A 461,373-nucleotide genomic window follows, 5' to 3' on the forward strand; every position below is an offset into this window, starting at 1 on the left:
TTGTGTCAAGCAGTTGTAATTATGAGGATGTGATCGCGAGAAGGTTCCTATAATTGAGTCAAGACTTTTCTGGATGGAGCGGCTCATGCCTAGCCTAGTGGTCAAATCGGAACAGATGCCATTACCGATCGATCTTTCTTCGCTCACATCGATGCCAAAGCTGAGTGATCAGCAGTTCTATAATTTTTGCCGAACCAATCCAAACCTAAGGATTGAGCGCAATGCGAATGGAGAGATTATTGTAATGCCGCCAGCTTTTTCCGATACAGGAAACCGCAACGGTAGAGTTTTTGGGCAGCTTTTTGTTTGGTCTGAAGCAGATGGAACTGGTGAAGCCTTTGATTCTAGTGCTGGCTTTACTTTACCGAATGGCGCAGTGCGATCGCCTGATGCATCCTGGATTTTGTCTGAACGTTGGAATACTTTACTTCCAGAAAAACAGGCATCTTTTGCAGAGATTGTGCCTGACTTTGTTGTGGAATTGAGATCGAGCAGCGATACGTTGGTGAGTCTGCAAGAAAAGCTAGAAGAATATATCGCCAATGGGGTGCGGTTAGGGTTGTTAATCGATCGGAAGAATCGTCAAGTTCATGTTTATCGATCGAATCAAGAACCCGAAATTTTAGATCATCCCGATTCTGTTAGCTGTGAACCCGAAATGCCAGGATTTGCGCTGAAGATGGCAAAGATTTGGTAATCCAGATGAACTTGGCGCTGTTTGATGCGATCGAGTGATTAGTTGACCACTTAGATGATGGTCAAGCCTTCAAAACGACAACTGTTCACCTTTCCTTTGCGGCAAATCGGTTGGGTTTCGCCTGCTTGTAATCAAATTCATATTCAGGCAGAAGCTCGTCTTCAGAATTTTGTGAATGGTCAGAGGGTGTTTTGCTCATACTTCTCAAGCTCTTAGCGGGGTACGAGTCGGACACTGAATAACTACGAATGCTATCAAATTGTTCAGTAAAAACAATTCAGTTGATTCCTTCGTTTCAAATTCAGCGATCGCCCAAAATTAATCGTCAAAAATCGCTCTAGGCGGATTAGCATAGAGGAGTGATGGATTTTAACTTGCCTCAACGATCGCTAAATCAAGGGCACTGGTTCAAACTTATCTGTGGAGCCAGTTTCCAACATCTGCCCGCCATTCGCACCTTGTCATTGGTCTATGCGCTTGCGGGGGCAGATTGTGTTGATGTCGCTGCCGACCCAGCCATTGTTTCAACAGCAAGAGAAGCATTTGCGATCGCTGATCAACTCGCACCAGAAGCCATCCAGCGCGGATTCACCCCCTCAAATCCCTGGCTCATGGTCAGCCTTAACGATGGCGAAGATCCGCATTTTCGCAAAGCAGAATTTAACCCAGAACTTTGTCCGCCAGACTGTTCAAGACCTTGTGAATTGATTTGTCCAGCCGATGCGATCGATCAGACAGGCGTAATCGACGATCGCTGTTATGGCTGTGGGCGATGCGTGCCCATTTGTCCCATCAACCAGATTGTGACTCGATCGTATGTCTATACTCCCGAAGTGATCGCGCCAATGTTGTTGCAATCGGGCATCGATGCGATCGAAATCCATACTCAGGTTGGTCGATACGATGACTTTAAACGAGTGTGGAACGCCATCCAACCAGGACTCGATCGCTTGAAACTCATCGCGATTAGCTGTCCAGAAGGCGAAGACTTAATTGATTACCTCTGGGCACTCTACGAATTAATTCATCCCCTACCCTGTGCCTTAATCTGGCAAACCGATGGTCGTCCAATGAGTGGGGATATTGGCGATGGCGCAACCCGCGCCTGTGTGAAATTGGGTGAAAAAATTCTCGCTACAGACATACCCGGATATATTCAGCTCGCAGGAGGAACAAATCGGCACACTGTACCAAAGTTAGAAGCATCAGGGATGTTGCACAATAGAGATAGTACACCCGCTTCAAGGTGGGTTTCTGGAATCGCATATGGCAGCTATGCCCGCAGTTTACTTTCACCCGTTCTTACTCAACTAGAAGCAAAGGAGATGATGCCCCTGAGCGATTGCTCGAACCTTTCCCCAGGCGCGATAGAAACCGTTCCTGATTTACTCTGGCAAGCTGTTGAACTTGCATCCGAACTTGTCCACCAAATCAAATCCCCAAATCGAGTTCTGCAAGTGATTTAGCATACACAGAGATAGATCAAGATCCCGTACTCTAAACACCAGATAGGTCTTTTTTCCTATCGTTTTCTCCCATTCTTAGAACACATGGTAGAACAAAGTTTCGTCCCTTTCGAGTCCAATGCCAGTCAGTCTTCTGACCCCGTGACCATGACCGCTTCAGAACATAATCGGATGCAAACAACTGACGACTTAACCAAGCTTTTAGACATTCTGCCGACTCACTTGCGCGATCGTTTAATCGAACATCCTGAACTCGATCGCTTAGTAGAAGTGGTGATGGATTTAGGACGATTCCCCGAAGCCCGTTTTCCAGGTAAAGCGGAATACCTCTCAGATACACCGATTACCAAAGAAGACCTTGCAGAAAGTACGCAAAAAGTCGGTGATTTTGGTGGGGACAACCGGGCAGGAATCGAGAAAACCTTGCACCGAATTAGCGCAATTCGCAATCGGCGCGGTGAAGTGATTGGCTTGACTTGCCGAGTTGGACGAGCCATCTTTGGCACGATCGGGATGATTCGCGATTTAGTCGAAAGTGGTCGATCGATTCTCATGTTGGGTCGTCCTGGGGTGGGTAAAACGACAGCACTGCGAGAAATTGCACGAGTGCTAGCCGATGAACTCGATAAGCGTGTCGTGATCATCGATACGTCGAATGAGATTGCGGGCGACGGAGATGTGCCGCATCCTGCAATTGGTCGAGCAAGACGGATGCAAGTTGCACGCCCTGAATTGCAGCACCAAGTCATGATCGAAGCAGTGGAAAACCACATGCCAGAAGTGATTGTGATCGATGAGATTGGAACTGAGCTAGAAGCTTTAGCTGCTCGAACGATCGCGGAACGCGGTGTGCAATTAGTCGGCACAGCACACGGAAACAAGCTGGAAAACTTGATCAAAAACCCGACGCTTTCGGATCTCGTCGGTGGGATTCAATCCGTAACTTTAGGGGATGAAGAAGCGCGCAGACGAGGTTCGCAAAAGAGTGTTCTAGAACGCAAAGCACCGCCGACATTTGATATTGCAGTCGAAATGGCTGAGCGGCAAAAGTGGGTTGTGCATGAAGAAGTTTCAGACACGATCGATTTGTTACTCCGAGGCAGACAGCCTAGTCCTCAGACTCGTGCAACCGATGATGAAGGCAACATCACCATCACGCATGAGGCTCCGCAACCAGAGCCGGGAAAGACCCGCTTAAAAGCGCTTCCTGATAGTGGTGGCTATTCTGACTCAATGCAGGCGCGCGGTTGGCGATCGACAGGTCGGATGAAAGCAGTTGCCAGTTCGACGAATGTTCGCACCTTAACGCCCGAACAGCAATCGTTTGAACGGATGCTAGATGAATCGTTAGGACGCACTTTTGATTCGATGGAATCGGAATCTTTTCCGGGTCCGAATGGAGAAGAATTGCCCCTGCATGTTTATCCGTATGGCGTGAGTCGGCAACAGCTCGATCAAGTGATTCGGACGTTGAATTTGCCGATTCATTTGACGAAGGATATGGAGGGAGCAGATGCGGTTTTAGCCCTGCGATCGCATGTGAAAAACCATGCAAAACTGCGTCACTTGGCGAAGACTCGTCAGATTCCAATTCATACTGTCAAGTCGAACAATGTGCCTCAAATTGCGATCGCGCTGAGACGATTGTTGAACATGGAGGAGCCAGGTTTGCCGAGCGAAGCAGAATTGAGTCTGATTGTGCGCGGGGACAATGAGGACGAGATGGAAGCTTTAGAAGAAGCGCGGCTAGCAGTCGAGCAGATTGTGATTCCGAAAGGGCAGCCTGTCGAGCTACTTCCACGATCGTCTACGGTGCGGAAGATGCAGCATGAGTTGGTCGAGCATTATCGCTTGACTTCTAGAAGTTTTGGCGAGGAGCCAAATCGCAGGTTGCGGATTTATCCTGCATAGACTGTTTGATTGACGAAACGATCCGAACTCTGAGGAGTGAAAAGCTCAGAGTTCGGATCGTTTTACTATGCACCTTCTCGAAGTTTCTCCAACACACTGCGATCTTCTAGCGTCGAAGTATCGCCTGAAATCTCAACGCCTGCCGCGAGATCTCGGAGCAATCGGCGCATGATTTTGCCCGATCGTGTTTTCGGCAAGGCATCTGCAAAGCGGATTTCACCGGGACGAGCGATCGCACCAATCTCACCGACAACATGCTTCTTCAACTCTTTCGCCAAGTCTTCGCTCGGTTGATAGGTTCCTTCTAGCGTCACAAAGGCGACAATGTCTTGTCCTTTAATTTCATCAGGCTTGCCGACGACTGCGGCTTCTGCAACAGCAGGGTGAGAAACCAATGCAGATTCGACTTCCATTGTGCCTAAACGATGTCCGGCAACGTTGATCACATCATCGACGCGACCCATGACCCAGAAATAGCCATCTTCATCTCGACGTGCGCCATCTCCAGCAAAGTAAATGTACTGGCCGTCTTGAGGTGGAATGTGTTCCCAGTAGGTTTTGCGGAAGCGATCGGGATCTTTATAAACCGTCCGCATCATGCCCGGCCAAGGATAACGGACGGCAAGATAGCCTCCTTCATTGACTCCAGCAGAATTGCCATCCAGATCGACGATATCTGCCAAAATTCCAGGGAAAGGCAAGGTGGCTGATCCGGGCTTGGTTGGAATTGCACCCGGTAGAGCCGTAATCATAATGCCGCCCGTTTCGGTTTGCCACCAGGTATCCACGATCGGGCATTTTTCCTTACCAATAATCGTGTGATACCACATCCACGCTTCAGGATTGATCGGTTCTCCAACTGTTCCCAGTAAGCGCAGAGAAGAGAGGTCGCGCGAGTTGGGATGATCATCGCCCATTTTGATAAAGGCACGAATTGCAGTCGGAGCGGTATAAAAAATAGAAACTTTATGCTTCTCGATCACATCCCAGAAGCAGCCCGGATTGGAGGCACGCGGCGCACCTTCATACATTACAGTCGTCGCACCGTTGGACAGAGGCCCATAAACAACATAGCTATGTCCTGTAATCCAACCTACGTCAGCCGTACACCAGTAGACATCATTCTCTTGCAGATCAAAGATCCACTGAGCCGTCATGTGAGCGTAGAGGTTATAACCGCCAGTAGTGTGAACCACGCCTTTCGGCTTACCTGTACTGCCAGAGGTGTAGAGAATGAACAGCATATCTTCACTGTCCATCGGTTCAGCCGGACAATCAGCGGAAGCATCTTGAATCAAATCGTGCCACCAGAGATCGCGATCGCTCATTGCAATATCTTGAGCGGTTCGCTTGACGACGACGACTTTCTCAACTGAAGTCGTGCCTTCTGCCAACGCTTTATCGACTTGGGGTTTGAGTGGCACGATCGCATCTTTGCGCCATCCGCCGTCAGCAGTGACAACGACTTTGACTTCGGCATCGACTAAGCGATCGCGTAAAGCTTCTGCACTAAATCCTCCAAATACAACCGAGTGAGGCGCGCCGATGCGGGCACAAGCGAGCATCGCGATCGCGGCTTCGGGAACCATCGGCATGTAGATGCCAACCCCATCGCCTTTTTTCACGCCTAAACTTTTTAGAACATTGGCAAATTTACAAACTTCTTGATGGAGTTCTGCATAGGTTAACGTTTTAGAATCGCCCGGTTCTCCTTCCCAAACAATTGCGGGTTTGTTGCGGCGATCGCTGTCTAAATGACGATCGAGGCAATTGTAAGAGAGGTTAATTTTTCCATTGACAAACCACTTGGCAAAAGGTGGATTGCTCCAGTCGAGTACAGTGTCCCACTTTTGGAACCAGTGCAGTTCTTGTTCTGCCAATTCTGACCAAAATTTTAGAGGGTCAGCTTTAGCGCGATCGTAGAGCGATTTATACTCTTCCAAACTCTTGATACGAGCTTGCGCGGAAAACTCCGCAGTCGGGGGAAAGAGGCGTTCTTCTTGTAGGATAGATTCGATCGTCGGTTGTGACATCGCAGTATTTCAAAGTAGCTGAGACAGATTGAGAGATTGATCCCTCATACAAAACGATACTGGCTTCTCGCAATGGATCGGTAAATTTGTGAATTTATTAAACTCTTTTTAGATTTTCTACGTCGATTTAATGGTGTTCTTCTAATTTTGCTATGGCTGTCGATATTTTGATTTTGTCGAATGCACCCGGAGAGTTGGCAACTTGGGTAAAGCCAGTTGTGCGAGAATTACGCGCTCAGCTTGGCGATGCACCGAGAATTTCTGTGATGCTCTCGCCTTGCCCGAATGCAAGTGGACAAGAGGCAGAGATCGCGCTGAGTTATCCGGAGGTCGATCGCGTTCAAGCCGCAGAACATTTTTTCTCGTTTCTCTTGTGGGGCAAGACGGCAGACGATTGGGATTGGCACGATCGAGGAGTTGTGATTTTTCTCGGTGGCGATCAGTTTTTCCCCGTTGTGATTGGCAAACGATTGGGATATCGAACAGTCATTTATGCGGAATGGGAAGCGCGTTGGCATCGCTGGATCGATCGCTTTGGTGTGATGAAATCGGAGATTCGCGATCGCGCTCCGGCTCAGTTCGCGCACAAAATCACGGTTGTCGGAGATTTGATGGCAGAAGTTCAAACCCAACAGGTTGCCAGTGCAACTGAGGAATTGATTGGCATATTACCAGGCTCAAAACCTGCAAAATTGATGCAAGGTGTGCCGTTGATGATCGCGATCGCAGATCAGATCAAACTCCATCGTCCTCAGACTCGATTTGTCATTCCCGTTGCACCGACTTTAGATCTACCGGATTTAGCCAAGTATGCTGATCCAAAACAGAATTCGCTTGTGCCCTTGCTAGGGAATGTTTCAGCTCAGTTAGTGGGAGATCGCTTAGAAACACCAAATGGTTTGTCAGTCGAGCTTTGGCAATCCAAAACTGAGCGAGTTCCGATGTATGAAGTACTCTCACAATGTTGCTTCTGTTTGACAACCGTGGGTGCAAATACTGCTGAACTCGGTTCTTTAGGGATTCCGATGGTGGTTATCGTTCCGACTCAGCAAATGGATGCAATGCGGGCTTGGGATGGCATTCCAGGATTGCTTGCCAATCTTCCTGGAGTGGGGGGATGGTTTGCGAAACAGATTAACTCCGCGATGTTAAAGCGGTTAGGATTACTCGCTTGGCCGAACATCTGGGCAAAAGAAATGATTGTTCCAGAGTTAGTCGGTGAGCTAGACCCCAAAGAAGTTGCTCAGTTTATGATTGATTATCTGGATCATCCAGAAAAATTAGCAGCAATGCGCGATCGCTTACGTCAAGTGCGCGGAGAACCTGGAGCCGCAAAGAAATTAGTTGCGATCGTGGCAGAGGAACTCAACCTAATTTCCGGGTAAAAGGCTCCACAGCGATCGCACAATTTGCTCGACTTCAGCAAGAATTTTGTCGGAGCCGATTCCAAAAAATTGTAGAGCAAACACGATCGCAGCAATCAAAAGTGCAGTTTTTAGCGTTGCTTTGAGAACCCGTACTAGCCAGAGAAAGACTAAAACGGTGATGACGATTGAGCCGATTAGCAGAAAGAGATTCATGATGCTGAGCGGAAATTGAGCAAATCTTACTTTAGCGCACTGGCTCCAATGGATTTAGAAAAATCAGTATTTCGTAAATCCGCGTATGCAAAGCGCGCATGTGTTAATTCTGCACCCCGGAATGATGTGCCGATCGCATGTTGTAATTCATACACAATCCAATTGAGTGATACAAACGTCAATCCTAAATACATCAATGTAATGATACTGAAGACAATGCCAAGCGAAAAGTTTGAATTACCAAAATAAGCATTTGCGATCGTACTCCAGAAAAATGTCGCAACATAGCTTGCGATCGCGCCTAACAGACTCACACCCACTTTGAAGCTCGTTCGATACTGAAAGCGCGACAAAAATAACATCATTACACTGGTCAGGACAGTCAGCCCTACTGCAATCTGGATATGATGTTCATCCAAAGACAACAACAGTTGATGCAGCCATTCTGAAGTACTTGGGATGAATACATTCGGTGGAAAGATCAGAGTTTGAATCAGACCCGGATAAAAGAATCCCACTCCAAATCCCACGATCGCGCTAACCAGTACCGCTGTTACGCTCGTTAAAAAATCTCCTAGCTCTGATTTTCGATTGACAGCCGCGATCGCAGAACTGACTCCCGCCAAACTTGTAGCAGCATAGAAAATTGGAACATAAATCGTTCGCGGATCAAGGGGAGGTTGTCCGATCGTATTAAAGAGCAATCGCACCATCACATCGCCTACAAATAGCGAAACGAAGATGACGAAGCCACCTAGATAAAATCTTTGCCGCAGCGATAGCCCTGCTTTTGTATCTGAGAAATCTGCTCCACTCAAGATCGCGCCTGTGAAATCGCACCCCCGAATATCTGCGCCTCGGAAATTCATGAATGCCAAATTCTTCCTGCGAAATGAGCGATTCCGGAGATCGTGATTAATATAGTGAGTCATAGGGCGTGAAGAATGACGCACATCTAATTTAATCGGTATGACACAGCGCGATCGCTATAATTTCGGAAAAATTCTGAGCGTTTTTATTCTTTTACTCCTGACGATTCCAATTTTGATCTATGGAGTGCGGCAAAATTCTCGCCCACCGCGGATCGATGAAACGCGATCGCTCTTTCCTGGAATTGCCTACGAACGGCAAGCGCTGTCCAGTCCGCGCCCAATCATGGTGCACAAAATCTCGATCGATCTGACGACTCCAGGCATTCGTCCTTTTGTTAATCCAGGCATTACTTCTAATGATGCAAAAAATTCTCCTAGAAATCGCGAAACAATCGCACGAACCGTAACAGAATTCGTTGACGAATTTGATCTTCAACTTGGGATCAATGCAAATTTCTTCCATCCATTTCGCGAAGAAACTCCTTGGGATTTTTATCCTCATGCAGGGAATGTGGTGAATGCTTTAGGACAAGTGACCTCTAACGGAAAAACCTATTCGGCTGCTGAAGAAGGTTGGTCTGCAATCTGCTTCTTGGCTAAAAATCGAGTTGTAATCGATGAGAAAGGAATTTGTCCAGCAGGCACCGAACAAGCGGTTGCGGGCAATGATCTGCTAGTCAAGAAGGGTCAGCCTTTAGCACCCCCAGATTACGAGGCTGTGAAAGATAAGCCTTATCCTCGGACAGTCATTGCGATCGACAAAACTGGAAAAAAACTCTGGCTCGTTCTGATTGATGGCAAACAGTTCCAATACAGCGAAGGAATGACCCTAGCCGAGACATCCGCTTATTTACAAAAACTAGGTGCAGAAACCGCACTGAATTTAGACGGCGGCGGCTCTGTCACGATCGCAATCCAGACTCCCAAAGGTGCAAAAGTTCTCAATTCTCCCATTCAAACGCGCATTCCCCTACGCGAACGCCCTGTTGCAGTGCAGCTTGGCTTTTTTGCTCAAAAAACCTGATTTCCCTACTCCCCACTCCAACATCTGAAAATTGCTGCTAAATTGGGATTTCGATCGCCATCATTCTCCAGATTGAACTTAAATTTTTGCCCAAAGCCCTACCTTCACTGTGATTCACAAGCCCACGAAAGCAGAAATCGCTGCTGCATATCGTCAAACTCTTCCTGATGTCATCGCGCCCGATTTGAACATTCTCTTTAGCGGAATCAATCCCAGTCTTTACAGTGCAGCTGTTGGACATCATTTTGCCCGTCCTGGAAATCGATTTTGGAAGGCAATTCATTTAGCTGGATTTACAGAGCGATTGTTGTCCCCGTTTGAAGATCGGACGTTACTCGATCGAGGATTTGGCCTAACGAATTTGGCGGAACCTGCCACCGCAAGAGCCGATGAACTGACTTCTGAAGATTTCATTGCAGGTCATGAGAAACTTGCCCAAAAGCTCCAGCAATACAAACCAAAGTATTTGGCGGTTTTAGGTGTGAGCGCATATCGGATCGCATTTAATCAGCCAAAAGCTCAGATGGGACGACAACCCGAGACTTTGTTTGACACCACAATTTGGGTCTTGCCAAATCCCAGTGGACTCAACGCGCACTATCAAGTCGATGGGCTGGCGCAGATGTACAAACTTTTACATATGGCAGCCCTAAATCAATTGTGATGGGGGGTGTGAGATGGTGTTGCCTGACTAGCCCCCACTCTCCACTCTTTTTAGCCTCTGCAACTCAAACAGATTGCTACCTTTTCGTAACACAATCTTAATATCTGTCATCTAAGCTTTATGAAGTTTTATGATGAAGGTGGCAGCTATGGCATTAGCCCAATCGTTCAAGCCTAGATTGAATAACGCTTTCAAGCAGTTGATGTCTGTTCACTGGTGGATGAGTGGTGCCTATCTTGTCTTGTTTGTGACGGGCACATTTATGTCACAACTCGATCGTTCTGTGGCTTATCGAGGTTCACTTTACGATTTTCATAAATCGATCGGTGTTATATCGATGGCATTGCTGACTTGGCGAATCTTTCTACTTTTGCAAGTTTGGTGGAAGAAATACACCAAGCGATCGCCCAAATTTACAACTGCTTGGTTTAAGACAGTTGCACTCCATAGCAGTTTATATCTGTTGATGTGGGCAGTTCCGATCGCTGGATTTTTGCTGTCAAATTCATTTCGCCCGAACAATGTAAAGTTCTTTGGGATTGTTCTTCCTGATCTCTTTCCGCAGAATGAAGCGATGGTAGAGATTGGTCGCAGTGCACATTTCTGGCTGGCTTACACGTTCTTAGCGTTGATTGTTCTGCATCTGGTTGCACAATGGAAAGTCGTGCGTGCAAATTGGCGACGATTGATCAACTTACTAAAACCCAGAACCGCATGAAGAAAATGATTGGGAGTACAGCATTATTTTTACTTGTGGGCTGTACTCCGGTTTCGCAAGTCGATGGCGCACAGTCAGGCATTCGCATCATGCCGCTGGGAGATTCGATTACTCAAGGCGATCGCAATCACAATAGCTATCGGCGATCGCTCTGGCTGAAACTGCGACAAGCTGGATATGACATCAATTTTGTCGGTTCAACGCGATCGCACTATCTGGGCAATCCGCCAAATTCTGATTTTGACCTTGATCATGAGGGACATTGGGGTTGGCAAGCCGATGAGGTTTTAGCGCAAATTGATGGCTGGACAGAACAAGCTAATCCTGACATTGTGCTGATTCATTTAGGCACGAATGACATTCTGAGAGGACAGAGTTTTGCAAGTACGATCGCGGAATTACGATCGCTGATTCAAACAATGCGAAAACGCAAGCCTAATCTGAAAATTCTGCTGGCTCAATTGATTCCTTCTCAAGGAGGAGAAACACTGACGCAGCAATTTAATCAGCAGATTTTTGTGCTAGCTCGATCGCTAAACTCTAAGACCAGTCCGGTAATTTTGGTCGATCAATTTAGTGGATTTAATGTCAGTCAAGATACTTACGATGGCTTGCATCCAAACGAATCAGGCGAACAGAAAATGGCAAGTCGTTGGTTTCAAGCCTTACAGACTGTAATCTCGAAAAAGCCCTAGCGATTCCAGGCATCTCTGAAGAGAACATGTCCTAAAACGAACAATGTAATGCCTACACCTAGAAATAGAAATTGTAGAAAACTTCCGACTCGAAAGCTCAAGCCAACGGGAATAAAAGCCGAGCCGAGCATCCATAATACGTAGGTAAAACTGCGGCGTGTTCGCGATTCATAATCCATAGGTTTATACCCCAATTTAGTGATTCGATTGTGAACATTTCGCTGATTTTCTGCCTCTCCCTTCTGTTAGAAATGCAAGCTTGATTTTTTGTTCCTCGTCCATAAGAATGATCACAAGAATGCTGAATTGTGGAGAAATGAAATGGCTTCTGATCCGCTCGTTTCCGTTGTAATTGCCGCTTACAACGCAGAAGCATTCATCTCAGACACAATCAAATCTCTGCAAGCACAGACCTATCGAAACTTTGAAGCCATCATTGTCGATGATGGTTCACAGGATCGCACCGCAGAAATTGTGCGATCGTTTGCTCGAAATGACGATCGCATTAAACTGATTCAGCAACCTAATGCTGGAGTTCCAACGGCTCGCAATCTTGCCATTCAGCATTCTTCTGGCGAATATATTGCTCCAATTGATGCTGATGACATTTGGTATCCAGAACGATTAGCAAAGCATGTTCACTGTTTAGAAACTGCTGATGCGACTGTGGGACTGGTTTACTCTTGGTCAGTTTATCTCAACGAAAAAGGCGAAATCAAAGGCTATTCTCCGTTTGGACAGCTTGGAGCCGTTGAAGGGAATGTGCTTCCGATGCTGGTGTTTTATAACTTTCTCGATAATGCTTGTTCGACGACATTTCGCCGAGAATGTCTCGATCGAGTCGGTTACTATAATTGTGAATTTGAAACCTGTGAAGATTGGGATCTCTATCTGCGGATTGCAGAATGCTATCAGTTTCGGATTGTGCCAGAGTATCTAATCGGCTATCGGCAATACAGTGGCAGCATGTCTACAAAATGCGTCACGATGTCGAAATTTTATGAATTGATCATGTCTCGCGTTTATCAACGTCACCCAGAATTGCCTCAATATGTGCGGCATTGGGCAAATACAGCGTTCTATAACAATCTGCTGAGTAAGAGCTATTTAGCAGGAGATTATCGATTGATGTTTCGCTGGATGTTTTGCAGCTTGAGAAATGATTATGCGCTGTTGCTGCGTCCAGGAATTTATAAAGTGACTTTAATCGCGATCGTGAAAACGCTGCTCAAACCCTTCCTGATTCCATCAAAACCGACAGAGATCGAGTCTCGAAGTGCCATTGATCAGAATCAGCCCGATTCATCTCCTGGACCGAATTTTTGGAAACCTTATGATCTCGTAATCCAACGCCGCTGGCAGCACGTACTCAAAACGACTCAGATTTAACATCAAACTTTAGGGACGGAGAGGGGGGGATTCGAACCCCCGTTGAGTTGCCCCAAAACGCATTTCGAGTGCGCCGCATTCAACCACTCTGCCACCTCTCCCGATGACATGCCTACCTAATATACTACAGGAACGAACCGTCTGACTCATCAACTTCTAAACTTGTTTGAAACCCTTGATTTTTCGTCCATTGCAGCGCTCCATCTGCCTCGGTTTGATAAATCTGGACACGATTTTGCTGCAACTGCGTCAGGGTTTCGGGATGAATGGCTTTAGAATAAGCGATCGCGGTTTTCGGCTGCAATTTCTCAATCAGCTTAGGGTGCAATTGCCGCCCAGACCACCAAAGAATTTCATTTCCGACTAATGCACTTCCCAATGCCTGGGACTGCGAAACGTTCGGCGCATCTCTGAGCCATAACCATCGCTGCTGCGCGATCGCAATCTGTACGATCGTTGGTTCAACGCTTAAGAATTGCATCTTGATCGTCCCAGATTCAATCTTCTGCCCAGGCGTAATCGAGACATACTTGCCACTGCGCTGCGCTAATTGTTCGACCACGTTCAATGAAATCACCTGCTGCTTTTTCCCGGAGAAATCGTAGAGTGCGCGAATCGGCACGGCTTCTAAAAGCGCCTTCCAACCGTCTGACATTGCGGGAGAAGCCGCGATCGCCCAATCGATGTGATTGATGCCTTCTTTGCGCAAAAACGGCAAAACTGTGAATTTTACGGCTTCGGCTTGACCGCTATTGATGAGTCCCACTCGTCCGTGATCTTGCACTACGATTACAGGCTTTGCACCCGCAGAAAGCGCCGTAATTTGAAGTAAGTTCGATCGCGTATACCAAGCTGGAATAAACACTAAATTCATTCCAACTAGCAAAAAAGCCCACCATTGCCGCCGAAACTTAGGAAACAACCAAGGCGTACAAATCAGCGCATATAAAGTAATCAGCAACCCGGTCGAGATGGTTCCAACGGCAATCGAGTTTCCGGGCAGTTGGCAGAAAAACTTGACTAGCTCAATCAACCAGTGAGTTGGATAGTAGAGAATTGGAGACGCGAACTTCGTGATCGCTGGAAGCACAAAGTTCACCCCCGCGCTGACAATCCCACCCAAACTAATAAACGAGATCAATACAGTGGTGAGCAGATTCGCCAGAATGCAGTATGGCGAAACGATTCCGAATGAAAAAAGCTGAAGTGGCAGCGTCCAAAGTAAAGCCGAAATTGGAACTGCGATCGCGGGAACAATCACCGTCGGCAGCCAATCTAATCGTTTTGACAAGGCTGGAACTGTAATCAATAAACCTAACGTGGCGAGAAAGCTAAATTGAAAACTTAAACTCCAAATCCATAATGGATTCCAGATTAATAAAATGATTGCAACGATTAATAGCGATTGTAATGGCTTAACTTTTCTCTCAAACGCTAAACCAATCAAGATTGCAAATCCCATCAAAACTGCTCGCATCACTGAAGGTTGCAGTCCTGTTAATCCCGCAAAACAGATCAAACCTGCTCCGCAACAGCTAATTTGTATCACTTTCGGCAATCGTCGCGTCAAAGCGAGTAACACACCTAAAATTAGCGTCACTTGAAATCCAGATGCAGCAAGCGCGTGAGAAAGCCCAATTTTAGAAAAAGCTTCTTTGACATCAAAAGGAATATCGACAACTTGTCCGCCAATCACCATTGCAGCAACAATCGCACCTTCTGCTTGTCCAAGTTGTTCAGTTTGCGATCGCACAATCTGTTTCTGCACCATCCACCAACCCCATTCTGGTTTCTGATTCAGATCAAGTAATCGAATCGATTTGCCACTCAATCCTGCAAAACTACCTTCTTGTGCCAAGTACTTCTGAAAATCAAATCCACCCGGATTCATCTTGGGCTTTGGTTTGTAGAGATTGCCCGTAATGGCGATCGCTTGTCCTGGAAATAAGTCTTTTCCTTCGATTTCCGGCAATGTGACATAAAGCTTGCCATCTGCTTTCTGCTCTCCGACTGCTGCCACATCGAACCAGACTTGTAACTTCCCACTCCGCGTCAGTTTCGGTAATGCTGCTACTTTTCCAGAAATAGTAACTTCCTGCTTTTCTTGGGGAACAAAGCGACTAACATCAATCTGACTCGGCTGAGGTGTCCGAAACTGGAGATAAATTCCTGCGAGTAAGCCGACTAATCCAGCGATCGCAAAAATTCGCGCATACTTTCGGCTTTTTTTCAGCGCAACGATCGCACTGATGACTCCGCAGCCCAATACGATCGCTCCTCCCATCGGAATTGCTGTAAGCAACAATCCCACAATGTAAGCCAAGCCCCAAACCACCACAGCCTGCATATTTCCTCTCTATCCGTTACCATGCTCCTTAGAATTCCCAACTCCCCTACGCACAAACTAATCTGCTCTCTCTTCCAAGCAGATGTGCATGCTTCTCAATCTTTTCCAACAGATTTGTACGCCACTGCATAATCGTGAAAACCGCAACGTGTCATTGATTAGCGCGATGAGCTACTCAACTCAAACTCGCCATCATCCAACTTCATCATTCAGGAAAATGACACCATGCCTCAAATCACGACCACCATTTCAGAAGAAACGGTCAAAGATCTTAATGCTCGACTCAGTGCTAAAAATAGCCCCTATCAAATTTTGGTTCAGCAATATCCAGGTATCGAATATAGCACTGACATGCAAGTTGAAACCCCAATTCAACAGCCTCAGCCCTTTATCGTTGGCGAAGTGATTCATACAAACGATTCTGCAATCAATCAAAGCTTTACCGATGTGGTCAGCCAATCGTATGAAGTGGCTCAAACCTTCTCAATTACCGCAGGCTTGAAGTCTAGCTTTTCTATCAAAGGAAAAACTGATTTTTTGATAGCAGGTGCAGAAACAACAGCCTCAGTTGAACTGTCCCTCACGGCTGGATTCACTCACAGTACAAAAGAGACTATCACTCTCCAAAAAAGCATTCCGCTAATCGCTCCGCCCCATAGCAAAGTGACGATGCAAGTGATTGGACAAATCTCGAAGGTTAGCAATGTCCCCTTCACGATTGATGTCACGGTTGGCAATGGCAATTGGAAGATTTACACAACTGACATGTTGCCCGTCTATCGAAAATTTGCCAGAGGGAATCATTTCTATACGACGACTCCGCAAGAAGGAGAAGTGCATGGCTATGTGAATGAAGGAATTTTGGGCTTTGTCTACGTGACTCAGCAATCAGGAACAGTTCCGGTCTATCGCAAATTTGGCGGTGGCGATCACTTCTACACAACTAACCTACAAGAAGGTAAAGATCAAGGCTATCAAGATGAGGGCATTTTAGGCTACGTTTACCCCAAACAAGTAGATGAAACGATTCCGGTCTATCGCAAATACAATGGGAAAGACCATTTCTACACAACTAACCTACAAGAAGGTAAAGATCAAGGCTATCAAGATGAGGGCATTTTAGGCTACATCTATCCGCAGACTGGACTCAATCAATCCCTAGATAGCATCTTGTCTGAAAGCGATCGTACTTTCCGTTCAACGGGCATCTTCAATGGAACGCTGATCAATCAGAAAACTGAAATTGCTATCAAGCAAGAAGAGCGCCCCCCTGTAAAAATTCCAGCCCATGCGGCAATCTCATCTCAAGGCAATTCTCTGGTTTCGACGGAAAGGACACCAGCTGCTTTGCTATCTACCTCAAACATCATTGAGGTGAGTCGAGTCAGGTAATTCTGAAAATCTAGTTGTTAACCGCATGAATTTTGCGAAGTGGGGATTTGCGAAGTGGGGAGATGGGGAGAAGCCAGATTTAGATTGATCTCTATCTCCCTATTCGATTGATTGTGGGCAATGACTAGCGATGTCAAGCATGTGCGATTTGAGCTAAAAAAGCGGGATAGAATCACCCCGCTTTTTCTCATGATTTGGGCGTGAGTTAAATGGACAGACCCAACTTCAGTCCAAACACTCCATGCAGAATCAAAATTCCTGCGATCGCAGTTCCTAAATAAGCATGGAACAAGCGTAATCCAGGTTTGTTGCCTGCAAAATTAAACAACGAAATTGCGCTATTCAAATACAGCAGCGCTAACACTGCATTCGCCGTCCAAAAATGCGGACTCTCCAAAATGGGTTTGTGCTGCATCACCAGCGATAGCACGCCGCCTGTGTATCCCATTGTTAAAAACACTACGACCCAAGGCATAATCTTGCGATGATCTGCCCGACTCTTCTCGGCGATTTCCTTATCTTGCGCGATTCGGCTCTGCCAGCCTGCCCAAGCACCATAGCCTCCCATCACCAACACCACAATACTCATCATGGCTGGATGACCCCAATGCACGATCGGTTCCGGCACATTCAGCGATCGAAAAAACGCAGCGATCGGCTCTAGCATCTCCGTCAAGTTCATTTCTCGCTCTCCCGTAAAGAAATATGAACATATTGTACGGAAAGTAACGACACGAAATGAATAAATTCTTCAGCAAAGTGTCAGGGTAAGCAGATTAAAGAATCAATTCGCCTCGCACCCTTGTACCTGAAACAAAGTGCCCATTCTACGAGATACTTTTGTGAGGGCAAACGCGATTTATCCCGCCGAGTCCGCAATTCGTTTAATAAAGAGAGAGATAGAGAGAGTCCAATGGACGAAGACAGCATGGAAAACATGGATGCTCCCACCGTAACCCTGACGGATGACGCAGGCTTAACGCTGACCTGCTATGTCGAGCATTCTTTAGACGTGGAAGACCAAGAATACGTGCTGCTGCTTCCCGTTGACTCGCCGATCGAGATTTTCGCTTGGCAAGAAAATGGCGAAGAAGATGAAGCCGTATTAGTCGAAGATCAGGAAACTATAAACCTCGTTTTTCCGATCGCCAAAGCTGTTCTAGAAGAACAGAATCTAGCGCTCAAGCAAACCGCAGTTGTTTTAACGGTTGAAGGCGACTTGCCAGATCTCGACGACGAAGAAAGCTGGGAAGGCGTGGAATCTGACGGTGAGGATGACCAAGAAGAACTGCAACTCCTCGCGAGCTTCTGGCATGAAGAACAAGAATATGCCATTTATACCCCGCTCGATCCCTACTTCATCTTGGCGCGGCTGGATGACAACGGAAATCCGCATCTCCTTTCCCAAGAAGAACTGAAAAAAATCGAGCCAATGCTACCCATGATCGAAGATCAGCTATTCGATGAAATGGAGTAATTACCCGGACAGTTGGGAACGGGGGATTGATTTGATCCGAATCATCCCCGCCCACTTTCTGAAGTTAAGAAAAAAGTTTTTCCTGATCTGAAATAAAGGCTAAAATTACTGACTGGGTTTGATCCCCCGGCATCAAATTTGTTAAAAATCTTGCTATAAAACTTTATTCAAAGCGGTTGACAGGTTGACAAACTGAATTAATATTTGTTCTGAACGAAGGCATCAGCTGCAGTTCTCCGCATCTCACATTCATTTACTGATGAAAATCGCTAAAAGCTTTGCAAGATTTTCGTTTTTCCTAGCTCTCGTCGGGGTTGCACTTGGACTCTCTGCATGGCGCGCTCAAGCCTGGTGGAGTTTTGCGAGTTCGCCTATGACCCCGCAAGCGACAGCAGACCAAGGAAAACGAATCCTGATCCAAATTCCCCAAGGAACTTCGGCTCAACAAATTGGACAAGAACTCGAAGCTGCTGGGCTGATTCGTTCAGCGAAGGCTTGGGATGTTCTGGCACGCTGGATGATGTGGCAAGACCCAGATGGCGGATTCCAGGCTGGAAATTACGAACTTTCGACCGGAGATTCTTTGCAATCGATCGCGAACACCATCTGGAACGGGCAAGTTGCACAGCGCAGCTTCACCATTCCTGAGGGTTGGTCGATGAAGCAGATGGCAAATTATTTTGAGAAACAAGGCTATTTCAAAGCGAAAGACTTTCTAGCAGCTGCGAGCGAAATCCCGAATTCTGATTATCCTTGGCTGCCTGCGAATCTGCCATTTCTGGAAGGATTTTTGTATCCAGATACCTATCAGATCGAAGCGGGGAGCGCGATTACCCCAAAACAAGTGATTCGCCAAATGCTGAATCGCTTTGAGCAAGTGGCGTTACCGCTCTACAACAAAAACCGAGCCAATACTAATTTGTCTCTGCTGCAATGGGTCACGCTCGCTAGCATTGTTGAGAAAGAAGCCGTGATTCCGTCTGAGCGGGGAATTATTTCTGGAGTCTTTCACAATCGGTTGAAGAAGAATATGACCTTAGGCTCAGACCCCACGGTAGAGTATGCGCTTGGTGTTCAACAAACGCCTGAAAATCCGCTGACCTACGCTCAAGTTGCGACTCCTTCTCCGTATAATACTTACGTCACGCCAGGCTTGCCTCCGACCCCGATCGCGGCTCCTGGGGTTGCAAGTTTAAAGGCAACCTTAAATCCTGAAGCGACCGACTATCTCTATTTCGTGGCGCGATACGATGGGTCGCATGTGTTTAGTCGAACGTTAGCAGAGCATGAATCTGCGCAGGGTAAGATCCGCGATCGCGTCGATGCCCAAGCGCAGAAAGAACAGCAAAAAACTCCGCAAAAAACGGGAAATTAACGCAGCTTCACAATTCGATCCGTGGTCTTCAGGTATGAGATTATAGCTGCAACGTTCTAGACTAGAACCTAGAGCGTTGTTTAATAAACTGACAAAATGCGCAAGAATGTAATTGATTCTACGAATTGCAGCACTTACGCGAGTCGTCAGTATTTTTTCACTTTATTCTGTCCAATCTCACCCGATAACCTGCTATGACTTGGGGCAAACTCCTTCAACCCGATCTTCTTCTCGATACCACGATTTTAGGTTTGACACCTGAAATGCTATCTGAGCGCAACTTGCGTGGTCTTGTGTTAGATGTCGATGAGACGCTGGTTCCAATTACGACCGCGCAGATTTCAACCGAGTTATTGCCTTGGGTTGAGCAGGTGCGCCAAGTGACAGAGATTTGGCTTGCAAGTAACAATATTAGCGAGAATCGCATTAAGCGCATTGCGGATATTTTGGGCGTTCCTTATATTATCGGAGCAGGCAAGCCTTCTCGACGTAAGCTGAGACGAGCCGTAGAAGCGATGAATTTGCCGCCGGAGCAGGTAGGAATGGTGGGCGATCGCTTATTCACCGATGTGTTAGCAGGCAATCGGTTGGGAATGTGTACGATTTTGGTGCAACCGATGGTCGATCCGACGGCTGAAGTGGCGCGAAAATACCCGGTTCACGCGATCGAGGTCTGGCTCTCTCAAGCTTTGGGTGCGACTTTGACTCCTTACAAGCCGTAAATCTGTAGAAAAGATTATGAAACCCGAGAGTCAAGGAAATTGCTGGCATCCTAGATAAAGATTAAATGGAGCCAGCTAATTTAAAGGCTCTAAACGATAAATCTCAGTGAATACTAGCGAAGTGCCGTTCCGAAAGGAGTCGGCACTTCGTTTATGCAAAGCTTTTCAATTGGCAGAATTTGCTAGCAGGATGCCAGGGCTGAGCTAAGTCCAGTTTGTTTGGAGATTGCTAATCTAGATTTCGCCCGGTCAATTCTACAAAAATATCTTCTAGATTCGATGGGCGCACCATCATTCCCGTTTTATCGGGCTGTTGATCCAAAAATTGATTCGCATCTTCGATGGTTGGAAAAAACTTGTAATCCCAAGAATCGCTTGCCTGCTTCATGACAATGCCTTTCCCATGCTGCTGCCGCAATTCTCCTAGCGTGCCGAGTGAAATCAGTTTGCCGCTGTCCATGATGCCAATGCGATCGCACAAATATTCCACTTCATCCATATAGTGAGTGGTCAGAAGGATCGTCATTCCTTGCTTGTTCAAATCGCGGATAATTTCCCACAAGCGGCGACGCGTTTGTGGATCAAGTCCAACGGTCGGTTCATCCAGGAACAAAATTTCAGGTCGATGAAGTAAAGCGCGTGCAATTTGGAGACGGCGCTTCATCCCGCCAGAAAGCGTTTTTGCCGGATCATTTCTGCGATCGTTGAGTTCCACATATTCCAATGCCTGATCAATCTCTTGCTGGCGGACTGGATTGGGAATGTGATGTAAGCGCCCGTGGTATTCCATGTTTTCCCAGACGGTTAGATCACTGTCGATACTAATTTGCTGAAGGACAACTCCGATACGGGACTTCACCAGCGATCGCTGACGAGCCACATCATATCCAGCAACTTGAATCTGACCATCTGAAGGCTTGGTCAACGTGGTTAACATCCGAATTGTGGTTGATTTTCCTGCACCGTTCGGTCCGAGCAATCCAAACATCTCTCCTGCTTGAATTTCAAACGAAAGCCCATTCACGACTGGAACTTTGTTGTAAAGCTTATGCACATTTTGAAGCGAGACAGCAGCAATCATTGATCTTAGCGTTTTAGAAATATTAGTTAACAATATCGTATGGAGTCGGAAGGTGGGGAGTGGGGAGTAGAGAGGGGTTTTCTGATGAATGGTTGTGAACTACCTGTAAATCTGGAAACTTGCCGTCAAATTCGACTCGTAATCTTACGAAAGGTATCGAATTGTGACTAGAAGGGGATGCCTGCTCATTTCCTCATCAATTCCTCAATTTTGAGGCATAGTGTTGAACTTAATACCTTTGCTGACCCTATTTCTCATTCCGACAGAATTCCGATTCTATACCCGAGATAAAAAATGTCTAATTGTCCTTGCTGCTCAGATCGACTTCTCCGCCATATTCGACGCGGATCTTTGTATTGGTTCTGTCGCTCCTGCTGGGCAGAAATGCCTAATCTTGAGATGGATGATCCTGCGACCACAGTCTCTTCTCCTATACTAGAACCTGCTGGATTAAAACCTTTTGTGATTCACTCTGGGCGAAGTGCAGCGCTTCAGCCGATCTCTCATTTTGCAAAAGTCATTCAACATCATCGTTCTGACAAGCCGAATCATCTTCTAGTGAGTTGATCTTCTGATGGTTGATCGCTTTTTTTGACAGCACAAACGAGGAAAATAGAAGATGGAGAACCTGTCTCTCGTTTAGAAACTTCAAGCACATGAGAAAACGCATCTTAGTCGTGGATAACGAAGAGTACATTCAAGAAGTGACAAAGATCTGCCTTGAAACTGTTGCAGGCTGGGATGTGCTGACCGCAAGTTCTGGCTTAGAAGGGATTCAAACCGCGGAACTTGAGCAGCCGGATGCGATTTTGCTCGATGTGATGATGCCAGATATGGATGGTATTGCAACATTTAATCGGCTGCGGGAAAATCCTGCTACTCAGCACATTCCAGTTATGTTCTTCACAGCTAAAGCTCAGGTGAGCGACTATCAGTACTACGAAGAACTCGGAATTAAAGCTGCGATCGCAAAACCATTCGAGCCGATGGTACTTGCGAAGCAAGTCGCTCAGGCTTTGGGCTGGAACTTTGTCCCTTGCTAGACTGCGCTCAGGTATGGATCAGATAGTTCAATTCGGTGGTTAACCATTCATTGAACATACGATCAAGGATTTCTTGCTGACGCTCAGGAGTAAACTCGGCTGGAATGAACTCTTCGACGAGCAATAAATGACTGGCTTGATCCATCTCGATCGGACCAATCACCTGTCCTGGAGTCGCACTAAAGACGCGTGCAGAAAGTTCGGGTTTGAGGTTCCACCGGTAGAGCTTGCCTTCGTACCCACATTGAAATCGACGCTGATCATCTGAATCATACAGATGGGCAGCTTCATAAAAGCTGATTTCGTCTTCTTGAATTTGATAGGCAATCTCTTGAGCAAGTTGCTGATACGGAACCACAATCCGGTAAAGCAGCACTTGATCGAATTCGCGCTGATTTTCTGTGAAAAAGCGATCGGCTTCTTTTGCAAATAGAGTTTGAGCGAGTTTTTTAGTCAGCAAGCGATCGCGAATGCCTGCTTCCCATTCTTCAGGCGTCACGAGTTGATCATTGAGCCACGCGAAGGTATCAGCCGAGCGGAAGAGCCGATTTTCATAGCGAATGTGGTCTGCTTCCGCTTGGATTTCTTCAGGAGTGACGGTGATCTCACGCGACTCGATCGCTTGATTAATGATTTTCTGGTAAGAGATGTTGCGGCAAATTTCTTTCAGTTGCAAAGTTTTTTTTAGCGTTGCAATGATGGTTTCTGAGTGAATCGTTTCCCCCTTAAAGCTAGTCATTTTCTTAGTCCTTTGCGCGTATTACCAAAAAATTTGTCCGTCCCCGAATTGGTTGATCACAATGAAGATGGGCATCGAAATATTGGTTGAAATTGCAGTATTGCCGATGGAATTGCCACCGAGATTGGCAATGGTAGCTGAGGCTGCAGGATTGATATTTAGGGATTGTAGAAGGGGTTGAAATAACGAGAAGAGAGAGAGATTACTTTGTCGTTTTTTGCGACGGCGACCTCCTTTAATAGCGGTGGAATGTTCTGCGATCGCGTCTTCTGTATAGTCGATATCTGCAATGATCATAAAATCGCTCCTTGGCTAGAGATAGAGGGAGTTAGAACTCCGATCTCTTCAAAGAAATCGGAGTTCGAGAGTTTGGGAGCATGGAGTTTCACAAGTTCACATCAGGCAAGGGTGTGAACTTATCGGGCAGTCAATTAAAGACCAAGAACAATCCCACCAAAGCCAGACGTATCAATTTTCAAGCTACCGCCGGTTGCAAAGGAAGTACTTCCGCCAGGACCAGATGTGGAACCTGTTTGCATCAAAGTTGTGTGTTGTTGAAATTGAGTGTAGTTGAGAGAGAAGTCAACTCCGCCTTCGAGTTCGTTAGCTTCGGTTGCGATTTCTTGATAGGTCAATTCGTTGATAATCATGATGGTCTCCGTTGTGGTTGAATGTTTTTTTTGAGAGTAGCAACTGCTGTTTGAGTTGCTATGTATATAAGGTATCTGCTGAATTTCTGGGATGGGGGAATTCTTGCTGTATATGTAGCCAATTTGGCGGACTTATTTTTGGGTTGAAAAAGACCCCCGAAATTTTGACAACTTCGGGGGTCTCAGAACACGATTAAAAGCGGAGAATTTCTCGATCGTAGCCTTCACAAATTGGCTCAGTCTCCCAGACAATGCCTTCTCCAGGGTCTAGCGCGACTTCGATCGAAAGCGATTCAACCGTTGTTTGCGCGATCGCTTCATTGCCTTCAAAGCTCTGCAAATCTTCTGTGAGTAAACGCAGCTTAAAGCCACCTGGAACCATTCCACCGGGTAAAAGGTTGTGCAGTTCAAATCGCCAAGTCTGATCCGCTTGCAGAATGACTTGTAACTCATATTGCTGTCCGGCGATTTCTAGCACACGAGACAGAACATTCGTTGGTGCTGTCAGATCTGCACTTCGGGCTGCTGCATAGCCGGGTTGGAGTTCGAGCCGTTCCCAGTTGAAGAGTTGAGAAACCCCCGACTGTAACCATTCGAGAATCGAGGGTTGAGTGATTCCTTGGCGCGATTGATATAAGCGTTGTCGCCAGCCACCATGCTCGATCAATGCTCCCCACGTCTGAAAGGGAAGTGCTAAGCGTGGAGAAAGTAACTCAGGATTGCTCAGCCGAGTAATGAGATTGTTCGCTTGTTCGATCGACAATGCAGGTAGTGCTGCAAGCTCGGCTCGAAGTTGGGGCTGACAAAGTTCTGAAGTTAGCCAAATCAGTTCAGGATTGGCAAGTTGATCTGAGGTGAGGCAATAAGTGCGATCGTTGAAATCTAAGTGTCCTTGCGTTTTAACAGTATGGTGAGTCGCATAGCCCCAAATGCTGACGCGCCCTTCGTCTGGTTCAACTTGTGCCGCTAAATAGTAATCGCCTGCCCAAGTGGGTAGATCAATCCATTCTTGAGGAATGCGAAGTTCATCATGGTCGATCGATTCAGTGGGAATGACAACGAATCGCAATCCGTTGACGGTGAAAGCTGTTCCATTCACGAATTCCCAAAAGCTAGAAAGTGCGTTGGTGTTGACCCAGGTTTTAGCACTGGGCGTTTCGGATTGAAACCAGGGAAGTAGAGCACTCAAACAAAGTTGATTGAGATAGGCTGTCCAATTGGGTTGCCAGAGTCGGGTCGGGTCAGTTTCGAGAAAGAGATCGAGAGACATGGCTAGTTCTCCAGGTTTTTGTAGTGGGTTTGTAGCCAGTCTTCAAGGACGGCACTCATGCTTTGAAGTAGGGCAGGGGTAAGGGAAATATGCAGTGTTTCTTGACTCCAGGTAGCAAGGCTCTTGAGGAGGAGTTCTTTGGCTTTGGTGAGGCGACGAGAAATTGTGTATTGCTTGATGTTCAGACGAGTTGCCATTTGCTGCTGAGTACAATTTTCGGCATAGTACAAGCGCAAAATTGATTGCAGTTCTTCGTCTAGCTGTGCGATCGCGGTTTCTAAGACTTGGTTGAGGTTCGATCGTTGGGCTTGACGTTCTTGTATTTCCTCTTCTGCAATCAAATCTGCGATCAGAGATTCTCTTGGACTTTCAGGCACATCGTCGAGGAGTTCCCCGGAGTCATATCCAGGTTTCGGTGTATTGATAGAAACTAAAGTGGGATTCAGATAATTTCGGGCAGCATTCGCACAAGTGATGAGCCATTTCTCGATCAGAGTGGGAGTTGTTTCGAGTAGAGCTTCGCGATTTTTGTTGTACTGTTGCGCGATCGTTGTCCAGGTCTGATCATCGGGTCGAGGTAATTTTCGCGTACCTGTGGCTTGAGTCGGAACATACAAGGTTTTGAAACAGTTCCACGCAAGGACATAAGATGCGATCGTTTCTGCGCTCAATCCAGCATTTTCCAGCGATTCGACTAAACGCTTTTGGCTGACTTTCCGAAGCAGTGCCCAGTTCGTGCAGATATCAACTTCTTGCCGCTGACGTAAGGTATCGCGAATCGTACTGGAAAAAATTGCACTGGCGTAGTTTTGTAAGTTGAAGCCTTGTTGGGCGTTGAAGTTTTGGAGAATTTTCTCAACTTTGACGATCGCGACTTGAAAGCAATCCGGCAATGTATATTGCACTGCTGCGAAATTCAGCAGCATCTTATGAGCTGACCAATAGCAGGTTTCTTGCAGGTAAGCGGTCAAATGATCAACTGCACCGCGATCGCTCTTTTCCTGCCAAATTTTCAACCAATAGAGCGACCAAAAATTGAGGGAGCCAGAGGCAGATTCTAAGCATTTCTGCATTCTGCGGCGCAATCGGGCATCGGTTGCCCAGGTGGAAGCGCGATCGCCTTCAAATTGCAGGAAAGTGGAAAAGGTTTCTAATGGGTCTTGGCGCGATCGCATAAATCAAAGAAGTGATTCCTATTGAATCAGTGTGATGACTTCTCAATTTTTTAACTCAGATTGAGGCTTCTGATTCAGTTCTCAAAAGGAAATCGACATGAAACGTAAACTAATTGCTTTGATAATCGGTGCTGTTGCCTTGATTCCCGGTACGGTGAAAGCTCAAGAGTATGGCATTCCGCACAGTATGCTTGACTCTTTTTCAGATGATGCAGACAGCCAAATTGTGATTCGAGTTAGGAAACCGGGCGATCGTTCAAATCTTTGTGGCAGAAGAATGGGAATGATTGACGATGGCTATAGCTTCCCGCGTCCGGGAAGTGCTGCTAATAATTACGATTATCCGCGTCCGGGCGGTTCGAACTATTTTCAATTGCCGACAGGGGCACGCAATCCTGACATTATTGGCTGTGTCGATCGTTCTCGAAATATCTTGTTTATCAATATTTTTAAGGTTGTCGAACAGGTGCAACCGACATCTGAACCTACGCCTTATAATCCGAATCAGATGCCCATTTATGCACCGAAACGTTAATGGCTATGCAACTCACCCAATTTTTACATGCTGCGATCGTGGTTTCTGATTTGGAGAAATCGGAGCAGTTTTATGGAACCGTGTTGGGGTTGAAAAAGATCGATCGAGTGTTGAAGTTTCCGGGGGCTTGGTATGAGATTGGGTCGTTTCAAATTCATTTGATCGCAGATTCGGCTCCGGTTTCGGAAACTTTTGCTGAAAAGTGGGGTAGAAATCGGCATTTAGCGTTTTCGGTCGAGAACATTGAAACTGCTAAAGCAACCTTGATTCAGGCAGGATGTGAGATTCAAATGAGTGCTTCGGGGCGACCCGCCTTATTCGTTAAAGATCCAGATGGAAATATCATTGAATTAGGAGAAGCATAACCGCATGGTGATTGCTTATCTCTACTCTGATCCATTGCTAGAAGAATCGTCAGAGTTAGTATTTTCGGAATACAAAGTCGATCGTATCTATCAAGATTTCACAACGCAAAGAACTCAATTACAGCAACTTATCGACGATCATCAAAATGAACCTGTTCAATTACTAATTCGACAAGTCGAGGATCTCGGAGAATCGATCGCTGAAATCCAAAACCGACTTGCTCAACTCGAAACTCTGAATATCGAACTGATTACGCTTGAATCTGAAACACTCTCTGCGACGGCACTCGAACAATTACAGAACTTACAGTACAACCAACGCAGCCGCAAAATTCGGCAAGGTCACGCCCAAAATCGAGTCAAAACCCTCGCTCCACCCGGAAAAGCCCCTTACGGCTATCGGCGCAGTCGAAATCGCTATATTCTCGATCGCACAACTGCCCCAGTCGTGAAAGAATTCTTCGATCGCTTTCTCCTCTACGGTTCTCTACGCGATGCTGTCCGATTTTTAGAAAAGAAATACGGCAAAAAAATTTCAGTCTCGACCGGACAACGCTGGCTCACTAGCCCTGTTTACCGAGGGGATTTGGAGTATCAAACTGGCGAAACGATTCCCGACACTCATCCTGCTATTTTGTCGCGTGATGAAGCCGCACAAATCGATCGCTTACTGCGCCGCAACCGTCGTTTACCTGCTCGAACTGCGAGCGCACCCCGATCGCTTGCAGGTCTTGTCACTTGTGGTGAGTGTCAATCGGGAATGACGGTGACACGAGTGACATCTCGAAAGAAAGGACAAAAAGAATACTTGTATCTTCGCCCGATGCAATGTCCGAAACAATGCAAAGCGATCGCGTATGATGACATCCTGCAATCGACGATCGAGAGAATTTGCGAAGATCTTCCGCGCGCCGTTTCAGAAGCGGGAATTCCTGATCTCGATGCCATCAAGCAAAGAATTAACAGTGCGATCGTTGAAAAGCAATCAATTCTTGAACAAATTCCACCTTTGATTGAAACTGGAATTTTAGACTCAGAAACAGCAGATTTGCGATCGTACAAATTGCGAAGTGAAATCGCTCAATTACAAGCGCAACTGTCTCAACTGCCTCCGGTGAATTTGAAAGCGATCGCGCAAACGGTTTCGATTCCTCAATTCTGGTTGGATCTTTCAGAAGCAGAACGCCGATTTTATTTTCGAGAATTCATTCGACAAATTGAACTAATTCGCACAGAAACAGGCTGGCAGTTAAAACTGAACTTTATTTTCTGAACCGATTATCAATCTGTAACGCGATCGTGATCATCTGAAAAAACTGCATCTAAGATACTGACATCTCTTGTGTTAGGAGCAGTTTACTGTGTCGCGCCCTCGTCAATTTGTCCAACCCCCACTTGAATTTATCCCGCCCGACCTGAACATGAGCATCCTGCGCGGAATGCGATCGATTCTCCCGTTCTGGATGCGACACAGAACTGCAATTTCCCGAATCGAAGCGATCCAGGTCGAAAAACTTGTTGATCTGTACGAACAATTTCAATCCGGCAAAATCCGCTTACTCATAGCTTTTCGGCATCCGAGTTCGGATGATCCGTTTTGCCTAATGTATTTGATGCACTATCTGCTGCCTCGGACTGCTCGTCGCCAAGGCATTCGGCTCAGATTACCGACTCACTCTCACTTCATGTACGATCGCGGCATTCCGTTATGGGCAGGGTCTAGAGTTGGCTGGATTTACTCGAAACTGGGCGGAACTCCGATTCATCGCGGCAAGCTCGATCGCGTTGGATTGCGCTCAGCACGCGACCTTTTAGCCAATGGACAATTCCCGCTGATGGCTGCCCCCGAAGGCGCAACCAATGGACATAACGAAATTGTCAGCCCGCTCGAACCCGGAATCGCACAGATGGGATTTTGGTGTGTCGAAGACTTACAAAAAGCAAATCGCAATGAAGAAGTGATCATTGTTCCGATCGGAATTCAATATCACTATGTCAAACGCGATTGGACTCCGGTTGATCAACTGTTAGGTGAATTAGAAACCGATACAGGAATCACACCGAAAAATCCCGATCGCTATGCAAGACTGTATACGATCGCAGAACATATGCTAACGGTGATGGAATCGTTTTACAAGAAGTTTTATCATCAAGATCTACCCTCAGTCGAACATGCTGAACCGAATGCGAGACTGGCACTGCGGCTGCAAGTCCTAATGGATTCAGCTTTGACTGTTGCAGAACAGTATTTTGATATTCAACCGAAAGGAAGCGTCATCGATCGCTGTCGCCGCTTAGAGCAAGCAGCCTGGGATTTAATTTTCCGAGAAGATCTGAAATTAGGCGAACTCTCTCCGGTCGATCGAGGACTTGCCGATCGCGTTGCCGAAGAAGCTAGTCTGAGAATTTGGCATATGCGGCTCGTCGAGAGTTTTGTTGCGGTCACTGGAAGATATGTGATCGAAAAACCTTCGCTCGATCGCTTTGCGGAAACGACTTTACTCTTATGGGATATGATTACCCGGATCAAAGGTGGCGATGCCTTTAAACGTCCCAAACTCGGGAAACAATCGGTCTTAATCACCGTGGGAGATCCGATTTCAGTCAGCGATCGTGCGGCGGCTACCAAAGGCGATCGACGTGCTACAAAACAAGCCGTTGCAGATCTCACTCAAGACTTGCAGACTGCAATGGAGAAAATGATCTTGTAGTGCTGAATGATCGGGTAGGTGCTTAAATAAGTGAAGCCAATTTTGCCGTATTTAATGTGACTGAAACACAACCCAAACCGAAACGCTCTCTTGCAGGAATCGCAGGAATCGTTGCGCTTGCAACTCTTATCAGCAAAGTTGTTGGACTGGTTAGACAACTCGCGATCGCCTTTGCATTTGGAGTCGGTACGGCAAAAGCCGCTTATGATATTTCTGCCATTATTCCGAGCTTTTTCCTCATTCTGCTTGGCGGAATTAATGGTCCTTTCCATAGTGGTATGGTGAGCGCTCTAGCCAAGCGGAAAAAAGAAGACTCTGCTCCTTTAGTAGAAGCAATTTCAACCTTAATTGGCAGTATTTTTCTCGTTGTTGCGATCGTTGTTTTTATCTTTGCACCGTTCTTTATTGATCTACTTGCCAGTGGATTGCAGCAAACTGCACAGGGGCTTGAGACGAGAGCGATCGCCATTCAACAATTGCGAATCATGGCTCCGATCGCTTGGTTTGCTGGAATGATTGGCATCGGATTTGGCACATTAAATGCTGCCGATCAGTACTGGCTGCCGTCGATTAGTCCTTTGCTGTCAAGCCTAACGCTAATTGCGGGCATTGGAATTTTTATCCTGACTGCGGGATCTGCAAGTACCAATCCGAATTATGCGCTGATTGGAGGAATGGTACTGGCATTCGGAACGCTGATTGGAACGGTGCTGCAATGGTTAGCTCAGTTCTGGGCACAACGCCAATCGGGATTAGGACGATTCCGAATGCGATTTGTTTGGAATGATCCGGGCGTTCAAGAAGTGCTGCGCGTGATGGGACCCGCTTTATTCTCGTCTGGAATGTTGCAAATTAATGTGATTACAGATTTAACGTTTGCGGCGTTTTTACCGAATGCTGTTGCCGCGATCGCGAGTTTGGATTATGCCAATCTGCTTGTTCAAACGCCGTTGGGGATTCTCTCGAATATGATCCTCGTCCCGCTGTTACCTACATTTTCTAGATTGGCTGATCCGAGTCAGGCTGACCAATTAAAACAGCGGATTCGCCAAGGGATACTTGGAACTGCGGTTGTGATGCTGCCGTTAAGTGCATTGATGATTTCACTAGCAACTCCGATCGTGCGAGTGGTCTACGAAAGAGGCGCATTCAAACCCGAAGCATCTCAGCTTGTGGCGTCTGTCTTAATGGCGTATGCGGTGGGAATGTTTGTTTATCTCAGTCGGGACGTTCTCGTGCGGGTGTTCTATGGCTTGGGAGATGGCGACACCCCGTTCAAAATTAGTATGGTCAATATCTTTCTCAATGCCTTGTTCGATTTTCTGTTTTACAAACCGTTTGGCATTGTTGGGATCGTACTAGCAACCGTGAGCGTGAATATTCTCTCAGTTTTCGTACTGCTCTATTTTCTAAACCGTAGATTGGGAGGCTTACCGTTGTTCCAATGGGGGTATTCGATCCTAGGCTTAGCGAGTAGTAGCATTCTTGCTGGAACTGCAAGCTGGTTTATTTCTAACGCGATCGCCAATTTATCCGGGTTCAAAGGGTTCTTCTTAGCGCTGGCTCAAACAACGATCGCGGGCAGTATCGGTCTTGTCGTCTTCGCGCTCTTAGCGACTCAGCTAAAATTAGAGGAAGTCGATCAATTTGTCGATCGTATTCGTCAACGTTTTAGCCGATGAAACCTTACACCGTCATTTACGATGGGCAATGCAATCTTTGCTCGAATCTCGTTCAAGTCCTCGAACAAATTGATCAAGGCAAGCTCTTTCAATATCTCCCGATGCAAGACGAAGCTGGATTAGCTCAATTTGGTGTTACGGCTGAAGCGTGTGAAATGGGAATGATTGTGATCGATAACAACCAGCCTGATCGACGCTGGCAAGGCAGTGATGCCGCAGAAGAAATTGGACGACTCTTACCGACAGGCAATGTATTTGTGACCGCTTATCGAAATTTGCCGGGAATGAAATGGGTTGGCGATCGCGTGTATGCCCAAGTTCGAGATAATCGATATGCGCTGTTTGGTCGGCAATCCGAGACGTATCAAACCGCTTATCCTGCTTGCGACTGTAACTTCCCCCAATGATTTCTCGAATTCAACAGGCTCAACGCTTGATTACAAGCTTTCAGCATTGGACAGGCAAACCGTTAATCGAAACGCCTGAAGCCTTGTTTGAAGCTCCTTTTGTCGTGGTTTCGCATGGAACCGAATCTGATCCCATTTTTAACTATGCGAATCGGCAAGCGTTAGACCTCTGGGAAATGGACTGGGACACCTTTACACAATTGCCATCGAGATATTCCGCAGAACCGATCAGTCGAGAAGAGCGATCGCGTCTGCTCGCGCAAGCAAAAGCCCAAGGCTATATCAGTGACTATCGGGGCGTTCGGATTTCTAGCACCGGGAAACGATTCTGGATTGAAAACGTCATCCTCTGGACGGTTTTGGATGAACTCGATCAACCTTGTGGACAGGCTGCAACCTTCTCAAGTTGGAAATTTATTTGACGATCCCTAATTCTCTGGTTAGTGTGGGTTATTGTTTTTGCCCCGTTAACCGAGACTAAGGAGCGGATCGACATGCGGAATGTTACTCTTCACGCTTTCAATTGGCGGTATACCGAGATTATTGAAAACCTCGATGCGATTCGTGCGGCAGGTTATGGAGCAATATTAATCCCGCCCCCTCTTTACTCTGATCCCAAAGGCGATCAATGGTGGCAACGCTATCAGCCAAAAGATTATCGGGTCTTGTTGTCTCATCTCGGAGGCAAGCGAGACCTAGAAAATCTGCTTGAAGCTTGTCATAGTGGGAGTTCTAGAATTCAGGTCTATGCAGATTTAGTCATCAATCACATGGCAAATGAAGCGCGCGCGGATCATCTTAACTTTCCAGGAGAAGCCGAGCTTGAGCGCTACAAAGCGGAACCTGCTTTATTTGCAGAAAACCGATTGTATGGGGATTTGAATGAGGGCTTGTTTTCGCCTTGGGATTTTAATCAAGCTGGAGAAATTGAAGGTCACGAATGGGGCGATCGCGGAACTGTTCAGTCTCAAAATCTGTCCGGGTTGCCGGATCTCAAAGATTCTGATTGGGTCTTAAAACAGCAGTATTTAATGGTCGAAGCGCTGGTCGAGATGGGATTTGATGGGTTTCGAGTTGATGCAATTAAGCATATTACAGAACATATGATTGATAATCTTGCAGATGCTCCAGCGTTTCACGATCGCTTCTGGTTTGGTGAGGTGTTAACCGGGAGTGAGAACGACGAAAAGGTGTTTCTCGAACCCTTTCTGCGAGAAACCTGGATGTCTGCCTATGATTTCCCGCTGTTTCAAACGATCCGCGAAGCCTTTGGATTTGGTGGTTCATTGCGGGCTTTAGCCAATCCTCAAGATCAAGGCAATGCTTTACCTTGGAATCGAGCTGTTACCTTTGTGGTGAACCATGATATTCCTCACAATGATGGCTTTCGCTTCTGGCTGCTCGATCCGCAAGATGAACATTTAGCTCATGCTTATATTTTGGGTCGAGATGGCGGTGTGCCGCTGATTTACTCGGATCATAACGAGTCAAAACATGATGTCGATCGCGATCGCTGGCTCGACTTCTACAAGCGTCCCGATATTGTTGCGATGATTGCTTTCCACAATGCAGTTCAGGGAGAATTGATGCACATTCTCTACGAAAGCGATGTTTTGCTCGTCTTCCGAAGAGGAGAACAGGGAATGGTTGCGATTAACAAGAGTGGTACAGAGCAACGAGTAAATTTGAGCACTTGGGGCTTAAAGAATCCGGGTCAGTATCGCGAGCTGATTCAGGGGCAAACGATGACACTTTCAGGCAATCAGTTCTCCCTGAGTGTGCCAGCTCGATCGGCTCAAATGTGGTTGCTAGACTGAATCGCGTTCAATAGTTTACTGAGTCTGTTGAGACGGAATTGAGGTAGCGGGGAGATTTTCGAGTCCCCATTTGATCATCGATCGTAGAACAGGCTGCAAACTTTTCCCTTTTTCGGTCAGTTGATAGTCCATTCGACGGGAATGACTACTGTAAGGTTGCTTTTCAATTAATTCGGCTTCTTCAAGTTTGCGAAGTCGATCGCTCAAAATATTGGTAGAAATTCCTTCCGGCGATTCGAGAAATTCATCGAATCGTCGTTTTTTCATATAAAGCATGTCGCGAATGATGAGAAGTGTCCAACGATCGCCAATGAGATCTAACGTTGAGGCGATCGGACAATGCGATCGAGCAGTCATAATTGATTTCCTCCGATTACTTGCATTTTACAAGTCAATTTGTTACTTTTAACTTGCAATTTACAAGTAATCAATCATGCTTGAAACCAAAACCGGAGAAAACTTTGCAGCAGTTGATTTAGGTAACTTAGAGAATTTAGATCAATTCAAATTTGAAGCGCCCAAACTCCAAGTAGACGGAAAAATCTTTTTAAAAGATCTCCTTCAGCTGACGGGAGCAGAACTCTCATTCAATAAGTTGCCGGTAGGGAAATCTGTGCCCTTTTATCACAAGCATCAGCTGAATGAAGAAATTTATATTTTTATCAAGGGGAAAGGCGAATTTCAGATCGATGGTGAGATTTTCCCGGTTCAAGAAGGTTCGATCGTGCGAGTTGATCCAGCAGGAGAACGGTGTTGGCGCAATTGCGGAGATACTGACCTCTATTGCGTTGTGATTCAGACTCGATCAGGTTCTTATCAAGGCGCAACAATTCAAGACGGAGTTGGGGTGAAGAAGCAGGTTACATGGAGTCAGGATTGAGAAAACTCTATCATCGGCTAGGTGTAATTTCGCGATCGAAGTTCTATAACGAAATGGAGTAGTTGTGGCTTGATGGCGTTGGGTTGGAATTCTTTTAGTGGTTTTTAGATAGTCCATCGAGTCGCGAGTCAGAATCGATCGAACTCTAGGTACTCGATGGATAGTTCTATGCAACAGTTAATTGAAGCAGTTTTACATCATGCTGATGAGCAAGCAGTTTTACAGCAGTTGATTCAAACCCTGAGTCGCTCTAATCAACGGTATTTCCTGAAAAATGAGATCATTCATGCGTTTGCTGATTACTGTCATGAAGCTCGCAAACCGGCTCATTTTTTCCACTCTTCACACCTCGGAACGTTGATTCAGTACAGCCATGAACTGCTGTTAGAAGAAAATTGTATTTGGTTGCTGCTACGCCCTTGGATTGGAGGACAGCAAATTTGGTGTCTCGATTCAGAACTAACTAAAGCTCAGGTCATGCCGCCGAAAGCTTTACTCGAAGCGCGCGATCGCTTTGTGGGCCGGGCGCAAGATCAACTGTTTGAAATCGATGTCACACCGTTTTATGAGCATACGCCGAAGGTTGACGATCCCCGCAATATTGGTCAAGGCTTAGCGTTTCTCAATCGATATCTATCCAGCCAGGTTCTCAACGATCGCTCCTATTGGCTCGAAACCTTATTTGATGTGCTGCATCGGCATCACTATGACGGAATTCCGCTGCTGATTAATGATCAAATTGAATCGGGAGAACAGTTAGCCGAGCAGATTCGCCAAGCCATTCAAATTCTGAAATCGAAAGCTTCAGACGAATCATATCAAAGCGTACATGCAGAATTACAGCCTTTAGGATTCGAGCCAGGATGGGGAAATACGGTTGAGCGCGTCCGCGGAATGATGGAACTCGTCGATCAAATGGTGAACATGCCGCAGCCTGCGATCTTAGAGGCATTTGTTGCCAGATTTCCATCTGTGTTTCGAGTTGCGCTCTGTTCCATTCATGGCTGGGTGGGACAAGACTACTTAGGGCGATCGGAAACGTTGGGACAGGTTGCTTATGTGTTAGATCAAGCCCGAAGTCTCGATCGCAAACTCCAAGAAGAGATTCATCTGGCTGGATTAGACATGCTGAATATCCAGCCGCAAGTTGTAATTTTGACGCGACTCATTCCCAATTGCGAAGGTACACAATGCGATTTACCGCTTGAAAAAGTAGATGATACGAACAATACTTGGATTCTGCGAGTTCCGTTTCGAGAATTTAATTCTAAAATTACCGATAACTGGATTTCTAAATTTGAGATTTGGGGATATTTAGAAACTTTCGCGATCGATGCTCAGTCTCGTCTCTTAGAACAATTAAATGGAAAACCAGACTTAATTATTGGCAATTACAGCGATGGCAATTTAGTTGCTTCATTGATCGCACGTCAGCTTAACGTGACGCATTGTAATATTGCACATTCGCTCGAAAAGCCGAAACATTTATTCAGTAATTTATATTGGCAAGAGTTAGAGCCGCAGTATCATTTTTCCGCGCAATTTACCGCAGATTTAATCAGCATGAATGCGGCAGATTTTATTGTCACTTCATCGTATCAAGAGATTGTTGGTTCCCCAGATACGTTCGGACAGTATGAATCATACAAATGCTTTACGATGCCGCAGCTTTACCATGTGATCAATGGAATTGAGCTTTTTAGCCCCAAATTTAATCGCATTCCACCTGGAGTCGATGAACGGGTATTTTTCCCGTATTCGGAAGCACGATCGTCAGAACACCGCGATCGCTTGACTTATCTCTTATTCGAGCAAGAAGCGTCTCATATTCTCGGCAAACTCGCAGATCCAAGCCTCACGCCTATTCTGGCGATCTCGCCCTTAACAGCCGTGAAAAATCTTTCTGGGCTAGTTGAATGTTTTGGGCGGAGTCCAGAATTGCAGCAGCGTTGTAATTTAATTCTCGTCACTAGCAAACTCAGTGTTGATGCTGCAATTAACGCGGATGAAGCCGAAGAGATTGAAAAAATCCATCGCCTGATTGATTATTATCAACTGCATGAGCATGTGCGCTGGATTGGTGAACGCCTGTCTAATCCTGATCTCGGAGAAATGTATCGTAGCATTGCCGATCGCAGAGGTATTTTTGTACATTTTGCTCGCTTTGAAGCATTTGGACGAGTATTACTCGAAGCAATGGTTTCTGGATTACCCTCTTTTGCCACCGAATTCGGCGGAACGACCGAAATCATTGAAGACGACAAACACGGATTCTTGATCAATCCGACGGATCTCGACGGTTCAACGCGCAAGATTTTAGATTTTCTCGATCGCGCTTACGCTGATCCCAACTATTGGGAGCAAATCTCTGCGAAAAGTATTCAGCGCATTCATGATGAATACAACTGGCAACATCACACCCGACAGCTTTTACTGCTCACCAAACTATATAGTTTCTGGAACTATGTTCACCGAGAAAGTCGCGAGTCTTTGTTACACTATCTCGACGCTCTATTTCACCTGCTGTATAAGCCTAGAGCTGAATCAATTTTAGAAGAACACCAGAAAATTTGATCTTCCCGATTTCCCGGAGTACCTGCATCATGACTCAAATCGACCGCTCGCCTTTGGTCTACACAGATTGGACAGTCATCGAAACGGAATTTGTCCCCGAATTGCTCAATTCGCGCGAAACCGTTTTCACGATCGGCAATGGCTATCTTGGAACCCGTGGCAGTTTTGAAGAGGGCTATGCTCAATCTCAGCCTGCGACGTTAATTCATGGCGTCTATGATGACGTTCCGATTGTCTATACCGAACTGGTCAATTGTCCGGATTGGCTGCCACTGCTGATTATTGTCGATGGCGATCGCTTTCGCTTAGATCAAGGCGAAGTTCTGAGTTACGAGCGTCAATTAGATGTGCGCCGAGCCGTTTTGAGTCGAACGATTCACTGGCGCAGTCCGAGTGGCAGAACCATCCGGCTGCATTTTGAGCGATTTGCTAGTCTTGCCGATGAGCATGTGGTCGGGTTGCGCTGCCAAATCACTGCGTTAGAAGCAGATGCGATCGTGGAAGTGCAAGCGAGTATCAATGGCTATCCAGAAAACCAAGGCTTCAACCATTGGGAACAGCTAGGACAGGGGAAAACCGAGCATGGCGTCTGGTTGCAAGTCCGCACGCGAACGTCTCATATTGAACTCGCAATGGCATCGAGTTTGTCATTGAGTGGCGCACAGGGAAATGTCCAAGTCACGAATGTTCCGGGCTATCCCACGTTGACGACGACCTTTACGGCTCCGGCTGACCAAACGATTACGATCGAGAATTTGATCACAATCTACACTTCTCGCGAGGTGGAAGCTCCGGTTCAATCGGCTCAAAGTAAGCTCGCCGCTTTGACCAACTATCAAGACTTGTTTGATGCTCACGAACAAAGCTGGGCAGAAGCGTGGCAGCAAAGCGACATTGTGATTGAAGGCGATCTCCGCGCTCAGTTGGCGGTGCGATATAACCTATTTCAGTTGTTGATTGCCGCTGCGCGCCATGACGATCGAGTGAGCATCCCCGCGAAAACCCTTTCAGGCTTTGGCTATCGCGGTCACGTTTTCTGGGACACCGAGATTTTTATTCTGCCGTTCTTTACCTTCACTCAGCCGCATCTTGCTCGCAATCTATTGACCTACCGCTATCGAACCATTCAAGGGGCGCGTCGGAAAGCGACTTACTACGGCTACAAAGGCGCAATGTACTCTTGGGAAAGCGCGGATACAGGTGATGAAGTCACCCCACGTTGGGCATTGCCAAAAGATCCTTATGGCGAAGATATTCGGATTTGGTGTCGCGATCGCGAAATTCATATCAGCGCAGACATTGCCTATGCGTCCTGGTACTACTGGCAAGCGACTCAAGATGATGAATGGATGCGCGACTATGGCGCAGAAATCATTCTCGATACTGCTGTGTTTTGGATGAGCCGTGTTGAGTGGAGTACTCGCTATGAACGCTATGAAATTCGGGAAGTGATTGGTGCAGATGAGTACCATGAGCACGTGAATAACAATACATTCACGAATCGCATGGCGCAATGGCATCTGGAAAAAGCGATTTATATTTATGATTGGCTGAAACAGACGCAACCTGAGAAATTAGGCGAATTGTGCGATCGCTTAAAAATTACCTCCGAACGGCGATCGCGCTGGCAAGACATTGCAACGAATATGTTTATTCACAGCCATCCCTCGGGCTTGATCGAGCAATGCGATGGCTTTTTTGATCTCGAAGATATTAATCTGGAGGACTACGAGCCGCGCACGAAATCGATGCAGGAAATTTTAACGATCGCGGGAGCCGACAAAGCTCAAGTGCTCAAACAACCCGATGTCTTGATGCTGCTGTACTTGATGCGGCAATCTCAAGAGTCTCCTTATTCTCTCGAAGCGCTAGAGAAAAATTGGAACTACTATGCGCCTCGCACCGATATTACTTACGGTTCATCTTTGGGTCCTGCGATTCATGCCATCCTTGCGTCGGATTTGAATAATACGGTTGAAGCCTACGATCGATTTATGCAAGCTGTGATGGTCGATCTTGAAGACACTCGCGGCAATGCGGACGATGGCATTCACGGCGCGTCGGCAGGTGGAATCTGGCAAGCTGTTGTTCTCGGTTTTGGAGGCGTGCAATTTGGCGAAGAACCCTTTGCTCATCCTCACTTACCTCCGGGCTGGACACGGTTGAAATTCCGCATTCACTGGCGCGATCAATGGCATGAATTTGATTTGAGAGCAGATCCTACAACCCCCAAAAGAACTATGACTTCTTCTGACATTCAAGGCGTGATTTTTGATCTCGATGGTGTTTTGACCGATACGGCTGAGTATCACTATCGAGCTTGGCAACGATTAGCGGATGAAGAGGGCTTGCCTTTCGATCGCGAAGCCAACGAGGCGTTGCGAGGCATTTCACGCCGAGCTTCTTTGATGAAGATTATCGGCGATCGTGTTTACAGTGAAGCTCAGATCGAAGACATGATGGAGCGCAAAAACCAGTACTATGTTGACTCGATCGACGCGATCTCGCCGACTGATTTACTCCCCGGGGTTTTAGATTTCTTGAAAGAGATCAAACAAGCTGGAGTCAAAACTGCGTTAGGCTCTGCGAGTAAAAATGCGCGTCCGGTGATTGAGAAGCTCGGAATTGCAGAATACATTGATGTGATTGGCGATGGACATAGTGTAGAGCGTCCCAAACCTGCACCGGATTTATTTTTATTTGGGGCAAACGAGTTAGGAGTTGATCCTGCGGCTTGTGTTGTGTTTGAAGATGCAGCAGCAGGCATTGAAGCGGCGCTGGCAGCAGGCATGTGGGCAGTCGGACTCGGACCCGTTGAGCGGGTCGGTGAGGCTCATGTTGTTTTATCGAGTTTGGAAAATGTGCATTGGGCGGATCTGCGGGGAAAGTTGCAGCAGCTTGCAAAGGCGGAGCGGACGGCTGAATTGATTCGATAGCACACCCGAAATATGAGTGTTCAATTTGCCTAGAGAACTAAAAAAGCGCGATCGACACATCTGTCGATCGCGCTTTTTAACTCAATTTCTCAAATCTACTTGTTCGCGTAAGACTTGAACGATTGATAAGCCTCTTCAGGATGATACAGATGACATTGATCTGTGATCTCCTTCATCAATCCCCAAGAGAACTGATATCGTCTCAACTTCGATCCCCAAATCTTCATCAAACTGCTGTCTGCTAATCGCAAATTGTAAGAAGGAATCGCAGTGGAAAGATGATGCGGGATATGCACATTGATGTCGTGGCAGAGAAACTCAACCCACTTCGGATAATCACAATGCACTGTTCCAAACAGTTGCGCCTGTGCTGCATCCCATTCTTCCGGCTCTTTGAATTGGATATCCGGCAAGGTGTGGTGAACCAATGTGAACGTGCTCATCCAGAAGTGATAGACCAACCAAGGCATCAACCAGAATTTCACAAAGCCCCAAACCCCAACCGTGAGGAACAAAGCCGGAAATACAATGGCTGCAAATGCGACGACAACTGCGATCGACAATTTCACTTTGCCGTGGTCGCGAGTTTTATAGTTCGACAGCTTAAAGTGAACCAAAGCCCAATGCAGAATCGAAGCGAGCCACCATAAGCGTCCGCGCGTCGTGGTGTAAGCGGTCTTCGTAATCGGATCAAGGTTGTCATAAACCTCTGTCCGCCAAGGCTGCCACGCATTATCCACATCCATTTTGTTGGTGTGATTGTGATGCTGGTTGTGCCCAATCCGCCAGCAGTGGAAGGGATAGATCAACGGAGCCATAAAAATGTGACCGACGAGATCATTGACCCATTTGCGCTGTGCAAACGATCGATGTCCACAGTCATGCCCAATCACAAAAAATCCGGTCAACGCAGTTCCTGTAAAAATCCACGCGATCGGCAAAAGAAACCAAGGGGAAGCAGCAATACTCCAATACCCCAGACCAACCATCAAAACATTGACCACAACGGCAGTCCAAGCTTTCCGCATATCTTTCTGAAAGCATTCGCGGGGCAAAGTTTTGATAATGTCTTTTAGGCGAAGTTTCGTGTCGGGACTGGTGAGGGTCGTGTAATCGGGCGTGAGCGATACCGTCATGAGCGATTCTTCTCTCCGGGAGGACTGTAATAACCACAATAAGTAGGGCAAGTTTCGACCGAAATTTGCCACTAAAAATCAGGCTGAAATCCCCAGCCCGACTTACTCTGTGAGTCAGTGTTGTTTTCTGTAAAGAAACCTTAATTGTTATATCACGATTCTGGGATCGAGGAGGAGTGATCTCAAGCCGCGATCGCTCAAGTTTCAGGCGGAAACTTGTGCGCTCGTACCTCTTCCCCAAACTCTTGCACCGCTTGCGTAATCAACGCATTCAGATCCAAATAGGTCTTGGCAAACTTCGGTTTCCAAGTTCCTAATCCCAAAACATCTGAGGTCACCAGCACTTGTCCATCGCAATGAATGCCTGCGCCGATTCCAATCGTGGGAATCGTTAGACTCTCCGTAATCGTTTTGGCTAAATCCGCTGGAACATGCTCGATCACAACCGCAAAAGCCCCTGCCTGCTCCAGCGCGATCGCTTCAGCTACGATCTTTTCTCCCGCCTCGTGCGATTTACCTTGCTGACGAAATCCCGTCTGTCTGACTGATTGCGGCGTTAATCCTACATGTCCCATGACAGGAATGCCCGCTTGAACTAATCGAGCGACAGTTTCCGCGATCGCGGGATAGCCGCCTTCTAATTTGACTGCGCCTGCATTCGTTTCTTTCAAAATTCGCCCTGCCGAATGCATTGCCTGCTGCCAACTTTCCTGATAGGTCAGAAACGGTAAATCGACGACTAACAAGGCTTCTTTCACGCCGCGCCGCACTGCTTTTGCATGATGGATCACTTCATCCAGCGTTAACGGCAAAGTTGTCTCATGCCCAAGTGCCACCATGGAGAGCGAATCCCCGACCAGAATCACTTCGATTCCAGCGCGGTCGAGAATTGAAGCGATCGCATAATCCCAAGCTGTGAGAACTGCGATCGCTCTGTTTTGCTGTTTCCACTGAATCAAATGCTGCGGCGTAATGAGCATCAGAACTCCGAAAGAATGAAGAGAGTTGAAGATCTATCTTAATTCTAGGAGTTCCTCTTCAACGCTGCGACTGGACATTATTCTGAGGGGTTCTCTTCAACGCTGCGACTGAACATCAAATGCGGCTTTGTTTGATAAGTGGTCATACTGACCCAAGCTAAACCCTCGGTTGTTCCGACCCACAATTTATTGCCCGTGTCAGGCGCGAGAGACATGACTTGATTCGAGGGAAGATGAGGAACTTGACCGATAATTGCGCCATTGTAAGGATTGACCCGAAAGAGTCCAGCGCTTGTGCCGACCCAAATGCTTCCAACCCCGTCAAATCCTGCTGAGACAATATCGCGTCCTCTGAGTTGAGTTACTGATCGTAAGCGGCGGCGCTGCAACGGATCGATTTTTACCAGTCCGCTGGTGGTTCCTGTCCACAGTGAACCATGTCGATCGAGTGCTAAAGACTGTGCTGTTCCTTCCTCTAAACTCATCCGGTGCAAAATTTTCGCACTTGCTGTATCGACCTGAACCAAGCCGTCCAACGTCCCGACCCAGAGCTGACCTTCAGGATCAAGACTTAAAGCATTAGCGCTAATCCCAGGCAGATTTTGTAGCGTCGTCATTTTTAAGCCTTGATCGGGACTAATCAGGGCGAGTCCAGAATCAGTGCCAACCCAGAGAAAGCCGCGTCGATCAACTAATAACGACAACACGCGATTAGAAGGCAGCGTCAGAGTTTGTGCCGTGACCGTATTGGTTTTTGGATCGATGCGAAACAGCCCTTCTGCTGTACCCACCCAAATGCGTCCGACTTTATCTTGCGCCAATGCCGAGATTGAGAGATTCGGCAATTTCGTCTGAGAGATCACCCTTCCTGTGTTGGGATTAATCCGGCTCACGCCCTGCGGGGTGGCCAGCCAGAGATTGCCTTGAAAATCGCGTTGTAGCGCAGAAATCCGGAAATCAGGTTGAACGAAATTCTCTTTCAGCGGGGGAGCAACGGGGGGTGGAGCCGTTGGCACAAATGTAGAGGGTGTAGAAGAAACTGGGTTTGCGATCGATTTTGGCATCGATACCAATAAACCCACTATCAGCGAAGCAAACCCCAGATGGCGGAACACGGAAGACATAGCCAATCTCACTAAAATCTGGCTTATTGTGCCTCAGAAAATTGCGATCGCAACGCGAGGAAACTCGGAAATGCCATCTCCGACCGAGGGCAAAAATTGCTAGAGTGATGAATTGAGCAAATCACATGCCATTTTTCAATGCAAACTGATCCGATCGTGCAATGCCCGAATTATTTTTGTCAGGCGCTCAACCCCGTCACTCAGGAGTTTTGCCATCACTGCCAAACTCGGATTCCCAAACGCTATCTCTGGGTCATGGGGGTAAAAGCAGGTCAGCCTGGTGAACGGCTCGACGATCGCTATTTGCTCAAATCATCCCAAATTGTTCTAGATACCAAACCTGGAATTCCACCGAATCCAGTCGAGGTTCCTCCCCAACTCGAACCCTATTTGCATTTGATGGCAGAGCGCCCTACGATTCCTCAGCCTTATGCTGTTTTGTCTGATCTGATTCTGCTCGAATCGGCTCCGATTACCACAGATGGGCAACTCATGCCTGCTTTAACTCAAGTGTGGAATGCAAGTTCTGGATTTCGCCAATTACATTTTCTTGAGCAAATTACGCGACTCTGGCAACGATTGAGTGTTGAAAACGTTGCTTCAACTTTGCTTGATCCGAATCAACTGTTTGCCGATGGCGACACCCTGAGACTGTTGGAATTGCGATTTGATCGGCAATCTCCCGCTCTGACGCAGTTAGGAGAATTGTGGACAACTTGGCAGCCGCACTCTGCGATCTCCGATTTCTTTCAGCAAATCTGCCAGAACTTAGTTGACGGAGAGATTTCGAGTATTGAGTCGTTAATTTCAGTCTTGGATCAAGCGATCGCCCATCAAGCCCAATATCAAACTCGCCAGATTCACATTGCAACGGCGACCGATCAAGGACCGAGCCGTCAAAGTAACGAAGATGCGTGCTATCCACCGAGTGCAACGAAGGCAAAGACGAATCTCGTGATCGTCTGTGATGGGATTGGTGGGCATGAGGGTGGAGAGGTTGCCTCACATTTAGCGATCGAGACGATCGCGCGCCAAGTTCAAGCGATTCAATCGGATGAGATTGAGCAGGAATTAGAAGCCGCAGTGTGCGAGGCGAATGATGCGATCTCCGAACAGAACGATGCGGAACGACGGCAAGAACGGCAGCGCATGGGCACGACTGTTGTCATGGGATTAGTTCGAGGGCATGAATTCTATCTCACGCATGTGGGGGATAGTCGCGCCTATCGCATTACTCGCAAGGGCTGCTATCAAGTCACTTTAGATGATGATGTCGCGTCGCGTGAGGCTCGCTTGGGATATTCCTTATACCGAGATGCGTTACAGCGTTCTTCTGCGGGATCATTAGTGCAAGCTTTGGGGATGGGGAGTTCGAGCTATTTGCGCCCCACCGTACAGCGATTGATTCTCGATGAGGATTGTGTCTATCTGCTGTGTTCAGACGGATTGAGTGACAACGATCGGGTCGAAGAAGTTTGGCAAACCGAAATTGCTCCGATTCTAGACGGGAAGATTGATGTGGCTGTAGCCGCACAGCAATTAATCAATATCGCAAACACGCGCAACGGTCACGATAATGTCACGGTCGGCTTGATTCATTGTCAAACGAAAGAATCGCGGCGATCGCAGAATGCTCAAACGATTTCGCCTGCTTTAGCTCAGCCCACTCAGATGCTGGCTGCTCGCGAAGTGTCTCAATTGAGAACTCAGATTGCAGAACCCCGTCGGATCAATTGGTTCAAAGTTTTGTTCATCGTGTTGGCATTATTTGGCATTGCAGGTGCGATCGCGACCCTGCTTGCTCCAGAATTGATTGCCCGTTTTACTAATCGAATGCCTGTGCCTTCTGCGACAGTGCCGCCAGTTCCCGCTTCTCCGACTGTGACTCCGCTGACTTCCGGTTCATTTATCCAAATTCAGACCGCAGATCAAACAGCAGGTCTGCCGCTGTTCAAAAATGCTGCGCAATCGACTGAGACGGCAAATGAGATTCTGGGTCGCATGTCTTCTGGAACCGTTCTGCAAGTTGTCGGACAACAGCGATCGACTTCGGATCAATCGAATTGGTTGAGATTGAAAGTGTGTACTCTGCCGACTGAGGGGAAACTGGTGAACTCAGTTAGGCTAGGAAATATGGGGTGGCAAAGAGAAAGTGCGATCGCGAATTTCACCCGCATCTCCCCCAAACCTGACCAGATTGGAGCTTGTGCTGAGTCTGCTGCTGAGTCTGCAAAAGAGAACCCATCGGCTACGCCATAGATTAATTACCGGATAGCCTTTAAGATTAAAGTTCCGGAGTGTTAACCCAGCCTTTGCCGATTCATGTCACCGTCTGACCTTCCTTGCCTAAGTTTAGCGATCGCACGATTACGCGCCTCTCAAGCTGAACATTTTGCAATTCATGTGATCGAAGCCCCTTACCGAGGCGGCTATCTCTTACGCGATTGTCTATGGACGGCTGAACTGAAACAACATTGGCGATCGTGGCAAGAAATGTTTTCGACGCGCGGGGTTCCGGATGTGCCGCATATCTCCCAGGTGAGTACTCCTCCCATTGAGGTAGCCGAAACACCTGTGGGACAGCCAATTTCGCGAGGTGCGCGGTTGATGCAGAATCTGGGCATCAATTTGTGGCAATGGCTGTTTGATGGCGTGATTGAAAGTAGCCTTAACCGCAGTCAAGGGATCGCTCAAGGGCAAGGAAAAGCGCTGAGATTGCGTTTAGAAGTGCGCGATCCGGATCTGATTTCACTGCCGTGGGAGATTATGCAGCCTGATGCCGGAAAGCAGGCAATTTCGTTGAGTCAGCAGCTTTTATTTAGCCGCACGACGAGCGATGTGGATGCTTTGCCCGTTTTGCGATCGGAGTCGAGTCTCAATGTTTTACTGGTTTTAGGACAAGATGCGGCTCCCGACCTGTCTCAAAGCGGCGACGAATTAAAACGGCTCAAACTTGAGCAAGAAGCACAAGCGCTGACCCGAATTCTCAAGGAGCGTCAGGGAATCAATCGCCTAGCTGCGCCTTGTTTTGTCGATACGTTGTTACAGCCAACTTCGGGGGAATTAATCGATCGCTTGGAAAGCGGTCAATATAATGTGCTGTTTTATGCAGGTCACGGGGTTCCGGCTCCAGATGGCGGCTTGTTATTCCTTCGTCCAAATCTGCCGATGAATGGGACAGAATTGGCGCAGGTTCTGACTCGTTGTCATGTGAAACTGGCAGTTTTTAATGCCTGCTGGGGCGCACAACCCGAGCAGCAAGGAGCAGAAACGATTCCCCGGAGCAGTTTGGCGGAAGTCTTGCTGCATCATGGAGTTCCAGCAGTTTTGGCGATGCGGGATTCGATTACGGATCAAGAGGCGCTAAGTTTTATCGCGACTTTTGCTCAGGCATTGTCAGAACGGATGCCGATCGATCAAGCTGTCGCTGTTGCACGTCAACATTTGCTGACTTTATTTCGGTTTAATCATCAAGCTTGGACGCTGCCTGTTTTGTACATGCACCCTGAATTTGATGGCGAATTAATTAAGCCGATCGCAGAAGGACTCACGCAAATTCCGCATACGCCGAGCCAGTTAGGAATGCAGAATCCGGTCGCCTCGATTCGATCGCTAGAAAATGCCAAAGTTTGGACGATTCGGGGTGGCTTAATGCGCGTCGGAATGAGTGCTGAGAATGATTTAGTCTTGGCGAATGAACCTGGAGTGTCCCGGAAACATGCGGAAATTTTCTACCGCAGTGCCAACCCAGACACGCTGCAACCCAGTTATTTTCTGCGCGATTTTTCCCGGTATGGAACCTGGGTTTCTACCTCAAAAGGGTGGCAGAAAGTCCATAATTATGAAGTGCCACTACAATCTGGGGCACAAATTAAGTTTGGTGGCTCGCAGAATTCGGTTTTAGAATTTTTGGTTTCGCCTGCGGACGGACGGAATTAGGGAGGTCTCCCTACTCCCCACCCCCCACTCTTCTCTCCTAAGAACTTTGAAATTTTAGGAGAATTCGCGTAAATTGTGAGGTCAGTTACGGAACTGGTAACGATCGGCTTGAAGTCATAGCCATCAAACATACCCACCCTTAGTTCACTCGATGCGGAATATTGTCATGGCACACGAAGCAAGTCCCTCTAACTCTCTCGAACTCCAACTTCGGCAGGCACTCGCAGCAGCGTTGCTTGACTCGGAAGCCGTGACAGTGCGGTGGAATGAGCCAGGCAATGTTGAGACGGTCGAAGTTGAAATTGCGGAAGTCTCTCAAAGTAAGATTGCCTATCCGTGGAATCCAGCCGATGCGGAGGCGGAATCTTTCTTTAACGCTTTAGATCAAAAGTTCTCGCTCGATGCGCTGCCAGAATCCGAACTCAACGATCGTGCCGATGCGTTCTTCTCTCATTTAGATACCTTGTTCGCAGCTCCAACTCTGGAAGCTTCTTTGGCTCAGAAGTTTGCAACTGTGCCGCAGGCGATTCTGAATATGATCGCGCGTCAGGCTGAGAAGTTGGCAAACTCTTCAGCAAGTCTGGCGGATCAGTTGGTGCTTTGTGTACAAGAAGCATTGCCGCAGTGGGCAGAAGACGATTTACACGTGCTGGCGCGTCCTTTGGCTTATTCGATGCGCGGCGAAGAACAGAGCGTAAAATCGACCGATTGGGCGAAATTGTCAGAAACTGAGCAGGCGCGCTTAACTTTGGCGATCGCGCAATATGCCTTGAAAGAAATTCAAGACTAATCGTTCCCCACTCCTAAATTGAACTGAACGAAAAAGCCGCGATCGTATTTGAAAGCGATCGCGGCTTTTTGCTGGAAATCAATCCAAAACCACCTGAATAGGATAAGATAATACACGTCCCTTGGAGAGGTGGCAGAGTGGTCGAATGCGTTCGACTTGAAATCGAATGAACCGAAAGGTTCCGTGGGTTCGAATCCCACCCTCTCCGTTTCTACAGACGAGCCTCAATCAGAGGTTGTCCCGTCAAACTGAACGATCTTACTTCGGTAATTCTCACTTTGACGGTTTGACCTCTGAGTTCGTCGATAGAGCCTGCAAAGAACGTCAACCGATTTCCGCGCGTCCGCCCCATCACCTGCGTTGGATCTTTCGGATTCTGAGCTTCTACCAGTACTTCTTCAATTCGTCCTGCATATCGCTGCGATCGCTCTGACGCACTTTGCGACACCAAATGATTCAATCGTTGTAAGCGATCGGCTTTGACTTCTTCAGATAACTGATTCTCCCAAACTGCCGCAGGAGTTCCGGGACGTGGAGAATATGCCGCTGTATTGATCAAATCAAATCCGATATCGCGCACCAAACTTAAGGTGTTCTCAAATTGGGCTTCAGTCTCACCTGGGAATCCAACGATCGCATCAGCGCTAATCGACGCATCTGGCATATATTCGCGAATCGTGTCAATGATTCGACGATATCGTTCGTGCGTATACCCGCGTGACATTGCCTTCAAAACATCGTTATCGCCGGATTGGAACGGAATATGGAAATGCTCACACACTTTCGGCAATTCCGCACAAGCTCGAATCAAACGCTCTGTGAAATAGCGTGGATGACTGGTTGCGAATCGAATGCGATCGATACCCGGTACATCATGCACAAAGTACAACAAATCTGTGAACGTATGCAGATGTCGCCCTTCTGGAGTGGCTCCCGGCAAATCTCGCCCATACGCATCAATGTTCTGACCCAATAAGGTGATTTCTTTGTACCCTCGGGCTGCAAGCTGTTCAATTTCCGCTCGAATCGCTTCCGGTGTCCGAGATTGTTCGATTCCACGCACACCTGGAACGACACAATACGTACAACGCTCATTACAGCCATAAATCACATTCACCCAAGCCGTGACATCGCTATTGCGTCGCGGTTTTGTAATGTCTTCGACAATATGAATGGGATCAGTCGCAACGACTTGCTGACCACTAAAAACCTGTTCCAACAAATCTTCGAGCTGGTTGGCATATTGCGGTCCCATGACTAAATCGAGTTCGGGCACTCGTCGCAGTAAGGCTTCACCTTCTTGCTGTGCGACGCATCCAGCCATGACGATCGTCAAATTCGGATTTTCTTGTTTCCGCTGTGCCTGCCGTCCGAGATAGGAATAAACTTTTTGCTCTGCATTATCCCGAATCGTGCAGGTGTTGTAGAGAATCAGATCGGCTTCGTTGGCTTCTTCTGACCATTCAAAGCCCATTGTTTCTAGAATTCCAGCCATACGCTCGGAATCTGCCTTGTTCATCTGGCAGCCAAACGTCGTGATGTGATAGCGGCGAGCAGCAGTCATGGGCGTTCTCGAAATCTTTGACAGATACCCATTCTAGCTGAATACGACAGAAGCCTCGCATCCCGAAGCTTCTGCCTCATCTAAACTTCTTCACTATCTAATTGCGCGAATACAATTGCACATCCCACAAATGCGATTAATAAAGGCATCGGAGACGCGATCGCGAATCCTAAAGCTGCGGCAAGACCCGTTCCCACCAATGCACTTAAACTCCAGAATCGTTCATCCTGGCTCAAGCCTTTTTCAGCTTTAATGGCGTGTAAAACTGAGCTGGGGATCGGAACAGGCATGACAGAATTGGGCGGAAATGCCCAATAGCTGGAGCGTTCTCTAAACCAGTCTGTCCAGCCATTTGTTTGACACCAATCGGCAATCCATTGTTCGCAGTAAGGGTTCATCTCTAAAAATCGGGTGGGGTTCAAAAGTCAAAAATAGAGTTGTCGATCGTTCAAGATCAGCAACTTCTTCAAATCGCGGTCATGAATCAGATTTTGTGAGAGAGCCGCACGTGGCTCGCTAACACTCACGAAAACGGAATAGTTAAAAAGGGTCAGAAAACTTCGATGCCTTGGATCTTTAGGAACTGTGAGAGTAACAACTCCTTGATCTGTATCGTGAGAATAACAAACTCATGCTTGCCTTTCTAGCGTAAGAAATTAAAGTTTACTTTGGAACTAAGCAGCAATTATCTGTAACATTCACAACAGAAATTAAGTTTTTTGATGAGTCTAATTACTCATTTTGGGTGGCGAGAATTCTAGGCGATATCGATACAATGCGACGGGTGTATTTCCTGCATTGAAATAGTCAGGATCTTGCGGCGAAAGATAGATGGCAGTAATTTGATCTGCTCCAATTTTTCCATCGACAAACTGATAGGCAGTCGTGGTTTCAACCTGGTTTAAGTAGGGTTGAGATGTACTTCTAAAGACTTGTTGAAAAATCTCGCTCGTAATGAATTGTTTGGGATCAGGAGTCTCGATCGCTCGACCTGTAATCGTTGAAGTCAGAATGCGATCGTCTCTCAAAACGGTAATTTGTTTATTCGGAGAATTCGGATCAACTTTGACGGAAAGCACAGCGCGATCGCCCAAATATGCCCGCGCAATATTCAATCCGTTAAAAGCGCGATCGGCAATGACTTGGGTTGGATTCGGTTTGAATCGCACATCAAATTCGATCGGCTGATTCACATATTGCCGATTACTCTCGAATCCTGGCGTGACAATTTTAGGAGCGAGGGGAGCAACGAGATCGATTAAGGTGCTTTTCACATGCCAAGTTCCCGCGATCCAATCGGGGTAGATGAGATCGCCTGTCGCTTGAGAAACGGGTGGTTTATTGTGCCAATCCGGGTAAGCAGAAACGCGATCGGACAATGCACCTGCCCACACTGGAGTCGTGTAAAAGCAGGTGAAAAGCCAAATCAAGCTACACAGCAGAATTTTATAAAGATTTAGGAAGCTGCATCGAACCGATTTCATGCTGGAACAGCCGCTTTCAATTCAAAAATTCGCTCAATAATGTCTGCAACAACTTTATCGGGAGTCGAAGCGCCAGAAGTAATACCTACAACGATTTCGCCTTCAGGTAGCCAATGCTCAGCGATTTCCAAATCTTTGTGCAGTGGCTTATGCTCAATGCGATCGCGAGACAGAATCCGTTCCACGCTATCGATGTGATAAGACGGAATTTTGTAGTCGATAGCAATTTCCTGCAAATGTGTTGTATTCGAAGAATTGTAACCCCCAATCACAATCATCATGTCCAGTTTCTCTTTGACGAGATCGAACATTGCATCTTGCCGTTCTTGAGTCGCATCGCAAATCGTATTAAAACTCAAGAAATGCTGATTCAATTCATTCGGCGGATACTTCTTCAGCATCGTGTGTTCAAACAATTTGCCGATTTGCTCAGTTTCGCCTTTGAGCATCGTGGTTTGATTCGCGATGCCAATTTGAACTAAATCGCGCTCGGGATCAAACCCGACAGAAGTTGCGTTCTTGAATTTGGTCAGAAATTCTTCGCGATTGCCACCGTTTAAGATGTAATCGGCAACGTATTGCGCCTCGGCTAGGTTCAATACAATCAGATACTTTCCAGCAAACGAACTGGTTGCAACCGTCTCTTCGTGATTGTATTTGCCGTGAATGATCGAGGTGTAATCACCTTTTTTGTGTTTCTCCACGGTATTCCAAACTTTAGAAACCCAAGGACAAGTGGTATCGACGATCGTACAACCGCGATCGTTTAACAACTGCATTTCCTGCACACTGGCTCCAAAGGCGGGCAGGATCACGACATCCCCTTTTGCCACTTCTGAGAAATCCTTCTGTCCAGCCGCAACAGGCGTAAACAAGACATTCATTTCTCTCAATCGCTGATTTACCGAGGGATTGTGAATAATCTCATTCGTAATCCAGATCCGTTCGGTTGGAAAATGTTGGCGGGTTTCATAAGCCATTGCGACAGCGCGTTCAACGCCCCAGCAGAAGCCAAACGCTTGCGCCAGTCGAATCGTTACATCGCCGCGTTTGAGCGTATAAGCTTGCTCACGAATTTCCTGAATCAAGTTGCTCTGATATTCGGACTGCATAGTATCTGCAACTTCCGCATCATGTCCGAATCCTTTGCGGTGATAATTTTCAGAACTATTGAGCGATCGCTTAAACGCCTTGGTATCCATTTCACAACTTCCTCGCGCCTACGATCCGATCATAAAACACTAACGCAGCGCCAATTGATTGAAAGTTTGAATTGCTGATCGCCAAACTAAATATCCTTGGGTGCTGAGATGCAAGCCATCGGTGGTTAAGTCCGATCGCAAAAATCCTTCTTTGTCAGCAAAAAGCGGCTGCAAATCTAGAAATTCAACCTTGGTTTGATCGGCTAATGCGGCTAAACGGCGATTAAATTGGTAAATTCGAGCATTTGACAGGGCTTCAACCTGAGTTGCATTGGCAGTGGTAATTTCTTCTTTTGCACGAGGCAACAGCGACTGAAGAACAATTTTTGATTTGGGATGAGATTTCTGCAATTGAGCAATGATGTCGGCTTGGGCATCGAGAATCTCTTGCTCAGAATTGCCTTTGAGCAAATCATTAATTCCGACCATGACGAAGATAGCTTCGGGTTGCGTTTGATCAAAGAGTTTCAAGCGTTTTGCTAAGCCCGACGCGGTTTCACCAGAAATGCCTTGATTGAGCCAAGTGCGATCGCTTGGTAGCAGATCTTGAGGAAACCAAAGCGTCAGCGAATCTCCTGCCATCACGATTAAGCGATCGGGTTTTCGTTTGATCATGGCTTTCGCTTCTTTTTCAAGCAGATCGACCCAATCCTGATACGTCAAAGATCGACCCAACGGCATCGAAGCAGCTTGTGCGACAATCTCTGGGGTTTCAACTGCTTTTGCAACGGTTGCAGTCCGAGCGGCGGGGGGATAGAGCAACGTTTCAGTGAAATAGCGATCGCCTAAGAACCACAATCCTAACGTTGTGCCGAATACGACATTGGTGACAACAGATAGATAAACCCAACCTGGAACGGTTTTAGAAATCGGAGACACTGCCACGATGATTCGCTTTGTATAAAAAACACTGTCGGATCTTATAGCCCAAAATCCGCCTGTTAATAAAGAAATTTAGAAGATCCATAAAAGAAATTCCATTGCCTGATCGTGAATGTCAAACGCTGGCAATTCGGATATGAGAATGTTGCGTTACTGTAAATTCTGATTCAGTTCATGAAACGCTTGAATCTTGACTTCACCGCCTTCAATCGTGTCAAACTGCACTCGATAACCGTATAGCAAACTCATCCCAGCTAAAGGGGTAGCATCTGAAGCGTTAATGTCAATTCGTCTAAATGCTCCATCCCAAATCACAAAGCCACTGTACACGTCAAAAATGACTTCACTGCCGTCTGCTAAGGTTCCTTCTTCCCGACTGTATGGCTTCAGGTTGAGCGTAGATAGAACTGAATGAGGCAATGTCAGAAAACCTGTAAATCCAGTGTCAATAATTGCATCAACGACCTGTCTTTCTGTATCTGCATTGCCAACAACGAGTCGAACTGTCGCTTCACAATTTTGATCAACAACTCCATGAATCAGTACAGCAATCGAATACGTCCATAGCGGTGAACAGCTTTATGTCCGATCCGAATTCTCCAAATTTGGGCATCAGGCAACCGTTCCAGCAGGCGATCAGAGGCGGTGATCGTATCATCCGCAACTTCAAACGCTCCTGTCTCAATGTCGATCGCGACAATCTTGCCATGATGGCCTTCCTCGATCTGAGGACGAATCTGAGTTTCGTAAATCTCATTTCCCCGTCGAGCAAATTCTTCTTTGCTGTAGCGCAGTTCGGCTGGCATAGTTTGAGTCTCAGTTTAGGACTATAACTTTCATTTTAGTTCAGGCATTCTATCGCCAACGCAGTTCTAGATATCCTCGTTCCGGTTGGCTCAATTCTTGCTCTGTCAACCAATCGACGAGCTTATAAGTTCCAAATACATGATCCCACCAATCGACAGCTAAGCCAAAATTGTGATGCCACATGCCATATTTGTGGTGCACGTAATGTACAGGCATCTTCATCCAAAAACATTTCGTCGGATTTTCATGCTGGAGTTGATGCGCGTAAGAAGAAAACGCAGCGTAAACTAATCCGCCTAAGAACCAGCCGATGCCAGCCTCGATCGACACAAAAAACAACAATCCCATAATCAGAATCGTGCCTTTGAGATAATCAAAAAATTCCCAAATCACGCCTTGCCCTTCATTGCGGCGATGGTGATCGCGATGCCGTTCGCCCAATTTGTAAGGCTTGTGCATGAGTCGGTGCACCCAGTACTCGACCAGACTCGCGAGAACAAACGCGATCGCAAAACACGCAACGCCAATAGCAATTTTCCCGATCACAACAAGCTCCTGATTTCCTCACAACATTTGCTATTGTGCCGAAGAAATCTGGAGTATGTCAAAATCCAGAAAACTGATTTGCAACCTTAATGCTGAAATTCATTGCCATTCTCTTAAGTGCTGTTTTACTTTTTTCCTCGCCAGCTTGGGCAGACAATTCACCTGCACAGTTATTTGAGCTTCAATGTGCAGGCTGTCATGTAAATGGCGGCAACATTATTCGACGCGGAAAAACGTTGAAGCTGAAAGCCTTAGAAAAGAATGGATACGGGACAGTCGAAACGATCGTAGCAATTATCACTAATGGAAAAGGAAATATGTCTGCCTACAAAGATCGCTTGAGCGAATCGGAAATTCAATCCGTTGCCGAATATGTTCTCGATCGCGCCCATCAAAACTGGAACTGAAACTGAAATCTTGATGTATCGTGTTGAACACAGGATTATATAAGGATACAGAGATGTCGCAACAAGTTGTTGGCTGGCTGCAAGAAATTAAAGACCTACAGCAACAAGTCAAGGCAGCCCAAGCGTCAGAGCAGGCTGCTCATGCGAGTGCTGATAATTGGCGCAGACGCTATGAGATTGAAGCAGAACAACGCCGTTCTGAAGTTCTTGCACTACAAGATGCGATCGCTCAATTGCACGCAGAACTCGATCGCGTCAAAACTGCCTCGTACGCATCCGAAACTGAAGTAGAATCCGAAATTTTTGAGATGCAAACGGTTCCAGAACTTCAGGCGAAATTAGTTGAAGTGTGGAGCGATCGCAATCAACTCGCCCAAGATCTGCAAGCTGAACAACTCAGCCACAGCGAAACTCGCAAAAGCCTAACCACTGCATTAGGAGATGCAGTCGAAATGCTCTCAAATTTGAAAGCAGGACAAGGTTAGGACGGATCGCCGCATTCGGTGAAGCCGAAACTCAACACTTGCGATAGGTTCGGCTTTGCACTCTACTGCTGCGGCTTCCGTTGCTCTGGATTGTTCTTCGGCGGCATTGGCTTAGGTGGAGCAACTTGTTGTGGTTGCGGCTGATTGATCTGCAACTGTGCCCGACCATTGCGGACAATTCTTAGCATCTCTGTCATCTGCGATTCCATGTCGCGCAGCACCTTATCGGCATACTCATCCGCGCCATTTTGCACGTCTTCGCTTTCCTCGATCGCCATGCGACGCATCTCTTCTAGATCTTGCTGAGCTTGGCGACGCATCTGCTCAATTTGGGCGATCGTTTGCTGCTGTACTGCTTCACACTCTTGCTGTACCGAAAGGCGAATTTGCTGCGCTTCTTGCTCTGCCCGTTGAATAATACCGGACTCATTCATCAACTGAGCCGCTCGACGTTCTGCCTCTTCGACAATCTCTTGAGCATACTGTTCTGCCTGATCGAGAATCTCATCTCGATGGCGGGCAATTTCGACCGCTTCATGAAATGCTTCGGGCAAGCTCAACCGCACTAGATCTAACTGATCGAGAAACTGCTCTTCATCAATCAGCGTGCGACGCGATAGCGGAATTCTGGGGCTGTCGAGAATCATCTCCTCCAGCCGATTCAACTCTCTTTGAATATCGAGACTTCCTACTCTTTGCACGTCTCTTGCACCATTGTTGCGGCGTTCGGGAGCGGTGAATCCGTCAGGGCTGATACTGGGTGATTCTTGGCGTAGCATCGGTAAATATCTTCGGCGACATGGGTAGGAACAAGATGGTCGATCGAACCACCAAATCTGGCGATTTCTCGAACAACACTACTGCTCAGAAAACTGTGCTCGTTCGAGGTGGCAAGAAATACCGTCTCGATTTGAGTCGATAATGTTTTATTGGTGTGTGCCATTTGTAACTCCATCTCAAAGTCGGAAACGGCTCGTAATCCTCGTAAGAGGGCAGATGCGCCTCGCAGTTGAGCGTAAGTTACAGTCAAGCCCTCAAAACTATCGGCTTCCACATTGGGAATGTGCTGGACTGCGATCCGGATCTGCTCTAAACGCTGTTGAACAGTAAAGAGCGGAGTTTTGTTAGGGTTTCGCAGAACGGCGACGATCACTCGATCGAACAACAGCGCACCTCGCTTAATTAAGTCGAGATGTCCGTATGTAATCGGGTCAAAACTGCCAGGATAGATCGCAATCACAGAAAAAATTCAGTGCCTGCACTGAGGGCAATAAAACAGAATCTCCTTACTTTACCCTGTCCGAAAAAGTTTGCACGTTTAAATTTGCAGAAATTTCTAATTTCGTTTCGATGTTTACGGATGGATGAGGAGCGTCGATCGAGAAATTCTTCTATTGTTGCGATAGACGTTTCACGGTTTCGCCTCCCAGCAGTTGATCAGCCTCACGCAGAACGTCGAGAATGCGATCGCGAAATGGACTGTCTTGTAAAACAGGGCGCAATGCTTCTAGATCAATTTCACTGACGCGCGCGCCCGGAAACCAATGGCTGGCTTGACCCAGCAGGTTGTAGCGCATCTTCGCATAATCGACTAAATCGTAAGCGATCGCTAAATTTCTCAACCAGATCACTGTATAAAGATTTAAGCGTCCAGGAGTTTCATCGACCGAGGGTAAGCCAACGTGCCACCGCTTAAACCAATCTTCTCCCAATCGCTCGATCGCGGCTTGCTCTAGACGGTGAATGATTGGAGGCAGAATTTCATCTGCGCGATCTATCCACGCCAATGTTTTCAAATGCTCATCGAAATCAGTCGGTTTCGCGGCTCCAATACTCAAGGTATGAACCTGAGAATGACTGAGGCAGAACAAATCATTAAACACAACTGGAGAAAGCGGTGCACAAAGTTCTCTTAGCCTAGCTGGAGGCTCGTGCAGATTGCCGCCTTTATTCGTCGGGCTGATGATAAAAACGCCCATATCGTGAGCAGTAGCAGCAGCGATCGCGCTCCAATTCAGTTGATTGATGTAGTACCAATGCAGATTGACGTAATCGAATTGATTGGTTGCGATCGCTTGAATAATCAAGTCGGTTGCACCATGCGTCGAAAAGCCCACATGGCGAACTTTTCCTTGGTCTTGCAGCGATCTCACTACGTCTAAACAGCGAAGCGCATCTTCAAATGTTTCCGTGTCATTAATGCCGTGCAGTCCGAGCAGGTCAACATAGTCGAGTTTTAAATAGCTCAGTGAAGTCTCAAACGTTTTTCTAAATTCGTTTGGGTCTGCCACAGGTGCAACTTTGGTTTGAGCAATCAGCTTCTCGCGGGGCAATTTTGGCAGAATGTTGCCCAATTGCATTTCAGAAGAACCATAGCCGCGAGCCGTTTCGATGTGATACATCCCTAATTCAAACGATCGTCGAATTGTCGCTTCTAAGTTTGCCTGCTGATCGTTGGGGACTTCATCCGGCGCAACATCTTGCCATTTGAACTGATATCGCATTCCTCCGCAGGAAAAAACGGGCATTTGCAGTTCGGTGCGTCCAAAACGTCGATATAGCATTCGTCGATCGCCTAAAAGTTCAGACCCTATGTTAACGGATACCGTTTGTGTAGAAAGGCTTCAGCTTGTGAACGATCGCTAATCTCTCCGTCAAGCGTTGCTGCTAGCAAGTCGTCTAACATTTGCTTAAACTGCTTTCCAGGTTTGTATCCCAAGGCTTTGAGATCTGTTCCATCAATTGGTGCTTTGACCAATGACCAGCGCGAGAAATACGTCCAGATCAATCGCCGGATGGTTTTTGAACTTCTGACGGCAACTAATATCAGTGTTTCCGAGCTAAACAGTTTGAGCAATTGCACCATCTGGCTGGTCTTTTCACAGTGCGGCAATTGCTCTAACTGGCGTTCAATTTCTGCTAAATTTGCCAGCCGCTCGATCGCATCTGCGGGAAGCTGTAAGGCTTGAGCAACGTTTGCTCGATCGTCAATTTTCGCAATCAACACTTCGAGCAAAATTTGCCAATGCGGAATGGTCATGTCACATCGCTGTAACCAATCTGCAAGCCTCATTTGTCGCCAGAGGGCTGCATCTAGCTTGAGCATAGGGTGAATACAAGTAAGAGCATCCAGATCAGCAAGTTTGCGAATCGCTGCTCTCCAGTACGGGGCTTGCAAAATGTATTTCAATTCTGCTTTTAGTCGAGTTTGCAATGCTGGAACAATGCGATCGCGCTGTTCATACACACCACTGTCGATCGCATGTCGAATATAGCCTTCGGTCTGCGGTTCGAGGACAAATCCCAATCGCACAGCAAACCGAACGGCGCGATAGATTCGAGTTGGATCTTCAATGAAACTATTCGCATGTAGCACTCGGATTTGCCGCGATCGCAGATCCAACACTCCCCCAAAGAAATCGAGCAACTCACTCGATCGCGGATTGGTCAATCTCAAAGCCAAAGCATTGACGGTAAAATCACGTCGATACAAATCCTGCCGAATCGAACTGGCTTCAACTTCTGGGTTCGCTGCTGGATAAGGATAAAACTCAGTTCGTGCCGTTGCAATATCAATCCAAAGTGAATCTAAGTCTGTATCGTTATGCCAAAGGAGTGCTGCCGTTTGAAACTTGCCGTGGATTTCTAATCGAGCTTGAGGATAGAGTGTTTGCAACGATCGAGCGAGTTCGACTCCCGCTCCAACCGTTGCCGCTTGATGAAAGCCATCTACGACCAAATCAATATCAATGAGCGCGACGGGTTCAGATGGATCAGCCAGTAATAGATCTCGGACGGCTCCGCCCACTAGATAAAGATGCCAGCCCCGTTCTGCGGCGGCTTCAGCCGCGATCGTCAAAAGCTTCTGAAACGGTTCTGCAAATCGCTCCAATCTCAAGAGATATCGGAGTGGAAACAAATCTTTTTCAGGCTCTTTTTTACCCTGATGCAATTGCCGCAACACATCCGTGCGCGTGACAATGCCAACTAAGTTTCCCTGTTCTAAAACTGGAAGCCTGCCAATGTCATACGTCACCATCAACGCTTCGATCTCTGGGAGTGAAGTCTCTGGTGTAATTGTCTTCAAATTTGAAGCCATATAGCCCTTCACTGGCGCATGGCTAAACCCATGATGCAGCGCGATGTCTAAATCTCGACGGGAAATCACGCCAACGAGTTGATCCTCTTGATTCACGATCGACAATCCCGAATGCCCATACCGCAACAAAATCCGCTGTGCATCCTCGATCGTCGTTTCAGGTCGGATCGTCCGCACAGGTGAAGACATCAATTCGCGCGCACTCAAAGGCTTGGGAATCTGCGCCTTGAATTGTTCAATTAAGCGATCGAGAAATGCCTCCGCATCGACATCTCGCACACTCAGCGAAGCGGCTTTTGCATGTCCCCCGCCTTGGGGTTGAAAGAGGTCATTCAGATTCGTCCCGTCAATATTAGATCTTCCAATTACGGTTAAGGCTTCTCCTGTCCCTCTGGAATAGCGATGCCCAAGTAAAAGCGCATCACTTTCGGTCAACTCCATCAAGCTCGAAGCTAAACTCGACAGCCCAGGTACAAATTCCTCTGTTTCGAGCATCACCCAGGCAATCGTATTTCCCTCAATCTCTTGAGTGTGTAAATGCTTCATCGCTGTGCTCAGAAGTGCCTGCAACTGAGGAGATAAACCTGGATCGACATATTGCGCGATCGCTTTTAAGCTTGCCCCTTGCTGCATTAGCCAACCGAGTGCCATCGCATCTCTCGCCGTCGCATGATCAAACGTCAACGAACCTGTATCGACATGAATTCCCAATGCCATCACAGTGGCTTCAATTGGTGTGATAGAGATTTCTTCCGCTTGCAACTGTTCGACAACAATTGTCGTAGTCGCGCCAACGGCATCAAAAAATGTGTGTTCAGCCGAAATATCTCGATCGACTTCAACATGATGGTCATATAGAGTAATTTCCACCTGCGGCAAATCGAGCCATACAGCCGTACTGCCTAAGCGATCGCGCATTTGAGCATCTACGACCGTAATCGATCGAATCGATTCTGGCTTGACCGACCGCCGCTCAATCATCGGATACTCATCTCGATGCAGCGCCAAAAAATCTCGAACTGGAGGATGCGCTCCTCCCGACAAAACGATGCGAGACTGCGGACGTAACCGACTCACCCCAACAGCCGCGCCGAGGGTATCAAAATCCGCTGTTGTATGGCATAGAATCACGTCCATGTTTTCTGATAACGTACTAATCAGGACTTTTCGATCGCGTCTCGGTTATTTATAAAAAGAAATTGAGACACTCACAAACGCTGTTTTAGGGAGAGAAAAATGACATTCATTTTCCAACTCGCATTGTTGGCACTCGTTTTATTTTCGTTCATCATGGTCGTTGGCGTACCTGTCGCTTACGCTTCCCCCCAAAACTGGGACACCTCCAAGCGCTTACTCTATCTTGGCTCCGGAATCTGGTTTGCTTTGGTGATTGTGGTCGGGCTTTTAAACTATCTCGTGATCTAAATTCATGCGTATACTGGGGAGGAACTTGGGGTTCGTCCCCAGTTTTTTGAGTTTACTTGAAGATCTCTCAGTGTTAGTACGGAGAAGAAACTCTAAAATCTGTGGACTCAAATGTAAAATCTAAATAAATAGAGCGATCAGCACTATTCAAAGCCTAAGTTCCCAAGTTAAATTTAAGTGAATCCTCGGAGAAACTCTCTTTGGGGAAAACTGGTAGCTATTGAAGTGTTGATACTCAGATTCAAACGATGACAATTTTTGAAGGAACGTTCTCTCAGACCGAATCTCTGCGGTTTGCGATCGTGGTTGGGCGATTTAACGACCTCGTGACCACCCGCTTGTTAGAAGCTTGTCAAGATTGCCTGAAGCGCCACGGAATCAATGTTGATCCGCATGGCACACAGGTTGATTATGCCTGGGTTCCAGGTGCATTTGAACTCCCTCTAGTGGCACGCCAATTTGCGCTGTCAGGGCGATATGATGCCGTCATTTGTTTGGGGGCTGTGATCAAGGGTCAAACTCCTCACTTTGATCATGTGTCTTCAGAAGTCTCGAAAGGGATTGCTGCGGCAGGTTTTCAGACTGGCGTACCTGTCATTTTTGGAGTCTTGACGACTGATACGATGCAGCAAGCTTTAGAGCGCGCTGGCATCAAGAGCAATTTAGGCTGGGAATATGGTATGAGCGCGCTGGAGATGGCAAGTCTTATGCGACAAGTCAAGGGCAGTGTGAACAATCAGCAGTTCAATCCTTCTCTCTCTTCGTCTCTCCCGCATACGCTGCCTGTGTCTCATTCCGAATCCACGGGCAACAATGTCCATTAAGTTTTAGGTTTGTGGTTGAATGTTTTCAAGACATCTCTTTCGGGGATGTCTTTTTTTTTGCGATTCCTTTAACCAATCGATCGCGGGATTATGTTATAAAACTACAGTAATCTTATCAAGAAAGTGGGAATTCCCTTTCGAGGTCAATGCCGTGGGTATCGTAGTACAGGACGTTTCTAAGCGATTTGGCAGTTTCCAGGCCGTAGATCAGGTCAGTTTGGAAATCAAAAGTGGCTCGTTGGTGGCACTTCTAGGGCCATCAGGTTCAGGTAAATCGACGCTGCTGCGGCTGATCTCAGGATTGGAAAGTCCAGATTCAGGACGAATTTTTCTCACGGGCGAAGATGCGACCGATCGCAGTGTCCAGGATCGCAATATTGGCTTTGTGTTTCAGCACTATGCTTTATTTAAGCATCTCACCGTGCGGCGCAATATTGCATTCGGCATGGACATCCGCAAAATGAATGCTGAAAAGGTCAAACGCCGTGTGGACGAGCTTTTAGAACTAGTGCAGTTGACGGGGTTGGGCGATCGCTATCCGTCTCAACTCTCCGGAGGACAGCGGCAGCGGGTCGCATTGGCGCGAGCATTAGCAGTAGAGCCGAAAGTTTTGTTATTAGATGAGCCATTTGGAGCTTTAGATGCGAAAGTGCGCAAAGATCTGCGGGCTTGGCTGCGGCGACTCCATGATGAGGTACATGTGACGACCGTGTTTGTGACGCACGACCAGGAAGAGGCGATGGAAGTCTCGGACGAAATCGTAGTGATGAATAAGGGCAAAGTCGAACAAATCGGTACGCCTGCCGATGTGTATGATCATCCGGCGACGGCATTTGTGATGAGTTTTATTGGCCCAGTGAACGTGCTGCCCAGTTCGTCTAGAATTTTTCAAAATAATGGCTTTGATTCGGCGCATCCGGAGATGTTCTTGCGACCACATGATGTATTAGTCGAAACCTCTCCAAATGGTTCGACGGTTGCTGCGCGAGTGACGCGATTGATTCACTTAGGTTGGGAAATTCAGGCGGAACTGACGCTGGATGATGGACAAGTCGTGTCGGCACATCTGACCCGCGATCGCTTTGATGAGTTGAATCTTGTTCCTGATCAACGGGTGTATGTCAGACCCAAAGACGCAAAATCTTTCCCGCTCTATTATTCGATTTAATCAAGATTCGATTCAATCGATATTCAACTCTATCAATATCGATTGAATCAATCATTCAATGAGTAAAAGTCAATCAGCAAAAGTGGAGCTGACGGGAGTCGAACCCGTGTCCAAACTGGGTATTAGCTCTATCAATCATTCACAGGTTTAGCTTCTCTAATCCTCGAAGCGGGAACTGTCCTTTGTCCCGGACAATAGGATGCTTTGGTATTGTCTTAGCTAGAATGCCGACCAAAGGCGAAATTCTAGAGCAACCGTTGGGGTTGTGCTTACTATCTTTAACGGTGTCAGACGGTAAGCGCTCGAACCTGAATTAGAGGTGTTTTATGCTGCAACAGGTGCAGTTTTACGAGCGAAAGGTACGATGTTGTTTGCATCTATTTTTTTGAGCCTAGATTTACGAGAGTGGACTCCCTCTCGACCTGCATCTCGATGGAACGTTCGCCAACCTGTCGAAACCGTTACAGCCCCGTGATGTTTTCCTAGTATAGCGCGCATTTTTTGGAATGCGATCGCTCACCTTCAAGAACACCCCATTCAAGAACATCCTATTGTCCGACTTCCCGCCAATTGACAGCCTGTCTCCATCAGTGAGTTGAGATCAAGGTTCCAAATCTTCAAGCCATACTGGTTGCCGACACTGGACAAGGATTGGTCATTGGCGGTGAATGTCAGTTGCTCGATCGGATCTTTAGCGCCGAGGAGGGTTTTGAGGAAAGTTCCATCCTGCATATTCCAGAGACGAATCGTGCGATCGCGTCCGCCGGATGCCAAAATTTGTCCACTAGCATTAAAGCTTAAACTGGTGACTTCCTCTTCATGCCCGGTCAGCGTTTGCGTGGGAATGGCTTCGCGTTCGGTCGTTGCTGAGCCAACATTCCAAAGTCGAATTGTTTTATCAACTCCAGCGGATGCGATCGTTTTGCCGTCCGGTGTGAAAGCCAAATCGTTGATGCCTTGCCCGACTGCTGTGCGGTCGTGACTGCCGAGGAGAACCGGATTTTGACTATCGGGATACCATAGATGGATGGTGTTCGTTGTGGTTCCAGCCGCGAGGATGCGACCATCAGGACTGAATCGAATCACACTCGCGACTGCATTATGTCCTTTAAAGGTGTCGAGGATGCGACCATTTGAGATGCCCCAGAGTTTGATCGTCTGATCGGCACTGCCCGATGCGAGAACTTCACCGTCGGAGCGGAAACTGAGGGCTGTGACAGCTTGAGTATGGGCAGCTAAAGTTTGAATCAGAATGCCTTTTTCGACATCCCAAATTTTGATCGTCTTATCTGCACTTGATGAAGCAAGGCGTTTTCCATCTGGACTGAAGATGAGTTTGGCGATCGCAGCTTTGTGTCCACTCAATTCTGTTTCACGTTGTTGAAGTTGAGCGTCGTTTTGTCGCCAAATCTGAATCGTGTTCTTGCGCGTTGAAACGGCAAAAGTTTTTTGATCAGGACTGAGAGTGACATTTGCAAATCCAGCACCGATTGGTGTTGAGCTACCTTCAGCCATCGAGACAGCTTGTTGAAGCGTGGCGATCGCGCTCAATTTCAAACTCTCTGGCACAAAATTCCAGGGACGATCGACGCTTTGCAACATTTGCCCCGCTTTGAGGGCGGTTGCTAAGGCTTGGCTGTCTTGATTCGACTGCATTTGCGTTGTTGCAGTGCTGGAGAGGGTTTGAACCTGATGAATCCGATCGTTGCGGTACATATAGGCTCCAATGCCTGCCATGCTGAGCGTAACGACTCCTAGCGTTTTGAGCGCCGTTGTTGCCAGTTGGCGAGTTTCAGGGGCTTGTGTACGCTCAGCCGCTTTGCTCCAGGCAGTATTCGCAGTTTGATGGAGGTTGCGGGTGGAGCGATCGAGATTTTGAACCGCATCAGTGGCGATGTGATTCGCTTCAGCCACACTTTGACGATAAAGAGTTTGACCAGAATTTGCGGCTTGGCGGGTCGCCTGGCTCAGCGAACCGATCTTTTTCGAGAGTGAGTTGCGAAGGAGGGACACTTGCTGTTTCGCCTGCGTTTGTTGGGATGTTGCAAAGTTCCCGACCGATTGGGTGGCTCCGCGAACTGTTCCATTAAACGCGATCGCTGCCGAATTCCAGCGTTTTTTTATCACGCGCTGGAAGCGCTGAATCTGCCGTTGAGTGTCAGGGCGTGTTCGAGAGGGTTTAACAGGCGCGATCGAGTCTGCAACTTCAGGCAAAGCGTGTTGAGATTCAACTGAGTGGGAGCCGAGTGCGATCGATTCTGCGAGGTCGGAAGCAGCGGCTTCGTGTTCTGTTTCGATCTCGTTTGGTGGACTTGGTTCTTGCGTCAGTGGAGCCGACTCTACCCATTCGAGGGAAACTTCCGAAACGGCAGGGGCTATTGCGATTGGCTCGACCACTTCTAACCGTGGTTCTTCGATAGGACTCGGTGCGAAGGAAATCGGAGAATCTGCAACGGGTTGTTGAATCGAGTTAAGGTCTGAGATAGGTTCTGGTGCAGCGGAAACGTTGGCTTCTGGTTGTGTTTCCTGAAGTGAAATTGGTTCTGGGATTTCTGGTCGCGCCAGCTCGATCTCATCAATTGCTGGCTCAATGGGTGGAGTCGGTTCGACCGGAATCTCTTCGACTTCTGGAGCTTCAATTAATGGGGTTGGCGGGTTTGCGTCGAGAACAGAAGGCTCAACGAATTCCGAAACAGGCTCTTGCGCTTTTGGCAGGACTGGCTCGATCGAGATTACTTCTGGGATCGGTTCAGGAGCAGGTTGTTCAGGAACAATCTTTTGGAAGGGTGGAATCGTTGGCTCGATCGTGGTTGGTTTCTCGATCGGGGGTGGAATGAGGTTTTGCGCATCAAGCGTTGGCTTGCGTCTCGAGGCAGATCGGGCAAGCGGTGGTTCAATATCAGGTGCTTTGATCTCTGGAAATAGATACTCTAATGGATCTTTGGGGCGAATTCCGATTGGGAGTTGCAGTTGGGCATTACCGAATCGAGCAGGTTTTTGCACGATGGCTTTGGAAGAACGATTTTCTCCATCTCGGTGCAGCCATTCCAACTGCTGATTCGTGCGATCGATGTATTGAATCATGCGATCGTGAACGTAATTTCCCAAAACAGAAGCTGTGACGATGCCTTGAGGATTTGCGGCTCCTCCGCGCAATCCTTCAATCAAGAAATGGCTAAAAATGCTGTGACCCAATTCGGGAAATTTCCAGGACTGTTGCTTGTGATCGCAAGACAGTAACGCCTGAAATCCGGGATTCTGAGATGCGCGTTGCCGAAACATCTCGCTCAATTGCCAGGTTGGATTATCTAAAATTTCAGGTGTATCAGTTTGCAGCGTCATTCCATTTGCATGACATGCATCTATCCAGAGGATTTGCTGTTTTGCCGCGCAGTTTCCAAGTGATCCCAAGAGACTAATCGCGCTTAATCCCGTTTGCAGCATGGCATCTTTCTGCGTGTCAGCTAAGCAGAATACGACTTGCTGCATTCGCGAGTCGAGTGCCCCATGTCCAGCAAAATAGAACAGAACTGTATCGTCTGGCTTGGCATGTTCCACAATGTCTTGCAGGCTCGATCGCACTTCGCTCAGGGTCGGGGGTAGCGCGTTATCGTGATGCAGTTTCAGGCTGGTATCAGGAAATTCCTGAATGACTTCTGTGAAGGCATCTGCCAGCCGCTGAGTATCGACTGTGGAGTATTGCAGGATCGGAAATCGCTGATCGTGGTACTGGCTAACTCCCACAAGGAGAATCCAGAGTTTCGCTTGACCAGTTTTGAGCGCGAGTTGGGCGTGACTCATGGCAAAGGAATTATTGACGCTAATTCAGAATTCGCAACAAGAAACGACGCACCCGGTAAGTTCTGCTACTTGAAATAGTCCGAATTATGTCCGATTGTGGCGTATCAGCTTCGGGTGAGTCAAACTCTAGGTTAAGAACTTCCGACGGAAAAAAGCGGCAAAAGTTCGGATCAGGCGAAAAAATTTATGGAATTGGAGGTTGCGTGAAGTGATCGTAAATTTACGGAGAGGTGGGGAGTAGGGAGAAAAAACATGCCCCACTCCCTACTCCCTACTTCGTCGGTGTAATCCGCCCCTCTTTCACCAGTGCTTGATAGATCAGCGCTGCCGCATCTGCTCGCGTTGCAGTGCGAGTTGGAGTGAGTTCTTGAGGACTGGGATATCCTGTGATGAGTCCTGAGTCGATCGCGGCTGCAACTTTCTCTTGTGACCATTTTGGCAACTGGGCTGCATCTTTAAAGTTTGTCAACGTTTGCGCTACAGGCGTTTGAGGTTGAAGTTTTAACCCTGCGGCAAGTGCGACTTGAAGCTGATATAACGGGATTTGCTGATCGGGACGGAAATCGCCTTCCGAATATCCACTCATAAATCCAGTCTGAATCGCATCATCGATCGCGGATTTTGCCCAATAATTTGCAGGCACATCTTGAAATTCAACGCTTTGTCGCTGTTTCGGTTTCCCAAATGCTTTGCCTAATAAGGAAGCAAATTGTGCGCGGGTGAGCGATTCATTTGGCTTAAAGACTCCACCGTCAAATCCGCTAATAATTCCACGACGTGACAATTCCCCAATATAAGCGCCTGCCCAAAAATCGCTGGGCACATCTGAAAATCCAGTGATTGGCTTCGCAACTCCTGGCGATGCAGGAGTATTCGGCGACGGAACCAGATTTGGCAACGCAGGATTGGGAGCCGGAACAGTTGCGATCGGCGTTTGAATACTGGGAACCATCGTTTGCACATTAGGCTGTGGTGCATCTGTCGCCTCAATTTGCGGAACAGCTAATGTCGCTTGCGGTAGAGGTGATGCGGGTGCTGTTCCGACGATCGCATTCGGTGCAGCCGTTCCACTCGGTAAAGGCGGAGAAGAAGCCGTAGGTTTTGGTGAACCTATCAGGGAGCCGAGATCAAAGCCAGAGTCTTGCTGACCCAGTGCCCAGAAGAAGATGCCCCCAATGCTAAGGAACGCCACAAACATCGCGATGAGTTCATCGGACGTGAGACGATGACGAGGATCTGGAGAAGAAGTCATTTCAGTAGGAATATTACTTTACGGAGCTTTATTCACACCCAAATCCTAAAGCAATTTTCCAACCAGCGATAGAGGGAAACGCAAAGATTGGTGAACCTTAGTTAGGATGGGCTTAAGTCGTGAGAGATTTTGCAATATTTCTGGGTCGGTCAACATCTATCCCGCGTAGGGTTGCTAAGTGGTAAGCCAACAGTTGCAAAGCCACAACTGCAAGGAATGGACTGAACAATTCGGGCACTGATTTTGCGGTTATCTCGATCACATGATTTCCATGAGCACGAATCCGATCGATTGTTTTTTGTATACGAGAATCATCTTCTGTCACGATCGCTAATGTCGGAATTTCTGCATCGAGCAATGCGATCGGACCATGAAGAAATTCTCCGGCAGCATACCCTTCTGCATGTGTGTAAGTTGCTTCTTTGAGTTTCAATGCGCCTTCTAATGCAATCGCAGTATTAATTCCCGAGCCTAAAATGATCAGATCGCGCGTTTCTTTTAGAGTTTGAGCAAGTTCAACGATTGTATTCTCATTTAGCAATTTCTCCATTTGTTGTGGGATTTGCTTGAGTGATTCAAGATGTGATTCAAATTCTCGATCGCTGAGTTTTTGATTCTCATGTGCAATTTGAAATGCTAACTTGTAAAAAAGTACAATCTGTGATGTAAATGTTTTAGTTGCAGCAACGCTTTTCTCTTCACCTGCATTTGTATAAATTGTGTGATCAGCAAATCGAGTAATTGTGCTGTCAATTCCATTGGTAATGGCAACTTGCTTCGATTGAACTTGTTGAAGTGCAGCAATTGTATCGGCTGTTTCACCAGATTGTGTAATCGCGATCGTAATTGTATTTGGAGTTTCCAGCAGTGGGGCTGAAAGAGATTCAGACGACGATCGCACTTGAGTAGGAATTTGAGCAATCTGCTCAAATAGAAATTGCCCAATCAAACCTGCGTTCAGGCTAGTTCCACATGCCAGAATGTTGATGCGATCGGGAATTCCAATTGAAATTGTCCGATCGAGTTGATGACGAATCACGTCTGGCTGTTGGTGAATCTCTTTGAGCATGAAATGAGGAACATTCATCGTTCAACCCACTTTAGAAACTGCATACGGATCTTTTCCATACCCCAAGGCGAATCGAAATGAATCAGCAACGCTCTTACTCGATAACGTCATAAACACAATCAAACCAGCAAACGCCACACAAGCCGCAACGAGATACAAACTGCGATAGCCGACAATATTAGAAACGAGACCCAGAATCGGACCTGCCAACGCAATTCCTAAATCGAAACCCCCGACAAATAATCCAAAAATTCGTCCCCGCTCAAAAGGCTGACAGCGATCGGCAACTAATGCAATCATAATCGGCAAAAATGTGCCGCCTCCAAATCCTTCGATCGCTCCGGCTAAGAGAAATTGATTGGCATCGGTTGCTTGCCACAGAACCAGCATTGAGATGGCATAGCCCAACAGACCAGCCGTAATAAATCGACCTCGCCCATAGCGATCGCTGGCTTTTCCTGCGACAAACCGGGTTAAAAAGCTTGTGATTGCTGCTGCTGTGTAGAACAGTCCTGGATTCAGTCCAACTCCTGAATCTTTGATATAAAGCGGTACGAATGTTGCGATCGCACCAAATGCGATGCCGACGAGCAGCATGGTAATCGTTGGAACTCGAATGCGATCGCTGATCAACAACTGCCAGAACTGATCTTTTTCTTTTTGGTCTTGAGGAGCATACATGACAGGCGGAGCTTTCACAAACATCGCACAAGTCATACTAATCAAGCCAAGAATTGAACTCATCACAAACACAGGTGCATAAGTCGTCAACTCTTGCAGATATCCGCCAAGCGCTGGTCCTAATGCCATTCCAATCGGATTGACCAAGCTCATGTAACCGATCAACTCCCCGCGATTTTCTGGCGGTGCAAGATCAACGACCAGTGAACTATAAGCGGTTGTGAAAGCTGCAATACTCAGTCCATGAAATGCTCGAATCAGCATCAGGACTGGAATCGATTGGGTCAGTAAATGACAGACTGGAGCAAGGGTTGCGGCTGAAATTCCAATCAGTAGCACAATCTTTCGTCCCTGCTGATCGGCTGTCTGACCAGCTTGAGGACGAAAGAGTAATAACCCGATCGCAAATGCTCCCATTACCATACCAAGTTGATCATCGGGCGCGCCGATCGATTTGACATAGAGGGGCAAGGTGGGAAGCAGGCTTGCTAGACTTGCCCAAAATAGCAATCCTGCCGTAAATAGCACCCCTAAATTCCGCTGCGTCCGAGGGGTCAACTTGGCAAACGTACTCAAAATCCTGTCCTGTGCAATGAAGAGATCTTAGGATAGCAAACTGTTTAGCCTCCTGCGAGCAGTGCAGGCATCAACACACCCTCGATCGCATGAATCACGCCATTTTCTGCCAAGATATCGGCTTGTGCGATCGCCAGATCATTCACTTTGATGCCGCCTTGATGATCGACTGCAATCACTGAGCCTTCTAAAGTAGGTGCTTCTTCAATCTCAGTCAAATCCTCAAACCTCACATCTCCTGGCAAAACGTGATAGCTCAAGACTCTCCGTAGTTTGGGCAAGTCTTGTAGCAATTCATCTAGCATTCCCACTGGTAATTTTTCAAAGGCTGCATCGGTGGGAGCGAGCAGTGTAAAAGACCCATCGAGATTTTCTAATTCGGGTGCGATTCCGGCTTTGTCGATCGCGCTCAACAACGTCTTAAATGATCCGACTTCAGCCGCTGTTTGCAAAAGATTCGTCATTGTTTTCGTGTCCTGTACTATTGCTCTTTCTCTAAGGAAAGAACATTGCCCGCCTAACTCGCATCGAACGTAAGAGAGAACTCATTTCTTACAAGCGTCTATAAACGATCGAAAGAATCTCTGATGCGCTGGATCTTGCATGGACAATTCTGGATGCCATTGCAACGCGATCGCCCAAGGATGCTCTGAATGCTCTAACGCCTCGATTAATCCATCGTTGGAGCGAGCCGCCAACTTCCACACATCCGAATGAAACTCAACTGCCTGATGATGCCAAGACACAATATTCATCTGAGTCTTGCCTAATAGCTCCGACAATCGGCTCTCAGCTAGTACTTCAATCTCATGGGGAATCGGACGACGCGGATTATCTAACCGATGATCAATGCTATCTCCAAAGACTTCGGGCACATGCGGAATCAATCCGCCTCCCGTTGCCACCGTCAAAACCTGCATTCCCCGGCAAATCCCCAGTACTGGAATTTCCCGCATCAATGCTAACTTTGCTAGCGTAATCTCAAACGTATCGCGATCGTCATCTATTCCGTAAATCTCAGGATGATCTTCGCCATTGTAATGAATCGGATGAATATCACCGCCCCCGGAAAGAATTAAACCATCGATCGCATCGAGCAACGATTCAAGATGACTTTGAGTGGGAGGAAGCAAAATTGGATTGCCGCCAACCGATTGCACTGCATCGACATAAGTTCCAGGGAGCACAACTTCATTGGTCGCATTGCGGCTGTGGGTCGTAATTCCGATTAAGGGCGCACGAGTCATAGTCTGAGTGAGAGAACAATGACAATAGCTTAACCAGTTCTGCTCGATTGGATCGAGTACATTCGCTACTAACTAGATGCACTGGTGTAGAATCTCAGCGCAAATCGCCAAAAACTGTGTGCAACAAATAAAAGTGCGATCGCTAAACCTCCCGCTCCAAGCATCCATTCAAACTCGACTCTTCCTAACATGGCTTCGGCTGGAATGGTCGTGAGAAAAGCAACGGGAACAATAAACGTAAAAAAGAATTGATACGCGATCGGATAAGCTGCCATTGGATACCGTCCCGCTTCAATCAATCCCCGCAACACTTCTGTCACATTGTAGATTTTGACAAACCAAATGCTTGTCGCCCCCAATATGAACCACAAGCTATAGAGAATTGCTAATCCGAAAACTAATGGAATCAGACTGAGCAAATACGCATTTACACCAATCCCCAATCGAGTGCCCGCATAAAAAATGACGATCGCGCCAAAAATAATATCGGGAATTCCCCAAGGTGAGATGGTATGCCCAGACAACCAAAACTGAGAACTAATCGGTTTTAGCAACACAAAATCCAAGGTTCCTTCCTGCACATGCCGCACAATTCGGTTCAGATTGGGTGCGAGAAAGGTACTGGAAAAGCCTTCTAGTAATGTGAATACTCCCACAACGATCAATGCTTCTTCCCATCTCCATCCAGCAAAGGTGTAGCCTGTTCGATAAAAGAGAAATAATCCAAACAAACTTCCGACTAATCCGCCTAAGCTTGTCAGTGCTGCGATTAGGAAGTTAATGCGATACTCTAGTTCAGCAGCGATCGCAGTACTCCAGAACAATCGCAGCACTTGAAAATACCGTCTCATGCTCCCATCCCCGAATATTGTTTCAAGCCTTGCTGCCACAACCAACGATTGAGCGCGAGAAATCCGACAATCCAACCTGCCATCACTAAAAATCCTTGCGCTGGATTCGTTGGTAATCCAACCAGCAAGCTCGCTGGAAAATTGACTAAGTAAGGGAACGGCGTAAACAAAGCGAGTGTTTTCACGACAGGCGGAAAGACTTCAAGCGGTGCAATCACCCCAGACAAAAATAGATACAGCAAAAACCAGAATTCTTGCAATGAACTTGCCCGCTCTGTCCAAAACGCACAGAGTGCCAAAGTGTACTGAATCAGAAAGTTTAGCGAGAAAGCTAATACGATCGACACCACAAACAGTAACACTGTTCCAACGCTCGGAACCCAGATTGCAGTTGGGTAAAGGAGAAAGAATAAGACAATTAGTAGTATCGCAAATGGAATCCGGGCAAACCGTTCTGAGACATGCGAAAACACATGATGCCAAGCCGGATCAAGCGGTTGTAACAATCTGAGTGAAAGCTTCCCCTCAACAACTTCCCGTTCAAACTCCCAAATCACCCACACAACCGTCAATTGCCGCACTAAAAACACGGCTAAAAAGTAGCGTGCAAAATCGGTCGGAGACAGTCCAAAATTACTTTGCTGAGAAGCTTGTATCCATACTCCCATCAAAATAATAGGCAGTGATCCTGAAAGCACCCACAGAATCAACTCTGCTCGATATTCCACCATATAGGCGTAATACACCAGCAATAAGGTTTTGAACACACGAAAGAGTCGTTTCATTTCTATCTAGATATGGGATGGCATTTACGATCGCGCAAGTCATTTCATTTTTCTTGAAGCGTTTTCATGAAGGCATCGACTGCGTCGTATTGGTCTGCCATGCGAGAATGAAACTCTAGCGATCGCAGATCTAATTCTGGCAGCAACTCACTCTGACGCACCAATTCATAGCCTGTCGATCTTAGACAATAAACTGAAATCACACCATCTTCCCAGAACCACACTTCCTGAACTCCAATCCGGCGATAGATTTCCAGCACATCAATGCCACCACTCGTGACGATGATCTCGATCGCAATATCTGGAATCGGTTTCCGTTCTCCTAAACAGTAAGATTCATCGGGTTCTTTACGCGCACCCAAGGCTTTCATCCCAATCGTTGCACTCCCCGCAGCATAAAAGCGAATTTTCTTCACTCTCATATAGGCTTCTAAGAGTTGAGCGCATGTTTTCTTAGGGGTTTCATGAGCTTCGGACAAAGGGGTCATAATCTCCAACCATCCGTCAAGATAAATGAGACGTGCCCCTGTCCCTGCCATATCTGCATCAAGTTTTTCCAGGGTGTCCCATGTGACATTAGAGAGCAATGCGCTACTCGTTTTAGACGTTGTAACGACCATTTCATTTACCTTGGAGCGTTATTTCTTCATCATACAGGGTCTCCCGATCGCGTCAAGACTAAGTTGAAAGTGCTGATTTACGATCGCTCAATTCGTCATCTACACATCACTTTGCTGTTTGTTCGCCTTCCCAACTTTCTCCTAAATGCCTTTCACACTGGGCTTGGTCGGTTCTTTGCTGATGCTTGTCGAGAATATAGGGCTTGAGGTGTTGGCAGGCGCGGTGCAGGAGGCTGTTGAGGTAAAAGTTGACGTGTTAGAGGTTGAGGATTAGCTTATTTCGACCGAGGAAAATTTAATTGGCTCGATTACGTTGCTGAATCTTCCAACCTTCGCCCAAGTGAACTGCACAGCGCGCTCTATCCTCACTAAGTTCTGGAGTATTGAGTAAATAAGACTTTAGGTGTTCACAAGCACGACCAAGGAGGCTATTGAGGTCGAGATCAACACGATAAAGCCGAACAACTTCACGATTTGAACCGAGAGGGATTTCGACAAGGGCAATCATCTTCAAATCCGAGCTAATTGCAGACGGAGAGCTTCCTGAGAATAGTCCTACCTGATTTCCATCTCTGTCCCATATTTTGATACTGCCTAACCCGCTCGTCGCGATCTTTGTTCCATCTCTGCTAAATACGATATTTTCCACAATGTCTTGATTGATTCTTAACTCCTTGAGTACGCCATTCGTCCCCCATACTCTTACATTACCGTCTTTACCACCTGTAGCAATCTGTGCTCCATCAGGACTGAATGCTATGCTCTGAATACTACCTTCACGATCTTTAAATTCTCTCAAACGTACGCCAGCTTCTGTCCAAAGTGTAATATTGCCTCCATCATCACCCGTTGCGACTTGTGTACCATCAGGACTGAATGCAAAGCTCGTAACGCTCCTATTGTCTCTAAACTCTCTAAGAAGTACGCCGCTTGTGTTCCAAAACCTAATAATACCTTTATCGTCACTCGCCGCAATTCTTGTTCCTTCGGGACTAAATACCAGATTCCGAATAATGCTTCGATCACCACCTTGACTGTTTTTAAATCCTTTTATAAGTACACCGTTTGAATTCCATAAATTGATACTGCCATCACTGTCACTTGTAGCAATGCTTGTTCCATCAGGGCTGAAAGCAACACTACCTACATTACTTTGATTACCACGTAATTCTTTGAATGGTATAGCATCTCTGCTCCAAAGAGTAATGTCACCACTATAAGCCTTAACCGTTACAATCTGTGTGAGATCGGGATTGAACGCAATACTTGTTGCTTCTCCCTGACTATCCTGTATCTGTAAGTCCCTAATGAAAGTTCCATCGCTTCTCCACAAGCTACTCTTGCCGCTCCCATTACCTGATGCAATATGCGAACCATCGTGACTGAAAGTGATACTGATTATGCCGCTTCGCTCTGTATAATTATTTTTTAATTTTCTAGTCAAGCTTCCATCTCTGTTCCATAGGTTGATACTGCCATCACTACCGCCTGAAGCAATTTGATTGCCATCAGGATGAAAAGCGACAGTCCAAACAACGCCTTGATCACTTTTCAAATTTTTGAGGAGATACCCATCTGTGTTCCAAAGCTTGACACTACCATCATCACCACCTGTAGCAATTTCTGTCCCATCAGAGTTAAATGCAATACTCCAAACACCGCTTTGATTGCCTTCTAATTCCTTAAGCAAGATACCATCTATGTTCCAAAGCTTGGTGTTACCATCATCACTACCTGTCGCGATCTTTGTTCCATCAGGGCTGAAAGCAACACTCCATATATTGCCTTGATCGCTTTTCAGCTCCTTAAGCAAAATACCGTCTCTGTTCCAAAGTTTAGTACGGCCATCCTTCCCACCAGTTGCGATATATGCACTATTAGAGCTAAATGCTAGGCTCACAATGCTATCTTGATTGCATTCAAGCTCTTTAATAAGAAGACCATCTCTACTCCATATTCTGACATTCCCATCCTTACCACCTGTCGCAAACCGTGTGCCATCAGAACTAAATGCCACACTTGTAACTAAACCTTGTTTGCTTGGCACTCTGGTTTCACGAATCTTTTCTAATGCTGATTGCAACGCTAAAACTGGACTAATAACAGGATAATCTTGGGATCGTCTTTGTTGAGTCCATTTCTCTAGGTCAAAACCTAGTCGCATTGCCAATAATAATCCTCCAGTTTGATTGACTTCAAACTGTCGCAGTGCTAGCGCACCTGCTCGCTCAAGTTGTGTTCCTGTTTTAGCTTCTTCCTGAAATGCTTCTGCTTTTTCTCTCTGTTCTTCTGCGATTTTGACGGCCCCATTTGCTAGGGCTAATTTCGCTTGTGCAGATTGAACAGATGCCTCTGCATGTTGTCGCTGTTGCTCTGCTCTTTGCGATCTCGCATTTGACTCCCGCGTTTGCTTCTCTGCTGCTGCTAATTGTTCCTGCGCCTGCTGTTGCTGTCGGACTAACTGTGCCAACACTTGTGCTTGTGCCAACTTTGCCGTTTCCACCGCTTTTTGCGCTTCTGCGGCCTTCGTTTCTGCTGCTTTGAGCCTTGCTTCTGCGACTTTCACCTGTCGATCTGCTTGTTGAGTAATTGCATCAGCTTGTTTCTTTGCCGTTGTAACTTGCTGTTCTGCCTGTTGCCTAGTTTTCTGTGCGTCTTGTGTGGCTTGATTTGCATCGTTACTTGTTTTCAATGCCCAACTACCAGCAACACCAGCCCCGATCAATGTCGCAATCAAAATGCCAGACCCAACCTGAACCATGCGTGTTGCCCGTTGCCCTGCTTTGAGCAAAATTGCAGCTTCTTTTTCACTCGTCTGACTCGCACTAACATACTCCCGCTGAAGTTCCGTTGGCTTTGGCTGCTTCTGTTCCGCCTGCACCAGCCAAGCCTGCGATCGCACTAAATCCTCTCCTCGCAGCACAAAACTCGGATTACGTCCCTCTCGCTCCCACTCGATCGCTTTCACTTCTAACCGCGTATGCGATCGCACATGCTCCAAGTCCGTCCCAATTACCGTAACTAATTCGGCAAACGTTGTTTCAAACGGGTCTTGCTCCCGAAAGAACAACCAATTTAATTTCTGGAGTGCTTCATGGACTAGATCCACCGCAACTTCTCGATAGACCACCGGAACCAATCGCTTATTGTGTTTCACCGCATGATCAATCTCATCCCGGCAGACACTTGACGAGATCGAATCTGGCGAAAGCACAAACACAAACGTATTCGCCCCTTCAATTCCCCGCTCGATCACCTGCCACCATGCCTCAGTTTTCTGAATCGAGTCCCAATCCACCCAGGTTTCTTGATTCTGCGATCGCAACGCCTCATGTAACTTCTGAACAAACGCCTTATCTTTGCGAGAGTAGGAAATAAAAACGTCACTCATGAATTCAGTCGGGGCTTTTCATCTCACCATCAGAATACAAGCCCTATGAATTGATTTCAGTAGAAGTACAGGATTTTGTTAGGAAGCGATCACACTTCTTTTCATCCGTGGTGATCGCTTCTCGAGTCTTCTCAATCCGCTCATGAGAGAGACAGGAAGCAGTCCTGTAATTTCTCCATGTCTCTCTCTAACTTGCCTCTGATTTCAACAAGCGATCGAGCAATGAAGCTGGACGCTGAGCATACTGCCACGCAAACGCATGACGAAACGCTGCATCCTGACAAGCCTGCAACTCTTCAAACCCAATCACATCCTGTGTCAGAAGCGTTTCATACTCAAACGGCAGTCGTACATCATTCAAACCCGCATTATCTGTACAGATCGCAATATCAACGCCTGCGTCAAAGCATTGATCAAACACCTGTTTGAGTTGGCGAATCTCCTGAAGCGTTCCCGTTTTCAGATAAGTCGTCGGACAAACCTCCAAACATTGCTTCCGTTGCGCGACTTCTTTCAACAGATGCGGATACCGAAGCGGAATCTGAATCCCATGCCCGATGCGATTCAAAAATGGCAGCAATTCCGGATAATGTCCTTCCGTTTCATACAAATGGCAAGTCGCTTTGATATCGAGCGATCGAGCATATTCAAACAACTCGATAAACTCTTCCATGCGCTCCCCATAGTAGGCATCACCGCCTGCCAAATCGATCGCGCAAATATTCTCCGGCATCTGCGCCGCCAAATCTACGATCGCTCGATTCACCTCATACGGCAGCTTCGAGTGCATACACAGGATTTGACTACTGACGATCGGATACTCTTTCAATCGACTCGATCGCCCCACAATCTGAGCAATTTCAGTCATTTGCTCAATCCGACGCGATTGATCCAAATTCGGATTCGTTCGCAAATAAGGCGTATAGCGAAGCTCCAAATACGCCAAATTCTCGAAAATATAAGCTCCGCGCATCAAACGATAAATGAAATAGGGCAACGCTTCCGCCGTTTGCACCCCTTCCACGATCGTATGCAATTCCAAGTACTCATCCAAGGTATTGCGAGGTCGAGTATAAAAATCCTCAAACTCCGGATAATCGGAAAACCGTTCAATTAAATCTGATTCACTTCGTTCTAAATAACGCCAGAGAATCCGAGGCACAACCGATCCACCCAAGTGACGATGCAATTCTGCGTATAAAGCCACAAGCACCTCTTCATATGATTCTGATGATTTGTTCTCTATTCTGACGTGTTCTTTTAAACTTGTCTGGGTCTTTGCAATACCAAAATCCAAACTTCATTACGACACTCGGTAAAACTCGGAACGCCCCTTCGCCTTATACAATTGAGAGACACTGTAAACTTCGATTAATCCCCGTAAGGAAACAACAATGGATTTGGTTGCACTCCAAGGCGTTTTAGATAATCTGTCATTTGCTGTGTTATTCGCCACAATGCTGATCTATTGGGTTGGTGCAGCCTTTCCCCAGGTGCCTTACGCATCGACTCTGGGGGCGGCAGGAATGGCGATCGCAAATCTCTCTACGGCTGCACTCCTTGCTGCTCGCTGGATCGAAGCAGGCTATTTCCCCCTCAGCAATCTTTACGAATCGCTCTTTTTCCTGGTCTGGGGCATTACCACGATGCACTTGATCGCTGAGAATATGAGCAAAAGCAATCTCGTCGGCATTGTCACAGCGCCCGTTGCAATGGCAATCACGGCTTTTGCCGCTCTGACGCTACCCGATACGATGCAGGCTTCTGCGCCATTGGTTCCTGCCTTGAAATCCAATTGGCTGATGATGCATGTCAGCGTCATGATGCTCAGTTATGCAACTTTGATGGTGGGATCGCTTTTGGCGATCGCGTTTTTAGTCGTCACTCGCGGACAGAATATCGAACTTCGAGGCAGTTCTGTCGGAACAGGCAGCTACCGTGAAAAATCCTATCAACTTCACCGCTCTGAAGAGGTGAGTGTCAATTCAGGTGGAACTGCAGTTTTAGAGAAGACCACCCTTTCTCCGCAACGTCTAACTCTTGCAGATACCTTAGACAATATTAGCTACCGCGTGATTGGACTTGGCTTTCCGCTGTTGACGATTGGCATTATTGCAGGAGGCGTTTGGGCGAATGAGGCTTGGGGTTCTTATTGGAGTTGGGATCCCAAAGAAACGTGGGCATTGATCACGTGGCTAGTTTTTGCGGCTTATCTGCATGCGCGCATCACCAAAGGCTGGCAAGGTCGTCGTCCTGCTATCCTTGCCGCAGTAGGATTTGTCGTGGTTTGGGTCTGTTATTTAGGGGTGAATCTTTTGGGTAAAGGACTCCATAGCTACGGATGGTTCTTATAATGCACAAGAGAACGCGATCGACGAGGATTGAGAATGGATAACGGATTTACCCCAATGAATGATGATGAAGTCTTGTTCGTCGATCGCGGTCGCGTGTTGATGACCAATCCGACGTTCAAGGTGAGTGAATTCCTTGACCAGTTGGCGCAAGCGGTCAGCGATCGAGAAGGGGAATGGACAGAAGATAACGAAGCCTGGTTTGAGGATGGTTTAGAGTGTGAAGCACTGCGCTTCAATTCAGGCACAGGCTGGCAACGTGGCAGAGTCAGAATTCGCCTAGAATTTGCGCCGTTGAAACCGCAAGAACGATTACCAGAGCGCTCCTCGGCACGCCAACCGGATGTGCTCCAGCCAGAACCGCTCACCGATCGTTTGCGTCCGCGCAACATCGACGACATTTACTCTAACGACGACTATTAATGTCATATGGTTTGGGTTTTACGCGCTCACGATCGTAGCCTGCCCTTTCATTGCGGTCGGCAAAATTGCTAACACTGCCGGAGCTAAAGGCTTCAAATCTGCCAAACGGTTAGAAGATGCTTGCAAAACGATGACTGCAATATCGAATGCTGGCAGGTTTTGTTGGAACGCTAGGTTACGATTGACCGTAAGGAAAACATCGAACTCTAATGCTGCAAGTTCAAGCAGTTGCCCGTCTTTGATTCCTGCCCATCCCATTTGCGGAACAGTTTTCACGTCATAGTCAGAGAACTCTCTTGCCAGCCTACGATCGATACACTCGTCCAACAAGAGGTTCATGCTAAGCGACCATCCTGACAATTTGTTTCTCTGCCTCTTCTAGTAAGGCAATGACCTGTTCTCTACTGACCGTTGGAAATCCGTCTAGAAAATCATCGATCGATTCTCCTGCTTTTAGGTAATCCAAAAGAGTCTGCACAGGAACTCTAGTGCCTACAAAAACTGGCGTTCCGCCCATAATTTCAGGAGATGAACTAATTACTGAAGAGTGTTTTGACATGAGTTTCAAAGTTTGAATAAATTTCGCTTTTATCGCTTCTAGTAGAGTCATATCGGCTGAGTTTTGATCTCTCCCAATATTGTGCATTTCATCACTTCATCACTTCTCGTCCTATCATAATTGGACTACGGTTCACTTGAATTGACTTCTTGCTACCATGGCGAGTTCTTGGACACCTCTCCACGCCAAAATTCATCGCACTCTTCGTAGCCGATCGCTACTTCCAAAACACGAATCGATTCTAATTGCGCTCTCCGGGGGTCAGGATTCTCTCTGTCTCGCTCAACTTCTCATCGATTTACGCGATCGTTGGAATTGGCATCTCGCGATTGCTCATTGTGATCATCGCTGGCGCGCCGACTCCCAAGCCAACGCTGATCACATTGCGACTCTCGCTCAATCCTGGAATCTCCCCTTCTATCTCAAAACTGCCGATTCTCCTCCCCCCAACGAAGCGTCCGCAAGAGAATGGCGATACGCTCAACTGCAATCGATCGAAGGATTTCACACCATCGTCACCGGGCACACTGCCAGCGATCGCGCTGAAACTCTTTTATTTAATCTAATCCGAGGCAGCGGAGCAGATGGGTTAAGCTCACTCAATTGGACACGTCAACTGACTCCAACAGTCAAACTGGTACGACCCTTGCTCGAAATCATGCGATCGCAGACTGCTGAATTCTGCCACGATCGCAACCTTCCCATCTGGCAAGACAGCACAAACAATGATCTAGCCTATGCGCGCAATCGCATTCGCCAAGAGTTGCTTCCTTCCCTCAAGCACAATTTCAATGCTCAAGTCGAATCCCATCTCGCCCAAACGATGGAACTCTTATCCGCTGAAGTGGAATATTTAGAAACAGTCGCTTCAGAATTCTATGAAACCGCGATCGACATAACTTCTCAAAGTCTCGATCGCACCATTCTTCGTAAAATTCCTCTCGCGATTCAGCGCAGAGTCATTCGTCAATTTCTGATGCGATCGCTCAATCTCAACCCAAACTTCGAGCAAGTCGAGAAATGCGTGGGATTGATCACGGCTCCGAATCGATCGCGAACCGATCCGTTCATCGGAAAAACGATCGCAGAAGTCAACGCAGATCAGATTCAACTCAAGTCCCTCGACTAACCTCATTCAAAGAATTCCAAGCTCAGAGTGACGAAATTCTCACCACTCTTTAAAGTCCTCTAAGTTTTGGAATCGAGGGAGATTTAACTCCCTCCAATCGAAGTAAGAAACATCGATTAAGCCATCGCAAATTCCGGCTTTCGAGTCAATTCTGTAATCGCCCGCTTCATGTCTTCGATCGCAGAGTGCTGTCCACCTGACTGTGCAATCACTTCCAGATGTTGACGCATTGTTGTAATCGAATCCTGAATCGGTTGCAGCATTTCTTGATACAGGGCAACTCGTCCTGCCAGTTCTGCTGCTGAAACTCGCTGAGATTGCAATGCTTCCTCAAGTTGCTTCAACTCATTCCGCTTTGCTTCTTGCTCACCCGATTGTGAATTCACGTAATCCTGAGCCTGTTGAATCGCAGATTCAATCTCTCGAATCCGTGCCTCAACTTGTTGCAACTCTTCCGACTGCTTTTGACGTTGAGTTTCAATCTGAGCAAATACGACTGACAAATCCAATTCGCTGTCTTGATCCGACTCCGCCCCACCTCGACGAATCAGAACGGCTTTATGCTGACGCAGTTGCAATTCTTTCTCTCTCAAACTACGGCGCTGACCAACCAAGGTCTGATTGAGAAATTCGTAAGCATCCTGCTCATCCGTCAATTCGTTTTCGAGACTCATGCGATCGAACTCACTCGCCTGAGCAATTCTATTTTTAAGTTCTTGAATCTCTTTCTCTTTCAAGCGAAGTTCTTCTTCTTGCCCATGTACAAATTGAGAAGACTGGTCAAACTCGCCCTGTAAGCTCTGGACAATTGATTTAAGTTCCTCGATCGGCAAATTCTCCAGTTCTTGAATATCAACCTGTACCTCTCCACCTCCACCTGCGATCGCGGTTTGCAGATGTTGATGTAACTCAGAATGATATTGAATCTGTGCAGTCAGCGATTGTGCAATTTCTTGCTGGCTCTTTAAGACCGACTGCTGCGACTTGATCTCAATTTTGGCATTTTCGAGCGACTCTTGTGCTTGGTTCCAAATATGCCACTGCTCAGCAACGTAATCTGCTTTCTGACCGACTTCTTGGCGCATTTGCTCGGTTAACTGCCGTTGTTCTTCTAGCAATTGCCAATGGTGGCTGAGCAGACTTTGCTGATAGTCTACGAGTTCATTGCACTGCCGAACCGTTTCTGGAAGAGTTGCGGATTCAGTGAAGCGATCGAGCATGTGACACAGTTCTTGTGCCTTTGCCTCATCTAACACACAAGCACCGAGTAATTTCTCTTTGCGTTCTTCTAGCTGTTGTCTTTGCCCTTGCAACTGCTCCCAAGCGCCAGCCATTTCTTGACGATTGCGTTCTAGCTCTTCTTGCTGACGCATGACCTCTTCGCGAACAGCTTGAAACTCTTGGCGTTGTTGCTCCATTTGTTGGCATTCAATTTCCAACTGCTGCAACTCTTCTTGCCGAGCTTCCATTTCCATTTCGCGGCGAGTTAACTCCTGACTTTGATAAGTCAGCGACTCATTCCATTGCTCAATTTCCTCTTCTTTCGTGCGAATTTTTTCTTGCAGTCGCGAAAAAGTCTGCAAAATGTTCGCAATCGGGCGACCTGCTTCCTGAACGCGCTGTACCTGCTTGTTGCCCGTTAAATCAACCAGTAAAAGTGACCCAGGACTAAATTTATTCGCTTCTTCTGAGGGAATCACTTCTTCTGCGGTAATCGTGCTCCAATTCTGTTCACCTCGCTGACAAGCCAGTAACTTCAGTTCAGACTTGCCACCGCCCATGATTCCGCCTTTCTTCTGAATCACTTCTGCTAGATACAGCACAACTAAAAGCTCTCCTATTCGATGCCCAATGCTTCGCTTAATGTGCCCGAATTGTTTGCGTTCTACCCAACTCACTGAAAAAAACTATCATGCTACGAAATCTTACCTTGCGAAAAATCCGGTTCACCTGAGCATTAATAGATACAATGTGTGGACAATTCACGTAGCTCTCACTCTGAGGTCTCCGTGAATGCCGAATTGTCTCTATAGCACAACTCTATGCAAGGTCAACTCAGCGAAATTGACATTAGGAGTATCCTGCAACTGATCGAACTGGGTCAGCGCACAGGAGAATTGTTCGTTGAAGCGTACTCACCTTCTGGTGTCGTGCATCGTCGATCGCGCAATCACCCCTCTTGGTTTGTCTTTTTCCTGAATGGTCAAATTGTCTATGCAGGGGAAACCGAATCAGATCTGTCTCGCTTAAGAGATTACTTGCATCGGTATCGGGCTGAAACTACGATCGACCAAATTCCTGCTTCGTCGATCGCGACTTTCAATACGCCAGAATACGGCTGCTTGTGGGCGTTACTCGAAAATCATCTCGTGACACCCGCTCAAGGACGCAGCATTATTCAAGGCATGGTGCGTGAGACATTATTTGATCTGCTGAGTTTACATCAAGGCTCTTTTATTTTTGAGCTAGGAAACGCACTGACTCCGCAGCTATTGACGATGGAAATTGCACCCTTGGCGAGAAATGCGTTGAAGCAAGTCCAAGAGTGGAAACAGCTTCATCCGTATTTACATACTCCCGACCAATGTCCCATCATTGTCGATCGAGAGCAGTTATCCGCAGCTTTACCGAAAGCCACTTATCAACTGCTCGATCGCTATACCGATGGACAAACCTCAATTCGGCAGATCGCGCGTTATTTAAACCGTGATATTTCTGCTGTCGCGAGGGCAATCTATCCGTATGTTCAGCGCGGTTGGCTACAACTCAACGCTGTTCATCCTTCGGTGCATTCTACTTCTCGCACTCCTTTAGAATTGGGACTCAATGCTAAGGCTCCAAAAGTCCTTTGTATTGATGACAGTTCAACTGTGTGCAAGGCAGTAGAATTAATGCTGGATCGCAATGGGTACGATGTCAGTACGATCGAGAATCCACTGACTGCACTGAGTCTTGTCTTTCAAATCAAACCGGATTTGATCCTCTGCGATATTGCGATGCCAGAACTCGATGGCTACGAACTTTGTGCCATGTTGCGACAATCCACAGCATTTCGGCAGACTCCAATTTTGATGCTGACTGGGAAAGATGGATTCATCGATCGTGTCCGAGCACGCATGGTTGGAGCTACAGACTATTTAACGAAACCTTTTGGAGAGCATGAGATTTTGATGTTATTAGAAAAATATGTTGGGGTTGGACATCCTGAAATCCTGACAACCACACAGCAAGTTTTAGATGCGTTAGAGGCGGAATTAAATTTAAATGCCTCGTAAAAATACTTGATTTTTGAATGGTATCAGATTAATTCAGTATTTGCGGGTACTTTGTTAGTAATGATTCAAGGTCAACAGGGGCGAGTTTCTCCCGTCATCGGTTTAGCCAAGCTCACAGGTAGGGGGTTATGAGTACAGTTTTAGTCGTGGAAGATAGTGTCACCCAAAGAGAGATGATCACTGATCTGCTTAAGGGAAGTGGCATTGAGGTGACGATCGCGACCGATGGCGTTGAAGCCTTGGAACACATTCAAGGGCATTGTCCTGATCTTGTGGTTTTGGATATTGTCATGCCTCGAATGAATGGCTATGAGGTTTGCCGTCGGCTCAAAGCCGATCCCAAAACTCAGAAAGTGCCAGTCGTGATGTGTTCGTCCAAAGGAGAAGAGTTCGATCGCTATTGGGGCATGAAGCAGGGGGCGGATGCCTATATTGCTAAGCCCTTTCAGCCCACTGAACTCGTCGGTACAGTCAAACAATTGTTGCGCGGTTAGGAACAGTCGTAATGGTGGGAAGTCCAGATTTCTTAACAGGAAGAGGGCAGGATCAAGCGCCCGAATTTCAGGAGTTAGAAAGCCCCGAAGGTGAGTTGCATTTGCGATTTTACACACCCTCTGGAGCTGAGTTTGCGTTACCTGCCACTGGAATTCGAGAAGTCCTTTCTCCATCCCCAGACCGGATTACGCCTGTTCCGAACGTTTCGCCGCTTCTGCTTGGCACACTCAATGTTCGAGGGCGTGTCGTTTGGGTGGCAGATTTGGGTCAATTCTTGGGCGATGCGGCTTCCCTCAACACCGATCGCCCAGAGATTTCGGTGATTGCGATTGAAGATCAAGACATTATGTTAGGGCTAGCGGTTGATCGGATTCTAGGAATGGAATGGCTCGATATCGAGAATGTCCAAGCGACGACGGCGGCTCCCGATAGTGTTGCACCCTTCTTGCGCGGAGAGTGGGTACTCGGTCAAGATGGGAGCCAATGTTTGCGCCTGCTCGATCAGGTGGCGATTTTGCGATCAGCGAGGTGGGCAGCATGAAACAATGCCTAATTGATTCTTCACATTATTCAGATCAATTTGTAGATTCTGTAAAGGAACAGGGGAACTATTTTGCAAAGGAAAGTTCCCTGAACGGTAAAGATTTATTTGCTGAGGGGGGAGGCGAAAACTTGAAATTTTTTTCGGTACATTTCGCCATACTAGGTCGCAGCATGTATTATTCTCACTTTACCCTAACTGCTCCTATTTTCAAATCCCGTTTTCAGAGCAGCACGTACTTGCAGGAGGAGGCATATGGCACGAGGAAATGAATTCGCTCAAGAATATCAGCAGGCAGAGCGCGCCTATATGCAGGGCAAGTATGAAGAAGCGGCTGGCATCGTCGATCGCTTAGTTGATAATTATCCTCAAGATCCTAGTGCTCGACTCTTACGGGGTCACATCTACTGCTATGGCTTACAAAAGTATGATGTGGCGCAAGAGCAATACCAGTCTGTTCTCGATCTCACCTCTGATCCAGAATTTGTTGATTACGCGAATAGTGGTCTGGCTTATGCGGGTCAATTTTCAGATAGCTCTGCCGATAGCTTTGCAGATACCAGTCTAGAAACAGATTATTCAGGATTTGACGAATCTGCTTATCTATCACAAGAATCTGCAAATTCACTGGATGACTTCGCATTCGATGACGATTTCAAAGCAACTACAGAAGAATCGTCGTCTTTTGGAAATCCCTTTGGCGCACAGCACAACGGTGATGGTTCAAAAGTTGGAGCTTCGATCGGGTTAGATGATCCGTTTGCAGTTTCAGCTTCATCGGATGCGCCGTTCTCAATGCAGGACGAATCCGTAGTGAGCCAAGACTTCTCGAATGCACTGGATGATTTTGATCAAGTCTTTGCCTCAGATGATGAGCCTTCGCACGGCAGCATGTCTACAGTTTCAACTGATCCAGGCATGTCCCAGGGAGACATGGCTGTTCCAATCAGTCGCGTTACAAGTCGGGATACCAGTGAAGAAACCTTGTTTATGGCGGCTCCGGGCTTCTATGATGAGCAAGCTGCAGCTGCATTCGAGATGCCAACTGAGCAGAACAAATTTGCGCCGATCTACGATGAGCCGCAAAACGGCAGTCGAAATCATCCGGTCTCAACGCCAGGCAATCAAAGCAATGTTGATTTCCTAGACGATTTTGAAGACTTTGATGATCTGGGAAATCTTTCAGATTTTGATCTATCTGAGGATTCAGCCGGATTTACCAGTCCTTCGATTGGAAGTGCGTTTGGATTCAATTCAAATATGTCCGCTGCTTCGGACAGCGCTGAAGTTGATTTTGGGCAAGGTTCGGATTTTGCACCTTCTAATAGAGATGGTTCAGCCTTCCAGGATGATGAACTTTTCAGCATGTCCAGCACAACTGAACAGGTCCCAAGTTTTACGACTCAATTAGATGTTCCAAGTTCAGAACCGACTCCGACTGTTGAACAAGGTTGGTTAGCTCCACTTGAGAATGCTTCATTCGCAACTAAGCAGTTGATTGCTGCTGGAGCTGCTGGGATTGTCTCAGCAGTAGCGGTTGCAGTGGTTAGCTTTGTCGCTTCCAATCAGGCGGCTCAAAACAATAATGGAGCTGTTGTTTCTCAGCTGCGCACAACTGGGATTGTGATGGCTCTGGCGAGTGGTGTTTGCGGTGGTGGTGCAGCATTTGCGGTCGGTCAAATGACTGCTCGGCATATGAAGCGATCGACCGATGACCTCAAAGCCCAATTTGATTCGGTCTGTCAGGGCAATCTTCAAGCACGGGCTACTGTTTTTGCAGAAGATGAGCTTGGTCAACTCTCGACCAACTTTAACCAAATGACTCGTGTGATTCTGACTACGACCAGCGAGGCGCAACGTAAGGCAGAAGAACAAGAGCAAGCGAAAGAAGATTTACAGCGCCAGGTGATTCGCTTACTCGATGATGTAGAAGGTGCGGCTCGCGGTGATTTGACGGTACAAGCAGAGGTTACTGCTGACGTCCTTGGAGCGGTTGCTGACTCATTCAACTTAACCATTCAGAACCTGCGTGAAATCGTTCAACAGGTAAAACAAGCTGCACGTCAGGTCAGTAAGGGTTCCACGGAAAATGAGATGTTCGCTCGCAGTTTGTCTTCTGACGCATTGCGTCAAGCTGAAGAACTCGCGGTAACCCTGAACTCTGTACAGGTGATGACCAACTCAATTCAGCGTGTAGCAGAGAGCGCTCGTGAAGCCGAAGAAGTCGCAAGAACTGCGTCTTCGACTGCCTTGAAGGGCGGTGAAGCGGTAGAACGTACTGTGGCTGGTATTCTCGAAATTCGAGAAACAGTGGCAGAAACGACGCGTAAAGTTAAACGACTCGCGGAATCTTCGCAAGAGATTTCTAAGATTGTTGCCTTAATTTCGCAGATTGCGTCTCGAACCAATCTTCTTGCATTGAACGCCAGTATTGAGGCAGCAAGAGCAGGAGAAGCAGGACGAGGATTTGCAATCGTTGCAGATGAAGTTCGACAGTTAGCAGACCGAGCCGCAAAAGCGTCGAAAGAGATTGAACAAATCGTATTACAGATTCAAGGTGAAACTGGATCAGTAATGACCGCGATGGAAGAAGGAACTCAACAAGTTATCGAGGGAACCCGGCTCGCTGAACAAGCGAAGCGCTCACTCGAAGACATTATTCAAGTATCGAGCGTCATTGACACACTTGTGAGATCAATTACCGCCGATACGGTTGAGCAGACCGAAACTTCACGGAATGTCGCTCAAGTGATGCAATCCGTGGAATTGACTGCACAAGAGACTTCGCAAGAAGCTCAACGCGTGTCAGGATCACTGCAAAACCTAGTAGGGGTTGCGCGTGACTTGCTAACGTCGGTAGAACGATTCCGGGTAGAAACTGTTGATCGGAAGTAAAAACGATTCTGCACAATCATTTTTGTGCCAGATCGAATAACTTCCAGTACAGTAAAGCCAATTGTACGGAGTGTTCTCACCTTGGTGGAACGCCACCCCAACTGAGATGACTTTTTCATTCTCATTGGTCATTTTCATCCCAGAGGCTCAACCAGTCTCAACGGAGATTACTCATCTACAGAAAGGACAGTGTGATGCAGCCGGAACAACAGCAGCGAATCATGGGCTACTTTATTGAGGAGGCAAAAGACCATCTCAATACGATCGAGCAGGGTTTGCTGAATCTGCAAGACACCATGACAGACCCAGAAATGGTAAATGAGGTCTTCCGAGCGGCACACTCGGTGAAAGGTGGTGCGGCGATGTTGGGCTTGAACAGCATTCAGAAGACCGCCCATCGGTTGGAGGATTACTTCAAAACCTTAAAGGAAACGCCCACAATTCAGTCTGATCAAAAGCTAGAGACGCTCTTGTTAAAGGTGTTTGATACGCTAAAAGAGCATTTAGAACAACTGCAAATGCCGACTGGGTTGGATGAGGATGAGGCACAAGCAGCGCTGGTCACGTTGGAACCTGTCTTTTCGGAAGTTGAATCACATCTAGCGCAATTAGAACGCAAGGCATCGGCAGGTTCGAGTAAGGGAACGGTGATTCAAGCTGAGAGTGTTTTGCAAGATAATGCTCTACTGTTGATTTTCCAAAACGATGTTCCAGCGCAATTGCGGGAAATGCTGCAAATCTTCCGGCAAGCAGAGACAAATCTGGATGCACGAGTTCGCTTACAGGAAATTTGTGCGGGCTTGAAAGGACTTGGAGAAGCATTTGGATTGGCGAACTGGAGTCAGCTGATTGAAACAGCCAGTCAAGCGATCGGTAATTCTCAGAATGCATACCGAGACCTGGCACCACTTGTGATTACTGAGATCAAGTTGGCACAGGGGCTGGTGTTAGCAGGACGAGAAAAAGAGATTGCACCGAGCCATGCTTTACAGGCAATGGCTCCGGCTACGGCTGAAACGGCTGAAACAGATCTAGAATTGGCAGACTTCTTTGCGATCGCCAACACAGAGAGTTCAGAAGAGCTAGACTTCTCTGGCTTAGATTTTGCAACAACCTCTACGGATGCTGCGGATGATCTGAGCTTGGATGATATGTTTGCTGCATCAGATGCGGAAACAGATGACTTGAGCGCATCGAATCTGGATGAAATGTTCGATCTAGCAGTATCTGATAGTGTAAGTGCCTCGGATGATCTGAAGTTAGATGGCATATTGGATTTATCAGCGTTAGATGATCTCCCATCTGAAGAAGTTCTTTCTTTCGATGGCAATGGCGCTGATATGGGAATGGACGAACTCAATAGTCTTGCTGACCTATTTGAAGGTGAAACGCCGGATCTGGGAGCAACTTGGCAGCAGGAAGAAGTCATTGATCTAGAAGTAACTTCTTTTGAGGCGAATCATTCGGAAAGTCATAGTTTTGGCAGTATGTTCTCTGAAGCATCTGAAGAGTTCGGTTCAGATGATTTAGCAGAACTGTTGAGTGGAGAAGCGTCAGATTTAGGAAGTGCTCTATCATCTGAGGCGGCTGATGAGTTTGAATTGCCTGATTTTTCTGACGATATTACTGAATTTGGAGTGCCTCCTACGCCGATCGAAGATCAAGCCATCGATAATCTAGGTTTGGATGAGCTAGACAGTTTGGATTTAGTAGCAGAGAGTAATTTACCTGTGAGTGGGTTTGAAGAAGCTGAAGGCTCTTTAGACAACCTAGGTGAGCTATTTGCAGGACTAGATGATAACGATTTAGGATTGGCTGCTGCAGGCGAATCTGCTGTAGAAGAAGCGCTTACATTCGATTCTGCTGATTTAGAAAATATCTTTGAAGAAAATCCGTCTGATGGACTGAATCTTAACGAATTTGAGATTGAACCTGCTGAAGAAGATGTCTCAACGAATACACCTGCTGAATCTCTGGAAGTAGGTTCAGCAGCAGTGCTATCACCTAATACGTGGGATAGTTTGGATCTAGAGATAAATTCCGACGATTTTCTGGTTGAAACAGAAATTCTCAATGGTCAAGCTGATGCAGAGCAGCTTTTCGATGAGAACGAGTTGGAACTAGGTGGGCTTGAAGATTTAGAACTTGAAGATCTGAATTTGGGACTAGATGACTCAGAAACTCTCAATGGTCAAGCCGCTGCTTCACAGCTTCTTGATGACTCAGATTTCGGGCTTGATGGCTTTGAAGATGCGGGATTAGAAGATTTAGAATTGGGACTAGATGCTTCGGAAGACGCGGGATTAGAAGATTTAGAATTGGGACTAGATGCTTCGGAAGACGCTGTTCTTAATTCTCTCTTTTCTGAAGAATCAGCAGAGGGAGACTCGATCAAAGATTTGGCACTCGAATCACAGTCATCTCTGTCTGAAGACTTTCAGTTGGGTGAATTGCTCAGTGAATCAGACTTCAACCAAAACGGTTCAGCTGTTTCTAAATTGGATGAGTTAGGTTTTGAGCATGAGGGCGATCTGAATCTTGATGGATTGGATCAGCTTGGCATTGAAGAAGATAATCTCTTTGAAGCAACGAACAACTTTTCTGCATCCAACGATGTACTTGCAGATCTCTTGGATTTCTCTTCAGATGAGGCTGAGCTAGAAGCGGAACTTAATCTTGAGAGTTCATCGTCGATCGATGCAGAGGATGCTCTTGCCGATTTGTTAAATTTCTCAAGCACAGAGCCAGATTTTGATGAAGAATTAGGACTTGCCGATGAAGCCCCAGGAACATCAGCAGATCCTCTTTCTGATCTGCTTGACTTCGATGCTGAGCTAGAAAATCTCAACGGCGTAGCGGCAAGAGATGAGGTGGAACTGCTTGACTTTGCAACAGATGATTTATCTCTAGAGTCTGAATCAGAAGAGTCTGAATCAGAGTTACACAACGGTTCCATTTCAGATGCAGACGATGCAGTTGCAGATTTACTTGACTTTTCATTTGAAACTGGTGCTGAAGAACCTTCTGCATCCGCTGATGAAAATCTGTTTGATTTGGATACACTGATTGGTTCTGACTTCTCTGAATTAGCTGACGAATCTTCAGCAGTCGAATTAGAGAGCACTTCAGATTTTGACTTGGGATTTAGTGAAGATTTAGAGGCATTCGCTGATGAATCTCCGGCAGTCGAGTTAGAAAATATTTCGGACTTTGACTTGGGATTTAGTGAAGCTTTAGTGACTGAGCCTCAAGATGATTTTGCCGACCTCAGTTTGGATTTATTCGGGGCAGAGGTACAGGGTCAAGCAGCAGAGGAAATTCAGCCAAGTCTGACAGATAATCTGGAGTTGGGCGATTTTGAGTCTGGAGATGGAATTGAGCCTGATGATCTAGATGCATTGTTGAACGAAACAGAGAGCGATGCAGATGCTGACTTAAATTCGCTGTTGGGAGTTGGAATTGGAACCGCCGCGATCGCAACAGGGTTAGGGGTTGGCATGGCTGCGATGAACTCTCAGCCCGAAACGCCAGCATCACAAGACGAATTAGATGAACTTGATAGTCTGTTAGACTCAGATGATGAGCTGGATGCGTTGTTAGGTGAAACATCGAATGAGCTTGATGATCTTGACTCGCTCTTAGATGAGCCTTTATCGAACGAAGCTGCAGCAGGAGAGAATTTTGATGATCTCGAATCTCTACTCGCAGATGCACCAGAAGTGACCTCTCCGCAAACTAGCGTTGTTGCAAGTCATGCAGATGATGCAGAATTCGGCGACTTGGAGAAAATGCTTGAAGAAGCTGACCAAACGATGGGCGGTTCTCCAGCGAATCGGGCAGCAGTAACTCCAGGGCGGCGTTCTCCTCGTGCTGCAAAAGGCTTTAGTGAGCAAACGATGCGGGTTCCGATCAAGCATCTCGATAACCTGAGCAATTTGGTTGGGGAACTCGTTGTTAATCGAAACAGCTTGGAGCAAGACCAAGAACGTTTGCGGCAATCGCTGGATAATTTGTTGTACCAGGTGCAGCAATTAAGTGATGTTGGTCAACGGATGCAGGACTTGTATGAGCGATCGCTGCTTGAGAGTTCACTGCTTGCAAGTCGTCAAAATCATCGCGTTCCCTTTGGTGGTTCAGAACGCAATGGCGGCAATGGACATTCGACAGGGGTTGAGTATGACCCATTAGAAATGGATCGTTTCACCGGATTTCACTCGCTCTCGCAAGAGATGATTGAGTTAATCGTGAGAGTTCGAGAGTCTTCTTCTGACATCGAGTTTATTGTCGATGAAGCAGATCAAGTGACTCGAATGTTCCGGCAGGTGACGACCCAGTTACAAGAAGGATTAACACGATCGCGAATGGTTCCGTTTGCTCAAACGGCGGATCGGTTGCCTCGTGCGGTTCGAGATATCGCGATGAAGTGTGGAAAGCAAGCTGAGCTTGTAATTGAAGGGCGCGATACCTTGATTGACAAAATGATTCTGGAGCATTTATATGACCCAATGACTCATTTGGTGAACAACGCAATCACCCACGGTATCGAAGATCCTGAAGTTCGTCGTGCAGCAGGAAAGTCGCCGACAGGCCGGATTACGATTCGGGCATTCCACCAAGGAAATCAGACGGTGATTTCTGTGTCTGATGACGGAGCAGGGGTAGACGTGGAACGGGTCAGATCGAAAGCGATCGAGAAAGGTTTGATCACGCCCGCAGAAGCGAAGAATGCGTCTCGTTTGGACATTTATGATCTGCTGTTCCATCCAGGATTTAGTACGAAAGATCAAGCGGATGACTTCTCAGGTCGCGGTGTTGGCATGGACGTGGTTCGTACCAGTCTCAGTGAGATTCGGGGTGCGATCAGTACAGATTCGGGGCAAGGCAAAGGCACGACCTTTACGATTCGCTTACCGCTAACGTTGAGTATTTCTAAAGCGCTCTGTTGTATTAGCGATCGCGCTCGGATTGCATTCCCAATGGATGGGGTCGAAGATATGCTCGATCTCCCGAAAGAGCGGCTTCAAACGGACGCAGAAGGGAATCCCTGTATCAGCTGGCGTGATACATTGCTGCCGGTAAGACCCTTGAAAGATTTGCTGGGATATAACCGTCATCTTAGCCGTGGTAATGTATACGGCGGAAATCAGGAAGACGATATGGTTTCGATTGTCATTTTGAGAAGTGCCGGAAATTATTTGGCGCTGCAAGTCGATCAGGTGTTGGGTGAGCAAGAAATTGTAATCAAGCAACTTGAAGGTCCTGTACCCAAACCAATTGGAGTTGCAGGTGCGACTGTGCTTGGGGATGGGCGGATTATGCCGATTGCGGATGTCTTGGAACTGATTGACTTATCTGTAGGTCGAATTCGTCGCGATGCTGGCTCCATGTGGGAGCAGGGAGCGGGTCAGCCTGTTGTTGAGACAGTTGCGAAGACTGAGCCGATGGTGCTGATTGTCGATGACTCGATTACGGTACGTGAGTTATTGTCGATGACATTTAATAAAGTCGGATATCGGGTGGAACAAGCCCGCGACGGTCAGGAAGCGTGGGAAAAACTCAGATCAGGGTTGCCGTGCGATATTGTATTCTGCGATATCGAAATGCCGCGAATGGACGGATTAGAGTTGCTGTCTCGGATTCAAAAAGATCCGAACTTGGCGAATTTGCCAATCGCAATGCTCACCTCGCGTGGTGCAGACCGACATCGCCAAATGGCAGCATCTCTGGGCGCAAGTGGCTATTTTACAAAGCCTTACCTGGAAGAAGCACTGCTGGATGCGGCGCAGCGGATGTTAAAAGGAGAAGTTTTAATTTCTGCTAATCATTCTGGGAACAGTTAGGACAAATTTGCTTCTAAACCTTCAAGGCGGAACTTTAGGTTCCGCTATTTTTATGAAGTTTTAGACTTGTCCCAAAAAAAGCCGAAATCTGTCGATCGGTAGAGCCTTTTTTGCGATAACCTACAAATCTAGGTCTAAATCTATAGATTTCATGTAGATTTCTCCGAATAGATACTTCCCTACAAAACTTTACATATTTTAATTTTTGGTAGGAAAAGTTACAGGCAGGCTCATTTTTAACGAGTTTGCATTGCGTTTGTGAAGGGCAGGATTTCGCGATATCCGAACACCGAGGTAGCAAGCGATTACGGAGGCGACTATAACCCTGCTGTAGCGTCATATAGAGATGGATCAGGAATAGACTAGGAATTAGACGGAAATGGCAGTTCGAGAGCTGCAGGAATGCGAGTTTCAGTAAGTAAAAATGCTGAGCGCATCTCGTAGTATTCACGTAGTATTTTCGTGAGCAAGGTGGTATTTCTCACGCTGTCAAGTCGAAATGCCCGTCTTGGCAAATTGCAAAATTTACATTAAATCTGACTTAGCTCTCCTAGGAAGCAAGAAAAGAGAGTCTCTGCTAAAGGTGTGAGGCGACCAAATTGTTTGACCTTGTAGGAGGTTTTGTATGCGGATTGCTCAAGTTACCCCGTTGTGGGAGCGTGTTCCTCCCCCAGCGTACGGTGGCATTGAATTAGTCGTGAGCCTGTTGACGGATGAGCTAGTACGTCGAGGTCATGAAGTCACATTATTCGCGACGGGGGACTCGATTACCTTGGCGCAATTAGAATCGGTGCATCCTCGCGCAATTCGGAATGATCCGACGGTGAAGGAGTACCAAATCTATGAAACGATGCAGCTCGGCAACGTTTATCAACGTGCCCACGAGTTTGATGTTATTCATTCTCACATGGGTTGCCCAGCTTTACCCTACGCACAATTAGTGAAAACGCCGACGGTTCATACGCTACATGGCACATTTACTTCGGATACATCAAAGGCATATGCGTATGCTCGATCTCAGCCTTACGTGAGTATCTCAGATGCTCAGCGCGAACCCAGCCTAAATATGAACTGTGTCGCAACGGTTTATAATGGGATTGATGTCGATAGTTACAAGTTTTACGCAGAACCGAGTGATCCGCCTTACTTAGCGTTTCTTGGTCGGTTGTCGCCAGAAAAGGGTCCGCATCACGCGATCGAGATTGCGAAGCGCACCGGAATGCGGTTGAAGATGGCTGGAAAGGTCGATATCGTCGATCAAGAGTTTTACGAAGAGGTGCTTTTACCGCAGATTGATGGTGAACAGATTCAATATCTGGGTGAGGCGAATCACGTTCAGAAGAATACGCTCATGGGTGAGGCCGTGGCGACGCTCTTCCCGATCACTTGGAGAGAGCCGTTTGGGTTAGTGATGGTCGAGTCGATGGCGGCTGGAACTCCAGTGATCGCAATGCGATTGGGTTCGGCTCCAGAAGTGATTCGAGATGGAAAGACGGGATTTTTGTGTGAGACAGTGGATGAGTGTGTTGCGGCTTTGGATCGGGTAGCAGAGATCGATCGAGCGGTGTGTCGTCAGCATGTGATTGAGAATTTCAGCGTCCAGCGGATGACGGATGGATACGAAGCGGTGTACCGCCAGTTGCTAGGAGAGCGGCTGTTTCAGGTTAATGGCAAAGTGTTGAGCAAGTTCAAGTAGCAAAATTGCGAATCTGAAAGGGAAGGGGTTTTAAGGTAGGGACGAGGAAGTAGGGGGCTAGAGAAAAGTGTTTCTTCCCATCTCCTCACTTCTTACCTTCTCACTCTCCTCGCTTGTGCTGTTTAGATTTGTTGAGGTGGAATTTATGGTTATCAGTCCTGAGAAAAATTTAAAGTCTTCGATCCAGAAGGCTCCAAGACAGTCGATCGCGTTAATTTCGGAACATGGTGATCCGGCGGCTGAGATTGGTCGGGAAGAGGCAGGTGGTCAGAATGTCTATGTTCGCCAAGTAGGAGAGGCTCTGTCTCGCTTGGGTTGGCAGGTGGACATGTTTACTCGCAAGGCAAGTCCGGATGATGCAACGATCGTGCAACATAATCCGCATTGTCGAACCATTCGATTGAAAGCGGGTGCAGAAGAGTTTGTACCGCGCGATCAATTGTTTGAGTTTATGCCGGAGTTTGTCGAGTCATTTCTCAAGTACCAAGCCAAGCAGAATTATCCGTTGATTCATACGAATTATTGGATGTCGGCTTGGGTGGGGTTAGAAGTTCAAAAAACACATAATGTTGAGCTTATTCACACCTATCATTCGTTAGGTGCAGTGAAATATCAGTCGGTTCCGAATCGCCCGACGATCGCGGAAACCCGCTTAGCAGTTGAAAAACAAATTTTAGAACAGGCTCGGTGTATCGTTGCGACGAGTCCGCAAGAAGAAATGATGCTGCGATCGCTCGTGTCTGATGCAGGGCGGATTGAAGTCATTCCTTGTGGGACGGACTTAAAGCGATTTCATGTGATTCCGAAGTTGGATGCTCGCAAGGAATTGGGATTAAAGCCGACTGATGAAGTGGTGCTGTATGTCGGACGATTTGATCCGAGGAAGGGAATTGAAACCTTAGTTAGAGCGTTTGCCTTGATTCATCATAGTTCGGCTGATCCGTCGAATTTAAAGCTGGTTATTGTTGGAGGAAGCGCAGCAGATAAGCTGGATGGAGACGAACGCCAACGGATTGAACAACTCGTGGCTGACTTGGGAATTGCTGAAAATGTGATTTTTGCGGGACGTGTGGGTCACGATCGCTTGCCGCTTTATTACACGGCGGCGGATGTGTGTGCGATTCCGAGCCATTATGAGCCGTTTGGATTGGTCGCGATCGAGGCGATGGCGTGCGGGACTCCTGTCGTGGCTTCGGATGTCGGTGGGTTGAAGTTTACGGTGGTTCCGGGTGAGACGGGCTTGCTCGTTCCGCCTCAAGATACGGCGGCATTTGCGGAAGCGATCGGTCGGATTTTGGATGATGAACTGTGGGCGAGAAAATTACGCAAACGGGCTTCGGAACGGGTGCAGCAGAATTTTAGCTGGACTGGGGTTTCGGCACAGTTGAGTGATTTATATCGTCGGTCGTTGGCAGAGTCGATTATGGGAGATGGAGTGATTTTAGCTCCTCGCAAGGTCGCTTATTCCAGAGTCAATACGATTCCAGCGAAGAGTTTGACGAATTTGACGAAGGTGTCGTAGAGGTATTTAGCTCGATTAGAGTGAGCATCTGGCAATCTTCAGTTCTACCGATTAAAACATTGAGGATGAGATCGAATTCGGCGGAATGAAGATTGTCTGATAGTTCAAATCAGGTAATAGCAACTTGGTATATAGCAACTTGGTATGTCGCGACAGTCATCAGCCCTGCTATTCCAGTCGATCGATAATTGTCGTGACAACTACAATCGAAACTCATCTGCGATCGCTTGTCGCAGAGCAGGGCTGATGACTGGTCTACCGCCAATGTGACTATCGTTGAATAGATCTGATTTCAACTCACCGAAACATTCAAGTTGAACATCGCGGTGATACATCACTGAACTTCAGTTCAATTGATAGGCTTAATTCAAAGTAAAAGCAGCGACTTGATCAGGTGGCAGAATCGCGTCTTGAACTTTGACTGGTTTCGGAATCAGCTTGAGTTGGTAGTAGGTATCTGCAACTCTCTGTTGCTCAGCAATGATATCGTTGGTTACTGCAGTGAGTCCAAACACTCTGCGCTGTGTTGCTTTCTTGACAGCTTCTGCATCTAGCTTCAGTGCATCAGTGAGCACAGTTGCAACTTCATCACGATTCTTGTCAGACCAATTTTCTAGATTCCGAACTTCCTCTAAAATTGCTTTCAAGATTTTAGGTTGCTCGGCGGCAAACTTACGTGATGCAATATAGTAGCCGCCTAACTTATTGACATCTGTCCCATCTGCGAGCACGCGAGAATTTGTTCCTACTTCAGCTGCTGCGAAAAAAGGATCCCAAATTACCCAGGCATCTGCATCTCCTTTGACGAATGCTGCGCGAGCATCTGCTGGGGTTAAGTAGATAGGCTCGATATCGCTAAATTTTAATCCTGCCTTTTCTAGTAGTTGCACAATCAAGAAATTTGCACTTGATCCTTTAGCAAACACTACTTTTTTACCTTTGAGATCGGCAACACTCTGAATTGGTGAATCTTTAAGGACAAGTACACCATTACCTTTTGGATTCGGAGCAATCGCGGCTGCGTAAGTTAATGCGGCTCCTGCGGCTTGAGCAAAAATAGGGGGTGATTCTCCGACTGGACCAATATCGATCGCACCTGCATTGAGCGCTTCAAGCATTGGCGGGCCTGCGGGAAATTCTGTCCATTCTACTTTCACGCCTTCTGAAGCTAGGCGCTTATCAATATCTCCTTTTGTTTTGAGCAAGATCGTTGCCTTCTGAATTCCAAAGCGCACTACATTACTTGTCGGCGCTTTTGCTGCAACGGGAGAGGCGTTTGGACTGTTCGAGGCAGTCGGCGTTGTGGGAGAGCAAGCTGCGATCGCAATACTCAAACCAAACCCCAGTAAAGCAAAGCGCAGCCAAACCGGGATAGCTAACGTGCTATCCCTAAGACTAAAGGATCGACCCACAACAGATCGTAAAACAATGAAAATTCGATTGAGCATAGCTGGTTACAATGCAAAAACTAACGGTAAACTTTGGTGTGGTCAGACTGTTGTTGGACAAATGATGAAAATCCGTCAAGTTAAATCTACGTAAAATTGGTAGAGATATTGTAGATTTAACTTGACCGATAATGTCACATCCGCCTTGCAAAATCAAGATCTCTGTTGAGCGATTGCAGCCAATTGAATCGAGCTTTCAGCCATATTTTGTATCGATCTGACTTGACATTTTTGGTCAATCTGCCTGTGTGCAGTATGACGAGAATCTAGAATTTCTTTACGACTTATTCTTGACTAAATCGGTAGATATAACGGAAAATTGCTCAGTTAGTTCGTCTAACAATTCGCTCAACTCGATGCAAAGCGAAGTACAAGACTCTGGAGACTTTTAAGCAATGACAACAACGACAAGTCTAAAAGTTCAACCGATCGCTGGACGGATTGGGGCTGAAATCGGCGAAATTGATTTGCGTGACGCTCTTACGAATGAAACGATTGGTGAGATTCGCAAAGCACTCGTACACTATAAAGTCATTTTCTTTCGCAACCAGAACTTAGATGCTGATGGACAGGTTGCATTTGCGCGTCGGTTTGGTGAGGTCACAACGGCTCATCCCACAGTGCCATCGCTTGAAGGACAGCCAGAAGTTTTAGATTTGGACTACGATCGCACGGTGGCTCGCGCAAATCATTGGCACACTGATGTGACGTTTGTTGATCGCCCACCGCTCGGATCAGTTCTCAGAGCAGTAACCATTCCTCCAGTTGGTGGTGATACTGTTTGGGCAAATTCGGTCACTGCTTATCAAGATCTGCCTGAATCTCTTAGAAATCTAGCCGATCAACTTTGGGCGGTTCATAGTAATGCTTATGACTATGCGGCTCCTGCTCTAGATTTATCGGAAGAATTTAGAGCTTACCGGGAAGTGTTTACTTCAACGGTCTACGAAACAGTTCACCCGGTTGTCAGAGTGCATCCTGAGTCAGGAGAGCGGGGACTTTTTATTGGTGGATTTGTGCGGCGTTTGCAAGGGCTATCTCAAACAGAGTCCAATGATCTGATTCGATTGCTACAGTCTTATGTCACTCGCTTAGAGAATACAGTCCGCTGGCGCTGGCAAGCAGGAGATGTCGCATTTTGGGACAACCGAGCGACTCAGCACTATGCGATCGCAGACTATGGCAATCAGTCTCGCCGGATGCAGCGAGTTACTATCTCAGGAGATCTTCCGCTCAGTGTTGATGGTAAGCATAGTCAAGCCCTGAAGGGAGATTCATCTTCTTATACACCGCAAGAACCTGTCATAGCTTAATGTCAATTTGTCCCAAAGATGGGAATCGATCGTTGAATGAGGTTGAGTCACAAGCATTCACCCGCCCCAAAATGGAATTCGGGACGAAAAGATAACGTGAGCGCAGTAAAACATCCGCTTAGGATTGCTTCGCTCATCGAATTATTTTGGATGTAAAAAGACGAGAAGTACTGTCATCAAGAATAGAAACTGCATAATAATTTTCGCCTAAAAAACTAAGGCGTTTCGGCGAAAATATGAGTGGTTTTTGATTTTTAATGACTTTCCTACTTTTGGGCTTTATAATTCAACAAATTAAGTACAGTTGTAAAAATAGAAGCAAGCTTCAACAGGTAGTTTGCTTCTATTTTCTTGTGTTATTGAGTAAATTGCTTCTACAATGCTTCTATCAATTTTAATAAGCGAAACTCAATTATTAATAATTTTAATTGATGAACTAATCGAAAAAGCTAGAGGATTCTGAGAGCAAATCTTTAAGTTTTGAAAAGTGCTTTTTGGGGATAAAACGCCGACTTGGCGAGCAATCTGCTGAATTAACCTTGTGGTTTGTATACGTGATAACTTAACTGCTTTTTATTATTAATAATTGAATAAGGATTTAATCAGTTCTAAAAATACTCCTCTTTTTTATGAGGTTTAACTGACTTATTTGCTCAATATTTTTTAACAAAAATAGGCATAACACCGTTGTAAAAACTAATTTGTAGGGGATAAATGCAGTTTGAAATTCTTCCGAACTGTTCTCGTTATTTCTAATAGAAGAATTAGAAATAACAGGCTAATTTCCACTTGATGTTTTTCAGGATTTTAGGAAATATAGTATTCCCTTCTATGACTTGAGTTTTAGACTCAAATTTTCGTCAACGTTGCAATTAGGAGAAGGCAATAATGGTACAAGATGCGTTTACAAAAGTGATTTCTCAGGCAGATGCTCGCGGTGACTATCTGAATCCGGGTCAGCTTGATGCTTTGCTCGGTTTGGTGCGGGATGGCAATAAGCGCATTGATGTCGTCAACCGAATTTCCGGTAGTGCATCTGCGATCGTTGCAAATGCTGCTCGCAGTCTGTTTGAAGAACAACCTCAACTGATTGCTCCAGGGGGAAATGCTTACACGAACCGTCGGGCTGCTGCTTGCTTGCGCGACTTGGAAATCATCTTGCGCTATGTCACTTATTCAATTTTCACGGGTGATGTCAGCATTTTGGAAGACCGAGCATTGAACGGCTTGCGAGAAACTTATTTGGCTTTAGGCGTTCCGGGTGCATCGGTTGCGGCTGGAATTCAAAAGCTGAAAGAAGCATCGCTGGCGATCGCAGGTGATCCCAATGGTGTTACGCAAGGAGATTGCAGCAGTCTTCTAGCGGAAGTTGCCACCTACTTCGATCGAGCAGCAGCAGCAGTTGGCTAATCAATTGCACATTTCTCTGTTTTATCTATTCATGTACACATTTAGGAGAATCTTGATCAATGTCCAAAACTCCATTAACTGAAGCGGTGAGCGCTGCTGATTCCCAAGGACGCTTTTTGAGCAGCACTGAATTTCAAGTTGCTTTTGGTCGGTTCCGCCAAGCCGCAAGCTCATTGGAAGCAGCGAAACAACTGTCGAGCAAAGCTCCGAGTTTAGCTGAAGCTGCTGCAAACGCGGTTTACCAAAAGTTCCCCTACACCACACAGTTGCAAGGTCCAAACTATGCTTCTGATGCACGCGGCAAGTCGAAGTGCGTCCGTGACATTGGCTACTACTTGCGGATTATCAGCTATGCTTTGGTTGCTGGAGGGACGGGTCCTATCGATGATTATCTGATTGGGGGTTTGTCTGAAATCAACCGTACATTCGAGCTTTCTCCAAGCTGGTACATCGAAGCTCTCAAACACATCAAATCCAATCACGGTTTGACAGGTGATCCTGCTGTGGAATTGAACTCCTACATTGATTATGTTGTCAATGCTCTGAGTTAGCAGTCTATCTCCGATACAAGTTAAAAGCGTCTAGCCCTTCATGTAGCTTAGTTGAGTTAGCTACATGAAGGTTTTCTTTTTAAGATGAGAAATGAATGTTCTGCAGCAATTTACAGAATGCTGGCTTTCAAGAGACAGATTTGCCTCAAGCTTTTGTGAATATCACGCTTCACGCAATTAGAAAGCTTAAACTCTATTTCAACCTGTTGCCTATAGTGAGTGATGCTCTGATTGCGGCTTGGAAAGATTTACCTCAATGCAAAATTATTTATTTAGAATATCTAACAGTTTGTTTTTCGTATAGTAAGATAACAGAAGATCGATCCCTGAAACTTATTCTAGGTATCAATCTTGTTGGTTTTATCAGTGGAAGCAAATTGTTAGGTTATGGCAAATTTGTATCAGCGATTCAGCAAGCAAGTGCGGTTCAAACTTCACCTGCCTGCATTTCGATCTCGTAACTTTCGACTTTATTTTTTAGGGCAAACTTTTTCTCTATCGGGAACTTTTATGACTCAAGTCGCGGTTCCTTGGTTGATTTATGATTTGACTCATTCGCCTTGGTTACTGGGTCTAGCAGGCTTTCTAGGATTTCTACCTACACTCATTCTCTTGCCTTTAGCAGGCGTATTGTCTGATCGCTGGAGTCGGCATTATATCCTAACGATCGTGCAACTCCTGGGTATGGTTGTTTCGGGTACTTTGACTGCGCTTGTTTTTACTGGGATGGCGAACTTCCAGTCTCTGCTGTTGCTGAGTGTTTTATTGGGGATGGTGAAAGGGTTAGATATGCCAATTCGTCATGCTTTTGTCAGCGAGATGGTCACAGAGCGTGAGGATCTGGCAAACGCGATCGCGCTCAATTCGATTATGCTCAGTAGTTCTCGATTGTTTGGACCTGCACTCGGTGGTATCTTGCTTGCAACGGTTGGAGCAGGCTTTTGCTTTCTATTTGATACGCTGAGCTATCTTGCAGCAATCTGGGCGCTAGCATCAATGCGGTTGAATCGCCCAGCCATTTCAAAATCGAAGGTCAGTGCTTGGAAATCGTTGAAAGAAGGATTTAACTATGTTCAGAATTTTCTGCCTGTTCGTATGATTATTTTGCTTTTGGCAATTCAAGGCGTGTTTGGTATTTCTTATACGGCTTTATTGCCTGTGTTTGCAGCAGATATTCTTCGAGGCGGAGCGAGTTCGCTCGGATTTCTGAGTGCATCAGGAGCCGTGGGATCGGTGCTGGCTTGTGTTTATCTTAGTCAGCGTCGAGGCATTGCTGGATTAGAGCGAACGATTGGATTGTGTCCTGCGGTTATTGGGATCGGGTTGATTGCCTTCTCAGTATCACGATCATTTTTACTTTCTCTTGTGATTTTAGTATTTGTAGGGGCTGCGGGAACACTGCAAGTTGCATGTAGTAATACTGTGGTTCAATCGATCGTGGAGGATAGTAAACGCGGCAGAGTGATGAGCATTTATGCCATGTCTCTGGTGGGAATGATGCCGTTTAGTAACTTGATAGGAGGAACGCTTGCTCACTATCTAGGAGCACCTCAAGCCTTGATGGTCTGCGCGATCGTTTGTTTTCTCGGATCGATTTGGTATGGTCAAAAGTTGCCTGATCTGACGCGCTCAATTCAAATGGTGACTGCATCGCGTCAGAGTGTCAACCTTTAGCAACTCACTTTAGAAACTAAAGTTTGTGCGAACTGTTCCCACCAAAATCGAATCATTATTACGATTTTGCTCAGGATTAGTAATTAGAAAAACACCAGGAGTAATGCTGACGTTGTTGTTCACTTTGAACGTGTAGAACGCTTCTAGATGTAGTGAAGTATCTGAGTCAACGCGGCGAGCGGCTGTGGGGGTCGGGCGGAAATTGTTACTCGTTGCTTTGGGAGGAATCCCAACAATGATCCCGCCGAGATTTCCTTTCTTGAATAGATCGGGAAATGCAACCGATATTGCTCCGTTCAGGATGGTTGCTTCGTTGTCTGCTCCCTTGACCTGGAAAGCGCGAGTATAGCCAAACCATCCTCCAATTTGCAGCGTAGGGCTTGTTTTCCAGAGAAATTGCAGCCCGAAATTATCGGAAACAGTTGCATTTTGCTGGAATGGGTTTCTCGCAAAAGCGCTTCCTGTCCCTCCTGTTAGGTTGAACCCAGTGTTGGAACCAAAGTACTTGCGTCCATAGCTAAACGCAATATCAAAGTTGCGACTCGGCGTAAAAGTGAGTTGGCTATAAAGCAGATTATTGCCGCTAAAAAATCCTCGTCCTGCATTAGGATTTGGAGCTTGAGTATCATCGGTTAAGTAGCCTAAGCCGAATCTAAGCTGCGGACTAAACTGATGAGACACCCCAACACCTGCACCGTCAAAACCAGGTCGATAGATAGTTGGATTGTGAGTTGCAAATCGAGAAATGGCACCATTTGCACCTCCGATCAATGGATTGAGATTCGGTGCAAATACAACAGGCTGAAGCTGACGAGTTCCGACCCAAACTGTGGTCTGATTTCCGAGCGGAAATCGGTAGTGAAGAGAGTCGAGATATAAGGAACTCTCTGGAAAACTGCTTCTGTCGATCGTTAAACGAGTTTCAGCCGTTCCCGTTGATGTTTGTAGATTGGGAACGTTATTGGCAGCAAGACGAGTAAAGAGCAAATCTTTACCCGTGAAGCTCGTCAAGAGAGACAGCCTCACCCGATAGGCAAAGAAAGCTTGAGTGTCATCTTTGGTATCGTTTGCAGCAGTATTGTTTGCGCGATTTCCAAAGGTATCAGCCGCAATGAAGATTGCATCCCCTTGCAGTTTTGTTGTGGTCGAAAATTGTTGTTTTTCTAACGTCGTGGTTCGTGCTTCTAGCTTATCGACCCGCCCCCGCAAGGTTGCTAATTCTGTCGCAAACTGTTCTTGTAATTTTTGTAGGGTTGCTAAATCTTCTTTCTTAACTAAATCTGCTGTCGCTGCTGCAATCAGTTCATTGACTCGATCGAGGCAAGCATTCAGTCCGGCTGCAAACTCATAGCGAGTCAGTGCACGATTGCCGCGATAAGTGCGATCGGGATATCCGGCAATGCACCCATAGCGTTCGACCAAAGACTGTAGTGCTTGAAAAGCCCAATCGGTTGGTCGAACATCTGAAAGCTGAGAAACCGAGGTGACTTGATTCGACAGTCGATTGATGGGTTGTATGGTTGAGTCAAGAGACTGCTCGATTTGAGCAACGCTTGGAGTTGGTAGATTTGAGCGAGTCTGCTCAATCGGTAACGGAGTGACCTCTGAAGCCGCTGCTTTCGTGGCATGACTGGTTGATGCCAGCAAAATACCAGTACTTAGAAACAGTGACCAAGAGAATCGAGAATTCCATGAAATTTTCAACATTCAATAACCTCACATCCAAATTTGCAAACATCGCTAAGGACAAGGGCAAGCATAATTCAAAGCATTCTTGCTTTGATCTCACTGCTAAGAGTCGGCAGCAAGAGATCTGCTTTGTGGTCGGACAATACTTTGGTCAAAGGTTCACCTCAAGCGGCGTACATGACGCACCAACTGAATGGGTGGAATCGACACGAGTAGTGGAATCAACCGGAGTCAATAAACTACTGTAAATCCGTAGAGATTAAGTATTTATATTTGTTCAGAGTATCGTTTCACAAGCCTTTCTATAAATCAAGCTAAATTAAATACATTTTTCTGGAGAAGCTTGTTGCAGACTCATGCTGCTAAAGTTGTTTGGGGGACAAATCATGACCGCGATCGCAATTATTCATAAAGAAGGGGTTGATTTATTCTTAAAAGTGGAGTCATAATACTCCTTAATCTCTATCGATTCACCGTAATTAAAACAAGAAAATTCTGAAACCTCTTATCCTAGACGGAGTGTGTGGACTAGTCGCCAATTAGCTTCATGTGCATCCCGTGATGCGGAGATTGGAATTCTTGTTTCATAAAAAAGCCCTCTTGCTTTTACACATCTTTGGGGGATGTTCTAGAGCGAGAGGGTATAGGTGATTGAGTTTTGCTTGAAGTCTCTTCGAGAGTAAGTGATGATCGCGGACTACCGCTGAGCATGACTGAATTGCGATCGACAGTTCAGTCATGCTCAGGTGTAATAGTCGTGCGAATCTGTCTCTTCTCTTGAAGAGAGCGAGAGCTAGTCACTGATGCGACGTTCAGCCAAGTTGAGTTCGATCGCTCGAATGTATGCTGGGTTGTTTAGTGCATCAGAGGAAACCTGATTCGCTTGAACTCCAGCTTTGACGATATCGTGAGCTGTAATGCGTCCTGTTGCAAGTTCCCAAGAAAGTTGGCTACCGCTAGGAATGCCCTCAAGGTAGCCACTGCGGGCGAGATTGGACAGGTTAAAGGCATTTGCGCCTGCGACGTTGCTAGGAATATTGGGAGTCACGATCGCAACTGATTTTTCAGATGCATCTACTTTTGTAATTGGAGCCAGCGCAAAACAGAGCGACAGCACAGTCATGCCGCCAGCAAGTTTCTTGTATCTCATGGAAAAATCTCCTAACTAATAGATGGACTAGTCGCCAACTCGAACTATCGTTACATTTCTATTCTTCACTAGATCTCTAGAGAAGAAATGTTTTTGGCGCGATGTTTTGCGGCGAATCGAGTCGGAAGTATTAGTTGTGTGCATTGATCTGTGACCTTTGATGTTGAGATGAGATGTTGTCTCAATCTCATGTTTTCCAAGGATTTCAGCTTCCTCGAGGTCGATATCAGACTGATATGAAAGCTGTAAATTCATCGAGAGAAAGTAATGCCGAAAAGTAAATTTACTAATAATCCTTATAGTTGATTGTGCTGCTACGAACAGCTTTTAACTATCCCGCTTTACTGTAGTTTCTTTACTATTTAGGTTTACTTTTAACTATCCCGCTTTACTGTAGTTTCTTTGTGATTCAGGAGTTTTTTATGGTGCTTACTCCTTCAATAATGCTGACTTTAGGAGCATTAGCAGCCGATTTTCAACTTCCCGATGTTGTGACGAGTCAGACGGTTACTCTTGCTAATTTTGCTGACCAGAAAGCTTTGCTTGTTTTATTTATTAGTCGTCACTGCCCGTATGTACAACATATTAAATACGAGCTTGCCCAATTGGGACAAGACACGCGCGATCGAGGTCTTGGAATTGTTGCGATTAGTTCCAATGATGCGATGACTCATCCTGATGATGCACCCGATTCCTTAAGGGAGTTTGCTGAGGAACTCAACTTCTCTTTTCCGCTTTTGTTCGATGAAAGTCAGCAGACAGCGAAAGACTATTTTGCAGCTTGCACTCCCGACATTTTTCTATTTGATCAAGGTCGTCGCTTAGTTTACCGTGGGCAATTAGATGATAGTCGTCCGAGAAATGATATTCCGGTAACGGGCAAAGATTTAAGAGCCGCGATCGCAGCAGTGCTCTCTGACCGGCCTGTTGCTTATGACCAGAAGCCGAGCATCGGATGCAACATCAAATGGAAGCCAGGAAATGAGCCAGTTTATTTCAAAGTGGCGGTCAGCACTCCTGTTTCTTAGGCGCTCTGAAAATCGATGAACGAATGACGAGTGAACTCAGTTAACCTCTCTCTGTAAAGTAAGGATCAACGCGAAACTATGGCAATTGAATTGAACTTGGCTGGAAAATCTGCGATCGTCACTGGAGGAAGTGCAGGAATTGGGTTGGCGATCGCAAAAGCTCTCTATCATGAAGGCGTGAATGTGGCGATCGTGGCTCGTGATGCTCAGCGACTAGAAAGCGCAGTTTCAGAGATTCTTGAACTCTCAGAGCAAGGCAATCGAGTGATTTCGATTCGCGCAGATTTGACCCAAGCAGAAAGCATTGAGAAAGTTGTTTCTCAAGCGATCGCAGAATTTGGGCAAATTGATATTTTGATTAACAATGCGGGATCAGCACGGGCAGGGTCATTGCTTGATCTTGAAGACGAGGCATTTATTGATGCCTGGAATTTAAAATTGCTCGGTTATATTCGCCTAGTCAAAGCAGTCATTCCTGATTTCATTGGTCGTCGCGATGGACGCATCGTGAATATTATTGGTGGTGCTGGCAGAACGCCCCGCGCTAATTTCCTGCCGGGTGGAACAACAAACGCTGCGTTACTCAACTTCACGAGAGGCATTGCGAAAGAACTCGCTGCATATAATGTGAGAATCAATGCAATCTCACCAGGATTTACTGCAACTGAACGAGCCGATCGATTAGCTGCGCAAACTGCTAGCGATCGCGGTATCACGGTCGCAGAAGCCAAAGCAGAAACGATCAAGGCAATTCCCCTCGGAAGAATTGTGCAGCCTGAAGAGATTGCTGCATTAGCGCTGTTTCTGGCGCTGCTTCAATTACAGGCAGCGAAATTTTGGTGGATGGCGGTCAAACGCCTGGAGTCTAGAACGAAATGGTTTCAGCTCCTCTAACGCCTTTGACCGGATTGCTGCTTTTCGGTACTGCCTTTATCGCAGGAGGGCTGAATTCAGTCGCAGGTGGCGGAAGCTTTATCACCTTTCCCACCTTGCTTTTTACAGGAATCAATCCAGTTGTTGCAAACGCGACGAACAATACTGCAATTTGGGTTGCAGCGCTAGCCAGCGCAGGAGCTTACCGAAAAGATCTAGGTGTTCCTAGAAAACAACTCATCTTGCTGTGTGGTGTGAGCCTAATGGGAGGAGTGATTGGCTCGATCGCATTGCTCTTTACATCGCCGGATGTCTTCAAGAAATTGATCCCTTACTTGTTGTTGGTCGCAACGCTTGTTTTTACTTTTGGAGAACCTGTTAAGAAATGGTTGCAGCGTCAAGATCAGAATCCTTCAACTGCACCGCCACTGTTGAATGTAATCCTGGCGCAGCTCGCGATCGCGATCTACGGTGGCTTTTTTGGGGCAGGCTTAGGCATTTTAATGCTGGCAACGCTGTCATTTTTGGGAATTAAAAGCATTCACAGTATGAACGCGTTCAAGACGTTTCTGGGAAGCTGCATCAATGGAATTGCGATCATCCCTTTCATATTTGCAGGCGTGATTGCTTGGCAGCAAGCGACGGTGATGGCGATTGGAGGCTCGCTAGGTGCTTACTTATGCGTTCACTATGCCCGAAAACTAAAGCCTCAAGTGATTCGGAACTTTGTGATTTTGGTTGCGGTGAGTATGACCATCTATTTTTTCGTGCAAAACTGAGTGCAGATGATATGCAGCCAGAAAGTCTAGATTACGATCTCATTAAGAAATAACACGGTCATAGTAAACAGGTGGAAACTGGCATGAAGCATCTATGCATTATTTTCAATCTGGATGGTACGTTAGTTGATGTTGAGAAACTTTATGTTACCCAAACGCGATCGTTAGCCAGTTTGTATCATGATTTTAGAGGTTGCAATCTTAGAAGTTAAACCCGGACTCGCACAGCAGTTTGAAGCAGCGTTCCAAACTGCTGTGCCCATTATTGCTTCAATGTCTGGATATATTTCTCACGAACTGCAAAGCTGTGTCGAAACTCCAAATCGTTATATTTTGCTAGTACGTTGGCAAACTTTAGAAGATCATACAATCGGTTTTAGGCAATCCAAAGAGTATCAGCAATGGCGATCTCTTCTACATCACTTCTATGATCCTTTTCCTACTGTGGAACACTATCAAATCGTGGAATCGAAGTAGTATCTTTTTTGCGATCGCCAATCCTAAAACTAATTTGCGGCATAGGGGCGTGGCAACTGGCGCAGCTTATGGGCTGTATCCTGGTCACTATTGTTTTGTCTGCCATATCCCCAACCTAATGTGCGGCGATATTCGCCCATAATTCCGCGATCGATTAACTCATCCTCATCGACTTCAACTTTCGTATGCGATTCAGGTGCAACATACAGCGCATCCGCAGGACAATACGCCTCACACATGAAACAGGTTTGACAATCTTCTTGACGTGCAATGACAGGCGGTTGATCAAGAACCGCATCAAAGACATTCGTAGGGCACACTTGCACACAGATATTGCAAGTGATGCAACGTTTGGTACTAATTAGTTCGATCATGATCTTGCTCCAACGAGTACAGTTTGAGGAGTAGCAACTGCTTCCGAAATCCAGTTGCGTCTCACCCAAAGTTGATCCAAGCCACCTGTTGCTAGATAGTAACGCTGATGAGGATCGGTTTCTGGATAGTCCACGCGAATATGACCGCTCCGCGTTTCCTGACGATGCAATGCGCTAAAGTATGCCCATCGTGCTACAGCCGTAAGGGCTGCGGCTCGACGTGAAAATTCGATATCTCGAACGGTCTCTTGTTTAGCAGTGCCTTGCACTTGTTGCCAGAGTGTTTCTAGTTGATTTAGAGAAGCCTGGAGTCCCTGTTCAGAACGGAAGTAGTTCTTCTCTAGTGGGAAGACCTCATCCTGAACACCTCGCACGATCGCATCACTATCAAAAGGTGTAGCAGTGGGAGAGTGCGATTGTAATCCGGCTTGACCAGCAGGACGCGCAACCCGCTCATGCGCCTGAGTTCCGAGGCTCTTCGCGAAAGCGGCTGCACCTTCTCCAGCCCATTGTCCGGTCGAGATTGCCCATGCTGCATTCGGGCCACCGCCACCTGAGCCTAACCCTGCAAGAAATTCGCGTGATGCAGTATCACCCGCCGCATAAAGCCCTGGAACTGTTGTGGCACAACTCTCATCCACAATCCGAATTCCACCTGTTCCCCGTACCGTTCCCTCTAAGAGCAATGTAACGGGCACTCGTTCTGTGTAGGGATCAATCTCTGCTTTCTTATAGGGTAGAAATGCGATGAAATGGGACTTTTCAATCACAGCTTTCACTTCAGGTGTCGCGCGATCAAGCTGTGCATAGACCTGACCTTTGAGTAAAGCATTTGGCAAAAAGGAAGGATCATGCCGACCATTGACATAGCCTCCGAGATTATGACCTGCTTCATCTGTGTAGGTTGCCCAACCAAAAGGAACGCCCCGCGTGACGGTAGCATTGAACGCTGTTGAGATCGCATAGTGGCTCGATGCTTCCATACTCGATAGTTCGCCACCTACTTCTGCCGCCATGAGCATTCCATCGCCTGTATTGGTATTGCATCCTAGGACTTTACTCAAGAAAGCACAGCCCCCGTTTGCAAGCACGACTGCACCTGCACGAATAGTATAAGCTCGATGCTGTTGACGTTGGACTCCTCTTGCACCTGCTACTGAACCATCATTCGCAAGTAAAAGCTCTAGGGCAGGACTTTGATCGAGAATCTGCACACCTGCGCGCAGCAGAGTTTTGCGAAGAATCCGCATGTATTCAGGCCCATAGTAGCTCTGACGCACAGATTGGCCATTCTCTTTTGGAAAGCGATAGCCCCAATCTTCGACTAAGGGTAAACTCAGCCAAGTTTTTTCGATGACTCGCTCAATCCATCTCAAATTTGCGAGGGTTTGTCCTGCTTGATAGCGTTCCCATAAAACAGTATTCCAATTTTCTGGCGAAGGAGCCATAATGCCATTCCCACTCGCGGCAGCAGCTCCGCTCGTGCCTAAAAAGCCTTTATCAGCGACAATGACACTCGCACCTTGAGAAGCTGCTGCCCACGCTGCCCATGCAGCGGCAGGCCCACCACCGATCACAAGAACATCGGCAGTTAAATAAAGTTCATTTTCACGGTTAATACTCACGATTCTGATGTTCCCTGAAAGGTTAGAGTGAGGACTCGTTCTACGATCGCACTATTAGTCAATTCTGCGGTTAGCTTACAGCTTTCCCGACTATTACATGAGTCGCTTGCAGAAACAAGTCTAACGGGATACAAATTATATGTTCACCATAATATTAGAATTTCTAACTATTTTTTGAACTATTGTGGAATATAGCTGAATCATCTCAATTGATTCTGACTTAGAGAAGTAACGAAAGACTGAATTCTAGAACCTTAACTATGGCAAATCAGAAATTGGTGATTTTTGATTGTGATGGAGTATTGGTAGATAGTGAGCAGATTCTGCATCGCGTGTTTGCGGAAATGTTGACTGAAGTTGGCTTGCCAATTACGTATGAAGAAACGACTCGGCAGTTGATGGGACAATCGCTCGCAACTTGTATAGCAATGATCGAACAGTCCTATCAAAAAACATTGCCCAAAGATTTTATTGAACGGTGCAAAGCACGAGAATTTGCTGTATTGCGTCAAGAGGTACAACCTGTTTTTGGTATTTCTGAAGCTTTAGAGAAAATTACTTTGCCAAAATGTGTGGCATCGAACAATAGTCATCGTCATATCCAGCTCGTTTTGACCCTAACTCAGCTGTTGGCTCACTTTGATGGAAAAATCTATAGTTCTCATGATGTCGATCGTCCTCAACCGTTTCCAGATGTGTATCTTCATGCAGCACAGCAAATGGGGTTTCAGCCTGAAGAGTGTGTTGTGATTGAAGATTCTATTCCAGGGGTGCAGGCGGCATATGCGGCTGGGATGACTGTTTTCGGTTACACCTCACATCAGCTAATTGAAACACATCGAGATGCGCTAGTCGCAGCAGGAGCAAAAGCTGTTTTTGCCCAGATGCAACAGTTGCCAAATTTGATTGATGCTATCAAATCACCTCAGTAATTCTTTGATCGCTTGATCACATTTTCTATTCTTTTTTTGCTTTACTTGAGCGGTTTCTAGCAACATAAAACGATTGTCAATTCATAAAAAAAGCAGTAAAGTTTCCTCAGCAACGATTCGTTTTTTGGAATGGAATTGGTGAGTGGAAACATTCCGAATTTGCAGATTTTGAAGGTTTTAGTTGCTGAAAGATTTCGAGCTTCTGAGTCACGATCGATAAAGTTTGAGAGCTAAATGTCTATCTGCCCCAATAGATAGACAGATTTCTTTAGACGATCAATCTTACAACTACAACTTTTGCTGCAGACCAAACTTTGAAGACTCTAAAGGAGACTCTAGACATGGGTTATAAGCATATTGAAGTCAAGCCTGTCAGTACTTACATTGGTGCTGAAATTGGCGGTGTGAATCTTGCTCAACCTCTTTCTGAAGATGAAGTGAAAGAGATTCGTAAGGCATTGTTGAAGTGGAAAGTGGTCTTTTTTCGGGGTCAGAATGTTGATCATGCAGGACAAGTCGAGTTTACTTCTCGCTTCGGTGAAGTAACATTTGCACATCCTTTGGGAGAGCCAGAACCAGTGCCAGGCTTTCCGCAGCTTAAGCCTGTCGATCGCAAAATCTATGAAAGACAATATGGCTTTCGCACAGGTGGCCCTTGGCACACTGATGTCACGGCTGCCATCAATCCGCCTGCTGCATCAATTTTAAGAGCCGTCAATGTTCCTGATGTTGGCGGAGATACGCAGTGGACAAATCTTGTGGCTGCTTATGAAGGGCTTTCTGCACCATTGAAAGCATTAGCCGATACTTTGAAAGCGGAACATCGCTTCAATGGTGGAGGCTATCAGCCCAGTAACTCAAAGTTTACTGAACGCATTACTGAACGCATTGCCGTGAATCCTTTGGCTTCGATTCATCCCGTTGTGCGAGTGCATCCTGAAACGGGTGAACGTGCTTTATTTGTGAATCCTGGCTTTGTTTCGCGCATTGTGGATGTCTCGCCTGATGAAAGCAAACTGCTGCTAGAGTTGTTCTTTAAGCAAATTACGAAACCTGCTTATACAACTCGGTTCCGCTGGCAGAATGGAGACATCGCGTTCTGAGATAACCGTGCAACCGCGCATCTGGCTCCTCAAGACTTGGATCATGTCGAAGTCGATCGACTGCTCTACCGTACAACCATTACGGGAGATGTGCCAGTTGGAGTGGATGGCTCTCGCTCAGAAGTCTTGCATGGAGAAGTGTTTGATGCAGAAGTACCGTCTGTTTTCAAACAGACGGCTGAGCAACATGCTGGAGCATCTGCATGAACGATCGTGCTCTGATGAATTGTGGTGTGATTAAGCGATGACCTTTTACTCTGGGCTGTCTTTCGGCAGTCCAGTTCTTTAGTAATTTGAGGAATATAATGATGAGTCAAACTCAATGGACGGCAGTTGATAACTATATTACTGATTTGCTTGTGCCTTCTGATCCGGCTTTAGATGCAGTTCTTCAGTCTACGATCGATGCCAACCTGCCGACAATTAATGTTGCACCCAATCAAGGGAAATTTTTACATATTCTCGCGCAAATTCAAGGTGCTCGTAGAATTCTAGAATTCGGGACATTGGCAGGCTATAGCACGATTTGGCTAGCGAGAGCGCTGCCTACGGATGGCAAGTTAATTACTCTCGAAGCTAATCCAAAACATGCTGAGGTTGCACAAGGAAATATCGATCGTGCGGGTCTAGCAAAGCTTGTTGAAATTCGAGTTGGCGCCGCGCTCAAAACATTGCCAAAACTTGCGACTGAAGGGCAAGAGCCTTTTGATCTGATCTTCATTGATGCTGATAAGGTGAATATTCCAGAGTATTTCACCTGGTCACTGAAGTTGGCACGGCGGAGCAGTGTGATTGTGGTTGATAATGTTGTTCGCAAGGGAGCCGTGATTGAAGCGGATAGTCCAGACGAAAACATTCAGGGCGTTCGTAGATTCAATACACTCTTAGCAAATGAACCGCGAGTCAAAGCAACCACGATTCAGACTGTTGGAAGTAAAGACTACGATGGGTTAACGATCGCGTTTGTCATTTCAGATTGATCAATATTGTTGTCCTCAATTAATTAGATAATCTAAATGTTAGGTTATTTTACAATTGTAATCCAAGTTACACAACATTTCAGATAGAGACGAGTAAGCTTTAGTGAACTTCGCTTGTAATTCACTCAACACGAATTGAGGACAATAAATCATGGTTGAGCATAGCCGTCTGAATACTTCTCGTTCTGCTAGGATTCGCGCCCAACTCAATTATCCGGTGATTGACACCGATGTTCATACCAATGACTTTACGCCTGCATTTGAGGATTATATTGCGAACTATGGAGGTTCGCATTTAGTAGACGAGTTACGCAAGGCAGAGAATTCACGGTTGAATTCTAGAATTGAAGGAAAAGATTGGTATCAGCAAACGCCAGAAGAGCGGCAATACTATCGCACCTTGAGAGCGCCCTGGTGGGCAAGAGTCACGCGTAACACGCTGGATCTCGCAACCTACACGCTACCAGAGTTGCTTTATGAACGTCAGGCGGAGCAAGGCTCAGACTATTCTGTGCTGTTTCCAAACAATGCGCTAGCAGCAGGAGGAGCCAAACCTGAGCATCGTCAGGCGCTGCAAAAAGCGATCAATCACTATCATGCAGATATCTATCGCAAGTACAGCGATCGCTTAACACCTGTGGCTGGAATCACGATGACAACGCCTGAAGAAGCGATCGCGGATCTCGAATTTGCGGTGAACACTTTGGGCTTGAAAGTGATCAATATTCCGGGTGGTGTAAGACGACCAATTAAAGCGATCGCAGATAAGTATCCCCCGGATCAGTTCCCAGAAATTGCCAAGTACGCTTCGTACACTGACTTTTTTGGTTTGGATAGCGAGTACGACTACGATCCATTCTGGGCAAAAGTTGTGGAATTGGGTGTTCCGGTGACCACTTACTATGGAAGCCAAGGTTGGACAGGACGTTCTTCCATCAGTAACTACATGAACAATCACATCGGACACTTTGCAGATGGCTCGCAAGCGTTTGCGAAAGCATTGTTCTTTGGTGGTGTGACGAAGCGCTTCCCGCAACTGCGGGCGGCATTCTTAGAAGGCGGTTCTGATTGGGGGTCTCATGTGTACATTCACCTCGTCGATCGCTACTCCAAGCGCAATATCAAAGCCCTCCAGAACTACAACCCAGCCCTGACTAACTCGAATGAACTGTACCAGTTGTTTGAGCGCTTTGGTGGTGACATCACGAAAGGGTACGATCTCAGTCCAGAAGAATTAACTCACACCGTGCTAGGAGCATCCTTCAATCGTTACAGCCGTGACCCAGTAGGTAGTGAACTCGAAGATTTTGCTGCGGCTGGCATTGAAAGCATTGAAGATATCCGCGATCGCTGGGTGAATCCGTTCTTCTTTGGGTCTGAATCTGACGATCGTACGATCGCAGCAGCCTTCAACGATAAAGCGAATCCGTTGGGTGTGAAGATCAATGCGATCTACTCTTCGGATGTGGGTCACTGGGATGTACCCGATATCACGCTGCCGTTGGCAGAAAGTTGGGAACTCGTGGAAGAAGGCGTGATTTCTGAAGCGGACTTCAAAGCTTATGTGTTTGAGAATCCTTACAGACTCTACACGGAAGCGAATCCTGACTTCTTTAAGGGAACCGCGATCGAATCTAAGTTGAGCAATATTGAAGCTAAGTCGAACACAGAGAATTTTGTTACGGCATAGCAACGTGATGTGAATTAAATCCGGTGGAATTCGTTGGTTTTCCACTGGATTTAAAGCGATCAAGGTCAAATTGGATGAAAACTTGAAACAAAAATTAGATGACATTACGGCTGAGTACCGTCGAGGGGATGCTGTGCGGTAAATGGTGAAGTCAATTCTGTTTGATTTGGATGATACTTTGCTCGATCGCAATACATCGGTTCAGCAGTTCATTGCAGCCCAGTACGATCGACTCTCTCGCTCTTTCAATCACGTCTCTAAAGCGGATTATGTAGGTCGATTTATTGAGCTAGACTGTCATGGTCGAGTTTGGAAAGATCAGGTTTATCAAGCCCTGGTTGTAGAATTTGGCATTGAGACGATTCGTTGGCAAGCTTTGCTTGAGGATTACGAAACTCAGTTTCAGTGGCATTGTATTCCGTTTCCTTTTCTCACCGAAACGTTGCACCAGTTGAAACTACAAGGGTACTTGTTAGGGATTGTGACCAATGGGTTAGGGCATGTTCAGAATCGTTCGATCGATGGATTGGAAATTCGAGATTACTTTGATACCATCCTCATCTCAGAAGTTGAACAAGTCAGAAAACCGGAGCCTGAGATTTTTTCGCGAGCTTTAGCTCGATTAGGAGCCACTGCCCAAAACAGTGTTTTTGTTGGGGATCATCCAAAAGCAGATATTGAGGGGGCAAAAGGGGTTGGGATGAAAACGATTTGGAAACAAGATTTCTATTGGTTAGAAACGCCAACCGCCGATGCCACGATTGACCATCTGAATGAGATTCCTGCCATTCTGCAACAGTTTGACAACAATTAGGGAGAGTCTGCATTGAACCGCCGCGTTGCCTTTTCTCGCTTTGCAAGTCGCCGTTCTTTCCTCAAACATTCTCGTTCTGCTCAACCATTCCAAAGGGCTACGGAAGCGCCCCCTTTACCAACCACCGCGTTTCGATTCATTTGCTATTTTGTGAATCAGTTTCGTTGGTGGTATGTGGCAATGGTGGTCCTGGAGATTATCCATTCCACTTGCGGCATTATGTTGCCCTATGCGATCGGGGAAATTATTCGCAGTGTGACGCGATCGACGGGAGATAGCCAACTGATCTTTGAGACCGTGAGACAACCGCTCATCCTATTCGCAGCATTGAGCGTGGGAGAAGTCGTATTCGGACGAGCTACGGGACTGTTGCAAACCATTCTCCATCCGGTTCATCGTCAGCATATTGTTCGATCGCTCTATGCCTATCTGCAACAGCATTCTCATCGGTATCTCAGTAGTAGTTTTTCTGGAGCGTTGGCGCATCGGATTAGTGAAACTTCCTTAGGTGTAACGCAGACGATGCAAATGGCAATCACAGAATTTTTGCCGGTGATTGTGGGATATGTTGTTGCTGTTGTGTTGCTCTATCGTGCCTATCCGCCTCTCGCGGCATTTGTTGGAGTGTGGGCAGTTGCGTTTATTGGTATTTCCTTCTGGCTTGCGACTCGTTGCCGAATCTATGCCCGTGGTGCTGCTGCTGCGAGAAGTGAAACAACTGGGATGATTGTTGATGCGGTGACGAATCTAGTTAGTACTAAGTTATTTGCACGTCTGGGATTTGAACGGCGTTATTTGAATGAGCAACTAAGGCGTGAACTAATTGAGGTGAGAAAGTCTAATTGGTATTCTGAGCGGATTCGTTGGTTTCAGTTTATCTCTGCTGCGATTTTGAAAATTGGGACGCTTTACTATTCGCTTTCGCTCTGGAGTCAGGGCAAGATTGCTGCGGCTGATTTTGTGGTGGCAACGAGTTTGTCGCTGTTGATCATTAGTGAAGCTCGAAATTTGAGCAAGCGATTTCTGGAATTTTTTGAGCATATTGGCAATGTGATCAATGGCGTTTCCACGATCGTTCAACCGCACGAGATTATCGATCGAGACACAGCGATCGCGCCAACCATTCAAGGTCAGATTGAGTTTCGGCAGGTGCAGTTTAGCTATTCGCCAGAGAAGCCCGTATTCGATAATCTCTCGATTACGATTCAACCAGGAGAACGGGTTGGACTGGTGGGCTTTTCTGGGTCTGGAAAATCGACTTTTGTGAATCTGATTTTGCGGTTGTTTGATCCGCAATCGGGACAGGTTTTGATTGATGGTGTGGATATTCGGGACATGACTCAGGATGCTTTGCACGCGCAGATTAGCCTGATTCCTCAAGATCCTTCGTTGTTTCATCGCACGTTGCGGGAGAACATTCGCTATGGGCGTTTGGATGCAACGGAAGCAGAGGTGATCGACGCGACGCGGAAAGCTCATGCCCATGATTTTATTGTGCCGATGCCAGAGGGATATGATTCTTTGGTGGGGGAACGGGGCGTTAAATTATCAGGGGGACAGCGGCAGCGAATTGCTATAGCCCGAGTGATTCTCAAAGATGCTCCGATCCTGATTTTGGATGAGGCGACTTCGAGTTTGGATTCAATTACCGAGAAAGCTATTCAGGAGACGCTGGATTTAGCGATGGATAATAAAACGGTGATTGTGGTGGCGCATCGGCTGTCTACGATCGCGCATCTCGATCGCATTTTGGTGTTTGATCAAGGTCGCATCATTGAAGATGGAACGCATGACGCTTTGCTGAATCGGAAGGGTGCTTACTACAAATTGTGGAGAATGCAAGCGGGTGGATTTTTACCGATCGAGGCAACGCAGAATGGACAGGTACGAGGGTAAGCAGGAGTATGCAACGGAGTCATAGTGCCGCTGGAATCGCTCAATCAATCTGAAAGATTCTTACAAACTCCTCTACGGTCACTATGTTTACCTCACGGAATGGATTCAGCACAAGCAAATCTTTATCGCCACTGACAATATATTCTGCTTGTCCATTCAATGCCAGTTCTAGAATCTTGTCGTCCTTCGGATCGCGGCATTCCTGCACTCTCTCAATCACCTCAATCAGCGTTGCTCGCTCAACAAATGTTTCCAAGAATTCGTCTCGCTCTTCACTGGTTATAAAACGATCAAATTTCTCTCGTCCAAGCACATCGCTAAGTTCTTCTAATAGCTCGAGCGACAAAAGAACTTCTCCATGTTGCAAAGCGTAACGAAATGCTTTCGAGGGATTGCTGTTCTTGAAGAGTAAGGAACTCACAATCACATTCGTATCGAAAACGTATCGTGCTTTACTACTCATTCAAAATTGAGTCCAAAATTTCCGGGGTCAATCCTCGCTCCTGAGCTTTTTGGCTGATGTCATCCATGACTTCTTCGAGTGTCCTCTTTTCGCGAGTTGCCTGAGTTAGCTTTAGGCTGAGTAATGCCTCAAACTTCCGCTGCTGCTCTTCAGACGCGGTTTCAAAGATATGAGCTGCTTCTGAATTGACATGAATGGTAATGGGCTTTGTTTCCATAACGGGACAAGATTAATAGATTCTAAGACTTTTCTTGTTTGTTGTACTTGATCTATGACTAGCTTAGATCATCCTAATACTGCTTGGCATTTAGCATGAAAATTATTTAGATCCTCAACTTCTACCAATTTGGGAGAACGAGCGATTCTGGTCAACTGCTCAAATGGTTGAGATGCGCGATCGTATTTTGGTATGCAATCAAGAATATTTTGTGGTGGGAAAGATGGGATACGTATCGATCGAGGCAACGCAGAATGGACAGGTACGAGGATAAATCAGGAAGTTCATAGGTTAGCCATCTTTTGCAACCGTTTGTTAGTTGACCTCCACGGAACCGAGCCGAGCTTGTAAGGCTCGAATAAGATCTTGGTATGCCTCATATGCTGCTGTTGCCATAGCATTGAGTTCATCTCTCTTCTTCCAACGAGGATGTGTGTCATTGAATTCATCTAGTTCCATAGAAAAGATATCGCTATCACTTCCTGATCTCCACCCATTAAGACTAAGTTCAGATCGGAATAAGGTTAACTTCTTCATAAAGTCTGTGCGTTTACCCTCAAGCTTAGAATCTAGAAACTCATGTAAAGGATTACTCCAGTTGTCAATAAAACAATCAACTTCTCTCAACCATTCGTAAGGAAATGCATTTGCAAGATCCCAATCACGAAGAAAATATCCTGTGTTGCCGCTTGGGGGAAACTGCTCCAAAAGTTTAGCAAATAGCAGCCGATCAGATTTTACTGATGAACTTGTAGCAGGAGTTGAAAATAGAACACCGCTATCTGCCATTGTTTTAAGTGCTGTGGACAGCTTGGATACAAGTTCTTCATAAACCTTTTTACAAGTTTGCTTATCCGCATCCGTATGTAGGGTGAATGTAATTGGCCAACGACGTGCAGCAAGATTGAAGGGCATTTGATCTTTTGGACTTCCAAAAGCTTCATTCATCACTAAGATCAGCCGCTCGTCACCAAGCGAGTGCAGCGCAAATCCAAGTTCAATAAGAACATTAGCATTTGCACAACGCCTTTTGTTAACTGATTCAGACGTAAAAGATACATCAGCAACAAAAGCAGAACTAGCCTCAATTTTTGAAAAGATTGTATGTACTATATCTGGTAGTCCTGGTATCCCTTTTGTATCATGATCCACCTCCGGACGCTCATCAAGTCCGTAATCTTCTTGAATATTACGCATCGCTCTTTTCAGAGCATCTCGAATGAAATAACGATTGGCAGCTTCAGGAAGTTCACTTTGCCATGAGTAGAAAACTGATACTGCCATATCTTCACTGTACGCACTTTTGGTTATCTTTATAGCCAATTAACGATCTAAGTTGCACCACTCCTGATTAACTTTGTCGTTCTGGTTTCCTGAGGTCAGATTGCTTTATTGGGAATTCTACTCTATTGATTGACCAACTCCCGCAATTCATTGATATCAAGGTCGATACCTTGACGCTTCAAATATTGGTTTAAATTAATTTGGATGAATAAATCCTTGAGTTCTTCCGCAATTTCTGGCGGCGGGTTGCTGGATAGTGCGATCGCAATCAGACACTCTGCGGTTTGGAATTCACCACATTCGATCGCGATTCAGGGTTGTTATTCGGTGATTTCAGGATTAACTTGTGTTCCAACTGGAGGCTGATTCTGTTGCATCACTCGAATGAGAAATCGTAAAGCCTCATTAACAGAATCTGCATCAGGAAACATCTCTGCCACATCTGGCTCTAAACGCACCGTTGTTCCACCAAAACTCTTACGCCCAGAACCCAATCTTCTCACCCGCAGCGCTTTCAAGTCATACTCTGAACGGAGTTTATCTTCCATAGGTGCCTCAACCCTGCTCATAGGCTTCTCGTTCACTTCGCATTTGAGATTCCAAAGCTGGTGCTTAAGTTTACTCAACGATCGAACTCAATATTTTCATAAAGCGCAGCGATTTGGATTTGAATGTCAAACGTTCTCAAAGTCAACGTGACACTCGGATCATCATATTCAGAGAGTAGCCATTGATGGGCAGCCGTTTTAACGTAGTGTTCGATGTGAACGCTGTATTGGTCAATCATCAAATATTCGCCGAAACTCTCGATCGTGCGGTAAGCAGAAAACTTATCCCCGTGATCATAATCTTGTGTTGATTTAGATAGCACTTCAGCGATGAAGCAGGGATTAATCACCGTATCAGTTCGCCCGGTTTGAAGTTGTAAAGGCTTTTCAGTCACCATTACATCAGGATAAGTGTAGAGATTGCGAGCAGGAATCCAAAGCCGTTGATCTGTCGCAAAAATGCGATAAGGCTTTCCTCGCAGAGTAGATTTCAGCAAGGATGCGAGGTTAATTGCCAACTCATTGTGATCAGGAGTCCCTCCGGTCATCGGAATTATTTCTCCATTGCAGTATTCGCTGCGAGTCTCAGAAGCCAGTTCAAGCTCAAGATACTCTTCAGGAGTATAGATTCGCTGTTCGAGTGCCTGTGTCATGGCGAGGTTTCAACTTCCACGGCTCTGGTTGATTCTTTCATGATATACGCAGCGGTCGCGATACCTTAAATCACCATTCACTTCAAACTACGTGCCAATCCTTGAAGCGACCAAATATTATTTGGATAGATTGCCAAATCTTCTCGAAATACTTGTGCCGCTTCTACCGATCGCTTCTGCTCCAGCAACAAAGCACCCAACGATTGCCGCACTGGAGAATGCCAAGGTGCAGGCTCATCATAGGTAAGTTGATCTTCTTTCGCGATCGCACTTCTCAACCATTCGATCGCTGGCTCAATCTCTCCCCGTCTTGACGCAATCTCTGCTGCTAAAACTTCAGACCCAATTTCTAGCAAATCTGCCGTAGTGTTCACATCCCAAATTGTTACGCCATTTAGAGCTGGACTCGACGCGATCGCTCTTAATTGTTTTAGTTCTATTTCTGCTTTCTGCACCTCATTTTGATGTGCCCATGCTAATCCTCGCGCATAGTGCCAAACGCCTGTAGGATAAGCTAAATCAGCTTCAGGAGCAGGTTGAACAAGAATTTTATCCCAATGTCCAAATTTGACCCAAGCATACAGAGGAATCGACAAATAGTGCTGCAATGTTCCATAACCTGGCTTGCGTAGCAAATCGGGATCAACAAGTTTTGCAGTCTGTTCCGCAGCTTGAAGCGCGATCTGTTGTTCTCCGGCAAGTGTAGCCGCGTACCAGAGAAAGTGCTGATTGTGCGGCATGTAAGCGAATCGGTAAATTCCATTCTGCGTTCGTGTTTTTTGGTCAACTGCGATCGCGTCTTGATTACTTCTGACTGCGTCTTGATAGCGCCCAACTCTTAGATAAATGTGAGACGGCATATGAACGAGATGCCCAAGCGGAAGATGTAAATCTCGCAGTCGATCCGCAACCGCGATCGCGAGTTCTGGATGCTTTTCTTCTACTGCATGAATGTAGAAATGTAATGCTCCGATGTGGTTGCGATCTTGTTTTAGAACGGATTGCAGTGTGTCAAGAATTTCTTGCCCCTCTGGTTTTGGCTTGCCATTGTTCTGCCAATAGTTCCAAGGCGTAGTATCCATCAAAGCTTCAGCGAAGAGTGTTGCGGCATCTAAATCAGCCGGATAGCTCTGAGCAACTTTGCGCATTGCATTGGCATAAGCAAGATTGAGAGAAGCGCGATCGTAGTTCAAACTAGCTGTATATCGCTTTGATAATGCTTGAATATATGTCCGTTCTGCTAGAGTAACCGTACTTTGGAGTGAAACCGCTTTCTGCACCGTTTCCCAAGCGAGTGGCATTCGATCTGTTGGCATTTCAGTATTGATATTTGAACCCAATACATAAGCCATTCCCCAGTAGCACATCGCACAATGAGAATCGAGCTTTACAGCGGTCTGAAACGATCGATAAGCTTCTGCATAATTGAAACCGTAAGCAAAGAATAATCCTTGATTAAAATAGTACTGGGCAAGCACTGAACCTGTAGAAATGGTGTGACTTGTCCTGTGGTGAGCACCAGGCAGAAAGCTACCTGCCGGAGCTATCAACAAGCCTAATATCATCGCCAACAGGACAATCCATCGCATGATTAATTTGAGAGTTGAAACAGCGATCGCACCTTCACGCCAATTCCCGTCCCCAAGAGCGCAAACACAATCCAAAGCCAACCATGTAAGCTAGTTGATGCAATCCCGCCAAAGTAAGCACCAACATTACAACCAAATGCAAGCCTTGCACCATAGCCCATCATCAAACCGCCGATCAACGCAGCCGCGATCGCTAACCTTGATTGAGGTTTTTTAACTGCTAACTTTCCTGCTAAAGTTGCTGCGAGTGCGGCTCCTAGAATCACACCGAAATTAGTCACAGAAATTGGATCTGCGAAGACACTTTTTTGTAAAGCGTCTGCTCCAAATCCTTTACTCCAAAATGCACTCGCTGCTGGATTCCACCCTAAGAATTGAGCGATCTTCGCTGTCCAGAGCGTAAAGCCCCAGGTCACGCCCCAAGGTCTTCCAGCAACAAGCAGCGTCAACCAGTTTAGAACAGCAAGCGCGATCGCGCCCCAAACCAACGACCAAGGACTATACAGCAATGAGAACGATCGCTGCACACAGGGAGTCGTATCCCGTCGCTTCCAAAGCACAAACGCAATTAATCCCAAGACTGCGAGCTGAATTGCACCACCAGCCCAACCCCAAGTGTTAACCAAAGAAATTGGATTCAATCTCGGCAATCCTGCCCAAACACCTCCAGTGAGACTTGCCCAGAAAGAACCAATTCCAAATGTCAGCAATGTCAACACCATACCGCTACTGCCACCCCCGATCGTGTATAGCGTTCCACAAGCGCACCCGCTCCCTAATTGCATTCCAATCCCAAATAGAAATGCTCCAATCGCGCCTTGAACAGCAACGGGTGCAACAGCTCCTTCAATCGGTTGTCCCAAGAAAGACCCAGTTGCGAGGAACGGTACAAACAACACAGTCGCGATCGCAAGCATCAAAACTTGAGACAAGACTCCATTCACATCGCCATAAACAAAGAGTCTCCGATAAGCAGAAGCAAAACCGAAACTTGCATGATACAAGCTGATTCCAAACAATCCACCAATCAGAAATAAAACGCTCTGCCGCCATCCAAACAAAGTCAGTCCGATTGCAGCGGCAACTGCGATCGCTAAAATTACCAGCACGCCTAACCGCTGTGGGCGAGGTTGCGACGAGCGCGGTAGAGAAAGTTCAACACTGCTCATAGGTCAATCCTGCTAAATCTATATAAGCTGAAATTTTGGAGCCGGAGCAGGACTCGGAGTAGGAGAGGGACTCGGTTCTGGCTCTGTAGGATAGCAACTAGCGATCTGGACTTGGGGAAAATTAGAGATATGGAGAGTGAAGCTAGGGGAAAAGAGAAAAATTGCGACCCCGCTCTGAGCAAGCGCTGAAAACACCGTGAAAGTTGCCAACATTGCGAAAATTCTTGCTGTCCAAGTGCTGAGTTTCATAGATTGATCCTCGTGTCATAAAGAGCTTAGGTTGTTGATTCTTCTCAAAAGGAGTCATTCAACAAAGGCGTGAAAAGTGTATTCTCACGCCATTCTCTCATAAACAGGCATCAAACACCGAAAAATCTACCGTTAAACCGGAGTTTTTAATCAATTTGCTCTAAACTTGTCCAAAACCTTTACCAGAGTGCAGCGACAGCTGAGATTCAATTTCTTCAAAGCTCTACCCAGAACTCGCAATGTCTAGCTTGCTATTCTTAGCGTTGGCTGATGTTTTGTGGCGTGATTGCAGTATAGAGATCAGAGGGTAACAATGCATCTTGAACATTGACCCTCTTAGGAATCAACGCATTTTCAAAGAACACATCGACGACACGTTGCTGATCCCTAATCAGGTCTGGGCTAATCGCTCTGCGTCCAAATGTGCGCCGATCAATCACTTTCTGCATGACATCTAAATCAAGTTTTTGTTCGGGTGCAATGAGCTTAGCTGCATCGGTTCGATTTGCCTCTGCCCACTGCTCAATTTTGTCAATCTCTTCAATGACAATCTTAAGCAATTCAGGATTTTCCTCAGCAAACTTTCGCTGACCGACATAGTAACCACCGGGCGAGTTCGTTCCAACGGAATCTCGAAGCACCCGAATTCGACCGAGCTTTTCTGCGATCGCGTAGTGAGGATCACCCGACACCCACACAGGTACTTTACCTTCAATAAATGCGGCTCGTGCTTCTACATTGGGGATACTTCTGACTTTGATATCTTTGATGCTTAGTCCTGCTTCTTTTAGTGCGACCAAGATAAAGTAGTGAGAGGCTGAAGCTTTCTGAAAATAAACTTCTTGTCCTTTGATATCTTCAATTTTTTGGATGGGAGACTCCGGCGGAACAGCGATAATACTGCTTTTTCCGGTTTGGGGCGTGGTTTTTGAGCCGACAACATAAACGATTTGTGCTCCTGCTGCTTGAGCAAAAATAGGCGGCGTTTCACCAACTGATCCTAAGTCGATCTTATCCACATTCATTGCTTCCATGAGTTGTGGACCTTGGACAAATTGTGCCCACTCAACTTTGACACCTAATGGCTCTAATCGTTTCTCTAAGACCCCGGTAACTTTTACTAAGTCTCCTGCTTGCTGAAAGCCTAGGCGAAGTACCTTCGTTTTGATTCCAGAGCCGATGCTAGAGCCACTGTTGGCAGCAATATTAGTTGCTGCATTTGGAGAACTAGAGACAGTCGAAGCTGGCTTGCCACAACTGCCCAATACTGCGGTTGAAACTCCGACTAAACCAGGCAGCACAATGCGAACAAACTGGCGACGATGGATCTTAATTCTTGATCTCATTGGACAAACTCCAAGATAGATAGATAATTGAAGACGAATTACTTACGTTTTTGCGCAATCAGTGCAGCAGCAGATAGTACTTCAGTGAAGTTGCCAGATGATTCAATCTCAAGCAATGAGTTTTTGAGATCTGCCTCAAATTCTTCGCGGTTCTCGCCAAAAAAAGAAGGGAGTGCGAACGCTGTTGAGTAGAGGTAGCCTAAATACGAATCAACTGTCCAGGTTTTCTCAAAAGTGACTTCGATCGTAGTGTGCTGTGTAAATCCTGCTGTCTCTAACACCACATCATGAGGCACGTCTAGAGATTTCCAGGTGCCCTGTCCTGCTTGCCCTGTGCGCCGCTGATCTCCAAGCCATCGCTTGACGACAGAAATTGCTGTTTTCTTCCAAGTTAGCTGACTATTCCAGGGATCATCGCCTGTTTTGAGAATGACAATTCCGCCATCATCAGTGAGCAGCGATCGCAATTTTTCCGCAACGAGTTCTCGCTGCATCCAGTGAAACGATCGCCCAAATGTTGCCAGTCGAAATTGACCAAGTTCTTCAGAAATCGATTCTGCGCGATCGTGAATCCAGCGAATGTTATTGACCCCTGTTCTTTTTGCTTCTGCCTGAGCTTCTTTGAGCATGTCAGCATCGGGATCAATTGCAACGACTTCCCGGAAGCGATCGCTAAATGGAATTGCAACTAATCCTGCTCCACAGCCAAGATCTAACAGGCGTTCTTGAGGGCTGAGTTGAAAGTGACCGGCGATTCGATCAAATAGACTTTGAGGATAGCGAGATCGATAGCGCACATAGTACGAAGCTGCGCCCTGAAATAAAGTCGGATCGTAGGCAGTAACCATCTGAAAAACCTCTAAATTAACGTAGCTCAAACCCTAAATTATTCAGAAACTCACGCAGTTGAGCGCGATTTCGCAGCGATTCTGGAGTCGCAATGCGATCGACAGAATGCTGTGACCAATTTCCAGGCGTATTCATCTGCTGCTCTGCGTAAAAGCGAGTCATCGTTTCGTCATAGTGCTCGATCGCTTCGTTTTGAATCTCTAAACTGTACTGCTCCTGATGCAGAACAGCTTCCTGTGGCAAACGAGGTTTAATCGCTGCTGGCTTTTCGGGATCAGCATAACCAACACACAACCCGAATACAGCAAAGACATGCTTCGGCAAATTAAGTTCTGCTGCAACTGCTTCCGGTTGATTTCGCAATGCACCAATGTAGACCGTTCCCAAGCCGAGCGATTCTGCTGCGATGACAGCATTTTGAGCCGCAAGACTCGCATCGATCGAGGCCATCAAAAACATCTCTAGATAGTTCAACCCTTCGTGAGGTAGCCCGCGATTTTCAGCAATATGAGCAAGTCGTGCTAGATCTGCTACCCAGACCAGAAACAATGGACATTGCTGAATATGAGATTGTCCGCCTGCAAGTTGAGCGAATCGTTCTTTACGAGCTTGATCTGTGATCGCAACGACACTCCAAGTCTGTAGATTCGATGAAGTTGAAGCTGATTGAGCTGCCGCAACTAAGAGTTCTAAAGTATCTGATGGTAGCGGTTTAGAAAGATAAGCTCGGATTGAGCGATGAGAGAACAGGTCAGATAAAGTTCGATTCCAAGGAGCATCTAAATCGAATGCTGTCCCATAGCGATCGCGTAACAGAGAAGTTTTAGTTGAAGACAGATCAGGAGCAAGTGTCATAATAGGATAGCTTGAGGTATGAAGGTGAACCTCACGGTATTGTAGAAATTTCAGCAAGTTGATGCGTCGGTATTCCTTTCTGAAAAAATTAAGAAAAATAGCAACCTAACTTATCTATGAAATTGGGGCAGACTAACAGCTACAAAGCATCACATCTGTTTCATAGGGTATGCTAGATTGCTACAGTACTACTTAAATCAATCAACTCACCGTAGATTGTGCGAAGTATCGCATAGTTACCAAGGAGAAAAAAAGTATTTAAAAGACAAAATATCTGTAATTCTGATGATTTGTGTTTCTAATTGTTGGAGCGTGTTTGTGATAGAAGAGATACAGATGAGATTCTGCAAAATTCACCAAGATTTGAATTGAAATTCAGATTTTGGATTCTCCAGCGCTGACGCTCTCAGGGACGCTGATACGTACTCCGTGGATTTAGATCCTGGCGATACAGTACAATGGCACTCTGAGCGTATTTGTGTTAGCGATTTGGAGCGTGTCGGTTGCATGGGAGCCAAAAAGTTGTCTCGGAAAAAGATTTCGGAGCAGTGCGCCTCTAAGGTAGTGGAGGTTATTCCATTAGTGATGCGTTGTCTCCGGGCAGATATGCGGGCACGAAAGAGTACTGAACTCTCTGTTCCGCAGTTCCGAACACTGGCATTTCTCGATCGTACTCCCGGCGCATCGTTATCTGAACTTGCAGAACATTTGGGAGTAACTCGTGCTACCGCATCGGCAAATACAGAAAGGCTCGTCCAGCGGAATTATGTTGAGCGGTATGACAACCCAGAAGAACGCCGCAGAGTTGTACTCAATTTGACCGAGGAAGGTAAGCAGCATCTATATCAGACTCGCGCTCAAACTCGCGCTTACATTACAGATTTGCTCAGTAGCTTGACCGCAGAACAAGTGGCTCAAATTGATGAAGCTTTGGGATTACTGAATGAGATTTTTGAGGAACCTTTGCTAGGTTTATCTGATGAATAACGTTCTGACTATTCAATAACTTATGACTGACATCAAAGATTTCCATGCGCATGTTTACTTTAATCCAGAGAGTCGTGAGGCGGCTGCACGAGTGCGGCAAGGATTGAGCGATCGCTTTGAAGTCCAACTGGGACGCTGGCATGATGCAAATGTAGGACCTCACCCGCAATCGATGTATCAGGTGTTGTTTGCCCCAGAGCAGTTTGGTGAGATTGTTTCATGGCTGATGCTCAATCGTGAAGGATTAGACATCTTAGTGCATCCAACAACAGGAGATGATGTTGCTGATCATACCGCTCATGCGCTATGGCTCGGGAAAAAACTCGCTTTGAACATTGAAACGCTACGCAAATGACATCTTGAGCATCCACAACATTCATTGTGCTGAATTCATGTTGAAGTTTTTTGCTTCGGCATTCGTCGCAGAAGTGACCAGATTCCAGCCTGCTCGACCACCACTGAGATAGGCTAATGAAGCGAATTTGCGAGCGAGATGGTAGGGTTCATTGTAGGTGGTTGAAACCGTTGCAGCTAGACCGATTCGTTCTGTGACAACTGAGAGAGCAGACAGTAACGTCAGCGGTTCAAAATGAGCGACGTGTCCTGCTCGACTCAGCGCGTTGATGTTTCCGCGAACACTACGTGAAGCGGAGCTACCGCGGACTGAAACCCCATCGGCAAAGAAAATCATGTCAAATTTTCCGCGCTCTGCGGTTTGTGCAACTTGCTTAAAATGTTCAAAACTAAGACCGCCATCGGCCTTGGCATCTGGGTGTCGCCATGCTGCTAAGTGATGCCCAGAACTCATCAAAAAAGCGCCTAATCTCAGTTGTTTTCTTGCGCTCATCTCGTCAATTTGCTCCTAGATTATGAGGGATAGAAAATGAAAGTTCGCAGTTCAATACTTTCGCGAGAAGGTGCATCGACTGGACTTGTGGGATCGTCGAATGCACTGTGAGCAGTGAATCTTGCTCGCTCATCTTCTGCGGAATCAAAGCATTTGATCAGTAGAACTTCGTGTTGCTGTTGCTGTGGGAAGTAGAACCAACGATGCAAGGAGTTGTAGGTAATCGCGTAAGTTTCGCCGATGCGATCGCGGTACACCAAATCAAGTGGAACGAGATCTGTCAGGGCAAGACTCTGCGCGTCACAAACTGCGATCGGAGATTCTTGCACAGGGGCAGCGATCGGTCGCCAAACATTCACTACACTGAATCGATGCTGAAGCAATTCATCAATGTTCTCAACGCCTCGCGCCGCTAGCTCAAGCCTGGCACGGCTATAACCAGATTTTGCTGTGAAATCGTTGTGAACACGCTTCACAGGCTCTTTGGCATTGTCTTCATGACGTTGTGCCCGTTGTGCATTCCGAACATTGTGATCAAACACAACGACTTTGAACGCGCCTGTCAATGCTGTTAACAGCTTTTCAGCTTCAGGATAGTAAATGCAGCGAACGGCTTCATCGTCGTAGAAATTCTGAACAGAACTGTGATGATGAACGAGTTGAAAGCCTTCTCGATCGATAGATAAGTTCGAGAGCGATCGCGCATTCTGGATGACTACTTGTCGCGCCTCAAACGATCCACTATGTTGCGGCTGTCCGGCTGGCGTTTCCTGAACATAGTAAACAGGCTTTTGTGTCATCGGAATCAAGTAGTTCAAACTTGCCTCAATTTGAGGAAGTTCATCAACTTGGAGTCTATCTAGAAGCTGACTGTTACTCATACAGGATCTTTCCTACTTTTGAACTGCGCCGACTACAGTGGGTTGGCCTAAAATCTTCGTGAAGCTTTCAATGTAGTATTCAGGAGAATTAGCAACTGATTGGATAGAAGGACGATTCTGCACTTCTTTCCACCAGGCTTGCAGTCGAGGAGTTTCTGTTGGAAGTTCAAACTTGCGGAAATGATTGAGCAGAGGCAACCGTTCAAACCACGGGTAGAAACTAATATCGACTAAGCTAAATTGCTCTCCTAGCCAGTAAGTGCCATTGTTCGAGAGTTTGCCGAGTCCTTCTTGCTCAATATACAAGAGCGCTTCTGTGAACTCTCTCCGCCCTTGCTCTTGTTCTTGAGCATCGTGACCGCGCAGCAGTTTAGTAAAAGCAGGTACAAATCGAGTATTTGCATAGTCGATCCAGATGCGTGCGATCGCTCTTTGTGCTGGATCGCTGGGTAGAAGCGGTGGTTCTGGGAAGACCTCATCAAGATACTCATTGACGATCGCAGACTCATAGAGTTCAACATTGCCATGCTTAATCGCAGGTACTTTCCCGTAGCGAGAAATCTTGAGAAAGTCAGCAGGCTTATCGGCGAGATCAATTTCGACTGGAGTAAATTCAATCTTTTTTTCTGCCAAAACAACGCGAGTGCGTTGAGAGAAGGTAGAACGCCGGGTGAAGTAAAGCTGTAGGGTACTCATAGCGTATGTCCTAAAAGTTCAAATCAGTTTTGCTGTAACGATCCAGACAGGTTAATTCAGAACATCATCCGGTTTGTCGGTCGTATTACCGTAGAATAACTTTGAAGTATTGCATAGCCTCTTTGAGAATTCAAGTCTTCTTGGCGACATAATTATTGAAACGAAATGTTAGATAATCTAATTAGTTTTTTAGATAGAGGTTTTACTCTTTCTTCTTCAGTACATTTGGCGAATCACTGTTTAGAGAACAGGCACAATGAAACCGATTACTCGTCGCAAATTTATGACAACAGCCACACTTGCAACAGGGTTTGCCCTTGCTGTCCAACCTATTTCAGGCGCAACGCTCAAAACAGATTCAGAAAGCTTAGTAACCGGAGCGATCGACATTCCTGTCAAAGATGGAACGATTCCCGCTTATCGATCTGCTCCTGCGACTGGCAGCAACTTTCCGATTGTTCTCGTGATTCAAGAGATCTTCGGTGTGCACGAACATATTCAAGACATTACTCGGCGGTTTGCTAAGTTGGGATATTTAGCGATTGCGCCTGAACTATTTGCACGCCAAGGCGATGTTTCCAAATTGAGTAACATTGAAGAAATTCGATCGATCGTTGCTAAGGTTCCCGATGCTCAAGTGCTCTCTGATCTCGATGCCACAGTAGCCTGGGCAGTTAAATCTGGTCAAGGAGATAAGAGCCGACTCGCAGTAACAGGATTTTGCTGGGGAGGTTGGATTACTTGGCTTTATGCCGCTCACAATCCAAATGTAAGAACGGGCGTGGCTTGGTATGGGCGTCTTGTCGGTAACTCTACTCCGCTCACTCCCAAGCATCCAGCTGATATTGCTTCGGCTTTGACTGTTCCAGTTCTCGGACTCTATGGAGGACAAGATACAGGCATTCCGTTAGATACAGTTGAAACGTTGCGTAATCGTCTTAAATCGAGTTCTAGCAAATCTGAGATCATTGTTTACCCAGATGCGCCTCATGCATTCTTCGCTGACTATCGTCCTTCGTATCGTGAGGCAGAAGCAAAGGATGCTTGGCGACGCTTGCAAGCTTGGTTCAAACAACATGGAGTGTGATGGAGGAGCTAGAAATTTTGTGACCTAGTGCTTCTCCTCGAACCTAACGCGCCTCGATTCGACCTGCACAATTTACTCTAGTGCTGCGCGTGTGGCTTCAACTGAAGAAAGGATCGATTACGGCAATGCGCTATAAATACGATCGCTAAAAGATTAAAGAATCGTCATTATGGCGATTTTCTTAATCAGTGAACAAGTCTTGTCTTCCCAGAAGGATTTATGCAATACTGTTGAACCGAATCTACAATATCTCTACTGATTCAACGTAGATTCTGATTTAGCGAATATACCTGGACTACCGGGTATTGCGTATTACATCCTGTCATCTGTTTTAAGGAGTTAGCGGTGTTCACCCAGTTCAACGTGCGATCGTTCTTTCAGACATTGCCGAAGCGATTTAGACAGCAAGCTAAAAAATCGTTTACATTCTTGTTCACGATCGGATTGAGTTTAAGCTTGGTTGCGGCTTGTTCTTCCAATCCTTCAACTACGTCTGCGCCTTCAGGCAATACAGCAAGTCCAGTTGCAAATGTAGGGGCGATCAGAATCGGCTATCAGAAAGCCGCAACCATTCTGAGCTTATTAAAATCCAGAGGTGAGCTAGAAAAAGCGCTTGCTGGAGCAGGAGGTTCTGTGACTTGGACAGAGTTTCCAGCAGGCCCGCCTATGCTAGAAGCGATGAATGCAGGCGCGATCGACTTTGGTTACACCGGGGAATCTCCGCCTATCATTGCTCAAGCAGCAGGTACGCCCGTTCGATATGTGGCGTATGATCCTTGGAGTCCGAAAGCAGAAGCGATCGTCGTTCGCAAAGATTCTCCAATCCAGAAAATTCAGGATCTTAAAGGAAAGAAAGTTGCTTTTGCAAAAGGTTCCAATACAAATTATTTGGTGATCAGCGCTTTGCAGTCGGCTGGATTGAGCTATAGCGACATCACCCCAGCTTTTCTAACACCTGCGGATGCAAGAGCAGCATTTGAAGGTGGAAATGTAGACGCATGGGCGATCTGGGATCCGTATCTTGCGGTTGCAGAAGAATCAGCAGGAGCAAGAATCATCCAAGATGCGACTGGACTTGCGCCAAATCGGGGTTACTATCTCGCGGCTCAATCTTTTATTGAGAAACAGCCACAAGCTCTGAAAACATTGCTAGAGCAGGTCAAGAAAGTCAGCGACTTTGCAAAGAGCAATCCGTCAGAAGTTGCAAAATTCTTATCGCCTGAACTTGGGATTGATGCAGCTATTTTGGAAAAAGCGGAAAAACGTCGAGAGTATGGTGTACTGCCCTTGACAGATGAAGTGATCACTAAGCAACAAGCGATCGCGGATGCATTTCACGATATCAAGCTGATTCCCAAGAAAATTGCGGTGAAAGAAGCCGTTTCTAATGCACTGTGAGGAATTTTCAATGACAGGCTCTATTCAAACTCAGTGGTTGCAGAAAAATGTGCTGGTGATTGATTGTGGAACTGCCGGAACAATGACAGGCATCAAGGCGAAACAAGCAAATCCAGAACGAGATGTTTGCATTTATGCTCAACGATCGATTCAAAAAATTCAAGCTGTGATATAGTCTGCTACCAATGCCTGATCAGTCTCAAGAAGTTACACAATTACTCAAGCAAGTCATTGAACTAGATCTGAACAATGACATTGTGAGTTTAGGCATGGTGTGAAACTTGCGGATTGTTGATGATTACGTTGGTCTACGGCTCTATGTGGGTTGCCATCAGCACAATTTACAAGACCACATCCAAACGATCCTCTCTCGCCTAGAGTGGTGTAAGAAGGTTGATATTCAACTCTGCACAATTCCAGGCGTGAGAATAACGATCGCAGTTTCGAGCGGGAAAGGTGGCGTTGGCAAATCTACGATCGCGGTCAATCTTGCTACTGCACTCAAACAAAAAGGTGCGTCAGGTGGAGATGCCGAAACTCCGATTGCGATCGCATCCCCTAATTCTTCAGCAGGTCAGACTTTTATGCAACTTGAGCAAGGTTTCAAAGCAACGTTTCAGGAAAATAACTCATCGAAACAACTGCCGTAACTTTCGATGAAACAGCAACACAACTATACTTCCACCGGCCAAGAGAGCCACACCCAAAATTGTTCCATAGGCTTTCGTATGCCACCACAATCGACGCACCCAGTTCATCTCAGCTTTGACCCAGATTGGTAATGAGCGATGTGCTGGAGCAAGCTTTAATACAGAACTAAGCGCGCGCTCTTCTACGGTAGGTAGGCTTACAGGAGAAGCAGGATCATAGTCAGTAGAAATCGTCATTTTTACCTCTGTTTGGGGGATATTAATCTAGCATAACTCGATAGATCTATCGTAGATTAAGTGTACGAATCAATTGGAAGCCTGTCAAGCCGTACTTTCTGGGATTCTGAAGGGGGTTGATCCAATCTGATAAGAAGATGGGAAATAGGGAGATAGGGTGAAGATCTGAAATGATGTCCCTGCTCCCTATCTCCCACTTCTCACAATTAATGCTCTTTTATATCATTTAGGCTTGTGACTTCTCTGCAAGCTCTTTCATTCTCGTGTTCTTAAACTACTGAGGACGCTTTGCTGCTGCGAACACTTGTAGCGCTCTGGTACTTCTGACATAGCGCCAATGCCAAGGTTCATAGCTCACTCCTTGCCAGTTATTGGGCGGAAAAGATAACTCAAACCCGTACTGAACGGCATTCGCTGCTAACCATTGATAAGCACGAGTAGCTTCAAAACTAATCTTAAGATCACTCTCAGGAGATTGCTGATCGGCAATGTCGATCGCATATCCAGTATGGTGCTCGCTATGTCCAGGGGGCGCGCTCCACTTTGCTGCTTCTTCTTTGCTGCCTTTGCGCTCGATCTGGCGAGCAAATAGCTCTGCTTGAACTGAAACCTCGCGGAATCCGGAGAGTGGCATGAGTAAGACCCCCGAAGCCTTTGCCGCTTTTGCCATTTGGCGAAAGGCTTGAGCAGCTTCTATATCTAATCGTTCATCACGAGCGTAACCATCGCGCACATACTGACCCACAACTTCTAAGCGAATGGCATCATTTTCCGCATACGGCAGATGACCATAAGCTGTTTTTACCGTCACGGGGGCGGGATTGGGTTGCGAGAGAATGATAGCGGGTGGAGGTGGAACCGTTGGAACGGAAGATACACTCTTTTCACGCGGTAATGTAACCGCGATCGGAGGAGACTGTCTCTGAGGCGGCACTGAGAACTGAGGCTGAGGGGGCTGCACAACTTGAGTGGCAGGATCTGAAGAAGCCATCTTAGATTCAAGTCCTAACCCGACAAAGACAATAAACCCCGCACTTAGCACTGCGATCAACATAAATCGCAGCGATCGGGAAGACAGAAAAGATTGCCTCATTCAGACCTCTTTACACTCAAAGTTCATTACTAATCTCGTTGAATTAACTGTTCGGCAATCCACCCTATCGCGCCAGAATTCGGGAAGTAGACTTTGTACCAGACATAGCCACCTGAATCATTTCCGATGTCGAGGATGCGAACCCGATCGCCTGTATAAGCAATGTGCGCTACACTATTGTCCGTTCCTGGCGCACTCCGAACGTTCTTGCTGCCCGGTTGCCCGACGATCGTGGCATTCGTGTCAGAAGACTGCGATTGTACGGGAGTTGAAACTGGAGCTTGAACAATCGGTCGATCTGGATTGACGAGTTGACCCGCAATCCATCCTGTACCGCCATCGGGTAACAGTATCTGATACCAAGGATGCCCATCTGAATTACGACTAGTCCCAATAATCCGAACGCGATCTCCGGGAATGCCTCGATACAACACACGGTCACTGGTTGTTGCTCCAGAGCGGATGTTCTTTGCGCCTGGTTCACCCACGATCGTGGCATTGGTATCGGTAACCTGAGTTAAAGCTGGAATGGTAGGTTGAGCCGGGGCTGCCGCAGTCGGAGAGGGTTTCGGTGAGCTTGCTGCACTCGGAGCAGGACTCGACGATGGACTGGGTGACGCAGAAGCAACGGGACTAGGAGAAGCAGATGGTTTGACTTCGGTTGAAACGCCTGGAATTTGACTTTTGAGCAACAAGGCTCCGCCTAGAATGCTTATACCGATGATGCCGCCAGTGATGACTGCTTTTTTCCATTCACTGCCTGGAGCTGAAGTAGGTGTCATTTGAGAGTGTGGAGATGAAAAGTTTGAGGTTGAATTAAATTGGGTGTGAGGAATGCTCGGAAGTGGTTGAGCTGCTGCAATCATGTTTGCAGGCTGCATATGACCAAACGGTAAAGTGCTGCTTCCTAATGCAAGAACTGCTGTGAGCATTTCTTCAGCCGAAGCGAACCGAGCAGCAGGATTAATGTGAATTGATCGGTTCAGTACTGCTGCGAATCCAGGGCTAATCATTGGAGCGTAATGCTGCCAGTGAATCTCTCCGGTGCGTGGATCAGAATCGAGATCTTGCGGTTGTCTACCTGTTAGTAAATAGATGGCGGTCATTCCCAAGCTGTAGAGATCGCTTGCATAAACGGGGCGTCCTGCAAGCTGCTCAGATGCCATGTAACCGGGAGTACCAACGACGATCGAATGTGAACTGTTCGTCTGAGAGTTGATGATTGCTCCCATTGTTTCTTTCACTGCACCAAAGTCAATCAAGACTGGTTTACGATCGCTATTCCGCAGGATGATATTGTCCGGTTTGAGATCGCGGTGAATAATTTGATGACGGTGAATATGTGCGATCGCAGGCAGTATCCCACAGAGAATTTCTTGCACTGTTCCTTCGCTCAATCTCCCTTCAGATTGGATTTTTTGAGTTAGAGTGACTCCATCAATCCATTCTTCAACTAGGTAGAAATGATTGCCTTCGACAAAGTTGGCATAGAGACGGGGAATTTGATCGTAGTTCTCGCCGAGTTTCTCTAGAACGGCAGCTTCGCGTTGAAAGCGTTCTTGCACCATTTGATGCACCTGTGGATTGTCACTCACAGGTTTTAGCTGTTTTACAACACACTTTCGTGCCGAAGGCATCAGTGTATCTTCTACTAAATAGGTCATGCCAAAGCTACCATCGCCTAATACGCCTAAGACTTGATAGCGATTATTCAGAAGCGAAGGTGGTAACGTCGTTCTGTCGAGATTTAACATCGCGGTGATTCAGATAGAGAGAAATCGTCATGGAAATTCGTGCTTGGAGAGGGCTTTTGTCGAGTAGTGTTCCCCACTGAAAAAGCTAGATCACGAAAAAATATTGATCTCTAATCCAGAAAAACGGTGATTTTTGCAGCGTAAAAGTGTTCGCCTAATTCGTGAACATATCGGGCAGTCCTGTCTTCCATCAGCGATCGCGATGAATTGATCTCCAGCGGTCGCGCAATTTCTCCTGGGTGGTTGGGTGTGGATTCTCAATCTTCAGACTCATTGCGGAACTTATCGTTTGGTCGGTGAATCCGATGCCGGAGGCATACTCAACTCAAAAATTGCATGACCTCCTTAGCGTTAATCCTTAGACCTATTCAAAGATTTAAGTAAAACGATGACCGCTCAATCAAAACTCAGTCAAACCATGATCGATAACAGATTCAAAATGCACGATCGCATTCTTCTTGGAGTTGCCTTGATTGCAGGTATCATGCTGGGCACACAACTACCGCTAGTCGCTCAACCTGTTCTGGGTCAAGCCTCATCTTTTTCTCGATCAAACTTGCGATCGTACATTGGGCTAACTTATCGTCAGCTTCCAACCGGATTCAAAGATAACGGCGGTTGGGTAGTGAAAGGGGGACGATATCGGGCTGATTTCGTGCAGCGAGGAAACACCAGAATGATCTGGTTTACCAAGGTTCTCAAATGGGATCGCGGCGGGGCCGTTCCTGTGCAGGTGGTTGATGTCATGGAGCTACCAACATTTCCTAGATCACAAGAATTGCATTATGCGTTTTGTCGATTGGATGGCGTGAACGATCGAGAAATTTTTGCGATCGCAGAAGCAACCCATGACGATATTCGCACAACGATTTATCGAGCATGGAGAGCAAACACGAAGACTGAGAAAATTGAACCAATCAGCACAAAAGGAGTTGCCTGTCCACAGGTCTAAGTTGATTTTCTAGCTTTTCACGACATGACGATCATGAATTCTTACAAATTGATGCCGCTCGCTCTCATCGGATTGATTCAAGCTTGTAATGTAAGCACTCCCTCCTCAGTCGCAACACAATCTAGCTCCACACCTATTCCTAAATCTGCAACTGTTCCTCGATCGAATGAGCCAACCTCTGAAGCTCAAATTGCAAAACGCCCAAATCTACCTGCGTTCTGCGATCGATCTGAATATGAAACCTTTTTTGAGAAATTCGTTTTCGGCAAAGATGAACAAGGTAACGATCTGCGGGCGATGTATACTGCCGATCGTATTGAAGTTCGAGACTACGACAATCCCGCGCAGGTGCTAGAAGTTTTGCGTCGCCAGGATGATGAATTTAGCATCAATTCAGTAGATACTCGCTGGGTTCAACTTGTGCCATCGAGTGTAGACAATAGCCCCTATACTCGGCTCAAGCTCGATATCGATCGAACAAGCGCAGATACATTCCGCGTGAACTATATCAAAGCACAGTACAGATACACCGGAGATGTCACCGGAACTGAGTCTGAAGAAATCGTGCAAACCTACGGAAATCCGGGTGCTTACATTTTTCAGCACCAAAATGGCTGTTGGAGGTTGACTCAAAAATTACAATCCACAAAGAACGTAACTTCGGCAGCTTCTCCAACCCATGTAAACACCTTGGGGCTAACTGAAAATATGCCTTACTCCGAAGCTCGTCAAAAACTAATCGATCAAGGCTGGCAACCGCATACTCAGGGCGATCCTCCTAACCGTCGTGAACAAGTTGTGAGAATGCTTTTAGAACGAGGTTATGTAGAAGTAAAAGATTGTTCTGGCACAGGTCAAGCACCCTGCCGCTTTGAGTTTGTTAACAACAATGGAGAACTACTGGTTGTGTCTACGATTCCCCAGGATAATCCCAATGCTGAAAGGGTTGTATGGCGCTGGTTTATTGAAGCAAAACCATAAAGGTAGTTTCTCAAATTGATTAACGATCAGATTTCATCAATGCAGCATCTAAGATATAGCTTTTCAGCATAAAAAAAGCCCATCCAGTTATGCAGAGGTTGGATGGGCTTGGTGAGGCACTCGAAAGTTAAACGTTTTTGTAGTTTGGATTCCATCGGAGCCACGATCGCTCTAATGCTCTTGCGATCGCATCTGCTAATTTCCCAAACAATGCATAAAGCAAAATACTCAGAACGACAATATCTGTTTGCATAAATTCCCGTGCATTCATTGCCATGTAGCCGATGCCAGAATCCGCCGCGATCGTTTCTGCAACAATCAAAGTCAGCCACATAATTCCCAGTGAAAAACGTACTCCGACTAGAATCGAAGACATTGCACCTGGAAGGATAATCTTCCAAAACAATTGCAGTGGCTTCAAGCCATAGACCCGACCCATTTCAATCAATCCAGGATCAACATTGCGGATTCCATGAAATGTATTGAGGTAAATCGGAAATAGTACTCCTAACGATACTAAGAATAACCGTGCTTCATCGCCAATTCCAAACCACAAAATCACGAGTGGAAGCAATGCCAGGTTCGGAATCGTTCGTAGCATTTGTAAGGTTGTATCAAACAAGGTTTCTGAAATCGGAAACAAACCGTTGAGTACACCTAATATAAAGCCAATCCCGCCCCCAATAATGAATCCAGTGATCGCTCGTCTGGCACTGATTGTAATATGTTTCAGCAATTCACCAGATAGGATCAAATTCCACGCAGCTAGAAACACACTAGAAGGTGAAGGGAGTACTCTAGCTGGAATGATTCCAATCGAGGAGAGTACTTGCCACAGAATGAGAACTGCGATCGGAAAGCCCCACGGTAACAACGCCCGAATCTGCGGGTTTCCTAATGACAATTTAAACGATTCTGTTCTTAGTGCTTGTTGACCCATAGAATTATTCTCGTTAAAGATACGATCAGTAGATTTCGATTCATCTGCGTTATTCAGCTTCAGGACTTAAGCAGCCTTTTCGTACATTCACTTCGCAATTGTTTCAAGCTGAGCAACTTCTGCTTTAGACCATTCTTGCTCGTGCTTTCCCAACACACGCTGTACTAGAGTTTCTACGGTCTTGGCAAAGGTCGCATTTCCGCGCTGCCGAGGACGAGGTAAATCGACTGAAATGTCTAGTGCAATTTGACCGTCTTCGATCAGAACTACACGATCAGCAAGGACTACTGCCTCTTCTACGTCATGCGTGATCAAGAATGCTGTAAATTTCTGCTCTTGCCATAGTCGTTCTAGTAAACTCTGCATTTCTACACGGGTTAACGCATCTAAGGCTCCAAGAGGCTCATCGAGCAATAATAGACGCGGTTCACTAACTAATGCTCTAGCAAGGGAAACCCGCTGCTGTTGCCCACCGGATAGAACAGCAGGCCATTCTTTTCCACGATCGCCGAGTCCAACTGAGACTAATCCTTCTCTGGCTTTCTGTCTCGAAGTTGTATGAGACTTGTGCTTCGTGGCAATCAGTCCGAGTTCGACATTATCAATGACGCGTTGCCAAGGCAGTAGACGCGAATCCTGGAACATCATCCGCACATCGGAATTGAGGTGTTGTGAGCGTTGTCCATCCAGCAGCACACTTCCTTCTGTTGGAGGAACTAAGCTAGAGATGAGGCGCAATAAGGTACTTTTACCACAGCCACTTCGACCGACGATCGCGACAAATTGCCCTGGTAATACTTCGAGATCAATGCCTCGTAAAACTTCTTGAGAATGGAATGATTTTCTCAGGTTTTCAAGCTTGAGATGAATTCCATGATTTGCTGATGTCATTCAAATCTCCCGGAATAGTTCAACAAAAAAAAGACTCATGATGAAAGATGTACTGGTCTCACTGAAATGGCTTGGGTCGGTAATTTGGCGATAAGAAGTTGCTTAATTCTTGAAACCACTGTAAGTTGGTAGAGATATTGTAGTTTCTCTTTTTTAACTCTTCCACATTTGCGCTAGGAAGATGAGTATACTGTGTTACAAATCCTTGAAGTTTTTTAGCTTTGTGCAATTAGTCTGAATGAATCTGCCGTTGTTTGACTCCCTCAAGCCTTTTTGGCAAACTCGTTTGAGCTAGAAGTTCAGGCTTTCTATTTACTGTGCTGTCTTGATCCTGGAGTCTTGAGCCAAGCAAGAATGGTGTGATTGCAAGCTTACTGATGATTGAAGTTGTAGCAGCTCTCTCTGGTCGTCAGTTGCTTCATCTGTGGCGAGAATTCAATTCAGAATTTGAAGCGGGTATGTCTGTGAGTGCTGATCGAGACGAGTGAGCGATCACATTGAATCGGTTCAAACTGCATCATTTATCATTCTGAATCAGGCTGATGTGGAGATGATCGCCTCAATGTTGGACTCAGAATCTTCTGGGATTAAGCGGTCGAGGTGAAAAAAATTGCTGATTTGTATGCGGGATTTCGGTGTGCTCGATCTAAGAGCTAATTCCACACGAGAGAATCAAAAAGACTTGCTTTTGCGTTTTAGATTTGAGATGTTTTTAGGCAAGACTTGAGCTTCTGCTGACCGAAATCCCGACATAGATTCTTCAACGAACTAGCTACCAGAAGAAAGTAGATTTCTCTGCAAAATATCTTGAAATTCGACTTGAACGATATTGATATAGCCCGGATCATTCAAAGCGCTTGAAGGAACTAGATTGTTCTGGATTCCGGCTTGAATGAGTGCCTCAGGCGTAATGGTGCCAGTTGCGATCGCTTGCACTAAGTCTGATCCAGAAGGAATTCCTTGATTTTGAAGATAACCTTGCCGAGCAAGATGCACGAGCGTGATCGGTGGAGTTTGATTAATACTTTGGGCGAAACTGGGAGATGAGATCGCGATCTCACCTGCTGAACTTATAATGAGTGATAGTGCTGTAGCACACCATTTGCCAAAAACAGGCTTCATAATTTGTCTCCTAATCGTCGAGATAAACACAAACAGAAATGTGCCGCTCAAGGTGAAATATCCCCGAACGGGCTAACTAGCTAAGAACAATCGATCAAAGAAAAGCCTCAAGCAATTTCAGACAATTCTTCGGTCTATCTTTGGAATACTCTAATCAGTAATCCAAATCCCTCTGTCATGAGTGCTATTTAATTTTGCTAACTTGAATGTATACGGGGAGACTAATAAAAGCAAATACTTCTGATTGTTAGAATGATAAGTAGAAGTGATGCTCATTAAAAAGCGATCGCTAGCTTAAAGCTAGCGATCGCACGTCGTTTGATATTGTTTCTTAAGGATTAATGCTGCCCAGGATGTTGTGTTAGTGTTTGAGCAATCATTATATTCAGTAGAGAAAGCAGCAGATGAAAAGGAGTAGATTCACCTGCTACCAATAAGCTAGGAGAACACCGTCTAGCTTTAACTGATATGAGCTAGCACTTGAGGAGTCGTTGCACTTTGAATCGCAACAATCAACTCTTGCAATGACTGTTCCAAGCGTTGCTCAATTTCTTCGTCAAGTCGCAGCGATCCGTCAGGTTGTCGCTGAATTTGCTTATCGACTGCGTAAACTGTGCTGATGAAGTGACGCGCTCCAAGTTCAGATAAAACAGGCTTCAACGCATATTCTATCGACAGCAGATGAGCGATCGTTCCTCCGGTTGCAATTGGCAGGACAATTTTATCAACGAGCGCTTTCTGAGGCAGTAAATCTAAAAATGCTTTCAGAACGCCTGTATAAGACGCTTTGTAGATTGGAGTCGAAATAATAATGCCTGCTGCTTTTTCAAGCAAGGCTTTCGGTTCTTCCAAAGCTGGACTGTCATATTGTCCAAATGCGAGTACTTCCGCAGGCAGATCGCGGACGGAGAGGATTTTTGTCTCAATCGAAGCTGATTCTAGCCGTTGAGCCGCTGTTTCCAAGAGACTGTAGGTTCTTGATGGATGAGAGGGACTTCCCGCTATCGCTAAAACATAAGTCATTCGATTAACTCCTTAATTTAATAATCTACGATAAACTGGTCGGTTTATCGGACTATGCAACTTAGGAAGCTAGTATTTCACAGATCAAGATTTGACAAAAGTACTTCTGATACAAATTCTGGAAATCTAGATGGGCTTACAAAATAGTTCTCGTCAAGCACTGAAGTTGGTGCAGTGGCGTAAGTTGATTCAGCGGTAACAAGAGCCTGCGGAGAAACTTCGATTTCTTTTGTAATTCATCACTTTTATTGATGATTTTAAGAGAAAAGAATATTTGCTGTTATGAACTGGAATGTCTACAGTGAAATTGTAAGTTAATTAATGATGACATTGTATGTTTGAGCATTTAAGAGAACGCCGTTATCAAGAGGGACAACGCGATCGTGATGCTGGCTCTCTCCCCAAGCGACAAGATTCGACCTATCTAGAAGGCTATCTGAAAGGTAGACCTGGAGGACTCGATGAAATTGTTCAGTACTTTTCAACGGTTGAGGCATTTCTGAAATGGCGCAATCAGCATTCCGACTCTGCGTTCTTTCCCAAATAATGCCACCTAACCGAGTTCTGGTAATTGAACATTCTCGACGAGCCGAATCAATTCCTGGGGCAAATGAGTGATCTCACTCCAGAGTTGATTCGGGCTGATTCCAAGCAAATATTGCAAGCCTAGAACGATCGCAATAATCGTTAAAATTAATCCTGCTCCGCTATTCAAAATCCTAAAAACGAGTTTCAGCAGCAAAAACGAGACAACGATCGCCGCAATCACTACCAGAGTGTGCGAATTTGCCACAGTTAATAGATCGTTCATACTTCGATAGCGGTAAAGTGTTAAGTCTCTGATTGTAAGCTAATTTGTGGCGGGAGTTCGGATTAAAGGGCAGTTTAGTGAAAGCTTTGAAAACTGCCCCGAAAACTACTCCGAAAACTACCCCACGTCAAAGCGAAATCAGTCATCGAGCGGTTCAGCAGACAATGAACTCGGAATTCGAGAATCGATGAACGCTTGAGAGATGTTCGGAATTGACATTTTTTCGGCTGGCGCATCTGCTATAAGTGGAGCATTGAACACGATTTCTCCAGTCTCAGAGTTGCGTCTTGCAACGAGTCGAGTCCCATCCATAATTTTGAACACTGAAGGCTTGGTTGAGTCACTTTCTGCTGACTTGGTTCCGCTCGGTAAGTAAATGCCGCTGCAATCCCATCCGTCAGGTGTGGTTTGTCCATCTGCGAGAAAGTAGAGGGTATCCGCAGACTTTGATGATTCGCCGGGTGCAGAACCGTAGATTGCGAGGGTGCTTCCAGTTTCGTTGCTGCACTGTCCCCATGTAATTCCTGATGCGATCGCAGCTTTCTGAATTTTTAATTCATCAATTTGTTGCTTGAGTGCTGGCGTTGCGCCGTCGGATTCTTGCTCTTGCAAGAGACGATCAAGCGTTTTTGTGACTTCAATGTAGTCTGCGTTTTTAGTTGCTTTTGGTCGATCTGCCCAGGACGGAGATGCGATCGCAAAGTTCACGAGTAAAATAGCTACGAACAGCGCAATTTTGAAGAGCTTCATACTATTGATCCTATTGATGAAAAGATTGTAACCAAAGCACAGAAATCAAGGCTCACAGACTGTTGTGCTGTGCTTTAGCTGGCATGTCTTCACTATAGTGAAGGGATTTTATAGAATCAAATGCTCTTATTTGTGGAAATGATAATTCTAAGTGATGCAAGACGAGCGATTCTGCTAAAAAGTGGTTGAGGATCTTTTTCTGAGATTGCGACGCTTTTCTGAGAGTGAGATCGAGCCTAATCGATTGTATCGACCTGCAAGTTTCCGCACCCAGTCTGTCGAATATCCGAGCATTGCAGCGACTTGTTCTACAGTCATCGGTTCAGTAGGATGGCTCAAGAGTTGAATCGCAGTCCAATAATTTTTAGCTTTTGAATCTTGGCAAGTTTCCAGGCAGTGTATTATCTCTGCATAAGTGAGATGAGGAGCAATCTGGATGCGAGGGCGGGGCATGGGTAGAACTGCTCTGTAGAGCTAGGCTTAATGTTCTCTAAGATACTCCTTCAATCTAGGGTACATCATTGATAACAGCAAATATTCTTAGCTATTAAATCAATCACTAGATTTGATTGAAAAAAAGCAAAAACAGCGATCGTTATAAGATGAACGATCGCCGTCAAATCAAAAAACTCGCTGCTTAATCTAAGATTTCTTGACTCGCGGGATTGGCATCAATCTGCGCCTGTGTCCAGTTTGGAATTGCCCATGCTACTTCACCTGCATGGAATTGTTTTGCAGGAAGAACATTAAATTCGATCGCACCCGTTTGAAAATTCGTGCTAGTGACGAACTGAGTGCCATCTACAATTTTGAAGGCAATCGGTGTGGTTAGAGGTTGGCTTGGTTCAGTCGGATTTGTTGCAACGATTGTACCCGTTGGTAAATAGACACCATCGCAATCCCAATCATCGTCAGTGATTTTGCCAGGTTCTAAGAAGTAAATCGAAGTCGGGGTTTTCTTGGGAAGATTGGCATAGACTGCTAGCTTGTGATTGGTAGCATTTCGGCATTGTGCCCGCTTCGATGCTGTTTGGATAATCTGCTGCTGAATTTGCAGAGCTGCTAATCTTTGCTGCAAAGCTTCTTGAGTGTAGCCGAGTTGTTCGGGAGTACTTTGTGTTTGTAGCAGTTGAGTCATTTCTTGGGTGACTTCAGTATAGTCAGCACCTTTCGTGAAATCTTTGCCAGCCCAAGAAGGAGGGGCGATCGCAAAGTTCATCAATACTATCAAGCCAACCAATACGAGTCTGAGAAATTTCATTACGTTCTCCTGAATGACTAAGGAAATAACAATTGGTAAGAGCCGTTATCCATCACGATCCGTAGCCCGATCCACATCAAGACAAAGGGGAAAACTTTTCGAGCATACCGAGCAATCACAAACGCGATCGCAGGCTGGCGCGTCAGATGATAAGAAAGGAAACACCAGAGTCCAATCGTTGCGTAACAGATACTCACAATCACGCTTAATCTAGGCAGCGTACTCGTCGCAAATAGAGGAACATAGATGCCAATATTGTTACCGCCGTTTGCGATCGTCACCGCAGACACTCGATAGGTTTGCGGGTCTTTCAGCGTTGCCCAGAAAGATTTTTGTGGTGTTCGTCTTGCTTGAGGTGTTTTGAGACTGCTAGAGACAGTGTGAACTACGTCGTCATCTTCTTCGTGCTTGAGCAGTTGACTCGCCCCGATTGCGATCGGCAAAAAACCGAGTAGTCCAAGCAATTGCTCAGAGATGACTAACCCTCCCAAAAAACCAACGAGGCTCACTCCGATTAATGCTGTAAATCCTAGATACTCACCGATGACCACATGACGAGGGCAGAAAGTCCGATTCACTTTGCCGAAAAAGATCGTTAAATACAGGTTGTCGTCAAACGTTGTTGCAAATGCTACTGCTGTTCCGGTCATTAACGTTCCTTCTAGCCAGTTCATGATTGATCCTCATTGTTCAAGCTCTCGGTTTCCAACGCTCTTTTGTCAAAGAAGCTTCGTGTCTACCAAAATCCGAGGCGAAAAGCTTTTGTAATGACTACAGAATATTTGCTCTGTTCGATAGAGACAAATAGTATTCCTTGTCAAATCGATAAATTCAAATAATTAAAATGAGGAGATGACTTGTACTCTGCTGCAAATCGAGACGATTGGACTCTGTAAAGCTGGTTGAATCGTATTCGATGTGATTAGTCTGCACCATTTCCTGATTAAGCAGAATCGTGCAATTCTAATCTCAACTATAGTATTGAAAAGCCAAAGAATCTGTCTTTTAGAGATAGTTAAGATTTCTATTAATGGAAGATCAGTAATGTTCAGTATATTTTTAATCAAAAATTCCCATAATCTGATCGGAATTGGAGCAAAACTCGCAGGAAAATTGACGATTTTTCAACAGAAAATGCCGCTAAAAATTCCTCGTAAAACGATGGGATTATGAGAAAAGTTAAAGGGACAATTAATGAAGTGAATGGCTGAAAATGTTTCCCTGTAATGATTCTAAAAAAATGGATTTAGAATCTTTCAATTTGTTAATTTCAAAACAATTATTTCTAATCACTTGAAGTTATCGTTTTAAGAAATAAGAATATTTGCTTCCATAGACAGAGCGCGAATACAGTGAATACAGTTTGTGTGAAATAATTTCTGGCTAGAAAGACTGAGAAGCTTGAAATACAACACTCAATTTCAAGCGCTAAAAGAGGAGTTTTTACATGACAGCTGAGGTTCCAATTAGTCCAAGTTTGCATGGCTTGAAACGAGAATGTCTTTCTTATAGCGAGGTTTTAGCTCAATCGATCGCGGTTATTGCTCCTACAACTACGCCCGCAGCAAATCTGGCTTTGATCTATGCGGTGGCTGGAAATGGAACATGGTTAAGCTTTCTACTGGGTCTGGTTGGCTTAGTCTTTGTCAGTATCAATATCAATCAGTTTGCTCGACGATCTGCTTCTCCGGGATCGCTCTATACCTACATTGCGACTGGCTTAGGGACATCGGCAGGTGTGCTTTGTGGTTTGGGGTTAATTCTGGCGTATCTTTTCACGGGGATGGCTGTTCTCTGCGGCTTTGCGAATTTTGGACAAGTCTTGTTCGCACATCTAGGGATTCAAACTCATGTGTTGACATTGTTTGCCGTGGGTACAGCGATCGCTTGGTATGCCGCGCATAAAGATGTTCAACTTTCAGCAAAAGCATTGCTTTGGTTAGAAGGCATTTCGATTGGCTTAATTGCACTGCTAGGCGTGTTGATTTGGAGTCATCAAGGATTCGCGATCGATTGGCATCAACTGACGCTCAAAGATGCTACTCCGGGCGGAATTTCGATGGGGATTGTCCTCGTTGTATTTGGCTTTTCAGGATTTGAAAGCGCAACCTCCCTGGGCGATGAAGCTCAGAAGCCGCTTAAGAATATCCCAAAAGCAGTGATGCGGAGCACTGTGCAAACTGGAATCTTCTTCATCGTCATGGCATACATTGAAGTTCTGGGTTTCAATGGAAGCTCTGCAAATTTGGCTCAGAGTGAGGAACCCTTGAGTTTCCTAGCAGAGCAAGCAGGAGTCGGTTTTTTGGGGAGCTTCATTAGTCTAGGAGCATGGTTGAGCTTTTTTGCTTGCATTCTCGCTGCGATTAATCCGGCGGCAAGAGTGATGTTTCTCATGGCGCGACACGGTGTATTTCATGATGCCTTAGGTGAAGCGCACGAAGAGAATTTGACTCCGCATACTGCTGTTGCGCTGTGTGCTTTGGTCACATTTCTAGTTCCCGCATCTATGAATCTGTTTGGACTCAAGACATTCGAGAGTATGGGGTATCTGGGCACGATTTGTACTTACGGATTCTTGTTGGTCTATATCTTAGTGTCGATCGCGGCTCCAATCTATCTGCATCGACTACAGCAACTTCGGTTTCAAGATGTGATCTTCTCAGTGCTGGGGGTTGGCTTCATGATGCTGCCGGTTGTCGGCACGATCGGGATTCCAGGTAGCACGCTTTTTCCGGCTCCAGAAGCACCTGCGAATGTCTTTCCTTATCTATTCGCCTTGTATCTTGCTGTCGGCTTTGGATGGTTTGTGGTGCAACGGTTTCGGACTCCACATCTAGTCAAACACATGGAGCGATCGATTCATGCGATCCATTCCAATCATGCTAATTCAACAGAGCGAAATTAAATGATGAATGACTTTATCACTGCAATTTCAAAAGGTCTAGCTGCCTTTACTGCGACAAATTTAGACGACATTTTGATTCTGATATTGTTCTTCTCTCAGGTCAATGGAATATTCCGACGAAGGCATATTGTCAGTGGGCAGTATCTAGGATTTGCTGCTCTCGTATTTGCGAGCTTGCCGAGTTACTTTGGAACGGTATTGTTTCCGCGACCTTGGATCGGATTGTTGGGGTTAGTGCCGATTGCGATCGGTGTGAATCGGTTGCTCAATTCTGGTGAAGAAGAAACCGAAGAAGAACTCTCTGAACAGTCTGAGACTTCTTGGTTTAATAATTTTCTCTCTCCTCAAACTTATAGCGTCGCAGCTGTCACTTTCGCTAATGGCGGGGACAATATCGGAATCTATGTTCCTTTGTTTGCGAGTGCGACCTGGGAAAGCTTGCTAGCAATTCTCGCTGTGTTTTTCTCAATGGTAGGAGTCTGGTGCTATGCTGCATATTGTTTAACCTGCTTGCCGGGAGTCGCTCAAACTCTAACTCGCTACGGAAATCAACTGGTGCCTTTTGTACTGCTCGGACTAGGGATGTTAATTCTGATTGATAGTCATACCCTTGAAGACCGAGGACTTGCAGTGTTAGCGTTAGTCATCAGCTGCATGGGATTAATTCATCTGCTGCGGCTGGCGAAAGCTACATCCTCTAAAGCTTTACTAGAAAAAATTCCAGCACTCTATCCCTCCGTAAAAGCTGACGAAAATTGATATGAGGAAGCCAACGATGAACGGTTTTAGAATTATCCTGGTTGCACTTGTGCTATTGCTCAATTTGGTTGGAGTTTCACCTGCCTGGGCTGATCCGCCAAAGCTCACAGGTACGCCAGAGTATGCTGAAGTGACGCAAGCGATCGCAAATCTGATCCGAGCCAAAGCAGCTCCCGAAGAATCTGATTTAACGCCGGTTGAAATTGAGCAAAAGCTAGGAGCATTAAATCTTCAAAAGTACATTCTAGAGACGGCATCGCACTATTCCCAGTGTCGCAACTCGACAGGAAGTACGATCGCAGTTTTCGCCCATAAAGCAAAGAAAACTCCACAATCACCGAGCGCGCTCTACTATCTAGCCAATGGCGAAATGACAGAGGATGAATGGAGTTGTGATGGTGTGTATTTACCAACAGGAACAAAGTTAGCTGGACTATCAGAAGTGACTGAACCGACTGTTGCTCAATTTGTGAGTGGAACGCGACTCAACGCAACGGTGAATGCTCAAGGAGAGCTAGAATTTAATCTTGCTCCTTCAAAATTTGCGAAATCGAGTGATGGTGTCTTACCGATTCCAGATTTAACCGTAGCAACAATACAGGCAAGCCTTCCGAATGCTCCAATTGAAGATTAGTACCCAAAGACGGGAATTCGAGGAGTGAATCCATGACGATCGAAGTAGAAACTCAATCTCCACCCAAGAAGCTCAATCCCAATCGTATCCGAGATCATCTAGCGAATGAGCGGACGTATCTCGCTTGGATGCGGAGCGGGGTTGCTTTGATGGGGTTTGGTGTGCTGATTGTTCGTCTGCGAGTTCTCCGTCCACCGATTGCACCTCAACCTCCGGGTGCAGGCTGGCAGCTAGGGCTGGCTTTTTCTATTGTTGGACTGCTAGCAGTATTGCTCTCAACTCAGCATTATTTTGCAGTTCGGAACGATATTGAGGAAGATACCTATGAACCGCCGGATCGATGGGTGATTCTGTCTAGTTTGACCGTCGCACTCTTGGGGCTTGGCGTAATCTACTATGTCTTCACGGTTCCATTAGACTGGCTGAATTCTGTTTTGATTGAGTAGTAACCGGATCAATGTTCAATCTAGAGAATCGTTTTCAATCTTTTTTGAAGCTATTTCAAAAGCTTCTCATTGCCCACTGGCAAACTTTACTGTTATTGTTTGTCGGAGTCGGGTTGCCGCTGTTGATTTTTGAGCAACTTGCAATCATAGTTTGGCAAAACGGCGGCTTCGTTTGGGATCGTTCCATCTTGCTGAGTATTCATCAAACTGCACAGCCAGGGTTGGATGCTTTTGCGAAAACGATTACACCGCTCGGCGTTAAGAAAGGAGTCGTTCCAGCGACGATCGCAATTGCCGTAATCATGCTCTATCGGAAAAGATGGCGATCGCTGACTTATCTATTACTTGCAGTTGGTGGGACTGGAGTGCTTAACCTGATTGCGAAAGCGCTCTTTCATCGAGATCGCCCTGCTTTGTGGGAATCTGCTGCTCATGCTGGCTTTTCTTTTCCGAGTGGGCATGCGATGTCGAGCATGAGCTTTGTTGCCGCCTTAGTCATTCTCACTTGGGGGACTCGGTGGTGCTGGCTGATTGCAACTCTTGGAAGCGGGTTTGTTGTGGCGATCGGGTGGACTCGTCTTTATCTAGGGGTTCACTTTCCAAGTGATATTTTGGCAGGCTGGATGGTGTCGCTGGCTTGGGTGATTGGAGTAAACTTAATCATTCGACCGCACCTGAAGCCTGAAAACTTGGAACCCCCTTCAGAAGAAACCTCGCTGATGCCGGAAGAATTACAAACCTAACAGGATGACACAACTTGAATATCCTAGAATTTTCATTACTAGTTTGGTTGGGTTCATTCACTGCTGGATTCCTGGGAGCACTGACAGGATTGGGCGGTGGGGTTGTGCTTGTTCCGCTTTTAACGTCAGTGTTTGGGGTTGATATTCGCTATGCGATCGGGGCTTCTCTTGTCTCTGTGATCGCGACTTCTTCTGCGGCTGCTTCAACTTACATTAAGCAGGGGCTTACGAACTTGCGCTTAGGCATGTTTCTAGAGGTCGCAACGGTGATTGGGGCGTTAGTGGGTGCTTTGATTGGAGCCTTTATTTCAGTTAAGGCGTTAACTGTCGTCTTAGCGGTGACATTACTTTATTCTGCGTATTTAGCTCAACAGCCGCGACCTGATTTTTTTGAACATCAAGACTCTGATCCGTTAGCTGTACAACTGAAATTAAATGGAACTTGTCCAACTCCTCAAGGTGAGATGAGCTATGAAGCGCAGTCGGTTCCGGTTGGGTTCAGCGTGATGATGGTTGCAGGCGTTTTGTCTGGATTGTTAGGAATTGGATCGGGTGGATTCAAGGTGCTTGCAATGGATCAAGCGATGCGGCTCCCGTTCAAAGTTTCGACGACGACCAGTAACTTTATGATCGGCGTGACGGCTGCTGCTTCGGCAGGTGTCTATCTGGCGCGAGGGTATATTGATCCGGGTCTATCCATGCCTGTGATGCTAGGAGTATTTCCTGGTGCATTGCTCGGTGCGAAAGTTTTAGTTGGTGCTAAAACTCGATTATTAAGAATTCTCTTTAGCCTAGTTTTGATGGCAATGGCATTTAAGATGGTGTACAACAGTTTGGCTGGAGGGATGTAGATGTACAAGGATCTGATAGCTCGATCGAATTCCTCAAGCGATGAAACGCTGGATCGATCGCAAGAAGCAAAACTAGAACTTTGGATCAGCAATCTACTGCGCTATGGTGTGCAACTCTCTAGCTTGATTGTATTAGTTGGTGGAATTTTGTATTTGATTCATCATCATGCTGAACCTGTTGATTATCGGGTTTTTCAGGGTGAACCTGCGATCTATCGCTCTCCGAGTGGTGTCGTTCAAGCACTGCTTGAAGGGCATCGTCGCGGCATCATTCAACTCGGATTACTCGTCTTAATTGCAACTCCCATTCTTCGAGTCTTGCTTTCTCTGGTGACATTTCTCAGATGGAGAGATTATACTTATGCTGCAATTACGTTTTTAGTTTTATCTGGCTTGATTTATAGCTTTGTGGGTGCGTACTTTTAAGCGGAATGCGCCAGCTTCCAACTCACCATCACAAGCATCAGATAAATCACAAATCTAAGCGGGCGTTGGGGTGTAAGTTTGCAGAGTTTTGCACCCACGATCACACCTGGAACTGATCCGATCCAAATCGGCAAGACTAAGTGCCAATCTATAGTTCCTAGAGTCAGATGTCCGATCGAAGTAAATGTCAATAAAATTGCTGCTTGAGCCAGATCCGTTCCGACTAATTTTTGGGCATCTAGCTGAAAGAATGCAATCAGCACGAGTGCGAACATCGAACCCGATGAAACGCTCGTCATCCCGACAATGTAGCCGAGAATTGCACCGAGTGCGATCGCGCTCATTCGACCTGTCTGTGTCTCTAAATCTAACTTGGGCAAAGTGGGCAGTTCCCACGCTGGTGCAAGGGTCATGAGGAGAAGTTGAACTAATGCGGTCGCTGTCACGAGCAAAATCGCATAGCCAATCAGATGCAAGAGTATCGAATCTAAATTTACTTCGCCAAATTGCCGCAACCAGTGCAATGTTGCAACTCCTAAAAGCGAGCCAGGCACACTTCCGAATGCTAACCAGCGAACGGCACCTAGATCTAATGTTTTCTGTCGCCAATGTTTGACACCGCCGATGACTTTCATCAGGGTCGCTGCGACAACATCGGAACTGACCGCAACAGAAGCAGGCACTTGAAACACGAAAATCAGCATTGGGGTAATCAGTGAAGCGCCACCAATTCCAGTCAGTCCCACAACAATGCCAACCCCGAAGCTAAAGCAAGAGAGTAATAAATAATTCATCTCGGTTATTCTCCTTTGACTCTTGGCAGTAAAGAAGCAAGATCAAAGGAACCTTCTAAAAGTGAAGTCGGAATCTCAAGAATCTGAAATTGAATCAGCGTGATCGCAAGAACGGTAAATGCAGTCGAAGAAACTACACCCCACAACAGGTCTTTCTTTAGATTACGGTCTTGATTTTGAAAAACTTCGATCGCACCCACTTGCATCAGCAAAATTCCGACGAGATTCGAGAGCCAATAACCCGCGATCGTGCCGCCCAAGAACCAATCTGAAGAAAGCTTACTCAATACATATCCAAATCCATATGCGACGGGCAGATTAAAAATCAAATCGTTCCACCAGCACAGCGGCGACAGTAACCAACCCAGTGCAAAAAGTAGACCTCCTCGAATTCTTTTCCAGGTGATTCTTTGAAATCCGGCTTGACTCACAGTATCCTGCTCCCTATTACCTAAATCTTGATAGACTTACCGTATTTTAACAGAACATTGTCACAAGGACGAAAAATTTAGTTTTGTACAAAATATGAGCATGAAAGAAATACCCCTCGGTATTCTCATGCAAACGAGGTGCAGTGATTGAAGCTAGCTCTCAAAATTTAGAAAATCGAAACATTGCTTTTGCAGCAGAAGATTTTGTCTCAGCAGAACGGTGTGCATCCTGAGAACAAAAGCCTATTCTATGTCTTTGATAGCTAAATGTAGTACATCGGATTGCCACGCTGGTTCTCATCCCACTCTCGGTAGAGATCTTCTAGCGTAATGCCCGTGAGAAATTTTTGAGAGAGTGTATTGAGGCTCTGCCAAACGTTATAAACAATTTGCCGCTCTAAATTTGGCGTAACCTCTAATTCTCTGGGTTTGCGTTCTCCATCCACGAACGCAACGATTTCAAATAAAGTAATTTCTTTTGCATCGCGTGCAAGAACATAGCCACCTCTAGACCCTCGATAGCTGCGGACGAGTCCCCCACGCCGGAGAATCGTCATAATCTGTTCTAAATAGCGCTCAGGAATAGAATGTTTTGAAGCAATTTCTGTAATCGTGAGCGGCGCATAACTTCGATTTGCATGACCCACAAGTTCTAAGAGTGTCAGCAATGCATACTCAATCCTAGAAGTCAGTTCTATAGGAGTATAGCTAGAGAGATCTGATTGCATTCAAACACTCGGTAGATTGACTCGTTTTGTATCGTAAAACTGTTAGTCCTAAAAGTAGAGCAGTCTTTCTCTCTGCTTCCTGGGGCACCATTGCAAGAGAGAAAGGCAGTTGGATTCGTCTTTGCTCAAGCTAGCTCAGTGCGTAGGCTGGAAATGTCTTCACAACTTTCGGCTTAATGTAGATACGTTGTTGTGGCTCTAGGCTGAGTTGATTAAAACGATCGCGGCTCAGATTCGCAGTCACTAATTCCCCAGATTCAAGTCGGATTTCAACGACAATTTCCCAACCTAAGTGGATCACGCGATCGACTTGGGCTGAAACTGATTCTGAGGACGGAATTAGCTCAATATCAATGTCATGCGGACGCAAGAACACGCGATCGGAATCTAAAACCTTGTTGCCGTCGTTGGGTAAAATGCCTGCACGAGCAGGAACTACATTGACTGGACCAATAAAGCTCATGACAAACGCAGAAGCAGGATGATCATAGATATCTGTTGCAGTTCCGACTTGCTCAATTCGACCGCGATTCATCACCACGATTTCATCTGCAACTTCCATTGCTTCTTCTTGATCGTGAGTGACAAACACTGTGGTAACGTTCACGTCTTTGTGCAACCGTCGGAGCCAAGCTCGCAGTTCTTTTCTGACTTTGGCATCGAGCGCTCCAAAAGGTTCATCGAGTAGCAATACTTGCGGTTGTACGGCTAAAGCTCTTGCGAGTGCAACCCGTTGGCGTTGTCCGCCAGAGAGTTGAGACGGATAGCGATCGCCAAATCCTTGTAGCTGAACTAGCTCTAGGAGTTCTTCCACGCGCTCTTTAATTTTTGCTTTGGGTTTCTTGCGAATATCCAAAGCAAATGCAATATTTTCTCGAATCGTCAAATGCTTGAACAGTGCATAGTGCTGAAACACAAAGCCAATATTGCGATCCTGGACTGATTGATATGTCGCATCGCGACCAATTAATGCAATCCGTCCTTCATCTGGGGTTTCTAATCCTGCTATCATGCGCAAGAGCGTTGATTTACCTGACCCAGAAGGTCCTAATAATGCAACGAGAGAGCCAGTTTTGATGCTTAAGTTGACTTGATCAACCGCATGAAACGAGCCATAGTGCTTGGAAACGTTTTGTACTTCAATACCCACGGTGCCTCAATCCTCCAGAGAAGTTTTCCCTGCATTCTACGGTTTATCCATAGAATAACAGTATATTAGTCAGGTTCGGGTTTTCTTTGTAACGTTGAACACATATTTTCAGGGTTAGGAAAAACTTGTCTGCTCTGTGCCATCACTGCTATTCCACTTCTTTGATGCGCGTCTTTCGTTCCATAATCTCTTTCAGCACCAAAGTAACGACCGCAAGCAAGGCTAGCAATACGGCTGCTGAGTAAGCTGATTCTGTTTCATATTGTTTGTAGGCTTCTTCTACAAACAACGGTAAACTTTGCGTTTTTCCAGCTAAGTTACCTGACACAACCGAGACCGCTCCAAATTCGCCCATTGCTCTAGCATTGGTCAGGATAATTCCATAGAGCAACCCCCACCGAATACTCGGCAATGTGACCCGCCAGAATGTCTGCCAACCATTTGCGCCCAAGGTTTTTGCCGCTTCTTCTTGATCGGCTCCCGCTTCTTCTAGAACTGGGATCACTTCTCTTGCCACAAAAGGCATACTCACAAACATCGTTGCAAGTAGCATGCCCGGAAAAGCAAACACAATCCGAATATCGTTGGCTTGTAACCATGTTCCGAACCAACCGAGTCGCCCATACAGCAAGACGATCATCAAACCTGCGACAACGGGAGAAATTGCAAACGGTAGGTCAATGATGCTCAGTAACAAGGTGCGTCCTCGGAACTGTTTGCGAGCCAGTGCCCAAGCAGTACAGAGTCCAAAAACTGTATTGAGCGGAACTGCGATCGCGGCTAGCATCACAGTTAACTTAATCGCGTGAATAAAATTCGGCTGTGTCAAGTTCGAGAGAAATGGTGCAACACCTCCCTTAAACGCCTGGTAAAAAACATTGATGGCAGGAATGTATAGGATTAGCCCCAGGTAGGCAATACCGATACCAATGAGTAGAATTGGAACCCAACTTTTTTGTTGCGTTGTTTTTCTTGTTTGAGCTGAACGTGGAGTATCCGCGATCGTCGTCATTGTTTTAATCTCCTAATTAATGCCCAGGCATTCTGCTAGATCCTGTGTCGTAGCGTCTTCCCCAATTTTGCAAGACGTTGAGTGCAAGCAAGATCAAGAGCGAAATCATCAATAGAACCATGCCGATCACTGTTGCTCCAGCGTAGTCATATTGTTCTAAACGCTGGAAAATCAGGATCGGTGCAATCAAATCGCGAAAAGGAGTGTTCGATGAAATGATTACAGTTGAGCCATATTCACCTACAGCGCGTGAGAACCCTAGCGCAACTCCAGTTAAAATTGCTGGAAACAAGGGCGGCAGAACAACTCTTTGAAAAGTCTGCCAAGGTGAAGCTCCTAAACTCCAAGCTGCTTCTTCGACTTCTTTTTCTATTTCTGAGAGAACGGGCTGCACTGTGCGAATTACAAATGGTAATGAGATAAAGAGCATCGCGATCCCAACACCAACCCGAGTAAAGGCAACCTTGATTCCAAATGGGGCAAGTAATGAACCAAGCCAGCCATTTTCGCTATAGACCGTTGCTAAGGTTAGACCTGCAACTGCGGTCGGTAAAGCGAAAGGTAAGTCAACGGAAGCATCGACTAACCGCTTCAGTGGAAAATCATATCGCACTAAAATCCAAGCGATCAGGGTTCCAAAGACTCCATTAATCAATGCAGCAACTAATGAAGTTGTAAAAGTAATGTCATAAGTAGAAAGCGCAATTGGACTCGTCGCAATCCGCCAAAACTCCGCAGGACCGACTGTTGCAGATTTTAATAGCATTGCTACAACCGGAATGAAAAGCATCACGGTCAAATATGACAGCATGATCCGCCATGTCCACGGCATCTGAACGATCGATCGTCCCCACGCTTTCCAAATCGATCCTTTTCGAGAGGGAACTTGAGCAGAAGAAGCCATACAGTACTCCAAATAAAACCAGAAAGTTAGAGCCGCAGAGAGTGAATGTTCTTGCTGCGGCTCTATTTATGCCTAACGTTTGATCGAAGCTTGGACTTGGTCGAAGACCGCTCCATCGTCAAAGAACTTCTTCTGTGCTTCGCTCCACCCGCCATACTCCTGAATCGTGCCCAAGGTCTTCACCGCCGGGTACTTGTCCGTATTTTCTTTCGTCTTCACCGGGGCACCATCCAACGGGCGGAAGCCTAACTTGACGAATTCAGCTTGTGCTTCCGGGGTGTACAAATACTGCACAAATGCCTCTGCAACTTCCCGCGTGCCATGCTTATCCACGTTCTTATCAATCACCGAAATCGGAATATCGATCGACACATTCGGATCCGGCACGACATATTCCAGCTTTTCCCCCTTTTGCTGTGCCAGAATCACCTCATTCTCATAGTTGATCAAGGCATCGCCTTGTCCCTGCTTGGAGAATGCGTCAGTCGATTCACGGGCATCTTTTGCCAGCACTGCCACATTCGCAAACGCTTTGGTGACAAACTCGGTCGCTTTAGCTTCATCCTTATTGTTGGCTCTCAAAGCATGATCCCAGAGGGCGAGGAAGTTCCAGCGAGCGCCCCCTGAGGTTTTCGGGTCTGCCGTGACCCATTTGACATCGGGACGGGTCAAATCATCAAAGGTTTTGATATTTTTGGGATTACCGGGACGGACAATCACCGCAGCGACCGTTTTGGCGACAATGCCATTATTCGGGGTTTTGGTCGTCCAGTCAGAATTGACAAATCCGGCTTTGACGAGCTTTTCGGTGTCGGCAGCGATCGCTAAGTTGGCGACATCGGCTTCAAGACCATCAATAATGGCGCGAGTTTGAGAGCCTGAGCCACCGTAGCTTTGTTTGAAGGTGACGGTTTGACCTTTTTCTTTTTGCCATTTTTCGACGAACTTAGGAATGATGGCATCGTGGGCGGCTTTGGGGACGGCATAGCCGACGAGGGTGAGTTCGACCTCTTTAGCGGCGTTGGCAACGGGGCTAGCGCTGTTGGGACTAGAAGAAGTTGAAGCGGTGTTGCCGCCGCAGGAGGCGATAGCGAGGCTCAAGGTCGTGCCGATCACAAAGAGTGAAACGAATTTTCTGACAGAGTGCAGATTAAATAGTGTTTTGAAGGTTTGAGCCAAGCGTGGTGCTAGCTCATGTGGATGGTGCTTCAACTTCATGAATTGTTCTCCTAATCTACGGTAATATTGTAGGATTACCGTCCTTATCTCAATTTTCAATCGTATCGGAGAAAGAGATAAAGCGCAAGAAAAATACTCCTATTATTTGATCGATTTACTTGGGATTACGATAACTCTAATGCTTGCTGAGGAATCAGATTGTGTCTTTTCATGCGATTTCATACTTGGCTCCAAATTGGTTGGAGTTTTATCAAGCTGTGACTCTTTATTTGGGGCGAGTCTTGGGCTGTCAGGCTGATTTGATGGTCGGTGAATGTGATCCGTTGAAGGATTCGCGACTTTATGAAGATGCGATCGATCTGGCTTTTATTTGTGGACTGCCATTTGTTCGATATGGTCGAATTCGACCTCAGCAGTTCATCGCGATCGCGGCTCCAGTGATGCAAGCTGAGCGGTATCAAAATACGCCAATTTACTTCTCCGATATCATTGTTCATGCGGAGAGTTCGTTTCAAACGTTCTCGGATTTAGCAAATTCAACCGTTTGTTATAACGATCCTGGCTCGAATAGTGGCTACTACTTGCTTCGGGATCGCTTAATTCAGGAACAACGTCCACAATTTTTCAAACATGCGATTCAATCCGGCTCACATCAGCGATCGATTCGTTGGGTGAGCGATTGCAAAGCAGATTGTGCTGCGATTGATAGTACGGTGCTGGAGCAAGAATTTCGCGTCTTTCCCGAACTGGCACATCATGTGAAAATCATCGAGTCGAGTCGGGCTTGTCCGATGCCGCCGATTGTGGTGGCAACACATTTAGGCGATCCAGTGATTGAGAAAATTCAATCAGCATTACTGCATCCAGATTCAGAATTATCAGCAGCTATGACTGCAATGCAGATTCAGCGCTTTGCGGCTGTCACTACAGAAGATTATGCAGCGATCGCTGATCTCTATGACGATGTGACGAATTCGTGCTTTAGCCAGCTTTAACCGTTCGCCATAACTGCCGCACTTTGCCAGACTGATTGCGTAGAACAGCTTGTTGATAAATCTGACCAAACATTTTCTGTTGAGTCCGACTCCCACCGACGGTATGTAGATAAGAGAGTCGAGGCTGCATTGCCGAAACTGTCGTTGACCAATCTTGTTGAGTGTATGCAATTAAGCCTTTGGCAACAGGCAAGACAATTTGCAGCCAGGTGAATTGCGATGTTGCCGGAAGTTGCTGTGCGTGCGATGTGAGACTTTGAAGAAATTCATTCACCCAGTCTGTGTATCCAGCCCGTGCGAGTGCATAAATATAGTGCAAATCTTGAAAAGGTAGCGCATGTTCGTGTAAACGCGAACCCAGATGAGGAGCAAGAGCCTGCCAGCGTTTCCCCACATCAACGCCTTGCACTTCTAAGCGCAGTAAGGTCGCGATCGCACCGACTTGATCTTTTGACGACGACGGATTCGCCCGTCCCCAAACCTTTTGATCGTACAGCTCTAAGACTTTCTGATGATTTCCCAATGCCAGATAGTAAAGGGCGACATGCCACCAATTGTGGGTATACAGCATCGAATTGCACTGCTCCCAAGTGTCTGAATGGCTTTCCATCCAGAGAATTCCATCTTCTGGGCGATTTTGTTCTTCAAGGATATGCGCGATCGCATGTTGCGCCCACGGGTCGAATCGATTTAGTGCGATCGCTTGCAGTCCAGTCTGCATAGCGCGATCTAAGTCTCCGCATTGCTCCAAGCCAAACGCGATCATTCCATATAAATAGTGCAGATGGGGATTGTCGGCATTGGCAGGAAGAACTTTCTCGGCAATTTTGAGTAACGGATCAGATTCGCCTCGATAGAAGTAGTGATATTGTCCTTGCTGCACAGAAATCAGGTCTTGTGGGTATTTCTCTGCGATCGCTTCATGTAGGTCGATGGCTTCAGAAATTGCGCCGACTGCCCAAGCTGAAATCGCGCGAATGTACCATTGTTCTCGTTCAGTTGCCGTTGCAGCATAACGCTCAGCCACTTTGAGGTGATGCATCGCGGTTTGACGCGCGATCGCGGTTTCCTGGGATAGGTAGTAAGCGGCAGCGTATGCTTGAGCAATCGCGCAGGTTGGATCGAGTGCCAGCGCTTGCAGAATCGCTGCTTCGGCTTGATTGCCGTAGTAAAGAGCTTGGTCAATAAATCGATCGAGTTCAGTCCTGAGTTGAGAAGAAAAATCAGTTCGGGTGCTTGTCACCGCGAGTCCTTGAGCGTCAATTATCATGGGGAATCACAAATAACACTAAACCGGTCGGAATACCGTATTATTTGCCAAGTATGTCATACTCCTAGGAGCAATGAAAAGTAAAGCTCGTTACTTATCTCGTCATTTATTTGGAGCCTTGAAACGTACCAACAATTTCCTCACTCCGTTCTATCTCGCTCTGGAATGGAATTCCGGGGGCGGATGAATGCGATGAGCGATACGTTTCAAACATCCTCTTAATATGAGTCCACATATCTAATCTCTTATAGGCGAGTAAGAAATTACTGTTTCTCAATTGAACTCGTATCGATACTTTAAATTGCATGAATTGCTAGTCATTCAAAAATTGGCAAATCGCATCTAAAAAATACTTTTTCAGGTCTTGTTTTCTCATGCGACTTGTGAGATTCTCTTGATACAAACTAATCTACTAAATGCCGATCAATCAATCGTAGATTATTCTAAAAGTATTCTCAATCTATGAAAAATCGTTCTTTTGCCCAATCGCTGCTCGATAAGGTTCAGCATCAAGTTTCTAGCCTAAAAGTTCCTAGTCTTCTAGTAGCTACTGGAGTCACTTTCAGTTTGTCGATCCCTGCTTCTGCTGCGATCGACACTTTACGCAATGAAAGAAAAGCTGTTACTCAGCCGCCTGCTCCAAAGCAGCAGTTGATCAGCCAAAACCCGCAGACTGTTGAGCTGACTCTGGTATCTTTTGCGGTGACGAAAGAAGCTTACTCAAAAGTCATCCCATTGTTTCAGCAGAAATGGAAGCGCGAACGGAACCAAGAGGTTAAGTTTGTTGAAAGCTATGCCGGTTCAGGCACTCAGACTAGAGCCGTGATCGATGGACTAGAAGCAGATATTGTGCATCTTGCACTTGGATTCGATGTCGATCGCATTCAAAAAGCTGGATTGATTGATCCAGGTTGGGAGAAAGAAGCTCCAAATGATGCAGTGGTGAGTCGTTCTGTTGTGGCACTCGTGACCCGTCCCGGTAATCCTAAAAATGTCCGAGGATGGTCAGATCTAGCGAAGCCAGGAATTAGCGTTGTCACAGCAAACCCGAAAACCTCTGGGGTTGCCCGTTGGAACTTTCTGGCATTATGGGGTGCAGTCAGTAAGACAGGTGGCGATGATGCGAAAGCTCAAGACTATGTGACGCAAGTGTTTAAGAATGCTCCTGTGCTTGCTAAAGATGCGCGGGAGCTGAGTGACATTTTCTTCAAGAAGAATCAGGGCGATGTGCTGATTAACTACGAAAACGAGGTCATCTTAGCGTCACAAAAGGGTGAAACAGGATTCTTTACCGTGATCCCGCAGAATAATATCTCGATCGATAACCCGATCGCAGTCGTGGATAAAGTCGTCAATAAACGCAAGACGCGGGAAGTTGCAGAAGCATTTGTTCAGTTCCTTTATTCCCCTGAAGCTCAACGGGAATTTGCAAAAGTCGGATTTCGTCCCGTCAATACGAGCATTACGAAGGAATTTGATAAGAAGTTTCCCAAAGTGAATAAGCTGTACACGATCAAAGATTTTGGAGGTTGGGCAGAAGCGCAGAAGCGATTTTTTGATGATGGTGCAGTCTTTGATCGGATTCAGGCTTCTCGCTAAAGTTCGATCGCGGTTTCTCCAGTATCTACAGTTAGGGGCATTTTGCCCCTTTTCTTCATGATCACAGGTAGGGTTGTTGCTTTGTTTACTTCAGATCAAAATTCACACAAGTCTCAGCTTGAGTCTTCAGCAAACAAGAGCGTTAATCCGAATGATAGTAGCGCGACCGCGGTGCTGGATAAGGTTGCGATCTCCGATGAGAAGATCTCACCCCTGTTTCAAGTGGCTAAACCGAGTAGTACTGCTAAATGGGTTTGGTTAACAGTGCTAGTTTCTCTAGGATTGCATGTAGGATTGATGCTGATCCCAACTGGGAATGAGCCAAAACCCACACCTCCCAAAGAACAAGAAAAACAAGTTCGTGTGACTCAGTTGCCGACTTTGAACAAGACGGCAGTGACCAAAGCACCGCCCAAGCCTTTAACTCCAACCCAACCTCAAAGAATTACACCCGTTCGAGAAACAACAATTCCGCCTGTTGCAAGCCCTGTCGATCGTCCAAAACCTCCGATCCCTCAATCACCGACGAAACCTGCTGAGACGAAACCCGCTGAGTCAGACAGCAACAACTGGGCAGATTTCCCTATCTATCCAACGGCTCAACCGGGTTGTTTTGGGCTACAGTCTTGTCTGCAAACGAGCGATGCTCTCGCAAAGGTCTCTGATTTCTTTACTAAGGAGCTAGCGAAAAAGAAATATGAGAGTAAGCTGACAGTCCAGTCAGTCGATCGCGCAATTTATCAAGTTTCTCGCAACGGGCAAGCGCAATTTCTGAGTATTCTCCAAAGTGAGAAAGGAACGGTTTATGTTTTAGCAGATGCGCCTCGAACACTAGAAGATTTGAAAAAAGCGGTAGAAGTTCCGCCTGAAGTATCCGAGATTTTGAGCAATCTAGATGCTCAAGCCGCTGATCCCACTTTGTTTGCACAGCCGACCTTGTTTTATGACGGGCAAGTTCAGAAAGCCGGAATCCGTAACATTAGCTTAGTCGCAAGCCAAGCAGACACGATGATGGATGAGTACTTTCGATCGAACTTGCAGAACAATGGCTATGAAGTAACAGATTTACCGCAGCAGTATGGGGGAGGTAGCCTCTATCAAGTTAAGAAAGGATCAGTGACACTTTATCTCAATCTAGTTCCAACAAAAGACGGTGCAAACACGCTCGTTGTCGCTTGGAAAAACTTGCCAGTTTAGTTCTCTTAATCTTGGATGTTCTATGTCTATTCTGTTTGATTTGATTGCCAAAGGTGGGCCGGTGATGATTCCGCTAACAGGGTTGTCAGTGGCAACGATCGCCTGTGGGATTGAGCGAACTATCTTTTGGGTTCAAGTCCTCCGAGTCGAAGACAAGATCGCTCATGATGTTTTGGATGCAGCACAATACAGCTTAGATGAGGCAACCGCGATCGCGCTGCGAGCAGCGGATCAGCCGATTGGTCGTTTTCTGCTCGCAGCACTGCAACTTGATTATCCAGAGCCGGAAACATTTCATTTGGCACTTGCAACCGCAGGCGAAGAAGAGTTTGTCCTAATGCGAAAAGGGGACAAGTTATTGGAAACAGTGATTGCGGTTGCGCCGTTGCTTGGGCTGCTGGGAACCGTGACGGGTCTAATTATCACTTTCATTAACTTGAAAATTGGGGGTGGCGGCTCATCTGTCGATACCTCTAAGGCTGCGGGAGGGATTGGGGAAGCTTTGACCACAACGGCAGGAGGCATGATTGTTGCGATCGTTGCATTATTAATTTTTCGACTGTGTGTGACACTACAAGCGAAACAGGTCGATTACTTTTCTAAAGTGGGGTGCCGATTAGAGCTAATTTACCGCCACATTTGGTACAAGCGGTTGAAAGCAGAATCGGAACTGTCGTTGGAAAATCGTGCGATCGCGAATCAATCTCTTCTATAGCGCTTATGTTTTCTAAATCGAAGTCAAATTCTGGTATTCCAGAGGTCAATTTAGTTCCCATGATGGACGTGATTATGACAATTCTCACGTTCTTTATTATTGTGGCAATGACGCTCAGCGATCAACAACGCACGCTCAACGTCAATCTGCCCAATGCCAAGTCAACTCCCTCCAGTGCAAGAACTCCAGAATCTCTAGTGGTGGGCTTGAATGCACAAGGGCAGACTGCGATCCGGGAAAAACTTGTCTCTGAAACCGAACTGGCTCAGCAGATTCAGAGCTATCTCGCGAAAAGTCCACAAGGATCTGTGTTGTTGAAAGCTGATCGCACCGTCTCTTATCAGCAGCTTGCGAAAGTTTTAGGGTCGATGCAGCAAATTGGTGGAGAACGAGTTTCACTTGCGATCGAAAGTAATTAACCATGCGAAAATTTCTCTTACTCTTGGCTGGAACAGCGATTCTTTCTGGGTGTGAAAAAACGTTTGACGTGACTAGCCTACAAGAAGAAATCAAAACCAGCTTGAATCAGCAAAATGGCATTTCGGTGAAATCTGTCCATTGCCCGACAAACATCAAAATTCAACCTGATAGTACGTTTGAGTGTACTGGCGAGCTAAATCCTGATGGTGGTTTCTTTGTGACCGTTCAGCAAGAGAATGAAGGGAAAGCAAAATGGGAAATTCCCAATTCTTGGCGATTGCTCAATTTGGCAAAGCTAGAAGCTGAATTTCAAGAAAAGATCAAAGCTACACCACAAAATGGATTGCGAGTGACTTGCGGCGGCAGCTATCGAGCCATAAAACCTGGCGATAGTTTTGAGTGTCAACTGACTCGCAAGGACAAGACAGATGCAATCTTAGTCAAAATTGAACCCGAGGGACAGGTGAATTGGCAAGAAGTCAGAACAGTGACAGTTTCAGAAAAGACAACTTCTGCTTTACCATCTCCAGCAGCAACTTCAGATGCTACGACAGCAGCGACTCCCTCTTCTGCAACGTCAGAGGGCAAATCGGCAGTTCCTCTAGGAGCGCAGATTAAAGACGAAACAGGCTGGCAGGAACTTAACGATTGAGGCTAGGTGCGATCTCGATCTCGATCTCGATCTCGCTCTTGCTGGGTAGAATTTCCAGTTTGCGGCAATCGAATGACAATCGATCGCTGAACTCGCTTCACTCCACTTAAAGTGAGCAACGTTAAAACTGCACCCACCAGTCCAGTTTGCCAAAAACCACACCCGATCGCGGCTCCTAGTGCGGCTGCAATCCAAATTGAAGCAGCAGTTGTTAATCCTCGAACTTTGGGAAGTTCAGACTTTTTCGAGGACTGCTGCAAGATTAGTCCTGCACCCAGAAAGCCAACGCCTGTCGTTACGCCTTGAATGGTACGGCTCAGAGCATTCGTGGCAGCATAGGGACTATCTCCTTCTGCTTGCAACGGAAGCATTACGAACAAAGCAGACCCCATACTCACTAACATAAAGGTTCGCATTCCTGCGGGTCTGCCTCCTTTTTGGCGATTGATTCCAATCAGGCAACCTACGATTAGCGATAGCGTTAAACGAAATGCAATGTTCATCCAATCATTGGAAGGAATGAACATTTTATCGGTTATGACTAGCAAGCTTTGTAGAATCATCAGAGCGGCACCTCGGTGTGAATGATTACTAGAATAGTAGCGAAGAAACAATTGAAATACTGCTACTTGTTCTATGAAAAAAAGCCCTCTTGCTTTGAGACAAGAGGGTTGGAGTGAACACGGAAACTTTAGTTCAACTGTAATTAGAATCGGAATGTTGTCCGAACAACACCGACATAAAGGGTGTCGTTATTGCTGTTGTTTTCTGGATTAAAAATCACGATTAGACCGGGCGTAATCGAAATCTTGTCAGAAAGTTGGAATCGATAAAGTCCTTCTAAATGCAGCGTTGTATCTTCATCCCGGCGGCGGGCTGTCGTTGCTCCTAGCACAGGTGGCCCAAAATCACTGTTTGTGACTTTAGGCGGCTGACCAAAAATGATGCCAGCTAAGTTACCTTTTCCACCCAAATCTGGAAATCCGAGAGATACTGCCCAACTCCAGATATCGGCTTTATCGCCAGTATTCACGGTTGCGAGTCCTTTACCATTCTCAGCGATCGCTTGAGTGTACAATCCCCATGCTGAAACCGTGAATTTAGGACTAAACCGATAGGTCGCTTGTAATCCAAAATGATTGGCGGAAGTTGCAACGTTACCAAATGGTTGGTTAGCAAAAGCACTTCCATAAGCGCCAGAGACAGAGACATCATTGTTCGCACCGCTAAAGTACGATCGCGCATAAGATAAGCCAAGCGCGAAATCGCGATTCGGTTGGAAAGCTAACTGTGCGATCGCGCCATAGCTTCCGTCTAGCAATCCACGCGATTCTGCTGGATCATTTGGTCTTCTGGCAATGTAACCTGCAGAAAAGCTCAAAGAATCACTCAGCTTTAAGACTGCGCTGACCCCTGCTCCGGTATTGCTGCCTGAGCCAGTGTTACTCGCTCGATAAATCGGTGAAAAACGACCAAATCGAGACACACTTCCAGTGGAGGCAGAAGCAAATAAGGGGTTAAAGGTGTTGAAGTTATCGTAGAATTCACCCCCGATCGCATCTACAGTCACGTTCAAATTCGTGCCTAGAGGGAAGCGATAGAAGAGTTTGCCCAGTTGCACACTGTTGTCTGGATTGTTCGTTGTATCGTAACCGAGACGAGTTTGGCTCGTTCCGGTGACTGGAGTGTTAAAAGCAGTTGTATTGCTTGCCTCTAGACGAGTGAAGAGTCGATCTTTGCCAGTCAAGCTGGTATTGAGATCCAATCGAACCCGATTGCTCAATACCGTATTGTCTTGCACATCTCGCCCTGCTGCACCAAAAGCGGCAGTTCTAGCAGCTTCTCGCGCCGCACCTGCGGGAGCCGCGTTGATGACTCGCCATTGATCAGAGTTCAACGCACGATCTTCTCCCACAACACCAGCAATACCGAAGATAACTTCTCCACTCAGTTTTGTTGTGGTTGAGAATTGCTGCTTTTCTAGTGTCGTGGTTCGAGCTTCGAGAGAATCTACTCGCCCGCGTAAGGTTGCCAGTTCTGCTGCAAATTGTTCTTGCAGTTGTTGCAGGGTTGCTAAGTCTTCTTTTTTGACCAAATCAGCCGTTGCTGCTGCAATCAGTTCATTGACGCGATCGAGACAAGCATTCAGACCTGCTGCAAACTCATAACGGGTTAATGCACGATTGCCGCGATAGGTACGATCGGGATAGCCTGCAATGCAACCATATCGTTCAACTAGAGATTGCAGGGCTTGAAATGCCCAATCTGTTGGACGCACGTCAGACAGTTGGGAAACAGATGTAACTTGTCCAGCAGCATTCACTTCGCTGGTTTCACTGCTGTAGGCTGCAAGCTGACTGAGAGAGTTCTCAGAACTCGCAGGCAGTTCTTTAACTTCTGCCGCGTTTGCTTGGCTCCACAGGCTCACTCCTAACACAATGGGCGATGCCCAAAGCAAGCTCGAAATGCTCTTCCGCATTGTTAAATTCCTCACACCAATCAGAAATAAGATCGTGCCGCAGACGCTTTGAATTATCGAAACCTTCAGATAATCTACGTAATACCGATCGAATTATCGTATTCAAAATAATACTGCCATGAACTTCCTGAAGAAAGCAAGGGGCGATTGTTACTTTTTTATTCACAAAGCGCAAATTTTTAAATCCCTAGAGATTTGTATCAGAAGTACTTTTCTGCTCGATTATGTCTGTGACATACTAGCAGCTTAAATCTAAGTAATCCGGTACATACGATTCAATACCGTAGATTAGGAGAGAGAAAGCGTGCAAGTTCTTTGGTTTATTCCAACTCATGGGGATGGTCGTTACCTGGCAACTTCGATTGCAGGGCGATCGACGAACTATGACTATTTGAAGCAGATCGCTCAGGCGGTGGATCATTTAGGCTACTTTGGAGCATTGTTACCGACAGGTCGATCTTGTGAAGATGCTTGGATTGTTGCCTCTACATTGATGCCGCTTACTCAGCGAATGCGGTTTTTAGTTGCAGTGCGTCCAGGATTAGTTTCGCCTGGAGTTGCGGCTCGGATGGCAGCAACATTTGATCGACTTTCAAATGGGCGGTTGTTGATCAATGTTGTCACAGGTGGCGATCCGGTCGAACTAGCAGGAGATGGGCTGCATTTGAGCCACGACGATCGCTATCATTTAACGGATGAATTTCTTACCGTTTGGCGCGAAATTGCTCAAGGCAATGAAATCACGCACAAAGGCGATCATTTAGACGTTCAGGGTGGAAAGCTTCTTTTTCCAACGGTTCAGAAGCCTTATCCGCCCCTGTGGTTTGGGGGATCGTCTCCGGTTGCGAAAGAAATTGCGGCAAAGCATGTTGATGCTTACTTGACTTGGGGTGAACCTCCTAGCCAAGTTGCTGAAAAAATCAAATCTGTGCGTCAGTTCGCAGAACAACAAGGACGATCGCTGAAATTTGGTATTCGTCTGCACGTGATTGTGCGAGAAACTGAGAGTGAAGCTTGGGATGCTGCAAATCAGTTGATTCGCTATGTGGATGAAGATGCGATCGCGGCAGCACAAAAAGCCTATGCCCGTATGGATTCTCAAGGGCAGCGTCAAATGACTCAGTTGCACAATGGTAGCCGTGAAGCCTTAGAAATTAGCCCAAATCTGTGGGCTGGTGTAGGTTTAGTTCGAGGAGGAGCGGGAACAGCACTGGTCGGTGATCCCGATACCGTTGCCGCTCGAATCTTGGAATACTCAGCGCTAGGAATTGATCATTTTATTCTGTCAGGCTATCCGCATTTAGAAGAAGCCTATCGAGTTGCAGAACTGTTATTCCCTAGACTTCCTCTCAGTCATGCACAGCCAATCGATCAGCAGGTGATGTTTAGTCCATTCGGAGAGATTGTTGCAAACGAAAAGTTTCCAAAGCAAAGTAGTACACTGGCGACTGTCGATTGAGGTCTGAATATGACAGATAGATTCTACGAACAACAGGTCATGCAACAATTAGTTGCGTGTTCACCCGAGCTTTTTAGGAAATCTCGCGTTAGTTTGATCCTTTGTAGAACTGGAAATCTTCTGTTGATGAACAGAGAAGATCTAGTCTTTGATCCGATGCTGTGTCTAGAATTTGTGCCGATCGCGCAATTGTTGCAAAAACAATGCGGGAATACACGAATTTGTATCTGTACTGCAGATGGAGTCATTCTCAACTTGAGCAGCGAGGAAATGATCGAGCTTGCTGAGACTTGGAATATTTGGCATTAGAAGCGTTTGCCTTTCTAGAACTCAAGGAAATAAACTCATGGCATTTTACGATCGCATCGAGCAAGAACTTGCAGTCGATGAATTTTGGGGAACGAAATTATCGCAAAAATATGAGTCGGGAGTTCGAGATATTTGGGAAGTCAAACCTCCTGAAGCACCGAGAGATTCTACATTCCACGTTTTGCATTGGAGCTATCGTTCTCTTTGGAAATTCCGTTATCTTCGCCATTTTGCGCGTTAAACGGTCTTAAGTTTTCATAAATTCCATAATTCCTATCGATTTATCGGAGTCTAATAAATAGAGGCGGGTGATATGCACGTTTGTTTGTGACTGAATTGATCTCCCTCATCACCATGGAGTAGCGCAATGCGAATTGCAAAAAATATTACAGAGTTAGTTGGGAAAACGCCATTAGTTCGCCTCAATCATATCCCTCAGGAAGAAGGGTCTGTTGCTCAAATCGTCGCCAAACTAGAAGGCATGAACCCTGCAGCTTCCGTGAAAGATCGGATTGGGGCGAGTATGATTCAGACTGCTGAAGAGGCGGGGCTGATCGAACCAGGTCGCACGATTTTAGTTGAGCCAACTTCAGGCAATACTGGAATTGCACTCGCAATGGTAGCGGCAGCAAAAGGCTATCGATTGATTTTGACGATGCCAGATACGATGAGCTTGGAGCGTCGAGCTATGCTGAAAGGCTATGGTGCTCAACTTGAGCTAACGCCCGGAACTGAAGGCATGAAAGGAGCGATTCGACGGGCTGAGGAAATCGTGAATTCAGTCCCAAATGCTTACATGCTGCAACAGTTTCGCAATCCAGCTAATCCTAAAGTGCATCGCGAAACTACGGCTGAGGAGCTTTGGGCAGACACCGATGGACAGATTGATATTTTGATCGCGGGTGTTGGCACAGGCGGAACGATTACGGGTGTGGCAGAAGTTTTGAAGCAGCGTAAGCCTGGATTTCAAGCGATCGCGGTTGAACCTGTTGAGAGTCATGTTCTCTCGGGCGGGCAACCTGGAGCGCATAAGATTCAAGGGATTGGAGCAGGGTTTGTGCCGGAAGTCTTGCGCACTGAGTTAATTGATGAAGTGATTCAAGTTAGCAGTGAAGATGCGATCGCGTATAGTCGTCGCTTAGCAAGAGAAGAAGGATTGCTATCTGGAATTTCATCGGGGGCTGCACTGGCTGCTGCGATTCAGGTTGGAAAGCGTCCAGAGAATGCTGGAAAGCTGATTGTCTTTATACAGCCGAGCTTTGGCGAACGCTATCTGAGTACTGCATTGTTTAAGGATCTCACAGAGATTGAAGTTGCGCCGCTCAATGGTGCAAGCCGCTCACTTTCGTCGGTGAGCTAGTTTTAGATTTAGATTTCGAGATGGTATCTGTTTTCCCCCAAATTTAGAGAATTTGGGGGATTTTTATTATGGTGCAGAATCGAGGATTCTACAGCAAAAAGTCATAGACCCATTTTGGGAGAAAAGCAATTCCAATCAGGATGACAATACTTGCTGTACAAACCAGCGTGAGTAAAAGTAAAGGATCAAATCTCAGCACGATTCCCTCCGATCGTGGCACGGGAATTGATTGTAGATTTTGGAGATAAGCAAACTACATTTGGCATTTCTTGCCGACAATTCGAGCAAAACCAATACACACCTGTTGATCGCACATGACGCAGTAATTTCTCAGAGCAGCAAAGACAGTAGCTCATTAGATTCCCCTATTAGCAAGCAAAGACTAAGATACAAGCCCACTGATCACAAGTGCTAGATATAAAACATGGATGATTTCTGCTTGCGAGCAGCACAGCGCTGGACTAAATCTTCTAATGTGCAGCGCTGCAAGGCTTCATGAGAAGCGGTTTGAGCCTGTTTCCAAACTTCTGATAAGAGTTCTCGCTCCAAGTTCACGCTTGATCGATTCTCAATCGGTTCTCCCGTTATCAATGTCACAATTTCTGCGATCGTGATCGATCGAGGTTCGCGAGTCAGCGTATATCCTCCCTTTGCTCCGCGTAGACCTTGAACCAGTCCACCACGTCGCAGCAGATTAAAAATCTGTTCTAAGTACCGCTCTGGAATGGGCTGACGACCGGCGATATCGTGAATTCTCAGCGGGGTTGCTTTGTCAAATTGGCTTGCCAATTCTAAGAGCGCCAGTAACGCATACTCAATCTTGGCAGGCACAGATAATGAATTACTAGACTGTTTCATGGTGACTTTCAATATGGATGAGAGGGGTGTGAGCAACTCCAGAAGCTTTTTTCTCGAAAAAGTCTGGGTGTGATAAGATGCCAACACGATTCAACTACTCTATCTTGATCGATTTAATGTGGTTTTGTTGTCATTATGCTCACAATTGCGTTCAAATTACGCAAAATGATTGAAAAATTTCCAACGGCGTAAGCATCCAACCTCAATTACGACTATGACCCTGGAACAATTACGAATTTTTTTAGCCGTTGCTGAGCAATTGCACTTTACCCGTGCAGCCGAAGCTTTGTATATTACACAGCCTGCTGTGAGTGCAGCTATCCAGAGCTTAGAGCAGGAGTATGGCGTAAAGTTATTTCACCGCATTGGTCGCCGCATTGAAATGGCAGATGCGGGGCGCTTATTTCAGTTGGAAGCGCAGAAAATCTTAGATCAAGTCGAGTTTGCAGAACGTCAGTTGCGAGAGCTAAACAATTTGCAGCGTGGAGAGCTAAAAATCGGCGCGAGTTTAACGATCGGGAACTATTGGCTTCCTGACAAAATTAGCCAATTCAAACAGCAATATCCAGGCATTCAGGTGCAGTGTAAGTTAGGAAATGCAGAAGAAATTTGTGAAGGGACTGCATTAGGGCGGTTTGACTTAGGATTAGTCACAGGCGATGTGAAGCCTGTCTTAAAAGAGCTATTAGAGCAAGAAGCGATCGGCACAGATCGGCTGAGGATTGTGGTCGGTCGATCGCATCCTTGGTTTACCCATCCTCAAATCGCTGTAGAAGACTTATTAAAAACATCGTGGGTGATGCGCGAATCCGGTTCAGGCGCACAGAAGATGTTCGAGCAAGCGCTGGATGATTGGGGTGTTGAATTATCTGAACTGCAAATTGCTTTGGTACTCAGTACGAGTGAAATGGTCAAAGCTGTGGTCGAGCGAGGAGTTGGAGCCGCAGCTTTACCGGAACTGATGGTCGAGAAAGAACTGAAATTGGAAACGCTCAGGGCGATCGAGATCGAAGATGACCAAAGATGCGATCGCGCGATTTTAGAAATTATTCAGCCAATTTTCAAACTCAGGCATCAAAAGCGGTTTCGCACTCAGTCGATCTGTGCTTTTGAGAAAATTTTGATGCCTGAATTGCAGGATAGTGTGATTTGAACCTGGGTTTTTAGCTTGCAACTAAGGCCTCGAAGGTGTCGAAATTCGGGCGACGGAAGTAAGCGCTCGATAATCGACCCATTGAACTACAGTACTGGCTGCAAGCGTGGCAAGCTTCAGCACATGCCATCATTTGCGGATCGTCTGAGTAGATTTCACAAGCTGCTGCACAGCGATCGCACATTTCAGCGCAGATCAAGAATGTGCGTCCCATGAATTCAGATCCATCGATCATTAAGTTAGTACTCATCAGACACATTTCTGCACAGTCTCGCAGCAAGCACATCAATGACAAATCGCGATCTTGCGTGTTGTTGTGCAAGTAGTACGAGAGCGTTGTCGTGCAGGTTTTTTTGCACGTGGTGAGGGCCTGTAGACCCCGTTGCATTTCAAGGCTCATTGATTGTGTCATAGCTGTCACCGTTCCTTTGTTCGTCGGACTGAATATGAGGTTCTTTGATTTGTAGCGTAGTCCGAGTTTTTAGGAGATGCAAGCGCGATCGTACTTCGATTTTTACAATGTTCAGTAACTCTCTCAAAAATAGAGGAATTGAACAAAAACACGATGCATCGCAGGAGTTTTAGCTCGAACTACTATCCATCAAGGCTTGTAATCTTGACTTTACTAGGAGAGATTTGACCTGTGATATTTGAACACTGGATTCAGCGCCAAATTGACCAGAAAAAACGCTCGGCTAATGTCAGGATATCTTGATATTAGCAATGAAATGGCGTTGAAAGTCCGATGAAATCGTTAACTTTTTGATCAGTTGAGTAACGCTTGGAATACATTTTGAACTATTTTGTTGCAGCATTTCCAGGCAAGCTTGTTTTCATCAATTTTTTTAGATCCAATACTGTAGAACTTTCATCGCCAACGACTAGTGGAAGGCTCCCATTCCATTTCTCGATCGCTTGTCTTTGCAGTAATTCCGGTGTGAGCGTTTGTTGCAGAAGTCGCTGAGCTTCTGCTTCTCCCCGTGCTAGATTGGCTTTTGCTTCTGCTTCTTTGACTGCTTTTAATGCAACAAATTCAGCCCGTTTTACTTCCTGCTCTGCAACTTGTTTTGCCTCAACTGCATCGCTAAATCGCTGTGTGAAATGAATATGCACTAATGACAAATCATCGACGGCAATATGATACGGCTTCAAGCGTTCTGTTAGAGCCTGATCTACGCCTGTCTTGACTTCTCCTCGCTTTGTAATGATTTCCTCAGCGGTGTACTTTGCCATGACTGCTTTGAGCACTTCTTCGATCGCCGGGTTGATAATGCGATCGATGACAGCTTGCTGATTCCCAATCTGCTGATAGATCAAATTCGCCTCTTGCGGAAGCACATGCCAATTCAGCGCTACATCTGCATACACATCCTGCAAATCTTTAGAAGAAGCTTCGGCTGAAATTTCCTGGCTCTGAACGCGAACGCTGAGCTTTTCTACAGTCTCAACGATCGGCACAATAAAATGGATACCTTCTCCCAACACGCTGTTTTGAACTGCACCAAATTTCATCAAGACCCCGCGTTCTCCTGCTCGCACAATCACGATAAAGCTGGAGATCAATGCTAAACAAAGCAAGACCAGAATGACTTGAATAGCAATACTCGCGTCGCGACCACTTTTTTTACTGATTTTTCGGGTTGAATTCGCAATGCTTGACGGTTCAGAGTCCAGAGATTTCGTCATGAGCAAGGATTGAGGCAGTTTCCGCTAATATACAACAAATGCTGAGAAGGCTCTATCTGAATGTATTCTTTTAAAGCTCAGTTTATCGATCATGCTATTTCAATCGATTAAAGTTATCGAATCCTATGCCTGAAATTTTGATTCGTGCCGTAGTTACTGGAATCACTGCATTTGCAGCAACTAATCTGGACGATATTCTGGTTTTGATGCTGTTCTTTTCTCAAATCGATCGCACGTTCCGACGGCATCATATTATTACAGGGCAATATCTTGGCTTTGCTGTGCTGTTGCTGATTAGCTTACCGGGTTTCTTCGGCGGATTGCTCATTCCTCGCCCTTGGATTGGGCTACTGGGCTTAGTTCCTATCGCAATCGGCATTTCTAGCTTTTTTCAGCAAGAGGACGATGAACCTGTGCAAACTGTCTCTCAGTCATCTCGCTCTGTTTTTGCTCAATTTCTGAATCCTCAAACTTATCAAGTTGCTGTAGTCACGATCGCAAACGGCGGCGACAATATTGGCATTTATCTTCCTCTATTTGCCAGTAGTACTTGGCTTGAGTTAATTGTGATTTTGGTCGTTTTCCTCATCATGATTGCAATTTGGTGTGCGATCGCACAGTATCTCGCTACGCATCGTCTGATTGCTCGTCCACTGATGAATTATGGGCATCGGATTATCCCCTTTGTTTTGATTGCACTGGGATTTTACATTCTCTGGGAAAACAAGACTCACACATTTCTCAGCTTACTGAAAGCTCAAACTTAACCCATTTATCTTTCAATAGTGCCATTCGTCTCCATCCGAGTTCGGCTTTCCAATGACTTTTAGATCAAGTGATTTTAGATGTGCAAGTCCATGACTAATCTGCTGTGGTGTGCCTCTGAGTTCCAAATCAAAGTAGCCACAGTCATCTGTATTGCTCCCGAGCATTGCCGCTGTAATATTCACAGCCAAACCCGATACTGAAATCAAATCAGAAATTACAGGCTGATGTCGATAGACCATCGGAATCTGTAGATGAATGCGAACTCTGATGTGACGATCGTATCTAGAAACTGACTGCATCAAATTGGCTCCTACATTCGATGAGAACAAAGAGTCTGACTGGTTAAACTCTGACGAAACTGCACAATCAAATCATTCAGCACGGTCATGTCTATCAGAAATGCATCATGACCGTGAGGAGAGTCTAACCATTTTAGGGATGAGTTGGGAATGAAATCAGCGAGTTCTTGTTGTTCGACAGGTGGATAGAGAATATCTGTCGGGATTCCGACAATCAAGGTGGGTTGCTGAATTGTTTGTAACGTTGCTTGATAGCTTTGATTCGGGCGAGCTAGATCATGAGAATCCATTGCTTTACTTAATGTGATGTAGGTATTCGCGTCAAAGCGATCGGCTAATTTTTGTCCCTGATGCTGCAAATAGCGAGCGATCGTAAATTCTTCGGTTTCAGCATTTCGCCCAAAGCGCTGATCAAAGCTTGCCCACGATCGATAAGTGTTCATTGCCATCATTCGTGCCACAGCTAGTCCGTGAGCCGGGGGGTGATCCGGAGCATAGTTGCCATTGTTCCAGTTCGGATCAGCATAAATGGCTTGGCGCTGAGCTTCACTGAGTCCAATACACCAAGCCGAGTGACGACCGGAAACTGCGATCGCAGCGATTGATTCTACTTTCTCTGGATACAGCAATGCCCACTCTAGAACCTGCATTCCGCCGAGCGATCCGCCGATGACTAATTTTAGCGATCGGATCTTCAGTGCCTCGATTAATCGAGCTTGCAGATGAACCATATCTCGGATCGTAATGGCTGGAAAACTGGCTCCATAGGGCTTTTCAGTACTTGGATCAATCGATGTGGCACCTGTTGTTCCGTAGCAACTGCCTAAAATATTGCTACAGACGACGAAATTCGTTTCTAAATCTAGCGCTTTCCCACTTCCAAAAAGGGGTTGCCACCAAGCCTCGACATCTGCCCAGCCTGTGAAGGCATGACATACAAGCACTGCATTATCGCCCGATTCATTCAATTTTCCCCAGGTTTGATAAGCAACTTGCACCCCACGCAACACTTGTCCTGATTCTAGAAAGAACGGGTCAGACAGTTGATAGAACTGCGTTTGAGGCGAAATGATAGAGCAATAGTTCATGCCGGAATGTTCTGGAACGCTTGTTCAAAGTCAGCTTTGATATCATCAATGTGCTCAAGCCCTGTTGAAACTCGGATTAGCTCCGGAGTGACACCCGCCGATCGCTGTTCTGCATCGCTGAGCTGTTGGTGTGTGGTTGAGTTGGGATGAATGACAAGCGTTTTTGCATCTCCAACGTTCGCCAGATGGCTTGCAAGTTTGACGCTATTGATAAATTTCCGTCCTGCTTCTTGACCTCCTTGAATCCCAAAACTGAGCATCCCACTAAAACCATGCCGAAGATATTTTTTTGCACGTTCATGATACGGGTGCTCCGGCAGACCGAGATAGTTCACCCATTCAACTTTCGGGTGCTGTTGCAACCATTGAGCTAGTTCCAACGCATTACTACTATGTCGATCGACGCGTAAGGATAGGGTCTCTAAGCCTTGCAAAAGAAGAAACGCATTAAACGGACTCAAGCTCGGCCCAAAATCTCGCAGTCCCTCAACCCGTGCGCGAATAATAAAAGCAATATTGCCGAATGGACTCTCAGGACCAAACCCTTCATAGAAATTCAAGCCGTGATACCCCGGCGAAGGCTCAGTAAATACTGGAAACTTCCCATTTCCCCAGTCAAACTGACCAGAATCGACGATCACACCCCCGATCGAAGTGCCATGTCCGCCAATCCACTTGGTTGCTGACTGCACAACAATATCCGCGCCATGCTCGATTGGACGTGCCAAATATCCTGCACAGCCGAAGGTATTATCGACGATTAATGGAATGCCATGTTCATGAGCGACGTGTGCCAAATCTGCAAAATCAGGCACATTGTACTGGGGGTTTCCGATTGTTTCGATATAGAGTGCTTTGGTACGATCGTCGATCGCTTGTCGAAAATCCTCAACATTATCGCCATCGACAAACTTGACTTGAATACCCAACCGAGGCAAAGCAACTTTGAACTGATTGTAAGTTCCACCGTACAGATAGCTCGTTGAAACAATGTTATCGCCTGCTTCTGCGATCGTACTAATTGCTAAAAACTGAGCAGCTTGTCCACTGGATGTTGCGAGTGCTGCGGCTCCTCTTTCTAGTGCTGCAATTCGCTTTTCAAACACATCTGTTGTCGGATTCATGATCCGCGTGTAAATATTGCCAAACTCTTGCAGCGCGAATAACTTCGCTCCATGATCAGCGTTGTCAAACACATAAGAGGTCGTTTGATAGATTGGAACTGCACGTGCATTCGTTCCAGGAGCAGGCGTTTGTCCAGCATGAATCTGTAGTGTTTCAAACTGATACTGATCAGACATAAAACTTTCTCTCCTAATGAGTCGATTAGGCTTAGTAGCCCTGATCAAAATTAACTCTGATAGAACTACTAAGCCTATATCAGTTGCGATCAATCAAACCTTGAAGCTAAACTGCTTGCTCTGGACCTGTGGCAACGGGTAAATCAGTTGTGCTGTACTCTGTCCAAGACCCTTCATAAATTCGCACATTCGGATAGCCGAGCAAATGCTTCAGCACAACGTACTGTAGAGTTGCTTCTCGCCCAGTACTGCATGAGACAATGATGTTATCCGACGGCTTGATATTGCGATCGGCAAGCAATTTGCGAATTTCATCTAATGACTTCAGTTTGTGGGGATTCTTCAAAGCGTCTTGTGCATTGTTCGATTCTGTGAAAGTCGGCCAAGGAATGTTCCGAGCACCTGGAATATGCCCGTTTCGTACCCAAATATTCTTCTCGCCTCGGAACAATTCTGGGGGGCGGGGATCAATGAAGACGACACCTGGCTTATTGATGAGTTGCTTGACACCATTCAAATCTACTCGAATCGATGGATTATCGCGCAATGCAAATTGACTAGGGCGATAACGAGGAAACTCTTTGGTAACAGGCTGATTTGCGGCTTTATAGCCTGCGTATCCTCCATCTAATACTGCAATATCTCGCACGCCCGATCGCTCTAGCAAGTAAGCAACCATGGTTGCACCTAAGACATCTCGCCCATCTGAATAGACGAGAACTTTACTCTTATTTGTTACTCCTGCTTGCGTAAACAAACTAGCTAACTTGTTGGTATCCCAGTACTGCACAGGCAGAAATCCATTCGGACCGCGAAAATTGCTATCTGCGATGTTGACTGCCTTTGGAAGATGCCCTTCAACATAATCCAGAGGGCTAGTCCGCACATCCAAAATGCGTAAATTGGGATCGTTCACATTCGCACTGACCCAACTCGGTGATACGAACTGAATTGTAGATTTCGGACTTGCGGCAAAGGATGCCATCCCAGGAATGACAGCAAACGCGATCGCGATCGCTGCAGCGAGTGCAAAAAATTTCGGCTTTCTCAGCCTTGTCCAAAAGAAAGTGTGGCGCATGGAAAATCTCCGCCGTTTATACTACGGCAAACTGATCGAGATAAAGGACTTTTCATTTATAAAATTGCCATAATTCTGAGAGAAAAACAAGGCTATGCCTCTGAAAAATAACGATTAAGCGATTGAGATACCGTAGTTTATAAATCGTGTATTCCTCTGTATGCGATAGAGTGAAAGCAATTCAGGGTCAGGGTAGGCTTGATTTCACTGCACAACTCTGAACTGCACAACAATGCATAACGCGGCTCAGAGCGAGATCGAGACGGTACTGCGTTTGGGATTCTGCACTCGCAACGACGAAACTAGAACGTTTGAGAGCACCCTATAAGACGCACTGTGAGCGTACTAGCAACAGGCACAAAGCTCTTTTTCATCCTGATTTTATTTTTAGGAGCGATTTTGATGAAATTCCTACGCCGATTTTATTCCGAAATCAGGTCTAGTGTTGCCTTGTGTATTTAAAGGTGCTCGTTGAGATGCATTCACCCGCCCTGGAATAGAATTCCGGGCTAACTGTGCGAACTCCTTTAAAGAGGACTGAATTGCTCAAACTCTTGCATAGTAAGGTTTAGTAGGCTTCGCCTTACTAGCCTAGAATAGAATTCTGGGGTGGGATAGCTTTTAAAACATCCTCTAAGGCTTATTCGATTTGCTCATTTCTGCATCATTGGATGACGAGTCAATCGAAATGACTCAGATTGCGGTTGGCAGATTTCGCTCCACTCAGATCAGCTTCCGCAGTTCAAGTTTTCTCATTTTCAGCATATGAGGATGGCATCCCGACGATTCAAGGGGATCACAATGATCATCGAGTTAGATCGATGATGAATCGGCTGCAGAATCCACGTTATTTCTGAGTACTTCATCTCGAAATGTTACGATCGTGGGTTTCTATTAATAAAAGTTGCGGTGTCTTGATTCCCTTGCTAGGGTGTGCATGTCAATTTGCGTTGACTGATTCCTATCGTTCGGAGTGACGTATCTTATGCTTTGTTTCAATCTCACTGCTGACCATTTTTCGTAAATATCAAATGAGTCTGCAGCATCAAAGCACAACAAAATATCGCTTGATCGAACATCAGGTACCTCTCTCAAAGCACAACTCAAAGATTTATTTCAGCTCTTGTCCCGTATCCGTTTAGTTAAAGACAAAGAGCCTGATAGAACCCTAACCGTGGAGATTTTACGATGAATATTCAGGGAAAGACTGCCCTAATTACCGGGGCTTCTCGTGGCATTGGGCGAGAAATTGCATTGGAATTTGCTCGACAAGGCGCGCGACGATTGATCTTAGTCGCACGATCGCACGATCGACTTGTAGAAGTTGCGAATGAAATCAGAGCATTCGGAGTAGAAGCGGTTCCAGTTGCGCTCAATCTGATTGACTGTGTGGCGGTCAATATTGCGATCGCTCAAGTATGGCGCGATTATGCTCCGATTCACATTCTGATCAACTGTGCAGGCGTTGCTTATCAAACTCCGTTTCTCCTCTCCCAGTCATCTCAAATGCAAGAGGAGATGTCACTGAATCTAATGGGGATGTACAACATTACCCGCCTGATTGCTCGCAGAATGGCAGTGCATCAACAAGGAACGATCGTGAATGTATCGAGCCTGATGGGGAAAATTGCGGCTCCCACAATGGCAACTTATTCTGCAACGAAGTTTGCAATTTTGGGATTTACTCAAGCACTGCGGGGAGAACTGGCAGCACATAACATTCGGGTGGTCGCCTTACTGCCATCGCTGACTGATACGGAGATGGTGCAGAACTTCCACTGGTTTCGCTGGATTATGCCTACTACGCCGCGAAAAGTGGCGCAGACTTTGGTTTCAGGGCTAGAGAGAGGATCGACCGAGATTTTGGTGGGATGGCAAAGCTATCTTGCAGTTTTGGGCAATCGCTTGATGCCGTGGGTAACTGAAAAAATTACACAGCTTGCCTCTCCGACAGCTCAAGGTCATTCTGCGATTGATGCTCGACTTCGAGCGGCTCGGCTCGGTTCGCGTTAATCTGCATTGAGATCGAGGCAATTACTTTGGGTTAGAGTGCCCTTCCGGCATGCTGGTCTATGGTGAAGACTGTTGAACCAGCACTGTCTCACAAGTTCCTCAAATTCGTTTTTTATTATCGAGACAACACATAGGGAAAAGGAGTGCATCATGTCGTTCTATACATCCGACAGATTTCAAATCCCAACCTTTAGTAATTGCCCTCGATGTCAGCAAACAGTCTCATCAACCTGCAACTATTGTCCTAACTGTGGAGCTTCGCTAAAACAAACGGCTCCCAATTACACAGCCGATCGCGTGAAAATTCCTCTAGATCGCGATTATTTCAACCCGCCGAACATCAACATAGACCCATCGAAAATCAATATAAAACCGCCGAAGATCAATATAGACTCGCCCATTGGAAGTTCTGCGAATTTCTCAAACATAGCGATGTCAGGAGAGTTTTGTTCCCAATGTGGTCAACGAATCAACCGTTCCCAACCTTTGGATAACAATATCTATGATTTGAACAGAAGAAATAGTGGCGTATGTTTCATCGCTACTGCGTGTAACGCCGATACAGGAACTTTGGACACCTTCTATAAGTTCAGAGACGAAATTCTGTTGCATTCTTCTATCGGCAGGAAAGCGGTTCAGCTTTATTACCGATTCTCGCCAAGAGTAGCGAAGCGTATTCAAAAATCTAAATTGCTTCAACACTCTATTCTGTCCGTACTCCTCAAGCCTTTAGCTGCGTTACTCAGATTCTCAGTTCTTGGCGCTAAAGACGAGGTATGGCACGAGGACTAATCACTGGACTCAATTGTGTCGAGCCGCTCACCTTCACATTGGAGAGCGTGCGAGCGCAAGGGACATATTGCATATTCGGGAATTGCCCTCCAAGGATAGGTCAGCACGCCTTATCAGAGGAAGAGTAAATCCCTATATCAGAAAAATTGAATTTTGTTGACTTTTTGTAACAATAATGTTACATTAGTTTACAGAACGAAACAAATTACCTTTTTAGAGGCAATTGCAATGTATACGACTCGGAATGAAGACGGAATCCTGAATAACTACCCTTCGGAGCCTGTGATGTACTTTGCTGAATTTCCTTCCTCTGAGCAGCAGCAAACTTACGTCACACAAGGCGCGATCGCTGTTTTACTGATCACTTTTACATTCTTGATGGCGCTGGCTGCAAGCTAGAAGCTTCTGAGGCTGTCTCTCCTCAGTCTCTAGATCGCTAAATTGACGTGAAGCACTTTGATGAATTAGAACGAACCCTGGCTTTTGGTTGGGGTTTTCGTGGTTGGGTGAGTGTTCTGCATCAGTCAATCTACAGACTGTCACGACCCATCTCGGAATACCTTTGCTTGAGCATGTTGATTGATTCATCACGAGATCACACTCGTTGCATAAATGATTGAATTCAACCGTATTAATTAGTATCAGACAAAGCCACAGCGCTCTACACTACTGGCATCTAGGAGATCAGACCATGTTGAACTTTACCTCTCACAGATTCATCGCTTCTCTCCTTCAACCCATTGCTGCAAAACTCGACGCAGTGGAAATCCGTAGCCCAGAAGCGGCTCATTTCTTCTGTCGCCTCATTCCTTCTCAATGTCCTTTTGAACGCGATATCCGTTTCTTTGGTCGAGTCCTGCTCCACATTCCGCCAATGTGCAAACTCAATCCGTTTTATGAACAATTAGTAGGACTACGGTTCAAAGCTTTGTGTTACTTAGCTGACGTGTGCGGCGAAGATATTGCTATCTACTGCTAAAGCTGGATAGAACAACAGGATGATTGCCCACAGATATACTTTAGAGCTTGAGATCTAGAACGGTCGCCTATTCACTCTCGCTTTCTTGTCTAAGCTTTTGAATCTACATCGCTCCCTAAGCTTTCCACAAATAGAGTAGCGAAAACAGAATCACCCAAATGCCATCGACAACATGCCAGAACAATGTCGTTGCACTCACTCCAAAGTGACCTTGATTGTAGTTATCCGATCGAAACGATCGAACTAAGCGGACGAATCGTTCTAGTCATAACACCGCTCAACTAATAAATTACGATGGCTCTTGAGGGGGATCGTTCTCGCCATAGGCTCTAGGATTGCCGTAGTCATAGGGCGGAAACATGACCTGAGGAATCTCTTCAAAGTTTTCTCTAGGCGGAGGAGAAGAAGTCATCCACTCTAGTCCCGTTGCTTCCCAAGGGTTGTCACTGGCTCGTGATCCTAAAAATAAAGATGCAACCACATTGGCAATGAAGGGTAACGTCGAAAGTCCGAGCAAGAATGCGCCTAAACTGGCAATTACATTCCAATTTTGATATTCGGGGGGATATGCTGCGACTCGGCGTACCATTCCTTGTAAACCTAAAGGATGCATTGGGAAGAAGGTTAAGTTTGCACCTAAGAAAGTCAACCAAAAATGTAGCTTTCCCCAACCCTCTGCATACATATGTCCAGTAATTTTAGGAAACCAGAAGTAGATGGCTGCAAAGATTGCCATCGTAATCGTGTTTTAGCGATCGATACGTTAGAAAACATAAGCTTGCAGATTATTTCAAAACTAGATTCGGATTTTGTCCCTGTCGGACTAAGTTTGCAGCGGTGTTGTGAATGCCAAACTCATCACCGAGCTGTGCCCCTAAAGTGCCGTGAATGAAGAGGATTCCGAGCATGGCAATTCCGACTAGCAAGTAACTCCATTGCACTTCTCGTCGGGCAGATCTGCGCCAACGGTAGCGTTGGAGTCCTCGCCATAGGGTCATACCAACGATCGCCGTCAAGATGAAGACACCTGCGACTCCATGAATTAACATCGTTGTGCCTGCACTCAAGCCCCAAGCACTGGTTCCTGGTGGTGGCGTTGCGAGGAAAAGCTCAAAACAGCCTGCTGCAACAGTGAAAAACGTGATTACTGCAGCCGCGAATAAGTTGTACCAACCGACGGTGAATAAACTCGATCGCAGAGCAGTCAAACCAAAAAATTTGAAGATCGGTTTTTCTAAGGGAAATAGTGTTCCAGCAATATCAAAAATAATGGCAATAATAAACAGGCCGAGTGTCATGTGGACAAACTGCAGGTGAATCGGAACTGAATAGGGTAAATTATTCGCTCCAAGATTTAATTCGGGTTGGAATTGTTCTGTCACGATTGACCTTACCTTCGGCAGATAGCTGTGATCAGACCGGATTGGCTCTATAGCGATCGCGTCTATCGGATGGCTTAATTTGCTCTCTACCGCAGGAAAGTTTTCAGGGCAATTTCACTGTATCTAATGAGGTTTCAATTGATTGAACAGAGAAAAATTGGAATAATATTTTCTGATTTTTGCTATAAATTCGCGTGATGAGATAACAAAAAAAACTGTACCTTTAGATACTTTTCTGTAGCTTTCTTGAGAAATGTCATGATATTTTAACTTTAACGAAGCATTCATTTCAGGAAATAAAGGTGATTGGGTAGTTCATGCTCCACTATAAGAAAGCTCGGTTGAAATGGGAAAGTTATTGGTTTAAAACCCTTGGCAGATGGCAATCCTGCCCTCTAACCTGTCCAGTCGATCGACCCCATCATCGACATGTGTTTTGGAGTTGGTTCGGTAGTTTTGTTGCGATCTCGGTTACTTCTTACCTTGCCGTCAAAACCAATTCCCCGTTGTTGATGGCTCCTTTTGGTGCGACCAGCGTTTTGATCTTTGGTGTTCCGGACAGTCCTTTGGCTCAACCGCGTAATGTCATTGGTGGAAATCTGTTAGCTGCGATCATCAGTCTGATCATTTTGCATGTTTTCGGGACTTCTCCCGTGGCAATGGGAATGGCTGTTTCGACTGCGATCGGGATTATGCAAATGACTGGTACTGTACATCCTCCTTCAGGAGCTGTTGCTTTGGTTGTCATGATGACGAAACCGGACTGGCAATTTTTGTTAACGCCTGCTTTGGAAGGGTCACTGATTTTAGTTTTATGTGCTGTTGTTTTTAATAACTTAGCTGAAGAAAGAACCTATCCAAGACATTGGTTTTAGAATTGTCTTTAGTGAAGTAAAACTTCAGCACCGAACAAAATACGGTTTTTGCTCAAGTATATTTTTTTAGAATGCAGACGATGGGTGGCTTTTGCTTGGTAAGGCGAAGTCGCACATCGTCTAATTCTATTCTTGGTATTGGAGGACAAATTAATCTGCCTTAAGTCGGTTTGAGTGTTGCTCTTACTCTATATAAAATTCATCTGGCTGATGGATTTTCATCTACAATCCCGGCTCCTGCCAGAATTATGTTTTCTAAACTTCTCGCCTTAAGTAATGGGTTTCTTCAGCAGTTTCAGCTTAAGCCTGGTCAGCCCGCGATCGCGGTTAGCTTCCAAGTGCTGCTCTCAGTTCTAGGTCCATTAATAGTAGGAATCGTGATCGGACAACCAGCACAAAGCACGATCGCAATTATGGGCGCTTGGATGGTGGCGATCGTGAATGTAGAAGGGGTGTATCGACAGCAGGCAACCGCAAAATTTGTCGCAATCATTAGTATTACTGCAATGCTGCTGCTGGCAAATCTGGTGCATGGCATTCTCTGGCTATCAGTACTGACGACGTTTCTCGTGATGTTTTTGCTTGGGTTTGCCGGGTTGTGGGGCGCGACAGCCTCTGCCATCAGCTTAACTGCTTCGATTATGTTTATCGTAGCACTGGCAAAATTTGCTACCTTTCCCAACTTGTCTACGGTGCTTCAGCAGTGTCTTCTATGTTTTGGGGGAGGAATATGGTCAATTATTGTTGCTTTAGGGATCTGGCAACTCAATCCCTATAAACCTGTTATCCAATCTGTTTCTAGCTGTTATCAAGCTCTAAATCAACTGATCGATGCTGCAAAGGGACGAGTTACCTATCCTGACGATCGTCGCGCTCAATTCACTCGTTTTCTTCAAGCTCAAGATAGTTTTACGCAAGCACTCACGGCAGCACGCGATCGCTGGTCAGCTGCTTGGACAGAAGGTGCGAGAAATCTTGCAGGCAACCAATTGCTAATTTTGATCGAAGATACCCCAACGATTGCAAATTACGCGGTTACTTTGGTTGAACAGGTTGTGGTTGTTTCTGATCATTCTTTATTTCAATCCTTACAGCCCGCTATTCAGCAAAGTCTCGAACAGTTAGCAGTTGTATTGCAACAAATGTCTACTGCGATCGCGAAAGGTCGATCCTCGATACATTTGGGTGATCTCGATCGCGCCATTGAAGCGCTCAAACATCAACAGCAAATCTTACATACGCAATTCCATTCCAATCTCGTTTCGACTCCGCCGGATCATCAGACTGCATTAACAAGTTTGGATAAGATTTCCACGATACTGACGCGACTATCAGGCCAACTTTATACCGATGTCGAGTTGATGACTGCCTTGGAACAAGAAACGGTTCATAGAAGAGTGAGGTCAGCTAGAACTCGTTCTAGGCTCTCTTTTCCAAAGCCAGCCAGTTTCGCTGAAGTTCTCACTCCTCTGCGTGACCATCTCACGGTTCATTCGATTTTTTTTCGTCATGCTTTGCGGTTAGCGATCGTTGCCACGATTGCGGAAGTTCTCGCCGCTCAATTTCAGATTCCTCAAGGTTATTGGGTGACGCTTACGGCTGTGATTGCTCTCAAGCCGAACTATGGTGGTACCTCTCAGATGATTCTGCAACGGGTGATTGGAACGGTGATTCGGGGTGTGATTGGGATCGCGATCGTTGCTTTAATTCACAACTCTTGGGTGATTAGTGTCTGTCTTCTCTTACTCATTATGGGCGCAATGGCAGTTCAGCCCCTCAGTATTATTCTATTTATTACGCTTCTGACTCCTGCTATCATTTTGCTTTTGAATGCGACAAGTCAAGGGGGATGGGAAATCGGGGTTTTACGAATTGCGGATAGTCTAGCAGGTGGGGTTCTCGCATTGTTGGGTAGCTTTCTATTGTTTCCTCAATGGGAGCGGCAACAGCTTCCTGCTCAGCTAGAAACGACGATCCGCGCTAATCTGATTTACTTTCAGCAGGTGATTGCAGCTTATCTTCATCCCGATAAAGTCGGGGCTGCTCAATCTATTGCGCTTCCACGCCGTCAAGCTGCGTTAGAAAATACGAACCTTACAGCTTCAGCACAACGGTTATTTAGTGAGCCTCGGAATGTTCAAGGTGATGTTGAATCGATCACAACTTTGATTTTCTATATTCGCCGCTTGTTCAATTCCGTGACAGCGCTTGCAGATCATCGTCAGGAATTAAGCGGGAAGTATCAATGTCCAGAGTTCACACAATTTGCTGATATGGTCGTTCAGGTTTTAGAGAACGGGGCTGATTCTTTACAACAGCGGCAGACTCTCCAGTCTTTGCCTGATCTCGATCGTGTGCTCGACGGAATTCACCATCACCTCAATCAACTGCAAACGGCTCACACTTCTGTTACGCCTGGTTCAAGGACTTCGACTCAGATATTTCATGCCGTCCGGGAACGCGTCCCTGTTTCTGTGGGGCTAGATCAAATTGCTTATGAAATTAAAAATATTCATCACGCGATCGCACAGTTATCACAACCTGTCGTAGAACAGAAATTAAACCTGAGCTAAATCCCTCGATCGATAGAAGCTCAGATCTCTCTGTGGACACATTCTGCTGCGATCGTATTCGGGATACTTTGCGGAAGTCGCTAAATAACCTTAAACCATGAGTGCCAATCCGCAAGATATCCAACCTGTGCCCCCGTTTAATGAAAAGAATGAAGAGGCATTAGACATTGGCGGCGGATTGCCTGTTATTCAGTTCTGGGCAGAAAAGACGCTTTCGCCCGAAGGCGCGAAAATCTGGCAAACCTTGTTCCACCACAGCGCTTGCCTCTCCTGCTCTTGGGGAACGGGCGGGCAGAAAGGAGGCTTTACTGATGAGGAAGGAGAAAAGCTTCAGCGCTGTATGAAGAGTGTTGAAGCAATCTCAGCAGAAATCAAGCCAGGGATTAAGCCTCATTTCTTTGAACAGCATTCGATTACTGAGTTGCAGCAGTTGAGTTCGATGCAAGCTGATCGTTTAGGGCGATTGAGCTATCCTGTCATTCTTCGCGCAGGCAGTTCCCACTACGAGCGGATTAGTTGGGAGGAGATTTATAGCATTGCCGAAGCTGGATTTCAGAAAGCGCCAGAACGAGTGGCTTCTTATAGCTCGGGGCGATCGTCGAATGAAGCGGCGTTTCTGTTGCAATTGATGATGCGGGCATTCGGATCGAACAATCTCGCGGATTGTTCGGATCTTTGCCATGCGCCTTCAACTTTTGCACTTCAGCAGATGTTTGGAACTAAGACCTCGATCGTGTCATTGGAGAGTCTCAAGAAAGCAGATTGTGTGGTTTTAGCAGGTGCAAACTCTGCTTACAATCATCCGCGCTTGATGAATGAGTTGATCAAGCTCCGAGATGATCGAGGCGGCAGAGTGATTGTGATCAATCCAATGATGGAAATTGGATTGGTCAAGTTTGGCTCGCCTGCGTTTCCAGTGAAATCATTGATTCCAGGTTCAGAGATTTCTTCGTTGTATTTACAGCCGATTCCCGGCAGTGATGTCGCTGTCTTTCTTGGGATTCAAAAGGCGCTGATTGAGCAGGGATCTGTCGATCGCGCCTTTCTCGATGCTCACACCGAGAATGCAGAAGCGGTCTTAGAGCAAGCAAGTGCAACATCCTGGGAAACGATTACTTCTACTTGTGGAGTGACTCAGGAAGAACTAGAAGCTGCTGCAACGATTATTGGAACTTCGAAATCAGTTGTGTTTGCTTGGGCAATGGGACTCACACAACATGAAAATGGTGTGGATAACATTTTGAGTATTGCGAATACGGCTCTAATTTCAGGCAATATTGGGCGAGAAGGAACAGGTGTGATGCCTGTTCGCGGACATTCTAATGTTCAGGGATTTGGCTCAATGGGGGTAACGACTCAGAAACTGAAAGAAGGGCTGCAAGAGTCGCTAGAGAAACTACTCGGAAAGCCATTGAGTAGCGTGAAAGGTTATGACACTCGCGCTCTAATTGAAGCTGCTGATCAAGGTAAGGTGGATACGCTGATTTGCTTGGGTGGCAATCTCTATGGTGCGAATCCGGATTCGACTCAAGCTAAGAGAGCGATCGCGCAAATCGAAACGGTGATCTATCTGGCAACTAAGCCGAATATTGGGCACTTCAACGGGCTGGCTCAGCACAACACGATTATCATTCCGGTGTTCAATCGGTTTGAAACCCCTTATCGAACCACGGTTGAATCTGGCAACAATTTTGTGCGGTTGAATGATCCTGGCAAAACCCATTTGAAAGACGCAGATGTCATTCTTGAAATTGATTTTCTGACCGAACTCGCACATCGAGTTCACGGTTCTTATCCGGTAGAGTGGCGAAAGCTGCGCGATCCAAAGTATGTGCGGCAATTGATTGCAGAAATGGTTCCTGGATTCTCGAAGATGGCAACGATCGATGACACTCGCGAGGAGTTCACGATCGAGGGTCGCATCATCACAGAACCTAAGTTCCCCACGCCTTCGGGAAAAGCAAAGATGTTTAGTACCCCGTTGCCTCGGTTGGAATTGCCCGATCGCGCTTCGTTCAATGTTGATGACTCGATCCCCAGTGTTGTTGTGGCGATCATGACGGGGCGCAGCTATTCTCAGCACAATACGGTCGTGTACAAAGATGGCGACAAGTATCGCGGAATGCCGCATCGTAATTGTATTTTGATGCACCCAACTGATGCTGAGAAAGCAGGATTGAAGCAACATCAGCGCGTGACTGTACAAGGCAACGCAGGCAAATTAGAACAGGTGGAATTGATTTATGGAGCTGTGCGTCCGGGAGCGGCAGTGATGTTTTATCCAGAAGTGAATCGAATCTTTAGTGCAAAGGTCGAAACGCGATCGGGGACACCCGCTTATAAACGAGTGCCTGCGATCGTATATGCCAGCTAGAACTGACGCTCGGTTTCTGGTTGTGTCAAACATCGTTTTTAGTAACAAATTTAGTGATTCATGGTGTTTGGTTAAGCGCTCATTACCGAAGAGAGTACAGTCAACCTCATCACATCGGATCAAGGGTTAACCTCAATCCGATGTGATTCGGGATTTTGTTCTCTTAGCTCTCTTCTTGAATTAAGATGCATCGGGTGGCGGAAGTTGGGTAGGTCGTACATTAACTGCAACGCTACGATCGTTGCGTTGGACAGTCATCGGAAGTGGATTATTTAACTGTGCCCCTTCGATCGTTTTCTGAACTTGTTCAGTGTTTTGAACCGCATTGCCATTAATACTTATAAGCACATCTCCTGGACGTAGCCCTGCTCGTGCCGCAGGAGAATTCTCTGCTACTCTCACAATGAGTACGCCAGTCGTCTGATTGACTTGAAAGCCAACATTACTGCGGTTAATTTGATCGCGCAGTTCTGGCGTGAGATCCGTCATCAGCACCCCTAAATAAGGGTGAGAGACTTGTCCTTTCGTAATCAATTGCTCCGCAACTTGTTGGGCAGTGTTAATGGGAATGGCAAAACCGATTCCCTGTGCTCCTTGGATAATGGCAGTATTGATGCCAATGACTTCTCCATTGGCATTGAGTAATGGGCCACCCGAATTTCCTGGATTAATGGCTGCATCGGTTTGAATAAATCTCACCCGTTCAGCCGGAACCCCGACATCCGAACTAGAACGACCTGTTGCACTAACAATTCCTTCTGTCACTGTGTTATCGAGTCCTAATGGATTGCCGATCGCGATCGCGGCTTGTCCAGGCTGCAAATTATCAGAATTGCCGAGTCGAGCAGTGGGCAGTCCCGTTGCGTCAATCTTCAGAACGGCAACATCTGTCACGCGATCGCTGCCTAAGACTTTGGCATCAAATCGTCGCCCGTCCTTCAGCACAATACTCACCGTATCTGCATTGTCAACAACGTGTGCATTGGTGAGGATTCGCCCATCCTGACTAATAATAAATCCCGAACCCGTACCTCGCTGCACTCGCTGCTGAGTGGGAGATTGCTCACCAAAAAACCGTCTTAAGTACGGATCGTTGGTGGGCTGCTGTAATGTTCGAGTTGAGTTAACGCGAACCACTGCAGGGCCAACTTGTTCTACGACTTGAGCCACATAGTTTGGATTCCCTCCTGAATTGGCAACGGGAGTATTGGATGGGGTAGGAACTGGAGTATTGGAACTTTGAGCTTGGGGCGTGACCGTTTGTTCTTGTGGAGCACTGAGATTCCGAACACATCCTGTGCTCAGACTGGCAAGAATTAAGGTCAATGAAACTAGAGAGGGTTTGATAATGCTAGCCATAACACTTCACTGTAATGAATACTAAATCTTGAATAAAAACAAATTCACAACTTCATCCTAGAAACTAAATTGGGCAAGTCATCTCTCTAACGACTAGAGTTCGTTCAATTGAGTTCAATTGATTTGATTCCGCATTTCACTACGGACAAATTGCATAATCGCAGGCATGGTTTCCATTAACGCTGCGGCGGCTTGAGAAGAGACCAATTTCTCGATCGAGCATCTTTGGTTTCATTATTTTTTTATTCCTTGAGAAGTATGACACTCAGAAAAAATATGTCAAATTAATAGTTAGATAAGCTAACTATTAACATACAAAAAACTGGGTTTGCATGATGCCTATTTATGCTTCTCCTCGATCGCACAGCACTTTCAATTTGTTCCATCCTGCAAATCGACAGCAGCGCTGGAAGCTCTGGAGTTTGTTGTTCTTGCTATTGAGTGGTTTGTCTGCCTGTGCTGCTTCCGAAGCGCAATCGGTTCGCTCCAAAGGCGATCGATCCGTTCCAGTGGTGTCAACTCAGGCATCACGTCAAACCATGCCAATTTTGGTGCAGACAACGGGAACGGTGCAAACCTATTCGACGATTGCGCTGAAATCTCAGATGGATGGTCACGATTAGCCAAGTCCGTCCGTCAGGTCTCAGCAAGTTTACCGGATGGCAGTCCCGAAACGATGGCATCTTCGGTGGCAACGCCGTTAGAGCAGCAGTTTTCTAGCATTGCTGGCATTACTTCGATGACTTCGAGTAGTTCCTTGGGCAGTTCTCAGATCACGCTGCAATTCGATCTGAATCGTGATATTGATGGGGCTGCACAAGATGTACAAGCCGCGATCGCGAAAGCTATCCGACAGTTGCCTTCGACGATGACAACGCCACCGTCTTATCGGAAAGTGAATCCTGCCGATCAGCCAGTTCTCTATCTTTCGTTGAGTTCTGAAATCTTGCCGCTTTCTACGATCAATAAATACGCCGAAACGCAGTTAGCTCAGCGGCTTTCGATGGTGAGCGGTGTGGCTCAGGTTAACGTGTTTGGATCACAGAAGTATGCAGTTCGAGCGTTACTTGATCCCAACTCACTAAGTGCTAAAGGAATCGGGACTGATGAAGTTGCAGATGCGATTAGCAAAGGCAATTCTAATCTTCCCACCGGGAATCTCTATGGCAATCAGCAAAACCTAACGATCGAATCGAATGGACAACTCACTAATGCAGATGCCTATCGCAATTTAACGATCGCTTACCGCAATGGTTCTCCGGTACATCTGAGTGATTTGGGGCAGGTAGTTGATAGCGTCGAGAATGATAAAGTTGCAAGCTGGTATTTCTCGCGTAGTTTGGGTTTTGGAGAAACGGAGCAGGCGAAAGCAGGAGAGTTTCCGGGTAGACGGGCGATCGTATTAGCAATTCAGAAACAACCTGGTACGAACACCGTAGAAACTGTTGCACAAATTAAAAAAATTCTGCCGAACTTTCAGAAACAGCTTCCAGCTGCAATCTCGATGGAAGTTTTGTTTGATCGATCGCAGCCGATTAAGGAATCGATTGAGGATGTGCAATTTACGCTGATGTTGACGATCGCGCTGGTTGTGCTTGTGATTTTTTTGTTTCTGCGAAATCTTTCTGCGACGATTATTCCAAGTTTGGCAGTTCCACTTTCACTGGTTGCTACTTTTGGTGTGATGCTTCTGTTGGGATATTCCCTCGATAATTTGTCTTTGATGGCATTGACCTTGGTAGTGGGTCTTGTGGTGGATCGTTGCAATTTTGGTTTCTGGAATCGTTTCCTTAAGTTTGACACCAATGTTGTGCAGTCGATTTTTGCGAGTACCGCATCACGCTGGCGATGATGAAACTTCTCGGGTTCACCAGCGTAAATCTCAATTGCAAAATTTCAAAGCACGTCTCTACAACACCTCAGAATCAGTTTTCAATGCGGTACAGAATGCCTATGCTTGGAGTCTCCGCTTGTCGTTGAAACATCATCGTTTCACCATGTTGCTTTCGGGTGCAATTCTCGTTGCAACTGTGGCGTTGTTTGTGACTGTGTCGAAAGGGTTTATTGCTAGTACTGACGTGGGACAAATTACGGGCAGTCCTCAAGCGGCACAAGACATTTTCTTTGATGAAATGAGCAAACATCAGCAAGCTGTGGTGGCTATTTTGCGCCGCGATCGCAATATTGCTGCCATTAACTCAACGATCGGATCGGGTGGACCCAATGGCTCAGCGAATACAGGACGGATCTTTATTCGCTTGAAACCACGTCACGATCGCACGATGAGTGCTGATGAAATAGTACAGGCTCTTCGTCCTAAACTCTCTCAAGTGCCAGGGATCAAAGTATTCTTGCAAAATCCTCCTGCGATTAACATTGGTGGGCAGCAGACGAAAGCACAATATCAATTCACGCTTTCTAGCCCTAGTTTTGAAGAACTCCAGCAAGCTTCGCCAAAATTAGAGGAGGCTCTGCGAAAATTGCCCGAACTTCAAGATGTGAATAGCGATCTCCAAATTGGCAATCCGCAAGTGCAAGTCACAGGACTAGAGCCACAATATCAGCAGGATGAAAATGCACTCAATCTATTATCGGTGCGCTCAACCAACAATCAACTCGTTCCCCTAAATGCTGTCACAACTCTCGATCGAACAGTTGGACCGTTGACTGTGAATCATACGGGTCAGCTTGCATCAGTTACGCTGTCTTTTAACTTGAAACCAGGCATTTCCCTAGGGGATGTGACGAGTAAGATTGAGCAATTGGCAAAACAAACTCTACCTGAAACGGTTAATACAAGCTTCCAGGGATCGGCTCAGGCATTTCAGTCTTCTTTGCAAGGGCTTGGCTGGTTGCTCGTGGCTGCCATTTTAGTCATTTATATTGTGTTAGGCATTCTGTACGAAGATTTCATCCATCCGTTGACAATTTTATCGAGCCTGCCTTCGGCTGGATTTGGTGCATTGTTAACGTTGCTATTGTTCAAAGTGGATCTGAATATTTATGCGTTCGTGGGCATTATCTTGCTCATCGGGACTGTAAAAAAGAACGGCATTATGATGGTGGACTTTGCGATCGAGGCTCGCAGAGATGGGAAAAGCCCCTATCAAGCCATTTATCAAGCGTGCCTGGTTCGATTTCGCCTGATCATGATGACAACAATGGCAGCATTGATGGGGACGTTACCGATCGCACTCGGCTTTGGTGCGGGTGCAGATGCTCGGCTTGGGCTTGCTGTTGTCGGTGGATTGGTGTTTTCGCAGTTGCTCACGTTATATTTGACGCCTGTGTTTTACACCTATATGGAAGCGTGGCAAACGAAGCTGCGATCGCGCAAGAAACATTCACCTGCTTCTCAAACTGATCTTGTCTAATCGTTGCTGATTTCCTTTGTCTCAGGATTTTTTCAATTGATTCAAGTTTTCAATTCAAACTTCAATGGCTACTACTCGCGATCGCTCTAAAATGCAAAACAACGCAAACTCAACTCAGGCTCAATCTAGTTATGTACAAGGACCTTTAAAATGGGCGATTGCATTTACGGCATCGCTCGGTGCAATTCTAGAAGTCATTGATACGAGTATTGTGAATGTTGCCTTAACGGATATTCAAGCAACACTAGGGGCAACGGTGAGTGAAGTGGGATGGGTCGTCACTGGATATGCGATCGCGAACGTTGTTCTGATTCCCCTCTCGGCTTGGCTAGGTGATGTGTTTGGGAAGAAGACTTACTTTGTGTTCTCGATGGTAGGCTTTACTCTCGCCTCAGTGATGTGTGGGTTTGCCTTCAATTTGCCGATGCTCGTCATTTCTCGGATTCTGCAAGGGCTATTTGGGGGCGGATTGTTGGCGAAAGCTCAAGCGATCTTATTTGAAACCTTTCCGCCCGCAGAACAGGGTCTAGCACAAGCGGTCTTTGGGGTTGGTGTGATTGCTGGTCCCGCGATCGGACCAACCTTGGGCGGGTATCTTACCGATAGTTTGGGTTGGCGCTGGATTTTCTTTATCAATTTGCCAGTTGGGATTGCAGCCGTTCTGATGGCAATCTTTTTTCTGCCGCCTGATCGTGTTCAGGGGAAGAAAATTCATCAAAGAGTCGATTGGCTGGGGATTATTTTGTTAATCGTTGCCGTGGGAAGTTTGCAGACTTTTTTGGAGGAAGGAGAACAGGACGATTGGTTTAATTCCCAATTCATCACAACGTTGGCAATCACGACGGTGATCGGATTGGCGTTATTTATCTGGCGCGAACTCAGTACTAAAGATCCAGCCGTGGATTTGCGGGTCTTACGCCATCGATCTCTGGCAGCAGGCAGTGTCTACTCTGGAATTCTGGGGATGGGACTTTATGGAGCCTTGTTTGCGGTGCCATTATTTGCTCAGAGTGTGCTGCGCTTTACTGCGACACAAACGGGATGGTTGTTAGCTCCCGGTGCGTTGGCATCTGCGATCGTGATGATTCTACTTGGTAAGATTTCGACCAAAGTTGATGCGCGAATTCTGATCGCGATCGGTGCAGTGGGAACGGCTCTCGTAATGTTTCAACTTTCCAATATCACACCGCAAACTGGAACAGAGGATTTATTTTATCCCTTGTTGTGGCGGGGAGCGACCACAGTTTTGATGTTTTTACCGCTGAGTTTAGCAACTCTCGGATCACTACCAAAGCAAGATATTTCGGCTGGATCGGGATTTTATAACCTGACTCGTCAGCTTGGCGGTAGCATTGGCATTGCTATCTTAACGACGCTATTGGCTCAACGAGAAGCGTTTCACGAAGCGATGTTGCTGACGAATTTATCGCCTTACAATCCAGAAACCACTCAACGTCTGAATGCTCTAGCAGGCGCATTTCAAAACCGTGGCTCAGATGCAGCCACCGCCCAACAACAAGCCCTTACCTCTTTGGATCAATTGGTCAATTTGCAAGCGGCAATTTTATCCTATGCCGATATTTTTCGGTTTGTGGGCGTGGTTTTTCTATGTTCGTTGCCGTTGCTTTTACTGCTAGGGAAAGGCGGTGCCGGGGCAAAGGCACCGATCGGTCACTAATCGCCTGTTTCTAGAGTGGACAATGGCGATTGATTTTGAGTTCGACTCTGAGAGCGAATGAAAGGCAACTTGGGAGAGAGGAAAAACCCGACTAAACTTGCAAAGAGAATGGGGGCAAAGGGCGTAAAGCCTGTCAACTTCGTTAAGAGCAGTGTTGTGCTAATCGGAGTCCGAGTTACTGCCGCATTCATGGCCGCCATAATTGCAATCATCGGAAGTACAGGATTAACACCCGGAATCAGTAGCGCGATCGCTTTACCAAGACAAGCTCCTGTAAAAAACAGCGGAATAATAAATCCCCCGCGCCATTCGCCATTTACCGTTACCGCGATCGCAATCATTTTCGCGATCGCGATCCCTAGCAAAGTGAAAGCACCGAGATTTTGTTCAACGACTGAATTTAATTCTTCATGACCAAAATAGCGTGTCAGAGGAACGAGCATGGCGATAATTCCTAACACTAATCCCGCGATGGTCGTCCGAATATAAATCGGTTGCGGAATTTTTGCAAACAGCCAAGCACAACCTCTAAAAATACTAATAAATATCCAAGCCGCGATCGCTCCAACAATTCCATAAGCAATAGAAAGAGCAAAATCATCCACATTATTAATTGTGTATTGGGGAAATTGCCAAGTTGGATTCAGCCCCAAATGCGTAATTAAGGCAAAGACGATGTAGCTAGCACAGCTAGAAACGATCGCAGGTAAAATCGCCTCGTAATATTCCACGACATGCTGGTGATGCAGAATCTCCAATGCAAAGAACGCACCCCCCAATGGCGCACCAAACAATGCTGTAAAGCCTGCTGCCATTGCTGCTAGGCTCAGCGATCGCAGGTTTTCTCCCGTTAACTTTAAGCGATCGGCAACCCAAGTTCCAAAAGAACCCGTGACCTGAACCATCGGAGCTTCGGGACCTAAACTCCCTCCTGCCGAAATGCTCACCAACGAGGTCAGGATCATGGAAGGATTTTCACGAACGTCAATTCGCCCACCGCGAGAATGGATGTTATCCACAATCAAGCCAATTTCACCCGGATGACCTAGAAGGTGGATGATTAGCCCGATTATGAAACCCGCAAAGGGCATGACGATGAGCAGTGAAGTACCGCTGAACGATCGTAAAGTATGGGTCAGAAGTTCTAGTAGGTTCCAGTACAGCCCGGCGAATAAACCGCTGCCCACGCCGATGAGCGCCCAACAAATGATCCAGCGGGATAGCGTGAAAGGATTTCGCTCGGCTAGGCTCACGAGCCAGCTCCCTCTCTGATTTTGATTTTGGCGAGAGCCTTTAGATTGTTTAGGTCGAAATGGAAATACCATCGAATGTTCGTAATCTTCAAGGCTTAGATCGTCTCATAACACGATAGAAATCGGGTAAAAATCAGCTCTACCTTAAGGAGGAATTCTCACCTTACGATTCTATGAATTAAAGTGGAACGGGATTTCTATGCTGACTATGCTCTAGAAAGGACAGTTCAAGATTGTGAATTAAGTTGCGAACTTCCGGCTTTTGAAAAGGGGAACTGCTCAAAGCAGATTAATGTTTGTCATCCATCCGATAACCACAACAAATCACAATTGCGCAATTCGTTGGCCTTATGTCTACACCAAAAGGCTTGCTCCTCTAGGTGTCATATAGAAAATTTCTACTTGTTTAAGTAATTCTAATTTTTCCTTCGATCGTAGCCTCTGCTGCAGTCTTTAAATGTATCCGGTATACAGTGATAAATGGACGTTATTCGCTTCACGTAGCATGAAGCAAATTTTGTAAAGATGAATCTGGTTCCGTAAACCTTTTGTGCGACCGGATTCGTTAGCGTTCTGATTTGTTCGGGCTGATGTTTGTTAGAAATTGGAGATTTGGAGTTTTATGCTCAAACACATTGCGCGTCGGTTGAGTGCAGTAGCAGTTACATTTTTATTATTTTTTAGTCTTTCGTTTGGAGTGATGAGTGTAGCTCAAGCGGCAAGTGCAACGACTGATCTTGAACAGACGAAGGGCTATTATGCTCAAAAAGCAGACGATATGTCTGAAGTGCAAGCTGCTCCTAGTGTAGAAGTAGATTCTGAAGCCGCTGAAGAGGCGGCTGAAGAGGCAGCAAAAGCGGAGAAGAAAGCTGCGAAGAAGGCGGCGAAGGAGGCAAAAGCTGCAGCGAAGGCTGAAGAGAAGAAAGTGAAGGAAGCTGCGAAGGCAGAAGCGAAAAAAGCGAAGGAAGCTGCGAAGGCAGAGGCGAAAAAGGCGAAGGAAGCTGCGAAGGCAGAGAAGGCAAAGGGTGCTGAAAAGTCTACTGATGTGACTGAATCTGATTCTTAGCGTTGGATGCCGACATCTAACGGTTGGTAGTGCGATCGAGCGTCAAATTCCTCGATCGCAGAGACAGATTTCAAGCGGTTTGTATTGGATCATTGCAGGAGATTGATATGAAAAGATTGTTTGTGTCCGTTTTTGCAAGTTTAGTTGTTTTACTCGGTTTTGCAGGAAGGGTGCAGGCAACACCTTTGTCGGTTGCTCCTCCGATTTTATCTGTGGCTGAAGCGGCTCCAGTTGATGTGATTGAGCAACTGAAAACACAAATTTTGCCGCAGCTTCAGAGCATTTTGACTCCAGAGCAGCAACAGCAGCTTGAGAGTGCGATCGTAGAAGGAACGCCGAATCTGCCTAAGGCGATGCAATCATTAATGCTCACGCCAGATCAGAAGGCTAAACTTGCAGGTGTTTTTAAGACGCTTCCGAAAAAGGAAATTTTTGCGTCGATGACTCCAGAGCAGAAGAAGCAGCTTTTTATGAGCAAAAAAGATCTGTTCATGCCGACTGCTGAAGAGATTGCTGGATATAAAGCGATGAAAGGGAAATAGATTAATGTGGAAAGATAGGGAAGCTTGATTTTCTTAGCCTATCTGAGACAAGACTGATTTCAATGTTGGATCGGTTGTGAAGCTGTCAGGAAATCAAAAAGCCAAACCATCGATCAAGATTGAGAACCCTTTGAACTTCTGCGATAACCGCAGAAGTTCAAATTTTAATTACTTTCTCAAATCCAGACTTTTCAAGAGTTCTAGTTCGATAATCTTGGACTATAAAATTAACTGGACTGAAAATGGACTAAATTTTTACCTCTATTTTTCGACTCGATCGCGGCTTGCCTATCCAAATTTGACCTGATTATACCCGTCGATCTCTTCAGTAAATCGCCTCTTTAGTCTTATATGAGACTTATAATGAGTCCTAAATTAAGTCTTATTTGAAACTGTGAATTCGATCGCGGAAGCCAATGAAACAACCACACTCCATTATTTTGACTCTCACAATCATTACCATCACGATTGCAACTCCAACCCTTTCCGAGCCGTACAACTCCAACCCCGATCGGCAGGGTAACTATTTCAGCAATGAAGCCCCAGTCAAAGGCACAGTCCAATCTCCTCTGATGCGCGGCTCACTCTGGCAAGTGACAGTCTCATACTTAAACTGTCGCAGCAATGCAGATGCAAAGTCTCGGATTATCCGACAGTTCAAACGCTCAGAATTACTGCAAGCCGATGTCGGTCGTGGCGGCGCAGACGAAGTTCTCCTTAATGCAAAAGACAAAAACGGCAGTCCCTGGATGCGAGTTAGAAGCGCATCTGGACAAAATTACAAATGCTACGTCAGAGCAAATCGCCGCTATATCCAACCTTACTCTTCTCACCAATAATACTTCTTTCTCATTTAAGACGCTATATGAGACTTAATCTGTGTCTCATTCGAGACACGCTCATCATACAGAAGTTGGGAATGTTTTAGATCTACAGGGCTAAAAGGTTATCGGCTTGCATGTGAAACCCAGACCTATCAAAACTGAATTGGGTGGAGTGTTTGTGGAAGATAGAGTGGATGCCAAGGCATTCCTCGCTTAGTTCGCCTTAAGCAATAAAGATTTGGAAGCATCTTTTTAACGTCAAGATGTCGATCGTGATGAGTTCCATGATTGCCCCAGGCAGCCACAACAATTCTTGCCCTTGCCGAATACTCCAGTAAATACTTGTCATTGTCTGAACCGATTGGATCGACTGAGGCAATCATATCTTTTGGGTTTGTTGCTCGATACGCAAACAAATTTGTCATACAAAGACCCGAATATCCCCAATCTTTCGCAAATTTGATGCAACGGCGAATTGTAGGATCATCCTGTGTTTCATCTGCCGTAGATGGATTCAAGCCAACAAACATGGCGTAATTAGAACTCCAATCGTTCGCCCACCTTCGCCAAAGAACATAGCGATATCTTCGGCAAGGAGAAAATATCGCATCACTAGAAGGTGTTTCAACCGCAGGAAAACAGGACGACTGATTCATGAACTGCCTGACATTGGTGATTGAACTCAGCATATCCATCAAAAACTAGGGCGGCAACGCCTGCTGAAGCAAGTCATAACAAAGCAAATTTCTAACGAATTTGCTCCCTTCCTTGCCGCACTCATCTTTTCTAAAGACGATCCATCGAGCTTTGCTGCTCTAGTTTTTTTGAGTGCGATATCGTTATGAGAGCTAAGCGCACTTGTTCTACACGCTCTATGTTGATTCAACCTACGCCAAGCGAACTCGTTCTTTCTCACACCAATGCCTTAATTATTGGAGGGGGTCCCGCAGGACTCGCGACAGCACTCATGTTGGCACACCGAGGATGGACAAATATTACCGTGCTAGAAAAGCGCACGGCAGCCGACTACTACGAGCCAGATAAGTCCTTTAACTACCTCATTGATGGTCGAGGTCAAAAATTAACAGACTTACTTGGACTGACTGAACAGTTACCTAAAATCGGTGTTCCCAATACAGCGTTCTACATCACCCGCATTCAGCCCAACGGTAAGCGCAAAACCTCAAAATTACCAATCGTCAATTCCAACCGAAAAATAGCGTATTGGATTCCTCGAAGAGTCTTTGTCCAATTGCTCTACGAAGAAATCGAACACAACTGGCAAGACCACATTACGGTTCGCTTCGACACTCAATGTACAGAGATTAATCAAATTAGCACAGAGGAAGGCATCAAAACGCTGGAAGTAGTCGCTCAGAAATCGAACCATGAGATTGAGCGATTTGAACCATTTCTGTTAGTTGGCTGTGATGGAATCCAATCGATTGTTCGCACGACATTGAAGCAGTGGGAGCGCACGGATCGATTTGAGATGCAGCGATTTCCTTCTCCGAGTTCTGGATTGCGCTACAAAGTATTGAGCCTACCCCCAAACTTTCCGCTTGATGCTCAACATCAAGACCAGGCTGTTTCTACAAGAGCTTATGCCATTCGGGGAATATGGCGGAGTCGCACTCAGTTTCTCACGCTCGGTCTTTTGCCCCTCAAAGATGACACCGCGCCGCGCACCGTCAATATCATCACCCATCCAGATCATCAAATCTGGAGCTTGAAAACGGGTGAGCAAGTCCTCCAGTTTTTCGAGCAAGACTTCCCCCAACTGCCCATTCGTCAAATGATCTCGATCGAAGAAGCTGATCGATTTGCTAAAAGTAACGGTGGCGTTTTTCCAATGCCTCAATTCTGCCCTGGATTACACTATCTCTTGAAGCAAGAACCATCAGAAACGATTCAGGCTGGCATCGTGCTGTTAGGAGATGCCATTCATTGTTTTCCCCCGGATATCGGACAAGGTGTGAATGCAGCATTAGAAGATGTGTCTGTTTTAAATGACATCCTGTGTCAAAGTCAAAATGATCTATCACAGGCACTTCCACGGTATGAGGCGATTCGAGCCATGGATGTTCAGGCAGTCGTTCGACTAGCTCAGACCGCAGCCCCTTGGCAATACAATCAGAATCGCTTGCAGGCGCGATTGTGGATGATGCGGTTTTTTCTCCACTTTGGTCTCAGTCGGTTCCTTCCTGGTATGAGTCCTCCAGCATTCTTTCAGCTTCAGAATCAGGAATTGTCTTATCAAGAGATTTGGAGTCAGGAGCAATCGAGCAGCAAAATTCTCAAGGTGTTCAGCATCATTTTGCTCAGTGGTTTACTGGCAAGCGCGATCGCATCTCAATGGTAAGGTCAAGCAATAGATTCATGAACCAAAGAAAAGACCCTCGACGGCAAAGGGTCTTCATTGTTTCTAATCAGATCGAAAGAAAGCTACTGGTAAGACTGCAAATGAATGCGTCCATAGCCTAAGAACAATCCAGAAGCTTGATCTCCTTCAGGATAAGCCGTGACTCCAAACAAATAAACGCCTCCCTGCCAAGGATTTGCTGTTGCATCTAGTACAACAGTCACAGTTTGTCCGGGTTGAATCGGAGGGTTAAATGTGACGGTTGTCTCACTCTTATTGTTGGGGCGTTCACCACCGATCGCGGCGAGTGAAACCGATTGCCCTCTCGCCATGTGATCTCCTAGAAATGCACGACTTTGTGAAGGATCGAAGCTGACACGATCGAGGTTTTCCTCCTGAGCAATTCTAACCGTTTGCAAAGCTGCTCCAGCATCCGATGGCACTTGAATCGTAAACTCATAAGCCGATGGAGTATGAGCTAAAACGTTACTAGCAGCAGTCCGAACGAGATGAGGCGCACGTTCAAAGTAGCTCCGTCCTCCAATTTGCCCTGCTCTCGCAGTCAACGGTAAGAGACTGAGCAGAACTGCACTGATCGTAAATACCGATGCGAAGTGCGATCGCGCTTTCATCGAAGATAGCTTTCTCAACATAATTTCACTCCAACTCTAAACAATCTCAACCATTGGAGTAGGTGAAGAAGTGGACTAGAATGCAAAGACTCAGCGATTCAAGAAGACAAGTTATCCTTGTGAATAAAAAATCATCAACATCACAAGCACGGTAATGCCAAGTGCCAAAGTGACTAAGCTTCCCCAACTTGCAGAATCAGAAATGAGTCTTTCTTTGATCATTCTTAAATATTCAGAAGCTTCCATCTCAGCCTCCTTAAGTCTGTGGTTTTAGAAGTCGATGAGAAGCATTTCGGGTCTCAGAACTGAAGTCCTAGAAACTGCTTAGCAGAATGATGACCGTAAATAGACAGAACAGCCCAACGGATACAGCCGCGATCGTAGCGTATGGAGCACGATTGATGTGATCAAGATACTGGTTTACTTTTTCGTCTTTTTCTTCAGGTAACCAAGTTGCAGGTTTCATAATGTACACCTCTTGAAGCGAATAAAGTGTATCGTCCCATTTCTAACTTTAAGCGGTTTTCCGATGACAGATGAGAAGACTAAAAGAAACTTTGTGCTTGTTTTCAGAAGTTCATCCCAACAAGAGCAGATGTCTTTTTCCAAACTTTCAAGGGTAGGCAAACAGCGATATTGTTGCCTCAATTGGGATTGTTCCCATGGCTCGTACCATCTTTTTCTTATTGTAAGACACGTTACGAGACTTACTTTAAGTCTCAGGCGAGACATATTTGTCGCACAAAGTCTTAAACAAGACTCGTTTTAAGTCCAGCAATAAAACAGTTTTGAGAAAACGAGACTCAAAATCGAGTATTACAATTCTCAACAGATCGTCGATCGCTAAACTGACCCGTTCTACAATATATTTGTACTATATTCAGCGAGGCAACGATGAATAGCAATCCCGTTATCTGGTTTGAAATCTATGTGCAAGACATGGATCGAGCTAAAGCCTTCTACGAATCTGTTTTTCAACGCAAACTAGAAAGCCTGAACAACCCGGATTTAGAAATGTGGAGCTTTCCGATGCAGATGGGAAGCGAAGGTGCAGCGGGTGCATTAGTAAAAATGCCTGGAGTTTCATCGGGGGGTAACAGTACTCTGATCTATTTCAGTTGCGATGACTGTGCAGTAGAAGAAAGTAGAGTCAAAGAATTCGGAGGTCGAATTCAAAAAACTAAGATGTCGATCGGAGAGTATGGTTTCATCTCATTAGTTGCTGATACCGAAGGCAATCTGTTCGGCTTACATTCTATGCAGTAAGCTTTCAGCTTCAAGCATCAACGGCGATCGTAGAGTTGAGCGCCGCGATCGCCTGCCTCACTTTCGTTACCCCGTGCTCGATCGTTTCCGTCTTCTCAAAACTTCCCCTTTTTCAATGTTGGTCAAGATTCGAGCACGCAATGAGTTCGATACCATGTCGCAGAAGCCTAACGATCGCTTTAATCAAATCACTTGAGACTCAGAATGAGTCTATTGATAAAACCCGTTTGAGACATTGAGACTAAAACTCAAAGCAACCCTTCTAACTGGCGACGAATGCGATCGAGTTCCCCATTCGACAGTTCCGACTCCTCACGTTCCGGCTTATCCTCACTGCTCCAATCCGTCTCTTCACGATTCGCCTCAGGCGGAGCCAACAACAACCGCTCAAACTCATTTTGCGGCATAAAATTCTCAGGAATCAGATACGCCTCATAGCCCGCATCCTGACAAAACTCTTCAATCTCTTCTTGATCAATCTTTTCCACCGTCGGAACCGCAAAATCCTGCGCCTCCAGCATCATCGCGTACCGCTCCGCATCATCTTGTTGCGCAAACATCAACACCAAATTCTGAGTTCCCACGCTAATCGTATGAATCCCCGGATTATCGGTGTCAGCATTGAACAGCAGAACGAAAACTTGCATGGCTCTAGTGAAGATGGATGGACTAGATCCAAGGGTACTGCAATTATGTTCGATCGCTACTTTAGATTTCTCATCATTTGACACACGAACACGATAGAATCATCCTGACTTTTTTGCCCCAAAATCTATGACGACTCGTGTAATTCTCGTCCGCCACGGTGAAAGCAGCTACAACGTTGAAAAAAGAGCGCAGGGGCATTGTGATCTCTCCACCTTGACCGAAAAAGGAGAAATCATGGCAACCCAGGTTGCAAAAGCTCTCAAAGATTTGCAATTCGATGCCATCTATACCAGCCCCCTCCAACGTGCAAAACGCACAGCCGAAGTGATTTTTGAAGGATTAGACAATCCCCCCGCTCTGCAAGTCACAGACGATTTAAAAGAAATCAATGTTTTTCTTTGGGAAGGAATGCTCTTCAGCGAAGTCCAAGAAAAATATCCTGAAATGTATGACTACTGGCACACCGAGCCACATAAAGTCAGAATGACGCTACCCGATGGCAGCGAACTCGCTCCAGTTCAAGACTTATACGAGCAAGCAGAACGATTCTGGCGATCGACCATTCCCCAACACGCCAATCAAACCCTCTTGATCGTCGCCCATAGTGGCATTAATCGCGCCTTAATCAATACCGCGATCGGACTCGAACCCGCCGACTATCAACGCTTCCATATCTCCAACTGCGGCATCACCGTTCTCAACTTCTCCGGCGATTTTGGCGAAACCGTTCAAATTGAATCTCTCAACGTCACCTCTCATTTAGGCGAAACCATCCCCAAACTCCGTCCCAAACACAAGGGCGCACGCCTCTTACTCGTCCGACATGGTGAAACCGAATGGAACCGCCAAGGACGCTTCCAAGGACAAATCGATGTTCCCCTCAACGACAACGGACGAGTTCAAGCCTCCCAGGCTGGCGAATTCCTTAAATCTGTCTCCATTGATTCCGCCGTCAGCAGTTCAATGGCACGCCCCAAAGAAACCGCAGAACTCATTCTGAAACATCATCCTGACATCGACTTAAAACTGCGCGACGACCTGCGCGAAATTAGTCATGGACTCTGGGAAGGGAAATTTGAATCTGAAATCGAAGCAGACTATCCCGGTTTACTCGAGCAATGGCAAAGTCGCCCCGAAACCGTTCAAATGCCAGAAGGTGAGAATTTGCAGCAAGTTTGGGATCGAGCGATCGCTGGATGGAACGAAATCGTCAACAATGCCCAACCCGGAGAAACGATCCTCGTCGTCGCCCACGATGCCATCAATAAAGCAATTCTTTGCTACATCTCCGGCTTAACGACTGCTTCTTTCTGGAACTTCAAGCAAGGCAACGGCGCAGTCAGCGTCATCGACTATCCCAAAGGCAACGATGCAACACCATTGCTGATGGCAATGAACATCACAACCCATTTAGGCGGTGTGTTAGACAAGACTGCCGCAGGCGCACTTTAATCCCTCAAGAAAAAGTAGAGAGTGCAAGATGGGATGCGAAACCGTACTTAAATATTGAACGGGAAGCATCCTACTCGATCTCATTCTCCTGTTTTATTCGTTGCACAAAACTATGTTTGTTCTGCTCCAGCAAGTTCGATCGCTTGATCCGGTTGCAAACGTCGATCGCATCACCGACGTTTTAATTGAAGACGGGATTATCCGTGCATTCGCACCCTCTGAAATTCCCCCAGACACGCAAATTCAACCCTGCGCTGGCAAAATTCTCGCCCCCGGACTCATCGATCTCTACAGTCACAGCGGTGAACCCGGATTTGAAGAACGCGAAACGCTCACCTCGATCGAACAAGCCGCGATCGCCGGAGGCTTCACTCAACTCAATCTCCTTCCCGACACAAATCCCGCGATCGACAATCCCGCAAGCGTCACCCAAATTCGCACCAAATTCCCCAAAGTCAACTGCTGGGGCGCACTCACGCTCGGAACAGAAGGTCAACAAATGACCGAACTCGCAGAATTAGCCGCAGCCGGAATTATTGGATTCACCGACGGAAAAGCACTTCCAAATTTAACGCTGATTCGTCGCGCTCTAGAATATCTCCACCCCATTCAAAAACCCGTCGCACTCTGGGCTTGTGATCCAGGACTAGCCGGGAAAGGCGTAATCCGACAAGGCGCAAACTCAATGCGATTCGGTCTGCCTGGAGTCCCAACGATGGCAGAATCAGCCCCCTTGTCCGCCCTACTCGAATGCGTCGCAGAAATTGGCACACCCGTTCATCTCATGCGAATTTCAACAGCACGAGGAGTCGAACTGATTCGCGATGCCAAATTACGAGGCGTACCCGTCACAGCCAGCACCACTTGGCTCCATTTGCTCTTAGATACAGATGCCGTCGGAACCTATGATCCCAATCTGAGACTCGACCCACCCTTAGGCAACCCGCACGATCGAGACGCTTTAATCCAAGCCGTTCAAGATGGCATCATTGACGCGATCGCAGTCGATCACAGCCCCTACACCTACGAAGAAAAAACCGTTGCATTTGGCGAAGCCCCTCCAGGCGCGATCGGCTTAGAACTTGCGTTACCCCTGCTCTGGTCGAATTTAGTCGAATCCGATCGCTGGTCTGCCCTAACACTCTGGCAAAGCTTAACCACCCGCTCAGCCCAGTGCCTCAATCAATCTTTTCAGACTAAAGATTTGATCTTGTTCGATCCAAATGAAAAATGGACAGTCGATCGCTCAAATCTACGATCGCTGTCCACAAATACCTCTTGGCTCAACCACTCAATTACAGGTCGAGTCCTAGAAATCTTTAATACTGAGGCTCTGGCGTAATCTCACCTGCCCGATTCGGAGGCCAAAATCTCACCACTGCCCGTCCAATAATCTTGTCGCGTGGGACAAATCCCCAGTAGTGACTGTCATAGCTATTATTGCGATTGTCGCCTAGCACCAAATAAGAATCAGGCGGAATCACTTGCGGTCCCCATTCATACTGGGGCGCTTCATCTTTTCCAATATAATTTTCGCGCAACGGCTGGTCATTCACATAAACTCGATTGCCCTTGACCTGCACCTTATCCCCCGGCAACCCAATCACACGCTTAATAAACGCATCGTGAAAATTTTGCTTCTCTAGGGCAGGAGTCGGAGCGAAGACCACAATATCACCGCGTTGAGGGTTATTGAAGCGATAGCTGATTTTATCAATGATTAAACGATCGTTAATTTGCAGCGTCGGCAACATCGACCCGGATGGAATATAACGGGCTTCCGCAACAAACTGCCGAATCCCGATCGCTAGAACGGCACTTAAACCGATCGTTTTGAGTCCCTCTAGCCAGGGATTTTCGTCTTTCTGACGCACTTTGTTGTTAGGAGCCGGGTTATCCACTCGATTCATTTCACCTTAAACAGATAAAGATTGTGTAGGCTGATTTGAAAACCTTCGTTCTCAGTCTAATCTACACAAGCAAGTTTGAACTTTCAGAATTTTTTAGATCAAGTTGCGATCGCGTCTCGTACCGATTAGCCCAATCCCTCCGATCACCGTCGCCAAAAATCCCCAGAGTATGATGCTACTTGACACAGGTTGACTTCCCAACGCCCAACTCACGATCGCCGATCCACCCCCAATTCCCCCAAAATAAAGTCCCGTTCCAAACCCCGCTTGATTACTCGGAACCGCTCCCAAAGCATAAGGAATTTGACTAATAAACAACAATCCAAATGCCAAGCCAAAAAGCACCAGAAACAGCCAATTAGCAGGCACATTCAACACGCCTAACAATAACGCGATCACCGAAAAACTCATCAACATCGATCGATGCACCCCCCAAGTCAATGCAAACCGTTCTAACGGCAAAGCACTCACCGCAGAAATGACCAAAATCGCCGAAGTTAGATAAGCTGGCTCCAGCCATTGAATTTGCTGATGCAGCAGTTGTGGCGAATAACCAAATAACAACGTGCTTTGAATTCCCGCTGCCAATCCAACCCAAAAAATCGCGATCGCCTTCTTCAGCGGGATCGGCGGATCATTCGTGACTTCTGCAAGTTGGAGCGGGGGCTGCGACCATTTGAACAGTAGTCCCCCCACCACCAGCGATAGCGCTCCCAGTAGAAAAGTTGCCGAAGCCCCCCATTGAGTAATCAAACGACCTACCAACGGCGACATCGCCCCCATCAAAGCAAACACCAGCGTCAAAATTGCATTTGCTAAGGGAAAGTCAGCCGGAGTAAACTGCCGCAACAGCGCGATCGCAGGTCCGCGAAAAATAATCATTGCGATCACCCAAACCGTCGTCAGAATCGGCACAAAATTCCGAATCGCCAGCATTACTGCCTTCTCTTGCCACAAAACCGAAACCGAAACACAGATCAATCCCGCCAACGTCACCCCAAACGTCACCATCGGAAATCGCGTATTCAACCGCCGAAAAATCTGATCCGATTTCCATCCCACCACAGGTTCAACGATCGCGCCCAATAAACCTTGATAAATCCCCAACTGACTCGCCAAGGCTGTAAACCCTAAGCTGCTTAAAATCCTGGGTTGAAACACTCCATAAATCATCCAAGTAAACATGACTGCTGCGAGCAAAATTGCTAGCCCAATCACTTGCTGCCACGCTTGAAACCGACTTGGTTGTGGGTTAGGAACCAAACCAGACTTCGCATCTTCGCCCATATTCTCATCGCCTTTTTCTAATGCCTCTGTGTCATCAATATCAGTAATCTCTATGTTTAGACATTAAATTCTGCAAACCCTGAAAAATATTCGTCTCCCCGATTCGATTGGTCAATTGCCCGGGATGTTGCCAATCGTCACACTCAGATTCAACATTAAAGAAAAATAAGAAATACAAGGCGTTCCAGCATCAAGTGACAAAATAAAATCTACTCAGATCAGAAGGCATTGACGCAATCTTTTCTTGCTGCCACTCTTCATTATGCAAACCCATTTTCGACTCATTTGCTCTATCTCCACAGTTCCAGGATGGTCCGTTGAGAATGATGCCGTTCTGATTTCAGAGGGACTGTTTGCGATCGCGCTTCCTCTCGGTGTTTGTGTTGCAATTTTTGTGCAGAAAAAACGCAAACGTCGAGCGTTGAAACAGCAAATTGAAATGCTCGAAAAGCTATGGCGCAATAAAGTTTAATAAGAAAATCTCGTAACTCACTCGGGCATTGAAAAGAATAAATTTTATAAACAATAAAAAATTAATTACAAAAGCATTGGATTAACCAAGATGCGATAAATTGTGATGGCTTCTCCAAACGAAACATCTACTAATTTATTGAGGTTGACATGATGATGAGACTCAAAGCAATTAGCGTCTTTGCAGGACTTGCTCTAATGATGGGCTTAACTGCATGTGCTGAAACCGAGCAGGCTGCTCCTCCTGCTGCTCCAACCGCGCCCGCTGCAAAACCTGCCGGGACAGTGAACAAAGCCGGGGAATCTGTAAAGAAAACGGGTGACGCAGCGAAGAAAGCAGGCGAATCTGTAAAAGCCAAAGCAGGCGAAGCCGCAACTAAAGCAGGCGAAGCCGCAACCAAAGCGGGTGAAGCTGCAACCAAAGCAGGCGAAGCCGCAAAAACGATGACTGGCGAAGGCGTAAAGCAAGCCGGCGAAGCAGCTAAACAAGCCGGTGAAGCAGCCAAGCAAGCTGGAGTCGCAGCCAAGCAAGCAGGTGATGCAGCCAAAGAAAAAATCACCCAACCCGCTGAGAAAAAGCAATAAATCACTCCTGTAGCGGCATTTCAGCGACACGTCTCTACAGAAGTTCTGCTCTAACCTAACATTCATGCATTGCTAGGAAGATTGCTTAAGCCACGTGCTTAGGCAATCTTTTTGTCCAAAAACAGTTACAGTTCCCAAAAACTCGCCTATAATCCACCCAATTCTTTCCTCTCCGAGTGTCCCCCACTCGATCGCTAATTTTCTCCTGACTTGCCATGCTGAAGAAAGCCCTCACATTCTCCGAATTGATTAGCGCGATCGTTCTCCTCACCAGCGCATCCGCGATCGCAGCCCCGCTTGAAAACTTGCGGTTCGACCCCGACATCAATCAACTCGAAGTTACCCTCGCAGCAGGCATCAAACCGACCTATTCTCTCCTCTCAAAACCCGATCGCATCGTCCTTGATTTACCCAACACCCAGGTAGGTCAGATTTCTCCCCAACAGACTTTTATGGGCGCAGTTCGGCAAGTTCGCGTCTTCCAATTCCAGCCAGATACCACCCGGATTGTCCTCGAACTTGCGCCCAATCAAACCTTGGCAACCCAACAAGTCCAACTTCAACAAGCCCCAAGCTCAGACAAAATCTGGATACTCCGCCCTACTCTAGCGGCTCGCACTCCTTCCCCCCAAACCCAAGCCGTTTTCAACTCCCTGCGTCCCATCCAGACCGCTCCCCTTCCCAAAACAACTCCAATCCAACCCGCAGAACCAAAAGTCGCCCAAACTTCAGCCACTCCCGCAAACGATTTTGGACTACCGCCCGCTCCCCCCACCATCAACCCCGACCTCCCGCCTGTAACCCCTCCCCCTGCAACTAATTCTGCGCCTCCTGCTGCGACTGTCCCTGATCTACCGCCTGCTCAATCTACTCCCCTCCCCCCCGCTGCCGGATCAGGCAATGCTCCCACCGGAAGTAGTCTTCTTTTTCCAGATGCGCCGATTACTCCTCGCGCTGTCCCTCAATCGCCTGGCTTACAACTTCCAGAAGTCAATCCCAGCTTGGCAATTCCAGATTCGTTTCCGCCCATTAATGCCCCCACAAATTTACCGAGTACACCGCCGACCGTGACCGTTCCCCAACTCGATCGCCGCTCTCCCGATCCCTCTTCGATCGTGGAACCTCGATCGACCTCTGCTCCCGTCGAAGATACTCCTGTTCCTGTCCGCCAGAGAACCATCCAATTCGGTCAACCCTTACCCACCCTCATCAATCAGCAACCCCCATCCACCCCGCAGCAAATCAGTCGTTTTGCCAACGGATCTTCTGAAAGTCTCCTTCCTGTTGGCACAAAGCTTAGCCTGTTTTATCCCGGCAACGAGCCACTCAAACTTCAGGGCAATCAATCTCGACAAGATGTATTGATTTTGCAAAACGAAATCCGCGATCGCGCAGGGCGCTTACTCGTTGCGCCTGGGAGTGCAGTCATGGGAAAGTTTGAAACCGATCGAAACGGAAGTCGATTTGTCACCCAAGCCGTCACCATCCAAGGTCAAAATCTCGCCTTCATTGGCAAATCAGACACGATCAGCGGCAATCCTCAAGTTCAAGACCATCGCTTAATTCAAAACTCTGGACTCGGCGCGATCGCTGGAGCCGTCCTCGGTGGTTTCTCGGGTGGAAACGTGATTGGCGGAGCCGCGCTTGGAGCAGGCGTAACTTATCTCACAGCTTCTAGACCCGCTACAATTCAGCCCAGACAATTAATTCAGATTCAATTAACTCAGGACTTCAACCTCTTCTCCAGATAACCGATGCAAACTCGCACTCTCGCGACTATCCCGCCCACAGCCGAGCATTGATAGCCCGTAGCGCATAGGGGAACACTAGACCTGATTCCTGTTCGGCAAAGTCTACTTTGCGAACCACTGACCTCAGGTAACTGTCTATGATGTCCCGATCAAAACACCGTCGGTTGCTCCATCTTTGCCTCGGCGTTCTCAGCTTGTCTTTAGCGATCGCCATCACGCCTGCTCAAGCAACCCTCCAACCAACTCCTGCCCCGATTGTTGCTGCACAACCCGCGACGCTCTTAGATCAAGGACGTACCCTCTATCAGTCTGGGCGATTTGCAGAAGCAGTTTCCGTATGGCAAACTGCCGCACAACAATCTCAGGCAAAAGGAGATCGTGCCAATGCTGCCCTTAGCCTCAGCTACTTATCTTTGGCACAGCAAGAATTGGGTCAATGGGCTGAAGCGACTCAATCGATCGAGCAAAGCCTCTCCCATCTCAAAGCGACGAAACCCCAAGCAGATGCCATTCTCTGGGCACAGGTTCTCAATACTCAAGCTAGTTTACTCCTCCATACAGGCAAAGCAGAAGCAGCCCTAGAAACCTGGAAACAAGCTCAGACTTATTACACTCAAGCGGGAGACACAATCGGTAGCCTAGGCAGTCAAATTAACCAATCTCAAGCCCTACAAAGCTTAGGCTACTATCGCCGTGCCAAGCAGCAATTAAACGAAATCAACCAGCAATTAGCTAAACTGCCGGACTCTCAAGTCAAAGTTAGCGGATTGAGAACACTCGGCGCGACTCTGCAAATGATTGGAGATTCGACGGAAAGCCGTAAAGTTTTAGAACAAAGTCTAGCGATCGCCAAAGCCAAAAATCTTAAATCCGAAATCAGCGCAATTCTAGCAGGACTTGGAAAAGCGGCAACCGACTTAAACGATCCAGATGCTGCTCTAGCATACCTTGAACAATCCGAACAAGCGGCCGTTAGCCCAATTGAGAAACTGCAAGCTCGTCTCGATCGCTTCAAACTTCTGATTGATTACGGGTTACTCGACCAAGCCGCTCCAATTGCACCCCAGCTATTATCCCAGCTTGAGCAACTCCCCCCAAACCGTACTTCTATGTATGGCGCAATTAATTTTGCCGCCTCGCTCAATCAGCTTGAAAACAGCGAAAAACTATTATCGCTCAACACGCTCTCAAGCCTACTTGAGAAAACAGTTCAGTCTGCCAAGAGCTTGCAAGACTCCCAAGCCGAAGCTTATGCCCTCAACCAATGGGGCAAGCTCTACGGGCGCACGGAGCAATGGGCAGAAGCCGAAACCGTTACGCAGCAATCTCTCGAAATCGCTCGTCAACTTCAAGCCGATGAGATCATTGCTCAATCTGCTTGGCAAATGGGACGGTTGAAAATCGAACAAGGCAAAACTAAGCAAGCGATCTCACCTTACACCGAAGCAGTGAAATCTCTGCGTGCCATCCGAGGCGACCTTGCAGCCATCAATCCTGATGTCCAATTCTCCTTCCGAGAAAGCGTCGAACCGGTCTACCGTGAATTCGTGGCACTCTTACTCGAAGGTCAACCGGGTCAAGCAGAACTCACCCAAGCTCGCGAACTCATCGAATCTCTACAAGTTGCAGAACTCGACAACTTCTTCCGTGAAGCTTGTCTCGATAAAACCCAACAAATTGACCAGGTTGACACGACTGCAACTGTTGTCTATCCGATTATCTTGCCCGATCGCTTAGCCGTGATTTCTTCCACCGCAGGCAAACCTCTGCAATATCACATCACCCCAATATCGCAAGCCGAAGTCGAAGAAACGCTCGATCAACTGCTGGCTGCACTCAACCCAGTTTCCAACCTTCAAGCTCGCGATCGCGTCTCTCAACAAGTCTACGACTGGCTGATTCGTCCAATCGAGTCCGAATTAAAACAGACAAAAACACTGGTGTTTGTTCTAGACGGTAAACTGCGAAATATTCCCATGTCAGCCCTTTACGATGGCAAGCAATACCTCATCGAGAAGTATGCTGTCACCCTATCTCCTGGGCTTCAGTTAATGGCAGCACGTTCCCTCCAGCAAACCAACATTGGCGCAATCGTTGCTGGTATCAGTGAGTCTCGTTCGGGCTTTTCTGCCCTCCCTGCTGTAGAAACTGAAGTTAAAAAAATCGCGCAAACCGTTCCTTCTTCCAAACTGCTTAACGCACAATTTACAGGCAATGCATTATCGACTCAATTAAAAGACAGTAAAGCGAATGTTGTGCATCTTGCCACACATGGACAGTTTAGCTCTCGCCTCGAAGATACCTTCCTGCTGACCTGGGATGGAGTTGTCAACATCAAAGAACTCTCCGAACTCCTACAAAGCCGGGACGCTTCAAAAGCGATCGATCTACTCGTGCTCAGCGCTTGTGATACCGCAAGTGGTGACGATCGCGCTGTTCTTGGACTGGCAGGACTAGCAGTAAAATCAGGAGCACGGTCTACCCTCGCAACGCTTTGGCCTGTAAAAGATAAAGCAGCCGCAACACTCATGACGCAGTTTTATCAAGAACTCGGTCAATCGAGAAGCACCAAAGCAGAAGCTCTACGCCAAGCACAACTCCATTTGATACGCAAAACGGACTTTAAAGATCCCTTTTTCTGGAGTGGATTTGTCATGGTTGGAAATTGGCAGTAAAAAACTGTAGATTCACGGATTCCTCAAGCTGAGAATTACGCAAACTCACCACTGGCTAAAGGGAATATATTCTCTAGGATTAGTTTATAGTGGTGTTCTCTTAGCTCAGTTCGATTGTGTCCAATCTTACTCCGATGCGATGGAAGTTTTATGAAAAAACAAGCAATTGCTAGCACGATGGGCATTGTCGCCCTGATTGCTAGTAGCGCCTGGACTCCAGTTCAAGCATTTCCGTTCTCTCCTCCTCCTGGCAATGGCTCTCCCAGCCAAGCGACAGGCGGAGCTTCTCGTGGCAGCATATTTACGAATCGGCAAAACCGCACTGTCCGTCAAGCGACAGGCGGAGCTTCTCGTGGCAGCATTTTCCAACCCGGTGCAAACCGTCGTGTTCGTGCAGCCGTGGGTGGAGCTTCGCGTGGATTCTTCCAACCTTCGCGGACTAATCGTACAGCTCGCGTAACTGCGGGTGGCGCTTCTCGTCTTGGTAGACAGGAGTTAGATCCCTCACTCGTGGCTTCATCGGGTCCGGCCGCAATGTTGGCTCTTACGCCGCAAAACTACTACGGCACGACGATCTCTGAACGCCCAACGATCTTGGTCTATCTCCCTGCAACCGATGCTGAAGAAGCAGTTTTTAGCCTGAAAGATGAAGCAGGAGCCACGATCTATGAAACAACGATTGCGGTCAATCAAGAAGCGGGCATTCGCGCCATTTCCCTCCCTGAGTCTATACCTGCTTTAGAGGTGGGTAAAGACTACCAGTGGTTTCTAGCACTCAAGATCGATAACAAGTTAAACCCCAGTGCTCCCTATGTGGATGGCTGGATTCAACGAGTTGAGATGAGCGCAGAAATGGCATCAAGTCTCAAACAAGCCGATGCGCTTCAGAAAGCAAAAATTCTGGGACAGAATGGACATTGGTATGACTGTGTTGCAACTCTGGCAATGTTGCGGGCAAGTCACCCCACAGATGAAGTTCTGACCAACCATTGGAGCGAACTCCTCTCATCTGTCGAACTCGGTTCGATCACACAAGCACCAATGCTCGTTTCTCTTAACTAACTCTCTATGAAGCACTGGTCAGTGCGACCAGTGCTTTCCGAATCATGTAACTACTATGCGGCAAAAAATCCAAGCTTTTTTTCGGCGAAATCGTAGCGTCTTGATCATTGCACCTAGCGTTGCTGCAACTGTTACTGCGGGACAAATGCTAGGTGTATTTAATTTGCTTGAGTGGCAAGTGCGCGATCAGTTCTTTCGGCAGCGATCGACCGGAGAAATGGCAAAGTCGATTGTGGTGGTCACAATCGATGAGGAAGATATTCAAAGTGTAAAAAAATGGCCGATTCCAGACTGGTCACTAGCACAGTTAATTGAAAAGATTCGGGCACAAAAGCCAAGAGCAATCGGGCTAGATCTTTATCGCGATTTGCCAGAAGGTGAAGGTCACAAGCAGCTGGTCAATGTATTTGAATCCACACCCAATTTGATTGGAGTTGAGAAAATCACAGGTGATCGCGTTGCACCTCCGCCTGCTTTAAAAAAGAAAGACCAAGTTGCGATCGCAGATTTAGTGTTAGACGGCGATCGCCAAGTTCGGCGTGCCTTGCTCACCTCTGAAGATGCGAAAGATCAGACGGTTAAGCCGGGACTAGCAACACGAGTTGCTTTAAAATATCTAGAAGCTGAAGGCGCTACGTTAGACAGCTCAGATAAAAATCCACTCCAATACAAGCTTGGTCAAACCGTTTATCTTCCTCTAAAAGATCAAGAAGCAGGATACTCAGACGCAGATGTTGGCGGCTACCAGATTCTTCTCAATTGGCATGGCTCAGAAAAAGCATTCCACACAGTATCGATGCGAGATGTTCTCGCAGGACGCGTCCCCGCAGATTTGATGCGCGATCGTATGGTATTTATTGGTTCGATTGCCGCGAGCACCAACGACTTTTTTGGAACTCCCTTTAGTTCTTCGTGGTTCTCTGCTCAAGATCCAACCCCTGGCGTAGTCGTCCATGCCAACATTGCTTATCAACTGGTCAATAGTGTCAAGCAGAACAACATGCTGCATGGCTTGACGATCAAAAAATTCATTGCTTGGATTTTTGCCTGCTCTCTGTTTGGAACCATAGGAAGTTGGACGTTAGCAAGTTTACCTAGTCGCCAGCGCCTTCCGGGTGGAAAAATTCTGTGGGCAACGGTCGGGACAAGTGGTGCAATTGTCTCGGGAGCCTATTTCATTTTTCTAGGAGGAATGCTGATTCCAGTCACACCCGCGCTTGCTTCTTTCATTGCGAGTGTGATTGCGACTGTAAATTCTCACAAACACCAAAAACTAGAAGAAGCGAATCGCGAATTAGAATCTGCGAACAATCAACTCATTGATTATTCCAAAACGCTAGAAACAAAAGTTGAGGAACGTACCCGCGAACTCTTAGAGGCAAAACAGGCAGCAGATTCTGCGAACCAAGCAAAAAGCGAATTTCTTGCCAACATGAGTCATGAGCTGCGGACACCGCTCAATGGAATTTTAGGCTATGCCCAAATCTTAGAGCGATCAGTCGCCCCTAAAGAGCAAGAAGGCATCAAAATTATTCATCAGTGCGGCTCCCACTTGCTGACGTTGATCAATGACATTCTAGATTTGTCAAAAATTGAAGCTCGTAAGCTAGAACTTGATTCGTCTAGCATTCATCTTGCGAGTTTTCTCAATGGGGTTGCTGAAATCTGCCGAATCCGGGCTGAGCAGAAAGGGATTGGATTTCAGGTCGAGATTGACGATTGCTTACCGATTGGCATTGTTGCTGATGAGAAGCGACTGCGACAGATTTTGATCAATCTACTCGGGAATGCGATCAAATTTACAGACCAAGGACAGGTCACCTTCCGCGCACTCTCGGCTCAAGAGTCTAGAATTCGATTTGAAATCGAAGATACAGGCGTAGGGATGTCTACCGAGCAAGTAGGCAAAATTTTTCTCCCTTTTGAACAAGTCGGAGCCGTTGAGCGCAAATCTGAAGGAACAGGGCTAGGACTTGCCATTAGCCAGCGAATTGCAAACTTGATGGGAAGCGGAATTCAAGTGCAGAGTCGCTTAGGAGAAGGCAGTATTTTTTCGCTCGAAGTTGAATTCGCGATCGCATCCGAATGGAATCAATCTACCCAGAATCTAGCGCAAACCCAGACAGTCATTGGAATTCAAGGTCAACCCCCGGTTATTCTCGTTGTAGATGATGATCGGACTCAATGCAGTATGGTGGCAACACTACTACAAGAGATCGGATTTGAAGTCAAAGTCGCTTACACCGGAAGTGATGGCTGGTTAGCAATTGACGAAGATCATCCTGATCTCGTAATTACAGATTTAGCGATGCCTCTGCTAGATGGAATGGGATTGATTGAGCAACTGCGCTCTACTGCTGAAACAAGTGCAATTCCCATCATTGTTTCGAGTGCTAATGTCTTTGGCTCCAATCGTCAGCGTAGCCTTGATGCGGGTGCAAATGCCTTTCTTCCCAAACCTTTTGAAGTTGGAGAATTGCTCAATACACTACAAGCTCTCCTGAATCTGACCTGGATCTATCAAACTCAACCCACGGAATCGCCCGCTCAAGCCGCACCGGCCCAGGGTAAACTCGTTCTTCCAGCACAGAATGTCTTAGATGATATCTATCATCTTGCTATGATGGGCGATATTACTGCGATCGAGGGTATTCTGAGTACATTAATAGAGGAAGACCCTTGCTATACAACGTTTGTAGCCGAATTGAAGAAGCTTACTGCGACGTTTCAAGCTGGAAAAATCCGTCAGTTTATCAAGTCCTACACTAAGGCGGCACATTAAATGATCCCGATTTCATTGGTCCCGGTTCGCATCTTGCTTGTAGATGATACACCAACCAACCTGAAAGTCCTGTCTGAAGCGCTGCAAGGGCAAGGCTGGAAAACATTGATGGCAACAGATGGAGAATCTGCGATCGAGCAGGCCGAGTACGCACTCCCGGATTTGATTTTGCTGGATGTGATGATGCCTGGGATTGATGGCTTTGAAACCTGTCAGCGTCTCAAAGCCAATGCTAAAGTACAGCACATTCCCATCATTTTTATGACCGCTCTCTCTGATTCCATCAATAAAGTTAGAGGGTTAGAACTAGGCGCGGTCGATTATATTACCAAGCCCTTTCAGCAAGAAGAAGTCATTGCTCGCGTTAAGCTGCATTTAAGTATTTCGCACCTCAATCAATCCCTACAAACGAAAATTGCCGAACAAGCCGAAACCGAGGCGCAACTGCAACAATTAGCTCAGGAACTAGAACAACGAGTTCGAGATCGTACCGCCGAATTAGAAATATCACTGCATCAATTAAAGACGACTCAATTGCAATTAGTGCAGAGTGAGAAAATGTCTACACTGGGTCAACTTGTTGCAGGGGTCGGACATGAGATTAATAATCCGATTAATTTTGTCAGCGGCAATCTCAAACACATTGATGATTACACACGCGATTTGTTTGCGTTAATTCAGATGTATCAGCGCAAAGATTCTGCTGAAGATATTGCAGAATTTATTGAAGATATTGATTTAGAGTATGTTGCCGAAGACTTGCCAAAATTAATCAAATCGATTCATGAAGGGGTTCATCGCCTCAAGGATATTAGTCTTTCGCTACGCTCGTTTGCGCGATCAGATATCTCTTCAAAAACTGAATTTCAACTGCGTGAGGGAATTGAAAGCACCATTATGCTGCTCAAACATCGCCTGAAAGCAAATGAGAAACATCCTGAAATTCAAATTATTCGACAATATGCAGAACTACCGCCAATTAGCTGCTATCCAGGGCAACTCAACCAGGTCTTTATGAATTTGATTGCGAATGCGATCGATGCGTTTGAAGAGCAAAATGAAACGCGCTCTTATGCAGAGGTTGCAGCGTCTCCTAATATGATCTGGATTTCAACTGAGATCGATCGCTCCAACCAAACGGTTTCTATCCGCATCAAGGATAACGGGTTGGGAATGCTGCCTGAGATTCAATCCCAGATTTTTGAGCCAAGTTTTACGACGAAGCCAGTAGGAAAAGGAACAGGACTGGGCTTGCCAATTAGTCGGCAAATTGTAAATGAGAAGCATGGAGGGCAGTTAGAATGCCGCTCTATTGTGGGTGAAGGCACGGAATTTACGATCTCGCTGCCGATTTAAGAAAAATAATTTGAACCTTTGAGATAGTGAGTCTGTCTAAGGAAGCGAAGCTAATTTTTTAGCTGATCACTGACCTAATTTTTGACTTACACCATGCAGAAATTCTCAATGAAAAAAGTTGCAATTCTTCTCCCCGGTGCGATCGCGCTGATGATGGCAGTTTCGCCGATGCTTGCAGCTCATGCTCGTCCTATCAACCGCTTGGCACAAGCCCCAAAACAGGAATATGCAAATAAGCTGGGCTTGACTGATGCACAGAAGCAATCCATGAAGTCGATTCGGGAAGCGGTGCAAAAAGATATCTACACCAACGTGCTCAATGATGGGCAGCGTGCTCAGTACGATGCAGCAGTACAGCGAGGTGAAAAGCCTGGAAAGATGATGCGATCGCTGAATTTGTCTGATGCACAGAAAACGCAGATTCGAGACAAGATGAGATCAGCTCAGCAAAAAATCAATCAAGAAGTACTGACGCAGGCACAACGCGATCAAATTCAACAAATGCGTCAGCAACGCAGAAATCGTCGAGGTGCATAGCTAATTCGTTTTTCATCATCAAAGGAGTTCACGGAGGCATCCAGTGTGGATGCCTTTTTCTTTGAGTAAGACCGCAAAACTTTGATGATTCTTAATAGAACTCTGCAGTGAACGGATAGGGTACTGCGTTGTAGGCAGGAGCAGTTGTCTATCTTCCTCACTCTGAAGAACTTTGAATTGGAAAATCGTGGGTAGGACGCAGGAACTGACCTAATCAGCAATTGAACGAAAAGAGCAACAGGGTTAGGTTTAATCTGTTTGTTTTTTGTTCTTATTTTTATAAAAAAAAGAATTCAAGAATTTAAAAATTGCTAAATAACTGCTTAATTCACCTTAGTAAGATTTCTTGGAGTTCTGATAAATATATTCTTCAACTGAATTGTCTTAGCGATGTAACTTCTTTTTGCGAGGACTAGGCAGAAACGGTCTTATCAACAACAATGCAAACAGAACAGATTTGTACTCACCCCTTCAGAGACGACTTAGGAGAACCTTAGAGTGAAACTCGCAGTGTATGGCAAAGGCGGCATCGGCAAATCGACGACAAGCTGCAACATCTCAGTCGCATTGGCAAAACGCGGCAAAAAGGTTTTACAAATCGGTTGCGATCCCAAGCACGATAGTACGTTTACCTTGACTGGCTTTTTGATCCCGACCATTATTGATACGCTTCAGGAAAAGGACTATCACTATGAAGATGTCTGGGCTGAAGATGTCATCTACAAAGGCTATGGCGGTGTGGACTGTGTAGAGGCAGGTGGACCTCCAGCAGGAGCAGGCTGCGGTGGTTATGTAGTCGGTGAAACGGTCAAACTGCTCAAAGAACTGAACGCATTTGATGAATATGATGTGATTCTGTTTGATGTCCTGGGAGACGTGGTTTGTGGAGGATTTGCGGCTCCGTTGAACTATGCAGACTATTGCATGATCGTGACGGATAACGGATTTGATGCGTTGTTTGCAGCAAATCGGATTGCAGCTTCGGTCAGAGAGAAAGCACGAACCCATCCATTACGACTCGCAGGCTTGATTGGAAATCGCACGGCAAAGCGAGATCTGATTGAAAAGTATGTTGATGCAGTGCCGATGCCAATCTTGGAAGTGTTGCCTTTGATTGAAGACATTCGCGTTTCGCGAGTGAAAGGAAAGACATTGTTTGAAATGGCAGAGTCTGATCCCTCATTGAACTATGTGTGTGATTACTATCTGAACATTGCCGATCAGATTTTGGCAAATCCTGAAGGAGTCGTTCCAAAAGATGCTGCCGATCGCGATTTATTCTCGTTGCTGTCTGACTTCTATCTCAATCCACAACAGCCAAAAACTGCCGAGGAAGAATTAGATTTGATGATGGTCTAAAGAAAGAATGAAGGGGAAAGGATGAAGGCTACGAATTGCGATATGTGATCTTTAGTGCCAACTTTGTCCTTTTACTTTGTTTGACTTGTGAACATTGATCAATTACGTCGATCGCTCAAAGACCGCTGGCTCGACTATTACGAAGCAAACCGTTCTTGGATTTCTCGGTTGTCGATCTGGGTCAGTTGCGAAGGGAAACGGCGACCGTCTTCTAGCTTTATTCTGGGTGTTCTCTCAACCGAAGAACCCCGTCTGACCGAAATGCTGCCGCTCATTGTGGACTTGAGCAATCATCCCGATCGCATTGTTGTTGCACTGGGACTGAACTTTGATCCCGAACAAGAACTGAATCACAAACAACTCAAAGCTGAAACTCCCAAGTATCTTCCTGCGAGTTCTGCAACTGAAGCGCCTCAGAAACCTCGTCGTCCGGCTGAAGTTGATGAAGCTTGCGAAGGACGCAACCGAACGACACCATCGCCTCAATAAAATCCTCACTTTAGAGAACTACCGTTATGACTCTCGCTGATGCTCAACCTCAAGCCCTTAATTTCGAGTGCGAAACTGGAAACTATCACACCTTTTGTCCGATTAGCTGTGTTGCATGGCTGTATCAAAAAATTGAAGATAGCTTTTTCCTCGTTATTGGCACGAAAACTTGCGGCTATTTTCTGCAAAACGCGATGGGCGTGATGATTTTTGCAGAACCTCGCTATGCCATGGCAGAGCTGGAAGAAGGCGATATTTCTGCTCAGTTGAATGATTACAACGAATTGAAGCGGCTCTGTGAGCAAATTAAGCGCGATCGTAATCCCAGTGTGATTGTGTTTATCGGCACTTGCACCACCGAAATTATCAAAATGGATTTAGAAGGACTAGCACCGAAACTAGAATCCGAGATTGGTATTCCCATTGTTGTAGCAAGAGCGAATGGTCTCGATTACGCCTTCACACAAGGAGAAGACACGGTTTTAGCAGCAATGGCGCAACGCTGTCCAACCCAAGCTCCAACCGCGGAAGCAGACAAAGAGGAGCGTAATGCAATTCAGAAGTTGATGAACTTTGGACGCAAACAGGAAGATGTGAAGCGCGAAGAGTCAGAATATGTGGATCATCCGCCGCTCGTAATGTTTGGGTCTGTTCCTGATCCGATCGTGACTCAGCTTTCTTTGGAATTAAAGCATCAAGGGATCAAGGTTTCAGGATGGTTGCCTGCGAAGCGCTACACAGAACTTCCCGTAATCGAGGAAGGATACTATGTATCAGGCGTGAATCCGTTCCTGTCAAGAACTGCTACAACATTGATGCGACGACGGAAAACGAAATTGATTGGATCGCCTTTCCCAATTGGTCCAGATGGAACACGGGCTTGGGTTGAAAAGATTTGCTCGGTGTTTAACATTGAACCGAAAGGATTAGAGGAGCGGGAAGCAAAAATTTGGCAAAGTGTTGAAGACTACCTGCAATTGATTCGCGGCAAGTCAGTGTTCTTCATGGGCGATAACTTGCTCGAGATTTCGCTGGCTCGGTTTTTGATTCGGTGTGGGATGACTTGTCATGAGATCGGCATTCCGTACATGGACAAGCGGTATCAGGCAGCGGAATTAGATTTCTTAGTGAAAACCTGTCAGGAGATGGGCGTTCCAGTTCCAACGATCGTTGAAAAGCCAGATAACTATAATCAGTTGCAGCGAATTCATGAATTGAAACCGGACTTAGTCATTACGGGAATGGCTCACGCAAATCCACTAGAGGCGCGTGGAATTAGTACGAAGTGGTCAGTCGAGTTTACGTTTGCTCAGATTCACGGATTTGGGAATACGCGGGACATTTTGGAGTTAGTAACACGACCACTGCGGCGAAACGGGGCGTTGAAGGATTTAGGTTGGGAAAAACTGGTAGAGGAAGCGCGAGTTTAAAGCGTTACTCACTCTAATCTACGAAACCTTAGAAGGCGGAGTTTTGGGACAACTCCGCCTTCTAAGGTTTCAATTATTCCTCGCTTTCTAGGACTTTCTTTGCTTCTAGTAACTCTGCACGCCGGACTTTGCTAACCGTGGGATAGGACAGATGCAAAGACTTTAACGTACTCACAATAATGTCTGAGACGGCTAACCGGGTAAACCATTTATGATCGGCGGGGATAATATACCAAGGAGCATAGCTAGTACTCGTATTGTTAAATACATCTTCAAAAGCTTCCATGTATTGATCCCAGTGTTGCCGTTCTTTAGCATCAGAGACAGAGAACTTCCAATTCTTTTCGGGTTCATTAATCCGAGCTAGAAATCGTTTCTTTTGTTGTTCCTTAGAAACATTCAAAAAGAACTTGAGTACAACAATGCCATTTTCGACAAGATACTGTTCAAAATGGTTGATTTGCTTGAATCGTTTGTCCCAGATCTCTTTGCCATTGGCTTCTGGTGGAAGTTTCTGATGAACTAAGAGTTCTGGGTGAACGCGAACGACTAAAGTTTCTTCGTAGTACGACCGATTGAAGATGCCAATTCGACCGCGTTCTGGTAAGGCCCGATTCGATCGCCAAAGATAATCGTGATCTAATTCTTCAGAAGAAGGCGACTTAAAACTGTAGACTTGGCAACCTTGAGGATTGACACCCGACATCACATGTTTGATCGTGCTATCTTTTCCTGCGGCATCCATTGCTTGAAACAAAATCAGCAATGCGTAGGAATCTTGAGCGTAGAGAATATCTTGATACTTTGCTAGTCGTTGCACCCCTTGTTGAAGTTCGGCTTGAGCCGCAGCTTTATCGGTTAAGCCGTCGGTATAAGCTGGATCATAGTCTTTCAGATTAATCTTTGTGTTCGCGGGAACAATAAATCGATCGTGTTTCATAACAGGCTGTGGGGCAATTCTTCATTATGATCAACCTGTCTTGATTGAGGACATTACCGCAACGTTCTTTAAAAAATTCAGCGGACGTAATTGTTTGAGCGTTTCGAGTTGCTCAGGAGTTTGAACTAAGAGCGCACCTGCAAATGCTAGAGAATTCACTCCAATTCCGCCAAATCCGGGTTGCGATCGCGGCACAATCAACATCCACTCCCTCGTCGCTAATAAATTGTAAGGAGCCGACTGCATCACACGATTAGAGCGGATTCCAACTGTTTCTAGTAGCTCGTAATAGTGTTGAAGAATGTCTTCAGGTGTGGTTTCAGGCTCAAATCTTGCGAATGCGTGGAGAAAGGAAAATTCAGGAATCTGAGTGATGCGATCGCGCGATCTGACCTTTTTAATTAGGGGATCAATCGGAACACGATCAATCTCTTTCTCCATCGGAAAAGGAACAAGTTGCAAATGCTTATGTCGTTGGCTTGCCCCTGCTGCTTTTCCTGCATTGTAGAAAGCTAAACCATCGACTTCCGATAAACATGCCCACATCGCAGTGAAATCATGAAGGGTCAGTAAGGCTTCTTGTTCTTCAAATGCGCGGGTCACAATCAGTAGATGGTTATCAACCACGTTAAATTTATTCAGAAGACACACATGCGTTTCAGAAATATCCATCACAAACAAATCCCGCTCGTACGGTAGAAAAGGATTGATGGGATGTCCGCTTTTTTCTTCTTGTTTTTGTTTAAGGTCTGCTGCCTCTTTGCGAATTAAGTTACTGACAATCCGTACGAGAAATTGAACACCTGCTTGTTCAACAAACTCGTGACTTGTAGGAATAGAAAGCAACGCACCACAAGACAGAGCATGTTGAGTCTGCTCGATCGTGCGTTGCCAGAGAGTTCCTGGATGTTCCAGAAGCGGAAGATGCAATAACTCATTCATAGAGAGAGACAGGGAAATAAAAACACTGTTCTACTATTCCACATCTTTGTGATGAGTTTTGCATAGGACAACAGTTTTATGTGACGTTCTCGCTCAGTTGAGTGCGAATCGATTCAATGCGTTGCCGATTCACACCGAGATCAGATTCGCCAAGACGGGATGCTGATCGCACTTGAATCGCCTTGCTCGTCTTGTCTAGATAAAACTCTACGTCATCAACAAAGCCCATGAGTTTGCTAGTAAATTCAGCGTAAAGATAGTTCTCAGTAGATTCAATAATTTTTGTTCTCGGTTGAGATTCAATTACTTGTTTGAGATCTGCGAAGGCTTTTTCGATGTTAGAAGATTTAAGAGGAGCGATCGCATGGGTCGAATCAGAGCTAAAACTATTGACGCAATTGGGTGTGCTAGGACACTCCGTTAAGCGATCGTTGTGTAGACCTAGATTCGTAGGGCGACTGCCAGAAAAGGAGAAAAGGCTAGCTTGAGCTGGAGAAATATAAGTGAGCCAGCAAAATGCAAGGAGAAAAATGAGAGTGAAGGTTCTACGCATGAGAATTTGTTCAAGAAAGTTTAAGGCGATTGAGTTCTACTTAGAGTGTATTGATAATGCGAGTTCCTTGGGAGTCGATCGCTAAACATTTCGCATCGACTCCAACATTTAATTCTGTCCAAGCCTTTTCCATAGCTAATCGGACTCCTTCTGAGCAGTGTTGATGAGCAAGCGCTAGAACGGTCGATCCGGCTCCACTGATGACCACACCATAAGCACCTGCTGCGATCGCCGCTTCTCTCACTGCATCGTATCCCTTAATCAATTTCTCGCGATACGGCTGATGAATTCGGTCTTGCAAGGCAGCTTTTAGCCAATCAGCATTTCCCGTTTCTACGCCTCGAACAAATAGTCCTAGATGCGCTGTATTAAAAATCGCATCCGCACGGCTATAGTCTGTCGGCAAAACGCCGCGAGCTTCAGCCGTTGAAAGTTCAAAGTTCGGAATGGCAACGATCGGAACAATGCTCGCGTCCCAAGGAATATCACAGATTTCCCATGCTCGATCAATTCCTGATGCAGCCAATCGGCACCCCCCAATCAGAGCAGGCACAACATTGTCCGGATGTCCTTCAATCTCAGTCGCAAAAGCTGCAATCTCACTTTGACTCATCGGCGACCCTGCGATCGCATTTGCTCCTACCAGTCCGCCAACAATCGCTGTTGCTGAACTTCCCAATCCCCGCGCCAAAGGAACATCCATCTTGATATCGATGGAGATCCCAGGAACAGGCTGGTGAATACGATCGAAGAATTTGACGACCGTCTGATAGACCATATTGCTAGAATTGAGAGCAACGCGATCTGCTTCCGCTCCGGTTGCCGTGATTCTCAAACCAGAGTCGATCGGCGAGAATTGAAATTCGTTGTAAAGCGTGAGAGCTGCTCCTAAACAATCAAATCCGGCTCCAAGATTGGCAGTCGTAGCGGGGACACGAACAGTAATAGACATGAGACGCGATCGCACTAAAATTTTGTTCAGTCCTTCATTGTAGTCTTGCGTGCGATGATTTTAGATGGTGGATTCCGTTGAACCTATGACTGATTTCTCTAAAAAAATTGATGCTTTGCTCCAGACCTACGAGCGCTTCGGCGTACATTTAGGTCTAGAAGCAAGTTTGAAGCTGCTCTCAGATTTAGGCAATCCCCAAAAGCAAGTCCCCATCATCCACGTAGCAGGCAGCAATGGCAAAGGATCGGTCTGTGCGTATCTATCTAGCATTTTGACAGAAGCAGGGTATAAAACAGGTCGCTATACTTCACCCCATTTGATCAGTTGGAATGAGCGTATTTGCATTAACGGTCAGCCGATTGAATCAGCAGCGTTATATCAAACATTGCTAAAAGTACAATCTCAGATTGATCCAGAGCATTCACCTACTCAGTTTGAAGTAATTACCGCAGCCATGTGGCTTTACTTCGCTGAGCAGCAAGTGGATATTGCAGTGATTGAAGTCGGACTGGGCGGAAGATTAGATGCAACGAATGTAGTTGAAGATCCTCTAGTCAGCGTCATTGTGTCGATTAGTCGAGAACATTGGCAGCGCTTAGGATTTACGATCGCCAATATTGCCCAAGAAAAAGCAGGAATTCTCAAAGCAAACCATCCTGCTGTGATCGGACAGTTGCCCGATGAAGCAAAAGCAGTTGTCGATCGACAAATTGCCGCGCTCGGTTGTCCTGTCGTTTATCCTCAACCCTCACAACTCATTGGCGGCTGGGCACATCAGGGATCGCTAAAATATCAACTTCCACTTCAAGGAGAGATTCAATTACACAATTCGGCTTTAGCGATCGCTGCTATTCAATTTCTTCGTCAACAAAACTGGAATATTTCAGATGATGCCATCGTCAATGGAATTGCAAATACGACATGGGCAGGGCGGATGCAGTGGTGTGAATGGCAAGGAAATCGGATTTTGATTGATGGCGCACATAATCCGGCAAGTGCGATCGCGCTACGGCAATTTGTAGATTCGCTAAATCGCCCGATTCACTGGGTAATGGGAATGCTAACGACCAAAGATCATGCAGATGTTTTTAGAGCATTATTGCGATCTCAAGATTCGCTTTATCTCGTTCCTGTACCGGGTCATAGTTCGGCTGATCCGAGTGAATTAGCCACGCTTGCAAAAGAAATTTGTCCGGGCTTGGAGACTTGTCAAGTCTATGCCGATGTCTTTGCAGGATTGCAGGCTGCCCAATCCAAGAATCTGACAGTGCTGTGCGGCTCTTTATATTTAATTGGTGACTTTTTTCAGCAGCAGCGCGATCGCAGCTAAATTTGCTGCCAAATTTCGATACAATCTGATCTGCACAAAAAATCGCATTCTTGTGTTCAGATTCTGATCCACCCTGAAATGTACCCGCCATGATCCACGAAATTTTTATGCCCGCCCTCAGTTCCACCATGACCGAAGGAAAAATCGTGTCCTGGCTCAAAGCTCCGGGCGACAAAGTTGAGAAAGGTGAAACCGTTGTGGTGGTTGAGTCTGACAAGGCTGACATGGACGTAGAATCCTTTTATGAAGGTTTTTTAGCCACGATCGTCGTTGATGCAGGCAACTCGGCTCCGGTTGGATCTGCGATCGCGCTGTTAGCTGAAACCGAAGCCGAGATCGAAGCCGCGAAACAACAAGCGACCCAAACAACTCCGAGCGCTCCGGCTGCCACTGCCGCTGCTACAACACCGACTCCAGAACCTGTTGCTGCCGCTGCCACAAATGGCTCATCCAGTGCGCCGACTCAAAATGGACGGATCGTTGCTTCTCCACGGGCACGGAAACTCGCAAAAGAGTTAAAAGTTGAACTGGGTGCTGTGGTTGGAAGTGGTCCGCATGGTCGAATTGTGGCAGAAGATATCGAAAAAGCTGCTGGCAAAACCCCGACGGTCAAGCCTGCCGCAAAACCTGTTGCACCCGTTGCGCCTGCTGCTGTTGCTGCTGCACCCGCTCCGAGAGCCGCCGCTGCACCTGTCGCTCCCACTCAACCAGGTCAAATCAAACCGATGACGACCTTGCAAACCGCAGTCGTCCGGAATATGAATGCGAGTTTAGATGTTCCAGTCTTCCGCGCTTCGTACACGATTACAACAGATGCACTCGACAAACTGTACAAACAGGTGAAATCCAAGGGTGTAACGATGTCCGCCTTGCTGACAAAAGCGATCGCGATGGCGTTGCAAAAACATCCTTTACTGTATGCAAGCTACGTTGAGAACGGCATTCACTTTAACGAGTCGATCAACATTGCAAATGCAGTCGCAATGGAAGATGGTGGCTTGATCACTCCTGTATTGAAAAATGCAGATCAGCAAGATCTTTACTCGCTGTCTCGGAACTGGAAAGATTTAGTCGATCGTGCAAGATCAAAACAACTCCAACCCGATGAATATAGTTCTGGAACGTTCACAGTCTCGAACTTAGGCATGTTTGGTGTGGATGCGTTTGATGCAATCTTGCCACCAGGACAGGGAGCGATTTTAGCGATCGGCGCATCTCGTCCAACCGTAGTTGCAACCGATGATGGACTGCTCGGAGTACGCCGACAAATGCAGGTAAATATCACTTGCGATCACCGCATTATTTACGGTGCAGATGCGGCAATCTTCTTGCGTGATTTAGCAAAACTGATTGAAACCAATGTTCAATCGTTGACGCTGTAATAAATTAGAACTCCGAGGTTCTCAAAATCTCGGAGTTCTGCACTAAGTTGGGAAAGCTAGATTATTATTTATGAGAAGCTTGTTACTATTCGGTGGCAGGGCTTTTTTGGCTTTTCAAATTGTAAGCTAATTCATTAAAAACATGAGAGTAAAATCTATTTCTTTTGAAAATTACAAGGCGTTTTTCGAGAAGCAAACGATTCAACTAAAACCGATCACTATCTTAATTGGTAAAAACAGTTCGGGAAAAAGTTCAATAGCGAAACTATTTACCTTACTGGAAAACTCGCTTAAAGGGGAAAACGATGAGCCATTATTGTTGAGTAATGGTGGTGTTGAGCTAGGCGATGAATTTGACAACTTATTTTTTGACAATAATCCAGGTGGGCTTCCATTAAGCTTTGCAGTCAGTTTTGAAGAGCATGTAGAACTAGAGGTAGGTCTTCTCAAAAAAGAGGAAGGCTACGGGCTAGACATTGTGCAATGGAGATATAAAGACGATAAGCAAGAGTTTGATCTTGAATTAGATCTTGAACTTAACAATGGAGAGTATCTAGATAACATAAGTAATCAGCGCTATGAATGCAAATTTAATGGATTTATTCCAACAAAACTTCTTGAGAAAAATACAATTAACGATCTATCTAAAAGCCTAGCCATCAGCGGAATCGATGTTGACTACATTGGTCCTTTTAGAGCACTGCCTGAAAGGTATTTCTATTTAACAGGTCAGACATGCTTTAAAGATACAGGTATTGCAGGTGAGAATGCCTATAAAATGCTTGGAATCAGCAAATTGAAAAAAGACGATGACCTACATAAGAATGTAGGAAGATGGTATAGAGAGCATTTTGACGGCTGGGAACTAATAGTAGATGACAGAAGCAAAAAGCCTCTCATTCAGGTCTTGCTCTCTAAAAATGATAGCAACGTAAACTTAGTAGACGTTGGGCAAGGAATGAATCAAGCCCTGCCATTAGTAGTTAGAGCAAATATCAGAGATAGACCTGATTCCATGATTGTTCTAGAGCAGCCCGAATTGCATTTACATCCTGCCGCACATGGAGATTTAGCTGAGTTGTTTGCTAAATCTACAAAAGAAAACAATCAATTCTTTATTATTGAGACACATTCCGAAAATATGCTGCTGCGTTTTCGGAAACTGGTAATTGAAAATGATTTTGGATTCACAAAAGATGACATTATCATCTACTGGTTAGAGGATGCAGAACTCAAAGGGCAAGCACTAATGGAAATTACAATTGATGAAGATGGAGTGCTAAGCGATTGGAGAGATGGAGTATTTGATGAAGGACTAAAAGAAGTGTTAGAAATGCAACAAGCACTTAACAGGAAAGACCAAAGTAAATGATCATATCTTTCAATCCTTCTGTTTTTAATAGTCAAGATGAAGATTTACAAAATCTCTTGGCAGAGATCCTTAGGATATTGATGAAGCCTAACAATCATTTCTTAGATTTTAAGAGCATAAAGTCAGTTTTCTATAACAAAAATAATGAATATACCTTTGAGGGACATCCAATATGTAAAAAGTATTTTTCTGCTATTGAGAGAGCAAATTTTAAGGAATTTTTAAGTAAGATAAGCCGCATTAACATTACTCTCTTACACAAGCAACATCTCACAACTATTGTTGTAGGAATTGATAAGAGCAAAGAAGAAGTTCATCCTAGAAGCCTACATAATATTATTACAGAGCGTTCAATGATTATTGTCGAGAATGGAATTAATGATTGGAAGTTTATTCAAGGTATTGTTCAGAAATACAGTAGTGGTAGAACAAAAAGACAAACAATTTATCAACTGATTGATAAAGCAATAAAAAGCGAAGCCCTAGAGTCCGAGCACTGTGGTGGCATTGGAGATATGGAGAAGATAGCAAATAGTCATATCGAAAGCAAAAAATACAACGAAGTTTTTCGCTACAAATTGATGGCAATTTTTGATAGTGATAAAGAGAATCCTGGCGATTTACCTAAGCATAAGAAGAGAATTGAATACTTCAAGGGCAGGCAGATTAATTGTGAAAATGACTATGCTTATGAGCATGACGATTTAATTATTTGGCACGTGCTCCATAAGAGAAAAATTGAAAATTACGTTCCTCTGAATGTTTTATTCTCAGAAATAAAGTCAATAACCCCAATTCAGAAAAATGCATTACTAAGTAAAACTGCTGAAGAATTAGATTTTATAGAATATGATCAAAGCAACATTGGAAAAGGGAAAGCAAGCATAAAAGAAAAATTCCCTCAAATGTTTCTTGCTAGTTTCCCTCATCATGAGCTTGAGAAAAGATGTGAGCATCACAAATTTTTTACAGATGAAGCAGGAGAATGTATTTCTGAGATCGAGCAGATACTACTAAAAATTGCAAAAATACTATGACTGAGAAAATTAATGTTAAGCCTGATACGATTTTTCTTGAAGATTTACTATCTGATGTAGCTGATGGTAAGTATAAAATACCTATATTTCAGAGAGACTTTGTCTGGAAGCCTTCCCAAATGCTTGAACTTTTTGACAGCATCCTAAAAGGATATCCCATAGGAAGTTTACTATTCTGGAAAACCAAAGGATATAAAACTAAACAAGAGGTAGGTCCATATATCATTGAAGAAGATGAAACTGATGATGTGAAATATGTTCTAGATGGATTCCAAAGAATCTCCACATTATTCGGAGCACTTACGAATCCAAAAGATCACAAACAGCACAATAATAGTAATTATAAAGACTTTCTTATTTACTTTAACATTAAGGAAAATAACTTTAGTTTGCTGAAGAACACGAAAGAGAAAAGTGTTCTTTCAATTCCACTTTATGAAATTTACGGTAATCGAGAGCTGTTCAATCTTTTGCGAGAACTAGACAAGGAGGAATTTACAGAATCTGAAAAGAACGAATACATTGAAAATGCTAGAAATCTGCATAATATTCTACATAAGTATAAGTTGCCGTTTGTAGAGATAAAAGGAGGAGATATAAAAAGCGCTGTTGAAATATTCTCACGAATAAACTCAACAGGGACAGAAATTTCTGAAGATTTTATGCTATCTGCACTAAGTTATAACGATAAAACTGGATTTCTACTTAGTGATTCAATTACTGAATTCCTCAATGATTTAAACACCTATAATTTTGAAGACTTAAAGAGAGACACAATTTTAAACTGCATCTCCAATTCAAAAGGAAAAATCTATTTTGATGTGAAAATAGAAGAGCTACGAAGCCAAAATCTAATAGAAGATTTAGAAAATTTTGCCAAGAAAGCATATGCCCATATTAGGAAAGCCGTAGCCTTTTTATATAAAAGACTTCATGTAGTACATGTTCGCTTGCTTCCTTATCCAACACAGCTAATCTTTATTTCAGAATACTTTAGGTTAAATTCAACGCCTTCTCTTGAACAATACAAATCTTTGGAAGATTGGTTTTGGATAACAACTTATTCTAACTATTTTACCTTGTACTCTCTTAGCCAACAGCGAGTTGCTTATCAAGAGTTCTGTCGCTTTGCAGAGGGTGAGCATCCTGATGGAGTTTACAAGCTAAACAATGATATTCGTTTCAGCACTGCAAAATATCCAGACAAGCTAAATTTCACAGGTGTAAGACCAAAAGCGCTTCAATTGTTTTATTTGAACTCTCTTCTCCGAGAGAATGAAACTCAAGATAAGGAAGGAGTAAAAGAATTCTTTATCTCCGCTTCTTCAAAGAAAGATAGAACACCAGCTAATATTGTTCTCAGACTATCTTCCGAGTTTGAAGAAGATAAAAGAAAAAAATCCCTCGATTACTTTATCAGAAATTCTTCCCCTGAAGTTCTAGAGCAGCATTTCATTACTCAGGAAATGCTTGAAATGTATGAGAACAGTATCGATGAATTTATTGTTAAAAGAGAAGACTACTTGAAAGGAAAGGAAAAAGAGTTTGTGGAAAATCTAGGAATTAAATATACGATTTGAATTGGAGCCTATTTACATAAAAATGTGGATGGACATCTCATGGCATCTGTGCAAGTTTTTATCGGTAACTTAGCAACTCAGATTTGTTGGACGCTTTGCAATGGTTGGGAATTGGCTCACCTCTGATAGATGAGTAATTGCTATGCATCGGGAGGAGAGGAAAACCCTGATTTTTCCACTTACAAAACGAGCTAATTAGCGATTCATTAATAACCACTTTCCGCAACACAGATGCCTTGGCATTTGATCCCATTCGTTGCAGTTCGTAAGCAATACGGACAGAGAATTTTTTCAGGCTCAGCTGCTTGTTGAGTCTCTACTGAAGAATTCGTTTGCGGATTATCTTTAGACATACGACTTAGACACGCGAGGACAGGGCGACTTGAACCATTCGCTAGTCTAACAAATTCGTTACATTTAGATCGCCATTTCACGGTTTAGAACCGCGTCTAGCAACAGATCAGCCCCAAATCGAATCGGATCAGTGCAAGGAAGCTGCGTTTCTTCCTGAATCAATGCGATCACTCTCCACGCCGCATCTGGTTCTAAATGAGCTGTATTCAACGCGATCGCTGCCACCTTCACGGCTGCAAACGCTCCACCCGCAGAGGCAAGCGATTCATAAACCTGCACCACATCCTTCAAAGGCGGAATTGGCACCTGCGGAAAGTTGCGAATGCTCATTTGTCCTGCCCGATGCACTAAAACTAAATGAGTCGGCTGCGAACCGCGAATCAGAGGCAAGGTCGCCGTTGAAGCTGGATTAAATATAGAACCTTGCCCCTCGACGTGCAAAATGTCCTGGTCTGCATAACGCATCACAAGCTGTTCAACTGCACCTGAAGCAAAATCAACTCGCACTGCATCGAGCGGAATCCCATCCCCTGCAATCATAATTCCAGCTTGTCCCGTACCCAGAAACCGCGATCGCAATCCTCTCTGCTCGGCAATCTTATGCATCTCCAAACTCGTAGACATCTTGCCAATACTCATATCTGTGCCAACGGTGAGCACTCTTCGGCAAGTCAGCGATCTCGCTGCTCCAGTTCCAATTTGTAATCCAGGTGGCTCTTGACGAATATCCCAGATCCATTGATTCGATTGAAGGTTTTGAAATTTCGGGAGTAAAGGGGTGTGCAGCCCATTGACGATCGACAAACCAGCCTCCACAGCCTGCCGAACTTCCGCAAACCAAGAATCAGGTAAGACTCCTCCAGAAGGCGCAATCCCAATCAATAAAACAGTCGGTTGATGTTTCAAAGCTTCCGTCACCGAACTCACGATCGGAGCCTGACACACAATCTTGGTTAGATCTTGATAAGACTGTTCAGCACATTGATGATCAATAATTGCCACGACTGAATCAGGGCGCACACGAGTAAAAGCTAAGCCTGTTTTACCCTGTGTTCCTTGGATGCCTTCATGCAAAAGTACAGCAACTCGATCGTTTAATCTCAGCATGATCTTGCCCTCAGCGAAACGCCCAAACCTGGATCTTGATTTGGAATCACACGCCCACTTTCAAACATTGCACCGACAAACGGATCATCAACTAAATTCAAATGACTATCGAGATCCAAATAATCCGCGAAGGGCGAGAGATGAGCGAGTGCTGTATTCATTAATGAACTATCCGAATAGCAGCCAAACATAATTTTCAAGCCATGAGCTTTTGCCGTATGAATCATACGCAACGCTTCACTCAACCCTCCAGATTTCATCAGTTTGATATTGATCCCGTGCACTCGATCGCTTAAAGCTGGAATAGATTGACTCGTAAAACAACTCTCATCGACAAAAATTGGCAAAGGAGAAAGATAAAACAGCTTCGTCAGTTCAGCTTCTTGCCCTTTTGCGAGCGGTTGTTCGATATAAGTGACTTTGCGATCGCTCAACCAATGCGCCATTTTCAACGCCGATTCGACTGTCCAACCCCCATTGGCATCGACACTAATCTGCTCAATATCTGGAGCCACTTCTAGCACTGCTTCAAACATTGCCTGATCGGCTGCAATGCCTTCTGGACTTCCTAGCTTGACTTTCAGCGCTCGAATGTCTTGTCGTGGCGATTCGATCGTCCCTTTACCGAGCCAATCCTTAACCCGCTGTTTTGCGCCTTCTGGCGTATTGATCCCGATCGTCACTGAAGTTGGAACAATGAGATCGCGGTCTAGTCCCCAAAGCTTCCAAAGCGGTAGCCCTGCCGATTTGCCCAACCAATCATGTAATGCAATATCGATCGCGGCCCGCGCCGCAGAAGGAATCCGAGCCTGTGAAAGTAATTGATCGATGCGTTGACGCTCCAGAGGATGCAACGCTTTCAGCAAAGGTGCGATCGCTTGAAGAGACCGCGCGATCGCTTCAGTCGTTTGGGGATTTTCTCCAATTGAGAAAGGCGAAGCTTCCCCCCATCCTTCAATACCGTCTTGCTCAATCCTGATCCAAATATTCGTAGTTTGGGCTGTAGTGCCACGGCTAATTTTGAGCGCAAAACGCTTATGAACGGTGAAAGTCTGGATCTGAAGTTGCATCGGTTAATTTTTAACGATCGACAAATGAAAAGCTCACAATCGCAAAGCACACAGTTACCTACCCTAACACCAAGTCAGAGCCGTGATACTCATTGCATTCGTTTAAGATGCCGGAACCAGCCCTTTCAAGGTGAACCAATGTACTATAACGAATCTAGAGCAGCCTGGAGATCGAAACGAGAGCAGATCAATTCAACTTGTTTTCACTGTTGAAAAAGTACTGTAGTTGCTCAATTGTGGAACAAGATTACTGGTTTACAGGGTTTTCATCTGATCTGGAAATAAAACCTTGAAAGGGCTGGAGCGCCCTCCTAACCTGCCAAGCGCGATCGCAGCCAACGGCATAACCTCTCTAAGACTGGAACCTAGAATCAGAAAAGAAGATACACCTTAATTTTCTAAGTGATCCGAAAGATGCAAAGATGTCTGAACCTTAACTTACTCAGTCTAATCGTCGTCTGGGGAACCATTGCTATCCCAGTCGAGCCAAACGCTGCTACGACTCCCCCGACCAATCGCATCCTTGCCCAATCTTCGGCATCGCGTCCAGCCTCTCTGTCCGCATTAATTCAGAAATTGAAAAGCCCGAAGGCAAGCGATCGCACCGCAGCCGCTTTTGAGATCGGACAAATGGGAACAACAGCAAGTCGAGCAACCCCTCACCTGATTCTTCTCCTTGATGATCCAGATAGCGGTGTGCGAGACAAAGCCGTGCAAGCCTTGGGCAGAATGGGGAAAGCCGCAAACGTTGCAATTCCTAAATTAGTGACGCTATTCAAAACTGATCTAGCGGTTCGGGGTCAATACGTCTTTACCTTAGCAAGTCTTGGATCTCCTACTATTCCTCACCTCATGCCACTGCTCAAAGATACAGATGCAACCATACGATTCGATGTTGTCTATACCGTTGCGCTCATCGGTAAATCTGGTAAAGCAGCGATCCCGCATCTCAAACCCCTGTTAAACGATCCTGACCCTGGCGTACACAGCATGGTTGCCCAAACGCTCTGGATGATAGGCGCACCTGCCTCTGATTTCCTTCCTACCCTGATTACGCTGCTCAAAAAATCGACTCATAGCGAAGCGCGGAGTCGGGCAACCTTTGTCTTAAAGGAAATGGGTGCGAAGACACCAGAGGTCATCCCCGCGCTCATTTCCCTATTAAAAGAACCCAATGAGCGAGTGCGAGATGAGGCAGCCCAAATCCTAGGAGAGCTTGGCAAACCTGCCATTCCTCAACTGATTGCACAATTGAAGCATCCAGATGAGGCGGTACGGGGTGCGGCAGCTTATGGGTTGGGCGTAATGCGGTCGGCAGCAAAATCAGCCATTCCTCATCTGACCCCACTCTTGAGAGATCCCAGTCAAAAGGTTCAACTCAAAGCGAGGGAGGCTCTAGCAAAAATCCAACGCCAAGCCCCCAAATCTAGGTAGTCAAACCAGCCCTTCCAAGGTGAGCCAATGTAATATAACGAATCTAGAGCATCCTGGAGATCGAAACGAGAGCAGATCAATAGATTACTGGTTTACAGGGTTTTCATCTGACCTGGAAATAACACCTTGAAAGGGCTGGATGCCGGGACTCGAAGCGATCCCCAAATCCTTTGATTCAAGGTAACTGCGAAGACAGCGTTGCTGCCCGAAAACCCCTGAAAACTCGGCATAATTCCAACTTGATTCGAGATGATCTAAGAAATTTTGAGAAAAGGCTTGCATAATTCTAGAAGGTCGGGTTATGATTAGTCTCGCGAGATACGCAATCCTCAGTAGCTCAGCGGTAGAGCGGTCGACTGTTAATCGATTGGTCACAAGTTCGAATCTTGTCTGGGGAGTTTTAGATGAATCACATTTCCAAACACTGGATGCTTGATCCAGATATTGCCTTTCTCAATCATGGCTCGTTTGGAGCATGTCCGATCGCGGTTTTGCGAGTTCAAGAAGAATTCAGAAACCGCTTAGAACGGCAACCCCTGCGATTTCTAGGACGAGAATTTGAAGGATTGCTCGATCGAGCCAGAGATGGTTTAGCTGAATTCGTTGGTGCGAGTTCGGAAGAATTGGTGTTTGTCCCCAATGCGACCACTGGCGTAAATGCAGTGTTACGATCGCTCACTTTCTCGCCAACCGATGAACTGCTCACCACCAGTCAGGAATACAACGCCTGCCGAAATGCGCTAGATTTCGTCGCCGCGCGCTGTGGTGCGAAAGTTGTGGTCGCTGACATCCCTTTTCCGATCGCATCTCCTTCTCAAGTCATTGAAGCAGTTCTGGCAAAAGTGACTGAGCGAACCCGCTTGGCATTAATCGATCATGTCGTCAGTCAGACCGGGCTTGTATTTCCGATCGCTCAAATCGTCCAAACTCTATCAGAACGTGGAATCGATACCCTGATCGATGGCGCTCACGCCCCTGGAATGGTGGATTTGAATCTCACCACATTAGGGGCGACCTATTACGCTTCAACCTGTCACAAATGGCTATGCGCGCCGAAAGGAGCCGCTTTTCTCTACGTGAAAAAAGAGAAGCAAGCTGAGATTCGCCCCCTAACAATTAGCCACGGTGCAAATTCTCCTCGTCGCGATCGCTCCAAGTTCCACCTCGAATTTGATTGGATGGGCACAGACGATCCGACTGCATATTTAACAGTTCCAAGCGCGATCGCATATATGGGATCGCTGTTGCCGGGAGGCTGGGACGAAATTAGGGCAAAAAATCGAGATAAAGCGATCTCCGCCAGAAAGCAACTCTGTGAAATGCTGAATGTTGCTCCTCCTTGTCCAGAAGAAATGATTGGAGCATTAGCAACTATCCCGTTACCCAATGGTTCTTATGTAGAACTGCAAGACGCATTGTTAGAGAAATTTAACATTGAAGTGCCCATCGTTCCTTTTCCCCAGGCTCCCCAACGCTTAGTGCGAATCTCAGCTCAGTTGTATAACACCCCTGAACAGTACGAATATTTGGGCAATTCTCTCCTGACCCTAATTCAGTAAGATTTCTTTCACTAGAATTACTGAACTTTGCAAAAAAATTGATCAAAAAGGTTCCGCGATCCTTACCAGGGAAGTCCTAGGTGAAATTTGCCATCTTGGTAGTAGCAAAAACCATATCGAATCAGAATGTCACAATCCTGATTCAATTCGGTGTCGCCCTCACATGATACTTAGATGAATGGCTCCCATGATTCCACTAAAACCTCGTTTCCCGGTCTGGCAATATCTCAATCAGCCACTTTTCCATCTTGCATATCCGTTGATTTTGAATCCACGCCGTTACTGGTTCCACTATCGCGTTGAACTGCTCGAACGCTGTTTTATGCAAGACCTTGAATCTCAAGAAAGAAGAGATTAGTTTTCAAACTTGAATCAATTTATTTCTGACGATCGCGCTTCCGGTCATTTTCTCTAACGCCTCCTGACCGAGAATTCAAAAGCACGATCGTCTTTTGGTATGAATGATTTCCTGCAAACAAAATAATTGATGCAAACTTTAAGAAGTTCAAGTTCGCGTGAACTGACCAGTAGCGTTTGATACTCTTAAATCGGACTTAGCGCGTTCTTAAAGTTGGTGTGGGACGAATAGAGCGGGTGTATTTCATAGCTCTTGCATCAAGTCTCACACTGATTTTCAACTTATGGCATTTCAACTCCAGATTCTCCATGCTTCTGACTTTGAAGCTGGAATTCCCGCAATTACCGATTCCGTTAATTTCTCAACTGTAATTAACGCCCTGAAAGATGACTACGCCAACACGTTGATTTTGTCTTCAGGTGACAACTTTATTCCTGGTCCTTTTTTCTCATCAGGCAGTGATCCTGCATTAAGAGCATTACTCGGTCAAGAAGGAGTTGGACGCGCAGACATTGCGATCTTGAACGAACTCGGATTTCAAGCATCGGCACTTGGAAATCATGAATTCGACCTAGGAACCAATACGATCGCAAGTGTCCTCAATGTAAGTGGAGCCTATCCAGGCGCACAATTCCCTTATCTCAGTACAAACCTCAATTTCGCAAATGATGCTTCGTTGAGAGGATTAGTTGTCCCAGATGGACAAGCTCCGCGCCCCAACAGTATCGCCAAAAGTACCGTCATCACGGTTGGAGGTGAAAAAATCGGGATCATTGGCGCAACCACTCCAACTCTGCCCGCAATTTCTTCTCCCGGTGCGGGTGTCGTGGTTACACCTCAACCTTTTGCTGGAAATCCGACTCCAGAACAGTTAGATGCCCTCGCCCAAATCATTCAAGCTGAGGTGAACAATCTCGCGAATACTGGAATCAACAAAATTGTCGTCACGGCGCACATGCAGCAATTGTTCATCGAACGAGAGCTAGCTAAACGCCTGTCAAATGTGGATGTGATCATTGCAGGTGGATCACACACATTACTAGCCGATAGTACCGATCGCTTACGTCCTGGTGATACTGCGGCTGGAATTTATCCATTGGTTGAACAATCTCCAACCGGAAGCGTTCTAGTCGTAAACACGGCTGCAAACTACAATTATGTAGGGCGCTTAGTAGCTGAGTTTGATGCGCAAGGTAAGATTGATCTCTCTACGCTCAATCCTTTAATCAATGGAGCTTATGCCACAGATGCAGCCAGTGTGAGTGCTTTGGTTGCGGTAAATCCCGGAACTCCTGATCCTGAGATTGTCGAAATCGCTCAAACCTTGCGCGATCGCGTCATTATTCCAAAAGACAGCAGCATTTTCGGCAGCACTAGTGTCTTTCTCAATGGAACGCGAGAAGATGTCCGAACGCAGGAGACCAACCTAGGCAATCTCACCGCAGATGCAAATCTGTTTGCAGCCCGTCAGACCGATACAAATGTTGTCCTTTCCCTAAAAAATGGCGGCGGAATTCGTGACAACATTGGCTTTGTCAGTGGATCAGGAGGAGCCACAGGAGCCGTCGATCGCTTACCGCCGAGTGCAAACGACCTAGCAAACAAAAAATCAGGAGAGATCTCTCAACTCGATATTGAAAATTCCTTACGCTTTAACAATGCTTTGACCCTTGTAACCGTGACTGCGGCTCAGCTAAAAGACTTGATAGAGCATGGTGTTGCTGGCGTTCGCCCAGGAGCGACTCCGGGATCTTTTCCACAGATTGGAGGATTTCAGTTTAGCTTTGATCCGACTCGCACCGCTCGCACGGCAACGGCTCCAGGCGAAAGAGTCCAATCGCTCTCAATTACTGATGCCAATGGCAACGCGATCGAGGAAGTTGTCCGAGGTGGGCAAATCATTGGCGATCCAACTCGCACCTTCCGCATGGTGACTTTAAGCTTCCTAGTCGGCGCACCAGGAGCAACAACCGGAGGAGATGGCTATCCATTCCCGCAGATTATCGCTGCCAATCCAACACAGGCGAATCGAGTAGACCTGCTCGATCCATCCCGGACTGGCGTTGCCACCTTTGCAGATAATGGAACCGAACAAGATGCGTTTGCAGAATATCTCAAAGCGATTGGCAGCTTCGATGCAGCCGATGTTGACCCTACCAAAGATACTCGCATTCGGAATCTAGCTCTTGCGCCTGATGCGATTGTACCGAACTCTAGCACGCTCACCAAAATTGGCGGGTTAGCACTAGCAGGTGGCTCAGAAATTTCTGCTTATGATGCTGAGACCAAGCAATTGTTTGTGATTGGAGGAAGCACGAAGCTCGAAATTGTAGACTTGAGCGATCCGAAAGCTCCAAAGTTGGTTAACTCAATCGAGCTTGCTCCTTTTGGGAGTGGGACGAATAGCGTTGCAGTAAAAGATGGCATCGTTGCAGTTGCAATTGATGGCATTCGCAAAACTGATCCGGGTCAAGTTGTCTTTTTAGATGTTCAAGGTAACATTCAAAGAAGTGTCGCAGTCGGTGCAATTCCTGACATGTTGACATTCACCCCAGATGGTAAAAAGATTCTGGTAGCAAATGAAGGGGAGCCGAATAGCTACAATCAGACGGATTCGATTGATCCTGTTGGCTCGATCAGTATCATCGACATCTCCAATGGCATTGCGAATGTAACTGTAAGTACTGCTGGATTTGAGAGCTTCAATAATCAGAAAGCAGATCTACAAGCGAAAGGTATTCGGATCTATGGACCAAATGCAACAGTTGCACAAGATTTAGAGCCGGAATATATCACTGTTTCAGATGATGGCAAGACGGCATGGGTGACGCTTCAGGAAAATAATGCGATCGCAGTTGTGGATATTGCAACTGCGAAAGTGACTGATCTGTTACCGCTAGGTTTGAAGGATCACAGCAAAGGGCTGCCCACGCTGAAATCCTACGAGTTTAAGAATCTGCCTGTTTTGGGTAAGACTGCCACAGCTAATCCCAACAATCCGGCTCAAACGACACCTGGGCAAGAGATTCTACTGGGTGGCTTCTCTGGACTGGTGTTTGAAGGAATTGCCGCGAATGGCAATCTGAAATTTGTGACGCACACCGATCGCGGACCCAATGGTGAAGCTGGCGATCTCGGTCGTCCTTTCGCCTTGCCTGATTTTCAGCCTCAACTGATTCGATTTGAACTCAATCAAGCCTCTGGTGAGATTACCTTAACTGATCGAATTGGATTAAGCCGTCCCGATGGTACTCCACTCACAGGCTTACCAAATCTTCAGAATGGGGCTGTCGGCACTGCTTTTACAGATGAAATTCCAGTAGATCTGTTTGGGAATCGCTTGGAAAATGACCCACTGGGAGGCGATTTTGAAGGGCTAGCTATTGCAGCAGATGGCACATTTTGGCTAGTAGATGAATATCGACCTGCGATTTATCATTTCAATCCACAAGGTCGGTTGATCGATCGCTTTATTCCCAAAGGTTCACCCACTGAAAATGCCAGCTTTGGCACACCTGTTTTACCAGAAGTCTATGCACAGCGCCGCAATAATCGCGGATTTGAAGCAGTTGCTTTAGAAGGAAACAAACTTTATGCCTTCATTCAAAGCGCGATCGACAATCCTGATACTGCAAACGATAGTACTTCCCGGAGTTCTCGCAACCTGAGAGTCCTAGAGTTTGACATCACAACGAAAGCTGTCACGGGTGAATATCTTTACATTCTGGATGATATTAGCGGCAGTGGAAATGCGAGAACTGACAAGATTGGGGATGCCGTCGCACTGGGAAATGGCAAATTCTTAGTCGTTGAGCGAGACGATCGCAGTGGAACGAATGCGAACAAGTTACTGTATGAGATTGATCTCAAAGGTGCGACTAACATTGGCACAGTCACCAGTGTTGGCGGGAAAACGATTGAGCAATTGACGATCGCAGAACTGAGTGCCGCCAATCTTCGACCTATCACGAAGCGGCTGGTCACAAATGCTGCTGCTCTAGGGTATACAGGCATTGAAAAGCTAGAAGGGCTAGCAAGAATTGATGCGAACACGATCGCGTTAATCAACGACAATGATTTTGGAGTCGGCGGTAGTACTGCAAAAGATGGGGTTCTCTCTGGGACAACCGTTCCTAATACGATCAAATTAGGAATTGTCAGCTTTAATCAAAGCAATGGGCTAGATGCCAGCGATCGCGATAATGCAATTAACATTCGCAATCAACCTGTATTCGGCATGTATCAACCCGATGCGATCGCCCAATTTACAGTCAATGGTGAAACTTTCATCATTACTGCCAATGAAGGTGATGCCCGTGACTATACAGGCTTTTCTGAAGAAATTCGAGTAGGAAGTAGTAACTATCGCCTTGATCCTAGTGTCTTTCCCAATGCTACCGATCTGAAGCGCGATACAAATTTGGGACGGTTAACTGTTACGACTGCAACAGGGGATACGAATGGCGATGGCTTCTTCGATCGCATTGAAGTCCTCGGAACTCGTTCATTCTCGATTCGCGACACGAAGGGCAATCTCGTGTTCGACAGTGGTGATCAGTTTGAGCAGATTACAGCTTCTGCTTTTCCTAGCTTCTTTAACTCTGACAATGCAGCAAACAATTTCGACAATCGCAGCGACAACAAAGGACCTGAACCAGAAGCAGTCGTCGTTGGAACGATCAACGATCGTATCTATGCCTTTATCGGGTTAGAACGCATTGGCGGTGTGATGGTGTACGAGGTGACAAATCCGCGCAAACCCGTGTTTGTCGAGTACTTCAATCCGCGTGATTTCAGAGTCAGCCCTACCTCCGGAACAACAGATTCGGGTCCTGAAGGTCTGACTTTTATTGCTGCTAAAGAGAGTCCAAACGGGAAACCTCTCCTCGTTGTCACCAATGAGATTAGTAAAACGACTGCTGTCCTAGAATTCAATCCGCCTACTCGAATTAGTGATATTCAAGGAGCAGCACAGCGATCGCTACTCGTCGGTCAAACTGTGAACAATGTTGCAGGGATTGTCACGGTTGTTCGGAACAATGGCTTCTACATTCAAGATCCAACTCCCGATACTAACTCTGCAACCTCTGAAGGCATTTTCATCTTTACCAATACAGCTCCTACTGTGAAAGTGGGCGATGCAGTTCAAGTGAATGGTGTTGTCGGTGAGTTTCGTCCGGGTGGCACAACGAGTACAAACTTAACCACAACTCAAATTGGTGGAGCAGGTAATCCAGCCGCAACCTTTAGAGTGTTGTCGAGCAACAATCCACTGCCTGATGCAACTGTCATTGGAACGGGTGGACGCATTCCACCAAACCAAGTGATTAGTAGTGGTGCTGTCAATGGCAATGTCGAAAATCCGGGTTCTGTCTTTAACCCGAATACCAATGGCATTGACTTCTACGAAAGCTTAGAAGGAATGCGAGTGCAAGTGAAAGATGCGGTTGCAGTCAGTCCCACGAACAATTTCGGCGAGATTGCTGTACTTGCAAACAATGGTGCACATGCGTCTCCTCGCACCGATCGAGGCGGAATCATCATCCAGCCAAGTGACTTTAATCCAGAGCGGATCATTGTAGATGATGCGATCGTATCTAACCCCCCCCAAGTGAATGTCGGCGATCGCTTCTCTAGCATTACTGGCGTACTCGATTACAGTTTCAACAATTTCAAACTGTTGAACACTGAACCGCTCATTACCACATCGGGTGGGTTACAACGTGAAACGACATCCTTACAAGGCAGTACGAATCAACTCACTGTGGGAACGTTCAACGTTGAGAATCTCAGTCCAACCAGCGGTGTCGCCCAGTTCGCTGCTTTGGCAGATCAGATTGTCAAAAACTTGAAGTCACCGGACATTCTGAATGTTCAAGAAATTCAAGACAATAACGGCGCACAGAACAATGGTGTCGTTGATGCCAGCGTGACGTATCAACGCTTAATTGATGCGATCGTTGCAGCAGGGGGGACGCGGTATGAATATCGCCAAATCGATCCGGTGAACAATCAAGATGGAGGACAACCGGGAGCGAACATTCGGGTCGGCTTCTTGTTCAATCCAGAGCGCGTCAACTTTGTCGATCGTCCGGGGGGCGGTTCCTTAGTAGACACCACGTTTAACAAAGATGGACTTTCCGCAAGTCCAGGTCGCCTGAGTCCAACCAATCCTGCTTTTCTCGATTCGCGTAAGCCGCTAGTCGGTGAGTTTCGATTCAATGGTGGTCATCAAGTGTTTGTCATTAACAATCACTTCAACTCGAAAGGGGGAGATCAACCGCTATTTGGACAGTTCCAACCGCCAACTTTAACGACTGAACCCCAAAGAATCGAGCAAGCACAAATCGTCAAAGATCTCGTCGATCGCATTCTTCAGCAAAATCCGGCTGCGAATGTCATTGTCACAGGCGATCTGAACGACTTCCAGTTTTCTGCACCGTTAGACATTCTGACCGGTGATCAGTCTTTAGTGAATCTGTATGACACGCTCCGTCCAAATCAGCGGTACAACTACAACTTTGAGGGGAATGCTCAGGCGCTCGATCACATCTTAGTCAGCCGCAACCTGTTCACTAACAGCGATGCAAAATTCGATGTGGTTCATATCAACTCCGAATTTGCCAATCAAGTCAGTGATCACGATCCGCTCGTTTCACAATTCACCTTCGCTCAACCCAATGGCAAAGGCGGACAGAAGATTTTTGATATCCAATCTGGCGATCGCACAGTGATTGTCAATTTTGGAGGAATCGGACGTGGCACCAATCCAAGCGCAAACACAATCTCAGAAGTCGATACCCTCAAATTCACAGGTGCAGAACTCAACGCCAAAAATCTCCAACTCACGCAAAAAGGCAACGACCTTGAGATCTCTTTTACGGCTCCCGATAGCCCGATTGTGACGCTCAAAGACTTCCGTCTAGACACCCTAGACAATTTGCGCCGAGAAACTGGAGCCGCACTCAATATCGGTAATATTCTGTTCAATGCACAGAAGACGATCGCAGACGATTTTGATGTGCTCAATTCGGATGTGGTGCGTGGCAGAGTTTTCAACCGAAATACAGTCACCTTCTTAAATCAACTCGATAACGTCATTGACGGGTTCAATAACTCAGACGATGTTATCAACGGTCTAGACGGCAATGACATCATCTACGGACTCAGCGGTAACGATACGCTTCGAGGTGGCGATGGTGACGATACGCTATTTGGAGGATTAGGCAATGATGTTTTAGTCGGCGGCGCAGGTCGCGATACGTTCGTGATTCGCAGACAGGATAGAGCCGATCTGATTCTGGATTTTGAAGTCGGAGTCGATCGCATTGGCTTATCAGGCAACTTGCGATTTGAAGACCTCTCGATCGTTCAAGGGTCTGGCGCGTCGGTCAATCACACCTTAATTCAACTGACACGCAGCCAAGAAGTTCTCACAACGCTAGTTGGAGTGCAATCGAACACCTTACTCCAGTCGAGCTTCACGATCGTCTAAACCGTTCATCTAACCAAAAACGGATGTTGCGTTTTTTTTTGCAACATCCGTTTTTTGGCGTTTTAGAGTTGTATCTCTACCCAGAATGCACAAAATTTATGAAATTCAAGTGATGGAAAAGACACAAAATGTGTAGTATCTTGATAAAGCTTATAAATGTCACTCTATCTTGATAAACTACGGCTAAAAAATTGACATGTCTATCTGATCGAGTGTATTACTTCTACACAACATAGATTCCTCTTCATCTAGCTATGGCAAGTTTAGTTTTGATTAAATTCATTGCGATCGCGACACTCGGCTATTTTCTCTTCCTCAGCCTCTTAGCCGGAACATTAGATAACCCACTCACCTTTGTCGATGCAGGACTACTCTGGTTAGTTGGGAAGAAACTTTAAACGATAAAAACGTCTGATCTTCCCAGAAGATCAGACGTTCAGAAACGTAACGGTTTTCTTTAGAAACGTAACGGGTCTCTTACGATCGAGGCATGGGACCTTTGACGGGTTGTTGAGTTACCTGCATCGCTCTCGTCAACTGAGCCATTGCTTGTTCCAATGATAGTCCTGCATCTTGAGCAACCCAAGTCCCGTCCTGCATTTGTTGACGAAACTCGAAGTGCAAGTGAGGACCAGTCGAATTTCCAGTGCTGCCGACTCGTCCAATCACCGTTCCCTGCTTGACGATATCCCCAGGTTTCACGAACACTTCTGATAAGTGAGCATATAGGGTTTGTTGGGAGCCGTTCGTATGCTCCAGTGCAACGGATGCACCATATCCACCCAACCAATCAGAGAAAATGACTCGACCTGTCAAAGCTGCCAAAACAGGCGTTCCCATCGGCGCACCAATATCAGTTCCGGTATGGAGACGCTGATTGCCGGTAATTGGGTGAACCCGCCAGCCGAATACCGAGGTAATCACTGCCGGAACGGAAAGCGGGAAGAGCAGACGCACATCGCCATTTCCAGGCATACCCAGAGGACGCACCGTACGGTTGAAATAATTTTGGACAAACGAAGGCGGCACAACTGAAGGCGGTGTCCAAGTTGCGCTAGGTGCGGTACTTGCTGCTTCTACTGAGACTGCGGTTTCAGGATCTGCCTGATTAAAGGTCGGGCGAATGACTCCAGAAATCGCTTTTGAGACAGTGTTACCAATGCCTGTAGGTTTTGCAGGAGCGGTTGTGACCTTGGTTGTGGTCGGATTTCGCTGCTCAATGACGATTTCATCGGGAGCTTGATAGCTAGGAGCGGGACTCGCAGCAGGTTGAGGCTGAACCAACGGAGACTCTGAAACGGGAGAAGACTCGGGAATCTCAATCTCAGCCGGAGGTGTAGGTTCGGCTGCAGCTTCCGGAACAGCCGGACTTGGAGTTGAAGTAGTCGTCAGAGCGGCTGCACTTGCAGGAGCCGGAGGCGTTGGCTCGGTCGCTGTAGATGTAGATGATGGTGCAACGACGATCGGGGAAGGAGAAATAATGGGAGCAGCTTGTGCTAGGGTCATGCTGCTACTAAAGACACCCAAACTACCGAGACATCCAAGCCGTCTGAGTAATCGCTTTTGGCTCCGGTCGGGGTGGGTCGGGGTGGGTCGTTGCGTCATACTGTACTGTCCTCTTTCAGCTTTGCTCGTGTTCACTCGTCGGTAATGACTCTGACTAAGTTCCGCTCGATAACTACTTGGGAATTCTTTACATTAGTTAACTATAATCTCCAGTCATATAGTACTGGGTTTTGAGTACAAATCCGGATTTAGGGAATTAGTTTTATCGAAATCTCACAAATGATCTCGCAGTCTTTCGTAGAACAATTCGCTTGCCATGATGCCAGCTTTTTCAGGATTTGAACTGCTTTGTTAACGATTGATTTACCGCTGTGTGACCTGAGTAAAACTGCGGAAGTTTCAAGAGAATGAACAGTCGTATTTCTCTGCGAGTTTGCACCAGATAATTTACGAAATCTTCATTCTTGTGGGCAAAGAACTGCCTGTCATCGCAATAAACCGTTACGATAACGAAGAGAAATTTCGTGAATGCCCTTATGCATAATTGGCACTGGCAAACTTGGAACGAATTGCCTTATTTAACCTGTAGTCTACTTCAGCCTTGGCAGCATGGCTTTTTTACGCAACAGTGTGCGCCACGAATGCCAGAAGAATTGATTGAGGCGTTAGACCCGGCTTCCGAGGTATATCGGGTCAAACAGGTTCACGGCAATACGGTCTTATCCCCGTCAGAGTTGGAGTATCCAGGAAATTTAGAACAGTTATCTGATGCAGATGGCATGATTACCGAGCGATCGCAGCAAGCGGTTTGGGCGTGTAGTGCCGATTGTACGCCTGCCTTAATTGCGGATGCGAAGACAGGAAATGTGGCTGCCGTGCATTCGGGTTGGCGAGGCACATCGTTAAAGATTGTGCCGATGGCGATCGCGAAATTACAAGCCCAAGGAACGCAACTTGAGGATGTCCGAATTGCATTAGGTCCAGCGATTTCGGGTGAAGTTTATCAAGTCTCACATCAAGTTGCATTAGAAGTGGCAGCTTCGATCCGAGCAGAACCCGAGTTGGAGAAATTACTCAGCCTGCCCAGTTCGCCAATTTTGCCAGATTCGACTCCCGGACGCGCTCGTTTAGATGTGCGCCGGGTGATTGCAATTCAACTTGAACAGATGGGAATTGCGCCTGAGCAAATCGCGATCGCACCCCACTGTACTTATCAAGATTCAAAAAACTTTTTTTCATATCGCCGTGAGAAGCTGAAAAAAGTTCAATGGTCAGGAATTGTAAGCGGCTCATTTTGACTTAGGCTAGAAAGCTAGGCTTCATCTCAAAGCTAACGCTCGTGCTTTTCACAACTCAAGCTCCGACCTTCAGCAGTTCGGTGTTCATTGATGCAAACTTACGCAGCTTGTGATGACGATCGTTCAATACACTCAACCGTCCTCCGTGCGGATAAGTGGTGGTCGCGTTCCACCGCGAAGGCATCATCAATACCAAATCTCGCTGCACCTCCCGCCAGTACACATGCGGGAATCGCATATAATCATATCCGCAACGACGAAAAACCCGTTCAATCCGAGCATATCGAGTCATTGACCATTCCCGTAGAATCTGCCAAGACGGATGTAAATCTGGCGACAAAATAAACGGATATGCTCGACGGCGCAGCGTGGGCAAATACTCATAAATCAAGAATTCCATCATTGCTCGGTAGCCTGGATTCTCCTGCGCCCGTAATTCCAAAATCTCAGATCGACTGATCCCAAATCGATCTAGCAGCTCGGTTGGCAAATAGCAAATGCCTTGCTCGGCATCTTCGCGCAGATCGCGAAGAATGTTGTAAAACTGGTCAACCGTACCGAATGCTCCAACAATCTGCCAAGTGGTAGTTGACAAGAATGGTAAAACCTGAAAGAATGAAGCAGCTAGCGCACGCATCATGACTTCAAACTCTTCCATTGTCTCAAAAACCATATCTTTTTGAGTATACCGATCGAGGGCTAAAAGATAGCGCTCCCAAGCTTTTAGAGACAGGTGAGAAGTTGGGTCACAGTTGTTGAACCACAGATTGCACATCGATTCAAATAGCACACGATGCGTCCCCGCAGGCTGCACTCTGCCTGTTGCACTTAGCCAACGCCAAGATGCGCAAAAGTCTTGGAAATGACCAGAATTCCCTTCAATCATTTCGCTTTCAGCCAGTCGATCAGCGATCCGAATCCAGCGAATCCTCTCTAGCCAAACCGCTCGGACTTCCGGTTCGAGTTCCATTACCCAGGCGGCATTGTCCTCATCTTTCAGGGCATCATCCGCGATCGCGCGGTAATGAGACGAACCCACTAACTCAGCAACATACTTGTTCATATCAACAGGTGAATTTCAGTCTTGCCACGGCACTCAAAATTAGAATTCCCAGATTTTGATAGGATGAACGCATGTGTGTTTGAGATCACAGCTAATCCGGTAAAGCTGTGGCACTGCATTCATCTCAGAACAACAAAAAATAGAGCTAAATTTCTGCGGTTACCATTAGGCAACACGTTGGAAAATGGTACTGCAGTTAGCACTGCGAGGATAGTTTATTTCCTCGCGGATTGTTGAGAGCAATGTTCGGAATATAACATGCTGATTAAGTAACATTACGACTAATAAATATATTTACGTGTAATTACGGGAACTCAGTATTTACGGTTACGAATTCTAAAGCAGCACAATTTGTGAGAAAAGCCACGTTTTTATATAGGATTTGAAAGAGGTTGCGCTCATCGTACTTACGATTTATAAAACCTGCTAAATTTCATTGTTCTCACTGCGAAGGATAGGGATTGCCCATGTCACTCTTTGATTGGTTTGCAAATCGGCGCAAGTCCGACTCGAAAATTCCTCAAGGTCAAGAGCGTGAAATCGCCGATGGACTTTGGAAGAAGTGCGAGATGTGCAGTGTTTTGACTTACACCAAAGATTTGAGAGCAAATCAAATGGTGTGCCTGGAGTGCGGTCATCATATGCGCGTCTACAGTCCAGAGCGGATTCGGCAATTGATTGATCCCGATACTTGGGTCGCGATCGATGAGCATATCCTGCCCACTGATCCCTTAAAATTCCGCGCTCGTAAGTCTTACAGCGACTATCTCCGAGATACTCAAGAAAAAACCAAACTTACCGAAGCTGTGCAAACCGGAATTGGTCAGCTTGATGGCTGCCAAGTTGCTTTAGGAGTGATGGACTTTCGCTTTATCGGCGGCAGTATGGGTTCGGTCGTCGGTGAAAAAATTACTCGGCTCATCGAGCGTGCCACTCAACAAAGGCTTCCCGTTGTGATTGTCTGTGCATCAGGCGGTGCAAGAATGCAGGAAGGGTTGCTGAGTCTGATGCAAATGGCAAAAATTTCAGGTGCATTGCAACGCCATCGAGAAAGTCGGTTACTCTACATCCCGGTTTTGACGCATCCAACCACAGGCGGTGTCACTGCAAGTTTTGCCATGCTCGGTGATATCATTCTTGCCGAACCGAAAGCGATGATTGCGTTTGCAGGGCGGCGTGTGATCGAACAAAACTTGCGGCAAAAACTACCCGATGATTTCCAAACGGCAGAATATTTGCTCAATCACGGCTTTGTCGATGCGATCGTGCCGCGCACCCAACTGAAAAAAACCTTAGCGCAACTGATTCGGCTACATCAGCCAACCATTGCCAGCGCTCATGGGGTACAAATTCCTGGCATCAAAACTTTCACACCCACCGCAGAATAGCGTGAATCCAAGATTGGTGAAACCTTGGGTACATCAGCATGATATTGGTATTAGAGAGGTCTATTCTCATCATCAGCAAAGCCGATCGCTCGATTTGCCGATGCCTTCATCCGTTGGGGTGAGGCTGCCATTATCGTCTGCTGTTTTGTTGTGTTGTGTTGTGAAGCCCGATTACTGAGCCACATTTTAAGGAGAACCATGCTTAAAAGATTTCTTTGGCTTGCTGTAGCCACCGTCTTTTTTGCCTTTCAGGTATGTACCCAGTCTGCCCAGGCATCTGAGTTGGATGCGGCGACCCGCACAGTGGCAAAAGATGCCAATGGTGGGACAGTCACGCTTTCGCTCAAGCAAGTGAAAGAAGGCAAACGTTTGTTTCAATATGCTTGCGCCCAGTGCCATGTCGGTGGCGTGACCAAAACGGATCCGAACGTTGGACTTGACCCCGAAGCGCTGTCTTTGGCAACGCCTGCGCGCAATAATATTGATGCGCTGGTCGATTACATGAAAGTGCCGACGAGTTATGACGGAGCAACTGATATTTCTGAAGTGCATCCGAGCCTCAAGAGCAAGGATACCTTCCCTGAAATGCGTAACTTGACCGAACAAGATTTAGTTGCGATCGCAGGTCATATCCTGCTGCAACCGAAAGTTGTCGGTGACAAGTGGGGCGGCGGTAAGATCTATTACTAAACCACGTTGAATTGCAATTTTTTGGGGACTGACCTCGCCTATGTTGATACATGCTTTGCTTCAAAATCGCTGGCTCCGTGGCTTGGTGATCTTCTGCTCGGCTTGTATGGTGCTAGTTGGGGTCAGTTTTCCTGTTGAGGCAGCGGTTGATCCCTACGTTAGACAGTATTTACAGGTTAGCGATCCGGTTCCGGTATTGATGAACGATCGAGGCGAAACACGATTGTTTTCAGCCGAGAACATGATCGCAGGAAAAAAATTATTTGAATTGCACTGTGCCTCTTGCCATGTGGGCGGTTCGACACTGCCGAATCCAGAAGTGTCGTTGTCCCTAGAGACGTTGAGACACGCGACTCCGCCACGTGACACCGTTGAACAACTCGTTAAATTTATGCGTCAGCCCATGAGCTATGACGGTAGCGAAGAAAACCTCCTCTGCCGAGAGGTTCCAGACTCATGGCTATCTGAGGCTGAAGTTGAGAACTTATCAGGATTTATTCTCAGAGCGGCGGACAAAGCAAAAGGATGGGGAACGACGAATTTCTAGCGGTTTTCAGAATCTAATTTTTTTATCTATTACAGCATGTCAAACTGAGTACGACAGGCTGTAAAATAAGCAAATAGTCTAGAGAACAATGTCGTTCGAGAATTTACTATGAAATCGATCGCTTCCGCTATTCGGGGTCTGTCCCTGGTATTCTGTGCAGTCCTATTGATTGCAGGTAGTCTCTTCATTTCTGCTGCTCCTGCTTCAGCAGATACCGTAAAAGTGATTATGGGTGGCAAGAAGGGTCTAGTATTTGAACCCGCAGTTGTCAATGTGAAGGCAGGGGACACGATTCAGTTTGAAGTGGGTCAGTTGCCGCCTCATAACGTTGTGTTTGACAAGGTTCCGGGTGCAGATGCTGCCTTAGCTGCTAGCCTTTCTCACAAAGCCCTAGAAGGTGCGAAGAAGACTTTTGACATCACGATCCCGGCTGATGCTCCTAAAGGGGAATACAGCTATTTCTGCTTGCCTCACCGGGGCGCAGGCATGGTCGGTAAAGTGGTTGTGCAATAGTTTCGGTTCTTCTCGGTTTTGAAGCCTAATCCCCTTCTAGAATAGGGTGAGGTTCGCGGCACAGGATTGAGAAGAATGAGCACAAATCCGCTTAAATGTTGGTCAAAAATTGCGATCGCACTCATCAGTTGTGCGATCGCAATTTTTGTGGGGATTTCTCCAGTCTTGGCTGAAGTTCCGAGCGGAGAACAGTTGTTTAATTCCAATTGTTCAGCCTGTCATATTGGCGGAAATAACGTGATCATTTCGCACAAGACGCTGCGAAAAGAGGCACTGGAAAAATATGCAATGAATTCGTTGGAGGCGATTCGATATCAGGTCGTCAACGGCAAGAATGCCATGCCTGCGTTCGGAGGGCGACTGAATGAAGAGGAAATTGACGCGATCGCGACTTATGTTCTGGGTCAGGCTGAGTTGGATTGGTCTACCAAAGTGGAAGTGAGCACATCGCAGGAAGTTTCAGAACGTAAATCGTGAGTGCGATCGCGCGAATATTTTTGTCAATTTCGCTCCATTTACGATCGCGACAGCCGCTCTCTCACCCATCCCATCGCTTGTTCCCAAGGGCTAACCGCAGCAGGGCCAGTGCAAAGATTTTGATACGGCTTGCCATTGAGATTGTGCTTGAGATAGTCATTGAGCCATTCACAGCCATGCTGTTGCAAGTCGTTGATATCCAAGTTCCAGAGGATACCTTCTCCATCAGACGTGACTGAGGCAAGTAAGAGTTGATTGTGATCTGGGCTAAAACTGACGCTATTCACTTGCTCACGATGCCCTTTGAGGGTTCTCAGTTCTTGTCCCTCCACATTCCAAAGCTTCACCGTCTTGTCTGCACTTCCGGTCGCGATCGTCTTGCCATCTGGGCTAAAGCTCACGCTATTCACTTGCTCACGATGCCCTTTGAGGGTTCTCAGTTCTTGTCCTTCTAGATTCCAGAGTTTTATCGTATTGTCCTCACTGCTCGTCGCGATCGTTTTGCCATCCGGACTAAAACTCAGACTGGTAACCCGCTCACGATGCGCCTTGAAGGTGTTTAGTTCTTGTCCTTCTAGATTCCACAGCTTCACTGTGCCGTCTAAAAGACCTGTTGCGATTGACCTACCATCGGGACTGAAACTTACAGCTAAAGAGATGCTATGCGCTTTGAGGGTTTTCAGTTCTTTGCCTTCTAAGTTCCAGAGCTTTACCGTTTCGTCGCCACTTCCGGTCGCGATCGTCTTGCCATCCGGACTGAAATTTACACTTGAAACAAAAGCGCGATGTCCTTTAAGGATTCTAAGTTCTTTGCCTTCTGAGTTCCAAAGCTTCACTGTGAAATCCCCATCTTCTGCCGCGATCGTCTTGCCATCGGGGCTGAAGTGGATACTCTGAACAACCAGACTACGCCCGTTGAGTTTTTTGAGTTCTTTGCCATCTAAGTTCCAGAGCTTCGCGGTGTACGGCTCACCTGCTGTCGCGATCGTCTTGCCATCCAGACTAAAACTCACAGTAGTACTGCCATAGCCTTTGAGTTTTTTCAGTTCCTTGCCTTCTAAGTTCCAAAGCTTGACCGTGTTATCCCAGCTTCCTGTGGCAAGGGTCTTGCCATCCGGGCTAAAACTCACACTTTCTACAGACTCAAGATGCCCGTTGAGGGTTTTCAATTCCTTGCCCTCTAGGTTCCAGAGCTTCACCGTGTCGTCCCAGCTTCCCGTTGCGATCGTCTTGCCATCGGGACTGAAACTGACACTTGTAATATAACCGCTGTGACCTTTGAGGGTTTTCAGTTCTTTGCCTTCTAAGTTCCAGAGCTTTGCTGTGTAGTCTTCACTCCCTGTTGCGATCGTCTTGCCATCGGGACTAAAATTCACACTTTTCACAGCACTACGATGCCCTTTGAGAGTCTTCAGTTCTTTACCCTCTAAATTCCACAGCTTTGCTGTTGTATCCCCGCTTCCAGTCACGATCGTTTTGCCGTCGGGACTGAAACTCACACTTGCAACAAAAACATCATGCCCTTTCAGCGTTTTCAGTTCTTTGCCCTCTAAATTCCAGAGCTTTGCTGTCCTATCTCCACTTCCGGTCACAATCGTTTTGCCATCTGGACTGAAACTCACACATAAGATATGGCTGCCATGTCCTTTGAGAGTTTTCAGTTCTTTACCTTCTAGATTCCAGAGCTTGATAGTCGCGTCCTCACTTCCAGTCGCAATCGTCTTACCATCCGGACTGAAACTCACGCTTCTAACTACATCGCGATGCCCTTTGAGAGTTTTCAGTTCTTCGCCCTTGAGATTCCAGAGTTTCACCGTGTTGTCCCAACTTCCGGTTGCAATGGTCTTGCCATCCGGACTGAAACTGACACTCTCGATCGTATTGCCATGCCCTTCTAACCGATTTTGTTCATGAACACTGTAAACAATCTGTCGCAACGCAGAAACAACCCGCATCGCTGTTTCTAGCTCGACTTCTTGGGTTGCACTCTTAAGTTTCTGTCCTGCTTTTAAGCCTTCAACCAATGCCTCAATGCCCAAATTAGACTCCAACAGATTGATCGCTGTGAGGCTTTGTGCGTTTAGCTCAGCATTAATTCCTCGTCGTTCTGCGACCTGTCGCTGCTGAACTGCAACCGCCGCTGCTCCAAATGCCAAGAATGCGAACATGCCCACTCCTGCCATAAAGACTTGTTGCCGTCTTGCCTCTGCTTGTTGCCGTTGGATTTCTGCTGCTCGCGATGCACTAATGTATTCTCCCTGTAATTGGGTTGGTTGCGGTTGCTTACTTGCTCCTTTGACCAGCCAAGCCTCTGCTGTCTGTAAATCAACCCCACGCAGCAAAAAGCTCTCATTTCGCGTCTGCTGATTCCACTCGATCGCTTTTTCCAACAGTCGCGTATGTCCCTTCACATACTCCAGATCCATATCGATCGATCGCACTAATTCTCCAAACATTTCAACAAATCGGTCGGCATCGCAAAAGAACAGCCAGTTCAATTTTCCGAGAGCTTCATGCACCTGTTGTGCTTCGACTGGTTGATACACGATCGGAATCAATCGCTTGTTGTGCTTGACCGCATGGTTAATCTCATCCCGACAAACCGCAGATTCCACAGAGTTTGGACTCAGCACAAAAACAAACGTGTTCGTGCCTTCAATTCCGCGTTGGATCGCCTGCCACCAATCTTCTGTCCACTCGATCGCGTGCCAATCGACCCAGGTTTCGCGCCCTTGCTCTTTTAGCGCTTGATACAAATGTTCCACAAATGCTTTATCTTTGCGGGAGTAAGAAATAAAGACATCACTCATAACTGGGGCTTTTTTCTAATCATCAGAACACAAGCCCCCTAAATTGATCCTCGTAGAACTACCAGATTCCCCAGAAGAGCAGAGCAGAAGAAATCGCCTCTATTCCTCCAACTTGTACGCTCTGACACATCAATCAGCAGTGCGATGTCATGCAAAGACAAGCATCAATCAATTTTGAGTAGACAAGAGATCGTACAGGAGCGCGATCGCTGCATTATCCAATCCGCCTTTTCCTTGAGCAATCAAGGCATCCATCAGCATCGTGACCTGACTACTGCCTAGTAAAGGAACACCTAGTTCGCGCCCAGTTTGCAGCACAATATTCATGTCCTTGCGATGCAAATCGAGTTTGAATCCAGGTTGAAAGCTATTCTCTAAGATCCGCTTGCCGTGAACTTCTAACACACGACTCTGGGCAAATCCGCCCAGTAAAGCATCTCGAACTTTCGCCGGATCAACCCCTGATTTTTTCGCAAGCGTCAGCGCTTCTGCAACCGCTTGCACCGTCATCGCTACGACAATTTGATTACAGGCTTTGGTAATTTGTCCGGCTCCTGAATCACCCACGTGAACGATATTTTTTCCCATCGCTTGTAAGACGGGTAAAGCTCGATCGAATGCCGATGCCTCTCCACCAACCATGATCGACAATGTTCCTTGCTGTGCCCCAATATCGCCTCCTGAAACTGGCGCATCTAAGGCTTGAATTCCACGCGCTTGCAGTTCGGCATAAATCTTTTTTGAGGTTGCAGCCGCGATCGTAGACATATCGATGAATAACATCCCGGATCGCAACCCTTTGAGTAGTCCTTGCACCACAGCTTCCACATCGGGCGAATCTGGCAGACAGGTGATCACGATGTCAGATTGTTCTGCAACTTGTTGGAGTGAAGTCGCAGGATTTGCACCCGCTTGAGCGAGTTCGTCGATCGCGGCTTGCGATCGATTAAAGACCGTGACCGCATACCCTGCTTTCAACAGATTCCGCACCATTGGCTTTCCCATGATGCCAAGCCCAATAAATCCGAGGCGTTCCATAGTTGCTAAGACTCGTGATGTACACCGAGCATCTTATCGTCTTGCTTGGAACCCTTGCAGGAATTCGATCACTTCACTTTGGCTAGGCAGCACAAATGAGATCGGTTGATTGAGAAATGGAAGTTCTGCTTCAGGACTGTACTGAATCCGACGCTTGCCGAACAGAGGATTCTCGTAGATGGCAAGCGATCGCTGAGCAGAATTCGAGAGCATTAATCTCGTTGGGGCTTGGAAAAAGCGAATTTTTTGAATCGCCGTTGGAATTGCTTGCACTAACTTTGAGCGGTCAATTTTTTGAATCGAATCGCTCAAAACTTTCACCAGCACCTGAAATGCCTGGATTCCAATCGAATCATCAATCTCTTGAAGTGGAACCGATTTGAGCAGGTGTAATAAATTACTCTGCGCGACTTTGGCATCTGTAAAAGGCAGAATCGCAATAAATGCTGTAGAAAACAGATCCTCATCCCGATCGAGCGCAAATCGTAGAATCGTGCGCCGTTTATGCACTTCGATTTGAGGAGGGACAATCGCGTTCTTCTGGCGTGCGAGTTGTTGATACGCGACTGCCAAAGCACAATGCGCATCTGAACTTAAGCGATCGTCAATCACAAGTTCAACGATCGGTGGAGACTCATGAAAATATTCGCTGAGATTCTCACTGATAAATTGATAAATCTGACTCTGATCGCCATTCTGGCTGAGATCAATCCAGCGACAGGTTGCGCCTGCGGTTTTCACGCCGAACGGAGACACCGCATAGAGTTTTGCGCCTGTGAGATTGGAACCACTCAAATCAGCACCTGCCCAATCTACATGAGCGAGATTCGATCGCGATAAATCAACATGCACTAAAGTTGCATCAAGCAGGATGGCATGACTGAGATCCGCTCCCGTCAAGTTCGCCCCACTTAATTTCGCGCCTGTCAAATCTGCCCATCGTAAATTTGCGCCGCTGAGATCTGCCCAACGTAAGTTTGCACCTCGCAGGTTTGCGCCTTGGAGATTAGCGCGATTCAATGTAGCTTGCCGCAGTTCTGCCCAACGTAAATCGGCACCCGATAAATCGGTGCTACTGAGTTCGCTATTCGTCAAATTTGCGCCTTGTAGCGTTGCGGAGAGTAAGTTAGCGTAGCGAAGATCAGCACGGCTCAGATTTGCCGCATTTAAGTTACTACCTCGCAATTTCGCATCACGTAAATCGGCGTAGCTCAAATTCGCCGATCGCAAGTCTCCCGCGCTAAAGTCTGCACGAGTTAATTCTGCATGGCTTAAGTCTGCGTGTTGAAGATTTGCATGACTAAAATCGGAGAGGGTAAGCTTGGCTCCGTGAAATTTAGCGTACTCACAGCTTGAATTGCTGAAATCTGAATTGGTCAGCTTCGCTGCATTAAAATTTGCCTGAGCGAACGTCGATCGACTTAAATTTACTCCGGGTAGATTGACTCCACTCAAGTTCAGCTCCGAAAATTCCCGCTGATCGGCAGCATATTGTTCTAGAAGTTCCTCAACGTTCATACAGGTCTGTCAATCCTCGTATCGCAAAGTTGAAATTTTCGGAGTAAATTCAGCGCTAACATGCCCACTTGTAGCGCAGAATTACCTGTAACAGGTTGGAGAAATTGGAGATGAAAGTTGGGATTGTCGGTTTGGGGTTGATTGGCGGATCGCTCGGTTTGGATTTGCGATCGCAAGGGCATACCGTGTTGGGGGTGAGTCGCAAAGCACGCACATGCGAATTGGCAATCGCTCGGGGAGCCGTAGACGAAGCCGATTCGGATTTGGCACTGATGGCGGATGTGGATGCGATTTTTGTATGTACCCCGATTGTGCATATTTTGACAACTGTTCAACAATTGATCCCGCATATTTCTCTAGACACCGTTGTAACCGATGTTGGCTCAGTTAAAGCATCGATCGTCAAAGATTTGTCTCCAATCTGGAAAAATTTTGTGGGCGGACATCCTATGGCAGGAACCGCTGAGAGTGGAATTGAGGCAGCGTTGCACGGATTATTTGCAGGCAATCCTTACGTGCTAACTCCCACGGATGTCACACCTAAATCGGCTGTAGAACGAATTGAAACACTGTTACGTCCGCTACAGGTCAAGCTGTTTCATTGCCAGCCAGAGGAGCACGATCGCGCAGTGGCATGGATCTCACATTTGCCAGTCATGGCAAGTGCAAGTCTAATTTCAGCTTGTCTCAGCGAATCGGATCAAGCAGTGCTGAATTTAGCCAAAATGTTAGCGAGTTCAGGATTTCGAGATACGAGCCGCGTCGGAGGTGGAAATCCTGAGCTAGGCGTAATGATGGCTCGGTTTAATAAAAGCGAGGTATTGCGATCGCTCTCGGTTTATCGAGACCGATTAGATCACATCACTCAATTGATTGAGCAAGAGAAATGGGAAGAGTTGCAGGCTGAACTTGAGAAAACGCAAGCCGCGCGATCGGATTTTCTGTAAGGTGAGTTCCGGTCAACATTTGAGAAAGCAGTTTATAAAGTCTGTCTACTCACATTGCTACGCCTGTGAATGGAAACTCAAAAGCCCTTTTGCAGGTGCCACGATAGACGGGCTTTTGCGATCGCCTAGAATTAAAGGCAAGCGTTAGGAAGAAAAGAATGGTTCAAGCTTCCCTAAAATCTATCTCACTTGAGGAATTCCTGCTCCTTCCAGAAACCAAGCCTGCCAGCGAATACATTGATGGCGAAATCATTCAGAAATTCATGCCTAAAGTCAAGCACAGCACCCTTCAAGGAGAGCTTGTTCCAGCCATTAATGCCAAACTCAAACCTCAGAAGATTGCTTGGGCATTTCCAGAATTGCGCTGTACTTTTGCAGGACGCTCTATTGTGCCAGATATTGCAGTCTTTACCTGGAATCGCATTTCATTTGATGAAGCAGGAAACATCAGCGATGATTTTGTCTCTGTTCCAGATTGGATCATTGAAATTCTCTCACCTGAGCAAAGCGCAACCACGCTGACGAAGAAAGTCTTGCGATGTCTTGCAAATGGATGCCAAATGGGCTGGTTAATCGATCCAGATGATTTCTCAGTCTTTATTTATCAACCTAAACAAGAACCTCATTACTTCGATCTCGACGCGCCAGAAGATTTCTTACCTGTTCCCGCGTTTGCTCATGACTTTCAACTGAGCGTTGGAACATTGTTTAACTGGTTAAAAGGAGAAACACCATAAGGCAATGCCGATTGAGGAAGGCGATTAGGAACGAGAGTGATAGAACCCTGTGAAGTTTTCGCCAATACAGACAAAGTATGTGGACAAACTCGGAGAAGCCATAATCTATAGGAATTACCACACGATCGCTAAGTCGAGAACAAATCCTGGTAGGACATCTTCACCAAAAAGTTGAGGAGGATTGTCTAACACTTCAACAGGTTGACCCAAACGATAAATCTCAACTCTTCGAGTCTTGCGATTGATCAGCCAGCCAAGCTTTACCCCGTTTTCTAGGTACTCACGAAGTTTAGCTTGAGTTGCTTCGAGTGCGTCTGTTGGTGACATCAATTCGAGAACAAAATCTGGCGCAATGGGAGGAAAAATTTCCTTCTGTTGCGGAGTGAGAGTATCCCAACGATCTTGAGCAATCCAGGCAACATCAGGAGAACGATTTGCACCATTTGGGAGCTTGAAGCAAGTCGAAGAATCAAAGCAAACTCCTAACTTAGCTTGACGATTCCAGATCCCGAATTCTGTCCCAATTTCAAAATTTCGGTTGCCAGTTTCTCCACCTGTTGGAGACATAATTGTGATTTTCCCGTCTGTGTTGCGTTCAAATTTGAGATCAGGATTTGCGCGACACAGTTGATAGAACTGCTCGTCGGTTAAGTCGATAATCGGTTTCAGATCAAGGGTTGATAAAATCATTTGCCCTATTCATTCGATTTACAGGCATTTTAGCTCGGCTTTCTCTACTTCTGTGATTGAGCATAAGCCGCATAAACTGCTTTGACGTTATACCAGTTCAAGAAAATTCGAGCGACTTGTTCAGCTAGTTGGGGTTTGCCTTGTTGAATCAGAGATCGCATTACAGGAGCCAGCGTTTTCTCGTTCAACAATCCCCCGATCGACAAAACGCCCCATAGGACTCGATGAATCCAAGTCATCTGAATCATCATCTTCACATCAAAGGTCGGATGCTTTTGATAAAACACAACTCCCATTCGTCCGCGTTGAAATTCCACATCAATTAATCGCGGAATTTGATCCAGCGAAAAAGCAGGATGCCAGTGATATCCAACCGCTTCGGGACATTTGATCAACTTCAACCCTAAATTTTTTAAGCGCACTCCAAGTTCTAAATCTTCCCAACCGTATTGTTTAAATCCGGTATCAAAAAGTCCTGCTTCGATTAACCAATGACGCGCGATCGCCACATTTCCCGTCGCAAAGTAAGCCGCAGAAAAGTCCGTCAATTTATACGGTTCAGACGTTGGATCATCAAAATTTGCCGTATTGATCACGCGACCATAGGTAAATAGGCGATCATGTCCGAGTTCTTTTTGCCCTTGAATCAGTGTTTCAACATGGGATTGAAGAAACACATCTGTGACTACCAAATCGCTGTCAATAAAGACGATCGTGTCTCCTTTCGCCTGCTCCACTCCATAATTTCTAGCACCCGCCGCACCCCCGTGATTTTGGCAGAACAATCTAACATGAGGAAATTCTGCCGCATGAGACTGCAACCACTCAACTGTACCGTCGGTTGAACCATCATCGACGACGACAATTTCGTAATCCGAAAAGGTCTGACGTTCCATTGCTCTCAGACACTTTTCTAGAATCGGTTTACGGTTGTACGTGGGAATGACAACACTCAAAAACACAAAGCACTCTCCTCAGTGGCACGTTCTTAGTATCCTCGATCGTGGTTCAAGCCGGAATGTTGCCGGGTCTGAGAAATTCTTAAATAGAAACTCCCCACTCCCCACCCCAGAGAAAAAAAGACTTAAGTCCAGAATTCTACGCAACTCCTGTCATGCGATACAGAATTTTGCCCGCATAATTGTAAACTTGATCGTCTTACATTAGAGAGATGCAAACCATGGGTCGTGCAAAGAAAGTTGTGCTGGCTTATTCCGGAGGAGTCGATACATCCGTTTGTATTCCATACCTCAAGCAAGAATGGGGCGTGGAAGAGGTGATCACGCTAGCAGCAGATTTGGGTCAGGGCGATGAGTTAGAGCCAATTCGAGAGAAAGCCCTGAGTTCGGGAGCTTCGGTTTCTCTCGTCGCAGATGCAAAAGTTAGCTTTATCAAAGATTACGCTTTTCCAGCGATTCAAGCGAATGCCCTGTACGAGAATCGCTATCCCCTTTCAACGGCTTTGGCACGTCCTCTGATTGCAAAGTTGTTGGTCGATGCTGCCGCAGAATATGGAGCTGATGCAGTTGCACACGGTTGTACTGGAAAAGGCAACGATCAGGTGCGGTTTGATGTCGCGATCGCAGCGCTCAACCCTGACTTGAAAGTGCTGGCTCCGGCGCGCGAATGGGGCATGAGCCGGGAAGAAACGATCGCATACGGTGAAAAATTCGGCATTCCGTCGCCTGTGAAAAAATCCTCGCCGTACAGTATTGATCGTAATTTACTCGGTCGCAGTATTGAAGCAGGTCCGCTCGAAGATCCTTGGACAGAACCCTTGGAAGAAATCTATGCGATGACAAAAGCGATCGCTGACACCCCCGACGAGCCAGACTATGTTGAAATCGGGTTTGACAAAGGAATTCCCGTAAGCTTAGACGGTCGAGTCTTGAATCCGATTGATCTCGTGACAGAACTCAATGAGCGAGTCGGCAATCACGGAGTCGGTCGGATTGATATGGTCGAAAATCGCCTCGTCGGTATCAAATCGCGCGAGATTTATGAAACTCCAGCCTTGCTTGTTCTGATTCAAGCGCATCGGGATTTGGAAAGTCTGACGCTGACCGCAGATGTGACTCACTACAAGCGTGGAATTGAAGAGACCTACTCTCAAATGATTTACAACGGTTTGTGGTACAGCCCATTGAAAAGTGCGTTAGATGCCTTTGTGCAGAAGACACAGGAAGTAGTCAGTGGCACTGTGCGCGTGAAATTGTTCAAGGGCAATTCGACGATCGTCGGTCGCAAGTCGGAACTGTCGCTTTACACCCCCGATCTAGCAACCTATGGCGCAGAAGATCAATTCGATCACAAAGCGGCTGAGGGCTTTATCTACGTTTGGGGCTTACCAACTCGCGTCTGGTCACAAATGCACCGCAAGTAAGCTTGCAAATACCTGATTGAGAAAGATTCGGTTCGACTTCACTCAAGACGCTAGGTCACCGAGTTGTGCAGATTGAGCGGAGTCGAAACCGATATAAAACAAGCGAATGGGGGAATAGGGAGAACTCGATTCAGATTGCTCCCCATTCCCCCATTTCCCTATTTCCCTATCAAATCTATCTTTTAGCTAGTGTTCGATCTTCTATATCACAACTGGAGACAGAGAGGAAACTCTGATAATTTTCTTAACTTAGAGTTGTGATGAACCCACATTGATCGAGTGATCGGAGCACAACCTATGCTAGCGAATGATGTTCGATTAGAGCGCCTGAGTACTGAGGAACTGAAGCAAGAAATTTTATCGTTAACGAAAGATAGAGATGGCGCTCCTTTGAAAGAAAAGGTGTTGTTTCATAAGGACGTACTCGCTCCCTATTTTGAACAACTTCAGCAACGTAATCCCTACCCTATCGTTGCCGATCAAATTCCGATCGTACTCGGAGTGTGGACACCGATCTGGTCAACGATTCCATTTCATGATGCGTTACCCGGTCGGGAGCATGATAAGTCGTATCAAATCTTTCACGATAATGGCTACTATGCCAACATCGCACGCTACGCACCTGGGCATCGCGTAGGCTGGCTAAATAAGCTTTCTAGTTTTCTCGCAGCCTATGATCTGATGGTGATGCAGAAATTTGAGATTCGCGACGGGCAATGGTTTATTCAAAATGTCGCGATCGATCAAGCAGTCAGACGGCGAATTTTCCCATTGACGATCGAACGAGCAGAAGCCTGGTTTGATGAAGTCTTAGACAAACGCATCGAAGAATTCAACACAAAAACAGAATTGCCGAAAGAACTGAAGCTAGAAAATCTCGATCGCAATACAGTGAAGAAGTTTGAGAAGACCTATCTGGCGACGCCAAAGTTCGAGCATCTCTATGTCGATCATGACTTGCGGATTGTGAAAACCCAGCGCGAAGCAAAACAAAGACCGTCTTACACAATTGCAATTCGTCGAAAATAGTAGCCCAGGCAATCAAGTCAACTCTGAAAAGGCTCCGCTCAACCCTTAGTGATTCTGGATTTAGGGGCTGAGCGCTTGCTCTGAGGTTGTCGTAGAGGAATTAGAACCCAACTCTTATCACTGGACTGCTTTTACTTTGCTCTCTCAATTCAAACAACTAGATTTCGGGTTTGCACTTCTCGTAGTATCAAACTGCAGAGTCAGTAAAGTTTGCGATCGCAGATTGCAAATGCCACACCTATCCCTTGCTTATTTTGAGCTATAGAAGAATTCTTGCCACTGCAAAGCGCGATCGAAGTTTTGCGGATCTGAATAATTTTGACAAACCAGTAGTTCACCACAATAAATCAGATAGGGAGATAAGAAACAATCTGAGCTTGGGTTTTCCCCATCTCCCCACTCCGAAAAACGAATGCGGTTGATTACTAGGTTAAAGGTTAGCGGCAGGTTTACCGAGAGCAGAAAAAGCCGCATTCAAATAGAGTCTGGATTGAGTTCAATTAATTCCCGCGTTGCATAAGTTCCGATCGGACTCCAAACCAGGTAAGGCACCAGCAGCAAAGCAGCCTGCACATTGATCAAAGCAACCACCACCATAAGCAGAAGTCCCAAACCAACCCCGACTCCGCCTAAAACTGTCCCGATCGCTAAGCTCTGAAGCCTCAACGTTAAAGGAATATAAGCCACAGTGACAATTTCTAACAGCAAGTACCCAAGCATCAAGAGCCAAGTGTTGAATGTGCCTGGTGATTGCTGCCAGACTAAAATTGCAGATCCTGCGCCGCAAGCAAACACAATTGTCCAAATGATAGGAATTGCTGGCTCGATGACTGCTAACCACTGGGGAAGCTCTAATCGCCTTACCCACCCTAAATCTTGACGCGGTCGAAACAAAAAACTCCCTAATGAAACGAAGAAGGTAACACCTGCAATAATCATCCAAGGTTTCATAGCCATTCTGCTCCTAGCTGTATCCTGCAATATTAGACTGCAAGTCCTTTGAGATCTCTCATACTTGAGAATGGGAATTCCATACTTAGGTAGCAATTTGCTTACTTTCAATCTGAGTTTTGGATCAGAAAAGGTATTGCAGATGATTGTTAAAAATTAACTCAGGAACTTGATGGTCACTCTCAAAATTACTAAAGTGAAGTTAAGCATCCTACAGCAATCTTATTCCATTTGTAAAATTCGGAAAGATGGGGAGCAAAATGAATCCTCACTTTCTCTAATTTCACAGATGGTTTAGAATTGCGACATAAGCAATGTTGGAGGAATATAAACGTGCAGAACGCAAACTGCGCTCGATATTGCAGCCGTTGAAGTTGAATCGTAACATTCAATTTAATTCATCTAAATTTACTTAGTTTTTCTAGAGAGGGAGCGCTCTAGCAGCAATGTTAGGTAATTGCTTCATCTCTAATGGGATCGCTTTTCTCTTCATCTACAAAGCGACGGGTTAGATAAGGATTATTAAATCTATGAAACATCGAGAAGGAACTCTTGCCGGATGGCAGGGGATGAATCTTCATTATCAAAGTTGGCATCCTGACGAGCCGAGTCAGGCAGTTGTTACATTAGTTCATGGCTTGGGTGGATATAGCAATGTATTTCAGAATGCGGTGGAGTATTTAGTACCGCAAGGCTATGAAGTCTATGCCTTCGATTTACGAGGGCATGGACGTTCAGCAGGACAACGAGGACATATCAATGCGTGGGCGGAGTTTCGAGAAGACTTACGCCTCTTTTTACGCTTTGTACGATCGCAGCGAACCAGTTGCCCGATGATTCTATGGGGGCATAGTTTGGGCGGTACGATCGTGCTCGATTATGTTCTACGATCGCCCGATGAAATTCAGGGCTTGATTGTCACAGCACCTGCATTGGGAAAAGTAAAAATCTCGCTCGTGAAGTTAGCGCTCGGTCGAATCATGTCGCGGACTGTCCCACGATTTAGCTTACGTTTGGGTCTTCGTCACCTCGGAGCGAGCAATCCAATCGTTGAAGCTTATCTAAACGATCCGCTGCGACATGACTATGCCAGTGCACGACTCGCAACGGAATACTTTTCGACGGTTCGCTGGATTTATCGTCATGCGGCTGAATTGAACATTCCGCTGCTGATTATGCACGGAAGTAGCGACCACGTGACGCTACCCGAAGGCAGTCGTTTATTCTTCCAGCAAGTTATCTTCCCAGACAAAGAGCATCGGGAATATCCAGGAAACTATCACGATCTGTATATGGATGCCGATTGTGAGCTAGTATTCTCAGATCTCAAAGACTGGTTGAAACGGCACTTGATTGGCGCAAAAACGTGTCAGCCGTTGATTATTGAAGCTTAATTCATCTATGGAGGAGAAGAATTGGATTCTTCTTGCGATCGATGTTTGGAGTTAAGGAACTCACTCAACGTGATCACCCGGTATCTGTGTTAGGACAGACGTTGCCCTCGTTGTTAGAAGAAGCTTGCGCGCTACGCCCGAATGCGGCTGCATTGAATCAATGGACAGAAGCAGGCTGGAGATCGCTCTCAAATCAAGCATTTCGGACAAAAGCAGAACTATTAGCGTTGGGACTGTTAAATCTGGGATTGGTGCATGGCGATCGCGTGGCATTGTTAATGCCGAGCGATGTCAACTTTGCGATCGCTGATATGGGGTGTTTGGTAGCAGGGCTTGTCGATGTGCCGATTGATCTGACTCAAACGCTGGAAACCATTGTTTTGGTGCTCCAACAGAGCGGATCAAAGGCATTGATCGTTGCAAATCTGGATCTGCTAGAGCAGGTTTTACCTTATCTAGAGCAGGTCTCTGAGTTAGAGTACATTCTGATTGCAGAAGTGCCCGAAGATTGGCGATCGAGCGCTCCGCAACGCATTTACTCGATCGAGCAAGTGAGCCAGAGTGCTGATTCTGCAAGTCGAGTGCAGGAGCTTTATCAGACGCTTTCTTCTCAAGATCTAGCAACGCTAGTTTATGTACCCGGAGAAGATGGGCAATGGCTTGGAGTCATGCTAACGCATGAGAATCTCTCAGGGAATGCTTTAGCTGCATTTGCCAGTTTATCGCGGTTGCATTGGGGTGCAGAGGACATTGTTCTGTCGTTTTTGCCCCTAACCCACGTGTTTGCTCGATGTTTGCTCTATGGGCATTTCTACTACGGGCATACGATTTATTTTTCGAGTGCGAATCGGGTGTTTAAACATCTGAAAGATGTTCGACCTACGATTCTTGCAACTGTGCCGCTTCTGTTGGAGAGACTGTATAGCAAAACAATGGATCAGGCAGAACGCTTAACGTCTAGGCGAGAACGCATCGCACTTGCAGTGACGCTGTGGTTTGCAAAACGGCATCAATTAGGGCATTCCAGAACGGATGCGCTGCTGCAGAAATTTGTCACTCGGTTTGGATTGTCGCAGTGGCGATCTCTGTTTGGCAATCGATTGAAGTATGTGCTTTGTGGTGGGGCTGCTTTGAAGCCGGAATTAGTAGCAGTATTTGCAGCAGCAGGTCTTGACATCTATCAAGGGTATGGATTGACGCAGGCAAGTGCGATCGTGAGTTGTAATCGCGATCGCGCCAATCGAGCTGGAACCGTGGGGAAACTCATCGAAGGCGTGGAAGTTGCGATCTCGCCGGATCAGGAGATTCTGGTGCGAGGAGCTTATGTGATGCGCGGCTATTATCAGAATGCTGAGGCAACTGAAATTGCGATCGATGAGCAAGGCTGGCTCCATACTGGGGATTTGGGTGCGCTTACGGCAGATGGTTTTTTGCAAGTGACGGGACAGAAGAAAGTACTGTTTAAGCTAGCAAGTGGAAAATATATCGCACCGCGTCCCATTCAGGCGCGATTAAAATCGTCGCCACTAGTGAAAGATGCGATCGTTGTGGGTGCAGGGCAAAAGGGGTGCGGAGCATTGATTGTTCCAAATCTTGAGGCATTGCGGAATTTGAGGCTAGCAGACGATGATGTGACGTTGCTGAAACATCCTTGTGTGCAGTCGCTCTATCAATTGATCGTCGATGAAGCAAACTGTCATCAGCCTTACTGGGCGGCTGTGAAGCGATTTCGCTTGATAGATGAAGCTGCTATCGGAACTAATCTTACGAAAGAGATTCATCTGTTATACAGTGAAAGTAAGGCTCCGCTACAAGACGCTTCAGACTTCGATCTTCAAGAACTAGAGTGTCCAGTTCTTCCAGTTGAAGCTTGTCCAACTTTTGCTCAATCTCTTCATCCTCGGTTTACAACCTCCTAGCAGAGAGGACTTTACAAGTTATGTTGAAACCATTTCAAACCGTAGCAGTATTAGGCGCAGGCGTGATGGGAAGCCAAATTGCAGCACATCTAGCAAATGTGGGGCTCACGGTTCACCTTTTAGACATTGCATCTCCGACCGGATCTAAGAATGATTTAGTCGAAAGTGCTTGGAAGAAAGCCTTGAAACTATCGCCGCCAATTCTATTTACAGAGAAGGTTGCAAGGCGGATCACGCTTGGTAACTTCGATGAACATCTCGATCGACTTCGCCAAGTGGATTGGATTATCGAAGCCGTTGTTGAAGATTTACAGATTAAGCAACAGTTGATGGAGCGTTTAGAATCGATCATTCAGCCTGAGACGATTGTTTCCACCAACACAAGCGGCATCCCGATTCGGTGGATTGCTAAAGGGCGATCGGAATCATTTCGCAAGCGATTTTTAGGAACCCACTTTTTTAATCCGCCTCGCTATCTCAAATTGCTAGAACTTATTCCAACTCAAGACACAGATGCATCCGTTCTCGATCTCATGAAATGGTTTGGCGAATTGTACTTAGGCAAGGGCATCGTCATTGCTAAAGATACGCCGAATTTCATTGCTAATCGAATTGGCATATTTGTGACTTTGCTGGGAGTCAAAGCTTGGGCTGAGAAAGGTTATTCGATCGAGGAAATTGATACCTTGACCGGAACATTGATTGGAAGACCAAAATCTGCAACGTTTCGGACAGCCGATCTAGTCGGGTTAGATACCTTGATAGCAGTCGCTGACCATCTTTATCAAGCTGTACCCAACGATGAGCATCGCGAAATCTTTCAAGTTCCGGATGTGTTGCGAAAAATGGTAGCAACCGGGATGTTGGGTGCAAAAACTAAACAGGGATTTTATAAAAAGCAACAGGGACAGATTTTATCGATTAATCCGAAAACGTTTGCCTATGAAGCAGCGAAGCCTTTGAACTTGGGTGAACTTGATACGATCGCAGGTTTACCTTTACGCGATCGTATCCGCGCTCTTTATGCAAGTCCTGGACGAGCAGGCGATTTCTTCCGGCAAACGACACTCGAAATGCTGAACTATAGCGCCCACCGAGTTCCCGAAATTGCAGATGATCCGCAGGATATTGATCTAGCAATGCGTTGGGGATTTGGTTGGGATATGGGGCCGTTTGAACTTTGGGATGTCCTTGGGGTTGAAACGGTGTTAGCCGATATGCAAGCAGCAGAAATGTCTGTCCCTGCTTGGGTGAAACAATCTTTCTATCCAAGTGTCACGGCTGAGGAAGAGAAAGCAGTTTGGAAAAATGCTGAAGCTGCGTTGCTAGAGATGGGCGATGGTGTATTGCTGTACGAATTTCGCTCGAAAGGCAATACTTTAAGCAATAAAGTACTAGAAGGATTTGCAGCCGCACTCTCGATTCTAGAGACGAGCGATTACAAAGGATTAGTCATTGGAAACAAGAGCGATCATTTCTCAGGCGGTGCGAACCTTGCAGAAATGGGAATGATTGCACAGTCTGGGGATTGGAACGCGATCGCAAAACTCATCTCTGATTTTCAAGGACTCCTCCAGCGAATTCACTATTTCCCGAAACCAATTGTTGCAGCGATTCAGGGGCGCGTCTTGGGTGGCGGATGTGAGTTAGTCATGGCTTGTCCGAAAGTCGTCGCTGCGGCTGAAACCTACATTGGACTCGTGGAAGTTGGAGTAGGGCTGATTCCGGGTGCAGGCGGTCTGATGCGAATGGCAAGTCGAGCCGCAGAACGAGCCGCAACCGAAACGCCAAGCCATGTTCTACCTTTCTTGAGAACTGCGTTTGAAACGATCGCAATTGCTAAGGTTTCGAGCAGTGCAGCCGAGGCGCAAGCTTTGGGATTTTTGCCTCATGATGCACGAATTTTGATCAGTGGGGAACACCGATTAGAAGTTGCGAAAGCAGAAGTCTTGCATCTCGATCGCATTGGTTATGTTCCCCCTCCTCAGAACAATTCGATCTTTGTATTGGGGAAAGCAGGACGAGCCGCATTGGAACAGATTGCTTATGTCTACGAGCAAGGCGGATTTGCGAGTCAATACGATCGTTATTTAGCATCTCGGCTGGCATTTGTATTAACAGGTGGAGAACTCACTGCTCCTGCCTTGGTGTCTGAGGATTATTTACTGCAACTCGAACGAGAATCATTTGTGCCGTTGTTAAGACAGGAAAAAACTCAAGCACGAATGATGCACTTGCTCAAAACCAAAAAGCCGCTCCGGAATTGAGGAAAAGACTATGCAAGAAGCTTACATTGTTAGTAGTGTCAGAACTGCGATCGGTAAAGCTCCCCGTGGAAAGCTGCGGAATATGCGCTCAGATGATTTAGGTGCGATCGCGTTGAAAGCTGCACTGGAAAAAGTTCCTAATCTCGATATCAATCAGATTGAAGATGTGATTTTCGGCTGTGCGTTTCCCGAAGCAGAGCAAGGCATGAATTTAGGACGGGTGATTGCTGAACGTTCTGGATTGCCTGACTCTGTTGCAGGTGCAACTGTGAATCGATTCTGTGCTTCCGGATTGCAAGCGATCGCAATGGCTCATCAAGCCATCATTACTGGACAGGCAGATGTGATAGTTGCGGGGGGTGCGGAGTCGATGAGTTTGATTCCGATGGGTGGACATGATATGTTGCCCAATCCAACACTGGTCGCGGAAATGCCACAACTCTATTGCACGATGGGCGCAACAGCGGAAACAGTAACGCAACAGTATGACATTTCCCGCGCTGATCAAGATGCCTTTGCTTTGCGATCGCACCAGCGAGCCGTTCAAGCTACCCAATCAGGGCGATTTAACGATGAGCTAGTTCCTGTTCCCATTCGCGAAACTATCTACGCTGACGGTAAACCTCAGGTCGTGGAAAGTATTGTAAAAACCGATGAAGGCCCCAGAGCAGATACCAATTTAGAAGCGCTCTCGAAGTTACCTGCGGTGTTTCGAGTCGGCGGATCAGTTACAGCAGGAAATTCTTCTCAAATGTCAGATGGTGCAGCAGCAACGATTTTAGTCAGTGAGGCAAAGCTAAAAGCATTCAATCTACAGCCCTTAGCACGAATGCTGGGATTTGCAGTAGCAGGTGTTCCTCCTGAAATTATGGGCATTGGGCCTGTTGTTGCAGTTCCTAAAGTTCTACAGCAAGTAGGACTGCGTTTAGAAGAGATTGGATTAATTGAGTTGAATGAAGCATTCGCCGCGCAATCGCTAGCCGTGATTCGGAAGCTTGGGCTGAATGAGGAGATTGTGAATGTGAATGGAGGTGCGATCGCATTAGGACATCCTTTGGGGTGTACAGGGGCGAGGGTGACTGCAACACTGCTACACGAGATGAAACGCCGTGGAATTCGGTATGGATTGGCGACGATGTGTGTGGGTGGAGGAATGGGAGCGGCGGCAGTGTTTGAGAATTTGATGCGTTAAAAGCAGGCTTCGAGTTCTGTATTCAATGAGTTTTTAGGAGAATGAGCGATGTTGCTTCTCTTACAATTGACGATTTTGAGTCTTGTACTGCTGACGTTAGGATTTATCGGCGTGTCGCTCTGGATTTGGCTCATCTACGGCGCGATCGTACTCTTCACGTTTCAGTCACCCATCTGGCTTTGGAGCATTTACGTTGCGATCGGGCTAGTTCTAACAATCCCTCAAATCCGGCGACAAGTGCTCACAAAGCCCATCATGAAGGTCATTCGGGTGCCAAAAATTTCGGACACTGAGCGAGCAGCCATTAATGCTGGAACAGTGTGGGTCGAAGGGGAGTTCTTCTCGGGTGTTCCAGATTTTGAGCGAATGAATCAGGCAGCCTATCCAGAAGTTACGCCCGAATTGCAGACCTTTTTAGATGAGCAGGTCGAACAAGTCTGTCGGATGGCAACAGACTGGGAAATTCAGCGTCATAAAGATTTGCCGATCGAAGTATGGCAATATCTCAAGCAAGAACGATTCTTTGGCATGATGATTCCCGTCGAATATGGCGGCTTGGGCTTCTCGAACTTTGCCTATAGCACTGTGATGGCAAAACTAGCTTCACGATCGTTTATTCATACTGCAACTGTTGGAGTTACAAACTCTCTTGGTTCCGCTAAGCTTTTGCTCAATTATGGAACTTTAGAACAAAAAGAATACTACCTACCTCGACTCGCAAGCGGTGAGGAGATTCCTTGCTTTGCCTTAACAGAGCCAACTGCTGGATCAGATGCCGCAAGTATCACAGCTAAAGGAATCGTATTTCGAGACGACGATGGCAAACTCATGGTGCGGTTGAATTTCCGCAAACGCTATATTACTCTGGGCGCGATCGCGACTTTAATCGGGCTTGCCTTTAAGCTATACGACCCAGACAATTTACTCGGCAAAGGTGAAGATGTTGGCATTACCTGTATTCTGATTCCCGCGAATACAGAGGGCATGATTCTCGGAAAACGGCATGATCCGATGGGAGTTCCCTTCTACAATTCTCCCGTGGAAGGGCAAGACGTAGTTGTTTCCGTCGATCAAATCATTGGAGGAGTAGAGCAAGCAGGACAAGGCTGGAAGATGCTGATGCAAGCGTTAGCGGCTGGACGAGGCATTAGTTTTCCGGCAAGTTGTACAGGTGTTGCGAAGTTAGTTGCTCGCGTTACAGGAGCTTATGCCAAAGTCAGACAGCAATTTGGCAGTTCGATCGGTCGATTTGAAGGCATCGAAGAACCGCTTGCAAGAATTGGCGGACTAACTTATGTGCTCGATGCGGCTCGCATCTATACCGTGGGTGCAGTCGATGCGGGTGAAAAACCTGCGGTCGTTTCTGCGATCGCAAAATATCAATTCACAGAAACGACTCGAAAACTTGTGAATGATGGCATGGACATTCTCGGCGGCTCAGGCATTTGTCGCGGACCGAGAAATCTACTCGCAAACTTCTACACTGCAATGCCGATTCCGATTACAGTTGAAGGCTCGAACATTCTCACCCGCACGCTGATGATCTTTGGGCAAGGTGTGATGCGCTGCCATCCTTATCTCTATGCAGAAGTAATGGCGATTGAAACCGGAGATGCGATCGCATTCGATCAGGCTTTGTGGAAGCACATTGGATCAATATTCCGAAATACGTTTAGAACACTATTACTGAGCCTATCACGCGGCCATCTTGCATCTGTCCCAGGGAACAAGTCCACGAAGCGCTACTATCAAAAGCTCGCTTGGTCTTCTGCAATGTTCGCATTCCTCACCGATTTCCTATTGATTCGGTTTGGCGGAGCGCTGAAACGACAGGAAAAACTAACAGGAAGACTTGCAGATTGGTTGTCATGGATGTATCTAAGTATTGCAACATTAAGACGATTTGGGGCAGAAGGATACAGGGCAGAGGATTTAATCTTTGTCCAATGGGCGATGAACTATAGCTTTGCTCAAATGCAACAAGCTTTAGAAGGAATTCTCGTCAATCTGCCGATTCCTAGCATTGCTAAATCCATTCTCCTAAGCCTTGTGAGAATCAATCCACTCGGTGTGCTCCCAACTGATACACAGGGAAGTTATGTAGCACAAGCCTTACAGACGACAGGAGAAGAGCGAGAGCACTTAACGTCTGGCATCTACCTTCCGAAGCATCCCGATGAAGCCTTGGGACGCTTAGAGCAAGCGCTCAAGCTCTGTGAACAGGCTGAAGCGGTCATGAGCAAGGTTAAGCAAGCAATCCGAGCCGGACAGTTACCTCAAGGAAAGGTAGAAACATCGATTGAGGCAGCATTGAAGACTGAAGTGATCACGAAAGCAGAAGCAGACTTACTTCGAGCAGCAGAATCTGCACGATTCGATGCAATTCAGGTCGATGCCTTCACGCTCCAGGAGTATCAGGGCAATGGGTTACAGGTGCCGCAGTTCTCAACAATCCTTGCTCAGAAAAATGTCACCTGAGTTCCAAATCATAGAGGGTTGAAGAGGAACTATCCCAAATTACTCTGACCAATGAGAGATATTCGCTAGGGATCGACAATCCTATCAAAACATCATTACAATAGTACGTAGACAGACATCATCAAACCTCTAACTCAACATGGTTTCTGTATGATGTTTTGTCAATAACGCTGCATTGTTTAATCTGTCAACTTAGCTGTTGTCAGCGATCGCTATCAAACACCCTCATGTTTTTAGATGAGAAGTAACTGGAGTATGGTGCTCTCATAGTATTTCTAATTCAGCGATTTGCTGACAACCAGTCAATTGATGGAGCTACTCGTTTGACTGAAATGAGAAAATCAAATGCTAAATCTATCTAAACTACAAGAATTCATTAAGCCAGAGGCGGATTGTCTGGCTAGTTATGTTTTAGAGATGTTAACCGCGATCGAAGTTGATAAGTTCCGACCATCGTTCGCTCATCTTCCAAAAGATCCCTACTTAGAAGGTAACTATCGATTTAGGCGGCTCTCTCACTTCAAGATTGTAGGAGATCGATTAATCAAGTTACCTCACCGTCGGTTATTCCAGAGCAGGCAATACAATCCATTATTAGGCGACGTAGTTCGAGAGTATTCTGAGCTAGATGATGAGTTAATTCAGCTAGAAGAGTTTCAACGATTGGTTTGGGAGTTTTTCCAGTTTTGCCAACTGTGTTCTACTTCCCAAGAGATTGGAGTTCATCAGATTCGCACCACTGCATCTCCTCACCAATCTGGTAATCCTGCACCAGAGGGAATCCATCGAGATGGAGTCGATGTGGTTGGAATTTTCTCAGTCGATCGCAACAAAATCGAGGGGGGTGAAACTCATCTTTATCAATCAAAAGACGACAAGCTTCCAGCATTTACCAAAGTCTTAAATCCAGGAGAACTTCTCGTCTTTAGGGATGCTCAATACTTTCACTACACATCCCCAGTCAATGTGCTTACAAATGAACAAGGGACTAGAGATGTGTTTGTTTTAACCTGCCCAGGGCTATTCCCGCCTGATGAGAATTGAGTTTGGAGCGTCCTATGACTATTTTTGATCTAGACTGGATTCGCGCCCAATTCCCCGCTCTGCGTCAAGAAATGAATGGGTATCCAGTCGCATTTTTGGATGGACCCGGCGGGACTCAAGTTTCGCAGGGAGTAATTGATGCGATCGCGAACTACTTCACTACGTCGAATTCTAATTTGCACGGAGCTTTTGTGACCAGCGTACGAACTGAGGCTCTAGTCGAACAAGCACGACTAGCAGTTTCGGATTTTCTGAGCTGCGATCGTGATGAAGTTGTGTTTGGAGCCAACATGACGACGCTGACGTTTGCAATTAGTCGATCAATCGGGCGAGAATTGCAGCCTGGGGATGAGATTGTTGTGACAACGCTTGATCACGATGCCAATGTCGCGCCTTGGCTAGCACTTCAAGAACGGGGTGTGATGGTTCGCACAGTTGATATTCATGAGAGCGACTGCACTCTGGATATGCTGGATTTAGAACATCAGATCACAGAACGCACAAAGCTAGTCGCGATCAGCTATGCCTCAAACGCAGTTGGTACGATCAATGATGTTAAAAGAGCAGTTCAACTCGCTCATGCTGTAGGAGCATGGGTATTTGTTGATGCAGTTCACTATGCACCGCATGGGTTGATTGATGTTCGATCGCTAGACTGTGATTTCCTCGTTTGCTCTGCCTACAAGTTTTTTGGGCCACATGTTGGTATCCTCTACGGCAAACGAGAGCATTTAGCTCGTCTACAGCCTTACAAGCCTCGCCCTGCTCCTGAAGAAGTTCCGTTTCGATGGGAAACCGGAACACAAAACTTTGAGGGACTGGCAGGAGTAGTAGCCACGATCGAGTATTTAGCTGAGTTAGGGAGACACGTTTCACCGATCGTTACCAATCGGCGGAGTGCCCTTGCTGCTGCAATGCAAGCAATTCAGAACCATGAGCGATCGCTGTCTGAATATTTGATTCCTCATTTGCTCGAAATTCCTGGAGTGACGCTCTACGGCATCACGGAGCGATCGCAATTGAACTGGCGTACGCCGACATTCGGACTTCGTATTGCTGGCTATTCTCCTGCTGAAATTGCAAAAATATTAGGCGATCGCGGTATTTTTGCCTGGAATGGAAACTTCTATGCTCTGAATCTCACTCAACGGCTCGGCATTGAGAACAGTGGAGGACTGGTGCGAATTGGCTGCACTCACTACAACACGATAGAAGAAATTCAGCGCTTGCTGCATACGCTGCACGATGTCGCTCAGCCGAGTGTCGTAGCGTGAGCAGATACAGCTTGATTTGTAAGGTCTTGCAAGTTGGGGGAATAGGGGACATATCCTTTACTCCCCCTTTTACGAACATTTAGGATGACTAGAGACGCTAAAAGCCTTGAATGCAGAGAGTTACAATTTCATGACTGCTGCGCGCATTCGGTCGATCGCGATTTGAAGATTTTCTAATGAATTCGCATAAGAAATTCTAAGATAGCCCTCACCAAATTTACCAAAGGCTGTGCCTGCTAGTAGCGAAACGCCTGCTTCATTGAGAAAGTAATCCGCGAGCGCGTTACTCGACAACGGTAAATCTTTTACATTTGGAAAGACATAGAATGCACCCGCAGGCTTGAGGCAATGAATTCCTTCGATCGTGTTTAAAGCATCGACAATCGTATCTCGTCGGTGCTTGAACTCAGCGACCATTTGATTGACAAAATCTTGTGAGCCTCGCAGCGCTTCGATGCCAGCCATCTGAGTAAAGGCGCAAGTACAAGAGTTGCAATTAATCATAAGACGAACGATTCCCTCAACAAGATGTTTAGGAATCACACCATAGCCAAGCCGCCATCCTGTCATTGCATAAGTTTTAGAATAACCATCGAGTAGAATAGTACGAGCTTTCATCCCAGGAAATTGAATCAAGCTAATATGCTTACCTTCATAAAGAATTCGAGAATAGATCTCATCAGAGAGAACATAAAAATTATGTCGATCGGCAAGTTCTGCGATCGCTGCTAAATCTTCAGCTTGTAATAACCCTCCGGTGGGATTTTGAGGAGAATTAAGAATGAGTAAGCGAGTTCGATCGGAAATTGCATTGATCAAATCATCTAAATGAAAGCGAAACCCAACATCTTCGCGGAGTGGTAAAGGAATTCCTCTAGCACCGACAAAATTGATCACCGATTGATAAATTGGAAAGCCTGGATCCGGGTAAATCACTTCATCACCTTCATTGACTAACGCCATGAGCGTAAAGAAGATAATCGGCTTAGCTCCGGGCGTAACAACAACTTCGTCTGGGTGAATTTCGACGTTTCTGGTGGTCGAAATATGTTCAGCGATCGCTTCTCGCAATGCGAGCAATCCCGCTGCCGGAGTATAGCCCGTATAGCCATCTTTCATCGCCCGGAATGCTGCTTCACAAATCGGAAATGGCGTGGGAAAGTCAGGCTGCCCAATTTCTAGATGAATAATTGATCGTCCTTGAGCTTCTAGCCGTTGTGCTTTGGCAAAAACATCAAAAGCAGATTCTGTTCCTAATCGACTCATGCGTTCTGCAAGTTCCATGCGGTACACCTCTTTGAATGAATTGTGTTGAATTGATCGCGCAGAACTCGCCGCATGACTTTATTCGATGAAGTGCGAGGCAAAGCGTCTACAATCACCAAGTCGCAAATTTTGAATAACGGATTGAGGCGTTGAGCGATCGCGGTTTGTAACACTGCTTTGAGTTCTGCTTGTGTTTTCTGTAGGTTCGGCTCAACAACGGCATACACAACAAGCTGGCTCGGCCCACCTTCAGAAGTTGGAATGCCTTGAGAATAGTATGGAGTGCTAATCGCTGCGGTTTCACGAATGCCTACAACCGTGTTTAGCACTTGTTCAATCTCTGCTGAACTGATTTTAATTCCACCCAAATTCATGGTGTCGTCCGCACGACCGCCCATCTGATAGTAACCATTCGGCAATCGCTTCAGATAATCCCCATGCCGACGCAAAGACGATTGATCAAGACCATCAGCAAAATAGATCTGATGATGGTCTTTATTCAATAATTCTGTAGAAAGCCCGATCGAAGGTGGAATGATAAAAGCCTCTCCTTCATCTGCGGAATGACCATCAGCATCTAGAATTGTAAAATCTAAGCCTAGCGCAGGTGTTGTAAAAGTTGCTGGAATACAAGGCTGAACAAGAGTACCCGTGATGTAAGCTCCGCCAATTTCCGTTCCACCACAGTATTCAATGACTGGCTTATTGCTTGCAAGAGACATTAAATACTGCATATCTTGAGAATTCGAGCATTCGCCTGTCGAACTAAAAGCTTTAATCGCGCTCCAATTCAATCCCTGCATACAATTCGTCGTTTTCCAAACTCGGACTAAACTCGGTACAACACCCAAGAGAGTAACCTGAGCAGCTTGGATAAATTGACCATATTCTCGCGTCGTCGGTGCGCCATCATAAAGCGCGATCGTAGCTCGGTTCATCAAGCTTGCAAAGATCAGCCAAGGTCCCATCATCCAGCCTAAATTGGTTGACCAAGCAACGACATCGCTCGGATGAATATCTTGGTGCAAATGCCCATCGACTGCACATTTGATCGGGGTTGTTTGTGTCCAGGGAATGGCTTTAGGCTCTCCGGTTGTGCCAGAAGAAAACAGGATATTAATATGGGCTGTGGGAGACATAGGAACCGCATCAAAGATCTCATTCGGACTGAGAAAATTACTCCAAGTTAAGTCATAAGATCGCAATTCAACCGTTGAAGCTGGACGTTGAGAAAGTACGATCGCTTTTGGAGCATTCGCTTCAATAACCTTGCTATAAAGCGGTAACTGCTTTCCACCCCGACAAATGAAGTCCTGAGTAAAAATTGCTTTAGTGTTCGCGATATGTAATCGAGTCGCAATTTCAACTGCTGCAAAACTATCCGCGATCGACACAACAACACAACCCGCTTTGATAATTCCTAAGTAAATTGCGACAGATTCAGCCGTCATCGGCATCGCGATCGCAATTGCATCACCAGGCTGAAATCCTAATTCGACTAAGCTATTTGCAACCCGATTCGTAAGCGACTGTAATTGCTTGTAAGTCCAAGTGTGCAGCGAACCGCCTTCTGATTGAAACACGATCGCGGTTTTGTCTTCACTAGCTTGAAAACAGCTTTCAACAATATTTAATCGAGCATTTACAAGCCATTGCGAAAACTCTACACCCTGTGATAAATCAACAATCTGCGTACACGGCTCCTGAAAACGAATTCCAAGCCGTTGAATCATCACATCCCAGAAAGCTGCACGATCGCGAATTGACCAAGAATGCAGAGCTGCATAGGTGTGAATCTTCAAATCCTGCATCAGTGCTGCAATATTCGTTGCCTGAATTTGTTCGATTGATGGAACCCAGACAGGAGAGAGTTCTTGGTGCATGGTTGCTTCCTCTCAATAAGTGCGATCGTGCTCTAACCCATTCCAAAAAACAGCGATCGCATCTAGAATTTGTTGCCCTCCCTGAATGAATTTAGTGCGATCGAACTCTGGCTTGAAGTACACGGCTTCGAGTTCCTCTAACGTATGTTCTGCATGTTGAGCTTCCACACGATTATGCCAAGTGAAAAAAGCTAAATGCAGAGAGGGATGCCGAGTTTGTTTGATGCGCGTCAATCCATCTTCTAGCTCTTGCCAGAACCCTGCTGCTGCCCAATTCTCAACTGCAAAGCTAGCACCTTCCGCTACATTCGGATCATCACTGCCATAGAGCCGTTGCAATTCATCACAGAAATGTAGTGTGGCAGGGCTACCGTGCTTACGTTGCCCAATCTCCTCATAGTGCAAGCCAATTCCTTCTGCAACCGTTGCTAACCATTCAAAATGAGCAGCCCGAAAGCGACAGATTCCACCATCAACCGTTCCTTCTGTGCTGACCACTTCAGGATCACCTTCTCGATCTTTTTCCTCCTCTGTTTTAACGGTTTGAGCATTGTCTGTCCCTTGCAACTTTCGATAAATCACACCTAGCTCATTTAGTAAAACCTCGCGGCTTGCTCGTGATTGTTGAAGCGTTGGAGAGTTAATGACTTTCAACAATGCTGCAATCAGAAATTGATTCGAGAACACAGAGAACTGACGAATAAAATACCGTAATTGCTCATCTGTGGCTTTGCCTGCTTGAAACCAGCGTGTATAAGCGTTATCTGTGATAATCGGATGCCGCAAAAAGTCGCACTCAACTTGTTGAAGAAAGTCCTGAAAGTCATCAACTTGTTGTTGAGTTAATTTCCCCTGATGCAAGCGCTCCTGAATTCGATCGGAGATCGATAAATGTGTCGAGAGAGTAGTGAGAACCGGAGACATAGAGAGAGTGTCCTTCTTGTGAAACAAACCTGGCTATTAAAATGAACTGAATTATGAAACAAACCTGGAATTGCCTTTAAGCAGCCCAACTATAGGGATATTGCATATCTTCTAGCTCCACTGCTTGTCGAGTCAGTTTTAGCGGACGAAACGTATCGATCATGACAGCAAGTTCATCCGTGCGCTCTTTACCGATCGATCCTTCGTACATCCCGGGATGTGGCCCATGCGGAATGCCGTTCGGATGTACTGTCATCGACGATCGCTCAATCCCCTTACGGGACATAAAATTGCCCTCAACGTAGTACAGCACTTCATCCGAATCGACATTGGAATGATTGTAGGGTGCAGGAATAGCGAGCGGATGGTAGTCAAACAACCGAGGAACAAACGAACAAATAACAAACCCTGGCGCTTCAAAGGTCTGATGTACAGGCGGTGGTTGATGAATGCGCCCAGTTACAGGTTCAAAATCAGCAATATTAAAGGCATAAGGATAAAGATAGCCATCCCAACCTGCCACATCGAGCGGATGATGATGATAAAGATAGGTCGTAATGCGATCGCGCGCCTTAACTCGCACTTCAAACTCACCCATCTCATCGTGAGGAGTTAAAGTTTCGGGTGGGCGCAAATCTCGTTCACTGTAAGGTGCATGTTCTAGGAATTGCCCATATCGATTCAGATACCGAGCAGGCGGATCAATATGTCCTTGAGCTTCGATGACTAACATGCGCTGAGCCGTACTACTATCCGGCAGAATTCGCCAGATAACTCCAGTTGGAATCACCAAATAATCACCCGGATGATAGTGCAACTCACCGTATTGGCTTTCTAGTAAACCACTCCCTTCATGAATAAAGATGACTTCATCCCCATGAGCAAATCGATACCAATACGACATTGGCTCTGTCGGTTGTGCGACTGAAATACAGACCTCTCCATTTGCCATCAGAGGAATGCGAGATGCGATCGCATCTCCTTTACTCAATGCTTTCTGAGTCCGCAAATGGCGATGACGCAGTGCCCCAACCTCTTCAAACTCAAGCGCGATCGTTTGCTCCAGAAACACCTTGTAAACTTGCGTTGGCGGGTACAAATGATAGAGCAGCGATTGAATACCCGTAAAGCCACGAATCCCCATCAATTCTTCGTGATAGAGTGAACCATTTGACGCACGAAATTGGGTATGTCGCTTGTGGGGAATTGTACCGAGCCGATTATAGTACGTCATTGCTGGATACCGTGATTTCTAACTTCTGCCTAGAGATTTCCTCGCAGGGCTTGTTCACGTTCGATCGCCTCAAATAAAGCTTTGAAATTGCCTTCACCAAAGCTTTGAGCACCATGACGCTCAATGATTTCAAAGAACAAAGTCGGACGGTCTTCAACAGGCTGTGTAAATATTTGGAGTAAATAACCCTCCTGATCGCGATCGACTAAAATTCCGAGTTCTGCTAGACGATCAATCGATTCATCAATCTTGCCAACTCGTGTTTCTAAATCTTCGTAGTAGGAGCGTGGGACATTCAGAAACTCAACGCCTGCTTGTTTTAGTTTTGTAACCGTCTCTACAATGTTGTGAGTTGAGTAAGCAATATGCTGCACTCCCGCCCCTTGATGAAATTCCAAATACTCCTGAATCTGCGATTTTCCCTTTCTTAAAGCAGGTTCATTAATCGGGAGTTTAATCTTGCCAGAGCCATCTTGCACCACTTTCGACATCAATGCTGAATACTCAGTCGAAATCGCTGCATCATCAAAGCCAACCAACAACTGAAAGCCCATTGTGTCAGCAAAAAACTTCACCCAATGTTCCATTTCACCTTGTTCAACATTGCCAACAATATGATCAATGGTTTGAAGCCCTGCGTCATGATTTGGTAGCGCTGAATGTCGAGCTTGAAACTGGGGTGCAAAAATGCCTCGATAGTTCTGTCGATCGACAAACTTGAGAAGTACATCTCCGTAAATATGAATCGCTGCATATTGCAGAATTCCTGTTTCATCTTCGACGCGAGTCGGCGGTATTGCAGCGATCGCTCCTCGCATAGTTACATGTTGATAAGCATCCACAACATTCGGCACTTGCACAGCAATCACAGCGACATGATCGCCGTGCTTCAACACACTCTGAGCAATCGGATGATCAGAATTCAGCGCTGTACTGAGAACTAATCGAATTGCGCCTTGCTGCATGACATACGAAGCAACTTTGCGACTCCCTGTTTCTAAGCCCCGATACGCTATGTTTGTGAATTGAAAGAACGTTTCATAAAAACTTGCTGCCTGCCTTGCGTTGCCAACATAAAACTCAAGGTGATCAAAACATAAAATAGAAAATAACTCAGCCATTAGGTTCCTCCTTAGTAGAGGAAAGGTAAATAAAATTAGCCCCTCTCAGCCGAGAAGAATGCATCAAGAGCCTTACTCTTACATACAAGCCCTGTAGAGAAGCAGACAAAACGCCTGAAAGCCCCTTCGCTTCACTTGCCTGTGATTGGAAGTGACAGGCGGAACAATGCAAAGAACTTTAACAGTCAATGAGGTCAAGAACCAGTGACGCCTAAAGTAGCTAGCAAGAATCAAGAAGAAGTTGTGAAAATTTGTGAATCTGATAGATAGCTACCCAACGGGTTTGAAGCGCTGTTTAGGATAGAGTTCCTGAGGCTTCTCAAAATCAGTTACTAGAACCAATCTGAGAAGCCATAATTAGATTATAGATTTAACTTTTCAGAATTGCTAATCACAAGGATAGATTTAAGAGAATGCTGAAGACATACATCAAATCTTCAAGTTGCTGATTAAAGGAGGTATCACCGAGTGTTAACGTCGCTCAAACAACTTCTCACACGGATTATAGACTATGCCGGACTCTTTCCCCCTGCACAGCTAAGCCTACCTGAAGCAATAAATATTTACGATCGTGCTCACGCTTCTCCACATTGCTGGATGCTCGATCGCTTCGTCTTGCCTGCTGCTCGCCTTCTAGAGTTCATCAAGCTTTTACCTTCTGAGAATGCCGCTTCATCTCAGCCCTACTCATTAAGCGTGATTGTGTCTAGAAACTGGCGATCAGACTTGGAGCAGATATATCAACTCACTAAAACAGAGCCTTCTATTCGTATTAGTGCCTTAGAAGTTGCCCCACTCTCACCTATTGAGATGCAGTCAATCAGGCTAGAAATACCGACTGAAGTAGATACTTTTTTTGAAATTCCGTTTAATGTTGATTTAGAACCCTATCTGGATATTCTGCACCAAATCGGAGCAGGCGCAAAGTTGCGAACAGGCGGTATCACGAGCGATGCATTTCCTAATAGTACGCAACTGGGACAACGCATCTTATCCTTAGCAAATGCTAGAATTCCCTTCAAGGTAACGGCTGGATTACATCATGCCATACGAGGTCATTGCTTCACTGATGCTTTGAACAGAACTTCTACAACAATGCACGGCTTTTTGAATGTTGCGGTCGCTTCAGCTTTTGCCTATCAACAAGCTATCCCACTGAATGAAGTTGTGGCAATCCTTGAGGAGTCGTCGATCGATGCATTCCAACTGAGCGATATCGAAATTGGCTGGCATGAGTTCTCGCTTCCCAGATCAGCGATCGAGTATTCTCGACAGCAATTCTTTCGATCGGTCGGTTCTTGTTCTTTTGAAGAACCAATTCATGACCTTTATAACTTGAAACTTTTATGACCTGCGCGATTGATTTCACTCACGATCCAAATTTGCGGAGTTGGGTTCACTCTGCAAATCAAGCCGACACTGATTTCCCAATTCAGAATCTTCCTTTTGGAATATTTCAAGCCCAAAATCGTTCTGAAACACCGCATATTGGCGTTGCGATCGGCGATCAAATTCTCGATCTCATGGCTTGCCAGAAACTTGGGCGACTTGAGGAACTACCAGAAGCTCTGCAAGCTGCCTGCTGTGCTTCGACCTTAAACTCATTGATGGCGATGGGGAAGCCAGCCTCGTTACGCCTGCGCCATCATCTCAGCCAATTACTTCGTGTCGGACAAGCTCCCGATAGCAGAATCCTTGTTTCGATGTCAGACGCACAATTGCTTTTGCCTACCACGATCGGCGATTACACAGATTTCTACGCTTCTATTTTTCACGCAACCAATGTGGGTAAGCTATTTCGCCCCGACAATCCCCTACTGCCGAACTATAAATATGTCCCGATCGCGTATCACGGACGAGCATCATCTATTGTTCCAACTGGCACTTCAATCAAACTTCCCCACGGTCAGCAGAAACCAGCAAATAGCTCAACTCCGACATTTGCCCCGACTCAAATGTTGGACTATGAGCTTGAAGTCGGTTGCTTTGTGGGAAAAGGAAATGACTTAGGAGACACCATCTCGATCGATCAAGCAGAAGACCACTTATTCGGCTTATGCCTTGTAAATGATTGGTCGGCGCGAGACATTCAAGCTTGGGAATACCAGCCCCTTGGTCCTTTTCTGTCTAAAAGCTTTGCAACTACACTCTCTCCCTGGGTTGTGACGATGGAAGCTCTTGCTCCATTTCGAGGCACTGCATTTACAAGGTCAGTCGATGATCCGCCAATTCTGCCTTATCTCATGTCATCTTCTAATCAAAGTACAGGTGGGATTTCCATAAAACTAGAAGTCATGTTGTCTTCTGCAAAAATGCGTCAAGAGAACATAGCCCCCTTGCGTCTAAGTCAGAGCAACTTCCAACATATGTATTGGACAGTGGCACAAATGCTCACCCATCATGCGAGTAATGGCTGCAATCTTCGCCCTGGAGATTTATTTGCTAGCGGAACAATTTCAGGCAATGAAACAGGGACTCAAGGCTGCTTGTTAGAACTCACGCAACGAGGAACACAGCCGATCACGCTTCCAACGGGAGAAGTGCGATCGTTTCTAGTCGAAGGAGATGAAGTTACGCTTCAGGGCTATTGTGAAGAAAAGGGGTACGTCAAGATTGGGATGGGTCAATGCCAGGGCAGAGTGACTGGAACTTGACAATCAATTAAATCGTTGTCTTCTGCTTTCTAGGAATATTTCGAGCTAAAAACTGCCGCTTCACAATTTCATAAGCTTGTTTGTAAATCTGGAAGTCTGTCGGTTTTTCGATCTCTGGCACACTTCGAGTCACGGTATGAAATGCTTGGACGATCGCATTCAATCCAGCGATCGCATCTTCTTGAGGAATCACGATGTGAACTGAATCTTTACTAAATTTCGTGGCATACTCAAGAGCACTGCGCCTCGCAAGTTTCTCGATTTTATTTTCGTGAACCAGCCGTGCAACTTCAGTCAGATCCACTCCAATAATCCGAGCAATGCGATTTGCTGTGCGTTCATCAGGATTGCTTTCTTTGCGGCAAATCCAGCCAAGTCCTGCTCTTGAAATGTTCACATCTCTCGCAAGTTGGCTCATGTTAGTCTGCGGATTTTTTTCGAGATAATTTAAAACTAAAATTCCGAATGCCGAACATTCTTCTAAACGAAGCTTTAATGGGTTCATGACTAAACCATATCGCTTTAAGCGCAGGGGATTTACTTCATACAGTAGGTCGAAGATTTTTCATACTCATCTATCGATTGTTAGACATAAACTGAATCATTAATTGCCTCGTAGAAAAACCCCAAGAGGTAGACTGACTTGCAACCTCAGACGGGTGAAATCAGCTGAGCAACATCTTTACTCTTAAGCAAAAGTAGAGCATTTACTTTAGAAGTTAGGACATGCCCTATGGCACTTCATTAGGAAAGTTGTCCAAATCTCCACCATTCGGAAAGATTTTGCAGACAGATTCTTCACCCAGAGTTTTGTCCGCATGACTTCGATATCCACTTATTACTCAGGAGGATACCGTGAACGTTTTTCAACACAGTCGCAAGGTTCTCGCAACCATTGCGCTCGTTTTCGTTGTGCTATTTACCACTGCATGTAGTGCTGCAACTGCTAAAGCACCTCCAACCAATGTTTCTGCACCCATTACCCGCAGTTATAGCCAGCTTGAACGCGGCAATTCAGGAGTAGGACAAGATTTTGGCAACTGGGTTGTGACGACCAGCAAAGGTTTGATCAAAGATGCCTACGTGCGCGACAACAATAAATTAGGGGTTGTGATTTCTTCACAGGTGCGTCCGACCGAAGTCAAAGATCTGACTCGATCGCTGACGCAAGGATTTCATAAAAACTTTCCCAATCAAGATCTCACGGTCTTAGTTTATGCCCCGGACAAGCAGTTGATTCTGACGGCTCAGTATGATCAACAGTCCAACAAGATTCAATATCAGTCTGCAAGTTAGTAACGTATCTACAGTATTTAGTGATTTGACCAGGAGAAATGATCATGTCGAGTAGTGACGCTTATAAGCGCCAAGTCATGCAAGATTTGGCGGGTGGAAATACCGAGAGCATTGACGAAGAAAGCACTTCACAGAACTATCAAAATTTTGATGATTTTGCTCAACGATCGACAAGAGATGAACGTCATCAGATCTTTAGCCGTTCTTTCAATCCAAATCAGGTGCCCTCAAGCCAGATGGAACCCGAACTGCAAAAAGCGATCGCGCAAATCAAACCCAATGAGCGAGATGATGTGGCGCGAGAATTTTTCAGCCATCTTAAGAAACGCGGCATTCACGATCGCGATTTAGAAAAGCAACTTGGACTATCGACCCATCACCCAAGTCGCATGAGTGCAGATGATGTCAGTAAACTGGCTGCCTTTGTGTATCACAATCACCCGGATATTTTTCATGACGTATTAGCCGATCAACCTGCATTGGTGAAATTTCTGAGTAATCCGGTTGTCGGTGCTGCCTTTGGTGCGATCGCAGCAAAATGGTTGGGTCATCGGTAAATTCAGAACTGAATGAATTCAGTTCGAATTCTTCCCAGTTAGCCTGTAAGGTACTAGCGCTCCGACTACTTTAGCTCATGGATAAGTGGTGGTCGGAATGCGCTGTACTCTATATTTTAAGAGAGCCGATGTCTCAAAGGACGCTTTAAAGACAACAGAGAATGTGGATTTTGAGCAGCAATTGAGACGCAATGCGGTTCAGTGGCGAGACGAGATACAACGCGGATCGGGTAAGGTTGCTTTTTCAGGCTGGCGCGGAAACCAAAAGGCAGTGCGTTTACAGACTTCTATCAGCATCAGCATCACTGGGACTTCGATCAATACCCCGACAACGGTTGCTAGGGCGGCTCCAGAATTTAAGCCAAATAAAACAACAGCGGTGGCGATCGCAACTTCAAAATGATTGCTTGCTCCAATCAGTGCAACGGGAGCTGCATCTTCATAAGGCAATCGAAGTTTCAGAGCAGCAACATATGAAATCAGAAAAATAAAATTGGTTTGCAAAAAGAGTGGGACTGCAATCAGCAAGATGTGTAGGGGATTGCTAACAATTAATTCTCCCTTAAACGCGAACAGCAGAATCAAGGTGATCAGTAGGGCTGAAATTGCGATCGGGTTCAGGTACTTCAAAAACTTTTGCTCAAACCACGCTCGCCCTTTGTGTTTCAAAATCCAGTGGCGCGAGTAAATCCCAGCAATTAATGGCAAACCAACATAAATGGCAACGGAAAGCGCGATCGTTTCCCATGGAACAGCTAAATCATTTGCTGCCAATAACCAACGCCCCAAAGGTGCATACAGAAACAACATCACAAGTGAATTTACCGCAACCATCACTAAGGTATGACCTTGATTGCTATAGGATAAGTAACCCCACATCAGCACCATTGCAGTACATGGCGCAATTCCCAACAGAATCGTTCCAGCAATGTACGAATTCGCTAACGTCACTTCGCTGCCTCTGATCACCTCAGTTCCAGTCAGCAAAGGACGAAACACTCCTCCTAAAAATCCTTGAGCAAAAGCAACCATCGTAAACGGCTTAATGAGCCAGTTCGCGACTAGGGTTAAAATCACAGGAGTCGGAGCGCGAACGGCTTGCTTAGCTTGTGAAAAGTCGATCTTCACCATGATGGGATACATCATGAAAAATAAGCAAACCGCGATCGGAATTGATACCTGATAAAGGCTCATTGCATCTAGCGTTGTTGCAATCTCCGGAAACAGTCTTCCTAGCACAATGCCGATACCAATGCACAAAAAGACCCAAAGAGTTAGATATTTCTCAAAGAAGCTCAATGCACTGCCAGCTTGTACGGGAACAGTATTCGTCGATCGAGGATTGAGGCTCATCGCATTAGTCTCCGTCTTTTGCTTTCCAAGCGATCGCTTTACTCGGCTTTGGGGTTGGCAATTTGAGAGAAATCAGTGCTGCAGCAACAACAAATGCGGCTGAAGTCCACAAGCAGCCGATCAGCCCAAAGCTTTGATAGATTAGCCCTGATAAAACGGTTCCTGCCAATCGTCCTCCAGAGTTTGCCATATAGTAAAACCCAACATTCAGGGCGACTTTATCATCATCCGTATACGCGAGAACCAAGTAAGAATGTACGGCTGAATTGAACGCAAAGACAACACCAAAAATCAGTAAGCCACCGACGATCGCAGAGTTTGGATCGACCCCAACAGCAAGCGCGATCGCGATTAAGGCAGGTACGATCGTCAAAGTAACCGTCCAAAATCGAATCGTACTCGTCGAGGGCGGACGACCCGACCCAAATCGCTGAATTAACGCAGGGGCAGAGGATTGAACAATTCCGTAGCCAATGACCCAGAGCGCCATGAAGCTACCGACTTGGTAGAATGACCAGCCAAGTACTCCACGTAGGAACACAGGTAAGCCAACAACAAACCAAACATCCCGAGAACCAAAGAGAAAAAATCTTGCGGCTGACAAGATATTGATTTCGCGACTCTTAGAAAACAGTTGTGTAAATTTCACCTTGGCTTTGATCTTGCCCATACCTTTCGGCAACATCAATCCAGTGAACATCAAGACAAACAATCCACCTGCCATCCACCACAGCGAATTGACAAAGCCGATCGATGCAAGTAACGCAGCGCCTAGAAAGAATCCGAATCCTTTGAGCGCATTCTTTGATCCAGTGAGAATTGCAACCCATTTGAACAATGAAGACTGTGCATCTTGGGGCACAACCAATCGGATCGCACTCTTAGAACTCATTTTCGTCAGATCTTTTGCAATGCCAGAAAAGGCTTGAGAGACCATCACATATCCAACTGCAAACCATTGCGCCCAGTTACGATCGAGAAATGACAACATCACCAATGCAAAGATCTGCAACCCGATTCCTGCATAGAGCGTCACTTTTAACCCAAGTTGAGAGCCGATCCAACCTCCGAAGAAATTAGTCACAACTCCAAACACTTCATAAAACAGAAAGAGAAATGCAACTTGCAACGGCGAGTAACCAATCTCGTAAAAATAGAGCAGAACTAACAATCTCAATGCGCCATCAGTGATTGTAAATCCCCAATAAGCAAGCGTCACGAGGATGTAGTTTTTTAGGTTGGCATTATGAGCCGTTGTAGATGACATAGGGCAATGATAAAAGGGTTAATTCAAACTCAATGCAACTTTTCGAGCCAGTTCGACCATACGATTCGAGTAGCCCCATTCGTTGTCATACCAAGCCAAAATTTTCACTTGGGTTTCATCGACAACCATTGTGGAGAGGGCATCAATAATCGACGATCGCGGATCATCTTTATAGTCGATCGACACCAACGGACGTTCTTCGTATCCCAAAATGCCGTTTAACGAAGTTTCCGAGGCTGTTTTGAGCAATTGGTTGACTTCTTCAACACTGGTCGATCGCGCGACTTCAAACACGCAATCTGTCAGCGAGGCATTGAGCAAGGGAACTCGCACTGCTAAACCATTCAACTTACCATTGAGTTCCGGATAGATTAGCCCGATCGCGGTTGCTGATCCTGTAGTTGTTGGAATGAGCGATAAGCTTGTGGCTCTCGCACGACGCAAATCTTTATGGGGAGCATCAACGATCGTTTGAGTGTTGGTATTGTCGTGAATCGTTGTAATGATTCCATGCTTGATGCCTAGCCCCTCATGAATCACTTTCACTACAGGCGCAAGGCAATTGGTCGTACAAGATGCGGCAGTTAGGAGGTGATGCTCATCCGACTGATAAAGATGGTCATTGATTCCCATGACAATATTGAGCGCTCCTTGTTTGACGGGAGCCGCGACAATCACCTTTTTCACTCCGCGCTTGAAGTAGGGATCAAGTGTTTCAGGAGTGCGAAACTTACCTGAACATTCCAGCACGATATCAACGCCGTAATCTTCCCAAGGGACTTCACCGGGTTTCGCATATTCGCTGAAGGTCACAGGCTGTCCATCAATGAGAATGCGATCGCTTCCAGCTTCGACATCGGGTGCCCATCGCCCATGCACTGAATCAAATTTGAGTAAATGAGCGGCAGTTTCCGCTCCGCCTTTGACTTCGTTGATGTGAACAAATTCAAATTCCGACCAACCCCAAGCAGCACGGAAATCGAGCCGTCCAATCCGACCAAAACCATTGATTCCAACTCGTACAACCATGTGCCTCACCTTAAAGCTACTGCTTCATTTCAACTTAAATTAGAATAACGTTAGAGTTATTCTAATGCAATACTTCAATTCAGGGCTGTTTTAGATAAATCAAATCTAAAAAACTTGTTTTGACTTTCCAGAGTTGTGACGACTTCGCGACGTATCGATCGCAATCTTGCTCAACGCGATTCCTAAAATACAGCTTGTTTACGAAGGAGTTCACTAATCGTCAAATCAGGCTGAGGAACCCCATCAAATACTGTTCCTACCTTGCCTTGATAGAAGTGCAGGTTCGTCAATCGGTAGCCTTCATCCGGCAGTGGAATGTATCCGAGCTGGGTGACAAACCGTTTAGCATTGTCGAGGTAGTATGTTACGAACGCTTGCAGTTCCGGTTTACGCTGTGCAGCAGTAATGTTGACGTAGATAAATAAGGGACGAGAGAACGGGCGATACTGCGCTTTCTCAACCGCTTCTCGTGAGGGTAAAACTGCACCACGACCCTGACCATAATCCACAGCGAGGGCTTTAAGTTCATTTTGCTGAGCTTCATAGTACGAAAGCCCAAAGTAGCCTAGAGCATTGGGATCTTTTAGGACTCCCGCGACTAACTCATTGTCATTCTCGCTGGCGGTGTAATCTGTCCGGCTCTCATTTGGCTTTCCGGTTGTGACTTCATTGAAATAGTTGAATGTTCCAGACTCTTTGCCTGCACCATATAGTTTGAGTGGTTGGTTTGGATAAGAGGCGCGAACCTGGTTCCAGTTCGTAATTTTGCCTTGAGCAGCAGGTTCCCAAATCTTCTTCAGTTCGGCAACCGTAATATCTTTTGCCCAAGTATTTTGCGGATTAACCACCAGGGTAAGGGCATCAAACGCGATCGGTAGCTCATAGAAACGCACTCCTGTTTTTCCACAAGCCTCGATTTCTTCTTTAAGAATCGGGCGAGAAGCATTGTTGATATCGATTTCACCAGCACAGAATTTTTTGAAGCCGCTGCTTGTGCCAGAGAACTTAACGTCGATCGCACCCGCTTTGTCCCCTTTTTCTTTGCGATACTCTTTCGCAGCGACCTCCGAAACTGGGTAAACTGTGCTCGATCCATCGATTTTAATCCCAGAGTAAGTCGGCACAACTGGGTTTGGCACATCTGCTCTTACAGGAGTAGAAGACTGGGATGGATTAGAGTCAGTTGCCTGATTCGAGGAGGTACACCCAACTAATCCAGCCGTCATGACAAATCCAGTCCCTAGCAAAAACTTGAAGAGAGTTGAGGTCTGCATTTTCATAATGAAGCTCATTGATGCTTCAATAATTAACAGCTCAATCATTTCAAATAAATTTGATTTGCTCAAGTGTGCTACAAAACATTCTGCTTAAGAATTGTAAAAAACTTGATGGATTATTCCGAGTCGCGACAGCTTCGAGCGGGTAAGATTGGGCTGAAACGGCGAAATTCAGCGAGGTACTGTTCGAGGACAACGAACTGTGGCAAATTCAAACTGTAATAAATCCAGCGTCCTTCTTGCCGAGACTTGACCAACTGAGCTTCTTTCAATGTTTTAAGATGAAAAGAAAGCTTTGATTGGGTGACGCTTAAAGCTTCACACAGATCACAAACGCAAAGTTCGCGATCGCGCAGCAAATCTAGCACTTGAACACGCAATGGCTCAGAGAGTGCATGAAAGCCCACAATCACTAAATTTGATGAAACCTCGGTCACTTTAGCCATCAAGTTTTCTCAGAATGACGATTAAAAGAGTACTTCTCAGTTTAGCCTGTAAATCAACGAAAAAGCGAAAAGGCACGCCTGTAATCAGATCAAATTAATACCGCATCATCCGTGACAGTATGAACATCACTGCCGAGGTTATATTTGCGATCGAACGAGAAGAACAATTCCATCCACTGAAATTGCTGCTTATTACGATTAAAGTGTCACATAGATTTCTATCTTTCTAAAATCCCGATCTGGGGAATTAGACAAAGTCGGACGGGCCAAATCCGTCTCAAGCTGAGATGGCGGGCTTCGATTAGTTGGTTGAGGAAAGGTTTGAAGACCGCTAGGGAGTAGACAGGATATACGATTTCTTACGTTTAAGGGAAGAAAGTTTTAAATAAACCTCAAAATTAGGCGGACACTGGGTAATTACTTAGAAATCTTGATTAACATGTGATTAAAATGCTTTCGGTTTACTGGTATGACGTATCTGTTGTTTTTTCTCGCCACTGGCTCAATCACTGCTCTCGTTTTCGTAGTGAAGCAACTGCAACAACACAAAAACGAAAATCGGATACTTCGACAACAAGCAGAAGAGACTAATAGGCGCTTACAAGATGCAGATCGAAAGTATGGCGGACTAATTTCTAAAGAAGAATCTATCAGAACTCTAGACAGCCAAATTACAGCTTTGACTGAGCAATCGAGGCGGATTAATGAGCAATCAAAGGCTGAGGAGTACGAACTATCAACTAGAGTTGCCGTCTTAAGAACAAAGCTTCGAGAGCTAGAGGAACAGGACTTTGTTGAAGAATTCGGATTCTATGACTCCAAGTATGACTTTCAGGAAGCTATAGAGTACAAGCAACGTCTAGATGTGATTCGTGCCCAGCAGAAGCAAATGATAAAAGACAAAACGGCGGCTATCTGTAGTACTGAGTGGTCAGTGAGTGGAAGCCTCAAAGAAGGCAAAAAAATGACCGATAATTTCCTTAGATTAGTTTTGCGTGCTTTCAATGGCGAGTCTGAGGCTGCCGTTATGAAAGTAAAGTACAACAATGTTCAAACGATGGAGAAACGGATTAGAAAAGCATTTGATGAATTGAACAAGTTGTCTCAAACTACATATTGTAAAATTACACCACAGTATTTTGACTTGAAGTTACAGGAGCTTTGGCTGACTCACGAATATCAAGAAAAAAAGTATCAAGAACAAGAGGAACAGCGTGCCATTCGTGAGCAAATGCGTGAAGAGGAACGAGCCTTACGAGAGTTAGAAAAAGCGAAGCAGGAAGCGGAACGTGAAGAGAAACGCTATCAAGAAGCCTTGGAAAAAGCTCGTAAAGATGTAGAAAATGCAACTGGGAAAGCGCAAGAAAAACTTCTGGCTCAAATTGAAGAGTTGCAGCAGAGGTTAACAGAAGCTGAAGCCATCAGACAAAGAGCTATGTCTCAAGCGCAAATGACGAAATCTGGATATGTTTACATCATTTCAAACATTGGTTCATTTGGCGATCATGTTTACAAAATTGGTATGACACGCCGACTCGACCCATTAGATCGAGTCAAAGAATTAGGCGATGCTTCTGTTCCATTCCCCTTTGATGTTCATGCAATGATCAACTGTGCAAATGCTCCGGAACTTGAGTCACGACTGCACAAACGTTTTGATGCTAGGAGAATGAATAAAGCAAACGGTAGAAAGGAGTTTTTCCGAGTTTCGATAGAGGAAATTGTTAAAGCTGTTGGAGAAATTGACACAGAGCTTAGAACTTGTAAATCAGAGATTAAGTTCACCAAGGTTGCTGAGGCTACTGAGTATCGTAAAACTTTGGCACAAGAGCGAGAACAACAAAGAGAGACTGTGCCAGCCAGCTAACAATTCGGTTGGAGTGGCAGTTGAGAGTTCTCTCGTCTAGCGTTATGATCAGTCTACTGCTGCTCAACCGCATCGTTATCTGTATTTTCTGGCGACCACAGCCCATCAGTGTAAGACAGATCCATCTGGGCAAAGTTGATGCAGAATCTATGCCTTAACCTGCCAACATCAATCCTTTATCATGCAGGTGTTGTTCAATTTGCCGCATCTCTTCTCGCGTTGCTCCTGTCACAATGCCATAAATCTCAGTATAAATTTTGCCGTACTTCACTTTCTCTAGTGCTGAGAGAATCAAAAAATCTTTCCGCTCTAGCTCTCGTTTCAACTCCGTCAAGATAAAATCAAGCGTTCCTTCCATGCGATAACTGCTAGCGTATTTCGCGATCGCTTTATCTAACTTCAAGAGTTCATGGCGCTGAAGACACAAAGGAGTAGACCCGTTAATCCGAAAATTAGCATCGATCGCATAGAGTTGTCCGTCTCTATCTTCCAAGATATCTACACCAATCACCCCAAAATATCCTTGTTTGTGAGCATAGTTCCCTACTGCCTCAATGATTTCAAAGAACTGGCTCAAATCATTGTGATAGTCAATCAAACCGCCCAGATAGTCCCCTGTAGAGCTAACCAATTGCTGAGTTACACCAATCAGGGAAATGTTGCCTTGTTGATTGACATAAAATTGAACGCAGTAATTATGCACCTCATGCTGAATGAACTCTGAGACAACAATCGTTTGGAGTAGATTGATCTTGAGATACTTCTCCAGTTCGTGTAAGCAATAGTTCAGATCACTATCATTACGAATGATATAAGTTCCCTCACCTGAAAGACCATGTGAGGTTTTAATCAAATAAGGAAATTGGGCCGGCAGGCTAATTTGATCAAGGCTCGTTTGAGCTAAATGATAGGTTTGATAGTTCGGGCAAGGCACTCCCAGCTCGGCAAGGGTTACTTTACTCAGCAAGTAGTAATGGGTGTCTGGGTGAATCGCGTGCTTTCCGGGTCGTAATCGGTCAAACGGAAATAAAGTGATTATGCGATCGTACTGATCACTCTCATTGAGATCATCCAAGTACGTCGAACAATCCATCATCTTTAACTGCTGATCCTGAAAATCAAACTGATCGCGCCAGTACTGAACAAGCAGAGATGGAGGCGGAACAATCACAATCCCAGGTAGCGTATCCCCTAGAACTGCTAAATTTTTCCAAGGTTCCTTCTGGCAAATTTTATCAAACGAAGTTTTAGTCGCTTCACTACTCCCATCTTGCAAAAAGTATTGCTGCGTGTTTGGATAAGCTGCCCAACTTGCCGTAGCAGGATAGTTCAAAATGAGGGCATCGCGATCGACTTGAATATCCTGAGCAAATAAGTCAGACAGCGAATTGCCTTGAAAAAATGGAAAGGGACTTGGAGAAGACATCACAAAACATTAGACAGGTTTTACAACGATTGAACGAGAGTTTGATCCTTACGGGTAAAAATGGCAGGTTGTACTAAATCCTCGCTCATATAAGCAACTGCCATGTCAGGAGAATTGTGTGCCCAACCGATGCGCCCTTGGCGATCGATTAAAATACATCCAGCTTCTCCCTCGACTCGACTGATTAGCGTGTCGATCGCCCATTGTGCAGCTGCATCAGGATGTTTGTCTTTTAACGCATCGATCGCTGTTTTGGCGAGTACTACTGGAATAATCGACTCACCATCACCCGTTGTCGAGCAGGCTCCCAGTTGATTGTCTGCATACAAGCCACAGCCAACCAATGCAGTATCCCCAACGCGCCCTTGAGGTTGTCCTGTTGTTCCACCCGTGGAAGTCCCCGCCACTAGATTTCCATCGGCATCGAGTGCAACACAACCGACCGTATTCGGACGATCCAAAACTTCGATCTCTTCTTTCCACTCCTGGTACTGTCCCTCACTCACCAGGGCTTCTTTAGCACAAATCTCAACAGCATGATTGCGGGCAAAACGTTCTCCACTGCGGGCAACTAGCAATCGCGGTTTCTCCTCCATAATTTTGCGAGCTACTACAATGGGATGACGAACTCCTTGCACTGCGGCAACTGCTCCCCAACCTAACGTTGCTCCTTCCATCATCGCCGCATCAACTTCAACCTCGCCTTCACTGTTTAAAGTTGCGCCAAACCCTGCATTAAACGTTTGGTCAGATTCTAAGACCCGGATTGCTGCCTCAACTGCTCCTGCTGCACTTCCCCCTTGAATGAGGACTGCCCAACCCGCTTCAATTGCTGCTCGACATCCCGCTTGATTCGCTGCCACATCATTCTCTGAAATCGTTTTGGCTCCCCCATGCACGATGATCACAGGTTTCACGATCGTCATACTTCCCCCTAGCCCTAATGCCCGCTATGAGAACGACTGAGCTAGCAAGCTCACTCACCCCTTAGTAAAGCGCCTAGTTCAATGAAACTGAACAAATTCAGTTTCATTGAACACCAATTAGCATAATAACGATCTGAAAGCGATATCTCTATCTACAGCAACAAAGCAGATTTACACTCTATACCTTTGGGATTCAACCCTAGACCTGTAAACGCGATAACGAGTTCGGCATTCACCCAGGGCAATTGCTGGTTCAAAATGACGATCGCTAAAGTATGTCGAGGTTTATTCTACGGACTGATTACTAATAATTTTAGCCCAATCAGAAGAATTAGCAGCGGACGGGCTGTGGCTCCGTCTTTCCTCCCGAATATTGAGTAATACTAAGCTTGGTAAACAGAGTTGATGAGCAATGTCATGATGGATATAGAAAGATCCCGGTAGAGGGGCTTGCAGATGCTGAGTCGAGTTCTCAATCGCCATCATGCTCAAGTGGTCGGTCAGGGCGAGCAAATCCTAGTGCTTGCACATGGGTTTGGCAGCGATCAAACCGCATGGCGGCACCAAGTTGAAGCGTTTACACCGTTTTACCGCATTCTGTTGTTTGATCACATTGGTGCAGGTCAATCCGATATGAATGCGTATAGTCCGCGTCGCTATCGGTCTTTGTACAGTTATGCTGAAGATGTGCTTGAACTGTTAGCAGAACTTCAGTTAACAGATGTCATTTTTGTCGGACATTCTGTGAGTGGCATGGTGGGATTGCTGGCTGCGCTGCTTGATCCGGCTCGGTTTCGGCAGTTATTGTTTATCAGTGCCTCTCCTCGGTATCTTAACGATCCGGCAACGAATTACATTGGCGGATTTGAGCAGTCAGATCTCGATGCCTTGTATGCGTCGATGTCAGCCAACTACTATGCCTGGGCTGGAGGTTTTGCACCCTTAGCCATGAGAAACCCAGAGCGCCCGGAGTTAGCAGGCGAGTTTGCAAAAACCCTCTCTGCGATTCGTCCTGATGTAGCACAAGCTGTTGCGCGAGTGATTTTTCAATCGGATCACCGCGCCGATCTTCCTAAGCTCACAGTCCCAACAACAATTCTTCAGTCAAACAATGATATCGCGGTACCGCCACAAGTTGGGCGATACATGGCAGATAAAATTTCTCAGGCTACGCTAATCAATATTGATGCTGAGGGGCATCTTCCTCATCTGAGTGCACCTGCCGTGGTAACTCGAACACTTGCAGAATGTTTTATCGTTTAAATCGCTTCGATTCTGATCCAGTTGCGTTTTGCGCTAATCAACATCCTGATTGGCTACCCACGTTTGCGCCGTTGATTTTCATGCTGATGTTGGCAGAGTTAGGGTTAGGAGTGCTGATACAAGCGCCTCTAGTGTGGCTGGTCGCTCCGGTTTTGTTTGCACTTTGCGTTGTATGTCCGCGATCTCAGTGGATGAGCGGACTCGGTTTTGTCGCTTTGTTAAACCGCGACATTCCCATCCGATCTGCGATCGCATTAGGAATTGTAGGTCTCTTGGGATCTGGAGTGAGAGTCTATCTGTTACGACAAGAATGGCAGCAGGCATCTCAAGCAATGCTGGCATCGCTCATTCAAGATGAAACTGCCCTCACACCAGAACACGCGATTCAGCAGGCATTAACTGCGCTAAAAAAAATTACGGGTGCAACAGGCGCGATCGCGCTCCGCCAGTTAGATGAAGTCACCGCTGAAGCACTAGCTGCATTACCGCATAATATCCTACCGGATCGACTGACAACGCCAATGTTGTTTGCAGAAGCACTCAGCCAAAATCAATGTCTGCACTACTCAGACTATGCTTCGACCCCGCAAGCCTCACCTGCTCTCCTAGCGCAAGGCGTTCGATCAATCGCTGTCTTACCGTTACAGCAGGTTGAGAACGTACAGGGAGCAATTGTGCTCCTGTGGCATCAGCGGATAAATCCCTCTCGATCGCTGCAACAATTTCTCGACTCTTTGCGGGGCGGACTAGGCAATCTGCTTAGGTTTCAAGATCTAACACTGCGCTTTGATCAACTCCAAGCGCGATTTGAAGCCATGTTAGAAACAATTCCTCAAGGCATTGTCTTTATCGATGAAAGTGGCGAACAGGGATGGATCAATCACACCGCAGCCAAGTATCTGAATCTAGCGCATGGTGCAGTTGAGCCGAGCGCGATCGCGCAAGCAATGGTTGCTCTGCGCCTGAAAGCAGACAATCAAGCTGAAATTGCCGCTCAAGCAGCCGAGCTATTCACACAACCCGGCGCAAAGATTCGAGATTGGCACTGGTTTTTGAGTGATCCGCAGCCGATCGTATTAAGCCTTTCAAGTACACCAACCGATGGGCGAGATGTGCCCGGTCGCCTTTGGGTACTCGACAACATTACCGAGCGCAAGCAGGCAGAACTCGCGATGCAAACCGCGCGCGAACTTGCAGAATCAGCAACCCGTGCGAAAAGCGAATTTTTAGCGAATATGAGCCATGAGATCCGCACCCCGCTCAATGGCATTCTCGGCTACGCGCAGATTTTAGAAAAAGATCGAAGTCTCAACGAGTTTCAGAAAAAAGGAGTCGGCATCATTCATCAATGTGGAGAGCATCTGCTGACGCTGATCAACGATTTACTCGATTTATCTAAAATTGAAGCCGAGAAAATGGAGCTTGTCCCTCAGAAGTTTCATTTTCCATCCTTTCTCGAAGCGATCGCGGATATCTGCCAAATTCGCGCCGAACAAAGACAGATCACCTTGATTTATCAACCGCGATTGCCCTTGCCTCAATATGTTTATGCAGATGAAAAACGCTTGCGGCAAATTTTACTTAATATTTTAGGAAATGCGGTCAAATTCACCGAAGTTGGCAGCGTTTTATTTCAAGTAGGGTGCATTGAAAATACAAAAGTTCGCTTTGAGATACAAGATACCGGGATTGGCATTGCGCCAGAGCAGTTAGAAGCGATTTTTTCGCCATTTCAACAGGTGGGAGAATCCGATCGTAAAACGGAAGGCACCGGATTAGGGCTTTCGATTAGCAGTCAACTCCTGAAAATCATGGGTTCGGAGATTCATGTGAACAGTACGCTCGGAAAAGGTAGCACATTCTGGTTTGACTTAGTTCTGCCAGAAGTAGAAGCACGATCGCGGAGTGCCGATCCGAGCGCTGCTTCTCCACGTGCCGTAGTTGGCTATGCAGGCAGACCTCGCAGCGTTCTTGTCGTCGATGATCAAGCGGCGAACCGATCAGTTCTCGTTCATCTGCTAGAACCGCTAGGATTTAACGTCATCGAAGCCGAAAACGGTCAAGTCGCACTTCGTGAAGCTCATCAGAACAAACCGGATGCGATCTTGCTCGATCTGGTGATGCCCGTGATGGACGGATTCGAGGCAGTGCGGCAAATTCGGCAATCTCCAGATTTACGAGATACGATCGTCATTGCGACATCTGCTAGTGTTTTTGGATACGATCAGCAAGCCAGTCATGATTCAGGGTGCAATGGCTTTATTGCCAAGCCAATTCGAGAAACCGAACTGCTCGCACAACTTCAAACCCATCTCGATTTAGAGTGGCACTATGAAGCTGAAATTGAGACTTCTAGAGAGCATACTGTCTCTGAAAATGCTTTAGACCCAATTGTTGCTCCACCTCATGCCGAACTCAATACACTCTTCGATCTTGCCCGCATGGGCGATCTCAAAGGAATTCTTGAGCAAGCTACTCATCTAGAGCAACAAAACCCCGAATGGGAACCGTTCGTCGTTCAGCTTCGACGCTTGGCGCAGGGATTTAAGGAACGGCAAATTTTGGAATTAATCAAACGCTATCAGGGGTAGCTATGGAGCCTAAAACATCTGAGCAAGGAATCATATTAGTGGTGGATGACACGCCCACGAACCTGGAAGTGCTGTTTGATTTGCTGGGAAATTCCGGCTTTCGGGTTTTAGTCGCAGAAGACGGCGAAAGCGCGATCGACAAAGCAAACTATGCCCATCCGGATTTGATTTTGCTGGATGTGCTCATGCCGGGAATCGATGGCTTTGAAACCTGCCGCCGCCTCAAAGCTAACGAAGCAACACGCGAGATTCCGATTATTTTTCTCACAGCTCTCACGGATGTCGTAGACAAGGTGCACGGGTTTGACCTGGGCGCGGTTGATTTCATCACCAAACCTTTGCAGTGTGAGGAAGTGATTGCTCGCGTCAAACTGCAACTGCGGCTACAAAACTTAACGAAACAACTTCAGCACCAAATCGAACAAGAACATTTAATCGGAGAAATTGCTCAAGGCATTCGGCGATCGCTCAAGCTCGATGAGATTTTACAATCCACGGTCGATCAGGTACGGCGATTTTTGCACACCGATCGCGTTGTGATTTTTCGCTTTAATTCAGATTTCAGTGGAAAAATTGTCAATGAATCCGTTGATCCTGCCTGGAAATCGGTACTTGCAGTTGAGTTTTATGATCCGTGCTTTAAAGAGCACTATCTTCAGCGCTATCAGCAAGGTCAAACAAGTGCTAAGTCTGATATCTACAATGCAGGCTTAAGTCCTTGTCATATTGAGCTATTAGAGCAAGCCCAAGTTCGAGCCAACTTAGTCGTCCCAATTCTCCAAAACAATTATGTCTGGGGACTGCTGATCGCGCATCATTGCTCAGGAACACATGAATGGCAGATGATCGAAACAACGCTCCTCCAGCAATTAGCAACCCAACTGGGAATTGCAATCCAACAGTCGGAACTCTATGAGCGAACACAAAATGAACTGATCGAGCGTCAGCGAGCAGAGCAAATGGTTCGAGAGCAGGCTGCGTTATTAAACGAAGCATCAGACGCTATCTACGCTCGTGACTTTGCCAATCACATTCTGTTTTGGAATCATGCAGCAGAACAGCTCTATGGCTGGTCACAAGCCGAAATCCAGGAAAAGGATGCAACTGAACTGCTCCACAATCTTCAGCCTCAAGAGTTTGAAACAGCGCTGAAAGTTGTGTTTGATCAAGGCGCATGGCAAGGAGAACTGCAAAAATTCACCAAGTCGGGCAAAGCGATCACGGTGATGAGCCGCATGACGCTGGTGCGAGACAAAGTGGGGATGCCAAAATCGATTCTGACCGTGGATACCGATATCACCGAGAAAAAACAGCTTGAAGCTCAATTCCTCCGCGCTCAAAGATTAGAGAGTATTGGAACTCTAGCAAGCGGTGTTGCCCATGATCTCAACAATATTCTGACCCCTATTTTAGCGACCTCTCAACTGTTGTTGTTGAAGTTTCCCCAGGAAGACGATCGCACTCAGCAACTCCTAAAAATTGCCGAATCCAACGCGAAGCGTGGAGCCGAATTAGTCAAGCAAGTGCTATCGTTTGCGCGCGGAACTGAAGGCAGGCGCACGGCGGTACAAGTTTCTCATTTACTTGGAGAAATTAAAGAAATTACAAACCGCACCTTCCCGAAATCGATTTCCATTCGCACAGAACTCCCCCCTTCTAGCCTCAATCTGGTCTATGCCGACCCCACTCAACTGCATCAGATTCTGATGAATCTCTGCGTGAATGCTCGCGATGCTATGCCTGACGGCGGAATTTTGACCCTTTCTGCCAGCAATGTTGTCATTGATGAATCCTATGCCCGGACGCAGCTTGATGCGAAAGCAGGAGACTATGTCATGATTGCTATCTCTGATACGGGCACGGGCATTCCGCCTGAAGTCGTCGATCGCATTTTTGATCCATTCTTCACCACGAAAGAAGTCGGTAAAGGCACAGGTTTAGGGCTTTCGACCGTGCTAGGCATCATTAAAAGCCATGCGGGCTTTATTGAGGTCGATAGCCGAATCGGTCAAGGAACCTGCTTCAAGGTCTATTTGCCCACGTCTAAAAACCAGAGTACATCTTCAACAGCGACGCTAGAGTTACTGCCTGGACACGGTGAACTCATTTTAGTGGTCGATGACGAAACATCGATTCAAGATATCACCAAAACAATGCTAGAAGACCAGAATTATCGAGTGCTTACGGCGAGTGATGGCTTTGAAGCGATCTCACTTTACGTCAAGCACAATCAAGAGATTGCGGTCGTTTTGATGGATTTGATGATGCCGGAAATGGATGGACTTACGGCAATCCGCACCTTAAAAAAAATGAATGCTGAGGTCAAAGTCATTGCGACAAGCGGTTTAGTGCTGGACAATACATTAGCCGATGTTTCCAGTGTGGGTGTTGATGTGCTTCTACCCAAACCTTATACGGCTGAAGCATTGTTAAAGGAGCTGCGCAGGATTCTAGATACACCGACTTGTGCAACTCCGAAGAGATAATCTTGCTTGCGAAACTATCCATGCTCTATGGTGCAATTTAGACGACTTCATCGCTCTCGAGCATCGCTGTGTGACATGTCAAAATATTACAAAATCTCTTGAGAGATAGAGATCCTCACAACTTCCTCAAATTTTAGAACTAATCTCTATCATGTTCTCCCTCAGGCTTCTATCTCATCGAGATCCTGAAAAAAAATGAGATCGATAGCATTAAATTTTAGGAATCCAGAGTGATGTCTATTTGCCCCTGCTGCTCTAATCTGTTACTCCGTCACATTCGTCAAGGTACGCTGTACTGGCTCTGTCGTTCCTGCTGGGCAGAAATGCCAAACTTTGAAGAGGGTCAATTGACAGGTACATCTCACTCGACTTTAAACAAGCAGTTAAAAATGAATTCAACCGACCATTTTCAAGACATCGCAGCCTAGCTTGTGACTTGAAAAAGCGGTAAGGAGAACTCTATGTTGCATGCAATTGATCTGATGAGTTTGAATGCTGCCAAGATTCAAGCAACTGCAACTGTAGCAGAAGCAGTTCAACTGATGAAAGAGCAAGCTTGTCGATCGCTGATTGTCGATCGACAAAATGAGCAAGACAGTTACGGCATCCTCACAGAAACAGACATCTTGTACAAGGGAGTCGCGCTCGGCAAAAATTTAGAGACAACCTTCGTTGCTGAACTCATGACCAAACCTTGTATTGTCATTGATCCAGCCGCAACAGTTGAAGAAGTTGCACAACTATTTGCAAAACATCGATTGCTGAGAGCGCCTGTTATCCAAGATCAGCAAGTAGGCATGATTTCTGTGTCTGAGCTTTTGAGACATCATCCTGCAATCTCACAGCCGCATCTAGAAGCAGAATTGCAGCAAGCTCGTCAACAGGCAAATCAGCTGTGTACAGAGCAAGGAGCGCGATCGCCTGCCTGTATCGCTGCTTGGAAGACCATAGACGCTTTGCAAGCTGAATTGAGCGAACAGCACATTGATCAACTGCTCAAACACACCTTTGAAGAGTATTGTGAGGAGTTTCCAAAAAGCCCAACATCAGATTTCTACACCAACTTGTGCGGAGGATAGTTCATTGCGATTCTCTAGCTCAACCCCAATCAGGACGCATCATCATGGTAGCCGAACAATTACTCATTCTGATCAAACAAGGCGCTAAGTCTTGGAACGCTTGGAGACAAGCTTATCCTGATTATGTGCCCGATCTTTCTCAAGCTTCACTGCATTCTTTGATCTTGAGAGGTGGAAATCTACAGGGCGTTCACCTCGATCAGGCTCAACTCTGCGAAGCTGACTTAATCAACGCTGATCTTCGTCAGGCAACACTCACAAATGCAAATCTTAGCAATGCTCATCTTTATGGAGCAGATTTTGCCGACAGCGAATTACAAGGCGCGAATCTGCTCAATGCAGACCTCAGTGCGACCAATTTTAACAGTGCGAACCTTGCAGGGGCGAATCTCAGCCACGCAGATCTAAGTGGCGCAGATTTCAGCCAAGCAAACTTAGCAGAAGCAAATTTGAGTCAAGCCGAGTTGCAAGGCACAACGTTTAAGGGTGCATCACTTGCCGGAGGGAACCTCAGCCAAGCGAACATGAAGCATGTAAATTTAGCAGAGACAAACTTACAAGGGGCAAATCTAGGCGAAGCAAATTTGTCAGGGAGCGATTTACGGAGAACGGACTTAACAGGTGCAGATCTAAGCCACACGAATCTAATCGGGGCAAATCTGAGCGGAGCAAATCTCAGTCGAGCTTATCTAATTCATGCAGATTTAAGTCGAGCAAATTTGCAACACGCAAATTTGACCGGGGCAAATTTAGCTCATGTGAAATTGAGTCATGCAAACTTCAGTGATGCAATTTTAACGGATGTAGATTTGACGGGAACTGATCTTGATGCAAACTTTAGCGGAGCAGTGCTTCAAGGTGCAATTGCGATCGATGAAAATCTCGATCGCAAACCTTTAGAATTAAGGCGCAATTATGATGTGCAACGATTAAAAGCTGACGATTTCAGTAGTGAAAACTGATGAGATTGCACTGATTCGCCCTGAATCAGTGCAATCTCGATAAACTATCCCATCGCGTGGGGTTGTATCTTCCCTATTTTCCAAGCTAGCAATGCTCCTAGCCCAAATACACTCACAACAAACAGAACAAGCCCGCCTAGACCGGGAATCAGGGCAAGAACTGTAACAATCAATAATCCAATCAAAAATTGTTGCACTTGAGTGGGCTGACCACTCTTTACGACGATTTGCCCGACCAAGAGCGAGAGTCCTAATGAGCCACCAAAAGAGGCAAGACTCGCGATTAAAATTACTAACGGAATTAAAGGAATGCCGATGAGAGTAATGGCAAGGAAAATATTCAGCGCAATCACAGCAACAATCGCCCCAATCCCCCATAAAGTACTTTGACTCGGATATTGCCGTATCGTTGCTGCTAAGTTTGGCATAAATGCAGGGGCAGCGCGAAGTAAAATCACGCCAACAATCGCAGCAATTATCGCACTCATGATCCGAAAAGCACTTTGTGCTGCATACCTTACCCAGAAAGAATTACGATCGCGATGCATTCCCATGCTGCCATCGTCACCCAATGTGCCTTTTGCGCCTCCAATCGTTGCCCCTTCTTCTTGCACAACTTTACCGCCGATCGCATAAGCATCTCCATCGACTCGTGCCCCTTTCTTGAGTGTGACATTGCCACCAATTGCGATCGCGGTTTGTGTGACTCGCCCATTCGGTTGCACGATCACAGAACCTCCGATCGCATGAGCATTTTCGACGACTTGCTTTTCTTGAACCGTGACATCTCCACCGAATCGAATCAGATTTGTGTTGTTCACATTGATGTCTGTTTGTGCGAGTGCTTGACCCGCAAAGAGCAACACAATCGTAGAGATAAACACCAGAATCCACTGCTTCCAATTCATCGTAATTTTCTCTCAAGGTACAAGAACAGTAGAAGCCCTAGAATTGGCAGATTTAAATGGCTTCCAAATCTGCCAACATCAGACACACTTGAACTTAACCAAACCAATGCGAAGCAGCTTGTCCAGGCATTTCTTCTTGTGGAATATCATGCTCAATTTCTTTCTGATTCTGAGCTAGAACCTCTTGAATCCCTTCTCGAATCACAAATTCTAGACAAGATTTCTGATCGCTACAGTGCGGTGCATAAGTTGGGTGAACAATCGCTTCTTCAGTTTCCTCTGTTACAATAAACACATTAGGAACTCGATTCAAAACCCAAGCTACTAATTGCTGTTGCAGATCGGGATGAGCGAATGCCTGCTGGTAAGGATGATGAGGATACGATTCTAAGATCCTTTCGATTTCTTGCAGAATCGGGTATTGCGCGACGTTGAGGATAGTTTTCGACATAGGAAATCCCTCGCCTAGAGTCAGGATGTTTTTGCGAAATGACGCAAACACGCTTGGTGCGATCCTGTTAACTTGATCGTACCTTTAGCTTTTCGCACCTTCTAGAATACGGAACAATGATGAGGAAGTTGTGAGGAACATCATCTGAGTCTGATTAGTCTGAATCATCCTCACAACTTCCTCACGATTTTTCTCTATAACCATTCATATGAGGACACCCTTAGAAACTTTGATCTGTTCTTCTTGTTGAATGCAGGATTTATTGGAGTGAAATTCTATGTCTCATCTCTCTCTCCAACCGTGGCAGGTTTCAGACCAAGACTTTCCACCGCAAGGCAGTCCAACCCAGCAACTTCAATTCATACTCAATTATGCTGTGCTAGCACCCTCTGGGCACAATACTCAACCTTGGAAATTCACGATTCAGCAGGAGACAATCGAGTTATGGGCAGATCTCGATCGTGCTCTGTCTTATGTTGATCCGGAGCATCGAGAACTGATCATTAGTTGTGGTGCAGCATTGTTAAATTTGCGACTAGCATTACATCATTTTGGTTATCAAGGTGACATTCAGATGTTACCCAATTCAGATCAACCCAATCTACTCGCGCAGATTCGTTTAGGAAGTTGGAACCAGGAAACGGCTGAAGAGAAGTCTTTGTTTGAAGCAATTTCCCAACGCCATACGACCCGACGACCCTTTGAGGCCTGGGACATTCCTACAACCGTTTTGCAATGGTTGCAAGTGATCGCAGTTGAAGAAGGCGCATGGTTGCATCTTGTTCAAGGGCAGAAAGCAAAATCCCATCTTCTGAATTTAGTCAATCTTGCTGATCGCTTACAGATGGCAGATCCAGAAATTCGCAAAGAACTCTCAGCTTGGATGCACTCTGGATCTAATCCACGACATGATGGTCTTCCTGCTTATGCTTTAGGTGTGCCGCCAAGATTTGATTTCTTAACAGTTGTGCTTTCTTGGCTGACTCGCTATTTTAATTTAGGCAATCAGATTGCTAAACAGAATGAGCAACTTTTACAGAGTGCCTCTGCGATCGCAGTCTTAGGAACCAATGGCGACACACCAATCGATTGGCTAAATGTAGGACAAGCCCTTCAGAAAATTCTACTGCGTGCCCAAAGTTTGGGCATTGTTGCCTCATTTTTCAATGCCCCGATTCAGATGCCAGAAGTGCGGTCTCAACTTCAAAGTAGCCTGAACCGTGAGGGATACCCTCAAGTTCTACTACGGCTAGGCTATTGTACCAGCACTCAGCCAACCCCACGTCGCAGTAGTCACGAAGTTCAATTTTGATCTTCACAAGATCCTCAAATTCTTGTTCTACTTTCAGTCTAGAGCTAACAAAAGGCTCTCTCCAATCTAAATCTACAAAGGAGGGAAGATTATGCCGCTTATTCGTTGGCAACCAATGCGAGAATTGGATCTTCTTCATCGGCAAATGGATCGGTTGTTTGAAGGGTTAGCAGACCGCGATTTTCCGATCCCGGCGGTGAATGGTGAAATGAAGTGGATGCCCGCGATCGAACTTCAAGAAACGGATACCGAGATTGTTCTCAAAGCCGCAATTCCTGGAATTGAAGCGAAAGATCTCGATGTGCAAGTTAGTCCAGAAGCAGTCATGCTCAAAGGCGAGCATCAACAAGAAACGAAAACTGAAGAAAAAGGTTACTACCGTTCTGAATTCAACTATGGGCAATTTGCTCGCACCGTGCCTCTTCCATCAACGGTGAAGCATGATCAAGTCAAATCAAACTTCAAAGATGGTGTTCTAACCTTAACGCTTCCGAAAGCAGAAGCAGCAAAACCTAAAGTGATGAAAGTAGATTTGACCCAACAAGCATGAAACCAAAACATAGTCATTTGAAACAGTTTGACTCGTTTGATTGCAAAACTGTAGGAAGCTGTTTTCTCACATTATAATCGCGCTGAAATGGTTGTCTCTCTCTATCATTTCAGCGTTTTCTTTTGTAGTGCTTCTGAAGAATTGTGAGCCATGAACTTACACCTACCAATTTGGACATTACCTCCTGAGACAGTTTATGAACATGCCAACACAAACACAGAAGGGCTTTCCGATCAAGAAGCTGCCGAGCGATTAGTGCACTATGGTTACAACGAATTACCTGAGCCTGCTCAACGATCGCTGTGGTTACGCTTTGCCGACCAATTGACTCACTTCATGGCGTTACTGTTGTGGGCGGCAGGCACTCTCGCTTTTGTTTCAGGCACACCCCAACTCGGTTGGGCAATCTGGGCAGTCATTTGGATTAATGCGATCTTTAGCTTCTGGCAGGAGTTTCAAGCGGAGCAAGCTTTATCTGCGCTCAAGAATGTGCTGCCCATGCAGGTCAAAGCCTATCGTAACGGCCGCTTACAAACCCTTCCCGCTCAAGAATTAGTTCCAGGCGATGTGATCGAACTCGAAGAAGGCGATCGCATTTCTGCGGATGCAAGACTGGTTTCGAGCCAGTCTCTTTCTGTGGATGTTTCAGTCCTGACTGGAGAATCGATGCCTGTTCCGCGATCGAGCGATGCAGTCATGAATGAGAAACTACATCCCTCAGATGCGCCGAATCTCGTCTTTGCAGGATCAACCGTTGCCTCTGGACGTGCTAAAGCTGTCGTCTATGCAACTGCCACACATACAGAATTTGGACAAGTCGCACACTTAACTGCAAATATCCAACGTGATGCCAGTACGCTCGAAGTTGAAATTACCCGAGTCGTGCATGTGATTACTGCAATTGCAGTTGGCATGGGAATTTTACTCTTTGCTTTGACAACCTTGCTTGTGGGTATGGATGTGAAAGAGAGTTTCATCTTTGCGATCGGGATTATTGTTGCATTTATCCCAGAAGGATTGTTGCCAACCGTGAGTTTAGCACTCGCGATCGGGGTTCGACGCATGGCAAGACAGAATGCTCTCGTGCGACGACTCTCGGCAGTAGAAACCTTAAGTGCAACGACAACCATTTGCACCGATAAAACAGGCACTCTGACAAAAAATGAAATGACGGTACGCCAACTCTGGATTCCGGGAGTCGCGTTAGAAGTCACGGGAACCGGATATGATCCGACGGGTCAAGTTCAAATCACCGATGATACTCAAATTCCACACGTGAATCGACTGCTCACCGCAAGTGCTCTATGTTGCAACGCACGACTTAATCATCAAGCAGGGTCAAGTCTATGGCAAGCAATCGGTGATCCCACAGAAGTTGCTTTACTGGTTGCCGCACTTAAAAATAAATTGTCGATCGATAAACTCCAGCACCTCGCTCCCCGAGTTCGAGAAGTCCCCTTTGATTCACATCGACGTATGATGAGTGTTGTCGTTTCAGGCAACTCATCCGCGCATTCATTATTCATGCCGGATGCACACTCTCAAACTACATTCTCTCAAACTACATTCCTGGTATTTACAAAAGGTGCGCCCCTCGATGTTTTAGCTCATAGTCCATTGATCCTTCAGCAGGGACAGACAAAATCGATGACTGAAGCAGATCGTCTTGAGATTACAACAGCAAATGATGAGTTCGCAAAACAAGGCTACCGCGTTTTAGGCATTGCCACAAAATCGGTTGATTCGGATCTCATTCAGCAATCTGATGAAGTGTTGGAGCAGAATTTAACGTTTCTCGGATTAGTTGCAATGATAGATCCACCACGTCCTGAAGTAGCAAAGGCAATTGCACAATGTCACGAGGCAGGCATTCACGTCACGATGATTACCGGGGATTATGGATTGACCGCAGAAGCGATCGCGAAACATATCGGACTCGTCAAGCAGCAGGCACGAGTGATTACCGGAGAGCAACTCAGTCATTTATCCAATACGCAACTGCGGCAAATTCTGGCACGTCAAAACGGCTTAATCTTTGCAAGAGTCATGCCGGAACAGAAATTGCGCTTAGTAGAAGCGTATAAAGCTCTGGGTCATATTGTGGCAGTCACAGGAGATGGTGTGAATGACGCGCCTGCTTTACGGGCTGCCAATATTGGCATCGCAATGGGAATGAGTGGGACAGATGTAGCACGCGAAGCCGCAGATATTGTACTGATCGATGATAACTTTGCCACGATCGTCAGTGCGATCGAACAAGGTCGCGCGGTTTATCAGAATATTCGCAAGTTCTTGACGTATATCTTGGTCTCCAACGTGCCCGAGTTCTTCCCATTTTTGTTTATGGTGTTGTTTAAGATTCCGCCCGCGCTAGTGATTCTGCAAATTCTTGCAATTGATCTAGGAACTGATATGGTTCCGGCGCTGGCGTTAGGAGCAGAAGCACCAGAAGTCGGCACAATGCAGCAACGCCCCCGTCACAAATCAAAGCGCCTGCTTGATAAAAAATTGCTGATGCGAGCATATTGCTTTTTGGGTCCAATTGAAGGAATTCTCGGTATGGCAGGGTTCTTTTTCGTTTGGTTTAGCCAAGGTTATAGCTTCAGCGACTTACAAGCCTTGACTCCGAGTATCTTGTCTCATTCTGCTGATGCAAGAACCATGATCGTCTATAACCAAGCGATGACGATGACTTTAGCTGCGATCGTTGCTGCTCAAGTCGGAAACGTGTTTGCTTGTCGATCCGAACGAGTTTCAATTTTTCGCTTAGGCTTTTTTAGCAATCGCTTGATCTGGTTGGGAATTGCAACTGAATGGATGTTAATTCTGTCAATTATCTATCTCGCTCCACTGCAATCGATCTTTTCCACGATCGCGTTACAACCGATGCAATGGCTAGCACTACTGGTCTGTCCTCCGATTGTTCTGCTTGCAGATGAATGCCGCAAACAGGTGATGCGCGAATGAGTTAATGTCTAATCTTTTGACACTGTATAAAAAATTAGTTTTTTCAGAAAGATCAAATCAAACTGCTCCAACATCGTTGGCTCAGGCGTGAGAAACGCTTGCAATCTTTGGACTCTTCTATCCTAATCTGTGGCAGAAAGACTTACCTTTTGGCGGAAGCGATTTTGCTTGCAAAATGCGAATGTCTCTTTAGACAGATTCACTCAAAAAACGGAGTTTCATTTCGCAGGGAAAAAGACAAACATGCCAGTTAGAAGCTCTGAAACAGCAATGCAAATTCTAACGAGGAACTGGGAAATTGTAATCAGGATGATGAGGTGGATTGCCAGTCTACTGACAGTCGCACATGCTGCTATGTAATAGCACATTTAGCCTAGAGAGTAGTCATCATGAATCAAGCGCCAGATCCCAAAAAACATCGATCGCGTTGGAGTCAGATCAGTACGAATACATTAGTGCGTTTTCTGCTCTTCTTTGCCTCCGGTTGGGCATTAGTTGCTATCTTTCAATATTTTGAGTACGTGATCTTTGTGTTCGCGCTTTCAGGGATTCTAGCGCTCTTGCTCAACTATCCACTGCAATTTTTACAGCGCTTTGTCGGACGCAGACTTGCATTAGGGTTAGTCATTGCACTAAGCCTGATCACGATTATTGCTGCAGTCGTTACGATCGGGCTGACCTTGACCAATCAAGTCCAGCAATTAGCAACGCTACTTCTTCAGGCTTTAAATACTTCAAACAATCCATTTGACCAGCTGCAAAGTACATTGGCAGCGCGCAACATTCCGTTCAACCTTGACGTGATCGAAGCCCAAATTCGCGATGTGTTTGTCGTGAGCTTGAACTGGATCGTTAGTTCTCTGCCCGTTCTCTTCCAGAATTATGTCACGTTTATCATTATCTTAGTTGTTGCATTTTTCATGCTGATCGATGGTGCAAAGCTATGGCGACTCGTACTCAAGTTAGTCCCTGCCCAACACCGCAACCGTGTGTCGATCGCAGTCCAAACAAACTTTTTCGGATTTCTTCGCGGGCAGTTGCTCATCTCATTTTTGCTGAGCATTGCTACGTTTCTCGTTTTTGCACTGTTTCAAATTCCATTTCCGTTTTTGCTTGCGGTCACGATCGGGGTGTTTGACTTAATTCCTGGCATTGGTGCAACGCTCGGCGTGTCTCTTGTTTGTTTAATTATTTTTGTACAAAGTAACTGGCTCATCGCGTTCAAGGTATTACTCATTTGTGTAGTTTTACAACAGTTGCAAGATAATCTTCTGTCTCCGCGTGTCATGCAAAGCACCATTCATCTCAGTCCAGTGGTTGTATTTTTTGCGCTCTTGGTTGGAACGAAGATCTCAGGACTACTAGGTCTCTTTTTAGCAGTCCCGATCGCGGGTGTGATTGTTAGTCTATTCAATCTTGAAGAAGCACAAGGAGAGTAGACACGCATTCTTTTATTGTCCGAAAAAGCTCAAAAAACTCTGTACCAGTTGCACCAAAATAGATCAAAAAGTAAATAAAGATAAATTCAATACAATCACAACGCCTATAGATCGATAATTGAAAGAGTGATGGTCAGGAGAAAGCGTTATGAATCGTGATGCGAATCATTTTAGGAATCAGGATAGTCACTCAAACGCGTCGATGCCTATCCATCACCCATCTTCAGCCTATCCATCGCTTAGGAATATTACGATCGAAGATTTTCAACTACCCTCAACAGGTTTAACCGAGGAACAACGTGCTAAAGCACTCGCTCAATTACACGAATACTTATCTATCCAAAAGGCACATTTCCTCGGATACCAAGTCAATCAGCAGTTGGATTACGAAGATGATCTCAAGCCCTATCTAAACTATCACGTCAATAACGTGGGCGATCCCTTTATCGATGGGAATCTTACGATTCATAGTAAATGGATGGAGCGGGCTGTACTCGATTACTATGCTCGGGTGTGGAATGCTCGCTTACCTCATAATCCCGCCGATGGAGAGTCTTACTGGGGATATGTAGTCAGCATGGGATGCACTGAAGGCAATCTCTATGGGTTATGGAATGCACGCGATTATTTAGCAGGCAATCTCCTCCTAGAAGAACACACGGCTGAAGAAGAAGCGAGGGTCGCCAGTTTTGGAGGACATCCTCGATCTCTACTTCGCCGCCTCATTTACAAACAGGCATTGCCGCTAGATGGAAAGCCTCATGCTTATACCCCTGTTGTGTTTTACTCCGAAGACACTCACTACTCGATTATCAAAGCAGGCATTGTCCTCGGACTCCATACATTTTATGAACTAGGTCAGCACTACTATCCCAACGAGAACCCTCTAGCCCCGGGTCAGCCGTGGCCAAAAGAAGTACCATCCACCCAAGGCAGTACAGGACCAGGCTCGATCGATATTCCCTCGCTAGTAAAGCTCGTCGAGTTTTTTGCAGCAAAAGGCTATCCCATCTTAATCTGTTTCAACTATGGCACCACTTTCAAAGGTGCTTATGACGATGTGGAAGCAGCAGGGAAAGCACTGATGCCGATTTTTCAGCGCTATGGGCTGCAGGAACGCAAAGTGTACTACGACCCGAGCGATCCAAATCAATTCGATATTCGCACTGGATACTGGTTTCATGTGGATGGTGCCTTGGGAGCCGCGTATATGCCATTTGTGGAGATGGCATACAATGCTGAAAAAATTGCTCGACGCGGACCTAATTTTGATTTCCGATTACCATTTGTGCATTCGATCGCGATGAGTGGACATAAGTGGATCGGGGCACCTTGTCCTTGCGGCATCTACATGACGAAAACAAAATATCAGTTGCGTCCACCAGATAATCCAGAGTATATAGGCTCTCCTGATACCACATTTGCCGGGTCACGCAATGGTTTATCGGCGATGATTTTATGGGACTACTTGGCGAAAACTTCCTATGAAGGCGAGATGGAAAAAGCCCTGTATACCGAAAAGATGGCAGAATATGCTGTTCAAAAGCTCAAGAAGCTAGAGCAGCACTTGGGTGAATCTTTGTGGGTAGAACGGACACCACTCTCGCTGACGATTCGGTTTAAGCAAGCGAATCCCAATATTATTTTCAAGTACTCGCTATCTAGTGAAACGCTATTTGTGAATGGGCAAAAGCGAGCCTACAATCACATTTTCATCATGGCGCATGTCGCGACTCAGCTCATTGACCAACTGATTACAGATCTCAGGCAACCGGATGCTTTTCCATCTCAACCCACTGTAGCAAAGCCGCCAGAAATTGCTCCCACTCGTCATCCAAAGCACCTCGCCCACTTCCCGCATTTGGGACGCGGTTTCCATTAACAGAGCTAATGGGAAACGTTCGCCTTTATGCTTCAGACAGTACTTTGAAAAGAGCGTAAAACAGTGAGAGGAAACCTTTTTGGCAATTAAAACTGGTATCTGGATTTACTGGCTATTTTGTGCGATCGCGACCGCTTTAGTGATTGCTAGACGAGATCGTGCAAATGGGTTACTGAGTCCGCGTTCAGCTTCTGGGCAGGAGAAAAAAGGGTATCACCTCACCTTGCTTTTGGGGTGGATTGTGACGCTCTTAGCATCGGGAACTTATGTTTTATTCACCGTAAAGCGGGACACAGGTCATTATCATTTCGTAGACCTCGCTGTATTTTCCGTGTTGAACGGTATTCTTGAGCAATTCATGTTTATCTTTTGGTTCTTGGTTGGCTGCTACATTGGACGCCAGAAGTTTCAAAATGCACCGATTTGCATCTTTATGTGTGGCTATGCCAGCAATGTTTTATATTCTGGCTTGATTCATTCTCTATTTTGGATTCAGGTACTACCCAAGCATGATCTTTTCATTGCACCAGTTTTTATTTCGGCGTTGATGTCAGCAATTTGGGTATGGTTGCTATGGCGCTATCGTGCAGTAATTTCCATTATTGCCATGCACATTGTGGTTGATTTTCTCAGTATCGGTCATCTTCATTTTTCTTGGTTTGAATCATTTCAACTTCTTAAGTCAGGACTCATCCAATGAAGACGACGATTTACTGTTGAGCGTGAGTAGAAATATACTGAACGATATCGTTAAGCGTGATGAGTTTCCCATAGTCGGTTTCTGGAATCTCCACACCAAATTCTTCGTTCAGTCCAATCATGAAATTGAGAAAATCATAAGAATCAATTCCGAGCGTTTCTCGAACATCATCATCCTTGCCTAAAGTTTCTGGAGAAGACCCAGGAGCAATCTTTTGCAAGAGTCTGAACATTGTTTCTTGAATTTGAGTTTTAGTGATTGCCATTGTTTCATCCTTCATAAAATCATTGATGAATCTGTATTCTTTACCATTTCTCTACTGATTGAAGATGTGTGTTGACCGCTTGCAAAAATCTTGCACCAATCATGCCATCCGTTGCGCGATGATCCCCTGCTAGCGTTGCAACTAGTACCGGACGAACATCGAGCATTCCTTGTTCTGCCCAAGGCTGTTCAGAGATTTTGCCGAAACCGACCAAAGCAACTTGGGGTGGATAGATCACCCCATAGACTTTTTCGACACCGATATCTCCCAAGCTTGTTAGTGTCATCGTTGCATCAGACAGTTCTGAGCTACGGAGATGTCCTCCTCGCGTACGCTCAATTAAGTCGCGCATGGTCGCCATCAATTCATCAAGGCTTTTCAGATCCGCATGATGGATCGCAGGCGTGACTAGTCCTCCTTGCCGTAGGGAAATCGCAAAGCCGATGTGAATTGCCTCTTGGACTTGAAGCTGATCTTCAATCCAATATCCATTCAATTCTGGAACGTCAGTTAATGCTTTAGCGACTGCTTTGATCAGCAGAACGACAGGTAAGATACGCTCTTTTATCGATCGCTTCTGATTCTCTGCTTCAAGCCATCTCAGTGCATGGCTCATATCAATTCGAGTTTCGAGATAGTAGTGAGGAATCTCGCGATTAGAGCGAGACATAGCAGCCGCGATCGCGCGTCGCATTCCTGCCTGAAAATCAGTTGTAGTCGGTTTCGCTGCAGGCGATGGAGGGATAACTTTTTCTTCTGGCTTCGGTGTTGGTTTCAGAGCTTTTGCAGCTTCTTCTACATCAATTCGATGAATCGCACCATCGGCTCCAGATCCTTTCACCTGAGTTAAGTCCACACCCAGTTCAGTCGCTACCTTGCGAGCTAGCGGCGAAACGCGCAATCGTTCCTCTTTAGCAAGAGTGGGTACTGAACTCGTCGGAGCTTCGATTGTAGGAGGTGGGCTAGGTTGTTCGCGATCGGTGACCGCAATCGCTTCTTTTTCCGCACCGTTTTCTAATTTCAATCTCGCCATTGGCGTTCCCACGGGCACTTTAGTATCCGGCTCCAGCAGGAGTTCCTCAACAGTACAGTTTTCAAAGACCTCAATTTCCATGATGCCTTTATCGGTTTCCACATCTGCAATAATGTCACCGTACTTGAGATGATCGCCAGGTTTGGCTCTCCAGGCGACTAAGGTTCCGGTTCTCATATCCGCCCCTAAACTGGGCATACGAAATTCAGCCATGTCGAGTCACCATCCTCCGGACTGTATTGACGATCGTCGCAGATTGAGGCAAGGCAGCTTGTTCTAAATGATTGGCATAGGGCACGGGAACTTCGGCTGAGCAAATCCGTTCTACAGGAGCATCTAAGTCATAGAATGCTTTTTCCATAATGCGAGCGCTAATCTCCGCAGAGATACTGCCACTGCGCCAACCTTCATCAATAATCACAGCTCGATGCGTTTTCGCGATCGAGGTGAGAAACGTAGCCTCATCCAGTGGACGCAGAACCCGTAAATCAATCACTTCTGCTTCGATTCCTTCTTGAGCTAGGGTTTCTGCGGCTTCGAGTGCTTTGAATAAACTGGCACTGTAGCTAATGAGCGTTACGTCATGCCCAATTCGACGAATACAAGCACGATCGATATCTACTGCTCCAGCATTAGCTGGAAGTTCCCCTTCCATGTTGTAGAGCAACGTATTCTCAAAAATGAGGACGGGATCGGGATCTTCCAGCGCTGTCCAAAGCATTCCACGCGCATCTTCAAGCACTGCTGGAGTCAGAACTTTAATTCCAGGAATGTGAGCATACCATCCTTCTAAACTATGAGAGTGCTGTGCTGCTAGTTGTTTGCCTCCTCCGGTTCCCATGCGAATCACGAGCGGAACATTGAACAACCCGCCGGACATATGCAGATAGGTTGCTGCTGTATTGAGAATTTGATCGGCAGCCAACAAGCTAAAGTTAACTGTCATCACTTCCACGATCGGGCGCATTCCGTTCAGTGCTGCGCCAATTCCGGCTCCGGTAAACCCAGACTCACACAGCGGCGTGTCCATGATCTTGTCGGCACCCAATTCTTTCAACAGTCCTTTTGTTACTCCAAAAGCACCGCCATACTGTCCGACATCTTCGCCCATCAGGAACACGCGATCGTCTTTCAGAATTGCCTCTCGGATTGCGTCTCGCACTGCTTCTCGATAGGTTGTCTGAATCATCAGCGGTGGATTGTCTGTATGGGTGTCAATTCCATAGTTCATAGTGTCCCCCTAGACGTTTGGCTCTGAGTAGACAAAGCGATTTAATTCTTCCACAGGTTCCCAAGTTCCCGCTTCCGCAAATGCGATCGCATCTTTGATCTCTTGACGGATCGATTGTTCCATCCTTTCCACATCAGCATCTGTGATCTGTCCTTGTGCTTTTAACTGTTGCGTGAGTGTTGAGATGGGACAGCGTTGTTTCCATTCTTCGACTTCAGCTTTATCTCGGTAGAGTTCTGGGTCAAACATCGAGTGCGCTCGGAAACGATAGGTGACACATTCTAGAAAGAAAGGCTTTCCATTTTCCCGGACTTCAACCGCTGCTTTTTGAGCAGCTTGCTCTACTGCTAGAACATCCATGCCATCCACAACTGCATGATCGATGCCATAGCTTTCCGCTTTCTGAACCAGATTTGTGACTGAGTGAGAATACTTCAGAGCCGTTCCCATTGCATACTGATTATTCTCACAAACGAACAATAACGGGACTTGCCAGAGAGACGCTAAATTCATAGATTCGTGAAACTCTCCTTCTGCAACGGCGCCATCACCAAAAAAACAGCAGGTGAGCCGTTTTCTGCCCAATTTCTTATCAGCTAAAGCCAGCCCAACCGCTAAGGGTAAACCACCACCTACGATCGCGTTACCTCCATAGAAGCGATGCTCTTTATCAAATAAATGCATCGATCCTCCCCGCCCTCGACAACAGCCTTCTTGCTTACCGAACATTTCTGCCATTACTGTATTCATGGGAATTCCGCGTGCTAGGGCTTGACCATGTTCGCGATAGGTTGCCACGATCGCATCATCGGGTTTTAAGACTTGCATAACTCCCACGGCAACGGCTTCTTCGCCGTTGTACAGATGCAAAAAACCGCGAATTTTCATGGCGCTATAGAGTTCTGCACACTTATCTTCAAAGCGACGAATCCGTAGCATTTGATAAAGAAGATCGTGCAAATGTGCTTGATTGGAATCAACAGAAGTAGGAGATTGTATCGTTGCATGTTTCTTCTTCATCAGTTCGTCTCCAATGTCGATAGATCGCCTTCGGGTAACCCTAATTCACGCGCTTTCAGCAATCGCCGCATAATCTTACCGCTTCGAGTTTTGGGCAATGATTCTTGAAATTCCAATTCTTTTGGAGCTACAGCAGCCCCTAGTTTTTGTCGAGCAAATCCCAAAAGTTCTAGTTTGAGCGCTTCACTAGGTTCTCGCCCTGGTTTGAGGGCAACAAAGGCTTTGACTAGCTCACCAATCATCGGATTAGGTTTACCAATCACGCCCGCTTCCGCTACCGCTGGATGCTCCATCAATGCACTTTCGACCTCAAAGGGACTAACCATGTGTCCCGAAGTTTTGATGATGTCGTCTTCGCGTCCCATAAACCAGAAGTAGCCATCGCGATCGCGCATGGCTAAGTCGCCTGTGATGTACCAATCTCCAACAAAGCATTTGCGGTAGCGTTCTTCATCATGCAGATAGCCGCGAAAGATTGAGGGAAAATCCGGTTTTAGGGCTAAGTCTCCATCAATGCCCGGTTGGTCAATTTGTTCGATCGTGCCATCCTCATGCCGCCGCACGATCGCGGCTTCTACCCCAGGAATAGGACGACCCATTGATCCTGGACGAATCGGCATTGTGGCATAGTTGGCGATCATGATGCCACCTGTTTCGGTTTGCCACCAGTTATCGTGAATCGGTAAGCCTAGCTTTTCCTGCCCCCAAACCACTGCTTCGGGATTCAGCGGTTCTCCCACACTATGCACGAGTCGCAGATGGCTCAGATCATATTCGGCTTTCGGGTCAATATCGAGGCGCATCAATCGCCGAATCGCCGTCGGAGCCGTGTACCAGACGGTTACTTTTTGAGTTTCGAGAATGCGATACCAGCGATCGGCATCAAACTCTGCTTCATCAATGATGCTAGTGACGCCATGAGTCAGCGGTGCAATGATCCCGTAGGACGTTCCAGTCACCCAACCTGGATCAGCCGTACACCAAAAAATATCATCAGGATGCAAATCGAGCACATACTTTGCCGTCATGTAATGAGCATAAACGGCTTTGTGAACGTGAATTGCACCCTTGGGCATTCCAGTTGTGCCACTCGTGAAGTGCAGCAATGCCATATCTTCTGGTTGAGTGCTTACGATCTCAAACTCAGAAGTAGCCACTTGCATCAGCTTGGGAAGCGACCAAATTCCGTCTTCTACATGATCTGCACTATCTGCTAAAAGAATGTGCTGTAACTTCGGCAATCGATCGCGCAATGCAACGACTTTCTGTTGGTAGAGTGCGGTAGTTGTCACTAAGACTTTGGCATCTCCTCGGTTCATGCGTTGATAAATCGGCTCTGGACCAAAAGCAGAGAAAAGCGGACAAACCACACTGCCATTTTTCAACGTACCAAGAGCAGCAATATAAAGAGATGGAATCCGTCCTGTGAGAGCAAAGACGCGATCGCCCTTCGCAATTCCTAGCGTTTTGAGAACATTCGCGAATTGATTGGTTTGTAGAGCGAGATCGCGATAAGTAAAATCTTGAACATCCCAGTTCTTTCTTAGAAAGCGTAAGACAATGTGATCGGCTCGATCGCTTTTGGCATGTCGATCGATCGCAATATCGGCAATATTCAATCCCTCAATGGTTGCTTTGAGTTCAGCGTCGATTTCTGCCCAAGAAAATATACGGCGCGTTTCTTCATAGTTTTGTAAATTAGGTTTGACTCGCCAATTTTTGAATGATTTCTCGATTGGACTCCAGCCCATTGTTTCACCTCACGTACATGATGAGGAACGATAGTGTCAGGTTACTGGGCAATGATGAGGAACTTGTGAGGATGAGATCGTTAAATTCTTTGAGGAGATTAGATTTTATCTTCGGTTCCTTCTTACGATGAAAGGAGAAAGACTGGATCGTTAGGAAAATTGTCATGAACACAAACAACCCGAACGCCAAGCATTCTTGCACCGACCAGATGAAACACATCCGGAGCTATACAGGCAAACTATCCACAGCTATCCCGGATGTGATGAAGAGTTTCTATGCGCTCAGTAAAGCTTCCTCCACTGCTGGTGCTCTGGATTCTAAAACCAAAGAATTGATTGCCTTAGCCATTTCCGTAGCAATTCACTGCGACGACTGTATTGCCTTTCATACTCATTCGACGCTTCAAGCAGGAGCGACAAAAGAAGAAATTCTGGAAATGTTAGGAGTTGCAGTCTTTATGGGTGGAGGTCCCTCATTGATGTATGCAACTCATGTGATGGAAGCTGTTGAAGAATTACAAAAAGAGCCTAGTAGTCAACCCCATTAATTTCACGGAGTGGGGAGACAGGGAGCAGTAACTATGATTTACGATTTCAGCCCTTCACTCTATCCCCCTATCTCCCCATCAAATTTGTCGTGGAACACTCCCTAAAAATCTCCACTTCAGATGAACTCTTCAACATAGCTATTCATGAATTTCGCCCTGGGGCATGACTGTTCTGGTCAGTGAAGCTTCACTCGTATCAGTTGCATTCAAGTTTGCGTCCTGCAGATTTGCTTCACACAAATTCGCATCACACAAATCTGCACCATACAAATTTGCACCTCGCAAATCTGCTTTCCAGAGCCTTGCCCCACACATTTTACTTCCCGTCAATTTGGCACTCTGTAAATTTGCCTCAGCAAGGCAAATTCCATGTAACAGCGCATCACTCAAATCAGCTTCAACTAAGGATGCTCCACTTAAATCCGCATCGGTCAAGTTGGTCGCTTTGAGCGTTGTGTTATTCAAATTAGCACCACTCAGAAATGCGCCAAACAAATTAGCACGATCGAGATTGGCTCCACTCAAATCGACTTCATTCAAATTAGCTCCACTCAAAGAGGCATCAGTTAATTTTGCGCCTTTCAGGTGCGATCGTCCCAAATTGATGCCACCCAAAGACAAACCACTGAGATCAGCCTGTTCTAGAACAACATCACTGAAATTACGTTCTCCTGCCGCATAGCGATCGAGAAGTTCCTGAACTGTGATCGAGCGTGAGATCGTGTAAGAAGATTCACCAAGGGTCATGATATTGTTCCTACAGTTTATAAATGGCTTCACAATGTTCTAAAGAGAGAAGACCGTTCTAGTTTGAGAGTAGAGGATAAGTTTGAGAAAGTTGTGAAGGGACAAAGACAGACTGCTGAATTCTCTGCCTGAAATCCATTAAGTAAATGGGCGTAATTCAATATCAGCTCAGCAAGTTCTCTCGCTACGTTACTCACCCGCCCCGGAATGAATTCGGGGCTAACAGTGCGAAGTCCGCTCTGGGACTAACAGCCTATGAAAACGCCCTCTTCAGTGGGTTTCAACCCACTTCGCACAGTTAGCCCGAACTTCCAGTTCAGGGCGGGACGCCAACGAGAGCGACAATCTTCCAATTCATTTCACCTCCCTACTTAGCAAATTCTAGGTAACTGCTCTCCACTCAGTCGTGTGATCATGCGTTCTACTCCGATTTTGTTTTTCAAAATCACAGCGGAAGAATTTGATTGAATAACATGCCCCACAATCCGAGGATTATGAGGAGAATGTTGTTCTAGCAGCGCGATCGCGCGCTCAGCATCTTGGGGCGCAACAAAAGCGACAAAGCGTCCTTCGTTTGCTACATATAACGGATCTAAGCCTAAAATTTCACATGCGCCTTGCACTTCGCCGCTGATAGGAATTGCAGCTTCATCGAGTTGAATCTGCATGGCTGCTCCTTCAGAAAGCTCAATTAAGGCACTAGCTAATCCTCCTCGGGTTAAATCTCGCAAACAATGCACAGAAATTTCTGCATCGAGTAAAGCAAACACTGGATCGATTAAAGCAGCACAGTCACTCTCGATCGCACTCTCAAATCTCAATCCTTCTCGCATTGCCATAATTGCTATACCATGCCGACCAATATCGCCATTGATGATGACCACATCTCCGACTTGAATTTGTTGTGGCGCAATTTTGCAGGCATGTTCAATGATTCCAATTCCGGCTGTATTGATGAATAATCCATCTCCGCGACCTCGATCGACAACTTTTGTGTCTCCGGTCACGATTTGAACCTTGGCAGTCTGAGCAGCTTGCTGCATTGAGTCTACGATGTCTTGCAATAGAGGCATGGAGAAGCCTTCTTCTAAGATGAATCCAGCACTGAGATAAAGCGGACGTGCGCCACACATTGCTAGGTCATTGACGGTTCCATTGACTGCTAATGTCCCGATATTGCCACCCGGAAAACAGAGCGGCTGAACGACATAAGAATCTGTTGTAAATGCGATTTGAGCATGATGGACATCTAATACTGCACCATCATGGCGACAAGACAGTGCAGTATTTTCAAAGGTCGGAATAAACAATTGCTCAATGAGTTGATGCGTAAGTTGTCCTCCTCCGCCATGCGCGAGCAGAATTTGAGAAAACTTTTGCATCGGCATAGGACACGATCGAGAATGAGGACTACTCACGATCTTCTACCTTTTCGATTAATTTTTCTGCCATCTCGATCGCAGTAAGAATCAAAATTTGCTCTTGTTGTCCGCGCCCTTCTTCATCGCTAACCGTGGCATAAATATGCGGATTTGCCAGCATTCCAGACAGAATTTGACTGGCAATTTGCTTCAGTTCAGTGTGATTTTTCATAGCATTCTCCTTGCGTAATAGTAAGCTGCACACGCTCCTTCGGAAGAAACCATAGGTGCGCCCAAAGGATGTTCAGGTGTACAGCGTGTTCTAAAGGCAGCACATTCCTGCGGTTTCCGAATTCCTTGCAAAATCAGACCACTGATACAGTCAGATTGTTCTGACTGAGATGTCTGTGCTGAGACTTGAAATCGAAGATTTACATCAAATTCGGCATATTGATCTCGCAGCCCTAAGCCACTTTGAGCGATCGTACCAATTCCTCTCCAGTCACGAGGAACGACAGTAAACACGTCTCGCATCAGTTGTTGTGCAATTTGATTGCCTGATCGCTGAACTGCACGAGCATACTGATTTTCGACCCTTGTTTGTCCTGCCTCTAATTGCTGAACACAGAGATAAACACCCTGCAAAATGTCGGCAGGCTCGAATCCAGTCACGACAATCGGAATGTGATACTTTTGCGCGATCGGCTCATAGTCTTTGTACCCCATCACTGTACAAACATGCCCTGCGGCTAACAGTCCATCAATATTGTGTTCTGGCGAGGAGAGCAGTAATTCGAGCGCGGGAGGCACTAAGACATGAGCGACTAGCAGTGAAAAATTCTGAACGTTTTGTTGTTTGGCTTGATGAACTGCGATCGCGGTTGCTGGAGCCGTCGTTTCAAAGCCAACCGCAAAAAATACAACTTGTCGATCGGGATTCGCTTGAGCAAGGTTGAGTGCATCCAGCGGCGAATAAACGATTCGGACATCTCCTCCCAAAGCTTTCACCGTGAGTAAATCGTATTGACTCCCTGGAACTCGGAGCATGTCACCAAATGAGCAGAAAATGACATCAGGAAGTGCCGCGATCGCACAAGCTTGATCAATTAATTCAGCAGATGTGACACAAACGGGACATCCTGGACCATGAATCAGCGTGATCGATCGAGGTAGCAGTTGATCAATGCCAAATTTAACAATGGTATGAGTTTGTCCGCCGCAGATTTCCATGATTGTCCACGGTCGCGTCGTGATGCGATCGATGGCTTGAGTGTAGCGTTGAGCAAGCTCAGCGGTTCGATATTCGTCAATATATTTCATGGCAATTCTGCTGGAGTGTCACGCAGTTGATTTAAGTGTTCAAAAAATTGGGTTGCAACCGCAGTATCGAGTTGATTAATCGCAATACCCGCATGAACAATCACATAGTCTCCAATCTGGACATCTGGCACAAAGGCTAAGTTTACTTCCTTCACAATTCCACCAAAGCTAACTCGACCCGTTCGCAACAATGGATCATTACCCTCAATGCTGAGAATTTTTCCTGGAATCGCTAAACACATACTTAACCGCCACGCTTTAATAGTTGGGATGCAGCAATGATTGCTTGTCCAACAGCAATGCCGCCATCGTTGGGTGGAATATGCCGATGCCAGTAAGGTTGGAAGCCTTCTGCTTGGAGACGGGCAATCGTGCGATCGCTGAAGTACCGATTTTGAAAACATCCTCCAGACAAGACAACGCGCTTTTGCTTCCATTGTCGCGCAAACTGAAGAATGACTTCGACCATTGTGTTATGAAACTTTGCAGAAACCATTGCAACTGATGTTTTTTGCTCAATTTCTGAAATGATTTCCTCAATCATCGTAGACCAATCGAAAATGCCCTGATGAATGACAGACGGATAAAATTCATCCGTTGAGACACGGTCTAACGCGAATTCCAAGGCCATTGCTGCTTGTCCTTCAAACGTTGAAATTTGCACTAAGTTAAGTAAAGCTGAGATTGCATCAAAGAGCCGCCCTGCACTCGAAGTCCAAGGTGTGTTGAGTTCCTTCTGGAGCATGGCTTGTAGAATGTCGCGCTCCTGGGCATTGAATGCTTGAACAGGGGCTAAATCTGTTCGATCGAATGCGGCTTCTCCCCACAGTTCGTAAAGTACTGCGATCGCGGCTCTGCGAGGTTCTCGAATTGCTTTCTCACCTCCCAGTAGTCTAAAAGGTTTGAAGTGTCCTACCCGTTGAAAATCAGTCAGATTCGCTAAGAAAAACTCTCCGCCCCAGATTGTCCCATCGAGTCCATAGCCTGTGCCATCCCAGGCCACCCCCAACACCGTTTCTTCTAGTCCGTTCTCAGCCATACAGGTAGCAATGTGAGCATGATGATGTTGAACCGGAAAGATTTGGCTGGATGGAAATTTCGAGCCTCGGTGCTGAGCGTACTGAGTTGAAAGATAGTCAGGATGGTCATCACAAGCAATGAGATCGGGATGAACCTCATAAAGTTGCTCAAAGGTGTCGATCGCTTGCTCAAAAGCTTGTAGAGTAGCTTGATTTTCCAAATCTCCGATATGTTGACTGACAAACAGATTGGAATCAATTGTCAGTGCGATCGTATTTTTAAGATGTCCTCCAACCGCTAAACAGGTTGGCATAGGCTTGGAGATCGCAATAGGTAACGGAGCATACCCCCGCGATCGACGCAGAATCATTTCGCGATCGGCAATCACTCGCACAATCGAATCATCAACAACACGAACAATGGGACGATTGTGAACTAGAAACGCATCTGCAATTCCTGATAAACGCTGAATCGCTTCCCGCTCATCTATACAAATCGGTTCATTCGATAAGTTGCCACTCGTTGCAACAATTGGAAAATTTAACGTGGATAGTAATAAATGATGCAGCGGCGTGTATGGAAGTAAAACACCAAGGTGAGCATTATTCGGTGCAACCGTTTCAAGAACGCTAAGATTTGCTTTACGACGAAGTAGAACGATTGGGGCTTCTGAAGCAGTGAGTAGTTGAGCTTCTAAGTCAGAAAGCTCACAGTCTTTTTGCACTGCTGCTAACGAAGGATACATGACTGCAAAGGGTTTATCAGGTCGATGTTTTCGCTGTCGTAGAGTCGCGATCGCGTCTGAATTCCGAGCATCCACCATGAAATGAAATCCACCTAACCCTTTGACTGCAATGATTTGTCCGTTCTGAATCGCTTGGATTGCTGCTTGTAGCGCCGCTTCATCGGATGCTAGTCGTTTGCCGTGATGATCCCACCATTCCAAACGAGGACCACATTCTGGACAGGCAATCGGTTGAGCATGGAATCGACGATCGAGCGGATTTTCGTATTCAGTTCGACAGCGATCGCACATCTGAAACGCATTCATGCTGGTGTTGGGTCGATCGTAGGGCAAAGCGTTGATAATACTAAAGCGCGGACCACAATGAGTGCAGTTAATGAATGGGTAGCGATAGCGAGGATTGTTCGGATCAAAGAGTTCTCGGATACAGTCTGAGCAAGTAGCAAGGTCAGGAAGAACGATCGTCGTTTTTTCTCCACTCACACTCGGATAGATTTCAAAAGAAGAGTCGCCCAGTGGAACAAGCGCAGAGACTTGTAATTGTTGAATCAGGCTATGGACAGGCTTTTCTTGTTCTAGTTTGAGCAGAAAAAGCTCAAGCTGCGATCGCGTTCCTTCTATCTCGATCCAGACTCCCTCTGCTGAATTTTTAACCCATCCAACCATGCCTAAATTTGTAGCAAGACGATAGACAAATGGGCGAAATCCAACCCCTTGAACTGCACCTCGAATCTGAATTTGCAATCGTTCTAAACCATTTTTATCGTTCATTTTTGAGAAAACTATGAGGAATTAGCTTTGCAATGCTTCGTTGATTTCCATATCTAAGCTTTCTAAAACAACGTCTTGTGCGATCGGATCAGTCAAATCATCTGAGGTTTCGATTTCCAATCGTGCGCTTTCCATCAGTGTATGTTGCGAGGCAATCACAAAATGATAGGTGAACTGTTCAGGTGAGAAATGAGACAAAGCACCCAATCGAACTTTAACAGCAAGTATTTTCGTCGCGTTTTGTTCTTGAGCGATCGCTTCAATCGTTTGAATTAAATGGCTCATCAAACTCGCCTCATGCATGGTTGATCTCCAATTCTGATAACACTTGTTGAATGGTAGTTTCTATAGCTTGCTCGACTGCTTCTGACAGTCCGATTCCAATTGCAAAGTTACTTCCTTCTACCCCATAGAGAATGAGTTTGTTTGGAAGTTGATTCAACGATCGAGCAAGTTCAACTGCTTCTGCTACTCCAAACGCATGAGAGGAATAGTGGAAAAATTGCGATGGAATCGATTGAGTATGAACATCAATGCGATGAATGGTAGCAATTTCAGATCCCGAAGACACTGCATCAAATAGATAAACGGTATCGCTGGTTTGCCACAACTCGATTAATGTCGCTCCCTCGCCCGATGCTTCAATCGTTGAAATCGTTTCTGGAAGCTGATTGCGAAGCTGTCTTAAAATCAATAATCCGACTGCATCATCGTGTCGAAATTCATTTCCTACACCAATCAGCATAATGTTTTGCATTGGGTTAGGCTCGATCGACATCTAACTTCAAAAAATGCGTTGAACAGGAAATACAAGGATCGTAGCTGCGGATCAGTTGTTCACACTGCGATCGTAATTGATCATCTGCTAAATCGATCTGTTGCTCTACAAATTGCCACAGATCATGTTCAATCCTGCCTTGATTTTGCGAAGTCGGTGGCGCAATTTTGGCATCTAGAATGTCCCCTTTTTCATCAATCTTGTAGCGATGATAGAGAATCCCGCGAGGTGCTTCTGTACATCCATGCCCGACTCCTGCTTGAATCTTATAATCGACTACTGCTCGATCGGGCATTTCATACGTTTCAATTAACCGCAAGGCTTCTTCCACAGCAAATAGTACTTCAATACTGCGAACCACAATACTCTGAAATGGATTGCGACAGATGGGAAGTAGCCCAACTTCATGTGCGATCGCTTGAGCGCGGGGTGTGAGTTGGTCAAAATTGAGATTAAATCGTGCGATCGGACCTACGAGATAATCTCCACGCTCTTTGATGATGGCATGTAAAGCAGTTGAGTGAGGCTTATGCTGTTCTTCAATGTATTCATAAAACTGATCATTTGAAATATCTAATCCTTTGTTAGAAATGATGCGTCCTTGATTCATTGGATATTCATTCGGATGATGAAGCGCAACAAATTCATAGTCTTGCTCAAACTCAGGAAAGGATAAGGTTGCTGCCCATCGTGCAGTTTCTTCTGCCGCATCACACGCCCATTGCAAATCATCAATCAGCGATCGTAGTTCCTGCCGAGTCGGTAGCTTATAAAATCCACCTACTCGAATGTTAATCGGATGAATTTCTCGCCCACCAATCAAAGCTAGAATTCGATTGCCAATTTTCTTCAGTCTTAAGCCCCGCTGCACAAGTTCCGGATAATCCTTCGCCATGTGAATGGCACTCTCGTAACCGAGAAAATCCGGCGCGTGTAGCATGAAAATATGCAAACTATGACTCTCGATCCATTCGCCACAGTAAATCAATCGCCGGAGTGCGCGCAATCCACCTTCGACTTCAATGCCCAAGATATTTTCCATGGCATGAATCGAACTCATCATGTACGCGATCGGACAAATGCCACAAATTCGAGCCGTGATATCAGGAGCTTCGCTGTATTGCCGTCCGCGTAAAAATGCTTCAAAAAATCGAGGAGGTTCAAAGATTTTAAGCTGCACATCTTGCACTTTACGATCGCGGATCTTCACATACATCGCACCCTCGCCTTCTACGCGAGCGAGATAATCGACTTTGATCGTTTTACTGCTCATGACGCTCACTCTCTTTGCGAAAGGCTTCTGCATAGGCATTAAACGTGCGATATGCCCGAACCAGATCTGTTTCGTCCACTCCCAACTGCTTCCACCATTGGCTCAATGCAGCCGTATTCGGGCTTTCCATCGGACCGTAACAGCCATAGCACCCTCGATTGTACGCCGGACAAAGCGCATTACACCCCGCCTGCGTCACAGGTCCCATACAAGGCGTTCCGTGGGCAACCATCACACAGACATTTCCACGCCGCTTACATTCGATACACACGCTGTAGGTCGGAATAACAGGTTTACGATCGCTCAAAAAAGCACTTATCACTTCTAGCAATTGATGCTTGTTAATCGGACAGCCTCGAAGTTCAAAATCAACGAACACATGATCCGCGATCGCGGTCGATTTATTTAAGGTTTCAATGTACTCTGGCTTAGCGTAAACAATCGAAGTAAAAGCTTTGACATCTTTGAAATTTCGGAGCGCTTGAATGCCTCCAGAGGTTGCACAAGCGCCAATTGTCACGAGTCGTTTTGAAGCCCGCCTGACTTGATGAATTCGCTCTGCATCGTGAGGAGTGGTGATCGAACCTTCAACTAGCGACAAATCATAAGGACCTTTGACAACTGCACTAGAAGCTTCCATAAAATTGGCAATCTCAATCTCTCCTGCCACAGTTAGCAATTCATCTTCGCAATCGAGCAAGCTCAATTGACACCCATCACAGGACGCAAATTTCCAAACAGCAAGTTTCGGCTTATGTAGCTGTTTCATCACTCTAGAACTCCCGCTGGTCAAACCAGAATTTGATGTGGTCATAGCGAAATACGGGACCATTTTTGCAAATGAAGGTCGGTCCTAACTGGCAATGCCCACAAAACCCGATCGCGCATTTCATATTGCGTTCCATCGTAATGTAAATGCTTTCTGGACTCACGCCTCGTTTGAGCAATTCCATCACAGTAAACTGCATCATGATTTCAGGACCACAAATCATCGCAACAGTATTCAGTCGATCAAAAGGCGCACGTCGAATCAAAGCAGTTACGACTCCTACATTGCCTTGCCAACCCGGTTCAGCCCGATCGACCGTGACAAAAACTTCTAAGTCAAGGCGCGATCGCCACTGCTTCAAATCATGCCGAAATAGAATGTCTTGGGGCGTGCGCGTTCCAATTAAAAGCACGACTTTGCCATACTTAGCTCGATTCGCCAACACGTAAGCGATCGCGGGACGCAAGGGAGCTAATCCAATTCCTCCAGCAACAAACACCACATCATTGCCTTCTGCGGCTTGCAAATCCCATCCCTTGCCAAACGGACCTCGAATGCCCATCGAATCACCCGGACGCAATTTACTCAATGCAGTCGTCACGTTACCCACAATCCGAGTCGTGTGTAGAAGTTTATTTGGCTCAGTAGGATTCCCACTAATAGAAATCGCACATTCTCCAGTCCCAAAAGCATAGAGCATGTTGAATTGACCTGGCGCAAAGTAAAACGGTTGATTGCCCTGCGCGGGTTCTAGCTCCATCGTGAAAGTGTCATGGGTTTCTTTCCGCGTTTGTCGTACTCGGTAGATGTGAGGCTGCATCGGTTCTAAGATCATTACGCCCTCCGACTCGGCACATTGTAGAGATCGAGCAATTGGAGGCGAGTCGCTTGTAATGTTTCGAGCATAATCGCTGAGAAGCGTTTCATCAGTTCGTAACCGAGTACCGGATCAGACTCACATTTCCCTCGCAGGCATCGACCATCAAGTGCGATCGCGCGAGTGAGTTCCATCGCTCGGGCATCAAATTGCCAGCGGTAAGGCGGAAAGAGCCAAGACCATCCAATGACATCATGTTCCATTAACGTTTTAATCACGATCGCGGGCTGTCCGGGTGCACTAATCTCGATAGCTACTTTGCCTTGTCGCACTAGATAAAAGCGATCGGCATCTTCCCCTTGTCGAAAAATCAGTTGATTTGCCTCAAACCGAACATTAGACGCACATTCAACCAAGAGTTCAATATACTCGGGCTTCAACCCCTCAAAAAAAGCATGTTCTTTTAACAACGGTGCCAAGTTCGTCATCATTCGTGTTTGACCTCCTGACTGTCTCGAATGGCTTTTACTTCTTCCGTAATGTCAATCCCAACGGGGCACCAAGTAATACATCGTCCACACCCCACACAACCCGACGTGCCAAATTGATCAATCCACGAAGCTAATTTGTGGGTCATCCATTGGCGATAGCGAGATTTTGTACTGACGCGCACACTCCCACCATGCAGATAAGAAAAATCCATCGTGAAGCAGGAATCCCAGTTTCGCCAGCGCTCAGCATGATCGCCTGTTAAATCCGTCGTATCTTCGACTGTCGAGCAAAAGCAAGTCGGACAGACCATTGTACAGTTCGCACAGGTGAGACATCGCGAAGCAACGTCATTCCATCGGGGATGTTCTAGATTGTTGTAGAGCAATTCTTTAATGCCCTCAGTTGGCATCGTGCGTCCCATGTGTTGCGCCGTTTCTGCAACAATCTGTTGAGCAATCTCCTGATCATTTGGCGTTGCGATCGTATGAGGCACAGCTTGAAGCATGTCTCGCCCCGCTTCACTACCAATCTCGACAACAAAGTAATGCGTCGGATTGAGTACCTCTGTTAATGCCAAATCGAATCCGCTCGTAGCTTGCGGTCCCGTTTGCATGGACACACAGAAACAGGTTCCTCCTGCCTGTCCACAGTTCACCGCAATCACAAAATTATCGTGGCGACGGGATTGATAGTGCGGATCAACTGCTTCTCCATGCAGAAAGACTTGATCTTGAATCGCGATCGCATGAAGATCACACGATCGCACACCAATAAAAGCGCGCTTTGTTGTGTCTGGCTGGTCTGCACGGATCGTTATCTCTTGCCCTTTACGCTCTGCTTGCCAGAGTCGAACCTGGGGTGCAAACAAATATTTCTTCCACGAATGTGCGCCCACGGCATAGCCAAACAACGCCTGATCTTCCCGTCGCTTGAGGCGATAGACTCCGCCGGATTGTTCATCAGTCCATCCAATCGGCAAATCCTCAACAGAAGACACTGCATCGTAAACAATTGCTGCTTCCCGAATCGTCGGAGCAATTAGCTCATATCCCAATTGCTGAAGCGCAGCAAAGAGACTTTGCAAATTCTGTCGTTGGATAACAACGCGATCGCCAAGATTGATTTCATTCATGATACATTATCCCCTCACTGCAAGTTGACGAACAGTTACGGCAACGTTCACGCTAGTACATCGCCAGTACAGATCAGCAATATTGTCGAAACGAATACTAGAATCTACTGTTTCCAACTCTCTCCACTGCATAGCAACTTCGCCTTAGAGGGTGTTTTAAAAGTCGGAGTCGGTCAAATTTTATGCCAATCTCCTAACCATGATCCGAATCATTGCTAAGTAAATCCAAGTCTCTGAAGTTTCTGGAAGTAACTCATAATCCCGAACTAAGCGACGACAGTGCATCAGCCAGCCCAGAGTTCGTTCCACCACCCATCGCTTTTTGAGCAGGACAAAGCCTTTGGTTTGTTCCGGGCGTAAGACCACTTGGACAATCCAACGACAGATGGTGACCACCCAGTGCATAAAGGGAAAGCCATCGAAGCCGCCATCCACCCAAATCGTGTGTAGACGAGACACGGCTTTCCCGCGTTGTCGCACCCGCTGGAGAACAGTTTTGCCGCCGGCGCGTTCTGGGGTGCTGGCAGCAGTGACAAAGACCCGTAAGATCAATCCCAGCGTATCGACCGTGATGAATCGCTTGCGCCCTTTGATCACCTTACCTGCATCAAATCCGATTGCTGCATGCACTCCTGCCGCACTTTTCACGCTTTGGCTATCGACAATTGCTTCAGATGGGCTCGGAGAGCGCCCGACTTCGATGCGGATGCAGCGATAGAGACGGTCGTGAATGCTCAACCAGGTTCCATCCTTACGCCAATTACGAAAGTAAGTGTAGACCGTTTGCCAAGCTGGAAAATCTCCAGGTAACGCTCGCCACCGCACTCCTTCGACTAAAACATAAAAAATTGCATTGAGAATGTCCCATAAGTCTACTTCTCGCGGTCGTCCCCCTGGTTTTGCATCAGGTAGCAGGTCGCTCAACAATTCATATTGGGCAGGAGTGAGGTTACTGGGATACGATTTACTCATGTAGCTCTCTCGGTGCTGTGCTTTTACGTATTTACAGCTTATGACCGGAGAGCTTTTTTACAGCCTCAATTGTCTTTTAAAACATCCTCTTAGTTTACAGAAACGATAAAAGCATATCGATAGCCTTTATGCTGCGAGAGCATTTCTAAGGTGTAAACTCCAGTGCGTGGAATTTGACCTGTCCAATTAATTTGGCTCTCTTTCGGATTTCCAAACATTTCTCCGTCTGGATCAAGGACAAAAGGCAACACACCGCGCGTATTCGAGACCGTTAGCGTTGATCCTTGAGTAAGCGGGACACGATAAAGGTGGCTTCCTGATCCCACAAATCGATCGGCGATCGCACTTCGACCTCCTTTCGGACTAAACTTGACCAATTCGACTTTTTCATTACAGCTATTTTGGGTCTGTGTTTTTGGAATCCAGCCTTGCATAGGATTCTGAATCAAGAACCATCCATTTTGCTCTGTTGCCACCGTGACAAACGCATGATTGTCTAAGTGACCCACGATCCGACTCGTCGGATTATTGGCAGCAAAATAGACGGGAAGCGGCGGGTGAGGTGTATCAATTTCTGCCATTGTGATGGTGCAGCTTAGAACCTCTCTCGTGGCTTCCACAGTCGATTGAGCTGTAGGAAAAAGTTGGCTGGCATCGGTTGGATAGAGACGAGGTTGGACAAGATGCCAAATCACATAACCTATTCCACCCAACGAGACCAGACCGAGTAGACTCGCGCCAATCAATCTTGAGGATTTCAGCGATGTCATAGCATACCTCCTCTGAGGAATTGCAGGATATTTCCTCTGCGTTCACAGTAAGAGAAGAGTTTGAGAAACTTGTGAGGATTGCCAATTTGATCAAATCTCACAAGTTCCTCAACTTTGTTGCTTACGATTGCAATGAGGAGAAATCACAATTTAGAGGAGGCAATTATGTTATTAAACATTGCTTCAGACAGACCCTCTCTCGGCTTGTTAGATATCGATCGCTATTCCATCCCTGATCCGTGGGATGAACCGACTGAGCCGCAAGAAAAGCCAGCGATCGTTGTCCCACAATCGACAGCCTTAATTGCCGAAACCCATCTACCTCGATTGCCTGCCGCTCCTAAAGTCAATGCTGCAACCGTGCTGGTACAAGATGAACTCAAACTCAATCGCCAAGGGAATCTGCCATTGTTTAGTAAAATTCAAGATCTCTTAGCTCAGTTGTATTGGGCAGATTCAATTTGCGAGAGATGAGCCTGTAAGAGGTCGAAAGCAATCGACGACATTTTTTCCAAACGTCATCAAAACTCAGCAATCGAATGCTGAAGGAAGTTTTGTTATGAGCAGCATCTCAAAAGTTATGCTGAGCTTTAGTGTTGCAATCGCACTTCTGATCGAGGGATTTTCGATCAGAAATGATGTTCAAGCAGTGCAATACTCATCCTCTTCAAACTTGCAAAATCAAGCCATCTCTATTGCTCAAATTACGGTTGAAGATTGGCTCTGGCAAGCGGTTGAAAAGGCAAATCGAGGCGATTTTAGAGGCGCGATTTCGGACTTAGACCGTGCGATCGAGCTTCATCCCAACAATGCAAGACTTTATGCCAATCGGGCAGGATTGTATTTGATGGTCGATGAGTTCGAGCGTGCAGAAGCAGATGCAACTCGAGCGATCGCATTATCTCCATATCAAGCTTTAGCCTTCTTTAATCGAGCAGCGGCTCGTCATTATCTCAAAAAGTACCAACCAGCCATCGAAGACTACACTCAAGCCCTGAATCTCGGAGTTCCTGGAGACACTCTTGCTGTACTTTACTTTAGTCGAGGTGAAGCACGTCGAATGATTCGGGATTTGACAGGTTCAATCGCAGACAATACAACGGCAATTCAGATCGATCCAACTTCTGGCGAGGCTTATGATAATCGAGGCTTAGCTTACCTTGACCAAGGTGATACTGAACATGCGATCGCAGATTTCCAAAAAGCAGCCGAACTCTTTAAAGCACGAGGAGATCAAGCAAATTACCGAGCAGCGTTAGCTCGAGTACAAAAACTTCAAATGAGTCGGCATGACACCAAATCGCGATCGATTAAAGTGCCTCTTCACAAGATTCTCAAGGTTATGTTCTAGATCTATCGGCTAGAAGTCCGCTCAGGAGAACTCAACATGGAACTGAAAACAGTGCAATTAGACATTCCTGAAGACAGCAATTTAATTTTGGGTCAAACTCATTTCATTAAAACCGTTGAAGATTTGTATGAAATATTGGTCGGGATTTCATCTCAAGTCAAGTTTGGGATTGCTTTCTGTGAAGCATCAGGACCCTGTTTGATTCGGAAAGCCAGCAATGATCCAACCTTAGAAGCAATCGCTGTGAAAAATGCTCAAGCGATCGCAGCAGGACACAGCTTCGTTATCCTCATGAAGGATGCTTATCCCATTAACTTTCTCAACGCGATCAAACAATGTCCTGAAGTTTGCAGCATCTACTGCGCGACTGCGAATCCTGTTGAAGTCATTGTGGCAGAAAGCAAGCAAGGACGCGGGATTTTAGGTGTCATTGATGGATTCTCACCGAAAGGTGTGGAAACAGATAAAGACATTCAAACTCGACAAGCATTCTTACGCCAAATTGGATACAAGTGCTAATTCTTCAACGATCGCCCATGCTAGTCATCTTCTAACGTTAGAAGTTTCTCATCTAACTCTTTGATGTATGTCTGCACCAGATCTTCAGGCAAAATTTGTTTGCGGAGTGCATTCGCCACGGCTCCTTTTTCTGCCAGCAGCAATCGTCGTCGAATTGCATCTAGCTCACTGTGCTCAGGCTCGCGACGAGTTGATTGACGTTGATTGTACAGGTCGCGGAGCACGTGCTCAGATTGCACGACCCGGACTTGGTAGGATGCCCATAACTCTTCATAAATCGCCTTCGGGAGTACCCCCGATCTCAGCAAACTACTGAGTTCTTCCTGAGCCGCTTTCGACGCAATTAACTGCATCTGCAATTGCTTTGCCTGCTGCAATGTATCTGAAATACGGGCAATTTTGAGCCGTTTGACCATCCAGGGCAAGCTTAATCCTTGCCCAACGAGAGAGAATAAGACCGCACCAAATACCAGAGCAATAATGTCACTTCGATACGTCACGGTCAGAGGAATGCTCAAGGCTAATGCCATCGAGAGTGAGCCTTTAATGTTGCCCAGAAATAAAACATGCTGCCAGACGAGTGGAATCGGTCGATCGAACCAACGCAGTCCTGCAAGGAGTAAGTAGACAGAGAGAATCCGACCTAATTGATATGCCAAAATCACAAACAGAATCGCAGGCGCAATTTTCCACAGCGTTTCGATATTAATTTCAATCCCAATCAGCAAAAAGATAAAAGTATTCACACCAAAGCTGGCATAGTTCCAAAAGCTCAAGAGCGCAATTCGTTCTGACGCAGAAGAACTTCGAGACAGCCCCAAATTGCCAAAAATTAGCCCCGCAACCACAACTGATACTGCACCCGAAACGCCCAGAGATTGCCCAATCTGAAACGTTCCTAATGCCAGCGCAACTGTTAATAAAAGGCTACTTAACGGATCTTGCAATCGCACAAAAATGGGAAGGCATAAATACCCTAAAACGGCTCCGACCATTGCCCCGCCGATTGCGACTAAGAGCACTTCTCGTATTCCTTGAACAGCGGTAAGCGAGCCTGTGGCGTAGACAACTAGAAGTAAATTAAACGAGACTAGCGCAGCCGCATCATTGAAGAGTGTTTCTCCCTCCACAATTGTTGTTAATCGAGAAGGAACACGGATCTCCTTGAATACAGCAATCATGGAGACGGTATCCGTGTTTGCCAAAATCACGCCAACCAGACAGGCAGAAATCCAATCGAGTCCCAGTCCAAACTTTAGTAGAGTTGCAATAATTGCTGAGGAAAAGATCGAACCTGGTCCTGCTAATAGCGCGATCGGTTTAAAAGTGCTACGGAGACGACGAATATCTGTATTAATTGCCGCTTCAAAAATCAGAATCGGAAGGAAAAGATTTAAAACCAAGACAGGATCTAATCCAATCCGTCGCGACCAAAGCTCCGTAATTGGCAACCCTGCTAAAACTAATCCAGTTACATAAGGGATTCTCAGACTTTGAGTGACTAAAGCAACAATGGTCGCAATCAGCAGCAGAATAATTAAAATGATGACTACTTCGGGGATAGTAGCGGCTGTCTGTGTATCAACAGCTGAATTGCTGTCCAAAGAAGTTTGTTGAGCGATCGACCACTCTATCACTGATGAGCCTCCTATCCATGAAATCGCACTCATCATACCAATTCCAAATTGGGCAGGTTGTCTGCCCATCGAGTTATGCGATGCCTCAATATGACAAAAGGGAAGCTAGACCTCACATCTAGCTTCCCTTTTCAGGAAAGATTGAAGCTTAAACTAAAGCGTTCTACTTCGCTGCAGCTTCTCGCGCCGCAGTTGCTTCATCCGGATGAATTCCTAGGCGAGTCAAATTCACTCGTCCTCGGTTATCAATCTCCCGAATTTTCACAACCACTTCATCTCCGATCGTGACTTCATCCTCAACCTTGCCAACTCGATGATCAGCCAGTTGCGAAATGTGAATCATTCCTTCCTTACCCGGCAGGAATTCCACAAAAGCCCCAATCGGAATAATTCGTGTGACTTTTCCAGCGTAAACATCTCCAGCACTCAGCTTGCGAGTCATGCCTTGAATGATCGCTTTCGCCCGTTTCGCCTTCTCGCCTTCGATCGCGCTAATCGTCACAGTTCCATCTTCAGCAATATCGATTTTGGCTCCCGTTTCTTCGGTGATGCCTTTAATCGTCTTGCCTCCTGGTCCAATGATCATGCCGATTTGATCAGAATCAATCTTGATCGTCAGCAAGCGAGGTGCATAAGGAGACAACTCCGGACGCGGTTGGTCGATCGCTTCTAGCATTTTGCCGAGAATGTGCAATCGAGCGGGTTTCGCTTGATGAATGGCTGAAGCAATCACATCCATCGGTAGACCTGAGATCTTCATGTCGAGCTGCAATGCCGTAATTCCGGTATCGGTTCCCGCCACTTTGAAGTCCATATCGCCCAAGAAATCTTCAATTCCCTGGATGTCGGTCAGAATGCGAATTTCTTCACCTTCTTTGATCAAGCCCATCGCTGCACCACTCACAGGCTTAGAAATCGGAACGCCTGCATGCATCAACGCCAATGTTGAACCCGAAACCGAACCCATTGAGGTCGAACCGTTAGAAGACAGCACTTCTGAGACGACCCGAATCACGTAAGGGAATTGCTCTTTCGGAGGTAAGACGGGAACCAGAGCACGTTCGGCTAATGCCCCGTGACCAATTTCACGCCGACCGGGAGATCGCATCGGTCGGGTTTCGCCGACTGAGAAAGGCGGGAAATTATAGTGATGCAAGTAGCGTTTTTCGCTGTCTGGATGCAAATCATCCATTTCTTGCTCGTCGCCTGGGCTACCTAACGTCGCGATCGACAAAACTTGAGTCAATCCACGATTAAACACGCCGCTGCCATGCACCCGCTGAGGCAACACCCCAACTCGGCAAGAGATCGGACGAATTTCATCTAATTTCCGACCGTCTACGCGCACATTATCTTCGACGACTTGACGACGCATCAGCGTTTTCGTCACATCTTTGAAAGTATTGCTCAGCGCTTTAGAATCTGCGGCTGCGGCAACTTTCACCGGATCGTCTTCGGCTAATTCTGCGATCGCCGTCACCACCGAAGCCTTCACTTCATCTAATGCTGCATCGCGAGTCGGTTTATCTTTCTCGAACCGTCCGAGAATTTCTTTCACAGGAGCGGTCACTCGCTCTCGAATAAAATTCTCTAGAGTTTGGTCAATCACAGGAGCATCTTCTTGCACCAGTTCAATTCCCAATTCTTTGAGCAAATCGCGCTGTGCCTGAATCAGATCGCGCACCGCTTCGTAACCGAAATCGATCGCTTCGATCATGTCGGCTTCTGGCAGTTGATTCGCGCCAGCTTCAACCATGATCACGCCATCGGGAGAACCAGCCACGACGAGATCCAAATCACCCGTTTCCACTTCTTTATAAGTGGGGTTGATCACGAAATCATCGCCGACTAATCCAACTCGCACCGCAGCCATCGGGCCATTAAATGGAATTTTCGCGAGGAGTACAGCGATCGACGCACCTGTGACCGCTAAAACATCCGGAGGAACTCGCTCATCCATCGACATTGTGGTAGCGACGACCTGAATATCGTCTCGTAACCAGGAGGGAAATAGGGGGCGCAAGGGGCGATCGATTAAACGACTCGTCAAAACTGCTTTTTCAGCGGGTCGTCCTTCACGTCGGAGGAAGCCACCGGGAATTCGTCCGGCTGCATATAAGCGCTCCTCGTAATCAACCAACAGAGGTAGAAAATCGATTCCTTCTCTGGCATTCGCACGGGTCGCGGTAACGAGGACTGCCGTGTCTCCAGATTCGATTAAAACTGAACCTCCAGCTTGGGGTGCTAACAAGCCTACTTTGAGTCGAATATCCCTACCATCAAAGGATATTGACTTCTCGAACTCTTGCATGAAGTGTATTGTCCTTTCTTCTCTTTTTTAGTGTTCTTGCAATCGTAACACTGATATACTTTTGCTGCTTTTTTTATTTGCAAATACCGGGAGATTTTCGGGAGGTTTCTGCTCGACTCAATAAGAAATGTGGCAGGATTTGCTATTTGATCTATAGTGAAGGTTTTTTTAAGTTAGAGCTTGGAGAAAATGGGTGTTCTTGCTCTTTTACTCCGGATCTAAAGCCAGAAGGGTCAAGCGAAATCAAGGGCAACCTGCCTTGTGCGATCGCGCTAGAATAATCGCGTAAACGCAACAGTTCAACAATGTTAACGGCTTGTTAAACTACTTAATAAAATATCAAGCTTATTGATTTTCTGTATTGAGAAATCGCGATCGCTAAAATTAAATTTTGCAGCGGATTCTAAGTCAAACGTGAGATGTCTTGGAAGATTAAATCACCAATTCAGGATTATTTGCTTTTATCCATATAGATCAGCATGGCAGTTTTACACGGTAGTTGGGTTTCTCAGGGCGGTTTTTTTCTATGGGGTGAGACTTGGCGGCGCTTAGAAGCAAAACAAGATGCTCCAGGCGTTCCGCTCCATCCCTATGCGATGAATCAGTCTGAGTTGCTGACGTTTTTAGAAGCTTTGCCGTTAAAAGTGCCGAGCTTAGAAGAGGATACAAAACGGGGGCGGAAGTCAGCAACGACCCTAAAAAATTGGCAAGTTCGCGGTATAGCACTGCCGACTGAAGGAGATGCTCCTCAACTTTCAGCGGCTCCGGTGTCTGAGTGGGTGCTGTATCCGTGGCAGGTCGCAGGACTGTGGCTTGAACCTGCTCAAGCATTTGAATTGCTCAATTCTGTGCCGCTCGGAACGCTCGGCGAGGAATCTTTTGTCGGCGGAGATTTACGATTTTGGTCACATGTCGCGAGATGGGCTTTAGATTTGCTAGCTCGATCGAAGTTTCTCCCCGGCTTGCATCATTGGGAAGTTCTGCTTGATAGCTCCACCGATCAGATGCGATCGCGGCATTTTGCGCGACAGATGCCTTCCGTCTGTCGCCTGTATCAGTCTGGGGAAGAAGTCGCGATTGATCTACCGATTGAACCTCAAGATCTGCTGCGAGATTTTCTGAATCACATGGTCGATGCTCAAGTGCGTCAATCGGTGAGCATCGCCAAACCCTCATCGCTTTTACAAACTTGGATACAAGGATTAGGAACAAAAGCTGCAACGCTCAGTGAAACAGATGCAACAACGCTATCGAATGCGCTAGAGACTTGGAAAGCACCATTACAAAAAGATCAAGAACAGTTTCGCGTCTGTCTCAAGCTGATTCCACCCGTTGAAGCGTATCAGAGTTGGGTGATTGAATACTTGCTCCAAGCGATCGATGATCCGGAGTTCACAGTCAGTGCTCCGATCATTTGGCGAAATCCTGTCGAACGGTTGCAGCATGAAGGACGCATCATCGAACGACCGCAAGAGACTTTACTCATGGGGTTAGGACTCGCTTCTCGGCTGTATCCGCTGATTGAACCAAGCCTGCAAGACGCTCGACCCCAAGCCCTGCAACTCGACCCAAAACAGGCGTACGAATTCATCATGAATACGGTCTGGCGCTTGCAGGATAGTGGGATTGGGGTGATTCTCCCAGAGAGCTTAGCGAATCGCGGCGGACTGGCAAATCGCTTGGGTCTACGCATCAAAGCGTCAACACCAACCAAGCAGAAAAAAGGAAAACTCGGCTTACAAGGCTTGCTGAATTTTCAGTGGGAATTGTCGATCGGGGGTCAGAGCCTAAGCAAAAAAGAATTCGATCGCTTAGTTGCTCAGAATTCACCTTTAGTCGAGATTAACGGCGAGTGGGTCGAACTGCGATCGTCAGATATCAGATCCGCTCAGTCTTTCTTTGCGGCTCGAAAAGATCAAACCACGCTCTCGCTCGAAGATGCTTTGCGAATTAGTACAGGCGATACTCAAACGATCGAGAAACTGCCAGTCGTCAGTTTTGAAGCATCCGGTGCATTGCAAGAGCTAGTCACAACCTTAACCGGAACCGGAACGCTAGAAGAAATCGAAACCCCCAAAGAATTCCGAGGCGAATTGCGACCCTATCAAGCTCGCGGTGTCGCCTGGTTGCAATTTCTAGAAAAATGGGGACTGGGCGCGTGTTTGGCAGATGATATGGGTCTTGGCAAAACGATTCAGCTCATTGCCTTCATTCTGACGCTCAAACAGAACAAATTACTAGAGCAACCGATCCTCCTAATTTGTCCCACGTCTGTGCTCGGAAACTGGGAACGAGAAGTGAAAAAATTTGCACCGACCTTAAAAGTAATCGTGCATCACGGGGACAAGCGATCGCAGAATCAAGCCTTCGCCAAATCTGCTAAAAGTACCAATCTAATCATTACGAGCTATACCCTCGTTCAACGCGATCTCAAATCCCTTCAGCTTGTCGAGTGGCAAGGAATTGTTCTCGACGAAGCACAGAACATTAAAAACGCAGAAGCCAAACAATCTCAAGCCGTTCGAGAACTCGAAGCAGAATTCCGCATTGCACTCACCGGAACCCCTGTTGAGAATCGCTTAACTGAACTCTGGTCAATTCTTGACTTCCTCAATCCCGGCTATTTGGGACAAAAGAACTTCTTCCAAAGACGGTTTGCCATTCCGATCGAGCGGTATGGCGATACGACCTCAATGCAAACTTTGCGATCTCTGACTCAACCTTTCATTTTGCGCCGCCTCAAAACCGATAAAACTATCATTCAAGACCTCCCTGAGAAGCAAGAAATGCCCGTCTACTGTGGTCTTTCTTCCGAACAAGCTGCCTTATACCAAGCAACCGTTGATCAATCACTCGCGGAAATCGAAGCGGCAGACGGAATTCAACGCAAAGGAATTATTCTTGCACTGCTCACGAAGCTCAAACAAATTTGCAATCATCCCGCTTTGTTCAACAAAGAAGAGCAAGCTGAGTCTAATCGATCCGCAAAGCTACAACGTCTCGAAGAAATGCTCGAAGAAGCAGTTTCAGAAGGCGATCGCGCATTAATTTTCACGCAATTCGCTGAATGGGGCAAACTGCTCAAACCCCATCTCGAAGCGCAATTGGGACGAGAAACACTCTTCTTATACGGCAGTACGCCCAAGAAACAGCGCGAAGCCATGATCGATCGCTTTCAAAACGATCCCCAAGCACCAAGAATCTTCATTCTGTCGCTCAAAGCAGGCGGCGTTGGTTTGAATTTGACGCGAGCGAATCATGTGTTTCACTACGATCGCTGGTGGAATCCCGCCGTTGAAAATCAAGCGACCGATCGCGTCTTCCGCATTGGTCAGACTCGCAATGTTCAGGTTCACAAATTCGTTTGTACCGGAACCTTAGAAGAACGAATTCACGACATGATCGAATCCAAAAAAGCCTTAGCCGAACAAGTTGTCGGCACAGGTGAAAACTGGCTGACTGAGTTAAACACCGATCAACTCAGAGACTTACTCTTACTCGATCGAACTGCGGTAATTGAGGAATAAACCATGACAGATAGTTATTCACCTCCCAATCGAGAATGGTGGACAGAACAGTGGATCGAAGTTCTAGAGCGTATCGGATTCACTCAGCGATTAGCTCGCGCCCGCAACTATGCCCGACAAGGCAATGTGTTAAGCCTTGACTTCGTTGGCGCGAAAGTAAAAGCGATGGTTCAAGGAACTGCACCCGAACCGTATGAAGTCTCGTTTTCGCTCGATCGCTTTACCGACGAACAATGGAGCTACATCATCGAATCAATGGCAGAACGTGCGATCTTCTCCGCAAAACTGCTTGCTGGCGAAATGCCTCAAAACATTCAAGATGTCTTTACTGCGAATGGCTTAAGCCTTTTTCCATTCAATAAATTCGATATTCACAGCCGTTGTTCGTGCCCCGATCCTGCAAATCCTTGTAAACATATCGGAGCCGTTTACTATCTACTCGGCGATCGCTTTAGCGAAGATCCATTCGTTCTCTTCCAACTGCGCGGACGCAGCAAAGAAGAAATCATTAGCGCCTTACGAAAAATTCGCAGTTCTGGCAGTGAAGAACCTCAAACTGAAATTGCAGCAATCCGTCCTACAACCCCGCTCGATCGCGATCGACTCTGGAACTACGACGAACAACTTGAATCATCTCTCATCGTCATTACCCCGCCTCCTAGCAGTGAAACTGTGCTGGATGTACTCGGACTTCTCCCCATCGAGCCACCCGCAAATCAAGCCGCAATGGAAACCCTAAAATCGATCTATCAAACCGTCAGCATTGCAGCCGTACAGACCGCAATGACCGCAGGTTCTCCGTAAATTCTTTTAGAAATCAAAATCAGTTTTAGACTTTTTTACAAGCATAGAGAAGCCGTATAGGAAGCTCTGTACTGAGTGGTATTGGTATGAAAATTTACCCATAGGCTCACGGAACCCGCTAGAGAACAGTGCCCAAGAATGGTTAAGTAATCAAATCAATGGACACAAAAATTGCTGGGTGAATCATGCCGGGACAAAGCATCTTAACCGAATCTTTCGCAAACGCAGATGTCAGCCAATTGAACTGGCTCTTTGGAACCAGTCGAGACGGGGCACTCCCGCCTATTTTGACCGCTCGCAGTAACACTTCTGCCTCACCAGGCGGCTTACCTGGAGGAGGAACAGACACCCCTGGAAATGGGGTACTGCGACTGACCAATAACACGCAAAATCAAGGCTCATTCGTCATCTACGACCAACCCATCAACTCAGCCAGCGGGCTGTCTGTACAATTTGACCTCTACGCTTATGGCGGAGATGGCGCAGATGGCATTAGCTTTTTTCTGATTGATGGAGCCGCTAATCCAACGAAGGGTGGAGCAGTCGGAGGTAGCTTAGGATACTCCTCTGATTCAACCCAATCTCCAACCGTAGCAGGACTCGAAGGCGGCTATTTGGGGATTGGCTTTGATGAATTCGGTAACTTCTCCAACACTGGCTATGGAGCAGGCGGTACAGGATTCTCTTCACAAACGATCGCAGTTCGCGGCAAAGAATCTCTCAACTATGCGCTCCTCACCAACGCAAAACTGCCGGGAGGAAACAGAATCGATGTCAACACATCTGTTCGCACCACTGCCCGTCGCCGAGTCGGCATCGATCTCAACCCCAACGGCAACCTCTCTGTCTCCTTCGATGTCAATGGCAATGGCACCTTAGAAGTCGATGAAAAACTAATCAGTGACTTCAACATCACCCAAAGCGATCGCAATGGGGCTTTACCTAGCACGTTTAAATTTGGTTTTGCAGCGTCCACAGGCAATCAATTCAATTTCCACGAAGTCAACAATCTGGCAATTAATACATTTGATGGGCCGTACATTCCACTCGTCGATTTTGATGGCGGGACGCGGGTAATCAAGCCAAGTGGCAGCTTTAATATTACGGCGACCTTAGATGTTGCTTCGACTCAAACTGTGACGATTCCCTTACTCATCTCAGGCGATGCCATCCAAGGAATTGACTATCAACTGTCAAATAACTTCATTACGATCGCGGCGGGGCAAACGACCGGGAGCGTCACTCTCACCGGACTGAGCAATTCTCCAACAGTTTTGGATAAGAATCTCCAGATCAATTTGAATCCACCCGTAAATGCAGCGCTCAGCCCACAGAATTTGCCGCTGAATGTGAAACTGACCCGCATGAGCGACAACGACTGTGCCTTGCCCGACTTCAACGGCGATAACAACGTCGATTTAGCATGGCAAAATTCTAATACTAATCAAACCGCAATCTGGCTCCTGAACGGTACACAAGTCACCGAGGCAGCCTTTACAGCGATCACCGGAGCAAACTGGCGCATTGTCTCAACGCGTGACTTTGACGCAGACGGGAAAACAGATCTTCTCTGGCGCAACACCTCAACCGGAGAAAATGCGATCTGGCTGATGGATGGAACAAGTATCGAGTCAACCAGCTTGATCCCGACCCTAGCGAGTCAAAACTGGCAAGTCGCCGCTTCGCGCGATTTCAACAATGACGGCACAGCAGACATTTTCTGGGTGAATTCGGCAACCGGAGAAACCGAAGTCTGGCTGATGGATGGCTTCAATCGGACAAGCGCAACTTCACTGATAACCGTTGAAGCAGGGTGGCAAGTCGCCGATGTCGCAGACTTTAACTATGACGGCAAAGCCGATCTCGTCTGGCGAAATACCCGCACCGGAGAGAATGCCATCTGGCTGATGAATGGTAATGCGATCGCGTCTGCAGGCTTTATTGCGCCAATCCCGAACCAAGATTGGCGGATTGTTGCAGCCCGAGATACCAGTGGCGATGGCAAAGCAGATTTAATCTGGCGCAATGATGTCACCGGGGAGAATGCGATTTGGCTGATGAATGGTCTGACCTCAACCAGCCAGCAATTCATTCTACAAACCACGACTCCAGGCTGGCGAATTGCAGATGTCTGTGATACCAGTGGCGATGGCAAGGCAGATTTAGTCTGGCGCAATATCCAAACGGGCGAGAACGCAGTCTGGCTCTTGAATGGAACGTCCCTAGCCGATGCAGGCTTTATCGCTCAAATCGCAGATCAAGCCTGGGCAGTGAATGGAGCCAGAGATACCAGCGGCGACGGAAAAGCGGATCTGATCTGGCGCAACAATATCACAGGTGAAACGGCAATCTGGCTGATGGATGGTAAGACTCCGACTAGCCAGCAATTCCTTTTCACGACGGAGCCTCTAGACTGGCGGGCGCAGATTCGTCCGAATGCGATCGCGCTCTAAGAGGTGGGGAGTGGGGAGTAGGGAGTAGAGTCCCCACTCCCCATTCACTTCCCAAAATCTAAAATCCGAAATCGAACTGTCCCCCCAAAGCCGTAGACTGGAGAGTGCAATTTAATCTGTTTATTTCTGAAAAACCGTGCGAAAAGTTATCATTGCTGGCAACTGGAAAATGTTTAAGACTCAAGCAGAAACCTTGGAGTTTTTGCAGGAGTTTAAGCCTCAGCTAGACGAGACACCAGACGATCGAGAAGTTTTACTGTGTGTGCCGTTTACTGATTTAGCAGTGTTGTCGAAAAACTTGCACGGCGGTCGGATTCAAGTTGGGGCGCAAAACGTTCATTGGGCAGAGTCTGGGGCTTTTACAGGCGAGATTTCGGCTGCGATGTTGCAAGAATTGAGTGTGCGCTATGTCGTGATCGGGCACAGCGAAAGACGACAATTTTTTGGCGAAACCGATGAAACCGTGAACCTACGGCTGAAAGCCGCACAGAAAGCCGGATTAAAACCGATTCTCTGTGTAGGTGAAAGTAAGCAGCAACGAGATGCCGGCGAAACCGAAGCCGTCATTTTCAAACAATTAGAACTCGGCTTAGTCGGCGTTGACCAGGAGAATCTGGTGATTGCCTATGAGCCAATTTGGGCGATTGGGACTGGAGATACTTGTGAAGCGATCGAAGCCAATCGCGTGATTGGATTAATCCGCAGTAAGTTGACCAATCCAAATGTCACGATTCAATACGGCGGTTCAGTGAAGCCTGAGAATGTTGATGAAATCATGGCACAGCCTGAGATTGATGGGGCTTTAGTCGGTGGTGCAAGTCTTGATCCGAAAGGGTTTGCGCGGATTGTGAATTACGTCTAATTTAGATGTAACAGTCCTAAATCATTTGTAAAGTGGGGAGTGGGGAGTAGGGTGTGATGCCTTTTGTAGTTCCCTACTCCCCACTCTTGATGCGCTATAAAAACAGCACAGTCAACCAATTTCCCTACGCTGGCGGCGCGAACGGAATCACCAGATTGATCCAGCCCAGAATTTGTAGACCCGGCGAAGAAATCGTGACGCCATCAAAGCTTGAAGTGTACGTTTTGCCAGATTCGGCATAGTTACCACTCAGCGAGAATGGGCCAAACCCGATCGCTTGTTTTCCAGAAGCGACCTGCGTTGCAAATTCTCGATCGACTTTGCTCCAATTCGCACTGATCTTTAGATCACGCACTGCAATAAACCCGATCGGCAACAGCGGAAACGAGCCAAAATTTTCTTCTAACTTTCCAGAAGATAAGCTTCCGGGCGCTTGTCCTGGCAACGTCCAGCCTGTGATTTCGAGTAACGATTTCAGCAACCAGGGACGCGAGAAATTGACGCGACAGCATCGGAATGAGATATTCAAGTCTTTCGTTTCGGTATCGATCGCTCGATCTTCTAACGGACGCAGCTTGATTTTCTCTAAAATATCAGGTCGAATCCGACTGACTAACATTGGATTCGGTGAGATATGTTGCATTTGCAGCGCTTGTTTTGCCGTCACTGCTGGCGTTGCAAGCGTCGCCGTATTCAATGGACGAGCAACTACACGATCGAGACGAGGATTGATTCGAGTACGACGGAGAATTTCCGGATCGATCGGTAATGTTTTAATCGGCGGAGTTTCAATCGTTCCACCTGGCTTTATGCCACCTTTGGGTAATTTCCAAATTCCGTCTTTGATCCGTTTTGCTCCTCCGACCCGCACAAAGGGCGAATCTGCGATCTTCTTCGTCTGATTTGAGTTGACATTGATCTGCGTCCAAGTTTGCATGGCTGCCTCATCACACCAATTCCCAGGAGTCGCATAGGACGGACGATATGACAGAACAGGCTGAATTACACTTGCCATCTTGGTATGCTCAAACAATTGTCGAGCATTTTGCAAAGTAACATTCACCGGATTGGGGGGCACTTGACCACTGGCATCCGGCGGCAATGGAATCGCATTCGCGGCTAAAGCAAATTCGTACATTTCCTCAACGGTTACGCCCGAATCGACATAAGTTGCATCGACCAGCGGAATGGCATCAATCAACGCTGAGAACATCTCAGTCGCTAAAGTCGAACCATTGGGATTTTGAGGAGTCCAGGGATTTTGGTACTGGCTGGCATCGAGTTGTTGACCGGGCCATTCCAAAGTTAAGAGCATTTCTTGCGATCGCGCATTGGGTGCGCCGGGTCGCGGAGGCTGAACTAAAGTTGAAAAAATCGTATCGTAAACAGTTTGAATGAGGGCAATTTGATCGATCGGCATCACAATCTCTCCACAGTCGATGAATCAACAGATCATCAGGCAGCACTTTCAACGATTCCTCTGATCAAAGAGGAGGTTTTCCAAGTCCTGCCCGACTCGATGCGTAACCTATTCCTTCGGCGACATCGGGAGTACTGCGTTAATGAATGCCATCAATTGCAGTCCGGGAGCCGATAAAGTCCGTCCATCAAATTCAGACTGGAAGCGGAAATTCGTCGAATTCGATTCATATGATCCACCCACCGAGAATGGACCCCAACCAAAGCTACCGCCACCTTTGGTCGATTTACTAATGTAGTCTTTCTCAGCACTACTCCAAGTCGCGCTAATCTTCAAATCGCGCACGACAATAAAACCAGTCGGCAACAACGGCATAATTCTGCCATCTGCGGTCGCTGGATTACCCGAAGCAATGCTGCCTTTGCCCATGACTCCATACTTCCAGCCGGGCAGATCGAAGATCATCGGATTCATCCAAGGACGATCGATATTAATCCGCGCATACCGGAAGCTCACCGACAGATCATCAGTTTGACTATCCATATGCCGACGAGTTTCACTATGCGAAGCTCCGCCGCCCACACTCCACAAGCCCAAATTGAACTTCGCTCCACCGCCAAATTTCTTGAAGCTAGAGCTTTCATTTAACTGATAGCGCGAAGAGGTAAAACTCAGAGAAGACCAGCCTTGAGCAGCACTCGACGAGTACCAATTTGCCGGGAAAGCATAGCTTGCAAAGTACTTTTCAGCTTGATCACGAGCACTGCCTTTTTCGAGCAGTACCAGTTTTTCTTGAGCATCTTTGAACACACGACCGACCTGATTTGTGGCAGACTGTGCCATTGTCGCCAGCGCGTCTTCTACGCGTTTCGCCTGAGCCGTTTGGAAATCATTCCAAGCTGTGACCAAGCGACGTTGCAGCGACGGTCCCAACATTGCCCAAGCTCGCTGATCCGCAGGTTTCGTCATGTCATACTTAGAAGACTCTGCGACAAAAGAAGCGACTGCATCAATGTAAGCATTTTGCTTGCGCTTGTAGTTTACATAAAGCATCGAATCAACATCGACTTCGATCGGTTGTCCCAAATCGTTGAAGTCTTGTCCTTTGTCATTGAGCAGATCAAATGCTGCATCGTAAGCTGCTTTGAGTGCTGGATCGACAGGTTGCGGAGTCACACTTGCACCTTCAACCACTTGTTTGTAAACTTCAGAAACTTTCTTGCCTGTGTCTACAAACGTGCCATTGACTAGCGGCACACGATCGACCAATCGAGAAAAGTTTTCAGCAGCGGCAGGAATGCCTTGTGGATTCAGCGGACTGACCGGATTTGCATACTGAGCAACATTGATCGGTTCTCCACCCGGAATCAGGTTGATAAAAACTTTATCCGCCTGACTGCCAGCGGGTAGTCCGCCTGGAGGGGTTTTGGTATAGGCGTTAAATAGCGTGTCATAAATCGACTGCACCATTTTGGTTTCGTCAATCGCCATTTTTGGAACTCCTGTTGTTTAGGGAACGAATCTATCGTCTTCCAGGAGCCAAGCGATCGGCAGTGCCCGTCTGGGTACTTCCTACAAGTCTCGATGTGTAAAGGGTTTCGCGTTTGCGCCTGAGTAAGTTGCTGCGATTTGACCATTTCCAACTAGCTGATACTTGTAAGTCACTAGCCCTTCTAACCCAACTGGACCTCGCGGTGGCATCTTCTGAGTACTAATCCCAACCTCTGCACCAAATCCATAGCGGAAACCATCGGCAAATCGAGTCGAACAGTTGTGATATACACCTGCTGCATCGACTCGATCGAGAAAATACTGCGCCGTTTTTGCATCTTCGGTTGCGATCGCTTCGGTATGTTTTGAGCCGTAAGTGTTGATATGAGCGATCGCATCTTCTGTCGAATCCACAATTTTGATCGCCAGAATCAAATCACTGTACTCGGTTGACCAATCTGCTTCGGTTGCTGCTGCAATGTTGAGAATGTCGCGAGTACGTTCATCTCCCCGCAATTCCACATTCTTCGCTTGTAATGCTGGAGCCGCTTCGAGGAGAAATTCTGAAGCAATCGCTTGATCAACCAGTAAAGTCTCGATCGCATTACAAGCTGCCGGATATTGCGTTTTAGAATCGACTGCAATTTGAATGGCTTTGGGAATATCCGCTGCTCGATCGACGTACAAATGGCAAATTCCATCAGCATGACCTAGCACTGGAATTCGCGTATTGTCTTGAACAAATTTCACAAACGAATTCGAGCCGCGAGGAATAATCAAATCCACATACTGATCAAGCTTTAATAACTCCAGTGTTTCTTCTCGCGTGGTCAAAAGTTGCACCACAGCTGGATCAATTCCTGCTTGCGACAGTCCTTCTTGAATTGCTTTGACTAATGCTTCACACGATCGAATTGCTTCTTTCCCACCTTTAAGAATCACACCATTGCCCGACTTAATCGCAAGGCTAGAAATCTGCATCACCGCATCGGGTCGGGCTTCAAAAATCACGCCTAAAACACCCAAGGGGCAAGTAATTCGCTTCAGAATCAAGCCTTCATCTAATTCGCGATGAATCTGAACCGCCCCAATCGGATCAGCGAGCTTTCCGACATCTCGAACGCCCACGATCGCAGCTTTCAGTTTCGCTTCGTCTAACTTCAATCGGGCATACAAAGCTGATGCAATTCCATCTGATTTTGCCGCTTCGCAATCTGCTGCATTCGCTGCGAGAATTTCAGCAGCATGACTTTCTAACGCATCAGCAATTCTGGCGATCGCATCATTGCGCCGTTCGGTCGGTTGCACCGCAAGCTGCCGGGCTGCGGCTTGAGTTTGCTGCGCCAAAGTTGTAAGCGAAATTCCAGTCGAGGCAGTCATAGTTCAACAAGACGAATGCAACCCATCAATCATACCGAAGATTCGTCAACGCTGGCTTCAAGCACCGGAATCTCCTCGATCTCTGATAGTTTTTCTAACGTCAATTTCGTTTGATTTGAACCACCGAGAACTTTGAGTAACTTCGGTTTGGGATCATGCAAGAGGTAAATTAATCGATCGCCCACTTGCCAAGTCATCTCGGCAGGACAAACTTGTAAACTATTGTCCCGTTCGAGTAAAACTGGCAGCACCGTTTCAGATTCGATCAGCGATCGCAGATATGCCTGTTGTGCTTCAAAATTCTCGCCAAACTCCGTCTCTCCTAACTTCACGGCATTATCCGCGAGAAACTGATTCCAAGTTTTCAAATTAAACTGTGCCGTAAATGCTCCCTGAATCTTGATCGAAGCAGTCGCATCCGCCGGAAATACCGACAACACACGCGGCGGTGCAAATTCCTCGATCGCTCTTTGAGCTAAGACCAGATTCACCTCACTATTATTCGTCATTGCTAGAAAAGTTCCCACTGAAGCTAAGCCCGCTTCTTCTAAAACATCCGTATCTAAAGCACTGCGAATAAAAACTGTCAAATTCGCATCGGTAGGATAAGAGTCTGGATCAGTGTCGATCAGCGCGATCGATTCTCCGCGATCGCGAAACAATCTTGCAATCAACAAACTCAAAGGACTACATCCCACAATCACCGCGCCAGTCGTATCTTCTGCGGTAATCTTCAACAGATTCGCAAGCATCTGAGCACTCACGGATTGCAATACGACTGTTAATATAATCGTCAAAAAGACGAGTGCCTTAATCGAATCACCCCCGTTAATACCTCGTTGCGTGAGAAGAATCGCAAAAATTGACGCAACAGAAGCCGCAATAATTCCCCGGGGAGCAATCCAACTGAGAAAGATTTTTTGTCGCCAATTGAGATCACTTTTCCAAGTACAAGCGAAAACACTAATCGGACGAACTACGAACATTAAAGCGAACACTGTGAATAATCCACCCCAACCCAGAGCAAGAATTCCAGCGATCGACAAATCTGCCGACAATAAAATAAACAGTACCGAAACCGCTAAAGTCGTTAGCTGTCCTTTAAACCGTTTCAACAATCGTTCCTCGGGCAGCGCAAACGCTCTCAGCACGATGCCCGCAACCACCGTTGCCATCAATCCTGCTTCACTGCGAATCGTCTGTGCTAGCCCAAACAAGCCCCACAATCCAGCCAGAACCACTAAGGTTTTCAAGTCTTCAGAGAGAAACGTCGCCCGCCGGAGCAAAACGCCCATGAGCCAAGCTCCGATGGCTCCAATTCCACCCCCAATGCCTAAGCGGAGGATCAAATCTCCGGCAATGTTGAACGGATTCGACTGACCATTCAAAACCACATTCAACACAACCACTGCCAAAATTGCGCCGATGGGGTCAATCAGAACCCCTTCACCTTCTAAAATCGTCGCAACTTGTCGATCAACTTTTACATGCCGCAGCAGCGAGTTAATCACAACGGGGCCTGTGACCACGACTAACGCAGCATATAGAAACGCGATCGACCAAGGAAATTCACTCAACCAATGCGCGGCTAATCCTCCGCCCAATATTGTGATCAGCGTCCCGATCGTCACCAAATTCCGCAAACTGCCTGACACTCGACCCAGTTCTCTCAATTGCAGATTAAATCCGCCTTCAAACAAGATCACTGCCACCAAAAGCGCAATCAGCACTTCTAGCCCAGTCCCCAACTGATCCGGATGCAACCAATTCAGCACGCTCGATCCTAAAATCACCCCAAACAAGAGCAAAAAGACGATCGCCGGAATCTGCACCCATTCCGCAACGACCTGCGCTCCAATTCCTGCCATCACTGTGATGACAATTTGTAAGGTTGTTGCGAGCGTGGCATCCATAAACGCAGAACAAGGGGCAAGAAGACAGAATAACAGGCTTCACTCTTTAATAATGCAGCCAAGACCGTGATTATTCGCAATATTTTGTTACTCAACATTCTGTAATAGCTGAAAGGGAAATCTGCGATCGCTCATGTGGGAACATGAAGACAGTCAACGATTCACGAAGATTTAAGAAAATGGCACAGGATCAAAAACCCACGGTTGTAATTACTGGCGCGTCCTCTGGTGTCGGCTTGTACGCAGCAAAAGCTTTGGTGAAAAGAGGTTGGCATGTGGTGATGGCTTGTCGAAATTTAGAGAAGGCAGAGAGCGCTGCCAAATCTCTCGGCATGCCGCCTGATAGCTATACTCTGATGCATATCGATCTGGGTTCATTAGAAAGCGTTCGCAAGTTTGTCACCCAGTTTCGAGAAAGCGGCAAGTCTCTGGATGCTCTCGTATGTAACGCAGCCGTTTACATGCCGTTACTCAAAGAGCCGATGCGCAGCCCTGAAGGCTACGAACTGAGCGTTGCAACCAATCACTTCGGGCATTTTCTCTTGTGCAATTTGCTTCTCGAAGACCTGAAACATTCGACTCATAATGATCCCCGGTTGATCATCTTAGGAACAGTGACGGCGAACTCGAAAGAATTAGGCGGCAAGATTCCAATTCCGGCTCCAGCAGATTTGGGCGATTTGTCAGGATTAGAAGCTGGATTCAAAGCCCCGATCGCGATGATTGATGGCAAACCCTTTAAGGCAGGAAAAGCTTACAAGGATAGTAAGCTGTGCAACATGATTACTAGCCGAGAGCTACATCGTCGCTATCACGATTCGACTGGCATTGTTTTCAACACACTCTATCCAGGCTGCGTCGCAGATACACCCTTGTTCCGCAATAGTTTACCCGTCTTCCAAAAAGTCTTCCCCTGGTTCCAAAAGAACATTACGGGAGGCTATGTGTCGCAAGAGCTAGCAGGGGAGCGAACTGCTCAAGTGGTCGCTGATCCTGAGTTCAAGCAGTCAGGCGTGCATTGGAGTTGGGGAAATCGGCAGAAAGAAGGACGCGAATCTTTCGTGCAAGAGTTGTCTGAAAAAGTAACTGATGACGCAAAAGCAAAACGCATGTGGGAGTTGAGCGAGAAGCTCGTTGGACTCGCTTAAATGAAGTTGCTGAATGGTGATATCGATTCGCGCTTGTCCCCGCGAATCAGTAGATGAGTCCGTTCGCTTCGTTGCTCACCCGCCCCGGAATGAATTCGGGGCTAACTGTGCGAAGTCCGCTCTGGGACTAACAGCCAATGAAAACGGCTTCTTCAGTGGGTTTCAACCCACTTGGCACGGTTAGCCCGAACTTCCAGTTCAGGGCGGGTGAGCAACGAAGCAACTATCTTCAAGCGAATTGCGCCGATCTACTGAGTAATCAGAGTGGGAATTCACTAGCAGCACTACAACTCAGCCCCCTCAACAATTAAGCCAACGATTCATCATCATCCTTCTCCTCAGAAGGCAATCTCCGTCCTCGACGCTTTCTCGCTTCCATTGCTCGTTCTAGCACCGTCAGCAATCCTGGCGACTCTTCTTGCAATGCCAGCAAGAGGCGCTCCCCTTCTTCGAGATCGCCTGGATCTTCACCCGTTTCCATGACTGTTTTCAAGCGCGGCAGTGCTAACTCATCAACCAATTCGACTAAGCTCAGCAAACAGCGGTTGAACTGTCGTTCTGTCAGCAGAGCATCTTCTAACGGAAACTCAATGATCGCGCGGATTTCACCATCGGATGGATCATACTCCCACTGCAACATCTTCGTTTCCCAAGAAATCGCTAACATGGTTTGTAAAATCGCAGTCTTATGCGGATGATTCTGAACGCCTGCTAAAACTCGTGGCGCAAACATTTCAAAGAATTCGCCATCTTCATCGAGTTGAATCACAATTAAAAAATCTTCTAAATTTGAGCCGAATACCCCAGTCAAAATTCGACTGCCCTCTTCATCAATTCGGTATTTCCAGCCTTTAGCATCGAGATAACCTGCTATTTGTTTTAATGTAGCTGCCATAATAAATTTTGTCTGAGGATTGTGCCTTGATCAGTCTATCTGGCAACGATAGCCCCTTGTCAACTGAGTCGATCGACGGCTTGATCCACTTGTTTTAATAATGCCTCTAAGCTAGTGGAATTCTCTAAAACCACCGTGGCACGATCGCACTTTTCTTGAATCGGCATTTGGCTCTGAATTCGCGCCTTGGCTTGCTCTAAACTTAATTTCTCTCGCTGCATTAATCGCTGAATTTGCTGCTGCTCAGAACAAGTAATCACCCAAATCTCCGTGACTAAATCTGTCATTTGCGCTTCAAATAACAGCGGAATCACAAACACAGTCGGTACAGTCGCATGATCACGTTCTGTCTCAAAAACTTTACGAACATACGGATGAATTTGCTGCTCTAGCCAAGCTCGCTCGCTTGGATTGGCAAAAATAATTTCTCCTAAGCGCGATCGATCGAGCGTGCCATCGAGTCGAATCAGCTTTGATCCATAGCGATCGACAATTTGCGACAGAATTGGCGAGCCGACTGCAACTGCCTCGCGTGCGACTAGATCAGCATCCACGATCGGAAAATGGTAAGTCGTTGCAAGATAGTTTGAAACGGTTGTCTTGCCCATGGCGATTCCGCCTGTAATTCCAATCACCCGCATCTGCCTTTCTCCAGAGTCCCGGTTTTAGTGTAATCTTCAGGCTGGAGTTTCGATCTTTTTCTCTTGAAGCACTGGATGAGTTTGATTGCGGTTCTGCTGATCGGTGGGGTTTTGCGATTTTGGAACCTCGACCTCAAACCGTTGTGGATGGATGAAGTCATTACCGCAATTTTCAGCTTTGGACGGAATTATGGTGAAGTTCCTTTAGAGCAGTTTTTTAATCTATCTGTTTTAGATCAGTTGTTTCAACTGAAGCTAACCACTTGCGCGAATATTGCTCAAACCGTTTCGACACAATCAGTACACCCGCCGCTATTTTTTTGCTGGATGCATCAATGGGTGCAATTTGCTCCCGGCAATTGGATCTGGAAATTGCGATCGCTGAGCGCTGTTGCAGGCGTTGCAGCCATCTTCGGGGTGTATTGGCTCAATCGCTTCGCCTTCTCGACTTCAGCAGGCATTGCCGCCGCCATGACAATGGCAGTTTCGCCTTTTGCGGTCTATCTCTCCCAAGAAGCTCGCCACTATACAGTTCCGATGCTGTTTGTAATCGCGGGATTGATGGGCTTGATTCGGATTCAACAAAATTTAGTCCAGCAGCGACACGATCCGAAGATTTGGATCGGGTGGATTCTCGTAAATGGCATTGGATTCTATGTACATTATTTTTTAGTGCTCGCGATCGCCGCTCAGTTTTTTGCCTTAATCGTGCTGCAAATGCGCTTAAGACCTGCGACCAAGTTTTGGTGGCGGAGTTGGGGCGCGATTGTTGCCGCCGGATTTGGCATTTTTGCCATTGGGTTGCCGTGGCTGCCTACTTTTATCAGTCATATGACCCGTCCTGAAACAGATTGGTTAGCCACGTCTCAGACTGCTTGGTGGAGTTTTTTAGCACCTTTGTATCAGTTTGCGGCAGGCTGGTTGGTGATGGTAGTCGCATTTCCGGTCGAGTTTCAACCGACTTGGATCATTGTGCTGTCGAGTGTATCGATGCTGCTGTTCGCAGGATGGCTCATTTGGTGGATGATTCGCGGATTGAAGTGTCTCTGGAAAGATCCGGATACACATGGGGAAACGCTGGTCTTGATCAGTTTTGTCGGGGGAGTGCTGCTGGAATTTTTAGCGATCGTCTATGTGCTCGGCAAAGATATTACACAAGTGCCGCGATACAACTTTATTTACTATCCGGCAGTCTGTGCATTAATTGGGGCGAGTTTTTGGAAACAGCGCGCAGGCTCGCAATGGATGCTCTATGGAGTTGGCGCACTCAGTTGTATATTCGTAATCTCGAACTTAGTTTTTCTCAAGCCCTATACTCCCGATCGAGTAGCGCAAAATATCGTGACGGATACAGACTGTCGAGCGATCGTCATGGCTTATAACGATTTTCAGGATATTGCGGTCGGCTTAGGATTTGCTCTGGCGGTTCAATCAACTGAGCAACAATCTCCCAAAAATTGTCAGCCTTCTCAATTTGCGTTTTTATCGAAAACTCAAGGAGACAGCGCAGTTTGGAGCAGATTGGCAAGTTTGTCGGCGGATGTCAAAGAGATTTGGGCGATCGTGCCTGGATTGAGAAAACGGGATTTTCCGACAACATTAGCGCTTCAGAATCGAACTTGCGCGTTAAATCCGGACTGGCAATATCGCATCGGACTACCGTATTCGGGATATGAATGCCGGAATTGAGCGTTTGATTTTCGACTCCGCTCAAAATTTTTTCCGAAATTCTTGTTACGAAATTCCCACTTCTCTGCTATTCTAAATAAGGCTTAGGCGGATGTGGCGGAATTGGTATACGCGCACGCTTGAGGTGCGTGTGGCATTGCCTTGCGAGTTCGAGTCTCGCCATCCGCATGCCTAAAGAAAAAGGGAGGCATGATGTCTCCCTTTTTGCTTTTTAAAATTGATCAGTCACTAGAATAGAGGGTGCATGTTAAGAGTCCTTTCTAAATGACTGTCAAAGCTTTTCGTAGTGCCTCCTTAGATTTCGTTGCCGACCCTTTCTATACGTCTGAATCCGAATCTGTTCGCTATATTCGAGATGCCTTGTTGGTTGTAGAAAACGGCAAAATCAAAGACCTGGGAGACTATGCTCAATTAAAAGCCCAATATGCAGACATTGATATCCAATCGCATCCCAATCATCTCATCCTACCTGGCTTCATTGATATTCATATCCATTTCCCGCAGACGGAAATGATTGCAGCTTACGGAAAACAACTGTTGGAATGGCTAGAGAAATATACTTTCCCCACAGAACGGCGATTCAAGCAGAAAACCCATGCCGACTCCATTGCCCCCGTGTTTGTGAATGAACTGCTCCGCAATGGGACAACTACGGCTTTAGTACTCGCCGCAGTATTTCCAGAATCGGCTGAAGCATTGTTTGAAGAATGCGATCGCCGAAATATGCGGATGATCATCGGCAAAGTCATGATGGATCGCAATGTGCCGGATTTTCTCAAAGATACCGCCCAATCCTCGTACGAAGACAGTAAAAGACTGATTGAGCGCTGGCATCACCACAATCGCGTCCTCTATGCAGTCACACCTCGCTTTGCTCCCACTTCCACCCCTGAGCAACTGACCTATGCGGGCAAACTCTTAGCAGAGTTTCCTGATGTTTATTTGCACACCCATCTTTCTGAGAACTTGGCTGAGATCGCCTGGGTGAAAGAACTGTTTCCAGACTGTCAAAACTATTTGGATGTATATGATCAGTTCGGTTTAGTCCGAGAACGATCGATATTCGCGCACTGTATTCATCTCAGCGATCTAGAACTTGAACGATTAGCAGAGGCAAACTCTGCGATCGCATTTTGTCCGACATCAAATACTTTCTTAGGCAGTGGCTTGTTCGACATTGAACGCTCGATCGTTCAACAGGTGAAACTTGGATTAGCAACTGATGTTGGCGGCGGCACCAGCTTTTCGATGCTGAAAACGGCGTGCGAGGCGTACAAAATTGCTCAACTCAACCATCAAACACTTTCGCCGTTCCAAGCCCTATTCTTAGCAACCTTGGGAGGTGCAAAAGCGCTCAGTTTAGATGACAAAATCGGCAACTTTGCCCTTGGTAAAGAAGCCGACTTCATCGTGATGGATCCGCGATCGACCCCGATCATGAGCCTTCGCAATCCCGAAACCATGCCGACTACTTTAGAAGAACTCGCAGATTTACTGTTCAGTTTAATCATCATGGGCGACGATCGCACCATTCATTCAACTTATCTACTCGGCGAGCTTGCTCACCGACGAGACTGAATAAAGCGCGATCGCGCTCCAGATCAGCGTAAAAGTTAGACCATGAATCGCAGTAAACGGCTCATGATAAAACAACACGCCTAATGCAAGCTGAAGGCTCGGAGCTAGGTATTGAAAAAAGCCCATCGTCGAAAGCCTCAGCCGTTTGGCTGCATTGTTGAACCACAGTAACGGCAATGCAGTCACAACTCCACATCCGATTAATAAGAGTGTCACCTGCCCATCCATCCCGAAAAACCCTGTCCCCGTCACCGCTCTATATCCAACCCACCCTAAAGCGATCGGCATCGCCAGCAAGGTTTCGACCGTCAGCCCAACAATCGGCGATACAGTGATCAGTTTGCGAAACAAGCCATAGGTGGCAAATGACAATGCTAGAAAGATAGCAATCCAAGGGACTTGTCCAAAATGCCAAACAAAATTTCCAACCGCGATCGCTGCCATCACCACAGCGAGTTTCTGCCCTCGATTTAGTCTTTCTTTCAAAATCACAGATCCTAACAGCACGCTGACTAAAGGATTGATGTAGTACCCTAAGCTGGTTTCCACAATCCGACCTGTATTGACCCCATAAATATAGACACCCCAGTTGCAGGCAATGATCGCAGTCGTGGCGAACAATGCCCCCACAAGTTTTGGCGATCGCCAAAGTTCCCAAAAATTCGCGTGTTGTTTCTGTATCCGAAGCAGTCCGAGCAACAGTAAAGCTGACCAGATAATCCGATGACAGACTAATTCCACCGCAGGCACTTGCGCCAAAAACTTCCAATACACCGGAAACAGTCCCCACGCAGAGTACGCTAAAACTGCATAAAGAATTCCAGTCTTTGACGATTCAGCAGGCTGATGCAAAATCACAACCAATAACAGCAGGGCTATTATAGCGATCAGATTTCAGCCCCAACTAAACACAACTTCACCAACAGGAAGGATGACAGCGACCCCGCAACTCTGCCCTACGGTAGACGAACAATTTATCACGCTTACTATATTCTAGGTAAGCACCCGTACCCGCACCAATTTTTAGGCATGATTTAGTTCAAAAAAGTCCTAAACTTAGTCCTACCAATTCATTAACCAACCTGACAGCCCAAACTATCTGAGTTGTCGGCTCGTTTATGTTATAGCGTTCACCTATGCCGCCTCTGCTGTCTTATGTCCCAGATTCTCAGCTTAGTAAATGGAGAGCGATATCTATTTATGCGAGTACAGTCATCACATTGATTGGGAGTCTCGTTCTAGCTGGGTGGTTTTTCAATCTTTCCTGGTTGCGAAACATTCTGCTAGTTGGAACCACGAGCATGCGGACGGGTGCTGCTGCTAGTTTCGTTGCAACTGGATTATTTTTACTCCTCACAGTCTCCCCTGTCGAGCGGCGATCGAAAGCTTTAGATCATTTCAAATTCATTGCCGCAGTCGTGCCTCTACTGATTGGTGCAATCGCGCTGCTTCAATCTACCTTTGATGAAAGTTTAGCTCTAGGACAGTTTTTTGCTCCATCCGAGGAAGAGGAGCGAATTGGCATCAATGCTGCCGTGAATTTTGTTTTAACTGGACTCGCGTTATTGGCGCTAAAGTTTCAACGATCGCGAGCAAGATGGTTTCAAGGGTTAGCTTGCGCAATTGGCACGATTGCACTCCAAGCCTTAATCGGATATGTCTACGGAGTACGGCTGTTATATCAAATTGATCTGTCTGCCCCCTCGATGGCGTTTCCAACTGCGATCGCATTTATTGGAGTCGCGATCGCGCTGCTTTGTATTGCGCCAGATCAAGGACTGATGAAATCGATTAGCAGTCCTCTAGTCGGAGGAATCGTTGCACGAAGAATTTTGCTGGTCATTCTGATTTTCCCATTGTTGTTAGGTTGGCTCGTATTACAAGGCTGGAAGCTTGGCTGGTATGATGTAGCGTTCGCGATTTCTGGCTTAGTGTTGATTCTGATTCTGATTTCGTCGGTATTTATCTGGAAAACCGCGAAGATTCTCAATCGTGAAGACCGACAACGGCGGGATGCAGAAGGACAGTTAAAAACAGCATTAGAAACTTTACAAGATCGAGAAGACCGCATTAGTCGCCTCGCAGATGCCAATATTATTGGCATTTTATTTGGAGATGTGGAAGGTGGAATTCATCGCGCCAACGATGAACTGCTACGGATTATTGGCTACACTCAGCAAGAGCTTGAAGCAGGACAAATCAACTGGATCGACATTACCCCCCCAGAATTTTTGCCCTTGGATGAAATGCATGTAGCGGAGGCACAGGCGCGAGGAGCCTGTACACCTTATGAGAAGGAATACATCCGGCGAGATGGGCAGCGAGTTCCTGTATTGATTGGCTATGTGTTAGTCGGAGAGAAACGCCGCGATTCGATCGCATTTATTGTGGACTTAAGAGAGCGCAGACGCTTAGAAGATTCACTGCGCCAACGAACAGAAGAGTTAGAACGAGTCAATCGGCTCAAAGATGAATTCTTAGCCGTACTTTCTCACGAATTGAGAACTCCGTTGAATCCCATTCTGGGCTGGGCGCAGATGCTCAAAACACAGCGATTGGATACCACAAAAGCAGCACAAGCTCTAGAGACGATCGAGCGCAATGCCAAGCTCCAACTCACATTGATTGACGAGCTACTCGATGTCTCTCGAATTCTGCAAGGTAAGCTCAATCTGCGCGCTGCACCTGTCGATTTAGCGGCAGTCGTGGAAGGAGCAATCAGCACAGTTTATCTAGCAGCAGAGTCGAAAGCCATTTCGATAGAATTTTTGCACGATCCTCAGCCAGTAATGGTGCGTGGCGATAGCGATCGACTGCAACAAGTCGTATGGAACGTGTTATCCAATGCAGTGAAATTCACGCCTGCTTCTGGAAACGTGACAATTCATCTTTCTACATCTCCAACCGAGGCGAAACTGACGATCAGCGATACTGGGCGGGGCATTTCTGCCAGTTTTCTGCCCTATGTATTTGATAATTTCCGACAAGAAGACGGCAGTTCGACTCGCAGTTTTGGGGGCTTAGGCTTGGGACTTGCGATCGCGAAACATTTGATCGAACTGCATGGTGGAGTGATTCAAGCGAACAGTTTAGGGGAGGGCAAAGGTGCAACTTTTACGATTAAGTTACCGCTGCTTTCTGAACAGCTTCTATAAATTTCTGCCAGGTTTCATTCGGGTGCCAGATCTTTAGCAAATCCGCTTTTGCCTGCTCTTCACTCAGGTGTTCGTGCAATTTTCGGTATAGATACACAAAAGCTGAGACTCGCATATTTTTTGCACAATGCACAAAGACGGATTCATGTTGAGAGTGCTGCATTGTGTTCGAGAATTGCTCAAAATCTGCGATCGTCGGCTGCTCCCAAATCACCGGAATGTGAAAATACTGCATTCCCAGAGCTTCAACAATTTCGCGTTCCTGCGCGATCGCGCCTTCTGAAGTGGGAACAGCGAGATTGATCACAACGGTATAGCCTGCCTCTTGGATGGTTTGAAATTGCGCGATCGTGGGTTGTCCAGCCGTTGCAAGACCCTCGCGAATCTGTACAAAATTTTGAATGGCTTCCATATTAAAAATGATCCTTTTTCTGACGCAGTGCCGCGAAGGTTTCAACGTCTCCAGTTCGCCCCATTGCTGTTTGAAGTTCAGGCGTATCCCATCTCAAAAATGGATTAATTCGTTTCTCCAAGCCCAAATCTGCCGGAATCGTCGCTTGATTTTGAGCCGATCGCACTTCCACCCATCGCGCTTGCAACTCCGGATTGTCTCGATCGACTGTCACCGCAAATTCCAAATTACTCAACGTATACTCATGCGCGCACCAAACCCGCGTCCGATCCGGCAACGCTCGAATCTGCTTCAACGACTCCACCATCTGAGCAGGCGTTCCCTCTTTCAGCCGTCCACATCCCGCCGAAAATAGCACATCCCCGCAGAATAGCTCTCCCATCTCATCAGCAATCGGCGCAAAATAATAGGCGATATGTCCATGGGTATGTCCCGGCAGAAACAGCACCTCAGCCTCTCGATCGCCAAACTTCACCCGATCCCCTGCATCTAATTCCACCTGCTGTCCTGGAATTCGACCGCGATCGTGCCGACCCGCATAAACGACCGCATTTGGAAATCGCGCTAACACCTCTAAATTGCCATCCACATGATCCCAGTGATGATGCGTATTGAAAATGGCAACCACTTCTGCGCCTAATTCTTCAACCTTTTGCAAAACAGGTTTTGCCTCACCCGGATCGACGATCGCCGCGATTTGCTGAATCGCATCGTAAAGTAGGAAAATATAGTTAGTAGAAAGTGCCGAAATCCGATAAATTTGCATATAGCTAAAGAAAATGACTGTGTTTGTTCCGAGCCTGAAATCGTCAATACTAACGAGAGCCTCTCAAGATTTTACAAAGTCTTGATGGAATTCTCATCCGACCTTTGTGTGTCCCCCGCAAAAACGCGCAACAGTAGAAAAGGATAAAAGTCATCGTACTTTTGTCTTATTTTGACTTGTGTTTGACGTGCCCCAGTTAGACAGCAAAGCGACGATTCTATGGTAAGAGCAACTCAAAATCGATCTAATCTTCCAATTCAGCGCATCCTCGATCGTATTCTTCAACTTCAAACGATCAACCGATACGAGCATCTCCACCTCGCATCTGCCCTCCTTGCCAATCAACGTCTCACACCCGAAGAACGGCGACAGATTAATCAAATTTTTGATTACATCCAAACGGGTCAAATCAAACTTGTAGACGAAGGATTCTCACCCACATGAACGTAATTCAAGCCAGTGCTTGGTTTCCGCCGGATTCGTTTGGCGGGGTTGAAGTCTATCTCGATGGTCTTGTTCAAGATCTCAGAGCACTCGGCATGAATTCTTCAGTTGCAGCAGCGAGATCCATTTCAGATCCCACGATCGAGCAATATCACGAAACTGAGGTCTACCGCTATCCGGCTCAAGACCTCAAAGCCTTTCAAACTTGGTTGAGTCAACACAAGCGTGAAATCTATCATCAACACACGCTAACCGCAGGCTGCGGCATTCCCCATTTACGCAGTGCGAAACAGTTGGGAATGAAAACAGTCGTCACGATTCACATGCCCGATTTAGCCTGCTTGCGTGGAACGATGATGCAAGGGGGTCATTCTGCTTGCAATGGCAAAATTGATCCGGCGAAATGTAGTGCTTGTTTAGGAGTTTCCAAGCGAGTTCCGGCTTGGGCAGCCCGGGGATTGAGTTATTTACCGAACGCGATCGCAACTCAAGCGCGCGATCGCTTACGCCACTCTTCGGATATCCGGTTGCGCCAGTTGGGAACGACGATCGCGACTCCAGCGCAAGTGCGAGTGCAGCGTCAGCAGTTTGATCAAGTCGTGGAATTGAGCGATCGCATTGTTGTCGTTTGCCAATGGCTTTACGATGCCTTTGTCCTCAATGGCGTTCCTGAATCTCAATTGGTTCTCAGTCGTCACGGAGTTTCCGCCGATGCGATCCCTCAAAAATCATCGGTGACACGTCCCATTCGGATTGGCTTTCTCGGTCGCTGGCAAGAAACGAAGGGCGTGCAAATTCTCGTCGAAGCCCTGCAATCGATCCCGAATGTTCCCGTCGAGTTGATCATTCATGCAACTCACGCCGATCAGCATGGAGCAGCAAATCGTGAAAAAGTCATGGCGATCGCTCAACACGATGCCCGGATTCAAATCAAACCACCGCTAGCTCGAACCGAAATTAGTTCAGCGATCGCGAATTTTGATTTGCTGGCTGTCCCTTCGCAATGGTTAGAAACCGGACCTTTGGTCGTGCTGGAATCATTTGCTGCTGGTACGCCTGTGATCGGATCAGATTTAGGAGGCATTGCAGAATTAGTCAAACATGGAGTCGATGGTTGGCTTGTGCCTGCCACGGATTCTCAAGCTTGGGCAAGCGAGATCGCGGAGTTTGCCGAACATCCAGACAAGATTACTCAGTTCAAACAAAACATTTCACCCGTAAAAACACGGCAAGCGGTCGCCCAAGAGATGATGCAGCTTTATCAAAGCTTGATACGGGAACACTAGCTCTCGTTGGGCTGCCTCCGTCTTGACAATGAAAGTTTCTATTCTTACGCCTAATTTTGCAAAAGGGGGAGTCGATCGTGCGTATCTGCTCGCCCAAGTTCTCAAAAAGCTCAATCATCAGGTTGAAATTCTCGGATTTCTGTTTGGTGAAAAAATCTATCCCGAACCACCGACTGATTTACCGATCGTCTGTTTACCGGGTGGTCAATATCCGCAATTTTTTAAGACTGCGGCGCAACTGATAAATCGAATTGATGGCGATCTGATCTATGCCGTCAAACCGAAGCCGACGAGCTTTGGCGTTGGCTTACTGAAAAAAATGCGATCGCAGATTCCAGTCATGCTCGATATCGATGATTGGGAACTTAGCTGGATTGGTGAAAAGCAGTATCGACCTGGACTCAAACAATTCGGACGGGACTTACTGAAAAACGATGGCGCACTGCGATCGCCAGATCATTTCCTCTACTTGCAATGGATAGAGCAGATGATTCAGCAGGCTGATAGCATTACAGTCGATACAACCTTTCTACAAAAACGCTTTGGTGGAACTTACCTCCCAAACGGCAAAGATACTGACATGTTTGATCCAAGCCGTTTCGATGCTGAAGCCAGTCGGCAGAAATATGGCTTATCAGAGTACCGAGTCTTGATGTTTCCTGGAGCATCGCGTCCGCATAAAGGATTAGAAGATGTCCTCGTTGCGTTAGAAAAATTGAACCAGCCAGATTTGCGCTTAGTCATTGTTGGAGGAAGTCCTTATGATGACTACGATCGACATCTGCTCGACACCTGGGGCAACTGGGTGATTAAAATTCCACCCGCTCCGTTCTGGCAAATGCCTGAGATTGTTGCGGCAGCTCATGTCGTCGTCGTTCCGCAGCGTGACACAGTGACCGCGCAAGCTCAATTCCCAATCAAGCTAACTGAGGGAATGTCCATGGCAAAACCCATTTTGGCAACTCGGGTAGGAGATATCCCAGAAATTTTAGCGGGAACTGGCTTTCTTGTTGATCCCCAATCGCCTGATCAAATTGCTGAAAAGTTAAATGAGATTTTCCAAGATTGGGACGCGGCACAGGTTCGAGGCAATCAAGCCAGAGAGCGGTGTTTAGCCCATTACAGTGTCGAAGCAATGGCTCCGATTGTAGAAAATTTACTGTCACAGATTGTTTAATCACTTCGTTTTACCCCAACATCGGGGATTACTCGCCGTTCACAATCCAAACAATGAACATTATTCACGCAGTTAGTGGTTTCCCTCCCGATGCTTATGGCGGAACCGAAGTCTATGTTGCTAAGCTCACCGATTGCTTACACAGCCGAGGTGTTGACTCGATCGTGGCTGCTCCCCGCGAAGGCAATGAATCACACTTCTACCATCACAATACAACTGAAGTCTATCGCTATCCTGTTCCCACCAATCCGCCCCTCGACCAATGGCAAGAACTTGTCCCCCACGACCACTTTGAAGCCTTTGCAACCTGGCTCAAACAGCAATCCGCCCCGATTTTTCATCAACATTCCTACCGTTTCGACTGTGGCTCGCATCATCTACGTTTAGCCAAGCAACTCGGCATGAAAACAGTGATGACGCTCCACATTCCAGAGCCAATTTGCTTACGTCAGACCATGATGCGAAACGGAACCGAACCTTGCGACGGCAGAATTGATGAAGCTCAATGCGGAGTCTGCTTAGGCATGTCTGACAAAGTTCCTGCGACGATCGCGAAAACCCTCGGACATCTGCCCCCGCATCTCGCTCAGCAGATGAAAAAATCTCTGCATCAATTTCCCTCTCCACGCGTTCGTCAACTTGGGACAACGTTTGCAACCCCAACTTTAGTCGCTCAAAATCGCCGCAGAGTTTTGGAAATGGCAGACCTGTGCGATCGCATCGTTGCAGTTTGTCACTGGATGTACGATGTGCTTCTGAGAAATGGCATTCCGGCTGAGAAGATTGTGCTTTGTCCTCAAGGTTCGCCGATTCCACACCAACACTTTGCCCCTAAATCTCTGAGTCAGCCCTTAAAGCTTGGATTCCTGGGACGCTGGCATGAAACAAAAGGCATTCACATTTTAGTAGAAGCTATGCAAAAGCTACCGCGAGACATTCCAGTGACCCTGACGTTACATGGCTCACTTCACGGCAAGTTTCACTCGGGTAGCAAAATCTTAGATCGCGTCAAAGAAATTGCCGAACAAGACGATCGCATTCAGATTAAACCCCTCTTACAGCGGGAAGAAGTCATCCCTGCGATCGCAAACTTCGATTTACTGGCAGTGCCATCGCAATGGTTTGAAACCGGACCTTTAGTCGTTCGAGAAGCTCATGCCGTCGGCACACCCGTCATTGGATCGGATCTGGGTGGAATCGCTGAACTCATCAAACATGGCGTTGATGGCTGGCTTGTGAAAGCAAATGATGTCAATGCTTGGAGAGATGCGATCTCTGAGCTAGCAACTCACCCCGAAATCGTTGCAAAACTTTGCCAGGGAATCGCACCTGTTCGCACCTTTGAAGAGGTTGCCGACGAAATGCAAACGATGTATCAAAGCCTCGTTTCTCAAGAAGCCCTCGTTTAGCTGTTGTCTGTCTTGATCTGGCGGGATAACTAAAAGCAGTTCTTCATCCGTGCTTGATGATCGACGCTTTCAATTTGTTGTTTGCCCAATCCGATCCATGTTGCCCAACCAATTGCTGCTTAAGTTTGCCCTGCGTCATCCCCTTCCATTAATTGGAACAATCGTCTTGGGATTTTCGGGAGCCTTATTCAATGGTGTGAGCACCATGCTGATGATCCCAGTGGTCTTGGGATTGTTGGGTCAAGAGATTAATCTCAAAGGCGCACCTCCCCTGTTACAACAAGCCTTTGCAAGCTTTGAGCATTTGGTCGGAGATGCAAGATTTCTCACCATGATGGCATGTGTCCTGGTCGCAATCTTGCTCAAAAATGTGACAAGTTATGCCAGTACTTTGACTTCTGGGCATTTATCAAGGGCATTGGTAAGCGACATTCGCAAAGAAGGATTAAGACTGCTGTTAGATGTTGATCTAGAATTCTATGTCAAAACGAAAGTCGGCGACTTGATTAATCGCTTAGGCGGCGAAGTGGGCGCAACCGCAACTGCAATTCGGACAGCAGTACAAATGCTGTCCACTGTAATTACTATCTTTGTTTTTCTGATCATTCTGCTGTCGATCTCTTGGCAACTGACGATCATTTCGACCGTTTTGCTCGCGATCGCGTCACTGTCTAACAGCTTCTTTGTCAAACGTGCTGAGAAGTTTGGACAGCAGTTATCTGATCAATCACGCGACTATTCAGTTGCAGTCCTCGAAATGCTGTCTGGAATTCGCCTCGTCAAATCAACCGCCAGCGAAAGCCGAGAGTATCAAAAGCTAGAACAACTCATCCACGCCCGCGAAGATGCTGATTTTCGATCTCAAGCGAACGCTTCCCTGATTCCACCCGTCAATGAAATGATTGGAATCTTGGTGATTGTTGCGATTTTGCTATTAGGTCGTCTCTTCTTTCGCGGTCAGATTGAAGCGCTTTCTGCAATCCTGCTGACTTATCTCTTGATTTTGTTCCGAATGTTGCCATTTGTCGGGCAGTTAAACAACGCGCGAGGCGCTTTTGCGAATCTAGCCCCGAGCGTCTCGGTCGTGAATGAATTTCTCCGACGTGATAACAAGCCCTTCATGTCGAAAGGTCATATTCCTTACACCGCAATGACAGAAGGGATTCGCTTCGAGAATTTATCGTTTACCTACCCAGGACACGATCGACAAGTTTTAAATCAGGTCAATCTCTGGCTCCCAAAAGGCACGACCCTCGCATTAGTCGGATCATCCGGTGCAGGTAAGTCAACGCTAGCAGATCTACTGCCAAGGTTTTATGACCCGACCGCAGGCAGAATTTTACTCGACGATCGCGATCTCAAAGACTTTGAACTTTGCACGCTTCGGCAATCAATGGGCATCGTCAGCCAAGATACGTTCTTATTCAACGATTCAGTTCGCAATAACCTTGCCTATGCCCGTCGAGATGCAAGCGATAAGCAAATTATTGCAGCAGCGAAGCGAGCGAATGCTTACGAATTTATCGTGAAACTGCCCCAGGGCTTTGATACGTTGATCGGCGATCGCGGAGTGATGCTATCTGGCGGGCAACGACAAAGACTCGCGATCGCCCGAGCCTTACTGCGCGATCCCGAAATCCTCATTCTCGATGAAGCGACTTCTGCCTTGGATACCGTTTCTGAGCGATTAGTTCAGGGCGCGATCGATGAATTGAGGCGAGATCGGACGACGTTAGTCATTGCTCATCGCTTGTCTACTATCCAGACCGCAGATCAGATTGCCGTGCTAGACAAAGGGCATGTGGTCGAAATCGGCACTCATGCAGACCTATTGAAGCAAGGCGGACTCTATGCTCAGCTTCATTCGATGCAATTTTCAGAAGAACCTCAGACCGTTTAGGACATAAGACGATGGGAAAAACAATTGTAGGAATGGCAAGTAGCTATGTCGGGTTGAAGCCTAGTCCGACAGATTGGTTGTGGCAGCAGTCTCCTTATCCATTCGGACATTGGGGCAACATTCAACTTGATGCTTCTGCCGAAACGCCAGATTTTTTACTGTTATATCAGTTCGATTTTCCCCGGCGTAAAGTCGATACCTCATGGCGCGCTCGGTTCCGCAAGCCTCAGCCTTTACCCGATGTTACCCCTCAATTCAAAGGCGTTGCAAAAGAACGCATGATTTATCTCTTGCGTGAACCGCCGTTAGAAGAAATTGTTCACATCACAAAAGAGAACTACGAAAAGGCAAGCCAGTATTGTGCTTATGTTTCAGGCCCAGACGATTTTGCACCGATACCCGATTACATGCCCGCAATTTGGTATTTAGGCAATACTTTTCGCGAACTCAATGAGATGCCACCCCCTGAAAAAATTCGGACTTGTAGCTGGATTACTTCAGGCATCAGTCGAACTGAGAATCACCGCAAACGGCTCGCATTTCTCAAAATGCTGCAAGAGAACAAGGTTGATTTTGATCTCTATGGTCGCGATTTACCCGAGTGGGCAACCACAACCGGGAGAATTGGCGGAAAGTGGTATGGCATGGCTCCGTATTACTACAATTTGTCGATCGAGAATTATGCCGAGAATGATTGGTATGTCACTGAGAAGCTATGGGATGCTTTGCTATCTTGGTGTTTACCGATTTACTATGGCGGCTCAGCAGCCGATAAATTACTGCCTCCAGGTAGTTTTCTGCGTCTACCCAGCATGGACGAGAAAGGCATGAAATACATTCAAGAAGTAACGGCAACGCCGGATGCCTGGTTTGAAGCAAGAGACGCGATCGCAGAAGCACGCCAAGTCATCTTGCACAAGTTGAATCTGATGAATTGGCTATCTGAGTATGTGGAGCGGGTGTCTGAATGATGAATGGAATTTGTACGCTGGCAAACGATCGCGTTTTTGATCAATTAGTCGCCTTGCTCAATAGTATTGAAGTAAATGTGGGTCGAGATATTCCGGTTTGTATCTATCCCTTTGATGATCAATTAGATCGCATTCGCACAGAGATTCAGAATCGTCCCAATGTCATGCTGTATGACGATCAGAAATCGATTCGGCAGTGGGATGAATTTATGCGGCAGATTGATCCCACCAAGCTCAATCAGAAAGAGCGTCTGTATGGAGCACATCGGCGATTTTGTGCGTTTGATGCTCCATTCGATCGCTTTATTTATATGGATGCCGATACCTTGGCAATGAGTTCAATGGCTCACATCTTTGCCTTGTTAGAGAATCACGATTGGGTGGTGTATGACTTCCAATTTCTTGATCCGAGCAAGATTTACAACACTGAGTCACCAAAGCTGCATGAAGTCTTTTCAACCGATCGAATTAACAAAGAGATCTTCTGTTCAGGTTTCTATGCCAGTAAGCGAGGACTTTTTAACTTAGAACAGCGTGAAGATTTTATCCAGGCATTGCAATCAGGCGATCGAGAAATTCTCTACGGTGGAGCAGGTGAGCAACCTGTGATCAATTACATGGTGATGAAATCGGGCATTAAAACCTGCAATCTAGCTCACCTTTTACCTTATGGAGAATCGACTGGCTGTTCTGTCACTTCCAACCATTTCGAGGAGAGAGAGCACATTCTATATGACCGAGGTAGACAACTGACCTATTTGCACTATATCGGAGTGAAGCCGCAACGGATGGAGCAAGTTGCGAAGGGTGAAGCTGTTACTTTCCCGTATCGAGATCTGTTTCTCTACTATCGCTTTTTGCATGAGCCAGAAAAGCGTCCGGTTTTGACTCAAGTTCAAAGTCCAACATTCGTTCAGAAAGTTCTACAAAAGCTGAGGATCGCATGAAACGAGGAATTTATATTGTCGCCAACGACAAGGTGATCGAGAATGCGATCGCGCTTCTCAACAGTATTCGATTATTTGATAAAGAAGTACCTGTGTACTTGATTCCGTTTAATGACGAGTATCATCAAGTCATCGAAACGCTGCATCGATTACATCAAGTCGAGCTATTCCCCGATTTAGCATTGCTAGAACGAATCACCAACCGAGTGGGTGAGATCTTCGATCGAGATTTTCTCAAACTGCCCAACAAAATGAGAAAGCTCGCGACTTGGTTCGGGGTCTTAGATGAGTTTCTCTATATTGACACTGATATTGTTGTATTCGACAAGATTGCAGATACGCTCAATCATTTGTCTGAGTGCGATTTCTTCTGCTGTGACTATCACTATTCGAGCGAAGGGTTGAGAAATATTTTCTCTGAAATCGTCAAAGACACAATTTTTACCCCGGAAGCACTGCAAGATGTCTTTAATAGCGGATTTTGGGGATCGCGCCGGGGAGTGATCAGCGAAGAACAACTTTACGACATTCTGAAAGATTGCGCGCAACATCGGGAGTATTTTGACTTTTCCCAAGGAGTGACGGATCAGCCGATTCTGAACTATCTGATACTGAAGTGTTTTGATCGACGAATGAATTTGGTTAAACCACCAGAGAATGCTCCTGGAAGTTGGGCAGGATCAAAGCATTTTGAAAATCGGCAGTACATTTTGTACGATCGCGCTCAAAAGCTGAAGTATTTGCATTGGGCAGGAATTTCGATTCGACCCGGCGCGCCTTACTGGGACGTGTGGGAACATTACCGCTATTTACATGAACCGGAGACGGCTCTCTGGCGCAAATTCTCGCGTTTCATTCCCTTTGCAAATCGCTAGGCATGGATGCGAGATCGGCAAAATACCTCTCCTGACAATTTGTGAGTCAATATCTCAACTCAAACTGGCATGACTTATGGACGGAATCTACATCCTGGCAAATGACTACGTTTACGATCAGCTCGTTGCACTGCTCAATAGCATTGAAACGAATATCAGTCCAACGATGCCAGTTTGTATTCTGCCGTATGACGATCGCTTAGACAAAGTGAGATCGCTGATTGCAGCCCGTCCGCAAGTTTGTCTGTTTGAAAATCACGACTCGATTCAACGTTGGGAACAGTTCGCAACTGAAGCTTGGCAGTCTCACGATCGGGCACAGAAAACCTGGCGCGAACGCGAACTACCGACCGTCTATCGCCTTGCCATGCACCGCAAACTCTGCTGCTTTGATGGTGAATTTGATCAATTTATTTATTTTGATGCGGATACCCTTGCTCTTGGTTCGGTCGCTCCTATTTTTCAAAAGCTGGATGACTATGATTGGGTCACGAACGACTATCAGTATTCTTCTGATTTGAAATACATCTTTGACGGCTCCCAAGCAGACCTACTGAACGTATTTACACCTGAGACACTCAAGAATATTTTCTGTGCGGGTTGGTTCGCCTCTAAGAAAGGCGTATTTACCGATGAAATCCTGCGATCGCTGCTAGACTCTCTCAAATCTGGAGAAGCAGATTTGATGGCGCTTTGGGGACCGGATCAATCTTTGATGAACTACATGGTGCTCCGTAGTCAAATTTCCTACTACAACTTTGCGTCCACGGGGACTGCACCCGGTTCTCACTGGTCAAGCTCATTTGAACAACAAGATCACGTCCTCTATGACAAAGGACAGAGACTAATGTACTTGCACTATATGAGCGTTGCCACCGCTCACTTCAATCGCCTCTGCCAGGGCGAAGAAGCGCAAATTCCTTACCGTGACCTCTTCTTGTATTATCGCTACCTCAACGCGCCTGAAAGCCGCCCACAGCACTTCAAATCTCCAAATCCATTCACTCAGGCTCGATCGCATATCACCCGCTTCTATCAGCAGAAAATGGGGAATCTAAACTACCGATTCCGTAAACTCAAGCAGCAGTTGAACAAAACACAACTTTAAAGCGTCAATTCCAACTGATCCCCACGATCGAGTAAGATCAACCCTTTACAGTGTGAGGCAACGGTTGGAGATATGACCCTAAGTTTAGTGACCGGAGCAGCAGGATTTATTGGTTCGCATCTTGTCGAAGCCTTGCTCGAACGAGGCGATCGCGTCATTGGGGTCGATCAGTTCAATGACTACTACGATCCGGAACTGAAGTGGAAAAATCTCGCCATCAGCTTGCAGCATCCGAATTTTAAGCTGATTGAAGCAGATATTCAGTCCCTAGATTGGCATCACCTCTTGAAAGATGTGGAAGTGATTTACCATCAAGCAGCACAAGCCGGAGTGCGAGCAAGCTGGGGATCAGGATTTCGCACTTACACTGAGCAAAATATTAATGCGACTCAGATTCTACTTGAAGCAGTTAAAACTGCAAAGCGCCTTCAGCGATTTATCTATGCTTCGAGTTCATCCATCTATGGCAATGCAGAAGCACTGCCAACTTCTGAGACAATTTGCCCCCAGCCTGTTTCACCTTACGGCATCACAAAACTAGCAGCCGAGCAGCTTTGTGGACTTTATTATCGAAACTTCGGAGTTCCCACTTGCTCGCTTCGTTACTTCACTGTGTATGGAGCAAGACAACGTCCGGACATGGGATTTCACAAGTTTCTCAAAGCAGCACTTCAAGATCAAGCGATCGTCATTTATGGAGATGGACAGCAAACTCGAGATTTCACAAACGTGAATGATGCGATCGCGGCAAATTTAGCGGCGGCAGAAACCCCAGAAGCAGTTGGAGCAATCTTTAACATTGGAGGAGGCAGTCGCGTCGTTTTAACGGATGTCATTGCAACAATGGAGACGATTTTAGGTCGCTCAATTCGGAAAGAGTTTATCGAAAATGCGATCGGAGATGCCAGACATACTTCTGCAGATGTGACAAAAGCAAAAAAAATCTTGAATTATCAGCCGCAAGTTTCTTTACAAGAAGGGCTGACTCAGGAATGGGAATGGATTCGATCGCTCTATCAATAAATGCTTTCACTGTAAGGGTTTTAGTAGCTATTTAGCTATTCCTAGCACTCAGATTAATGAGATTCCCTAGAACTCCCCAGTAGCTTCTTTCAACATTTTCGAGCTAAGTTGATCTAAAAGTGGCAGAGGGAACTACAATCTACTTACATCACTTTATTTCAGGAAAATATCGTGTCATCCATTCTAACTAAAGACCTGAAATCCAATTTGGAAGAAACTCGCTCTCGTTTACTAAGCGAACGCCAGGCTCTCATTCAGGCAGCACAATCCGAAGCAGAAGCAGAACTCGACAAAACGTTGCAATACATTGAGCAACTGTTGGGCGCAAGTGGTGATAGCGCACCTAGCGCACCAGCAGCTAGTACAGCAAGTCCTAAAGCGACGAAAGCTCCCGCAAAATCCAAGGCAAAAGCAGCAGCTCCCGTTGCGGCTGAGCCGAAGAAAGCAAAAGGACGGAAATCCTCCAAATCCTTCGATGCCTCAGTTCTAAAATCTGAGTTCAAATCCTTGAAGGCCATGCAAGCGATCGTGGAAGTGTTGGGTTCTGCGAAAGAACCATTGTCGATCGATGACCTAATCGATCAAATCTACGATCCGTTCGATCCCGCAGAAATGTCAAAAGCTCGGATGAGTGTTGCAATTACAACCAAACATGCCGAGCGTCGTGGACTATTAAAGAAAGTTCAAGACAATCCTTCTCGCTTCCAAGCAGTCTAAATCAAAGGGCTGACTTACGCTTTTTCTCCGGCAAGTTTCTTGCTGGAGTGCGTTGTCCTTTGTAAAACTTCTGCTCTAAGCGATTCAGTACAAGCCAAATGGAACCAGCAATCAGTGGCACGATCGCAGCCAGTGTCGCGATCGTGATCGACGAGGGGGAAAGTGCGATTGAGAGCAGTGGCAGCAGTGCCCAAGCTAAGCCTCCGATGATTGTGGTTCCAATTTTTATGGTCTGAATTCGGGCAAGCGCAGTGCGACAGCTTGAACAATGAATCGTATGAGAATAATAGCGATCGAGCAGTTGATCGATCGATTGCAACGGCGGTAAAGGTTCGCCGGGAAACGGATCAGCTTCAAACGCATTCACCCACTGACGCAAAGTAGATACAAACGTATCAGCACGAGTCGGTAAGTAAAAAGCTTTTGCAAAGTTATCACTTCCGCCTTTCTCAGCGAGGTATCGCTCTTGGTAGTGCAAAAAGATTTGGTCATCTTCTAGCACAGTGTTGTTACCTAAATGCGAGTACCAGCGGGGTGTCAATCGAATAAAAGTACTCGGAAGTTTAGAGGCAAACTTGAACGGGAAGCGAGCAAAGACCCGACATTCTCCTTTTCGGGTCGGGGTAGCATAAACGACGGTGAGCGTTCGACCAAATTGCTTTGAGGTGAGATCATGCCACATCAGAGCAGGTGCGATAAAAGTCGTCTGCTGTGAGCCTAATGTGCCTTTGCGCGGCCCTTCTTGCCAAAATCCCTTAAAGCCTTGTTTACTCGATTCTAAAACTTCGAGTTCAACCGGAGCCGCATTCAATCGATTGCCAACCGATTTGTGATGCGTAAACGGCAGATGGCTCGAATCGAGAACATTTTCGAGCAAGGTCAAAGCATCGTAAGGCAAATCTCGAAATGTGTTCAGACAGACCCATCCGTCCGGCGTTTCTTCCATCGGTTCGATGATGGGAATTTTGACCTGTTCGGACGGGTTTTGACCAGGATAGACAAAAAGTAAGCCTTGACGCTCAGCCGTGGCGTAGGAGGCGACGCAGGCACGTTTAGACTGATGCGCAAGCGACCCTTCGTGTTGTTGGGGAATGCGATCGCAGGTGCCATCGCCCTGAAATGCCCATCCATGATAGGGACATTCGAGCAGTCCATCTTCTGCGATTCTGCCTTCTGAAAGTGGGGCAAGACGGTGAGGACATTGATCTTCAAAGGCTTGCCAGCTTTCAGCATTTGCATCCCACCAAATCACTAGATCTTGCCCTAGCAGTGTGAATTTAGCGGGCTTGGTTTTGTCCAAGTCTTGAATGTAATAAACGGGATACCATGCTTCTTTCCAGTCGAATCGAGTGGGGTCAGTTCCACCTGCTGGAATTTCTGCGATCGAAGTACGTGCATCAGTCAGCATGAGACAGCCTTTTGGAGATCTTCTTTACATATCTTAATTATATCTCTCTCAATTTCGCTGTGAAAAAATCCACCATTGCCGGGAGTTGCACAACTCTGGGGGCAGGAACAATCGGACTGTTCTGCTTATACAATAAGATTTTTGCAGTGAAAGAGATAGCTATGACGAGTTCTAAGATTGGTGTAGCAGTTGTCGGAACGGGCTTTGGGCAGAAAGTCCATATTCCCGGATTACAGGCACATCCACGCACTGAAGTCGTGGCAGTCTATCATCGTGACTTGCAAAAAGCACAGGCGATCGCTCAAGCTCACAATATTCCTCAGGCAAGTTCGTCGATCGCTGAGATTTTAGCGCTGCCAACAGTCGATGCGGTTAGTATTTCCACTCCACCTTTCCTGCATTATGAGATGGCAAAGTCCGTTTTAGATGCTGGAAAACATTTATTGCTTGAAAAGCCGACTGCTTTGAATGTGAAAGAAGCGAGAGACTTGTATCAGCGATCGCTCGATCGTCGAGTGGTGACAAGCATGAATTTCGAGTTTCGCTTTGTTCCGGCTTGGCAACATTTTGCAGATTTGCTTGCCTCGAATTATGTTGGACAAACGCGGTTAATTAAGATTGATTGGCTCGTTTCAAGCCGCGCTGATGCTTCTCGTCCTTGGAATTGGTACGCGCGTAAAGAGCAAGGGGGAGGTGCATTAGGGGCATTAGCTTCTCATACCTTTGACTATATCGCTTGGCTGTTTGGCACTGTCGATCGCTTAACGGCAAGGTTAAGTACTGCCATTCCAAACCGTCCTGATCCAAGTACAGGCGACCTAAAGCCTGTAGATTCGGATGATACGTGCAACATCACATTAGAGCTAACAGACGGTACGCCTTGTCAGATTTGTATTAGTTCAGTCACAACTCAAGGGCGCGGGCATTGGATTGAAGTGTATGGCGATCGCGGAACGCTAGTACTCGGTAGCGATAATCAGAAAGATTATGTGCATGGATTTAAGCTGTGGGGCGCACCGCTTGGACAAGAATTAGTGGAATTAGAGATTCCTAAGCAGTTTGCATTTGAACAAGTATTCACAGATGGGCGGATTGCACCGTTTATTCGTGTCGTCGATCAGTGGGTGTTAGGCATCGATCGACAAGAATCTCTACCACCCTCTTTGAAAGAAGGAGTTTACTCGCAATTGTTGATGGATTTAGCACATGAATCGAATGAGACTGGAACTTGGGTAACGGTTCCAAAGTGAGCATAACCTCTGGAACCGTCGCTGCGCGTTCTACCAAATCGAGTAAACGGGCTGAGCTTTGAGTTGCTCACAGGGTGGTGAGTTTACAAACCAAATTGGCAGCTTCCCGCCATGTAGAACTTCTTCGGGCTGCTCGACCGTTTCTGAATAAGCCAAGTCCTTGATTTGAGTTAATCGGCTCGGAGTTTGTACGCGATTTTCTTTGAGCAATCGACTGTAGGTACGGTGTGGAATAAAGTGAACAGGATTGTAGCCCGCAAACCGTAGAATCAGCACACAAGCCCAAGAATACCGACCTTCCGTAATCGCATCGACGACTTGCTTAAACTGTTCAGGACTCATGACTTTATTGCGCGACTGAGCTACGCTTCCCCGCTGAAACGTCATAGTAATATCTCTCCTCAGAAATTCTTAAAAATCCGGGCACTACAAACTAATTCCGCCTTTTTGTAATTGGCGAATCGGATCAAGCAGCATTTCCGCGATCGTGCGCCTACGCACGATAATTTCTGCCGACGCAGTCTGACCTGCTTTGAGCGGGGTTGATTGAATCATGTGTCGATCGAGCTGAATTTCGACCCGATACACAGCCCCCAATCGCTCATCTTGCTTAATGTCAGGCGACAGTTTCACAACCTTACCCCCAACAATTCCATAGTCTTGATAAGGATAAGCATCAAACTTCACTTGTACTTTGTCTCCCGGTTTGACAAACCCTGCTTCTCGCGTCGGTAAAGCTGCGACTAAAACTAAAGGCGCAGTCTGAGGTGCAATCTCACTGACCGTTTGCCCTGCTTGCACCACTTCACCAGGCTTACTAACATTCAAGGCGGAAACAATTCCGTCAACGGGAGCTTGCAATTTAAGTTGCTTCATCTCAGCATTCGCTTGCTGAATCAGCTTCTCAGTTTGCTGTTTCTTCGCCATTAACTGCGTTCGCTGCACAAACAAATTTTGAATCGTTTGCTGAGCTTGAATTTGGGCTGTTTGCCCTTCTGCATATTTCTGAGTCAGCTGCGCCCGTAAGCGTCGAGACTCTGCCACAACTTGCTGCAAATCCGATCGCATTTTCTGCGACTCCGCCAAAGCCTGCTGAATGTCTCCGGTTTGCTGAGTAATGCTGCGTTGGCGATCGCCGAAATGTTGCTCTGCTTGATAGAGGTGCTCCCGCGCCAGTGCCCCTTGATCAACAAGGAATTTCAGCCGTTCGAGTCGTTCTTTTTGACTGTCAGCATCGGCTTGAAGTTGGGCCAGTAAAGCTTGACTGGTCGTTGCTCGTTCTTCAGTTTGCAAAATCGTGGTGTCTTGCCCTTGCAATTTTGCTTGAGCTTGAGCGATCGTGGCTTCTTGAGCACGAATCTCAGCCGTGGCAATCGTCGATCGCGTTTGTGCTTCTAATCGAGTTTTATCAATTAAGGCATCAATTTGCAGCAGCTCTTTTTCATAGTTGCGCTCTTCTTGCTGTAAGGCTCCCACTCGATTGAGTGCAATCTCATGATCGAGTTCAGCGATCGTTTGTCCAGCTTTCACCGTCTGACCTTCTTGCACATACACTTGAGCAATTTTGCCAGAAACGACAGGGTGAACTTTGTAAGCTTCCCCTTGAGGCACTAAACGCCCTTGCGCGCGTCCAATTTCTTCCATCTGGCTCGTTGTTGCCCAACCGACACATGCCGCACAAAAGATAACACCACCCGCGACTAAGCGACTGGGAAAAGTTGCAGGAGGACGATCGAGAACATTTTGCAGCGCAGTAGACCATCTCTCCGGCGGAGTGGGGTCGGAAGAGTCCGCCGAACTTGCGGGAGGGTCGGGAAATGCAGAAGGCATGACTGGAGTGGATGCGAGCGTACCCCCATAGAGGTAGGCAAACTCTGACAGTTCATCGGTCTCCAAGTTAGAAGACAGAGTAGGCGGCGGTGAATCTTCAAGAGAGAGTGAATCAATCCGTATCGACATAATAATGACCTAACACTAGAAATTGCATGAAACATTTCCAGTCGTCAGATGAAGTGCAGTGCAATGAGGGCTTTAATTGTTTTCGGCTGCGGAAGATCCAAATCTAGATCTACAAGCAAGCCATTCAGTAAAAAGGTTGTTTCTACCGGGATGATTTGAAGCGATTTTAACCATCAATGCGATGTCTGAAGACTGAACTAAGTGGCGTGGTAGTGCAATCCCTGTGTAGCTAGAGATATCGTCAGTATTGCTAGAAGACTTGATGAGCATTTTGTTATATCTAATACCTATCATAATCGTTCTACGCGGTATGACAACCCCTAGCACGGGTGATCTTACTACCTGTAATATTTGCGACAGCAGTTACAGATCCAGTTGTTGTTGAGCAAGCTGAGTGTAGAGTCCTCCTTGTTTGATTAACTGTTCATGAGTTCCTTGCTCTGCGATGATGCCTTTATCGAGCACTAAGATACAATCTGCGTTGCGAACAGTAGAGAGTCGGTGAGCAATGATGAACGTTGTGCGATCGCGGCTAATTTGCTGCAAGTTTTTCTGAAATCGTCGCTCGGATTCCGTATCGAGTGAGCTGGTGGCTTCATCCAAAATCAAAATTCGAGGCAGATTGAGCAGGGCACGCGCGATCGCGATTCGTTGCCGTTGTCCACCCGATAGCATGGTGCCTCGCTCTCCCACTTTTGTCTGATAACCCAGAGGTAAGCTCTGAATGAAAGCATGGGCTTCTGCGAGTTTTGCAGCTTTTAACACATCTTCTAGGCGATATTGAGGTCGATAGAGCGTAATGTTATCCAGGATCGTTCCCGAAAAGAGAAAGCACTCTTGTGGAACAATTCCAAGCTGCGATCGCAGAGATTGCGGCGAAACATGATGCAGATCGGTGTTGTCGATGAGAATTCTGCCAGAGGTAGGTTGATATAACCCTTGAAGCAAGTTCGCCAAGGTTGTTTTTCCAGACCCGCTGCGACCGACTAAAGCGATCGTATCCCCTGCACGAGCCGTAAATGAAATGTTTTGCAGAATATTGCGACTATCATCCGCATGATAGCGAAAAGTAACATTCTCAAATGTCACTTCCCCGCGAATACGTGGAAGCACGAGCAGAGGTTGATCCGGACTTTCTTCGGGCTGGGCACTGAAGATATCGTCTAATCGCTCGATCGAAACTAAAACCTCTTGGAACTCATCCCAAAGACCGACTAACGACAAAATGGGAGTAATCACACTGCCAATCATCATGTTGAATGCAACCAATTGCCCAATGGTCAATTGATCTGCAATCACGAGCCTTGCCCCATACCAAAGTAGTAACGTACTACCAAATAAATTGATTAATGTACTTGCACCCTGCAAGGCATTCGCCAGCTTCTGCCCCCGAAACTGAGCATTAAACATACTCGTCAGTTCATCCTCCCACTGCCAGCGCAATTCTCGTTCTGACGCAGTTGCTTTCACCGTTGAGATGCCTGTGAGCATTTCCACAAGCGACGAGTTTTGCTTGGCAGATTCATGAAAGATCTGTCGGGACATTTGCCGGAGAAAGGGACTCGCAATCACGGTCATAATGATGATCGGTGGAATCAGCCCAAGGACTAATAGGGTCAACTGCCAGTTATAATGCAGCATCAATCCGACATACACGATCGCCATGACTGCATCCAGCCATGCTGTGATTGCCTGCCGGGTGAGAAAGAGCTGAATTTTATGATTTTCTTGCACGCGCGTCACAATATCACCGACATGCCGAGTCGCAAAGAATTGCAGCGGTAAATTCAACGCATGAGCAATAAAGCCACTAATCAAGGTGAGATCAACTTGATTCGAGAAAAAATCCAGTAAATACTGGCGGGTGCAAGTTAACCCAATTTTCCAACTGCCAAACAGCAACAATCCAAAGATGAAAATTTGCAGTGTGGGTAGGCTTTTGTGAACAACGACTTGATCCAGAATGATCTGAGTAAAGAGAGGTGTGACGACACCAAAGATTTGCAGCAAGACCGACGCGAGCAGAATCGACCAGACAATTGATCGATAAGGCGTAAAAGCTCCCAAAAATCTTCCCAATGAAGGTTTTGATTTTGGTAACGCTTTCAACAGTTGAGTCGGGCTTAAGAGCAGAGCGTAGCCTGTCCAACTGGCTTGAAATTCTTCATAACTTATCGATCGCCGACCGAGTGCTGGATCAGCGACTAGAACTCGATTCCGCTTCATGCGGTAAACGACAATATAATGTTCACCCTGCCAGTGAGCAATCCAAGGCAATGACTGTTCGGTCATGCGATTAAAGCTTGATCGCACAGGTCGCGCCTGAAATCCTAAACTTTCTGCCGCGAGTGCGAGTCCCTTGAGCGAAGCTCCAGATCGTCCCACGCCTGCTAAGTTGCGCAACATATTGATGCTCAATCGTTTGCCCCAGTACTGAGCAATCATCGCTAAACAAGCAGCCCCACAGTCCGAACTGCTTTGCTGAGGAATAAACGGAGCGCGACCAATTCTAATGCGCGATCGCCGAGGTTTCGCAAACTCGATCGCAGCAGGCTTTGTAGGAGCCGGAATTGGTCGAACAGGCTGAGCTTCAACAGGTTGAACTCGCGCCAAAGGCTGAACGATCGGTTTGACCTCGGGTGATGCTTCACTCTGAAAAACAGTATCCCAATGGTTTGCACTCATTTGATAGAGCTGAAGTTCAGTTGCAGCTACCCAATCTGACGGAATGGATTGAGGATAGCCCCACCCTTGCCCAATCGTTGGAGGCTGAGTGCCTTGAACTTGCCCCTGTCGTAACCAAAACCGACCGGATTGATCCGCAAGACTTGATCCAGCAGCAATGCGGATCTCACACAAATGCGGGAGGAGCTTTTTCAGAACATGGCTAGAATGCGATCGCAGATCCGTCTCACTCTTCAAAAACAACAAGCGTTGTCGATCGTGAGCCATCTTCTGAAGGTCAGACTCTAGCTCAGGCGGAATACTGTCGATCTCAGCAACAAATCCAGCACTTGCCGCGATCGCTTGATAAGACAGAACCGGATCACAGAATTGTTCATCTGATCCCCAACTGTCTCCCACGTCTAACACTGCCGCAGGTACACCTGACCGAATCAAGCGGACTCGTCCTTGGCAAAGCATCATGACATGAGAGACGTTCAGCACATCACCGAGTTGAAAGGCTCGAAAATTAAACGATCGCGAGAAAGCAGGATCGACCGAAAATCGGGTCATAAGAATCTCGGACAGTAGCTCATAAGCACTATCCAAGTTGACTGGAGGCGCGTCGCGTCCAATCTCTGAATTTTTCTTCATAAGGGGGGCTAGGAGAATCGGATGGATTGTTGAGAGCGATCCAGCGTTCTAGCAAAAGAGACGATAAATTTTAGCTACTGTGAAGTTCGAGCTTTCCTATTCCTTTCTGCAGTCTGGTTTTCGAGAATCCATACAAACGTAAATAAACTTTATATAGAAGGCAGGGAGCCGCCAGTGAAGTACAAAAGTCTCGCTTTCCACACCAAAAAAGCTAGAGAATTTCTTCCCTAGCCAAATATCTTTGAGTAACAAATCAGGCACTTGGAGATTACAAAACGCCAATGTTGGACAATCCTAAGATCGCACCTGCGCCTAGCACATGACCAAAGCAGGTCGCACCAATCACAGCAGGGAGTCCAAAGCCACCAAACATATTGGATGAAGGCATTTCAGGGGGCGCACTCGGATTCTTCATCGTGTATTTCGCAAACGCGATCGCCAAAATATTGCAAATAATCATCACAGCCCCAACGCTCGGACTCCAATCCACAGCTCTCGGCGCAACTGCTAGCAAGGTAGAGGTCAACAATTGAGTTTCTCCTTAAATCGTATTTTGTGATCAAAAACTTCTGTCTAGAGGTTTTGTACCAAAAAGCATCACGAAACAAGTCGAATCGCAGCAATAGTTAATGATTCTATGCAGTTTGAAACAAATCCCCATCTTTTATACTGAGTATTAAAAAACACACAGTGTTAGCAACTTTCTTGTACTTCTTTGCATGAGCAATGTTGCTTGTTAGATATTGAGTAATTAATTACACAGAATGTTCTAAGAAAGTATGTTTTTCAGAACATGATTTACAGAATTAAAGTTGGCTAAACATGTATTTTGATTGACATAGCAATGAGTGAATCTTGAAATTCAAATTTTATACAAATTTGCCAAACCCTTCTAGAGTAAGCTGTTTCAAATATATGTCTAAATAGAAAAATCTAATGTATTTAGTATTACAAACTACAACTTAGACAAAATGTTCGCGATTCTGACTTGTTATTTGAGAAAGTAACGAGTAATCTAATGATGACCCCGAATACTGAGGTCATTAAACGTTGATTCCCTGAAATTGTCATTCTCTCAATGCAATTTAACGTCAAGCTCAGGAGGTTCGATCTCAAATTTATACTCGATTTAGTGAATGCTTCTCGTCGCGGCTCCGACAGATTCAACAGCAACATTTGTTGAAGTACATATTTGAAGTTCACCTCATGGATGCAGCGGGCTGTCTAGTTCTTAGATAGTTCCGAGTTTTTTGTATCTAAGACTCAACTTCAAATATGAGGAAACGCTCTTACGAGTATCAAGTTTCTATTAAGATGGCACGACTGTTCTCAGTACTGATAGTCTTCCTATAAGGTTGATAGCACCTGAATTTTCTGCTAATCGCTAGATATTTTACAGATGTTTTTTTCTTCTGACTTCTGTCTCAAGGAATACCTCATCTCCTGAAAACTTTGCCTAATGTTTATGGTTAGTTATGGTTAGTCACAGACCGTTTCAACGCCTACAGCCTCTCTCGTTGTTGGCGCAATTGATCAGCCGTCGCGTTGATGGTTGCTTGCAAATTGTTAGTGGTTCCGTTTCTTGGTTACTCTACCTGGATGAGGGCACACTTGCCTTTGCAACCAATTCGATCCAGCCCTTTGATCGGCTCAATCGCGCGCTCGATCAACTCAGCGATCGCGTCCCCTCGCTGACTCGATTCGATCGTGCTCAGCTCCGGCAATTTGAAACGGTGGCTGGAACTTATCCTGCAACCAGCGCAGACTATCAAGCGATCGAATGGCTAATTGGACAAGGATTAATCGATCGATCTCAAGCCATAGAACTGATTGAACTGCTTGCAATCGAAGTGATCAAACCTTTTCTGAGTGTGACAGAAGGCATTTATGAAGTTATTGCGAAACCCAATTTTCTGCATTACCCGAATCTCTGTCAGCTTGATTTGCGCCCGATCGTCGAACGCTGTCATTCCGACTTGAAATCCCACTCACCTACGATTCCAAAAGCGGCTAGCCCAGATGTATCGATTCCGCTCCCTAGCCCAGTCTCAAGTGCTCCCAGCACTAGACCCCTCACCTTCACGACTCCTCAACCGACTCAGACTCCTGATATAACCGTTCCGACTGGTTCAGCATCGCCTCACTCAGCGACAGCAACCGCTCGAGATCAATACAAAATTGCCTGCATTGATGACAGCCCAACGGTATTGCAAGCGATTAGTACCTTCTTAAATGATTCCAGCGTCTCGGTGATTATGATTAACGACCCGGTCAAAGCATTAATGCAAGTCGTTCGGAGTAAACCGGACATCATCTTACTGGATGTCGGAATGCCCAATCTCGATGGCTATGAACTTTGTTCTTTGTTACGCCGTCACCCCAGCTTTAAGCTCACCCCGATCATCATGGTCACGGGTCACACCGGATTCATCGATCGCGCTAAAGCGAAAATCGCGGGTGCATCTGGCTATCTCACCAAACCTTTTACCCAAGCCGAATTAGTCAAAACCGTTTTTCGATACCTTGAGTAACCGAAATGCTACTTTACCTGCTGTGAAACGTTATGAGCCTAACATTAATGCGAACTGTTCTAGTTGTTGAAGATACTCCCTCAGAGATGGAACTGTTGAGCCACTACTTACGAGAAGGTGGCTATAGTGTGGTCGGAGCAGTCACCGCAAAAGACGCACTCAATAAGGCGATCGAGCTTAAGCCCAATGTGATCGTCACCGATGTCGTGATGCCGGGCATGAGTGGATTCGAGCTATGTCGGAGTTTGAAGAAAAATCCAGAAACGCAGAAAGTCCCAATTATTATCTGCACTTCAAAAGGGCAGGACATCGATCGCTTATGGGGAATGCGTCAGGGTGCAGATGTCTACATCACGAAACCTTTTACTCGTGAAGAGTTAATCCGGGCTGTTCAATCTGTCGGAGGATAAACCGCGTGGATGACTCAGTGTTGACATTAGCAACAACGCAAAAAAATGCGATCGCTCCGAAAAATTTGGGCGAAAGCTATCTCAAATTTGAAGTGGGGCAAGGAACCCAGGTCGGCTTACCCATGCGGCATGTTCAAGAAGTACTCGTGCTTCAGCCGCGCTATTTGACGCCGATCCCTAACTTGATGCCCGGAATTTTGGGACTGATGCACCGTCGCAGTCGCGCGTTGTGGGTATTCGATCTCGCAATGCTCCTTGATATCGGCAGACTCGATTACAGTCCCCAACAATATGATCTCGTGATTCTTCGGACTGGCTCGACTGCCGTAGCAGCAGCAGTCAACCGAGTCGATGGAATTGCTTGGGCAAAGCCTGACGACTTACAGCCCGTCCCCAGTCACGTGACCAAAGGCTTGATCCCCTACTCCAAGGCTTGCATCTTACAGTCTCAAGATGTGATTTTCCTCTTAGACGGTGAGGCTATTCTACAAGCTCCGCTTTTGCAAAATCATTAATACGCTCTCTTCATCAGGCGATCGCATCATGTTCTCATCTACCGCTACTACCCGTTTGAAACTTCTAAACCTATGGTTGACCAATTAAATGCCGCCCAACGGGATCAGCTTGCTCAGTCCAACACTCTAAAGCCAAGCTCGATCGATATGCCTCCAACCCCTGTGAAACGCAGATCGCTCTCCATCCCAGGACTTGCCCGATTTAGACGATTGAGCCTGAAAAACAAAGCGACCTTGATCGCGATCACCATCGGAACTCTCCCCGTTCTCGTCATTGGCACGATCGCGTATTCGTTTGCGAATCAATCGATTACGCGCCAAATCGTCAACAGTGAAGAAACCCTGGCAATCATCTTAAATGAGCGCGTTGCCAACTATATGGCAGAACGAACTGCCGACTTACAAATTCTCACAACGTCACCCATTCTCACGACTCCAGGGCTGCGAGATGCGACTTCAGTTGATGATAAACGAACCGTATTTGAGCGAGCGGCTGAGAGTTGGGACTACGAGAGCATTACGCTATTTGATAATGATGGTAATGCCGTCATTCAGACCGATCGCAACCCGATCCCACCCCAAGGCGACCAAGATTACTTCCGAGTCGCACTTCAATCGAGTCGGGTTTCAATTAGTCGCCCCATACGGTTAACACCAACTGCTCCTTATACCATCTACATCACAGTTCCGATTCAAGAAACCGGAACTGGAAGACGCACCGGAATCCTACGGGCAGTCCTGCCGCTCAAGAGTTTGGCAGCCGAACTACAAAACTATAACCAAACTGGCTCGACTTTCAGTGTGTTAGATGCGAGCAATCAGATCTTCTTGTCTTCTCAAGATAAGAACATCGGACAGACTGCTTCATCAATTTATTCATCTTTTTCCTCACTGCAATCTCGTCGAGAGCTCAACTCAAATGTTGTGACGCAGAAACTCAACGATGAATCTAAGCCCGTCCTCGTCAGCTTCGCGCCTTGGAAGGGACGCGATCGACTTCCCGATCTAGGTTGGGATGTTGTGTTGAGTATCCCAACTGAAATCGCTTTTGCACCACAGCGACAGTTACTGCTCACCTTTTTACTGGGAACTGCTGGCGCTGTTCTTCTGACTGGATTGTTCGCGGCTTGGTTAGCAAGTCGAGCAACTCGTCCAATTGTGGCAGCAACTAATGCAGTCCTGGAGCTGGGAAATGGAAGATTAGACACTCGTCTCGCTGTGAAAGGGAGCGATGAAATCAGCATCTTAGGGCGCAACATCAACTTGATGGCCGGACAGTTGCAAACCTTGGTTGTCCAGCAGACAGAAAGTGCTGAACGATCGCAGTTATTGAACCAGATCACCGTCAAAATTCGTCGCTCTCTATCTGTGAATGATATTCTTGCCACCAGTGTAGAAGAGATCCGAGCCGCCTTTAAAACCGACCGAGTCGTGGTTTATCGATTTGCCCCGGACTACCTGAGCGGAACTATCACCGCAGAATCAGTTGGCTCAAATTGGATCAAAGCATTGGGCAAAGTCGTCAGCGATCCGATGGAAGCGTCTTTAGTCGATCGCTATCGAGAAGGGCGCGTTTGGTCGATGGAAGATCTGAAGCAAGCAAAGCTGAGTCATTGTCACTGTGAGATTTTAGAACGATTGGAAGTCCAAGCGAATATGGTTGCTCCGATCGTGCAAAACCAAGAGTTGATTGGATTATTATGTGCGCATCAGTGTTCGGCTCCGCGATCGTGGAAACCCGAAGAAATTGACTTTTTCGGGCAGTTAGCCGTTCAGATTGGCTACGCACTCGATCAAGCAAGCTTGCTGGAACAGACAGAAGACGCGAGAAAATCAGCAGAGCAACTGTCTGAAGAACGGCAACAGCAGAAAGAAGCCTTGCAGATGCAGTTGATCAATCTGCTAGCAGATGTAGAAGGAGCTGTTGAAGGAGATTTGACGGTTCGAGCCGATGTTACGGCCGGAGAAATTGGCACGGTCGCCGACTTCTTTAATTCGATCGTGGAAAGTTTGCGGCAGATTGTTACCCAGGTAAAAGATGCTGCGAGTCAAGTGAATGCCTCGCTGAGTTCGGATGAACAAGCGGTACGGCAGCTTTCAGATGAAGCAACTCGCCAAGCCGATGAAACCAGCCGCACGCTCGATTCGGTTCAGAATATGCTGCGATCGATTCAAACCGTCTCGAACAGTGCTCAACAAGCTGCATCTGTTGCCCGTGAAGCTTCTTCGACCGCAGAAGCAGGCGGGATCGCGATGGAGCTAACCGTACAGAACATTCTCGGTCTGCGAGATACGATCGGAGAAACCGCGAAGAAAGTCAAACGCTTGGGTGAATCGACACAGCAGATTTCTAAAGTCGTTTCGTTGATTAACCAGATTGCGATGCAGACGAACTTACTCGCGATTAATGCTGGAATCGAAGCAGCACGGGCAGATGAAGGATCGCAAGGTTTCGCTGTCGTTGCAGAAGAAGTGGGAGATTTGGCAACGCGATCGGCAACAGCAACGCGCGAAATTGAGCAAATTGTCGCAACGATTCAGCGCGAAACGACTGAAGTGGTCGAAGCGATGGAGCAAGGCACAACTCAGGTCGTGGAAGGCACTCGATTAGTCGATAACGCGAAACAGAGTTTGGAGCAGATTCTAGAGGTATCGCGCCGCATCGATGATTTGGTGCAGTCTATTTCAGAGGCGACGGTGACGCAGGTGCAAACCTCAGATGCAGTCTCGCACTTGATGCAAGAGATCGTAGCCGCAGCAGGACGCACATCGGCATCTTCAATGGAAGTCTCTCGATCGTTGAGACAAACCGTAGAAGTCGCGCAGGAGCTACAAGAATCAGTGGGCACATTTAAGGTGGGCTAATGGCACAAGATAAAGAACTGGAAATTCGCCGTCAGTTTCTCGATGAAGCGCAAGAGTACTTAGATGTTCTTGATGCGACGATTTTAGATTTAGCAAATCATCCGATCGATGTGGCAAAAGCGAATGCCGCCTTGCGGGCAGCGCATTCGATTAAAGGCGGAGCAGGCATGATGGGATTTCAAGTTCTCAGTGAGCTTGCCCATCGGCTCGAAGATTCTTGGAAAGTCCTGAAAATTGACAAGTCGATTGTGGTTAGTCCGCGATTGGAGAATTTACTGCTTGCCTCAGTGGGCTGTCTGCGACAAGTTGTAGAGTTCGATCGCGAATCGATGCAGCGTCATCAGGATTCTTTTGTCGATGCGAATTGGCTCTCGGTTGAAGCGTATCCCGTCTTTGATGCACTACATGCTGAACTCGGCGATCCCCAGGAAGAAAATGCAGCATCGATTCTCTCACCCGAAGAAGGGCAAGACATCGTTCCACTGTTGTTTGAGACAGAAGTAGAAGGATGTTTAGAGCGATTAGAAACGGTGCTCAACACTCCAGATCAGCCTTGCTTGCGAGAAGAGGTAGCAATTCTGGCGCAAGAGTTGGGTGGGTTAGGCGAAATGCTACAACTTTCGCAATTTGTGCAACTGTGCCAATCGATTGCTTACGCGATCGAACAGGATTCACAGAATACTAGCGCCATTGCTGAGTCAGCTTTGACAGCGTGGCGCACCGCGCAAAAGCTTGCGATCGCCGGACAGTATGATCAAATTCCCACTGCGATCGCAGAATCGACTCTACCTCCAGAATTGGCTGATTTTGCAGACGTGCCTTCTGTCCTCGAACCCAATGTCGGCGAAACCGATTGGTTTACCGAAGCATTAGCAGCAGAAGCGTTAGCCGTCGATGATTTTCAGCCGATTCCGATGCCAACTCGCATTCCAGTCGGCGAACCAAAAGGCACAGATTTCAAAATTCTAGATCCCGAACCTGATATCAGTACGGCAACTGAAGCTCAAGATACGACTGTGCGCGTTCCCGTTCGTCAACTCAATCAGTTAAATGATTCGTTTGGTGAATTAACTATCGATCGCAACGGGTTAGATCTCTATCTAAAACGCTTACGAGGTCTAGCTCGGACTTTACACGACCGGGTACAAGTCCTTGATCAAGTCAATTCTAAGTTAAGAACTGCTTACGATCGCGTCACCTTAGATGGCAGTCGATCGCTCCAGGACAATCGTCGATCGGGCTTTGACGCACTAGAACTCGATCGCTATGGCGACTTGCACTTGTTGTCTCAGCAAGTGATGGAAACGATCGTGCAACTGCAAGAGGTGAGCGAAGACATTGATCTGAGTTTGGATGATGCGGATCAATCGGCGCGGAACTTAACCAAAACTGCGAAGCAGCTGCAAAGTGGCTTAACTCAGTTGCGGATGCGCCCCATTTCCGATGTGATCAATCGCTTCCCTCGCGCGATCCGAGAATGGTCATTGCAATATGGGAAAGAGGTGCAGCTTTCGGTGGTTGGGGGCAGCACCCTCATCGATCGCAATCTTCTCGAAGCATTGAATGATCCGTTAATGCATCTGATTCGGAATGCCTTTGATCATGGGATTGAAGAACCAACATTGCGCGCACTCAGAGGAAAGCCACCGCAAGGCACGATCGAGATTCAAGCGGCTAATCAAGGCAACCGCACGATCATTACTGTTAGAGACGATGGCGAAGGAATTCCGATCGACAAAATTCGCGATCGCGCTGAACAAATGGGACTCGATCCCGTCTTACTCGATGCGGCTCGCGATGAAGAACTGTTATCACTAATTTTTGAGCCTGGATTTAGTACGAGTACTCAAGTCACTGCCCTTTCGGGTCGTGGCGTTGGGATGGATGTGGTGCGAAACAATCTCAAGCAAATTCGCGGCGAAATTAGCGTGAATACTCAAGCCGGACAAGGAACAACGTTTACGTTATCGATCCCGTTTGCTCTTTCGACGATCAAAGTATTACTGATTGAATGTCATGGCATGTTGCTTGCTTTGCCAACCGATGTTGTTTCAGAACTCTTTTTACTCCAGCATAATCAAATTATTGAAACAGCGGGAAGTGAGGTTCTCAACTGGCAAGACAAAGTGGTGCAATTGGTGCGATTGCAGAAATGGATGCGATTTAACTGTCCGCAGATTCCGCATGGATTTGAAACACCACCCACGATCTCGATGACGAGTGTTGTGATCATTGATCAAGCACCGCAATGGTTCGGGATTCAAATCGATCGCTGTTGGGGTGAACAAGAAGCAACGATGCGAAAAGTAGAAGGAAACTTAGCTCTGCCCACTGGTTTTAGTGGCTGTACGATTTTGGGTGATGGGCGAGTTGTGCCATTGGTGAATGTGACGGAGCTATTGCGCTGGATTACAAGCTGTGAGCGCTCAGATATTCAACCGGATCAAGCCTTTAGCAAGCAACTGCGCGCAAGTTTAGCGGCATCCCAACCGAGTATGGCGCGATCGACAACGCCAACAATTTTGGTCGTTGATGATTCGATCAATGTGCGTCGGTTCTTAGCCTTGACTTTAGAACGATCGGGCTATCGAGTTGAACAAGCCAAAGATGGTCAAGATGCGATCGAGCGTTTAGAAGCAGGACTGTCTGTGCAAGCGGTGATTTGCGACATTGAAATGCCCCGATTAGACGGATATGGCTTTTTGGCAAAACTGCGATCGGACGAGCAGTTGGCACAGATCCCTGTGATGATGTTGACTTCCCGGAGTGGAGAGAAGCATCGAAAAGTCGCGGAGAATTTGGGAGCAGCAGCCTATTTTTCCAAGCCTTATAACGAACAGGTGCTCTTGCGAACTTTAGAAGGCATGGTGAAATCGACTGCTCTGGTTTAAGGCGATGCAGCGGAGTTTTGGTGTCTGCGAATTGAGTTGAGAGCTAGTAGTTCACCATAACAGACCGATAGGGGAGTGGGGGAAGGGGGAGAGAAGTTCTTACTCCCCACTCCCCCAAATTCATGCGCTTGACAACTAGCCCACGCCCCTAACCTACACACATCATTATTCCGCTCCTTCGATCGGCGCAAATCCTTGCCGCTGAACATTTTCCGTCACCACTCGCGGCTCTAGGAACTGAAGCAAATAATCGACTCCACCTGCTTTCGAGCCAACCCCTGAGAGCTTAAAGCCTCCAAACGGTTGCCGAGCCACGATCGCGCCTGTAATGCCGCGATTGATATACAGATTTCCGACCTCAAAATTAGCCTGTGCCTGCTCAATATGCGATGGCGTGCGCGAATACAATCCCCCGGTCAACGCATAAGGCGTACCATTCGCCAAATCCAAAGCTTCTTGGAATGAACTCGCACGCATCACAGCTAAGACTGGTCCAAAAATCTCTTCTTGAGCAATTTTGGCATTTGCTGGAACATTCGTGAACACTACAGGCGCAACATAGTAACCGCCTTCGGGTTTCGGAAGTTCGATCGCGACTTCTGCCTCTGTTCGTCCCTGTTCGATGTACTCCTGAATCCGCTTCTGAGCTTCGCCATCAATCACGGGTCCCACTTTCGTACTCGGTAATTCAGCTTCTCCAATGTTCAGAGATCGAGTTGCCTCGACCAATCTTGACAAGAATGTCTCATACACAGGTTCAAGCACGATCGCTTTAGAACACGCCGAGCATTTCTGCCCACTATATCCAAACGCAGACTGCACAACCCCCTGAACCGCTTGATCTAAATCTGCGCTCTCATCAATGATTACTGCATTCTTCCCGCCCATTTCAGCGACCACTCGTTTGAGGTGCTTTTGTCCAGGCTGTAACACGGCTGCATCCTTGTAAATCTGACACCCGACCGCTTGCGATCCAGTAAACACAATCATATGCACGTCAGGATGTTTGACGAGATGCGCACCCACGGTATGTCCTTTACCTGGAATAAATTGGAACACCCCAGCCGGAATTCCTGCTTCCACTAGAATCTCTGCAATCTTGGCAGCAATTACAGAAGAAGTCTCGGCAGGTTTCAACAATGCACAGTTGCCCGTGACTAAAGCAGCAACAGTCATACCAACCGGAATTGCTAATGGAAAGTTCCAAGGAGAAATGACTAGAACAATGCCGCGAGCGTGATAGCGATAGTGGTTTGTTTCACCGGGGAAATCGTAGTCCACGCCCCGATCGAGGCGTTCCATCTCATCAGCATAGTAGTTACAGAAATCGATCGCTTCTGAAACCTCGCCGTCTCCTTCCTTCACAGGCTTACCGACTTCGTAAGTCATCCAAGCAATCAATTCCTCTCGACGTTGCTCGAAAAGATTGGCAGCTTTGCGCAGAATATGAGCGCGTTCTTGAGCAGAAGTCCGTTTCCAGGCTGGAAAAGCAGCTTTCGCAGATGCGATCGCGTCTTCTGCTTGGTCAACGCTGATCAGCCCAATTGTGCCAACTGTTTCACTAAACCGCGATGGATTCTCAGATTTCAGCTTCTCAGCCGTTTCTACAAACTCGCCATTGATCAAAGGCAGGTAAGTTTGTCCAAACTGCTGACGAACTGATTTCAAAGCAGATTGAATGCGATCGCGTTTTGCTCGATCGGCATAGTCCGTATCGGCTGCATTCTCAAACTTATCTAGCGCTTTGAGTTGAGAAGGTTCACCGACTTGAGGAGCCGCAATCAAATCCTCGATCGGTCTTTCTTCTAAGTTCTGCCGCAAAAATGAACTATTTGCCGTATTTTCGAGCAACCGCCGAATCAGATACGACATTCCTGGAATCAGTTCACCGTAAGGACAGTAAACTCGAACTCGATAGCCTTGTTCTACAATCGCTTTCGCGAGTTTATCGCCCATGCCGTAAAGGGTTTGAAATTCGATCCGAGATTTCGGAATTTCTAAAGCAGTCGCGATCGCTAACGCATGAGCTTGCGATCGCACATTATGGCTACCAATTGCCGCATTCAAAACCTCGTGATTTTCGAGCAGCAATTCTGTCAAGCGTTCATAGTTCGCATCAGTCTCAGCTTTATCGTTAAAAACGGGCTGTTGCCAATCTTTCTGAACCGCTTTGATGGTTTCTTGATCCCAGTAAGCCCCTTTGACTAAGCGCACTGTGATCGGTGTGCCTCGCTCTTTCGCCCAATCAATCAACCCTTGTAAGTCGGCTTGACTGTCGCGCAAGTAGCCTTGAATCGTCATGCCCACATCAGAGCGCGATCGAAACTCTTCTTCTAAAAGCAACGCCTTCAAAGTCTCTAGCGTCAAATCTTTGTAAGCATACTGCTCCATATCAAAGTGAACGGCTGCTCCTAGCTCCTTCGCCCGACGCAGCAAAGTTCTAGCACGATCGGCAACCCGCACCTGACTTCCTGCCTCATCCAACGGGTCAAACTGCGAGTAGAATGCGGTCAACTTCACAGACACTTGCACCTTCGGCAATGGTTGCCCATCCGCGAAGTCAATTTGCTCAACTTTCGACCAAGATTTTGAGGCTTCGGTCAATTGCTCAAGCAACTCTAAGTAGCGATCGAGATAAGACTGTGCCTCCGCCTCCGTAATCACTGCCTCACCCAACAGATCGACCGTAAACGCCATTTTTTCTTTGCGTAGTCGCTCGATCGTTTTCAGCACTTGTTTCAGGTTCTCGCCTGAAATATATTTATGCGCCAATGTCTCAACCGCAGTAGAAAGCGTCGTTGCGGCAAGCTGTCCCGGCATCGAATCAGCATTGGCAAAATTCAGCAGACTCTTCAACGCTGCAGGTAATTCGACCGTCTGATCGCTCATATATTCCTGCAAATGCCGCGCGATTTCTGGCTTACTGCGGAGCGCAGGCAAACAATCAATTAACCGAAACAACTGCACTCGCAATCCTGGGTTACTCATTGCCCAGCCGAGCAACTTATCATCCCACTGCATCTGATCGCGGACTTGAGCAAACCAAGATCTCGATTCGCGAGTTGCTCGCAGCAATTGTCTCGCGATCGCTTGCGTTTGAGATTCATAATGCTCTCGCGAACCTGTGCCCAAGGCATCTCCAAAAGCTTGACTCACCATAACCTAACTGACTCCAATCGAAAAATCTGGGAAATGTGCAGGGAAAGTATCCAGTCTCCTACTGTTCTATTCTCGAATCTGTCAGGAGCGTCACAGTCGGGATGGATGAAAAAGGTTTATAGTTCCCAATTAAAGTTTGAGTTCGTTTACAGTTCGTAATTCGCTCTCATTGGAGATTCTGGCTGTAATTGTTTAGTTGTCAACTGCTCATACATAGTGGAGAGTGGAGAGTAGCAACCATGATTTTAGATCTTCACTCTATCGCCCTATCCGATTGAATGGAGTGAACTACTAACTTCTATCTTCAAAGCAGACAAGATTGAAATCAGTGGACTGAAACTCAATGAAGAAAATGTTTTAACTGGCTGTTAGTCCCAGAGCGGACTTCGCACGGTTAGTCCCGAATTCATTCCGGGGCGGGTGAGCAACGAAGCGAGAGAACTTGCCGAATTGATGTTGAATTACACCCATCTACATGCCACGGCAGAACTTCCCCAGAAGCGAGAGAACTTGCCGAATTGATGTTGAATCACCCTCTACTTACCACGGCAGAACTTCCCCGTTAGAATGCCAAAACGTCCCTGTATTGTCTAATGAAAGCTGTTCGATTCGCTGCAATAGTCCTTTAACAGAGGTCTCTGGAGTAATCCCGTTTACGGTAAAGTTTGTCATTCGGGTTTGCACCAAACCAGGATGCAAAATTGCGACAGCAATGCCTTGAGGCTTGAGATCGTGAGCCAGTGATTTTCCTGCCATGGACAAGGCAACTTTTGACATCCGATAACCATAAGAACCGCCAGACGTATTGTCTGCGATCGACCCCATCCGGCTCGTCATCAGCGCAATTTTAGAGCCTGACTTGAGCAAAGGCAGCAGTGCATGAGTCAATCTTAGCGGCGCGATCGCATTCACTTCAAACTGCTCTCGGATACTCGCAACATCTAGATGACTGAGGTCAATTCGTTTGGCAATTGCCGCATTGTTGATCAGAACATCGATCGTCATTTCACCTAAGCGCGATCGTAACTCTGCGATCGCAGATCCTGAGGTGAGTTCAATCCCTTCTTCAACTCGAATCCCTAGCTGCCGCAATTCTTCAGAAGCAGTTCGACAAACTGCAATCACCTCATGACCTTGCGCCTGTAATTGACGGCAATATTCATATCCAATGCCACGATTCGCGCCTGTCACCAAATAAGTAGCCATACACTTAGAGGAACACGTCTAAAACTTATTCATAGCCTACCTGAAATCGGTGTTTTCCAGCTTGTTCTATAGCCACCCTAGATTCAGTTGTGAAGTAAGAAGTTGTTCCCTTAGTAACTCCCCAATCCCCACTCTTTTGAGCCTTTACACTCAAACCGGATTGCTATAAATCTCTCTCAGTTGGTCGATTCGCTAACTTTAAGCATCGTGTAAACCTAAATCGTTAGCTTAAGATTCAATTCATGCAAGAGTTTGATTACTCACTGGACTTTAAAGCGATCGACTTTCGCCAGCATCCCGAACTGTATCGTATGGGTCGAGGTGAGCAAGGCGTATTGCTCGTTGAACCCTACAAAAGCGAGATATTGCCGCACTGGAGATTCAAAACGCCAGAGATTGCGCGTCAATCTGCAGACGCAATTTATCAACTCTTTCTCAACTACAAAGCTCAACAAGATTTTGTGGGCATGGACATGGCGCGTAAATTTCTACAGATGGGGTATACGCGCGCTCGACGCTATGCAAATCACAAATCAGGAAGAAAGTATGACAAAGGCGCTCAAGTCGTTCTGCCTCGCGTCGAAGATCCAGTGAAAGCCGAATCCGCTCAAATTTTCTACGAAAAATGGCAGCTTGCTAAAACTGATTCACTCTATATTGAACTGCGCGATCGCCATCGAAAACAGTCTGCTGAAGCGCAAGTTTTAGACTGAAAAAGCCGACTTCCGACAGACCCCACTCCGCATTCTGGTTCTGGCTAAAAAACTGCCTTAACTCAGGTTCTCGATCGCGATAGCATTTGAATACACCGATTCGTTCGTACTTTACATTTCAAATCTGCATTGTGCATCTAAACTGATAAAAATAAATTTATTACGTAAGCGGATTATTTAGTCCGCCGCAAACAATCAAACAGACAGTACAATGGGCAGACTAAATAGAGTGGAATTACCCCACACCTGAACTGTCCTGAAATTCAGACGAGTTCGGGACGGCTCTATATTATTTAAAAACACTCCAGCCAATTTACTAAAAGGAATCTCCGATGCAATCTTTCCTCTCGATCGATGATCTTGAAGCCGCCTCTCAAGAAACACTTGTCCTTATGGATACGCGGCGAGAAATACAGCAAAGATTAGAGCAATACTGTAATCGCTTAGAAGATCTTAAACGCGGCTTCGATGAAAAAGGCATTTTAGAAGGCGATACTCAAGCACGCAACACTTATGAACAATTAGTCATAGCCATTCGACATTACCGCAGCCAGATCCAAAACGATCTCCCTGAACTCTCTCGCCGCTTGATCGAAGCCCGACAATCCCTCGAAGAAAACGGCGAAAACACAACCGATATCGACTTCATCAAGCAAGTGATCGAAGAACGGCGGGAAGAACAAGCACAGCGCGAATACGAAGCGCAAATGAGCCGACACCAAGCCGAAAAACTCACCCAAGAACGACACGAAACTGCCGAACAACTTCTCGATCGCATTAGAGAACAGACCAGCTATTATGATGCCTCTTACTTAGCTATGGACGTTTATCACTATCGAGAGGATTTGAAAGGAGTCGATCGCTTAGATGAAGTCGTAGAGTTTCTGTTTAATCGCGTTCAAGAGTTAAGCGACAAACCAATTACCCTGCAAGGCACTGCCATCCAGAAGCTAAAAATCATGGATGCACATGCCCGCAAACTCTGGGCACAAGCGCAATCCGAACCCAAAGCAATCCTCGAAAAAAAGCCGAAACCTGAAACGGACATCGAAGAAAAAGAACAAAAAGAATCTTATACGCACTTACGCGGCAAAGTCGTTGTCTTTGGGGGACACACGACAACACGCACTTATGTAAAAGAAAAGTTACCGAAAGTTTATTTTGTCTGGTCAACGGTTGAGGATGGCTTACTGATTGTCGATCAAGCCGTGCAGCAGATTCAAACCGCCGATGCAGTTCTCTTACTCACCGATGACACCAGCCATGCGGTCACCCGCAAAGCCATGACCGAACTGCGACGCTTGAAAAAACAACCGATCGAACTGCATCACGAAGGCGTGAACACGATCGTCGAAAAAATCGCCTGGAAACTCATGTTCAAATCTTGTTAAGCCAATTTCTGCATCTGTCCTAACGGATCGGACACAAGAATCGCTATTTTGGTATTGGTATTGCACAATGGCGATAATCGATCGCACTTTAGGACAGGCATGGCTGATCCATTGATTGAATTAAAAGGTGTCAGCAAACGGTTCGGGGACAATGCCGTTCTCGATCAGGTCGATTTAACCGTTTATCGCGGAGAAGCCCTTGCAATTATTGGACCTTCCGGAACTGGCAAATCCACAGTCTTGCGAATTATGGCAGGACTGCTTGCTCCTGATTCGGGGGAGGTATATATCGGCGGCAAACGGCGGAAAGGACTGATCGAAGATGCGGCTGATCCACTGCATATTAGTATGGTGTTTCAGCAAGCAGCACTATTTGACTCGCTGAATGTTGAGGAAAATGTTGGATTTTTGCTCTATCAACATTCCCGGCTACCTCGCAAGAGAATTCGCCAACTCGTGGAAGAACGACTGGAAATGGTTGGCTTATCGGGCATCAGTCAGCGATTTCCCGCTGAGCTTTCGGGTGGGATGAGAAAACGAGTCAGTTTTGCACGGGCAATCATGGCAAATCCTGATAATCCTAGCGATACACCAGACGTACTGCTGTACGATGAGCCGACTGCCGGACTCGATCCGATCGCATCAACGGTGATTGAAGATTTAGTACGATCGCTACAATGTCCGAAGCGGGGATGTCAAAGTTATGTGATGGTGACGCACCAAGAGAGTACAATTCGGCGCACCGCCGATCGAGTTTTATTTCTCCATCGCGGGCAGGTGCAATGGGAAGGCAAAGTCCATGAAATCGACACAACCGATGAGCCATTGATTCGGCAGTTCTTTAGTGGCAGTGTAGAAGGACCAATTCAGGTATTAGGGTAGAGGGGTTATGCGATCGCGAACGGTTCGAGAAGGATCAGTAGGCTTAATGATTTTGGCAGGCGTGGGACTGTTTGGCGGTCTAGTGCTCTGGCTGAAGGGACTGAATCCTGCTAATCGAAGTTTTACCGTAGTAGCAGAATTCGAGACAATCAACGGCGTTCAGGTCGGAAGTCCAGTCCGTTACCGAGGAGTCAATGTCGGGAGAATCTCTAACATTGCAGCTGGCGCAAATGGGGTAGAAGTGAAGCTAGAAATTGCACCAGCGGATTTAGTGATTCCCAGAGACTCAACGTTGAGTGTGAATCAAACCGGGCTACTCGGGGAGACTGTTTTAGACATTTCGCCACTCAAAGATCTCGTAGCGACTGCTGAACCAGGTAAACCCTTGGATCGAGATTGCAATCGAGATTTAATTCTGTGTGAAAACTCTCGCATTCAAGGAGTGATGGGAATTAGCACTGACGAACTCATTCGAGCGACGATCAAATTTGCAGATGTGTATAGCAATCCGCAATTTACAGGCAACATCAATGCTCTGACCAAAAATAGTAGTGTTGCAGCAGCGGAAATTGCTCAACTGAGCCGCGAAGTGACGGGCTTAGTTAAGTCTGCACGTCAAGAAGTTGGCACATTTTCAGCAACTGCCAGATCCATTAGTAATACAGCCGATCGAGCAACTTTAACCATTACTCAAATTAATGATCTGATTGCCGCGAATCGATCGACCCTCGTTTCCACCTTAGACAATCTCAGTGCAACGAGTAGCGAGCTTCGCACGAGCGTCGTTCGGCTCAGCCCGATTTTGAACCGAGTTGAAAGCAGTCAGCTCATCAACAACTTAGAAACCCTGTCTGCGAATGCCGTGCAAACCTCTGCAAACTTGCGGGATATCTCCGTGACCTTAAACAACCCTGCAAATATCACAATGCTTCAACAAACATTAGATTCAGCACGGGCAACCTTTGAAAACACTCAGAAAATCACCTCTGACTTAGATGAACTGACCGGTGATCCGCAGTTAAGAGACAATCTGAAGCGCCTGATCAATGGTTTAAGTGGTCTAGTTTCTTCAACGCAGCAATTGCAACAGCAGGCTGACATCGCTCAAATTTTGGCAGCGCCTAAACCCATCGCATACCCAACTCCGACTCCTTCTCCCTAAGAATCTCCTGTCTCGATCGGATGGTTTAGCACGTACTCCCGCCACAGCGTAGAAAGTTCCTCGGCTTGGGGTCGAGCTGAGGAGGAAAGCTGATACATTCGGCGTGGACGACCTCGCTTTTCTGGCTTTTTCCAATAACTACTGACGAGTCCTTCTTTCTCTAGAAACCGCAGCGAACTTTGCAAAATTGTGTCAGAGAGTCGATAGCCCGGATAGTTCTGTTTTAAAGACTGAACAAACTCAGTCCCATAAGAGTCGCTTTCAACCAAGATCGACAACAGGTAACAAACCGTCAATTGCTGATTGAGGAAAATCACCTGCGGCGTTTGGAAGAATCGGTAAATGTCTTGCAGGGTGAAGGGGCGTTGAGCATCCATCGTTTGAATGTCCATGATTTGGAGAGCTACCGTCGAATAGAGTTACACTGGGCTAGGCATTATCATTGCCAATTGCGGAAAATTTCGGAGAAAGCAAGACAATCCCAATTTGTCTGAGTGATAGCCTTGGAGTTTGGAGTTCAATTGCCAATCTGGTCGATGGTCAAAGCAGATAGATTGTGATCTCATCTTCATTCCTGACACATTTCGATCGCTGACTGCAATCGAACCTACAGCCTCAGACTTTTTCCGGCTAGAAGAATATTAAGTGCAGTAAGGTTGGTCAGATGATCAAAAACGCTCTGGAAAGCGTCTCTAATTTTGTAGTATGTGATACAAAATAGCTGCACTTATCCTAGCAGACGAACGGGAGTATTCCCCTGCTCAATGATCAGAATGATCTTTTACTCAACCCAGACATTTCTTAGAACAATTTCCATGAAGCATCAGCTTTAACATTTCTACTAAAAGGTTGTTATCAATCCCCCAATCGGGTGAGAGCGTTTAGATTTTAGCAGAATATTTTTGCAATCAGCCTAATCATTCTCATCGATTTAATACAGGATTCATGAGGCGGACTCGGAAATTGTGCAACCGTAAGTTTTGACCTGTCACGCAGCTATCGCCGTTAAGAGAAGAACAGCCCGAGAAATTATCTTGATCATCGAACCCTTTCTTCAGTCTTTAGAGAGATGAAGCGATCCCTGATATGCTATATGCAGCGATTCACGGAGAAGGAAATGTCAATCGTTGTCGATTTAGAAATGTCAGACACAGAGTACTTAGAGTTACTGACTCAAGGACGCAATCCGGTGTGTGAGCAAATTTATACTCAGCAACTAAGCAGCTATGGCTTTAGTTTGACCGAAGCCAAACAGCTTGCACCTTTGTTTGAAAAAGCAGATTGTTCGATCGCTGAAAAAATTGCCGTCAATTGCGCCCTCAAACAAGTGTGGAACCACCTGATCAAACTGGCGTAAAACCCGCCACCCTCGCTGAATTTAGCCTTGCCATAATAGAGAAGTAGCAAGCATGAATCAGCATGGTAGCGAGTCCCGTTTTAGCCCGCGAATCGAAGCTTTGGATGCCTGATCGAGTTCTCTTTACACCCGCTGCATTAGATGAACCGTGGGGACAACAGATTTTAGAGCGAGTTCAAAGCTTAGATTTACCGATTGAAGAACTTCCCAAAAACCGTTTGACTGGCTTGCGTGGAGAAGATGATCGTGAGACTTACAGCATTGCGAAACGAACGTTAGCGATCGTCACCGCTCCTCAAAGTCAACTCAAGCTCAGTCCGATCCCACCTTCTGCCGATTGGCAGTTTCATCTTGCAGAAGGCTGCCCTGCGCATTGCCAGTATTGTTATCTCGCTGGCAGTTTATCAGGGCCACCTGTGATTCGAGTGTATGCAAATCTACCTCAGATTTTGGATAACTTAGCTCGATACGAGCATCCTAATCGTGAGACGAGCTATGAAGTGAGTTGCTACACTGATCCGCTGGGGATTGAGCATCTCACGGGCAGCTTAGCCGAGTGTATTCGTTACTTCGGTACGCGCCAAGATGGATATCTGAGATGGGTTTCTAAGTTCAGTCATGTGGAAGGCTTATTAGATCTGCCTCACAATGGACATACGCGCTGTCGAGTCAGCGTGAATGCTGCACCCGTGAGTCAGCGCTTAGAAGGCGGCACAGCTTCTGTCGAGGAGCGCTTGCAAGCCCTGAGAAGATTAGGTTTAGAAGGCGGTTATCCTTTAGGCATTGTGATCGCGCCGATTATGCCGATCGATGATTGGCAAGCGCATTACACACAGTTACTCGATCGCATGTCTGAGCTGATTGACTTCGATTGTGACTTGACCTTTGAACTGATTTCTCATCGCTTTACACCTGGCTCGAAGCAAGTCCTCCTAAGTTGGTATCCGAATACGAAGTTAGATCTCGATGAGTCTGCGCGAGTTGTGAAGCGGAATAAATTCGGCGGCATGAAATATGTATACGATGCGAAGACGATGCGCGAATTGCGACAGTTCTTTGAGCGAGAATTAGCACGGCGATTTCCACATGGGAAAATTCTGTACTGGACATAAGCTCAATACGCTAAGCTGATAGCGTAGATCGTGGGTTTTGCTCATGGCTCTTTTACGCTTTGTCTTTATCCTTGCGGTAGCAGGCATTCTGGTTATCTTCACGCTGTCAAATTCAACAGTGCCGATGTCGATCGTATTTCTAGGAGTGCGATCTCCCACGATGCCACTGTCGTTGTGGATTTTAGGTGCGATCGCGCTTGGGATTGCAACGACAATCATCATCAATTTCCTGTTTGGATTAACACGATTTGCAGCGCGTCGATCAGAACGTAAAACGGTTCGGCAATCGACAAAACCCGCAGGCGTTTACACCTACGGTCAACAATCCCCTCCCTCGAAAAGCGAGGATGCGGACGATTGGTTTAGTGATGGGAGTGATGATTGGGGAGAGACACCGCGCAATCGTCCTCGGCAAGAGTTCGAGAAGCGTCAAGAACCGACTACAGAAACACGATCTGGGTCGTCGTACTCCTACACCTATCGCGAACCTACTACACCGCCGGACGTTGTGGATGCAGACTATAAGGTGATCAAACCACCGACTCGAAATTTGGATGAGGAAGAGTTCTAAATGTTAAACGGGGTGAGTGTTTTTCTCATTGGCATGATGGGGGTGGGAAAAACGACGATCGGGCAATTATTAGCACAGCGCTTGAACTACGAATTTCTCGATACGGATATGTTTATCGAGCAAGCGACTGGGCAAAGTGTTTCGACCATTTTTGCTGAATCTGGAGAAAGCATTTTTCGGCAACTCGAAACGGCGACGTTATCTCAAGTTTCTTCACGGTTGAGAAAGGTTGTTGCAACCGGAGGCGGAATTGTTGTGGCTCCAGATAATTGGAGCTATTTGAAGCATGGCGTAATTGTTTGGTTAGATTTACCCGTTGAGCAGATCCAAAAGCGTCTGAGTGATGACACGACTCGCCCTTTACTTCAGCAGCAAGACTTAGGAGCACGTTTAAACCAGCTTTTATCTGAACGTCGATCGCGCTATGCTCAAGCCGACATTCATATCTTGATCCAGCCCGATGAAACGCCTGATCAAATTACAGAACGAGTTTTGAGAGCGATCGCGCAAGAATGCGATCGTAAACGTCAAATGGATGAAGCGATTCAACAGTTGAACAAGGAGATGCCCTTCCAAACCAATGCAGATTGAACGCAAAAATTATCCTCATCTCGACAGACCCCTAGGTGCGTATGTGCATACCGTACGCCACGGTAGCTTGCTGTTTATTTCGGGCTTAACCGCGTTCAATACACCTGCACAAGACGAAGATCTAATCGCTCAGGCTGAAGTGATTCTCGAACAGATGCAAGGCATTCTCGAAGCAGAAAAGACGAGCTTTCAAGGATTACTCAAAGTCACGATATTCGTTACCGAGCTAGGACAACTGAGTCAGCTTAGAACTGTTTTATTTCGCTACTTTGAACAGCACTTGCCTGCAAGTTCCCTTGTACAAGTCGAGAGCCTTTTTGTGCCAGGGTTGAAAATCGAGGTTGAAGCGATCGCAGCACTCACCGCTGCGTAAAGCAATTCCACCTGTAAATTTTGGGTTGATCATTGATTGCGCTTTCCCGCCCGTGATTGAAAATCACGGTCTAACCGTGCGAAGTCTCTAAAGAGACTACCAGAATATAGCGATTCAGTCCGTTCAGGGACTTTGCACAGTTAGCACGGGGTTTAAAACCCTGTGCGGGAGAGTGAGATCGACAAATCAACCCGAAATTTACAGGTGGAAGCAATTTCCGAGATTCTCCGAAAATTTATCAACCTAACCCCGTAACCCGCTGCAATGTCGGCGTGAAATCTGGATACGAAATCGCTGCCGCCTCTGCCCGATGAATTGTCGTTGTGCCCGCAGCATTCAACGCCGCGATCGCTAAACTCATCGCAATCCGATGATCCGTATAGCTATCCACTTCCGCACCTTTCAAAGGCGTTCCACCTGTAATTTCCATTCCATCCGGGAGTTCTCGAACCGAAGCTCCCATCTGATTTAGCTGCGTCGCCATCACAGTAATGCGATCGCTCTCTTTCACACGTAACTCTTCCGCATCTTTGACGATCGTGGTTCCTTCTGCAAATGCCGCTGCCACTGCCAGAATTGGAATCTCATCAATCAATCTTGGAATCACATCGCCTGAGATTTCACAAGCTTTCAATGCACTATGCCGCACTCGCAAATCTGCTACAGGTTCGCCTGCAACTTCCCGCTGATTTTCCAAGGTAATATCAGCTCCCATGTGCTCGAGAATTTCTAACACTCCTGTTCGGGTTGGATTTACCCCAACATTCTCGATCGTCAAATCCGATCCAGGCACGATCGCCCCTGCAACGAGCCAAAATGCGGCTGAGCTAATATCTCCCGGCACAACAACCGTCTGCCCTGTCAATTGCGATTGTCCGGTTACTGTCACACTATTCGTTTCAGGGTCAACCGTTAAATCTGCCCCAAACGCCCGCAGCATCCGTTCACTATGATCACGAGACAGAGCAGGCTCGGTAACGGTTGTTTTTCCTTGCGTCATTAATCCGGCGAGTAAAACACAGGATTTCACTTGAGCCGACGCGATCGGCGAATGGTAATGAATCGGCTTCAAGACCTGCCCTTGAATGGCTAAAGGCGCGAGCGAATTTTGCTTGCGTCCCCAAATCTGTGCGCCCATTTGCTGAAGGGGTTTCACGACACGAGACATCGGACGAGATCGCAATGATCCATCTCCGGTTACGGTAAAAAATCGATCCGGATGCGATGCCAAAATTCCGAGCATTAATCGTAAGGTTGTGCCAGAATTTCCCGCATCTAAAACATCCACAGGCTCGACTAAATTTCCCAGGCCAATTCCCTTGACTCGCACCTCTTCCGTGTTCAACTCCGAGATTTCGGCTCCCATCGCCCGAAAACAACTAGCTGTGCTTCTTGGATCTTCTCCCAAAAGCAATCCGTGAATAACGGTTTCGCCTTGTGCCAAAGCGCCCAACATTAACGCCCGATGCGAAATCGATTTATCTCCTGGAACCCGAATTCGACCTTGCAAAGCCAGTCCCGCACTCGGGCGCTGAATCACAAGATCGTGGTGAGCATCGGTGACATGAAGCGCGATCGCTTCACTGTACGGGTTCGCAGAAGTCATAACACAATAAAATTACAGACAGCATTCGCTATCATCCGTTAATGCAGCTTTAGCGTCAATCATCCTCAACCTTTAACAACTGCTCATCGATCGCTTTCAATCTGCCTTTCACAACTTCCTCAGACAAAATTCGCTTACGCAACGCATCATTCAAGGCATTTTTTTCCGCTAATAACAACCGTCGCTTCACTGCATCAAACCGAGATGCCTGAAAGGTAAGGACAGTAGATTTCTCCGAGCGACGATTGTAAAAATCTCGCAGCGATCGCTCTGCTGCTGCCACTTTAATTTGATAGCTCGATCGCAATTCCTCATACACTGACTTCGGCAACACTCCACTTTTAAGCAACGTGTCGAGTTCATCCTGGGCTGCTTTCGCCGTCATTAACTGCGATTGCAATCCTTCGACCCACTCTTGCACCTCGGAACGATGAGCCAACTTCAATCGCTGAACAATAAAAGGCAAGCCCACCCCTTGCACAACCAGCGATAACAACACCGACCCAAACACGATCGCAATCAGCGATTCTCGCCCCGGAATACTCGATGGCAAACTTAACACCAAAGCCATCGACAACGAGCCTTTAATATTGCCTAGAAAAAGCACGTGTTGCCACTTGATCGGAATGGGTCGATCAAACACTCCCACCAAAGCGAGCAGCGGATACACCGCTAACATTCGCCCAATCTGATACGCCAACACAGCCAGCAAGACCGCAGGTAAAATTCGCCCCAACGTATCTAATCGCAGCTCTAATCCAATCAGCAGAAAAATAAACGTATTGACTCCGAATCCCGCATACTCCCAAAAGCTCAGTACCGTGATTCGACTCGATGCCGAAACCTTCCGCGATCGCTCCAAGTTTCCCAACATCAAACCCGCAATCACGACTGCTACCACACCCGAAACATGCAGAAATTGACCTAATTGAAATGCACTCAGCGCGATCGCCACAGTCAACAAAATACTGCTGAGTGGATCATCTTCCGATTGCAAATACAATTCCACTCCCAAATACCCCAGAACCAAGCCAACCGCGAGTCCGCCAACAATCACGACCACCAACTCGCGAATCCCATCAGTCAGCGCAATGCTACCAGTCGAATTAAATTTCAAAACCAAACTGAACAGCACCAGCGCAATGCCGTCATTAAATAGGCTTTCTCCTTCGACGATCGTGATCAGTTTGGAGGGAACTTCCACCTCTTTAAACACGGCAATCACCGACACTGTGTCCGTAATCGCCAAAATCACTCCAACCAACAGCGCTGGAATCCACTCCAATGCCAAGCCAAATTTTAGTCCGATCGCCGTAATTCCAACTGCGATCAGCACACCCGGACCTGCGAGCAGCAAAATCGGCTTCAGCGTACTTCTTAACCGACTAATATCAGTATTAATCGCTGCCTCAAACAGCAAAATGGGCAGAAACAAATTAATAATCAGCGCTGAATCTAATCCAACTTTTCGAGGCAGAAATTCCGCGATCGCGACTCCTGCCAGCACCAATCCCGTCACATAAGGCACTCTTAACCGTCGCGACAGCAATGCCACAATCGTCGCCACCAACAGCAAAATAATCAGTACCGTCACTAACTGCGCGAACTGACCCTGATCACCCACCGCGATCGCTAATATTTTTCCTGTCATAAGTTCTGAGCTTCTACCCCAACGCCACTAAAAACCATACCTTTCGTTGGGGAACTAAGCTTACTTTTTGAACCAGGCGATCGTCTAAATCTCCGCGATCGCCGATGGTTCACCCTAATCTTCCAACACAGACGGAATTCCCAACACTGGACAGGGGAACTGCACCCCCAATTGCCTCACCAGCGGATGGTCGCCTGTATCACATCCTAAAATCAACAGCGAAGCCTTCTCAGCCTCGACAACTTCCTTCAACTCTTTTGCAACGCGCCCAAACCGCAAATGCGTCTTCAGGGAACCGCGCCATTCTTCCGCCATACAGCGCGCATTCCATAAGATGCGATCGGCTTGCTCAAACAGTTCCGCCATTCCAAACTGCGGACTTGCCATCGTTTCTAATTCCGCGATCGCAGTTCGGCTGGTCTGCCACTCATTTCCCGCTTCTTTTTTCGAGCGTTTCGAGGTGCTATTAAAAACCGGAATCCGGTTCATCACGCCATCATCAATCACATACACGACTTGAACCGTCACCTGTTTACCCGTTGCCAAGCGTGTTTGGTGAGCAATCCATAATGTCAGATCCAGCGCCGTCTGACTACTCGGCGAATGAGAATAACCAACGACCAGATTGATTTCTGGCTCCTCGGCATGGCTTGCACCTGCCATCAGCAGCATTTTCTGAACCAAATCAGTCCGTCCAAGCGTGCCTTGGAGCCGTACGAGCATCGAATGAATATTCACGAGTTTGAAACCTCTCCTAACTACACAGGGCTGAGAGGTGGGTGAGGGATTTTTGACGATCGCAGATAGACGATCGAAATTCAGGACACCATAATCGCAGAGAACTGCGTTCTGGAGAATCCTCCCAATGCTGACGGAGTTAGCTGACGGGCTAAGACTGGAAGGTGTCTTTCTCAAACGGGTGTTTGAAATTCGCCCCAAAAATTGGTTCCTCCGTTTTGAATTCAAGCACCCTAAAAAGGGCTTAGATTCAAATTAAGCGACCCACAGATTGACTTCCCTAAAGTGTTGACAAAAGCACCCACAACAAAAAACCAGGTACTCTGGTTTGATCTTGCTGTTGGCTAATTTAATACGGACATGCGAGAAAGAACTGCTACTTATAAGACAAAACGAGGGACGTAAGCGAGTCGGCCTCGGTAGCAGAATCATTGCCATTATAACAACTGGTACTGGAGCGTACCATTTTCCTCACATATTGTATTGTTCTTGACAGCAAATTTCTTCCATTTCCACCTTTAGTATTTTCTAAATGCAGCCGCTTTGTCTTCTCTCACGAGATACAGATTGGTTGCAAATGTCACTCAGTTGTTCGAGAAATTAGAACAGGGAAAATCTTCGGGTGGCGTTAAGGATTGGATTTTCGGAGCCGTTAACATTTTTTGATAGAGTCTTGCGGCACGGCTAGAACGCTTAAATTTATCCAGAAGTTCTAAGTAAGCGAAGGGAAGAACGATAACCCAAAATAGACACGCGATCGCAATCACTAAGCCTGATATCCGTTGCTCTTTCTTGGTTAAATCATCTTGATCATGACGGAAAAATTCGAGCCAGCTAATGAAGAGAACTGGCATCACGGCTACGTAAAATAATCCCGAAACCACTAACAAAACTTGCATAAACAACTCTTTCCTCAAACATTGACGTTGCTAGGAATTGAAATCGTAGCGACCCCGTGTTAGTCCCGTAGCTTTCCTCCTCTAGAGATACTATGCAGTTCTGAATATCTGCGTTAGCAAAATCACTGAATGTTGTTCTATAGATTTATGAAAGACATTGTTACACGGCATCGTATCACGTTGTAAATGTTACCCAGCATCACCTGTTACCTACCAGTGATTAAAATCATTGACGCTGAAACAATAAACCCACTCCCAACAGCGCAATCAGGACACCCATGACAGATCGTATGCTAACGCGATCGCCCAAAATCCGAGTTAAGGGTATGACAAATAAGGGACTGGTACTACTCAAGGCTTGTGCGATTCCGGTTGCAGCGAATTTCAGAGACGTTTGCTGAAGTAAAATTCCTAAATAAGTACTCACGAATCCCGTTGTTGCAATCACGACAAACAATCGACGATTTTGTACGGGTTTAACCAGTTCAACCGATTGGCGTTGCAGCAAGATCCAGATGAACAGTGCGATCGTACCGCCTAAAAGCCGAATTAATGTACTCCAGAGTGAGTCAATTTCAGAACTGACCAGTGCGGCTCTTGACATAACGGCACCTGTTGCTTGCCCAAGAGCGGCGAGCAGTCCGAATAAACTGCCCCGAAGCGGACGGAAATCTTCGTGAACATCAGAAGCCCGTTCTAAGATCACCCAAACGACTCCGACAATCGTCAACCCAATCCCAAGCCAAGCCGTGGTTGAAATCTGCTCTTTGAGAAAGAGCAAGGCAAACACAGCAGACATAGGAGGTGCAAGAGTTTCAAATAAAAGGGTTCTTCTTGCGCCGATGCAATTGAGCGCGTTGAAATAAGCAGTATCACCGAAGCCAATGCCGATCGTGCCGCTGAGAAAGAGCAGGAGAAAATGAGCAGGATCGATCGAGGGAATATTCCGCTGAGTGAGGAGTAAGGTCAGGACGAGCAAAACGATCGCAATCCAGCCCTTGGTGAAATTCAAAGCCAGCGGCTTGATTTGCCGTCCAACGCCCGTATAGACGATCGAGGCAGTTGCCCAGATCAGAGCAGCCATCAGCGCCGCAATTTCACCTCGAAATTGAAGAAAAAAAGTCAAAGTAAATCAACCAATTCAAGTGTTTGAGTCAGATCGACGAGCGTATTCGCACAGAGAATCCCCGAAGCCGCAACCGCAGGGACACCGATTCCAGGCATTGTGCTATCCCCGACCCGGTAGAGATTCTGGATCGGCGTATAACAACTCGGAAATAATCCTTGTCCGGCGGGAATTCCAGCTCCGTATGTGCCCTGATAGCGCCGCAAATATCGCGCATGAGTCAGCGGGGTTCCAATCAGTTCTAAAACAATACGGGATTTCAAATCTGGAATAATTCTTTCAATTGCACGAAATAGCGACTGCGATCGCTCCTGTTTTTTCTGCTCATACTCGGCATTTCGCACCCAACCTTCAAAGGGTTCTAACGTATAAGCATGAACAACGTGATGCCCATCTGGAGCCAGCGTCGCATCCCAAACCGAGGGAATCGAAATCATGCAGGTATTTCCAGGAATGGTGATGTCTCGATCGTCATGCACGACCACATGATGACCTGTTAAACCTTCTAAACCCTCTGCGCGAATGCCAAGATGCAAGTGCATAAAACTCTCGATCGCTGGCGTTTTGAGTGCGTCTTGAGTGTTCGGCAAGGGATCTAAAAGTTGCGAATATGTATCCCAAATTGTGGCGTTAGAGATGACGATCGCTGATTTTAATTCTTCGCCATTTCGCAACCGCACGCCTCGAACTTTGCCGGATTCCACGAGAATTTTCTCTACATGTGTACCCAATCGCAGCGATCCGCCCCATTTTTTCAGCCCTCGCACCAGCGCATCGACGATCGCGCCACTTCCCCCGATCGGATAATCAATCACAGAATTTGTCCGCTCTCCAAACATAAAGGCAACTTCAGGCGCGATCGTGCCGTGAGCCTTTAATCCAGACAATAGGAAACATTCCAAATCGATGAGTCTTCGCACCCAAGGATCACGAACCGTTTGATCCATCAAATCGCCAACAGAAGCTTGAATCATCCCCAAATTCGGGAGCAATTTCAGCAACGAAGGAAGATAACGACTCAACAAAAGCGGGGCTAATTTCCAATCGCTGCGTAGAGCGAGCGTCGGAATTCCGCGTAAGCCTTCGTAGAGTTTGAGAAACCGTTTTTCAAGTTCGACAAGCTCGATCGCACCTTGAGGAGAAATGTTCGCGATCGCCGATCGATATTTTTCTAAATTTCCATACACCGGAAGAGTCGCGTCTGGAAAATGATAATGACCAAACGGATCATAAGGAATCGCTGCGACGGGTTCTTCTAACACCGCTAAAACTTGGCGCAGCGGATTGACTGAATGGGCATCGCTCAACCCGCAGTAAAACGATGCCCCAGAATCAAAATGAAATCCTTGCCGCGAAAAGCTGTGAATTGCGCCGCCTGGAATAGTATGGCTTTCACAGACCACCACCGACTTTCCATATCGAGCCAATAATGCCCCTGCGACCAGTCCACCAATTCCACTCCCGATTACAACAATCTCTGTATCGTGCATATGAATGTTCCAAGTAGTGTTTCCACTACTTAACGAGTGTCAGCCCTTGTGAATAAAATGAACTCAAGTATTCTCGTGATTTTAAGACAATGTCATTTTTTGATTCCGAGATCGTTCAAGAAGAAGCTAAGAATCTTTTTCAGGATTATCAATCTCTAATCCAACTAGGCAGCAGCTATGGCAAGTTCGATCGTGAAGGCAAAATCATGTACATCGAACAGATGGAAGCCATTATGGATCGCTACAAAGTATTTATGAAACGCTTTGAGCTATCCGAAGATTTCTCTGCTCAGATGACAGTTGAGCAATTGAAAACTCAGTTGGGTCAGTTTGGCATGACTCCACAGCAAATGTTCGATCAAATGCAGCAAACCTTGAATCGGATGAAATCCCAAATTGACAAATAAAGCGGGTCGGGCAAGCTGCCCAACCCCAAGAATTTGTTACGGTTTTTCAAAGTCCGACATGGGGCGGAACTTCTCAACAGGTACATCCTGCAACGCTTGAGACATAAAATCTCGCCAAATTGGAGCGACAAACGTTCCTCCCGTTGCACCCTGTCCTAGCTGCGAGTAGTTATCGTTTCCAACCCAAACTGCTGTTGCAAGCTGAGGCACATATCCCACAAACCAAATATCGCGTTCTGAAGAAGTTGTTCCCGTCTTTCCGGCAGCAGGACGACCAATTTGGGCTGCCGTTGCTGTTCCGCGCGTGATTACACCTTGTAGAGTGTCATTCAGAGCAGCAGATGCCCAGGAATCAAGGACTAGTCTTGGTTTCGGCGTGTTGTCTAAAATCACATTGCCACTGCTATCTGCAACTTGGGCGATCAAGGTCGTATCTGAATACCAGCCATTGTTTGCGAAGGTTGCATACGCACTCGCCATTTCTAGCGGTGTCAGGTCAACGGCTCCTAATGGCAAAGAGATCACAGGATCGATGGGGCTTTTGATACCAATACTTCGGCAGATTTCAACGACTTTATTTAAGCCGATTTCTTGACCCAGCTTGACCGCAGGGACATTTCGCGACTGCTCTAGCGCGCGGCGTAGCGTCATGGCTCCACCAAAACTACGATCGTAGTTTTGCGGATAATACATTTCATATCCATCTGGATATCCTACTGGCGCATCTAGGATCGTTGCATCGGGAGAATATCTGCCAGAGGCAAAAGCCGCGTAGTACACAAACGGTTTAAAGGCGGATCCAGGTTGGCGAAGGGCTTGAGTTGCACGGTTATATTCGCTCTTCTTCGCATCGACTCCACCCACCATCGCTTTGATAAACTGCGTCCGGGGATCGACTGAAACGATCGCCATCTGGTCGGCATACACCCCTTGGTTATTCAAGGTACTAATCCATCGACGGGCAGTATCTTCAGCAGCCCGCTGCATCTTAGAGTCGATCGTGGTTTGAATGCGCATCCCACCTTTGAGCACTGCATCGCGCCCGAATCTACGTGTGAGTTCTTTCGTGACCTCATTCGTAACATAGGGCATCTGACTGGTCTGGAACGAGGTGATTTTGCCCAGTTTAATCGGCTGTTTGCGAGCGGCAGTTTCCTCTTCAGCCGTAATCCAGCCCAGTTCTCGCATCCGATTGAGCACATCGCCTTGACGGGCTTTTGCCGCTTTCAGATCGACAAAGGGGCTGAGATCTTCCGGCGATTGAATCAAGCCTGCCATCATCGCAGATTCAGCCAGATTCAGCTTCGATACATCTTTGCCAAAATAACTTCTTGCAGCGGTTTGAGCGCCGTAGTTGTTATGTCCCCAATAAATCTGGTTCAGATACATTTCCAAGATTTGGTCTTTCTTGAAAATCTGCTCAACTCGCAAAGATAGAACGGCTTCTGCCACTTTGCGGCTGATCGCACGCTTCGGGGACAGAAATAGGTTTTTCACAAGCTGCATGGTCAGCGTCGAGCCGCCTTCAACCGTGCGTCCTGTCGTGAAATTCGCCATCGTGGCTCGGGCGATCGCGCCGCCATTCACCCCACGGTGTGAATAGAAATAACTATCTTCAATGGCAATCACAGCCCGTTTGAGATGAGGAGAAATTCCATTGAGGGGAACCACTTCTCGATTTGCCTCACCGTGAATACTGGCAAGCATTTTGCCCTTGATATCGTAAATATGAGTGGTTTCGCTCGGTTTGTAGCCTCGCAGCGATCGCACGTCAGGCAAGTTGCGAAAACTGATCGCAAGTCCGACCAGTCCACCTGCAATCACCGAACTTGACAGCATCGTAATCGCAAGTAGCGTTCCTCCTGTCACTTTGCCGATAGATTGAACAAATTCTCGGGTGGTTTCAGGTTGGCGCTGCTTTTGTCTTAAGGTGTTAGACGACACGGCAAACTCTCTTTCGTAAAAGTGGGGTTCGATGCTTGGATGAGTCAAGCGTTTCCGGGTAAGGATTCCGTAACTCTAGTAGGATAATTGAGACTTGCTGAAATGGATCAAAGTTTCAAGAAAGCTCAGCCAAATGAAAACTATAGTAATGGGTCAAACAAGTGATTGAAAATGGCACAGAGTCAGTATTGTAGATTACGGAACAGATGCAGTCGTTGATTTTCTCAAAAGTATAAAGTATGTCTAACTCGCTTGACTGGCTGTTTCGGGGAACGACAGAGATTTTCCCAGACCAGCCGGATTCTCATCTTCCGACTGAAAATTTACGGGTTCGCTTAGAGAAAAGTGAGCGTCCGTTGCGGATTAAGTTCGGAATTGACCCCACTGGAACAGATATTCATCTGGGGCATAGTACTATCTACCGCAAGTTGCGTCAGTTTCAGGATGCCGGACATACTGCGGTGTTGTTAATCGGGGATTTTACGGCAAGAATTGGCGATCCGACAGGGAAATCCGAGGTGCGGAAGCAGTTGACCGAAGAAGATGTCGCCGCGAATGCGAAGACGTATTTGCAGCAGTTGCGCCCGATTCTGGATTTTGATACACCGGGGCGTTTAGAGATTCGCTACAACTCTGAATGGCTGTCTAAATTGGATTTGGCAAAAATCTTAGAGCTGTTAGCGACGATGACCGTGGGGCAAATGCTGGCGAAAGAAGGCTTTGCCGAACGGTATAAGCAAGGAACCGCAATTTATTTGCACGAATTTTTGTACCCGTTGATGCAAGGCTACGATTCGGTGGCGTTAGAAGCCGATGTCGAATTAGGGGGAACGGATCAGAAGTTTAATTTGGCAGTTGCGCGTGATTTACAGCGGCATTTTGGACAAGTCCCTCAATTTGGCTTGTTAATGCCGATTCTGCCAGGATTAGACGGCGTTCAGAAGATGTCGAAATCTTTAGGCAATTATGTGGGACTGTCAGAAGACCCGCTCAGTATGTACTCGAAATTGGAAAAAGTGCCGGATTCGGCGATCGCTCAATATTTCGAGCTGCTGACCAACTTGCCCCTCGACCAATTGCCCGAGAATCCAAGAGAGCGTCAAAAACTTCTCGCACTCGATATCGTCACGCAGTATCACGGGAAAGACAAGGCTTTAGAAGCTCAAACCGCTGCGTTAAGTCTGATTCAAGGTGGTGGAAGTCAGAGCGATGCTGTCCCGGAGTTCTCGCTGTCTGGGCTGCAATTTCCATCGAAATTGTTTTACCTCGTGAGTGCAGCCGGACTGTGTAAGAGCAGTTCCGAAGCGCGGAGACAAATTCAAGGCGGAGCCGTCAAGTTAGATGGAGAGAAAATGAGCAGTCCTGATCTGGTGTTTGAAACGCCAGACGCTTTGACCGGAAAAGTGCTTCAGCTTGGAAAGAATAAATTTGTGCGGTTTGTACCATGAACGATCGAATTATCGTGCCGTTAGATGTCCCGTCTGAGGAACAAGCGATCGCGCTTGTCGATCGCCTTCCTCAAGTCACGTTTTGGAAAGTGGGGCTGGAATTGTTTGTCAGTTCGGGTTCCAACATTCTCAAAATCTTGCAAGAGCGGGAGAAGCGGATCTTCCTCGACCTGAAGTTTCACGATATTCCCAATACGGTAGCAGGAGCTTGCGCGGCGGCGGCTCGGTATGGCGTGGATTTGATTACAGTTCACGCGACAGCCGGAAAGGCAGCCTTGCAAGCCGCACAAAGTGCGATCGAGGCAAATAAAGCGCCGGGGTCAGATCCGAAGTTGATTGCGATCACTGTTTTGACGAGTTTATCGGCGCGATCGCTGGCATTTGAGTTAAAAATTCCGCTGGAATTGCCAGAGTATGCGCTGGAAATGGCGATGTTGGCGAAGGAGAGCGGATTAGGGGGAGCAGTGTGTTCGCCGCATGAGGTGACACAGTTGCGCGAGGTGTGTGGCAAGGATTTTGTCTTGGTTTGTCCGGGGGTGCGTCCAGCATGGGCGGCTGTTGGCGATCAGCAACGGGTCATGACTCCGGGGCAGGCAATGAAGGCGGGAGCGACATATTTAGTCATTGGCAGACCGATTACGGCAGCAGATGATCCGGGGGCAGCGTTTGAGCGAATTTGTGAGGAGATCGAAGCGGCTTCTGTCTCCTAATCGTTTGATTCACTGATTTGATTCACTGAGATGTTTCAAATGAAATCTTTCCCTTATTGGGCGATCATGAGTGTTTGGGTGATCGCGGTTTCTCAATTTCCTGTCCAAGCTGCAACTCGTGTCGCTTGCCCCACTGAGATCGAACCGCTCGTCAGGGCAATGCTGCCTGAATTGCCAGGATATGCCAATCGCATTACAGTGCGAGAACGCTTAACTCGAAGTCAGAAAAGCTCCGTCATTCTAGCAGGACGACCCGAATTTGAACCGCTGCCGCTCAATTCCGATCGCCCCCCCGATCCGACTCTCAAACAAGTCTTTATCACGACGTTAGGACGAGAATATGTGGGGAGCAAGCCAGTCGAACTGCAAGAATTTCACTGGCTCTTTCTCACTCGCAGCCAGCGAGGATGGCAACTTCCGCTCATGTTTACCCGCATTGGCACGACGACACCAGGGCAACCGATCACTCCGCCCCGCGAGAGTCGAGAAAGCTCGATCGGGAAAGCGATCCAACTCTGGTTACAAGATTGCGATCGCCGCGGGATTCGCAAGAGAAATTAGGATTCTTGAATCGATCATTAACAGCGTTACAAGAAAGTGATAATGTGAGTCGCCATTTTTATTGAATCAACAAATAAACAAGATGATTGATTACATTTCTTTATCTTTATGTCATCTCGTTCAACAGTCATCGGGTGAATGGAGTTGAACGGGATCTTAGGCAGAATAGTACAAGCTTTCTTTGGGAAGAAATACGGAAGTTTTCGGGCTAATTCCCCCGTCGATAGGTAATATGCGGAACGTAGTCGATCTAACATTCCAAATCCCGGTATTAGGCAGAAAAAGTCGGTCTAAGCCTCTAATTTGGGATGTTATGCCGACTTTCATCAGCCTAACTCGCCCTGACGGGATGTTATGCCGACCAGATTCGGTCTAACGTCCGAATCTGGATGATTAGGCGGAAAGAGTCAGTCTAAACAATTGTTCCACGAGAACTGGATATATATAATGTTATCTGTTGGGAACACTACATCCGCCCAGTTCCGTAGAACATTTCGTTGGAACCGACACGCTGCAAATAGTCGTAAGGTTAACCGCACAACTCACTAAAGTGAGTGTTGCTTGATTAACTCGGTGCGGTTCAACTCAATCGTTAGCCTGCTGAGTTATCGATGAGGATGTAGCTGAAATATTTATGCTGAGATCGCTGCATTGAGCCAAAATCTCACGTTTTATATCGTATTTCATCAACTCATTCAAGAAATCAAACATAGCTTTGACATAGTTAGAGGCATATGGTGTCTAGGTTGATTGCAATAGGTTGGCCAGTCTATTGCAATCAAACAAAAGCCAGAGGGAAATTCAGTGGCAACACAATATAAAGTAATTAGCGATTGGCTATGTTTGACGACCAGGCAAAAAGCCAGAAAAATTGCGAGCCATCTTAATCGACTCTCTGCGGAAGGATGGGAGCTTGTCACCCTTGATGCCGTGATGTTTTTTGGGAATGACGTTGGATTCTACCTGGTTTTCAAGTGGTCATTTTCAGAAAACCCTAATTAATAGGATTGGGAGGGTAGCTTGTGAAATATAAGATTCTATGGCTGGGAGTATCGCTCTTCCTATACGGCATAGCACTTGCGCTACCTTGCCTCTTATTCAATGTAGTTCCCATAGATTCTGTCGGCGGGAGCCCTTCTGACCCTAATGACGTTTATGCCATGAGGGGGATTGAATTGACCTTCTTTGGCATCATTGGACTACTTTTTCTGCAAATTCCAGCAATTGGCTGGTTCGCTAATCCACTCTATTGGCTGTGCTGCATCACGTTTATGATGCGACGCTATCGGTTTTCAGCGATCGCCAGCCTAGCCGCCGTTCTGATTGGTTTTGGCGGAACGTTTTCAGCCTTTTGGTTCAACTTACCTGCTGACAGTGGTGGTGTTTCTGAACTTGCCCTAAACCAATTATTGTTAGGCTTCTGGCTATGGCTAGCGGCTCCTGGCGTAATCACCCTAGTTTCTGTTATTAGCTTGCTAAAACAGTCCGCTCGATTAACGGCTAGCAGCAATTAAGAGAGGAGCAATAGACAAGAGTCATGAAAACTAAACAGCTTTCCCTCGAGGCTCTATGGGAGTCGGCAACACCCCAAGAGCGAACCTTTAGCCCCGATGACTTTGCCCATTTGCCCGATGCAGCTAGACGGTATCTGGAACATGTGATTGCGCCTGGAACGGCGATCGCCTCGGCAGTGCGCCTAAAAATGCATGGCGAAATCAAGCTCAAGACCTGGAGTCCTTTCACCGCAGAGCAAGTCGTCTGCTGGCAGCGCGGATTTATTTGGAGTGCCACCGCCTGGATGAACCGCTTACCAATCGTGGGATCAGATCGGATCATCGATGGCATCGGGGCGATGCAATGGAAACTGTTGGGGCTATTCCCGGTGATGACTGGCACGGGTTCTGATATTACGCGATCGACGGCGGGCCGCTTCCACACCGAGTTAATGCTGTTGCCATCGGCGTTTTGTCTGGGTGACGTGATCTGGAGCAGCACTGAAGCATCGCACCTCCATGCCAGTTTTATGGCCCAGGGTGAACAGGCAGAACTCGACCTAACCATTGACCAGACAGGGCGGCTAAAAGCTGCAAAACTGCCGCGCTGGGGCAATCCAGGCGGTGCGGCACACCGTTATGTAGACTTTGGAGCAATTGTAGAAGAAGAAGGCACGTTCTGCGGCTACACGATTCCCACTCGGTTGCGAGTTGGATGGTATTTCGGCACTGAGCGGTTTGAGTCAGAAGGCGAGTTCTTCCGAGCCACCATTGATCAGGCCATCTATCGCTAGACTCACTCAGCATCAAAGCTTCTTGTCTTCAGGGCATAGAAATTATCAAAATGAAGAAACATCCCGTTGCTTGGTTCTATAGTTTGGCGTTTGCTATCTCATGGTTGGGCATGATATCAGCCGCCTTAGGATCGCATCGTATTGCCCCATTTGATAGTCCCTACATCCAGCTTCTTACCGTCTTTTATGCCGTTGGCCCCGCTCTTGCGGCGGTCATGGTGTTATGCGTAGTAGAGGGTAAACCAGGGGTTCAGAATTTGCTCAAGGGGCTAATTCGATGGCGCGTTGGCCTAGTCTGGTATATCGTAGCCCTGCTGGGTGCGTTAACGCTTCTGATTACGGCACAAGGCATTACCCAACTACTAGGCTTTTCAGCAACCGTTCCAACCCAACCTGTCGATCTATCTCCCTATGTTGTCCTCAGCTTCACAGTGAATTTTTTCGCCAATATCTGCGAAGAAATTGGCTGGCGCGGTTTCGCCTTGCCACGATTGCAGAAGCGACATAGTGCCTTTATCGCTACTCTGATTGTGGGCACATTATGGGCTTTTTGGCATTTGCCGACTGTCTTTTTGGTCGGCAATCCCATGTCTGAATACCCTTTCCTCTGGTTCATCCTTATCGTAGCCAATGCTTTTATCTACACTTGGATTTACAACAGCACTAAAGGCAGTATTTTGCTAGTGGCACTTTTTCATGGTTCGCTGAACATATTTGGAGCATTTATACCTGGAGTGTCTCCTATCGCGGATGTCCTTCTGAATTGTGTGGTAGCCATCATTCTGATCACCGTGTTTGGAAAAGCAAATCTCTCGCACCAAAAACGAGTTTATGCGGGCTAATAATGGGTCAATGACCTATCACGATAACACTTGTGGCGATCGTGATAGGTCTATTGTGCGATGCGGCACCCCATCTGTCCCTGCGATCGCGATGAAGTCAAAATCAGGTGCAGCATGACATCAAATGCCTAATCTTGCGTTCGGGAAGTCGTTTTGGTGAGGGTCGCAGTCTAACAACCCGCTTGCACACCGGCCGTATTGAGGTTGTCGGTCAATCCGGGAGGTTACTTGCGGCGGGTGAAGCGGAACGTTAGCTAGCTCTATCCCGGGATTGTAAATTAGTTTGTGGGACATGCACAAAACTTTCCTGTTCTTCGAAAGCTCAAGCTAAATCAATCTCGTTAACAAGTCGTAAAACGCTGTTATACAAAGGTTCTGCAACCCAAAATCCAGCTTCATTAATCAACGCATCCAATAGCGGTCTCACCTCAGTGATCAAGCCTTTACTTTTCGCTTCGACTAAAATTCCCAAGATGCCTGTGTAGCGAAGATTCAGCCTGTTTGCAACTAACCGACCTCAGCGTTCATCAATTAAAACTTGATCGGCTTGAATCTCAACTGCTAGAGCGATCGCCTCGGCTTCTCCAATATCAAGTTCGTTGCTCAGTGCTTCGACAAGGATGCGATCGCTAACAGCACGAGTTTGGATCCAGTCAAAAGTTTGTACTTCAGTCGCACCTGCAACAGGAAAATTGGGGTCAGTTAATTCTCGATAAACGGCTTCGGGAATAAAAACCGTTCCATACAGTTGATTAATGAAGATGAAGGTGATTGATGGCAGCAAGATTGTTGATGGGTGATGTGTCACTGACGATAATCACAATCTGCCTATCTCCCGCAGGTTCTGAATATCCTGCTCAAAATCTTCTACTCCGTAATGTACTGGGATATGACGGCTAGCGAGTAGGTGTTGAAAGGCTATACGGTGCATTCCCGCAAAACGACTGGCTTGAGCAAGAGTAAGCTTTTCCCGCTGAAAGAGCATAATAGCGATTTCCTGACGCATTTCAGTCTCAGTCATGCGAGTTGCGGCTAAAATTTCGTCAGGGACAATAATGCTCATGGCTATACTCCTTCCTGCTAGTCCTACTATTTTATGCTTCTAAGGCAGCAAATGTCTGTGTTCCGCCCGATCCAGCTAACTGCGTTGGTGCGGACGGTAAAGAGGTTATCGGTGGGAGTTCAAGCCTACCTGCCGTCGCACAACTTCGACGTTGGTTTCCCCCAAAACGCTCTACATTGGACTGCTGCTCAATAGCACAGGCGTTCCCGGAAAAGATAAATATCAACTGTGATGCTTCGCCCTTATTCTGGGGATGGCTCGCAGGTGAGCGTCAATCCAAGCGCTACGATCGCAGCTTGGGGATTAAGCGACAGTTGCGAGTATCCCGTGAGATTTAGGCATTTCACCGAAAAGGCAATCCTGGGTACTTTAAGCTTTGAAGCTTTGCGATTTCTCTTGTGCAAGCTTTTCATTGCCCCCATGAAAGTCATTTATAAAAGCGAAAATAAACTAGCGCTGCAATTCTGTCCCTGGTTTAAGTGGACATTTGTGAGTGCGTTTAACATCTGTGCGATCGTGGTTCTGTTTGCACTTCTCGCATTAACCTGGGAAACGTTTGAGTGCAATCGCAACCTAGCACTTCCAACTCAGGGGCACTGTACGATCACTCAGCACAATTGGATTAGTAAACGTCAACGGAGTTGGCAACTGGAAGAGATTAAAGATGTGACTCTAAAAACGGTCGGTTCTGAAAGAAGGGGTTCACTGCGCTATCAGATTCAACTGGTCACGACAACAGGAATCATTGAACAGGCAGAAGTTTATCCCAAACACTCACAGCAAGAGGAGATCCAGCAGTTTCTGAAGGCTCAGCGATCGCGCATAAAATTTCAAAGAGATCTGCGATCGTACGCGTTTTTTTGTTTCACGCTTTGTTTAGCAGGGGCAGCAGTCTTTGGGATTTGGGCAGAACGAGTGACGCTGGAGATCAGCCGATACACTCAGCGATTAACGTTGAAACGACGGAATTGGATTAGAACCCGGACGACTGAGTATCCGCTAGACCAAATTGCAGAGGTGACGGTGCAGAAAAAACGGGGTGGAAAATTTGGTCCGATGGGACGGATTGCGATCGCGCTGAAGGATGGCAAAACGATCGTAGTCCATCCTTATGATCGGTTTGATACCGAAGGGAACGGTCACGAAAGAAGTGCGGCAATGATTTGCCGTTTTCTGGCTCTCTAGACGATTTCAGACGGCAGCCCAAATTTTGCACGATTGAGTCTAAATTTCGGCAAGCCTGAAGTTCGGGTTCGTAAGGGTAGAAATTCAGGCAAATCGACCACAAGACATTTATCATTGAGGCAATTTCAAAAAGCGATCGGCGTTGCCCCAGTGCGAGAAGAGTCGGGCACAAGCTTGAAAAAGCGTCGTACAGGCGGATCGTCACTTTGTCGTAAAGCCTTGTGGCAGTGGATGTTTACTCAAATCGAAGTTCGCCGCAAAACTCAAAACACCCGAATTCTCGAAATTCGCCAGATCTACCAGACCGCACTCGATCGCGATAGTCTCAGCAGCGACGAACGACCGCGCGGCATCAAGATTAAATTGGCTCGTGCATACACCCGACGCAAAGTTGCAATTCTTCTGTTTGAAGCCCTTGTGAAAGCCGTCGCCCAAAGCTGATATATTGAGTCGCCATATTTTTTCTATTCACCAACAAATAAACAAGATGATTGATTACATTTCTTTATCTTTATGTCCTCTCGTTCAACCGTCATCGGGTGAATGGAGTTGAACGGGATCTTAGGCAGAATAGTACAAAATTTCTTTGAGAAGAAATACGGAAGTTTTCGGGATAATTCCCCTGTCGAGGGGTAATATGCGGGACGTGAGTCGATCTAACATTCCAAATCCCAGTATTAGGCAGAAAAAGTCGGTCTAATCCTCTAATTTGGGATGTTGTGCCGACTTTCATCAGCCTAATTTGCCCTGGCGGGATGTTATGCCGACCAGCTTCGGTCTAACGTCCGCATCCGGATGATTAGGCGGAAAGAGTCAGTCTAGATAAATAGTTAGCCATTAGTTCACTCCTTGCAGTGAATCCACAGCACAAATTATTCTCTTACTGAATGAATATTTATTCTTGTTTAAGGTGAAAAGATGTTCTCATTACGTCAGGTGTTAATTTATCTAGTTATTTTTGTATTGTTGCTAGCATATGCTATTTCTTGGATCGGACGCGTGAACATTGAAGCAGTTGCCGTAAAACAAGATGGTCATATCTTAATAGTAAGGAGCATATTTTTTGGAGATCAAGTAGAAGAATGCATAGAGGATAAGCTGAAACTTATTTGTCAGCCTTACCATATAAATTTTCAAAACTAAAATAAGTATTCTAATTACAAAGATGGAATAATATGCTGATCATTAACTATCAACGCCTAAGATATTTAGTGGTTCTTGCCTTACTTCTACTCTCTACTGTTTTAAGTGGATGTTCTGATTTTGAAGCAATTGCAACTGCACCAGACGGACATATTTTACTGTTGAAAGAGGTAGAACGAGATAACTCGCCTGATGAGCAATATCTTTACATTTGTAGAGATCTGAGGAGTAAGATACCTCAACTAAATTGTGGTTCAAGTTTGAAATTTTAAGTATTACTCACAGTATTCTAGCGTAATCCTATATTGTCATTACGACTTTAGTACTTAGTAGTTGCATCGCGCTCATAGCTAACAATCCCGCAGCACCGGAACGAAGTCAAGTTGTCAGTAAGATGCAAAGATCACTTGCGTCCGGTGAGCGGGAACTTAAAGCTATATTTTCGAGTTCTGGGAAGCTGCCATCAAGCGCAGAAGTTCACGTATTTGTCTCGTCTTTTAAGACTAATCGGCACACTAGGTGACAAGTCTTTTCTTTCATTAGGTAAATTAACAACATACTATCGAGCAGTTTCTCAAAAAAACCGAACGCTTGACCTTGATAACGTGGATCCCAGTAGCTTATAGGGCTGTGGAAACGAGTGCTCCAATCGAGCGGAAAAAAGAGTAAAGGCCCATCATCTGCATGTGTGAAAATATCGACGCTGGAGTGAAAGAGGCAAGACACTAAAACCCAAAAGAGCCACCGATACACAGTGCCAATGTTGCGCCGTTTTCGCCACACTAGCCCAATTCCCAGCAACAGTAAAAAAGGTGCATGAAGGGTATTGTGAGCCGCAAGCCAGAATGGGTTATCTTAGATCTTGCACCATTCTCGATAAGCGAGACTTGGCAATGCTTTCAATATGATTTCAAACCCATACTGTGCAGCAAGATTCGCTGAGTTTTGAAGCTGACGGAGCAATTGAAACCACAAGACTGACGCAAACAAAACAGATAAGGCAAGATCACTGGCTACTTTCCAATCGAGTTGTGGCAGTGAAACTCCCTGATAGATCCAATGTGCCAAGAGGTAGGCAATTAACGAGAGGATGAGCCAACGGTAGACTCCACGTCTGGTGGATTGTCCAAAGCAATGAAGCCCAAAGCGATGCTTGATCGTTTTGAAAAAGCTTTCGATTGCCCAGCGCTTGCGCCCCAAGCGAACCAGATAAACACCAGAGTAGGGGTAAGTAGAATCCACAAATCTCAGTTCCCGTTTCCCATTCGTTTGTTTGAGCCAGAACCAAGACACCGTAAGCGCAAAGGCAATGCCTTGGACATAGACCTGCTGTCCTCGTTTGCTGTGACGATAAAGCTGTTTGAGACAGCGACCATCTTGCAGTTTGCGATTAGATCGCATTCCAACCACGGCTCGCCAACCGCGCCGATGGACTGCTTGGAGAAAGTCCATCGTGCCAAACTCGGTGTCTGCCAACACAATGATTGGCGCACCTTGAGCCACCTGAGTGGGAACTCCTGCAAGGAGCTTACAAGCTAACTGAGCGGGACTCGGATGCCCTCTGCCTCGCCAAACTCGAAAACTCCATGGAATACGCCACTCGCCCCAGTTGAGATACAGCACGACTAAATGCAATCCCCGCTTGCCATTGAGCATTCGTACCCAAGGGTCAGGGGTCTCTGGATTCTCAGTCGGATTGCTCAGATGTAGAAACTTGCCGCATTTCTCCAAGGTTGTCAGGTCTATCAACACTCGCAGTGGCACATCTCGGCGCGGTCGATGTTCTGCCAGTTGTTCCAAAATCGCGCTCCGAGTCGCTCGAATCACACGGCGCGTAGACCAGGTGTAATGGTTCAAGAATCGACTCAAAGAACTCGCAGATTTCACTTGTGTGCATTGAGGTAACGGATGTCCAAGCGCTTCGAGGAATAATCCAAACAGAGCATTCAAACTTGCTTTCTGATAGGCACTAGGCATCAAGCAGAGGAGACTATACACTAACGATTGGGCGTGTCCAACGATGGTTTCCATAACCGTCCGATTATTATTTCTACGCCCTTTCTTTCAGATTGTGTCCCTTTTAGCAAGCCTTATTGAGACTGGTGCAAGATCTCAGTTATGGAAATATAACTCGACAAACATCCTCCGAAATGTTGCCGTCATGCTCCAACCCAAAACGAAATGGTAATAGACAATTCCACCCGCACTGAGAATCCACAAGGGCAGATCTGGTGCAACTGCCCCAAGTAAAAAGGCTTTTTGATGAATCGGCACTTGTGGCAATGCCTTATCAATCGCGGCAGTCATTAAAAAATGGGAAGGCGTATTCATGGCGCGCAGCGTCAGCCGACCGTTCTATCATGCCATTCGGAAACTATATGTACGCTACTTGAATTCCCTAACGCGTTATGAATTTTGAGTTGTGCTGATTTCAAGTGTGCAGTTTGCGGTTGCCATCACCTGTTTCACTGCTTGTTCTTTGCGTTCACTGTAGCGATCGGTGAGATAGTCAACCTTGTCTCGCAGCAGCAGAGTGAATTTGTAAAGTTCTTCCATCACATCGACCACGAGATCGTACCTGTCTCAGAAGCGTATATCCATCAATCTCAGGCATTTCAATATCGCTAATCACAAGATGGGGAAGAAACGATTCGAGGGCTGCAAAAAAGTCAGCCGCAGTCGCAACCTGTTCTACCACTGCTCCTGACTGAGCAATCATAAAGGCTAAGAGTTCTCTACTATCTTGCTCATCATCGATTACTAAAATGCGAATTCCCCTCAGATCTAATTTTGCCTTTTTAACCCAGTGGATTGAGTAGACTCGATCTCGTCTGGTAGAAGTGGGAGTACCACCGTAAAGGTTGCTCCCTGATCTTTTCCAGGGCTTCTAGCAGTAATGCTTCCCCTGTGGGCTTCGACAAATTGATAAACGATTGCCAGTCCTAACTCTAATCCACCATAGTTCCGCGTAATCGAAGCATCCTCTTGACGGAAGAATTGAAAAATATGAGGCAAAAAATCGGCATCAATGCCACAACCCGTGTCTTTGACCGTCAGTTGAGCTTGGTGCCCAACCTTTTTCAATTGAATGGTGATGCGTCCACCCTTTGGCGTAAACTTAACCGCATTTGAAAGCAGATTCCATATGATCTGATGGAGTCGCACAACATCGCCAGAAACCAATCCAACACGCCCCAGCGTACAGCGCAGTAGAATTGATTTTTCCGTTGCACTTGCCCCGATCGAATCAATGGCAGATGCAATCACATCACGCAAATCGACAGGTGCTAGATTCAGGCTCAATTTTCCACGCAAAATCCGCGCCATATCTAGCAAGTCATCAATTAACTGGACTTGACACTTGGCATTGCGTTCGATCGTTGCTAAGGCTTGCGAAATTCTTGCCGAATCGAGTGTGCCAGATTGCAAAATTTTTGTCCACCCCAAGATCGGATTGAGGGGAGAGCGCAACTCATGGGACAGAATTGCTAAAAATTCATCTTTAATGCGATGCGCACTCTGCGCCTCTAGCAAAGCTGCTTGAGTTGTTTTTAGACAACGATCTCGTTCTAGTTCCGCTTGTTTGCGATCAGTAATGTCTAAGTCGATCCCAACCATTCGGATGGGTTGCGCGTCAGTGTTGTAAAAGACTTGTCCCTTGCTCAACACCCATCGAATGTCATAATTCGATAAAACGATGCGGAACTCTACCTCGTACTGCATTTGTGTAGTGAACGCGGTATAAAGTGCCTGGTTTACGATTTCTCGATCGTCGGGATGCAGACAATCAATAAACGTTGCAAACGAACCATCAAAGGTGCCAGGAGAAAATCCATACAACGCTTCCATCGATGCTGACCAGTGTGTCTGTCCAGTCAGGATATTCCAATTCCAAGCACCGATTTGAGCGGCATCAAGGATTAACCAAAGGTCTTCTAGATCGTGAAGCCCTGTCTCAAACGACTGATCTGGAGCAAGTTGATGCTTGTCTTGTCCGTTTTCAATGGGCATAGAGTACTCCAGTTAATAAACTGAGGCTGTTAAAGTTGCGATAAGATGATCTAACAGGTCAATGAAGTTGCCGCTATGACATCTAATCCTTCAAAAGACTCCTCTGCCTGGGAACGATTAGAACGAGGCAGACAGGAAAAAGCGAGCAGTGGTGGTTATGCAGGATATGGCTCCCCTGCCTTTGGGCAACAATCGATCAATGGTGAATTAGTAGAGAATCCTGCGGAGTGCCAAGTAATCGACCTGATTCGCCGCCACCACAAATCAGGAAAGTCTTTGCAAAAAATTGCGGATTGGCTGAATGCTCAGGGATACACCACGAAGCGAGGACAGTCGTGGCAGAAAATTTCTGTTAAGCGTGTCCTCGATCGACTCTATGGAAAAGAGCCCAGAGTTTCTGGCGTTGAGCATGTTTCCAATCCTCTTCCTTCTGACTTGAAAACGATTGAGATCAAAAACCATTAACTGTTATATTCCTCTTCTCGAAAAGATTGTAGACTTTTTCCAGTAACATCCCTCTATAATACACATAGTTCCACCCCATCGCCGGGTTAAAACTATTGGAATTGTAATAAAGAGTTACGTCTTGAGAGGAAAAATGAAGTGAGGCCATATCTTGTAACACCTCCGGGTTGGATGGAGGGAATACTGTCTTGCGACAGAAAAAGTTCTGACCGCTGGCTTTACTACTTTATGGGTCTATGATGCCACTGGATCACCCGCTTACTTGGGTTCCCAATTTGGAGGCAGCCATCGATCACCACCCTACGATCGTGCCACCGACCACGCTGCTTGTAGATATCATTCCCTTACTGAGCTGTGGGGATCATCCGGTTTGTTCCGTTGTCGATGAAGGGGATGATTCCCTGTCACGAGAAGTCCGGGCGCGCTGTGTCTTAGTCATGCAACAACAAGACCTGTTAGGAATTTTGACGGAACGGGATATTGTGCGCTTGACCGCTGCTGCCCTTGACTTTTCTCAGTTGACGGTTGCGGAAGTCATGGTTCGTCCGGTGATTACCCTACCCCAATCGTTTGTTCAAGACATCTTTGCCGCCGTGTTCTTGTTTCGTCGCTACCGCATTCGCCATTTACCTATTATGAATGAGAGAGAACAATTGATTGGGGTAATTTCCCACGATAGTATCCGTCACATCTTACGCCCAGTAAATTTATTGCGATTTCATCGAGTCTCAGATGTGATGGTAACTCAGGTGATTCAAGCATTGCGAGAGACAACGGTGATGCAATTAGTCCAGTTGATGGCAGTTCATCAGGTGAGTTGTGTCGTCATTACCGATCAGAGCGCAGAAGGCTACGCTCAACCCATAGGAATTGTGACGGAACGGGATATCATTCAGTTGCAGTCACTCCAGGTTGATCTGTTCAGAACTCAAGCCCAAACGGTGATGAGTACACCGCTGTTTCTGCTCACTCCCAATGATTCTCTCTGGACTGCCCTTCAGGAAATGCAACGCAGACGAGTCGGGCGATTAGTGGTGTCTTGGGATTGGGGACAAGGCTTAGGAATTATTACGCAAACCGATCTCCTGCGGATTCTCGACCCGATTGAAATGTATGCAATTCTCGAAACATTGCAAGAAACAGTTCACGCTCTACAGATGGAACGCTCAGGGCAAAATGCACCTGCGATACAACCGTTGATCCAAGAGTTTACTCAACCTGATGCTTTGAAGAATCCAAAGACGCTAAGAAATCCTACGCTCCTGCTTTCCTTACTTGGACAGGTGCAACATGAAATACAGTCCCTCATGGTAAGAAATCTTTCCGTTGATCAGCAACGATCTCAACTCCAGTCAGTTTTAGAAAACCTAGAAAAACTGAGGCGTGAGATTAGCTTATAGCTGTCCCAATAGACATGAATTTCCCACACCATCCTCACCTTGCCAGAACGGTTCTGTCGCAAAGATTTTAAAGTGAGTCGCCATTTTTCTATTAATCAATAAATAAACAAGATGATTGATTACATTTCTTTATCTTTATGTCATCTCGTTCAACAGTCATCGGGTGAATGGAGTTGAACGGGATCTTAGGCAGAATAGTACAAGCTTTCTCCGAGAAGAAATACGGAAGTTTTCGCTCTAGTTCCCCTATTGAGGCGTAATATGCGGAACATGAGTCCATCTAACATTCCAAATCCCGGTATTAGGCAGAAAAAGTGATACCGTTGGCGAATGTATTACAAGCATTTTCGTGGGAAAGTCCTACCTGCGAACCTAGAGCGGTGTCAAAACTTAAACAAAACAAACCGAAACAAAAATTGCGGTTCAAGATAAAGGAGCATCACCAGTAAGGATGTCATGATTCCCTGGAGGTGTACAATGTCGCTTCACGCTGTTCTGGTTCCAGCGATTCCCACCGAAACGGTACGGGTAGCGCAAGCCGTTTTTCGCAAAGGCAACCGTTATCTGCAGATGCGAGATGAGCTAGGTGTCTTTTATCAAGACCGTGATTTTGCTGCTTTATACGCTTCCCAAGGAAAACCGGCAATCGCACCGTGGCGATTGGCACTCGTGACAGTGATGCAATTCGTTGAAGACCTCTCCGACCGTCAGGCAGCAGAAGCTGTGCGGAGTCGAATCGATTGGAAGTATGCTTTGTCGCCGGAATTGGACGACCCTGGCTTTGACCATTCAGTATTGAGTGAGTTTCGGCAGCGATTGGTGGACGCTCAAGCCGAGCAAGCCCTTTTGGAAGCCATGCTCAAGTGCTTTCAAGCCCGAGGGCTGCTCAAAGCCCGAGGAAAACAACGCACCGACTCCACGCATGTGTTATCGAGCGTGCGAGCGATGAGCCGATTAGAACACCTTGGCGAGACGCTGCGGGCTACCCTGAATGATCTGGCAACCGTTGCGCCTATGGCGCGACAATTGTATTGGCTCAACTGACAATTACGTTGCCCACCCCAAATTTTCCAAATAAGAGAACACCTTCTCATTTGCAAACCGGATCAGATCGAGCAGCTTGATTCAGCAATCTTGATCCAACGAGATCTTCAAAGAAAAGACACTAGGATGCGTCCAAACTTGCAATTCGAGACTTCCTAGTGCCCGTATCAATAAAATATCAACAGGTTCAACTGTACATGAACGCGAAACAATCGGGACATTCCCGACAAACCTCGGCAGCCAAAGCTGGGATTTCAAGACGTACCGCCCAGCGGATTGAAAATGGGACGCATCGACCCAAACGCGGACGACCGAGAGATTGGAAAACCCGCAAAGACCCACTCGATGGGCATTGGGAAGCAGACTTGCTTCCGATGCTAGAACGAGAACCTCGCCTACACCCCATCACGTTGTTTGAAACGCTGCAAGAGTTATATCCCGGACAATATGACGACAAACTGAGAACCGTAGAACGACGGGTCAAAGATTGGAAAGCTCAACACGGGAAACCGAAAGAAGTGATGTTCAAGATTCAGCATTCTCCGGGAGTCCTGGGACTGTCTGACTTTACGCACCTCAAGGGTGTCACCGTAACAGTCAGAGGACAAGCGTTTCAGCACATTTTGTATCACTATCGACTGGCGTTTAGTGGGTGGCAATATGTGCAGGTAATTCAGGGTGGGGAGAGCTTTGTGGGCTTATCCCAAGGCTTACAAAATGCGCTGTTTGCCTGTGGAGGAGTGCCCCAGCAACATCGCACCGATAGTCTCAGTGCGGCATATCGCAACACGGGTAGCCGCAATCCGCAATTGACGCAAATGTATGCCGCGATCTGTGACCACTACCGGATGCAACCGACTCGAAACAACCCAGGCGTGGCTCATGAAAACGGTTCCATCGAGTCGTCTCATGGGTACTTCAAACGCCGATTGTGTCAGGCGCTGTACCGTCGAGGCAGCTTTGATTTTGAGAGTGTCGCTCAGTATCAGGTGTTCATCGAATCGGTGATAGCAAAGCTCAATGCCAAGTGCCAGCAAAAATTTGAGCTGGAACGTTCCACTTTGCAAAGCTTACCGCAATATCGGACGGCGGATTATGAGGTTTTAAGTAGTCGAGTCAGTGCCCACAGTACCATCAGTGTGCGTTGCATTCTTTACAGTGTGCCGTCTCGACTGATTGGGCAGCAACTGACATTACATCTCTATCACGACCAGATTGCGGGCTTTGTCGGCACGACTCAAGTCGTTGTGTTGCCTCGTCTTCATGTCCATGGCAGTGCAACGATTCGACGGGCGCGCTGCATCAACTATCGCCATATCGTCGAGAGTCTGCGTCGAAAACCCAGAGCATTTCTGCACTGCCAATGGCAGGAAGACTTACTGCCCGATGCCGACTGGCGCGAACTCTGGCAACAGATGAAACGCGGCACTGATCCCGATACTGCTGCTCGTTGGATGGTTGAGGCCTTGTACATTGCAGCCACTCAAGACCGAGAAGTCGAAGTGGCGAACTATCTCAAAACTGAGCTTGCAGCCGGTACATTCACCCTCTCTCGTCTCCAACATCGATTCAATCTGATGAAATCCCTACCTGTTCCCGAAGTTGCTTCAATGCAACACGCACTATCGAGCTATGACCAACTCTTCCAAACACAGAAACAATCCCCAGTCCCAGTTGAGTCCCTACCAAACCCTGACGACGGTGCTCAAACGCCTCAAGTTGAGCCACTTCCTGTCCGATTGGCAGACGGTCGAACATCAAGCCACTCAGGAGAATTGGAGCTACGCTCAATTCCTCTTAGCACTCGCCGAAGGGGAAGCAACCCGTCGCGACCAGGCTCGGATTGCCCGCGCGCTCACCGAAGCGCAATTGCCTTGCGGAAAATCCTGGTCTAATTTTGAGTTCGCTCATGTTCCTAGTCTCAATCCGGCAGTGGTGATGCAATTTGCCGAATCGACCAGTTGGTTGCAAACTGCCTCCAATATCCTCATCTTTGGACCGAGTGGAACTGGGAAAACACATGTCAGTTCGGCACTAGGGCGTTCCATGATAGAGTTGGGCAAATGGGTGAAGTTCCTGCCTGCCACCACGCTCGTTCAGCAACTTCAGCAAGCAAAACTACAACTGCAATTACCTGCTTTTCTTGTCAAACTCGATAAGTACGATCTGCTGATCATTGACGACTTGGGCTATGTCAAAAAGTCAGAGGCGGAAACCTCGGTGCTGTTTGAGTTGATTGCTCATCGCTATGAACGGCGCAGTCTACTGATTACAGCCAATCAACCTTTCAGCCAGTGGGATAGCATCTTTACGGACTCGATGATGACGGTCGCTGCCATAGATCGCTTAGTCCATCACGCGACCATTCTCGAAATGCAAGCCGAGAGTTTTCGCAAACAAGCCGCAATCTCACGCACTCACACGACTTAATTCAGCACTCCTATCCTGAACTCACTTTACCTTGAGGCTCTGCTTAAAAGTGCAGAAGTTCTTCCGTCCAGCCTGGATTTCAACGATTCAGTTTGACAATTTGTGCTGCTTTTTTGTCCCTGTACTACTCAGCTTGAGTCCATCTTCAGTCCATCCGAGTAGTACAGCATTTTTAGTTGTCGTTTGGAAACGTGATCATCTACACCTTACTTTCAACTTGGATGCGAACACTACCTGATTCCATTGATTTGAAGTTGAATTTTGTAGCAAAAAGGAGGAGAAAATTGATGCTCTAAATGTGCCAATGTAATTGACGGGAGACAATCAGGCACTGCAACACCAAAATCTCCTGCCACAACAACACTTCGTTGACCAAGGCTACACCTCCACCCAACTCCTCATGAGCAGTCAACACGATTACCAGCTTGATTTAGTGGGTCCTGTGCCTGCCAACTCACAGTGGCAAGCTCAAGCCGGGCAAGGATTCAGCTTGAGCGATTTTCAGATCGACTGGCAACAGCAACGGGTCTATTGCCCAGCGGGGCAACAGAACAGCACTTGGCGAGTTGGACAAGATGGAGCAGGACACCCTGCGGTCTTCGTTCGCTTTCCAAAGCAGCAGTGTTTAGTCTGTCCGCTACGCACCAAGTGTACCCGATCTCACAAAACTGGAGCGCGAGCCTTGACGTTCAAACCGCAGCAGGACTTCCAAATGCTGCAAGCAGCGCGAGTTCGTCAGCACACTCAGGAATTTCGCGATGCTTATGCAACCCGGGCAGGCATTGAAGGAACAGTATCGCAAGCATTGCGGGTATGTGGTCTGAGGCAGTGCCGCTATCTCGGGCTTGCCAAAGCTCATCTTCAGCATGTGCTGAGTGCGCTTGCTCTCAATGTGCTTCGAGCTGTTGCTTGGCTGGATGGCGTTCCACTTGCTAGAACTCGTCAATCTCGCTTCGCTCGTTTAGCTCCAGCCCCAGCCTAGTATTCATATTGCTGTATTACATTCGCCAACGGTATCAAAAAGTCGGTCTAATCCTCTAATTTGGGATTTTATGCCGACTTTCATCAGCCTAATTTGCCCTGACGGGATGTTATGCCGACCATTTTCGGTCTAACGTCCGAATCTGGATGATTAGGCGGAAAGAGTCAGTCTAATAAATAGTTAGATTTCAATCAAGCCACAATCATAAAGAGCTTCAAATGCAATCAGAAGGAAGAAAAATTGCTGTTATAGGAGCTAGTCGAGGTATTGGTGCAGCTGTTGCTCAACACTTTGCTCAGAAGGGTGATCGCGTGGTTTCTGTTTCAAGAAGTCAGGCAGTTGCAGGAGAGTGGATTCAAGCAGATATCTCTACGTCGGAAGGAATAAAATCAATTGCCGATAAGCTTGGTGAATCTGCGTTGGATGCCCTTCTTTTTATGGGAGGAGTTTGGGAAGATGGAGCATTTACAGATCAATATGACTTTATGAAAAGCTCCGATCAAGAAACTCGATTTGTGATAGCGGTCAACACTATTGCCCCCATTGAATTGACGAGACAGCTTGCCAAAAATCTTGTGAAATCAGATAACCCAAGGGCGATATTCATTGGTGCATTATCTGGGCTAGATAATTCTGCAACGGCTGAGGTGGCTAATACAGCTTCAAAGTTTGGATTAAGAGGCGCAGTACAAGCATTAAAGTTAGCATTACGTGATTATAAAATTGGTGTTACGGTTATTAACCCCGGCAATGTTGCTACAGAAGAAGTCATGACAGACATTGAAGAGGGTCGATCTCCTCAGCAAGTCCCGATTCCTCTAATAGATTTGATTTCCGCGATTGAATGGATTTTGGAACTTTCAAACACTGTAGATGTTGGAGATATTAATATGCAACAAAAAAGGTGATCGACCAACGTTTACATGCCTATGCAAACCTCGAAGAAATGAAATCTAACAAGCGCAATGCACTGGAACTTTGAAGTATGCTGGATTTTAGCCGAGTTGATCTGAGTCCGGTGATTGCGATCGTTGTGCCGCTTTGTTTCAGGTTGTGGCAGTGATTTGAAGATTACTCTTCAGTACTCAAAGTTAAGTAAATTGGAGCAGCTCGGTTAGGCGGTTGATTAAGAGTTATTAGTGGAGCGATCGCAAAGAGTAACTTAGCTGAGGCGTTAAGCTGGATAGCGTCCAAGTCGCGCAATTTAGGACAGGTAAGTCTGTGGTTAAAGTTCATTTACGCAGAGTCACGCGAGACAATTTCCGAGAATGTCTGAATCTTCAGGTATCAGAGTCTCAGCAAGAGTTGGTTGCAACCACTACACAATCTCTCGCAGAAGCCTATATTGATCCCAATCTTTTTCCCCTGGCTATTTACGATGCTGTTGCATGTGGTTATGAACAACCTGAAGTGCCCATGATTGGATTCACAATGTATGAAATCATTGCAGGTGTAGGCTTTATTACACGGTTGATGGTGGATAAAAAGTATCAAGGGCAAGGTTATGGACGAGCTACCATGATTGAAGTCATTCGCCGCCTCAAGCTGTGTCCCGATATTGAGATCATTGCAACCAGTTATCGAAAGGAGAATGAAATTGCCGCAAATTTGTATCAGAGTTTAGGATTTCAGCATTGGGATATTTCTTTTGCCATTTCTCATCCGACAGAGATGTACGTAAAACTTGAAGGCTAGTGATGTTGACAGCTGCACAACAATTCGGTTGCAGCGGATGTACAACGTTTCTGGTCTAACGTTCAAGTTCTTCTGTCACCGCTAAACTACACCATTAAAGCTACGCAAAACTCAAAACACCCGAATTCTCGAAATTCGCCAGATCTACCAGACCGCACTCGATCGCTATAGTCTCAGCAGCGACGAACGACCGCGCGGCATCAAGATTAAATTGGCTCGCGCTTATACTCAGCGAAAAGTTGCAATTCTCCTGTTTGAAGCTCTTGTGAAAGCCGTCACCCAAAGCTGATATATTGAGTTTAAACATTTTCCAAGACTTAGCGATAAAGGTGAGCCATGGCACAGCGGACTCGGTTGGGAGACATTCTAAAACCTTTAAATTCTGAATACGGTAAAGTTGTACCTGGATGGGGAACCACCCCTTTGATGGGAGTCTTTATGGCACTCTTCTTGGTATTTCTGCTGATCATTCTGCAAATCTATAACCAAGAATTGCTTCTCGATGGCTTTAACGTTGATTGGGGCAACTAAACCCAAAAACGCAATTAGCAAAATCATTCCCGGAGTTTTCCGGGTTTTTTTTTAGGAGCGGGATTGAGGGGAACCCCTACAATAGATCGAATCCCCACTCCCTACTCCACCTTTACTTGACTGACATCAGGAGATCGATATGAACTTCTTCGGCATCGGCTTACCCGAAATGGTACTGATCCTCGTCGTGGCACTCTTAGTCTTTGGTCCCAAAAAACTGCCAGAAATTGGACGCAGTATGGGTAAAGCGATCCGGAGTTTCCAGGACGCTTCTAAAGAATTTGAGAATGAATTCAAACGCGAAGCAGAAAATCTGACTGCCTCGGCTCCACAGACCATGGAAGCAACTTTAGAAGAAAAACCAAAAATCGCCCCGGCAGAAGACCCTCAAACGGTTGAGGAGACTGTCGCTGTCACCCCGATCGAGAAAGAGTCCTAATGTCTTCTGAAGCAACGCCCCCGCAATTGATCGTTGGGCTAGGAAACCCTGGCAGCAAATACGAAAATACTCGTCATAATGTCGGGTTCCTGGCGATCGATCGCTTAGCAAAACTCTGGCAGATTGGACTGTCCGAACATAAAAAATTCCAAGGCTGGTTTGGAGAAGGAATGAGTCCGGTCGGCAAGATTCGCTTGCTGAAACCGACGACTTATATGAATAATTCCGGTCAAGCGATTCGAGCGGTCGTCGATTGGTACAAAATTCCACCCGAAGCGGTGATGGTCATTTACGATGACATGGATTTGCCAGTCGGAAGATTACGATTGCGGTTATCCGGGTCAGCCGGTGGGCAAAATGGAATGAAATCCGCGATCGCTCATCTGGGAACTCAGAAATTTCCTCGCCTAAGAATTGGTATCGGTAGCGCCAAATCGAACGAGAAAGATGCGGTATCTCATGTCTTAGGAACCTTTGCCCCGAATGAGAAAGGTGCGATCGACGAGGTTTTAAACCTCACAGTCAGTGCCGTCGAACTCAGTCTCAAGCAAGGGGTTGAAAAAGCCATGAGCCTTTACAACAATCAATCTGTAGAGTCGAAGTCTGCATCATGAGCAAACGTCTCCCTGAAACCACTGCCCATGTCCGCATTTTGCGCCAGTCCTGGCAACAGGGCAGTATCGAAGGCGAGGTCAGAGCAAACGAATATGAGTGGCAGTTTCACTGGCATTTTCGACGCGGATTGCTGAACATTCAGCCTTCGCTCGGACGAGCCTTGATTAAGGAACCGCTAGGGAGATTTTTGGAAGCGAAAGATTATCAGCTTGAGCCGGGTGGGGATTATTCGTTTACGATTCGGGCGGAGTTGTAAAAATCCCCTACTCCCCCACACCCCCACTCACCAACCGCCCCAAATACCGCTCAATCAACAAAATTGCCACAATGTCATCAATCGGTCGCGGCGGGGTTCGCATTCCTTCAGGAATCAGCCGCGTTAGCCCTTTCGGTGGATACATTTGCCAATAGCGATCGCGCGCCTCTAGCGAACTATTGCGCTCATCGACGGTGATAATTCGCATCGGCTCACTGAGATCAGTCTCTAACTTCTGCCGCCAGGTTTTAGAAGAAGTCTGATCACCCATGACCAACAGCGAAATCGGAAACTGACTCCTCAGAGATGAGATCGTCGAAATCGTCTCTTCAGACGAGATCACTTGATGATAATAAATTCGGCGATCGACTCCCATCACTGCGACTCCGCATTTTTGTCGCCCTGGATCAAATCCCAGAATAACGGGCTGTTCCGCCATACTCACCTCTTGCCGTTGTTCTGTCTACAGATTGCTAATTCGATGCCCGCAGCACAACCTGCCCATCCTGCACCGCTACTAATTCTATTTTGAGCGGTCCCGCTGTGTAAGTCACATCCGATGCAACTGCCCGCAATTCAATCGAATTCGGATAGCGGCGAAGCTGATCGATAAAAGATCCCAGACTCAACAGTTTCTCAACCTCTAGTCTGTCATTCATCACCCCTGCGACACGGGCACGGGCATTAGAAGCTGCAATTAGGTCTTGTAAGGTTTTCTGAAAATCCTGGGGGGACAGTTTAGACGGTTCCAGCGTTTGAGTCGCGATCGTATCTCCTGCTAAAAAGACAACCTGATTCGGCACTGCACTCATATTCACGACAACGCCTCGGTCGTCACCGAGAACATAATTTGCCCCGGCCTGCACCCGCACCAGATAATCTTTACCATCTTGAATTTGCTGAATGAGGTTTTGCACTTCCGCAATCGGGATTTGCACAATTTGCTGATTGTTCTGCCCCAGGCGAAGCGACTCGATCGCGGTCTGATTTGCCAATTGCAGTAATTGATCGACCGCTGCTTTGGCTCCACCTTGTTCGACGACGCGCACAACGCCTGAAGACAGCACTTGTGTCCGAAAAATTGCCAGATCACCTCGGCGAATCTGTTCCACATCTTGCTGAATTTGCTGAACGGCTGCCACGAGAAAAGCTCTCTGCTGTTCCAGGGTTTTCAATTCTGCTTCGCGTTGAGCAATGACTTGATCGCGCTCATTAATTTCGCGATCGCGCTTTTCAATCAGGGCAGTTCGTTCCGCAATTTGCGCATCTCGTTCCGCAATTTGGGCTTTCACCTGATCCCGTTGTTCAATTAACGCCTGCTGCTCAGATTCCAGCTGATTGATTTCGTTGCGGAGCGAGAGTGCTTGCTGAGAAACTGTTTCTAGCTGATTGCGGGTGAGATCTCGCTGCGCTTCTGTCCTGCGAAGTTGGGCATCGGTTTCTCGTTGTCGAGCGACTGAAACTTGAAGATTGGCATTGAGGCGCTTGAGATATTCCTCAATTTGGGCACGTTCCGATCGCGCTTGCTCTAGATCTTTCTCAACCTCAGCTTTTCGCTGATCGGTGGTTTTGAGATCAGCCGTGACTTTATCGAGGTCACGATTTGTCGCCCGCAAATCGGCTTGAATTCGCCCGAAGTTCAACACCATCTCTCGAAAGGTGCGACTGGCAAGCAGTAAAACGCCTAACGTAGAGGCAGAAATCAGCGTGCCCGTCAAAATCGTCACGACAACTGCTGTTTGTTTGGGACGGAGATTGAACAAGCTGAGGCGGGCTTTTCCCACGCGCGTTCCTAAGCGATCGCCGACTGTCGCGATCACCCCTCCTAACACCAACACCACCAAAATTAGAATTAGCCCGACATCGGACATGACGCTCCCACAAACCCCTAGACATACTGCACTCTAAGGGCACTTTCAGACTTTGCCTTTCATTATGACTGCTCGCTCTATGATTCGCGTGAGTCACTCAGGACTGAATTCTAATCGAATTAGGTAAATTGTTGACTAAGCGTTACCGGATTATGAACGGTTATTTTTTTCTTGTGAATTGAGATCATTTTGTCCTGACGCAAATCTCCCAGTAAGCGGGTGACTGTGACGCGAGTCGAGCCGATTGCTTCAGCGATCGCTTGGTGAGACAGTTTGAGATCAATCATGATCCCCTCTTGTGAGGGCACACCAAAGTCACGACACAGAATCAGGAGGAAACTAACAAGACGCGATCCCATATCTCGGTGCGCCAGCGTTTCGATCATCATTTCAGTTTGTAAGATTCTCGACGACAAGCCTTTCAGCATCAGCATCGAGAGTTCGGGATTGTCTTTGAGCGCTTTTTCAACTTGTTCGATCGGAACAGACAGCAATTCGACAGGGGTGAAGGCAACTGCGTGATAAAAGCGATCGGCACGTTGTCCTGTGATCAGAGAAAGCACCCCGAACACGCTGTTTTCTCGCAGCAGCGCGACGGTAATTTCTTCTCCTGCCTCGTACACCCGTGAGAGTTTAACCGCACCCTTGACGAGAAAGTAGACCCGCTCCGCCGGATCGCCCGGAAAGAAGATGGTCTTACCGCGTTCAAACGTCTCTACAACAGGAGGATATGCTCCCCCTCCAATCTGACGAAACATCGCTGCAAGCGGTTTATCCTTGGTCACTACCATTTCTTTCCTTGTCGTATCGAGTGAAGCTGGGAAGTCTAACAGTCTATGTAAGCAATCGATGACTTTAGACCACTAAAACTGAGTCTATGATCTGTTTTAGTGTCGTAAACTACAATTTCGCTTTGATCTTCAGAAAACTCAGTAAATTCTCTAAGAAGAAGGCGCAATTTCGAGTCGATCTACTGGAATCTTCTGGGCAGACCCAATAATTTCCACAGATCATACCGTGAAAGCACGAATATTCTAGGACGAGGCATTAAGGAATCATGAAGGATTCCGAACCAGAATCAGAGAGGATTCGCTGGCAGAAAAACCGAACTGAGAAATGACGCAATTCGATCCTCGATCCGCCAAGCTTGGGACGATCGCGTCAGCGAGGAGCAGTTCGAGAGGGATCCCTTTCTGCTATCCTCATAAATGCTTTACACGGTAGAAGACCATGCTAGACCTGACTGGAAAGAACGCACTTGTAACGGGAATCGCGAACAACCGCTCGATCGCATGGGGCATCGCTCAGCAGCTACACAAAGCAGGCGCAAATATTGGCATCACCTATCTACCGGATGCAACCGGCAAAGCGGAAAAGAAAGTTGCCGACTTGACCGAGCCGCTCAATCCCAGTTTGTTCTTGCCTTTGAACGTGCAAGATGACGCACAGATTGAGAGCGCATTCAATACCGTGAAAGACAAATGGGGCAAGTTGGATATTCTGATCCACTGTCTCGCATTTGCTAGCAAAGATGATTTATCCGGCGATTTCTCCAAAACGTCGCGCGCGGGTTATTCGCTGGCGTTGGATATCAGTTCTTACTCGCTGGTGCAACTAGCTGGAGCCGCAAAACCTCTAATGAGCGAAGGCGGTAGTATCGTGACGCTGACTTACCTCGGTGGTGTGAAAGTCATCCCGAACTATAACGTCATGGGAATTGCCAAGGCAGCATTGGAAATGAACGTGCGCTACCTCGCAAATGAGTTAGGGCAGAACAATATTCGAGTCAATGCGATTTCAGCAGGCCCGATTCGAACATTGGCTTCCTCGGCAGTCGGTGGCATTCTCGATATGATTCACCACGTTGAAGAAGTTGCGCCGTTACGTCGAACTGTGACGCAGATCGAAGTCGGGAATACCGCAGCATTTCTCTGTAGTGATCTATCAAGCGGGATCACGGGTCAGGTGATCTACGTCGATGCAGGCTACGAAATTATGGGGATGACGGGATCGAAGCCCACTGCTGGATAGCAATTAGACGATAGGAGATGTGCCGTGCCCAATTTTGAAACTTTGCAAAATCGAGACTACACCTTGATTTTGGATAAAAGTGGCAGTATGTCTACCAATGATCAAATTGGGGGCGGCAGTCGTTGGGAAGCAGCCCAAGAATCAACGCTGGCACTGGCGCGCAAATGCGAACAGTTTGATCCCGACGGTATTACGGTTTATACGTTTTCTAGCCGATTCAGACGGTACGAGAATGTGACGACGAGCAAAGTCGCACAGATTTTTATGGAAAACGATCCGGTTGGCTCGACCAATCTGGCAGCAGTGTTGCGGGATGCCACCGAAGATTATTTTCGCCGCAAAGCCACAGGGCAGAGCAAAACTGGAGAAACCATTTTAGTCATTACCGATGGTGAGCCGGACGATCGTCGAGCCGTGATTGAAGCGATCGTGCAAGCGACACAGAAAATGGAACGCGATGAAGAATTAGCCATTTCTTTTATTCAAGTTGGCTCAGACGCCAGTGCGACAAAATTCTTGAAGGTTCTCGACGATCAGCTTCAAAGTGTGGGAGCAAAGTTTGATATCTGCGACACGGTGACGATGGATGATATGGCAGATATGAGTTTGGCAGAAGTGTTGTTGAATGCGATCGTAGATTAGCACGCTAAAACAGCGATTAAGTTTGGGCAGAATGAGCGGCGATCGAGCCTAAAATCGCAAGCCCAGTCAATCGACTCGATGCACCCAATTGGGTCAGTCGCAGCAGCAATACCTACCTGAAGGAATAGCCAAGAAACCACAACGAAAAGCTCCGAACCTAATCGGGATACCGACCTGCGTCGCAAAACTGATGACGGTTCTCGATAAGTATAATTGCTCTTCGTTTTAAGCTGACCAATGTTGCAGCCTTGATCCAGTTTTTAATGAAATCGTCACCTTAATGACACTTCAATTTCATATCTGAAAAGTAGCCTAAAATGTCCCCATTTTTTCACAATAAATCTTGGATTGAACTGTCAGAATGAAATCCATAGACCAGTTGATGGATACGGGGTTTGGCTCACTGGAACATTCTCTAAATGCGCAAGTCAGAAATCATAACAGCAGCACTTAAAAAAGTACGGTTATCCCTCTCTAGAGACTCTATCCAACTGTAAATCAAACCGTCATTATAGAAGAATCAATTCACCAAGTTTTAAATGAAGTTTTAGGGTAATGCCCATGTCTTGCAATTTACTTTGGAAAGCTAAATATTTGCTGAAATTCCTGAGTAATTTCCCTGTAAGGCTCTTTACTTTATTTAGAATTCGTCTTATCATTAAGTAAAGTCGAAACGACTTCGATTTAGAGTCCTGAACCTCACCGCTACACTTTCGGCTGTTCGTGCTTGTACCCCTTATTTTGTAAGCGTGCTAAAGATTTATCCCCCTTCCCAGGGTGAAGTTAAACAGCATTTCATTCCTGTATCGGCTTGGAATCGATTCGAGTTTGTTGTCTAAAGTTTTCATTTCACGGAGTTGACTGCACATGGCTACTGCCAATACCAAATCTAAATCCACTCCTAGCCCCACCTATACGGCTGATATGGTGCGGACGTATCTGCATGAGATTGGTCGTGTGCCGATGTTGACACACGAGCAAGAGATTCTCTACGGGAAGCAGGTTCAGCAGATGATGACCTTGCAAGAGAAGAAAGAAAAGCTTGAGAAGAAGCTGGGTCACGCGCCGACGCAGCAGGAGTTTTCTGAGCATGTTCATCTCAGTGATTCTGAGTTGACTGGTATTTTTCAACGGGGTCGTCGCGCTAAGCAGAAGATGATCGAAGCGAATCTTCGCCTGGTTGTGTCGATCGCGAAGAAGTACCAGAAGCGTAATTTAGAGTTCTTGGATTTGATTCAGGAAGGCTCACTCGGCTTAGAGCGTGGCGTAGAGAAGTTTGATCCGACTCGTGGGTATAAGTTCTCGACGTATGCGTACTGGTGGATTCGTCAGGCGATTACAAGAGCGATCGCTCAGCAAGCCCGGACGATTCGATTACCGATTCACATTACGGAGAAGCTGAACAAGATTAAGCGAGTTCAGCGCGAGCTAGCTCAGAAATTAGGGCGCAGTGCGACAGCAGCTGAGATCGCGGCAGAATTAGAGCTTGAGCCGGAACAGATTCGGGAGTTCTTATTGATGTCTCGTCAGCCTGTCTCGCTAGACTTACGAGTTGGAGATAATCAAGATACTGAACTGCAAGAGTTACTTGAGGATAATGGTCCTTCACCGGATGCTTATTTGACTCAAGACTTGCTCCGTCAGGATCTTGAAACGTTAATGACGGATTTGACTCCGCAGCAGAAAGAAGTGCTGAACTTGCGCTATGGGTTGCAAGATGGGCACGAGTTATCGCTGGCAAAAGTCGGCGATCGCTTAAACTTGAGCCGGGAACGGGTTCGTCAGCTAGAGCGGCAAGCTTTGGATCATTTACGTCGTCGCAAGGCGAATGTGCGCGAGTACATTGCTAGCTAAGTTTAGGGTTTTATAACTCACAGAGGGGACATCAGTTTGATGTTCCCTTTTTTTGGTTGGAAGATGCGGCAATTTTCTAGGATGAAGTAAAGCATTGCGTCTAAAATTTAGGCAACAAAAGGATAGGCTCTCTTATGGCATTGGCTCCTATTTTGGCAAAGTCCTATATTGAACAGCGAGAGACAGGGTATTGGGTCGTAGGCACTCGTATTTCTCTCGATTCGATTGTTTATGCATTTTTAGATGGAGAGTCACCTGAAAGTATTGCTCAGAATTTTCCGTTGCTTTCGTTGGAACAGGTCTATGGTGCGATCGCATTCTATCTCGCCAACCGAAAGTTAATTGATGCTTATCTGGAAGCAGGTGAAGCAGAGTTTCAGCAATTACAACAGGATTGTAAAGAGAAGAATCCGTTACTGTATGAGAAATTGAAAGCGGCTCAAGCTCAGAAGCACAATGCAGTATGACAGAAATTCGATTTCAGGCTGATGCTGATTTGAGACAAGCCATTGTAACTGGAACAATTCGCAGAGAGCCAAGACTGGATTTTCGTTCAGCTAATGACGCAGGGTTAGAAGGAATAAAAGACCCAGAAGTTCTGGCACTTGCAGCAAGAGATAACAGAGTGTTAGTAACGCACGATCGTAAGACAATGCCAATTGAATTTGGCCAATTTATTACAGTGCAGACAAGCTCCGGGGTTTTGATTCTTGCTCAGAATCTTCCAATTGGTGAAGCGATCGATGCCATTATCTTAATTTGGGAAGCATCTACAGCTGAAGAATGAACTAATCAGATCATGACGTTTCCATTTTGAAAGGCAGTATGAATGGTTTGAAGCCACAAGTATTACGAATACTTTAGGAGAGTTGAATGTCTAAAGTTCCAGAACGCTTTGTTGGTCATAATGATTTAACGAAGAACCATAACAGAGATTCTTCGTTGAATCATTATGACTCAATAGGAAGACTTGGAATTCGACTCCACTCGTTCCAGGAGCCGTCGTAGTTTCGGACTTTGGGATAGCCGAGAAGGTACTTTAAGACGAACCAGACGAAGGCAGAACGACCGCCGATCGCACAGTAAGGGAAGATTTCTCGATCGCGAATAATACCCTTTTCACCATAGAGCTTCTGAAGTTCCTCAAACGATTTGAATGTACCGTCTGGATTCAACGCTGCAAGGTGTTCAATGTGAATTGCACCGGGAATATGTCCACCTCGTTCGTTCCCAGTTGGCGGTCGATTCAGAAAGATTTTGCCTTGGAATTCTTCGAGCGTCCGAACATCAAGTAACGCTGTATTGGGATTGTCGATCGCAGTTTGGACTTCTTTTTTTAAGACTCTCAAATCGGGATTCAGTGCAACTGCTTTTTCTGGAACTGGAGAAACGGTCGAGAGTTCTGCGGCAAGCGGGCGATTTTCTGCTTTCCATTTTTGATAGCCCCCATTGAGAACGCGGATATTGTCATGTCCGAAGAGTTTGAAAAGCCAGAAGATCCAGGCTCCAGTACCGGGATAGCTCCCGTAAGCAACAACTATTGTTTCTGGAGTAATACCAGAGCGAGAGAGGAGCCATTGGAATGCGATCGCATCTAAATTTTGTCCTAGATTCGGCAGCAGTAAATCATCGAAAATACTCCAAAACACTGCACCCGGAAGATGAGCATCTTTGTAGAGATCAGGACTCATATCGACTTCTAAGATTCGGAGATTCGGATCAGTTAAGTGTTCTTGAAGCCATTGCGTATCGACTAGAACTTCAGGATGAGCGTACATTGTTATGACTCCTGATCAAGATTTGGGAAAAGAACGCGCCCGACCCGATGGACAAGCGTTGAGGAAACGGAAAGCAGAGAGAAGCCGATTAAAGGATGAAACACTGCGATCGGCAAAGATGTTTTGAGATGAATGGTGAGAAATTGCAGTCCGAGCAAGATCGGCAAGCTAATCGTCAGAATTCGGACTCGTTGAGGAAAGGCGCAGAGAAACACATAGCCCAAGAGGATCAGAGAAAGAGCACTGTATCCTCGAACTAGTAAAACGTGAATGTTCCACCAGTCGGTTTTGTAGAAGTAGGCAAGACCAACTGTGAGAACTTGGGCAATCAGACAGAGATTAAAGAGAATCGAAAGCGCATAAAATCCGATCTGGAGCCGATTACTGGATGTTTCGGCGTGAATGTGAGTCATCATTTCAGTGTTGCTCAGCAGTGTTATTGCTAAATTAAACGGAGAACTCATTCACGCCTAGACCTCGATCGAGTACTCTTATGGCAAATTTGCAACCTTTATTTGAAGCGATTTCCACTGCTAAAAACGAGCGAGAACTGCGATCGCAGGTAATTCCAGATTTAGGGAAATATTTCACAGCAACTCGATCAGGTCTCTTTTTCTTTGATCAGTTGCCAATGGTTGATCCCAAGCTACAAAAGGTGTTTGAAACAGCGCTTTCGGCGGATTACAATCCGGTTGTGCGGTATTTAGTCGATCGACATTCTCCGGTGCATGATCAAGTGATTTCACCAAAAGCTTGGAAATTAATTTGTCCACGTCCGGATCATTGGCATGTCTTAGCAGGCCCGCTTGTGAATCGAGGCAAGTTAATTGGAGGCGTAGGATTTACGCGCACGCAAGACATGAAAGCTTTTGATACACAGAATTTGATCGATTTAAGCGCGATTTGTTTGCATCTTTCGACTTGGGTTGCCACGGTGCGATCGACGAGCTTACAGAGCGATCGCTTAACCGATCGAGAACTCGAAATTGCAACACTCGTCGCTCAAGGATTGACCAATGCAGAGATTGGCGCAAAGCTTTGGATTACTGAAAATTCAGTAAAGCAAGCACTTAAGCGAATGTTTCGCAAGTTAGAAGTTTCATCACGAGCAGAAATGGTAGCAATGCTCAAGGCTGTTGAAGTTGCGTCTTGAAATGCACGTGATAAACTGGGCAGAGAAGAACTGTGGGGTGAGATATGACTTCAGCAGTAATAGAAATTTTGAAGTCGATCGAGGCACTGTCTCACGCAGAGCAGCAAGAATTGATTCGAGCATTGTGCGATCGTGAGATGGATCAACCTTTGGAAGTCTCATTAGGAGCTGATCCAAGTTTTGATACATTTGACGCAGAGAGTAAGCGTGAAGCTTTGCGTCAGAAACTCTTGTCTGGATTGGAACAAGTACAACAGGGACGAGTTGTAGACGGAGAAGTCGTGTTTGAACGATTCCAGGCAAGGCTTCGTCAGATGAGCGAGTCGCAGGAATGAGTTATCGATTTTCTGAAGATGCGATCGCTGATCTAGAAGAGATCTTCGAGTATCTAGGAAACTATAGCGTTGAAGCTGCTGCGAAGTTGTTTGATCGAATTCGCCAACGAGCAAAGTTAACCGCACGTTTTCCAGAATCAGGCAGATCTTATGACGACCTAATTCCTGGTTTAAAGGGATTTGTCGTGGACAACTACATTGTGTTTTATGTTCGTTTCGGCGACGGCATTGAGATTTTGCGGGTCATTAGTGGTTATCGGGATCTGAAGTCAATCTTTGAACCGGATTAGCGCGATCGTCAGTGTTGCATCCTAAACCTGTTGAAGTAAATTCTTGATGATGTCTAAGTATTCAGGGGCAACGGTTGGAGCATTCGCAGTTGTTTCGATAATCAGATCGCCAACAGTTTCGATCGCACGTTCATTTAGAGAATCAATCAGCAATTCTGGCATGGTTAAATTCATTTCGGCAATTTGCTTCAAGATTGCGTTGGGATTGGGTTGAGTGACGATCGCGCTTAAAGCCTCCAACTCAGATTGGGGTAGCTGATTAATGAAATCGACCCATTCAGAAGTCGGTTGAGAATCAGCATCCGGTTCGAGTTCGCGCCGCATAGTCGAAAGTTCGAGATCGAGTAGTTCTTTTTGCTGACGACGATCGAGGATTTGATGCTCAAGCTGACCGAGTTCGGATTGCAGTGATGAGATTTGAGATTGAAGATTCTCGATCGCACCTTGTAAAGACTTAGAACTGCCCTCAACTTGCTGGCGCTTGGGTTCAGCCGATTCGAGAAATTGAGTGAGGTCTGAACGATATTTTTCCAGTTCTTTGACTTTGGGCTGAAGCGTTGCCACTTGTATCTCTAACTGTTGTCGTTGTGCAAATAAAGCATTGACTTCTTTGGTTAATTCCGCTTTTTGGCTCTGTTGTTCAGCCAATTGAGCTTGGAATTGATTGACCTGAGCTTGCGTTGTTTTCAATCCCAATTCAGCCCGTTGTTTTGCAGATAATGTTGCGGACAATGATTTATTTAATTCGGCTTCTTTTTGCTCTAATTCTTGCAGTTTCGTTTGCAGCACATAGATTTGATTCGCAGGAGAAGCTTGGGGAGAAGTAATATTCCAGCTTAATTCTTCTTTCTGCTGCCAGAGATTCGAGCTTTGAATCTGTAGATTACGGAGTTGAGTTTGCAGCGCATTCAGACTGTTAGAAATCTGATCGCGCTCTTGGGTCATCATCACCAACGCTTCGTAAGCTTCAGAGCGTTTGCGTTGTAGTGCCCGAATGTGCCCAGTTAATTCTTGCGATCGCTGGTTGAGCGCCTGCCGATGTTGTCCTTCTGCCACGGCTGCACCAACTAAGCTAGCAAACAGGGTGAGTGCCCCAGTGATCAAGGATCTTGAAAAGTCTCGCGTGATCAATAAACTAAGACAGAAACTCACACTGAGCGCAACAAAACTGAGTAACAAGCGGCTTTTGAACATTACAGGCGATGAGAAGGGGTCTGACTGACCATTTTATCCAAGACTCGTAAAATCAGAACCGCGATCGCAACGGTTGCAACTAAAAACAGCCAATATCCAGACGCGATCGCCCTAGATTGATCCAATGCCCAACCGCCTAAGGGCGGTCCAATAAAGTATCCCAATGCCCAGCACTGCGAATTAATGCCTAAATAAACCCCACGCAACGATTCGGGTGCTAAATCCACAACAAACGCTGACGCTGACGGCAAATACGTGACCAACGCAACCGCCAATACGCCAAATACGGCAACTGCCCACGCAAAATGGAAAGCGCCTGTGACCCACACGAGAGTAAATGCGATCGCCCAACATCCCGCAGACATTATCAGCACTCTGGTACGCCGGAACGAATTCAAAAATCGAGTCATCGGCAACTGAATCAGCACTGATAACGCGAGATATGCTGTGTACAAAATGCTAATCGTGGAGGGTTCAAATCCTTTATCACCATTGATTTTGACGAAATTCGTGAGATACAACGGCAACGTACTATCAATTTGCACGATGTAGGTTGTAAACATGGTGTTGACGATCGCGAAAGTCAATAATCGGCGATCGCTCAAGGCAACTTTCCACCCGCTCCATTGAGAATGAGAATAAATCAATCGCTGCGTTTCTTGAATCATGAAATAAATCACAATTAAGAAAATGAGAAACGAAATTCCATCTACTACAAATAGTGCCCGATAGGCTCCTGTCGTACTGATTAACAATCCGCCTAACACTACTCCAATTCCCAGTCCTAACGTATCGGCGAGCCGAGTAATCGAATAGGCTTCATTGCGTTGTTCGGGTGTGGTCAGGTCTGCAACCGTCGCTTCTGTCGCAGGCCAGTAAAGTCCAGTTCCCAACCCCATCAACAGATTGCCAAGCACAAAGACTGGGAAATCATAAGCCGTCGCAAAGGTGAAAGACGCGATCGCTGAAATCATCGCCGACATCAACAACGTCCGTCTGCGTCCCCAAAACTTAGAATCTGCAAACGTGCCCCCCAATACCCGTCCAACAACGCCTGAGATAGAGGCGCTGCCGATTCCGACTCCAACGGCTGTAGCAGAGAGTCCCACCTGATTAACAAAGAAAATCGGAGCGTAGAAGAGGGTGAATCCAGTTCCGACTTGAGAGAGTAAGCGACCAAAGGCAAGTAACCAAACCTGATGCTGAAGACGAGGGAGAAAAGGCATAAATTGAAATTCCATTCACGATCGCCGAAACGTAATCGCGATGAATTGTAATGCAGGCGCGAATCCAGCACGCCAGTATGACCAGGTATGGCTGCCCGATCGCACGCGATATTGATGGGCAATGTTTAATTGTCGCAACCGAATGTGGAACAGGGCAACCCCTTGATTGCGAAAATCTTGATCCCCACAGTCTAAATAGAGCTTAAGCACTTTAAAGCGCTCAGGGTCAGCGGCTTCGGCAATCCGGAACGGATCGTAGGATCTGTAGTGATCCGTCAAGCGATCGATACCCGTTAATCCCTGTCCATGCGCTGAAGCTCGATTCGATGCCCACTCTACATCAGTCATACTGACGATCATTTCATCCGTGTAAATCGAGGGGCTGAATGAAACGCAGGTTGAAAATATCTCTGGATATTTCAACGCATAGACGAGCGCACCGTATCCGCCCATCGACAGTCCTAGAATGCCTCGGAACCATTTCTCAGACTTGATCCGGTATTTCGATTCGATCACAGGCATAAACTCTTGAAAGAAAAAATCTTCATAGCACAAAGAGCGATCGTAGTTATTGATGTAACGGCTGTTTCCTCCGTCGGGCATCACTAGAATCATTGGAGGAATGGTTCTATTGGCAATCAGTTCATCTGCGGTTAAATGGGTTTCCCCATAGCTAATCCAAGACGTATCATCAGCTCGACTACCGTGCAGTAAGTAAACGACTGGATAAGACCGAACGGAAGTTTCGTAGTCGTTAGGAAGATAGATCGTATAGTGAATCGGTTTGCCTAAAATTTGACTCTGGATTGTGAGTCCTTCTTGAACGATGCCTCGTGCCATTCAATCCCCCGTAATTAAGATTTTTGGAGAACGATCGTATTGACTAACCGAAGAAATACGTCCAAATCCTCGATTTCATCTGCTCGAAAAACAACGTTCACAAAAGCAAGCGGGTTAAATCGTCCAGACGACTGTCCATATGTCTTGCGCCGAATTGCAAGATCCCCGTTTCCAGTGGTTAATTCAAGCTCCTGTGCTTCAATCCGTCCTGGCTCCCGATTCCGAAAAACAACATTGATAAATCCCGAACCCACTTCTAAATCAATGTCCTTCGCGGTTGAAAACCGAGCAACACTCACCTGAGCAAACTCACTTTGTGCCCGTTGTAGCCGAATTGCTGTCCAAACTCGTTCCGCAGCTTGAGCAAAAAGGTAGGCATCATTGACTAATAGATCTGGAGCCGCTCCGCTAATAGAGAAACGCTGTTTCATTGTGGGCTGATCCGACAAGAAGGGTTGATTGTTCCAGGAATATTCAAATGAAGTCCTGTGATAGAGTCCATTTCTATAGATGCGCGTCATACGCTTACGCAGTCCCGTTGTTTCTGAAAAGCGCAAAACCTCGCCCTTGATCCCTTTACGAGTTTGCCAGTAATGAGCAATTCCTAGTGCACCGACAAAAGAGCATTCAGATCTAGGAGGGCGAAACATGGTGATATACATCCACGCAAACAGTACTGTTGCCAACCCTCCTCCGAGCCAAGCCCAAATTGACCCTATACCAAAAGAGTTGAGTAGTATCCCAACTAAGAATCCAAACGCGATAACAACTAGGCTGAGGATAGCAAAGAGGAAGAGATAGAAAATACTGCTCAGCAATAATATCCAAGAAGAGAACATAGTCAGTACAAACTCCAGTAAAGTTTGCAAAATTGGTGTTCTCCTCGATCGATTGAGTTCCTCTGTAATGCCTACCCCTGATGCGCTAATCACTGCTCCAATCTCTGGAGGTGGCGATGCAAAGAAAAACGTATCAGGATGGAGCAGCACGCCGTTATGATCCCTCATCTGTGCTGGCGGAGTCCAAACTGTCTGATAAGGAGTTTTCATCAATATCGTCTCGTGGATCACTTCAGTTTCTCAAGTAATTTGATTACTTTTTGGTAATTTCCCGTATTCCCTTGCCGTTGAAATAAATCTGCGGCTTTTTGCAGATCTGAGATCGCGCCTTGTTTGTCGCCCAATCTAGCGCGTGTACTGCCTCGATCGAGGTACATACCAGCATCATCGAGCAAGATCTTAGAGGCTTGGTCATAGTCCTGGATTGCGCCTTGTTTATCCCCTAACTCATAGCGGATAAAGCCTCGATTGTTGTAGGGATTTGCAAAATTCGGCTGAAGTCTAATTGCTTGGTCATAGTCTTGGATTGCGCCTTGTTTATCTCCTAACTCAGAGCGAACAAATCCTCGATTGTTGTAGGCAAGGGCATAATCTGGCTTGACGCGAATCGCTTGACTATAGTCCTGGATAGCACTCTGTTTGTCTCCCGATTCGTAGCGGGCAAGTCCTCGATTGTAGTAAGCCTTGGCATAATCTGGCTTGAGTTTAATCGCTTGGTCATAGTCTTGGATTTCGCCCTGTTTATCCCTTACCATAGAGCGGGCAAGCCCTCGATTGTAGTAAGCTTGGGGGAAATCCGGCTTGAGCTTAATTGCTTCCGTCCAATCCTCGATCGCGCCTTGATAAGCTCGCCTCCTAGCTTTTTCTTGTCCCCTATCAAAAAGCTCCTGGGCGCTCATTGCTGAAAAAGATGAATCTGTCGTCGTTGAAGGCTTTGATACCTGTGCTTGCACTGTAGGGGAAGACAGAGGAGTAGGCGATATTGTCGGTGAATTCGATGTTTGGGTTTGCCCCTGAGTACATGCACCCAAGCTGATCGCGATCGCTAAACTTATGCTGCCTAAAACTTGACCGCTGAGATGCGATCGAAGGTTCTGATTCAGTTGTCTCATTATCTGCAACCCTATCTAAAGATTTCTTGAGCGGTTTCACTAACATAGCTCTGGGCAAAGCTTTGGGAACTTAGAAGGATCTAATCTGACGCGTCAGTCTCGCGGCGTTTTCAAGCTCCTGAAGCTTCACAAGGTAGGAGCAGGCATTCTTATTACCCTGTTGGCATCCACTCCAGAGAATCGAGCGACTTTGTTCCAGCTTGGCGCACTCTGTCGGGTCGTTGAAGTAACCGCAGCCATGAACCGCACCTGATCCAGAGATCGCAGCAGTATCATACCGATCAGCTTGCCTCGCTGGAACCTGCTGCTTTCTAACTCGGCGCTTTCTCAGAGGACGCTTCCGTCTAGACTTGAGTTCATTCACTTGAGTCGTGAACTGCTCTGAGGTTGGTGTTTGAGTTGATTCTGCACTCATTACAGGCAAACAAGTCAATAGTGCTAATGTAAGCAGCGCAAACGGAGCTAAAGCAGCCTTGATTCCAAATTTCATGATTGAACCTCTCGTCTTTACAAGATTGAACAAAAAACTATCGTTCTGAAGCTAGAGAGCTTATGCCTTTGTTTTGAGAACCGCTCATACTCTACAGGACGAGAAATGAATGACAAAATATTGTGCGAGATCTAGTTGAAGCGCAGTCCTGTACGATCGCCTAACTTGCCAGCATTTCATCTCTCCAATCGCTGATAAACATATGCCCCGGTGCGTGAGTGATGGCAAATTCAGGTTTAGCTCTTGCAATGGCAGTCTGAGTCGTAACTCCACAAGCCCAAAATACCGGAACTTCACCCTCTCGGATGGTCACTGCATCTCCATAGTCAGGACAAGATAAATCGGTGATTCCAAGTTGCTCTGGATTGCCAATGTGAATCGGTGAGCCATGAGCCTTGGCAAAGCGACTCGTGACTTCTACTGCTCGAATCGCATCCTGTGGAGTGAGCGGACGCATGGACACAACGAGAGGACTGGAGAACGTACGATTTGCTAAACAATCGATCGAGGTTTTGTACATCGGCACATTCTTACTTTCCTCAATGTGCCGAACGGATAGTCCTGCATTCAGCATTGCAGTCTCGAATGAGAAGGAACACCCAATCAAAAACGCAACCAGGTCATCTCTCCAAAACTCGCAAATGTCTGTGGTTTCCTCAATTAACTGACCGTAGCGAAAGATGCAATAACGCGGTAAATCAGTTCTAATATCTGCACCAAGCGCAATCAGTTTCGGCTCTGGATCACCCACGTCAGTCACATCTAGAATCGGACAAGGTTTGGGATTTCTCAAGCAAAATAGAAGAAATTCAAACGCCAAATCGTAAGGCAATACGACTAGATTCGCTTGTACATAACCAGGCGCAAGTCCAGGTGTCGGGCGATCCAGTTGACCCACCCGGCAAAGGTGGCGAAATTCAGTTGGAATCGTAGGATTGAGCATCAAAAAACTCCTTAGCTAGATATTTAGGGGCGAGACCATTCAAAAGCGCTAAATATTCGGACATTCACTGGGAATCCATCGACGCTCTGAGAAATCTGGTGTCGGGCAACTTATCGCTGGTGGCATTCCAATCACAAATAACCCGATTAACCATGGCAACACAGATGAAGCAAGCACTAAGCAGAGCACACCGTACACACTGGAGCAAAACACAGATGTATCTATCCCGCGTTGCAGGACATAGATCTTTGGCTTCTTTGGATAATAGAATACTGTGAGAGACTTTCTGAGCGAAGACTCCTTCATCGCTGCTGCTTCAGCATCGGCATAGCTGCTAAAGTGACAAGAGTCATCGCCTCTAGCTAGATATATATCACCACCAACAGTATATCCGTAGAAAATAGTGTAGCAATAATAGTCCCAAGTCCCGTCGCTAAGAGAGCGCACAAGAAAATCTGTTGCTTCTGCCTGAATTTCAGGCCATTTTTTGCTTCGAGCGCCCCGCCAGAGCATCTGCAACGAGCACCAGATGAAGAGAATACCAGCACTCCCAAACATACAAAACATTACGAGGCGACCAATGATAGCGAAGATGATCATGGTATCTGAGTGGGTAATGAACTATCGTTTTCCTCATACATCACTCCTAACTTCTTAGCAGTGATAACCTTATCTTTCGCAGCACAGAGAACTGATGCGCTGTCTCAGATCGGAGGTGAGCAAATGTCAAAGTGAGCACCGTTCTGGATCTCCAAATCCACCGCCACCTGGTGTTTCAATCACAAATACATCACCCGGCTTGACTAAAACTTCTGCTTTGCTAGAGAGTGGTTCGATCGTGCCGTCTTGTCGTACCACTGAATTGCATCCCGTCTTGCCAGGTTGCCCCCCCATCAGTCCAAACGGGGGAACAATTCGATGCCCGGATAGAATTGCCGCCGTCATGGGTTCCCGAAACTGAATGCGCCGAACCACCCCATTGCCACCGTGATGTTGCCCCCTGCCGCCACTGTTCGATCGAATCGAAAATTCCTCAACCAGTACAGGAAATCGCCACTCTAGAACTTCTGGATCAGTCAGGCGAGAGTTGGTCATGTGGGTTTGTACCGCATCAGTGCCATCGAACGTTGCCCCCGCGCCAGAACCGCCACAGATGGTTTCATAGTACTGATGCTGTTGATTGCCAAAGGTGAAGTTGTTCATCGTGCCTTGAGAAGCCGCCAGAATACCCAACGCACCATAGAGAGCATTCGCGATCGCTTGTGAGGTCTCGACATTGCCAGCAACCACAGCAGCAGGCGGACGTGGATTGAGGAAACACCCTTCAGGAACAATCATTTCGAGTGGCTTGAGGCAGCCTGCATTCAGCGGGATATCATCCTCGACTAAGCTACGGAAGACATAGAGAACCACCGCCTTGCAAATCGCCAATGGAGCATTCAGATTGCTCGATCGCTGCTCGGATGTCCCGGTGAAATCAATCCGAGCAGAGCGAGTCGCAGAATTAATGGTTAACTCAACA

General features: G+C 46.5%; 426 protein-coding genes, 4 tRNA genes, 1 other RNA gene, 3 pseudogenes and 1 riboswitch (1 of these 435 only partly in view). Of the genes and pseudogenes, 231 read left to right on the top strand and 203 right to left on the bottom strand.

Annotated features, from left to right (window positions below; translation table 11 throughout):
• Window positions 1–85: 85 nt before the first annotated feature.
• The 3 genes from ACMUEV_RS02115 to ACMUEV_RS02125 all read left to right on the top strand — a co-directional run bounded on the left by ACMUEV_RS02115 (window position 86) and on the right by ACMUEV_RS02125 (window position 4,074).
• Entirely contained in the window at window positions 86–697 is a 612-nt protein-coding gene (locus ACMUEV_RS02115) for a Uma2 family endonuclease (protein WP_190648587.1), read from the top strand.
• 362 nt (window positions 698–1,059) lie between these two features.
• Window positions 1,060–2,163: a circadian clock protein LdpA gene (gene ldpA, locus ACMUEV_RS02120; RefSeq protein WP_190648583.1), complete on the top strand. Its 1,104-nt coding sequence runs from the start codon at window positions 1,060–1,062 to the stop codon at window positions 2,161–2,163.
• Window positions 2,164–2,310: 147 nt separating this feature from the next.
• On the top strand, window positions 2,311–4,074 hold the full coding sequence (locus ACMUEV_RS02125; RefSeq protein ID WP_199329306.1) for a R3H domain-containing nucleic acid-binding protein: 1,764 nt from the start codon (window positions 2,311–2,313) through the stop codon (window positions 4,072–4,074).
• A 65-nt stretch (window positions 4,075–4,139) separates the two neighbouring features.
• Here ACMUEV_RS02125 and acs read toward each other — a convergent pair whose 3' ends face one another.
• Window positions 4,140–6,107 (bottom strand): acetate--CoA ligase, encoded by a 1,968-nt coding sequence (gene acs / locus ACMUEV_RS02130; protein WP_017290948.1) that lies wholly within the window; start codon window positions 6,105–6,107, stop codon window positions 4,140–4,142.
• Between the two features lie 152 nt (window positions 6,108–6,259).
• On the opposite strand from acs, the gene ACMUEV_RS02135 reads away from it, so the two are divergent.
• A complete protein-coding gene (locus ACMUEV_RS02135; RefSeq protein ID WP_190648576.1) occupies window positions 6,260–7,492 on the top strand; it encodes a lipid-A-disaccharide synthase in 1,233 nt (410 codons plus the stop codon).
• Here ACMUEV_RS02135 and ACMUEV_RS02140 read toward each other — a convergent pair.
• Entirely contained in the window at window positions 7,478–7,687 is a 210-nt protein-coding gene (locus ACMUEV_RS02140) for a hypothetical protein (RefSeq protein WP_017290946.1), read from the bottom strand. The two genes, ACMUEV_RS02135 and ACMUEV_RS02140, sit on opposite strands and share 15 nt — an antisense overlap.
• A gap of 26 nt (window positions 7,688–7,713) precedes the next feature.
• Window positions 7,714–8,619, bottom strand: a complete 906-nt coding sequence (locus tag ACMUEV_RS02145) for a pentapeptide repeat-containing protein (RefSeq protein WP_190648637.1) — start codon at window positions 8,617–8,619, stop codon at window positions 7,714–7,716.
• A 37-nt stretch (window positions 8,620–8,656) separates the two neighbouring features.
• Here ACMUEV_RS02145 and ACMUEV_RS02150 point away from each other — a divergent pair, with 37 nt between their 5' ends.
• From ACMUEV_RS02150 to ACMUEV_RS02165, 4 genes are all read left to right on the top strand, one after another.
• Window positions 8,657–9,583, top strand: coding sequence for a phosphodiester glycosidase family protein (locus tag ACMUEV_RS02150; protein ID WP_190648573.1), 927 nt, complete (start codon window positions 8,657–8,659; stop codon window positions 9,581–9,583).
• Between the two features lie 109 nt (window positions 9,584–9,692).
• The gene (gene mug, locus ACMUEV_RS02155) at window positions 9,693–10,247 is read left to right on the top strand and encodes a G/U mismatch-specific DNA glycosylase (RefSeq protein WP_017290943.1); all 555 of its coding nucleotides are present in this window, start codon (window positions 9,693–9,695) and stop codon (window positions 10,245–10,247) included.
• Window positions 10,248–10,395: 148 nt separating this feature from the next.
• Window positions 10,396–10,965: a cytochrome b gene (locus ACMUEV_RS02160; protein ID WP_242044268.1), complete on the top strand. Its 570-nt coding sequence runs from the start codon at window positions 10,396–10,398 to the stop codon at window positions 10,963–10,965.
• Window positions 10,962–11,660, top strand: a complete 699-nt coding sequence (locus ACMUEV_RS02165) for an SGNH/GDSL hydrolase family protein (protein WP_190648568.1) — start codon at window positions 10,962–10,964, stop codon at window positions 11,658–11,660. Before ACMUEV_RS02160 ends, ACMUEV_RS02165 begins: the two co-directional genes overlap by 4 nt.
• Here the strand turns inward: ACMUEV_RS02165 and ACMUEV_RS02170 are convergent.
• A complete protein-coding gene (locus ACMUEV_RS02170) occupies window positions 11,657–11,839 on the bottom strand; it encodes a hypothetical protein (RefSeq protein ID WP_017290940.1) in 183 nt (60 codons plus the stop codon). The genes ACMUEV_RS02165 and ACMUEV_RS02170 overlap by 4 nt on opposite strands.
• 142 nt (window positions 11,840–11,981) lie before the next feature.
• Between ACMUEV_RS02170 and ACMUEV_RS02175 the strand changes: the two genes are divergently transcribed.
• Window positions 11,982–13,049 (top strand): glycosyltransferase family 2 protein, encoded by a 1,068-nt coding sequence (locus ACMUEV_RS02175; RefSeq protein ID WP_190648567.1) that lies wholly within the window; start codon window positions 11,982–11,984, stop codon window positions 13,047–13,049.
• A 16-nt stretch (window positions 13,050–13,065) separates the two neighbouring features.
• Here the strand turns inward: ACMUEV_RS02175 and ACMUEV_RS02180 are convergent.
• Window positions 13,066–13,150, bottom strand: a tRNA-Ser gene (locus tag ACMUEV_RS02180).
• Window positions 13,151–13,173: 23 nt separating this feature from the next.
• A complete protein-coding gene (locus ACMUEV_RS02185; RefSeq protein ID WP_190648564.1) occupies window positions 13,174–15,396 on the bottom strand; it encodes a ComEC/Rec2 family competence protein in 2,223 nt (740 codons plus the stop codon).
• Between the two features lie 225 nt (window positions 15,397–15,621).
• On the opposite strand from ACMUEV_RS02185, the gene ACMUEV_RS02190 reads away from it, so the two are divergent.
• A complete protein-coding gene (locus ACMUEV_RS02190; RefSeq protein ID WP_190648561.1) occupies window positions 15,622–16,788 on the top strand; it encodes an ETX/MTX2 family pore-forming toxin in 1,167 nt (388 codons plus the stop codon).
• Between the two features lie 205 nt (window positions 16,789–16,993).
• Here the strand turns inward: ACMUEV_RS02190 and ACMUEV_RS02195 are convergent, their stop codons facing one another.
• The gene (locus ACMUEV_RS02195; RefSeq protein WP_190648559.1) at window positions 16,994–17,470 is read right to left on the bottom strand and encodes a DUF4079 domain-containing protein; all 477 of its coding nucleotides are present in this window, start codon (window positions 17,468–17,470) and stop codon (window positions 16,994–16,996) included.
• 231 nt (window positions 17,471–17,701) lie between these two features.
• Between ACMUEV_RS02195 and ACMUEV_RS02200 the strand changes: the two genes are divergently transcribed.
• From ACMUEV_RS02200 to ACMUEV_RS02210, 3 genes are all read left to right on the top strand, one after another.
• On the top strand, window positions 17,702–18,265 hold the full coding sequence (locus tag ACMUEV_RS02200) for a DUF3727 domain-containing protein (RefSeq protein ID WP_017290935.1): 564 nt from the start codon (window positions 17,702–17,704) through the stop codon (window positions 18,263–18,265).
• 259 nt (window positions 18,266–18,524) lie between these two features.
• Window positions 18,525–19,640, top strand: a complete 1,116-nt coding sequence (gene mltG / locus ACMUEV_RS02205; RefSeq protein WP_017290934.1) for an endolytic transglycosylase MltG — start codon at window positions 18,525–18,527, stop codon at window positions 19,638–19,640.
• 194 nt (window positions 19,641–19,834) lie between these two features.
• Entirely contained in the window at window positions 19,835–20,362 is a 528-nt protein-coding gene (locus ACMUEV_RS02210) for a YqeG family HAD IIIA-type phosphatase (RefSeq protein WP_017290933.1), read from the top strand.
• Window positions 20,363–20,591: 229 nt separating this feature from the next.
• Here ACMUEV_RS02210 and ccmA read toward each other — a convergent pair whose 3' ends face one another.
• On the bottom strand, window positions 20,592–21,443 hold the full coding sequence (gene ccmA / locus ACMUEV_RS02215; protein ID WP_190648557.1) for a heme ABC exporter ATP-binding protein CcmA: 852 nt from the start codon (window positions 21,441–21,443) through the stop codon (window positions 20,592–20,594).
• Between the two features lie 384 nt (window positions 21,444–21,827).
• Between ccmA and ACMUEV_RS02220 the strand changes: the two genes are divergently transcribed.
• Window positions 21,828–22,010, top strand: coding sequence for a hypothetical protein (locus tag ACMUEV_RS02220; RefSeq protein ID WP_190779972.1), 183 nt, complete (start codon window positions 21,828–21,830; stop codon window positions 22,008–22,010).
• A gap of 89 nt (window positions 22,011–22,099) precedes the next feature.
• Complete coding sequence (locus ACMUEV_RS02225; protein ID WP_017290930.1) at window positions 22,100–22,486, top strand: response regulator; 387 nt, start codon at window positions 22,100–22,102, stop codon at window positions 22,484–22,486.
• Between the two features lie 7 nt (window positions 22,487–22,493).
• Here the strand turns inward: ACMUEV_RS02225 and ACMUEV_RS02230 are convergent, their stop codons facing one another.
• The 5 genes from ACMUEV_RS02230 to ACMUEV_RS02250 form a co-directional block, all read right to left on the bottom strand.
• On the bottom strand, window positions 22,494–23,225 hold the full coding sequence (locus tag ACMUEV_RS02230; RefSeq protein ID WP_190648554.1) for a peptidylprolyl isomerase: 732 nt from the start codon (window positions 23,223–23,225) through the stop codon (window positions 22,494–22,496).
• A 21-nt stretch (window positions 23,226–23,246) separates the two neighbouring features.
• Window positions 23,247–23,522: a hypothetical protein gene (locus ACMUEV_RS02235; RefSeq protein WP_190648551.1), complete on the bottom strand. Its 276-nt coding sequence runs from the start codon at window positions 23,520–23,522 to the stop codon at window positions 23,247–23,249.
• Window positions 23,523–23,656: 134 nt separating this feature from the next.
• Entirely contained in the window at window positions 23,657–23,875 is a 219-nt protein-coding gene (locus ACMUEV_RS02240) for a CTB family bacteriocin (RefSeq protein ID WP_190648547.1), read from the bottom strand.
• Window positions 23,876–24,068: 193 nt separating this feature from the next.
• Window positions 24,069–25,145 (bottom strand): DUF1822 family protein, encoded by a 1,077-nt coding sequence (locus tag ACMUEV_RS02245; protein WP_190648544.1) that lies wholly within the window; start codon window positions 25,143–25,145, stop codon window positions 24,069–24,071.
• Window positions 25,146–25,147: 2 nt separating this feature from the next.
• Window positions 25,148–26,320 (bottom strand): sigma-70 family RNA polymerase sigma factor, encoded by a 1,173-nt coding sequence (locus ACMUEV_RS02250; RefSeq protein ID WP_190648541.1) that lies wholly within the window; start codon window positions 26,318–26,320, stop codon window positions 25,148–25,150.
• A 97-nt stretch (window positions 26,321–26,417) separates the two neighbouring features.
• Between ACMUEV_RS02250 and ACMUEV_RS02255 the strand changes: the two genes are divergently transcribed.
• The 8 genes from ACMUEV_RS02255 to ACMUEV_RS02290 all read left to right on the top strand — a co-directional run bounded on the left by ACMUEV_RS02255 (window position 26,418) and on the right by ACMUEV_RS02290 (window position 33,837).
• Window positions 26,418–26,855 (top strand): hypothetical protein, encoded by a 438-nt coding sequence (locus tag ACMUEV_RS02255; RefSeq protein ID WP_190648538.1) that lies wholly within the window; start codon window positions 26,418–26,420, stop codon window positions 26,853–26,855.
• Window positions 26,856–26,860: 5 nt separating this feature from the next.
• Window positions 26,861–27,220, top strand: a complete 360-nt coding sequence (locus ACMUEV_RS02260; protein ID WP_026148981.1) for a VOC family protein — start codon at window positions 26,861–26,863, stop codon at window positions 27,218–27,220.
• A gap of 4 nt (window positions 27,221–27,224) precedes the next feature.
• Entirely contained in the window at window positions 27,225–28,493 is a 1,269-nt protein-coding gene (locus ACMUEV_RS02265) for a recombinase family protein (protein ID WP_190648535.1), read from the top strand.
• A gap of 88 nt (window positions 28,494–28,581) precedes the next feature.
• Entirely contained in the window at window positions 28,582–29,931 is a 1,350-nt protein-coding gene (locus tag ACMUEV_RS02270; protein ID WP_415354730.1) for a 1-acyl-sn-glycerol-3-phosphate acyltransferase, read from the top strand.
• Window positions 29,932–29,987: 56 nt separating this feature from the next.
• Complete coding sequence (murJ, locus tag ACMUEV_RS02275; protein WP_190648532.1) at window positions 29,988–31,613, top strand: murein biosynthesis integral membrane protein MurJ; 1,626 nt, start codon at window positions 29,988–29,990, stop codon at window positions 31,611–31,613.
• A complete protein-coding gene (locus tag ACMUEV_RS02280) occupies window positions 31,610–32,020 on the top strand; it encodes a thiol-disulfide oxidoreductase DCC family protein (RefSeq protein WP_190648529.1) in 411 nt (136 codons plus the stop codon). Before murJ ends, ACMUEV_RS02280 begins: the two co-directional genes overlap by 4 nt.
• Window positions 32,017–32,442 carry an MEKHLA domain-containing protein gene (locus tag ACMUEV_RS02285; protein WP_190648526.1) on the top strand — a complete coding sequence of 142 codons (426 nt, stop codon included), beginning with the start codon at window positions 32,017–32,019 and terminating at the stop codon, window positions 32,440–32,442. The genes ACMUEV_RS02280 and ACMUEV_RS02285 overlap by 4 nt, the downstream gene beginning before the upstream one ends.
• 72 nt (window positions 32,443–32,514) lie before the next feature.
• The gene (locus ACMUEV_RS02290; protein ID WP_190648523.1) at window positions 32,515–33,837 is read left to right on the top strand and encodes an alpha-amylase family glycosyl hydrolase; all 1,323 of its coding nucleotides are present in this window, start codon (window positions 32,515–32,517) and stop codon (window positions 33,835–33,837) included.
• Between the two features lie 15 nt (window positions 33,838–33,852).
• On the opposite strand, the gene ACMUEV_RS02295 is transcribed toward ACMUEV_RS02290, so the two are convergent.
• Window positions 33,853–34,194, bottom strand: a complete 342-nt coding sequence (locus ACMUEV_RS02295; RefSeq protein ID WP_017290916.1) for a winged helix-turn-helix transcriptional regulator — start codon at window positions 34,192–34,194, stop codon at window positions 33,853–33,855.
• Window positions 34,195–34,270: 76 nt separating this feature from the next.
• Here ACMUEV_RS02295 and ACMUEV_RS02300 point away from each other — a divergent pair, with 76 nt between their 5' ends.
• From ACMUEV_RS02300 to pgmB, 3 genes are all read left to right on the top strand, one after another.
• Window positions 34,271–34,717, top strand: coding sequence for a cupin domain-containing protein (locus tag ACMUEV_RS02300; RefSeq protein WP_190648520.1), 447 nt, complete (start codon window positions 34,271–34,273; stop codon window positions 34,715–34,717).
• Window positions 34,718–34,873: 156 nt separating this feature from the next.
• Complete coding sequence (locus ACMUEV_RS02305) at window positions 34,874–37,291, top strand: sucrose synthase (RefSeq protein WP_415354731.1); 2,418 nt, start codon at window positions 34,874–34,876, stop codon at window positions 37,289–37,291.
• 29 nt (window positions 37,292–37,320) lie between these two features.
• Complete coding sequence (gene pgmB, locus ACMUEV_RS02310; RefSeq protein WP_190648514.1) at window positions 37,321–40,227, top strand: beta-phosphoglucomutase; 2,907 nt, start codon at window positions 37,321–37,323, stop codon at window positions 40,225–40,227.
• A gap of 95 nt (window positions 40,228–40,322) precedes the next feature.
• Here pgmB and ACMUEV_RS02315 read toward each other — a convergent pair whose 3' ends face one another.
• The 3 genes from ACMUEV_RS02315 to ACMUEV_RS02325 all read right to left on the bottom strand — a co-directional run bounded on the left by ACMUEV_RS02315 (window position 40,323) and on the right by ACMUEV_RS02325 (window position 43,467).
• Window positions 40,323–41,363 (bottom strand): fatty acid desaturase, encoded by a 1,041-nt coding sequence (locus tag ACMUEV_RS02315; RefSeq protein ID WP_017290912.1) that lies wholly within the window; start codon window positions 41,361–41,363, stop codon window positions 40,323–40,325.
• Between the two features lie 197 nt (window positions 41,364–41,560).
• A complete protein-coding gene (gene panB / locus ACMUEV_RS02320; protein WP_017290911.1) occupies window positions 41,561–42,343 on the bottom strand; it encodes a 3-methyl-2-oxobutanoate hydroxymethyltransferase in 783 nt (260 codons plus the stop codon).
• A 77-nt stretch (window positions 42,344–42,420) separates the two neighbouring features.
• On the bottom strand, window positions 42,421–43,467 hold the full coding sequence (locus ACMUEV_RS02325; protein WP_242044267.1) for a two-component regulator propeller domain-containing protein: 1,047 nt from the start codon (window positions 43,465–43,467) through the stop codon (window positions 42,421–42,423).
• 138 nt (window positions 43,468–43,605) lie between these two features.
• Between ACMUEV_RS02325 and ACMUEV_RS02330 the strand changes: the two genes are divergently transcribed.
• From ACMUEV_RS02330 to ACMUEV_RS02345, 4 genes are all read left to right on the top strand, one after another.
• Window positions 43,606–45,726 (top strand): PP2C family protein-serine/threonine phosphatase, encoded by a 2,121-nt coding sequence (locus ACMUEV_RS02330; protein WP_190648509.1) that lies wholly within the window; start codon window positions 43,606–43,608, stop codon window positions 45,724–45,726.
• A 63-nt stretch (window positions 45,727–45,789) separates the two neighbouring features.
• Entirely contained in the window at window positions 45,790–47,406 is a 1,617-nt protein-coding gene (locus tag ACMUEV_RS02335; protein WP_017290908.1) for a CHAT domain-containing protein, read from the top strand.
• Between the two features lie 166 nt (window positions 47,407–47,572).
• Complete coding sequence (locus tag ACMUEV_RS02340; RefSeq protein ID WP_197693229.1) at window positions 47,573–48,196, top strand: hypothetical protein; 624 nt, start codon at window positions 47,573–47,575, stop codon at window positions 48,194–48,196.
• Between the two features lie 123 nt (window positions 48,197–48,319).
• Window positions 48,320–48,404 (top strand) — tRNA-Ser (locus ACMUEV_RS02345).
• Window positions 48,405–48,407: 3 nt separating this feature from the next.
• Here ACMUEV_RS02345 and miaB read toward each other — a convergent pair.
• The 8 genes from miaB to ACMUEV_RS02385 all read right to left on the bottom strand — a co-directional run bounded on the left by miaB (window position 48,408) and on the right by ACMUEV_RS02385 (window position 54,681).
• Window positions 48,408–49,760, bottom strand: a complete 1,353-nt coding sequence (gene miaB, locus ACMUEV_RS02350) for a tRNA (N6-isopentenyl adenosine(37)-C2)-methylthiotransferase MiaB (RefSeq protein WP_190648506.1) — start codon at window positions 49,758–49,760, stop codon at window positions 48,408–48,410.
• An 80-nt stretch (window positions 49,761–49,840) separates the two neighbouring features.
• Window positions 49,841–50,158: a hypothetical protein gene (locus ACMUEV_RS02355; RefSeq protein WP_017290905.1), complete on the bottom strand. Its 318-nt coding sequence runs from the start codon at window positions 50,156–50,158 to the stop codon at window positions 49,841–49,843.
• A gap of 330 nt (window positions 50,159–50,488) precedes the next feature.
• Window positions 50,489–51,244: a DUF6816 family protein gene (locus tag ACMUEV_RS02360; RefSeq protein WP_190648504.1), complete on the bottom strand. Its 756-nt coding sequence runs from the start codon at window positions 51,242–51,244 to the stop codon at window positions 50,489–50,491.
• A complete protein-coding gene (locus tag ACMUEV_RS02365) occupies window positions 51,241–52,446 on the bottom strand; it encodes a 4-hydroxy-3-methylbut-2-enyl diphosphate reductase (protein WP_190648501.1) in 1,206 nt (401 codons plus the stop codon). Before ACMUEV_RS02365 ends, ACMUEV_RS02360 begins: the two co-directional genes overlap by 4 nt.
• 39 nt (window positions 52,447–52,485) lie before the next feature.
• Window positions 52,486–53,331, bottom strand: coding sequence for a GDSL-type esterase/lipase family protein (locus ACMUEV_RS02370; protein WP_017290902.1), 846 nt, complete (start codon window positions 53,329–53,331; stop codon window positions 52,486–52,488).
• Between the two features lie 147 nt (window positions 53,332–53,478).
• Entirely contained in the window at window positions 53,479–53,880 is a 402-nt protein-coding gene (locus ACMUEV_RS02375; protein ID WP_415354783.1) for a clan AA aspartic protease, read from the bottom strand.
• The gene (locus ACMUEV_RS02380) at window positions 53,868–54,134 is read right to left on the bottom strand and encodes a hypothetical protein (RefSeq protein WP_190648499.1); all 267 of its coding nucleotides are present in this window, start codon (window positions 54,132–54,134) and stop codon (window positions 53,868–53,870) included. Before ACMUEV_RS02380 ends, ACMUEV_RS02375 begins: the two co-directional genes overlap by 13 nt.
• A gap of 49 nt (window positions 54,135–54,183) precedes the next feature.
• Window positions 54,184–54,681 (bottom strand): sterol desaturase family protein, encoded by a 498-nt coding sequence (locus ACMUEV_RS02385; protein WP_017290899.1) that lies wholly within the window; start codon window positions 54,679–54,681, stop codon window positions 54,184–54,186.
• Window positions 54,682–54,770: 89 nt separating this feature from the next.
• On the opposite strand from ACMUEV_RS02385, the gene ACMUEV_RS02390 reads away from it, so the two are divergent.
• Both ACMUEV_RS02390 and ACMUEV_RS02395 read left to right on the top strand, forming a co-directional pair.
• Window positions 54,771–55,088, top strand: coding sequence for a c-type cytochrome (locus tag ACMUEV_RS02390; protein WP_190648496.1), 318 nt, complete (start codon window positions 54,771–54,773; stop codon window positions 55,086–55,088).
• A gap of 53 nt (window positions 55,089–55,141) precedes the next feature.
• On the top strand, window positions 55,142–55,573 hold the full coding sequence (locus ACMUEV_RS02395; protein ID WP_190648493.1) for a hypothetical protein: 432 nt from the start codon (window positions 55,142–55,144) through the stop codon (window positions 55,571–55,573).
• 62 nt (window positions 55,574–55,635) lie between these two features.
• On the opposite strand, the gene ACMUEV_RS02400 is transcribed toward ACMUEV_RS02395, so the two are convergent.
• The 4 genes from ACMUEV_RS02400 to ACMUEV_RS02415 all read right to left on the bottom strand — a co-directional run bounded on the left by ACMUEV_RS02400 (window position 55,636) and on the right by ACMUEV_RS02415 (window position 60,809).
• Complete coding sequence (locus ACMUEV_RS02400; protein ID WP_242044266.1) at window positions 55,636–56,352, bottom strand: hypothetical protein; 717 nt, start codon at window positions 56,350–56,352, stop codon at window positions 55,636–55,638.
• Window positions 56,262–56,813, bottom strand: a complete 552-nt coding sequence (gene coaD, locus ACMUEV_RS02405) for a pantetheine-phosphate adenylyltransferase (RefSeq protein ID WP_190648490.1) — start codon at window positions 56,811–56,813, stop codon at window positions 56,262–56,264. The genes ACMUEV_RS02400 and coaD overlap by 91 nt, the downstream gene beginning before the upstream one ends.
• A 151-nt stretch (window positions 56,814–56,964) precedes the next feature.
• Window positions 56,965–58,137, bottom strand: a complete 1,173-nt coding sequence (locus tag ACMUEV_RS02410; protein ID WP_190648487.1) for an aldo/keto reductase — start codon at window positions 58,135–58,137, stop codon at window positions 56,965–56,967.
• A gap of 26 nt (window positions 58,138–58,163) precedes the next feature.
• Window positions 58,164–60,809 carry a CBS domain-containing protein gene (locus tag ACMUEV_RS02415; protein ID WP_190648484.1) on the bottom strand — a complete coding sequence of 882 codons (2,646 nt, stop codon included), beginning with the start codon at window positions 60,807–60,809 and terminating at the stop codon, window positions 58,164–58,166.
• A gap of 99 nt (window positions 60,810–60,908) precedes the next feature.
• Between ACMUEV_RS02415 and psbZ the strand changes: the two genes are divergently transcribed.
• From psbZ to ACMUEV_RS02430, 3 genes are all read left to right on the top strand, one after another.
• On the top strand, window positions 60,909–61,097 hold the full coding sequence (gene psbZ, locus ACMUEV_RS02420) for a photosystem II reaction center protein PsbZ (protein ID WP_017290892.1): 189 nt from the start codon (window positions 60,909–60,911) through the stop codon (window positions 61,095–61,097).
• Between the two features lie 248 nt (window positions 61,098–61,345).
• Window positions 61,346–61,921, top strand: a complete 576-nt coding sequence (ribH, locus tag ACMUEV_RS02425; RefSeq protein WP_190648481.1) for a 6,7-dimethyl-8-ribityllumazine synthase — start codon at window positions 61,346–61,348, stop codon at window positions 61,919–61,921.
• Between the two features lie 151 nt (window positions 61,922–62,072).
• Window positions 62,073–63,089 (top strand): TOBE-like domain-containing protein, encoded by a 1,017-nt coding sequence (locus ACMUEV_RS02430; protein WP_190648477.1) that lies wholly within the window; start codon window positions 62,073–62,075, stop codon window positions 63,087–63,089.
• A gap of 80 nt (window positions 63,090–63,169) precedes the next feature.
• Here the strand turns inward: ACMUEV_RS02430 and ssrA are convergent.
• From ssrA to ACMUEV_RS02490, 12 genes are all read right to left on the bottom strand, one after another.
• Window positions 63,170–63,560: a transfer-messenger RNA gene (gene ssrA, locus ACMUEV_RS02435) on the bottom strand.
• Window positions 63,561–63,626: 66 nt separating this feature from the next.
• Window positions 63,627–66,890, bottom strand: a complete 3,264-nt coding sequence (locus tag ACMUEV_RS02440) for a caspase family protein (RefSeq protein WP_190648474.1) — start codon at window positions 66,888–66,890, stop codon at window positions 63,627–63,629.
• A gap of 271 nt (window positions 66,891–67,161) precedes the next feature.
• Entirely contained in the window at window positions 67,162–68,142 is a 981-nt protein-coding gene (locus ACMUEV_RS02445; RefSeq protein WP_190648471.1) for an S-layer homology domain-containing protein, read from the bottom strand.
• A gap of 112 nt (window positions 68,143–68,254) precedes the next feature.
• Window positions 68,255–69,229 carry an SIS domain-containing protein gene (locus tag ACMUEV_RS02450; RefSeq protein ID WP_190648468.1) on the bottom strand — a complete coding sequence of 325 codons (975 nt, stop codon included), beginning with the start codon at window positions 69,227–69,229 and terminating at the stop codon, window positions 68,255–68,257.
• Window positions 69,230–69,232: 3 nt separating this feature from the next.
• Complete coding sequence (locus tag ACMUEV_RS02455) at window positions 69,233–70,468, bottom strand: MFS transporter (protein ID WP_026148975.1); 1,236 nt, start codon at window positions 70,466–70,468, stop codon at window positions 69,233–69,235.
• Between the two features lie 44 nt (window positions 70,469–70,512).
• On the bottom strand, window positions 70,513–70,932 hold the full coding sequence (locus ACMUEV_RS02460) for a fasciclin domain-containing protein (protein ID WP_017290881.1): 420 nt from the start codon (window positions 70,930–70,932) through the stop codon (window positions 70,513–70,515).
• 81 nt (window positions 70,933–71,013) lie between these two features.
• Complete coding sequence (locus ACMUEV_RS02465) at window positions 71,014–71,715, bottom strand: gamma-glutamyl-gamma-aminobutyrate hydrolase family protein (protein WP_017290880.1); 702 nt, start codon at window positions 71,713–71,715, stop codon at window positions 71,014–71,016.
• Between the two features lie 68 nt (window positions 71,716–71,783).
• Entirely contained in the window at window positions 71,784–72,566 is a 783-nt protein-coding gene (locus tag ACMUEV_RS02470) for an ABC transporter permease (RefSeq protein ID WP_190648465.1), read from the bottom strand.
• Entirely contained in the window at window positions 72,563–73,351 is a 789-nt protein-coding gene (locus tag ACMUEV_RS02475; protein ID WP_190648462.1) for an ABC transporter permease, read from the bottom strand. The genes ACMUEV_RS02470 and ACMUEV_RS02475 overlap by 4 nt, the downstream gene beginning before the upstream one ends.
• Window positions 73,352–73,395: 44 nt before the next feature.
• Window positions 73,396–73,971 (bottom strand): Uma2 family endonuclease, encoded by a 576-nt coding sequence (locus ACMUEV_RS02480; protein ID WP_190648460.1) that lies wholly within the window; start codon window positions 73,969–73,971, stop codon window positions 73,396–73,398.
• A 295-nt stretch (window positions 73,972–74,266) separates the two neighbouring features.
• Window positions 74,267–77,362, bottom strand: coding sequence for a TIR domain-containing protein (locus ACMUEV_RS02485; protein WP_190648457.1), 3,096 nt, complete (start codon window positions 77,360–77,362; stop codon window positions 74,267–74,269).
• Between the two features lie 187 nt (window positions 77,363–77,549).
• Window positions 77,550–78,569 (bottom strand): adenosine deaminase, encoded by a 1,020-nt coding sequence (locus ACMUEV_RS02490; protein WP_190648454.1) that lies wholly within the window; start codon window positions 78,567–78,569, stop codon window positions 77,550–77,552.
• 187 nt (window positions 78,570–78,756) lie between these two features.
• On the opposite strand from ACMUEV_RS02490, the gene ccsB reads away from it, so the two are divergent.
• Entirely contained in the window at window positions 78,757–79,716 is a 960-nt protein-coding gene (gene ccsB / locus ACMUEV_RS02495) for a c-type cytochrome biogenesis protein CcsB (protein WP_190648452.1), read from the top strand.
• A 33-nt stretch (window positions 79,717–79,749) separates the two neighbouring features.
• Window positions 79,750–80,136, top strand: a complete 387-nt coding sequence (locus tag ACMUEV_RS02500) for a KGK domain-containing protein (RefSeq protein WP_017290875.1) — start codon at window positions 79,750–79,752, stop codon at window positions 80,134–80,136.
• Between the two features lie 18 nt (window positions 80,137–80,154).
• Here ACMUEV_RS02500 and ACMUEV_RS02505 read toward each other — a convergent pair whose 3' ends face one another.
• Window positions 80,155–80,475 carry a DUF5615 family PIN-like protein gene (locus ACMUEV_RS02505; protein ID WP_190648449.1) on the bottom strand — a complete coding sequence of 107 codons (321 nt, stop codon included), beginning with the start codon at window positions 80,473–80,475 and terminating at the stop codon, window positions 80,155–80,157.
• A 1-nt stretch (window position 80,476) separates the two neighbouring features.
• Window positions 80,477–80,695 carry a DUF433 domain-containing protein gene (locus ACMUEV_RS02510; protein ID WP_026148973.1) on the bottom strand — a complete coding sequence of 73 codons (219 nt, stop codon included), beginning with the start codon at window positions 80,693–80,695 and terminating at the stop codon, window positions 80,477–80,479.
• Between the two features lie 157 nt (window positions 80,696–80,852).
• Between ACMUEV_RS02510 and tilS the strand changes: the two genes are divergently transcribed.
• Window positions 80,853–81,824 carry a tRNA lysidine(34) synthetase TilS gene (gene tilS / locus ACMUEV_RS02515; RefSeq protein ID WP_190648446.1) on the top strand — a complete coding sequence of 324 codons (972 nt, stop codon included), beginning with the start codon at window positions 80,853–80,855 and terminating at the stop codon, window positions 81,822–81,824.
• 116 nt (window positions 81,825–81,940) lie between these two features.
• Here the strand turns inward: tilS and hmpF are convergent, their stop codons facing one another.
• Window positions 81,941–83,722 carry a pilus motility taxis protein HmpF gene (gene hmpF, locus ACMUEV_RS02520; RefSeq protein WP_190648442.1) on the bottom strand — a complete coding sequence of 594 codons (1,782 nt, stop codon included), beginning with the start codon at window positions 83,720–83,722 and terminating at the stop codon, window positions 81,941–81,943.
• Between the two features lie 144 nt (window positions 83,723–83,866).
• Between hmpF and ACMUEV_RS02525 the strand changes: the two genes are divergently transcribed.
• From ACMUEV_RS02525 to ACMUEV_RS02555, 7 genes are all read left to right on the top strand, one after another.
• Window positions 83,867–85,099 carry a response regulator gene (locus ACMUEV_RS02525; RefSeq protein WP_190648439.1) on the top strand — a complete coding sequence of 411 codons (1,233 nt, stop codon included), beginning with the start codon at window positions 83,867–83,869 and terminating at the stop codon, window positions 85,097–85,099.
• 128 nt (window positions 85,100–85,227) lie between these two features.
• Window positions 85,228–85,593 (top strand): response regulator transcription factor, encoded by a 366-nt coding sequence (locus ACMUEV_RS02530; RefSeq protein ID WP_017290869.1) that lies wholly within the window; start codon window positions 85,228–85,230, stop codon window positions 85,591–85,593.
• Between the two features lie 11 nt (window positions 85,594–85,604).
• Window positions 85,605–86,135, top strand: coding sequence for a chemotaxis protein CheW (locus ACMUEV_RS02535; RefSeq protein WP_017290868.1), 531 nt, complete (start codon window positions 85,605–85,607; stop codon window positions 86,133–86,135).
• Window positions 86,136–86,390: 255 nt separating this feature from the next.
• Window positions 86,391–89,030 (top strand): methyl-accepting chemotaxis protein, encoded by a 2,640-nt coding sequence (locus tag ACMUEV_RS02540; RefSeq protein ID WP_017290866.1) that lies wholly within the window; start codon window positions 86,391–86,393, stop codon window positions 89,028–89,030.
• 194 nt (window positions 89,031–89,224) lie between these two features.
• A complete protein-coding gene (locus ACMUEV_RS02545) occupies window positions 89,225–94,870 on the top strand; it encodes a response regulator (RefSeq protein WP_190648436.1) in 5,646 nt (1,881 codons plus the stop codon).
• Window positions 94,871–95,495: 625 nt separating this feature from the next.
• The gene (locus ACMUEV_RS02550) at window positions 95,496–96,566 is read left to right on the top strand and encodes a glycosyltransferase family 4 protein (protein WP_190648434.1); all 1,071 of its coding nucleotides are present in this window, start codon (window positions 95,496–95,498) and stop codon (window positions 96,564–96,566) included.
• A gap of 145 nt (window positions 96,567–96,711) precedes the next feature.
• Window positions 96,712–98,088 carry a glycosyltransferase family 4 protein gene (locus ACMUEV_RS02555; RefSeq protein ID WP_190648431.1) on the top strand — a complete coding sequence of 459 codons (1,377 nt, stop codon included), beginning with the start codon at window positions 96,712–96,714 and terminating at the stop codon, window positions 98,086–98,088.
• 200 nt (window positions 98,089–98,288) lie between these two features.
• Here ACMUEV_RS02555 and ACMUEV_RS02560 read toward each other — a convergent pair whose 3' ends face one another.
• Together ACMUEV_RS02560 and ACMUEV_RS02565 are read right to left on the bottom strand one after the other, a co-directional pair.
• Window positions 98,289–98,423, bottom strand: a complete 135-nt coding sequence (locus ACMUEV_RS02560) for a hypothetical protein (protein ID WP_277880201.1) — start codon at window positions 98,421–98,423, stop codon at window positions 98,289–98,291.
• 27 nt (window positions 98,424–98,450) lie between these two features.
• Complete coding sequence (locus tag ACMUEV_RS02565; RefSeq protein WP_190648428.1) at window positions 98,451–99,536, bottom strand: aliphatic sulfonate ABC transporter substrate-binding protein; 1,086 nt, start codon at window positions 99,534–99,536, stop codon at window positions 98,451–98,453.
• Window positions 99,537–99,931: 395 nt separating this feature from the next.
• Here ACMUEV_RS02565 and ACMUEV_RS02570 point away from each other — a divergent pair, with 395 nt between their 5' ends.
• From ACMUEV_RS02570 to ACMUEV_RS02590, 5 genes are all read left to right on the top strand, one after another.
• Window positions 99,932–100,849: a TauD/TfdA dioxygenase family protein gene (locus ACMUEV_RS02570; RefSeq protein WP_017290860.1), complete on the top strand. Its 918-nt coding sequence runs from the start codon at window positions 99,932–99,934 to the stop codon at window positions 100,847–100,849.
• An 888-nt stretch (window positions 100,850–101,737) separates the two neighbouring features.
• A complete protein-coding gene (locus ACMUEV_RS02575; protein ID WP_017290859.1) occupies window positions 101,738–102,259 on the top strand; it encodes a phycocyanin subunit beta in 522 nt (173 codons plus the stop codon).
• Between the two features lie 59 nt (window positions 102,260–102,318).
• The gene (gene cpcA, locus ACMUEV_RS02580) at window positions 102,319–102,810 is read left to right on the top strand and encodes a phycocyanin subunit alpha (protein ID WP_017290858.1); all 492 of its coding nucleotides are present in this window, start codon (window positions 102,319–102,321) and stop codon (window positions 102,808–102,810) included.
• Between the two features lie 95 nt (window positions 102,811–102,905).
• Window positions 102,906–103,271: a hypothetical protein gene (locus ACMUEV_RS02585; protein WP_348251534.1), complete on the top strand. Its 366-nt coding sequence runs from the start codon at window positions 102,906–102,908 to the stop codon at window positions 103,269–103,271.
• Complete coding sequence (locus tag ACMUEV_RS02590; protein WP_190648425.1) at window positions 103,198–104,484, top strand: MFS transporter; 1,287 nt, start codon at window positions 103,198–103,200, stop codon at window positions 104,482–104,484. Before ACMUEV_RS02585 ends, ACMUEV_RS02590 begins: the two co-directional genes overlap by 74 nt.
• A gap of 9 nt (window positions 104,485–104,493) precedes the next feature.
• On the opposite strand, the gene ACMUEV_RS02595 is transcribed toward ACMUEV_RS02590, so the two are convergent.
• Together ACMUEV_RS02595 and ACMUEV_RS02600 are read right to left on the bottom strand one after the other, a co-directional pair.
• Window positions 104,494–106,191 (bottom strand): iron uptake porin, encoded by a 1,698-nt coding sequence (locus tag ACMUEV_RS02595; protein WP_190648422.1) that lies wholly within the window; start codon window positions 106,189–106,191, stop codon window positions 104,494–104,496.
• A 775-nt stretch (window positions 106,192–106,966) separates the two neighbouring features.
• Window positions 106,967–107,323 carry a hypothetical protein gene (locus tag ACMUEV_RS02600; protein WP_190648418.1) on the bottom strand — a complete coding sequence of 119 codons (357 nt, stop codon included), beginning with the start codon at window positions 107,321–107,323 and terminating at the stop codon, window positions 106,967–106,969.
• Window positions 107,324–107,745: 422 nt separating this feature from the next.
• Here ACMUEV_RS02600 and ACMUEV_RS02605 point away from each other — a divergent pair, with 422 nt between their 5' ends.
• The 4 genes from ACMUEV_RS02605 (at window position 107,746) to ACMUEV_RS02620 (ending at window position 110,480) form a co-directional block, all read left to right on the top strand.
• Window positions 107,746–108,351 (top strand): thioredoxin family protein, encoded by a 606-nt coding sequence (locus ACMUEV_RS02605; RefSeq protein WP_190648415.1) that lies wholly within the window; start codon window positions 107,746–107,748, stop codon window positions 108,349–108,351.
• A 78-nt stretch (window positions 108,352–108,429) separates the two neighbouring features.
• On the top strand, window positions 108,430–109,245 hold the full coding sequence (locus ACMUEV_RS02610; RefSeq protein ID WP_242044265.1) for an SDR family NAD(P)-dependent oxidoreductase: 816 nt from the start codon (window positions 108,430–108,432) through the stop codon (window positions 109,243–109,245).
• Window positions 109,227–110,003 (top strand): sulfite exporter TauE/SafE family protein, encoded by a 777-nt coding sequence (locus ACMUEV_RS02615; protein WP_190648412.1) that lies wholly within the window; start codon window positions 109,227–109,229, stop codon window positions 110,001–110,003. Before ACMUEV_RS02610 ends, ACMUEV_RS02615 begins: the two co-directional genes overlap by 19 nt.
• A 180-nt stretch (window positions 110,004–110,183) precedes the next feature.
• The gene (locus ACMUEV_RS02620; protein WP_190648409.1) at window positions 110,184–110,480 is read left to right on the top strand and encodes an antibiotic biosynthesis monooxygenase family protein; all 297 of its coding nucleotides are present in this window, start codon (window positions 110,184–110,186) and stop codon (window positions 110,478–110,480) included.
• 29 nt (window positions 110,481–110,509) lie between these two features.
• Here ACMUEV_RS02620 and ACMUEV_RS02625 read toward each other — a convergent pair whose 3' ends face one another.
• Together ACMUEV_RS02625 and ACMUEV_RS02630 are read right to left on the bottom strand one after the other, a co-directional pair.
• Window positions 110,510–110,854, bottom strand: coding sequence for a ferredoxin family protein (locus tag ACMUEV_RS02625; protein ID WP_190648406.1), 345 nt, complete (start codon window positions 110,852–110,854; stop codon window positions 110,510–110,512).
• Window positions 110,851–112,479, bottom strand: coding sequence for an FAD-binding protein (locus ACMUEV_RS02630; protein WP_190648402.1), 1,629 nt, complete (start codon window positions 112,477–112,479; stop codon window positions 110,851–110,853). Before ACMUEV_RS02630 ends, ACMUEV_RS02625 begins: the two co-directional genes overlap by 4 nt.
• 260 nt (window positions 112,480–112,739) lie before the next feature.
• Between ACMUEV_RS02630 and ACMUEV_RS02635 the strand changes: the two genes are divergently transcribed.
• From ACMUEV_RS02635 to ACMUEV_RS02665, 7 genes are all read left to right on the top strand, one after another.
• Window positions 112,740–113,411, top strand: a complete 672-nt coding sequence (locus ACMUEV_RS02635) for an HAD family hydrolase (protein WP_190648399.1) — start codon at window positions 112,740–112,742, stop codon at window positions 113,409–113,411.
• A gap of 341 nt (window positions 113,412–113,752) precedes the next feature.
• On the top strand, window positions 113,753–114,514 hold the full coding sequence (locus tag ACMUEV_RS02640; protein WP_199329286.1) for a TauD/TfdA dioxygenase family protein: 762 nt from the start codon (window positions 113,753–113,755) through the stop codon (window positions 114,512–114,514).
• Window positions 114,515–114,550: 36 nt separating this feature from the next.
• Window positions 114,551–114,721, top strand: a complete 171-nt coding sequence (locus ACMUEV_RS02645) for a hypothetical protein (RefSeq protein WP_199329284.1) — start codon at window positions 114,551–114,553, stop codon at window positions 114,719–114,721.
• A 98-nt stretch (window positions 114,722–114,819) separates the two neighbouring features.
• Window positions 114,820–115,494, top strand: coding sequence for an O-methyltransferase (locus ACMUEV_RS02650; RefSeq protein WP_242044264.1), 675 nt, complete (start codon window positions 114,820–114,822; stop codon window positions 115,492–115,494).
• Window positions 115,495–115,645: 151 nt separating this feature from the next.
• Complete coding sequence (locus ACMUEV_RS02655; protein WP_190648396.1) at window positions 115,646–117,184, top strand: amidohydrolase family protein; 1,539 nt, start codon at window positions 115,646–115,648, stop codon at window positions 117,182–117,184.
• Window positions 117,185–117,326: 142 nt separating this feature from the next.
• The gene (locus ACMUEV_RS02660) at window positions 117,327–117,998 is read left to right on the top strand and encodes an HAD family hydrolase (protein WP_190648392.1); all 672 of its coding nucleotides are present in this window, start codon (window positions 117,327–117,329) and stop codon (window positions 117,996–117,998) included.
• Window positions 117,999–118,010: 12 nt separating this feature from the next.
• Window positions 118,011–119,894, top strand: a complete 1,884-nt coding sequence (locus tag ACMUEV_RS02665; RefSeq protein WP_190648389.1) for an ABC transporter ATP-binding protein — start codon at window positions 118,011–118,013, stop codon at window positions 119,892–119,894.
• A 40-nt stretch (window positions 119,895–119,934) separates the two neighbouring features.
• On the opposite strand, the gene ACMUEV_RS02670 is transcribed toward ACMUEV_RS02665, so the two are convergent.
• The 11 genes from ACMUEV_RS02670 to ACMUEV_RS02720 form a co-directional block, all read right to left on the bottom strand.
• Window positions 119,935–120,357: a putative toxin-antitoxin system toxin component, PIN family gene (locus ACMUEV_RS02670; RefSeq protein ID WP_190648385.1), complete on the bottom strand. Its 423-nt coding sequence runs from the start codon at window positions 120,355–120,357 to the stop codon at window positions 119,935–119,937.
• Window positions 120,350–120,574: a hypothetical protein gene (locus tag ACMUEV_RS02675; RefSeq protein ID WP_190648383.1), complete on the bottom strand. Its 225-nt coding sequence runs from the start codon at window positions 120,572–120,574 to the stop codon at window positions 120,350–120,352. The genes ACMUEV_RS02670 and ACMUEV_RS02675 overlap by 8 nt, the downstream gene beginning before the upstream one ends.
• A 315-nt stretch (window positions 120,575–120,889) precedes the next feature.
• A complete protein-coding gene (locus tag ACMUEV_RS02680; RefSeq protein WP_190648380.1) occupies window positions 120,890–121,858 on the bottom strand; it encodes a hypothetical protein in 969 nt (322 codons plus the stop codon).
• 320 nt (window positions 121,859–122,178) lie between these two features.
• Window positions 122,179–122,406, bottom strand: a complete 228-nt coding sequence (locus ACMUEV_RS02685) for a hypothetical protein (protein ID WP_242044263.1) — start codon at window positions 122,404–122,406, stop codon at window positions 122,179–122,181.
• Window positions 122,407–122,480: 74 nt separating this feature from the next.
• Window positions 122,481–123,059, bottom strand: coding sequence for a Uma2 family endonuclease (locus ACMUEV_RS02690; RefSeq protein WP_190648375.1), 579 nt, complete (start codon window positions 123,057–123,059; stop codon window positions 122,481–122,483).
• A 77-nt stretch (window positions 123,060–123,136) separates the two neighbouring features.
• Entirely contained in the window at window positions 123,137–124,648 is a 1,512-nt protein-coding gene (locus tag ACMUEV_RS02695; protein WP_242044262.1) for a hypothetical protein, read from the bottom strand.
• A gap of 2 nt (window positions 124,649–124,650) precedes the next feature.
• Window positions 124,651–125,817, bottom strand: coding sequence for a YeeE/YedE family protein (locus ACMUEV_RS02700; protein WP_190648372.1), 1,167 nt, complete (start codon window positions 125,815–125,817; stop codon window positions 124,651–124,653).
• 18 nt (window positions 125,818–125,835) lie between these two features.
• Window positions 125,836–126,066, bottom strand: coding sequence for a hypothetical protein (locus tag ACMUEV_RS02705; RefSeq protein WP_190648369.1), 231 nt, complete (start codon window positions 126,064–126,066; stop codon window positions 125,836–125,838).
• Between the two features lie 257 nt (window positions 126,067–126,323).
• Window positions 126,324–127,412, bottom strand: a complete 1,089-nt coding sequence (locus ACMUEV_RS02710) for an aliphatic sulfonate ABC transporter substrate-binding protein (protein WP_190648366.1) — start codon at window positions 127,410–127,412, stop codon at window positions 126,324–126,326.
• Window positions 127,413–127,450: 38 nt separating this feature from the next.
• Window positions 127,451–128,260 (bottom strand): class I SAM-dependent methyltransferase, encoded by an 810-nt coding sequence (locus ACMUEV_RS02715; RefSeq protein WP_190648363.1) that lies wholly within the window; start codon window positions 128,258–128,260, stop codon window positions 127,451–127,453.
• 16 nt (window positions 128,261–128,276) lie between these two features.
• Complete coding sequence (locus tag ACMUEV_RS02720) at window positions 128,277–129,116, bottom strand: NADPH-dependent oxidoreductase (RefSeq protein WP_190648361.1); 840 nt, start codon at window positions 129,114–129,116, stop codon at window positions 128,277–128,279.
• A gap of 606 nt (window positions 129,117–129,722) precedes the next feature.
• Here ACMUEV_RS02720 and ACMUEV_RS02725 point away from each other — a divergent pair.
• Both ACMUEV_RS02725 and ACMUEV_RS02730 read left to right on the top strand, forming a co-directional pair.
• Window positions 129,723–130,103 (top strand): MarR family winged helix-turn-helix transcriptional regulator, encoded by a 381-nt coding sequence (locus ACMUEV_RS02725; protein WP_239741233.1) that lies wholly within the window; start codon window positions 129,723–129,725, stop codon window positions 130,101–130,103.
• Window positions 130,104–130,125: 22 nt separating this feature from the next.
• Window positions 130,126–130,458 carry a DOPA 4,5-dioxygenase family protein gene (locus tag ACMUEV_RS02730; protein WP_190648357.1) on the top strand — a complete coding sequence of 111 codons (333 nt, stop codon included), beginning with the start codon at window positions 130,126–130,128 and terminating at the stop codon, window positions 130,456–130,458.
• 21 nt (window positions 130,459–130,479) lie between these two features.
• Here the strand turns inward: ACMUEV_RS02730 and ACMUEV_RS02735 are convergent, their stop codons facing one another.
• From ACMUEV_RS02735 to ACMUEV_RS02745, 3 genes are read right to left on the bottom strand one after another with little or no spacing between them, the layout of a single operon-like run.
• Complete coding sequence (locus ACMUEV_RS02735; protein ID WP_242044260.1) at window positions 130,480–130,950, bottom strand: LLM class flavin-dependent oxidoreductase; 471 nt, start codon at window positions 130,948–130,950, stop codon at window positions 130,480–130,482.
• 20 nt (window positions 130,951–130,970) lie between these two features.
• Complete coding sequence (locus tag ACMUEV_RS02740) at window positions 130,971–131,831, bottom strand: CmcJ/NvfI family oxidoreductase (RefSeq protein ID WP_190648354.1); 861 nt, start codon at window positions 131,829–131,831, stop codon at window positions 130,971–130,973.
• A gap of 12 nt (window positions 131,832–131,843) precedes the next feature.
• Window positions 131,844–132,527 (bottom strand): glutathione S-transferase family protein, encoded by a 684-nt coding sequence (locus ACMUEV_RS02745; protein ID WP_190648352.1) that lies wholly within the window; start codon window positions 132,525–132,527, stop codon window positions 131,844–131,846.
• A gap of 256 nt (window positions 132,528–132,783) precedes the next feature.
• Here ACMUEV_RS02745 and ACMUEV_RS02750 point away from each other — a divergent pair, with 256 nt between their 5' ends.
• From ACMUEV_RS02750 to ACMUEV_RS02765, 4 genes are all read left to right on the top strand, one after another.
• A complete protein-coding gene (locus tag ACMUEV_RS02750) occupies window positions 132,784–133,614 on the top strand; it encodes a dienelactone hydrolase family protein (RefSeq protein ID WP_190648349.1) in 831 nt (276 codons plus the stop codon).
• Between the two features lie 345 nt (window positions 133,615–133,959).
• Window positions 133,960–135,012 carry an aliphatic sulfonate ABC transporter substrate-binding protein gene (locus tag ACMUEV_RS02755; RefSeq protein ID WP_190648347.1) on the top strand — a complete coding sequence of 351 codons (1,053 nt, stop codon included), beginning with the start codon at window positions 133,960–133,962 and terminating at the stop codon, window positions 135,010–135,012.
• A 10-nt stretch (window positions 135,013–135,022) separates the two neighbouring features.
• Window positions 135,023–135,187 (top strand): hypothetical protein, encoded by a 165-nt coding sequence (locus ACMUEV_RS02760; protein WP_190648344.1) that lies wholly within the window; start codon window positions 135,023–135,025, stop codon window positions 135,185–135,187.
• Window positions 135,188–135,293: 106 nt separating this feature from the next.
• Window positions 135,294–135,662, top strand: coding sequence for a P-loop NTPase (locus tag ACMUEV_RS02765; protein ID WP_277880198.1), 369 nt, complete (start codon window positions 135,294–135,296; stop codon window positions 135,660–135,662).
• Here the strand turns inward: ACMUEV_RS02765 and ACMUEV_RS02770 are convergent.
• The 3 genes from ACMUEV_RS02770 to ACMUEV_RS02780 form a co-directional block, all read right to left on the bottom strand.
• Window positions 135,642–135,899, bottom strand: a complete 258-nt coding sequence (locus tag ACMUEV_RS02770; RefSeq protein WP_190648341.1) for a hypothetical protein — start codon at window positions 135,897–135,899, stop codon at window positions 135,642–135,644. The two genes, ACMUEV_RS02765 and ACMUEV_RS02770, sit on opposite strands and share 21 nt — an antisense overlap.
• Window positions 135,900–136,173: 274 nt before the next feature.
• Window positions 136,174–136,992: a D-alanyl-D-alanine carboxypeptidase family protein gene (locus ACMUEV_RS02775; RefSeq protein ID WP_242044259.1), complete on the bottom strand. Its 819-nt coding sequence runs from the start codon at window positions 136,990–136,992 to the stop codon at window positions 136,174–136,176.
• A gap of 29 nt (window positions 136,993–137,021) precedes the next feature.
• On the bottom strand, window positions 137,022–138,746 hold the full coding sequence (locus ACMUEV_RS02780) for a serine/threonine protein kinase (RefSeq protein ID WP_190648339.1): 1,725 nt from the start codon (window positions 138,744–138,746) through the stop codon (window positions 137,022–137,024).
• 388 nt (window positions 138,747–139,134) lie between these two features.
• Between ACMUEV_RS02780 and ACMUEV_RS02785 the strand changes: the two genes are divergently transcribed.
• On the top strand, window positions 139,135–139,698 hold the full coding sequence (locus tag ACMUEV_RS02785; protein WP_017290822.1) for a hypothetical protein: 564 nt from the start codon (window positions 139,135–139,137) through the stop codon (window positions 139,696–139,698).
• Between the two features lie 33 nt (window positions 139,699–139,731).
• On the top strand, window positions 139,732–140,679 hold the full coding sequence (locus ACMUEV_RS02790) for a hypothetical protein (RefSeq protein ID WP_190648639.1): 948 nt from the start codon (window positions 139,732–139,734) through the stop codon (window positions 140,677–140,679).
• A gap of 127 nt (window positions 140,680–140,806) precedes the next feature.
• Here the strand turns inward: ACMUEV_RS02790 and ssuC are convergent, their stop codons facing one another.
• The 4 genes from ssuC to ssuE form a co-directional block, all read right to left on the bottom strand.
• Window positions 140,807–141,619: an aliphatic sulfonate ABC transporter permease SsuC gene (ssuC, locus tag ACMUEV_RS02795; protein ID WP_190648337.1), complete on the bottom strand. Its 813-nt coding sequence runs from the start codon at window positions 141,617–141,619 to the stop codon at window positions 140,807–140,809.
• Between the two features lie 87 nt (window positions 141,620–141,706).
• Entirely contained in the window at window positions 141,707–142,510 is an 804-nt protein-coding gene (locus tag ACMUEV_RS02800) for an ATP-binding cassette domain-containing protein (RefSeq protein ID WP_190648335.1), read from the bottom strand.
• Window positions 142,511–143,278: 768 nt separating this feature from the next.
• On the bottom strand, window positions 143,279–143,632 hold the full coding sequence (locus ACMUEV_RS02805; protein ID WP_190648333.1) for a hypothetical protein: 354 nt from the start codon (window positions 143,630–143,632) through the stop codon (window positions 143,279–143,281).
• A 459-nt stretch (window positions 143,633–144,091) separates the two neighbouring features.
• Window positions 144,092–144,655 carry an NADPH-dependent FMN reductase gene (ssuE, locus tag ACMUEV_RS02810; protein ID WP_190648331.1) on the bottom strand — a complete coding sequence of 188 codons (564 nt, stop codon included), beginning with the start codon at window positions 144,653–144,655 and terminating at the stop codon, window positions 144,092–144,094.
• A gap of 334 nt (window positions 144,656–144,989) precedes the next feature.
• On the opposite strand from ssuE, the gene ACMUEV_RS02815 reads away from it, so the two are divergent.
• Window positions 144,990–145,202 carry a hypothetical protein gene (locus ACMUEV_RS02815; protein WP_017290815.1) on the top strand — a complete coding sequence of 71 codons (213 nt, stop codon included), beginning with the start codon at window positions 144,990–144,992 and terminating at the stop codon, window positions 145,200–145,202.
• A gap of 6 nt (window positions 145,203–145,208) precedes the next feature.
• Here ACMUEV_RS02815 and ACMUEV_RS02820 read toward each other — a convergent pair whose 3' ends face one another.
• The 5 genes from ACMUEV_RS02820 to ACMUEV_RS02840 form a co-directional block, all read right to left on the bottom strand.
• A complete protein-coding gene (locus ACMUEV_RS02820; RefSeq protein ID WP_017290814.1) occupies window positions 145,209–145,466 on the bottom strand; it encodes a hypothetical protein in 258 nt (85 codons plus the stop codon).
• Between the two features lie 138 nt (window positions 145,467–145,604).
• A complete protein-coding gene (locus tag ACMUEV_RS02825; protein WP_190648329.1) occupies window positions 145,605–146,216 on the bottom strand; it encodes a hypothetical protein in 612 nt (203 codons plus the stop codon).
• A 174-nt stretch (window positions 146,217–146,390) separates the two neighbouring features.
• Window positions 146,391–146,669, bottom strand: coding sequence for a helix-turn-helix domain-containing protein (locus ACMUEV_RS02830; protein WP_017290812.1), 279 nt, complete (start codon window positions 146,667–146,669; stop codon window positions 146,391–146,393).
• A gap of 184 nt (window positions 146,670–146,853) precedes the next feature.
• Complete coding sequence (locus ACMUEV_RS02835; RefSeq protein ID WP_242044258.1) at window positions 146,854–147,477, bottom strand: hypothetical protein; 624 nt, start codon at window positions 147,475–147,477, stop codon at window positions 146,854–146,856.
• A 17-nt stretch (window positions 147,478–147,494) separates the two neighbouring features.
• Window positions 147,495–148,151, bottom strand: a complete 657-nt coding sequence (locus ACMUEV_RS02840; protein ID WP_190648327.1) for a cadmium resistance transporter — start codon at window positions 148,149–148,151, stop codon at window positions 147,495–147,497.
• A gap of 773 nt (window positions 148,152–148,924) precedes the next feature.
• Between ACMUEV_RS02840 and ACMUEV_RS02845 the strand changes: the two genes are divergently transcribed.
• Genes ACMUEV_RS02845 through ACMUEV_RS02875 form a run of 7 tightly spaced genes read left to right on the top strand, consistent with a single transcriptional unit; the run spans window position 148,925 to window position 154,241 of the window.
• The gene (locus ACMUEV_RS02845) at window positions 148,925–150,382 is read left to right on the top strand and encodes an APC family permease (RefSeq protein ID WP_190648325.1); all 1,458 of its coding nucleotides are present in this window, start codon (window positions 148,925–148,927) and stop codon (window positions 150,380–150,382) included.
• On the top strand, window positions 150,383–151,141 hold the full coding sequence (locus ACMUEV_RS02850; protein WP_199329282.1) for a cadmium resistance transporter: 759 nt from the start codon (window positions 150,383–150,385) through the stop codon (window positions 151,139–151,141). It abuts the gene before it with no gap.
• A 16-nt stretch (window positions 151,142–151,157) separates the two neighbouring features.
• Window positions 151,158–151,775, top strand: a complete 618-nt coding sequence (locus tag ACMUEV_RS02855) for a hypothetical protein (RefSeq protein ID WP_190648322.1) — start codon at window positions 151,158–151,160, stop codon at window positions 151,773–151,775.
• A gap of 32 nt (window positions 151,776–151,807) precedes the next feature.
• Window positions 151,808–152,221 carry a YidH family protein gene (locus ACMUEV_RS02860; RefSeq protein WP_017290806.1) on the top strand — a complete coding sequence of 138 codons (414 nt, stop codon included), beginning with the start codon at window positions 151,808–151,810 and terminating at the stop codon, window positions 152,219–152,221.
• Window positions 152,222–152,232: 11 nt separating this feature from the next.
• Window positions 152,233–152,964 (top strand): phosphatase PAP2 family protein, encoded by a 732-nt coding sequence (locus ACMUEV_RS02865; RefSeq protein WP_190648319.1) that lies wholly within the window; start codon window positions 152,233–152,235, stop codon window positions 152,962–152,964.
• Between the two features lie 14 nt (window positions 152,965–152,978).
• Entirely contained in the window at window positions 152,979–153,815 is an 837-nt protein-coding gene (locus ACMUEV_RS02870; RefSeq protein WP_190648317.1) for a sulfite exporter TauE/SafE family protein, read from the top strand.
• The gene (locus ACMUEV_RS02875; RefSeq protein WP_017290803.1) at window positions 153,816–154,241 is read left to right on the top strand and encodes a DUF1634 domain-containing protein; all 426 of its coding nucleotides are present in this window, start codon (window positions 153,816–153,818) and stop codon (window positions 154,239–154,241) included.
• On the opposite strand, the gene ACMUEV_RS02880 is transcribed toward ACMUEV_RS02875, so the two are convergent.
• The 7 genes from ACMUEV_RS02880 to ACMUEV_RS02910 form a co-directional block, all read right to left on the bottom strand.
• Window positions 154,238–155,035, bottom strand: a complete 798-nt coding sequence (locus ACMUEV_RS02880) for a sulfite exporter TauE/SafE family protein (RefSeq protein WP_190648314.1) — start codon at window positions 155,033–155,035, stop codon at window positions 154,238–154,240. The genes ACMUEV_RS02875 and ACMUEV_RS02880 overlap by 4 nt on opposite strands.
• 5 nt (window positions 155,036–155,040) lie before the next feature.
• Complete coding sequence (locus tag ACMUEV_RS02885; RefSeq protein ID WP_190648312.1) at window positions 155,041–155,466, bottom strand: hypothetical protein; 426 nt, start codon at window positions 155,464–155,466, stop codon at window positions 155,041–155,043.
• A gap of 263 nt (window positions 155,467–155,729) precedes the next feature.
• Entirely contained in the window at window positions 155,730–156,194 is a 465-nt protein-coding gene (locus tag ACMUEV_RS02890) for an RrF2 family transcriptional regulator (RefSeq protein ID WP_017290800.1), read from the bottom strand.
• Window positions 156,195–156,324: 130 nt separating this feature from the next.
• Window positions 156,325–157,344 (bottom strand): TOBE-like domain-containing protein, encoded by a 1,020-nt coding sequence (locus ACMUEV_RS02895; protein WP_190648310.1) that lies wholly within the window; start codon window positions 157,342–157,344, stop codon window positions 156,325–156,327.
• A 148-nt stretch (window positions 157,345–157,492) separates the two neighbouring features.
• Window positions 157,493–158,356 carry a sulfate ABC transporter permease subunit CysW gene (gene cysW / locus ACMUEV_RS02900; RefSeq protein WP_190648308.1) on the bottom strand — a complete coding sequence of 288 codons (864 nt, stop codon included), beginning with the start codon at window positions 158,354–158,356 and terminating at the stop codon, window positions 157,493–157,495.
• Window positions 158,357–158,372: 16 nt separating this feature from the next.
• Window positions 158,373–159,260: a sulfate ABC transporter permease subunit CysT gene (gene cysT, locus ACMUEV_RS02905; protein ID WP_190648307.1), complete on the bottom strand. Its 888-nt coding sequence runs from the start codon at window positions 159,258–159,260 to the stop codon at window positions 158,373–158,375.
• Window positions 159,261–159,332: 72 nt separating this feature from the next.
• Window positions 159,333–160,478, bottom strand: a complete 1,146-nt coding sequence (locus tag ACMUEV_RS02910; protein WP_415354732.1) for a sulfate ABC transporter substrate-binding protein — start codon at window positions 160,476–160,478, stop codon at window positions 159,333–159,335.
• A gap of 161 nt (window positions 160,479–160,639) precedes the next feature.
• On the opposite strand from ACMUEV_RS02910, the gene ACMUEV_RS02915 reads away from it, so the two are divergent.
• Window positions 160,640–161,434, top strand: a complete 795-nt coding sequence (locus ACMUEV_RS02915; RefSeq protein ID WP_190651888.1) for a PhnD/SsuA/transferrin family substrate-binding protein — start codon at window positions 160,640–160,642, stop codon at window positions 161,432–161,434.
• Here the strand turns inward: ACMUEV_RS02915 and ACMUEV_RS02920 are convergent.
• Window positions 161,421–162,704 carry a tetratricopeptide repeat protein gene (locus ACMUEV_RS02920; protein WP_190651887.1) on the bottom strand — a complete coding sequence of 428 codons (1,284 nt, stop codon included), beginning with the start codon at window positions 162,702–162,704 and terminating at the stop codon, window positions 161,421–161,423. The genes ACMUEV_RS02915 and ACMUEV_RS02920 overlap by 14 nt on opposite strands.
• 462 nt (window positions 162,705–163,166) lie before the next feature.
• Between ACMUEV_RS02920 and ACMUEV_RS02925 the strand changes: the two genes are divergently transcribed.
• From ACMUEV_RS02925 to ACMUEV_RS02945, 5 genes are read left to right on the top strand one after another with little or no spacing between them, the layout of a single operon-like run.
• Window positions 163,167–164,303, top strand: a complete 1,137-nt coding sequence (locus ACMUEV_RS02925) for a sulfate ABC transporter substrate-binding protein (RefSeq protein ID WP_190651886.1) — start codon at window positions 163,167–163,169, stop codon at window positions 164,301–164,303.
• Between the two features lie 57 nt (window positions 164,304–164,360).
• Window positions 164,361–165,500, top strand: a complete 1,140-nt coding sequence (locus ACMUEV_RS02930; RefSeq protein WP_348251533.1) for a hypothetical protein — start codon at window positions 164,361–164,363, stop codon at window positions 165,498–165,500.
• 22 nt (window positions 165,501–165,522) lie between these two features.
• Window positions 165,523–166,215, top strand: a complete 693-nt coding sequence (locus tag ACMUEV_RS02935) for a MotA/TolQ/ExbB proton channel family protein (RefSeq protein ID WP_017290791.1) — start codon at window positions 165,523–165,525, stop codon at window positions 166,213–166,215.
• A 5-nt stretch (window positions 166,216–166,220) separates the two neighbouring features.
• Window positions 166,221–166,634: an ExbD/TolR family protein gene (locus tag ACMUEV_RS02940; protein ID WP_017290790.1), complete on the top strand. Its 414-nt coding sequence runs from the start codon at window positions 166,221–166,223 to the stop codon at window positions 166,632–166,634.
• A 2-nt stretch (window positions 166,635–166,636) separates the two neighbouring features.
• On the top strand, window positions 166,637–167,287 hold the full coding sequence (locus ACMUEV_RS02945; RefSeq protein WP_190651884.1) for a DUF4333 domain-containing protein: 651 nt from the start codon (window positions 166,637–166,639) through the stop codon (window positions 167,285–167,287).
• Between the two features lie 2 nt (window positions 167,288–167,289).
• On the opposite strand, the gene ACMUEV_RS02950 is transcribed toward ACMUEV_RS02945, so the two are convergent.
• Together ACMUEV_RS02950 and ACMUEV_RS02955 are read right to left on the bottom strand one after the other, a co-directional pair.
• Window positions 167,290–167,790 carry an MgtC/SapB family protein gene (locus ACMUEV_RS02950; RefSeq protein WP_242044475.1) on the bottom strand — a complete coding sequence of 167 codons (501 nt, stop codon included), beginning with the start codon at window positions 167,788–167,790 and terminating at the stop codon, window positions 167,290–167,292.
• Window positions 167,791–167,993: 203 nt separating this feature from the next.
• A complete protein-coding gene (locus ACMUEV_RS02955) occupies window positions 167,994–169,766 on the bottom strand; it encodes an iron uptake porin (protein ID WP_190651882.1) in 1,773 nt (590 codons plus the stop codon).
• 304 nt (window positions 169,767–170,070) lie between these two features.
• Here ACMUEV_RS02955 and ssuD point away from each other — a divergent pair, with 304 nt between their 5' ends.
• The 4 genes from ssuD (at window position 170,071) to cysK (ending at window position 172,894) form a co-directional block, all read left to right on the top strand.
• Window positions 170,071–171,225: an FMNH2-dependent alkanesulfonate monooxygenase gene (gene ssuD, locus ACMUEV_RS02960; RefSeq protein ID WP_190651881.1), complete on the top strand. Its 1,155-nt coding sequence runs from the start codon at window positions 170,071–170,073 to the stop codon at window positions 171,223–171,225.
• Between the two features lie 126 nt (window positions 171,226–171,351).
• On the top strand, window positions 171,352–171,534 hold the full coding sequence (locus tag ACMUEV_RS02965; RefSeq protein ID WP_144056283.1) for a hypothetical protein: 183 nt from the start codon (window positions 171,352–171,354) through the stop codon (window positions 171,532–171,534).
• A 37-nt stretch (window positions 171,535–171,571) separates the two neighbouring features.
• Complete coding sequence (locus ACMUEV_RS02970) at window positions 171,572–171,775, top strand: hypothetical protein (RefSeq protein WP_190651880.1); 204 nt, start codon at window positions 171,572–171,574, stop codon at window positions 171,773–171,775.
• Between the two features lie 126 nt (window positions 171,776–171,901).
• The gene (cysK, locus tag ACMUEV_RS02975; protein WP_190651879.1) at window positions 171,902–172,894 is read left to right on the top strand and encodes a cysteine synthase A; all 993 of its coding nucleotides are present in this window, start codon (window positions 171,902–171,904) and stop codon (window positions 172,892–172,894) included.
• Between the two features lie 411 nt (window positions 172,895–173,305).
• Here the strand turns inward: cysK and ACMUEV_RS02980 are convergent, their stop codons facing one another.
• Window positions 173,306–173,752, bottom strand: a complete 447-nt coding sequence (locus ACMUEV_RS02980; protein WP_017290781.1) for an RrF2 family transcriptional regulator — start codon at window positions 173,750–173,752, stop codon at window positions 173,306–173,308.
• A gap of 214 nt (window positions 173,753–173,966) precedes the next feature.
• Here ACMUEV_RS02980 and ACMUEV_RS02985 point away from each other — a divergent pair, with 214 nt between their 5' ends.
• Entirely contained in the window at window positions 173,967–174,905 is a 939-nt protein-coding gene (locus ACMUEV_RS02985) for a LysR substrate-binding domain-containing protein (protein ID WP_190651878.1), read from the top strand.
• 10 nt (window positions 174,906–174,915) lie between these two features.
• Here ACMUEV_RS02985 and ACMUEV_RS02990 read toward each other — a convergent pair whose 3' ends face one another.
• Window positions 174,916–175,155, bottom strand: coding sequence for a hypothetical protein (locus tag ACMUEV_RS02990; protein WP_144056395.1), 240 nt, complete (start codon window positions 175,153–175,155; stop codon window positions 174,916–174,918).
• Window positions 175,156–175,703: 548 nt separating this feature from the next.
• Window positions 175,704–176,591: a prohibitin family protein gene (locus ACMUEV_RS02995; RefSeq protein WP_190651877.1), complete on the bottom strand. Its 888-nt coding sequence runs from the start codon at window positions 176,589–176,591 to the stop codon at window positions 175,704–175,706.
• 125 nt (window positions 176,592–176,716) lie between these two features.
• On the opposite strand from ACMUEV_RS02995, the gene ACMUEV_RS03000 reads away from it, so the two are divergent.
• Window positions 176,717–177,358, top strand: a complete 642-nt coding sequence (locus ACMUEV_RS03000; RefSeq protein ID WP_017290777.1) for a cadmium resistance transporter — start codon at window positions 176,717–176,719, stop codon at window positions 177,356–177,358.
• Between the two features lie 12 nt (window positions 177,359–177,370).
• On the opposite strand, the gene ACMUEV_RS03005 is transcribed toward ACMUEV_RS03000, so the two are convergent.
• From ACMUEV_RS03005 to ACMUEV_RS03020, 4 genes are all read right to left on the bottom strand, one after another.
• Window positions 177,371–177,658 carry an NIL domain-containing protein gene (locus tag ACMUEV_RS03005; RefSeq protein WP_190651876.1) on the bottom strand — a complete coding sequence of 96 codons (288 nt, stop codon included), beginning with the start codon at window positions 177,656–177,658 and terminating at the stop codon, window positions 177,371–177,373.
• A gap of 11 nt (window positions 177,659–177,669) precedes the next feature.
• Entirely contained in the window at window positions 177,670–178,746 is a 1,077-nt protein-coding gene (gene metX, locus ACMUEV_RS03010; RefSeq protein ID WP_190651875.1) for a homoserine O-acetyltransferase MetX, read from the bottom strand.
• The gene (locus ACMUEV_RS03015; RefSeq protein WP_190651874.1) at window positions 178,743–180,047 is read right to left on the bottom strand and encodes an O-acetylhomoserine aminocarboxypropyltransferase/cysteine synthase family protein; all 1,305 of its coding nucleotides are present in this window, start codon (window positions 180,045–180,047) and stop codon (window positions 178,743–178,745) included. Before ACMUEV_RS03015 ends, metX begins: the two co-directional genes overlap by 4 nt.
• Before the next feature lie 106 nt (window positions 180,048–180,153).
• On the bottom strand, window positions 180,154–181,125 hold the full coding sequence (locus ACMUEV_RS03020; protein WP_190651873.1) for a sulfurtransferase: 972 nt from the start codon (window positions 181,123–181,125) through the stop codon (window positions 180,154–180,156).
• Between the two features lie 1,188 nt (window positions 181,126–182,313).
• Here ACMUEV_RS03020 and ACMUEV_RS03025 point away from each other — a divergent pair.
• The 4 genes from ACMUEV_RS03025 to ACMUEV_RS03040 all read left to right on the top strand — a co-directional run bounded on the left by ACMUEV_RS03025 (window position 182,314) and on the right by ACMUEV_RS03040 (window position 184,909).
• Window positions 182,314–183,138, top strand: coding sequence for an SDR family NAD(P)-dependent oxidoreductase (locus ACMUEV_RS03025; RefSeq protein WP_017290771.1), 825 nt, complete (start codon window positions 182,314–182,316; stop codon window positions 183,136–183,138).
• Window positions 183,139–183,570: 432 nt separating this feature from the next.
• The gene (locus tag ACMUEV_RS03030) at window positions 183,571–183,930 is read left to right on the top strand and encodes a CFI-box-CTERM domain-containing protein (protein ID WP_017290769.1); all 360 of its coding nucleotides are present in this window, start codon (window positions 183,571–183,573) and stop codon (window positions 183,928–183,930) included.
• 228 nt (window positions 183,931–184,158) lie between these two features.
• Entirely contained in the window at window positions 184,159–184,329 is a 171-nt protein-coding gene (psb34, locus tag ACMUEV_RS03035) for a photosystem II assembly protein Psb34 (protein WP_017290768.1), read from the top strand.
• 292 nt (window positions 184,330–184,621) lie between these two features.
• Window positions 184,622–184,909 (top strand): Mo-dependent nitrogenase C-terminal domain-containing protein, encoded by a 288-nt coding sequence (locus ACMUEV_RS03040; protein WP_190651872.1) that lies wholly within the window; start codon window positions 184,622–184,624, stop codon window positions 184,907–184,909.
• A 115-nt stretch (window positions 184,910–185,024) separates the two neighbouring features.
• Here the strand turns inward: ACMUEV_RS03040 and ACMUEV_RS03045 are convergent.
• The 3 genes and pseudogenes from ACMUEV_RS03045 to ACMUEV_RS03055 form a co-directional block, all read right to left on the bottom strand.
• Window positions 185,025–185,141: pseudogene (locus ACMUEV_RS03045) on the bottom strand (cytochrome c oxidase subunit 3); the annotation flags it as partial.
• Window positions 185,142–185,198: 57 nt separating this feature from the next.
• On the bottom strand, window positions 185,199–185,645 hold the full coding sequence (locus ACMUEV_RS03050) for a cbb3-type cytochrome c oxidase subunit I (RefSeq protein WP_199329533.1): 447 nt from the start codon (window positions 185,643–185,645) through the stop codon (window positions 185,199–185,201).
• A 49-nt stretch (window positions 185,646–185,694) separates the two neighbouring features.
• The gene (locus ACMUEV_RS03055) at window positions 185,695–186,291 is read right to left on the bottom strand and encodes a DUF2231 domain-containing protein (RefSeq protein ID WP_190651871.1); all 597 of its coding nucleotides are present in this window, start codon (window positions 186,289–186,291) and stop codon (window positions 185,695–185,697) included.
• A 317-nt stretch (window positions 186,292–186,608) separates the two neighbouring features.
• Between ACMUEV_RS03055 and ACMUEV_RS03060 the strand changes: the two genes are divergently transcribed.
• The 3 genes from ACMUEV_RS03060 (at window position 186,609) to ACMUEV_RS03070 (ending at window position 192,113) form a co-directional block, all read left to right on the top strand.
• Complete coding sequence (locus tag ACMUEV_RS03060) at window positions 186,609–187,166, top strand: HPP family protein (RefSeq protein WP_190651870.1); 558 nt, start codon at window positions 186,609–186,611, stop codon at window positions 187,164–187,166.
• Between the two features lie 248 nt (window positions 187,167–187,414).
• A complete protein-coding gene (locus ACMUEV_RS03065; protein ID WP_190651869.1) occupies window positions 187,415–189,739 on the top strand; it encodes an FUSC family protein in 2,325 nt (774 codons plus the stop codon).
• Window positions 189,740–189,836: 97 nt separating this feature from the next.
• A complete protein-coding gene (locus ACMUEV_RS03070; RefSeq protein WP_190651868.1) occupies window positions 189,837–192,113 on the top strand; it encodes an FdhF/YdeP family oxidoreductase in 2,277 nt (758 codons plus the stop codon).
• A gap of 180 nt (window positions 192,114–192,293) precedes the next feature.
• On the opposite strand, the gene ACMUEV_RS03075 is transcribed toward ACMUEV_RS03070, so the two are convergent.
• Window positions 192,294–193,472 (bottom strand): HhoA/HhoB/HtrA family serine endopeptidase, encoded by a 1,179-nt coding sequence (locus ACMUEV_RS03075; RefSeq protein WP_190651867.1) that lies wholly within the window; start codon window positions 193,470–193,472, stop codon window positions 192,294–192,296.
• Between the two features lie 332 nt (window positions 193,473–193,804).
• Here ACMUEV_RS03075 and ACMUEV_RS03080 point away from each other — a divergent pair, with 332 nt between their 5' ends.
• From ACMUEV_RS03080 to ACMUEV_RS03095, 4 genes are all read left to right on the top strand, one after another.
• Window positions 193,805–194,095: a hypothetical protein gene (locus ACMUEV_RS03080; RefSeq protein ID WP_190651866.1), complete on the top strand. Its 291-nt coding sequence runs from the start codon at window positions 193,805–193,807 to the stop codon at window positions 194,093–194,095.
• Window positions 194,096–194,148: 53 nt separating this feature from the next.
• Entirely contained in the window at window positions 194,149–195,324 is a 1,176-nt protein-coding gene (locus ACMUEV_RS03085) for an efflux RND transporter permease subunit (protein ID WP_242044471.1), read from the top strand.
• Window positions 195,278–196,846: an efflux RND transporter permease subunit gene (locus ACMUEV_RS03090; protein WP_242044469.1), complete on the top strand. Its 1,569-nt coding sequence runs from the start codon at window positions 195,278–195,280 to the stop codon at window positions 196,844–196,846. The genes ACMUEV_RS03085 and ACMUEV_RS03090 overlap by 47 nt, the downstream gene beginning before the upstream one ends.
• Window positions 196,847–196,910: 64 nt before the next feature.
• Window positions 196,911–198,524 carry a DHA2 family efflux MFS transporter permease subunit gene (locus tag ACMUEV_RS03095; RefSeq protein WP_199329531.1) on the top strand — a complete coding sequence of 538 codons (1,614 nt, stop codon included), beginning with the start codon at window positions 196,911–196,913 and terminating at the stop codon, window positions 198,522–198,524.
• Here ACMUEV_RS03095 and ACMUEV_RS03100 read toward each other — a convergent pair.
• Window positions 198,521–199,777, bottom strand: coding sequence for a chloride channel protein (locus ACMUEV_RS03100; RefSeq protein ID WP_225885670.1), 1,257 nt, complete (start codon window positions 199,775–199,777; stop codon window positions 198,521–198,523). The two genes, ACMUEV_RS03095 and ACMUEV_RS03100, sit on opposite strands and share 4 nt — an antisense overlap.
• Before the next feature lie 622 nt (window positions 199,778–200,399).
• Between ACMUEV_RS03100 and ACMUEV_RS03105 the strand changes: the two genes are divergently transcribed.
• The 3 genes from ACMUEV_RS03105 (at window position 200,400) to ACMUEV_RS03115 (ending at window position 202,224) form a co-directional block, all read left to right on the top strand.
• Window positions 200,400–200,843: a hypothetical protein gene (locus tag ACMUEV_RS03105; RefSeq protein WP_190651865.1), complete on the top strand. Its 444-nt coding sequence runs from the start codon at window positions 200,400–200,402 to the stop codon at window positions 200,841–200,843.
• A 107-nt stretch (window positions 200,844–200,950) separates the two neighbouring features.
• A complete protein-coding gene (locus ACMUEV_RS03110) occupies window positions 200,951–201,385 on the top strand; it encodes a hypothetical protein (RefSeq protein WP_144056282.1) in 435 nt (144 codons plus the stop codon).
• A 416-nt stretch (window positions 201,386–201,801) separates the two neighbouring features.
• Entirely contained in the window at window positions 201,802–202,224 is a 423-nt protein-coding gene (locus tag ACMUEV_RS03115; protein ID WP_190651863.1) for a hypothetical protein, read from the top strand.
• A 137-nt stretch (window positions 202,225–202,361) separates the two neighbouring features.
• Here ACMUEV_RS03115 and ACMUEV_RS03120 read toward each other — a convergent pair whose 3' ends face one another.
• A complete protein-coding gene (locus ACMUEV_RS03120) occupies window positions 202,362–202,865 on the bottom strand; it encodes a DUF1643 domain-containing protein (protein WP_190651862.1) in 504 nt (167 codons plus the stop codon).
• 218 nt (window positions 202,866–203,083) lie between these two features.
• On the opposite strand from ACMUEV_RS03120, the gene ACMUEV_RS03125 reads away from it, so the two are divergent.
• Window positions 203,084–204,571 (top strand): FAD-dependent oxidoreductase, encoded by a 1,488-nt coding sequence (locus tag ACMUEV_RS03125; RefSeq protein ID WP_190651861.1) that lies wholly within the window; start codon window positions 203,084–203,086, stop codon window positions 204,569–204,571.
• 83 nt (window positions 204,572–204,654) lie between these two features.
• On the opposite strand, the gene ACMUEV_RS03130 is transcribed toward ACMUEV_RS03125, so the two are convergent.
• From ACMUEV_RS03130 to ACMUEV_RS03140, 3 genes are all read right to left on the bottom strand, one after another.
• Window positions 204,655–205,224, bottom strand: a complete 570-nt coding sequence (locus ACMUEV_RS03130) for a DUF2808 domain-containing protein (RefSeq protein WP_190651860.1) — start codon at window positions 205,222–205,224, stop codon at window positions 204,655–204,657.
• A 90-nt stretch (window positions 205,225–205,314) separates the two neighbouring features.
• Window positions 205,315–205,449, bottom strand: coding sequence for a hypothetical protein (locus ACMUEV_RS03135; protein WP_277880390.1), 135 nt, complete (start codon window positions 205,447–205,449; stop codon window positions 205,315–205,317).
• Between the two features lie 67 nt (window positions 205,450–205,516).
• Entirely contained in the window at window positions 205,517–205,669 is a 153-nt protein-coding gene (locus ACMUEV_RS03140) for a hypothetical protein (RefSeq protein WP_172410449.1), read from the bottom strand.
• Window positions 205,670–206,097: 428 nt separating this feature from the next.
• Between ACMUEV_RS03140 and ACMUEV_RS03145 the strand changes: the two genes are divergently transcribed.
• Window positions 206,098–206,469, top strand: coding sequence for a VOC family protein (locus tag ACMUEV_RS03145; protein WP_017290748.1), 372 nt, complete (start codon window positions 206,098–206,100; stop codon window positions 206,467–206,469).
• Window positions 206,470–206,717: 248 nt separating this feature from the next.
• On the opposite strand, the gene ACMUEV_RS03150 is transcribed toward ACMUEV_RS03145, so the two are convergent.
• Window positions 206,718–207,116, bottom strand: coding sequence for a DUF3110 domain-containing protein (locus tag ACMUEV_RS03150; protein ID WP_017290747.1), 399 nt, complete (start codon window positions 207,114–207,116; stop codon window positions 206,718–206,720).
• A gap of 127 nt (window positions 207,117–207,243) precedes the next feature.
• On the opposite strand from ACMUEV_RS03150, the gene ACMUEV_RS03155 reads away from it, so the two are divergent.
• The gene (locus tag ACMUEV_RS03155) at window positions 207,244–208,569 is read left to right on the top strand and encodes a histidine phosphatase family protein (RefSeq protein ID WP_190651859.1); all 1,326 of its coding nucleotides are present in this window, start codon (window positions 207,244–207,246) and stop codon (window positions 208,567–208,569) included.
• A 112-nt stretch (window positions 208,570–208,681) separates the two neighbouring features.
• Window positions 208,682–209,911 carry a dihydroorotase gene (locus ACMUEV_RS03160; protein WP_190651858.1) on the top strand — a complete coding sequence of 410 codons (1,230 nt, stop codon included), beginning with the start codon at window positions 208,682–208,684 and terminating at the stop codon, window positions 209,909–209,911.
• Here ACMUEV_RS03160 and lepB read toward each other — a convergent pair.
• Window positions 209,889–210,479, bottom strand: a complete 591-nt coding sequence (gene lepB / locus ACMUEV_RS03165) for a signal peptidase I (protein WP_017290744.1) — start codon at window positions 210,477–210,479, stop codon at window positions 209,889–209,891. The genes ACMUEV_RS03160 and lepB overlap by 23 nt on opposite strands.
• Before the next feature lie 93 nt (window positions 210,480–210,572).
• Complete coding sequence (locus tag ACMUEV_RS03170) at window positions 210,573–211,766, bottom strand: MFS transporter (RefSeq protein ID WP_190651857.1); 1,194 nt, start codon at window positions 211,764–211,766, stop codon at window positions 210,573–210,575.
• A 262-nt stretch (window positions 211,767–212,028) separates the two neighbouring features.
• On the opposite strand from ACMUEV_RS03170, the gene ACMUEV_RS03175 reads away from it, so the two are divergent.
• From ACMUEV_RS03175 to ACMUEV_RS03225, 11 genes are all read left to right on the top strand, one after another.
• Window positions 212,029–212,238 carry a hypothetical protein gene (locus ACMUEV_RS03175; protein ID WP_017290741.1) on the top strand — a complete coding sequence of 70 codons (210 nt, stop codon included), beginning with the start codon at window positions 212,029–212,031 and terminating at the stop codon, window positions 212,236–212,238.
• A 149-nt stretch (window positions 212,239–212,387) separates the two neighbouring features.
• Window positions 212,388–212,822, top strand: coding sequence for a hypothetical protein (locus ACMUEV_RS03180; RefSeq protein ID WP_017290740.1), 435 nt, complete (start codon window positions 212,388–212,390; stop codon window positions 212,820–212,822).
• A 215-nt stretch (window positions 212,823–213,037) separates the two neighbouring features.
• On the top strand, window positions 213,038–214,573 hold the full coding sequence (locus tag ACMUEV_RS03185; protein ID WP_190651856.1) for an AMIN domain-containing protein: 1,536 nt from the start codon (window positions 213,038–213,040) through the stop codon (window positions 214,571–214,573).
• A gap of 137 nt (window positions 214,574–214,710) precedes the next feature.
• Window positions 214,711–217,248 (top strand): CHAT domain-containing protein, encoded by a 2,538-nt coding sequence (locus tag ACMUEV_RS03190; RefSeq protein WP_190651855.1) that lies wholly within the window; start codon window positions 214,711–214,713, stop codon window positions 217,246–217,248.
• A 150-nt stretch (window positions 217,249–217,398) separates the two neighbouring features.
• Entirely contained in the window at window positions 217,399–218,310 is a 912-nt protein-coding gene (locus tag ACMUEV_RS03195) for a DUF928 domain-containing protein (protein WP_017290737.1), read from the top strand.
• A gap of 55 nt (window positions 218,311–218,365) precedes the next feature.
• Window positions 218,366–221,092, top strand: a complete 2,727-nt coding sequence (locus ACMUEV_RS03200) for a CHASE2 domain-containing protein (RefSeq protein WP_190651854.1) — start codon at window positions 218,366–218,368, stop codon at window positions 221,090–221,092.
• A complete protein-coding gene (locus tag ACMUEV_RS03205) occupies window positions 221,093–222,448 on the top strand; it encodes a response regulator (protein WP_190651853.1) in 1,356 nt (451 codons plus the stop codon).
• 108 nt (window positions 222,449–222,556) lie between these two features.
• On the top strand, window positions 222,557–222,985 hold the full coding sequence (locus tag ACMUEV_RS03210) for a hypothetical protein (RefSeq protein WP_190651852.1): 429 nt from the start codon (window positions 222,557–222,559) through the stop codon (window positions 222,983–222,985).
• Window positions 222,986–223,483: 498 nt separating this feature from the next.
• Window positions 223,484–224,344, top strand: a complete 861-nt coding sequence (gene bchL, locus ACMUEV_RS03215) for a ferredoxin:protochlorophyllide reductase (ATP-dependent) iron-sulfur ATP-binding protein (protein WP_017290733.1) — start codon at window positions 223,484–223,486, stop codon at window positions 224,342–224,344.
• 87 nt (window positions 224,345–224,431) lie between these two features.
• Window positions 224,432–224,833: a DUF5331 domain-containing protein gene (locus ACMUEV_RS03220; RefSeq protein WP_017290732.1), complete on the top strand. Its 402-nt coding sequence runs from the start codon at window positions 224,432–224,434 to the stop codon at window positions 224,831–224,833.
• Between the two features lie 26 nt (window positions 224,834–224,859).
• Window positions 224,860–226,263 carry a ferredoxin:protochlorophyllide reductase (ATP-dependent) subunit N gene (locus tag ACMUEV_RS03225; protein WP_190651850.1) on the top strand — a complete coding sequence of 468 codons (1,404 nt, stop codon included), beginning with the start codon at window positions 224,860–224,862 and terminating at the stop codon, window positions 226,261–226,263.
• 73 nt (window positions 226,264–226,336) lie between these two features.
• On the opposite strand, the gene ACMUEV_RS03230 is transcribed toward ACMUEV_RS03225, so the two are convergent.
• The 4 genes from ACMUEV_RS03230 to thrB form a co-directional block, all read right to left on the bottom strand.
• Window positions 226,337–227,203 carry a polyphosphate kinase 2 family protein gene (locus ACMUEV_RS03230; protein WP_190651848.1) on the bottom strand — a complete coding sequence of 289 codons (867 nt, stop codon included), beginning with the start codon at window positions 227,201–227,203 and terminating at the stop codon, window positions 226,337–226,339.
• 30 nt (window positions 227,204–227,233) lie between these two features.
• Window positions 227,234–228,145: an ATP adenylyltransferase family protein gene (locus ACMUEV_RS03235; protein ID WP_086370973.1), complete on the bottom strand. Its 912-nt coding sequence runs from the start codon at window positions 228,143–228,145 to the stop codon at window positions 227,234–227,236.
• 76 nt (window positions 228,146–228,221) lie between these two features.
• Window positions 228,222–228,698: a DUF1499 domain-containing protein gene (locus ACMUEV_RS03240; RefSeq protein ID WP_199329529.1), complete on the bottom strand. Its 477-nt coding sequence runs from the start codon at window positions 228,696–228,698 to the stop codon at window positions 228,222–228,224.
• Window positions 228,699–228,738: 40 nt separating this feature from the next.
• The gene (gene thrB / locus ACMUEV_RS03245; protein WP_190651846.1) at window positions 228,739–229,650 is read right to left on the bottom strand and encodes a homoserine kinase; all 912 of its coding nucleotides are present in this window, start codon (window positions 229,648–229,650) and stop codon (window positions 228,739–228,741) included.
• Window positions 229,651–229,735: 85 nt separating this feature from the next.
• On the opposite strand from thrB, the gene ACMUEV_RS03250 reads away from it, so the two are divergent.
• From ACMUEV_RS03250 to ACMUEV_RS03270, 5 genes are all read left to right on the top strand, one after another.
• The gene (locus ACMUEV_RS03250; protein WP_190651845.1) at window positions 229,736–230,980 is read left to right on the top strand and encodes a bifunctional folylpolyglutamate synthase/dihydrofolate synthase; all 1,245 of its coding nucleotides are present in this window, start codon (window positions 229,736–229,738) and stop codon (window positions 230,978–230,980) included.
• A gap of 89 nt (window positions 230,981–231,069) precedes the next feature.
• Window positions 231,070–232,362, top strand: coding sequence for a dihydrolipoamide acetyltransferase family protein (locus tag ACMUEV_RS03255; RefSeq protein ID WP_190651843.1), 1,293 nt, complete (start codon window positions 231,070–231,072; stop codon window positions 232,360–232,362).
• 142 nt (window positions 232,363–232,504) lie between these two features.
• Complete coding sequence (locus tag ACMUEV_RS03260; protein WP_190651841.1) at window positions 232,505–233,734, top strand: DUF3696 domain-containing protein; 1,230 nt, start codon at window positions 232,505–232,507, stop codon at window positions 233,732–233,734.
• Window positions 233,731–234,771 (top strand): hypothetical protein, encoded by a 1,041-nt coding sequence (locus ACMUEV_RS03265; RefSeq protein ID WP_190651839.1) that lies wholly within the window; start codon window positions 233,731–233,733, stop codon window positions 234,769–234,771. Before ACMUEV_RS03260 ends, ACMUEV_RS03265 begins: the two co-directional genes overlap by 4 nt.
• Window positions 234,768–236,351: a DUF262 domain-containing protein gene (locus ACMUEV_RS03270; protein WP_190651838.1), complete on the top strand. Its 1,584-nt coding sequence runs from the start codon at window positions 234,768–234,770 to the stop codon at window positions 236,349–236,351. Before ACMUEV_RS03265 ends, ACMUEV_RS03270 begins: the two co-directional genes overlap by 4 nt.
• 206 nt (window positions 236,352–236,557) lie before the next feature.
• Here the strand turns inward: ACMUEV_RS03270 and ACMUEV_RS03275 are convergent, their stop codons facing one another.
• From ACMUEV_RS03275 to ACMUEV_RS03285, 3 genes are all read right to left on the bottom strand, one after another.
• Window positions 236,558–236,704 (bottom strand): hypothetical protein, encoded by a 147-nt coding sequence (locus ACMUEV_RS03275; protein WP_017290724.1) that lies wholly within the window; start codon window positions 236,702–236,704, stop codon window positions 236,558–236,560.
• 64 nt (window positions 236,705–236,768) lie between these two features.
• Window positions 236,769–237,812, bottom strand: a complete 1,044-nt coding sequence (locus ACMUEV_RS03280; RefSeq protein WP_190651836.1) for a DUF1611 domain-containing protein — start codon at window positions 237,810–237,812, stop codon at window positions 236,769–236,771.
• A complete protein-coding gene (locus ACMUEV_RS03285; RefSeq protein ID WP_190651834.1) occupies window positions 237,806–238,882 on the bottom strand; it encodes a dipeptide epimerase in 1,077 nt (358 codons plus the stop codon). The genes ACMUEV_RS03280 and ACMUEV_RS03285 overlap by 7 nt, the downstream gene beginning before the upstream one ends.
• 414 nt (window positions 238,883–239,296) lie before the next feature.
• On the opposite strand from ACMUEV_RS03285, the gene ACMUEV_RS03290 reads away from it, so the two are divergent.
• The 6 genes from ACMUEV_RS03290 to ACMUEV_RS03315 all read left to right on the top strand — a co-directional run bounded on the left by ACMUEV_RS03290 (window position 239,297) and on the right by ACMUEV_RS03315 (window position 250,126).
• Window positions 239,297–240,316, top strand: coding sequence for a HEAT repeat domain-containing protein (locus ACMUEV_RS03290; RefSeq protein ID WP_190651832.1), 1,020 nt, complete (start codon window positions 239,297–239,299; stop codon window positions 240,314–240,316).
• A gap of 326 nt (window positions 240,317–240,642) precedes the next feature.
• A tRNA-Asn gene (locus ACMUEV_RS03295) sits at window positions 240,643–240,714 on the top strand.
• Between the two features lie 6 nt (window positions 240,715–240,720).
• On the top strand, window positions 240,721–241,875 hold the full coding sequence (locus ACMUEV_RS03300) for an aminotransferase class V-fold PLP-dependent enzyme (RefSeq protein WP_190651831.1): 1,155 nt from the start codon (window positions 240,721–240,723) through the stop codon (window positions 241,873–241,875).
• A gap of 187 nt (window positions 241,876–242,062) precedes the next feature.
• Window positions 242,063–242,233 carry a hypothetical protein gene (locus tag ACMUEV_RS03305; protein WP_197693230.1) on the top strand — a complete coding sequence of 57 codons (171 nt, stop codon included), beginning with the start codon at window positions 242,063–242,065 and terminating at the stop codon, window positions 242,231–242,233.
• Window positions 242,234–242,516: 283 nt separating this feature from the next.
• Window positions 242,517–249,728, top strand: coding sequence for a choice-of-anchor I family protein (locus tag ACMUEV_RS03310; RefSeq protein ID WP_277880387.1), 7,212 nt, complete (start codon window positions 242,517–242,519; stop codon window positions 249,726–249,728).
• Between the two features lie 254 nt (window positions 249,729–249,982).
• Entirely contained in the window at window positions 249,983–250,126 is a 144-nt protein-coding gene (locus ACMUEV_RS03315; RefSeq protein WP_017290716.1) for a hypothetical protein, read from the top strand.
• Between the two features lie 79 nt (window positions 250,127–250,205).
• On the opposite strand, the gene ACMUEV_RS03320 is transcribed toward ACMUEV_RS03315, so the two are convergent.
• Window positions 250,206–251,333, bottom strand: coding sequence for a M23 family metallopeptidase (locus ACMUEV_RS03320; RefSeq protein ID WP_190651829.1), 1,128 nt, complete (start codon window positions 251,331–251,333; stop codon window positions 250,206–250,208).
• Between the two features lie 437 nt (window positions 251,334–251,770).
• Here ACMUEV_RS03320 and pgeF point away from each other — a divergent pair, with 437 nt between their 5' ends.
• On the top strand, window positions 251,771–252,532 hold the full coding sequence (gene pgeF, locus ACMUEV_RS03325; RefSeq protein ID WP_017290714.1) for a peptidoglycan editing factor PgeF: 762 nt from the start codon (window positions 251,771–251,773) through the stop codon (window positions 252,530–252,532).
• Window positions 252,533–252,587: 55 nt separating this feature from the next.
• Here the strand turns inward: pgeF and ACMUEV_RS03330 are convergent, their stop codons facing one another.
• Window positions 252,588–253,595: a squalene/phytoene synthase family protein gene (locus ACMUEV_RS03330; protein WP_017290713.1), complete on the bottom strand. Its 1,008-nt coding sequence runs from the start codon at window positions 253,593–253,595 to the stop codon at window positions 252,588–252,590.
• A gap of 467 nt (window positions 253,596–254,062) precedes the next feature.
• Between ACMUEV_RS03330 and accD the strand changes: the two genes are divergently transcribed.
• From accD to petJ, 6 genes are all read left to right on the top strand, one after another.
• The gene (accD, locus tag ACMUEV_RS03335) at window positions 254,063–254,983 is read left to right on the top strand and encodes an acetyl-CoA carboxylase, carboxyltransferase subunit beta (RefSeq protein ID WP_017290712.1); all 921 of its coding nucleotides are present in this window, start codon (window positions 254,063–254,065) and stop codon (window positions 254,981–254,983) included.
• Between the two features lies 1 nt (window position 254,984).
• Window positions 254,985–255,161, top strand: a complete 177-nt coding sequence (locus ACMUEV_RS03340; protein ID WP_154660840.1) for a hypothetical protein — start codon at window positions 254,985–254,987, stop codon at window positions 255,159–255,161.
• Between the two features lie 20 nt (window positions 255,162–255,181).
• Window positions 255,182–255,673, top strand: a complete 492-nt coding sequence (gene psbV / locus ACMUEV_RS03345) for a photosystem II cytochrome c-550 (protein WP_017290710.1) — start codon at window positions 255,182–255,184, stop codon at window positions 255,671–255,673.
• Window positions 255,674–255,713: 40 nt separating this feature from the next.
• Window positions 255,714–256,220, top strand: a complete 507-nt coding sequence (gene psbV2, locus ACMUEV_RS03350; protein WP_190651827.1) for a photosystem II cytochrome PsbV2 — start codon at window positions 255,714–255,716, stop codon at window positions 256,218–256,220.
• A 108-nt stretch (window positions 256,221–256,328) separates the two neighbouring features.
• Window positions 256,329–256,733, top strand: a complete 405-nt coding sequence (gene petE, locus ACMUEV_RS03355) for a plastocyanin (RefSeq protein WP_017290708.1) — start codon at window positions 256,329–256,331, stop codon at window positions 256,731–256,733.
• A 75-nt stretch (window positions 256,734–256,808) separates the two neighbouring features.
• Complete coding sequence (gene petJ, locus ACMUEV_RS03360) at window positions 256,809–257,210, top strand: cytochrome c6 PetJ (protein WP_017290707.1); 402 nt, start codon at window positions 256,809–256,811, stop codon at window positions 257,208–257,210.
• 38 nt (window positions 257,211–257,248) lie between these two features.
• On the opposite strand, the gene ACMUEV_RS03365 is transcribed toward petJ, so the two are convergent.
• The 3 genes from ACMUEV_RS03365 to ACMUEV_RS03375 form a co-directional block, all read right to left on the bottom strand.
• Entirely contained in the window at window positions 257,249–260,020 is a 2,772-nt protein-coding gene (locus ACMUEV_RS03365) for an eIF2A-related protein (protein WP_190651825.1), read from the bottom strand.
• 168 nt (window positions 260,021–260,188) lie between these two features.
• Window positions 260,189–261,058 carry a 2-hydroxy-3-oxopropionate reductase gene (locus ACMUEV_RS03370; RefSeq protein ID WP_190651823.1) on the bottom strand — a complete coding sequence of 290 codons (870 nt, stop codon included), beginning with the start codon at window positions 261,056–261,058 and terminating at the stop codon, window positions 260,189–260,191.
• A gap of 33 nt (window positions 261,059–261,091) precedes the next feature.
• Window positions 261,092–262,576, bottom strand: a complete 1,485-nt coding sequence (locus ACMUEV_RS03375) for a pentapeptide repeat-containing protein (RefSeq protein WP_190651821.1) — start codon at window positions 262,574–262,576, stop codon at window positions 261,092–261,094.
• 110 nt (window positions 262,577–262,686) lie between these two features.
• Here ACMUEV_RS03375 and ACMUEV_RS03380 point away from each other — a divergent pair, with 110 nt between their 5' ends.
• Together ACMUEV_RS03380 and ACMUEV_RS03385 are read left to right on the top strand one after the other, a co-directional pair.
• A complete protein-coding gene (locus ACMUEV_RS03380) occupies window positions 262,687–263,523 on the top strand; it encodes a prephenate/arogenate dehydrogenase (RefSeq protein WP_190651819.1) in 837 nt (278 codons plus the stop codon).
• Between the two features lie 158 nt (window positions 263,524–263,681).
• Window positions 263,682–264,260 carry a Uma2 family endonuclease gene (locus tag ACMUEV_RS03385; protein ID WP_190651817.1) on the top strand — a complete coding sequence of 193 codons (579 nt, stop codon included), beginning with the start codon at window positions 263,682–263,684 and terminating at the stop codon, window positions 264,258–264,260.
• Between the two features lie 114 nt (window positions 264,261–264,374).
• Here the strand turns inward: ACMUEV_RS03385 and ACMUEV_RS03390 are convergent, their stop codons facing one another.
• Window positions 264,375–264,950 carry a Uma2 family endonuclease gene (locus ACMUEV_RS03390; RefSeq protein WP_190651815.1) on the bottom strand — a complete coding sequence of 192 codons (576 nt, stop codon included), beginning with the start codon at window positions 264,948–264,950 and terminating at the stop codon, window positions 264,375–264,377.
• Between the two features lie 44 nt (window positions 264,951–264,994).
• On the bottom strand, window positions 264,995–265,912 hold the full coding sequence (locus ACMUEV_RS03395; RefSeq protein ID WP_190651813.1) for a glycosyltransferase: 918 nt from the start codon (window positions 265,910–265,912) through the stop codon (window positions 264,995–264,997).
• Window positions 265,913–266,130: 218 nt separating this feature from the next.
• Between ACMUEV_RS03395 and ACMUEV_RS03400 the strand changes: the two genes are divergently transcribed.
• Window positions 266,131–267,333 carry an argininosuccinate synthase gene (locus tag ACMUEV_RS03400; protein ID WP_017290699.1) on the top strand — a complete coding sequence of 401 codons (1,203 nt, stop codon included), beginning with the start codon at window positions 266,131–266,133 and terminating at the stop codon, window positions 267,331–267,333.
• 297 nt (window positions 267,334–267,630) lie between these two features.
• Window positions 267,631–268,362: a hypothetical protein gene (locus ACMUEV_RS03405; RefSeq protein WP_017290698.1), complete on the top strand. Its 732-nt coding sequence runs from the start codon at window positions 267,631–267,633 to the stop codon at window positions 268,360–268,362.
• Between the two features lie 200 nt (window positions 268,363–268,562).
• Here the strand turns inward: ACMUEV_RS03405 and ACMUEV_RS03410 are convergent, their stop codons facing one another.
• On the bottom strand, window positions 268,563–268,700 hold the full coding sequence (locus tag ACMUEV_RS03410) for a hypothetical protein (protein WP_190651811.1): 138 nt from the start codon (window positions 268,698–268,700) through the stop codon (window positions 268,563–268,565).
• Between the two features lie 136 nt (window positions 268,701–268,836).
• The gene (locus ACMUEV_RS03415; protein ID WP_190651809.1) at window positions 268,837–269,319 is read right to left on the bottom strand and encodes a tryptophan-rich sensory protein; all 483 of its coding nucleotides are present in this window, start codon (window positions 269,317–269,319) and stop codon (window positions 268,837–268,839) included.
• A 524-nt stretch (window positions 269,320–269,843) separates the two neighbouring features.
• Between ACMUEV_RS03415 and ACMUEV_RS03420 the strand changes: the two genes are divergently transcribed.
• The 7 genes from ACMUEV_RS03420 to ACMUEV_RS03450 all read left to right on the top strand — a co-directional run bounded on the left by ACMUEV_RS03420 (window position 269,844) and on the right by ACMUEV_RS03450 (window position 280,881).
• Window positions 269,844–270,707 (top strand): alpha/beta hydrolase, encoded by an 864-nt coding sequence (locus ACMUEV_RS03420; RefSeq protein WP_017290695.1) that lies wholly within the window; start codon window positions 269,844–269,846, stop codon window positions 270,705–270,707.
• Window positions 270,708–270,748: 41 nt separating this feature from the next.
• Entirely contained in the window at window positions 270,749–272,626 is a 1,878-nt protein-coding gene (locus ACMUEV_RS03425; protein ID WP_190651807.1) for an AMP-dependent synthetase/ligase, read from the top strand.
• Window positions 272,627–272,646: 20 nt separating this feature from the next.
• A complete protein-coding gene (locus ACMUEV_RS03430; RefSeq protein WP_190651805.1) occupies window positions 272,647–274,893 on the top strand; it encodes a 3-hydroxyacyl-CoA dehydrogenase/enoyl-CoA hydratase family protein in 2,247 nt (748 codons plus the stop codon).
• Window positions 274,894–274,903: 10 nt separating this feature from the next.
• A complete protein-coding gene (locus ACMUEV_RS03435) occupies window positions 274,904–276,085 on the top strand; it encodes an acetyl-CoA C-acyltransferase (RefSeq protein WP_190651803.1) in 1,182 nt (393 codons plus the stop codon).
• Window positions 276,086–276,133: 48 nt separating this feature from the next.
• Entirely contained in the window at window positions 276,134–278,563 is a 2,430-nt protein-coding gene (locus tag ACMUEV_RS03440; protein ID WP_190651801.1) for an acyl-CoA dehydrogenase, read from the top strand.
• Window positions 278,564–278,908: 345 nt separating this feature from the next.
• A complete protein-coding gene (locus tag ACMUEV_RS03445) occupies window positions 278,909–279,607 on the top strand; it encodes a 2OG-Fe dioxygenase family protein (protein ID WP_190651800.1) in 699 nt (232 codons plus the stop codon).
• Window positions 279,608–279,621: 14 nt separating this feature from the next.
• Entirely contained in the window at window positions 279,622–280,881 is a 1,260-nt protein-coding gene (locus tag ACMUEV_RS03450; RefSeq protein ID WP_190651798.1) for a cysteine desulfurase-like protein, read from the top strand.
• A gap of 120 nt (window positions 280,882–281,001) precedes the next feature.
• On the opposite strand, the gene ACMUEV_RS03455 is transcribed toward ACMUEV_RS03450, so the two are convergent.
• The 5 genes from ACMUEV_RS03455 to hppD all read right to left on the bottom strand — a co-directional run bounded on the left by ACMUEV_RS03455 (window position 281,002) and on the right by hppD (window position 287,309).
• On the bottom strand, window positions 281,002–282,165 hold the full coding sequence (locus tag ACMUEV_RS03455; protein ID WP_190651796.1) for a pyridoxal phosphate-dependent aminotransferase: 1,164 nt from the start codon (window positions 282,163–282,165) through the stop codon (window positions 281,002–281,004).
• Window positions 282,144–284,030 carry an AMP-binding protein gene (locus ACMUEV_RS03460; RefSeq protein ID WP_190651794.1) on the bottom strand — a complete coding sequence of 629 codons (1,887 nt, stop codon included), beginning with the start codon at window positions 284,028–284,030 and terminating at the stop codon, window positions 282,144–282,146. The genes ACMUEV_RS03455 and ACMUEV_RS03460 overlap by 22 nt, the downstream gene beginning before the upstream one ends.
• 12 nt (window positions 284,031–284,042) lie before the next feature.
• Complete coding sequence (locus ACMUEV_RS03465) at window positions 284,043–284,954, bottom strand: DUF3865 domain-containing protein (protein WP_190651792.1); 912 nt, start codon at window positions 284,952–284,954, stop codon at window positions 284,043–284,045.
• A 76-nt stretch (window positions 284,955–285,030) separates the two neighbouring features.
• Window positions 285,031–286,188, bottom strand: a complete 1,158-nt coding sequence (locus ACMUEV_RS03470; RefSeq protein ID WP_190651790.1) for a homogentisate 1,2-dioxygenase — start codon at window positions 286,186–286,188, stop codon at window positions 285,031–285,033.
• 29 nt (window positions 286,189–286,217) lie between these two features.
• The gene (gene hppD / locus ACMUEV_RS03475) at window positions 286,218–287,309 is read right to left on the bottom strand and encodes a 4-hydroxyphenylpyruvate dioxygenase (protein ID WP_190651788.1); all 1,092 of its coding nucleotides are present in this window, start codon (window positions 287,307–287,309) and stop codon (window positions 286,218–286,220) included.
• Between the two features lie 468 nt (window positions 287,310–287,777).
• Between hppD and ACMUEV_RS03480 the strand changes: the two genes are divergently transcribed.
• Window positions 287,778–288,659: a hypothetical protein gene (locus tag ACMUEV_RS03480; protein WP_190651786.1), complete on the top strand. Its 882-nt coding sequence runs from the start codon at window positions 287,778–287,780 to the stop codon at window positions 288,657–288,659.
• Entirely contained in the window at window positions 288,656–289,963 is a 1,308-nt protein-coding gene (gene fahA, locus ACMUEV_RS03485) for a fumarylacetoacetase (RefSeq protein ID WP_190651784.1), read from the top strand. Before ACMUEV_RS03480 ends, fahA begins: the two co-directional genes overlap by 4 nt.
• 7 nt (window positions 289,964–289,970) lie before the next feature.
• On the opposite strand, the gene ACMUEV_RS03490 is transcribed toward fahA, so the two are convergent.
• A complete protein-coding gene (locus tag ACMUEV_RS03490; protein WP_017290681.1) occupies window positions 289,971–290,468 on the bottom strand; it encodes a helix-turn-helix domain-containing protein in 498 nt (165 codons plus the stop codon).
• Between the two features lie 350 nt (window positions 290,469–290,818).
• On the opposite strand from ACMUEV_RS03490, the gene ACMUEV_RS03495 reads away from it, so the two are divergent.
• Both ACMUEV_RS03495 and ACMUEV_RS03500 read left to right on the top strand, forming a co-directional pair.
• Window positions 290,819–291,259 (top strand): hypothetical protein, encoded by a 441-nt coding sequence (locus tag ACMUEV_RS03495; protein WP_017290680.1) that lies wholly within the window; start codon window positions 290,819–290,821, stop codon window positions 291,257–291,259.
• Between the two features lie 44 nt (window positions 291,260–291,303).
• Window positions 291,304–291,816, top strand: a complete 513-nt coding sequence (locus tag ACMUEV_RS03500; protein WP_190651782.1) for a hypothetical protein — start codon at window positions 291,304–291,306, stop codon at window positions 291,814–291,816.
• A 198-nt stretch (window positions 291,817–292,014) separates the two neighbouring features.
• Here ACMUEV_RS03500 and arsB read toward each other — a convergent pair whose 3' ends face one another.
• The 5 genes from arsB to ACMUEV_RS03525 all read right to left on the bottom strand — a co-directional run bounded on the left by arsB (window position 292,015) and on the right by ACMUEV_RS03525 (window position 297,188).
• Window positions 292,015–293,169 (bottom strand): ACR3 family arsenite efflux transporter, encoded by a 1,155-nt coding sequence (gene arsB / locus ACMUEV_RS03505; RefSeq protein ID WP_190651780.1) that lies wholly within the window; start codon window positions 293,167–293,169, stop codon window positions 292,015–292,017.
• Window positions 293,170–293,173: 4 nt separating this feature from the next.
• Window positions 293,174–294,436 (bottom strand): organoarsenical effux MFS transporter ArsJ, encoded by a 1,263-nt coding sequence (gene arsJ, locus ACMUEV_RS03510; RefSeq protein WP_190651779.1) that lies wholly within the window; start codon window positions 294,434–294,436, stop codon window positions 293,174–293,176.
• Between the two features lie 18 nt (window positions 294,437–294,454).
• Window positions 294,455–295,465 carry an ArsJ-associated glyceraldehyde-3-phosphate dehydrogenase gene (locus ACMUEV_RS03515; protein ID WP_017290677.1) on the bottom strand — a complete coding sequence of 337 codons (1,011 nt, stop codon included), beginning with the start codon at window positions 295,463–295,465 and terminating at the stop codon, window positions 294,455–294,457.
• Window positions 295,466–295,647: 182 nt separating this feature from the next.
• Window positions 295,648–296,745 (bottom strand): PstS family phosphate ABC transporter substrate-binding protein, encoded by a 1,098-nt coding sequence (locus tag ACMUEV_RS03520; protein ID WP_199329527.1) that lies wholly within the window; start codon window positions 296,743–296,745, stop codon window positions 295,648–295,650.
• 113 nt (window positions 296,746–296,858) lie between these two features.
• Entirely contained in the window at window positions 296,859–297,188 is a 330-nt protein-coding gene (locus ACMUEV_RS03525; protein WP_190651778.1) for an ArsR/SmtB family transcription factor, read from the bottom strand.
• A gap of 469 nt (window positions 297,189–297,657) precedes the next feature.
• Here ACMUEV_RS03525 and ACMUEV_RS03530 point away from each other — a divergent pair, with 469 nt between their 5' ends.
• Complete coding sequence (locus tag ACMUEV_RS03530; protein ID WP_190651776.1) at window positions 297,658–299,055, top strand: DUF4041 domain-containing protein; 1,398 nt, start codon at window positions 297,658–297,660, stop codon at window positions 299,053–299,055.
• Window positions 299,056–299,209: 154 nt separating this feature from the next.
• On the opposite strand, the gene ACMUEV_RS03535 is transcribed toward ACMUEV_RS03530, so the two are convergent.
• Window positions 299,210–300,481, bottom strand: a complete 1,272-nt coding sequence (locus ACMUEV_RS03535; protein WP_190651774.1) for an ATP-grasp domain-containing protein — start codon at window positions 300,479–300,481, stop codon at window positions 299,210–299,212.
• A 20-nt stretch (window positions 300,482–300,501) separates the two neighbouring features.
• Complete coding sequence (locus tag ACMUEV_RS03540; protein WP_190651772.1) at window positions 300,502–301,407, bottom strand: isoaspartyl peptidase/L-asparaginase family protein; 906 nt, start codon at window positions 301,405–301,407, stop codon at window positions 300,502–300,504.
• 456 nt (window positions 301,408–301,863) lie between these two features.
• On the opposite strand from ACMUEV_RS03540, the gene ACMUEV_RS03545 reads away from it, so the two are divergent.
• From ACMUEV_RS03545 to ACMUEV_RS03565, 5 genes are all read left to right on the top strand, one after another.
• Complete coding sequence (locus ACMUEV_RS03545) at window positions 301,864–302,670, top strand: alpha/beta fold hydrolase (RefSeq protein WP_017290672.1); 807 nt, start codon at window positions 301,864–301,866, stop codon at window positions 302,668–302,670.
• Complete coding sequence (locus ACMUEV_RS03550; RefSeq protein WP_190651770.1) at window positions 302,655–305,261, top strand: ATP-binding protein; 2,607 nt, start codon at window positions 302,655–302,657, stop codon at window positions 305,259–305,261. The genes ACMUEV_RS03545 and ACMUEV_RS03550 overlap by 16 nt, the downstream gene beginning before the upstream one ends.
• A gap of 2 nt (window positions 305,262–305,263) precedes the next feature.
• Complete coding sequence (locus ACMUEV_RS03555) at window positions 305,264–307,747, top strand: response regulator (RefSeq protein ID WP_190651768.1); 2,484 nt, start codon at window positions 305,264–305,266, stop codon at window positions 307,745–307,747.
• A 461-nt stretch (window positions 307,748–308,208) separates the two neighbouring features.
• Window positions 308,209–308,826 (top strand): CBS domain-containing protein, encoded by a 618-nt coding sequence (locus ACMUEV_RS03560; protein ID WP_190651764.1) that lies wholly within the window; start codon window positions 308,209–308,211, stop codon window positions 308,824–308,826.
• Between the two features lie 44 nt (window positions 308,827–308,870).
• Window positions 308,871–309,788, top strand: coding sequence for a pentapeptide repeat-containing protein (locus ACMUEV_RS03565; RefSeq protein WP_190651762.1), 918 nt, complete (start codon window positions 308,871–308,873; stop codon window positions 309,786–309,788).
• 44 nt (window positions 309,789–309,832) lie between these two features.
• On the opposite strand, the gene ACMUEV_RS03570 is transcribed toward ACMUEV_RS03565, so the two are convergent.
• Together ACMUEV_RS03570 and ACMUEV_RS03575 are read right to left on the bottom strand one after the other, a co-directional pair.
• On the bottom strand, window positions 309,833–310,696 hold the full coding sequence (locus ACMUEV_RS03570; protein ID WP_190651760.1) for a hypothetical protein: 864 nt from the start codon (window positions 310,694–310,696) through the stop codon (window positions 309,833–309,835).
• Window positions 310,697–310,790: 94 nt separating this feature from the next.
• Window positions 310,791–311,147 carry a hypothetical protein gene (locus ACMUEV_RS03575; protein ID WP_017290666.1) on the bottom strand — a complete coding sequence of 119 codons (357 nt, stop codon included), beginning with the start codon at window positions 311,145–311,147 and terminating at the stop codon, window positions 310,791–310,793.
• A 277-nt stretch (window positions 311,148–311,424) separates the two neighbouring features.
• Here ACMUEV_RS03575 and ACMUEV_RS03580 point away from each other — a divergent pair, with 277 nt between their 5' ends.
• The 6 genes from ACMUEV_RS03580 to ACMUEV_RS03605 all read left to right on the top strand — a co-directional run bounded on the left by ACMUEV_RS03580 (window position 311,425) and on the right by ACMUEV_RS03605 (window position 319,997).
• A complete protein-coding gene (locus tag ACMUEV_RS03580) occupies window positions 311,425–312,459 on the top strand; it encodes an Acg family FMN-binding oxidoreductase (protein WP_190651758.1) in 1,035 nt (344 codons plus the stop codon).
• Window positions 312,460–312,550: 91 nt separating this feature from the next.
• Window positions 312,551–313,009 (top strand): Hsp20/alpha crystallin family protein, encoded by a 459-nt coding sequence (locus tag ACMUEV_RS03585; RefSeq protein ID WP_017290664.1) that lies wholly within the window; start codon window positions 312,551–312,553, stop codon window positions 313,007–313,009.
• 150 nt (window positions 313,010–313,159) lie between these two features.
• Window positions 313,160–315,976: a cation-translocating P-type ATPase gene (locus ACMUEV_RS03590; protein ID WP_190651756.1), complete on the top strand. Its 2,817-nt coding sequence runs from the start codon at window positions 313,160–313,162 to the stop codon at window positions 315,974–315,976.
• Window positions 315,977–316,365: 389 nt separating this feature from the next.
• Window positions 316,366–317,415 (top strand): AI-2E family transporter, encoded by a 1,050-nt coding sequence (locus ACMUEV_RS03595; protein ID WP_190651754.1) that lies wholly within the window; start codon window positions 316,366–316,368, stop codon window positions 317,413–317,415.
• Window positions 317,416–317,617: 202 nt separating this feature from the next.
• Window positions 317,618–319,297 (top strand): pyridoxal-dependent decarboxylase, encoded by a 1,680-nt coding sequence (locus tag ACMUEV_RS03600; RefSeq protein ID WP_190651752.1) that lies wholly within the window; start codon window positions 317,618–317,620, stop codon window positions 319,295–319,297.
• A 79-nt stretch (window positions 319,298–319,376) separates the two neighbouring features.
• The gene (locus ACMUEV_RS03605; protein WP_190651751.1) at window positions 319,377–319,997 is read left to right on the top strand and encodes a hypothetical protein; all 621 of its coding nucleotides are present in this window, start codon (window positions 319,377–319,379) and stop codon (window positions 319,995–319,997) included.
• Between the two features lie 10 nt (window positions 319,998–320,007).
• Here ACMUEV_RS03605 and ACMUEV_RS03610 read toward each other — a convergent pair whose 3' ends face one another.
• The 5 genes from ACMUEV_RS03610 to acsA are packed head-to-tail and all read right to left on the bottom strand — an operon-like array spanning window position 320,008 to window position 325,297.
• On the bottom strand, window positions 320,008–320,262 hold the full coding sequence (locus tag ACMUEV_RS03610) for an acyl carrier protein (protein WP_190651750.1): 255 nt from the start codon (window positions 320,260–320,262) through the stop codon (window positions 320,008–320,010).
• A 40-nt stretch (window positions 320,263–320,302) separates the two neighbouring features.
• Window positions 320,303–321,508: a dihydrolipoamide acetyltransferase family protein gene (locus tag ACMUEV_RS03615; protein WP_190651749.1), complete on the bottom strand. Its 1,206-nt coding sequence runs from the start codon at window positions 321,506–321,508 to the stop codon at window positions 320,303–320,305.
• Window positions 321,501–322,526: an alpha-ketoacid dehydrogenase subunit beta gene (locus ACMUEV_RS03620; RefSeq protein WP_190651748.1), complete on the bottom strand. Its 1,026-nt coding sequence runs from the start codon at window positions 322,524–322,526 to the stop codon at window positions 321,501–321,503. The genes ACMUEV_RS03615 and ACMUEV_RS03620 overlap by 8 nt, the downstream gene beginning before the upstream one ends.
• A 9-nt stretch (window positions 322,527–322,535) precedes the next feature.
• Window positions 322,536–323,546 (bottom strand): pyruvate dehydrogenase (acetyl-transferring) E1 component subunit alpha, encoded by a 1,011-nt coding sequence (gene pdhA, locus ACMUEV_RS03625; protein ID WP_190651747.1) that lies wholly within the window; start codon window positions 323,544–323,546, stop codon window positions 322,536–322,538.
• Window positions 323,546–325,297 (bottom strand): acetate--CoA ligase, encoded by a 1,752-nt coding sequence (gene acsA, locus ACMUEV_RS03630; RefSeq protein ID WP_190651746.1) that lies wholly within the window; start codon window positions 325,295–325,297, stop codon window positions 323,546–323,548. Before acsA ends, pdhA begins: the two co-directional genes overlap by 1 nt.
• A gap of 164 nt (window positions 325,298–325,461) precedes the next feature.
• On the opposite strand from acsA, the gene ACMUEV_RS03635 reads away from it, so the two are divergent.
• A complete protein-coding gene (locus ACMUEV_RS03635) occupies window positions 325,462–325,845 on the top strand; it encodes a carboxymuconolactone decarboxylase family protein (RefSeq protein WP_242044468.1) in 384 nt (127 codons plus the stop codon).
• Between the two features lie 138 nt (window positions 325,846–325,983).
• On the opposite strand, the gene ACMUEV_RS03640 is transcribed toward ACMUEV_RS03635, so the two are convergent.
• From ACMUEV_RS03640 to ACMUEV_RS03710, 15 genes are all read right to left on the bottom strand, one after another.
• Window positions 325,984–326,592, bottom strand: a complete 609-nt coding sequence (locus tag ACMUEV_RS03640; protein ID WP_190651745.1) for a pentapeptide repeat-containing protein — start codon at window positions 326,590–326,592, stop codon at window positions 325,984–325,986.
• 371 nt (window positions 326,593–326,963) lie between these two features.
• Window positions 326,964–328,010: a hydrogenase expression/formation protein HypE gene (hypE, locus tag ACMUEV_RS03645; RefSeq protein ID WP_415354733.1), complete on the bottom strand. Its 1,047-nt coding sequence runs from the start codon at window positions 328,008–328,010 to the stop codon at window positions 326,964–326,966.
• Window positions 328,003–328,185 carry a hypothetical protein gene (locus ACMUEV_RS03650; protein ID WP_017290650.1) on the bottom strand — a complete coding sequence of 61 codons (183 nt, stop codon included), beginning with the start codon at window positions 328,183–328,185 and terminating at the stop codon, window positions 328,003–328,005. Before ACMUEV_RS03650 ends, hypE begins: the two co-directional genes overlap by 8 nt.
• On the bottom strand, window positions 328,182–329,273 hold the full coding sequence (gene hypD / locus ACMUEV_RS03655; RefSeq protein WP_190651744.1) for a hydrogenase formation protein HypD: 1,092 nt from the start codon (window positions 329,271–329,273) through the stop codon (window positions 328,182–328,184). Before hypD ends, ACMUEV_RS03650 begins: the two co-directional genes overlap by 4 nt.
• Window positions 329,270–329,515 (bottom strand): HypC/HybG/HupF family hydrogenase formation chaperone, encoded by a 246-nt coding sequence (locus ACMUEV_RS03660; protein ID WP_190651743.1) that lies wholly within the window; start codon window positions 329,513–329,515, stop codon window positions 329,270–329,272. The genes hypD and ACMUEV_RS03660 overlap by 4 nt, the downstream gene beginning before the upstream one ends.
• 2 nt (window positions 329,516–329,517) lie before the next feature.
• A complete protein-coding gene (gene hypF / locus ACMUEV_RS03665; RefSeq protein WP_190651742.1) occupies window positions 329,518–331,809 on the bottom strand; it encodes a carbamoyltransferase HypF in 2,292 nt (763 codons plus the stop codon).
• 21 nt (window positions 331,810–331,830) lie between these two features.
• A complete protein-coding gene (locus ACMUEV_RS03670) occupies window positions 331,831–332,112 on the bottom strand; it encodes a hydrogenase maturation nickel metallochaperone HypA (RefSeq protein ID WP_190651741.1) in 282 nt (93 codons plus the stop codon).
• The gene (locus tag ACMUEV_RS03675; RefSeq protein WP_190651740.1) at window positions 332,105–332,587 is read right to left on the bottom strand and encodes a hydrogenase maturation protease; all 483 of its coding nucleotides are present in this window, start codon (window positions 332,585–332,587) and stop codon (window positions 332,105–332,107) included. Before ACMUEV_RS03675 ends, ACMUEV_RS03670 begins: the two co-directional genes overlap by 8 nt.
• Complete coding sequence (locus ACMUEV_RS03680; RefSeq protein ID WP_190651739.1) at window positions 332,571–333,860, bottom strand: Ni/Fe hydrogenase subunit alpha; 1,290 nt, start codon at window positions 333,858–333,860, stop codon at window positions 332,571–332,573. Before ACMUEV_RS03680 ends, ACMUEV_RS03675 begins: the two co-directional genes overlap by 17 nt.
• Complete coding sequence (locus tag ACMUEV_RS03685; RefSeq protein WP_017290643.1) at window positions 333,850–334,629, bottom strand: oxidoreductase; 780 nt, start codon at window positions 334,627–334,629, stop codon at window positions 333,850–333,852. The genes ACMUEV_RS03680 and ACMUEV_RS03685 overlap by 11 nt, the downstream gene beginning before the upstream one ends.
• A 4-nt stretch (window positions 334,630–334,633) precedes the next feature.
• Window positions 334,634–335,464, bottom strand: a complete 831-nt coding sequence (locus tag ACMUEV_RS03690) for an FAD/NAD(P)-binding protein (protein WP_190651738.1) — start codon at window positions 335,462–335,464, stop codon at window positions 334,634–334,636.
• Entirely contained in the window at window positions 335,464–335,937 is a 474-nt protein-coding gene (locus ACMUEV_RS03695) for a cyclic nucleotide-binding domain-containing protein (RefSeq protein ID WP_190651736.1), read from the bottom strand. The genes ACMUEV_RS03690 and ACMUEV_RS03695 overlap by 1 nt, the downstream gene beginning before the upstream one ends.
• On the bottom strand, window positions 335,934–337,070 hold the full coding sequence (locus tag ACMUEV_RS03700; RefSeq protein ID WP_190651734.1) for a 4Fe-4S dicluster domain-containing protein: 1,137 nt from the start codon (window positions 337,068–337,070) through the stop codon (window positions 335,934–335,936). The genes ACMUEV_RS03695 and ACMUEV_RS03700 overlap by 4 nt, the downstream gene beginning before the upstream one ends.
• Before the next feature lie 180 nt (window positions 337,071–337,250).
• A complete protein-coding gene (locus tag ACMUEV_RS03705; RefSeq protein WP_415354614.1) occupies window positions 337,251–338,042 on the bottom strand; it encodes an IS5 family transposase in 792 nt (263 codons plus the stop codon).
• Between the two features lie 89 nt (window positions 338,043–338,131).
• A complete protein-coding gene (locus tag ACMUEV_RS03710; protein WP_190648809.1) occupies window positions 338,132–338,812 on the bottom strand; it encodes a hypothetical protein in 681 nt (226 codons plus the stop codon).
• 165 nt (window positions 338,813–338,977) lie between these two features.
• On the opposite strand from ACMUEV_RS03710, the gene ACMUEV_RS03715 reads away from it, so the two are divergent.
• From ACMUEV_RS03715 to ACMUEV_RS03725, 3 genes are all read left to right on the top strand, one after another.
• Window positions 338,978–339,286 (top strand): hypothetical protein, encoded by a 309-nt coding sequence (locus tag ACMUEV_RS03715; RefSeq protein WP_190648814.1) that lies wholly within the window; start codon window positions 338,978–338,980, stop codon window positions 339,284–339,286.
• An 85-nt stretch (window positions 339,287–339,371) separates the two neighbouring features.
• Window positions 339,372–340,163 carry a tetratricopeptide repeat protein gene (locus ACMUEV_RS03720; protein ID WP_190648816.1) on the top strand — a complete coding sequence of 264 codons (792 nt, stop codon included), beginning with the start codon at window positions 339,372–339,374 and terminating at the stop codon, window positions 340,161–340,163.
• A gap of 36 nt (window positions 340,164–340,199) precedes the next feature.
• On the top strand, window positions 340,200–340,682 hold the full coding sequence (locus tag ACMUEV_RS03725; RefSeq protein ID WP_190648819.1) for an adenosine-specific kinase: 483 nt from the start codon (window positions 340,200–340,202) through the stop codon (window positions 340,680–340,682).
• A gap of 20 nt (window positions 340,683–340,702) precedes the next feature.
• Here the strand turns inward: ACMUEV_RS03725 and ACMUEV_RS03730 are convergent, their stop codons facing one another.
• Window positions 340,703–342,388 (bottom strand): cation:proton antiporter, encoded by a 1,686-nt coding sequence (locus ACMUEV_RS03730; protein WP_199329321.1) that lies wholly within the window; start codon window positions 342,386–342,388, stop codon window positions 340,703–340,705.
• Window positions 342,389–342,482: 94 nt separating this feature from the next.
• Entirely contained in the window at window positions 342,483–344,630 is a 2,148-nt protein-coding gene (locus ACMUEV_RS03735) for a polyribonucleotide nucleotidyltransferase (protein WP_017290634.1), read from the bottom strand.
• A gap of 479 nt (window positions 344,631–345,109) precedes the next feature.
• Between ACMUEV_RS03735 and ACMUEV_RS03740 the strand changes: the two genes are divergently transcribed.
• The 4 genes from ACMUEV_RS03740 (at window position 345,110) to tpiA (ending at window position 352,276) form a co-directional block, all read left to right on the top strand.
• The gene (locus ACMUEV_RS03740; protein WP_190648822.1) at window positions 345,110–348,157 is read left to right on the top strand and encodes a DEAD/DEAH box helicase; all 3,048 of its coding nucleotides are present in this window, start codon (window positions 345,110–345,112) and stop codon (window positions 348,155–348,157) included.
• Window positions 348,158–348,160: 3 nt separating this feature from the next.
• Window positions 348,161–348,961, top strand: a complete 801-nt coding sequence (locus ACMUEV_RS03745) for an SWIM zinc finger family protein (protein ID WP_190648826.1) — start codon at window positions 348,161–348,163, stop codon at window positions 348,959–348,961.
• A 185-nt stretch (window positions 348,962–349,146) separates the two neighbouring features.
• The gene (locus tag ACMUEV_RS03750) at window positions 349,147–351,414 is read left to right on the top strand and encodes an FG-GAP-like repeat-containing protein (protein ID WP_190648829.1); all 2,268 of its coding nucleotides are present in this window, start codon (window positions 349,147–349,149) and stop codon (window positions 351,412–351,414) included.
• A 136-nt stretch (window positions 351,415–351,550) separates the two neighbouring features.
• Window positions 351,551–352,276 carry a triose-phosphate isomerase gene (gene tpiA / locus ACMUEV_RS03755; protein ID WP_190648832.1) on the top strand — a complete coding sequence of 242 codons (726 nt, stop codon included), beginning with the start codon at window positions 351,551–351,553 and terminating at the stop codon, window positions 352,274–352,276.
• Window positions 352,277–352,400: 124 nt separating this feature from the next.
• Here tpiA and ACMUEV_RS03760 read toward each other — a convergent pair whose 3' ends face one another.
• From ACMUEV_RS03760 to ACMUEV_RS03775, 4 genes are all read right to left on the bottom strand, one after another.
• Window positions 352,401–353,696, bottom strand: coding sequence for a hypothetical protein (locus ACMUEV_RS03760; protein ID WP_190648834.1), 1,296 nt, complete (start codon window positions 353,694–353,696; stop codon window positions 352,401–352,403).
• 108 nt (window positions 353,697–353,804) lie between these two features.
• Window positions 353,805–355,187 (bottom strand): hypothetical protein, encoded by a 1,383-nt coding sequence (locus ACMUEV_RS03765; RefSeq protein ID WP_190648837.1) that lies wholly within the window; start codon window positions 355,185–355,187, stop codon window positions 353,805–353,807.
• Window positions 355,188–355,268: 81 nt separating this feature from the next.
• The gene (locus ACMUEV_RS03770; RefSeq protein ID WP_190648841.1) at window positions 355,269–356,567 is read right to left on the bottom strand and encodes a glutamate-5-semialdehyde dehydrogenase; all 1,299 of its coding nucleotides are present in this window, start codon (window positions 356,565–356,567) and stop codon (window positions 355,269–355,271) included.
• A gap of 29 nt (window positions 356,568–356,596) precedes the next feature.
• Window positions 356,597–358,480, bottom strand: coding sequence for a cation:proton antiporter (locus tag ACMUEV_RS03775; RefSeq protein ID WP_190648844.1), 1,884 nt, complete (start codon window positions 358,478–358,480; stop codon window positions 356,597–356,599).
• A 179-nt stretch (window positions 358,481–358,659) separates the two neighbouring features.
• Here ACMUEV_RS03775 and ACMUEV_RS03780 point away from each other — a divergent pair, with 179 nt between their 5' ends.
• Window positions 358,660–359,628, top strand: a complete 969-nt coding sequence (locus tag ACMUEV_RS03780; protein ID WP_190648847.1) for a protochlorophyllide reductase — start codon at window positions 358,660–358,662, stop codon at window positions 359,626–359,628.
• Window positions 359,629–359,935: 307 nt separating this feature from the next.
• On the opposite strand, the gene ACMUEV_RS03785 is transcribed toward ACMUEV_RS03780, so the two are convergent.
• Both ACMUEV_RS03785 and coaE read right to left on the bottom strand, forming a co-directional pair.
• Window positions 359,936–360,523, bottom strand: coding sequence for a hypothetical protein (locus tag ACMUEV_RS03785; RefSeq protein WP_017290624.1), 588 nt, complete (start codon window positions 360,521–360,523; stop codon window positions 359,936–359,938).
• A 59-nt stretch (window positions 360,524–360,582) separates the two neighbouring features.
• Window positions 360,583–361,164: a dephospho-CoA kinase gene (coaE, locus tag ACMUEV_RS03790; protein ID WP_190648850.1), complete on the bottom strand. Its 582-nt coding sequence runs from the start codon at window positions 361,162–361,164 to the stop codon at window positions 360,583–360,585.
• Window positions 361,165–361,239: 75 nt separating this feature from the next.
• On the opposite strand from coaE, the gene ACMUEV_RS03795 reads away from it, so the two are divergent.
• The 3 genes from ACMUEV_RS03795 (at window position 361,240) to guaD (ending at window position 364,431) form a co-directional block, all read left to right on the top strand.
• The gene (locus ACMUEV_RS03795) at window positions 361,240–362,853 is read left to right on the top strand and encodes a glycosyltransferase family 39 protein (protein ID WP_190648853.1); all 1,614 of its coding nucleotides are present in this window, start codon (window positions 361,240–361,242) and stop codon (window positions 362,851–362,853) included.
• A gap of 87 nt (window positions 362,854–362,940) precedes the next feature.
• Window positions 362,941–363,021: transfer RNA gene (locus ACMUEV_RS03800), tRNA-Leu, on the top strand.
• Between the two features lie 96 nt (window positions 363,022–363,117).
• Window positions 363,118–364,431: a guanine deaminase gene (gene guaD / locus ACMUEV_RS03805; protein ID WP_190648856.1), complete on the top strand. Its 1,314-nt coding sequence runs from the start codon at window positions 363,118–363,120 to the stop codon at window positions 364,429–364,431.
• On the opposite strand, the gene rarD is transcribed toward guaD, so the two are convergent.
• On the bottom strand, window positions 364,399–365,289 hold the full coding sequence (gene rarD, locus ACMUEV_RS03810; protein WP_190648859.1) for an EamA family transporter RarD: 891 nt from the start codon (window positions 365,287–365,289) through the stop codon (window positions 364,399–364,401). The two genes, guaD and rarD, sit on opposite strands and share 33 nt — an antisense overlap.
• A 278-nt stretch (window positions 365,290–365,567) precedes the next feature.
• Between rarD and ACMUEV_RS03815 the strand changes: the two genes are divergently transcribed.
• Window positions 365,568–367,586, top strand: coding sequence for a sensor histidine kinase (locus tag ACMUEV_RS03815; RefSeq protein ID WP_190648862.1), 2,019 nt, complete (start codon window positions 365,568–365,570; stop codon window positions 367,584–367,586).
• Here the strand turns inward: ACMUEV_RS03815 and ACMUEV_RS03820 are convergent.
• Both ACMUEV_RS03820 and gloB read right to left on the bottom strand, forming a co-directional pair.
• On the bottom strand, window positions 367,552–367,998 hold the full coding sequence (locus tag ACMUEV_RS03820; protein WP_190648865.1) for a protein tyrosine phosphatase family protein: 447 nt from the start codon (window positions 367,996–367,998) through the stop codon (window positions 367,552–367,554). The genes ACMUEV_RS03815 and ACMUEV_RS03820 overlap by 35 nt on opposite strands.
• Before the next feature lies 1 nt (window position 367,999).
• The gene (gene gloB / locus ACMUEV_RS03825) at window positions 368,000–368,764 is read right to left on the bottom strand and encodes a hydroxyacylglutathione hydrolase (protein ID WP_190648868.1); all 765 of its coding nucleotides are present in this window, start codon (window positions 368,762–368,764) and stop codon (window positions 368,000–368,002) included.
• 219 nt (window positions 368,765–368,983) lie between these two features.
• Between gloB and ACMUEV_RS03830 the strand changes: the two genes are divergently transcribed.
• The 11 genes from ACMUEV_RS03830 (at window position 368,984) to ACMUEV_RS03880 (ending at window position 380,621) form a co-directional block, all read left to right on the top strand.
• On the top strand, window positions 368,984–369,208 hold the full coding sequence (locus ACMUEV_RS03830) for a hypothetical protein (protein WP_017290616.1): 225 nt from the start codon (window positions 368,984–368,986) through the stop codon (window positions 369,206–369,208).
• A complete protein-coding gene (locus ACMUEV_RS03835) occupies window positions 369,205–370,494 on the top strand; it encodes a glycosyltransferase (protein WP_190648870.1) in 1,290 nt (429 codons plus the stop codon). The genes ACMUEV_RS03830 and ACMUEV_RS03835 overlap by 4 nt, the downstream gene beginning before the upstream one ends.
• 28 nt (window positions 370,495–370,522) lie before the next feature.
• Entirely contained in the window at window positions 370,523–371,671 is a 1,149-nt protein-coding gene (locus ACMUEV_RS03840) for a glycosyltransferase family 4 protein (RefSeq protein ID WP_190648873.1), read from the top strand.
• 53 nt (window positions 371,672–371,724) lie between these two features.
• On the top strand, window positions 371,725–373,080 hold the full coding sequence (locus ACMUEV_RS03845; protein ID WP_190648877.1) for a glycosyltransferase: 1,356 nt from the start codon (window positions 371,725–371,727) through the stop codon (window positions 373,078–373,080).
• A gap of 97 nt (window positions 373,081–373,177) precedes the next feature.
• A complete protein-coding gene (locus ACMUEV_RS03850) occupies window positions 373,178–374,980 on the top strand; it encodes an ABC transporter ATP-binding protein (protein ID WP_190648880.1) in 1,803 nt (600 codons plus the stop codon).
• Window positions 374,981–374,991: 11 nt separating this feature from the next.
• Entirely contained in the window at window positions 374,992–375,951 is a 960-nt protein-coding gene (locus ACMUEV_RS03855) for a glycosyltransferase family 10 domain-containing protein (RefSeq protein ID WP_190648883.1), read from the top strand.
• Entirely contained in the window at window positions 375,948–376,898 is a 951-nt protein-coding gene (locus tag ACMUEV_RS03860; protein WP_242044280.1) for an Npun_R2821/Npun_R2822 family protein, read from the top strand. Before ACMUEV_RS03855 ends, ACMUEV_RS03860 begins: the two co-directional genes overlap by 4 nt.
• Window positions 376,895–377,773: an Npun_R2821/Npun_R2822 family protein gene (locus ACMUEV_RS03865; protein WP_190648886.1), complete on the top strand. Its 879-nt coding sequence runs from the start codon at window positions 376,895–376,897 to the stop codon at window positions 377,771–377,773. Before ACMUEV_RS03860 ends, ACMUEV_RS03865 begins: the two co-directional genes overlap by 4 nt.
• 76 nt (window positions 377,774–377,849) lie before the next feature.
• On the top strand, window positions 377,850–378,881 hold the full coding sequence (locus ACMUEV_RS03870; protein WP_190648889.1) for an Npun_R2821/Npun_R2822 family protein: 1,032 nt from the start codon (window positions 377,850–377,852) through the stop codon (window positions 378,879–378,881).
• A 72-nt stretch (window positions 378,882–378,953) separates the two neighbouring features.
• Window positions 378,954–379,904, top strand: coding sequence for an NAD-dependent epimerase/dehydratase family protein (locus ACMUEV_RS03875; protein WP_190648891.1), 951 nt, complete (start codon window positions 378,954–378,956; stop codon window positions 379,902–379,904).
• A gap of 171 nt (window positions 379,905–380,075) precedes the next feature.
• The gene (locus ACMUEV_RS03880; RefSeq protein ID WP_144056280.1) at window positions 380,076–380,621 is read left to right on the top strand and encodes a hypothetical protein; all 546 of its coding nucleotides are present in this window, start codon (window positions 380,076–380,078) and stop codon (window positions 380,619–380,621) included.
• Between the two features lies 1 nt (window position 380,622).
• Here ACMUEV_RS03880 and ACMUEV_RS03885 read toward each other — a convergent pair whose 3' ends face one another.
• Window positions 380,623–382,029: a Rieske 2Fe-2S domain-containing protein gene (locus ACMUEV_RS03885; RefSeq protein WP_190648894.1), complete on the bottom strand. Its 1,407-nt coding sequence runs from the start codon at window positions 382,027–382,029 to the stop codon at window positions 380,623–380,625.
• Window positions 382,030–382,190: 161 nt separating this feature from the next.
• On the opposite strand from ACMUEV_RS03885, the gene ACMUEV_RS03890 reads away from it, so the two are divergent.
• The gene (locus ACMUEV_RS03890; RefSeq protein ID WP_190648897.1) at window positions 382,191–383,279 is read left to right on the top strand and encodes a Gfo/Idh/MocA family protein; all 1,089 of its coding nucleotides are present in this window, start codon (window positions 382,191–382,193) and stop codon (window positions 383,277–383,279) included.
• Window positions 383,280–383,309: 30 nt separating this feature from the next.
• Here the strand turns inward: ACMUEV_RS03890 and ACMUEV_RS03895 are convergent, their stop codons facing one another.
• The 4 genes from ACMUEV_RS03895 to psaK all read right to left on the bottom strand — a co-directional run bounded on the left by ACMUEV_RS03895 (window position 383,310) and on the right by psaK (window position 389,085).
• On the bottom strand, window positions 383,310–383,666 hold the full coding sequence (locus ACMUEV_RS03895) for a HetP family heterocyst commitment protein (RefSeq protein ID WP_017290603.1): 357 nt from the start codon (window positions 383,664–383,666) through the stop codon (window positions 383,310–383,312).
• Between the two features lie 39 nt (window positions 383,667–383,705).
• A complete protein-coding gene (locus ACMUEV_RS03900; protein WP_190648900.1) occupies window positions 383,706–385,238 on the bottom strand; it encodes an HlyD family efflux transporter periplasmic adaptor subunit in 1,533 nt (510 codons plus the stop codon).
• A 363-nt stretch (window positions 385,239–385,601) separates the two neighbouring features.
• Window positions 385,602–388,556 carry a peptidase domain-containing ABC transporter gene (locus ACMUEV_RS03905; RefSeq protein ID WP_190648903.1) on the bottom strand — a complete coding sequence of 985 codons (2,955 nt, stop codon included), beginning with the start codon at window positions 388,554–388,556 and terminating at the stop codon, window positions 385,602–385,604.
• A 268-nt stretch (window positions 388,557–388,824) separates the two neighbouring features.
• Entirely contained in the window at window positions 388,825–389,085 is a 261-nt protein-coding gene (psaK, locus tag ACMUEV_RS03910) for a photosystem I reaction center subunit PsaK (protein ID WP_190648906.1), read from the bottom strand.
• Window positions 389,086–390,031: 946 nt separating this feature from the next.
• Here psaK and ACMUEV_RS03915 point away from each other — a divergent pair.
• The 5 genes from ACMUEV_RS03915 (at window position 390,032) to ACMUEV_RS03935 (ending at window position 397,768) form a co-directional block, all read left to right on the top strand.
• Window positions 390,032–391,087 (top strand): response regulator, encoded by a 1,056-nt coding sequence (locus ACMUEV_RS03915; protein ID WP_190648909.1) that lies wholly within the window; start codon window positions 390,032–390,034, stop codon window positions 391,085–391,087.
• A gap of 32 nt (window positions 391,088–391,119) precedes the next feature.
• Window positions 391,120–391,497 carry a response regulator transcription factor gene (locus ACMUEV_RS03920; protein ID WP_190648913.1) on the top strand — a complete coding sequence of 126 codons (378 nt, stop codon included), beginning with the start codon at window positions 391,120–391,122 and terminating at the stop codon, window positions 391,495–391,497.
• Window positions 391,498–391,502: 5 nt separating this feature from the next.
• A complete protein-coding gene (locus tag ACMUEV_RS03925) occupies window positions 391,503–392,012 on the top strand; it encodes a chemotaxis protein CheW (protein WP_190648915.1) in 510 nt (169 codons plus the stop codon).
• A 72-nt stretch (window positions 392,013–392,084) separates the two neighbouring features.
• Window positions 392,085–394,877 carry a methyl-accepting chemotaxis protein gene (locus ACMUEV_RS03930; protein WP_190648917.1) on the top strand — a complete coding sequence of 931 codons (2,793 nt, stop codon included), beginning with the start codon at window positions 392,085–392,087 and terminating at the stop codon, window positions 394,875–394,877.
• Window positions 394,877–397,768: a hybrid sensor histidine kinase/response regulator gene (locus ACMUEV_RS03935; RefSeq protein WP_190648920.1), complete on the top strand. Its 2,892-nt coding sequence runs from the start codon at window positions 394,877–394,879 to the stop codon at window positions 397,766–397,768. Before ACMUEV_RS03930 ends, ACMUEV_RS03935 begins: the two co-directional genes overlap by 1 nt.
• 165 nt (window positions 397,769–397,933) lie before the next feature.
• On the opposite strand, the gene pruA is transcribed toward ACMUEV_RS03935, so the two are convergent.
• The gene (gene pruA / locus ACMUEV_RS03940) at window positions 397,934–400,927 is read right to left on the bottom strand and encodes an L-glutamate gamma-semialdehyde dehydrogenase (protein WP_190648923.1); all 2,994 of its coding nucleotides are present in this window, start codon (window positions 400,925–400,927) and stop codon (window positions 397,934–397,936) included.
• A 540-nt stretch (window positions 400,928–401,467) separates the two neighbouring features.
• The gene (locus ACMUEV_RS03945) at window positions 401,468–402,133 is read right to left on the bottom strand and encodes an SDR family oxidoreductase (RefSeq protein WP_190648926.1); all 666 of its coding nucleotides are present in this window, start codon (window positions 402,131–402,133) and stop codon (window positions 401,468–401,470) included.
• A 242-nt stretch (window positions 402,134–402,375) separates the two neighbouring features.
• On the opposite strand from ACMUEV_RS03945, the gene ACMUEV_RS03950 reads away from it, so the two are divergent.
• From ACMUEV_RS03950 to ACMUEV_RS03965, 4 genes are all read left to right on the top strand, one after another.
• Window positions 402,376–402,846: a DUF4385 domain-containing protein gene (locus ACMUEV_RS03950; protein WP_190648930.1), complete on the top strand. Its 471-nt coding sequence runs from the start codon at window positions 402,376–402,378 to the stop codon at window positions 402,844–402,846.
• Window positions 402,847–403,178: 332 nt separating this feature from the next.
• On the top strand, window positions 403,179–404,237 hold the full coding sequence (locus ACMUEV_RS03955; RefSeq protein ID WP_017290591.1) for a hypothetical protein: 1,059 nt from the start codon (window positions 403,179–403,181) through the stop codon (window positions 404,235–404,237).
• A gap of 99 nt (window positions 404,238–404,336) precedes the next feature.
• Window positions 404,337–405,119, top strand: a complete 783-nt coding sequence (locus ACMUEV_RS03960; protein WP_190648998.1) for an ABC transporter ATP-binding protein — start codon at window positions 404,337–404,339, stop codon at window positions 405,117–405,119.
• 7 nt (window positions 405,120–405,126) lie between these two features.
• On the top strand, window positions 405,127–406,281 hold the full coding sequence (locus tag ACMUEV_RS03965) for an MlaD family protein (RefSeq protein ID WP_017290589.1): 1,155 nt from the start codon (window positions 405,127–405,129) through the stop codon (window positions 406,279–406,281).
• Here ACMUEV_RS03965 and ACMUEV_RS03970 read toward each other — a convergent pair.
• Window positions 406,278–406,673 carry a PadR family transcriptional regulator gene (locus tag ACMUEV_RS03970; protein WP_197693232.1) on the bottom strand — a complete coding sequence of 132 codons (396 nt, stop codon included), beginning with the start codon at window positions 406,671–406,673 and terminating at the stop codon, window positions 406,278–406,280. The two genes, ACMUEV_RS03965 and ACMUEV_RS03970, sit on opposite strands and share 4 nt — an antisense overlap.
• Window positions 406,674–407,398: 725 nt before the next feature.
• Here ACMUEV_RS03970 and ACMUEV_RS03975 point away from each other — a divergent pair.
• From ACMUEV_RS03975 to ACMUEV_RS03995, 5 genes are all read left to right on the top strand, one after another.
• Window positions 407,399–407,638, top strand: a complete 240-nt coding sequence (locus ACMUEV_RS03975) for a hypothetical protein (protein ID WP_190648933.1) — start codon at window positions 407,399–407,401, stop codon at window positions 407,636–407,638.
• A gap of 62 nt (window positions 407,639–407,700) precedes the next feature.
• The gene (locus ACMUEV_RS03980; RefSeq protein ID WP_017290586.1) at window positions 407,701–408,750 is read left to right on the top strand and encodes a spore photoproduct lyase family protein; all 1,050 of its coding nucleotides are present in this window, start codon (window positions 407,701–407,703) and stop codon (window positions 408,748–408,750) included.
• A 43-nt stretch (window positions 408,751–408,793) separates the two neighbouring features.
• Complete coding sequence (locus ACMUEV_RS03985) at window positions 408,794–409,321, top strand: LapA family protein (RefSeq protein ID WP_017290585.1); 528 nt, start codon at window positions 408,794–408,796, stop codon at window positions 409,319–409,321.
• A complete protein-coding gene (locus ACMUEV_RS03990) occupies window positions 409,322–409,912 on the top strand; it encodes a shikimate kinase (protein ID WP_190648936.1) in 591 nt (196 codons plus the stop codon).
• On the top strand, window positions 409,902–410,285 hold the full coding sequence (locus tag ACMUEV_RS03995) for a RidA family protein (protein ID WP_190648939.1): 384 nt from the start codon (window positions 409,902–409,904) through the stop codon (window positions 410,283–410,285). Before ACMUEV_RS03990 ends, ACMUEV_RS03995 begins: the two co-directional genes overlap by 11 nt.
• A gap of 238 nt (window positions 410,286–410,523) precedes the next feature.
• Here ACMUEV_RS03995 and aroA read toward each other — a convergent pair whose 3' ends face one another.
• The 6 genes from aroA to ACMUEV_RS04025 all read right to left on the bottom strand — a co-directional run bounded on the left by aroA (window position 410,524) and on the right by ACMUEV_RS04025 (window position 417,795).
• Window positions 410,524–411,891, bottom strand: coding sequence for a 3-phosphoshikimate 1-carboxyvinyltransferase (gene aroA / locus ACMUEV_RS04000; protein WP_190648943.1), 1,368 nt, complete (start codon window positions 411,889–411,891; stop codon window positions 410,524–410,526).
• Between the two features lie 55 nt (window positions 411,892–411,946).
• Window positions 411,947–413,542, bottom strand: coding sequence for a cation:proton antiporter (locus tag ACMUEV_RS04005; RefSeq protein WP_190648946.1), 1,596 nt, complete (start codon window positions 413,540–413,542; stop codon window positions 411,947–411,949).
• Window positions 413,543–413,656: 114 nt separating this feature from the next.
• Window positions 413,657–414,280, bottom strand: coding sequence for a universal stress protein (locus ACMUEV_RS04010; protein ID WP_268180364.1), 624 nt, complete (start codon window positions 414,278–414,280; stop codon window positions 413,657–413,659).
• 116 nt (window positions 414,281–414,396) lie between these two features.
• Window positions 414,397–414,521: riboswitch (cyclic di-AMP (ydaO/yuaA leader) on the bottom strand.
• Between the two features lie 343 nt (window positions 414,522–414,864).
• Entirely contained in the window at window positions 414,865–415,179 is a 315-nt protein-coding gene (locus tag ACMUEV_RS04015) for a hypothetical protein (protein ID WP_017290578.1), read from the bottom strand.
• Window positions 415,180–415,405: 226 nt separating this feature from the next.
• Window positions 415,406–416,305 (bottom strand): DMT family transporter, encoded by a 900-nt coding sequence (locus tag ACMUEV_RS04020; protein WP_190648948.1) that lies wholly within the window; start codon window positions 416,303–416,305, stop codon window positions 415,406–415,408.
• Window positions 416,302–417,795, bottom strand: coding sequence for a phytoene desaturase family protein (locus ACMUEV_RS04025; RefSeq protein WP_190648951.1), 1,494 nt, complete (start codon window positions 417,793–417,795; stop codon window positions 416,302–416,304). Before ACMUEV_RS04025 ends, ACMUEV_RS04020 begins: the two co-directional genes overlap by 4 nt.
• An 89-nt stretch (window positions 417,796–417,884) precedes the next feature.
• Between ACMUEV_RS04025 and ACMUEV_RS04030 the strand changes: the two genes are divergently transcribed.
• Window positions 417,885–418,202, top strand: coding sequence for a DUF1825 family protein (locus ACMUEV_RS04030; RefSeq protein WP_017290575.1), 318 nt, complete (start codon window positions 417,885–417,887; stop codon window positions 418,200–418,202).
• Window positions 418,203–418,238: 36 nt separating this feature from the next.
• On the opposite strand, the gene ACMUEV_RS04035 is transcribed toward ACMUEV_RS04030, so the two are convergent.
• Complete coding sequence (locus tag ACMUEV_RS04035; RefSeq protein ID WP_017290574.1) at window positions 418,239–420,146, bottom strand: transglycosylase domain-containing protein; 1,908 nt, start codon at window positions 420,144–420,146, stop codon at window positions 418,239–418,241.
• A 239-nt stretch (window positions 420,147–420,385) separates the two neighbouring features.
• Between ACMUEV_RS04035 and tyrS the strand changes: the two genes are divergently transcribed.
• The 6 genes from tyrS to ACMUEV_RS04065 all read left to right on the top strand — a co-directional run bounded on the left by tyrS (window position 420,386) and on the right by ACMUEV_RS04065 (window position 425,994).
• Window positions 420,386–421,594, top strand: a complete 1,209-nt coding sequence (gene tyrS, locus ACMUEV_RS04040) for a tyrosine--tRNA ligase (RefSeq protein ID WP_190648954.1) — start codon at window positions 420,386–420,388, stop codon at window positions 421,592–421,594.
• On the top strand, window positions 421,591–422,304 hold the full coding sequence (pyrF, locus tag ACMUEV_RS04045; RefSeq protein WP_190648957.1) for an orotidine-5'-phosphate decarboxylase: 714 nt from the start codon (window positions 421,591–421,593) through the stop codon (window positions 422,302–422,304). Before tyrS ends, pyrF begins: the two co-directional genes overlap by 4 nt.
• A 39-nt stretch (window positions 422,305–422,343) precedes the next feature.
• Window positions 422,344–422,865, top strand: coding sequence for a hypothetical protein (locus ACMUEV_RS04050; protein ID WP_190648960.1), 522 nt, complete (start codon window positions 422,344–422,346; stop codon window positions 422,863–422,865).
• 1,160 nt (window positions 422,866–424,025) lie between these two features.
• Window positions 424,026–424,379, top strand: coding sequence for a hypothetical protein (locus ACMUEV_RS04055; protein ID WP_348251552.1), 354 nt, complete (start codon window positions 424,026–424,028; stop codon window positions 424,377–424,379).
• A gap of 23 nt (window positions 424,380–424,402) precedes the next feature.
• Window positions 424,403–425,152, top strand: coding sequence for a DUF6920 family protein (locus ACMUEV_RS04060; RefSeq protein ID WP_190648965.1), 750 nt, complete (start codon window positions 424,403–424,405; stop codon window positions 425,150–425,152).
• 110 nt (window positions 425,153–425,262) lie between these two features.
• Entirely contained in the window at window positions 425,263–425,994 is a 732-nt protein-coding gene (locus tag ACMUEV_RS04065) for a CPBP family intramembrane glutamic endopeptidase (protein ID WP_242044281.1), read from the top strand.
• Window positions 425,995–426,316: 322 nt separating this feature from the next.
• On the opposite strand, the gene ACMUEV_RS04070 is transcribed toward ACMUEV_RS04065, so the two are convergent.
• Genes ACMUEV_RS04070 through ACMUEV_RS04080 form a run of 3 tightly spaced genes read right to left on the bottom strand, consistent with a single transcriptional unit; the run spans window position 426,317 to window position 427,057 of the window.
• Window positions 426,317–426,466: a DUF3368 domain-containing protein gene (locus tag ACMUEV_RS04070; protein WP_199329325.1), complete on the bottom strand. Its 150-nt coding sequence runs from the start codon at window positions 426,464–426,466 to the stop codon at window positions 426,317–426,319.
• A 45-nt stretch (window positions 426,467–426,511) separates the two neighbouring features.
• Window positions 426,512–426,778, bottom strand: coding sequence for a hypothetical protein (locus ACMUEV_RS04075; RefSeq protein ID WP_199329327.1), 267 nt, complete (start codon window positions 426,776–426,778; stop codon window positions 426,512–426,514).
• Between the two features lie 33 nt (window positions 426,779–426,811).
• Window positions 426,812–427,057, bottom strand: coding sequence for a UPF0175 family protein (locus tag ACMUEV_RS04080; RefSeq protein WP_190648970.1), 246 nt, complete (start codon window positions 427,055–427,057; stop codon window positions 426,812–426,814).
• Window positions 427,058–427,288: 231 nt separating this feature from the next.
• Between ACMUEV_RS04080 and ACMUEV_RS04085 the strand changes: the two genes are divergently transcribed.
• A complete protein-coding gene (locus tag ACMUEV_RS04085; RefSeq protein WP_348251553.1) occupies window positions 427,289–428,242 on the top strand; it encodes a hypothetical protein in 954 nt (317 codons plus the stop codon).
• A 114-nt stretch (window positions 428,243–428,356) separates the two neighbouring features.
• Window positions 428,357–428,683 carry an IS110 family transposase gene (locus tag ACMUEV_RS04090; RefSeq protein ID WP_242044282.1) on the top strand — a complete coding sequence of 109 codons (327 nt, stop codon included), beginning with the start codon at window positions 428,357–428,359 and terminating at the stop codon, window positions 428,681–428,683.
• A 1,557-nt stretch (window positions 428,684–430,240) separates the two neighbouring features.
• Here ACMUEV_RS04090 and ACMUEV_RS04095 read toward each other — a convergent pair.
• The 4 genes from ACMUEV_RS04095 to ACMUEV_RS04110 form a co-directional block, all read right to left on the bottom strand.
• Entirely contained in the window at window positions 430,241–431,416 is a 1,176-nt protein-coding gene (locus ACMUEV_RS04095; protein WP_242044283.1) for a transposase, read from the bottom strand.
• A gap of 81 nt (window positions 431,417–431,497) precedes the next feature.
• Window positions 431,498–431,716: a hypothetical protein gene (locus tag ACMUEV_RS04100; RefSeq protein ID WP_348251554.1), complete on the bottom strand. Its 219-nt coding sequence runs from the start codon at window positions 431,714–431,716 to the stop codon at window positions 431,498–431,500.
• Between the two features lie 178 nt (window positions 431,717–431,894).
• A complete protein-coding gene (locus tag ACMUEV_RS04105; protein WP_348251555.1) occupies window positions 431,895–432,104 on the bottom strand; it encodes a response regulator in 210 nt (69 codons plus the stop codon).
• A 65-nt stretch (window positions 432,105–432,169) separates the two neighbouring features.
• On the bottom strand, window positions 432,170–433,396 hold the full coding sequence (locus ACMUEV_RS04110) for a PAS domain-containing sensor histidine kinase (protein WP_190648980.1): 1,227 nt from the start codon (window positions 433,394–433,396) through the stop codon (window positions 432,170–432,172).
• A 75-nt stretch (window positions 433,397–433,471) separates the two neighbouring features.
• On the opposite strand from ACMUEV_RS04110, the gene ACMUEV_RS04115 reads away from it, so the two are divergent.
• The 12 genes and pseudogenes from ACMUEV_RS04115 to ACMUEV_RS04170 all read left to right on the top strand — a co-directional run bounded on the left by ACMUEV_RS04115 (window position 433,472) and on the right by ACMUEV_RS04170 (window position 443,253).
• On the top strand, window positions 433,472–433,861 hold the full coding sequence (locus ACMUEV_RS04115) for a recombinase family protein (RefSeq protein ID WP_190648983.1): 390 nt from the start codon (window positions 433,472–433,474) through the stop codon (window positions 433,859–433,861).
• A gap of 236 nt (window positions 433,862–434,097) precedes the next feature.
• On the top strand, window positions 434,098–435,261 hold the full coding sequence (locus ACMUEV_RS04120; protein WP_242044284.1) for a CBS domain-containing protein: 1,164 nt from the start codon (window positions 434,098–434,100) through the stop codon (window positions 435,259–435,261).
• 477 nt (window positions 435,262–435,738) lie between these two features.
• A pseudogene (locus ACMUEV_RS04125) lies at window positions 435,739–436,275 on the top strand (transposase); the annotation flags it as partial.
• A gap of 227 nt (window positions 436,276–436,502) precedes the next feature.
• Window positions 436,503–437,558 (top strand): annotated as a pseudogene (gene istA, locus ACMUEV_RS04130) (IS21 family transposase); the annotation flags it as partial.
• A gap of 379 nt (window positions 437,559–437,937) precedes the next feature.
• Window positions 437,938–438,735 (top strand): IS21-like element helper ATPase IstB, encoded by a 798-nt coding sequence (gene istB, locus ACMUEV_RS04135; protein WP_415354657.1) that lies wholly within the window; start codon window positions 437,938–437,940, stop codon window positions 438,733–438,735.
• Between the two features lie 310 nt (window positions 438,736–439,045).
• Window positions 439,046–439,717 carry a transposase gene (locus tag ACMUEV_RS04140; protein WP_348251405.1) on the top strand — a complete coding sequence of 224 codons (672 nt, stop codon included), beginning with the start codon at window positions 439,046–439,048 and terminating at the stop codon, window positions 439,715–439,717.
• 218 nt (window positions 439,718–439,935) lie between these two features.
• On the top strand, window positions 439,936–440,625 hold the full coding sequence (locus tag ACMUEV_RS04145; RefSeq protein ID WP_190653537.1) for an SDR family NAD(P)-dependent oxidoreductase: 690 nt from the start codon (window positions 439,936–439,938) through the stop codon (window positions 440,623–440,625).
• A 313-nt stretch (window positions 440,626–440,938) separates the two neighbouring features.
• Window positions 440,939–441,412, top strand: a complete 474-nt coding sequence (locus tag ACMUEV_RS04150) for a GNAT family N-acetyltransferase (RefSeq protein ID WP_190653536.1) — start codon at window positions 440,939–440,941, stop codon at window positions 441,410–441,412.
• 336 nt (window positions 441,413–441,748) lie between these two features.
• Window positions 441,749–441,943, top strand: a complete 195-nt coding sequence (psbH, locus tag ACMUEV_RS04155) for a photosystem II reaction center phosphoprotein PsbH (RefSeq protein WP_017290543.1) — start codon at window positions 441,749–441,751, stop codon at window positions 441,941–441,943.
• A gap of 139 nt (window positions 441,944–442,082) precedes the next feature.
• Complete coding sequence (locus tag ACMUEV_RS04160; protein ID WP_017290542.1) at window positions 442,083–442,382, top strand: TatA/E family twin arginine-targeting protein translocase; 300 nt, start codon at window positions 442,083–442,085, stop codon at window positions 442,380–442,382.
• Entirely contained in the window at window positions 442,382–442,996 is a 615-nt protein-coding gene (pth, locus tag ACMUEV_RS04165; RefSeq protein ID WP_190653535.1) for an aminoacyl-tRNA hydrolase, read from the top strand. The genes ACMUEV_RS04160 and pth overlap by 1 nt, the downstream gene beginning before the upstream one ends.
• Window positions 442,993–443,253 (top strand): DUF3146 family protein, encoded by a 261-nt coding sequence (locus ACMUEV_RS04170; protein ID WP_017290540.1) that lies wholly within the window; start codon window positions 442,993–442,995, stop codon window positions 443,251–443,253. The genes pth and ACMUEV_RS04170 overlap by 4 nt, the downstream gene beginning before the upstream one ends.
• A gap of 7 nt (window positions 443,254–443,260) precedes the next feature.
• Here ACMUEV_RS04170 and ACMUEV_RS04175 read toward each other — a convergent pair whose 3' ends face one another.
• From ACMUEV_RS04175 to ntcA, 3 genes are all read right to left on the bottom strand, one after another.
• Window positions 443,261–443,692, bottom strand: coding sequence for a Holliday junction resolvase RuvX (locus tag ACMUEV_RS04175; RefSeq protein ID WP_017290539.1), 432 nt, complete (start codon window positions 443,690–443,692; stop codon window positions 443,261–443,263).
• A 34-nt stretch (window positions 443,693–443,726) separates the two neighbouring features.
• Window positions 443,727–445,124: a DUF3084 domain-containing protein gene (locus ACMUEV_RS04180; protein ID WP_017290538.1), complete on the bottom strand. Its 1,398-nt coding sequence runs from the start codon at window positions 445,122–445,124 to the stop codon at window positions 443,727–443,729.
• Window positions 445,125–445,243: 119 nt separating this feature from the next.
• On the bottom strand, window positions 445,244–445,915 hold the full coding sequence (gene ntcA / locus ACMUEV_RS04185; RefSeq protein ID WP_017290537.1) for a global nitrogen regulator NtcA: 672 nt from the start codon (window positions 445,913–445,915) through the stop codon (window positions 445,244–445,246).
• 439 nt (window positions 445,916–446,354) lie between these two features.
• Here ntcA and fabI point away from each other — a divergent pair, with 439 nt between their 5' ends.
• The 5 genes from fabI to ACMUEV_RS04210 all read left to right on the top strand — a co-directional run bounded on the left by fabI (window position 446,355) and on the right by ACMUEV_RS04210 (window position 450,438).
• Window positions 446,355–447,155, top strand: a complete 801-nt coding sequence (gene fabI / locus ACMUEV_RS04190; RefSeq protein WP_190653534.1) for an enoyl-ACP reductase FabI — start codon at window positions 446,355–446,357, stop codon at window positions 447,153–447,155.
• Window positions 447,156–447,179: 24 nt separating this feature from the next.
• Window positions 447,180–447,797, top strand: coding sequence for a vWA domain-containing protein (locus ACMUEV_RS04195; RefSeq protein WP_268180393.1), 618 nt, complete (start codon window positions 447,180–447,182; stop codon window positions 447,795–447,797).
• Window positions 447,798–448,664: 867 nt separating this feature from the next.
• Window positions 448,665–449,651, top strand: a complete 987-nt coding sequence (locus ACMUEV_RS04200) for an RNA polymerase sigma factor, RpoD/SigA family (protein WP_190653533.1) — start codon at window positions 448,665–448,667, stop codon at window positions 449,649–449,651.
• A gap of 134 nt (window positions 449,652–449,785) precedes the next feature.
• The gene (locus ACMUEV_RS04205; protein WP_017290532.1) at window positions 449,786–450,118 is read left to right on the top strand and encodes a DUF433 domain-containing protein; all 333 of its coding nucleotides are present in this window, start codon (window positions 449,786–449,788) and stop codon (window positions 450,116–450,118) included.
• Window positions 450,115–450,438, top strand: coding sequence for a DUF5615 family PIN-like protein (locus ACMUEV_RS04210; RefSeq protein ID WP_190653532.1), 324 nt, complete (start codon window positions 450,115–450,117; stop codon window positions 450,436–450,438). Before ACMUEV_RS04205 ends, ACMUEV_RS04210 begins: the two co-directional genes overlap by 4 nt.
• Window positions 450,439–450,601: 163 nt before the next feature.
• On the opposite strand, the gene ACMUEV_RS04215 is transcribed toward ACMUEV_RS04210, so the two are convergent.
• The gene (locus ACMUEV_RS04215) at window positions 450,602–451,429 is read right to left on the bottom strand and encodes a sulfurtransferase (RefSeq protein ID WP_199329731.1); all 828 of its coding nucleotides are present in this window, start codon (window positions 451,427–451,429) and stop codon (window positions 450,602–450,604) included.
• A 2-nt stretch (window positions 451,430–451,431) separates the two neighbouring features.
• Window positions 451,432–451,893, bottom strand: coding sequence for a DUF6220 domain-containing protein (locus ACMUEV_RS04220; protein WP_242044854.1), 462 nt, complete (start codon window positions 451,891–451,893; stop codon window positions 451,432–451,434).
• Window positions 451,894–451,922: 29 nt separating this feature from the next.
• Here ACMUEV_RS04220 and ACMUEV_RS04225 point away from each other — a divergent pair, with 29 nt between their 5' ends.
• Genes ACMUEV_RS04225 through ACMUEV_RS04235 form a run of 3 tightly spaced genes read left to right on the top strand, consistent with a single transcriptional unit; the run spans window position 451,923 to window position 453,207 of the window.
• Window positions 451,923–452,582 carry a helix-turn-helix transcriptional regulator gene (locus tag ACMUEV_RS04225; RefSeq protein ID WP_190653531.1) on the top strand — a complete coding sequence of 220 codons (660 nt, stop codon included), beginning with the start codon at window positions 451,923–451,925 and terminating at the stop codon, window positions 452,580–452,582.
• A gap of 44 nt (window positions 452,583–452,626) precedes the next feature.
• A complete protein-coding gene (locus ACMUEV_RS04230) occupies window positions 452,627–452,917 on the top strand; it encodes a hypothetical protein (RefSeq protein WP_017290527.1) in 291 nt (96 codons plus the stop codon).
• Window positions 452,914–453,207 carry a type II toxin-antitoxin system RelE/ParE family toxin gene (locus ACMUEV_RS04235; protein WP_017290526.1) on the top strand — a complete coding sequence of 98 codons (294 nt, stop codon included), beginning with the start codon at window positions 452,914–452,916 and terminating at the stop codon, window positions 453,205–453,207. Before ACMUEV_RS04230 ends, ACMUEV_RS04235 begins: the two co-directional genes overlap by 4 nt.
• A 21-nt stretch (window positions 453,208–453,228) precedes the next feature.
• On the opposite strand, the gene ACMUEV_RS04240 is transcribed toward ACMUEV_RS04235, so the two are convergent.
• From ACMUEV_RS04240 to ACMUEV_RS04280, 9 genes are all read right to left on the bottom strand, one after another.
• Window positions 453,229–454,401 carry a tellurite resistance TerB C-terminal domain-containing protein gene (locus ACMUEV_RS04240; protein WP_017290525.1) on the bottom strand — a complete coding sequence of 391 codons (1,173 nt, stop codon included), beginning with the start codon at window positions 454,399–454,401 and terminating at the stop codon, window positions 453,229–453,231.
• Window positions 454,401–455,627 (bottom strand): MFS transporter, encoded by a 1,227-nt coding sequence (locus ACMUEV_RS04245; protein ID WP_225885673.1) that lies wholly within the window; start codon window positions 455,625–455,627, stop codon window positions 454,401–454,403. Before ACMUEV_RS04245 ends, ACMUEV_RS04240 begins: the two co-directional genes overlap by 1 nt.
• Before the next feature lie 15 nt (window positions 455,628–455,642).
• Entirely contained in the window at window positions 455,643–456,467 is an 825-nt protein-coding gene (locus ACMUEV_RS04250) for an alpha/beta hydrolase (RefSeq protein ID WP_190653530.1), read from the bottom strand.
• A gap of 14 nt (window positions 456,468–456,481) precedes the next feature.
• A complete protein-coding gene (locus ACMUEV_RS04255; RefSeq protein WP_190653529.1) occupies window positions 456,482–457,516 on the bottom strand; it encodes a hypothetical protein in 1,035 nt (344 codons plus the stop codon).
• 17 nt (window positions 457,517–457,533) lie between these two features.
• On the bottom strand, window positions 457,534–458,418 hold the full coding sequence (locus ACMUEV_RS04260; protein WP_190653528.1) for a tetratricopeptide repeat protein: 885 nt from the start codon (window positions 458,416–458,418) through the stop codon (window positions 457,534–457,536).
• A gap of 70 nt (window positions 458,419–458,488) precedes the next feature.
• Entirely contained in the window at window positions 458,489–458,908 is a 420-nt protein-coding gene (locus ACMUEV_RS04265) for a hypothetical protein (RefSeq protein WP_190653527.1), read from the bottom strand.
• 160 nt (window positions 458,909–459,068) lie between these two features.
• Window positions 459,069–459,851, bottom strand: a complete 783-nt coding sequence (locus ACMUEV_RS04270; RefSeq protein WP_190653526.1) for a putative hydro-lyase — start codon at window positions 459,849–459,851, stop codon at window positions 459,069–459,071.
• A 48-nt stretch (window positions 459,852–459,899) separates the two neighbouring features.
• Window positions 459,900–460,451: a DUF3592 domain-containing protein gene (locus tag ACMUEV_RS04275; protein ID WP_190653525.1), complete on the bottom strand. Its 552-nt coding sequence runs from the start codon at window positions 460,449–460,451 to the stop codon at window positions 459,900–459,902.
• A gap of 126 nt (window positions 460,452–460,577) precedes the next feature.
• Window positions 460,578–461,373 carry the final stretch of a hydantoinase B/oxoprolinase family protein gene (locus ACMUEV_RS04280; protein ID WP_415354734.1) on the bottom strand. The gene runs 2,978 nt beyond the window's last position, so the window shows 796 of its 3,774 coding nt (coding positions 2,979–3,774); its start codon lies beyond the right edge, outside the window; its stop codon occupies window positions 460,578–460,580.

This window comes from Leptolyngbya sp. FACHB-1624 (assembly GCF_047649235.1).
GTDB lineage: Bacteria > Cyanobacteriota > Cyanobacteriia > Leptolyngbyales > Leptolyngbyaceae > Leptolyngbya > Leptolyngbya boryana.

Bases quoted from the DNA above. Each gene is read 5' to 3' on its own strand.
- ACMUEV_RS02945 (WP_190651884.1), top strand. From the start codon at position 166,637: ATGCGAAAATTTCTCTTACTCTTGGCTGGAACAGCGATTCTTTCTGGG.
- ACMUEV_RS03255 (WP_190651843.1), top strand. From the start codon at position 231,070: ATGATCCACGAAATTTTTATGCCCGCCCTCAGTTCCACCATGACCGAA.
- ACMUEV_RS03930 (WP_190648917.1), top strand. From the start codon at position 392,085: ATGGTTGACCAATTAAATGCCGCCCAACGGGATCAGCTTGCTCAGTCC.
- ACMUEV_RS04270 (WP_190653526.1), bottom strand. From the start codon at position 459,851: ATGCTCAATCCTACGATTCCAACTGAATTTCGCCACCTTTGCCGGGTG.
- ACMUEV_RS03170 (WP_190651857.1), bottom strand. From the start codon at position 211,766: ATGGGCGAAGATGCGAAGTCTGGTTTGGTTCCTAACCCACAACCAAGT.
- ACMUEV_RS02220 (WP_190779972.1), top strand. From the start codon at position 21,828: ATGCCTAATCTTGAGATGGATGATCCTGCGACCACAGTCTCTTCTCCT.
- ACMUEV_RS02400 (WP_242044266.1), bottom strand. From the start codon at position 56,352: ATGCTACGCCAAGAATCACCCAGTATCAGCCCTGACGGATTCACCGCT.
- ACMUEV_RS03695 (WP_190651736.1), bottom strand. From the start codon at position 335,937: ATGATGACGAACTTGGCACCGTTGTTAAAAGAACATGCTTTTTTTGAG.
- ACMUEV_RS03250 (WP_190651845.1), top strand. From the start codon at position 229,736: ATGACTGATTTCTCTAAAAAAATTGATGCTTTGCTCCAGACCTACGAG.
- ACMUEV_RS02290 (WP_190648523.1), top strand. From the start codon at position 32,515: ATGCGGAATGTTACTCTTCACGCTTTCAATTGGCGGTATACCGAGATT.
- ACMUEV_RS03460 (WP_190651794.1), bottom strand. From the start codon at position 284,030: ATGCACCAAGAACTCTCTCCTGTCTGGGTTCCATCAATCGAACAAATT.
- ACMUEV_RS02990 (WP_144056395.1), bottom strand. From the start codon at position 175,155: ATGAGTACTAACTTAATGATCGATGGATCTGAATTCATGGGACGCACA.
- ACMUEV_RS02605 (WP_190648415.1), top strand. From the start codon at position 107,746: ATGGTGCTTACTCCTTCAATAATGCTGACTTTAGGAGCATTAGCAGCC.
- ACMUEV_RS03525 (WP_190651778.1), bottom strand. From the start codon at position 297,188: ATGGCTAAAGTGACCGAGGTTTCATCAAATTTAGTGATTGTGGGCTTT.
- ACMUEV_RS04080 (WP_190648970.1), bottom strand. From the start codon at position 427,057: ATGAGCATTATTGTCCCTGACGAAATTTTAGCCGCAACTCGCATGACT.
- ACMUEV_RS02655 (WP_190648396.1), top strand. From the start codon at position 115,646: ATGGTTGAGCATAGCCGTCTGAATACTTCTCGTTCTGCTAGGATTCGC.
- ACMUEV_RS02675 (WP_190648383.1), bottom strand. From the start codon at position 120,574: ATGGAAACAAAGCCCATTACCATTCATGTCAATTCAGAAGCAGCTCAT.
- ACMUEV_RS02715 (WP_190648363.1), bottom strand. From the start codon at position 128,260: ATGGTTACTGCCTACGATCCGACTTTATTTCAGGGCGCAGCTTCGTAC.
- ACMUEV_RS03330 (WP_017290713.1), bottom strand. From the start codon at position 253,595: ATGAACAAGTATGTTGCTGAGTTAGTGGGTTCGTCTCATTACCGCGCG.
- ACMUEV_RS02470 (WP_190648465.1), bottom strand. From the start codon at position 72,566: ATGAGACGGTATTTTCAAGTGCTGCGATTGTTCTGGAGTACTGCGATC.
- ACMUEV_RS04025 (WP_190648951.1), bottom strand. From the start codon at position 417,795: ATGCACGATACAGAGATTGTTGTAATCGGGAGTGGAATTGGTGGACTG.
- ACMUEV_RS02980 (WP_017290781.1), bottom strand. From the start codon at position 173,752: ATGAAACAGTCTAGTAATTCATTATCTGTGCCTGCCAAGATTGAGTAT.
- ACMUEV_RS03870 (WP_190648889.1), top strand. From the start codon at position 377,850: ATGGACGGAATCTACATCCTGGCAAATGACTACGTTTACGATCAGCTC.
- ACMUEV_RS03240 (WP_199329529.1), bottom strand. From the start codon at position 228,698: ATGCGTAGAACCTTCACTCTCATTTTTCTCCTTGCATTTTGCTGGCTC.
- ACMUEV_RS02380 (WP_190648499.1), bottom strand. From the start codon at position 54,134: ATGCCAGCCGAACTGCGCTACAGCAAAGAAGAATTTGCTCGACGGGGA.
- ACMUEV_RS02325 (WP_242044267.1), bottom strand. From the start codon at position 43,467: ATGTCTTCCGTGTTCCGCCATCTGGGGTTTGCTTCGCTGATAGTGGGT.
- acs (WP_017290948.1), bottom strand. From the start codon at position 6,107: ATGTCACAACCGACGATCGAATCTATCCTACAAGAAGAACGCCTCTTT.
- ACMUEV_RS03405 (WP_017290698.1), top strand. From the start codon at position 267,631: ATGCTAGCGAATGATGTTCGATTAGAGCGCCTGAGTACTGAGGAACTG.
- ACMUEV_RS04275 (WP_190653525.1), bottom strand. From the start codon at position 460,451: ATGATCATCTTCGCTATCATTGGTCGCCTCGTAATGTTTTGTATGTTT.
- ACMUEV_RS02530 (WP_017290869.1), top strand. From the start codon at position 85,228: ATGAGTACAGTTTTAGTCGTGGAAGATAGTGTCACCCAAAGAGAGATG.
- ACMUEV_RS03675 (WP_190651740.1), bottom strand. From the start codon at position 332,587: ATGTCGATCGAGCCTAACCCAATGCAAAACATTATGCTGATTGGTGTA.
- ACMUEV_RS03820 (WP_190648865.1), bottom strand. From the start codon at position 367,998: ATGGAAGCCATTCAAAATTTTGTACAGATTCGCGAGGGTCTTGCAACG.
- ACMUEV_RS03730 (WP_199329321.1), bottom strand. From the start codon at position 342,388: ATGGGCAGACAACCTGCCCAATTTGGAATTGGTATGATGAGTGCGATT.
- ACMUEV_RS02230 (WP_190648554.1), bottom strand. From the start codon at position 23,225: ATGACTAGCTTTAAGGGGGAAACGATTCACTCAGAAACCATCATTGCA.
- hypF (WP_190651742.1), bottom strand. From the start codon at position 331,809: ATGAACGATAAAAATGGTTTAGAACGATTGCAAATTCAGATTCGAGGT.
- ACMUEV_RS02170 (WP_017290940.1), bottom strand. From the start codon at position 11,839: ATGGATTATGAATCGCGAACACGCCGCAGTTTTACCTACGTATTATGG.
- ACMUEV_RS03890 (WP_190648897.1), top strand. From the start codon at position 382,191: ATGACGAGTTCTAAGATTGGTGTAGCAGTTGTCGGAACGGGCTTTGGG.
- ACMUEV_RS03690 (WP_190651738.1), bottom strand. From the start codon at position 335,464: ATGATCTTAGAACCGATGCAGCCTCACATCTACCGAGTACGACAAACG.
- ACMUEV_RS03860 (WP_242044280.1), top strand. From the start codon at position 375,948: ATGATGAATGGAATTTGTACGCTGGCAAACGATCGCGTTTTTGATCAA.
- ACMUEV_RS02965 (WP_144056283.1), top strand. From the start codon at position 171,352: ATGAACAGAGAAGATCTAGTCTTTGATCCGATGCTGTGTCTAGAATTT.
- ACMUEV_RS04235 (WP_017290526.1), top strand. From the start codon at position 452,914: ATGAGTTATCGATTTTCTGAAGATGCGATCGCTGATCTAGAAGAGATC.
- ACMUEV_RS02255 (WP_190648538.1), top strand. From the start codon at position 26,418: ATGAAACGTAAACTAATTGCTTTGATAATCGGTGCTGTTGCCTTGATT.
- ACMUEV_RS02910 (WP_415354732.1), bottom strand. From the start codon at position 160,478: ATGAAGTTGAAGCACCATCCACATGAGCTAGCACCACGCTTGGCTCAA.
- ACMUEV_RS02705 (WP_190648369.1), bottom strand. From the start codon at position 126,066: ATGAAACTCAGCACTTGGACAGCAAGAATTTTCGCAATGTTGGCAACT.
- ACMUEV_RS02360 (WP_190648504.1), bottom strand. From the start codon at position 51,244: ATGAAATCGGTTCGATGCAGCTTCCTAAATCTTTATAAAATTCTGCTG.
- ACMUEV_RS02200 (WP_017290935.1), top strand. From the start codon at position 17,702: ATGGACGAAGACAGCATGGAAAACATGGATGCTCCCACCGTAACCCTG.
- ACMUEV_RS03145 (WP_017290748.1), top strand. From the start codon at position 206,098: ATGAATAGCAATCCCGTTATCTGGTTTGAAATCTATGTGCAAGACATG.
- ACMUEV_RS03715 (WP_190648814.1), top strand. From the start codon at position 338,978: ATGTTATTAAACATTGCTTCAGACAGACCCTCTCTCGGCTTGTTAGAT.
- ACMUEV_RS02265 (WP_190648535.1), top strand. From the start codon at position 27,225: ATGGTGATTGCTTATCTCTACTCTGATCCATTGCTAGAAGAATCGTCA.
- petJ (WP_017290707.1), top strand. From the start codon at position 256,809: ATGAGCACAAATCCGCTTAAATGTTGGTCAAAAATTGCGATCGCACTC.
- ACMUEV_RS02615 (WP_190648412.1), top strand. From the start codon at position 109,227: ATGGTTTCAGCTCCTCTAACGCCTTTGACCGGATTGCTGCTTTTCGGT.
- ccmA (WP_190648557.1), bottom strand. From the start codon at position 21,443: ATGATTGCTGCTGTCTCGCTTCAAAATGTGCATAAGCTTTACAACAAA.
- ACMUEV_RS03435 (WP_190651803.1), top strand. From the start codon at position 274,904: ATGCAAGAAGCTTACATTGTTAGTAGTGTCAGAACTGCGATCGGTAAA.
- ACMUEV_RS03025 (WP_017290771.1), top strand. From the start codon at position 182,314: ATGAATATTCAGGGAAAGACTGCCCTAATTACCGGGGCTTCTCGTGGC.
- ACMUEV_RS03670 (WP_190651741.1), bottom strand. From the start codon at position 332,112: ATGCATGAGGCGAGTTTGATGAGCCATTTAATTCAAACGATTGAAGCG.
- ACMUEV_RS02650 (WP_242044264.1), top strand. From the start codon at position 114,820: ATGATGAGTCAAACTCAATGGACGGCAGTTGATAACTATATTACTGAT.
- aroA (WP_190648943.1), bottom strand. From the start codon at position 411,891: ATGACTTCTGCGAACCCGTACAGTGAAGCGATCGCGCTTCATGTCACC.
- ACMUEV_RS02485 (WP_190648457.1), bottom strand. From the start codon at position 77,362: ATGAGTGACGTTTTTATTTCCTACTCTCGCAAAGATAAGGCGTTTGTT.
- ACMUEV_RS03750 (WP_190648829.1), top strand. From the start codon at position 349,147: ATGCCGGGACAAAGCATCTTAACCGAATCTTTCGCAAACGCAGATGTC.
- pgeF (WP_017290714.1), top strand. From the start codon at position 251,771: ATGCATAATTGGCACTGGCAAACTTGGAACGAATTGCCTTATTTAACC.
- ACMUEV_RS02340 (WP_197693229.1), top strand. From the start codon at position 47,573: ATGGCACACGAAGCAAGTCCCTCTAACTCTCTCGAACTCCAACTTCGG.
- ACMUEV_RS03680 (WP_190651739.1), bottom strand. From the start codon at position 333,860: ATGAGCAGTAAAACGATCAAAGTCGATTATCTCGCTCGCGTAGAAGGC.
- ACMUEV_RS02890 (WP_017290800.1), bottom strand. From the start codon at position 156,194: ATGCAATCAGATCTCTCTAGCTATACTCCTATAGAACTGACTTCTAGG.
- ACMUEV_RS03415 (WP_190651809.1), bottom strand. From the start codon at position 269,319: ATGGCTATGAAACCTTGGATGATTATTGCAGGTGTTACCTTCTTCGTT.
- ACMUEV_RS02295 (WP_017290916.1), bottom strand. From the start codon at position 34,194: ATGACTGCTCGATCGCATTGTCCGATCGCCTCAACGTTAGATCTCATT.
- ACMUEV_RS02595 (WP_190648422.1), bottom strand. From the start codon at position 106,191: ATGTTGAAAATTTCATGGAATTCTCGATTCTCTTGGTCACTGTTTCTA.
- ACMUEV_RS03995 (WP_190648939.1), top strand. From the start codon at position 409,902: ATGCAGATTGAACGCAAAAATTATCCTCATCTCGACAGACCCCTAGGT.
- ACMUEV_RS04225 (WP_190653531.1), top strand. From the start codon at position 451,923: ATGGCAAATTTGCAACCTTTATTTGAAGCGATTTCCACTGCTAAAAAC.
- miaB (WP_190648506.1), bottom strand. From the start codon at position 49,760: ATGACTGCTGCTCGCCGCTATCACATCACGACGTTTGGCTGCCAGATG.
- ACMUEV_RS03420 (WP_017290695.1), top strand. From the start codon at position 269,844: ATGAAACATCGAGAAGGAACTCTTGCCGGATGGCAGGGGATGAATCTT.
- ACMUEV_RS03075 (WP_190651867.1), bottom strand. From the start codon at position 193,472: ATGGCTAGCATTATCAAACCCTCTCTAGTTTCATTGACCTTAATTCTT.
- ACMUEV_RS02690 (WP_190648375.1), bottom strand. From the start codon at position 123,059: ATGACACAGGCACTCGAACAGCGAATCTATACTCCTGAAGAGTATCTT.
- ACMUEV_RS02395 (WP_190648493.1), top strand. From the start codon at position 55,142: ATGTCGCAACAAGTTGTTGGCTGGCTGCAAGAAATTAAAGACCTACAG.
- ACMUEV_RS03535 (WP_190651774.1), bottom strand. From the start codon at position 300,481: ATGTCTTCTCCAAGTCCCTTTCCATTTTTTCAAGGCAATTCGCTGTCT.
- ACMUEV_RS02510 (WP_026148973.1), bottom strand. From the start codon at position 80,695: ATGTCAAAACACTCTTCAGTAATTAGTTCATCTCCTGAAATTATGGGC.
- ACMUEV_RS03575 (WP_017290666.1), bottom strand. From the start codon at position 311,147: ATGTCGAAAACTATCCTCAACGTCGCGCAATACCCGATTCTGCAAGAA.
- ACMUEV_RS03440 (WP_190651801.1), top strand. From the start codon at position 276,134: ATGTTGCTTCTCTTACAATTGACGATTTTGAGTCTTGTACTGCTGACG.
- ACMUEV_RS02525 (WP_190648439.1), top strand. From the start codon at position 83,867: ATGCAAGGTCAACTCAGCGAAATTGACATTAGGAGTATCCTGCAACTG.
- ACMUEV_RS03365 (WP_190651825.1), bottom strand. From the start codon at position 260,020: ATGAGTGATGTCTTTATTTCTTACTCCCGCAAAGATAAAGCATTTGTG.
- ACMUEV_RS04050 (WP_190648960.1), top strand. From the start codon at position 422,344: ATGAAATCTTTCCCTTATTGGGCGATCATGAGTGTTTGGGTGATCGCG.
- ACMUEV_RS02875 (WP_017290803.1), top strand. From the start codon at position 153,816: ATGTACAAGGATCTGATAGCTCGATCGAATTCCTCAAGCGATGAAACG.
- ACMUEV_RS02685 (WP_242044263.1), bottom strand. From the start codon at position 122,406: ATGGAAGATAAACTCCGTTCAGAGTATGACTTGAAAGCGCTGCGGGTG.
- ACMUEV_RS02850 (WP_199329282.1), top strand. From the start codon at position 150,383: ATGATGAATGACTTTATCACTGCAATTTCAAAAGGTCTAGCTGCCTTT.
- ldpA (WP_190648583.1), top strand. From the start codon at position 1,060: ATGGATTTTAACTTGCCTCAACGATCGCTAAATCAAGGGCACTGGTTC.
- acsA (WP_190651746.1), bottom strand. From the start codon at position 325,297: ATGGGCTGGAGTCCAATCGAGAAATCATTCAAAAATTGGCGAGTCAAA.
- ACMUEV_RS03445 (WP_190651800.1), top strand. From the start codon at position 278,909: ATGCTAAATCTATCTAAACTACAAGAATTCATTAAGCCAGAGGCGGAT.
- fahA (WP_190651784.1), top strand. From the start codon at position 288,656: ATGACCTGCGCGATTGATTTCACTCACGATCCAAATTTGCGGAGTTGG.
- ACMUEV_RS03275 (WP_017290724.1), bottom strand. From the start codon at position 236,704: ATGTCTAAAGATAATCCGCAAACGAATTCTTCAGTAGAGACTCAACAA.
- ACMUEV_RS03545 (WP_017290672.1), top strand. From the start codon at position 301,864: ATGCTGAGTCGAGTTCTCAATCGCCATCATGCTCAAGTGGTCGGTCAG.
- ACMUEV_RS03200 (WP_190651854.1), top strand. From the start codon at position 218,366: ATGCGGCAAAAAATCCAAGCTTTTTTTCGGCGAAATCGTAGCGTCTTG.
- ACMUEV_RS03175 (WP_017290741.1), top strand. From the start codon at position 212,029: ATGCAAACCCATTTTCGACTCATTTGCTCTATCTCCACAGTTCCAGGA.
- ACMUEV_RS02570 (WP_017290860.1), top strand. From the start codon at position 99,932: ATGACAACAACGACAAGTCTAAAAGTTCAACCGATCGCTGGACGGATT.
- ACMUEV_RS04100 (WP_348251554.1), bottom strand. From the start codon at position 431,716: ATGAATACGCCTTCCCATTTTTTAATGACTGCCGCGATTGATAAGGCA.
- ACMUEV_RS04260 (WP_190653528.1), bottom strand. From the start codon at position 458,418: ATGAGACAACTGAATCAGAACCTTCGATCGCATCTCAGCGGTCAAGTT.
- ACMUEV_RS02770 (WP_190648341.1), bottom strand. From the start codon at position 135,899: ATGACGATTTCTACTGACTATGATCCTGCTTCTCCTGTAAGCCTACCT.
- ACMUEV_RS03550 (WP_190651770.1), top strand. From the start codon at position 302,655: ATGTTTTATCGTTTAAATCGCTTCGATTCTGATCCAGTTGCGTTTTGC.
- ACMUEV_RS03610 (WP_190651750.1), bottom strand. From the start codon at position 320,262: ATGGCAATCACTAAAACTCAAATTCAAGAAACAATGTTCAGACTCTTG.
- ACMUEV_RS02740 (WP_190648354.1), bottom strand. From the start codon at position 131,831: ATGAGTAACAGTCAGCTTCTAGATAGACTCCAAGTTGATGAACTTCCT.
- pgmB (WP_190648514.1), top strand. From the start codon at position 37,321: ATGACTCAAATCGACCGCTCGCCTTTGGTCTACACAGATTGGACAGTC.
- ACMUEV_RS02145 (WP_190648637.1), bottom strand. From the start codon at position 8,619: ATGACTCACTATATTAATCACGATCTCCGGAATCGCTCATTTCGCAGG.
- ACMUEV_RS02315 (WP_017290912.1), bottom strand. From the start codon at position 41,363: ATGACGGTATCGCTCACGCCCGATTACACGACCCTCACCAGTCCCGAC.
- pyrF (WP_190648957.1), top strand. From the start codon at position 421,591: ATGAACGATCGAATTATCGTGCCGTTAGATGTCCCGTCTGAGGAACAA.
- ACMUEV_RS03370 (WP_190651823.1), bottom strand. From the start codon at position 261,058: ATGGAACGCCTCGGATTTATTGGGCTTGGCATCATGGGAAAGCCAATG.
- ACMUEV_RS04115 (WP_190648983.1), top strand. From the start codon at position 433,472: ATGACATCTAATCCTTCAAAAGACTCCTCTGCCTGGGAACGATTAGAA.
- ACMUEV_RS02415 (WP_190648484.1), bottom strand. From the start codon at position 60,809: ATGGACGTGATTCTATGCCATACAACAGCGGATTTTGATACCCTCGGC.
- ACMUEV_RS04175 (WP_017290539.1), bottom strand. From the start codon at position 443,692: ATGGCGGAACAGCCCGTTATTCTGGGATTTGATCCAGGGCGACAAAAA.
- ACMUEV_RS02390 (WP_190648496.1), top strand. From the start codon at position 54,771: ATGCTGAAATTCATTGCCATTCTCTTAAGTGCTGTTTTACTTTTTTCC.
- ACMUEV_RS03085 (WP_242044471.1), top strand. From the start codon at position 194,149: ATGGCATCTTCGGTGGCAACGCCGTTAGAGCAGCAGTTTTCTAGCATT.
- ACMUEV_RS03465 (WP_190651792.1), bottom strand. From the start codon at position 284,954: ATGTCTCCGGTTCTCACTACTCTCTCGACACATTTATCGATCTCCGAT.
- ACMUEV_RS03845 (WP_190648877.1), top strand. From the start codon at position 371,725: ATGAACATTATTCACGCAGTTAGTGGTTTCCCTCCCGATGCTTATGGC.
- ACMUEV_RS02985 (WP_190651878.1), top strand. From the start codon at position 173,967: ATGACCCTGGAACAATTACGAATTTTTTTAGCCGTTGCTGAGCAATTG.
- ACMUEV_RS02565 (WP_190648428.1), bottom strand. From the start codon at position 99,536: ATGCTCAATCGAATTTTCATTGTTTTACGATCTGTTGTGGGTCGATCC.
- ACMUEV_RS02480 (WP_190648460.1), bottom strand. From the start codon at position 73,971: ATGGTCGTTACAACGTCTAAAACGAGTAGCGCATTGCTCTCTAATGTC.
- ACMUEV_RS03950 (WP_190648930.1), top strand. From the start codon at position 402,376: ATGCAAGAGTTTGATTACTCACTGGACTTTAAAGCGATCGACTTTCGC.
- ACMUEV_RS04230 (WP_017290527.1), top strand. From the start codon at position 452,627: ATGACTTCAGCAGTAATAGAAATTTTGAAGTCGATCGAGGCACTGTCT.
- ACMUEV_RS02190 (WP_190648561.1), top strand. From the start codon at position 15,622: ATGCCTCAAATCACGACCACCATTTCAGAAGAAACGGTCAAAGATCTT.
- ACMUEV_RS03430 (WP_190651805.1), top strand. From the start codon at position 272,647: ATGTTGAAACCATTTCAAACCGTAGCAGTATTAGGCGCAGGCGTGATG.
- cysT (WP_190648307.1), bottom strand. From the start codon at position 159,260: ATGGCTTCTTCTGCTCAAGTTCCCTCTCGAAAAGGATCGATTTGGAAA.
- ACMUEV_RS03920 (WP_190648913.1), top strand. From the start codon at position 391,120: ATGAGCCTAACATTAATGCGAACTGTTCTAGTTGTTGAAGATACTCCC.
- ACMUEV_RS03780 (WP_190648847.1), top strand. From the start codon at position 358,660: ATGGCACAGGATCAAAAACCCACGGTTGTAATTACTGGCGCGTCCTCT.
- ACMUEV_RS03490 (WP_017290681.1), bottom strand. From the start codon at position 290,468: ATGAACCCATTAAAGCTTCGTTTAGAAGAATGTTCGGCATTCGGAATT.
- ACMUEV_RS03725 (WP_190648819.1), top strand. From the start codon at position 340,200: ATGGAACTGAAAACAGTGCAATTAGACATTCCTGAAGACAGCAATTTA.
- ACMUEV_RS03980 (WP_017290586.1), top strand. From the start codon at position 407,701: ATGGTAGCGAGTCCCGTTTTAGCCCGCGAATCGAAGCTTTGGATGCCT.
- ACMUEV_RS03185 (WP_190651856.1), top strand. From the start codon at position 213,038: ATGCTGAAGAAAGCCCTCACATTCTCCGAATTGATTAGCGCGATCGTT.
- ACMUEV_RS04160 (WP_017290542.1), top strand. From the start codon at position 442,083: ATGAACTTCTTCGGCATCGGCTTACCCGAAATGGTACTGATCCTCGTC.
- ACMUEV_RS03515 (WP_017290677.1), bottom strand. From the start codon at position 295,465: ATGGTTGTACGAGTTGGAATCAATGGTTTTGGTCGGATTGGACGGCTC.
- ACMUEV_RS03065 (WP_190651869.1), top strand. From the start codon at position 187,415: ATGTTTTCTAAACTTCTCGCCTTAAGTAATGGGTTTCTTCAGCAGTTT.
- ACMUEV_RS02125 (WP_199329306.1), top strand. From the start codon at position 2,311: ATGACCGCTTCAGAACATAATCGGATGCAAACAACTGACGACTTAACC.
- ACMUEV_RS04205 (WP_017290532.1), top strand. From the start codon at position 449,786: ATGGCATTGGCTCCTATTTTGGCAAAGTCCTATATTGAACAGCGAGAG.
- ACMUEV_RS03905 (WP_190648903.1), bottom strand. From the start codon at position 388,556: ATGAAGAAAAATTCAGAGATTGGACGCGACGCGCCTCCAGTCAACTTG.
- coaE (WP_190648850.1), bottom strand. From the start codon at position 361,164: ATGCGGGTGATTGGAATTACAGGCGGAATCGCCATGGGCAAGACAACC.
- ACMUEV_RS02720 (WP_190648361.1), bottom strand. From the start codon at position 129,116: ATGACACTTGCTCCTGATCTGTCTTCAACTAAAACTTCTCTGTTACGC.
- ACMUEV_RS03855 (WP_190648883.1), top strand. From the start codon at position 374,992: ATGGGAAAAACAATTGTAGGAATGGCAAGTAGCTATGTCGGGTTGAAG.
- ACMUEV_RS02620 (WP_190648409.1), top strand. From the start codon at position 110,184: ATGATTTTAGAGGTTGCAATCTTAGAAGTTAAACCCGGACTCGCACAG.
- ssuC (WP_190648337.1), bottom strand. From the start codon at position 141,619: ATGGGTCAACAAGCACTAAGAACAGAATCGTTTAAATTGTCATTAGGA.
- ACMUEV_RS03990 (WP_190648936.1), top strand. From the start codon at position 409,322: ATGTTAAACGGGGTGAGTGTTTTTCTCATTGGCATGATGGGGGTGGGA.
- ACMUEV_RS03915 (WP_190648909.1), top strand. From the start codon at position 390,032: ATGGTTAGTCACAGACCGTTTCAACGCCTACAGCCTCTCTCGTTGTTG.
- ACMUEV_RS03735 (WP_017290634.1), bottom strand. From the start codon at position 344,630: ATGCAAGAGTTCGAGAAGTCAATATCCTTTGATGGTAGGGATATTCGA.
- ACMUEV_RS04250 (WP_190653530.1), bottom strand. From the start codon at position 456,467: ATGGCACGAGGCATCGTTCAAGAAGGACTCACAATCCAGAGTCAAATT.
- ACMUEV_RS03260 (WP_190651841.1), top strand. From the start codon at position 232,505: ATGAGAGTAAAATCTATTTCTTTTGAAAATTACAAGGCGTTTTTCGAG.
- ACMUEV_RS02335 (WP_017290908.1), top strand. From the start codon at position 45,790: ATGTCACCGTCTGACCTTCCTTGCCTAAGTTTAGCGATCGCACGATTA.
- ACMUEV_RS03960 (WP_190648998.1), top strand. From the start codon at position 404,337: ATGGCTGATCCATTGATTGAATTAAAAGGTGTCAGCAAACGGTTCGGG.
- ACMUEV_RS03955 (WP_017290591.1), top strand. From the start codon at position 403,179: ATGCAATCTTTCCTCTCGATCGATGATCTTGAAGCCGCCTCTCAAGAA.
- ACMUEV_RS03700 (WP_190651734.1), bottom strand. From the start codon at position 337,070: ATGAATGAAATCAATCTTGGCGATCGCGTTGTTATCCAACGACAGAAT.
- ACMUEV_RS03935 (WP_190648920.1), top strand. From the start codon at position 394,877: ATGGCACAAGATAAAGAACTGGAAATTCGCCGTCAGTTTCTCGATGAA.
- ACMUEV_RS03705 (WP_415354614.1), bottom strand. From the start codon at position 338,042: ATGAGTAAATCGTATCCCAGTAACCTCACTCCTGCCCAATATGAATTG.
- ACMUEV_RS03785 (WP_017290624.1), bottom strand. From the start codon at position 360,523: ATGGCAGCTACATTAAAACAAATAGCAGGTTATCTCGATGCTAAAGGC.
- ACMUEV_RS02725 (WP_239741233.1), top strand. From the start codon at position 129,723: ATGCGGGCACGAAAGAGTACTGAACTCTCTGTTCCGCAGTTCCGAACA.
- ACMUEV_RS03740 (WP_190648822.1), top strand. From the start codon at position 345,110: ATGGCAGTTTTACACGGTAGTTGGGTTTCTCAGGGCGGTTTTTTTCTA.
- ACMUEV_RS02280 (WP_190648529.1), top strand. From the start codon at position 31,610: ATGAAACCTTACACCGTCATTTACGATGGGCAATGCAATCTTTGCTCG.
- ACMUEV_RS02750 (WP_190648349.1), top strand. From the start codon at position 132,784: ATGAAACCGATTACTCGTCGCAAATTTATGACAACAGCCACACTTGCA.
- guaD (WP_190648856.1), top strand. From the start codon at position 363,118: ATGACTGTCAAAGCTTTTCGTAGTGCCTCCTTAGATTTCGTTGCCGAC.
- ACMUEV_RS02860 (WP_017290806.1), top strand. From the start codon at position 151,808: ATGACGATCGAAGTAGAAACTCAATCTCCACCCAAGAAGCTCAATCCC.
- ACMUEV_RS03500 (WP_190651782.1), top strand. From the start codon at position 291,304: ATGTCGAGTAGTGACGCTTATAAGCGCCAAGTCATGCAAGATTTGGCG.
- ACMUEV_RS03060 (WP_190651870.1), top strand. From the start codon at position 186,609: ATGCTCCACTATAAGAAAGCTCGGTTGAAATGGGAAAGTTATTGGTTT.
- psbH (WP_017290543.1), top strand. From the start codon at position 441,749: ATGGCACAGCGGACTCGGTTGGGAGACATTCTAAAACCTTTAAATTCT.
- ACMUEV_RS04005 (WP_190648946.1), bottom strand. From the start codon at position 413,542: ATGACAGGAAAAATATTAGCGATCGCGGTGGGTGATCAGGGTCAGTTC.
- ACMUEV_RS03160 (WP_190651858.1), top strand. From the start codon at position 208,682: ATGTTTGTTCTGCTCCAGCAAGTTCGATCGCTTGATCCGGTTGCAAAC.
- ACMUEV_RS03470 (WP_190651790.1), bottom strand. From the start codon at position 286,188: ATGACGTACTATAATCGGCTCGGTACAATTCCCCACAAGCGACATACC.
- ACMUEV_RS03225 (WP_190651850.1), top strand. From the start codon at position 224,860: ATGACTCTCGCTGATGCTCAACCTCAAGCCCTTAATTTCGAGTGCGAA.
- ACMUEV_RS02240 (WP_190648547.1), bottom strand. From the start codon at position 23,875: ATGATTATCAACGAATTGACCTATCAAGAAATCGCAACCGAAGCTAAC.
- ACMUEV_RS04215 (WP_199329731.1), bottom strand. From the start codon at position 451,429: ATGTACGCTCATCCTGAAGTTCTAGTCGATACGCAATGGCTTCAAGAA.
- ACMUEV_RS03190 (WP_190651855.1), top strand. From the start codon at position 214,711: ATGATGTCCCGATCAAAACACCGTCGGTTGCTCCATCTTTGCCTCGGC.
- ACMUEV_RS03105 (WP_190651865.1), top strand. From the start codon at position 200,400: ATGCTCAAACACATTGCGCGTCGGTTGAGTGCAGTAGCAGTTACATTT.
- ACMUEV_RS03280 (WP_190651836.1), bottom strand. From the start codon at position 237,812: ATGCTGAGATTAAACGATCGAGTTGCTGTACTTTTGCATGAAGGCATC.
- ACMUEV_RS02440 (WP_190648474.1), bottom strand. From the start codon at position 66,890: ATGAGTCACGCCCAACTCGCGCTCAAAACTGGTCAAGCGAAACTCTGG.
- ACMUEV_RS02285 (WP_190648526.1), top strand. From the start codon at position 32,017: ATGATTTCTCGAATTCAACAGGCTCAACGCTTGATTACAAGCTTTCAG.
- ACMUEV_RS02820 (WP_017290814.1), bottom strand. From the start codon at position 145,466: ATGAACGATCTATTAACTGTGGCAAATTCGCACACTCTGGTAGTGATT.
- ACMUEV_RS03985 (WP_017290585.1), top strand. From the start codon at position 408,794: ATGGCTCTTTTACGCTTTGTCTTTATCCTTGCGGTAGCAGGCATTCTG.
- ACMUEV_RS03425 (WP_190651807.1), top strand. From the start codon at position 270,749: ATGTTTGGAGTTAAGGAACTCACTCAACGTGATCACCCGGTATCTGTG.
- psbZ (WP_017290892.1), top strand. From the start codon at position 60,909: ATGACATTCATTTTCCAACTCGCATTGTTGGCACTCGTTTTATTTTCG.
- ACMUEV_RS03775 (WP_190648844.1), bottom strand. From the start codon at position 358,480: ATGGATGCCACGCTCGCAACAACCTTACAAATTGTCATCACAGTGATG.
- ACMUEV_RS03125 (WP_190651861.1), top strand. From the start codon at position 203,084: ATGTTGATTCAACCTACGCCAAGCGAACTCGTTCTTTCTCACACCAAT.
- ACMUEV_RS02920 (WP_190651887.1), bottom strand. From the start codon at position 162,704: ATGATAATTGACGCTCAAGGACTCGCGGTGACAAGCACCCGAACTGAT.
- ACMUEV_RS02760 (WP_190648344.1), top strand. From the start codon at position 135,023: ATGACAGGCTCTATTCAAACTCAGTGGTTGCAGAAAAATGTGCTGGTG.
- ACMUEV_RS03130 (WP_190651860.1), bottom strand. From the start codon at position 205,224: ATGTTGAGAAAGCTATCTTCGATGAAAGCGCGATCGCACTTCGCATCG.
- ACMUEV_RS02925 (WP_190651886.1), top strand. From the start codon at position 163,167: ATGAAAAATCGTTCTTTTGCCCAATCGCTGCTCGATAAGGTTCAGCAT.
- ACMUEV_RS02160 (WP_242044268.1), top strand. From the start codon at position 10,396: ATGGCATTAGCCCAATCGTTCAAGCCTAGATTGAATAACGCTTTCAAG.
- ACMUEV_RS04265 (WP_190653527.1), bottom strand. From the start codon at position 458,908: ATGAAATTTGGAATCAAGGCTGCTTTAGCTCCGTTTGCGCTGCTTACA.
- ACMUEV_RS03720 (WP_190648816.1), top strand. From the start codon at position 339,372: ATGAGCAGCATCTCAAAAGTTATGCTGAGCTTTAGTGTTGCAATCGCA.
- ACMUEV_RS04245 (WP_225885673.1), bottom strand. From the start codon at position 455,627: ATGCCTTTTCTCCCTCGTCTTCAGCATCAGGTTTGGTTACTTGCCTTT.
- mltG (WP_017290934.1), top strand. From the start codon at position 18,525: ATGAAAATCGCTAAAAGCTTTGCAAGATTTTCGTTTTTCCTAGCTCTC.
- ACMUEV_RS03110 (WP_144056282.1), top strand. From the start codon at position 200,951: ATGAAAAGATTGTTTGTGTCCGTTTTTGCAAGTTTAGTTGTTTTACTC.
- ribH (WP_190648481.1), top strand. From the start codon at position 61,346: ATGACAATTTTTGAAGGAACGTTCTCTCAGACCGAATCTCTGCGGTTT.
- ACMUEV_RS04015 (WP_017290578.1), bottom strand. From the start codon at position 415,179: ATGCAAGTTTTGTTAGTGGTTTCGGGATTATTTTACGTAGCCGTGATG.
- cysW (WP_190648308.1), bottom strand. From the start codon at position 158,356: ATGACGACGATCGCGGATACTCCACGTTCAGCTCAAACAAGAAAAACA.
- ACMUEV_RS02355 (WP_017290905.1), bottom strand. From the start codon at position 50,158: ATGAACCCTTACTGCGAACAATGGATTGCCGATTGGTGTCAAACAAAT.
- ACMUEV_RS03585 (WP_017290664.1), top strand. From the start codon at position 312,551: ATGCCGCTTATTCGTTGGCAACCAATGCGAGAATTGGATCTTCTTCAT.
- ACMUEV_RS02550 (WP_190648434.1), top strand. From the start codon at position 95,496: ATGCGGATTGCTCAAGTTACCCCGTTGTGGGAGCGTGTTCCTCCCCCA.
- ACMUEV_RS02865 (WP_190648319.1), top strand. From the start codon at position 152,233: ATGTTCAATCTAGAGAATCGTTTTCAATCTTTTTTGAAGCTATTTCAA.
- ACMUEV_RS02175 (WP_190648567.1), top strand. From the start codon at position 11,982: ATGGCTTCTGATCCGCTCGTTTCCGTTGTAATTGCCGCTTACAACGCA.
- ACMUEV_RS02475 (WP_190648462.1), bottom strand. From the start codon at position 73,351: ATGAAACGACTCTTTCGTGTGTTCAAAACCTTATTGCTGGTGTATTAC.
- ACMUEV_RS02835 (WP_242044258.1), bottom strand. From the start codon at position 147,477: ATGAAATTTCTCAGACTCGTATTGGTTGGCTTGATAGTATTGATGAAC.
- ACMUEV_RS02225 (WP_017290930.1), top strand. From the start codon at position 22,100: ATGAGAAAACGCATCTTAGTCGTGGATAACGAAGAGTACATTCAAGAA.
- lepB (WP_017290744.1), bottom strand. From the start codon at position 210,479: ATGAATCGAGTGGATAACCCGGCTCCTAACAACAAAGTGCGTCAGAAA.
- ACMUEV_RS03390 (WP_190651815.1), bottom strand. From the start codon at position 264,950: ATGATTTTATCAACCCTTGATCTGAAACCGATTATCGACTTAACCGAC.
- ACMUEV_RS03030 (WP_017290769.1), top strand. From the start codon at position 183,571: ATGTCAGGAGAGTTTTGTTCCCAATGTGGTCAACGAATCAACCGTTCC.
- psb34 (WP_017290768.1), top strand. From the start codon at position 184,159: ATGTATACGACTCGGAATGAAGACGGAATCCTGAATAACTACCCTTCG.
- ACMUEV_RS02330 (WP_190648509.1), top strand. From the start codon at position 43,606: ATGCAAACTGATCCGATCGTGCAATGCCCGAATTATTTTTGTCAGGCG.
- ACMUEV_RS03040 (WP_190651872.1), top strand. From the start codon at position 184,622: ATGTTGAACTTTACCTCTCACAGATTCATCGCTTCTCTCCTTCAACCC.
- ACMUEV_RS02840 (WP_190648327.1), bottom strand. From the start codon at position 148,151: ATGAACTGGCTAGAAGGAACGTTAATGACCGGAACAGCAGTAGCATTT.
- ACMUEV_RS03050 (WP_199329533.1), bottom strand. From the start codon at position 185,645: ATGGCAATCTTTGCAGCCATCTACTTCTGGTTTCCTAAAATTACTGGA.
- ACMUEV_RS03970 (WP_197693232.1), bottom strand. From the start codon at position 406,673: ATGGACATTCAAACGATGGATGCTCAACGCCCCTTCACCCTGCAAGAC.
- ACMUEV_RS04030 (WP_017290575.1), top strand. From the start codon at position 417,885: ATGTCATTTTTTGATTCCGAGATCGTTCAAGAAGAAGCTAAGAATCTT.
- ACMUEV_RS03865 (WP_190648886.1), top strand. From the start codon at position 376,895: ATGAAACGAGGAATTTATATTGTCGCCAACGACAAGGTGATCGAGAAT.
- panB (WP_017290911.1), bottom strand. From the start codon at position 42,343: ATGCTCATTACGCCGCAGCATTTGATTCAGTGGAAACAGCAAAACAGA.
- ACMUEV_RS03620 (WP_190651748.1), bottom strand. From the start codon at position 322,526: ATGAACTATGGAATTGACACCCATACAGACAATCCACCGCTGATGATT.
- ACMUEV_RS02680 (WP_190648380.1), bottom strand. From the start codon at position 121,858: ATGGCAGTATCAGTTTTCTACTCATGGCAAAGTGAACTTCCTGAAGCT.
- ACMUEV_RS02610 (WP_242044265.1), top strand. From the start codon at position 108,430: ATGGCAATTGAATTGAACTTGGCTGGAAAATCTGCGATCGTCACTGGA.
- ACMUEV_RS03595 (WP_190651754.1), top strand. From the start codon at position 316,366: ATGAATCAAGCGCCAGATCCCAAAAAACATCGATCGCGTTGGAGTCAG.
- ACMUEV_RS04105 (WP_348251555.1), bottom strand. From the start codon at position 432,104: ATGATTGCTCAGTCAGGAGCAGTGGTAGAACAGGTTGCGACTGCGGCT.
- ACMUEV_RS03265 (WP_190651839.1), top strand. From the start codon at position 233,731: ATGATCATATCTTTCAATCCTTCTGTTTTTAATAGTCAAGATGAAGAT.
- arsB (WP_190651780.1), bottom strand. From the start codon at position 293,169: ATGAGCCTCAATCCTCGATCGACGAATACTGTTCCCGTACAAGCTGGC.
- ACMUEV_RS03840 (WP_190648873.1), top strand. From the start codon at position 370,523: ATGAAAGTTTCTATTCTTACGCCTAATTTTGCAAAAGGGGGAGTCGAT.
- ACMUEV_RS02555 (WP_190648431.1), top strand. From the start codon at position 96,712: ATGGTTATCAGTCCTGAGAAAAATTTAAAGTCTTCGATCCAGAAGGCT.
- ACMUEV_RS04220 (WP_242044854.1), bottom strand. From the start codon at position 451,893: ATGAGTTCTCCGTTTAATTTAGCAATAACACTGCTGAGCAACACTGAA.
- ACMUEV_RS03285 (WP_190651834.1), bottom strand. From the start codon at position 238,882: ATGCAACTTCAGATCCAGACTTTCACCGTTCATAAGCGTTTTGCGCTC.
- ACMUEV_RS03090 (WP_242044469.1), top strand. From the start codon at position 195,278: ATGTTGTGCAGTCGATTTTTGCGAGTACCGCATCACGCTGGCGATGAT.
- ccsB (WP_190648452.1), top strand. From the start codon at position 78,757: ATGGATTTGGTTGCACTCCAAGGCGTTTTAGATAATCTGTCATTTGCT.
- metX (WP_190651875.1), bottom strand. From the start codon at position 178,746: ATGAACTATTGCTCTATCATTTCGCCTCAAACGCAGTTCTATCAACTG.
- ACMUEV_RS03140 (WP_172410449.1), bottom strand. From the start codon at position 205,669: ATGAAACCTGCAACTTGGTTACCTGAAGAAAAAGACGAAAAAGTAAAC.
- ACMUEV_RS02260 (WP_026148981.1), top strand. From the start codon at position 26,861: ATGCAACTCACCCAATTTTTACATGCTGCGATCGTGGTTTCTGATTTG.
- ACMUEV_RS03150 (WP_017290747.1), bottom strand. From the start codon at position 207,116: ATGCAAGTTTTCGTTCTGCTGTTCAATGCTGACACCGATAATCCGGGG.
- ACMUEV_RS03005 (WP_190651876.1), bottom strand. From the start codon at position 177,658: ATGCAGTCAGTTTCTAGATACGATCGTCACATCAGAGTTCGCATTCAT.
- ACMUEV_RS03685 (WP_017290643.1), bottom strand. From the start codon at position 334,629: ATGAAACAGCTACATAAGCCGAAACTTGCTGTTTGGAAATTTGCGTCC.
- ACMUEV_RS02445 (WP_190648471.1), bottom strand. From the start codon at position 68,142: ATGACTTCTTCTCCAGATCCTCGTCATCGTCTCACGTCCGATGAACTC.
- ACMUEV_RS02780 (WP_190648339.1), bottom strand. From the start codon at position 138,746: ATGTTAAATCTCGACAGAACGACGTTACCACCTTCGCTTCTGAATAAT.
- ACMUEV_RS03830 (WP_017290616.1), top strand. From the start codon at position 368,984: ATGGTAAGAGCAACTCAAAATCGATCTAATCTTCCAATTCAGCGCATC.
- ACMUEV_RS02955 (WP_190651882.1), bottom strand. From the start codon at position 169,766: ATGCGGAAGAGCATTTCGAGCTTGCTTTGGGCATCGCCCATTGTGTTA.
- ACMUEV_RS02625 (WP_190648406.1), bottom strand. From the start codon at position 110,854: ATGATCGAACTAATTAGTACCAAACGTTGCATCACTTGCAATATCTGT.
- istB (WP_415354657.1), top strand. From the start codon at position 437,938: ATGACCAACTCTTCCAAACACAGAAACAATCCCCAGTCCCAGTTGAGT.
- ACMUEV_RS02185 (WP_190648564.1), bottom strand. From the start codon at position 15,396: ATGCAGGCTGTGGTGGTTTGGGGCTTGGCTTACATTGTGGGATTGTTG.
- ACMUEV_RS03135 (WP_277880390.1), bottom strand. From the start codon at position 205,449: ATGGAAGCTTCTGAATATTTAAGAATGATCAAAGAAAGACTCATTTCT.
- ACMUEV_RS04145 (WP_190653537.1), top strand. From the start codon at position 439,936: ATGCAATCAGAAGGAAGAAAAATTGCTGTTATAGGAGCTAGTCGAGGT.
- ACMUEV_RS04170 (WP_017290540.1), top strand. From the start codon at position 442,993: ATGAGCAAACGTCTCCCTGAAACCACTGCCCATGTCCGCATTTTGCGC.
- ACMUEV_RS03450 (WP_190651798.1), top strand. From the start codon at position 279,622: ATGACTATTTTTGATCTAGACTGGATTCGCGCCCAATTCCCCGCTCTG.
- ACMUEV_RS03765 (WP_190648837.1), bottom strand. From the start codon at position 355,187: ATGGCGATTGACGAAACCAAAATGGTGCAGTCGATTTATGACACGCTA.
- ACMUEV_RS02845 (WP_190648325.1), top strand. From the start codon at position 148,925: ATGACAGCTGAGGTTCCAATTAGTCCAAGTTTGCATGGCTTGAAACGA.
- ACMUEV_RS03945 (WP_190648926.1), bottom strand. From the start codon at position 402,133: ATGGCTACTTATTTGGTGACAGGCGCGAATCGTGGCATTGGATATGAA.
- ACMUEV_RS03615 (WP_190651749.1), bottom strand. From the start codon at position 321,508: ATGGCTGAATTTCGTATGCCCAGTTTAGGGGCGGATATGAGAACCGGA.
- ACMUEV_RS02140 (WP_017290946.1), bottom strand. From the start codon at position 7,687: ATGAATCTCTTTCTGCTAATCGGCTCAATCGTCATCACCGTTTTAGTC.
- ACMUEV_RS02815 (WP_017290815.1), top strand. From the start codon at position 144,990: ATGTTTGAGCATTTAAGAGAACGCCGTTATCAAGAGGGACAACGCGAT.
- ACMUEV_RS03600 (WP_190651752.1), top strand. From the start codon at position 317,618: ATGCCTATCCATCACCCATCTTCAGCCTATCCATCGCTTAGGAATATT.
- psbV (WP_017290710.1), top strand. From the start codon at position 255,182: ATGCTTAAAAGATTTCTTTGGCTTGCTGTAGCCACCGTCTTTTTTGCC.
- ACMUEV_RS02460 (WP_017290881.1), bottom strand. From the start codon at position 70,932: ATGACGAATCTTTTGCAAACAGCGGCTGAAGTCGGATCATTTAAGACG.
- ACMUEV_RS02995 (WP_190651877.1), bottom strand. From the start codon at position 176,591: ATGACGAAATCTCTGGACTCTGAACCGTCAAGCATTGCGAATTCAACC.
- ACMUEV_RS02695 (WP_242044262.1), bottom strand. From the start codon at position 124,648: ATGCGATGGATTGTCCTGTTGGCGATGATATTAGGCTTGTTGATAGCT.
- ACMUEV_RS03380 (WP_190651819.1), top strand. From the start codon at position 262,687: ATGAAAGTTGGGATTGTCGGTTTGGGGTTGATTGGCGGATCGCTCGGT.
- ACMUEV_RS02535 (WP_017290868.1), top strand. From the start codon at position 85,605: ATGGTGGGAAGTCCAGATTTCTTAACAGGAAGAGGGCAGGATCAAGCG.
- ACMUEV_RS03210 (WP_190651852.1), top strand. From the start codon at position 222,557: ATGAAAAAAGTTGCAATTCTTCTCCCCGGTGCGATCGCGCTGATGATG.
- ACMUEV_RS03375 (WP_190651821.1), bottom strand. From the start codon at position 262,576: ATGAACGTTGAGGAACTTCTAGAACAATATGCTGCCGATCAGCGGGAA.
- ACMUEV_RS03180 (WP_017290740.1), top strand. From the start codon at position 212,388: ATGATGATGAGACTCAAAGCAATTAGCGTCTTTGCAGGACTTGCTCTA.
- ACMUEV_RS02545 (WP_190648436.1), top strand. From the start codon at position 89,225: ATGCAGCCGGAACAACAGCAGCGAATCATGGGCTACTTTATTGAGGAG.
- ACMUEV_RS02585 (WP_348251534.1), top strand. From the start codon at position 102,906: ATGTTCTGCAGCAATTTACAGAATGCTGGCTTTCAAGAGACAGATTTG.
- ACMUEV_RS02880 (WP_190648314.1), bottom strand. From the start codon at position 155,035: ATGAATTATTTATTACTCTCTTGCTTTAGCTTCGGGGTTGGCATTGTT.
- ACMUEV_RS02775 (WP_242044259.1), bottom strand. From the start codon at position 136,992: ATGAGGCAATCTTTTCTGTCTTCCCGATCGCTGCGATTTATGTTGATC.
- ACMUEV_RS03760 (WP_190648834.1), bottom strand. From the start codon at position 353,696: ATGCCGATCGATCAAATTGCCCTCATTCAAACTGTTTACGATACGATT.
- accD (WP_017290712.1), top strand. From the start codon at position 254,063: ATGTCACTCTTTGATTGGTTTGCAAATCGGCGCAAGTCCGACTCGAAA.
- tyrS (WP_190648954.1), top strand. From the start codon at position 420,386: ATGTCTAACTCGCTTGACTGGCTGTTTCGGGGAACGACAGAGATTTTC.
- ACMUEV_RS04120 (WP_242044284.1), top strand. From the start codon at position 434,098: ATGATGCCACTGGATCACCCGCTTACTTGGGTTCCCAATTTGGAGGCA.
- ACMUEV_RS02600 (WP_190648418.1), bottom strand. From the start codon at position 107,323: ATGAGATACAAGAAACTTGCTGGCGGCATGACTGTGCTGTCGCTCTGT.
- ACMUEV_RS03540 (WP_190651772.1), bottom strand. From the start codon at position 301,407: ATGACGATCGTGAAACCTGTGATCATCGTGCATGGGGGAGCCAAAACG.
- cysK (WP_190651879.1), top strand. From the start codon at position 171,902: ATGCGAATTGCAAAAAATATTACAGAGTTAGTTGGGAAAACGCCATTA.
- ACMUEV_RS03640 (WP_190651745.1), bottom strand. From the start codon at position 326,592: ATGACCCTTGGTGAATCTTCTTACACGATCTCACGCTCGATCACAGTT.
- ACMUEV_RS02235 (WP_190648551.1), bottom strand. From the start codon at position 23,522: ATGATCATTGCAGATATCGACTATACAGAAGACGCGATCGCAGAACAT.
- ACMUEV_RS02710 (WP_190648366.1), bottom strand. From the start codon at position 127,412: ATGAGATCAAGAATTAAGATCCATCGTCGCCAGTTTGTTCGCATTGTG.
- ACMUEV_RS02735 (WP_242044260.1), bottom strand. From the start codon at position 130,950: ATGAGCGCAAGAAAACAACTGAGATTAGGCGCTTTTTTGATGAGTTCT.
- ACMUEV_RS04180 (WP_017290538.1), bottom strand. From the start codon at position 445,124: ATGTCCGATGTCGGGCTAATTCTAATTTTGGTGGTGTTGGTGTTAGGA.
- ACMUEV_RS04060 (WP_190648965.1), top strand. From the start codon at position 424,403: ATGAAAACTAAACAGCTTTCCCTCGAGGCTCTATGGGAGTCGGCAACA.
- ACMUEV_RS02210 (WP_017290933.1), top strand. From the start codon at position 19,835: ATGACTTGGGGCAAACTCCTTCAACCCGATCTTCTTCTCGATACCACG.
- ACMUEV_RS03660 (WP_190651743.1), bottom strand. From the start codon at position 329,515: ATGTGTTTAGCGATTCCAGGAAAAATTCTCAGCATTGAGGGTAATGAT.
- ACMUEV_RS03895 (WP_017290603.1), bottom strand. From the start codon at position 383,666: ATGACGTTTCAGCGGGGAAGCGTAGCTCAGTCGCGCAATAAAGTCATG.
- ACMUEV_RS03555 (WP_190651768.1), top strand. From the start codon at position 305,264: ATGGAGCCTAAAACATCTGAGCAAGGAATCATATTAGTGGTGGATGAC.
- tilS (WP_190648446.1), top strand. From the start codon at position 80,853: ATGGCGAGTTCTTGGACACCTCTCCACGCCAAAATTCATCGCACTCTT.
- ACMUEV_RS02830 (WP_017290812.1), bottom strand. From the start codon at position 146,669: ATGCCCCGCCCTCGCATCCAGATTGCTCCTCATCTCACTTATGCAGAG.
- ACMUEV_RS02790 (WP_190648639.1), top strand. From the start codon at position 139,732: ATGAATTCTTACAAATTGATGCCGCTCGCTCTCATCGGATTGATTCAA.
- cpcA (WP_017290858.1), top strand. From the start codon at position 102,319: ATGTCCAAAACTCCATTAACTGAAGCGGTGAGCGCTGCTGATTCCCAA.
- ACMUEV_RS02805 (WP_190648333.1), bottom strand. From the start codon at position 143,632: ATGAAGCCTGTTTTTGGCAAATGGTGTGCTACAGCACTATCACTCATT.
- ACMUEV_RS02970 (WP_190651880.1), top strand. From the start codon at position 171,572: ATGGCATTTTACGATCGCATCGAGCAAGAACTTGCAGTCGATGAATTT.
- ACMUEV_RS04210 (WP_190653532.1), top strand. From the start codon at position 450,115: ATGACAGAAATTCGATTTCAGGCTGATGCTGATTTGAGACAAGCCATT.
- ACMUEV_RS03080 (WP_190651866.1), top strand. From the start codon at position 193,805: ATGATGCCTATTTATGCTTCTCCTCGATCGCACAGCACTTTCAATTTG.
- ACMUEV_RS02935 (WP_017290791.1), top strand. From the start codon at position 165,523: ATGTCTATTCTGTTTGATTTGATTGCCAAAGGTGGGCCGGTGATGATT.
- pdhA (WP_190651747.1), bottom strand. From the start codon at position 323,546: ATGAAGAAGAAACATGCAACGATACAATCTCCTACTTCTGTTGATTCC.
- ACMUEV_RS03095 (WP_199329531.1), top strand. From the start codon at position 196,911: ATGGCTACTACTCGCGATCGCTCTAAAATGCAAAACAACGCAAACTCA.
- ACMUEV_RS03300 (WP_190651831.1), top strand. From the start codon at position 240,721: ATGAATCACATTTCCAAACACTGGATGCTTGATCCAGATATTGCCTTT.
- ACMUEV_RS03560 (WP_190651764.1), top strand. From the start codon at position 308,209: ATGTTGCATGCAATTGATCTGATGAGTTTGAATGCTGCCAAGATTCAA.
- ACMUEV_RS03305 (WP_197693230.1), top strand. From the start codon at position 242,063: ATGATTCCACTAAAACCTCGTTTCCCGGTCTGGCAATATCTCAATCAG.
- ACMUEV_RS03795 (WP_190648853.1), top strand. From the start codon at position 361,240: ATGAGTTTGATTGCGGTTCTGCTGATCGGTGGGGTTTTGCGATTTTGG.
- gloB (WP_190648868.1), bottom strand. From the start codon at position 368,764: ATGCAAATTTATCGGATTTCGGCACTTTCTACTAACTATATTTTCCTA.
- ACMUEV_RS02540 (WP_017290866.1), top strand. From the start codon at position 86,391: ATGGCACGAGGAAATGAATTCGCTCAAGAATATCAGCAGGCAGAGCGC.
- fabI (WP_190653534.1), top strand. From the start codon at position 446,355: ATGCTAGACCTGACTGGAAAGAACGCACTTGTAACGGGAATCGCGAAC.
- ACMUEV_RS02450 (WP_190648468.1), bottom strand. From the start codon at position 69,229: ATGAATGTTCCTCATTTCATGCTCAAAGAGATTCACCAACAGCCAGAC.
- ACMUEV_RS02305 (WP_415354731.1), top strand. From the start codon at position 34,874: ATGGATAGTTCTATGCAACAGTTAATTGAAGCAGTTTTACATCATGCT.
- ACMUEV_RS03320 (WP_190651829.1), bottom strand. From the start codon at position 251,333: ATGACGCAACGACCCACCCCGACCCACCCCGACCGGAGCCAAAAGCGA.
- ACMUEV_RS02660 (WP_190648392.1), top strand. From the start codon at position 117,327: ATGGTGAAGTCAATTCTGTTTGATTTGGATGATACTTTGCTCGATCGC.
- ACMUEV_RS03875 (WP_190648891.1), top strand. From the start codon at position 378,954: ATGACCCTAAGTTTAGTGACCGGAGCAGCAGGATTTATTGGTTCGCAT.
- psbV2 (WP_190651827.1), top strand. From the start codon at position 255,714: ATGTTGATACATGCTTTGCTTCAAAATCGCTGGCTCCGTGGCTTGGTG.
- ACMUEV_RS02635 (WP_190648399.1), top strand. From the start codon at position 112,740: ATGGCAAATCAGAAATTGGTGATTTTTGATTGTGATGGAGTATTGGTA.
- ACMUEV_RS03195 (WP_017290737.1), top strand. From the start codon at position 217,399: ATGAAAAAACAAGCAATTGCTAGCACGATGGGCATTGTCGCCCTGATT.
- ACMUEV_RS02745 (WP_190648352.1), bottom strand. From the start codon at position 132,527: ATGAGTACCCTACAGCTTTACTTCACCCGGCGTTCTACCTTCTCTCAA.
- ACMUEV_RS03570 (WP_190651760.1), bottom strand. From the start codon at position 310,696: ATGAATTGGAAGCAGTGGATTCTGGTGTTTATCTCTACGATTGTGTTG.
- ACMUEV_RS02590 (WP_190648425.1), top strand. From the start codon at position 103,198: ATGGCAAATTTGTATCAGCGATTCAGCAAGCAAGTGCGGTTCAAACTT.
- ACMUEV_RS04065 (WP_242044281.1), top strand. From the start codon at position 425,263: ATGATATCAGCCGCCTTAGGATCGCATCGTATTGCCCCATTTGATAGT.
- thrB (WP_190651846.1), bottom strand. From the start codon at position 229,650: ATGTCTATTACTGTTCGTGTCCCCGCTACGACTGCCAATCTTGGAGCC.
- ACMUEV_RS02465 (WP_017290880.1), bottom strand. From the start codon at position 71,715: ATGACTCGTGCGCCCTTAATCGGAATTACGACCCACAGCCGCAATGCG.
- ACMUEV_RS02940 (WP_017290790.1), top strand. From the start codon at position 166,221: ATGTTTTCTAAATCGAAGTCAAATTCTGGTATTCCAGAGGTCAATTTA.
- petE (WP_017290708.1), top strand. From the start codon at position 256,329: ATGAAATCGATCGCTTCCGCTATTCGGGGTCTGTCCCTGGTATTCTGT.
- ACMUEV_RS03745 (WP_190648826.1), top strand. From the start codon at position 348,161: ATGACAGATAGTTATTCACCTCCCAATCGAGAATGGTGGACAGAACAG.
- ACMUEV_RS04200 (WP_190653533.1), top strand. From the start codon at position 448,665: ATGGCTACTGCCAATACCAAATCTAAATCCACTCCTAGCCCCACCTAT.
- ACMUEV_RS02505 (WP_190648449.1), bottom strand. From the start codon at position 80,475: ATGAACCTCTTGTTGGACGAGTGTATCGATCGTAGGCTGGCAAGAGAG.
- ACMUEV_RS03635 (WP_242044468.1), top strand. From the start codon at position 325,462: ATGAACACAAACAACCCGAACGCCAAGCATTCTTGCACCGACCAGATG.
- ACMUEV_RS02785 (WP_017290822.1), top strand. From the start codon at position 139,135: ATGACCGCTCAATCAAAACTCAGTCAAACCATGATCGATAACAGATTC.
- ACMUEV_RS02365 (WP_190648501.1), bottom strand. From the start codon at position 52,446: ATGGATACCAAGGCGTTTAAGCGATCGCTCAATAGTTCTGAAAATTAT.
- ACMUEV_RS02825 (WP_190648329.1), bottom strand. From the start codon at position 146,216: ATGAAGCTCTTCAAAATTGCGCTGTTCGTAGCTATTTTACTCGTGAAC.
- ACMUEV_RS02165 (WP_190648568.1), top strand. From the start codon at position 10,962: ATGAAGAAAATGATTGGGAGTACAGCATTATTTTTACTTGTGGGCTGT.
- ACMUEV_RS03455 (WP_190651796.1), bottom strand. From the start codon at position 282,165: ATGGAACTTGCAGAACGCATGAGTCGATTAGGAACAGAATCTGCTTTT.
- ACMUEV_RS03965 (WP_017290589.1), top strand. From the start codon at position 405,127: ATGCGATCGCGAACGGTTCGAGAAGGATCAGTAGGCTTAATGATTTTG.
- ACMUEV_RS03015 (WP_190651874.1), bottom strand. From the start codon at position 180,047: ATGTCTGATCAGTATCAGTTTGAAACACTACAGATTCATGCTGGACAA.
- ACMUEV_RS02135 (WP_190648576.1), top strand. From the start codon at position 6,260: ATGGCTGTCGATATTTTGATTTTGTCGAATGCACCCGGAGAGTTGGCA.
- ACMUEV_RS04055 (WP_348251552.1), top strand. From the start codon at position 424,026: ATGAGGGGGATTGAATTGACCTTCTTTGGCATCATTGGACTACTTTTT.
- ACMUEV_RS02115 (WP_190648587.1), top strand. From the start codon at position 86: ATGCCTAGCCTAGTGGTCAAATCGGAACAGATGCCATTACCGATCGAT.
- ACMUEV_RS02245 (WP_190648544.1), bottom strand. From the start codon at position 25,145: ATGTCTCTCGATCTCTTTCTCGAAACTGACCCGACCCGACTCTGGCAA.
- ACMUEV_RS02250 (WP_190648541.1), bottom strand. From the start codon at position 26,320: ATGCGATCGCGCCAAGACCCATTAGAAACCTTTTCCACTTTCCTGCAA.
- ACMUEV_RS03070 (WP_190651868.1), top strand. From the start codon at position 189,837: ATGAGTGCCAATCCGCAAGATATCCAACCTGTGCCCCCGTTTAATGAA.
- ACMUEV_RS03835 (WP_190648870.1), top strand. From the start codon at position 369,205: ATGAACGTAATTCAAGCCAGTGCTTGGTTTCCGCCGGATTCGTTTGGC.
- ACMUEV_RS03710 (WP_190648809.1), bottom strand. From the start codon at position 338,812: ATGACATCGCTGAAATCCTCAAGATTGATTGGCGCGAGTCTACTCGGT.
- ACMUEV_RS03590 (WP_190651756.1), top strand. From the start codon at position 313,160: ATGAACTTACACCTACCAATTTGGACATTACCTCCTGAGACAGTTTAT.
- ACMUEV_RS03115 (WP_190651863.1), top strand. From the start codon at position 201,802: ATGAAACAACCACACTCCATTATTTTGACTCTCACAATCATTACCATC.
- ACMUEV_RS02150 (WP_190648573.1), top strand. From the start codon at position 8,657: ATGACACAGCGCGATCGCTATAATTTCGGAAAAATTCTGAGCGTTTTT.
- ACMUEV_RS02700 (WP_190648372.1), bottom strand. From the start codon at position 125,817: ATGAGCAGTGTTGAACTTTCTCTACCGCGCTCGTCGCAACCTCGCCCA.
- ACMUEV_RS02575 (WP_017290859.1), top strand. From the start codon at position 101,738: ATGGTACAAGATGCGTTTACAAAAGTGATTTCTCAGGCAGATGCTCGC.
- ACMUEV_RS03770 (WP_190648841.1), bottom strand. From the start codon at position 356,567: ATGACTGCCTCGACTGGAATTTCGCTTACAACTTTGGCGCAGCAAACT.
- ACMUEV_RS02410 (WP_190648487.1), bottom strand. From the start codon at position 58,137: ATGCTATATCGACGTTTTGGACGCACCGAACTGCAAATGCCCGTTTTT.
- ACMUEV_RS04085 (WP_348251553.1), top strand. From the start codon at position 427,289: ATGCTTCGCCCTTATTCTGGGGATGGCTCGCAGGTGAGCGTCAATCCA.
- ACMUEV_RS02560 (WP_277880201.1), bottom strand. From the start codon at position 98,423: ATGTATCACCGCGATGTTCAACTTGAATGTTTCGGTGAGTTGAAATCA.
- ACMUEV_RS02195 (WP_190648559.1), bottom strand. From the start codon at position 17,470: ATGAACTTGACGGAGATGCTAGAGCCGATCGCTGCGTTTTTTCGATCG.
- ACMUEV_RS02800 (WP_190648335.1), bottom strand. From the start codon at position 142,510: ATGACATCAGCAAATCATGGAATTCATCTCAAGCTTGAAAACCTGAGA.
- ACMUEV_RS02930 (WP_348251533.1), top strand. From the start codon at position 164,361: ATGATCACAGGTAGGGTTGTTGCTTTGTTTACTTCAGATCAAAATTCA.
- pth (WP_190653535.1), top strand. From the start codon at position 442,382: ATGTCTTCTGAAGCAACGCCCCCGCAATTGATCGTTGGGCTAGGAAAC.
- ACMUEV_RS04095 (WP_242044283.1), bottom strand. From the start codon at position 431,416: ATGGAAACCATCGTTGGACACGCCCAATCGTTAGTGTATAGTCTCCTC.
- ACMUEV_RS03000 (WP_017290777.1), top strand. From the start codon at position 176,717: ATGCCTGAAATTTTGATTCGTGCCGTAGTTACTGGAATCACTGCATTT.
- ACMUEV_RS03580 (WP_190651758.1), top strand. From the start codon at position 311,425: ATGTCTCATCTCTCTCTCCAACCGTGGCAGGTTTCAGACCAAGACTTT.
- ACMUEV_RS02640 (WP_199329286.1), top strand. From the start codon at position 113,753: ATGGGTTATAAGCATATTGAAGTCAAGCCTGTCAGTACTTACATTGGT.
- ACMUEV_RS02730 (WP_190648357.1), top strand. From the start codon at position 130,126: ATGACTGACATCAAAGATTTCCATGCGCATGTTTACTTTAATCCAGAG.
- ACMUEV_RS03120 (WP_190651862.1), bottom strand. From the start codon at position 202,865: ATGAATCAGTCGTCCTGTTTTCCTGCGGTTGAAACACCTTCTAGTGAT.
- ACMUEV_RS02500 (WP_017290875.1), top strand. From the start codon at position 79,750: ATGGATAACGGATTTACCCCAATGAATGATGATGAAGTCTTGTTCGTC.
- hypD (WP_190651744.1), bottom strand. From the start codon at position 329,273: ATGAAATATATTGACGAATATCGAACCGCTGAGCTTGCTCAACGCTAC.
- ACMUEV_RS04255 (WP_190653529.1), bottom strand. From the start codon at position 457,516: ATGAAAACTCCTTATCAGACAGTTTGGACTCCGCCAGCACAGATGAGG.
- ACMUEV_RS03565 (WP_190651762.1), top strand. From the start codon at position 308,871: ATGGTAGCCGAACAATTACTCATTCTGATCAAACAAGGCGCTAAGTCT.
- ACMUEV_RS02950 (WP_242044475.1), bottom strand. From the start codon at position 167,790: ATGAACATTGCATTTCGTTTAACGCTATCGCTAATCGTAGGTTGCCTG.
- hppD (WP_190651788.1), bottom strand. From the start codon at position 287,309: ATGGCTGAGTTATTTTCTATTTTATGTTTTGATCACCTTGAGTTTTAT.
- ACMUEV_RS03530 (WP_190651776.1), top strand. From the start codon at position 297,658: ATGACGTATCTGTTGTTTTTTCTCGCCACTGGCTCAATCACTGCTCTC.
- ACMUEV_RS03205 (WP_190651853.1), top strand. From the start codon at position 221,093: ATGATCCCGATTTCATTGGTCCCGGTTCGCATCTTGCTTGTAGATGAT.
- ACMUEV_RS03315 (WP_017290716.1), top strand. From the start codon at position 249,983: ATGGCAAGTTTAGTTTTGATTAAATTCATTGCGATCGCGACACTCGGC.
- ACMUEV_RS04240 (WP_017290525.1), bottom strand. From the start codon at position 454,401: ATGTTCAAAAGCCGCTTGTTACTCAGTTTTGTTGCGCTCAGTGTGAGT.
- ACMUEV_RS04110 (WP_190648980.1), bottom strand. From the start codon at position 433,396: ATGCCCATTGAAAACGGACAAGACAAGCATCAACTTGCTCCAGATCAG.
- ACMUEV_RS03815 (WP_190648862.1), top strand. From the start codon at position 365,568: ATGCCGCCTCTGCTGTCTTATGTCCCAGATTCTCAGCTTAGTAAATGG.
- ACMUEV_RS03400 (WP_017290699.1), top strand. From the start codon at position 266,131: ATGGGTCGTGCAAAGAAAGTTGTGCTGGCTTATTCCGGAGGAGTCGAT.
- ACMUEV_RS03235 (WP_086370973.1), bottom strand. From the start codon at position 228,145: ATGAATGAGTTATTGCATCTTCCGCTTCTGGAACATCCAGGAACTCTC.
- ACMUEV_RS03230 (WP_190651848.1), bottom strand. From the start codon at position 227,203: ATGAAACACGATCGATTTATTGTTCCCGCGAACACAAAGATTAATCTG.
- ACMUEV_RS03385 (WP_190651817.1), top strand. From the start codon at position 263,682: ATGGTTCAAGCTTCCCTAAAATCTATCTCACTTGAGGAATTCCTGCTC.
- ACMUEV_RS03850 (WP_190648880.1), top strand. From the start codon at position 373,178: ATGTTGCCCAACCAATTGCTGCTTAAGTTTGCCCTGCGTCATCCCCTT.
- pruA (WP_190648923.1), bottom strand. From the start codon at position 400,927: ATGGTGAGTCAAGCTTTTGGAGATGCCTTGGGCACAGGTTCGCGAGAG.
- arsJ (WP_190651779.1), bottom strand. From the start codon at position 294,436: ATGTCATCTACAACGGCTCATAATGCCAACCTAAAAAACTACATCCTC.
- ACMUEV_RS03885 (WP_190648894.1), bottom strand. From the start codon at position 382,029: ATGCTGACTGATGCACGTACTTCGATCGCAGAAATTCCAGCAGGTGGA.
- ACMUEV_RS03155 (WP_190651859.1), top strand. From the start codon at position 207,244: ATGACGACTCGTGTAATTCTCGTCCGCCACGGTGAAAGCAGCTACAAC.
- ACMUEV_RS02670 (WP_190648385.1), bottom strand. From the start codon at position 120,357: ATGAGTAGTAAAGCACGATACGTTTTCGATACGAATGTGATTGTGAGT.
- ACMUEV_RS03270 (WP_190651838.1), top strand. From the start codon at position 234,768: ATGACTGAGAAAATTAATGTTAAGCCTGATACGATTTTTCTTGAAGAT.
- ACMUEV_RS03020 (WP_190651873.1), bottom strand. From the start codon at position 181,125: ATGCGCCACACTTTCTTTTGGACAAGGCTGAGAAAGCCGAAATTTTTT.
- ACMUEV_RS03975 (WP_190648933.1), top strand. From the start codon at position 407,399: ATGTCAATCGTTGTCGATTTAGAAATGTCAGACACAGAGTACTTAGAG.
- ACMUEV_RS02300 (WP_190648520.1), top strand. From the start codon at position 34,271: ATGCTTGAAACCAAAACCGGAGAAAACTTTGCAGCAGTTGATTTAGGT.
- ssuE (WP_190648331.1), bottom strand. From the start codon at position 144,655: ATGACTTATGTTTTAGCGATAGCGGGAAGTCCCTCTCATCCATCAAGA.
- ACMUEV_RS03520 (WP_199329527.1), bottom strand. From the start codon at position 296,745: ATGAAAATGCAGACCTCAACTCTCTTCAAGTTTTTGCTAGGGACTGGA.
- ACMUEV_RS03650 (WP_017290650.1), bottom strand. From the start codon at position 328,185: ATGAAAAATCACACTGAACTGAAGCAAATTGCCAGTCAAATTCTGTCT.
- ACMUEV_RS03290 (WP_190651832.1), top strand. From the start codon at position 239,297: ATGCAAAGATGTCTGAACCTTAACTTACTCAGTCTAATCGTCGTCTGG.
- ACMUEV_RS03310 (WP_277880387.1), top strand. From the start codon at position 242,517: ATGGCATTTCAACTCCAGATTCTCCATGCTTCTGACTTTGAAGCTGGA.
- ntcA (WP_017290537.1), bottom strand. From the start codon at position 445,915: ATGGTAGTGACCAAGGATAAACCGCTTGCAGCGATGTTTCGTCAGATT.
- ACMUEV_RS02855 (WP_190648322.1), top strand. From the start codon at position 151,158: ATGAACGGTTTTAGAATTATCCTGGTTGCACTTGTGCTATTGCTCAAT.
- ACMUEV_RS03900 (WP_190648900.1), bottom strand. From the start codon at position 385,238: ATGTCGATACGGATTGATTCACTCTCTCTTGAAGATTCACCGCCGCCT.